This is a genomic window from Yersinia bercovieri ATCC 43970 (assembly GCF_013282745.1).
Taxonomy (GTDB): Bacteria; Pseudomonadota; Gammaproteobacteria; order Enterobacterales; family Enterobacteriaceae; genus Yersinia; species Yersinia bercovieri.
In genome coordinates this window covers 688,483-1,149,855 of record NZ_CP054044.1, presented here as the reverse complement: position 1 = coordinate 1,149,855, position 461,373 = coordinate 688,483, and the positions used below count along the sequence as shown (strand labels likewise).

Sequence of the window (461,373 nt, the reverse complement as noted above, 5' to 3'; positions counted from 1 at the left end):
TGACTTTTTTCGGTGTCGGCCCCTGAGCGTTATCCGACTTAAATGCACGCGCCCAACGCATACCGGACATTGGCAAGGTCACGTTAGTGCCATCCGCCAGCAGGGCCGTGGCTTGTTCCGCATTGGTTTGTGTCACGACCGCCGGCAGCAGCGGGCCATAGACCGGCAACGTTTTCAGCGAATCAATAATCTGCTCACGACTCCACGCACTTTCACCCACCTTCCACAACACATTGGACGGGCCGCGGTAGCCATGACGCATGTCATAAGCCAGCACATTGGCGCGTAACGAGTCAACCGCCGCCAACTGGAGCTTTCTGGTGATGGTGGTATAGACCTGATAACCGTCGGTATACGCATTCTCACCGTAACGTTTAATCATCTCCTGGCGCACCATTTCAGACAGATAAGGTGCTGAGAAGGCAATTTGTGGAGCATGATAGTTGGCGACCAGATCTTCACTGCGCGCCTGATCGTACTGTGCTTGGGTGATGTACTTCTCATCCAGCATACGCGACAGCACGACGTTTCGGCGTGCAACCGCTCTATCGTGTGAATAGAGTGGGTTGAAGGTTGACGGCGCTTTTGGCAAACCGGCAATCATCGCCATCTGGCTGAGAGTCAACTCGTTGACTTCTTTACCGAAATAGACCTGTGCTGCCGCCCCGACACCATAGGCACGGTAGCCGAGATAAATCTTGTTCAGATACAGCTCAAGAATTTCATCCTTGCTCAATAACTGTTCAATACGAATAGCCAGAAATGCTTCCTTGATTTTACGCATCAAGGTCCGCTCTGGGCTTAAGAAAAAGTTTCGCGCCAATTGTTGGGTAATGGTACTTGCCCCTTGTGAGGCGCGCCCAGAAACCATGGCAACTGAGGCAGCACGTAGGATACCCACCGGGTCCACACCGTGATGCTCATAGAATCGGCTATCTTCCGTTGCAATAAACGCGTGCACCATTTCTGGTGGGATCTGTTTTAGTGTCAACGGGATACGGCGTTTTTCACCGTATTGGGCGATCAATTCGCCTTCGGCGCTATACACCAACATTGGTGTTTGCAGCCGGACATCTTTCAGTGTGGCAACATCGGGTAGCTGAGGCTCAATATATTTGTAGAGACCAAATATCGAAGCTGCTCCCAGTAAAATGCAACACACTGTAAGGATCAAAAAATACTTTACGAACTTCACCTGAGATTTCCCATTCAATGTCAATTGGGCAGTTTATAAACAACCGCGCCGTAGTATAAAGGCAAGCCCTTAACATGGATACGTTCTTTTATTCTCTCTCGACATGGAGGTCGACAAAGATGTACACACAATATTGGCAGGTTGGGCTGGATATTCAAATGGAGGCCATACGCGCCCTGGCGGTTGTCAGGCGTCGCCATGGCTGGCAATTGCGCTACTGGTGGCATCACTCCTTACCAGCAGGCTCGTTGCGCGACGGTATTTTACAACAGCCGGATATCGTTAGCGACAAACTAAAATTATTGCGCAAGCAATTACCGAGACATATTTCATTACGTATTGCACTGCCCGCCCAGCGGATATTGCAACATGCCATGGCTGTACCAGACCGGCGTCTGCGTGAACCGGAACGCGCAGGGTATATTAATGCGGCGGCTTGCCGGGCATTCCCGCTAAGCAGTCAGGAGTTGGCGCTGGATTATCGCACTACCCTCCGATCCGACAGTGAACTACTGATTACTGCGGCCCGTCAGTCAGAAATAGAGCAATGGCAAAACTGCTTACATCAGGCTGGCTTGCCATCACATATCATTGATATCACGCCCTGCGCTTTGCGCTATATGGCGGCAGCGGCAGGGTTATCCGGGCCATATTGGCTGATTCATCGCCTGGCGAATGAGTGGCTGTGGGTCTCTTCCAGCGAGATGCCGTTTGAGTTTGGCGTGGTAGCTATTGACGCGGATGATGATGTGCCGGAAGGCCACTACTCTAATGCAACAGAATCACGTTCGGCATTGGTGGCACAGCTTCAGACTCGTTATCCCGAACTGGGTACGGCCCAGATGAGGGTCTACTACAGCAGCACGATGGATGAGCCGCCGCCTGAAAACAGCACCCACTGGTCACCTTTCGCGGCATTTACCCAGTATCAACCGCCACTTCCCTCTTTACCTGCCGCCTACATTCTGGCCGGAGGGCTGGCACTGCGCCCAGCGGACTACTGATGTATCAGGTTAACTTTTCATTGTGGCGCACTGAACACCTGCTCGCCCGCTACCGTTTTTGGCGTAATGCGGGCTTGTGCCAGTGTTCACTGTTGGTCATTACACTGGTGATCGCGTTGATACAATCCCATGGGGTACAGACCCGCCAGCAAGGCAGTTTGCTTGAGCTAACACAGCAACAGGGGGCATTAAGCCAGCATTATCAAGAGGTGCAACACGCCATGGCGCAGTTGCAGCAAACAGAGCAGCGCGTTCAGATTTACCGTCAGGCGCATCAATCTGCCCGTCGATACACCACATTATTGCAGCAGCTATCACAGCAAATTCCAGATAGCTGTTGGTTGATAAGCTTAATGCCACAAGGCGACAGGCTGCTCTTCGAGGTGATTAGCCAGGAATATGCCGCAATTAACCACTTTTTAGTGCAGTTAGGTCGTCAATCTCTCCTCGCGAATGTGCAGTTACAAAAAATTGCTCAGCAGGATGACGGTAATTTTCGTTTTGCGGTTTGGGCTGATTGGCAAAGTGGGGAGGCGAATCATGAATAAGTCATTACAACGCTGGTTGGATAGGCCGGGCTGGCAGCTCTGCTTATGGCAATGGGGTGTTCTGGGGCTACTTGGCGCCGCGACTTATGGCATCTTATTGCGCCCTGCATGGCAACAACAGCATCTCAGCGAAAATAAAATTATTCAGCATCAACAGCAAGTTGAGTATCAACAGTCACTCTTGGCGACATTGCCCGAACTCTCACTCATTCGCCAGCAAATCGCGGCAGTGAGTTCTGAGGAAGCCGTCTGGCGGCAAAATAGTAGCTCTATGGCCCATTTGGTCGGTGAATTGATTGCGCCCTTTGGCGGGCAGGTCATTCATTGGCAGCGGCAATCGGAACCGGCAGCCGCGGCTGAGCTGGATACAGTGGCGCATCAACAGTGGCACGCAACTTTGCGGGTCAATTTCTATGGGCTGCTTCACTTATTGCGCCAATTATCTGAAATCTCAGTGCCGATACAAACTCAACTGGTTGAAATCAAAAGTGATAAAGCGGTACTGATGGTGAAAATAGTCCTGAAAGAGTACCGCGCGGAGGGCATCAATGAGTAATCGCAGCAAAGGGGTGATAGTGGGGCTACTGATAACGGTAGCACTGGCCCCTGCCGTGTATGCCGAACCCTTATTGACCACGGCGACGCGTAACCCTTTTCAAAAAGTATCGGCAGAGTCTTGTGGCAGTGACCGAGAACGGCTAGCCAGTTGGCAGTTTCAGGGCATGGTGAGTGGCGCAGATTACCACTCCGCTTGGGGGCGGTGGCCCGACGCTAGCGGGCAAAAGTTGGTAGTGGGGCAACAACTGCTGCCCAATTGGCAGGTTACCGATATTAGCGCACAACAGGTGACTCTACAGCATATTAACCTAGATAAGAGGTGCGGAGGGTTCTCAGCACCGATGGTGCTATTGATGCGCTGAGTTAACTATTTTTCTGATGGATGATAGCCAGAATTAAAAGGAATTGAACTGATGGATATGACTAAAGCCAAAATTAAAACAGCAGCTTGGCTAACCCGTACATTCAGTCTCGTGTGGGGGCGGAGACTGATGCTGCTGAGCTTATTGTTCACGAACACCGCATTGCTCGGCGCAAAAGGGGGGCCGCCCGTCACACTGGCGTTTCAGGATGCCCCAGTCTCCGTGGTGTTACAGGCGCTGGCTGATTATCAGCAATTGAATTTGGTGGTTGCGGCAGGGGTCAGTGGCAATATTAGCCTCCGACTGGTTGATGTCCCGTGGGAGCAGGCACTCACTATCATTTTGCGCATGGGGCACCTGAAAGTAGAACGCGAAGGGGCGGTGATGATGGTGTTCACCGAACAGGATATAGAGGAGAGGCAACAGCGCACCAAACAAAAAACGGAGCCAGACTCTCTGAGTAATCTGACACTGGCTTTGCAACACGCTGATGCCGAACAAGTTGCGGATAGTTTGGATGAGAGTGAACTACTCTCTCCACTAGGCAGTGTGATGGTGGATAAACGCACCAATACATTACTCATTCGCGATACTCCCGCATCATTGGCAGTATTAAAAGGCTGGTTGGCTGAGATGGATCTCCCCTTACAGCAAGTCCAGCTCGCGGCACATATCGTGACCATGAGCCGCGAAAACTTGCAGGAGCTGGGTGTGCGCTGGGGCATGGGTGAGTCGCAGCACGCCACGTCGCTGAGAGTGAATGATTTCAATGTCAATTTACCGCTGGCTAACAGTGTTGTTAACGCAGGATTTAATGTCGCTCGTATTGGCGGGCGACTGCTGGAGCTTGAGTTGAGTGCATTAGAGCAAGAGAATCAGGTCGATATTATTGCCAGCCCACGTCTGGTGGCCTCTCATCTGCAAACCGCCAGCATCAAGCAAGGTTCTGACATCCCTTATGCTGTCGCGCGCGGGGATAAAGGTGCGGTTTCTATCGAATTTAAAGAGGCGGTATTAGGAATGGAGGTCACACCTAAAATACTGCGCAATGGCAAAATTACTCTAAACTTGAAAATTAGTCAGAATATGCCCGGCATGACAATTAAACGTGGCGATACTGAAGCTCTGCTAATAGATAAGCAGGAAATAAAAACCCAAATAACAGTAAATGATGGTGAAACCATTGTGCTGGGGGGCATTTTCCAACAAAAAAACAATCAGGCAGTGAATAAAGTCCCCATCCTGGCCGATATTCCCTGGTTGGGGGCGCTGTTTAAACAAGACACCAAGCAACAAAGTCGGCGAGAGCTGGTGATTTTCATCACGCCAAGGTTGATCAGTGCTTGAGCTCTAAAGGTACTGTTTTATGAAAACAGGTCAATCTTGGTGACTTTCTACAACTTTTTGTGTGATAGAAGGCTTCTAAATTTGACGCTGCGTCAGATTTAGCTTACAAGGGTTACCGAATTGAGCGCCGAGGTTTTTAATAACGTTGATACGCCGATAAAAACGTATGGTTTCCCTCCCACGACGTGTACAACGATTTATTCGGTTGCCAAACTACCAGAAGTGCTGAGATAATTTTCCGTCTGATCTCGCACTATCGCTCATGAGGTTTCAGTTTAGGTCCCGCCGCTAATTTGATTGGCGGGGCGGGTTATCATTAACGAATAGTCTTAGTAATACCAAAAACATGGCAGAGAAACGCAATATCTTTCTGGTTGGGCCTATGGGTGCCGGCAAAAGCACTATTGGTCGTCAGTTAGCTCAGCAACTCAATATGGAGTTTTTCGACTCCGATCAAGAAATTGAGCGACGTACCGGAGCTGACGTGGGCTGGGTATTCGACGTGGAAGGCGAAGAAGGTTTCCGCGATCGCGAAGAAAAAGTTATTAATGAACTGACGGAAAAGCAAGGCATTGTTCTGGCAACCGGTGGTGGCTCTGTTAAATCCAGAGAAACCCGTAACCGTTTGTCAGCCCGTGGCGTTGTGGTGTACTTGGAAACCACGATCGAAAAGCAGCTAGCTCGTACACAGCGCGACAAAAAACGTCCGTTGTTGCAGGTTGATTCGCCTCCGCGTGAAGTGTTAGAAGCACTGGCAAGAGAACGCAATCCGTTGTACGAAGAAATTGCAGATGTCACCATCCGCACTGACGATCAAAGCGCGAAAGTTGTTGCTAACCAGATTATCAACATGCTGGAAAGTAACTGATTTTAGCATTTTACTAATGCCCACGGGCGTAAGTTAAGAAGGTTACTGAGCGCGACATGGAGAAGATTACTGTCACGTTAGGGGAGCGTAGCTACCCCATTACGATCGCTGCTGGATTGTTCAATGATCCGGCCTCTTTTAAGCCGCTAAAGGCGGGTGACCAGGTCATGCTGGTAACCAACCAAACGCTGGCTCCACTCTATCTGGACTCGCTCCGGGCAGTGTTGGAGCAAAGTGGCATTAAAGTTGATCAGGTGATTTTACCTGATGGTGAGCAGTATAAATCTCTGAGCGTTTTGGAGCAGGTATTCTCTGCCCTTCTGGAAAAACCGCACGGTCGTGATACTACGCTTGTCGCCTTAGGTGGCGGTGTAGTAGGCGACCTGACCGGTTTTGCCGCAGCTTGCTATCAACGTGGTGTTCGCTTCATTCAAGTCCCTACGACCTTACTTTCTCAAGTGGACTCTTCTGTCGGTGGCAAAACCGCAGTGAACCATCCATTGGGCAAGAACATGATTGGTGCTTTCTACCAGCCCGCATCGGTGGTGGTTGACCTTAATTGCCTTAAAACTCTCCCTCCACGTGAACTTGCTTCCGGGCTGGCTGAAGTTATCAAATACGGCATTATTCTTGATGCTGCTTTCTTTGATTGGTTAGAAGAGAACATCGACGCATTACTCGCACTGGATATGTCAGCGTTAGCTTACTGCATCCGCCGTTGTTGCGAATTAAAAGCCGATGTTGTTGCAGCCGATGAACGCGAAGAGAGCGGGATGCGCGCTTTACTCAATTTGGGTCATACTTATGGTCATGCCATAGAGGCTGAAATGGGGTATGGCGTCTGGCTACACGGAGAAGCAGTTGCTGCCGGTATGATGATGGCGGCACATACCTCCCGTCGATTGGGCCAACTCTCAGCGAGTGATGTTGAGCGTATCAAAAAACTAATTTTACGTGCTGGTCTGCCTGTCTGCGGGCCGCAGGAAATGACACCTGAATCCTATCTGCCGCACATGATGCGCGATAAAAAAGTGCTGGCAGGCGAGCTTCGTCTGGTGCTGCCAACCGCTATCGGTCAGTCAGAAATCCGTAGTGGTATTGCACACGACATGGTGTTGGCGTCGATCGCTGATTGCCAGCAATAGGAAATGGCATAAGTACGAGATGCATAAATTCTATCTTCATAAGATCTATGCTCATAAGCCCTATGATGTTGTATCATAAGAACATCATATTTCTTTGCTGCGGGCGATTTAGCCTGTTTGCAGTCAGTAAACTCAATCAGCCGGACTGCAGTGATAAATGCGGTAGGCTTTTGCCTCTAGTTGGAGGGTTTAGATGGATGATTTAAAGCCGGAAGACGATCTGAAACCAGATAGCAGTGACCGTCGTCCCACACGCGCTCGTAAGTCCTCAACGGGGCCGAAGCTGGCTGTTTCACGCCAACACATGATGATTGGTATCGGCATTTTAGTGCTGCTATTGATCATTATTGCCATCGGTTCAGCCCTGAAAGCGCCGACAGAGCATGAAGCATCTCAACAGAATCCCAATGTTGATGCTGCGAGAAATATTAATCTGTCTGATTCATCTTCACTCACCAGTGGTAATAACGCGCAACCAGGTGTGGCGAACAATGCCAGCGATGGTCATGATGCCAACGGCGTGCAGAGTGCGGCTCAACCACAAGATATCACTGTTCCGCCGATTTCGCCGACCCCAACTGAAGCCGCAGCACAGCCTTCAGCGAACAGCCCGACTCAGCGTGTCGAGTTACCGGGAAATATGTCTGATGCACTTTCTCAGACTCAAGGGCAGGTCGATACACTGTCTCAGAATATGAATGATGGTCAGACATCAACTTTACCGACAGCACCGGCCACGGTTTCTGGCTCGAAAGGGGCGAAAGCACCAGTGACGGGTGATTCCACTACCCATCCATTACAGAAACCCGGCACGGTAGCGACTAAACATCCATCTACAAATCCGCTATCCACCAATCAGCCGTCGAGCAGCCATAAAAAGCCGACCACGGCGGTCTCTCCGGCAGCATCTGCGGTGGCCGCTAAACCTGGTTCGGTGAGTGGCAGTAGTAGTGCTTTGAAAAATGCGCCAGGCAGTCACTTCACGTTACAGCTGAGCAGTGCATCTCGCTCAGACACGTTGAATGCTTATGCCAAGCAGCAAAAATTAACTGACTATCATGTCTATGAAACTAAACGTGATGGTAAGCCTTGGTACATTTTAGTAAGTGGTAACTATGCCTCTTCTGCTGACGCAAAAAGGGCAATCACCACACTACCAGCCGATGTTCAGGCGAAAAAACCGTGGGTTAAACCTGTGCAGCAAGTACAGCAAGACCTTAAAAAATAAATCATTCTTATTTGTGCGCTGATGTGCTGTTTGAAACAGAGTACAATCTGCGGCTCTGAATTATTAAGTAGCTAACTGACGGCATGAAGAAAAACCGCGCTTTTTTAAAATGGGCTGGTGGGAAATATCCGCTGGTTGATGACATTCGACGCCATCTTCCAGCGGGAGACTGCTTGATAGAGCCATTCGTCGGTGCGGGTTCGGTGTTTCTTAACACTGAGTATGAGTCTTACATACTGGCCGATATCAACAGTGATCTTATCAACCTCTACAATATCGTGAAGGAACGCACTGATGACTTTGTGCGTGACGCTCGCATTTTATTCACGGGCGATTTCAATAATTCCGATAGTTTTTACCTTCTACGTCAAGAGTTTAACTCCAGTAGCGACACCTATCGCCGGGCATTATTGTTTCTCTATTTGAATCGCCATTGTTATAACGGTCTGTGCCGTTATAATTTGAGCGGTGAATTCAATGTGCCATTTGGTCGTTACAAAAAACCTTATTTCCCGGAAGCGGAGCTGTATTGGTTTGCTGAAAAATCGCAACATGCTGTTTTTGTTTGTGAGCACTATCAGGAAACTTTATTAAAAGCCGTGCAAGGGGCCGTGGTTTACTGCGATCCTCCGTATGCGCCGCTCTCTGCAACCGCCAATTTTACGGCATATCACACCAACAATTTTGGCATTGCGGATCAACAGAATTTGGCGCGTCTGGCTTACCAGCTTTCGGCTGAAAGCCAGATTCCGGTTCTGATCTCTAACCACGATACAGAACTGACGCGCGACTGGTATCATCAGGCGTCACTGCATGTGGTGAAAGCGCGCCGTACTATCAGCCGTAATATCCTGGGCCGTAGTAAAGTGAACGAGCTTTTGGCGCTGTATAGCTGAGCGGAAACGTCCGCTCGGTAAAGATTCAAACCCAGTGGTTTATGAAATAGGCAGCTTGATGTAGATGGTTAAATCTGCAAAATGGATGCTTCATAAAACAAAGAGATACGTTTGGAGAAGCGGATGAAAAAGTTTTTAATTGCCCCATCTATTCTGTCAGCAGATTTTGCCCGCTTGGGTGAGGATACCGCCAAGGTACTCGCGGCTGGCGCTGATATTGTGCACTTTGATGTGATGGACAATCATTACGTTCCTAATCTGACCATCGGCCCGATGGTGTGTCAGGCGCTGCGTGACTATGGCATTACCGCCCCGATTGATGTGCATCTGATGGTGAAACCGGTTGATCGTATCGTGCCGGATTTTGCCAAAGCCGGTGCCACTTATATTTCGTTTCATCCTGAAGCCTCAGAGCATGTCGACCGCACACTGCAACTCATCAAAGAGAGTGGTTGCAAGGCGGGTCTGGTGTTCAACCCGGCCACGCCACTTAGTTACCTTGATTATGTGATGGATAAGCTAGATGTCATTTTATTGATGTCGGTGAACCCCGGTTTCGGTGGTCAGTCATTCATCCCCGAGACACTGAACAAGCTGCGGCAGGTACGTAAGCTTATCGATGACAGCGGTTATGACATTCGGCTGGAAGTGGATGGCGGGGTGAAAGTCGATAATATTCGCCAGATAGCCGCTGCGGGTGCGGATATGTTTGTGGCCGGCTCGGCTATCTTCAGCCAACCGGATTATGCCGCGGTTATCGATGCGATGCGCAGCGAACTGGCGATGTCCGCCCATGACTAAATTTGGTGCTATCCGTGGTGTGGCTTTCGATCTGGATGGCACATTAGTCGATAGCGCGCCGGGGCTTGCCAGCGCAATTGATATGGCGTTGGCTCATCAAGGCTTGCCTGCGGCGGGTCAAGGTCGGGTGTCTACCTGGATTGGTAACGGTGCTGATGTTCTCGTCGAACGCGCGTTGCGTTGGGCCGGTCACGCGCCTGATGCTCAGGCGGTTGCCCATACCCGCGAGCTGTTTGACCACTATTATGCCAAAACCGTTGAGCAGGGCAGTCAGCTATTCCCGCAGGTTAAAGCGACCTTGGAACAGTTGGCGGTCAGTGGCTTACCTATGGGGCTGATTACCAATAAACCCACACCGTTTGTTGCGCCCTTGCTGGCATCACTGGGCATTGCTGATTATTTCTCGGTCATTATTGGCGGTGATGATGTGGTGGCGAAAAAGCCTCATCCCGCGCCGCTCTATTTGCTGTTGGCTAAACTCGGCCTACATGCTCGCGAAATGCTGTTTGTCGGCGATTCGCGCAATGACATTATGGCCGCACAGGCCGCCGGTTGCCCCAGTATTGGGTTGACCTATGGATATAACTACGGTGAAGCTATTGCCACCAGTCACCCCGACTGTGTGATGGATCACTTTGCCGATCTGTTGCCCGCCATCGGGCTACCCTCTTTAAAAGATCAGGAAGTATAGAATGAGTCACCCCACTGAATTAGGTCAACCTGTTGTGTCCAATAAACCTATCGTATTTAGCGGCGCGCAACCGTCCGGTGAATTGACCATTGGCAATTACATGGGTGCGCTGCGTCAGTGGGTACAGATGCAAGATGATTATGATTGCATCTATTGCATTGTTGACCTACATGCTATCACCGCGCGTCAAGACCCCGCGCTGTTAAGAAAGAGAACACTGGACACACTGGCGCTCTATCTGGCTTGCGGCATCGATCCGCAGAAGAGCACCATTTTCGTTCAGTCCCATGTGCCAGAGCACTCCCAACTGAGCTGGGCGCTGAACTGTTACACCTATTTTGGCGAACTGAGTCGTATGACCCAGTTCAAAGACAAGTCAGCCCGCTATGCCGAAAACATTAATGCTGGCTTGTTTGATTACCCGGTGTTGATGGCGGCAGATATCTTGCTGTATCAGACCAATCAGGTGCCGGTGGGGGAAGACCAGAAACAGCATTTGGAGTTGAGCCGCGATATCGCGAACCGCTTTAACAATCTGTATGGCGATATCTTCAAAATTCCAGAGCCGTTTATCCCTAAAGCGGGTGCGCGGGTGATGTCGTTGCAGGACCCAACCAAAAAGATGTCCAAATCTGATGACAACCGCAACAATGTCATTGAGTTGCTGGAAGATCCTAAATCGGTAGTGAAAAAGATTAAGCGCGCGATGACCGACTCTGATGAGCCAGCAGTGATCCGCTATGACACCGAAAAGAAAGCCGGTGTGTCTAACTTGCTGGATATTCTCTCTGGCGTGACAGGTAAGTCAGTTCCTGAGCTGGAAGCGCAGTTTGAAGGCCAAATGTACGGCCATTTGAAAGGCGCTGTTGCCGAGGCAGTTTCTGGCATGTTGAGTGAGCTACAGGCCCGTTATCACACTTATCGTGAAGATGAGGCTTTCTTGCAGGAAGTGATGCGTGAAGGGGCTGCCAAGGCCCGCGCCCGCGCCCAAGAGACACTGGCGAAAGTCTACCAAGCCATTGGTTTTGTTGCACATCCGTAAGTAAATCAGTAAGCAACCCGAAGGGGGAGAGATCTCCCTCAGACTGCCGACAAAGTCAAATAAAGGGGAAACGTGCCGTTGGGGCCGTAACGGCGTAAGCCGTCGGAGCGCCCCTAGGTGCGGTCAACCTTTTACTCACTAAGTTATAAGTCGCTTTGTCATTAACCTCAGGGGAGCTCTCCCCCTTCTGAGTCAACTCAGCTTAACCCACTCTTTCAACCTGCTCCTTTGCCGCGACTTTGTCGTGCTCGGCGCTGGAAAACCAATTCAGTTTTTCACGTAAGCTGACCACGCTGCCGACAATAATCAGGCTAGGGCTGCTGACCTGCTGGGAAAGTAGCGCCAACTGGCTCAGTTCGCCGCTGACCACTCGCTGATGTCGCGAGGTGCCATTCTCCACTAGTGCCACTGGCGTCATGGCCGGCATACCGTGTCGAATTAGCTGCTGCTGGATCTCTCCGGCCTGCGATAACCCCATATAAAACACCAGTGTTTGCTTCTCAGCCGCCAGATTGGCCCAATCCAGCTGGCCCTCTTTTTTGGCATGACCGGTAATCAGCCGCACACTCTGCGCATGATCACGATGGGTCAGGGGAATGCCACTGTAGGCAGAACAGCCCGAGGCGGCAGTAATCCCAGGCACCACCGAGAAAGGAATGCCATATTCCGCTAAGGTTTCCAGCTCCTCGCCACCACGGCCAAAAATAAACGGGTCGCCGCCTTTCAAACGCACCACCCGCTTGCCAAGCTGTGCTTGCTGCAACAAGATTTGATTGATTTGATCCTGTGGCACACTGTGATGGCCCGACTGTTTGCCGACAAAAATCCGCTCGGCATCACGCCGCACCAGATTCATGACCTCATCGGAGACTAAGCGGTCATACACCACCACATCAGCTTGCTGAATCTGCTGCAAACCTTTTAAGGTCAGCAAACCCGCATCACCCGGCCCGGCACCCACCAATACCACTTCACCGCGATCAGAGAGCGGTGCATTGAACAACTGCTCAATGTGCTGCTCGACTTGTACCTGATCGTCATTCGCCAGTGATTGCGCCAAACGATCGTGGGTTAGCAGTTTTTCCCAAAAACGACGGCGATCGGGCATGGCGGCAAAATGTTGCTTCACCCGTTGGCGCAAATGACCCGCCAACTGTGCCAACTGCCCTAAATGCAGTGGCAGCATCGCCTCGAGCTTTTCCCGCAACAGCCGTGCCAGCACGGGTGCTTTACCGCCAGAAGAGATAGCAATCATGATGGGTGAGCGGTCAATGATTGATGGCATGATAAAGCTGGTGCGCTTGGGATCATCCACCACATTGCAGAACACCCGCTGTTGGTTGGCGCTTTGATAGACCAAAGCATTCACCGCCACCTGATCAGTTGCCGCAATCACTAGCCACTGCTCTGCCAGCAGCTCTGGAGCAAACTCGCCGCTGACTAAGGTGAGCTGCTCCTGCTCGGCCCACAGGTGAAACTGTGGCGTAAATTCGCAGGCGTTGACGGTGATAGCAGCACCCGCATCCAGCAGCAGCCGAGCTTTGCGTTCGGCCACTTCACCGCCACCGACCAGCAGGCAGGCTTTGTTTTGCAGTTGGCAGAAAATCGGGAAGTAGTCCATCGGCAATCCTTCAGATTAAGGTGGTGGGGTGATAAAACCCGCCTTTGCCGGCGGGGGAGAACAGTAAAAAGTTACTCTTTTACCGCGTGTGGCGCGCTAACGGGCACAGACTGTGGGCGCTGCTCTCGTGGTGTGGCATACCAGTAGCCGAGGCCCATAAAAACGGCACCCGACAGGGTATTCCCCAGCGTGACCCACAACAGGTTGTGACCAATGCCGCTGAGGGTATAGGCCTCGCTGTGATGACCAAACCATGACAGCGCGAACAGGGTCATATTGGCCACTGAGTGCTCGTAGCCAGAAGCAATAAAGGCCAGCAAACACCACCAGATAGCGATAAATTTCGCCGCGCCTTCTACGCGGATTGCCATCCAGATCGCCAGACAAACCAGCCAGTTACATAATACACCTTTGAAGAATAAGGTCATAGCGGGCGCCGAGGTTTTTGCCAGCGCGGCGGTGTGTATCAGGCTGGTATCCACGGTGAACAAGCTGCCGCCGCCGTAGTAATAGAGCAGGGCCACAAACACCGAACCCAGCAGATTCCCCAACCAGGTTTGCGGCAATACTGCCCACATTTGGCTGGATTTGATGGTGCCCGCTTTCACGCCGAAGGTCAGGAACATGGTGTGGCCGGTGAACAGCTCAGAACCGGCGATAATCACCAGGGTCAGTGCCAGGCCAAAGGTGGCTCCCATCACCAGCGGACGGTAAGCCGGGTCGATCAGGTTTCCTAAGGTGAAAATCAGAATAATGCCAAGGCCAACATAGGCACCGGCCATGGCAGAACCAATCCAAAAGCCTAGCGGGCTATCCTTGGCCAGTTTGACGATTCGCGCCGCGTTAGCCGCGCATTTGTTGATGGTGTCACTATACATTTTTAATCCCAATCCCCTCGGTATTGACGCCGCAGCGCTGTTAGCAGCAACGCCAATCACTTTGGGGATGATTGAGTGTTATTTTGTAGGTATCCGGTGCTGGCCAGTTAACCCGTTATTTATCACGCTTTGATTTGCACCATGCCGTCGCGGACTCGCACGTCATAGTGGGCAACCGAGCGGGTTTCATCTTCCAGACAGAGGCCATCATGCAGGCGAAAGTGCTGTTTTTTCAGCGGGCTGGCGACCCACAGATCACCTTGATGCTCAGCAATCAATCCGCGCGACAGCACACTGGCCTGAGCGAAAGGATCAATATTGCTGATGGCGAAAACCTGCTCGTCAGTGTAGGGGCGGAAAACCGCAATGTGCTGCTCGCCGATCAGCCCACACACGCCGCTGCCGGGCAAAATATCGTCTAACAGGCAGAGTGGAATCCACTGGCTCATAGGTTCTCCTCCAGTTCAAGCAGCCGCACTGGGATGCGCTCATCCGGGCGGGCCGGACGATGTTGTTCACGTTCAGCCACCACTTGCACGTTCGGGTCGCGCATCGGGCTATTAATAAAGTGGGCAAAGCGAACTTGTGCCGCTGGATCCTCGACGGTAGCTTTCCATTCGCAGGTCACTTTGTCGCGCAGGCGGGCAATATCGGCTTCCAACTGATCGTTGATGCCCAGTTTGTCGTCGAGGATAACCGCCCGCAGGTAGCTAATGCCGCCCTCCAGGCTCTCCAACCACACCGAAGTGCGTTGCAGCTTATCGGCGGTGCGGATGTAGAACATCATAAAGCGGTCGAGGTAGCGCATCAGGGTCTCTTCATCCAGATCCGCCGCCAGTAAGTCCGCGTGACGTGGCTTCATGCCGCCGTTACCGCAGACATACAGGTTCCAGCCGTTTTCGGTGGCGATAATCCCCACGTCTTTGCCCTGTGCTTCGGAACACTCGCGGGTACAGCCGGAGACGCCGAACTTCATTTTGTGTGGTGTGCGGATGCCTTTGAAGCGGTGCTCCAGTGCGACACCAAAACCGACGCTGTCACCCACACCAAAGCGGCACCAGGTGCTGCCGACGCAGGTTTTTGCCATGCGCAGTGCTTTGGCATAGGCATGGCCGGTCTCAAAGCCCGCTTCAATCAGTTGCGCCCAGATAGCGGGCAGGTCATCTTTTTGCGCGCCAAACATCCCCACGCGCTGTGAGCCGGTCAGTTTGGTGTACAGATTATACTCTTTGGCGATGCGGCCAATTGCGAGTAGGCCATCCGGCGTGATCTCCCCACCCGGTGAGCGCGGGATGACTGAGTAAGTGCCGTCTTTCTGGATATTGCCGAGGAAGTTGTCATTGGTGTCCTGCAACGGCGTATGTTGCGGTGCCAATACATAGTCATTCCAGCAGGAGGCCAGCAGTGAGCCGACTGTCGGTTTACAGACTTCACAGCCGTAGCCTTTACCATATTTTTCCCGCAGGGCATCGAAGGATTTAATCCCTTCAACCCGGATCAGGTGATACAGCTCTTGGCGCGAATAGGCGAAGTGCTCACACAAATGATGATTCACTTCAATGCCTTGCTTGCTGAGTTCGGCATTCAGCACTTGGGTGACCAGCGGAATACAGCCGCCGCAGCCAGTGCCGGCTTTAGTGGCGGATTTCAGTGCGGCGACGGTATGGCAGCCCTGACCGATGGCCTGAATAATGTCGCCTTTGGTGACATCAAAACAGGAGCAGATCTGCGCGCTATCTGGCAGTGAATCTACCCCCATGGCCGGTTTACTGCCGGCGTGAGCCGGGAGGATCAGGCTGTCGGGGTTATCTGGCAGCGCGATATTGTTTAGCGCCAGTTGCAGCAGGTTGCCGTAATCGCTGGTATCCCCCACCAAGACGGCGCCGAGCAGGGTTTTGTTGTCGGCGCTGACCACCAGACGCTTATAAATTTCTTTACTTTCATCCAGATAAACGTAGCTGCGCGCCCCTTCAGTGCGGCCATGGGCATCACCAATCCCGCCCACATCGACACCCAGCAACTTCAGCTTGGCGCTCATGTCGGCACCTTTAAAGGCATTTTCGCGGCCTAACAGGTGATCGGCGGTGACCTGCGCCATTTTGTAACCCGGTGCAACCAGCCCGAAGGTCCGCTCTTGCCACGAGGCACACTCACCAATGGCGTAGACATCCGGGTCGGATGTCTGGCAATAATCATTGATAGCAATACCACCACGGCGTGCTGTGGCTAAACCGCATTGATGCGCCAGTTTGTCTTGTGGGCGAATACCGGTGGAGAAGACAATAAAATCGACTTCCAGCTGCGATCCATCAGCAAACTGCATGGTTTTGCGGCCGTTTTGGCCTGAATGAATAATTTCCTGCGTATTTTTGCCGGTATGGACTCTGACGCCCATGCGCTCAATTTTCTGGCGTAGCTGGTCACCACCCATAGGGTCAAGCTGCTCGGCCATTAATACGGGTGCAAATTCAATCACATGGGTTTCAACGCCGAGGCTTTTCAAAGCCCCTGCGGCTTCCAGCCCGAGCAGCCCACCACCAATAACTGCCCCACGTTTGCTGCGGCGGGTACAGGCCTCGATAGCATTTAGGTCTTCAATGGTGCGATACACAAAGCAATCCTGCCCTTCGCTACCTTTGATTGGCGGGATCCACGGATAGGAGCCGGTCGCCATAATCAGCTTGTCATAATAGAGGGTACGGCCGCTGTTGGAGTGAATCACTTTCTCGGTGCGGTTGATGGTAATGGCGCGTTCGCCAACCAGCACTTTGACGCCGTGTTTTTCATAAAAGCCTTCACGAACTAATGACAGCTCTTCGGCAGTATGGTGGGAGAAGTAAGAGGAGAGATGTACCCGGTCATAAGCGATGCGAGGCTCTTCGCAAAATACGGTTATCTCAAATTGGTCTTTATCGGCTTTATCCAGTAAGTCTTCGATAAAGCGGTGGCCGACCATGCCGTTGCCGATGATGGCAAGTTTGACTTTGCTCATTTTTGCCTCAATTTTTAATTTTCTACGCTTACCTTAATCTTCCCAACATGGCACTTCTTGATGTAAATCAATTAGCGTTTCATATACCTCTAAGGTGGTAGATGGATGATTTTTAACGTTTTTTGATAAGTTGCGGATTTCATTCATCTTTAGCTGAAAGGTTTCAGTTCTGGCTGTTTTTTTGATCTAACGATAAATCCGCCGATAAAAAGAAAATCGGGCGGGTGACTGCTGATCGGATAAGCTAACAACAGATCATGCCGAAAGTGGCAAAGGGGTCATGGAGGTATCAATGTCAGCGCAATCCGCAACAAATCATTTACTGGCGAGCATCAACAATGTGCGCTTGGTCGGGCAAACGGGGCTTTGGCAGCTTAAGGTCGCGGAGGGCAAAATCAGTGCAATTTCGCCGCAGCCGGATCAACTACCAACAGGCGCGGGTGTGCTGGATGCGCAGGGTGGTTTGGCACTGCCCCCCTTTGTCGAGCCGCATATTCATCTGGATACCACTCAAACAGCGGGGCAACCGAGCTGGAATCAATCAGGCACCCTGTTTGAGGGGATAGAGCGCTGGGCTGAGCGCAAAGCGCTGTTGACGCGCGAGGATGTTAAGCAGCGGGCATGGCAGACGCTGAAATGGCAAATCGCCAATGGTATTCAGCATGTGCGCACCCATGTGGATGTCTCTGATCCCAGCCTGACGGCGCTGAGCGCCATGTTGGAGGTGAAAGAGGAGGTCAGTCCGTGGGTGGAGATGCAGATTGTGGCGTTTCCACAAGAGGGTATTCTCTCCTATCCCGATGGCGCGGCGCTGTTGGAAGAGGCGCTGCGACTAGGCGCGGATGTGGTCGGGGCGATCCCGCATTTTGAATTTACCCGCGAATATGGCGTCGAATCGCTACATATTGCCTTTGCACTGGCGCAGAAATATCAGCGGCTGGTGGATGTGCATTGTGATGAGATTGATGATGAGCAGTCGCGTTTTGTCGAAACAGTGGCGGCCTTGGCGCACCGTGAAAACATGGGGGCGCGGGTGACCGCCAGTCACACCACGGCGATGCACTCCTATAATGGCGCTTATGCCTCGCGGCTATTTCGCCTGCTGAAAATGTCCGGCATTCACTTCGTCGCCAACCCCTTGGTGAATATTCACCTGCAAGGGCGCTTTGACACCTATCCGAAGCGGCGCGGCATTACGCGGGTCAAGGAGATGCTGGCGGCCGATATTAATGTCTGCTTCGGTCATGATGATGTGTTTGACCCGTGGTATCCGCTGGGCACCGCCAATATGTTGCAAGTGCTGCATATGGGGCTGCATATTTGTCAGCTGATGGGATACGGCCAAATCAATGATGGGCTGAATCTGATCACCCACAACAGCGCCCGAACATTGAATTTATCGGATTATGGTTTGCAGTTAGGTAATAGCGCCAATCTGATTATTCTGCCCGCCGAAAGTGGTTTTGATGCGGTGCGGCGACAAGTGCCGGTGCGCTACTCCATTCGTCATGGGGTGGTGATCGCCAGCACGCAGCCCGCCGAGAGTCGGATCTATTTGGGCCACGAAGAGGTGGTGAACTTTAAGTAGGGGGCTGCCCTGCTACCGCAATGGCGGCAGGGCAGTTGATTCAGCTAAACCATCAATCAGTGTGTTGCATGGCCGTGGCTGCGGTGTTTGGTGAAGAAGCCCAGAATCAGGCACATCACGAATACCGCCAGATAGAGGCCGTTGGCTGTTGTCAGCGCGGCATGAACACCACTGTTCGCGACAATGGGGCCTGTGACGACGAAGGTCAGCATAGTCCCGACAGTACCGCAGGTCAGAATGAAGTTCACCAGTTTGGGTGAAGAGACTTTGGTTTGCAGCGAGCCGAGGGTAATCAGTGTGGTGTAGATGGCACTGGAGACAAAGCCTAATGCCAGAATGTAGTAGCTCAGATAGGCCGGATTATCAGTGCTGACAAACAGATACATCGCCAGTGTTGCCAGCGCAGCCAGCACAGTCACGATGCGTTGCAGGTCAAAGAAGCGCAGGATGAAGCTGAACACCCACATCCCAATCATATATGAGATCCAGAAGTTACTGACCAGTTGGCCCGCTTGGCTGATATCCATATTGAAGGTCTTGGTGGCATATTCCGGCACCCACTGGATGAAACCGAGTTGACCAAGGATGTAGCACAGTGCGGCAATCGCCAGGAAGAGCACACCAATGCCCCACTTCTCTTTCGCCACGGGCTTGTTTTCATCGCTGGCCTTATGGCCCAGAACCGGGAACTCAGACATTAATGTCAGCACGAAAATCCCCACATACAGCAGGCCGATGCAGGCATAAACCCAGTACCACTCAATATGGCGTGCCAGCAGCATTGCCGCCGCTACCGGGAAAATCATCCCCGCCATACTGAAGAATGAGTCGGTAAACAGCAGGCGGGAGCCACGCTGACGCCCTTCATACATATGGGTTATCAGGAAAGTACCGATCGACATGGTGATCCCGCTCACGACCCCAAGGATAAACATGCTGATTGAGAAGAGCATCAGATTATGGCCCACCATCAATCCGGCAATCGCTACCAACATCAGAATAAAGCCAAATACCAACTGACGTTTTAATGGAATGATCTCCATCAACCAGGCATTGAGGAAAATGGAGATCAGAATACCCGCATTAAGGAAAGTAAATGTGTTACTCATACTGGCAATAGGCAGATTGAAATACTCCGCGATATTCCCCATCACCATCCCGGTGACAATAACTAACGCGCCGGTCAGAGCGTAAGAAAAGTAACTGATCCAAGTGAGTCGAAGGCGATTGCTGTTATTCATAGAGGGGCCTGTGTCAGCATAGAGTTAATACGACCATAGTTAATACAACCATAGTAAGAACGTTAATAAAAAGGGTTCAAACCAATTCACTACTCAGGCGGCGGATCCTAGCACAGGCATAGTGGGTTTTTGTGACTTACATCCAACTTTTAATGCAATGAGTGAAATGGAATGGAGAATAATAGTGAGGCGTCACATATTCCGGCTCGGAGAAAATGAGAAATACCCTTAATTTAATGAGAATTAACACTGCATTAAGATAGGTTCAGATATGATTCTTTCTGCGGCCTTGACAGGTCAGGGCTAATAAAAACTGTTCATAAAACAGAGAGTAATCAATCGTATTCTATTGGTTGTTATTGAGATAAAGGAACTATCGTGATGAACAGTGGGATTCCTGCTGTAGTGCTATTGGTGCTCCGGTGCCATTAGGTCAAATTCTTTATCGCAGCAGGCACTACTCAGCCTGGCTGGGAATAGCCGCGATCCTGATGCTATTTATCGCACCGGTGGTTTCAGTCTCACTGGCGCTTTCTTACGATCAAAGCAAACCCGCCATAACAGTGGCTGATGGCGCGATGGAGATGGCGAGTCACCACCGCAGTGGGCCAGATGACTCACCAGAGGCCCATCACGGCGCTAAAACAGCTACTACAACTACTTCCGATGAGCACGGGAATCGTCATGACGGCATGATGATGAACCATGCCGCCTGTGGATATTGTGTATTACTGACCCATCTGCCGTTGCTCAACACGGCTTTCAAAGCAGATATCCGCTCTGCATTACTGCGGATTGAGTTATCTCCGCCGCTATTTGTTTATACGCAACTCATCAAAGAGCGCTATTACGAGAGTCAACCACGCGCGCCGCCTACTTTTTATTCCTGATCACTCAATAAAAAATCAAAACCACTTATTTACTGTGGATTATCTGGTGTGAACTCTCTGGTATGAGAAATATCCACCGGACTCATTTCTATTGTCCAAGGAATCATTATGTCTGGTAAGAATAACGGCGGTAAAAAAACATTATTAGCGTGCGCAGTCACTTCCGCACTCTCGGTATTGACCTTAAATGCTATGGCAGCGGATCATCAGGTGGCCGCAGATCACGCGACCAACCACGTCACCGATAATCGCGGCGATAAACAAACCAATGACGCCGAGGTGATTACGGTCACCGCCCCCCAGCATTCGCCGCTCACCATCGTCACCTCGCCTAAAACACCACGCCAGCCAGTACCGGCCAGTGATGGTGCGGACTACCTAAAAACTATCCCCGGTTTTTCGCAAATCCGTAATGGCGGCACCAATGGCGATGTGGTTTTCCGTGGCATGTTTGGCTCGCGCATCAAAATTCTGACTGATGGTGCCGAAACACTGGGCACCTGCCCGTCGCGGATGGATGCGCCCACCTCCTATATCTCACCGGAGAGCTTTGACTTGTTGAGGGTAGTGAAGGGGCCGCAATCGGTGTTATGGGGGCCGGGTGCCTCCGCTGGCACCATTTTGTTTGAGCGCGAGCAGCCCCATTTTGATCAAGCGGGCGTCCAGGGCGATGCCAGCTTGCTGGTGGGTTCCAACGGGCGCTGGGATAAAAATCTCAATGCGAGTTTGGGCAACGAGCAAGGCTATCTGCGCATGATGGGGAATCAGTCGCAAGCGGGTAATTATAAGGATGGCGACGGCACCCGGGTGCCATCGAAGTGGGATAAATGGAATGCGGATGTCGCGCTGGGCTGGACGCCAGATGCCGACACTTTGCTTGAGCTGACGGCCGGTAAAGGCGATGGTGAGGCGAGCTATGCTGGGCGCGGTATGGACGGCTCGCAATTTTTGCGCGAAAGCTTGGGAGCGCGTTTCGAGAAAAGCAATATTGGTGAAGTGCTGGATAAGATTGAAGCTAAGGTTTACTACAACTACGTCAACCACATTATGGATAACCATAGCTTACGCACCCCGCCGATGATGGCGATGACCAGTAATCTAGACCGTCGCACCATTGGCGGTCGCGTCATGGGAACCTGGTTGTGGGAGGATCTGAAACTAGAAGCCGGTAGTGACATGCAAACCAATACCCATCGCAAGAACAGACAAAATACGTGGAACAAAAATGCCAGCTTCGCAAACTATGGCCTGTTCGGCGAACTGACGTGGACGATGAGTGAGCAGGATAAACTGATTACCGGCACTCGTTTAGACCATCATCAGGTCACCAATTATACCCGCGCCGATGAGCCTACCCGCTCCGCCACGCTACCGGCGGGTTTCATGCGTTTTGAGCACAATCTGGCTGATGCCCCAGTGATGTGGTATGCCGGTGTGGGCCATACCGAGCGTTTTCCTGACTTCTGGGAGCTATTCTCCCCGACGTTCGGGCCAACAGGGTCGAGCAGTGCTTTTGAGGGGGTAAAAAGTGAAAAAACTACCCAGCTTGATATCGGTGCGCAATACAGCGGCAAGCAGCTAAATGGTTGGGTCTCTGCTTATCTGGGTCGGGTGAATGATTTTATTTTGTTCAAGTATGATCCCAAAAATCTACGTATTAGTCAGGCGGATAATATCAACGCAACCATCATGGGCGGTGAGATGGGCGCAGGCTATGCCTTCAACGACCACTGGAAAGCGGATGCCAGTCTGGCCTATGCGTGGGGCGAAAACAGCAGTAATAATCGCCCACTGCCACAAATCCCCCCTCTTGAAGCACGACTGGGGCTAACCTATGAAACTGGCAACTGGAGTAGCACCGCACTCTGGCGGCTAGTCAGCAGTCAGCATCGGGTGGCGATTAATGAAGGGAATGTGGTGGGTAAAGATTTCGCCGACAGCGCGGGCTTTGGTGTGCTCTCAGCCAATGTGGCCTACAAAATCACGCCGCAAGTGAAGGTTAGCGGGGGCATCGATAATCTGCTAAATAAAACCTACAGCGAGCATCTCAATCTGGCCGGTAACAGCGGATTTGGTTATTCCGTCAATACGCCAGTGAATGAGCCGGGTAGGACACTGTGGGCTAAGTTAAATGTGACTTTCTAAGGGCTTATTTCCCCCTTGGCGTTGGGGGTCGCCATTAGCAAGAGAGCGGCGTGGCAGTTGCTTGCCACGCTGTTTCAATTAGCGGGACGGGTTGGGTGGCATCACCGAATCGCGCATGATAATCGCTGGTGGGAAACTGGCTGGTGGTGTCTGCGGGTTAATCAGGAGTTGCGTGGCAAATTGCGCCATCTCAACGATGGGAAAATGCAGACTGGTTAATGCAGGGCAGACGAAAGGTGCGCGTTCGCCACTGTCGTAGCAAATTAATGAGATATCCTGCGGCACCTGCAAATGGTGCTTATTGATAGCCAGCAGTGCACCAATGGCCATCTCTTCATTGCAGCAATAAATGGCCGTCGGTAAGTGGGGCTGATTGAGGATCTCGTCAGCACGCTGATAGCCACTCTCCAGATCATAAACCCCTTCAACACAGGCGATTGGTGTCAAACCTGCCGATTGCATGGCGTCGATAAATCCCTGACGGCGCAACTCGCTGGAGTGGCGCTGCGCGGAACCACTAATGCACGCAATACGCCGATGACCCGCATCGATAAGCACCTGAGTTGCCATTTGACTGGCGCGGCGGTGATCGAAGGTCACACAACGGGCTTCAAGACCGGGAACTAACCTATCGAGCAACACGAATGAGCGGTCTGCGACCGCCAACTGACGCAGCCTTTCATCACTGAGAAAACGGACATGGAGGATCAAGCCGTCACAGCGTAAGTTATACAGGCGCTGAATAGCCTGCCACTCTTTATCCGCATTATCCCGCCCCTGAGTGACTAATAGCTGTTTACCCTGAGACTCAGCTTCCGTTTGCACAAAATCCATCAATGCACCAAAGAAGCCGCCTCGATAGGAGGTGGTCACCAAGCCGAGCGTATGACTTTGACTTGATGCCAATGCGCGCGCGGCAGGGTTTGGGGTGTAACCCAATACCGCTACCGCTTGTTCCACCTTTTCGCGAGTCAGGGCTTTGACATTGGTATCACCGTTGACCACGCGGGAAACCGTAGCACGGGAAACCCCGGCTAATACCGCGACATCTTCCAGTGTTACCATTTCTTTCTCCCATTACCCTTCATCTTTCAAATTGCAGGTGTGTTGGCTGCACTCAAAAACCCGAATCACTTACTTGAGTAAGCTCATCGGGATTTTCTCGTTTGCCGCCTTCCTGCACCTTGAAATCTATTGGGTATACAATTTAAAAGTCGCCACAATAGCTAACTTAACATCACAAATCTGCGAACTGAGGCAAATAAGGTTTATTGACCTGTAGAACCTCTTCCAGTAGCGGCTGAGCAATGCTCGCGTTAGCAATCAGTGGGTTAGTCACTAGCGCTAATAAGGCACTGCGGCGATCGCCGTGTACTGCGGCTTCAATGGTCAGACGTTCATAGGCTTTTACTTGCTGCGTTAACCCATGCATCGCCACAGGTAAGGGGCCGAAAGTGAGTGGATGAGCACCTTGTGCATCGACAATACAGTTTGTTTCTACCACAGAACAGTCGGATAAACCGCGAATCGCCCCACGGTTTGTCGTATTCACAACTAATTGCGTACCTAAATTATTATAAATAGCACGAATGAGTTCCAGCGCAACTTCAGAATAAAATGATCCGCCACGGAAGCTGAGCTGCTCAGGTTTGCTGTCCAGATGGGGATCAGCGTACAGATCGAACAGCTCTTTTTCTACTTGCATCACCTGTTCCGCGCGCGTGCCGCGCTCAGCGGCTGCAGCCATCTCTTCTGCCAGCATATCCTGAGTCTGGTAGAAATAGCGATGATACGGGCAAGGGATAGCTCCCATTGCTCGCAGGAATTCCGGCGGCCATGGCGCTTCCTTGATATTGTTCATGGTCAACGAAGCACCGTCGCACAGCATATCCATCACATTGGTGGTCACATTTTTACCCTGCTGCAACACCTCATGCACCCACACCATATGGTTGAGTCCGGCGAAGCGCAGCTGGATATCTTCATAAGGCGCATTCAGTAAATTGGCGATCATATGATGCATGCTGATCGGGACATTACACAAACCGATAATTTTCGCTTTGCTATAACGGGTCACCGCTTCGGTGACAATCCCGGCGGGATTGGTGAAGTTAATGATCCAGGCCTCCGGTGCCAGTCGCTCGACTTTAGCGGCAATATCCAGCATCACCGGAATGGTGCGCAGTGCTTTGGCAAAACCGCCGACACCGGTGGTCTCCTGGCCAAGCAGGTTATATTTTAGCCCCAAACGTTCATCTGCCGCCCGAGCAGGGAGCTGGCCGACACGGAATTGGGTCAACACAAAACTGGCCCCTTCGATGGCCGTATCCAGCGAGAAGTGAACGCTGACTTTCACCTGCTCCAACCCGTGCCGATCCAACATTCTGCGGGTCAGGGCGGCGATAATCTCCACTTTTTGGCGACCCAATTCGACATCAGCCAAGGCCAACTCAGTGACCGGCAACTGGTCAATGCGCTGAATCAGCCCATCAACCAACTCAGGGGTATAGCTACTACCGCCACCAATAATGGCAATTTTAAAGGTTTTCATAATTTGGTCTCAAAATGGATGAATTAGAAATGAGAGCGCTCTCATTTGAAGGCAGATTAACGATTAACCAGAAACAAAATGGGATATTTCTCGCAAAAACGGCAGAGAGTGAGTCAGAGAATCAGCAATACGTGATCTCAGTTGCAGAATTTCACTGTTGCTGTGGAATGTGATGATGAGTTAATTTGGCTAACTAATCGCTATTGTGCCGCTTATTGATAGAAGTGACATGTTTTCAGCGAAAATGCGCATTTTGTTACGTAAAAAACGGTAAATGGGTGGCATTACGCGGGTTAGCTCTCTAGAATCAAAGCGCTTTTCCGCTGTTTGTACCCCACAGAAAGGAACCGGTAATGTTCAAACGTACTTTAGTGACCTTCATCGCACTTTGTTCCCTAAGCGCCGTGGCGCCCGCCGCTTTAGCTGCCGGTGAACCTCATGTGCTGTTAACGACGTCGGTTGGGAATATTGAGTTGGAACTCAATAGCCAGAAGGCCCCGATTTCAACACAAAACTTCGTTGATTACGTCAATAACGGCTACTACAACAACACCATTTTCCACCGTGTTATTCCTGGTTTTATGGTTCAGGGTGGCGGCTTTACCGCTGATTTCAAACAAAAAACCGCTAAAACGCCAATCAAAAACGAAGCGGATAATGGCTTGCGCAACCTGCGTGGCACCATCTCGATGGCCCGTACCGCAGATAAAGATAGCGCCACCAGCCAGTTTTTCCTCAACGTAGCAGACAATGCTTTCCTCGATCATGGCCAACGTGACTTTGGTTATGCCGTGTTCGGTAAAGTGGTAAAAGGCATGGATGTGGTAGAGAAAATCTCCCAGGTTCAGACGGAAAACGTCGGCCCGTATCAGAATGTGCCTGTTAAGCCGATCACTATCCTGTCAGCGAAAGTGTTGCCTTAATTGGTTAAGCCAGCTTTCATTCCCCGAAAGCTGGCTGATTCATACCCAAATCCCATTCCGACATAAATTAATCCGTTTGCGCCAATGGCATGCTTATAATCAATTATCTAGCGGCGATGGGGTGAAGAATTTATGAGCGAAACATTACTTATCGGGAAAGCTGTGCCGGCACAAGATTTGGTGATTTTATCGGCACTGGCAAACCGCCATGGCTTGATTACCGGGGCGACGGGGACTGGTAAAACCGTCACTTTGCAAAAGATGGCCGAGCAATTCTCCCGCATTGGTGTGCCGGTGTTTCTGGCGGATGTGAAAGGGGATCTCTCCGGCATTGGTGCTGAAGGTGTCGCTTCGGAGAAACTGCAATCCCGCCTGGCGGCGATAGGTGTCACTGACTGGCAGCCGCAGGCATGTCCGATTGTGCCGTGGGATATTTTCGCGGAAAAAGGTCATCCAATCCGCGCCACCATCTCTGACCTTGGCCCCCTGCTGCTGGGCCGTCTGCTTGATCTAAATGATGTGCAAAGCGGCGTACTGCAATTAGTGTTTAAAATCGCGGACGACAACGGCCTACTACTGCTGGACATGAAAGATCTCCGCGCCATCGTGCAATTCGTCGGCGACAATGCCAAACAGTTCCGCACCCAATATGGCAATATCACCCCCGCTTCGATTGGGGCCATTCAGCGGGGTCTACTGACCTTAGAAGAGCAGGGGGCGAATCAATTCTTTGGTGAGCCGATGCTGGATATTCACGATTTAATGCAGACCGACAGCAATGGGCAGGGGGTTATCAACCTGCTGGCGGCGGATCGGCTGATCAATCAGCCCAAGTTATATGCCGTTTTCCTGCTTTGGCTGTTGGCAGAGCTGTTTGAGCAGCTTCCGGAAGTGGGTGATGTCGAAAAACCTAAACTGGTCTTCTTCTTTGACGAGGCCCACTTGCTCTTCACCGATGCCCCTACGGCACTGGTGGATAAAGTTGAGCAAGTGGTGCGGCTGATTCGCTCAAAAGGCGTCGGCATCTATTTCGTGACACAAAACCCGCTAGATATTCCAGATAAGATCCTGGGCCAGCTGGGCAACCGCGTGCAACATGCGCTGCGTGCCTTTACCCCGCGCGACCAAAAGGCGGTGAAAGCGGCGGCACAAACCATGCGCGCTAACCCCGCTTTCAGTGCTGAACAAGTGATTACCGAGTTGGCTGTCGGTGAAGCGCTGATCTCCTTCCTCGACGAGAAAGGGCGGCCCAATGTGGTGGCGCGAGGCATGGTTATCGCCCCACAATCAAAAATGGGAGCATTGGATGCAGCAGCACGTAATCACGCCATCAATCATTCCCCACTCTATGGCCGCTATGAAGAGATGGTCGACCGCGAATCTGCCTATGAGAAATTATCCGCAGGCGGCTTCTCCACGATGGGGAGTGCAGCACCTGGGGAGGCGGCGGCCCCTCAGCAACCCACTGAACAGCAAAGTGGCGGCGGTTTGATGGGGGGGCTAAATGATTTACTGTTTGGTTCTACTGGCCCACGGGGCGGCAAGCGTGATGGAATTGTCCAAACCGCCGCCAAAAGCATGGCACGCGACTTGGGTCGACAAATTCTGCGCGGCGTTCTGGGGTCAATTACCGGTGGGCGTAAGCGCTAGGCTGAATTTTTGGATATGAAATGCTGTTATTAATCGATAATTACGATTCATTTACCTACAACCTCTACCAGTATTTTTGTGAACTGGGGGTTGCGGTGGTGGTTAAACGTAATGATGAGGTGCAACTGGCTGATATTGAACGGTTATCGCCATCACATTTGGTGATCTCGCCCGGCCCTTGCACGCCGAATGAGGCGGGGATTTCGTTGGCGGCTATCAGCCATTTTGCCGGTAAATTACCAATACTGGGGGTTTGCCTGGGCCATCAGGCGCTAGGGCAAGCTTTTGGTGCGCGTATTGTGCGGGCGCGGCAGGTGATGCATGGCAAGACCACCGCGATTTGCCATAATAATCAAGGGGTTTTCCAAGGGCTGAATCAGCCGCTGACGGTGACTCGCTATCACTCATTAGTCATTGACGCCGATTCACTACCCGCCTGTTTTGAGCTGACCGCATGGACGGAGCGAGAGGGCGCAATGGATGAAATCATGGGTATCCGCCATCGCACCTTGCCACTGGAGGGCGTGCAGTTTCATCCGGAGAGCATTCTCAGCGAGCAGGGACATCAATTATTGGCTAATTTCCTTAAAAATTAGCAGGTTAAGTTTCCCCCATCAATAAAGTAATTTTTTTGTTTGCTTGCTTGTGATTTTTTATGCATATTTTGTGATTATATTTTCATTCGTCAGTAGTTGGCGGCTCAATGGATAATTAGAGGTGGGCAGGGCAATGTCAGATAAACTAACAGTTAATCGCAGTACATTCGATCAGGTTATTTTGCCTGTTTATGCACCAGCGCAGTTTATCCCGGTAAAAGGGAAAGGTAGCCGAGTATGGGATCAGCAGGGCACGGAATACATTGATTTTGCTGGCGGGATCGCGGTTACTGCCCTTGGCCACTGCCATCCGGCGCTAGTGGCGGCCCTGCATCAGCAGGGTGAGACGTTATGGCATACCAGTAATGTATTCACCAACGAGCCAGCGCTGCGTTTGGCGCAAAAACTGATTGCCGCCACCTTTGCCGATCGGGTGTTTTTCGCCAATTCGGGCGGTGAAGCGAATGAAGCGGCATTTAAGTTGGCCCGTCATTACGCCATTGAGCGCCATAGCCCGTATAAAACCAAAATCATTGCTTTCCATAATGCATTCCATGGTCGCACCTTGTTTACCGTATCCGTCGGTGGTCAGCCAAAGTACTCCGATGGTTTTGGCCCGAAACCGGCCGACATCATCCATGTGCCGTTTAATGATCTGGCCGCAGTGAAAGCGGTGATGGATGACCACACCTGCGCGGTGGTGCTGGAGCCGATCCAAGGGGAGGGCGGGATTACCGCCGCGACACCTGAGTTCCTGCAAGGTGTGCGCGAGCTTTGTACTCAACACAAGGCACTGTTGGTGTTCGACGAAGTGCAAAGTGGCATGGGCCGTAGCGGCAAGTTGTTCACCTATATGCACTATGGCGTGACGCCGGATATCCTCACTACGGCGAAAGCCTTGGGTGGCGGGTTCCCGATCAGTGCGATGCTGACCACCGAAGAGATTGCCTCGGTGATGGCCGTCGGCACCCACGGCACCACTTATGGTGGTAATCCTCTGGCTTGTGCAGTTGCTGAAGCCGCGCTGGATGTGATTAATACCCCAGAGGTCCTTGAGGGTATTGAACAGCGCCATGGCCTGTTTGTGCAGGCGCTGGAAGTGATTAACCGCAAGTACTCGGTGTTTAGTGATATCCGTGGCATGGGGCTGCTGATTGGTGCTGAGTTAGCACCGCAATACCGTGGCCGGGCGCGGGAGTTCCTGACCGCAGCGGCGGCAAATGGGTTGATGATCCTCAATGCCGGGCCAGATGTATTGCGCTTAGCGCCTTCGCTGGTGATTGAGTTGGATGATATCCAGCAAGGAGTGGCGCGTTTAGAGAGCGCTATCGCCAGCCTGGTGAATGAGAGCTAAATTTACTCTCCGGTAAACGTCTGATCCCGCAACTTCCGGCTGCGCCAAATACCGTGGTGGGGCTGCTGCTGCCAGGCCATCGACGACACGGTATGCATAACACTTAAATGTGACAGGATACGCCGCAAATTTCGTTCCAGTTCAGATATTTGCGTGTCGACGGCCACATCCGGTGCTTGCACAAAATCATCACTCCCCTCGCAGCTGTCTGATTCTAGCCGCTGCTGGCACTGCTGAATCGCCATCTCACATAGCTGCAAATACTCTGTCGCTAGCGCGACACTCATGAGGTTGTGACCCGCCTCAGGCGGCGTGGTTGATTCAGTTAATGGATGTTCCCGCGTAAGAATAGTCATTTCGTTGATATGTCCAACAATCAACTCGCTATGGGTCGCCCACAGCCGCATATCCGCTAAATATTTTGAGTTGAATCCCGGCTCTTGCATCGCCTGATTCAGTGAGCTTAAGACGGTATTACTGGCTTTGTTCACCTCAATACGTTCATAGGAGAGCTGGGTAATATCAGGGTGTGGGGCCAGCAACAAGCGCAGGATCTGCTGGTAAGCGCTGAGTGCCTGATGGGCATTTTTACGCAGCAACCCGCTCTGCCACTGAGGCCACAGCCATAAGGTGCTGGCAAAGGCCAGCGCACAACCAATTAAGGTATCCAGCAGACGTGGGACTAAAAAGTCAGCGCCATCACCGGTTAATAGCTGCAAGATATACACCGCCGTGATGGTTCGACCAATAACCGCTAGCCCGTAGTTGTTACGTTGCACCAGATAGGCCACCAGTGTGATCAGCAACATAATGCCCAGTGTCACCCCCTCCGGCATCTGTAAATGCAGCAAACCTGCCGCCAACACCAGCCCGATCAGTGTCCCGAGGGCGCGGTGATAGATGCGCACCTTAGTCGCGTTATAGCCGTTTTGTACCACCAACATCACGGTGAGTAAGATCCAATAAGGTTTTGGCAGGTGCATCAAGGCACCAATATAGCTGCCTGCGGCCAGTGTCACCCCCAGTCGTGCGGCAGCGCGCAGCGCACCAGACTTAAATGAGAGGTAACTGACAAGGGCGGGCCAAAATGGCTGCGGTTGCTGACTGGAGATCAACTCGCGCTCATACAGCGGGCGTCGGTCACTCAGGATCTGGATAACGTGGCTGGTATGGTAGTAGCAAAATTGCGCCACTGGATTATTGGGGTGCTGCTGGGCTATCTCTTCCAGTTCAACCAGCGCATCGCCGGCGGTGAAATTTCGCTTAGCACGGTGGTGATAGAGAATATCATCGGCAATAACGCGCATTTGGGCTGAGATAATCTGCGTATTGCGGCGAAGTACCTCCTCTATCCGACTATGCTCCAAGAGGTCTCGCACTCTATCTGACTGATTCAGCGCCGCAGTAATGTGCTCTTGCAGGTCGAGCGCCATCTGAAATAGCCCCAATAGCCGTTTGCGCTCCGCCTTGGTGGCATTGTTGATTAAGTTAAATTGCTGATAAAGCTGATTAATTTTGTCCATTATCCCCTGTTGCCGATCAAGCAACGGGGGGAGCGCCTTTTCCGGCTCTACATGCTGGGAGAGTAGGTTGTATTTAGCGTCGCAATAATCTGCCAGTAAATGATAAAGCTGGCTTAGTGGCTCACGGATCGGCTGGTCTCTGCATAACCGGAACCACAGCCAGTTAAAGAGGCCGTACCAGAGTGTTCCGACAGCGCACAACAGGGGTGCTTGCCAGATAGGTGCGCGACCAACCATACTTAGGCTGAATATTGCGGCGATTAACGCGGCGGGCAACAAGTGGCCATGGAGGGGGCTGATTGCGCCGTTGACACCGAGCACCAGTGCTAGCCCGAGCATGATCCACGGCAAGGGAATGTGCCACAGCAACAGCTGCTGGGTCAGGAAGCTGCTCAGTGTAAAGAGCGCGCCACCAATAATCAGCCGCCGGAAGAAGTGTTGGTGCGGTGTATCCAGCGAGGCAATATTGCAACACGCGGGTATCAGGGAGAACATCAGTCCGAGTCGCAGCTCGCCGATAGCAAAGCCTAGGGCTGCTGGCAGGCAGAGAACTAATGTTTGGCGTAATGCATAGTTTACTTCAGGATGATAAATAACCCGTTGCCACTTCATTTAGGCCCCAGAAATTTATTAATCACAAAAGATTGAGAAAACCGATGCCGAGGGTATCGGCACCGGTTTATAGGGAATTAACGGGTGCCGTAAACGACAATCGTTTTACCGTGTGCGGAGATCAAGTTCTGATCTTCCAGCATTTTTAGTATCCGCCCCACAGTTTCGCGGGAACAGCCAACTATCTGACCAATTTCCTGGCGGGTAATCTTAATCTGCATCCCATCTGGGTGGGTCATGGCATCAGGTTGTTTTGCCAGGTTAAGCAGCGTTTGTGCAATGCGCCCAGTGACATCAAGGAAAGCGAGGTTACCCACTTTCTCGGATGTAATCTGAAGGCGGTTCGCCATTTGTGAAGAGAGGCGCATCAAGATATCTGGATTTACCTGAATCAACTGACGGAATTTTTTGTAAGAAATTTCAGCCACTTCACAGGCGGTTTTTGCTCTAACCCAGGCACTACGCTCTTGGCCTTCTTCAAATAATCCAAGCTCGCCGATGAAATCCCCTTGGTTTAAATAGGAGAGAATCATCTCTTTACCCTCTTCATCTTTAATCAGCACCGCAACGGAGCCTTTCACGATGTAGTAAAGCGTTTCGGCCTTTTCACCTTGGTGAATTAGCGTACTCTTCGATGGGTATTTGTGGATATGGCAATGAGACAGGAACCATTCGAGAGTCGGGTCTGTTTGTGGCTTGCCGAGAACCATTCGCTGTTATCCTCTGTTGTTATCGCTGCCTAACTTAACAGGGCTCAGAGTTCCCTGTACGGCGTGCTTTTAAAATACACTTTCTTTTAGCATATTAATTTGCTCAATTGCCGAAAGGTATAGCCAAGATACGTACTGGATAGAAACCCTTCACTGAGTATTGGGAGCTACCCTATTTAATTCTAGAAACAACACTTTCGGTTCTGTTTGTAGCACAGGATGAGGTCAGTGTCTTGTGTTGTATCGCTTCAGCATGATGAACATCGGGTTACATTGCCAGTTTCTAAATGAAAGGGTAGTCTGGATCAGAAAAATTAACTGGGAGCGAGTGTTATGCAGGCACGTGTAAAGTGGGTTGAGGGGCTGACATTTTTGGGTGAATCGGCGTCAGGACATCAAGTTTTGATGGATGGAAATGCCGGTGATAAAGCACCTAGCCCGATGGAGATGTTGTTGATGTCAGCAGGTGGCTGCAGCGCGATTGATGTGGTCTCTATTTTGCAAAAAGGGCGTAACGATGTGCGCGATTGTGAGGTCACGTTAACCTCTCAGCGTCGCGAAGAAGCACCGCGTCTGTTTACGCAAATCAATTTGCACTTTATTGTCAGCGGTAAGGGGCTTACTGACAAAATTGTTGAGCGTGCGGTTGAGCTGTCAGCAGAGAAATACTGCTCCGTCTCCCTGATGTTGGGTAAAGCGGCGACCATTACCCACAGTTTTGAAATTCGTGAAATTGCCTAGTTAATCAGCACCCTAGTGATGTTCAACGTTCCTGGTGTTGCAGCCAGCATCATCGCAACGCCAGAAACGAAGGAGATTAGCCGATCGTCTTGCCCTCCAGTAGTTGCTGCACTAACGGGGCCATAATCAGCTCCATTGCCAGCCCCATCTTTCCACCCGGCACCACCAATGTATTGATATTAGAGATAAATGACCCTTGCAACATTGCCAGCAAGTAGGGGAAGTCGATCTGGTCCAAACCTCGAAAATGAATGACAACAAAACTTTCATCCAGCGACGGAATGGCTTTAGCCGCAAAAGGGTTGGAGGTATCGACAGTCGGCACGCGCTGGAAGTTTATATGGGTGCGCGAGAACTGTGGCGTAATGTAGTTAATGTAGTCGTCCATTGATCGCACGACAGAATCCATCACCGCTTCACGTGAGTGACCGCGCTCGCCAGTATCGCGCACCAGCTTTTGAATCCACTCCAGATTGACGATAGGCACCACGCCCACCAATAAATCCACGTACTTCGCCACATCATGATGCTCGGTCACGACGCCGCCGTGTAGCCCCTCATAAAACAGCACATCGGTGGGTTCTGGCAGTGGCTCCCATGGCGTGAAGGTTCCTGGGATCTGGTTATAAGGCACCGCTTCATCATAGGTGTGTAAGTACTTACGTGAGCGCCCAGTGCCGTGCTTGCCATATTCCGCTGCACTTTGCTCCAACTGACCAAAATCATTGGCTTCAGGGCCAAAGTAGCTGATATGCCGACCTTGATCTCGCGCCTTACGGATGGCGGCATCCATTTCAGGGCGGGTATAGCGATGGAAGCTGTCACCTTCAATTTGCGCCGCGCGAATATTCAACTGCTGAAAGATTTTACGAAACGCCAGACTGGTGGTGGTAGTCCCTGCGCCACTTGAGCCGGTAACGGCTATAACCGGATGTTTAGTTGACATATTAGCGGTAACTCCATGGGGTGAGATCCTCAGTGGCCGGGCGGAATTTGCCTGTTCATCTTATCGGTAAAGGTTATTTTTAGGGCAAAGTCTCCGGCTTGTCACCTTGATTTTCATCAAATCTCTTTGCGAGACGGTGAAGATTACGGCTGCTCTTCGGCGTCGGCGCGGAAAGAGCCTCGCGGCATGATATTGATGGTTTCGTGTAACTCAGACCAGACTAAAACCGCGTCACCGCTCAGCAGCTGACGGCGGACATCCTCGACTTTTTGCGCTAATGAGCGCTCATGTTCGCCGTAATCTGTACCTTCACGCAGCACAAAGGTTTCCAGCAGATTATCCAGCGTTTCACCGTCGATCTGCTGCCAGGGAATGATCATGAATGTTGCTCCAGATAGGGGGTGAGCCAGGCGGGAATACGTTGCTCCAGCCACATTTTTGGGTGTTTCAAGGAGCCGCCGACAAAACCGACGTGGCCGCCGTGCTCGGTTAACTGATAATCAATATTGCCCGGCAGTGTATTGATATTGGGAATGACTTCCGCCGTCATAAAGGGGTCATCTTTGGCATGAATGATCAGCAGTGGGATCTTAATCTGCGGCAATAGCGGCAGAGCACTGCAACGGCGATAATAGTCTAGCGCATCATTAAAGCCATGAATTTTAGCGGTGATTACTTCATCGAAATCTCTGACTCGCCGCAATGCTTTCAATTGCGGCAGCCCCAGCGGCAGACTACCGGGGTAACGTAACAGCTTACGGGTGGCGTTTAACTTTAGTTGCCCCAGTAAATAGTGCTGATAGACCCGCGAAAAACCTTGCTCCATGCGGTTGGCACAAGGCTCCAGCATCAGCGGGGCTGAAACTACCACCGCCGCTTGCAGCAGACTCTCCTCTCCTTGCTCCGCCAACTGCCCTTGTTCTGCCAGATAGATCGCCAGCATGTTGCCGCCTAATGAGACTCCTACCGCCGCGGTGGGTGCCTGACCATAGGTCTCCCGCAGCCAGCGCAGAAAGAAGCGCGCATCTTCTGTTTCACCGGAGTGATAAATGCGAGTCTTGCGATTCGGCTCCCCACTGCATCCACGGAAATGCATCACCACTCCCAGCCAGCCTTCGGCCTGCCAGGCGCGCAGCAAGCCATGGGCATAGGGGCTGTAGAAGTTCCCCTCCAGCCCATGGAACAGCACCACACGGGGCTTATGCCGCGCCAGTTCGGGATTTTCACTCCAGGCCAGATCGACAAAATCGCCATCGGGCAACTCCAGCCGCTGCCAAAAAGGCTGCAACTGCACATGACGCCTGACCAACCGGGGCAGCAGCGTTTGTAGATGTGGGTTACTGGCTCCGGCCAGCGGACGAAATAATTCATGCATATAGTGAATGGAAATCATGTTGTTGCTCTTGTGTGATCAATAGCACACTGTTAGCTTCATGGGTATATCGCGCATCATTTTTGGGTGGGAGGCACCCGTCTCATGGAACTGAGTTTATTTCTTTCAATGGTAGGTTTTCTCTGGGTTGCTGCTATTACCCCTGGCCCGAATAATATGTTGCTCACCTCTGCGGGGGCCAATTTTGGTTTTATGCGCTCTATCTGGCTGATGTTAGGCATTATGTTAGGTATGCAGAGCATGTTGCTGCTGGTGGCTTTTGGTGTCGGCGGCCTGATTTTGATCTACCCCTCCATCCACCTGATGCTGAAAATATTGGGTAGCCTCTATCTGCTGTGGCTGGCATGGAAAATTGCCACTTCCGCCTATGAAAAGTTAGAAACCAATGTCGTGCCGCCAAAGCCGCTGCGTTTGTATCAAGGCTGGTTATTGCAGTTCCTCAATCCAAAAGCCTGGCTGATGGGATTAGGCTCAGTCGCCAGCTTCAGCCTAGCTGGCGCGGCCTATAACCACTCTATCGTCATGATTAGCTTGGGTATGTTTATGGTGAATCTGGTGGCGGGCATTATTTGGCTCGGTTTTGGCACTTTGATTGGCCGCTTACTGCGCAGCCGTCGCGCCTGGTTTACCTTTAATATCTCAATGGGCTTACTGACGGCAGCCTGTGTACTGTTGATTTGGCATTGATCGAGCGCTGATTTGGCATTGATCAATCACTGGAGCTAATTGATGGCCTGTAACTATTATCATGTTGATGCATTTGTCGGCGCGGGACTTTCCGGTAACCCTGCAGGTGTCTATTTGCTGAAAAAACCGCTCTCTGCTGAGCAGATGCAACGTATCGCCGCTGAGATTAATCTGCCCGAGACCAGTTTTGTCTGGGATGAGGGGGATAAATCGGCGATCCGCTGGTTTACACCAGAGCGTGAGGTGGATCTATGTGGTCACGGCACCCTGGCCGCGGCACATGTGATATTTAGCATGGTAAATCCCGGCCTGCATGATATCTGCTTTCGGAGCGCCAGCGGTGATCTGTATGTCACGCGTGATGCCGATAACTTTGGCCGCTTGGCACTGAATTTCCCCGCATTGCCCCCTGAGCAAATCGCGATCCCGGCAGCGCTGCAAGCCCTGATCGGTGCTGATATTCAGCAGTTGTGGCAGGCAAAATCTCTGCTAGTGGTGCTGGAAAAAGAGCAACAGCTGCGGCAGTTACAGCCCGATATTGCCGCGCTGATTGCCTATACCGGCCGTGGTGTGATTGTCACCGCGCCCGGTGATGAGGTGGATTTTGTCTCGCGCTACTTTACCCTTAGCAGCAATGAAGATCCGGTGACCGGCTCCGCCCATTGCACCTTGATGCCCTACTGGGTGGCCCGATTGGGCAGGGCGTCACTACATGCCCGCCAGATATCAGCACGAGGCGGTGAGTTATTCTGCACGTTAGCGGGTGATCGCACCCTGATTGCCGGAGATTCCCATATTTTTATCAGTGGTAACATCGCTCTCTAAGTGAGCGCCATAGGCGCTCCTGCACCACCTAATTATCACTAAAAGGAATAAAGAATATTTTTTTATTCCTTTTGTCTGTCAGCTCCTTCAGGTAACACTGTCATCTCACAGCGCCGGGTGCGCTTCGGGTCGCAACAACAGCGAATAAGAGAGTTAACTGAGCGGAGTCAACCAATGGCGATAACCTTTTCTACTGCACATCTTGCCACCGTAATTCGCGGTTTCTTACGGCCAACTGGCGCATTTCTGGCCCTGTCACTGCTGGCAACCACTGCCCATGCGGTTGATGTCACGGTAGCCTACCAAACCTCGGCTGAACCGGCCAAAGTTGCTCAGGCGGATAACAGTTTTGCCAAGCTATCCGGGGCTAATGTCGATTGGCGCAAGTTTGATAGCGGCTCTAGTGTCGTCAGGGCGCTGGCCTCCGGTGATGTACAGATTGGTAATATCGGCTCCAGCCCGCTGGCGGTGGCTGCCAGTCAAAATGTGCCGATTGAGGTCTTCCTGCTAGCCTCACAACTGGGTAGCTCGGAAGCGCTGGTGGTGAAAAAAGAGATCAAAACGCCACAAGATTTAATTGGCAAACGCATTGCTGTGCCTTTCATCTCCACCACCCACTACAGCCTGCTGGCGGCCCTGAAACATTGGGGCATCAAGCCGGATCAGGTCACTATCCTCAACTTGCAGCCTCCCGCCATTGCGGCGGCTTGGCAGCGCGGGGATATTGATGGCGCTTATGTTTGGGCACCTGCCGTTAATGAACTCGCGAAAACCGGTACTGTGCTAACCGATTCCGCCCAAGTGGGCCAATGGGGTGCGCCAACACTGGATGTCTGGGTGGTGCGCAAAGACTTTGCTCAAGCCCATCCTGAAGTGGTGACCGCCTTTGCCCGCACTGCCTTAGCCGCCCAAGGGGCCTATCTGGCGCAGCCGGAGCAGTGGCTCAAAAACCAGCAAAATCTCAGCCAGCTGGCGCGCTTAAGTGGTGTGTCGACGGATCAAGTGCCGGAGTTGGTGCAGGGCAACACTTATCTGCCGGTGGCTGACCAGATAACCCAGCTCGGCCAGCCAGTGGATCAGGCTATTCGCGACACCGCCGCCTTCCTCAAGCAGCAAGGCAAGATCCCGCAAGTGGCGAGTGATTACCGTGATTTCGTCACTGACCGCTTTGTGAAAGAAGTTCAGGCCACGCCGCAGTCTTAGGAGTCATCATGCTAAACGTGCGCGGCCTGTGGGCCGAATATCAGGGCAAACCTGCCTTACAGGATGTGTCGCTACAGATCGCATCGGGCCAGTTGGTCGTGGTATTGGGGCCATCGGGCTGCGGCAAAACCACATTACTGAATTTGATTGCCGGGTTTATGGAGCCTTCAGCTGGCAGCATCACTCTGGATGACAAACCGGTTCACGGCCCGAGTGCCGAGCGGGGAGTGGTGTTCCAGCATGAGGGTTTACTGCCGTGGCGTGATGTGGTCAGCAATGTGGAGTTTGGCCTGCAACTGGCGGGGCTAAGCCGCTCACAGCGGCGGGCCACGGCGCTGAAAATGCTTAACCGCGTTGGATTGGCGGGTTTTGAGCATCACCACATTTGGCAACTGTCTGGTGGTATGCGCCAACGGGTGGGGATTGCCCGCGCACTGGCAGTCGATCCGCGCTTATTACTGCTGGATGAACCCTTCGGTGCACTGGATGCCTTTACCCGCGAGCAGATGCAGGAGCTGCTACTGACGATTTGGCGCGATACTGGCAAACAGATCCTGCTGATTACCCACGATATCGAAGAGGCGGTGTTTCTGGCCAGTGAGCTGTTGCTGTTGTCACCGGGGCCGGGACAGGTGGTCGAGCGGCTATCTTTGAACTTTGGTCAGCGCTACGGCGACGGCGAACCTTGCCGCAGCATCAAATCTGATCCTGAATTTATCGCCCGCCGTGAATACGTGCTGGGCAGAGTCTTCCAACAGCGGGAGGCGCTGGTATGAGTCTACACGGGACTTTACGCGACAGTACTTTACGCGACACTGCATTACGCGGTAGTGCATTACCTGACAGCGCGTTACCTCATTCGTCGGCCCCCGATGCGCTGCTGGTCGCTAAGCCGCGCCGCCGTTGGTCGGCGGTGAATGGTTTGTGGCTCAGCATTGGCACGGTGATTACTGTGGTGGCGCTATGGTGGCTGGTGACGGCGTTACAGCTGATTAGCCCGCTGTTTTTACCCGCGCCGCAGCAGGTATTGCATCAATTATTGGTGATTGCCAGCCCACAGGGATTTATGGATGCCACCTTATGGCAGCATCTGGCCGCCAGTTTGGGGCGCATTTTAATTGCACTATTCGCCGCCGTGGCGCTCGGCGTGCCGACCGGTATCGCGATGGGCCTCAGCCGCCGGGTGCGTGCGGTACTGGACCCGCTGATCGAAATCTATCGCCCGGTGCCGCCGTTAGCCTATTTGCCGCTGATGGTTATCTGGTTTGGTATCGGCGAAACCTCAAAAATCCTGCTGATCTATCTGGCGATATTTGCCCCAGTGACCTTGGCCGCGGTGGCGGGAGTGCGCAGTGTGGCCGAGGTGCGTGTCAGAGCCGCCCAGGCATTGGGGGCCAGCCGCTGGCAGGTTTTACGTTTTGTGGTGTTGCCGAGTGCACTACCGGAGATCTTAACCGGCATCCGCATTGGGTTGGGTGTCGGTTGGTCAACCTTGGTGGCTGCGGAGTTAATCGCCGCCACGCGCGGATTGGGCTTTATGGTGCAATCTGCCGGTGAGTTTCTCGCCACCGACGTGGTGATTGCCGGTATCAGCGTGATTGCCATTATCGCTTTTGGGATGGAGTTAAGTTTGCGGGCGATTCAACGCCGGTTAACACCTTGGTATGGAGCACAGCAATGAATGAACGTTTGGTGGTGACCCCTTTAGGGCCGCATATTGGCGCGTTGGTTGAGAATATTAATATTGCCCGCCCGCTGGGCGACGGCCAGTTTGAGCAGCTTTATCATGCGCTGCTCAAGCATCAGGTGCTATTTTTCCGCAATCAGCCGATTACGCCCTTGCAGCAGCGTGAGCTGGCCGGGCGTTTTGGTGATCTACATATCCATCCGGTCTATCCACACACCAAAGAGTGCGAAGAGATTATCGTGCTGGATACCCACGACAACAATCCGCCGGACAATGATAACTGGCACACTGACGTGACCTTTATCGACCATCCGCCTCTGGGGGCGATTTTGGCCGCTAAGCAACTTCCCGCCACAGGCGGTGATACCTTGTGGAGCAGCGGAGTGGCGGCTTATGACGCGCTCTCTGCGCCATTCAAGCAGCTTTTAGCGGGATTGCGGGCCGAGCACGATTTTGCCCACTCCTTCCCTGAGCACAAAAACCGTGGGACGCCGGAGGAGCATCAGCGCTGGTTACTGGCTAAAGAGAGGAATCCGCCGCTGTTGCATCCGGTGGTGCGAACTCATCCGGTGACCGGGCGTCAGGCACTGTTCGTCAATGAGGGATTCACCACGCGAATTGTTGATCTGAGCGCGAAAGAGAGCGACGCGATATTGCGTCTCCTGTTTGCTCATGCCACCAAACCGGAGTTTCAAGTGCGCTGGCGCTGGCAGCAGGATGACGTGGCGATCTGGGATAACCGCGTCACCCAGCACTATGCCAATGCCGATTATCTGCCGCAGCGGCGGGTGATGCACCGCGCGACGATTTTAGGCGATAAGCCAGTATTCCGGCCTTAACGCGCTACTTTTTGGTGTAAAACCCCAGGGTCAGATTGCAGCGTAAAGCCCGCCAAAACTCGCTGAAGGTGCTGCTGCCACGGAACAGCGCGGCGGGTAAACCGAGGGCGAAAAAGCGTTTTGCTAACAGACGGCGCGCAGTGGGGTCAGTTATCTTCTTGCGAATCAGCCCCAGCAGATGGCCACTCTCGCGGTTGGCATGGCGCAGTAGCGTTTTGCGTAACGCCGGTGGGCTATTGGCTGCAATCTCAACCAGCCCGTGAATGATATCAAGGTAGCTATTCGCGCGGCGCTGCAATGCTTGTGGCGATGGCGAGTTGGTGATGGATTCCGGATTAGTGCGATAGCCGTAAAACGGCTGCTGGCAGAACCCGACGCGCCGGGCAACCCGCGCCAGTTGGGTGGTCCACAAAATATCCTCATGCACCATATCGCGGATAAAGGCTAGCTGATTCTCGATGATCACCTCGCGGCGAATAAGTTGCAACCAGGCAAAGTGCGGCCACTCATCCTGCTCAACACTGCGCATGATCCACTGCTGGCCGTCCAACACCTCGCCCCACGGCTGTTTATGCAGCAACGGCGCTGCGGTTTGTACCGCAGGATCGGTGGTGAATCGATAACCGTTGCCAATGAGTAAATCCAGCGACTGCTCTTTGGCTTGGGTTAACCAGCGCTGTAGCGCATTGGGCGCGAGCCAGTCGTCGCCATCGACAAAGGCGATCCACTGCCCTGTAGCCCGCGCGATACCCGCGTTGCGGGCAGCCGACAGACCTTGATTCGCCTGATTGATAATCACTAGCCGGCTCTCATTGCGGGCAGTGTCAGCGAGCATCTCTGGGCTGCTGTCCGTCGAACCATCATTCACGGCGATGATTTCAAATGAAACGCCTACTTGGCTTCTCAATGAATCCAGCAACTCGGCGAGATAAGTTTCACAGTTATAAACCGGAACAATGATACTGACTTCAATTGGCGCCATGCTGATTACTCCGCCTCAAATTGCTTGGTGATATCTTCCAGTTGCTCCTGCGCATCCAGCCACTGCATTTCGGTCTCTTCCAGCTTGGACTTCACCTGAATCTGCTGCTGTAGGCATTGGGTCAAATCCGCCTTGCGGGCCATATCATACAGAGCCGAATCAGCCAGTTGCTCTTCAATGGCGGCTAACTCGGTTGTTAGCTTATCCATCTGTTTTTCCAGCGTCATAATCTGCTTACGCAGCGGCTGGGTCTGGCTACGGAACTCAGCATCGCGGCGTTTTTGATCTTTACGCTGCTGGGCGCTGTTGCCCGAAAGCTCCTTGGCTGGATTCTCCTGCTGGCTCTGCTGGCGCTGCACATCCACCAGAAACTGCTGGTAATCCTCCAGATCGCCGTCGAACTGCTCCACTTTACCATCGTGTACCAGATAGAGGTCATCGGTGGTGGAGCGCAGCAAATGACGGTCATGGGAGACCACCACCAATGCGCCCTCGAAATCAATCAGCGCCTCGGTCAGGGCCTGCCGCATATCAAGGTCAAGGTGGTTGGTCGGTTCATCCAGCAGCAGCAGGTTAGGGCGCTGCCAGATAATCAGCGCCAATACCAGTCGCGCCTTTTCACCACCAGAGAAGCGGGCGGTGGGGTCAGTCACCTGATCGCCCTGAAAACCGTAGCCACCGAGGTAGTCACGCAGTTGCTGTTCTGACTCTTTGGGAGCCAAACGACTCATATGTTGTAGCGGAGATTCATCTGCGCGTAAGAATTCAAGTTGATGCTGGGCGAAGTAACCCAGTTTGATGCCTTTGGACAGGCCAATCTCGCCGCTCTGTGGTTCCAGCGTGCCTGCCAACAGCTTAATTAGGGTGGATTTACCCGCGCCGTTGCGCCCCAACAGGCCGATACGTGAGCCGGGCACCAGGTTCAGCTTGATGGATTGCAAAATGGTTTTATCGCCGTAGCCCGCGCTGACCTTTTCCATCCGCAGCAGAGGGTCGGGCAAGCTCTCTGGCGTGCGGAAGCTGAAGTGGAATGGGTTATCGACGTGGGCAGGGGCGATTAGCTCCATGCGCTCAAGCATTTTAATGCGGCTCTGGGCCTGCTTGGCTTTCGTCGCTTGCGCGCGGAAACGGTCGATATAGCTTTGTAAATGCGCGACTTTTTCTTGCTGATGCTGATACATCGATTGCTGTTGCGACAGTTTGGTAGCGCGCTGGCGTTCGAAGGATGAATAGTTACCGGTATATTCATTCAGCGTCTGCTGTTCAATGTGTAAAATCTTATCAATAATAGGATCAAGGAAATCACGGTCATGGGAGATAAGCACCAGTGTTCCGGTGTAGTTTTTCAGCCATTTTTCCAGCCAGATAACCGCATCCAAATCCAAGTGGTTGGTCGGTTCATCTAGCAGCAGCAGATCAGAGCGGCAAAGCAGCGCCTGTGCCAGGTTAAGGCGCATACGCCAGCCGCCGGAGAAGGAGCGCACCGGTTGCTGTAACTGGTCTTGGGAGAAGCCTAACCCATTGAGCAAACTGGCGGCGCGGGACTGAATAGTCCAGGCATGGATGGCGTCGAGCTTGCCGTGTACGGTGGCAATGGCATGACCATCATTTTTTTCATTGGCGGCCTGCAGTTCAGCCTCCAATTGACGATATTCACGGTCGCCGTCGATAACATACTCTATCGCCGGAATATCCAGTGCCGGGGTCTCCTGATTAACCCAGGCCAGTGCCCAGTTGGTAGGAAAAGTGGCATTGCCGCCATCGGCGCTCAGTTCGCCTTTGAGCAGCGCCAGCAGGGTGGATTTACCACAACCGTTTTTGCCGACTAAGCCGACTTTTTGGCCGGGGTTAATCGTTGCTGTAGCGTTGTCCAGCAAGACGCGAGTACCACGTCGAATTTGAAGCGAAGAAAAAACAATCATAGAGTGCCGTATGTTTAGAGTTTACCCGTCATAACTTCAAGCTGCATGTGTGTTGGCTGCGCTCACTCACCCGAATCACTTACTTGAGTAAGCTCATCGGGATTTTCTCGCTTGCCGCCTTCCTGCAACTCGAATTATTTTGGGTATATGTTAAATTATATCCCCTTAAGTTTTTGAGGTTGCCGACTGACAACGCCAATGACTCCGGGTACAAATCTTAGTCTTTTTTGTCTTTGCGAAGCATGGTAACGGAAAAACCGGACCCTGACGACGCTTTGGAGGGGAATGATGTCGCAGCCACCGAAGGTTTTGCTGCTGTATGCCCATCCGGAATCACAGGACTCGGTCGCTAACCGGGTTTTGCTGCAACCGGTGCAGCAGTTAGAGCATGTCACCGTGCACGATCTCTATGCACATTATCCGGATTTCTTTATTGATATTCACCATGAGCAAGAGCTGCTGCGTGAGCATCAAATTATCGTCTTTCAACACCCCCTTTATACCTACAGCTGTCCGGCGCTGCTGAAGGAGTGGCTGGATCGCGTGCTGGCGCGTGGCTTTGCCAATGGCGTCGGCGGACATGCCCTGACCGGTAAATACTGGCGCTCAGTGATCACCACCGGTGAGCCGGAGGGCGCTTATCGGGTGGGTGGCTATAACCGCTATCCAATGGAGGAGATTCTGCGCCCCTTCGAATTGACGGCAGCTATGTGTCATATGCATTGGATGAACCCGATGATTATTTACTGGGCGCGGCGTCAAAAGCCGGAAGTCTTAGCCAGCCATGCGCAAGCTTATGCGCAGTGGTTGCAGTCACCGTTGCCCACAGGGGGGCACTGATATATGGAAGGTTCGGCGCTACTGACTGCCATTTTACTCTTTCTCTTTGCCGCCGTGGTGGCGGTGCCTATTGCCCAGCGGCTGGGGATCGGCGCGGTATTGGGCTACCTGATAGCCGGTATTGCCATCGGCCCGTGGGGTTTGGGCTTTATTCGTGATGTTGACGAAATTTTGCACTTTTCCGAGCTGGGTGTCGTCTTCCTGATGTTTATCATTGGCTTGGAGTTGAATCCGGCCAAGCTCTGGCAACTGCGGCGCTCGATTTTTGGTGTCGGGGCGGGTCAGGTGGTGATAACAGCCAGCGTGTTGGGGGCACTGCTCTATTTCACCCAATTCGCCTGGCAGGCGGCGGTGATCGGCGGCATCGGTTTGGCGATGTCCTCGACGGCGATGGCACTGCAACTGATGCGCGAAAAGGGCATGAACCGCAATGAGGGCGGGCAACTCGGCTTCTCGGTTTTGCTGTTTCAGGATATGGCGGTTATCCCCGCATTGGCGCTGATCCCTATTCTGGCCGGTAGCGGCGGTGAGGCTAATGACTGGGTCAAGATTGGCATCAAAGTCGCGGCCTTTGCCGGCATGTTGATTGGTGGCCGCTATTTGCTGCGCCCCCTGTTCCGCTACATTGTGGCCTCCGGCGTGCGGGAAGTTTTCACCGCCGCCGCGCTACTGGTGGTGCTAGGCTCCGCCCTGTTTATGGATGCGCTGGGCCTATCAATGGCTCTTGGGACATTTATCGCCGGAATATTACTAGCGGAAAGTGAATTCCAGCACGAACTGGAAATTGCCATCGAACCCTTTAAAGGGCTGCTGCTTGGCTTATTCTTCATCTCTGTTGGCATGGCGTTGAATCTTGGTGTGCTGTTCACCCACCTGCTGGATGTATTATTGGGCGTTCTAGCGCTGGTGTTTATCAAAGGCGCGGTGCTGTATGGCCTGGCACGGACCTTCGGTTTGCGCCGTTCGGTGCGGCTACAATTTGCCGGGGTGCTCAGTCAGGGCGGTGAGTTCGCCTTTGTCTTGTTCTCTGCTGCCTTCTCTCAGCACGTTTTTAATGCGGAGCAACTGGCCTTGTTGCTGGTGGTGGTTACACTGTCAATGATGACCACGCCACTCTTGATGCAGCTTATCGACCGCATTTTAGCCCGCCGTTACAATGCGCAGGAAGAGAGCGACGAAAAGCCATTTGTTGAGGACAATGATCCGCAGGTGATTATTGTTGGCTTCGGGCGATTTGGTCAGGTGATTGGCCGCTTGCTGATGGCGAATAAAATGCGGATTACCGTGTTGGAGCGCGATGTCAGTGCCGTCAGTGTGATGCGCAAATATGGCTACAAAGTGTACTATGGTGATGCTACCGAGCTAGAGCTGTTACGTGCCGCTGGAGCGGAGAAAGCCAAAGCCATCGTGATCACCTGTAATGAGCCGGAAGACACCATGACGCTAGTGCATTTGTGTCAGCAGCACTTTCCGAACTTGCACATTTTGGCCCGTGCCAGAGGGCGTGTTGAAGCCCATGAACTGCTGCAAAACGGCGTCAAAGACTTCACCCGCGAGACATTTTCCAGTGCGCTGGAGTTGGGCCGCAAAACCCTATTGGGCTTGGGGATGCATCCCCACCAAGCCTATCGGGCGCAACAACATTTTCGCCGTCTCGATATGCGTATGCTACGTGAATTGGTGCCACAGCATCACGGCGATGTGGCGCAGATCTCTCGAGTTAAAGAGGCCCGCCGTGAACTGGAAGATATTTTCCAACGGGAAATGCTGCATGAAAGTCGGCAGTTAGATGGGTGGGATGAATACGAATAATGTCGGAGAAAACGATGACAATGGCGCTAAATAACAGAGCAAACACCCGCAAAAGGTTTATCGCCGGTGCTGTTTGTCCGCAATGCAATGCATTGGATACATTGGCTTTATGGCGTGAAGATCAGGTTGAAGTGGTGGAGTGTGTGAAGTGCGGCCACCATCAGCGTCAGACCGACAAACAGGTTAGTCAACATGTCCGCCAGAATGAACAAGTGATCGGTATTTTCAATCCGAAGTAGCGTTATCCTTCGCGATTTTTTATGCTGGAGGGTACAGCGGTGCAGATTTCCGCTACAATCTGTGCCAATTTTTGTTCCAAGGGTAGGAGATATCATGAAAGTAGCAAAAGACTTGGTGGTCAGCCTGGCTTACCAGGTACGTACAGAAGACGGTGTTTTAGTTGATGAGTCTCCGGTGAGCGCGCCGTTGGACTACCTGCACGGTCACGGTTCTTTGATCGCAGGTCTGGAAAAAGCGCTTGAAGGCCATGCCGCAGGCGACAGCTTTGATGTGCGCGTCAATGCAGACGAAGGTTACGGCAGCTATGATGAAAATCTGGTGCAGCGCGTACCGAAAGACGTTTTCATGGGCGTTGACGAGCTGGAAGTGGGTATGCGTTTCCTGGCTGATACCGATCAAGGCCCAGTGCCGGTCGAAATCACTGCGGTGGAAGATGAGCACGTTGTGGTTGATGGTAACCATATGCTGGCGGGTCAGGATCTGAACTTCCACGTTGAAGTGGTTGCTATCCGTGAAGCGACAGAAGAAGAGCTGCAACATGGCCACGTCCATGGTGAGCATGACCATCACCACGAACACGGTGACGGTTGCTGCGGCGGCCATGGCCACGATGATCATGACGAAGGTCACGAGCATGGTAAAGGCGGTGGTTGTGGTAAAGGCGGCTGTGGCTGCCACTAAAATCTGACGTTGTCAGTCAAAAGCCAGCCTTGCGGCTGGCTTTTTGCTATTAGCTCATTGTGGTGATCAGTGCTAGCTAATCAACTGGTAGTGCTAACAAAACTAATAGTGGGGAGGGGGTGTTTCTTCTGTTGGCGATGCCATCATTGAAGATTGAGATTCCCGCAATTTGTCGGTCAGTAGGCGTAAATGCTCACGCAGTTTGGTCATTTCCATCTGATGCTCCGTCACGATCAAATTCAGTTCTTCAATCGTCACTTCCTGAAATGCCAAACGACTCTCTAGCATTTCCAGTCGTTGCTCAAACAGGGATTGTTCCATTTTATTTCCTCTCATGACTGCAAACGATGCAGCTACATGTGGCATAGCTGCAAACCATACCTTTTGGCTATTTTCCACTCGATGGCAGTATAGCTAAAATAGCAGTACACGCTAGATTCTACCTGTAAAAGCGTATGATTACCCTGCGAGCGTCAAGATATCTATAAAAACGAAACTTCTTGTAGTAAAAAAAGTCTTAATATCACTTAATAGCATGAGTACTGAGATTGTTTTGTGTTCACACAGGCAGTTATAGTACCAATTACTCTTAAAAATCGTTGCTTGGGGTAAGAGTCCTTAAGCCAATGGAGAAATGGATGAAATCACTGTTTAAAGTAACGCTACTGGCTACCACCATGGCGCTAACCCTGAATACCTCTGCGGTTTTCGCTGCAGAAGCTGCAAAAACTGCCACTGCAGCTGCACCAGCAACGACAAATAGCGCATTTAAGAATGATGACCAGCAATCTGCCTATGCTTTAGGCGCATCATTGGGGCGTTACATGGATAACTCCCTGAAAGAACAAGAAAAGCTGGGGATCAAGCTGGACAAAGACCAGTTGATCGCTGGTGTACAAGATGCTTTCGCTAGCAAAAGCAAATTGACCGACGAAGAGATCGAAAAAACCTTGCAAGGCTTTGAAGCGCGCGTAAAAGCGTCTGCTCAAGCCAAAATGGAGCAAGATGCGAAAGAAAATGCCGATAAAGGCGCTAAATATCGCGAAACTTTCGCTAAAGAAAAAGATGTGAAGAAAACGGCATCTGGCCTGCTGTACAAAGTTGAGAAGGCCGGTAGCGGTGAATCACCAAAAGATAGCGACACCGTTGTAGTGAACTACAAAGGTACGCTGACCGACGGTAGTGAGTTTGATAACTCATACAAACGTGGTGAGCCACTCTCCTTCCGTCTGGATGGCGTTATCCCAGGTTGGACTGAAGGCCTGAAACAGATCAAGAAAGGCGGCAAGATCACTCTGGTTATCCCACCAGAATTGGCTTACGGTAAAACTGGCGTCCCAGGTATCCCTGCTAACTCTACGTTGGTATTTGACGTAGAACTGCTGGATGTGAAAGCGGCACCTAAAGCTGACGCGCCAGAAGAGCAACCTGCTGCTGCGGACACCAAAGCGAAGAAGTAACTTAGCTTCGTTACCGCTCCTGCTGATAACCGCTGCGATAATTGTCGTGGCGGTTTTTTTTGTAGCACATATATCAATTTGCACTTCTGCTCGTTGATAACTTGACGGTTTATGGCTTGTGGGCTTAACGTCAATATCACGCGCAAACGCAAGGATTTTATCTCAGCATATTTGCTAGACTTAAAATCTAAGATATTGAGTTATGAGTCTGCCAACGATATTGAGACAGGCTTTACCTAGAGGATGGTGTCTTCGATGTCTAATTCGCTTCTCAGTAGCGAAACCAGTGAACTGGATTTACTGGATGAACGTCCGTTCAGTCAGACGGATCATGAAATACTAAAATCATACGAAGCAATCGTCGATGGCTTGGCGATGCTTATCGGCAACCACTGTGAAATTGTGCTGCATTCACTGGAAGATCTGAAAAGCTCAGCGGTAAGAATTGCTAACGGTGAACACACCGGGCGGCAAATTGGTTCGCCAATAACTGACCTGGCTCTGCGGATGTTGCACGATATGGCGGGTGCTGACAGCAGTGTCTCGAGAGCTTATTTCACGCGTGCCAAAAGCGGTGTGTTAATGAAGTCCGTCACTATCGCTATCCGTAACCGCGACCAGCGCGTTATTGGCCTGCTGTGCATCAACATGAATCTGGATGTTCCTTTCTCGCAAATCATTCAGACCTTTATGCCGCCGGAAACACAAGAAGTGGCCTCTTCGGTTAACTTTGCCTCTTCGGTCGATGATCTGGTGGCACAAACACTGGAATTCACCATCGAAGAGGTTAATGCCGACCGCAATGTTTCGAATAATGCGAAGAACCGTCAAGTCGTTCTCAATCTGTATGAAAAAGGTATTTTTGATATCAAAGATGCTATCAATCAGGTTGCCGAACGGCTAAATATCTCTAAACACACGGTTTATCTCTATATTCGCCAGTTTAAGAGCGGTGATCTTGTGGGGCATGATCGTTAATGTCGGGCCTGAAATATTGCCTGATGGTCACGGGGCCGGCTTATGGCACCCAGCAGGCCAGTAGCGCTTACCAATTCGCGCAAGCCCTTATCAATTCAGGTCATCACTTAGTCAGCATCTTCTTCTACCGTGAAGGGGTGCTGAATGCGAACCAATTAACTGCGCCGGCCAGTGATGAGTTTGACCTGGTTCGGGCGTGGCAACAATTGGCAACTGAGCATGGTGTACTGCTGAATGTCTGTGTAGCGGCGGCGTTACGTCGTGGTGTGACCGACCAACATGAAGCAGAGCAACTCAATTTGGCGGCGGCGAATCTGCAACCGGGCTTTACTTTGAGTGGTCTGGGTTCATTGGCTGAAGCGGCATTGACGTGTGACCGTATGGTACAATTTTAATGACGATGAAACGCATTGCTTTTGTTTTCACCCAAGGTCCGCACGGCAGTTCCGCTGGGCGGGAAGGGCTGGATGCATTGCTGGCGGCTTCGGCACTGAGCGAAGAGATCGGCGCATTCTTCCTTTCAGATGGTGTTTTGCAACTGCTACCTCAGCAGCAACCTGAAATAATTCTCGCGAGAAACTATATTGCGACTTTCGGTGTCTTACCTCTATACGATGTCGAGAATTGTTATCTCTGCGAAGCCTCGGTACAGCAACGCGGGTTGAGCGAAGTAACAGATTGGGTCCTCGATGTTGAGGTGCTATCTCCGGTGGATTTTGGTCGCCAACTGTCGACTTATGATGTTGTGCTGACTTTTTAATTGAGATTTGGGTCGCTATAATGCTCTATACCGTCAGTCATTCTCCTTATCGTTGCGATTTATCTGCGTTGTTGAGATTAGTCACATCGGAAGATGAGATTCTCTTTCTGCAAGATGGGGTGATGACTGTTTTGAAAAACAGTGAGAGCCTTAAGCTGTTGTTAAATAACCCCGCTTCTCTCTTTGTTTTGGAAGATGATGTTATTGCACGCGGCTTGTCTGGTCAAATTTCAGACAGCGCTACACTAATCAGCTATACTCACTTCGTGGATTTGACCCTAAAACATCAGCAACAACTGGCATGGTAATGCAGTCAATGCTGTATATTTCTTGACACCTTAGATAGTCAGCCATAAAATTCTGCGTCCTCGTTCTCTGCCAGTAGTGCAAACGAGGGGGATTTATCACGTGTTTACGAAGCAAAAAACCAGGAGCTTTTTTAATAATGGCAACGATTAACCAGCTGGTTCGCAAGCCACGCAGCATGAAGGTTGCTAAAAGCAACGTTCCTGCTCTGGAAGCATGCCCGCAGAAACGTGGTGTATGTACCCGCGTATATACCACCACCCCGAAAAAACCTAACTCCGCACTGCGTAAAGTTTGCCGTGTGCGTTTAACTAACGGTTTTGAAGTCACCTCCTACATCGGCGGTGAAGGTCATAACCTTCAGGAACACTCCGTGATCCTGATCCGTGGCGGTCGTGTTAAAGACTTGCCAGGTGTGCGTTACCACACCGTTCGCGGCGCGCTTGACTGCTCAGGTGTTAAAGACCGTAAGCAATCACGTTCTAAGTACGGCGTGAAGAAGCCAAAGGCTTAATGGTTCTCCGTTAAGTAAGGCCAAACATTTTCACATTAATGTCAAAATAAACTCTTAGAGTTTTGGACAACCCTGAATTAACAACGGAGTATTTCCATGCCACGTCGTCGTGTAATTGGTCAGCGTAAAATTTTACCAGATCCTAAGTTCGGATCTGAATTGCTGGCTAAATTTGTAAATATCCTGATGGTAGATGGTAAAAAATCTACTGCAGAAGCAATTGTCTATACCGCGCTGGAAACCCTGGCTCAGCGTTCTGGTAAAGATTTTCTGGAAGCTTTCGAAGTAGCTCTGGATAACGTGCGCCCGACTGTCGAAGTTAAGTCTCGCCGCGTTGGTGGTTCTACTTATCAGGTACCAGTTGAAGTTCGTCCGGTTCGTCGTAATGCCTTGGCAATGCGTTGGATCGTTGATGCTGCTCGTAAACGCGGTGATAAATCCATGGCTTTGCGCTTGGCGAATGAACTGTCTGACGCAGCAGAGAACAAAGGTTCTGCTGTTAAGAAACGTGAAGACGTTCACCGTATGGCCGAAGCTAACAAGGCGTTCGCCCACTACCGCTGGTAATTACCACGCAGTAGTCATGCTAACCATACGGGCTATCTTCTTGAAAGCCCGTATGGGTTAACCGAATGAACGCCCTAGGAATAGAGGAATCAAATGGCTCGTAAAACACCCATTGAGCGCTATCGTAATATCGGTATCAGCGCTCACATCGACGCCGGTAAGACAACCACTACCGAACGTATCCTGTTTTACACCGGTGTAAACCATAAAATCGGTGAAGTTCATGACGGCGCAGCCACCATGGACTGGATGGAACAGGAGCAGGAGCGTGGTATTACCATTACTTCTGCGGCTACTACCTGCTTCTGGTCTGGTATGGCTAAACAGTTCGAACCACATCACGTCAATATCATTGACACCCCTGGACACGTTGACTTCACCATCGAAGTAGAACGTTCTATGCGTGTTCTTGACGGCGCGGTAATGGTTTACTGTGCAGTTGGTGGTGTTCAGCCACAGTCTGAGACCGTATGGCGTCAGGCGAATAAATATAAAGTTCCGCGTATCGCGTTCGTTAACAAAATGGACCGTATGGGCGCGAATTTCCTGAAAGTTGTTGGTCAGATTAAATCTCGTCTGGGCGCGAATCCAGTTCCATTGCAACTGGCTATCGGCGCGGAAGAGAAATTCACCGGTATTATTGACCTGGTGAAAATGAAAGCGATCAACTGGAACGAAGCCGATCAGGGCGTGACCTTCGAATACGAAGAGATCCCTGCTGATATGGTTGAGCTGGCTGCTGAATGGCACCAGAACCTGGTTGAATCTGCTGCAGAAGCGTCAGATGAGCTGATGGATAAGTACTTGGGTGGCGATGAGCTGACCGAAGAAGAGATCAAGAAAGCTCTGCGTAAACGCGTTCTGAACAACGAAATTATCTTGGTTACCTGTGGTTCTGCGTTTAAAAACAAAGGCGTACAGGCAATGCTGGATGCGGTTATCGAATATCTGCCTGCCCCGACTGACGTTGAAGCAATCAACGGTATTCTGGACGACGGTAAAGATACTCCGGCGGTTCGTCACTCATCTGACAAAGAGCCGTTCTCTGCGCTGGCATTTAAAATTGCTACCGACCCGTTTGTTGGTAACCTGACCTTCTTCCGTGTGTACTCGGGTATTGTAAATTCCGGCGACACCGTGCTGAACTCAGTTCGTTCACAGCGTGAACGTCTGGGCCGTATCGTACAGATGCACGCAAACAAACGCGAAGAGATCAAAGAAGTTCATGCAGGCGACATCGCAGCAGCGATCGGTCTGAAAGATGTGACGACGGGTGACACTCTGTGTGATCCAGCGAATCCGATCATCTTGGAACGTATGGAGTTCCCAGAGCCAGTAATCTCTGTTGCAGTTGAACCAAAGACCAAAGCCGACCAAGAAAAAATGGGTATGGCTCTGGGTCGTCTGGCAAAAGAAGATCCATCATTCCGCGTTTGGACTGACGAAGAATCTGGTCAGACTATCATCGCTGGTATGGGTGAGTTGCACTTGGATATCCTGGTTGACCGTATGCGCCGCGAATTTAACGTGGAAGCAAACGTCGGTAAACCTCAGGTTGCATACCGTGAAACTATCCGCGACACCGTTAAGGACGTGGAAGGTAAGCACGCTAAGCAGTCAGGCGGTCGTGGTCAGTACGGTCATGTTGTTATCGACATGTCTCCGTTACCACCGGGTGGCGCTGGGTATGAATTCGTCAACGAAATCGTTGGTGGTTCTATTCCTAAAGAGTTCATCCCTGCTGTTGATAAAGGCATCCAGGAACAACTGAAATCCGGCCCTCTGGCAGGTTATCCGGTTGTTGACGTTAAAGTGCGTCTGCACTACGGTTCTTACCATGACGTCGACTCCTCAGAATTGGCATTTAAATTAGCCGGTTCTATCGCCTTTAAAGAAGGTTTCAGAAGAGCTAAACCAGTTCTGCTTGAGCCTATCATGAAGGTTGAAGTCGAAACCCCAGAAGATTACATGGGTGACGTAATGGGCGACCTTAACCGTCGTCGCGGTATCATCGAAGGTATGGAAGATACAGCTACCGGTAAAACCGTTCGCGTCAAGGTTCCGTTGTCTGAAATGTTCGGTTATGCTACTGACCTGCGTTCTCAGACTCAGGGCCGTGCTTCTTACTCCATGGAATTCCTGGAGTATGCTGAAGCACCTAGTAACGTCGCTAAAGCCGTTATCGAAGCCCGTGGCAAATAAGCTTTCGGGTTTAAAACAATGATCCAGTGCTCTCTCATAAGTGGGAGAGCACAAGAGTAAGGAATATAGTCGTGTCTAAAGAAAAATTTGAACGTAACAAACCCCATGTAAACGTCGGTACTATCGGCCACGTTGACCATGGTAAAACAACTCTGACTGCTGCAATCACCACCGTACTGGCTAAAACCTACGGCGGTAGTGCTCGTGCCTTCGATCAGATCGATAACGCACCAGAAGAAAAAGCACGTGGTATCACCATCAACACTTCTCACGTTGAATATGACACCCCGACTCGTCACTATGCGCACGTTGACTGCCCAGGGCATGCCGACTACGTTAAAAACATGATCACCGGTGCTGCTCAGATGGACGGCGCGATCCTGGTTGTTGCTGCAACTGATGGCCCTATGCCACAGACTCGTGAGCACATCCTGTTGGGCCGTCAGGTTGGCGTTCCATACATGATCGTATTCATGAACAAATGTGACATGGTTGACGATGAAGAGCTGTTGGAATTGGTAGAAATGGAAGTTCGTGAACTTCTTTCTGCTTACGATTTCCCAGGCGACGACATCCCAGTAATCAAAGGTTCAGCGCTGAAAGCACTGGAAGGCGTTCCTGAGTGGGAAGCTAAAATCATTGAATTGGCTGAAGCACTGGATAGCTACATTCCACTGCCAGAACGTGCTATCGATAAGCCATTCTTGCTGCCTATCGAAGACGTATTCTCTATCTCAGGCCGTGGTACTGTTGTAACTGGTCGTGTAGAGCGCGGTATCGTTAAAGTTGGTGAAGAAGTAGAGATCGTTGGTATCAAAGATACTGTTAAATCTACTTGTACTGGCGTTGAAATGTTCCGCAAACTGCTGGACGAAGGTCGTGCTGGTGAGAACGTTGGTGTTCTGCTGCGTGGTATCAAACGTGAAGACATCGAACGTGGTCAAGTTCTGGCTAAACCAGGCTCAATCAAACCACACACTACCTTTGATTCAGAAGTTTATATTCTGAGCAAAGAAGAAGGCGGTCGTCATACTCCGTTCTTCAAAGGTTACCGTCCTCAGTTCTACTTCCGTACAACTGACGTAACAGGTACCATCGAACTGCCAGAAGGCGTTGAAATGGTGATGCCAGGTGACAACATCAACATGGTTGTTACTCTGATTCACCCAATCGCAATGGACGACGGTCTGCGTTTCGCAATCCGTGAAGGCGGCCGTACTGTAGGCGCTGGTGTTGTTGCTAAAGTTATCGCTTAATTGCATTATTGATTAATTACTTTATTGATCAAGTAAAAGGGTGCTTCGGCACCCTTTTTTATTAATGTGCTAAATAATCTTAATTGAAATAACTCGTATTCTTATTTACACTTGAGGAATTGGTTAAGAAGTGAGTCTCTCTATGTACGTTTGTCTGTGTAATGCGATATCTGACAAAGTTATCCGTAAAGTCGTACGTCAGCACCACCCACATACCATTAAGCAGTTGCGTCAGCTAGTACCTATCGGTACAGATTGCGGAAAGTGCATTCGACAGGCCAGAGAAATCTTGATCGAGGAACGCGCTAACATTCCAGAAATGAATGATGTTGCCTAATAGTTAGCAGGGATAAGTTTTCCCCACACTTTGCCATCTGGTACTACACTTTTAGTACTGGAAGCGGAGGGTATAACTATGAAAGGCGATAAAAAAATAATTGCACATCTTAATAAACTACTCGGAAACGAGCTGGTTGCTATCAATCAATATTTTCTTCATGCCCGAATTTTTAAAAATTGGGGGCTGATGCGCCTTAATGATAAGGAGTATCACGAATCCATTGATGAAATGAAGCATGCGGATAAATACATTGAGCGCATTTTATTTCTCGAGGGTATTCCTAACTTGCAAGACTTGGGCAAGTTGAATATCGGTGAAGATGTAGAAGAAATACTGAAATCTGATTTAGCTCTCGAGTTATCCGGGGCGAAGGACTTACGCGAAGGTATTGCGTATGCCGATTCAATCCATGACTATGTCAGCCGAGATTTATTGAAAGAGATCTTGGCGGAAGAAGAGGGTCATATTGATTGGCTTGAAACAGAGCTCAGCCTGATCGAACGCTTGGGGATACAAAACTACTCACAGGCCCAACTGGCGAAAGAATGACAATTATTTACCTGCAAAGCATAAACTAAAGTGAGTATCCGTCAGGAACTCACTTTTGAAGTTTTAGAGTTTACTGTTTCCTACCCTCATCGGGTGTATCCCATTTTCTTTGGTTGATAACTCATCAAGATAAGTTGGCTGATCGAGATAGCTGATTTGGAATTGAGCGCCAGCAGCTAAAGATGCCAACGACTTATCTTCAGGATAAGAGAGCAGCAATGGGAACAGTACCGCTTCCCCAATGATGGCTCTTCGACTTCGATCTGCTGGGCTTAATCCCCATATATTTTGGAATGTTAACGGGTGTCCCTCAGCAGTATTACCGACATATAGCATTATGTGCCCCTTAATATGAATCAGCGTCATAAAAGGGCGACCTCGGCTAGCCAGAAACTTTAAGCGATCCTCTGGTTTCTGGTCACTTAACTCAATTATTTTCCCCTGAGAGGGTTGCTGAGAAGAGTGGGTAGGCAGCCAAAAGCCAAAAGGTAACATCAAGTTTTTTAGTTCACTTGAACAATCGTTATGCCCATATAACCCACCCCACCCATAAGGTTTTCCCAACCTACGCTTGATGAGCGATGAGAAATTTCGATAAGTTGCTGTGAATGGCAGGGAATGTATCTTACCAGGATGAACCTTAGCGACTGCAACCACCGCCTGTTGCTGATCATTTACTACAGGAATCAGAACATGTTGATCATCAAGCTGCGGAAAAAGACTGCCTATACTACCCTGCTTATAAATTCGAGATAACTTTGACCCAGCGAGAGATACATTGTCATCAATGATTGCAGCCATTTTATGGTGGGCAGCTTGTCGCCATTTGTGGATAAAAGCCTTATCGGTATAAGCAATCGAATTCGAAGGAACCCATCCCAGTACATCGGGGGTTAAAATAAACGTCCAAAGCCCATCAAGTGTATACCCTAGACTATAAATTGGCGTCGCCAAATGTAAATGAGTTTCTTGTAAGTTATCAAAAGGATAACCCTCACCTGCTATGGTGTCGCTATAAAAACTAGGATCAAACGTCGGTAAAACCCTCACTGAGGTATCAGTTATCGTAATTCCTCGTTGTTCCGGTTGAAAGTGTAATTTGTTGAACTGCACGAGCTGAATGTTATTACGGATAGTATCCAACCACTGAATTCCGTGGGGACGATAATTGCTACCGTAATTAATAATATCTTTTTGGCGGTATGCATTGTCGAAATCATCTAACTTGCGTTTGATGTAGAGAGCAATACTGCCTGCCCCACTTGGCTGCAGGTGCGTCTGGACATAACGCTCTTCCCAAGGGGAAGCATCCGTTGGCATGCCACCAAAATATTGCGCCAGTAGATTAGCTAATGCGCGCTGCTGTAGCTCAGCAGATACCAGAGGTTGATTATAACTAGGGCTATTTTCTGGAAACCAGTAAGTGACGTTTTGCGTGTAAGCTTGTAGTGGAAACAGTGAGCGTAACTCTGCTGCGACGGCGACGTTGGTGATACAGCTTGTCATAAGCAGTAATAAGATACTCTGACAGTGATAGTGGGTCATAAGATGAATCCTTTTGTGCGTATCGGTGAAGTTCACCGTTCCACTTCCTGGCTTTACCAGAATTCCTTTCAATCCAACCAATAGTAACCCTGTGTGATAATAAATAAATTCACTAAAACTAACGGCATTCTGCCAAATTTGTAAGTTTCCGCATAGATTTCCAACAGTGGCTTGCTTCCTGCTGTTATTTACGTATAATGCGCGGGCCTACCTAATCTTGATAGGTCAGATTGAAACTAATCTGTCAGTCACAGCCTAGTGTTGTAACTGAACAATACTCCCGATATGGGGGTTATATGTTGAACGATTACACTCCCCCATCAATCGAAATGGGTGCGAGGAGTAATCATTTACGTTTATAAATAATTGGAGCTCTGGTCTCATGCAGAACCAAAGAATCCGTATCCGCCTGAAAGCGTTTGATCATCGTTTGATCGATCAATCAACTGCGGAAATCGTCGAGACTGCCAAGCGCACTGGTGCGCAGGTTCGTGGTCCGATCCCGCTGCCAACTCGCAAAGAGCGCTTTACTGTTCTGATCTCTCCGCACGTCAATAAAGATGCGCGCGATCAGTACGAAATTCGCACTCACAAGCGTCTAGTTGACATCGTTGAGCCAACCGAGAAAACCGTTGATGCTCTGATGCGTCTGGATCTGGCTGCCGGTGTAGACGTGCAGATCAGCCTGGGTTAATCAGGTCATTGAGCGATTGAGAGGTTGAAACAATGATTGGTTTAGTCGGTAAAAAAGTGGGCATGACTCGTATCTTCACTGAAGATGGCGTTTCAATCCCAGTAACTGTTATCGAAATTGAAGCGAACCGCGTAACTCAGGTCAAAAGCCTGGAGAACGACGGATACCGTGCTGTGCAAGTAACTACCGGTGCTAAAAAAGCTAACCGCGTTACTAAACCAGAAGCGGGTCATTTCGCTAAAGCTGGCGTAGAAGCTGGCCGTGGTCTGTGGGAATTCCGCCTTCCAGAAGGTCAAGAGTTTACTGCTGGTCAAGAAATTAGCGTCGAAATTTTTGCAGACGTTAAGAAAGTCGACGTTACAGGTACGTCTAAAGGTAAAGGTTTTGCCGGTACTGTTAAGCGCTGGAACTTCCGTACCCAAGATGCTACCCATGGTAACTCCTTGTCTCACCGTGTTCCGGGTTCTATCGGTCAAAACCAGACTCCGGGCAAAGTGTTCAAAGGCAAGAAAATGGCTGGCCACCTGGGTGACGAACGTGTAACCGTTCAAAGCCTGGACGTAGTACGTGTTGACGCTGAGCGCAACCTGCTGTTGGTTAAGGGTGCTGTACCGGGCGCAACCGGTGGCAACCTGATCGTTAAACCAGCTGTGAAGGCGTAAGGGGATAGCAATGGAATTAGTATTGAAAGACGCGCAAGGCGCGCTGACTGTTTCCGAAACTACCTTCGGTCGTGATTTCAACGAAGCGCTGGTACATCAGGTTGTTGTTGCTTATGCAGCAGGTGCCCGTCAAGGTACTCGTGCTCAGAAGACCCGCGCTGAAGTAACAGGTTCCGGTAAGAAGCCGTGGCGTCAAAAAGGCACCGGCCGTGCGCGTGCAGGTTCTGTAAAGAGCCCAATCTGGCGTTCAGGTGGTGTGACCTTTGCTGCGAAGCCTCAGGATCACAGTCAGAAAGTAAATAAAAAGATGTACCGCGGCGCGCTGAAAAGCATTCTGTCCGAACTGGTACGTCAAGATCGTCTGATCATTGTCGAAAAGTTCTCTGTTGAAGCACCTAAAACTAAGTTGCTGGCGCAGAAACTGAAAGATATGGCTCTGGAAGATGTGCTGATCGTAACGGGTGAACTGGACGAGAACTTGTTCTTGGCAGCTCGCAACCTGTACAAGGTTGACGTTCGCGATGTAGCCGGTATCGACCCAGTTAGCCTGATCGCCTTCGACAAGGTGGTTATGACTGCTGATGCTGTGAAGCAAGTTGAGGAGATGCTGGCATGATTCGTGAAGAACGTCTGCTGAAAGTACTGCGCGCGCCGCATGTATCTGAAAAAGCGTCCGCTGCGATGGAAAAGAATAACACCATCGTTCTCAAAGTTGCCAAAGACGCGACCAAAGCAGAAATTAAAGCTGCAGTGCAGAAACTGTTTGAAGTCGAAGTCGAAGACGTTAACACCTTGCTGGTTAAAGGCAAGAGTAAGCGTCACGGTCAGCGTGTTGGTCGTCGTAGCGACTGGAAAAAAGCTTACGTCACCCTGAAAGAAGGCCAGAATCTGGACTTCATCGGCGGCGCAGAGTAAGTCGGAGGAGTAAACAATGGCAATTGTTAAATGTAAACCTACATCTCCGGGTCGTCGCCACGTTGTTAAAGTGGTTAACCCTGAGCTGCACAAGGGTAAGCCTTATGCCCCGTTGCTTGAAGCATTAAGCAAAAGCGGTGGCCGTAACAACAATGGCCGTATCACTACCCGTCATATCGGTGGTGGCCACAAGCAACATTATCGTCTGGTTGACTTCAAACGCAACAAAGATGGTATCCCTGCTGTGGTTGAGCGTCTGGAGTACGATCCGAACCGTTCCGCGAACATCGCGTTGGTTCTGTACAAAGACGGCGAACGCCGTTACATCCTGGCGCCGAAAGGCCTGAAAGCTGGTGACCAGATTCAATCTGGCGTTGATGCTGCAATTAAAGCAGGTAATACCCTGCCTATGCGTAACATCCCAGTTGGTTCAACGGTTCATAACGTAGAAATGAAACCAGGTAAAGGCGGCCAATTGGCTCGTTCTGCTGGTGCATACGTTCAGATCGTTGCTCGTGACGGTTCCTACGTTACTCTGCGTCTGCGCTCCGGCGAAATGCGCAAGGTTCTAGCTGATTGCCGCGCCACCTTAGGTGAAGTCGGTAACGCTGAACACATGCTGCGTGTCCTGGGTAAAGCAGGTGCTAGTCGTTGGCGTGGTATTCGTCCTACCGTTCGCGGTACGGCGATGAACCCGGTAGATCACCCACACGGTGGTGGTGAAGGTCGTAACTTTGGTAAGCACCCGGTAACCCCGTGGGGCGTTCAGACCAAAGGTAAGAAGACCCGTAGCAACAAGCGTACTGATAAGTTCATCGTACGTCGCCGTAGTAAAAAATAATTAGAGGATAAGCCATGCCACGTTCTCTCAAGAAAGGTCCCTTCATTGACCTGCACTTGCTGAAGAAGGTAGAGAAAGCGGTGGAAAGCGGAGACAAGAAGCCAATTCGGACTTGGTCCCGTCGTTCAACGGTCTTTCCAAATATGATCGGTTTGACCATCGCTGTCCATAATGGTCGTCAGCACGTTCCTGTATTTGTTTCCGATGAAATGGTCGGTCACAAATTGGGTGAATTCGCGCCGACCCGTACTTATCGCGGCCATGCGGCCGATAAAAAGGCTAAAAAGCGCTAAGGTAGGAGGAAGAGATGGAAACTATCGCTAAACATCGCCACGCTCGTTCTTCTGCTCAGAAGGTTCGCTTGGTAGCGGACCTGATTCGCGGTAAGAAAGTGTCGCAAGCTCTGGAAACTCTGGCCTATACCAACAAGAAAGCTGCTGGTTTGGTTAAGAAAGTGCTGGAGTCTGCCATTGCTAACGCAGAACACAACGATGGCGCTGACATCGATGATCTGAAAGTCACGAAGATCTTCGTAGACGAAGGCCCTAGCATGAAGCGCATTATGCCGCGTGCAAAAGGTCGTGCAGATCGCATCCTGAAGCGCACCAGCCACATTACTGTGGTTGTGTCCGATCGCTGAGACTCTGGAGACTAGCAATGGGTCAGAAAGTACATCCTAATGGTATTCGACTAGGTATTGTCAAAGCTTGGAACTCTACCTGGTACGCAAATACCAAAGAATTCGCTGACAACCTGGACAGCGACTTTAAAGTTCGCCAATTCTTGACTAAAGAATTAGCGAAAGCTTCCGTTTCTCGCATCGTTATCGAGCGTCCAGCGAAGAGCATCCGTGTGACTATTCACACCGCTCGTCCTGGCATCGTTATCGGCAAGAAAGGTGAAGATGTCGAAAAACTGCGTAAGGTCGTAGCGGATATCGCTGGCGTTCCTGCACAGATTAACATCGCCGAAGTCCGTAAACCGGAACTGGACGCAAAATTGGTTGCTGACAGCATCACTTCACAGCTGGAACGTCGCGTTATGTTCCGTCGTGCTATGAAGCGTGCTGTACAGAACGCAATGCGTCTTGGCGCTAAAGGTATCAAAGTTGAAGTAAGCGGCCGCCTTGGCGGTGCTGAAATCGCGCGTACCGAATGGTACCGTGAAGGTCGTGTTCCGTTGCATACACTGCGTGCGGATATCGATTACAACACATCTGAAGCGCACACCACTTATGGTGTAATCGGCGTAAAGGTATGGATCTTCAAAGGTGAGATCTTGGGTGGTATGGCTGCTGTTGAACAACCGGAACCGGCTGCTCAACCTAAAAAGCAGCAGCGTAAAGGCCGCAAGTAAGGAGAATCGCTGATGTTACAACCAAAGCGTACAAAATTCCGTAAGATGCACAAAGGCCGTAACCGTGGCCTTGCGCAAGGTACGGATGTTAGCTTCGGTGAGTTCGGCCTGAAAGCTTGTGGCCGTTGCCGCCTGACGGCTCGTCAAATCGAAGCAGCCCGTCGTGCGATGACACGTGCAATTAAGCGTCAAGGTAAGGTCTGGATCCGTGTATTCCCGGACAAACCGATCACCGAGAAGCCGCTCGAAGTGCGTATGGGTAAAGGTAAGGGTAACGTAGAGTATTGGGTTGCCCTGATCCAGCCAGGAAAAGTTTTATTTGAAATGGCTGGTGTGCCGGAAGAAACTGCCCGCGAAGCATTTAAGCTCGCTGCAGCGAAACTGCCTGTAGGAACCACCTTTGTAACTAAGACGGTGATGTAATGAAAGCACAAGAGCTGCGTGAAAAAAGCGTTGAAGAGCTGAACACTGAGCTGCTCAACCTGCTGCGTGAGCAATTTAATTTGCGCATGCAGGCGGCTAGTGGCCAGCTGCAACAAACTCACCTGTCGAAACAAGTGCGTCGTAATATCGCACGTGTTAAGACTTTACTGACTGAAAAGGCGGGTGCGTAATGACTGACCAAATCCGTACTCTGCAAGGTCGCGTAGTTAGTGACAAAATGGAGAAATCCATGGTTGTTGCTATCGAACGTGTGGTGAAGCACCCGATTTACGGGAAATTCATCCGTCGTACGACGAAATTGCATGTACATGACGAGAACAATGAATGTGGTATCGGTGACGTGGTAGAAATCCGCGAATGCCGTCCACTGTCAAAGACTAAGTCTTGGACGCTTGTTCGCGTTGTAGAGAAAGCGATTCTGTAATAGAGTAGCTGACTCGAACATAATAAGCGGCTCAGAAAGTGGGCCGCTTATTTTTTCTACCCATAATCTGGAAGCGGTGTTATAATGCTGCGCCCTCGTTATTGGGGCTTTTAAACGACCTATTCTGGGTCCTAAAGTAGTAGTTGACATTAGCGGAGCACTAACATGATCCAAGAACAGACTATGCTGAACGTGGCCGACAACTCCGGTGCACGTCGCGTAATGTGTATCAAGGTTCTAGGTGGCTCGCACCGTCGCTACGCAGGCATCGGCGACATCATCAAGATCACCATCAAGGAAGCAATTCCTCGTGGCAAGGTGAAGAAAGGCGATGTTCTGAAGGCGGTAGTGGTGCGCACCAAGAAGGGTGTACGTCGCCCGGACGGTTCTGTCATTCGCTTCGATGGTAACGCTTGTGTTATTTTAAATAATAACAGCGAGCAGCCAATCGGCACGCGTATTTTTGGGCCGGTAACTCGTGAACTGCGTAATGAGAAGTTCATGAAAATTATCTCTCTGGCACCAGAAGTACTCTAAGGAGCGAACCATGGCAGCGAAAATCCGTCGTGATGACGAAGTTATCGTGCTAACCGGGAAAGACAAAGGTAAGCGCGGTAAAGTAAAGAATGTCCTGTCTGCTGGTAAGGTCATTGTTGAAGGTATCAACCTGGTTAAAAAACATCAGAAGCCGGTTCCGGCCCTGAACCAACCAGGTGGCATTGTTGAAAAAGAAGCTGCAATTCAAGTTTCCAACCTTGCGCTGTTCAACGCGACAACCGGTAAGGCTGACCGTGTAGGCTTTAGATTCGAAGACGGCAAAAAAGTCCGTTTCTTTAAATCTAACAGCGAAACTATCAAGTAATTTGGAGTAATACGATGGCGAAACTGCATGATTACTACAAAGACGAGGTGGTCAAACAACTGATGTCTCAGTTTGGCTACAACTCTGTCATGCAAGTCCCTCGGGTCGAGAAGATCACCCTGAACATGGGTGTTGGTGAAGCGATCGCTGACAAGAAACTGCTGGATAATGCAGCAGCTGACTTGGCAGCTATCTCCGGCCAAAAGCCGTTTATCACCAAAGCACGCAAATCTGTTGCAGGCTTCAAAATCCGTCAGGGCTATCCGATCGGCTGTAAAGTAACCCTGCGTGGCGAACGCATGTGGGAATTCTTTGAGCGTCTGATTACCATTGCTGTTCCGCGTATCCGTGACTTCCGTGGCTTGTCCGCTAAGTCATTCGATGGTCGTGGAAACTACAGCATGGGTGTGCGCGAGCAGATCATCTTCCCGGAAATCGACTACGATAAAGTCGATCGTGTACGTGGTTTGGATATTACCATTACCACTACTGCGAAATCCGATGATGAAGGCCGTGCATTGTTGGCTGCTTTTAAATTCCCATTCCGCAAGTAAGGTAGGGTTACTGATGGCTAAGCAATCAATGAAAGCACGCGAAGTTGTTCGCGTGAAACTAGCTAACAAATACCGCGCTCAACGCGAGGAATTAAAAGCTATTATCTCTGGTGTGAACTCATCCGACGAAGATCGTTGGAATGCTGTTCTGAAGCTGCAGTCTCTGCCGCGTGATTCCAGCCCGTCCCGTCAGCGTAACCGCTGCAACCAAACTGGTCGTCCGCATGGTTTCCTGCGGAAGTTCGGGTTGAGCCGTATTAAAGTCCGTGAAACCGCAATGCGCGGTGAAATCCCGGGCCTTAAAAAGGCTAGCTGGTAATTGTCACCAATTGAATCACGGGAGTAAAGACAGATGAGCATGCAAGATCCGATCGCGGATATGCTGACCCGTATCCGTAACGGTCAAGCCGCAAACAAAGTTGCGGTCACCATGCCTTCCTCCAAGCTGAAAGTGGCAATTGCCAACGTTCTGAAGGAAGAAGGCTTTATTGAAGATTTTAAAATCGAAGGCGACACCAAGCCTACTCTGGAATTAGCACTTAAGTATTTCCAGGGCAAGGCAGTGGTAGAAAGCATTCAACGTATCAGCCGTCCAGGTCTGCGCATCTATAAGAAAAAAGATGAGCTGCCAAAAGTTATGGCCGGTTTGGGTATCGCTGTTATTTCTACCTCTAAAGGTGTTATGACCGATCGTGCAGCTCGCCAAGCTGGTCTTGGTGGCGAGATTATCTGCTACGTAGCTTAATTCGGGAGGAAAGAATGTCTCGTGTTGCAAAAGCACCCGTCGTCATTCCTGCCGGCGTAGAGGTAAAACTCAACGGTCAGGTTATTTCGATAAAGGGTAAGAACGGCGAGCTGACTCGTACCGTCCATAGCGCTGTTGAAGTTAAGCAAGAAGATAATACATTGACTTTCGCTCCACGCGAAGGCGCTGTAGACGGTTGGGCCCAAGCGGGTACCACTCGTGCACTGCTTAACGCAATGGTCGTTGGTGTTACCGAAGGCTTCACTAAGAAGCTTCAACTGGTAGGCGTAGGTTACCGTGCCGCAGTTAAAGGCAACGTGGTGAATTTAGCCTTAGGCTTCTCTCATCCAGTTGACCATGAATTGCCGGCTGGCATCACTGCCGAATGCCCGACCCAAACTGAAATCGTGCTGAAAGGCGCTGATAAGCAGGTGATTGGTCAGGTTGCAGCAGATTTGCGTGCCTACCGTCGTCCTGAGCCTTATAAAGGCAAGGGTGTCCGTTACGCCGACGAAGTCGTGCGTACCAAAGAGGCTAAGAAGAAGTAAGGTAACACTATGGATAAGAAAGCAGCTCGTATCCGTCGTGCGACCCGCGCACGCCGCAAGCTCAAAGAACTGGGTGCGACTCGCCTGGTGGTACATCGTACCCCACGCCATATTTACGCGCAGGTTATTGCACCAAACGGTTCTGAAATTTTGGTAGCAGCTTCTACTGTAGAAAAAGCTATCAATGAGCAATTGAAGTACGCCGGCAACAAAGATGCCGCCGCAGCTGTAGGTAAAGCTGTTGCAGAGCGCGCATTGGAAAAAGGGATCACGAAAGTATCCTTTGACCGTTCCGGTTTCCAATATCATGGTCGAGTCCAGGCACTGGCAGATGCTGCCCGTGAAGCTGGCCTTCAGTTCTAAGGTAGAGGTGTAAGATGTCACACATCGAAAAACAAGCTGGCGAACTGCAGGAAAAGCTGATCGCGGTAAACCGCGTATCTAAAACCGTAAAAGGTGGCCGTATTTTCAGCTTTACCGCACTAACAGTAGTTGGTGATGGTAACGGTCGCGTTGGTTTTGGCTACGGCAAAGCACGCGAAGTTCCGGCAGCGATCCAGAAAGCGATGGAAAAAGCCCGTCGCGCTATGATTAATGTTGCTTTGGATAACGGTACCCTGCAGCACCCAGTTAAAGGTGCTCACACAGGTTCTCGTGTATTCATGCAACCAGCTTCTGAAGGTACCGGTATTATCGCCGGTGGTGCAATGCGCGCCGTCTTGGAAGTTGCAGGGGTTCATAACGTATTGGCCAAGGCATATGGTTCTACTAACCCGATCAACGTGGTTCGTGCAACTATTTTAGCTCTGGAAGATATGAAATCCCCAGAAATGGTCGCTGCCAAGCGTGGTAAGTCCGTCGAAGAAATTCTAGGGAAATAACCATGGCAAAGACTATTAAAGTAACTCAAACAAAAAGCAGTATCGGTCGTTTGCCGAAACACAAGGCAACTCTGATCGGTTTAGGTCTGCGTCGTATTGGTCATACTGTAGAGCGTGAGGATACTCCCGCTGTACGTGGTATGGTCAACTTGGTTTCCTACATGGTTAAAGTTGAGGAGTAACAGATGCGTTTAAATACTCTGTCTCCGGCTGATGGTGCCAAGCATGCGCCGAAGCGTGTAGGTCGTGGTATCGGTTCTGGCCTGGGTAAAACTGCTGGTCGTGGTCACAAAGGTCAGAACTCACGTTCTGGTGGTGGCGTACGTCGTGGTTTTGAAGGTGGTCAGATGCCTTTATATCGTCGTTTGCCGAAATTCGGCTTCACCTCTCGCAAAGCTATGATCACGGCAGAAGTTCGTCTGTCTGAATTGGCTTTAGTGGAAGGCGACGTAATCGACCTGAACACGCTGAAAGCCGCTAACGTTGTTGGTACCCAGATTGAGTTCGCGAAAGTTATGCTTTCAGGCGAAATCACTCGTGCGGTAACTCTTCGTGGTCTGCGTGTCACCAAAGGCGCTCGTGCTGCTATCGAAGCTGCTGGCGGTAAAATTGAGGAATAAGTAGCAGATGGCTAAGCAACCAGGATTAGATTTTCAAAGTGCTAAAGGCGGATTAGGCGAACTGAAGCGCAGACTTTTGTTTGTTATCGGTGCGCTTATTGTTTTCCGTATCGGCTCTTTTATTCCGATTCCTGGTATCGATGCCACTGTGCTTGCTAAATTGCTCGAGCAACAGAGAGGGACCATCATTGAAATGTTTAACATGTTCTCTGGTGGTGCTCTCAGTCGTGCTTCTATCTTTGCCTTGGGTATCATGCCGTATATTTCGGCATCAATTATTATCCAGCTGTTAACGGTGGTTCATCCAGCGTTAGCAGAAATAAAGAAAGAAGGGGAAGCTGGCCGTCGTAAGATTAGTCAGTACACCCGTTATGGCACGTTGGTATTGGCTATATTCCAATCGATCGGTATTGCTACCGGTCTACCGAATATGCCTGGGATGCAAGGTCTGGTAATCAATCCAGGCTTTGCCTTCTACTTTACCGCTGTTGTTAGCTTGGTCACCGGGACTATGTTCCTGATGTGGCTTGGCGAACAGATTACTGAGCGTGGTATCGGTAACGGTATTTCAATCATAATCTTTGCTGGTATTGTTGCCGGTCTACCACCTGCAATAGCCCATACCATCGAGCAAGCTCGGCAAGGCGACCTGCACTTCCTCCTGTTGCTGTTGGTTGCAGTATTAGTGTTTGCAGTAACCTTCTTCGTTGTTTTCATTGAACGTGGTCAACGTCGTATCGTCGTTAACTATGCTAAACGTCAACAAGGTCGTCGTGTTTATGCAGCACAGAGCACACACTTACCGTTGAAAGTGAACATGGCCGGGGTTATCCCTGCAATCTTCGCTTCCAGCATAATTCTGTTCCCTGCCACGATTGCATCATGGTTTGGGGGTGGGACAGGTTGGAACTGGCTGACGACTATTTCGATGTATTTGCAGCCAGGACAGCCGCTTTATGTGTTACTCTATGCGTCTGCAATCATCTTCTTCTGTTTCTTCTACACGGCGCTAGTTTTCAACCCGCGTGAAACAGCAGATAACCTGAAGAAGTCCGGTGCATTCGTGCCAGGAATTCGTCCGGGAGAGCAAACGGCGAAGTACATCGATAAAGTAATGACGCGTCTAACCTTAATTGGTGCGATGTATATTACTTTCATCTGCCTGATCCCGGAGTTCATGCGTGACGCGATGAAAGTACCATTTTACTTTGGTGGTACCTCCCTACTTATCGTAGTGGTGGTCATCATGGACTTTATGGCTCAAGTGCAAACTCTGATGATGTCGAGTCAATACGAGTCTGCATTGAAGAAAGCAAACCTGAAAGGCTATAACCGCTAATCAGGGATGTTTGAGAAGTTACGGAGAGTAAAAATGAAAGTTCGTGCTTCCGTCAAGAAATTATGTCGTAACTGCAAAATTGTTAAGCGTAACGGTGTCGTTCGCGTAATCTGCAGTGCCGAACCAAAGCATAAACAGCGTCAAGGCTGATTTATCTTGCATATTTTTCTTGCAAAGTTGGGTTGAGCTGGCTAGATTAGCCAGCCAATCTTTTGTATGTGACTGCAATGCTATTTGAGTATCCTGAAAACGGGCTTTTCAGAATGGTATTGCTGTATAAAATAGTAGGAGTGCATAGTGGCCCGTATAGCAGGCATTAACATTCCTGATCAGAAACATACCGTTATCGCATTAACTGCGATCTACGGCATCGGTAAAACTCGCTCACAGGCTATCTGTGTTGCAGCGGGTATTGCTGAAAATGTTAAGATCAGTGAGCTGTCTGAAGAGCAAATCGAGAAGCTGCGTGACGAAGTTGCCAAGTACGTTGTAGAAGGTGATCTGCGTCGTGAGGTGACCCTGAGCATCAAGCGTCTGATGGACCTTGGGACTTATCGTGGTTTGCGTCATCGTCGTGGTCTACCAGTTCGCGGTCAGCGTACTAAGACCAACGCACGTACCCGTAAGGGTCCGCGTAAACCGATCAAGAAATAATCGGGGTGATTGAATAATGGCAAAGGCACCTATTCGTGCACGTAAGCGTGTAAGAAAGACAGTCTCTGACGGTGTGGCTCATATCCATGCTTCTTTCAACAACACCATCGTTACCATTACAGATCGTCAAGGTAACGCATTGGGTTGGGCAACAGCAGGTGGTTCCGGTTTCCGTGGATCTCGTAAGTCTACTCCGTTCGCAGCGCAAGTTGCAGCAGAGCGCTGCGCTGACGCAGTGAAAGAATACGGTATCAAGAATCTGGAAGTTATGGTTAAAGGACCTGGTCCGGGCCGTGAGTCTACTATCCGTGCGTTAAACGCGGCTGGTTTCCGCATCACTAATATTACTGATGTGACTCCGATCCCTCATAACGGTTGTCGTCCGCCGAAAAAGCGCCGCGTATAACGCTGCTTTTAGGTTTGTTGGAGAGAGAAAATGGCAAGATATTTGGGGCCTAAGCTCAAGCTGAGCCGTCGTGAGGGCACAGACTTATTCCTTAAGTCTGGTGTTCGTGCGATTGACACCAAGTGTAAGATCGAACAACCACCTGGCCAGCACGGTGCGCGTAAACCGCGTCTGTCTGACTACGGTGTGCAGTTACGTGAAAAGCAAAAAGTTCGCCGTATCTATGGTGTTCTAGAACGTCAATTCCGTAACTACTATAAAGAAGCAGCACGTCTGAAAGGCAACACTGGTGCAAACCTGTTGCAACTGCTGGAAGGTCGTCTGGATAACGTAGTTTACCGTATGGGCTTTGGCGCAACTCGTGCTGAATCACGTCAGCTGGTTAGTCATAAAGCTATCATGGTAAATGGTCGCGTTGTTAACATCGCTTCTTATCAGGTATCTCCGAATGACGTAGTCAGCATCCGTGAGAAAGCTAAAAAGCAGTCTCGTGTTAAGGCAGCTTTGGAGCTGGCTGAGCAGCGTGAAAAGCCGACTTGGCTGGAAGTTGATGCTGTCAAGATGGAAGGTGTGTTCAAACGTATTCCTGAACGTACTGATCTGTCTGCGGACATTAATGAACACCTGATCGTCGAGCTTTACTCCAAGTAAAGCTTAGTACCAAAGAGAGGACACAATGCAGGGTTCTGTGACAGAGTTTCTAAAACCGCGCCTGGTAGATATCGAGCAAGTCAGTTCGACGCACGCCAAGGTGACCCTTGAGCCGTTAGAGCGTGGCTTTGGCCATACTCTCGGCAACGCACTGCGCCGTATTCTGCTTTCATCTATGCCGGGTTGCGCGGTGACCGAGGTTGAGATTGATGGTGTACTGCATGAGTACAGCACCAAAGAAGGCGTACAGGAAGATATCCTGGAGATCCTGCTCAACCTGAAAGGGCTGGCGGTGAGAGTTCAGGGTAAAGATGAAGTTATTCTTACCCTGAATAAGTCTGGCATTGGCCCTGTGACTGCAGCCGATATCACCCATGATGGTGATGTCGAAATCGTCAAGCCGCAGCACGTTATCTGCCACCTGACCGATGAAAACGCATCTATTAGTATGCGTATCAAAGTTCAACGTGGTCGTGGTTATGTGCCGGCTTCTGCCCGAATTCATTCGGAAGAAGATGAGCGCCCGATTGGTCGTCTGTTAGTAGACGCATGCTATAGCCCTGTAGAGCGTATTGCCTACAATGTTGAAGCAGCGCGTGTAGAACAGCGTACCGACCTGGACAAGTTGGTTATCGAGATGGAAACCAATGGTACGATCGATCCTGAAGAGGCGATCCGCCGTGCGGCAACTATCTTGGCTGAACAGCTTGAAGCTTTCGTTGACCTACGTGATGTACGTCAACCGGAAGTTAAAGAAGAGAAGCCAGAGTTTGATCCGATCCTGCTGCGCCCTGTTGACGATCTGGAATTGACTGTCCGCTCTGCTAACTGCCTCAAGGCAGAAGCTATCCACTACATCGGTGATCTGGTACAGCGTACCGAGGTTGAGTTGCTGAAAACGCCGAACCTGGGTAAAAAATCTCTTACTGAGATTAAAGACGTGCTCGCTTCACGTGGTCTTTCTTTAGGCATGCGCCTAGAAAATTGGCCGCCAGCTAGCATTGCTGACGAGTAACCGGATCACAGGTTAAGGTTTTACTGAGAAGGATAAGGTCATGCGCCATCGTAAGAGTGGTCGTCAACTGAACCGTAACAGCAGCCATCGCCAGGCTATGTTCCGTAACATGGCCGGCTCTTTGGTTCGTCATGAGATAATCAAGACGACCCTGCCGAAAGCGAAAGAGCTGCGTCGCGTTGTTGAGCCGCTGATTACTCTTGCCAAGACCGACAGCGTAGCTAATCGTCGTCTGGCATTCGCCCGTACTCGTGATAACGAGATCGTGGCAAAACTGTTTAACGAGCTAGGCCCGCGTTTCGCGAGCCGTGCCGGTGGTTACACTCGCATTCTGAAGTGTGGCTTCCGTGCAGGCGACAACGCACCGATGGCTTACATCGAGTTAGTTGATCGTGCTGCATCGCAAGCAGAAGTAGTTGCTGCAGAGTAATCTGTAAACGCGTAAAAAAACCGGGCTTGCCCGGTTTTTTTACGTCCATAATTCAATGACGTAATGCATACTCTCGTGCTTTATCTCTTTTCCCCCTATTATTTATCCATGAGCCCATTAATCTTAACTAACCTTCAATTTTGAGAGATCTTCTCTCTGGGGTGTGACATGGTATTAATCGATGAATGGGCTGAAAGACACATTATCCAAGCCCTGGAAAATGGCGAACTCGATAATTTGCCAGGAAATGGCAAGCCACTACAACTCGATGATGATCTCTTTGTTCCTCTTGATCTGAGAGTCGGGTATAGATTACTGAAAAATGCAGGATACCTGCCCCCTCAATTACAGGACCGCAAGGAAGCACTTACTATTGTTGACTTGTTATCGCAGCTAGAAAAGCAGCATGATGATCATGCAAAACTACATAAGCAGCTGGCCTTGCTAGAGATGCGATTGAGACAAGCGGGCTTTAGCACTGATTTTTTGCACAACGAGTATCAGCATAAAGTGGCAGATAAGCTGTCTAAAGAGGAGTAATACATGTTAAAGATTGGGCAACTCGCTAAACTTGCTGATGTTACACCAGATACTATCCGTTATTATGAAAAACAGGGAATGATGCAACATGGTGAACGGACGGAAGGCGGTTATAGACTTTACACTGAACAAGATTTGCAGCGCTTGCGTTTTATCCGTTATGCAAAGCAGCTCGGGTTTACATTGGAAACTATCGCTGAATTACTGTCGATCCGTGTTGATCCGGCACATCATACTTGTCAGGAATCCAAGGCAATTGTCGATTCGCGGTTACATGATGTAGAAAGCAAGATTGCTGAGCTGAAAAAAATGCATGAGTCACTGAAACGTCTCAGTAATGCTTGTTGTGGTAGTTCACATGCGACGACTTATTGCTCTATTCTGGAAGCATTGGAGCAGGGAGCGGCGGAAGAATTAGTTTAAGGCTAAATTTTTAGATGGGGGTTTAACTCAGTTCAAACAAGCAGTATCATTTGTTGGTTTTTTAATCTATATCATCAGTGAGGCACTATTATGACGACATATCGCCATACCAAAGGAAAAATAAAAGATAATGCATTAGAAGCGCTACTCCATGATCCACTTTTTAGGCAGCGCATTGAGAAGAGTAGTAAAGGGAAAGGGAGTTATCAGCGTAAAGATAAACACGTAAAAGGCGGTAACTGGGAGGCCAGTGGTAAGCAGTCGATAGATTATTTACCACTGGCCTTCTGATTTAAGGGTAATAAAAACGCCATCGTTTGATGGCGTTAACGTACGAACGAATCGAAATTATTTTGATTGCTGTGCTTTCAGCAAATCACGAATCTCTGCTAATAGCTTCTCTTCAGTTGTTGGTGCTGGCGCTGCCGCAGGTTCTTCCGCTTTTTCACGGCGCATTTTATTCATAAGCTTAACTGCAGAGAATATTGCCAGGGCCACAATAACAAAATCAAAAATACTTTGAATGAAGGTACCGTAATTCATGACAACTGCGGGTATCGTCCCTTCGGCAGCACGTAATACGAAATGGAATTGCTTAAAATCGACGCCACCTAGTAATAAGCCCAATGGGGGCATGATGATATCGGCAACAAGTGAAGAAACAATCCTGCCAAATGCCGCACCAATAATTACACCGACAGCTAAGTCTACTACATTGCCACGCATGGCAAATTCACGAAACTCCTTCATAAAACTCATAACCCACACCCCATTTCAAAATGAATGACTTAATTTTAGCTAAATAAAACCCGGCACGAGCATAATTATAGGAAATTTTTCCCAATCTCCCATGGGATTAGTTTTAATTTATCAGTCAGCTTGGTTAGCTTAACTATTATTCATTACAAGAAGAATGGACTTGGTTGGAACAACCGTTCAACGTCGGGAACAAATTTCTTGTGAGTAATAAACATCACAACATGATCGCCCTGCTTAATGATGGAATTACCGTTAGCAATAATAACTTCATCACCGCGCACAATAGCCCCAATCGTCGTACCTGGTGGCAACTTGATATCTTCAACCATTCGACCGACAACTTTTGATGTGCTTTCATCACCATGGGCAATCGCTTCTATTGCCTCAGCAACACCACGTCTTAGCGAGGATACGCTGACGATATCCGCTTTACGAACATGACCTAATAGTGCAGAAATGGTGGCCTGTTGTGGTGAGATAACAATATCAATGACACTTCCCTGAACCAGATCGACATAAGCGCTACGTTGGATTAATACCATCGCCTTTTTTGCGCCCATACGTTTTGCCAGCATAGCTGACATGATATTAGCTTCATCATCATTGGTAATCGCGATAAAAACATCAACCTGCTCGATGTGCTCTTCTGCCAGTAATTCTTGATCTGAAGCATCACCATAAAAAACGATTGTGTCATGCAGCATTTCGGCTAATTCAGCAGCTCTCTGCTGGTCGCGTTCAATTAATTTTACGCTGTAATTTTTTTCTAATCGTAGGGCTAAGCCTGCACCCACATTCCCGCCACCAACAATCATAATGCGTTTGTAGGGTTTTTCTAAACGCTGTAACTCACTCATTACCGCGCGAATATGCTGTGAGGCTGCGACAAAGAAGACTTCATCACCCGCTTCAATGATAGTTGAGCCTTGGGGACGAATCGGACGATCTTGACGAAATATTGCGGCAACGCGGGTATCAATATGCGGCATATGTTCACGTAGGGATGACAATGCATTCCCTACGAGTGGCCCGCCATAATAGGCTTTAACTGCGGCAATACTGACTTTACCTTCAGCAAAATTGACCACCTGCAATGCGCCAGGATACTCGATTAATTTATAGATATAATCGGTAACCAGCTGCTCTGGTGATATTAGATGATCAATAGGAACGGCTTCCGGAAGAAATAATTTGTCGGCTTCACGGATATATTCAGCTGAACGAATACGAGCAATACGATTTGGCGTATTAAATAGTGAGTAGGCGATTTGGCAGGCCACCATATTGGTTTCGTCAGAATTCGTCACTGCAACCAACATGTCGGCATCTTCTGCCCCCGCTTCTCTTAACACGCGAGGGTGGGAACCATGCCCCTGGACTACACGTAGATCAAATTTATCTTGCAACTGGCGTAGACGGCCGGAGTCAACATCAACGACAGTGATATCATTGTTTTCACCCACCAGATTTTCCGCCAGGGTTCCACCAACTTGCCCCGCCCCGAGAATAATTATTTTCATAGCGCTCTCTGTTTCACACTGAAATTAGGTTTGAGGCATAGCAAAAGCCACGACTATTTTTCGATCAACTTAGCCTTTTGATTAACTTGGCATAAAAGAAACCGTCGCCATCCTCAGGGTGGGGCAGGTTCTGTTTACCGGGTGCTGCAGTCGTACCTGTTTCAACCAACTCGGCTTCAGAATGACGCTGCAAGAAAGCGGCAATCTGTTGCTGATTCTCTTCCGGCAATATAGAGCAGGTAGCATAAACCATTACGCCACCTTTTTTCAGTTTAGGCCAGATAGCTTCAATGATCTCAGATTGCAATTGAGCTAGTTCAGCAATGTCACTGTCTCGGCGTAACCACTTAATATCAGGGTGGCGGCGAATAACCCCGGTTGCTGAGCAAGGCGCATCTAACAAAATACGATCAAATTGTTGATCTCCGCACCATGCTTCTGGGGTTCTACCATCGCCAACACGCACGACAGCATGCAGTTGCAGGCGTTGCAAATTCTCTTTCACCCGGCTGAGGCGCTGCTCATCGATATCAACCGCCAATACATGGGCCTTTGGTGCTGCTTCCAGAATATGTGTTGTTTTGCCGCCGGGGGCTGCGCAGAGATCAAGGATCTGTTCGCCATTTTGTGGATCAAGCAGTTCAACACACCCCTGGGCTGATGCATCTTGCACGGTGACCCAGCCAAGTTCAAAACCAGGTAGCGCACTGACGGCACAGGGTGTGATAAGACGCAGTGCATCGGGATAAGCATCATGCGGGGCAGCATCTATATCGGCTTGTTTTAAGAGTTCGAGATATTCACTGCGTGAATGGTGTAGGCGATTAACACGTAACCACATTGGCGGTTTCTGGTTATTCGCATCCAAAATCTGCTGCCACTGATCGGGATAAGCCAGCTTAATCCGTGCCAATAACCAGCTTGGATGTAGATAGCGGCTATCATTATTTGCCGCACGCTCCAGTAGTTCAACTTGTTGGCGTTGGAATTGGCGCAATACACCGTTAATCAGCCCCTTTAATTGTGGGCGTTTTAGCGCAGTAGCACCTTCGACTGTCTCTGCCAGCGCGGCATGGGGGGGAATACGGGTGTAAATTAGCTGATACAGTCCAACCATAATCAGATAATGAAAGACGCGCTGCTTACCCGTCATCGGGCGAGCCATCAACTGCTGGATGCACCACTCTAATTGCGGCAAGACACGCAAAGTGCCAAAACACAACTCCTGCAGCAATGCGCGATCTTTATCAGAAATAGTGTTGTGTAGCCCAGGCAAAACGGTACTGAGCGATTGCCCCTGATCTAATACCTGGCTAATTGCTTTGGCAGCGATGCTGCGGAGATTATATGTGTTTTTCATAACCAAAAAAGCCGACAAACGTCAGCAAATAAAGGGAAAGAGGCCCGATGATGAAGTATCGGGCAATGAAATTTATACCCGTCATCTTTCAAGTTGCAGATGTGTCACCCGAATCATTTACTGGTGTAAGCTCATCGGGATTCTCTTGCTTGCCGCCTTCCTGCACCATGAAATCTATTGGGTATATGACTAAAGAGATCTTTTATGCTAACTGGTTACCGGGAGTGAACCACTCGCGACGTGAATTTAATAAGTCAGCAGCAGACATGGCTTTTTTCCCAGCAGGTTGCAGTTGAGTGATATTTAACACACCCTGGGCTGTCGCCACTTGGATACCATGCTTATCAGCATGAATGATGGTTCCAGGCTTGGTATTATCAACAGCCGGGAGTACCTCTGCTTGCCAGACTTTAACCGGCTGTTCATCAACGACAAAATAGCTAACTGGCCAAGGATTGAAAGCACGAATACAACGTTCTAACTGAGCCGCAGAAAGTGACCAATCCAATTTAGCCTCTTCTTTGCTGAGTTTTTCTGCATAAGTCACTTGTGCTTCATCTTGTACTTCTGGCTGTGCACGGCCTTCGGCCAATTGTTGCAATGTTATCAATAAGCCTTGAGGGCCTAATTGTGCCAATTTATCGTACAGTGTCGCACTAGTATCTTCCGGCTGAATATCACATTCAATCTTATGCAACATATCGCCAGTATCTAGCCCAACATCCATCTGCATGATGGTAACCCCAGTTTTTGCATCTCCAGCCCATACTGAACGTTGGATTGGTGCAGCGCCACGCCAGCGTGGCAGCAGGGAACCATGGACATTGATGCAGCCTAATCGCGGCATTGCCAATACAGAGGCTGGCAGAATCAGGCCATAAGCGACCACTACCATAATATCTGCATTAAGATCAGCAACTAAATGTTGGTTCTCTTCTGGCCGTAATGATTTTGGCTGAAAAACGGGGATACCCTGTTGTTCTGCCAATACTTTAACCGGGCTAGGGGTGAGTTTGTTACCTCGTCCCGCCGGGCGGTCTGGTTGAGTAAAAACACCAACAATCTGATGCTGGGAAGACAACAACGCGCCGAGATGGCGCGCTGCAAAATCAGGAGTTCCGGCAAAAATAATCCGCAAAGAGTCAGACACGTAGGTTTCCTGCATTAGAAAGGGTTAGTTGTCACGGGCATTCAACTTGGCCATTTTCTCCAGCTTTTGGCGGATACGCTGACGTTTCAGCGGTGACAAATAGTCCACAAATAGTTTTCCAACCAAATGATCCATCTCATGCTGGATACAAATTGCTAATAAATCATCAGTTTCCAGTTCGAAAGGTTTACCGTCACGATCCAGCGCTCTGATTTTTACCTTTTCGGCTCGAGGAACTAATGCACGTTGCTCAGGAATTGATAAACAACCCTCTTCGATGCCGGTTTCACCGCTTTTTTCCAACAGCTCTGGGTTAATTAGCACCAGACGTTGGTCACGGTTTTCCGAGACATCAATGACGATAATTTGCAGGTGAACATCCACTTGTGTTGCGGCAAGACCAATACCTTCCTCTGCGTACATCGTTTCGAACATGTCGTCCACAATGCGCTGGATTTCACCATTGACTTCTTTTACCGGCGCAGCAATTTTGCGCAGCCGCTCATCTGGGTAATGTAATACTTGTAATACTGACATAAATATCTAGATCTGCGTCCGAGTAGTGAATGATATTCAATCTCTATTCTAGACATTTCTCGCTCGGATTGACAGCATTGGCTACCAATTGAACAAATCGGTGCCAGCTTAGAAAGCAAGCCAGGGAGGCGATATGTTAGCAGCAGAATTATGGCTCAGGATGAGCAAGGTTAAGGGGTTTGGTGTAGCGAAGAGCGGGGGATTGGTCAGGCGGTTACTTGCCAGTGGTGATATTCACCCTGGGCGCTTAGCCGCTTATGGGCTGAGTCCGCAGCAATGTCAGCAGTTTTATCAGGTAGATCCCCACTATATTGAAGCCACATTAACCTGGTTGAATCACCCCTCTCATCACTTATTGACCTATGGTGAGCCAGGCTACCCACCCCGCTTAACCCATATTTCAGGCGCACCTTTGGTGCTGTTTGTTTCCGGCGAGCTGGATGTTCTCTATCGCCCACAGGTCGCCATGGTTGGGAGTCGCCATTTTAGCCATTATGGCGAACAGTGGGGCCGTCATTTTGCTTCAGAGCTGGCCCGAACCGGGTTAGTTATCACCAGCGGCCTCGCCATGGGGATAGATGGCATTTGTCATCAGGCGGCTTTGAGCGCGAAAGGTAAGACTATCGCGGTATTAGGCAGCGGATTAGAAAATATCTATCCACGGCGACATAGTCAGTTAGCCAAAGAGATCGAACACCAAGGCGGGGCTTTGGTCTCTGAGTTTTTGACGACCGCATTACCGATTGCCGCTCATTTCCCCAGAAGAAACCGCATCATTAGTGGATTAAGCTCGGCTGTGTTAGTTGTTGAGGCCACAATGAAAAGTGGCTCTTTAATTACTGCCCGCTATGCTATTGAACAAGGGAGAGATGTTTTTGCTTTACCGGGGCCATTAGGGAGTGAAACCAGCGAAGGTGTACATTGGCTGATCCAGCAAGGCGCCTATTTGGCAAGCTCGGTAGAAGGGGTCGCCGAGCAGCTAGGCGGTTCACTTCAATGGATATCATTACCTGAGAAAGCAATTATTTCTTCATCAGAGAGGCAAGTTGAATTGCCATTTGCTGATGTGTTGGCTAACGTAGGAGATGAGGTGACACCCGTTGATGTCGTCGCCGAACGTGCCGGCCAACCTGTACCAGAGATCGTAAGCAAATTGCTCGAACTGGAGTTAGCAGGGTGGATCGCAGCTGTACCCGGCGGCTATGTCCGATTAAGGAGGGCAGGCCATGTTCGACGTTTTAATTTACTTATTTGAAACTTATATGCATAACGAGTCGGAAATGCTTGTCGACCAAGATAAGATTACTGACGATCTTGCTGACGCAGGTTTCTATCGCGAGGATATCAACAACGCCCTGAACTGGTTGGAGGCTCTTGCTGACTTACAAGAAGGGCAGAAAGCACCTTATCTCTATGCCGCCGATCCGCAAGCATTACGTATTTATACTGTGGAAGAGTCTCAACGCCTGGATACCAGTTGTCGTGGTTTTATCCTATTTCTTGAACAAATTCAGGTACTACACTTTGATACCCGTGAAATGGTTATCGATCGTATTATGGCGTTAGATTCTAATGAGATCGATCTGGAAGATCTTAAGTGGGTTGTGCTGATGGTGTTGTTTAACATACCGGGTTATGAAATTGCCTATCAGCAGATGGAAGAGTTACTTTTTGAAGTCAATGAAGGTTATTTGCACTAGGTGGTAACATCATGGGCTAATAATTTTGATACAGAAGGCGTTATGACGAAAACAGTTACTGCCAAGGATAATGGGTCGTGTCCTGAATGTGGATCGGCTTTAGTCATTCGCAGTGGTGGCCATGGCCCATTCCTTGGTTGTTCGCATTATCCCGACTGCCAGTATATGCGCCCGCTAAAAGCGCAATCTGATGGCCATATTGTGAAAGTTCTGGATGGGCAACTTTGTCCAGAATGTGGTTCAGAAATGGTATTGCGGCAAGGGCGTTTTGGTATGTTTATTGGTTGCAGCCAATATCCACAATGTGACCATACTGAAGTGATTGATAAACCTGATGAGACGTCGATCGATTGCCCACAATGCGGTCAAGGAAAACTGTTGCAACGTAAGTCACGGTTTGGGAAGGTTTTCCATGCCTGTAACCGCTATCCAGATTGCCAATTTACCATTAACCAGCAGCCTATTGCCGGAAACTGTGGTTATTGCCACTATCCATTATTGATGGAAAAGAGAACAGCACAAGGCGTCAAACGTTTTTGCGCCAGCAAGTTATGTGGGAAGGTCGTGGCAAGTGAGTGATAACAGAGTAAGCATGAAAGAGAAGAGTGACGTTTTGGCCGATGTGCTGCGGGCACTGCAGCAAGAGGAGGTTATTGCCTATCCGACAGAAGCTGTTTTTGGTTTAGGCTGTGACCCTGATAGCGAAAAGGCCGTGAATGCGCTATTAGCCTTAAAACAGCGACCATGGCAGAAAGGTTTGATCCTGATTGCAGCCAATTATGAACAATTAAAACCTTATATTGACGACTCGACGTTAAGTGACTTACAACGAGAGACTATTTTTTCCTGTTGGCCAGGGGCGGTAACCTGGGTGATTCCAGCTCGAGCTGAAACACCACGTTGGCTAACGGGTAGCTTTGATTCACTGGCCGTGAGAGTAAGTGACCACCCACTTGTACAACAGCTTTGCTTGCAATATGGCAAACCACTGGTTTCAACCAGCGCCAATTTAAGTGGTCGTGAACCTTGCCGTACAGATGAAGAAGTGAGAATACAGTTTGGCCCTTCACTGCCGGTGCTCTTTGGCAAGGTTGGTGGCCGCTTAAACCCATCTGAAATCAGAGACGCCATAACCGGTAAGCAATTTCGTCAAGGGTAGGAAATAGCATGGATCAGAAGTTCGCAGTATTTGGTAATCCAATTGGGCACAGTAAATCGCCGAGGATCCATGCGCTTTTTGCTGAGCAAACAGGTATAGAGCATCAATACGGTAAGGTACTTGCACCTAATGAAACATTTGAGGAGGTATTATCGTCCTTTTTTGCGCGTGGTGCAGTGGGTGCGAATATCACCACGCCGTTTAAAGAACGCGCGCATGCAAAATGTGATGAACTGACAGATCGTGCGTCATTGGCAGGGGCGGTTAATACGATCAAGCAATTAAAAGATGGCCGCTTATTAGGTGACAATACCGACGGCATTGGTTTGCTCAGTGACCTTCAACGGCTGCACCTGATCCAAGAAACCGACACTATCCTGCTTGTGGGCGCGGGCGGGGCGGCCCGTGGTGTTATCCTCCCTTTACTCTCATACGGGTGCAAGGTGGTTATTACTAATCGCACTTATGCGCGTGCGCAGCAGCTTGCTGAAGTATTCCACCATTTGGGTGATATTGATGTTACCGAAATGCAGACCCTGAATGGGCAGCGCTTTGATTTAATCATAAATGCCACCGCCTCAGGTATTCATGGTGAGGTTCCAAACTTACCTACGAATATCATCGGCCCGCAAACGCGCTGCTATGATATGTTTTATCAAGCTGAGGATACCCCATTCTTAGTCTGGAGTAAGAGGTTAGGCGTGACAAACTATGCCGATGGTCTGGGTATGCTGGTGGGGCAAGCGGCACATGCTTTCCAACTCTGGCACGGTGTGATGCCAGAAATTGCACCGGTCTTAAATCAGTTGCGTGATGAGTTAGGTAAATAAGAAGAGCACAGAATAATGCAGGAAAGATAATGACCTATTTCCTGCATCTACTATTGCTACTTATTTAGTTTCGGCCAGATAGTCATCTTTCCAGCGTACGTAGTTACTGGCAGAGTAGAGCAGACCTTCATATTCCGCCGGTGTTAACGGACGGACTTGTTTAGCCGGGCTGCCCATATAGAGGTAACCACTAACTAATCGTTTCCCCGGGGCAACCAGGCTACCGGCTCCAATCATCACATCATCTTCTATTACTGCCCCATCTAACAGGATCGATCCCATTCCAACGAGTACTCGGTTGCCGATAGTACAACCGTGAAGCATAGCTTTGTGGCCAACCGTCACGTCCTCGCCAATAATCAGCGGGTTCCCTTCAGGATTATGTTCAGACTTATGGGTTACATGTAACACACTACCGTCTTGGATATTTGAACGTGCGCCAATGACGACTTGATTGACATCACCCCGAATCGCGACCAACGGCCAGACACTGACATCATCGCCCAGAATAACATTGCCAATGATCACGCTAGATCTATCGACCATGACGCGATCACCTAGCGTTGGTAAATAATGTAGGTAGGGGCGAATAGCATCGGACATAACAATAACCTCTTTTATAAGATCTCATTTTACTGGCAATACTAGCCTTTGTTGCTGGAATTACAACCAATCGAAGAGGGTGACCTCAGTGAAAGCACAATAGATCGACCAAGATCTGCACGTAAGGAGTGAAAAGTATTCAAACAGTAAAAAAAGGCGAAAAAAGAGTTGTGCAAAAAACTCGACTCCCTATAATGCGCATCCATCGAGACGGCACACAACGAATCAAGTAGTTAAGTGACCGGCAAAGAGAACAGAGAAATTCAACGAAATAAGTAGTTGACTCTGAGTGAGGAAAGCGTAATATGCGCACCTCGAGTTACTGACCGGAAGGTTGCTAACTCACTGCTCTTTAACAATTTATCAGACAATCTGTGTGGGCACTCGCAAGACGATATCGAAGCCTGTTTCGGCAGGCAGAAGCAATATCAAAGTCTTGAAGAGTGACCAAAGCAGTACACATTTGAACTTCGGTTCGAATGCATATTTGCAGAAAGTAATCTTTGAGCATCGCTGCTTTCATTAGCAGCAAATCAAACAAATCTTAAATTGAAGAGTTTGATCATGGCTCAGATTGAACGCTGGCGGCAGGCCTAACACATGCAAGTCGAGCGGCAGCGGGAAGTAGTTTACTACTTTGCCGGCGAGCGGCGGACGGGTGAGTAATGTCTGGGGATCTGCCTGATGGAGGGGGATAACTACTGGAAACGGTAGCTAATACCGCATGACCTCGTAAGAGCAAAGTGGGGGACCTTCGGGCCTCACGCCATCGGATGAACCCAGATGGGATTAGCTAGTAGGTGGGGTAATGGCTCACCTAGGCGACGATCCCTAGCTGGTCTGAGAGGATGACCAGCCACACTGGAACTGAGACACGGTCCAGACTCCTACGGGAGGCAGCAGTGGGGAATATTGCACAATGGGCGCAAGCCTGATGCAGCCATGCCGCGTGTGTGAAGAAGGCCTTCGGGTTGTAAAGCACTTTCAGCGAGGAGGAAGGCAGTCGTGTTAATAGCACGATTGATTGACGTTACTCGCAGAAGAAGCACCGGCTAACTCCGTGCCAGCAGCCGCGGTAATACGGAGGGTGCAAGCGTTAATCGGAATTACTGGGCGTAAAGCGCACGCAGGCGGTTTGTTAAGTCAGATGTGAAATCCCCGCGCTTAACGTGGGAACTGCATTTGAAACTGGCAAGCTAGAGTCTTGTAGAGGGGGGTAGAATTCCAGGTGTAGCGGTGAAATGCGTAGAGATCTGGAGGAATACCGGTGGCGAAGGCGGCCCCCTGGACAAAGACTGACGCTCAGGTGCGAAAGCGTGGGGAGCAAACAGGATTAGATACCCTGGTAGTCCACGCTGTAAACGATGTCGACTTGGAGGTTGTGCCCTTGAGGCGTGGCTTCCGGAGCTAACGCGTTAAGTCGACCGCCTGGGGAGTACGGCCGCAAGGTTAAAACTCAAATGAATTGACGGGGGCCCGCACAAGCGGTGGAGCATGTGGTTTAATTCGATGCAACGCGAAGAACCTTACCTACTCTTGACATCCACAGAACTTAGCAGAGATGCTTCGGTGCCTTCGGGAACTGTGAGACAGGTGCTGCATGGCTGTCGTCAGCTCGTGTTGTGAAATGTTGGGTTAAGTCCCGCAACGAGCGCAACCCTTATCCTTTGTTGCCAGCACGTAATGGTGGGAACTCAAGGGAGACTGCCGGTGACAAACCGGAGGAAGGTGGGGATGACGTCAAGTCATCATGGCCCTTACGAGTAGGGCTACACACGTGCTACAATGGCAGATACAAAGTGAAGCGAACTCGCGAGAGCAAGCGGACCACATAAAGTCTGTCGTAGTCCGGATTGGAGTCTGCAACTCGACTCCATGAAGTCGGAATCGCTAGTAATCGTAGATCAGAATGCTACGGTGAATACGTTCCCGGGCCTTGTACACACCGCCCGTCACACCATGGGAGTGGGTTGCAAAAGAAGTAGGTAGCTTAACCTTCGGGAGGGCGCTTACCACTTTGTGATTCATGACTGGGGTGAAGTCGTAACAAGGTAACCGTAGGGGAACCTGCGGTTGGATCACCTCCTTACCTCACGATACGCATTGCGCAGTGTCCACACAGATTGTCTGATAGAAAGTAACGAGCAAATAAGGCCGGGCTGAGAGATTAGCCGGGCTTTAGTACCTTGTTGGGTCTGTAGCTCAGGTGGTTAGAGCGCACCCCTGATAAGGGTGAGGTCGGTGGTTCAAGTCCACTCAGACCCACCAACTCACCATTCCCTGTTGAGTTGCAGCAATAAGGTGATTTGCTTTTTATATGGGGCTATAGCTCAGCTGGGAGAGCGCCTGCCTTGCACGCAGGAGGTCAGCGGTTCGATCCCGCTTAGCTCCACCATATAAAAAACTATTTCAAAACGTACTGCGGTCGCAAGACACAGTGTGTTGTGAAATATTGCTCTTTAACAATCTGGAACAAGCTGAAAATTGAAACAATACAGCTGAAACTTATCTCTCCGTAGATGTACTGAGATAAGGAGTAGCCTGTATTAGAGTCTCTCAAATAATCGCAACGCAAGGGTCTGCAAAGACACCTTCGGGTTGTGAGGTTAAGCGACTAAGCGTACACGGTGGATGCCTAGGCAGTCAGAGGCGATGAAGGGCGTGCTAATCTGCGAAAAGCGTCGGTAAGCTGATATGAAGCGTTACAACCGACGATACCCGAATGGGGAAACCCAGTGCAATTCGTTGCACTATTGCATGGTGAATACATAGCCATGCAAGGCGAACCGGGGGAACTGAAACATCTAAGTACCCCGAGGAAAAGAAATCAACCGAGATTCCCCCAGTAGCGGCGAGCGAACGGGGAAGAGCCCAGAGTCTGAATCAGTTTATGTGTTAGTGGAAGCGTCTGGAAAGTCGCACGGTACAGGGTGATAGTCCCGTACACAAAAATGCATATTCTGTGAACTCGATGAGTAGGGCGGGACACGTGACATCCTGTCTGAATATGGGGGGACCATCCTCCAAGGCTAAATACTCCTGACTGACCGATAGTGAACCAGTACCGTGAGGGAAAGGCGAAAAGAACCCCGGCGAGGGGAGTGAAATAGAACCTGAAACCGTGTACGTACAAGCAGTGGGAGCACCTTCGTGGTGTGACTGCGTACCTTTTGTATAATGGGTCAGCGACTTATATTTTGTAGCAAGGTTAACCGAATAGGGGAGCCGTAGGGAAACCGAGTCTTAACTGGGCGTCTAGTTGCAAGGTATAGACCCGAAACCCGGTGATCTAGCCATGGGCAGGTTGAAGGTTGGGTAACACTAACTGGAGGACCGAACCGACTAATGTTGAAAAATTAGCGGATGACTTGTGGCTGGGGGTGAAAGGCCAATCAAACCGGGAGATAGCTGGTTCTCCCCGAAAGCTATTTAGGTAGCGCCTCGTGAACTCATCTTCGGGGGTAGAGCACTGTTTCGGCTAGGGGGTCATCCCGACTTACCAAACCGATGCAAACTCCGAATACCGAAGAATGTTATCACGGGAGACACACGGCGGGTGCTAACGTCCGTCGTGAAGAGGGAAACAACCCAGACCGCCAGCTAAGGTCCCAAAGTCATGGTTAAGTGGGAAACGATGTGGGAAGGCACAGACAGCCAGGATGTTGGCTTAGAAGCAGCCATCATTTAAAGAAAGCGTAATAGCTCACTGGTCGAGTCGGCCTGCGCGGAAGATGTAACGGGGCTAAACCATGCACCGAAGCTGCGGCAGCGACACTTAGGTGTTGTTGGGTAGGGGAGCGTTCTGTAAGCCGTTGAAGGTGACCTGTGAGGGTTGCTGGAGGTATCAGAAGTGCGAATGCTGACATAAGTAACGATAATGCGGGTGAAAAACCCGCACGCCGGAAGACCAAGGGTTCCTGTCCAACGTTAATCGGGGCAGGGTGAGTCGACCCCTAAGGCGAGGCTGAAAAGCGTAGTCGATGGGAAACAGGTTAATATTCCTGTACTTGGTGTTACTGCGAAGGGGGGACGGAGAAGGCTAGGCTATCCGGGCGACGGTTGTCCCGGTTTAAGCATGTAGGCGGAGTGACCAGGTAAATCCGGTTGCTTATCAACGCTGAGGTGTGATGACGAGCCACTACGGTGGTGAAGTAGTTGATGCCAAGCTTCCAGGAAAAGCCTCTAAGCATCAGGTAACATTAAATCGTACCCCAAACCGACACAGGTGGTCAGGTAGAGAATACTCAGGCGCTTGAGAGAACTCGGGTGAAGGAACTAGGCAAAATGGTGCCGTAACTTCGGGAGAAGGCACGCTGGCGGTAGGTGAAGAGACTTGCTCTCGGAGCTGAAGCCAGTCGCAGATACCAGCTGGCTGCAACTGTTTAATAAAAACACAGCACTGTGCAAACACGAAAGTGGACGTATACGGTGTGACGCCTGCCCGGTGCTGGAAGGTTAATTGATGGGGTCAGCCGCAAGGCGAAGCTCTTGATCGAAGCCCCAGTAAACGGCGGCCGTAACTATAACGGTCCTAAGGTAGCGAAATTCCTTGTCGGGTAAGTTCCGACCTGCACGAATGGCGTAATGATGGCCAGGCTGTCTCCACCCGAGACTCAGTGAAATTGAACTCGCTGTGAAGATGCAGTGTACCCGCGGCAAGACGGAAAGACCCCGTGAACCTTTACTATAGCTTGACACTGAACATTGAGCCTTGATGTGTAGGATAGGTGGGAGGCATTGAAGTGTGGACGCCAGTCTGCATGGAGCCAACCTTGAAATACCACCCTTTAATGTTTGATGTTCTAACTCGGCCCCGTAATCCGGGGTGAGGACAGTGTCTGGTGGGTAGTTTGACTGGGGCGGTCTCCTCCCAAAGAGTAACGGAGGAGCACGAAGGTTAGCTAATCACGGTCGGACATCGTGAGGTTAGTGCAAAGGCATAAGCTAGCTTGACTGCGAGAGTGACGGCTCGAGCAGGTACGAAAGTAGGTCTTAGTGATCCGGTGGTTCTGAATGGAAGGGCCATCGCTCAACGGATAAAAGGTACTCCGGGGATAACAGGCTGATACCGCCCAAGAGTTCATATCGACGGCGGTGTTTGGCACCTCGATGTCGGCTCATCACATCCTGGGGCTGAAGTAGGTCCCAAGGGTATGGCTGTTCGCCATTTAAAGTGGTACGCGAGCTGGGTTTAGAACGTCGTGAGACAGTTCGGTCCCTATCTGCCGTGGGCGTTGGAAGATTGAGAGGGGCTGCTCCTAGTACGAGAGGACCGGAGTGGACGAATCACTGGTGTTCGGGTTGTCATGCCAATGGCATTGCCCGGTAGCTAAATTCGGAAGAGATAACCGCTGAAAGCATCTAAGCGGGAAACTTGCCTCGAGATGAGTCTTCCCTGGGGCTTTAAGCCCCCTGAAGGAACGTTAAAGACTATGACGTTGATAGGCTGGGTGTGTAAGTGCAGCGATGCATTGAGCTAACCAGTACTAATGATCCGTGAGGCTTAACCTTACAACACCAAAGGTGTTTTGGTGGTTTGAGAGAGAGAGATTTTCAGCGAAGTTCCGAGATTGGGCTGACTGGCTGCACGATATATTATTGTGAAGCGGGTGAGTTAAAACAGAATTTGCCTGGCGGCCATAGCGCGGTGGTCCCACCTGATCCCATGCCGAACTCAGAAGTGAAACGCCGTAGCGCCGATGGTAGTGTGGGGTCTCCCCATGCGAGAGTAGGACACTGCCAGGCATCAAATCAAGCCGAAACCCCATGCCAAAAGCGTGGGGTTTTTGCTTTTCTGCTATCCAAAAAATAGAAACCACTAGCAGCTATGGTGAGCAGTATCGTGGCTGTAAATGCAGACTGCTGACAAATTCCGTGACCTGCTCGCCATTGATTACGACACCCAACGAGTAGAGAGGGAGTTTTTTATATCTTCACTTAAAACAAAATACAATATGCGCATTATGATCGGTTAGACTAGCACCAGAGCTAGTTAGAATGAGTATCTAAGTAATGTCGAATCAAGGTTCCCCGCTAAAACATCTCAATACTTTCGCGCTACCAGCCTATGCGAACAGCGTAATCAGTGCCAATTCGACTGAGGAATTGATCAGCGCATGGCGTGAATCACTCTCTAAGCATCAACCGGTACTTTTGCTTGGTGAAGGTAGTAATGTTCTATTTATCGAAAATTATTCAGGGACAGTATTACTTAATCGTATTAAAGGTATCACTTCCACTGAAGATGATGCCGCTTGGCATCTGCATGTTGGAGCAGGGGAGAACTGGCATCAATTGGTCTGCTATTCATTGCAAAACAACATGCCAGGCTTAGAGAACTTAGCGTTAATTCCCGGCTGCGTTGGTTCTGCACCGATTCAAAATATCGGAGCCTATGGTGTTGAACTGCAAAAAGTATGCGAATACGTTGATTTACTTGATATGAATAAAGGTACTGTTTTGCGCCTTTCAGCTCAAGAGTGTCAATTTGGCTATCGTGATAGCATATTTAAGCATCAGTATGGAGATGGGTTTGCCATCGTCGCTGTGGGTATCAGATTAATAAAATCATGGACACCGACACTGGGCTATGGTGATTTAACGCGTATGGATCCATTGAGTGTTACCGCGCAAGAGATCTTCAACTCTGTCTGTGCAATGCGCCGTAGCAAACTACCCGATCCCACCGTGGCCGGTAATGCAGGTAGCTTTTTCAAAAATCCGGTAGTGGATGCTGCTGTCGCCGAAGATATTGTAAAAAATTACCCTACTGCACCTCATTACCGACAACCCGATGGTTCGGTAAAGTTGGCCGCCGGTTGGCTTATCGACCAATGCGGGCTTAAAGGACACCAGATCGGTGGGGCGGCAGTACATCAACAGCAAGCACTGGTTCTGATTAACCTTGCAGAGGCAACAAGTCAGGATGTATTAGGCCTTGCCAGTTATATCCGTCAGCAAGTTGCCAAGAAATTTTCAATCTGGTTAGAACCAGAAGTGCGCTTTATCGCAAGTAATGGTGAGGTTAATGCTGTGGAGCGTTTGTCGTGAAAGATTATAAAATCCCTTTACGGTTAATCGGCATATTAGCGGATGGTGCTTTTCACTCCGGCGAGCAGTTGGGCGCAACATTTGGCATGAGTCGTGCCGCAATTAATAAGCATATACAAACTATCAGAGAGTGGGGATTAGATGTTTTTACGGTTCCCGGTAAAGGTTATAGTCTACCTGCGCCTACCCAATTGTTGGATGAACAAAAAATATTAAGTCACTTGCCTACAGGGCAGGTGGCTGTATTACCCGTTGTTGACTCGACTAACCAATATCTACTGGATCGTATAGCAGAACTTAAATCTGGCGATGCCTGTGTGGCTGAATATCAACACGCTGGGCGCGGCAGACGTGGGCGTCAGTGGGTATCGCCTTTTGGTGCCAATCTTTATCTCTCCATGTTCTGGCGTCTGGAACAAGGCCCCGCTGCGGCAATGGGGCTAAGCTTGGTTGTTGGGATAGTCATGGCTGAGGTGCTACATAAATTGGGCGCTGAAAATGTCCGAGTTAAGTGGCCGAATGACCTGTATTTAAATGATAAAAAATTAGCGGGTATATTAGTCGAGCTGACGGGGAAAACGGGTGATGCTGCTCAGTTGGTAATTGGTGCTGGTATCAATCTGACAATGCGTGAATCGACAATCAATGTTATTAATCAAGAGTGGATTAACTTGCAAGAAGCGGGTGTTATTATCGACCGCAATAAGCTAACGGCTGAGTTATTATCCGAATTACGACTGGCAGTGGTTAAATTTGAAAATGAAGGGTTGTCGGCCTTTATTTCTCGCTGGCGGCAAATGGATAATTACCTTGATCGTCCCGTAAAGTTGATTATTGGAAATCAAGAGATATATGGGATAGCTCGAGGTATCGATCAGCAAGGTGCATTATTACTTGAGCAGAACGGTGATATAAAACCTTATATTGGCGGCGAGATATCTCTTCGTGGTGCCTAATAAATAATTAGCGGGCAGTGATGACTACCCGCAATTTTCTATTTTCTTAAGCGCACACTTTCAACGGCATGATTGGCACTCTTCGTCATAATTAGGCTTGCCCGCTCACGGGTGGGTAATATATTTTGCTTTAAATTCAATCCATTAATTTCAGTCCATAACTGCGTTGCGATCTTGACTGCCTCGGTCTCAGGCAGTTTTGCATAATTATGGAAGTAAGAGTTAGGATTAGAAAATGCGCCCTGTCGGAATTTAAGGAACCGATTAATATACCAACTTTGAAGTAAATCCTCAGGTGCATCAACATATATAGAGAAATCTACAAAGTCAGAGACAAATACATGATGGGGATCGTGAGGGTAATCCATACCACTTTGGAGTACATTCAATCCTTCTAATATCAGGATGTCGGGTTGCTTAATAATCTTATTACCATCGGGCACGATATCATATATTAGATGAGAGTAAACAGGTGCGGTGACATGGTCAGCGCCTGATTTTACTTCAGAAACGAATTTCACCAAATTATGCATATCATAGGATTGCGGGAATCCTTTTTTCTTCATCAGACCGCGCTCATTAAGCACCTTATTCGGATAAAGAAAACCGTCTGTAGTAATCAGCTCTACACTACGATGCTCCGGCCAGCGGCTTAGCAAGGCCTGCAATAAACGGGCTGTGGTACTTTTACCGACAGCAACACTGCCCGCAATACCAATAACATAAGGAATACGCTGGCCATCGGTTCCAAGGAATTGCTCCAGAACAGCCTGGCGACGTAGGTTAGAACTGATATAAAAATTAAGCAGGCGCGAGAGTGGTAGATAAATCTGTGCCACTTCATCTAATGAAAGATCTTCGTTAATCCCTTTGAGCTTAACGATCTCTTCTTCTGTTAGTGTCAATGGTACTGAGTCGCGCAGAGCTGCCCACTGAGTACGATCGAACTGTAGATAAGGCGTCGCTAAAGATTGATCTCTTTTTGTCATAAGCCAAATTCTGCCTGTTAACGCAGGTGGACAAGGCGCTGGACGCCAACTCCAGATAAGAAACAAGCTGCATATTATAGGCAGCTTGCTCTTTGGCGTAGACATTTTTGTACTTCGCGAGTGATTTCTTTGAAGTGTGTTGCTATTCCAGTCAATTATTAATAAGTACAGTAAGGCCTAGTCTTTTTACTGTCGGGACTACCGTGGCTAAATAGCTACGGCTGTATGTGATTGATTAACAGTAAATAAACGCTTAAAGTAAATTGCTGTCGGATGATAATCACCATCCGGTGTACAGGCATAATCAGGAATTTCACCCATGCAGAAATAGCCCTGTGCACGGTAAAATGATTCGGCAGGAGAACCCGCTTGGGTATCGAGATAGAGCAATCCACGGCGCAGTTGAACGGCAACTTTCTCCATTTCAAGAATCAATTTATGTCCAATACCAGCACGGCGACTACGACTGTGTACTAATAATTTCTGTACTTCAGCCCGATTTAAGCCATTCGGTTTTTGGCAGAGATCTAGTTGTATCGTTCCGGTAATTCCCGTTTCATCGCGAGCAATCCACAATAATAGTGATCCTTTCGCCATCGCGGGGCGGAGGCTACTAAAATAGTTCTCGGCTTCTTCCTGCGAAAGGGAGCGCGTGTTATAGCCAATAGAGGCACCATGAGAGACCGCATCCATCAATAATCTTGCCAGCTCGCTGTGGTAGACCGGCAATGTAGCCGCATTAAGTAACACTATCTTCATGATAAAACTCCTCAAAAACCTTAACCGCGTAGATATTTATGTGTAAGCAATAAACAAGCCAAATAATATGGCGGCGCAACTACCCTCAATGGAGCAGAAAGTTTTTAGCAGAATCAGCACTGTAGTGGGGCGAATTGCCCTATTTTGGGGCGGTGGCTAAAATTATATGCAGTCAGCGATGATAAGATTATTGAAATGGGGGCTGGTTTTTTTGGTGGATTTTCAGTTGCACAGTCGATTATTATAGTCGACATTCTGAATGCAAATTAAGCTAATCACGGTTAATAATACTACGCTCAGCTGAAAAATGGCCGTTTTGTGAGCAAAAAGGTGACTAATGCAATTTTTTTGTTGCATCATAAGCCAGCTCTACCTAGAATGCGCAGCACTTGATGCCGGCATAGCTCAGTTGGTAGAGCAACTGACTTGTAATCAGTAGGTCCCGAGTTCGACTCTTGGTGCCGGCACCATTCAAGTAGTTACAATTAGGTGGGGTTCCCGAGCGGCCAAAGGGAGCAGACTGTAAATCTGCCGTCATCGACTTCGAAGGTTCGAATCCTTCCCCCACCACCATATTTAACCTTGAGTTTCAAGCTGACTTCCCATTGAGAATTCAGATGAGCACTCAAGGGGAAGGTGAAAACCTTCGATAAGGTTCGAGCCGAGCGTAGCGAGACAGCGACGCAACGCGGCGACCCGAAGGGTGAGGAACGAAGTGACGAATAATCCTTCCCCCACCACCATATTTAACCTTGAGTCTCAGGGTGATTCAGAAGATCGAACCCCAATACACACTCAAGGCGAGAGCAACGCTCTCGATGAAGAGTGAAGTGGCCAAGCCCTTCCTTTCAAGTTTCTGCAGATTAAGTCAGGTAGCCGAGTTCTAAGATGCGGGCATCGTATAATGGCTATTACCTCAGCCTTCCAAGCTGATGATGTGGGTTCGATTCCCACTGCCCGCTCCAAGATGCGCTGATATGGCTCAGTTGGTAGAGCGCACCCTTGGTAAGGGTGAGGTCGGCAGTTCGAATCTGCCTATCAGCACCACTTCTAATTCTCTCGTCCCCCTGATTTTTCTTTCTGTGTTATGGATTCATCAAGCATGCGCTTGGTTGATGTGGTGAAACCACCGATTCCGTGTCTTAGAGGGACAATCGATGTCTAAAGAAAAGTTTGAACGTACAAAACCGCACGTTAATGTGGGTACTATCGGCCACGTTGACCATGGTAAAACTACCCTAACTGCTGCAATTACTACCGTATTGGCTAAAACCTACGGCGGTAGTGCTCGTGCATTCGACCAGATCGACAACGCTCCGGAAGAGAAGGCCCGTGGTATCACCATCAACACTTCACATGTTGAGTATGACACCCCGGCGCGCCACTATGCGCATGTTGACTGCCCAGGGCATGCTGACTACGTTAAAAACATGATAACCGGCGCTGCGCAGATGGATGGCGCTATTTTGGTTGTTGCTGCAACCGATGGCCCAATGCCACAGACGCGTGAGCATATCCTATTGGGTCGCCAGGTTGGCGTGCCTTACATTATCGTCTTTCTGAACAAATGTGACATGGTTGACGATGAAGAGTTGCTGGAATTGGTTGAAATGGAAGTGCGTGAGCTTCTGTCTCAATACGATTTCCCTGGCGATGACACTCCGGTTATTCGTGGCTCCGCGCTGAAAGCGCTGGAAGGCGTGCCAGAGTGGGAGGCCAAAATCATTGAGCTGGCCGAAGCACTGGATAGCTACATCCCACAACCAGAGCGTGCAATTGATCGTCCGTTCCTGCTGCCAATTGAAGATGTGTTCTCTATCTCTGGCCGCGGTACTGTGGTGACGGGGCGTGTCGAGCGCGGTATTGTCAAAGTCGGTGAAGAGGTCGAGATTGTAGGTATCATCGATACCATCAGAACGACTTGTACCGGCGTTGAAATGTTCCGCAAGCTGCTGGACGAAGGTCGTGCTGGCGAGAACGTAGGTGTTCTGCTGCGTGGTACTAAACGTGATGATGTGCAGCGCGGTCAGGTACTGGCTAAACCAGGGTCGATCAAGCCACACACCAAATTTGAATCAGAAGTTTATATTCTGAGTAAAGATGAGGGTGGCCGCCATACGCCATTCTTCAAAGGGTACCGTCCTCAGTTCTACTTCCGTACAACTGACGTAACCGGTACTATAGAGCTACCCGAAGGCGTTGAGATGGTGATGCCTGGTGATAACATTCAAATGGTTGTTAACCTGATAGCTCCTATCGCAATGGATGACGGTTTGCGTTTCGCCATTCGTGAAGGCGGTCGCACTGTTGGTGCGGGCGTTGTTGCAAAAGTCATTGAATAAGATTTGACGCGACATGCGATAAAAGGGCATCATTTGATGCCCTTTTTCTACGTTGTCATACTAGAACCTATCTCATCAGTAGTTTTTTATCATAATTACCGGTGAGATGGGCTCTGGAAGTACGGCGAATAGTGCTGAATGGTGCCGATTAGAGAGTCTCTAGAGCATCCTTCGGCTTGGTTTGCTTTGCGATGCGAAGCAAAGTTGTTTGTTCTGAATCATAGTGACAGGTTGGTTTATGAGTGCGAATACCGAGGCTCCAGGGAGCGGACGCGGCCTGGAAACGGCTAAATGGCTAATCGTTGCTGTATTGTTAGTTGCAGCTATTGTTGGCAATTATTATTACCGTGATTTCAGCTTGCCGCTGCGCGCGTTGGCAGTTGTAGTAATTATCGCTGTTGCCGGTGCTGTTGCGCTGATGACGGCAAAAGGTAAAGCCACTGTAGCGTTTGCTCGTGAAGCACGCACGGAAGTGCGTAAAGTGATTTGGCCTACCCGTCAGGAAACTCTGCACACAACGTTAATCGTTGCTGCGGTAACTGCTGTAATGTCACTGATTCTATGGGGGCTAGATGGTATCCTGGTCCGCTTGGTATCATTTATTACTGGCCTGAGGTTCTAAGATGTCTGAAGCACCAAAAAAGCGTTGGTACGTCGTTCAGGCGTTTTCCGGTTTTGAAGGCCGTGTAGCTCAATCGCTACGCGAGCACATCAAGTTACATGACATGGAAGAGCTGTTTGGCGAAGTCATGGTTCCAACGGAAGAAGTCGTCGAGATTCGCGGTGGTCAACGCCGTAAAAGTGAACGCAAATTCTTCCCAGGTTACGTCCTGGTCCAGATGGTGATGAACGATGCCAGCTGGCACTTAGTGCGTAGTGTGCCACGTGTTATGGGCTTTATCGGTGGTACATCCGATCGCCCAGCACCAATCAGTGATAAGGAAGTTGATGCGATTATGAATCGCCTTCAGCAAGTGGGTGATAAGCCACGTCCTAAAACACTGTTTGAACCAGGTGAACTGGTACGTGTTAGCGATGGTCCATTTGCCGACTTCAATGGTGTCGTTGAAGAAGTGGATTACGAAAAGAGCCGCTTGAAAGTATCTGTTTCCATCTTTGGTCGTGCAACACCGGTCGAACTGGACTTCAGTCAGGTAGAAAAAGCCTGATTCATTTTTCGACAATGGTTGAAATTTGAGTCTTGTCTTAGGCGCGAAATTACAATATAATTTCGCGCCTTTTGTTTTTAGATGTTTTGCTTTTGTCATCCGTGGCAAACCCTAAGCGAGACAAAACACGGGGAGCCTCAAACGAGGCGATATTACCCAAATCGAGGAAATCGTAAATGGCTAAGAAAGTACAAGCCTATGTCAAGCTGCAAGTTGCAGCTGGTATGGCGAACCCAAGTCCACCAGTTGGTCCAGCTTTGGGTCAGCAAGGTGTTAACATCATGGAATTCTGTAAAGCGTTCAATGCTAAGACTGAAAGCATCGAAAAAGGCCTGCCGATCCCTGTTGTTATTACTGTTTATTCTGATCGCTCTTTCACTTTCGTTACTAAAACCCCGCCAGCAGCAGTTCTGCTGAAAAAAGCGGCAGGTATTAAGTCTGGTTCCGGCAAGCCGAACAAAGACAAAGTAGGGACCGTGACCAGTGCTCAGGTTCGTGAAATCGCAGAAACCAAAGCTGCGGATATGACTGGTGCTTCAATTGACGACATGATGCGTTCAATTGAAGGTACTGCTCGTTCCATGGGCCTGGTAGTGGAGGGTTAATAAATGGCTAAGCTGACCAAGCGCATGCGCGTGATCCGTGACAAAGTTGATGTTACTAAGCAATACGATATCAACGAAGCTGTTGCCCTGCTGAAAGAGCTGGCTACTGCTAAATTCGTAGAAAGCGTGGACGTTGCCGTTAACCTCGGTATCGATGCACGTAAATCTGACCAGAACGTTCGTGGTGCAACTGTGTTGCCACATGGTACTGGCCGTTCAGTACGCGTTGCTGTTTTCGCTCAGGGTGCAAACGCTGAAGCTGCGAAAGAAGCAGGCGCTGAATTGGTAGGTATGGAAGATCTGGCTGACCAGATCAAGAAAGGCGAAATGAACTTCGACGTTGTTATTGCTTCCCCGGATGCAATGCGCGTTGTTGGTCAATTAGGCCAGATCTTGGGTCCACGTGGCCTGATGCCTAACCCTAAAGTGGGTACTGTTACTCCTAACGTTGCTGAAGCAGTTAAGAATGCTAAAGCGGGTCAGGTTCGTTATCGCAACGACAAAAACGGTATTATCCACACAACAATTGGTAAAGTTGATTTCGACTCAGAGAAGTTGAGAGAAAACTTAGAGTCACTGATTGTTGCGCTGAAGCGTGCTAAACCAGCTACAGCGAAAGGCGTTTATATCAAGAAAATCAGCCTGTCCACTACCATGGGCGCCGGCGTTGCTATTGATCAAAGCGGCCTGACTGCAGTAGTGAGCTAATCACTATTTGCTTTTATCGCTTTACGTGGGCGTAAGGTTTGTCTAGAATCTTACGCCCATGCTTCTGTTGAAGGTGTTTTTTTCTCTCAACAGAAAACAGAATTTTTCGGTTGGAGCTTGGCCTTATCCAAGCCTCCGTCCAAGACCGCAGGTGTTCTGTAAAGAACTTAATCTCCTGCGTAGACGGTGACAGAACCTAAAGAAATTTTTTCTCTTTTTATAAAGAATTGAAAAGAATAGTCTTTGCTGGATTCTGCTCACCGTGTTTCAACGCCCGTTCACTGCATTTTGTAGTGTGTTGGGTGACGTGAGTTCCGGGGAATTACTCCCCGGTTAATCCAGGAGCAAGAACTAATGGCACTAAATCTTCAAGGCAAACAAGCGATTGTTGCTGAAGTTAAAGAAGTAGCCAAAGGTGCGCTGTCTGCGGTTGTTGCGGATTCTCGTGGCGTTACCGTTGATAAAATGACTGAACTGCGTAAAGCAGGTCGTGAAGCTGGCGTTCACATGCAAGTTGTTCGTAACACCTTGCTGCGTCGCATTGTTGAAGGCACTTCATTTGAATGCCTGAAAGACACGTTTGTTGGTCCAACCTTGATTGCATTCTCTACTGAGCACCCGGGCGCAGCTGCTCGTTTGTTCAAAGCATTTGCTAAAGATAATGCAAAATTTGAGGTTAAAGCAGCAGCCTTTGAAGGCGAGTTAATCCCTGCGGCTCAGATCGACCGCCTGGCAACTCTGCCGACCTACGAAGAAGCAATCGCACGTCTGATGGGAACCATGAAAGAAGCCGCTGCTGGCAAATTGGTTCGTACTCTGGCTGCGCTGCGTGACCAGAAAGAAGCTGAAGCGGCTTAATCGCCCTCGCTTTTTTAGTCATTGCTTTTTAACGTATTAACTATTTCTGTATTTTAGGAACACTTGTTATGTCAACTATCACTAAAGACCAAATTCTGGAAGGCGTTGCAGCTCTGTCTGTAATGGAAATCGTTGAACTGATCTCTGCTATGGAAGAGAAATTCGGCGTTTCTGCTGCTGCTGTTGCTGCAGGTCCTGCTGCTGCTGCTGAAGCTGTTGAAGAACAAACTGAATTCAACGTTGTTCTGGCTTCATTCGGCGACAACAAAGTTGCAGTAATCAAAGCTGTTCGCGGCGCAACTGGCCTGGGCTTGAAAGAAGCTAAAGACCTGGTTGAATCTGCACCTGCAGTTCTGAAAGAAGGCGTGAACAAAGACGAAGCTGAGTCACTGAAAAAATCTCTGGAAGAAGCTGGTGCTTCTGTTGAGATCAAGTAAGTTAAGCTTTGAGTTCGCAGCCTAACTTATAGGCTGATGGCTGGTGACTTTTTAGTCATCAGCCTTTTTGCGCTGTAGGGCGTCAGTCGCATTTCACACTGTTTAGCGACTGACTAACCCCTAATATTCCTTTCTATTGACGACTTAATATACTGCGTTCTCAGCTACGACCCACTCGGGTAGCTCGGTAGTCAAAGTAACGCGATGAAATGGTTTAAGAGTGATAGAAAAGAGTATTCCGAGAGGTGTTTCGACTTCTCGATCAAAATAATAGTGTTGCATGACCTGTCCTAGTGTTAGGGCGGACAGAGTGGGTCACTGATCAGCGAGCTGAGGAACCCTATGGTTTACTCCTATACCGAGAAAAAACGTATTCGTAAGGATTTTGGTAAACGTCCACAAGTTTTGGACATACCTTATCTCCTTTCTATCCAACTTGACTCGTTCCAGAAATTTATCGAGCAAGATCCCGAAGGGCAGCACGGCCTAGAAGCAGCATTCCGTTCTGTTTTTCCAATCCAGAGCTACAGCGGCAATTCGGAGCTGCAATACGTTAGCTACCGTCTTGGTGAGCCAGTATTTGACGTCAAAGAGTGCCAGATCCGTGGTGTGACTTATTCCGCACCGCTGCGCGTTAAGCTGCGTCTGGTTATCTATGAGCGCGAAGCTCCGGAAGGTACGGTTAAAGACATCAAAGAACAAGAAGTCTACATGGGTGAAATTCCACTCATGACCGAGAACGGTACCTTTGTCATTAACGGTACTGAGAGGGTTATCGTATCTCAGCTGCATCGTAGTCCTGGCGTTTTCTTTGACAGTGATAAGGGTAAAACCCATTCATCGGGTAAAGTGCTGTATAACGCACGTATCATCCCTTACCGCGGTTCATGGTTAGATTTCGAGTTTGACCCGAAAGACAACCTGTTTGTCCGTATTGACCGTCGTCGTAAACTGCCTGCAACCATCATTCTGCGTGCATTGAATTTCACCACTACACAGATCCTGGATCTGTTCTTTGACAAAGTGGTCTTTGAGATTCGTGACAACAAGCTGCAGATGGAGTTGGTTCCTGAGCGTCTGCGCGGTGAAACGGCATCCTTTGATATTGAAGCGAATGGCAAAGTTTACGTCGAGAAAGCGCGTCGTATTACTGCTCGCCATATTCGCCAGCTTGAAAAAGACGGCATTGACCGCATCGAAGTTCCGGTTGAATACATTGCCGGCAAAGTAGTCGCAAAAGACTATATCGATGAGAGCACTGGCGAACTGATCTGCGCAGCCAACATGGAGCTGTCACTGGATCTGCTGGCTAAGCTGAGCCAGTCTGGTCACAAGCAAATCGAAACATTGTTCACCAACGACCTGGATCACGGTGCTTATATCTCCGAGACCCTGCGTGTTGACCCAACCAGCGATCGTCTGAGCGCTCTGGTTGAGATTTACCGCATGATGCGTCCTGGTGAGCCACCAACACGTGAAGCAGCTGAAAATCTGTTTGAGAACCTGTTCTTCTCTGAAGACCGCTACGACTTGTCAGCGGTTGGCCGAATGAAGTTCAACCGTTCACTGCTGCGTGACGAGATCGAAGGTTCCGGTATCCTGAGCAAAGAAGACATCACAGAAGTGATGAAAAAGCTCATCGATATCCGTAACGGTAAAGGCGAAGTGGATGATATCGACCACTTAGGCAACCGTCGTATTCGTTCCGTTGGTGAAATGGCTGAAAACCAGTTCCGTGTAGGTCTGGTTCGTGTTGAGCGTGCCGTTAAAGAGCGTTTGTCTCTGGGCGACCTCGACACCCTGATGCCTCAGGACATGATCAACGCCAAGCCAATTTCGGCCGCGGTGAAAGAGTTCTTTGGTTCCAGCCAGCTGTCACAATTTATGGACCAGAACAACCCGCTGTCTGAAATCACGCATAAGCGTCGTATTTCTGCATTGGGCCCGGGCGGTTTGACCCGTGAGCGTGCTGGCTTTGAAGTTCGAGACGTTCATCCGACTCACTATGGTCGTGTATGTCCAATCGAAACGCCAGAAGGTCCAAACATCGGTCTGATCAACTCCTTGTCTGTGTACGCACAGACCAATGAGTATGGTTTCCTGGAAACTCCGTATCGTCGTGTGCGTGACGGTGTGGTGACTGATGAAATCAACTATCTGTCTGCTATTGAAGAAGGCAACTTCGTTATTGCTCAGGCGAACTCCAACCTGGACGAAGACGGCCGCTTCATCGAAGACTTGGTCACTTGTCGTAGCAAAGGCGAATCAAGCCTGTTCAGCCGCGATCAAGTTGACTACATGGACGTTTCCACCCAACAGGTGGTGTCCGTTGGTGCTTCTCTGATTCCATTCCTGGAACACGATGACGCCAACCGTGCCTTGATGGGTGCGAACATGCAACGTCAGGCGGTTCCTACTCTGCGTGCTGATAAGCCGCTGGTAGGTACTGGTATGGAACGTGCGGTAGCGGTTGACTCAGGGGTAACCTCTGTAGCCAAACGTGGCGGTACTGTTCAGTACGTAGATGCATCCCGTATCGTTATCAAAGTTAACGAAGACGAAATGTATCCGGGCGAAGCAGGCATTGATATTTATAACCTGACCAAATACACCCGTTCTAACCAGAACACCTGCATCAACCAGATGCCGTGTGTGAATCTGGGTGAGCCAATCGAGCGCGGCGACGTGCTGGCAGATGGCCCATCAACAGATTTGGGCGAACTGGCATTGGGTCAGAACATGCGCGTAGCCTTCATGCCTTGGAACGGTTACAACTTCGAAGACTCCATCTTGGTCTCCGAGCGTGTGGTTCAAGAAGATCGCTTCACCACCATCCACATTCAGGAATTGGCATGTGTGTCTCGCGACACCAAGTTAGGGCCTGAAGAGATCACTGCCGACATCCCTAACGTGGGTGAAGCTGCGCTCTCCAAACTGGATGAATCCGGTATTGTGTATATCGGTGCTGAAGTAACTGGCGGCGACATTCTGGTGGGTAAAGTTACACCTAAAGGTGAAACCCAACTGACCCCAGAAGAGAAGCTGTTACGTGCGATCTTCGGTGAGAAAGCGTCTGACGTTAAAGACTCTTCTCTGCGTGTACCAAACGGTGTTTCCGGTACGGTTATTGACGTGCAGGTCTTTACTCGCGATGGCGTAGAAAAAGACAAACGTGCGTTGGAAATCGAAGAGATGCAATTGAAGCAGGCTAAGAAAGACCTGACTGAAGAGTTGCAGATCTTGGAAGCGGGCCTGTTTGCACGTATCCATGCAGTACTGGTTTCCGGTGGCATCGAAGCTGACAAGCTGAGCAAGTTACCACGTGATCGCTGGCTCGAACTGGGCCTGACCGACGAAGACAAGCAAAACCAGCTGGAACAGTTGGCAGAGCAGTACGACGAAATGAAATCCGAATTCGAGAAGAAGATGGATGCCAAGCGTCGTAAGATCACCCAAGGTGATGATTTGGCACCAGGCGTGCTGAAGATCGTCAAGGTGTATCTGGCGGTTAAACGTCAGATTCAACCGGGTGACAAGATGGCCGGTCGTCACGGTAACAAAGGTGTTATCTCCAAGATTAACCCGATCGAAGATATGCCTTACGATGAAAACGGTACGCCGGTAGACATCGTTCTGAACCCGCTGGGCGTACCATCGCGTATGAACATCGGTCAGATTTTGGAAACCCACTTAGGGATGGCAGCAAAAGGCATCGGCGAGAAAATCAACGCCATGCTGAAGAAGCAGGAAGAAGTTGCCAAACTGCGTGAGTTCATCCAGAAAGCCTACGATCTGGGCGACAACGTTTGTCAGAAAGTTGATCTGAGCACCTTTACCGATGACGAAGTACTGCGTCTGGCTGAGAACCTGAAAAAAGGTATGCCAATCGCAACACCTGTCTTCGATGGCGCGACAGAGAAAGAGATCAAGGAACTGTTACAGCTGGGTGGCCTGCCAACTTCTGGTCAGATTACTCTGTTTGACGGCCGTACCGGTGAGCAGTTCGAGCGCCAGGTTACTGTCGGCTACATGTATATGCTGAAACTGAACCACTTGGTTGATGACAAAATGCATGCGCGTTCTACCGGTTCTTACAGCCTGGTTACTCAGCAGCCGCTGGGTGGTAAGGCTCAGTTCGGTGGTCAGCGCTTCGGTGAGATGGAAGTGTGGGCGTTGGAAGCTTATGGCGCCGCGTACACATTGCAGGAAATGCTTACCGTCAAGTCCGACGATGTAAACGGCCGTACCAAGATGTACAAAAACATCGTGGATGGCGATCACCGTATGGAACCAGGCATGCCGGAATCCTTCAACGTATTGTTGAAAGAGATCCGCTCGCTGGGCATCAATATCGAGCTGGAAGAAGAGTAATTCTTCACCAGACGGCAAACTCTCATAGCCGGGAGTTTGCTGGTGGTTCGCACTGGTCACAGGGGCGCTCAAACCTAGGTTTTTATATTCTTAGGTTTGGATGCCTGGCAGGTCTAACTCCGACAGGAGCCAATCCGTGAAAGACTTATTAAAGTTTCTGAAAGCGCAAACTAAGACCGAAGAGTTTGATGCGATCAAAATTGCTCTGGCATCGCCAGACATGATCCGTTCATGGTCGTTCGGCGAAGTTAAAAAGCCGGAAACCATTAACTACCGTACGTTCAAACCAGAACGTGACGGCCTTTTCTGCGCCCGTATCTTTGGCCCAGTAAAAGATTACGAATGCCTGTGCGGTAAGTACAAGCGTTTGAAACACCGTGGTGTTATTTGTGAGAAATGCGGCGTTGAAGTGACTCAAACTAAAGTACGCCGTGAGCGTATGGGTCACATCGAACTGGCTTCTCCAACTGCGCACATCTGGTTCCTGAAATCCTTGCCTTCGCGCATTGGTTTGTTACTGGATATGCCATTGCGTGACATCGAACGTGTGCTGTACTTCGAATCCTATGTGGTTATCGAAGGCGGCATGACCAACCTGGAACGTCGTCAGATCCTGACTGAAGAGCAGTATCTGGACGCGTTGGAAGAGTTTGGCGATGAGTTCGACGCGAAAATGGGCGCCGAGGCGATTCAAGCACTGTTGAAAAACATGGACTTGGAAGCTGAGTGCGAGATCCTGCGCGAAGAGTTGAATGAAACAAATTCTGAAACCAAGCGTAAGAAGCTGACCAAGCGTATCAAGTTGCTGGAAGCATTCGTACAGTCTGGTAACAAGCCAGAGTGGATGATCCTGACCGTGCTGCCTGTGTTGCCGCCAGATCTGCGTCCATTGGTTCCATTGGATGGCGGTCGCTTTGCGACTTCTGATCTGAACGATTTGTATCGTCGCGTGATCAACCGTAACAACCGTCTGAAGCGCCTGCTGGACTTGGCAGCTCCCGACATCATCGTGCGTAACGAAAAGCGTATGCTGCAAGAAGCAGTAGATGCATTGCTGGATAACGGCCGTCGCGGTCGTGCAATTACCGGCTCTAACAAGCGTCCGTTGAAGTCACTGGCTGACATGATCAAAGGTAAGCAAGGTCGTTTCCGCCAGAACTTGCTGGGTAAACGTGTTGACTACTCAGGCCGTTCAGTGATCACCGTAGGTCCATACCTGCGTCTGCATCAGTGCGGTCTGCCGAAGAAAATGGCTCTTGAGCTATTTAAACCGTTCATCTATGGCAAGCTGGAACTGCGTGGTCTTGCTACCACCATCAAAGCTGCCAAGAAGATGGTTGAGCGTGAAGAAGCGGTTGTTTGGGATATCCTGGATGAAGTTATCCGCGAACACCCAGTGCTGCTGAACCGTGCACCAACCCTTCACCGTTTGGGTATCCAGGCGTTTGAACCGGTTCTGATCGAAGGTAAGGCAATCCAGTTGCACCCACTGGTTTGTGCGGCATACAACGCCGACTTCGATGGTGACCAAATGGCTGTTCACGTACCGCTGACACTGGAAGCCCAGTTAGAAGCGCGTGCGTTGATGATGTCTACCAACAACATCCTGTCACCAGCGAACGGCGAGCCAATCATCGTTCCTTCTCAGGACGTTGTATTGGGTCTGTACTACATGACTCGTGACTGTGTTAACGCCAAAGGCGAAGGCATGGTTCTGACTGGCCCGAAAGAAGCCGAGCGTATTTACCGCGCTGGTCTGGCGTCTCTGCATGCCCGGGTAAAAGTCCGTATTACTGAAGAAATTCGTAATATCGAAGGCGAAAGCACAACACGCACCAGCATTATCGATACCACTGTCGGTCGTGCCATTTTGTGGATGATTGTCCCGAAAGGCCTGCCTTACTCTATCGTTAATCAGCCGTTGGGCAAAAAAGCTATCTCCAAGATGCTGAACACTTGTTACCGCATCCTGGGCTTGAAACCAACGGTTATCTTTGCTGACCAGATCATGTACACCGGTTTTGCTTACGCAGCACGCTCAGGCGCCTCTGTAGGTATCGATGACATGGTTATCCCAGAAGCGAAAGCAGGGATCATCGAAGAAGCTGAAACTGAAGTTGCCGAGATCCAGGAGCAGTTCCAATCCGGTCTGGTAACAGCAGGTGAACGTTATAACAAAGTGATCGATATCTGGGCCGCGGCCAACGAACGTGTTGCCAAGGCGATGATGGATAACTTGTCGGTAGAAGACGTCGTTAACAGCAAAGGCGAAATCGAACAGCAGGTCTCCTTCAACAGCATCTTTATGATGGCCGACTCCGGTGCGCGTGGTTCTGCAGCACAGATTCGTCAGCTAGCAGGGATGCGTGGCCTGATGGCTAAACCAGATGGCTCGATCATTGAAACGCCAATCACCGCAAACTTCCGCGAAGGTTTGAACGTACTTCAGTACTTCATCTCAACGCATGGTGCGCGTAAAGGTTTGGCGGATACCGCATTGAAAACTGCGAACTCCGGTTACCTGACCCGTCGTTTGGTTGACGTGGCACAGGATCTGGTGGTAACCGAAGATGACTGCGGTACCCATAACGGTATCGTGATGACGCCGGTTATTGAAGGTGGTGATGTTAAAGAGCCACTGCGCGATCGCGTTCTGGGTCGTGTGACCGCTGAAGAAGTTATCAAGCCGGGTACGGCTGATATTCTGGTTCCGCGTAACACCCTGTTGGACGAAAAATGGTGTGATCTGTTAGAAGAGAACTCCGTCGACAGCGTTAAAGTTCGTTCAGTTGTAAGCTGTGAAACCGATTTCGGTGTGTGTGCTAACTGCTACGGTCGCGACCTGGCACGTGGTCACATCATCAACAAAGGTGAAGCAGTGGGCGTTATTGCAGCACAGTCCATCGGTGAGCCGGGTACCCAGCTTACGATGCGTACGTTCCACATCGGTGGTGCGGCATCTCGTGCGGCAGCAGAATCAAGCATTCAGGTTAAGAACAAAGGCACGCTGAAACTGAGCAACGTCAAGTTCGTCACCAATGCAGCGGGCAAGCTGGTTATTACTTCTCGTAATACCGAGCTGAAGCTGATCGACGAATTCGGTCGTACTAAAGAGAGCTACAAAGTGCCTTACGGTGCCGTAATGGGCAAAGGCGATGGCGCAGAAGTGGTTGGCGGCGAGACTGTTGCTAACTGGGATCCGCACATCATGCCAGTTGTGACCGAAGTGAGCGGTTTCATTCGCTTCGCGGACATGGTTGACGGCCAGACCATTACTCGCCAGACCGACGAACTGACTGGTTTGTCTTCTCTGGTGGTTCTGGATTCAGCAGAGCGTACCGGTAGTGGTAAAGACCTGCGTCCAGCACTGAAAATCGTTGATGCCAAAGGCAATGACGTATTGATCCCAGGTACAGATATGCCTGCTCAATACTTCCTGCCAGGTAAAGCGATTGTACAGTTGGAAGACGGCATTCAGATCGGTGCAGGTGATACCCTGGCGCGTATTCCGCAAGAATCAAGCGGTACTAAGGATATTACCGGTGGTCTGCCACGTGTTGCTGACTTGTTCGAAGCACGTCGTCCGAAAGAGCCGGCAATCCTGGCTGAAATCAGCGGGATCATCTCGTTCGGTAAAGAGACCAAAGGCAAGCGCCGTCTGGTTATCTCACCGTTAGATGGTAGCGATGCATACGAAGAGATGATTCCGAAATGGCGTCAGCTCAACGTGTTCGAAGGTGAAATTGTAGAGCGCGGTGACGTGGTCTCCGACGGCCCAGAATCTCCACATGACATTCTGCGTCTGCGTGGCGTTCATGCGGTGACTCGTTACATCACCAACGAAGTGCAGGAAGTTTACCGTCTGCAAGGCGTTAAGATTAACGATAAGCACATTGAAGTTATCGTTCGTCAGATGCTGCGTAAAGGCACCATCGTTGATGCAGGTAGCACTGACTTCCTGGAAGGCGAGCAGGCAGAAATGTCTCGCGTTAAAATCGCTAACCGTAAGCTGGCAGCTGAAGGCAAAATCGAGGCTACGTTTACACGTGACCTGCTGGGTATCACCAAGGCATCCTTGGCGACCGAGTCCTTCATCTCTGCGGCTTCGTTCCAGGAAACCACGCGCGTTCTTACTGAAGCGGCAGTTGCCGGTAAACGTGATGAACTGCGTGGCCTGAAAGAGAACGTTATCGTGGGCCGCCTGATTCCAGCCGGTACCGGTTACGCTTATCATCAGGATCGTGCGCGCCGTAAAGCACAGGGTGAAGCACCTGTTGTTCCGCAAGTTAGCGCGGATGAAGCAACGGCTAACCTGGCTGAATTGCTCAACGCCGGTTTTGGTAACAGCAAAGACTAAGCGCTTTGTTCGTCACCAAGCTAAAAGCCGCTCCTTCGGGAGCGGTTTTTTTTTGCTTTTTTAGTGTACCAACATTTCGTCTATGAGTTCGCTCGCCCTAAATGGCGATCCCAGTCTTTCCAAACCGGTTGTAGCCCTGCTTGCATTAAGGCGTGGGCCACTTGTTGCGGTGAACGATTATCGTGGGGGGCGAACTGTTCCAGCTCCGGATGATCATCAGCATAGCCGCCCGGCTGAGTTTTAGATCCGGCACTGACATTGTTGATTGCTACCGGAATCACATTATCGCGGAAAAACGGCGATTCACGAGTCGATAACGACAACTCCACATCCGGCGCGAACAGGCGGAAAGCACAAATCAGTTGCAGTAGCTGAGGTTCGCTCATCAGTGATGCGGGTTCAATGCCGCCAGCACAGGGCCGCAAACGTGGGAAGGAGATTGAATAGCGACTCTGCCAATAACGCCGTTGCAGGTAAAACAGGTGCTCTGCCAGCATATAGCAGTCAGTGCGCCAGCTATTGGATAGCCCAATCAATGCACCTAATCCGATCTTATCGATCCCGGCCCGCCCTAAACGATCAGGGGTTGCCAGTCGCCAATGGAAATCCTGCTTATGGCCCCGTAAGTGATGCTGCTGATAGGTTGCTGGGTGATATGTTTCCTGATAAACCATCACGCCATCCAATCCCAAGGTTTTTAACTCCGCATACTCCTCCTCTGCCAGCGGTTGCACCTCCATCATCAGGGAACTAAAACGACGGCGAATGGCGGGCAGATGGCGACGAAAGTAGTCCATGCCCACTTTGGCCTGATGTTCCCCAGTGACCAATAAGAGATGCTCGAAACCCAGAGTTTTGATGGCTTCGCACTCACGGATGATCTCGGTTTCATCTAGCGTTTTGCGTTTGATGCGGTTACTCATCGAGAAGCCGCAATAGGTGCAATCATTGGCGCAGAGGTTGGAGAGATACAGCGGCACATAAAAACCCACGGTATTACCGAAACGTTGGCGAGTTAGCTGTTGCGCTTTTTGCGCCATTGGCTCCAGATAGGCCAGCGCGGCTGGTGAAATCAGCGCCATGAGATCTTCCCGATCGGGCTTGCTGCTATTTATTGCCCGTTCAACATCACTGGCAGTTTTAGCATTGATGCGCAGCGAAATATCATCCCAATCCAATTGCTGCCAGTGATGGCTAAACTCTTCAGACATGATGATTCTCCTCCAGTTGGCTGAGGAATCCGGTCAGCGGGCTGGTGGCCGTGGCCTGATGTTGTGAATGCCCCAACCCCGCCTGACGCGCTAACTCGCCGGACTCCACCGCCAGCCGAAAAGCATGGGCCATTTGCACCGGTGAGCGGGCGACAGCAATCGCGGTATTCACCAGTACAGCATCCGCACCCAGTTCTATCGCCTCAAGCGCATGGCTTGGTGCACCAATACCGGCATCGACCACCACCGGCACCCTGGCTTGCTCGATAATAATTTGCAGAAAATCGCGGGTGCGTAATCCCAAGTTTGAACCAATAGGTGCGCCCAATGGCATGACGGCAGCGCAGCCCACCTCTTCCAGCCGTTTGCATAAAACCGGGTCAGCGCCGCAGTAGGGCAACACCACGAATCCCTGTTTCACCAATATCTCAGCAGCTTTTAGGGTCTCTATCGGATCAGGTAACAGATACTTCACATCCGGGTGGATCTCCAGTTTTACCCAATGGGTGCCGAGGGCCTCACGGGCCAGGCGCGCTGCAAATACCGCTTCCTCGGCGGTTTTCGCCCCTGAGGTGTTGGGCAGCAAGCGCACACCCAACTGGCGCAATGGTGCGAGAATGGCATCGTTGCCTGATTTCAGGTCAACCCGCTTCATCGCCATGGTGATTAACTGTGAACCGGACGCCTGTAGCGCCGCCAACATCAGTGCTGGCGTCGAAAACTTTCCGGTTCCGGTAAATAGTCTTGAAGTAAAAGTGGTATCGGCAATTTTCAACATGTCAGCCTCCGGCAATAGCTTGAAACAGCAAAATGTCATCCCCGTCCTGCAATAGGCGGTCGTCCCAACTATCACGGGGGATAATGGTTTGATTGACCGCCAGCGCGCTACCCGGCTGGCTGTAGCCCAGTTGAGTTAGCAACTCCTGCACTGTCAGCGGGTTTTCCAGCGCAATCAATTCATCATTGAGTGAAATCTTCACGCGCTGCCTCCGCAAGCCGTGCAATGGCTGGCTTTGCTGAGTTGTAGCGTGCTCCAGCTTTGCTGTTTGCCATCGAAAAGGCGTAATTTGCCACTGAGTGCCGAGGGCAGCCCTGCCAACATCTTGATCGCCTCCAATGCTTGCAAGGTGCCGATGACCCCAACCACTGGCCCTAATACACCGGCGGTGCGGCAGTTGCGCTGTTGTGTCTCTTTGCTGGGATACAAGCAGGCGTAGCAGCCGTGGGTGTAAGGGGGTTCGATAATCAGCAACTGGCCGCTGAAGCCGACGGCACTGCCACTGATTAGTGGTTTGCCCGCTTGCACACAGGCGGCATTCACCTGATGACGGGTTTCCATGTTGTCACAGCAATCAAGCACTAAATCCGCCACCGCGACCGCATCGGTTAAGGTGCTGCCCGTCAGCCGTCTATCAAGAGTGATGGCCTCTATCTGCGGGTTCAAACCCTGCAAGTGGCGCTGAGCCAATTTGGCTTTGCTGTGACCAATATCCGCCGTACGATAGAGTACCTGTCGCTGTAAGTTACTTATTTCTAAGGCATCATCATCTGCCAGCCACAATTTTCCTACGCCAGCGGCGGCGAGATAGAGCGCCGCTGGCGAACCAAGGCCGCCCAGACCGACAATGAGTACACTGGCCTGTTTGAGCTTTTGCTGCCCCTCGGGGCCGAGATCCTCCAGTAGCAACTGGCGGCTATAGCGTAGAAAATCCTGATCACTCAATGCGTTATCATGCATAAGTTGACTCCTTACCTTCCACCAGTTGCAGTAGCTGCGCGGTGGCGTGCTGCCAGTCGGCGGCTTGGGTGATGGCACTGACCACCGCCACACTCCCGACACCGCTGGCGACCACCTGAGGAACACGCGCCAAACTGATACCGCCAATGGCAACCGTGGGATAATCCGGCGTGTTGCTCACCTGGCGCGCTAAGGCCTCCACCCCTTGCGGGGCTGAAGGCATCTGTTTGGTTTGCGTGGGGAAAATATGGCCGAGGGCGATATAGGAGGGGCGCAACTCACGGGCTAGCGCCAACTCCTGCTCATCATGGGTCGATACGCCCAGCCGTAATCCGGCTTGCTGAATCGCCATCAAATCAGCTATCTCGAGATCCTCCTGACCCAGATGCACCCCGTAAGCGCCATGCTTAATCGCCAACCGCCAGTAGTCATTGATAAATAAGCGGGCGTTATAGCGTTTACCCAACTCAATGGCGGCGGCAATATCCTGTTCCACCTCTGTCTCATCTAACTCTTTGATGCGCAATTGGATAGTGGTCACGCCGCTGGCTAATAGCCGGGTTATCCAGAGCAGTGAATCCACCACCGGGTACAGACCCAGCCGGTGTTGAGTGGTAGCAAAGGGGGTATCAGGCTTGTTCATCGTTAACCTCGCTCTGCCGGATACTTTTGCTGTGGTACAACTCACTGCCACGAGAGCGGAATTCGGCCGACATCTGCGCCATACCCGCTTGTTGAATCTGGATAGGTTGCGCCGTGACGGCCGGTTGTTGTGCTGTAGCCAGCTCTTGCGCTGCGGCCTCTTCTTGTGCGGCTGCATAGTCGCGCACTTCTTGCGAGATTTTCATCGAGCAGAATTTTGGCCCACACATGGAGCAGAAGTGGGCCACTTTGCCCGACTCTTGCGGCAGGGTTTCATCGTGATAGGCGCGCGCGGTTTCGGGATCAAGGGCCAGATTGAATTGATCTTCCCAGCGGAATTCAAAACGGGCTTTCGACATGGCGTTATCGCGGATCTGTGCGCCTGGGTGCCCTTTAGCCAGATCGGCGGCATGGGCGGCGATTTTGTAGGTGATTAGCCCCTGTTTTACATCATCTTTATTCGGCAGGCCCAGATGCTCTTTTGGCGTGACGTAACAGAGCATGGCGCAACCAAACCAGCCAATCATTGCCGCCCCAATGCCTGAGGTGAAGTGATCATAACCCGGTGCGATATCTGTGGTGAGTGGCCCCAGGGTATAGAAGGGGGCTTCGTGACAGTGCTCCAACTCCTCGGTCATATTGCGGCGGATCATCTGCATCGGCACATGCCCCGGGCCTTCGATCATCACCTGAACATCATATTCCCAGGCGATCTTGGTTAATTCACCCAGTGTATGCAATTCGGCAAATTGGGCTTCATCATTGGCATCCTGAATAGAACCTGGCCGCAAGCCATCGCCGAGTGATAATGAAACGTCGTAGGCGGCACAAATTTGGCAGATTTCACGGAAATGCTGATACAGGAAGTTCTCCTGATGATGGGACAAGCACCACTTCGCCATGATAGACCCACCACGAGAGACAATACCTGTTAGGCGTTTGGCGGTCATCGGCACATAGCGCAGCAACACACCGGCGTGGATAGTAAAGTAATCAACCCCTTGCTCCGCCTGCTCCAGCAAGGTGTCGCGGAACATCTCCCAGGTCAGATTTTCAGCCACGCCATTCACTTTTTCCAGCGCCTGATAGATGGGCACTGTGCCGATCGGCACCGGGCTGTTACGCAAAATCCATTCACGAGTTTCATGAATATAGCGGCCAGTAGATAAGTCCATCACGGTATCGGCTCCCCAGCGCGTGGACCACACCAGCTTTTCCACCTCCTCTTCGATGGAGGAGGTCACCGCCGAATTGCCGATGTTGGCGTTCACTTTGACCAAAAAGTTGCGACCAATAATCATTGGCTCAGCTTCGGGGTGATTAATATTGGCGGGGATGATGGCGCGGCCTGCGGCAACTTCTTGGCGCACGAATTCTGCTGTGATGTTCTCCGGCAAATTAGCGCCGAAATTCTGCCCAGGATGCTGGTGGCGCAAGACTTCGCCGCGAACTCTTTCTCGCCCCATATTTTCACGCAGGGCGATAAACTCCATTTCTGGTGTGGCAATCCCTGCACGAGCATAGTGCAGTTGGGTGACACACTTGCCCTCAATGGCTTTTTTCGGCTTCGGTAGATGCTCAAAGCGCAGATGATCCAAACCTTCGTCCGCTAAACGCTGCTGGGTAAATCCTGAACTGACCGAGGTGAGGGCCTCGGTATCCTGACGATCCGCTATCCAGCTAGCACGCAGTTTGGGTAGCCCCACATGGACGTCCAGTTTGGCGAGGGGATCACCATAGGGGCCGGAGGTGTCGTAAACCGGAATGGCCTCGTTATCTTCGTAGCGCGGATCGCTCTTGCTGCCGCTGATCAAGGTCGGGCTAAGTTGGATCTCGCGCATCGGCACCTGAATGTCAGGCCGTGAACCTTGCAGGTAGATGCGTTGGGAGTTGGGGAAAGTCACCCCCTGTAAACTATCAATAAACTGTTGGGCCTCTTCGCGCTGCTGTTTGCGCGGGCGTGATGGGTTTTTCGTGGTGGCTGACGTTGTATTATTAGACATAGCAAATTCCTACCAGTGTGGTTTATAGAGCCAATGTGGTGTATAGGGAAAATTGCTTGTCTGGAGCTTGGCGGGAGTAACGATGTTGGCCAGTGACCGGCAGACACCTGTGAAGGGGAAGACCGGGCCTGTAGCGATAAATTACTCTTGTTCCCTTCGCGGGTACTAACCCGATCAGGTTCCGCGGATCCCGAATTAACGGTCTCAGCCTGCATCTGCTTTTAAAAGCCGACGCTAGGCACTCCGACAAGAATCCTCAGTATATGAGGTTGTATTAAAACTACAAGGGCCGACCGTAAGCTATTTTCTTGCCGCACTTTGAGTTTGGGCAGTGCTCCAAATCCTCACGTACTACGTGTGTGCGCACTGTCTGCATCCAAATTGCCTGCGACAATTATGCTTACTATTGATGTATTTGGTTAATTGGCCTGACTTTTTCTATTTTCTGGCTGAGCGGTTTGCCAGGACTCTGCTGCCCACTTAATTAACTGATCTTCTAACTGGAAACGGGCGTCGAGGGCTTCGCCGATATCGGATAACGCCTGTTGGAACTCGGTGCAGCTATCATCGTCATCGATCTCGATGTTGGTATAACGATCGTGGAATAACATGATAGTTTGGGTATTGTTTTTTAACGCAGGGTAAACTTTGGTGGTCAGCGCCATTCTTGGGCTGGACTCGCCTTCTACCTGCTTGATAATTCTGTCGTAGATGTGAAAATGACCAGCTGAGAGATAATCCACCAGGTTATGACAAAAGTTCTCCAGCGCTTTTTCATTAAGCGGGGTATGCTTTTCTTTTCGCGGCTTAATACCGATCACTGTGCAATACGAAACTAAAAGTTCTTTACGCGCATGAAGCCATTGATCAATTAATTCATTACTGCCGCCAACGCGTTGAGTCAAGCTTTCCAGTCGATTGAGCATGAACGACTCCGTGAAGTAATAATGAGTTACAAAAAAGTAACAAGCCAGATTCTAGATTGCCAGTGAAGTCGAGGTTGTGCAACAACGATATGGAACTACAACTTACAGGTAAAGAGAGTGGCTGGTGGGTAGTCAGCCATGAAAACAAACTATGGCTGCCAAAAGGGGAGTTGCCACAAGGCAATGCTGCCAATTGGTCGCTACAGGGCGCAACCGCCAGACAAATTGGTGAATGGCAGGGGCAGGCGGTTTGGCTTATTCGCCAGATCATGCCGACCGACATGGGATCAGTGCGCCAATTACTGGATGTAGATCGCGGTCTGTTCCAACTGGCTGGGCGGGGTGTGCAATTAGCGGAGTTTTATCGCTCCCACCGTTTCTGCGGCTATTGCGGCCATCAAATGCATGCCAGCCGCACCGAATGGGCTTGCCTGTGTAATCACTGCCGTGAACGTTATTATCCGCAAATCGCCCCTTGTGTGATTGTTGCCATTCGCCGTGGTGATGAAATCTTATTGGCGCAGCATGTGCGGCATCGTGGTGGGATTAATACGGTGCTGGCCGGTTTTGTCGAAGTGGGCGAAACATTGGAGCAGGCGGTGTCCCGTGAGGTTTTGGAAGAGAGCAATATTCACATTAAAAATCTGCGCTACGTGACGTCACAACCCTGGCCGTTCCCACATTCGCTCATGGTGGCCTATATGGCGGAGTATGACCACGGCGAACTGCGCCACGATCCGAAAGAGCTGCTCAATGCCGGTTGGTATCGCTACGACCAACTCCCATTACTGCCGCCGCCGGGCACTGTGGCCCGCAGGTTGATTGAAGATACGGTGGTCTTGTGCCGCAGTGAGCAGGAAAGCTGAATCTGGCATGCTACAATGCTGCCAACTAAAAGATGGCCGCCAGGTAATTAAGGGAGCTTCACCATGAATGAATTGAAAAACGATCGCTATCTGCGGGCCTTATTGCGCCAACCGGTTGATATCACACCGGTATGGATGATGCGCCAGGCGGGCCGCTACTTGCCAGAATACAAAGCTACCCGCGCAATTGCCGGTGATTTTATGTCGCTGTGTAAAAACGCGGAGCTGGCCTGTGAAGTGACGATGCAGCCATTGCGTCGTTATCCACTGGATGCAGCGATTCTGTTTTCAGACATTCTAACCATCCCGGATGCCATGGGGCTAGGGCTCTATTTTGAAACCGGCGAAGGCCCGCGCTTCAAATCGCCAATTACCTGCCGCGCCGATGTTGAAAAGTTGCCGATCCCTGATCCTGAACAGGAGTTGGGCTACGTCATGAATGCGGTGCGCACTATTCGTCGTGAGCTGGCAGGGCAAGTGCCGCTGATTGGCTTCTCCGGCAGCCCATGGACGCTGGCGACCTACATGGTCGAGGGCGGTAGCAGCAAGGCCTTCACCAAACTGAAAAAAATGATGTATGCCGAACCACAAACACTGCATCTGTTGCTGGATAAACTGGCCGATAGCGTCATTTTGTATCTCAATGCGCAAATCAGGGCCGGAGCGCAGTCAGTGATGGTTTTTGATACTTGGGGCGGGGTGTTGACAGGCCGCGACTATCTTGAGTTCTCATTGAATTACATGCATAAAATCGTCAATGGCCTGACTCGTGAAAACGAGGGGCGGCGTGTCCCGGTCACCTTGTTTACCAAAGGCGGCGGGCAGTGGCTGGAAGCCATGGCTGCCACCGGCTGTGATGCGCTGGGGCTGGATTGGACCACTGACCTTGCCGATGCGCGTCGCCGTGTGGGTGATAAAGTCGCGCTGCAAGGCAATATGGACCCTTCCATCTTGTATGCACCACCTGCGCGTATTGAGCAAGAAGTCAGCACTATTTTAGCCAGTTTTGGGCAAGGTGAGGGTCATGTGTTTAATCTGGGCCACGGCATTCATCAGGATGTCCCGCCAGAACATGCCGGTGCTTTTGTTAAAGCGGTACATGCGCTATCACGGCCTTATCACCAATAGATTATCTGAATAGGTTGCCAGATGATTGACACTAAAGCGCTACGGGCAGAGCAACAACAGCGGGCATCTGAGGTGATACTGCAAGATGACCCGGTTCTGGCGGGGGGTGTTAACCCGCCAGTGCGCTTTATTGCTGGCGCTGATGTGGGTTTTGAGCAGCAGGGGGAGGTGACCCGTGCTGCTATCGCGATTTTGCGCTATCCCTCGCTCGAGCTGGTGGAGTATCAGATTGCACGGGTAGAAACTTCACTGCCGTATATCCCCGGTTTACTCTCTTTTCGTGAATACCCTGCATTATTAGCCGCTTGGGCGCAGCTCCAGCAACGGCCTGAACTGGTTTTTGTTGATGGGCAGGGTATCGCGCATCCACGCCGTTTAGGGGTTGCCAGCCATTTTGGTCTGTTAGTGGATGTGCCCACCATTGGTGTCGCCAAAAGCCGCCTATGTGGGCATTTTCAGCCGCTGGAGAGCGCTAACGGCGCAGTACAACCTCTAATTGACGGCGATGAACAACTTGGTTGGGTATGGCGCAGTAAAACTCGCTGCAACCCGCTGTTTATTTCGCCGGGGCATCGGGTGAGTGTGGCGAGCGCATTGACGTGGGTTCAGCGCTGCATGGCGGGTTACCGCTTGCCAGAACCCACTCGCTGGGCGGATGCTATCGCCTCAAACCGCCCGCAATTTCAACGTTGGGTGCGGAAAACTCCTGATTTGCTTGGCAACAATAGGGATATGATTTAATTTCGGGTACACTGCCGCGCAGATAATGAATAATGAGAACTCATCATGATACGTAATCCGATTCATCTACGTCTCGAAAAGCTGGAAAGCTGGCAACACCTGACTTTCATGGCTTGTTTGTGCGAACGGATGTATCCCAACTATCAGCAATTTTGTCTGGAAACAGAGTTTGGCGATCCGGCGGTTTACCGGCGCATTCTGGACCTTATCTGGGAAACGTTGGTTGTAAAAGACGCTAAAGTGAATTTTGATAGTCAGTTGGAGAAGTTGGAAGAGGCAATTCCTTCAGCTGATGACTATGCTATCTACGGTGTTTATCCGGCCATCGATGCGTGTATCGCCTTAAGTGAGGCGATACATTCGCGTTTGAGTGGGGAGACACTGGAACATGCCATCGCGATCAGCGAAGCATCCATTCGCACTGTTGCCATGTTGGAAATGACACTGGCTGGCAAAGAAATGACCGATGAAGAGCTAAAAATCTTACCCGCAGTCGAAGAGGAGTGGGACATCCAATGGGAGATTTTCCGCCTCTTGGCTGACTGTGAAGAGCGCGACCTGGATTTGATAAAAGGGTTACGATCTGACCTGCGGGAAGCGGCTGTTAGCAACATTGGCATAAATTTAACGCAATAAGGCAAGAAAACGTGATTTAACGCCTGATTTGTCACGTCTTAAGGCTTCACATCTGCCCCCTGTCTGTTCTACATTTGGGGGGCGAAAAAAAGTGGCTATCGGTGCGTGTATGCAGGAGAGTGCTGTCATTTGGCATATCCGTCGCACTTGATGCTTTGCAAACGATAAACACACTGTAAGGATAACTTATGAATAAGACTCAACTGATTGACGTAATCGCGGACAAAGCGGACCTTTCTAAAGCTCAAGCTAAAGCTGCTTTGGAGTCCACACTGGCTGCAATTACCGAATCTCTGAAAGACGGTGATCCAGTACAATTGGTTGGTTTCGGTACTTTTAAAGTAAACCATCGTAATGAGCGCACTGGCCGCAACCCACAGACTGGTAAAGAAATCAAAATTGCTGCAGCTAATGTGCCAGCGTTTGTTTCTGGTAAAGCACTGAAAGATTCTGTTAAATCTTAATAGTGTGTCAGTGAAAATAATAAGCAGGGGGGTGGCAAAGCCCCTTTTGTTTATGCAGCGGGTGCTGATGACCCTCGGTTTAGCCTTTGGTCTCAGCGCCTGTAGCAGTCAGTCAAACTCCCCCCAATTCAGTGCCAGCGGATACATCGCCGACAGCGGCGTAGTGCGTCTATGGCGTCAGGATAATGCGCAACAGCAGCCACAGGTGTTGATGAGCGTCTATAGCCCCTACTCCGGGGACAATACCCGCGTTACCTTCTATCAATACCAAAATGGTATTTTGCATGAAATTCGTCGTAACGATTTAGGCCATAACCCACAGAGCATCGAGCTGCGTTTCGATGAGCAGGGGCAGGTGAGCTTTATGCAGCGCCAATTGGCCGAGCGTCGTGAGCAGCTCTCAACCGATGAGATTGCGGTTTACCAGTTGGAAGCGAAACGTATTCTGGAGCTGAGCAGCGCACTGCGCGCCGGAAACGTCAGATTAACTCAGGGGCATTGGCAGGATGGTATCGTCACCAGCTGTGCCGGAAAAACATTACGGCTGAATCTCGATGATAACTCGCAGAGATGGTTGAGCCAGCGGGGCGGGAAGAGTGCGCAACCCTTAGGTGTCGCGTGGCTGGACTCACCGGAAGGTCAACAGCTGTTGCTGGCTGCCAATCAGGATTTCTGCCGCTGGGAACCGAGCGCCGGCAGTTTATAACATCTGAAATGTAAAATGGGCACAGCGAACCGTGCCCATCGAAAGTATTGACTGCTAGCTAGTTGTTTATCACGGTCTGGTTATTTGCCACGAGCAATCGCCCGATAGCCAATATCTTTGCGGCAGAAACTGCCTTCCCAATGAATATCCGCCGCTAACTGATAAGCGCGCTGCTGTGCCTTGGCGACGGTGTCCCCCAGTGCGGTTACGCACAATACCCGCCCGCCGCTGGTCACCACCTGATTATCACCATTCAACTGCGTACCGGCATGGAATACTTTTCCGTCGGCCACTTCTTGCTGCGGCAATCCTTGGATAACATCGCCCTGGCGATAATCTGCCGGATAACCGCCCGCTGCCAGCACCACACCCAGTGAAGGGCGATCATCCCAGTCAGAGGTTTTCTCATTTAGCTTGCCTTGCGCACCCGCCAAACAGAGCTCGACCAGATCAGAGCGCATCCGCAGCATGATAGGTTGTGTTTCTGGATCACCAAAGCGACAGTTGAATTCGATAACTTTCGGTTGCCCATCGGCTGAAATCATCAAGCCTGCGTATAGAAAGCCGGTATAGACACTCCCTTCCGCCGCCATGCCGCGCACGGTTGGCCAGATAATCTGATCCATCACGCGCTGGTGGATCTCATCTGTTACCACGGGGGCCGGTGAGTAAGCCCCCATCCCGCCAGTATTCGGGCCGGTATCGCCATCACCGACGCGTTTATGATCCTGGCTGGTGGCCATTGGCAGCACATTCTTGCCATCAACCATCACGATAAAGCTGGCTTCTTCGCCGTCGAGGAACTCTTCCACCACGATACGGTGGCCAGCATCACCAAAAGCATTACCTGCCAACATGTCGTGAACGGCAGTTTCCGCCTCTTCCAACGTCATGGCGACAATCACGCCTTTACCTGCTGCCAGTCCGTCAGCCTTAATCACAATTGGTGCGCCAATCTTGCGAACATAAGCCAGCGCGGGTTCGACCTCAGTGAAATTCTGGTAGAACGCGGTTGGGATATGGTGGCGCGCCAGGAAATCTTTGGTGAACGCTTTGGAGCCTTCCAACTGAGCTGCCGCTTGCGTTGGGCCGAAGATAGTCAGACCCGCGTCACGGAATGCATCCACCACGCCAATCACTAACGGTGCTTCCGGGCCAACAATGGTCAGGCCGATATCGTGGCTTTGAGCAAAGGCCAGCAAGCCTGCAATATCTGTCGCGGCGATAGCCACGTTTTCTAATCGAGGTTCCAGCGCCGTACCGGCATTGCCCGGCGCGACATAGATTTTATCCGCTAAAGGCGATTGCGCGGCTTTCCAGCCTAGTGCGTGTTCGCGCCCACCGTTACCAATAATCAAAATATTCATCGGGTGACTCCGTTAAGCGGTTTAATTAATGACGGAAATGACGCATGTCAGTAAAGATCATCGCGATGTTGTGTTCATCTGCGGCAGCAATCACTTCGTCATCGCGGATAGAACCACCCGGCTGGATCACGCAAGTGATGCCAACGGCAGCGGCGGCATCAATGCCATCACGGAACGGGAAGAAGGCATCAGACGCCATGGCGGAGCCGGCAACCTGTAAACCTTCGTCGGCGGCTTTGATCCCGGCAATCTTGGCAGAGTAAACACGGCTCATCTGGCCTGCGCCTATCCCTATGGTCATATTATCGCGGGCATAAACAATGGCATTGGATTTAACGAACTTAGCCACTTTCCAGCAGAACAGCGCATCACGCAGCTCTTGCGCGGTTGGCTGGCGTTTAGACACCACGCGCAGATCCGCTTCTGTCACCATACCTAAATCACGATCTTGTACCAGCAAACCGCCATTCACACGTTTGAAATCCAGACCGGCAGAGCGCGCCTGCCACTGACCACAGATCAACACACGCACGTTTTGTTTGGCAGCCAGAACACTCAGGGCATCGGCGCTGACACTTGGCGCGATAATCACCTCCACAAACTGGCGGCTGATGATCGCCTGAGCGGTAGCGGCATCTAACTCACGGTTAAAAGCAATAATGCCGCCGAAAGCAGAGGTAGGGTCAGTTTTGTATGCGCTTTCGTAAGCGGCAAGAGTGGAGTCACCAATCGCTACGCCACAAGGGTTAGCGTGTTTGACTATCACACAGGCAGGTTCGCTGAACTCCTTCACACACTCAAGTGCGGCATCAGTATCGGCGATGTTGTTATAAGAGAGCGACTTACCTTGCAGCTGCTCTGCGGTAGCGACGGAAGCTTCTTTCAGATTCTCTTCTATATAGAAGGCAGCTTGCTGGTGGCTGTTTTCACCGTAACGCATATCCTGCTTCTTAATATAGTTAAGATTCAGGGTTCGCGGGAAGTGACCTGCGGGCTGCTCGGTCTCGCCGTGGTACGCCGGAACCATAGTGCCAAAGTAGTTGGCGATCATGCTGTCGTAGGCAGCGGTATGCTCGAATGCTTTAATCGCCAGATTGAAGCGGGTTGGGTAGGTCAGCGAGCCGTCATTATTATCCAGCTCGGTAATGATAGCGGCATAGTCACTGCTCTTCACCACGATGGCGACATCTTTATGATTCTTCGCCGCAGAGCGCACCATGGTTGGCCCGCCGATATCAATATTCTCAACGGCATCTTCCAGTGAACAATCTGGACGCGCCACGGTTTCAGCAAAAGGATACAGATTGACGACCACCATATCGATCGGCTGAATATCATGTTCAGTCATGATGGCATCGTCTTGACCACGGCGACCGAGAATACCGCCATGGATTTTTGGATGCAGAGTCTTAACGCGGCCATCCATCATTTCCGGGAAACCGGTGTAATCAGAAACTTCGGTGACCAGCAGGCCAGCATCGGCCAACAGGCGGGCAGTCCCACCGGTGGAGAGTAACTCGATGCCACGCTGAGAAAGCGCTGCGGCAAATTCAATGATACCCGCTTTATCAGACACACTAAGCAGAGCACGGCGGATTGGACGGCGTTGTTGCATGGTTTTATCCCTTGGCTTTGGAATCGCAGTTTTTCATTCGCTATAAATAGAGCGTTACGTGAATCTCTACCTGGTACTTCTCTCTATATAGAGGAACAGATTCAGATAACGTCCCGAAAAGAGGACTGCCAGCCTGTCGTTAGAGCCTTGCTGGCTAGGATAAACGGAAAAACCCGCTTAATTTGGGCCTGACTGGCACTATTTTGATAAAAATCGATCCGCAAAGGCGATATTTGATGAATACCGCTCTGCAATTTCGACGCGGGGAATTGTAGCGAAAACGATTGCGTGATGCTCGTCAATTTTCAGTTCAGATCACATCTGTGGATAAGTTTGTGCACAACAGGGTATAAAGCGGGGTTTTGCTGTGGAATGCAGCAAACGATCATTTTTATTGAAATTAGCAGTTGCGGCCTGCGCGGAACTCCCTATAATGCGCATCCATCGAGACGGCACACAACGAATCAAGTAGTTAAGTGACCGGCAAAGAGAACAGAGAAATTCAACGAAATAAGTAGTTGACTCTGAGTGAGGAAAGCGTAATATGCGCACCTCGAGTTACTGACCGGAAGGTTGCTAACTCACTGCTCTTTAACAATTTATCAGACAATCTGTGTGGGCACTCGCAAGACGATATCGAAGCCTGTTTCGGCAGGCAGAAGCAATATCAAAGTCTTGAAGAGTGACCAAAGCAGTACACATTTGAACTTCGGTTCGAATGCATATTTGCAGAAAGTAATCTTTGAGCATCGCTGCTTTCATTAGCAGCAAATCAAACAAATCTTAAATTGAAGAGTTTGATCATGGCTCAGATTGAACGCTGGCGGCAGGCCTAACACATGCAAGTCGAGCGGCAGCGGGAAGTAGTTTACTACTTTGCCGGCGAGCGGCGGACGGGTGAGTAATGTCTGGGGATCTGCCTGATGGAGGGGGATAACTACTGGAAACGGTAGCTAATACCGCATGACCTCGTAAGAGCAAAGTGGGGGACCTTCGGGCCTCACGCCATCGGATGAACCCAGATGGGATTAGCTAGTAGGTGGGGTAATGGCTCACCTAGGCGACGATCCCTAGCTGGTCTGAGAGGATGACCAGCCACACTGGAACTGAGACACGGTCCAGACTCCTACGGGAGGCAGCAGTGGGGAATATTGCACAATGGGCGCAAGCCTGATGCAGCCATGCCGCGTGTGTGAAGAAGGCCTTCGGGTTGTAAAGCACTTTCAGCGAGGAGGAAGGCAGTCGTGTTAATAGCACGATTGATTGACGTTACTCGCAGAAGAAGCACCGGCTAACTCCGTGCCAGCAGCCGCGGTAATACGGAGGGTGCAAGCGTTAATCGGAATTACTGGGCGTAAAGCGCACGCAGGCGGTTTGTTAAGTCAGATGTGAAATCCCCGCGCTTAACGTGGGAACTGCATTTGAAACTGGCAAGCTAGAGTCTTGTAGAGGGGGGTAGAATTCCAGGTGTAGCGGTGAAATGCGTAGAGATCTGGAGGAATACCGGTGGCGAAGGCGGCCCCCTGGACAAAGACTGACGCTCAGGTGCGAAAGCGTGGGGAGCAAACAGGATTAGATACCCTGGTAGTCCACGCTGTAAACGATGTCGACTTGGAGGTTGTGCCCTTGAGGCGTGGCTTCCGGAGCTAACGCGTTAAGTCGACCGCCTGGGGAGTACGGCCGCAAGGTTAAAACTCAAATGAATTGACGGGGGCCCGCACAAGCGGTGGAGCATGTGGTTTAATTCGATGCAACGCGAAGAACCTTACCTACTCTTGACATCCACGGAATTTAGCAGAGATGCTTTAGTGCCTTCGGGAACCGTGAGACAGGTGCTGCATGGCTGTCGTCAGCTCGTGTTGTGAAATGTTGGGTTAAGTCCCGCAACGAGCGCAACCCTTATCCTTTGTTGCCAGCACGTAATGGTGGGAACTCAAGGGAGACTGCCGGTGACAAACCGGAGGAAGGTGGGGATGACGTCAAGTCATCATGGCCCTTACGAGTAGGGCTACACACGTGCTACAATGGCAGATACAAAGTGAAGCGAACTCGCGAGAGCAAGCGGACCACATAAAGTCTGTCGTAGTCCGGATTGGAGTCTGCAACTCGACTCCATGAAGTCGGAATCGCTAGTAATCGTAGATCAGAATGCTACGGTGAATACGTTCCCGGGCCTTGTACACACCGCCCGTCACACCATGGGAGTGGGTTGCAAAAGAAGTAGGTAGCTTAACCTTCGGGAGGGCGCTTACCACTTTGTGATTCATGACTGGGGTGAAGTCGTAACAAGGTAACCGTAGGGGAACCTGCGGTTGGATCACCTCCTTACCTCACGATACGCATTGCGCAGTGTCCACACAGATTGTCTGATGAATGTAATGAGCAAGGTAACCTGCTGTAGATGGGTGAGACGCGCACCGCAAAATCGAGTGTTGACTGCATCAGTCGCTCGGATTTGCAGGCAAATTCTCGCCTCTACACGAAATTCTCGAAGCAGTGCTTCGAGAGTCAAATTTCGTGTCCCCATCGTCTAGAGGCCTAGGACACTGCCCTTTCACGGCTGTAACAGGGGTTCGAATCCCCTTGGGGACGCCAATCCGATAATGTGTGAAAGACATTATCAACCGGTTCTTTATGAACTAAAAAATAACTTAAAGATGACTTTAACGAGTCGTGTTTAAGATATTGCTCTTTAACAATCTGGAACAAGCTGAAAATTGAAACAATACAGCTGAAACTTATCTCTCCGTAGATGTACTGAGATAAGGAGTAGCCTGTATTAGAGTCTCTCAAATAATCGCAACGCAAAGGGTCTGCAAAGACACCTTCGGGTTGTGAGGTTAAGCGACTAAGCGTACACGGTGGATGCCTAGGCAGTCAGAGGCGATGAAGGGCGTGCTAATCTGCGAAAAGCGTCGGTAAGCTGATATGAAGCGTTACAACCGACGATACCCGAATGGGGAAACCCAGTGCAATTCGTTGCACTATTGCATGGTGAATACATAGCCATGCAAGGCGAACCGGGGGAACTGAAACATCTAAGTACCCCGAGGAAAAGAAATCAACCGAGATTCCCCCAGTAGCGGCGAGCGAACGGGGAAGAGCCCAGAGTCTGAATCAGTTTATGTGTTAGTGGAAGCGTCTGGAAAGTCGCACGGTACAGGGTGATAGTCCCGTACACAAAAATGCATATTCTGTGAACTCGATGAGTAGGGCGGGACACGTGACATCCTGTCTGAATATGGGGGGACCATCCTCCAAGGCTAAATACTCCTGACTGACCGATAGTGAACCAGTACCGTGAGGGAAAGGCGAAAAGAACCCCGGCGAGGGGAGTGAAATAGAACCTGAAACCGTGTACGTACAAGCAGTGGGAGCACCTTCGTGGTGTGACTGCGTACCTTTTGTATAATGGGTCAGCGACTTATATTTTGTAGCAAGGTTAACCGAATAGGGGAGCCGTAGGGAAACCGAGTCTTAACTGGGCGTCTAGTTGCAAGGTATAGACCCGAAACCCGGTGATCTAGCCATGGGCAGGTTGAAGGTTGGGTAACACTAACTGGAGGACCGAACCGACTAATGTTGAAAAATTAGCGGATGACTTGTGGCTGGGGGTGAAAGGCCAATCAAACCGGGAGATAGCTGGTTCTCCCCGAAAGCTATTTAGGTAGCGCCTCGTGAACTCATCTTCGGGGGTAGAGCACTGTTTCGGCTAGGGGGTCATCCCGACTTACCAAACCGATGCAAACTCCGAATACCGAAGAATGTTATCACGGGAGACACACGGCGGGTGCTAACGTCCGTCGTGAAGAGGGAAACAACCCAGACCGCCAGCTAAGGTCCCAAAGTCATGGTTAAGTGGGAAACGATGTGGGAAGGCACAGACAGCCAGGATGTTGGCTTAGAAGCAGCCATCATTTAAAGAAAGCGTAATAGCTCACTGGTCGAGTCGGCCTGCGCGGAAGATGTAACGGGGCTAAACCATGCACCGAAGCTGCGGCAGCGACACTTAGGTGTTGTTGGGTAGGGGAGCGTTCTGTAAGCCGTTGAAGGTGACCTGTGAGGGTTGCTGGAGGTATCAGAAGTGCGAATGCTGACATAAGTAACGATAATGCGGGTGAAAAACCCGCACGCCGGAAGACCAAGGGTTCCTGTCCAACGTTAATCGGGGCAGGGTGAGTCGACCCCTAAGGCGAGGCTGAAAAGCGTAGTCGATGGGAAACAGGTTAATATTCCTGTACTTGGTGTTACTGCGAAGGGGGGACGGAGAAGGCTAGGCTAGCCGGGCGACGGTTGTCCCGGTTTAAGCATGTAGGCGGAGTGACCAGGTAAATCCGGTTGCTTATCAACGCTGAGGTGTGATGACGAGCCACTACGGTGGTGAAGTAGTTGATGCCAAGCTTCCAGGAAAAGCCTCTAAGCATCAGGTAACATTAAATCGTACCCCAAACCGACACAGGTGGTCAGGTAGAGAATACTCAGGCGCTTGAGAGAACTCGGGTGAAGGAACTAGGCAAAATGGTGCCGTAACTTCGGGAGAAGGCACGCTGGCGCTAGGTGAAGAGACTTGCTCTCAGAGCTGAAGCCAGTCGCAGATACCAGCTGGCTGCAACTGTTTAATAAAAACACAGCACTGTGCAAACACGAAAGTGGACGTATACGGTGTGACGCCTGCCCGGTGCTGGAAGGTTAATTGATGGGGTCAGCCGCAAGGCGAAGCTCTTGATCGAAGCCCCAGTAAACGGCGGCCGTAACTATAACGGTCCTAAGGTAGCGAAATTCCTTGTCGGGTAAGTTCCGACCTGCACGAATGGCGTAATGATGGCCAGGCTGTCTCCACCCGAGACTCAGTGAAATTGAACTCGCTGTGAAGATGCAGTGTACCCGCGGCAAGACGGAAAGACCCCGTGAACCTTTACTATAGCTTGACACTGAACATTGAGCCTTGATGTGTAGGATAGGTGGGAGGCATTGAAGTGTGGACGCCAGTCTGCATGGAGCCAACCTTGAAATACCACCCTTTAATGTTTGATGTTCTAACTCGGCCCCGTAATCCGGGGTGAGGACAGTGTCTGGTGGGTAGTTTGACTGGGGCGGTCTCCTCCCAAAGAGTAACGGAGGAGCACGAAGGTTAGCTAATCACGGTCGGACATCGTGAGGTTAGTGCAAAGGCATAAGCTAGCTTGACTGCGAGAGTGACGGCTCGAGCAGGTACGAAAGTAGGTCTTAGTGATCCGGTGGTTCTGAATGGAAGGGCCATCGCTCAACGGATAAAAGGTACTCCGGGGATAACAGGCTGATACCGCCCAAGAGTTCATATCGACGGCGGTGTTTGGCACCTCGATGTCGGCTCATCACATCCTGGGGCTGAAGTAGGTCCCAAGGGTATGGCTGTTCGCCATTTAAAGTGGTACGCGAGCTGGGTTTAGAACGTCGTGAGACAGTTCGGTCCCTATCTGCCGTGGGCGTTGGAAGATTGAGAGGGGCTGCTCCTAGTACGAGAGGACCGGAGTGGACGAATCACTGGTGTTCGGGTTGTCATGCCAATGGCATTGCCCGGTAGCTAAATTCGGAAGAGATAACCGCTGAAAGCATCTAAGCGGGAAACTTGCCTCGAGATGAGTCTTCCCTGGGGCTTTAAGCCCCCTGAAGGAACGTTAAAGACTATGACGTTGATAGGCTGGGTGTGTAAGTGCAGCGATGCATTGAGCTAACCAGTACTAATGATCCGTGAGGCTTAACCTTACAACACCAAAGGTGTTTTGGTGATTTGAGAGAGAGAGATTTTCAGCGAAGTTCCGAGATTGGGCTGACTGGCTGCACGATATATTATTGTGAAGCGGGTGAGTTAAAACAGAATTTGCCTGGCGGCCATAGCGCGGTGGTCCCACCTGATCCCATGCCGAACTCAGAAGTGAAACGCCGTAGCGCCGATGGTAGTGTGGGGTCTCCCCATGCGAGAGTAGGACACTGCCAGGCATCAAATTTAGCGTGCTGATATGGCTCAGTTGGTAGAGCGCACCCTTGGTAAGGGTGAGGTCCCCAGTTCGACTCTGGGTATCAGCACCAGTTACATGGGTTTAAAAGTTCGGTAGTTGTAGAAAAGAATTTACCTGGCGGCAATAGCGCGGTGGTCCCACCTGACCCCATGCCGAACTCAGAAGTGAAACGCCGTAGCGCCGATGGTAGTGTGGGGTCTCCCCATGCGAGAGTAGGACACTGCCAGGTATCAAATCAAGCAAAGACCCCATGCCAAAAGCGTGGGGTTTTTGCTTTTCTGCTATCCAAAAAATAGAAACCACTAGCAGCTATGGTGAGCAGTATCGTGGCTGTATAGCGCAGACTGCTGACAAATTCCGCTGACTCTATCCGCCGGTTTTTCCTGCCACTAGTGCTTTGTTAATTGCATCAACCCGCTATAAATACGTCAATTTTTGCGTTTTAACCACTGACAAAATCAAGCTAACTGTTTTACTGGGCACCGATATTGTCACCACCGCAGTGAAACATTTTCAGGTTGTGGCAGAACGCTCGACTTTTCATCTAAAACCCGCTATCTTCAGGCATCTAGAAGTCTAAACGTATAAACGGATATATTGAGGATATAGGCATGCCAATTCGGGTTCCTGATGAATTACCGGCTGTGAGTTTCTTACGCAATGAGAATGTTTTTGTCATGACCTCATCACGTGCGAAAACTCAGGAAATTCGTCCCCTGAAGGTGTTGGTTTTGAATCTGATGCCTAAAAAAATTGAGACGGAAAATCAATTCCTGCGTTTACTCTCTAACTCACCTTTACAGATCGATATTCAATTGCTGCGGGTTGATAGCCGCGAATCAAAAAATACCCCTGCCGAGCACCTGAACAACTTCTATTGTGACTTTGAGGATATCCAGGATCAAAACTTCGATGGGCTGATCGTTACTGGTGCGCCACTGGGGTTGGTCGATTTCTGCGATGTCGCCTACTGGCCGCAGATCGAACGTATTATTGCCTGGGCAAAAGATCATGTTACCTCAACCCTATTTGTATGCTGGGCGGTACAGGCGGCGTTAAATATCTTGTACGGCATTCCTAAGATGACCCGTGAGGTCAAACTCTCCGGTATTTATCAGCACCAAACTCGGGAACCTCTGGCGCTATTAACACGCGGCTTTGACGAGACCTTCCTCGCCCCCCATTCCCGTTATGCTGATTTCCCGCTTGAGGTGCTTCAGCAATATAGTGATCTGGACATATTAGTCTCATCGGAAGAGGCGGGTGCATATCTGTTTGCCAGCAAAGATAAGCGGGTGGCTTTTGTGACCGGGCATCCTGAATATGATGTTGATACGCTGGCAGGAGAGTATCAGCGTGACGTGGCCGCAGGTCTTAACCCGCAAGTTCCACTGAATTATTTCCCTCACGACGATGCGACTTTGCCACCAAAAGCTTCATGGCGTAGTCATGGGCATCTGCTGTTTGCGAATTGGCTGAACTACTACGTTTACCAAATCACCCCGTTTGATTTGCGTCGTATGAACCCGACCCTCGATTAGTTTCTCCCCGCCCTCAAATGAAAATAATAGCGGCTGAATCGAAGCCGCCTGTCTGTTTCCCCTCCTGATTAGTGCCACTCATCCCTTTGTTAACTGGTCTGATCTCTTTGATAAACAATAAGTTATCTCACCAAAATTAGGTTAATGGAAGCGACTTCCTATCCATTCACCTTACACTTATATGTTAACGATATGATAAATAAAGATTAAAAAAATATTTTAAGTAAAAATGGAAATCGTTTTTGATTTTAATAATTAATTGATTATTCTTAGTGCTGTCGGGGTGAAAAATGACCATGAAATTCAGCCTTCAATATTACAGTCGAAGCGTATTTCCCGATAAGAGTCCAAGAGTGACGCTGTGTTAGCGTTGATGTGAACATCGTGAGATGGGTAAGGGGAAGGGTAATGACACAACAGATAGTCGGCACGGAGTTAGTTTTCACCCAGCATTTTAGCAGTGCTGAGCGGCAGGTTTTGCCTGATGAAGCTATCGAATTTTTGGCTGAATTAGTGGCTAAGTTTGCGCAGCCGCGTAGCAAACTCCTTGCTGCGCGGGCCTCCTGGCAACAAGCGATTGACCAGGGCGCGTTGCCTGATTTTATTTCGGAAACCAATTCCATTCGTGATGGTGACTGGAAAGTTCAAGGCATACCTGCGGACTTACGTGATCGTCGCGTTGAAATCACCGGGCCGGTTGAGCGCAAAATGGTGATTAATGCCCTCAATGCAAATGTGAAAGTCTTTATGGCCGATTTTGAAGATTCGCTGGCACCCAGCTGGGATAAGGTCATTGAAGGTCAGATTAATTTGCACGATGCGGTCAAAGGCACCATCTCGTATGCGAATGAGTCCGGCAAGATTTATCAGTTAAAACCCAATCCAGCGGTGTTAATTGCCCGGGTTCGTGGCCTGCATTTACCAGAAAAACATGTTAAGTGGCAGGGGGAAGATATCCCCGGTGGCTTATTTGATTTCGCGTTGTATTTCTACCATAATTATAAGTTATTGCTCGCTAATGGCAGCGGCCCCTATTTCTATCTACCAAAGATGCAGTCCTATCAGGAAGCGGCTTGGTGGAGTGATGTTTTCAGCTTTACCGAACAGCGTTTCGATCTACCACAGGGCACCATTAAGGCCACGGTCTTAATCGAAACCTTGCCAGCGGTATTCCAGATGGATGAGATCCTCTACCACCTGCGCCACCACATTGTTGCCCTGAATTGTGGCCGTTGGGACTATATCTTCAGCTATATCAAAACGCTGAAAAATCACAGTGATCGTGTGCTGCCCGATCGTCAGTCGGTCACCATGACTAAACCTTTCCTGAGCGCCTACTCTCGCTTACTGATTAAGACCTGCCATAAGCGTGGTGCGCTGGCGATGGGGGGGATGGCGGCCTTTATCCCGAATAAAGATCCAGAAAAAAATGCGCTGGTATTGGATAAAGTTCGCGCGGACAAAGAGCTGGAAGCGAGCAACGGCCATGATGGAACATGGGTCGCACACCCAGGTCTGGCCGATACCGTGATGGAGGTCTTTAACAAAGTTCTGGGTGATCGGCCAAATCAATTAGAGGTGAGCCGCGCGCAAGACCAGCCGATCACTGCCGCTGAATTGCTGGAGCCTTGCACTGGCGATCGCACCGAAGAGGGGATGCGGGCCAATATCCGCGTCGCGGTGCAATACATCGAAGCATGGATATCAGGCAATGGCTGTGTACCGATTTATGGCCTGATGGAAGATGCCGCCACGGCTGAGATCTCCCGAACTTCTATCTGGCAATGGATTCATCACCAGAAAAGCCTGAGCAATGGTCAGACGGTGACGAAAGCGCTGTTCCGCAGCATGTTGAGTGAAGAAATGCAGGTAGTGAAGCTTGAACTTGGCGCAGAACGTTTTGATGGTGGGCGGTTTGAAGAAGCCGCTCGTCTGATGGAGCGAATTACAACACAAGATGAGCTTATCGACTTCCTGACACTACCGGGCTACGCATTACTTGCCTGATACCCTTCGTTCTTGAAGCTGCAGCGGTGTTAGCTGCGTTCACTTACCCGAATCACTGACTAGTGTCAGCTCATCGGGATGCGCTCGCTTGCTGCCTACCTGCAACTCCAATAACTTTGGGTATAACGCCCTATTTAACCCTACAAAATTAAGTAATAAGGAATATCGCCATGACAACCTCTCGTACTCAACAAATTCAGCAGTTGGAACAGGAATGGAAATCACCGCGCTGGAAGGGGATCACCCGCCCCTATAGCGCTGAAGAAGTGATCAAACTGCGCGGCTCAGTTAACCCGGAATGCACACTGGCGCAGCATGGCGCGAAAAAATTGTGGGCGTTGCTACACGGCGAATCACGTAAAGGTTACATCAACTGTCTGGGGGCGCTAACGGGCGGTCAGGCATTACAACAGGCAAAAGCCGGTGTCGAGGCGATTTATCTGTCGGGCTGGCAGGTTGCTGCCGATGCCAATACTGCGTCCAGCATGTATCCGGACCAGTCGCTGTATCCGGTCGACTCGGTGCCAGCGGTGGTGAAACGCATTAATAACAGTTTCCGTCGCGCGGATCAGATTCAGTGGTCGAATAATATTGAGCCGGGCAACAAAGGCTATACCGACTATTTCCTGCCGATTGTGGCAGATGCTGAAGCGGGTTTTGGCGGCGTATTGAATGCGTTTGAATTGATGAAAGCGATGATTGAAGCCGGTGCGGCTGGCGTTCACTTTGAGGATCAATTGGCGGCGGTGAAGAAATGCGGCCATATGGGCGGCAAAGTCTTGGTGCCCACACAGGAGGCGATTCAGAAGCTGGTTGCTGCCCGCTTAGCCGCCGACGTGCTCGGCGTGCCAACGCTGCTGATTGCGCGCACTGATGCTGATGCGGCGGATTTGCTGACCTCCGATTGCGACCCTTATGACAGCGAATTTATTACCGGCGACCGCACTGCTGAAGGTTTCTTCCGCACTCATGCGGGTATCGAGCAAGCCATCAGCCGTGGTCTGGCCTATGCCCCTTATGCCGATTTGGTGTGGTGTGAAACCTCGACGCCGGACTTGGCGCTGGCGAAACGTTTTGCCGATGCGGTTCACGCTAAATTCCCTGGTAAATTATTGGCTTATAACTGCTCGCCATCATTTAACTGGAAGAAGAACCTGACCGACCAACAAATCGCCAGCTTCCAGGAGGATCTCTCCGCGATGGGCTATAAATATCAATTTATTACGTTGGCGGGTATCCACAGCATGTGGTTCAACATGTTCGACCTGGCCCACGCCTACGCGCAAGGTGAGGGCATGAAGCACTATGTGGAGAAAGTGCAGCAGCCGGAATTTGCCTCCGTTGAACGCGGCTACACCTTTGCCTCCCATCAGCAAGAAGTGGGTACTGGCTACTTTGATAAAGTCACCAATATCATTCAGGGCGGAGAGTCCTCAGTCACAGCACTGACTGGCTCGACGGAAGAGCAGCAGTTCTAAGCAACTGATTGATGAGTTTATGTTTTATCAGGAGCCTGCTTATGCAGGCTCTGTTCCGTATGGCAGGGGGTGAGCATGGCGGTAAAATTAGAACAATTAATCGCTCAGACAATTTTGCAGGGATTCGATGCACAATATGGCCGTTTTCTTGAGGTGACCGCCAGCGCCCAGCACCGTTTTGAGCAAGCAGATTGGCATGCGGTACAGCAGGCGATGAAAAAACGTATTCATCTCTATGACCACCACGTGGGATTAGTGGTTGAACAGCTCAAGCACATCACCGACCAACGCCATTTTGATGCCGCCTTTCTGGCGCGGGTCAAAGAGATCTATACCGAGCTGTTACCGGATTACCCGCGCTTTGAAATCGCGGAAAGTTTTTTTAATTCAGTTTACTGCCGCTTATTCAAACACCGCGATTTAACGCCGGATAAGCTGTTTGTTTTCAGCTCACAACCGGAGCGGCGCTTTCGTGAGATCCCACGCCCTTTAGCCCGCGACTTTGCTCCCAAGGGGGATTTGAGCGGCATGTTACAGATGGTGCTCAATGACTTGCCGCTGCGGTTACCGTGGGAGAACTTGCCACGAGATATCGACTATATTGCGGCGGCCCTGCGGCAGAACTTTACTGATAAGCAACTTGTCGATGCCCAGTTTCAAATCGCCAATGAGCTATTTTATCGCAACAAAGCCGCGTGGTTAGTGGGCAAACTGCGACTACCGGAGGGGATCTTCCCATTCCTGCTGCCTATTCATCACAATGAATCAGGCGCGCTATTTATCGATACCTGTCTGACCAGCAAGGCCGAGGCCAGCATCGTGTTTGGCTTTGCTCGCTCTTACTTTATGGTTTACGCGCCACTGCCTGCGGCCATGGTCGAATGGCTACGGGAGATCTTACCGGGTAAATCGACGGCTGAGCTGTATATGGCGATTGGCTGCCAGAAACATGGTAAAACCGAAAGCTATCGTGAATATCTCACTTTCGTCCATCAATCTAGTGAGCAGTTTATTATTGCGCCGGGGGTCAAAGGCATGGTGATGCTGGTCTTCACTTTACCCTCATTTGATCGGGTGTTTAAGGTGATCAAAGATCAGTTTGCCCCGCAAAAAGAGGTCACTCAGGCGCGGGTTTTAGAGTGCTACCAACTGGTTAAAGAGCACGATCGTGTCGGGCGCATGGCTGACACCCAAGAGTATGAAAATTTTGTGATCGATAAGCACCGCATTAGCCCTGAACTGTTAGCTGAGCTACAGCGGGAAGTGCCGGAGAAATTGGAAGATTTAGGCGATCAAATCATCATTAAGCACCTGTATATGGAGCGGCGAATGACGCCACTGAATATCTATATGGAGCAGGCGAATGATCAGCAGTTGAAGGATGCTATCGAAGAGTATGGTAATGCCATCAAACAGCTGGCTGCGGCCAATATCTTCCCCGGCGACATGCTATTTAAGAACTTCGGCGTGACCCGCCATGGGCGCGTGGTGTTCTACGATTATGATGAAATTTGCTATATGACCGAGGTGAATTTCCGCGACATCCCCCCTCCGCGTTATCCAGAAGATGAGATGGCGAGTGAGCCGTGGTACAGCGTGTCACCCAATGATGTGTTCCCCGAAGAGTTCCGCCACTTCTTATGTACCGACTTGAAAATAAGACACTTTTTTGAGGAGGTACACAGTGACCTGTTCCACGCCAGTTATTGGCGTGGGTTGCAGGCGCGAATTCGGGATGGGTATGTGGAGGATGTTTTTGCTTATCGACGCAAGCAGCGCTTCTCCCAGCGGGTGATCTCTTGACGGCTACTGCGCGCAGGGCGCACCCAAACTCCTTTCGCTCGCTACGCCTTGATTGGGGGTAAAAATCGCTGCTGAGAGTAACGCGATCCAGAGCGGTGAGGGCGGGTAGAAGAGTAAAGCGTCCGCGCCAGGGCGGCGCGGCTCGAGCCTACAGGGAAGTATTTACGGCGTCTTTACGATCTGCCTGTTCTCACCGATCGACAGGATTTAACTTTATTTTTCATTATCCTAACCGCGACTCCCGCCGCCGTAGGATTGGGTTATCTCTTTCGCGGCGTGGATGACCAGTGCGCCAAGTTCGGTGACGCGATCGTCGGTGATGCGCGATACCGGGCCGGAGATGGAGATCGCGGCGAAGGCTTCGTGGTGTTCATCGAACAGGCAGGCGGCGATACAACGCAGGCCGAGGGCATGTTCTTCATCATCAAACGAATACCCTTGCTTGCGGATCAGCGCCAAATTCTCCTTCAAACTGGCCGGATTGGTGCGGGTATGCTGAGTGTAGGCGTGCAACCCTTTTTTATGTAACAGCTGCACCAGTTGATCGTCGCTCAGGGTGGAGAGAAAGGCTTTACCCGCTCCGGAGGCATGCATGGGCAGCTTACCGCCAATAGGTGCGGACATTCGCATCAGCGCGGTGCACTGCACCTGATCGATAATAATTGCCTGATAATCACTGTGATCCAGCACCGCCAGATTCACCGTCTCGCCGGATTCATCCATCAAACGGCGCAGCATCGGGTGAACCATTGCCAACAAATTACGGCTCTGCAAAAAACTACTGCCGACAATAAAAGCATGGGAACCCATGGTCCAAAGCCCTAAATCCCCCACCTGACGGACAAAACCCTGCTGTTGCATGGTCGTCAGCAATCGATGAGTGGTTGAGTTCGGTAAACCCGCTTGCTGTGCCAAATCCGTCAGTGCCACACTTCCTTGCGCTTCGGAAATATATTCCAATAATTTAAGCCCGCGTGTCAGTGACTGAACCTGACCGGTTGCTGCGGGAGCTGTTTGTGCGGCTGCCTTGGGTTTCTTGCCCCGCTTAATTGGAATCGGTAACGCCATAAATCAGCCTCATCTTCATTTTTATGGAATTCATTTTCGTTTTTCAATTATGCATGAAAACCCCCAAAAACGCTCATCCGATGAGTCAGGTTTTCTACCTGAAAAAGTCTCAACTGTGAGTGGACTCATAACGTGAGTAACTTGTGCTAGGATGTCAAACGGGTATGTCGAATGGATTATTTTTACAACAGGGTAAAGAGGCGGCAGTGGTGGATATAGTCACAAAGAATAAGGTTAAGGAGTTACATCAGCAACTGGCACAACGGATTTTGGTGCTGGACGGCGGTATGGGCACCATGATCCAGAGCTATCGGCTGGAAGAGGCGGATTACCGTGGCGCGCGTTTTGCCGATTGGCCCAGTGATCTGAAAGGTAACAATGACTTACTGGTGCTTTCCAAACCGGAAGTTATTACCGCCATCCACAATGCCTACTTGGAAGCGGGCGCTGATATTCTCGAAACCAATACATTTAACTCCACCACTATTGCGATGGCGGATTATCAGATGGAGTCGCTGTCGGCGGAGATCAACTATGAAGCCGCCCGTCTGGCCCGCATCTGCGCCGATGAATGGACGGCCCGCACACCGGACAAACCACGCTATGTGGCCGGGGTGCTTGGCCCGACCAACCGCACCGCGTCTATCTCCCCTAAAGTGAATGATCCGGCATTTCGTAACGTCAGTTTTGATCAACTGGTCGAAGCCTATCGGGAGTCAACCTGCGCGCTGATTGAGGGGGGGCCGATCTGATTATGATTGAAACCGTTTTCGATACCCTGAATGCCAAAGCCGCCACCTTTGCCGTTGAAACTGAATTTGAAGCAATGGGCGTGCTGCTGCCGGTGATGATTTCGGGCACCATTACTGATGCCTCGGGCCGCACCCTATCAGGCCAAACTACCGAAGCGTTTTACAACTCCCTGCGCCACGTTAAGCCGCTCTCCTTTGGCCTGAACTGCGCTTTGGGGCCAGATGAGTTGCGTCAATATGTCGCGGAGTTATCGCGCATCTCTGAATATTATGTCAGTGCGCACCCGAACGCCGGCTTGCCGAATGCCTTTGGTGAATATGATCTCGACGCCAAAGAGATGGCGGAGCAGATTGGCGAGTGGGCGCGTGCCGGATTCCTGAATATTGTCGGCGGTTGCTGCGGGACAACACCACGGCACATTGCGGCGATGGCTAAAGCGGTGGCTGGCGTGCCGCCGCGCCAACTGCCGGATATCCCGGTCGCCTGCCGCTTGGCGGGGCTGGAGCCGCTGACCATTGATGCCAATACACTGTTTGTTAACGTCGGCGAGCGCACCAACGTAACAGGCTCTGCCCGCTTCAAGCGGCTGATAAAAGAAGAGAAATATGATGAAGCGCTGGAAGTCGCCCTCCAGCAAGTTGAAAGCGGCGCACAGATTATCGATATCAATATGGATGAGGGCATGTTGGACGCAGAGGCGGCCATGGTGCGCTTCCTCAACCTGATCGCTGGCGAGCCAGATATCGCGCGAGTACCGATCATGATTGACTCCTCGAAGTGGGAGGTGATTGAGAAAGGGCTGAAGTGCATTCAGGGCAAAGGTATCGTCAACTCCATCTCAATGAAAGAGGGAGAGGAAGCCTTTATTCATCATGCCAAGCTGGTTCGCCGTTATGGTGCCGCCATGGTGGTGATGGCGTTTGATGAAGCGGGGCAGGCGGATACCCGCGCCCGTAAAATTGAGATTTGCCGCCGCGCCTATAAAATATTGACGGAAACCGTGGGTTTCCCGCCGGAAGATATTATTTTCGACCCGAATATTTTCGCCGTGGCGACCGGGATTGAAGAGCATAACAACTATGCTGTTGATTTTATTGAAGCCTGCGCCGATATCAAAGCTGAACTACCCCACGCCATGATCTCTGGCGGTGTCTCCAATGTCTCCTTCTCCTTCCGTGGCAATGATCCGGTTCGTGAAGCGATTCACGCGGTGTTCCTGTATTACGCCATTCGTAACGGCATGGATATGGGGATCGTCAATGCCGGTCAGTTGGCGATTTATGATGATTTGTCCGACGAGCTGCGGGATGCCGTCGAGGACGTGATCCTCAACCGCCGCAGTGACAGCACCGAGCGCCTGCTGGATCTGGCAGAGAAATACCGCAGCAGTAAAAGTGGTGAAGTGGCGATTCAGCAAGCGGAATGGCGTGGCTGGCCAGTGACGAAGCGCCTCGAGTACTCACTGGTGAAAGGGATCACCGAGTTTATTGAGCTGGATACCGAAGAGGCCCGCCAGCAGGCGGATCGGCCCATTGAGGTGATTGAAGGGCCATTGATGGCGGGGATGAATGTGGTCGGTGACCTGTTTGGCGAGGGGAAAATGTTCCTGCCGCAGGTGGTGAAATCAGCCCGGGTGATGAAACAGGCGGTGGCCTATCTCGAACCTTATATTGAGGCCAGCAAACAGAAAGGGACCACGGCGGGCAAGATCCTGCTGGCGACAGTGAAAGGCGATGTCCATGACATTGGTAAAAACATCGTTGGCGTGGTGTTGCAGTGCAATAATTACCAAATTATCGATTTAGGCGTGATGGTGCCGACTGAAAAAATTCTGCGCACGGCGCGGGAAGAGCAGGTCGATATCATCGGCTTATCCGGGCTGATTACCCCGTCGCTGGATGAGATGGTTAACGTGGCGAAAGAGATGGAGCGCCAGGGCTTTACACTGCCGCTGCTGATTGGCGGCGCGACCACCTCCAAAGCCCATACTGCGGTGAAAATCGAGCAGAACTACAGTGGCTCGACCACCTATGTTTCTAATGCTTCGCGCAGTGTTGGCGTGGTCTCCGCGTTATTATCTGATACTCAACGTGATGATTTTGTGGCGAAAACCCGCAAAGAGTATGAAACCGTCCGTATCCAACATGCCCGTAAAAAACCGCGTACTCCCCCCGTCAGTTTACCCACTGCGCGGGCGAACCACACGGTCATCGATTGGGAAAACTACCAGCCACCCGTCGCGCACAAATTAGGTGTGCAGGTGGTGGAAGCCAGCATTGAAACTTTGCGTAATTATATCGACTGGACGCCATTCTTTATGACCTGGTCGCTGGCGGGCAAGTATCCACGGATTTTGGAAGATGAAGTGGTGGGCGAAGAGGCTAAGCGCGTCTTTGCTGATGCCAATGAGCTGCTGGATAAGCTGTCGGCGGAGGATCTGCTGCACCCGAAAGGGGTGGTGGGCCTGTTCCCGGCCAACAGTGTCGGTGATGATATTGAGATTTACCGTGATGAGCGGCGCGACGAAGTGCTGGTGGTCAGCCATCATCTGCGCCAGCAAACTGAGAAAACAGACTTCCCGAACTACTGTCTGGCCGATTATGTTGCCCCTAAATCCAGTGGTAAAGCGGATTACTTCGGTGCTTTTGCCGTCACTGGCGGGCTGGAGGAGGATGCACTGGCTGACGCCTATGATGCTCAACATGATGACTACAACAAAATCATGATTAAGGCGCTGTCAGATCGTCTGGCGGAAGCTTTTGCAGAATACCTACATGAGCGGGTGCGCAAAGTGTATTGGGGCTTCTCACCCAATGAAAATCTGAGCAACGAAGAGCTGGTGCGCGAGAACTATCAGGGCATCCGCCCTGCACCGGGTTATCCGGCTTGCCCAGAGCACACGGAAAAAGGCCAAATCTGGCAGTTGCTGGATGTGGAAACTCACACCGGTATGAAACTGACCGAGTCTTTCGCCATGTGGCCGGGGGCATCGGTATCGGGCTGGTACTTTAGCCATCCAGAGAGTAAATATTTTGCCGTGGCGCAGATTCAGCGGGATCAGGTGGAGGACTATGCCGCCCGTAAAGGGATGCCAGTGGCCGAGGTTGAGCGCTGGTTAGCGCCAAATCTGGGTTATGACGCGGATTAACACCTAACTTGCTAATGAGACAAAATAAAAAGGAGATAACCAGTAATGGCTACCTCCTTTTTTAATCCGCGTTTAGCGGGTTTGGCTGGTGAATGTTAGCCTCGAGTTACCCCCGCTACTGCATTTTTCTGTTCAGAACTACCGTGAGCGTCGATCAACGGTATTTGACCGTTTTTAATGTCGCTATAACTATTTTTCATAATATCGCCGACGGAGGAGGAGGCATTCACTCTGGCCCCACCTTTAGTGTGTTTACCATTAACATCTTGTAGCTCAAGGCCATTGGTTTTCAACGCAACATCGCGATCTTGGTTGGATATTTTCCCGCCAGTCAGTTGTGTTTTGCCTTTGACGTCCAGATTAACGCTCTGCTTACCGTTAATGGCTGATTGCGTCTCAACGGCGCTGTTCTCAACTACGCTGACATCAATTAGAGCACCCCCTTTGCCCCCTTTGACTTGATCTTCCTGAACGTTGCTTTTGACTTTATTACCGACGGATTTTGCACCTTTTTGCCACCATTTATCTTTGGTTTCCTCTTCATCCGTTGATTCGTCTAACGCCACTTTTTTCCCATCTTTGGTATAGCTGACGAGTTTGACGTTGTCCTCTTCATTTGTGGTGGATTTGCTGGATAATTGGTCATATTTAGTTTCGGCTTTGTCGAATAATTTGGTGGATTTTTCGTCTAATTTTTTTTTGATTTTATCAGAGCCAATTGGGCTGGCATTGGCTAACTGCTTAATCATACTGTCACTTTTTTCGTTACTGTGGCCAGCATTTAGTGCGACATTGACATTGGTTTTGTTCAGCTCATTTTTGCGACTTTGAATTTTTAGGTCGCCGCCAATCGTGCCATTAATATTGTTGGCGGCGATGATAGCGCCGGCCAGCATGGCATCTTTCGCACTGTTCATGACAATGTCATTGCTGTTGATCTGCGTATTTTGTTGGGTGACGGAATTCAGTTTATCAACGCCAACATTTAATTTAGCGCCGATATCATGCGTCTTCGCACGGCTTTCTTGATCAACGATACCTTTGTCATCCTTTTTAACGGAGGTATTCTGACCAGCATTTGCGGCGATGTTAACGTTCCAGTTATTTTTGTGCTCTTTATCTTGCGCTGACTCCAGGACGATGCCGCCATTATTGGCTGTCAGAACCGTATGCTGGCTGGTAATATTGGCATTCTGCATATGAATAGCCTCCTTATCATTACTACCCGCTTTTACCGTCAACGTCCCGTTGCTATTGATAACGCTTCCCTGATGACTGAGGGCCGATTCATCGGTGCTAGCGACCTTGATCTCTAGGCCACCACCCATTCCTTTGCTATTTTTATCTTTACCGGTACTTTTACTGATTTTTGCATTGGCCCCAGCTGACCAGGTCATATCTTGTTTGGACGATTGTGATTGTGCGGCTTGCATATCCACTTTCCCGCCAGCCGTGAGCAGAACATCACCGGTGGCCTTTTCTTTGCTGCCAAACGATGTGCCCGTGAGTGTCAAATCCTTCCCGGCATTCAGTTCCACCCCTTGCTGGCCTTGGATATTGCTGACTTGGGCAATAGAGGTACTGCTTTCACCTTTACTTTGCCCGCCGGCTAATTTCGCCGCCAATTCTTTACTTTTAGCGTTAGTACTGAAATCCACTGACACGTTGGCATCAACATTATTATGGTTTTCGCTGGTCAGGTTAGTCGCTTGATTAACGTGAATATTCCCCCCGCATTGATCGTCGTTTTTCCGCTACCCGCGTTGATATTGGTGCCTTGATAAATCGCATCTTCTTTCACATTGATAGTGACGCCATTAGCCGCATTCATGCTGCCTACCTGCGCTATTTCACCTTTGACGTGTTGTTCTTTAGAGCCACCACTCCCCTTGCCAGCAATGGAGATGTCACTGCCTGTATTGGTAGAGATCCGCAGATCTGCTTTGCCAAAGGTCTCTTTAATCTGTTGCTCAACACGATTAACTGCGGCCTCTGAAGTATGGCTGGCTGCATCCAGATTTATCGCGCCTTTTTCGGCGTTATAATGGGTCCCCTGATCTTTTATTGCACCGGTGGTATTAATATCGATATCACCCGCCTTGACTGTGGTTACAACGGATCGTGTGCTATCCAGGCTAGTGTCTTTCACACCCACGCTAGCTGATAAATCAACCCCGGCATTAGGTGTATTAATGTCTTGTAATCCTTCATAGGTTTCCATAGCATCGGCAACATTCGGGTCTTGAACTGCATTGATAGCCTTTTCAATCGGCCGGGTCATTTCGCTGTAATTAACATTGGCTTCGAAACCCACTTCGACCTTGGTGCCCGACGTGGTAGTTTTTTCGCTGTTAGTGGCTGCCAGATTATTGACGGTGGTGGCGTTGGCTTGATAACCGCCATCCACGACATGTGATGTTCCCTGATTAGTTAGGTCGTTGGTCGCATTAATCACCAGATTGCCCGCGATGTTTGAACCAGAAACTACTGCGGTGGATTTATCACTCTGTGTGGTAGAGTTTTCATAGTTGAAATTCGCACCACTGCCGGCTTTATCCATGCCGCCAGTATAGTGAGCCTCTAGCCCGATGCTCTCACTCTTTTTCTCGCTGCTGGTGGTATCTTGTGCCGCGAGGAATTCCACATTTTCGCCCTTAATATGGGCATCACCTGTGGTGGTCAATGTAGACCCAGTGAAGGAGACATCTTTGCCTGCATCCAGGTTGACCGTACCGCCTTCAAGGGTCGCGCCTTGATTTTTAATATGGGTGGTCTTCTCACTTTCACTGCTGTGGCCTAATTTGATTCCAGCATTATATTGATCTTTGCCATTATCACTGGTAAAACCTTCGATAGTCAGCTTGGTCTTTTGCTCATCAATTTTCTGCTGTTCTACTGCGGCCTTAACATTAATGTCGCCCAGTGTTTCAATACCCAATTCACCGGCACTTTTTATCATGCTGCCAATAACGTCGACATTATCTTTACTGATAACTTTAAGATTTGCGTCTGAAACCAATTCACTGCCGATGACTTTTTCATTACTGTTATTCGCTTTATGAGAGCTGCCGGTAATATTAAAGGCCACCCCAGTACGCTCATCAATTTTTGTGGTGGTAACACTCACTGCGTTATCAATTCTTATGCCACCATTTGCTGCTTGAACATAACCATCATCGACTCCTTTTACTTTACTGCCAGTAATAGAGACGCCATTGTTGCCAATAACCAGCATTTTACCATCGGCTGTTATTTCTGAGCGGTGGCTAGTTTCTGCAATATTATTGTTATTATTGTGGTCGTTACCACCTAATCCCATACTTCTTTCATGCTTACCATCTGTTGTTTTCTGATTTATGGTCTTTTTCACATCAATATTGACTTCATTAGCATTAATGAATAAATCGCCGTCAGTTAAGGCCTTAACGCCACTCACCGTGATTTTATCCTCTGCCGTTAGTCCCAAATTTCCGCCCGCCTTAAGCGTGGTTTGATTTAGTGTTTGGGTGGTGGTTTTGTTATCCCAAGTGATATCTTTGATCGTATGGGCATAATCATGGCCTTTGTCATGGGTCGAATTATCCATAACTGTACTTTCTAGGTGTAAATCTTTCTTAGCGTTGACCGATAGGTTTTTACCTGCATTTATCGCTGTACCTGACAGTTTTATATCGCCATCAGTTGATATTAGAGAAATATTGTTTTCCCCAGTAATAGCCGTGCCAAGATTAATTTGCTGTGTGTCTGTTTTATTTTGGGATTTATTCCATTTGCCAATTCCTAAAAATCCGTTTTTACCGTCACTGGAATAACTGGATTGGGTATCAGTGAGTGTTTCCGTATCCAGCTGGATACTCCCTCCCTGAAGCGAGATATCTCTACCCTTAATCTCTGTTGCAGTAAGGTGCGCTTTCTTATTGGCAACGATCCTAATATTTTTGCCTGCCAGCTTAGTTTGTTTCAGGCTCTGAGTGGTGTTATTGCCATTTTTACTTTCTTGAATCTTGCCGATGGCACGGATATTATTGGCTTTAAGGTCAATATTCTCACCTTGCAAATTAGCCGCCTGTAAATCAAGATTACCCGCAATTGAAGTCGTAATCGCTTGCGTTGCACTTAAATTACCATTGACTTTTACGCCACTGCCTTCACTGGTACTGATTAAATTAATTCGCCCAGCTTGCATCCCTCCTAAATAAGTACTATCGAGTTTGGTTGCGTTTTTATTAATGGTCTGTATCAGCTTGCCATCCGCAGAGACTTGGTTATGGCCAGATAGGGCATTAATTTCACCGGCGGTAATATTGGCGTCGCTATAAATCACTGGCGCGATTAAATCTAATATGCCGCTAGTGGTGACTGAATTCGTCATCTCCAAACGGTTAGTACCACTATTGGCAGTATTAAAACTTTGCAGTACACCTTGTTCCACCAGTGGATTACCAACAACCAATGAACTTCGGTTGGTATTAATAAAACCACAGCTACTACAAGTAATACCATTAGGGTTAGCTAATACATAATCTGCCGCCATACCAAATACTTCCTGCTTACCCATTAACAATGATGGGTTGCGACCAACAACTTCGTTAAGAATAATATTGGCGGCCTGACCATTGAGATTTTGGTTGGCGGATAACTGGCCAGCAAGTTGTGAAAGCCCCCCTGTTGTTGAGTTGTTAAATACTGCGCCATAATTATTAACATTAAACTCCTGGTATTGGTTATGTGATAATCCTGATGCTGACGGAGGAACGATATTAATAATATCTATCTCCATCTGCTTATTGATATCCGGTCGATGGGCACTATCGCCGGCACCGACGATACCGGCTGCATAACAGGTGGCGATTGAAACTGAAATAATACCGATAGCTGCCGCCAATTTACCTGCGGGAGAGAGTTTGAACTTATTGCCTTTCACTTTATATCTCCAGTTATGTTTACATTTTGGTGTTGGTAAAAATGCTGAAAATTGGCGACGGATTAATTAAAAGGAATAGGAAAAACGTGCCATAATTTGTGTTGGATCTTTTATCGGTGAGGTGGCAGATAATAATCGGCCACGATTGACCTCAATATCCAATTTAAGATCGCGATAATTGATACTGGCACCTGCACTAAGCCCCATTGCGCTGGCCCAATTTTGTTGTTGTTGTTGTTGTTGCTGAATGCGGCCAACATCAAGGCCTAGGCGCGGTGTTAGGGTGATATCACCCAGTGCAATGTTGTGCGATAGCGTATTTTGTAAGTACCAGCCATTATCCGCTGATAAGGTATTACGACTAAAACCACGAATAGCACTGCTATCGGTAATACTTATCCATTCGATACCCGGTAGGCGATCGTGGGAGTATTGGCCGTAGAACTGATTACTAAATAGATAAAAATCATCAAATAGTTTGAAATATTGATTGGAGGTCACGGCGAGTTTAGCTTTGGAAAATTGGCTATCCTGATAACGGGCTGACAAATTCTGGTCAGCACCCAGCAATGATAATCCCTGCTCAATGCTAAAATTAATATTGAATATGCCTGTGGGTAAAATGTGCAGATGATTAACACCTAATTCAAATACTGTGAGTGTTGGGCTACTGACAGCGATTCTTTGGTCATTAAGGTAGTTTTCAGCCTGCTTATAGGTCAGTTGGGCGCTCAGGCCATTAATTTGACCTTGATCGCGATAGAAAACATAATCAGTGCGTAATCCATGTTGCTGAGTTTTACCTTGCAGTTCGATGGTATTAAACTGCATTTGCACTGGGTAAAGGTATTCGGAGTAACTGCCAAAACCACTGAAAGTTAATGCGCCGTAGGGAACGGAATAAAATAGCGAGTAGGCACGGCTATAATTTTTTTGCGGGTTATCGGTGGTGTCTGTGATATTTAAGCTAATGGAATCTGATAGCCCAAGCGGATTATCAAATGAGAGCGTATTGCGGCTTAGCCACTTTCCGGTATATTCATTGCCGTAATTATCGAGTGATGTCGTCAGGTGCCAGGGTTGTGAACGGGTATTCCTGAGTTTGAGAATTGATCCTCCCGGTAGGGTGCCCGGTAAGATATCTACAGTTATTTTGTTTGAAGGTAAGCGGTTAGCTTGATCTAGCCCTTGGTCAAGCTGGGTAATATTCAGTGGCTTACCGATCATGTTCGGGAAAATAGTTTCACCACTTAACTCTGGATCATCACTTTCAAATTTTTCAATAAAGCCCTCGGTGACATTCAAGCCCAGTTCACCATCAGTATCGGTTGGTATAAACTGGATACGTGTCGTGATATAGCCTTTCGTCAGATAAATATGAGTGAGTTCGCGGGCCAACATATTGACATTTTCACTGCCAATACATTTTTCAGGTATGGCACTTAACTGAGTTAAATCATCGGGCGTTAATAAGGTAATACCCTGAATATAAACACCGTTGATGGGTAAGCATTGTTCGGTGTTTTCCAGTTCTGGTGCATTGCTCTCAACATCTGGTATTAATTCTATTTGTTTAAGTTGTGTTCTACGGCGCTCTTCTATTAGGTGATTAATTTCATTACTGCTGTTTTGTAAGCTCTGACGTGACTCATCAATGGGGAAGGGGATGTCTATCCCTGGCATCGTATTAGCTTGAGCGCCCGTGCTCAATAATAGCCACAGTGTAGTACGTTTTTTGATCATAATGTCCGGTGGGGGAGATGTACTGACCAGACAAATTAATGAGCAGGCCCTTCTTCTCCATCCTTGAGTCAAATTTACGGGCAGCACAATTACCGTCCCTAAGAAGTAAGAACGACAGGTAAATAGCGGGATTAAGGGATATTCAGAAATGATAGCAAGATAATTATATTTTAATATTAATCTGACATTGAATGGCTGGATTCAGATTTAATTAAAGTATATTCAGGTTAATGCTGGATGTTGTTTGGTTTTTTTTTGTGGAAGGAAATAGCATGGGGGAGAAAATACGCCACCACTGCACTGATAATAGCCACAATACAGACCATCGATATAAAGCGAGCATCTTTAATTGTCAGTGTCAGATATGAAAAACCGGACGAAATTGCCCGGTTTGTTACGCAGTCTAACTGTTATTCAAATCTCATATTTTTCAAACAGCGTTTTACTCAAACAAATTGTGATGCAGGGTTTGCACCACTTTTTCGGCATCACTGCCCGGGATCAGGAAGCAGAGGTTATGGCTGCTGGCACCATAGCAAATCATGCGAATATTGAATGGGTCGAGCACGCCAAACACCTCTTTGCCCACACCGCAGGACTGTGACAGCTGGTTGCCGATAATCGCCACTAGCGCCAGGCCCTCCTCCACTTCTACCCGGCACAGGGAGGATAGCTCGGTCAGCAGCGAGGTGGTCAGCAGGCTACCTGCCGTTGATGTCGAGCCGGTGGTATCCAGTGTCAGTGCCACACTCACTTCTGAGGTGGTGATCAAATCCACCGAGATATTGTGGCGCGCCAGAATGTTAAACACCTCGGCCAGAAAACCGCGGGCATGGAGCATGTTCAGGCTATGCAGGGTCACCAAAGTCTGATTGCGGCGCAGCGCCAGGGCGCGGAACAGGGGCGGGTTTTCGGTTTCGTTACACACCAAGGTGCCGCCAGCGGCGGGATCTTTGCTTGAGCCGACAAACACCGGAATGTCGCTGCGCACCGCCGGTAATAGGGTGGCAGGGTGCAATACTTTGGCGCCAAAGGTTGCCATTTCAGCCGCCTCTTCAAAGGCAATTTTGTCGATGCGTTTTGCCGATGGCACCACCCGTGGATCAGTGGTGTAAATTCCTGGCACGTCGGTCCAGATATCAATGCGGCTGACGTTAAGTGCTTCGCCCAGCAGTGCGGCGGTATAGTCACTACCGCCACGGCCAAGGGTGGTGGTTCGGCCTTTGCTTTCACTGCCGATAAACCCTTGGGTCACCACAATGGCGTGCTGGATGCGCGGGGCCAACTGGGTTTGGGCCAGTTCCGCTAATACCGTGGTGTCCGGTTCTGCGCGACCAAAACGGTCATTGGTTCGCATGATTTTACGCACATCAAACCACTCTACCGCCACTTGGCGCTGGCGCAGCAGCTCGACAAACAGCAGGGTCGACATCAACTCGCCGTGGCTGACCAGCTCATCCGTCAGTGCCGCCGAGGTCGCCAAACTGGCCGCTTCTGACAGCATAGCGATGTTTTCCAACATGCGGTCAATCTCTTCGCGGATCACCAGCGGATCGGCGAGTTTCGCGAGAATAGCGTCTTGAATTCGGCGAATTTCATCCAAATGGTGCTCGCGTTGTTCTGGCTCGCAGCCATCGGCAAGGGCGACCAACAGATTGGTAATTCCGGCAGAGGCCGACAAGATCACCAAACGAACGTCCGGGTTCGATAAAACCACATCCGCGCTGCGGCTCATGGCATCAAAATCAGCCACACTGGTGCCGCCAAATTTGGCGACTACGGTCGCAGAAGGGGGGCGGTTAGTCTGTTGTTGCATAGCGGAAATCATCTAAAAAACCTCGTGTCAGGGGTGTCTGCTTGGGGGCATCTGTATTTTCTCTGTACAAGGGAATAACGGGTTATCGGCTTTCTGTCAACGATATGCCTATAAGGTATTTTCATCTTTAATAATTAGCCCCGTCATATCACTAAATTAACTGGATACTGGCTGAGATGTGGGCGGCTGCTAAGATTGAAACTCTTAACACGAATTGGCGTAGCAAGAAAACAGGGATCAGATCAAGTGTTGTTTCGAGAGATAACACCTATCGCAAGAAAAGAGATCTCAATCACACCCGAACAGGATACAATTAGGCCATTCGTTTCATTATCCTTAAGCCTAGAAGAGCGCCGCTATGAAAAATATTAATCCTAGTCAAACCGCTGCCTGGAAAGCGTTACAGCAACACTTTGAACAGATGAAGGACGTCACAATCCGCAGCCTGTTTGCCAAGGACGACCAGCGTTTCAGCAAGTTTTCAGCCACTTTTGATGATCAAATGCTGGTGGATTTCTCTAAGAACCGCATAACCGACGAAACCATGGAAAAGCTGCAAGCTCTGGCGCAAGAAACTGATTTAGCTGGCGCGATTAAGTCCATGTTCTCCGGTGAGAAAATCAACCGCACGGAAGACCGCGCCGTGTTGCATGTTGCACTGCGTAATCGCAGCAACACGCCAATTGTGGTGGATGGCAAAGATGTGATGCCAGAAGTGAATGCAGTGCTGGCCAAGATGAAGCAGTTCTGTGATCGCGTGATAGGCGGCGACTGGAAAGGCTATACCGGCAAAGCGATTACCGATGTGGTGAATATCGGCATCGGTGGCTCAGATCTTGGCCCTTATATGGTGACCGAAGCGCTGCGCCCCTACAAAAATCATCTGAATATGCATTTCGTTTCTAACGTCGATGGCACCCACATTGCCGAAACGTTGCAACCGCTGAACCCAGAAACCACGCTGTTCCTGGTGGCATCGAAAACCTTCACCACCCAAGAAACCATGACTAATGCCCACAGCGCGCGCGACTGGTTCTTGTCTACCGCCAGTGATGTGAAGCATGTTGCGAAACACTTTGCGGCACTATCCACCAATGCGAAAGCGGTCGGTGAGTTTGGCATTGATACCAACAATATGTTTGAGTTCTGGGACTGGGTCGGTGGCCGTTACTCCCTGTGGTCAGCCATCGGCTTGTCTATCGCGCTGTCAGTGGGCTTTGAACACTTTGAGGAGTTGCTCTCTGGCGCACATGCCATGGATAAGCACTTTGCCGAAACCCCAGCCGAGAAGAACCTGCCTATTCTGCTGGCGCTGATTGGTATCTGGTACAACAACTTCTTTGGCGCAGAAACCGAAGCTATCCTGCCTTACGACCAATATATGCACCGTTTCCCCGCTTATTTCCAGCAGGGCAATATGGAGTCCAACGGTAAGTATGTGGATCGTAACGGTAATCCGGTTGATTACCAAACTGGCCCAATTATCTGGGGCGAACCTGGCACCAATGGTCAACATGCGTTCTATCAGTTGATCCATCAGGGTACTAAATTGGTTCCTTGCGACTTTATCGCTCCGGCTATCAGTCATAACCCGCTGAGTGATCATCACGCCAAGTTGCTGTCTAACTTCTTCGCGCAGACGGAAGCTCTGGCGTTTGGTAAATCACTGGCTGAGGTTGAAGCTGAATTTGCTGCTGCCGGTAAAACCCCGGAACAAGTGGCACATGTTGCGCCGTTCAAAGTATTTGAAGGTAACCGCCCGACTAACTCCATCCTGCTGCGCGAAATCACGCCATTCAGTCTGGGGGCGTTGATTGCGCTGTATGAGCATAAGATCTTCACCCAAGGGATTATCCTGAACATTTATAGCTTCGACCAATGGGGTGTCGAGCTGGGTAAACAGCTGGCTAACCGCATTTTGCCAGAGTTGGCGGATGATAACGATGTGACCAGCCATGACAGTTCAACCAATGCGTTGATTAACTGTTTCAAGAGCTGGCGTTAAGCTTACAGGCTTAAGCTCCTTGATCCGCGCTTATTAGCCTCTTACTCGTAAGGGGCTTTTTTTCGGCTCGGGTAATTTTACCGACTTTAACTAGGGGTATTTATGGCCAAAAATTCGCGTTCGCAGTGGATAGCCAAAAATCTACAACGGTTGTTGAATGTGGGATTGATTGTTTTGGCCGCTATTTTGGTGGTTTTCCTGATTAAGGAGACCTTCCATCTTGGTAAGGTGCTGTTTATAAATAATCAGGATGCGTCCTCTTACATGTTGATTGAGGGGATTGTGATTTACTTCCTCTATTTCGAGTTTATCGCCTTGATTGTGAAGTATTTTGAGTCGGGTTATCACTTCCCACTGCGCTATTTTATCTATATCGGCATCACCGCCATTATCCGACTGATTATTGTCGATCATGAAAATCCGATTGATACCCTGATCTACTCCGCATCTATTTTATTGCTGGTGGTGACTCTATATTTAGCAAATACCGAAAGATTGAAAAGAGAGTAGTTTTTTAATCATAAAAATGGCGGCCATTAAGGCCGCCCTAAAGACACAGTACCAGAGGGAAAGAACAACAAATCGAGCAGCGGCATAAATTCAGATAACAGATGATGCATAGAGGGGGGAATATTCCGTTCTGGCCCTAATGGTGTAGGCCAGCGGAGCGCCGATAGGAACAGTCTCCCCGTTATCACCATAATTTAGCCTTTCACCCCACCGGCTGTTAGCCCACCCACCAGCCAGCGCTGCGCTAGCAGGAAGACGGCGGTGATCGGAATGGCGGAGAGCACGGCGGCGGCGGCAAAGTCGCCCCACAGGTAGTTTTGTGGGTTCAGATATTGCTGCATCCCCACCGCCAGGGTGTAACTGTTCACATCACGCAATAGTAATGAGGCAACCGGCACTTCGGTGATGGCGGCAATAAACGACAGAATAAACACCACGGCTAAAATGGGTACTGACAGCGGTAAAAGTACCAGTCGGAAGGCTTGCCATGGGGTGGCACCGTCCAGGGCGGCGGCCTCTTCCAGTGAGTTATCAATGGTTTCGAAGTAGCCTTTGATGGTCCAGACGTGCAGCGCAATCCCGCCCATATAAGCAAAAATTACCCCGCCATGGGTGTTCAACCCGACAAACGGCAGATATTGCCCGATACGGTCAAACAGGGCATACAGCGCCACCAATGAGAGCACCGCTGGGAACATTTGGAAGATCAGCATGCCTTTGAGCAGGGTGCTTTTGCCCCGAAAACGCATACGCGCAAAAGCATAAGCGCAGGTGGTGGAGAGTGTCACAATGCCGATTGCGGTGATCACCGCAATCTTGATTGAGTTCCATAACCACAACATGACTGGGAACGGCGGTGGGGTCACACTGCCGTCGGCATGGGTCACACTCATGCCCAGTGCCAGCTTCCAGTGTTCCCACGAAATTTGATCGGGGATCAGGCTGCCAGTGGCAAAGTTACCGGGCCGCAGCGAAATGGTGATAACCATCAGTAGCGGGAACATAATCAGCGCGATAAAGCAGAGCATCAGAAAATGAGTGCCCCATAGACGCAAACGTTGGGATTTAGGTTGAACCATGGCCATCTGCATCTCCTCCTTAGTCAAAATTCATTTTGCTGGCTTTCAAATTCAGTATCGCTAATGCGCCTACCAGAATGAAAATCAGGGTTGCAATGGCGGCTGCCAAACCAAAGTCCTGCCCACCGCCACCTTCGAAGGCGATGCGGTAGGTGTAGCTGACCAGCAAGTCGGTATACCCCGCAGGGGTGGTGGTGCCAATCATATCCGGGCCACCATTGGTCAACAGCTGAATCAGCACGAAGTTATTAAAGTTAAAGGCGAAACTGGCAATCATCAGCGGCATCAGTGGTTTAATCAGTAGCGGGAAAGTGATGCGGAAGAAGTTCTGGAATGGCCCTGCGCCATCCATTGCCGATGCTTCATAGAGATCATCAGGGATCGCCTTCAGTAGCCCCATGCACAGAATCATCATATAGGGATAGCCTAGCCAGGTATTGACGATCAGAATCATGCTTTTCGCGGTGATGGGGTCACTGAACCAGGCCGGTTTGATGCCAAATAAGTGACTTAGCATCAAGTTGATTTCACCGAAGCTTTGGTTAAATAACCCTTTGAAAATCAATATCGAGATAAACGCAGGCACCGCGTAGGGCAGGATCAGTAGCACCCGATAGACGGCTTTGCCTTTCAGGGCGTCCCATTGCACGACGCAGGCCAGCACCATTCCCACCGCGACAGTCAGCACCACAGTTAACAGCGAGAAAATAATGGTCCAGATAAAGATGGAGATAAAGGGCTTCTGGATGCCCTCATCGTGCAGCACCCGCAGGAAGTTTTTCCAGCCAATGGTGACGGTAAAACCGGGGCTGAGTTTCTCATTTTCCCACTGCCCATCAGCGCCAACGGCCTGATAGAAACCGACATCGGTATTGGGTCGATAGATAACGCCAGTCTGCTTATTGATAAGCTCTTTGCCATCCGCGCCCAGGGTGTAGAGTGGGCTGGTTTCGGCGAATTGGCGCAGTGAACTCATGCGCAGTTCGCCACCGTCCGGCAGGATAGCCACTAATCCACTCAGCGCCTGACGATTCTGGGTAATGATCCGCAGGGAGGCGCGTTCGCCACTCTGTTCAGCACTGGCCGGGGTCACTTTGACGCTATGTTCGCCGAGAGTATCTAAGGTGAATGGTTCGGAAATCAGGACGGTATTGTCATCGGGATTGGTCAGTTGCAAGCGCCATTGGTTACCGCTTGGATAGAGGCCAAAAGTGAAGGTTTTACCGGTTTGGAACTGCCGGTCCATCAAGACCGATTGGGCGCGCTCGAAGGTTAATTGGTTGGTGCTGCTATAGTTGGTAAAAGCGATGGCGATGGTGCAAATCAGTGGGAACAGGACAAACAGCCCCATCCCTGCCACGCCAGGATAGACATAGCGCCAGGCATAAGCGCGGCGATTAGCGAAAACATACAGCCCCAGACTCACTAGAATCAGCGTCACGATGGCAAAAAGATATTCACCTTGAGCATACATCAACAGGATCAAATAGCAGGTGAAGAGACTTAATACGCTGATAATCAGCCATTTAAGGGCATCACTTTGCCACCAGGCAACTCTCTTTTTACGGCTTTGGGATAACAGCATAATGGTCCCTTTTGTGACTATTTGGTGATTCTATTGAGTAACAGCATTACGACTGAAAACTGGGTGGGGCACAGCGAACCGTGCCCCTTTTGCAGGTGAAACTGTTATTTGGTGATACGGGCTGCCGCGTCGTTCAGTGCCGCTTCCACAGTCTGACGCCCAGTGATGGCGTTCAATACCGCGCTGCGAGTGGCATACCAGAAGGCGGCCATTTGTGGAATGTTCGGCATGATCTCGCCTTTGGTGGCGTTATCCATGGTCGCAGCAATACGTGGATCTTTTGCCAGCTGCTCTTGGAATGATTTCAGTGCAACTGCGCCCAGCGGTTTGTCTTTGTTGACTTCAGCCAGACCCTGGTCAGTTATCAGGTAGTTTTCCAGGAATTCAGTGGCTAGCTCTTTGTTCGGGCTAGCGGCGTTGATACCGGCAGTCAGAACACCGACGAACGGCTTGGATGGCTGACCATGGAAGGTTGGCAGCAAGGTCACACCGTAGTTGATTTTGCTCTTATCAATGTTAGACCACGCCCATGGGCCATTGATGGTCATCGCGGTTTCACCTTTGTTAAAGGCGGCTTCAGCGATGGAGTAATCCGTATCCGCATTGATGTGCTTGTTCTTCACCAGATCGACGATAAATTGCAAGCCCGCTTTAGCACCGGCATTGTTCACGCCGACGTTTTTCACGTCGTAAACACCATTTTCAGATTTGAAGGCGTAACCACCGTCAGCGGCGATAAGTGGCCAGGTGAAGTAGGGTTCTTGCAGGTTCCACATGATGGCGCTCTTACCATTGGCTCGCAGCGTTTTGTCCAGCGCAGGGATCTCTTCCCAGGTTTTCGGCGCTTCTTTGACCAGATCTTTATTGTAAATCAGTGACAGTGCTTCAACCGCCACTGGGTAACCAATCAGCTTGCCATTAAAGCGGACCGCGTCCCATGTGAATGGGAACAGTTTGTCCTGGAAAGCTTTAGAGGGGTGCAGCTCAGCCAGCAAGCCAGATTGTGCGTAGCCGCCGAAACGGTCATGGGCCCAGAAGATAATGTCCGGGCCATCGCCAGTTGCCGCCACTTGTGGGAATTTCTCTTCCAGTTTATCTGGGTGCTCGATGGTCACTTTAATGCCGGTGTCTTTCTCAAATTTCTTACCGACCTCCGCCAACCCGTTATAGCCTTTATCGCCATTAATCCAGATAACCAGTTTACCTTCTTCAATCTTGGCAAAAGCAGAGGAGGAGAGCACCAACGTGGTTAACGCTGAAAGGGCCAAAACACGTGCGGTCTTACCAATGCCGGATTTTGTGAAGCTGCGAGTCATAATCCAATCCTTTTATCCAATTTTGTGGGTACTCACTTTCTTGAGAATCATTAGCTGTAAATTCTCTAGCCTACTTTCAGGCCGGTATCGCCGTGAATCACTCAGTGAGGAGGGGGTGGCAGCATTGCAAAAATGTTGAGCTGCAAGCCAGTTATTGCACTGACCAATACATTACGCTGACATATTGAGTCACAACCGGATACAGCATCATCCTCCCCCCCTCTACGCCCCCCAACGAGTTATTGTGACCCACTTAACATTGCTGCCTATTCTGTGGTGTCAGGCACAATAATGTAGGTCGAAATTTGCAAGGCAGATCACGTATTTGTATTTACAGTGGAACTTCTGCCTACCCCCGTCGTTCTCTCATCCTCCTATCTCCTCCCCCATGAAAAACTTTGTTACGGATGATTACCTAATAGTGTCACTCCCGCATTATCGCCAACATTGAAAACGGCACCGCCACTGCGTCAGCAGCATAGAAACATCGTTACCAACAAAATGCGGTTGTTCGGTTAATTATTACCCAGCCAGATCAAGACGTTGAAGCGTTAACTCACGTGCCGCCCTATACTCAGGCCGCGACGTCGTCCGGGGCAACCGGCTTAAAGTCTGGCGGAACGACGCGTAGCCAGAGAGTTATCAGGGCTGGGAGTTATCGATGGTTATGCCGGGATTTGCTTCCGCCATTTTTCTTCATTCAGGTTTTTATGAAAAGTTGTTTGCGAAAGCAAAGGAGTAACAGATGGCTAATGTCACGCTGAGTGGCGTTTATAAAGCCTTTGGTGAGGCTGTGATCTCCAGAGATATCAATCTGGAGATCGATGACGGTGAATTTGTGGTGTTTGTTGGCCCATCCGGATGTGGAAAGTCAACGCTGCTGCGGATGATTGCCGGTCTTGAGGACATTACCTCGGGTGAGTTGCTGATTGGTGGTAAGCGGATGAACGAAGTGCCGCCTTCTGAACGCGGCATCGGCATGGTGTTTCAGTCCTATGCACTTTATCCCCACCTGTCGGTGGCAGAAAACATGTCGTTTGGCCTGAAATTGGCAGGTGCAAAAAAAGCTGAAATTAACCAACGGGTGAATCAGGTAGCAGAAGTGCTGCAACTGGCTCACCTGCTGGATCGGCGGCCAAAGGCGCTATCAGGAGGCCAGCGTCAACGAGTGGCGATTGGTCGCACCTTGGTGGCTGAGCCGGATGTTTTCTTGCTCGATGAACCGCTATCCAATCTGGATGCCGCACTGCGAGTACAGATGCGCATTGAGATATCGCGGCTCCATAAGCGGCTGCAACGCACCATGATTTACGTCACCCATGATCAGGTCGAAGCCATGACGCTGGCCGACAAAATTGTGGTGCTGGACGCGGGCAATGTGGCGCAGGTGGGTAAACCACTGGAGCTGTACCACTACCCAGCCAATCGCTTTGTTGCGGGCTTTATCGGCTCGCCAAAAATGAATTTTTTACCAGTTAAAGTGACCGCCGTTGAACCTCATCAGGTGCAGATCGAACTGCCAAATCCCAATGGCCAGTTAGTGTGGCTACCGGTAGAGGGCACTCAGGTTCAAGTCGGCGCGAATATGTCTTTGGGGATCCGCCCGGAACATCTGCTGCCAAGCAATGCCTCTGAAGTCACGCTGGAGGGCGAGATTCAGGTGGTCGAGCAACTGGGTAACGAGACTCAAATTCATATCCAAATCCCGGCAATACGTCAGAACTTGGTTTACCGCCAGAACGACGTGGTGCTGGTAGAAGAAGGTGCAACATTCTCCATCGGTCTGCCACCACATCGCTGCCACCTGTTCCGTGAGGATGGCACCGCATGTAAACGGCTGTACCAAGAACTGGGCGTTTAAAGATAGCAGCGCCCGGTGACGGCAAATGTTAAGCACGCATGCCGATAGGCAAATATAACAGGAGATTACTGATGACTACTCTGCGCAAGTTACCGATAGCACTGGCTGTTGCCGCTGGTGTCCTTTCCACTCAAGCCATGGCAGTTGATTTCCACGGGTATGCACGTTCTGGTATCGGTTGGACCGGAAGCGGTGGCGAACAACAATGTTTCAAAACGACAGGTGCCCAAAGTAAATACCGTCTGGGCAACGAGTGTGAAACTTATGCGGAACTTAAATTAGGCCAGGAGTTGTGGAAAGAGGGCGATAAGAGCTTCTACTTCGATTCCAACGTGGCATATTCCGTTTCACAACGGGATGACTGGGAATCGACTACCCCCGCATTCCGCGAAGCCAACGTGCAGGGTAAGAATCTGATCGAATCCTTGCCGGGTGCCAACATGTGGGCCGGTAAACGTTTCTATCAACGTCATGATGTCCATATGATTGACTTCTACTACTGGGATATTTCTGGCCCTGGTGCAGGTTTAGAGTCAATTGATCTGGGCTTCGGTAAATTATCTGTGGCAGCAACCCGTAACTCCGAAGCGGGGGGTTCAAGTGCTTGGATCGACAATCAACAAAAATTTGCCGAGCACACAGTTAACGATGTGTACGACGTGCGTTTAGCCGGTTTAGAAACGAACCCCGGCGGCACACTGGAGTTTGGTGTGGATTACGGTCGCGCCAATACTCAAGATGGTTACTCGTTAGCACAAGATGCCTCGAAAGATGGCGTGATGCTGACCACGGAACATACCCAAAGCATGATGGGTGGCTTTAACAAATTTGTTATTCAGTATGCCACTGACTCCATGACCTCCTACAACAGCGGCCATTCACAAGGGACATCTGTGAATAACAACGGTCATATGCTGCGCATTATTGACCACGGTGCCATCAATCTGGCCGAGAAGTGGGACATGATGTACGTCGCGTTATATCAGGATACTGATCTGGATAACAACAACGGCAACACTTGGTACAGCGTGGGTGTGCGCCCAATGTACAAATGGACGCCAATCATGAGTACCTTGCTGGAAGCGGGCTACGATAATGTGAAGTCACAACATACCGGCGAGCGTAACGGCCAGTACAAACTGACTTTGGCGCAACAATGGCAAGCAGGCGACAGCATCTGGTCACGTCCGGCTATCCGTGTCTTCGCCACTTATGCCAACTGGGATGAGAAGTGGGGCTACAACGATACCACTGGCGTGGCGCAAGATGGCACCCTCGATACCAACAGCCGCGGCAAGAGCAACGAAGTCACCTTCGGTGCGCAATTCGAAGCTTGGTGGTAACAGCAGTGATGCAGCCGTCCTTCGGGGCGGCTGTTCTGTTTTGATTCCTGTTTTTAACAAGATAAGTCTATATACCCGTCATACCTCAAGTTGCAGCCAACATCCCTGTAGCTTGAAGTATGACGGATATAATTGGTTAACTCTGCCAACCTTGCCTGTGCACAGTTAGCGCCGACACTCAATGCATGAGGGTATAACAATGAAAAAAAATCTGCTGACACTCTGTCTGGCATTGGCTCTGGGGATCACCGCACCTCTGGCAGCCGCCAACTCAACCATTTCTCCGGCGAATGTTTCTATCGCGCCGACCATCAGTACCGCCACATTACAGCAGTTGTCATGGCAGCCATTAGTGCCACCGGCGACCCAAGACATCAAACTGACAACTGCCAGCCCGCAAATCTCGCAAGGGAATATTGAAGGGGCGGTTGCTGCCTTTGCATTGCCTGCCGATCGTGGATCGATGGAGATCACTCTCAGCAGCTTAGTTATCGATAACCAGCTGTTCTCCCCTAGCGTATTGGTGCTCGACGAGCAAATGCGCCCGGCCGCTTACTACCCCTCCAGCTATTTCACCTATGAAAAAGCGGGCATTATGACCAGCGACCGCCTGCAAGGGGTGATGAAACTGACGCCAGCGCTGGGTCAGAAACAAATTTATCTGCTGGTGTATACCACGCGCGAAGATCTGGCAAAAACCACCAAACTGCTTGATCCGGCTAAAGCTTACGCCATGGGCGTGGGTAACGCGGTGCCAGATATTCCAGACCCAATTGCCAAACATACCCCAACGGGCAACTTAAAAATTAAAGCCACAGCCGAGCAAGGCATGGGTAATGTCATGATTGGCTTGATTCAGGCAGCACCGGTTTCGGCCCCAGTGGTGGTGGGCAGCGCCACTCAACCCGCAGCGGTAGCGGCATCAGCAGCAAAACCAGCAGAACCGATGCTGAGCGAAACTGAAAACTACTTCAACCAGGCGATTAAAGACGCGGTGAAATCCGGCGATGTCGATAAGGCGCTTAAATTGTTGAACGAGGCGGAACATTTGGGCTCAACTTCAGCCCGAAAAACCTTTATTGGTAGTGTAAAAGGCAAGGGTTAAATCCCGGCACTGCCGAGTATGGCTGGATGGTTGGTGCGTTTCGACGCACCTTTTTTATTTTGATCTATAAGCGGCTACTGCGCGCTGTCTGCACCTAAACTACTGCCGCTCGCTACGCCTTGTTTCGCTCAATAAGTGGCTGACGGCATCTTTACGATCTGCCGGTTCTCTCCGTGGCATGCACCAATCTTCTATTCTCTCTTTCTCTATCCGCTGAATATATCTGAGTTAATTGCTTGTTGTGGTTATGATAATCAGATGCCGCCACAGCGCCATTCTGCGCTACAATGGCACCCTATTTAGCCACTGTTTTATCCCCAGCAGGGAGCGAGTCCCATGTCTACCGGCGATGCATCAATTTTAAAACCTATCCAATGGCGTGCCATTGAGCAACCAAATCTTCCCACTGACATCGCGGACTGGCTGATGGAGTTGGGGTCGATGACTCGGCGTTTTGAGCAACATTGCCAGCGGGTGCACGTCGAACCGCAACGGGAGTGCTTTATTACGCGCCGTGAGTTAGGTGAAGATGCAGAGCATTTACCCGTAAGCGAACGTTATTGGCTGCGGGAAATCATTTTGTGTGGTGATAATGAACCCTGGCTACTGGGCCGCACGGTGATCCCCGAGGAGACCCTGTCCGGCCCTGACCGCGCGCTGGTGGATTTAGGCACACTACCGCTTGGGCGCTATTTATTTGGTGGCGACAATTTAACCCGGGATTATATTCAAGTGGGGCGGCAGGATGCACTATGGGCGCGCCGTTCGTTGCTGCGCCTGTCTGGCAAGCCCTTGTTACTGACAGAAGTTTTTTTACCGGCCTCGCCGCTTTATTCGGTTTCAGCTGGTTGATGTGGCGGTGAGATTTAGGAGATGGATAAATTGAAGGGAAGTATTGTTCAGAGCAAATGGCTGGCCTATTGCCGTTTGATGCGTATTGATAAACCAATTGGTTCATTACTACTGCTGTGGCCGACCCTGTGGGCGTTATGGTTGGCGGGGCAAGGCATCCCAGAGATGCGGATACTGGCAGTCTTTGTCTTAGGGGTCTTTTTCATGCGCGCGGCCGGTTGTGTGGTCAATGATTATGCTGACCGACATATTGATGGCTTTGTGAAACGCACCGCCTCCCGGCCACTACCCAGCGGTATCATCAGCGAAAAGGAGAGCAAAATCCTGTTTGTGCTCTTGGTGCTGCTCTCGTTTGGCTTAGTCTTAACCCTCAATCTGATGACCATCGCGCTGTCGCTGGCGGCACTGGCACTGGCTTGGGTATATCCGTTTATGAAACGGTTCACCCATCTGCCGCAGGTGGTGTTAGGCGCAGCTTTTGGCTGGTCAATCCCCATGGGCTTTGCTGCGGTCAGCGAAAGTTTACCGCTGGTCTGCTGGCTGCTATTACTGGCCAATATCTGCTGGACAGTCGCCTACGACACTCAATACGCGATGGTTGATCGTGACGACGACCTCAAAATTGGCGTGAAATCCACCGCCATTTTGTTTGGTCAGCATGACAAATTGATCATTGGTTTGCTGCAACTGGCTACACTGCTGCTGCTGGTGGTCATAGGCTGGTTGATGAATCTAGGCGGGGCATTCTATTGGTCCATTTTGCTGGCGGGAGCGCTGTTTGTTCATCAACAGAAGATGATTGCCGGGCGTGAGCGGGACGCCTGTTTCCGTGCATTTTTGAATAATAATTATGTGGGGCTGGTGCTGTTTTTAGGCATTCTCATCAACTACATGTAAGCAATGACAAGCCGATAAAAAATGGCCAGATGGTAAGTCTGGCCACTCCTATTTCTACCCTGAAGGATTAATCTTCCGACTTATCATTAGCCTCAGGTTCCGGCAGTTGGTTGCTGGTTTCCGCTGGCATACTGACACTTTCAATCGTCAGCTTCACTTCTGGCGTCATCAAGGCGCTCAGCATGTTATATACTTCCAGCGTATGGGCTTGAACCGCATCACCGCTATCACTGATATAACCCTCTTCACGTAGGGTGCCGACCAGCGTTGAAAAGACTGCTTTATCAAAGAATTCCGGTGCGTTAATCCCATGCAGCACGGATAAACGCTGCGCCATGATGCGGCTCTCTTTCTCCAGCGCGCCACGATTGATGCTGGGGTTGGCACTGAGTAACGATAGCGTAATCGCATAGCGTTGCAGTGTTTCACGCACACCGGCGGCCAATAATTGCAGCGGGCGAATACGGGCCGGATTCAGCACCAATTCGCTCCCTTTGTCGCAAATCAACTGTTGGCGAGCCAGTTCATCAATCAAGGTATCCAGCGTCTTCGGCAACTGCTCTTTGCTGTAATGCAGGAACAGTTCGGCTTTCAACATCGGATAAATCATGCTGATTTGACGCAACAACTCGGCACGGGTAATGCGACGGTGGTACATCACCATGCTGGCAATCAGTGACGGCAGCATCAGCAAGTGCTGGATATTATTGCGATAGTAGGTCATCAGCACGGCTTGTTCCCGTGGCAGGATGATAATGTCACCGATATTATCTTTCTCCACCTCAAACTTATTCATATTCAAGGCGTGATTCAGTAACTCTTCCGGTGTTTTATCCGGTACGGTGACATCTTTCGCATAAGGTACATTGCGCATTAGTTGCAGGTAGCAGTCGAGCTGCTCAAGCAACTGTTCGCGGGTCAGTGAGCGCTGACGTGATGCTAACAACGCGGTAGAACAGAGGTTCATGGCATTGGCAGCGGCCGCATTGTTGATTCTGACCATAATCTTACCGGCCAAATCATTCACCGCTGGCGTCAACCAGCTTGGGCGTTGAGCTTCAATCGGATCGATAGCATCCCGCCATTGCGGCACATTGGTGTTCAGATAGGTGGTCAGCGGGATCGGCTCACCAAAGTTAACATAGCCCTGACCAAGATTACGCAGCTTGCGCAAGCCACGTAGCATCTGCAACAGGCTCTCTTTCTCTTTGGTCGCGCCACGTAGCTCTTTGGCGTAAGTGCCCACTTCCATCACATGCTCATAGCCGATATAAATCGGCACCAAGGTGATAGGGCGCGAACCGCCACGTAGCATGGCCTGAATGGTCATCGACAACGTGCCGGTTTTTGGCTCCAACAGGCGGCCGGTACGTGAACGGCCCCCTTCCACGAAGTACTCCACCGAATAACCACGGGTAAACAGCTCACCCAGATATTCACGGAACACCGTTGAGTAGAGTTTATTGCCCTTAAAGGTGCGGCGAATAAAGAACGCGCCCAGGCGGCGGAAAATCGGGCCAGCAGGCCAGAAGTTAAGGTTAATACCCGCAGCAATATGTGGCGGCACCAACCCTTGATGATAGAGCACGTAGGAGAGCAGCAGATAATCCATATGGCTGCGATGGCAAGGCACATAGACTATCTCATGACCATCTTGCGCCAGTTGCCGCACACGCTCGGCATTATGGACATTAATGCCTTGATACAAGCGGTTCCACGTCCAGCTCAATACCCGGTCAGACAGACGCACGGCTTCATAAGAGAAGTCCGCTGCAATCTCTTCCATCAGCGTAATGGCGTTTTGCTGCGCTTTCTCATGGGAGATTTTCTTGGTCCGCGCTTCATCAGCCACGGCTTTTTCAATCGCCTTGGAGGTTAACAGCTTCTGGAACAGATCCTGACGGGCCGGCAGGCTTGGGCCGACTGCCGCTAGGCGCTGACGTGAGAAGTGCATCCGTGCCACACGCGCCAGCTTATGGGCGATGGTTTTATCGGTGCCGTGTTCGCTGGCCATACGACGCAGTGAGACTGTGGTCGAAAAACGGACAAAGCTATCGCGCCCCAGCCACAAGACGGCAAAGAATTTCTGTATGCCGTTAAGCACGCGCAGATGTGGTGTACCATGGCCTTCACGACCTGGTGAGCGGCCAAACATCACGGAAACCGGTAGCATCTGGATATCCAGCGCCGGATTATTGCGATGTAGATCCAGATAATCGTGGAAGAGTTTTACCGACTCCTGTTTCGGCGCGTAATAGCGAAAGACCCTCGGGCCATTGTCGATAAACACATGGCTGGGGAGTAGCACGCCATCGATCTCCAATGGAATCAATGGATCGGGCAGATCCAGCGCCTGACACTGTGCTCGCAAAGTCAGTAAATCAGCCTTAGAATTGTAAGGCAAAACGTACAGAATAGGACGAGACGGGTCTAACCCTAACTCAGTCACAGGATCTGCCGGAATAACCTTGCTTTTTACCAACAATTTAAGTGGTAAATTCAACAACTTATAATATATTTTACGCCAACCTGACATAACAACATGAAGCCTCTTGTTAGCAATTCATCGCAAGGATACCAGAAACTGGTTTTTAGATCTGTGGTGATGAGACAACAGAAAGCGGTAAAAATCATCATCTACTTAAGATAAAGGCAATAAAACATGGCGAATCAAGTCACAGGACTCACGCGAATCTATAAAGCAGCGGGGTATTCTGCACAAGGCTTATGCGCAGCCTGGAAGCATGAAGCGGCTTTTCGCCAAGAAACTGTCGCTGCTATCACGGCTATCATACTGGCGTTTTGGCTGGATATAGATGTCGTAACACGCATTTTATTAATTAGTAGTGTCGTATTAGTGATCATTATTGAAGTTATCAATAGCGCGATTGAGGCTGTGGTAGACCGAATCGGCAGTGAGTTCCACGAGCTGTCAGGGCGAGCGAAAGATATGGGTTCCGCCGCCGTGTTTTTAGCTGTTTTGTTAGCCATTTTCGTCTGGATAACCGCACTTTGGCACCATTTCGGCTAATGTAATCGCCAATAGCAGGGGAGTGAGTTCACAACAGGACACAAATAAGCTGTGATTAATCCCTGTTTTTATTCACTCTTTGGTTCCCAACACCCGCTTACCTGTATATACTCACAGCAAGACTGTATAAACAAACAGGGGGCGGAATGAAAGCACTTACTACCAGACAGCAAGAGGTTTATGACCTGGTTCGCGATCACTTAGCGCAAACCGGTATGCCGCCGACCCGTGCCGAAATTGCGCAGCGTCTGGGGTTTCGCTCTCCTAACGCCGCTGAAGAGCATTTAAAAGCACTGGCTCGCAAGGGTGTGATTGAGATTGTCTCTGGCGCTTCCCGTGGCATTCGTTTGCTGATGGAAGAAGAGGATGGCCTGCCACTGATTGGGCGGGTTGCCGCAGGTGAACCCCTGCTGGCACAGCAACATATCGAAGGGCACTACAAAGTCGATCCATCAATGTTTAAGCCAAGCGCAGATTTCCTGTTGCGGGTTAATGGAATGTCGATGAGAGATATCGGTATTCTGGACGGCGACCTGCTGGCGGTACACAAAACGCAGGATGTGCGGAACGGGCAAGTAGTTGTCGCCCGCATTGATGATGAAGTAACGGTAAAACGCCTGAAAAAACAGGGTAATATCGTGCAGCTTCTACCAGAAAACAGCGAATTCCAGCCGATTGTTGTCGATCTGCGAGAACAGAGTTTCACCATTGAAGGATTAGCCGTTGGCGTCATCCGTAATGGCGACTGGATCTGATTTTAGTGTTCCCTATATACCCTTCGAGTCAGGAGGGTATATTTGCTACCCCCTCCAAATGGCTTAATTATATTTAGATTGAGAACATTCCGACAATAGGCTATTACCTCCTGTTTTAGCTAAATATTATCAGTGCTTATTTTTTCTTTTCCATCACAACTCCAGTAATTAATATTATCTAGACTTCAATTATCAGTCTCCTCTGCTATAGTTATTCCTACGATAAGCATTGTGACGATATTTAAATAAGCAATGAGTGTGAGTGGTAGAATTTAAATAACGCCACTGTTATAAATAGCGAATGTTTGTCGTACTAAATAAACTGACTAATCACAAGCTAACGGAGATACCATGAACAAAGATCAAGCCGACGGTAACTGGAAGCAGTTTAAGGGCAAAGTGAAAGAGAAATGGGGCAAGCTGACTGACGATGACCTTACGGTAATTGAAGGTAAGCGTGACCAGTTGGTGGGGAAAATTCAGGAAAAGTACGGCTACCAGAAAGAGCAAGCCGAGAAAGAAGTTAAAGCCTGGGAAGACCACAGTAAATATCACTGGTAACTGCCGCGTTAAATGGAGTTAAATTGATATTGATGTAAATTAACTGAGTCTCTCGTTTGGTTACATGCTTATTATTAAATCTACATTTTATTGCTTATTATTTAATAATCATAAAATAGCCATTTTTAATAAAAAGCATTTCATCAGATTGAGTATTTATATTGATGCGACACAAGGAAGTGTTTTATTTCTCTTTATTAATTACTATCCTGCCGCCTTGCGGGCGACAGTCTATTTGCTATCACCAGAGCACTATTTCTTCTTGGTCACAATCGAATGGTCGTGATCGCAATGATCATGGCTATCGCAGGCTTCAACGACCCCGCATTCAGCACATAAACCATGAGCTTCAACCACGCTATGACGCAGGGTAAAACCTGATTGTTTGGCTAGTTGCGCCAGCGATTCTTCGATACCCACAGTGGTACGTTCTGTCACTATCTTGCAGCGATCACAGATAAATAGCGCCGAAGTATGGGTTGGCTCTTCAAAATGATGGCACAACACATAGCTGTTCGCTGATTCAACGCGGTGAATAAACCCTTGTTCCAGTAAGAAATCCAACGCGCGATAAACAGTCGGTGGCTTGGCCTGAGGTTCCGAAATACGCAGTAAATCCAATAAATCATACGCGCTGATTGCGCCAGGCTGTTGCGCCATTAAGCGTAATACTTCAAGACGTTGCGGTGTCAGCCGGACGTTACGTTGCTGGCACAAGCTTTCAGCCTGAGCCAGCAGTTTTTCCTGATTGATAGGGTTCATCATATACATCCCGCAGCATTCGAATTGAACTGATTTTACCATATTTACTGTTAATCGCCGATAGATGAAAAGGCGAGGGGAAGGCGGGTATCACAATTCTGGTATGTCGCCGCAGCCACCGACTTCATTATCACTCTATGATTCCACTATCATATAGCTTCACCATCACACGGGCAGCCATGGCAGGTTCTATGGTATAATTGCGAATTCCATCCCTTTGCGTTGTTCATTTAGTGAGCAAATCAATGGGTAATAGATGCAGTAATAACAGATGAAATCACAGTAAATGCACGAAGCTCAGACATTTTCCAGCACTCAGGCCACTAAGCCGCCATACCCCCTACAGCGTTTCTCCGTCGCGCCGATGCTCGACTGGACAGATCGCCACTGTCGCTATTTTCATCGCTTGTTAACCAAACAAACTTTGCTCTATACCGAGATGGTCACCACCGGTGCCATTATTCATGGTAAAGGCGACTATCTGGCTTATAGTGAGCAGGATCATCCTGTCGCGCTGCAACTTGGTGGTAGCGACCCGCAGGCATTAGCGCATTGTGCCAAACAGGCTGAGCTTCGCGGATACAATGAAATAAATCTGAATGTAGGTTGCCCCTCTGACCGGGTACAGAATGGTCGTTTTGGTGCCTGCTTAATGGCTGAAGCCAACCTGGTCGCTGATTGCATTAAGGCCATGCGTGACGTGGTTTCTATTCCAGTCACAGTGAAAACCCGGATTGGGATTGACCAACTGGATAGCTATGAGTTTTTGTGCGAATTTGTGCAAACCGTTGCTGAACAGGGCGAGTGTGATATTTTCACCATTCATGCGCGAAAAGCCTGGCTCTCAGGGCTTAGCCCGAAAGAGAACCGCGAAGTGCCGCCACTGGATTATGAGCGGGTTTATCAGCTCAAACGTGATTTCCCGGTATTGACCATCGCCATTAACGGTGGGGTGAAAACGCTGGCTGAAGCCAAAGAGCATCTCAAACACCTTGATGGGGTGATGATGGGGCGCGAAGCCTACCAAAACCCAAGTATTTTGACGCAAGTGGATCGCGAGCTGTTTGATTCAAATGCCCCAGTAGTTGATAGCGTCAAGGCGATTGAAGCGCTTTATCCTTATATTGAGCAGGAGCTGTCACGGGGGGCTTATCTCGGCCATATCACTCGTCATATTTTGGGTATTTTCCAAGGCATTCCCGGCGCGCGCCAGTGGCGTCGCCATCTCAGTGAAAATGCGCATAAGCCCGGCGCGGATGTCTCTGTGGTTGAGCAGGCGTTGGCGCTTGTCACTCGGCCACAGTAAAGTTCACTATAAGTTAGTCATATTGACCATGCCTACCAGTATCTCAGGTAGGCTATAACTCAGTTATCGCTAATAAATTCAATGTATTAGCGATATCATCCAGGTTGGCACATTTCTTGTAATACTCTTGCTAAAACCCCGGTCGGTGCCGATATTTGACGATGTGGCGCGTGGGATATAAACAATGAGTAAGGAGCTTGCCATGTTTGAAATTCTTTTTGTTATCGGTTTTTTCATCATGTTGATGGTGACCGGTATTTCCTTGTTGGGAATATTTGCCGCTTTGCTGGTTGCGGCGGCTTTTATGATGGTCGGCGGATTGTTCGTCATGATGATTAAGTTGTTGCCATGGCTGATTCTGGCCGTTGTCATGGTCTGGCTTTGGCGTTCGATGCAGAAACCGGCCATCAGGCGTGACTAAAATTTTACTTTCTTGCGGCAGCGATCACAGCCTGAAAGTTTAGTCGGGCCAATCTGGGGGAAAACGTATTTTTTCGCCAGCGAGCTTGCTAGGATGCTACCCGATATGTTTTGGTATCACATTTTCATCTCTGCCAGAGGTAAAAATAGCCGTATAAACGGCAGTTAGTTCTGGTGGAATACTCTGCTGTACCCCTACAAATGCATCAAAGAAATAGTATAGTCAGAGCCTCGAATAATAGAGGCTCTGACTATTACTTTTATAGTGAAAGACTAGCGGCTAATGCTTAGCGCACTAAATAAATTAAGTGAATAAGTGATGTTGTGAACTTATAATATTAAAGGTTGGTAAAAAATCTATTATAATTGGCAATGATGTAAACTATCTGAGCGACAAATGCCTCCTTAATGGCTTTCTTCTCCTCTTCATTCGGACATTTCTCTTTTATATCAAAGAAACTTTGTTGCATTAATTGGGTAGTGATGTCAGTAGATTTTTGAAAGGCAGACAAGTTGTTGTTTTTACCAAATTTATTTAGCACTGCGTCAAATCTTTCATCAGCAAAGTCTCGCAGAATCTGACACTCTTCATTGCTTATTCTATTGTCACGATAAAAAGCGTTCAATAATGTTTTTATATCTCTATTAGTTTCTGAATTATGCATAATTAAAACCTCAATATATGTAATGAATAAAGCTGCTTCAGTATTACAAACTGAGGATATATAGATAATGCGCTCAGAGCAATTGGGATTCACTCCTCAGTTGGCTGAAATAATAGAAAATAACTTTTTTAATAAGTGCTAATTTAAATAATGGATAGCAATATTGGGCTATCCATTATTAGCGCCGGAAATTAAGGGATCAGTAAACTGGACCCCGTGGTCTGGCGGCTTTCTAATATCTCATGGGCCCGGTGGGCATCCCGCAGCGGGAATTGCTGTTTTTGAGCCACATCAACATTAATCGCACCGCTGGTAATCAGCGAAAACAGCTCCTGACTGGCACTTTCCAGCTCTTGTCGATTGGTCACATACATATTGAGTGACGGGCGGGTTACATACAGCGCGCCTTTTTGGTTCAGTATAGCAAGGTCAACCCCTGTTACCGGGCCGGAGGCATTACCGAAGCTGACCAGCAAACCTCGGCGCTTAAGGCTGTTGAGTGAGTCCAGCCAGGTACTTTTCCCAACCGAGTCATATACGACGCCAACTTTTTCGCCATCAGTCAGCTCAGCCACCCGTTCGGCTATACTTTCGGTACGATAGTTAATCGTCGCCCAGGCACCTGCGGCTTTGGCTAATTCTGCTTTTTCATCCGAGCCAACACTGCCAATTAGTTTCGCGCCCAGTGCTTTTGCCCATTGGCAGGCAATGAGGCCGACCCCGCCGGCTGCGGCGTGGAATAAAAATAGTTCGCCGGGTTTGATTTCATGGGTCTGACGCAATAAATATTGCACTGTCAGCCCCTTGAGGAATGACGCCGCCGCTTGTTCGAAAGAGATCTGCTCAGGGAGCAAGGCAATCCTCTCCGCTGCGACATTGTGCACTTCACTGTAAGCGCCGAGGGCTGACTGAGCGTAGACCACCCGATCCCCCACTTTTAGGGTGTGAACCGATGAACCCACCTTCACGACAACACCCGCCGCTTCCGTCCCCAGGCCGCTCGGAAAATGGGGTGGCGGATAAAGCCCGCTACGGATATAGGTATCAATATAGTTAATGCCGATCGCTCTGTTCTCTACCTGAACTTCATCAGCCGTGGGATCTGTTGGTGTGAAATCAAGGTATTGCAACACTTCAGGTCCGCCAGTGGTGGTAAATTGAATATGCTTTGCCATATTAGTTCCTCAGTGTAGATCTGTTTTCACCCTACAGGGTTCTGCGTGGGTAGCCAAGATCTGGCTAAGACCGATAAGTGATAGGTCATTCATCATTCGCCCTCAGTGCTTGAGATAGCGGCATTCACTTAGCAAATCACGGCTTGATATCTGACCGATTTATCATTCATTTACCGCCTACCTGCAACTCCAATTGCTTTGGGTATATACTAGGTCGCTATATTTTCTATTCGTCATTTTTCTATTCGCAACAAAGGTAAAGAACACTCTTCATGGCTGCCAAAAAACCAACTAACAATATGACAGAGCCACGAGACCGCCAGATGGAAGGGCTGAAGCTCCCGCCTCATTCGCTGGAGGCAGAGCAGTCCGTGTTGGGCGGTTTGATGCTGGATAACGAGCGCTGGGATAATGTGTCAGAACGCGTCGCCAGTAATGACTTTTTCAGCCGCCCACATCGCCGAATCTTTACTGAAATGCAGCGGTTGCTGGAAAACAGCAAACCGATCGACCTGATCACCTTGTCTGAGTCACTGGAGCAAAAGGGCGATTTAGATTCGGTCGGCGGTTTCGCCTATCTGGCCGAGTTATCCAAAAATACGCCAAGTGCGGCGAATATCGGTGCTTATGCTGATATCGTGCGCGAACGTGCCGTCGTCCGTGAGATGATCTCCGTGGCCAATGAGATTGCAGATGCCGGTTACGATCCTCAAGGGCGTAGCAGTGAAGATTTATTGGATTTGGCCGAGTCCAAAGTTTTCCAGATTGCCGAAAGTCGGGCCAGCAAAGATGAAGGGCCGAAAAGTGTCGATCAGATCCTCGAAGCCACAGTGGCGCGTATTGAGCAGCTCTATCAGCGCCCCCATGATGGTGTCACCGGTGTCTCAACCGGTTTTACCGATTTAGATAAAAAGACCGCCGGCTTGCAGAAGTCAGATTTGATTATTGTTGCAGCGCGTCCATCAATGGGTAAAACCACTTTTGCGATGAACCTATGCGAAAACGCCGCGATGATGCAGGAAAAACCGGTATTGATCTTCAGTTTGGAGATGCCCGGCGACCAGATCATGATGCGTATGTTGGCCTCACTGTCACATGTCGATCAGACCCGCATCCGTACCGGCCAGCTCGATGATGAGGATTGGGCGCGTATCTCCAGCACCATGGGGATATTGATGGAAAAGCGCAATATGTACATTGATGACTCCTCTGGCCTGACGCCCACTGAAGTGCGCTCCCGCGCCCGGCGTATCTTCCGCGAGCATGGCGGTTTAAGTCTGATCATGATCGACTATCTGCAATTGATGCGAGTGCCGTCGCTGTCGGATAACCGTACTTTGGAAATAGCCGAAATCTCACGCTCCCTGAAAGCCTTAGCCAAAGAGCTGCAAGTGCCGGTGGTGGCGCTGTCGCAGCTTAACCGTAGTTTGGAGCAGCGCGCCGATAAGCGGCCAGTTAACTCCGACTTACGTGAGTCCGGATCCATTGAGCAGGATGCTGACTTAATCATGTTTATCTACCGTGATGAGGTTTATCACGAGAACAGTGATGAGAAAGGGATCGCACAAATTATTTTGGGTAAGCAGCGTAACGGCCCGATCGGCTCTGTTCGACTGAAGTTTAATGGTCAATGGTCGCGTTTCGATAACTATGCTGGCCCGCAATACGACGACGAATAATATCCCCTTTGTCATTGAAACTGCAGGGTTGTTAGCCATGCTCACTCACCCGAATCACTTACTTGTGTAAGCTCATCGGGATTTGTTCGCTTGCTGCCTACCTGCAACTCCAATGACTTTGGGCATAACCTCTATTAAGGATAAGAAATGAAAGCGGCAACCGCAGTAATTGACCGCCGCGCTCTGCGACATAACCTGCAACAGGTTCGGCGCATGGCGCCGCAAAGCCGCCTGATTGCTGTTGTGAAAGCAAACGCTTATGGCCACGGGTTATTAGAAACAGCACATACCTTGCAGGATGCCGATTGCTACGGCGTCGCGCGGATTGGTGAAGCCCTGATGCTGCGTTCCGGTGGAATTGTAAAACCGATTTTGCTGCTGGAAGGATTCTTTGCCGCAGAGGACCTGCCGATTCTGGTGGCGAACCGCATTGAAACGGCGATCCACAGCATTGAGCAACTGGAAGCGCTGGAAGCCGCCGATCTTCCCGCCCCGATCAATGTTTGGATGAAACTGGATACCGGGATGCACCGTCTGGGGGTTCGCCCTGAACACGCGCCAGCTCTTTATCAGCGCTTAAGTACATGCCGGAATGTCATTCAGCCAGTCAATATCATGAGCCACTTCAGTCGTGCAGATGAGCCACAAGTGGAGACCACTCGTCAGCAACTTAGCTGTTTTGATGCCTTTGCTGCCGATAAGCCCGGTAAGCAATCTATCGCGGCATCCGGCGGTATCTTGCTGTGGCCAGAAGCGCACCGTGACTGGGTTCGCCCTGGGATCATTCTGTATGGTGTTTCGCCGTTGGATGAGCCATACGCCAGCCATTTTAATTTATTGCCAGCCATGGCATTGAAATCCAGCCTGATTGCGGTGCGCGAACATAAAGCGGGTGAGCCAGTGGGTTATGGTGGCACTTGGATCAGTGAGCGAGATACGCGCTTGGGTGTAGTGGCAATTGGTTACGGCGACGGTTATCCGCGCAGCGCCCCATCCGGTACGCCAATGTGGGTCAATGGCCGCGAAGTTTGCATTGTCGGGCGAGTTTCTATGGATATGATTTCGGTCGATCTCGGGCCAGATGCCCACGATAAAGTCGGCGATGAAGTGTTGCTATGGGGGGCCGAATTGCCCGTCGAGCGGATCGCGGCCTGCACCGGTATCAGCGCCTATGAATTGATCACTAAGCTGACCTCCCGCGTAGCGATGGAATATCTGGGTGAATAAGGTAAGCTGCATTGCAGGGTAAGATAACTATTATTGATACAGGAGAGCAGCGCCGTGTTCCAAAATGTTGACGCCTATGCAGGTGACCCAATCCTTTCACTGATGGAAAGTTTTAAAGCCGACGACCGAGCAGATAAAGTCAATTTGAGCATCGGGCTTTATTACAACGAACAGGGTGAAATCCCGCAGATGCAGGCGGTGGACATTGCTGAAGCTCAGTTGAGTGCTCAGCCACACGGAACACCGGTTTATTTGCCGATGGAAGGTTTGCAATCCTACCGCACCGCGATCCAGCAGTTACTTTTTGGTCGCGATCATCCAATGCTGGCTCAGCAACGCGTCGCGACGATCCAAACCGTGGGCGGTTCTGGCGCGCTGAAAGTGGGTGCTGATTTCCTGCATCACTATTTCCCTGATTCACAGGTGTGGGTCAGTGATCCCACTTGGGAAAACCATGTCGCAATTTTCGGTGGCGCAGGTTTTAAGGTGAATACCTATCCCTACTTTGATGATGAGAAACTGGGTGTAAAATTCGAGCAGATGCTGGCAACATTGCAGCAATTACCCGCCAGAAGTATCGTGTTGCTGCATCCGTGCTGCCATAACCCGACGGGTTCTGATCTGACCAATGCGCAGTGGGATCAGGTCATTGAAGTGGCCAAAGCGCGGGATCTTATCCCGTTCCTCGATATCGCCTACCAAGGTTTTGGGGCTGGGCTAAATGAAGATGCCTACGCCATTCGCGCGATGGCGGCAGCAGAATTGCCCTGTCTGGTGAGCAACTCCTTCTCCAAAATTTTCTCCCTGTATAACGAGCGGGTCGGTGGCCTGTCGGTGGTGTGCGAAAGTGAAGAGGCGGCGGGTCGCGTGTTGGGGCAACTGAAAGCCACGGTGCGCCGTAACTACTCCAGCCCACCAAATTTTGGCGCGCAAGTGGTTTCGAAAGTGCTGCATGACACTGAATTGCGGGCGAAATGGCAGGCCGAAGTGGAACAGATGCGCCTGCGGATTATTGAAATGCGCAGCACATTGGTACAGGCCTTAAAAGCTGCGCTACCTCATCGCAATTTTGACTATTTGCTGCAACAGCGCGGTATGTTCAGCTACACCGGTTTTAGCGAGGCACAGGTCGATCGCCTACGCGAAGAGTTTGGCGTGTATCTGATTGCCAGCGGCAGGATGTGCATGGCGGGCGTTAATCACAGTAATGTTCAGCGGGTTGCTGCTGCTTTTGCTGCCGTACAGTAATTGAGCTATCAAGGCGCACTCATTGCGCCTGAGGTTGATGACAAACCTATTTTGTCACTCCGAAACTGGCGGGGCGACTGCACCGATGGGCGCTCCGACGGCTCACGCCGTTACGACCCATTCGGCACATTTCCCCGCTGATCAACTTTGTCAGCAGTCTGAGGCGCACTCATTGCGCCTTTTTTGTTTTATTTTTTCTGCCAACTTTCCGCCACTTATCCTCATCCCCGGTCAATTTAGCCTCAAGTTAATGGCTGTGGATCGATTAAAGAATATACTAATAATGTGGCTAGCATCGGCCAAGTGATCATTCATCGGTCACAGTAAACTTTTAGTGATAGGTGCAAGCTGGCACTTCAGCATATTGCTGTATCGATAGATTGAGTGTTCTTATGGAATAAATAACTGATGAGGCTTTTTCGCGAGACGGTATAGGCCCATCACAGGAGATAACCCAATGAATAATTCAGCATTATTGGAATACTGTATGTCCAAGCCGGGCGCTGAGCAGAGTGATCATGAGGTGTGGCAGGTCAATCAGATTAAAGTCGGAGACGTGATGTTTGCCATGGTGGGAGAGACAAAGGGGCGACCCTCTATTTCATTGAAAACCAGCCCAGAATTGGCGGAGAGCTTACGGGAGCAACATCCGGAGATCGTGCCGAGTGAACGCTTGAATAAAGCGCACTGGAACACAGTGTTTCTGGATGGTGAACTACCTAATTCACAGTTTTATTCATTAATCGATCGCTCTTATCAGCTGGTGTTGCAGGGTTTGCCGGAGCAGCGGCGTCAGGCGTTGATCATATAATGACCAAAAAATAGCCTCTAGAGCAACGACTGATTGCCCCAGAGGCGAGTATAGTTTGAGGTGCTACTTACGTTGCAGCAATGGCTTCAAGAAGCGGGCGGTATGTGATGCGGCGCACTCTGCGACAGTTTCTGGTGTGCCGGAGACTAAAATCTCGCCGCCGCCACTGCCACCTTCTGGCCCCAAATCGACAATCCAGTCCGCGGTTTTTATCACATCCAGATTATGCTCAATCACCACAATGGTATTGCCCTGATCCCGCAATTGATGCAACACCGCCAGCAACTGCTGAATATCAGCAAAATGCAGGCCGGTGGTCGGTTCGTCCAGAATATATAGCGTCTGGCCGGTGCCGCGTTTCGATAGCTCTCGCGACAGTTTGACTCGCTGCGCTTCGCCGCCAGATAAAGTGGTCGCTGATTGCCCCAGACAAATATAGGACAGGCCAACATCCATCAAGGTTTGCAGCTTACGGGCCAGTGCTGGCACGGCATCAAAGAACTCACGCGCCTCTTCGATGGTCATCGCCAACACTTCGTGAATGCTCTTGCCTTTGTACTTAACTTCCAGCGTTTCACGGTTATAGCGCTTACCTTTACACTGGTCGCAAGGGACGTAGATATCCGGCAGGAAGTGCATTTCGACCTTAATCACCCCATCACCCTGACAGGCTTCGCAACGACCGCCTTTGACGTTAAAGCTGAAGCGGCCCGGAGTATAACCGCGAGTGCGTGATTCAGGCACGCCCGCGAACAGTTCCCGGATTGGCGTAAAGATGCCGGTATAGGTGGCAGGGTTAGAACGTGGTGTGCGGCCAATGGGGCTTTGGTCAATATCGATAACTTTGTCGAAATGCTCCAGCCCTTGAATCTCGCGGTATGGCGCGGGTTCGTTGGTGGTGGCGCCGTTCAACTGGCTTTGGGCGATGGAGTATAAAGTATCATTGATCAGTGTCGATTTACCGGAACCAGAAACACCAGTAATGCAGCTAAATAGCCCGACAGGCAGTGTCAGCGTGACATCTTTCAGGTTGTTGCCGCTGGCCCCAATCAGTTTTAACACTTTGCTCGGATCTCCGGCGACCCGTTGCGCTGGAATAGCAATTTCCCGCTTGCCGCTGAGGAACTGGCCGGTCAATGAATTTGGCGCAGCCATAATGTCATCTACGGTGCCTTCTGCCACCACTTCGCCGCCATGCACACCGGCACCGGGGCCGATATCAATCACATGGTCTGCGGCGCGGATCGCATCTTCATCATGCTCCACCACAATCACGGTATTACCCAGATTGCGCAGGTGAATCAATGTTTCCAGCAAACGTTCATTATCACGTTGGTGCAAGCCAATGGAGGGTTCATCCAGCACATACATTACGCCAACCAATCCCGCACCAATCTGGCTGGCTAAGCGGATACGCTGTGCCTCGCCACCGGACAGGGTTTCAGCCGAGCGCGACAATGAGAGATAATTCAATCCGACGTTAACCAGGAACTTCAGTCGGTCACCAATCTCTTTCAGTATTTTCTCAGCAATCTGCGCCCGCTGACCACTTAGTTTCATATTTTGGAAGAAGGTCAGCGCGTGACCAATACTCAGTTCTGAAATCTCTGGCAAGGTGGTGTTTTGGACAAAAACATAACGCGCTTCTCGCCGCAGACGTGTGCCGCTACACGAGGCACAGGAGCGATTGCTGATAAATTTCGCCAACTCTTCGCGCACCGCACTGGATTCCGTCTCTTTATAGCGGCGTTCCATATTGTGCAGCACCCCTTCGAAGGGGTGGCGGCGAACGGTGGTATCACCACGGTCGTTTATGTATTTGAACTCAATGGTATCTTTGCCGGAACCATACAACACCGCTTTTTGTATTGCGGTATCCAGCGAGTTAAATGGCGCTTCGATATCAAACTTATAGTGATCCGCCAGTGAACGTAGCATCTGGAAGTAATAGAAGTTGCGGCGATCCCAGCCACGGATAGCGCCACCCGCCAGAGACAACTCAGGATTTTGTAGCACGCGGTCGGGATCAAAGAACTGTTGCACGCCAAGACCATCACAGGTTGGGCAGGCACCGGCCGGATTATTAAAGGAGAACAGGCGCGGCTCCAGCTCACTCATGCTATAGCCACAAATCGGGCAGGCAAAGTTGGCGGAGAATAGCAACTCTTCGGCGTGGGGATCGTCCATATCCGCCACCACGGCAGTGCCGCCGGATAACTCCAGTGCGGTTTCAAATGACTCGGCCAGGCGCTGCGCCAGATCTTCACGCACTTTAAAGCGATCGACTACCACTTCAATGGTGTGTTTCTTTTGCAGCTCTAATTTTGGTGGATCAGAGAGATCACAAACTTCACCGTCGATCCGCGCCCGGATATAGCCCTGCATCGCCAGATTTTCCAGCGTTTTGGTATGTTCGCCTTTGCGATCTTTTACCACGGGGGCCAGTAGCATCAGGCGGCGGCCTTCCGGCTGGCTGATGACGTTATCCACCATCTGACTGACGGTTTGGGCTGCCAGCGGTACATCGTGATCAGGGCAGCGCGGTTCACCGACACGGGCGAACAGTAAGCGCAGATAATCATGGATCTCTGTGATGGTTCCCACGGTGGAACGTGGGTTATGGGAGGTCGATTTTTGCTCAATGGAGATCGCCGGTGAAAGACCTTCAATATGGTCGACATCCGGTTTTTCCATCAGCGATAGAAATTGGCGCGCATAGGCAGAGAGAGACTCAACATAACGGCGCTGCCCCTCGGCATACAGGGTATCAAAAGCCAGTGAGGACTTGCCTGAACCCGATAGACCGGTGACAACAATCAGTTTGTCGCGCGGGATAATCAGGTTGATATTCTTAAGATTATGGGTGCGAGCGCCCCGAACTTCGATATTATCCATTCAAACATTTCCCGGATTTGCTGAGCCTCTCACTGTGCCTTTTTCGCGCCCGTTTGCCATGAAAACACACTTTAGAAAAAGCAAAAATGTGCGCCTCGCAACGCCAAAAAAAGGACACAGCCAGTACGAAACGGATAATTATGACACAAAAAAACCTGAATGGATATCCAGTATCCGAGTGCAATTAAGAGAGATTACGCGAGAAATCTGTAATGCATTACGCACTTATGATCAGTTGTGCCCTTTGGTAGTTAGCGTGTTAAACTTACTCGTTTATACTGTACAAAATTTACTTCATCAGGAGAGTTAACATGGCCAGCAGAGGCGTAAACAAAGTGATTTTGGTCGGGAATTTGGGCCAAGACCCGGAAGTCCGCTACATGCCTAACGGCGGCGCTGTTGCCAATATCACCCTGGCCACTTCCGAAAGCTGGCGTGATAAAGCAACCGGCGAGCAGAAAGAGAAGACGGAGTGGCACCGTGTGGTGTTGTTCGGCAAACTGGCTGAAGTAGCGGGTGAATACCTGCGTAAAGGCTCTCAGGTCTACATCGAAGGCGCACTGCAAACCCGTAAGTGGACAGATCAGGCTGGTGTTGAGAAATACACCACTGAAGTTGTGGTTAACGTTGGCGGTACTATGCAAATGCTGGGTGGCCGTCAAGGCGGCGGTGCTCCGGCAGGTGGTGGTGCACCACAAGATGGCGGCGCGCAAGGCGGTTGGGGTCAACCTCAACAGCCACAAGGTGGCAAGCAGTTCAGCGGCGGTCAGACTTCACGCCCTGCTCAGTCTGCCCCCGCAGCACAACCGCAAGGCGGCAATGAGCCACCAATGGATTTCGACGACGATATCCCATTCTGATCCCTGTCGTCTAAAAACAGAGAAATCAAACCCAGTGTAATAGCTGGGTTTTTTGTACTGACCAGTCAAGGCATCGCCGCTATTTTGTCACATTGTCGATGAAGACCGGTCAGGATACTTTCTGCTAAGTCAGCAAGAACAGCTCCTAACCCAACAAGTTCAGCCTGTTTTCGCCAATGATGCCGCTGTATCTGGTTAATGAAATAGTAATTTTTACTCCCTCTCACCGCCATCGCTAACTTAATTTTTGGGGCCGCAATTTGATTACGGCCCGAGCCGATAATCGGATGGGTTGATAGCACATCATAAAGTGGTGTGAGGTGGTATAAGGAAGACACCACTGATGATCGTGAAACAAAAGTGCGGTTTTTTCTTGTGCCCCTGCGATAGATAATCTGAGATCTTCATCGTGTTCAGGGCGCACAAATGCATTGTCAGACCATGAGTTTCGTAGGATACGCGCTACATCACTCTCTGTTAGTGGCCGTTGTTGGATAGAGAACAGATCGGCGGGGGGATCATTGGCGAGTAATTGTATTGCCCCGACACAATCTCTTCCTAGTTCAAACAGTAGATCGAAAGGATTGATGCTCCGCGTGATATTTGGTTGCCAGGCGTCGCCGGATGTCATCGCTGTCGGGTAATAAGTTATCAAAATAGTCTCGTACAATATCGCCTTTATAGGGCTGATTATTGGCCGTAAAAGGCAATGATAATGACAACGGGCGGCCTTGTTCGTTTGCTAGCCATTCCTGAGCATAAATCAGTAATTCTTCACCTCGTTTTTTTCCCAATAGCCAACTTGCTGGCCGTTCATCCAGATATTGAGCCGTTGAGTTCGACGAGTCATATCACCAATCCTCTTGTTTTGACGGTAAATTTATCGCCTGACTTTTTTCTGACTGGTGAGTTTTACTGGGATGCGAGCTGGCGTTTCTTTTCTCACCAAGGATCAGTTCGACATCTAAAAGATGCAATATTTTAAAAAGCCGTCCAACACTGGCCGATGCAGGATTAGCCTCAAGCTTTGCATAGGACTGTTGGGTGATGCCTAACAGTTGTGCCAGGCTGGCCTGAGTCAGCCCTTTATTCTTTCGAAAGCCAATTAACGTAGGGCGCAATTGACTCAAAATTTTAATAGGATAGTCCATCAAGACCTCCGCAGGGAATGGTGTGCAATAGCATAATACAGCATATAAACTGTAATTTTACAATACAACTAATAAGCTGTAAAAGGAAAATACATACTATAAGTTGTCAACAGGCAATACATCTTTTAGGTTGTTATTGTGAATTACAATTTAAAGGCTGTTTTTATGATGATACCAGAATAAATAGCGTTATCTGGCACTCGACTATACTCACTCCTTTAGTGTCGTCACTTTCTTGGTCGCTTACATATGGAGCTTGGTTATGGTTATTGTCCACCATCTGAATAATTCACGTTCACAGCGTATTTTGTGGATGCTAGAAGAGCTGCAAGTCCCCTATGAGTTGAAGCGCTACCAGCGCGATCCGGGCAGCTTGCTGGCACCCCCTGAACTAAAAAAAATCCATCCGCTGGGTAAATCACCGGTAATCACTGATGGCGATCTGACGCTAGCTGAGTCAGGTGCAATCATCGAATATTTGCAGGAAGCCTATGATGCGCAGGGGCTGTTTAAGCCGACGGGTCATTATGACCGCCAGCAGTTTCGCTACTGGATGCATTATGCGGAAGGTTCATTGATGCCGCTGCTGGTGATGAAGCTTATCTTCAGCCGACTGGGCGGGCCGCCAGTGCCGTGGATTATTCGCCCGGTCGCCAAGGCGTTGGGCAATGGGGTACAGAAAAATTATCTGAATAAGCAAATTGCCACGCACCGCGATTATCTGGAGCAGCATCTCACCCAACATCAATGGTTTGCGGGCAGCGATTTCAGTGCGGCAGATATCCAAATGAGCTTCCCTATTGAGGCCATCAACAGCCGTGGTGGCCTTGCGGGTTGCCCGAAACTGCAAGATTTCTTAGTGCGGATTCATCAACGCCCCGCCTATAAGCAGGCGATTGATAAGGGGGGTGCCTACAAATTGGAGAGCTGATCTCCGGCGATTAAGTATCAAAGGTCACTCAAGGTAAATGGGTGTGAGGCCGCTCACACTTTCGTTTGCCCTCGATTTGATGCTTACGGACAAATTAATGTTAAAAAATGCATTAAATGTCGCTATCTGGTGTTGATTAGTCACTGCTATTGGCTAGATAATCGTTTGCCTTAAATGACATCTGCCCTAAATCTCGATTTTTTTTCAGTCATGCGTACTTCCAGCTAATCGTTTGCTATTTCCTCCGCCATTTCGGTGTGAGGGGAGTTGACGAGTTAATCGGCAGCGACGGAAACGATTACGTATGGAAAAGGCGCCTGGCTCGCTGACGACTTTAAAATGACACACACAGGGGACATAACCATGTCTAGCACCAATCCTCAAGCGAACACGGCAGCAAAGCCAAAAAGTTCGCTTGATGCATTTTTCAAAATTAGTGAACGTGGCAGTAATGTACGCCAGGAAGTGCTGGCCGGTCTGACGACCTTTTTGGCTATGGTCTATTCGGTCATTGTGGTGCCGAGCATGTTGGGCAAAGCAGGCTTCCCGCCAACAGCGGTGTTTGTCGCAACTTGTTTAGTCGCGGGCTTGGGTTCTTTGTTGATGGGTTTATGGGCGAATTTGCCGATGGCGATTGGTTGCGCCATCTCATTGACCGCGTTTACCGCATTCAGTTTGGTATTGGGCCAACATATCAGTATCCCTGTGGCATTGGGCGCAGTATTCCTGATGGGGGTGCTGTTTACCATCATCTCTGTTACCGGGATCCGCTCGTGGATATTGCGTAACTTGCCGATGGGCGTGGCGCATGGCACCGGTATCGGTATCGGCCTGTTCCTGCTGCTGATTGCGGCGAATGGTGTCGGCCTGGTTATCAAAAACCCAATTGAAGGTTTGCCAGTGGCGCTGGGCGCATTTACCTCTTTCCCGGTGATTATGACGTTATTGGGTCTGGCGGTGATTTTTGGTTTAGAAAAACTGCGGGTGCCAGGTGGTATTCTGCTGGTGATTATCGGCATCTCAATTATTGGCCTGATTTTTGACCCCAGTGTGACCTACCAAGGGCTGTTCGCCATGCCTAGCCTGGCTGATGCCAACGGCGACTCTTTGATTTTCAGCCTCGATATTATGGGGGCGCTGAAACCTGTGGTGCTGCCAAGCGTGCTGGCGTTGGTCATGACTGCGGTGTTTGATGCCACGGGCACCATCCGTGCGGTGGCGGGTCAGGCTAACTTGCTGGACAAAGATGGCCAAATTATCAGTGGCGGCAAAGCGCTGACCTCTGACTCCGTCAGCAGCATCTTTGCTGGTTTAGTAGGCGCGGCCCCTGCTGCGGTCTACATCGAGTCTGCTGCGGGTACGGCGGCAGGTGGCAAAACCGGTATGACCGCCACGGTGGTCGGTGTGCTGTTCCTGTTCATGCTGTTCCTTTCGCCGCTCTCCTATTTGGTTCCGGCTTACGCTACGGCACCGGCCCTGATGTACGTGGGCTTACTGATGCTGAGCAACGTGTCTAAACTGGATTTCGACGACTTTGTTGATGCGATGTCCGGCTTGCTTTGCGCAGTATTTATCGTGCTGACCTGTAATATCGTGACCGGCATTATGCTGGGCTTCAGTTCACTGGTGATTGGCCGAATCTGTTCCGGCGAATGGCGTAAACTGAACATCGGCACCGTGATTATTGCGGTTGCGCTGGTGGCATTCTATGCCGGCGGTTGGGCGATTTAACTCCACAACTATTGGGGACGCCCTGTCCCCAATATTACCACCACGGCAATCTCCCCATTTTTTGTGTTTTCCTGCTCTCTGTGACAGGTTTTTTCCCCATTTAATAAAAAAGTGATCTACTATCAAAAGCTGCGTGTTGGCCCTGTTGACGGGCGAGTACTATCAGTTTTTGTATCATACCCCGCAATTTTCAATCTATTGGGTATAGGTAGTGTTGAGTTGAGTTGAGTCTAAGGAAAGCATGGAAATCTTTTTTACAATCCTCATTCTGATTCTGGTGGTATCGCTCTCCGGCGTTGTCACCCGAATGTTGCCGTTTCAAATCCCCCTCCCACTGATGCAGATTGTCTGTGGCGCCCTGTTAGCCTGGCCCCACTTTGGTTTGCATGTCGATTTTGACCCAGAATTATTCCTGGTGCTGTTTATTCCGCCACTGCTATTTGCTGATGGTTGGAAAACCCCGACGCGGGAGTTTATCCATCATGGGCGGGAGATCTTGGGTCTGGCACTGGCCTTAGTGCTGGTCACGGTGGTGGGTATCGGCTACCTGATTTACTGGATGGTGCCGGGTATCCCGCTGGTGGCGGCCTTTGCGCTGGCGGCGGTATTGTCGCCAACCGATGCCGTGGCGTTGTCCGGTATCGTGGGGAAAGGGCGCATTCCGAAATCGATTATGGGCGTATTAGAAGGGGAGGCGTTGATGAATGACGCCTCCGGTCTGGTGGCGCTGAAGTTTGCTATCGCGGTGGCGATGGGCACCATGGTATTTACCGTCTCCGGTGCCACGTTAGAGTTTCTGAAAGTGGCCATCGGCGGCTTGTTGGCTGGTGTAGCAGTCACCTGGCTATACAGTAAATCGCTGCGCCTGATGAGCCGCTGGAGTGGTGATGATCCGGCGACACAAATCGTGTTACTGCTGTTGTTGCCTTTCGCCTCCTATCTGATTGCCGAGCATATTGGTGTCTCCGGTATCCTGGCGGCAGTGGCGGCGGGCATGACTATCAGCCAGTCTGGCGTGATTCGTAATGCCCCGCTGACGATGCGGTTACGTGCTGATAGCGTCTGGTCGATGCTGGAATTCGTGTTCAACGGCATGGTGTTTATCCTGTTGGGGCTGCAATTACCGGGGATTCTGGAAACCTCGATTGTGCAGGCGGAGCTGGACCCGACCATTCAAACCTGGAATCTGTTTGCTGACGTTGCCATCATTTACGGCGCACTGCTGGTGTTGCGCTTTAGCTGGCTGTGGTCGATGAAAAGAATCAGTAAGCGCTTACTGAAGAGACGGCCACTGGAGTTTAGCAACTACACCACTCGCGAGCTGTGGGTGGCGTCGTTCGCCGGAGTCCGTGGGGCGATTACCCTCGCCGGTGTGCTGTCGATTCCGTTATTCCTTGGCGATGGCTCAGCTTTCCCATCCCGCTACCAATTGGTGTTTATCGCCACTGGTGTCATCCTGCTGTCGGTCATTGTCGGGGTCATTGCTCTGCCGCCATTACTGCGCGGTGTGGTCATGGCAGATAAAAACGCCAGCCGTGAAGAGATTCGCCTGGCACGGGCGGCGGCGGCAGAAGTGGCGATTGTCAGCCTAAATAAGATGGAAGAGCGGCTGGCGGCCAGCAGTGAGGAGAATATCGATCCAGAGCTGCTCAAAGAGGTCAGTTCACGGGTCATCGGCACTTTGCGACGGCGCACGGGCAGCAAGGATGAAGTCGAGAGCACCTTATTGATCGAAAATCTGGAGCGACGCTTCCGCTTAACCGCGCTGCGGGCCGAGCGTGGTGAACTGTATCATCTGCGCGCTACCCAGAAAATCAGCAATGAAACTCTGCAAAAACTGCTGCACGATTTAGATCTGCTGGAAGCGCTGCTGATCGAAAAAGAGAGTTAGTTCCCCTCATCCGGCTGCTGTCTGGCGGCCGGCTGTTCCTGCGGCTATCAGTGCGTAGTGGGTTGGCAAAAGGCGCGGGGCTGGGGGCCTCTTCCCATGGCGCGGGTACTGCGAAAGCCTATGAGATCGGGCCGCAGGAGGGCGTAGTCTCTAGTTTGGTGATGATGTTAGTCGGCATTATTACGGTGATTGATGCCCACTTATCGGCCATTTATTGTGGTAATAGTAGTTATTTAGGTAATAGTATTTATGGTGGCAATAGCATTTATTGAGGTAAATAGCGCCCTGACAATGGTTGCTGACGTGATAAATAGTTAACTTAATCGACATTGGACTTTTTCGGCATAAATAGAAATGAGCCAGTGTGTTTAAAAAAACTTTGCGGAATATAATTATTAATGTTTTTTGCATCGCAATATTCGATAATCTGCTGCTTACTGGAGACGCCAGCTTTCCGATAAATACTCTGGATAATATTACAGACGGTTCTGGTTGATAGATACAGCCTATTGGCGATCTCCGTACTTGGATAGGCGTGTAAAAGGTAAAATAGCACCTCCCACTCTCTGTTGGAAAATAGAGTCGAGGGGGGCGTAAAGACAAGTGAGGTAGGTATTTGTATTTTGCTTAAATGGCTTAATGCCATATTGTCCACTGTTCGACCATGGAATATCGTTCCTACCGATACTCCATCTTCATCGATTATGGGGCATTTATCAAAAAACCAAGGTTGCATATAGGCATTGCCTTCAAATGCATGTATTTCAAGTGATGTTAATCGATCCTTTAATAATTCCACCTTACGGTCATGCGCTTGAAACTCAGTTTGAAACTCGGAGGTTGATGCTGGCAGTTCGCCATCTAATCGTCCTTCCACAGAAAAACCATCAGGTAATGCCAGTAATTGATGATATTTTTTATTTGCATAAATAAACTGTGACTTATTATCTTTCACCCCCCAAGGTTCTGAACTCTGTGCCCAAAATCGTATTAGGACGTTAAGTGTTTGTGATATATCTTCTTTCATCGAGTTTCACTCTTGCTAATTTTATTAATTAACAGCTTAATATTTGTCGATGTTGTGTTATTTATAGGGGTGTGAAGTCATTAAATAACGATTACCTTCTATCGGCAAGGTTATTATTTACTTATTTTTGATGGCTAAGTAAAAGTTATAATATCACTGGTTTTAACAGTAGTTGTTTTATGAAAGATAATGTTACCGATATTTAGATTATATAATTTATTAAGTTCAATGGATTACTTGATTATTGCGCAGTAGCCGGATGAAAAAAGGGTGAGGAGACCTCACCCATAAATATTCAATGAAAACACCCAACGTAATGAATTTAGTGGATAACTTGTGCCAGAAACGCCTGTGTGCGCTCTGATTTCGGATGAGAGAAAAACTCCGCTGGCGGTGCTTGCTCCACGATTTCACCACGATCCATAAAAATAACCCGATCGGCGACGGTGCGGGCAAAGCCCATTTCGTGGGTCACACACAGCATGGTCATGCCCTCGTGCGCCAGACTTATCATGGTATCCAGCACCTCTTTGACCATTTCTGGGTCCAGTGCCGAGGTGGGTTCATCGAACAGCATGATTTTGGGTTTCATGCACAAAGAGCGAGCTATCGCCACGCGCTGCTGCTGCCCGCCGGAGAGCTGACCGGGGAACTTATGGGCGTGCTCGGCAATCCGCACCCGCTCCAGATAGTGCATCGCCAGTTCATCCGCCTCTTGCTTCGGCATTTTGCGCACCCAGCTTGGGGCCAGTGTGCAGTTCTGCATCACGGTTAAGTGCGGGAACAGATTGAAGTGCTGAAACACCATGCCGACCTCGGTGCGCACTCGCTCGATATTACGCAAATCATCATTCAGCTCAATGCCATCCACCATGATTTTGCCCTGCTGATGCTCTTCCAGATGGTTGATGCAGCGGATAGTGGTGGATTTGCCGGAGCCGGAAGGGCCGCACAGCACAATGCGTTCGCCGGGGCGCACATGCAAATTGATATCTTTCAATACGTGGAACTGCCCGTACCACTTATTGACGTTTTCCAGCGTAATCATCATCTTATCGTCGAGAATTGGCTGATTGTCGCTCATGTTATGCCTCAATGTGTGGAACGTCCGGTGTGAAAGCGCTTTTCCAGATGCTGGCTGTAGCGCGACATGCTGAAACAGAAAATCCAGTAAACCGTGGCGGCAAAGACATAGCCTTCGGTTGACATCCCCAGCCAGGCGGGATCGACAGTGGCTTGTTGCACGCTGCTGAAGAGATCAAATAGACCAATGATGATCACCAAACTGGTATCTTTAAACAGGGCGATAATGGTGTTCACCAGCCCAGGGATGACCATTTTCAGGGCTTGTGGCAAGATAACCAGCCCTTGGGTTTTCCAGTAGCCCAGCCCCAGTGATTCTGCGGCTTCGGTCTGCCCTTTGGGGAGAGCTTGTAGCCCGCCGCGCACCACTTCCGCCACATAGGCTGACTGGAACAGCACCACCCCTACCAGGGCGCGGATCAGCTTATCGATGCTGGTGCCTTCGGTCATAAACAGCGGTAACATGACCGAGGACATAAATAGCACGGTAATTAACGGCACCCCGCGCCAGAACTCGATAAACACCACTGACAAAATGCGCACTACCGGCATACTCGAGCGGCGGGCCAGCGCCAGTAAAATACCCAACGGCAGTGCGCCAGCAATACCGACGGCGGCAATGATTAGCGTCAGCGTCAGGCCGCCCCACTGACGGGTTTCCACGCGGGATAGCCCCAGAAAGCCGCCATATAACATCACCCAGACCAGCAGTGGGTAGGCCACTATCCAGACCGCCAGATAGCGGCCACGACGTGGCATCGCGCGCCAGAACAGTGGGAGTAGCGTGAGTAATCCGATGATTAGCGTGGTATTAATGCGCCAGCGCTGCTCAATGGGGTAGAGGCCATACATAAACTGGCCAAAGCGCGCATGAATAAATACCCAGCAGGCACCTTCGCGAGTGCAATCGGTGCGTGATGTACCTAGCCAGTTGGCGTTAAAAATCGTCCAATTCAGCAGCGGCGGAATCAACTGCCACATCAGCCACAGACAGAGCAAGGTCAGCAGACTATTGCTCCAACTGGAAAAGAGATTCTTTCTGGCCCAAAAGACCATTCGGCTCAACGGGTTACCCGGCCGCACAGTGCTGGGTGGTTCGCGGGTTAATGTCATCGTCATTCGCTCCCCTTAGCGCTCTACCAGCGCAATACGCCGATTGTAGAGATTCATTAAAAATGAAATTGATAGGCTGATAACCAAGTAGACCGACATGGTGATGGCGATGGTCTCTATCGCCTGACCGGTTTGGTTCAGCACAGTACCGGCGAACAGCGACACCATATCGGGGTAGCCGATGGCCGCAGCCAGTGAGGAGTTTTTGACGATATTCAGATATTGGCTGGTTAGTGGTGGAATGATGACCCGCAGCGCCTGCGGCAAAATAACCTGACGCAAGGTGACGGTATTGGGCAACGCCAGTGATCGCGCGGCTTCATGCTGGCCATAGGGCACAGACTGAATGCCAGAGCGAATCACTTCCGCAATAAAGGTTGAGGTATAAACCGACAGCGCCAGTGTTAGGGCCGCCAGCTCAGGGATGAGCACCAAGCCGCCTTTAAAGTTAAAACCGCGTAGTTCGGGGATATCCCAGTGCAGCGCCGGGCCAAACATTAAGTGAGCCAATGTGGGCAGGGCAATCAGCAGCAACAGCCCCAGCGGCCAGGTGCGGTGGAATTGGCCGGTATGGCGCTGGCGGAAATGGTTATAGCGATAGAGGGCGATGATGGCGGCAACCGCCAATAGCACGGCGACCAGCGCAGGGATAAAACCGGCCGCAAATTCCGGTGACGGCAAATATAAGCCACGATTACTCAGAAATGCGACACCGAAGGCATCCATACTCTGCCGTGGCCCCGGTAGATTGCGTAACACCGCGAAATACCAGAAGAAAATTTGCAGCAGCGGCGGGATATTGCGGAAGGTTTCGATGTAGACAGTCGACAGTTTACGTAATAGCCAGTTGTCAGACAGACGCGCCAGCCCGATAAAGAAGCCCAGTATCGACGCAAAGAAGATGCACAATACTGAAACCAGCAAGGTGTTGAATAGCCCGACCAAGAACACGCGACCATAGGTATCGCCCTGCTCATAGTCGATAAGGTGCTGCACAATGCCAAAACCAGCACTGTTGTTCAGGAAGGCAAAGCCGGAGGTGATGCCCCGGGTTGATAGGTTGGTAATGGTGTTATGAATCAGGTACGCACCGCATCCGATCAGTATCAATAGCGCAATAATTTGATACAGCCAGGCGCGCACCGCTGGATTGGTCAGCGAAAAGGCACCTTTGACGGTTGGGCGTTGTGACATAGTGTGGGCCTCGGTCTGGGTCATACATCCGGCAGGGCGAACCTGCCGGAGAGATCAACAACTGCATCTGTCATCAGCGAATCGGTGGCGCGTACTGGAGGCCACCACTGTTCCACAGCGCATTTTGCCCACGTTTGATTTTCAGCTCACTGCCCATACCGACATTGCGATCAAAGCTTTCGCCGTAGTTACCCACTTGTTTGACGATTTTAACCACCCAATCGTTAGGCACTTTCAGATCTTTGCCGTAATTGCCTTCCTGACCTAACAGGTGGGCCATATCCGGTGTAGTCGGTTTCGCCGCCAGTGCTTCGACGTTTTTCGAGGTCACCCCCATCTCTTCCGCATTCAGCATGGCAAACAGTGTCCAGCGGACGATGGCGAACCAATCTTCGTCACCACGGCGCACAACTGGCCCCAGCGGCTCTTTCGAGATAACTTCTGGCAAGACGATAAATTCGTCTGGTTTACCTAACTTGATACGCAGCGCATAGAGTTGGGATTGGTCAGAGGCCAGTGTGTCGCAACGACCTGAGTCCAGCGCTTTGGCGCTCTCATCGGAGCGGTCGAAGGTGACTGGTGTGTATTGCATTTTGTTGGCTTTAAAGTAGTCAGCGACATTCAACTCCGTATCCGTGCCGGCCTGAATACAGACCGTGGCCCCATCTAGCTCTTTGGCGCTTTTCAGCCCCGCTTTATTGTGGGTCAGGAAGCCGATACCGTCGTAATAGTTCACGCCGGTAAATAACATCCCCATACCGGCATCTCGAGAGGAAGTCCAGGTGGTGTTACGGGACAAAATATCCACTTCGCCGGATTGCAGGGCGGTAAAACGCTCTTTTGCGGTCAGCGGGGTATATTTGACTTTTTCTGCATCACCGAAGATGGCGGCAGCCACACCACGGCAGACATCAACATCAAGACCGGAGAATTTGCCGCTGGCATCGGCGTAAGAGAAGCCGGGCAAGCCATCACTGATACCACACTGCACAAAACCTTTTTTCTTCACCGCATCCAAAGTAGTACCCGCGTGGGCCTGACCCGCTAATGCCACTAATGAGGCGGCAGCCACCAGCGTTGAAATGATAGTTTTTTTCATGAAAGCGTCCTGTGAGGCAAAGTCGAACCTATTTTAATTTTGTGGCGCACCGGTGATGCACCGTCGCTGTCTGTTGGCATGTAGCCAGTTTGGTATTAGCAAATGGGATGCCAGAGTTGCATTTCATTGCTTAGAGAGCGAATGACTGGGGCTTACCTCTTTGTAGGTAATTTCTGACGAGGCAGGATGCACTTAAAGGGCGCATTTATCGGCAGCTTGATGCTTTTTAGTGCAGGGGGGGTGAAAGAAATGGGTACAGTTATGCAAAGGGAGCTGTCGTCGGGTTCAGGCAGTAAAAAACCCGCATTTGGCGCGGGTTAGATTCTGTTGGATGCTTTATAGATTGAATGCATTCAATACAGTGATGGTTCCCCGCTAGGGCGGGTTTTAAAGCGGCGATGCAACCACAGATATTGCTCTGGCGCGCGCAAGATCTCTTGTTCAATCACCTTATTCATATAGCTGGCGGCGGCAATCTCATCGTCGATGGGGTAATCCTCCAGCGCTGGCTGTATCAGCAACTCATAGCCACGGCCATCTGGTTTGCGCAGTAAAACCAGCGGCAGCAGTGCCGGTTTTGCCAAACGAGCCAGCATAAAGGTGCCGCTGGTGGTCGCGGCTTGATCGACGGCGAACAGCGGTGCAAACACGCTACCACGCGGGCCGTAATCTTGATCCGGTGCAAACCATACCGCTTCACCTCTCTTCAATGCCTGCACCATGCCACGGAGATCTTTGCGGTCGAGCATGGCTTTATTGGAGCGCATCCGGCCCCAGGTTTGTACCAGCTCCATCACTTTATTGTTGTGTGGGCGGTACATCGCCATCATCGGCTGACACTGCCCCATCACGCGGCCACCCAGCTCCAGCGACATAAAGTGTACGCCAATCACCAACACGCCACGGTTGCCCTCTTGCGCTTTTTTCAGGTTATCCAGGCCGGAGACGGTAAACCAGCGCTTAATGCGGGCATCGGGCCAAAACCAGGCCATACCGGTCTCCATTAGCCCCATACCCAAGGATTCAAAATTGCCCACAATGGTGCGCTCAAGGGTTGGCTGATCCATATCTGGGAAGCAGAGTTCCAGATTACGTCGTGCGATGGAAACCCGCCGCTTGAGGAAACGCATTGAGGTGCGCCCTAGCCAAAGCCCCAGCTTGTTGAGCACCGGGTAGGGCAGTTGGACTAACAGAAACAGCAAACCAAGGCCAAACCAGGTGAGCCAATAGCGCGGGTGAAGCAGGGAAATATGAAATTTCTGCGGTTTTATCATGGGAACTCTATCGTGATGCGTTAAGTGCGAGTGTGTAACGCATAAGGATATAACTCAATAGCGGTACATATCGTCAGACACTGGAGCCAATTATTTTTTTCGAAAAGAGGACAATTGACGCAATCTTTACATTAAAAGCGGGGATCGCGTCGTGAATGGTCATAAAGGCAGGCTATCGGTTAGCGAGTGTAGCTTTCAGGTAATTATATCATATTCGCGATAAATGAAAGAAAAAGATCAATGTAGGAGGTATGGGGTGAGTTATCTCGATATAAACTGCGCCCGTGCTACCGCTATGAGTAGAAAACGAGGCCCTGAAAGGGGAGTTGTATTCACACATTGTGCGCGAAATGGGATCTTTATCTCAGTTCCGAACAATGGTGGTTTTAGCCGCCGAGAATAGGTGGTTATTGGCGTGCTACATCATGCTCGGGAAAATCATTTTGCTCTCAATTGGTTAATTATTTGTTAATTAATGGTGTTATATCTCTCTTTTTTTGATCGCTTTTGTTCTTCCTATTATTTTATTAACTAATATTTAACCAAATAACTCAGTATATTTTACCTTTTTGGGCTTGCATCACAGTTCACTCTGCCTCATCGCGCAGCCTCTTGTGTTCTTTTGTTAATCTTCTGTGTGTGAAAAGCAGTCACATGAAAATAAAACACTCACTTTGCAACACCACTGACTCTTCACCCTGCAACCAACCCGTTATCTGAAAGAAAACAAGAAGGTATTGCTATGAAATTTAATCTCGCATTACTGAATGCATGTGTTGTTTCTGCATGCATGCTGTTCACCACGCAAACGATGGCAGAGAAAAAACCTGAAATTGCCGTCGTGGCAAAAGTTACCGGTATTCCATGGTTTACGCGCATGGAAGTGGGCGTCAATGAAGCCGCGAAAAAGTTAGATGTGAATGCTTACCAAGTGGGGCCAGCGACGCCCGATCCAGCACAACAAGTTAAAGTTATTGAAGATCTGATCGCCAAAAATGTGGATGCCATCATTGTGGTGCCGAACGATGCCAAAGTGCTGGAGCCGGTACTGAAAAAAGCCCAAGAGAAGGGCATTGTGGTGCTGACCCATGAATCACCGGATCAGCGCATTGGGCAGTGGGATGTTGAAACCATCGACAGCGAAAAATATGCGCAGGCCAATATGGATGAACTGGCAAAAGCCATGGGCGGCAAAGGGGGCTATGCCATTTATGTCGGCTCGCTGACCGTGCCACTGCATAACGCCTGGGCAGATTACGCCATCAAATATCAGAAAGAAAAATACCCTGAGATGTTCGAAGTCACCCCACGTCTGCCAGTGGCGGAGAATATTGATAAATCGTACTCCACCACGCTGGATCTGATGAAAACCTATCCGCAAATGAAAGGGATTATTGGCTTTGGTTCTCTGGGGCCGATTGGTGCCGGTCAAGCGGTTGCCAAGAAACGGGCTAAGGATCAGATAGCGGTTGTCGGTATTGCGATGCCAGCACAGGCGGCGCCTTACTTGATGCGCGGTGATATCAAAAAAGCCCTGCTGTGGGACCCGAAAGATGCCGGTTTTGCGGTGGTACAGATTGCTGATCAACTGCTGAAAGGGCAGAAAGTGACGCCGGATTTGACCATCGACGGTTTGGGTAAAGCGGATGTTGATAGCGAAAAAGGGGTGATCCGTTTTAATAAAATTCTTGAAGTCACCAAAGACAATGCGAAAACTTTAGGTTTCTGATTTTCAGACGCCACATCAGGGAATAACCAGTGAACTCGCTGGGTTCAGTAGTAAAACAGGCAGTGGGAAAGCAGCCTCACTGCCCTCTCCACCCCCACTGAATGGCTGCAAAATAGCGCCATGCCTATGGCGTTAGGGAAGGTATTGTCATGACTCAGGCCAACGCATTTATCACGCTTGAAAATATCAGTAAGCGATTCCCCGGCGTGCTGGCGCTGGATCAGGTGAATCTCACACTGAACAAAGGGGAAGTGCACTGCCTGGCAGGCCAGAATGGCTGCGGCAAGAGCACCATTATCAAAGTGATTTCAGGGGTTTATCAGCCAGAGAAAGGCGCAAGCATCCTGATCGACGGCAAGCTGTTCCATCAGCTTACGCCGCAACTCTCACTCTTCTATGGCGTACAGGTTATCTACCAAGACTTGTCGCTGTTCCCCAATTTAACCGTCTCAGAAAACATTGCCGTCCACCGCTATCTGCCCGGCGGCGACTTCTGGGTGAAACGTAAAAGCATGCGCGATCGGGCGCTGGCCGCCATGCAGCGCGTGGGTGTCACCCTCGATCCCGATAAAAAGGTGGAGCAACTCTCCATTGCTGACCGCCAGTTAGTGGCTATCTGCCGCGCGATTGCCGCAGATGCCCGCTTAGTGATTATGGATGAGCCAACCGCTTCGCTGACCAGCCAGGAAGTGAAAGGTTTGCTGAACGTGGTGCGCGACCTGAAATCGCAAGGCATCTGCGTGGTGTTCGTCAGCCACCGTTTGGATGAAGTGATGGAAGTCGCCGACAGGATCAGCGTGATGCGCGATGGCCAACTGATTGGCACCTGGCCTGCCAGCGAATTAGATAGCCATGAGTTGGCGTTCCGCATGACTGGCCAGCGCTTTACTTACAGCCAATTGCCGCCGTTGGCCGCCAGAGCAGCACCGCTACTGGAGGTTAGAAAACTGAGCCGTGGCGAGCAGTTCCGCAATATCGATTTGACCCTGCATGAGGGCGAGATTGTCTCGATCACCGGTTTACTGGGGGCGGGCCGTACTGAGCTGTGTCTGAGCCTGTTTGGCATGACCCAGCCTTCAAGTGGCGAAATACGTGTCGCTGGTGAGGCGGTACGTTTTCGCCATAATCGTGACGCGATCCGCCAGGGGATCGGCTATGTCTCCGAAGATCGCCTGACGCAAGGTTTGATCATGGAGCAGTCGATCTATGACAACACAATTGTGTCGATTTTCGATCAATTGCATACCCGCAGTGGCTTGCTGGATCACCCCAAAGCTGCCGCGCTGGTAAAACAGCTGGTGCGGGATCTGAATATCAAAGTTTCCGATACTGCGCTGCCAGTCAAAACCCTGTCCGGCGGTAATGCGCAGCGGATCGCCATTGCCAAATGGGTGGCGACACAGCCGCGTATTTTGATTCTCGACTCACCGACGGTGGGGGTTGATATCGCCAATAAAGAGGGGATTTACCACATTGCCAAGGCACTGGCGGCGCAGGGTATGGCGGTATTAATGATTTGTGACGAGATTCCAGAGGCGTACTACAACAGCCATCGGGTGTTGGTGATGCGCAAAGGTGAACTGGTAGCCGAGTTTTATCCGCATCAGTGCACCGAACAACAGATCGCCGAGGTGGTCAATGGATAAGCTAAAACTGCGGCAGCTCACGGGCCGCCATGAGTTCTATCTGGGTCTGCTGGTGCTGTTACTGGCAATCGGACTGAGTGTGAAAAGCCCTGAATTCCTGACGTTGGGCAACTTAACCGATGTTGCCACCAGCTATGCCATTTTGGGTATTTTAGCCTGCGGTCTGTTTGTGGTGCTAATTGCTGGTGGTATTGATATCTCTTTCCCTGCGGTCACGGCGATTGCGCAATATGTGATGGCCTCGTGGGTGATTACCCATGGCGGCAGCTTCGCGCTGGCATTCATCTTGGCTATGGCAGTCGGTTTGGTTCTGGGGATGATTAATGGGTTGCTGGTTTATTGGCTAAAAGTCCCGGCGATTATTATCACCATTGCCACGCTGAATCTGTTCTACGGCTTACTGGTTTATATCACCAACGGCACCTGGTTGTACGGCTTCCCTGACTGGTTTATGACCGGGATTAACTGGTTTTCGTTTACTGGCAGTGATGGCTACGACTATGGCCTGACACTCCCGCTATTTTGTCTGGCCGCCACCACTATTTTCACTGGCGTATTGATGAATTACACCCGCATTGGGCGGCAGATCTTCGCCATGGGCAGCAACAAAGATGCCGCCTCCCGTCTGGGGATTAACATTCTGCGGCTACATCTGTATGTCTATGGCTACATGGGCATATTGGCAGGTGTCGCGGCGGTGGTTCAGGCGCAGATATCCCAATCGGTTGCACCTAACTCATTGATGGGATTCGAGTTAACTGTGCTGGCGGCTGTGGTGCTGGGGGGCACCAGTATGAGTGGTGGTCGGGGAACACTGACCGGTACTGTGCTGGGCGTGATGCTGCTGGCATTTTTGCAAAACGGCCTGACGCTACTGAGTGTCTCTTCTTACTGGCATACGGTTTTCAGCGGCGTGATCATTTTGGTGAGCATTAGTACCACCGCATGGAATGAAAAACGCAAGTTGTTGAGGGAGCAGTGATATGACCTGGATAAACCGAATTATCCCCGATGACCGCATTATCCGGCTGCAACTGTTGATTCTGCTGGCGGTGATGTTGGCTTTCTCATTGACCCTAGGGCAGCGTTTTTTCAGCTTGGGTAACTTCCAGTCGATCTCATCGCAGTTGCCGATTTTAGGCATGTTGGCGCTGGGAATGGGGCTGACCATGCTGACGGGCGGTATTAACTTATCCATCATTGCGGGTGCCAATGCCTGCGCATTAGTGATGGCGGCCATTATTGTCAGTCACCCCGATCAACCGCTGTTTCTGCTGCTGGCGTTGGTGGCGGGATTGTTAGTGGCGGTGGCGATTGGCACCTTGAATGGGCTACTGATCTCGGTCGTCGGTGTGTCGCCTATTCTGGCGACCCTGGGCACCATGACCCTGATTACTGGCCTCAATATCTTATTGTCCAATGGTGATGTGATCTCAGGTTTCCCGCCAGTGATTCAGTACATTGGCAGCGGTGATATTGCCGGTATTCCGGTGGCGATGATCCTATTTTTACTGGTGTCGGCGGGGCTGTGGGTACTGCTGGAACACACCACTCTGGGGCGCAGTATCTATCTGGTCGGCTCCAATGAGCAGGCGACCCGCTTTAGTGGTGTGAACACCCATCGGGTGCAGGTCGCGGTCTATATCCTGTCAGCCCTGTTGGGGTGGGGGGCGGCCATTTTGATGATGGCGAAATTTAACTCAGCCAAAGCCGGTTATGGTGAGTCCTATCTGTTGGTGACTATTCTAGCCTCGGTACTGGGCGGGATTAATCCAGATGGCGGCTTTGGTCGCATTATCGGCCTGATCTTAGCGCTGGTGGTGCTGCAATTACTGGAAAGTGGCCTGAATTTGCTGGGGGTGAGTAGCTACCTGACCATGGCGTTATGGGGTGGGGTGCTGATCCTCTTTATCGCATTACAGAATCGTAAAGCTTAAGAATTGAGGGACAAAACAATGGCAAGTTACTTTATCGGCGTAGACGTAGGGACCGGCAGCGCAAGAGCCGGAGTATTCGATTTGCAGGGCCGCATGGTCGGGCAGGCTAGCCGTGAAATCACCATGTTTAAGCCCAAGGCAGATTTTGTTGAGCAGTCATCCGATAATATCTGGCTGGCGGTGTGTAATGCGGTGCGCGATGCAGTGAGCCAGGCCGATATCAACCCGATTCAGGTCAAAGGGCTGGGGTTTGATGCCACCTGTTCGCTGGTGGTGCTGGATAAAGAGGGTAATCCGTTGACTGTCAGCCCATCAGGGCGCAGCGAGCAAAATGTGATTGTCTGGATGGATCACCGCGCGATTATTCAGGCGGAACGAATCAATGCCACCAAGCACCCGGTGCTGGAGTTTGTCGGCGGGGTGATTTCACCGGAGATGCAGACGCCAAAACTGCTGTGGCTGAAGCAGCATATGCCCACCACCTGGAGCAATGTCGGTCATCTGTTTGATCTGCCTGACTTTCTGACCTGGCGCGCGACCAAAGATGAAACTCGCTCGCTCTGTTCCACGGTCTGCAAGTGGACCTATCTGGGCCATGAAGATCGCTGGGACCCCTCCTATTTCAAACAGGTGGGGCTAGGCGATTTGCTGGATAACAATGCGGCCAAAATTGGGGCTACAGTTAAGCCGATGGGGGAGCCATTGGGGCGTGGTTTAAGCCAGCGAGCGGCATCGGAAATGGGCCTGATCCCCGGCACTGCCGTCAGTGTTTCGATTATTGATGCCCACGCGGGCACCATTGGTATCCTCGGTGCCAGTGGTGTGACGGGCGAGAACGCCAACTTTGATCGGCGAATTGCGCTGATCGGCGGCACCTCGACGGCTCATATGGCGATGTCACGTTCGGCGCATTTTATCGGCGGAATTTGGGGGCCATACTACTCGGCTATCCTACCGGAATATTGGCTAAATGAGGGCGGGCAGTCAGCGACGGGGGCTTTGATTGACCATATTATTCAGTCACATCCGTGCTATCCAGAGCTGTTGGCGCAAGCCAAAAGCAAGGGGGAAACTATCTATGAGGCGCTGAATCATATTTTGCGCCAATTGGCGGGGGAGCCGGAAAATATCGCCTTCCTAACCAATGATATTCATATGCTGCCCTATTTCCACGGCAATCGCTCACCGCGCGCCAACCCGAATCTGACCGGCATCATTACCGGCCTGAAACTCTCCACCACGCCGGAGGATATGGCGCTGCGCTATCTCGCCACCATTCAGGCGCTGGCATTGGGGACACGGCATATCATCGAAACCATGAATCAGAACGGCTATAACATTGACACCATGATGGCTAGCGGTGGCGGCACGAAAAACCCCATTTTTGTGCAGGAGCACGCCAATGCCACCGGCTGCGCCATGTTATTGCCGGAAGAGAGCGAAGCGATGTTGCTGGGCAGTGCCATGATGGGCACAGTCGCCGCCGGGGTATTTGAGTCACTGCCGGAGGCGATGGCTGCCATGAGCCGCATTGGGAAAACCGTTACGCCGCAAACCAATAAAATCAAAGCCTATTACGATCGCAAATATCGCGTGTTCCACCAGATGTATCACGATCATCTGCGCTATCAGGAATTGATGCGGGAGGAGGTATGAGCCAGAGTGATGAATGGCAGACCGCCAGCGAGGCATGGATGACCTACAGCCGCGAGCTGGCGGCCTTAAAGGAGAGTGTCGATCAGCAGGTGTGGTTGCAGGTGTTGGATGCGCTGGCAGAGTGTCGTGGCAAAATTGCAGTGACGGGAGTAGGAACATCAGGTATCGCGGCGCGAAAAGTGGCGCATATGTTGGCCTGCGTGGAGCAACCTGCGATCTACCTGAATGCCACCGATGCCGCCCACGGGGATCTGGGTTTTCTCGGCGCACAGGATATTATCATTCTGATCTCCAGAGGCGGCAATTCTGACGAGCTGACCCGCCTGCTCCCCACACTGCAACGTAAGCAGGTGAAGATCATTAGCGTGACCGAGAACGAACAGTCGGCAATCGCGCAAGTCTCCGCCTTGGTGCTAAAAACCCATGTGAAGCAAGAGATTGACCCGCTAAATATGTTAGCGACCACCTCTATCGTTTTGGTGCTGGCGCTGTTTGATGCCATCTGTATCTGCCTGATGGCCCGCAGTGGATTTACCAAAGAGAGCTTACTGGCGGTGCATCCCGGCGGGGATGTCGGTATTGAGTTACGTAAACCGCAATAAGTGACGGGCACTCGTCGGCAAACCGTAGACAAAAATACCGCGCCAGTGTGACTGCGCGGTATTTCTAAACAGTTTGCTGTTACCAGAAACCCAGCACTTTCCACCAGGCGCTGCCGATAATCAACCAGATAGGGATCACCACCAGACTTATCAGGAAGCCAATTTTCCACCATGTCGCCAGCGGGATAAAATTGCAGCCGAACAAGATAGGGGCAGGGCCGCCGGAGTAGTGAGTGGTCGCCATATACAGGTTACTGAACATACCGAACACCAGCACGGTCAGCATGGGCGGAGCTCCCGCCGCAATAGCAATAGAAACAAAAATGGCATACATGGCGCTGATATGGGCGATGGCGCTCGCCATCATATAGTGGCTGTAGTAGTACGCCAGCAGCAGAATACCCATCATCGGAATCCAATTCATACCCTGCACCGAACCGGCAATGGAGGAGCCAAACCAGGTAATAAAGCCCAATTTATTCAATTGGCTAGCGAGTGTCAGCAGCACCGCAAACCAGATCACGGTGTGCCACGCCTCTTTCTCGGCAATCACATCATCCCACGTCAGTGCACCGCTCAATAACAGAATGGCTAAGCCAATAAAGGCGGTCATGGTGGCATCAATATTCAATGTCGCACCACTCACCCACAGGGTTACCAGCCCGATAAAGACGGATAAAACAATCCACTCATTGCGGCTCATCGGCCCCATCTCTTTCAGTTTCTCCAGCGCCAGCGCCCGCATTTCCGGCGTTTTTTTCAGCTCTGGCGGGTAGAAGCGGTAGAGCAACAAGGGGATGACTGCCAGAGAGATTAAGCCGGGGACGATGGCGGCTAGCGCCCAACTGGTCCAGGTGATGGTAATGCCCATCTCGCCCGCCAGCTTACTGATCATCGGGTTACCGGCCATTGAGGTCAGGAACATCGCACAGGTAATAGCATTACACTGGAAGATACATTGCACCAGAAATGCCCCGATTTTGCGTTCGGTGCCGCGTTCCGGGGTAGATTCATAGGCCTCCGAAATGGAGCGAAACAGCGGAGTGATGATGCCACCACAACGGGCCGAGGTAGAGGGCATGGCGGGGGCAAACAGTAGATCAGTCAGCACCAAACCGTAAGCCAGACCCAATGAACTGTGACCTAACTTACTGATAAACAAGTAACCGACTCGGCGACCAAAACCGGTTTTAATAAAACCGCGTGAGATAAAGAAGGCGCAGGCAATCATCCAGATGGTGGGATCGGCAAAACCGGCGAGCACCTCTTTGATGCTCAGCAGCCCGGTGGCCGCAACCACTGTCAGGCTGAAAATTGCCATCGCCCCCAAGGGGTATGGCGAGAGGATCAAGCCAATAACCGTCGCCGCAAAGACCGCCATGAGGTGCCAGGCGCGTGGGTCAACGGATTCCGGCACTGGACTAAACCAGATACCTACCCCAATAAAGAGAATAAGTAGCATTCTTCCCATACGTGTTTTGAATATCGACATGATTATTTACCTTGATACAATTATATATACAGTGTTAATCACCACCGATAACAATAGGTGGTGATTAAATTATTAAGGCTGTAAAGATATGAATTAACTGTATAGACAAAATAACTTCACCATTTTGATCAAAGTCATTTTTATATTGTACGGAGTGCGGTGATTGGTGGGGGAAATATATTGTTCTGATGAGGGTAATTCAGACAAAGTTTATCGATTACTTTACTTTTTTAATTATAAACAACAGAATTTTATCTGTTAAAACAAGATGATTTCACATTAATAGCCAAGTCGACAGATGAACTGAGAGGGTCGAATAGATAAATACGGCAGATTAACGAGATAGGAGGAAATAACACCGAATATGTTAACTTTGCTTAGCAAATATTACCTTTTTAGCATATTAGCTATTTTATATTATTATGTGCAGTGTCATATTTTGAGCAACAAAAAAACCCGCACCAAGGCGGGTCTTTTATTCAGAATGATTTAACTGCTCAGGGCTATCACCTTCATCGCTATCGTAAATCATTCATCTGGTATTAACTCTTACAGAGCAACAACATTTGCTGCCGCTGGGCCTTTAGCGCCGTTCTCGATAGAGAACTCAACGTTTTGGCCTTCTTCTAAGGTTTTGAAATCATTGCTCTGAATAGCAGAGAAGTGAACGAACACGTCTTTGCTGCCGTCAGCAGGAGAAATGAAACCGAAACCTTTGTCAGCGTTAAACCATTTTACTAAACCAGTCATTTTATTAGACATAGAGATACTTCCTTCAATTATTTTTGATTGCCGCCATAGGCGAGCGAATAGGCTTGGGTACAACTTATGGGGCACTTAGAAGGAATTTCGCGGAGAAGTGGTATCTGTCTGATAACGCTAATACGGGGAACTGCTTTACTAAAACTGCTTGCATAAATGTTACTGTCAACCGGGTACTGCTTTCTTACTTGAGTGTTGGCAACACTGCTCGGGTTAAACCGTCATCGCTGTCGGTTGCCAACACCCAGAATCACACTGTATTACAGAGCGACTACGTTTACCGCTGATGGGCCTTTAGCGCCGTTCTCAATAGAGAACTCAACTTTTTGGCCTTCATCTAAGGTTTTGAAATCATTGCTCTGGATAGCAGAGAAGTGAACGAACACGTCTTTGCTGCCGTCAGCAGGAGTGATGAAACCAAAACCTTTACCAGCGTCAAACCATTTTACTAAACCAGTCATTTTATTAGACATAGAGATATTTCCTTCAATTATTTTTTTGCCACAATATTGCAGCGAATGTGGTCTGTCTTTCAGAGGATAACTTATGGGCACTTAGGAGGAGACTCACGGAGAAGGGATATCTATGGATAGCGCTTGAACTGAGGACTGCTTTACTAAAACTGCTTTCATAAGGTCTGTGTTCCAAACCGATGACGCTATTTAACCACAATACATTTCTCGTGGCAACACTATATTTGACTGCCATAACTAATGTGAATGGGTTTTTCAGCTGTAATTGTGCAGTGAAATGGTGATTTTATGTGACTAAACAGGCTGTTAGGTCAATTAAAAATGATGCTAAATTTTAACCTATTTTCTGTCATTAGGCCGCAAAATACCGGAGGATAACCTCCGGTATTGAGTTTTAGCGAGGAGAAACCGTCACTGTACCGCTACGATCGCTGGCAATCATCACGCGTTGGCCTGCGCCGAAACGGGTAGGGCCTTGCGCCTGCACCACGACAATGTTGCTGCCATCATCTCGGCGTATTTCCAACTGCACACCTTCACTGCGGTTCATCGCACTCTGTACGCCTTGACCTGCCATACCACCGGCAACCACACCACCCGCGGTTGCCAGGCTATTACCACGGCCACCGCCAATAGTATTCCCCAAGAATCCACCCACCACAGCACCGCCAATGGCACCAGCTACGTTATTCTTATCGCCACCCTGAATGGTGACCGGACGTGCAGAGATAACCGTCCCGTAGGTTACGGTATGAACTTGTCGTGCCTGAGAGGCAGTGAAAGTATCACCAGATGATGTGCTGTTGTTGGCACATCCACTTAATACAGTTGTTGCGAGCGCTACGGCAATGACCAGCTTTTTCATAATTAACCCCTAATTGTTGGTATGAGTCAGCCATACCCTTCTTATTTGACGTTGCAGCTTGCTCTTCCAACTTACTGATTTTCATCCGCTCATCGGAGTTCATTCGTCTGCTGCCGTGCTGAAACGCCAGCTATTTTAACTATAGATAGCCGTTGATAATGACTATAGCGTGATAACGATTGATCTGAGGAGATAAATATTGAGCCTATGCCTATATATAGGCGAGTTCTTGCTCTCTTTTCATGCTACCGTCATTGCTTAATAGGGTCTTTCTACCGCTTCAGGAATGCTGTCTTGTCACGCTCGATTATTTCTACCAAGATTTTCCGCCTCGACTTAGGTCGCCTAATCCTTATTCTGGCTCTGATGAGTGCGTTTGTGACGCTGGCGAACAGCTTCTATGCCAGTTATCGGGTGCAGCGGCAGCTATTGATTGATAACACATTGGAAGCCAATCGTGTTTATGCCACCAAGCTGGCGTCCAGTACCGAGATTTTTCTGAGAAGTGCGCAAAAGCAGCTTTATTACAGCAGCATGATTGCCGCCAGACATTTTGATGATCCCGCCATTCTGCAAGCAGAAACTGCCCGGCTAAAATACCAGACCGACAACTTTAACTCGGTGGTCATCACTGATGCGCACGGTGTTATCCGTGCCACATCGCCAGATAGTCTCCAGTTGCTGGGGCAAACCCTAACCTCACCGGGGGCGGTGGAAGCGCTAAAATTGCGCCGCCCACTAATCAGTAAGCCCTATTTATCGGCAGCTAATAATCTGGTCGTCAATATATCAACCCCGATTATCACGCCGGATGGGCGCTATCGTGGCTATATTGGCGGGACCATTTATCTGCGTAAGCAGAGTATATTAAATGAGCTATTGGGCGAGCACTACTATCGCGATGGCTCCTATATTGTGGTGCTGGACAGTGATCGGCGCATCCTTTACCACCGAGATGCAAACCGTGTCGGGGAAATACTCTCGCCGAGACCACTCACTGAGGCCGTGAAAACGGCAAGTAATGGCAGTTTGATGGTGAGCAATACCAGTGGTGAGTCGATGCTGGCGGGTTACGCTGTCGTGGAGCCATCCGGTTGGGAAATTATTACCTTGCGGCCTGAGGCATCAACCCTGAAGCCGTTAGAAGGGCTAATGATTAAGGGTTTGGGGCATATCGCGCCGCTGGCGTTACTCACTTTGCTGGGGGTTTGGCTGCTATCTCGCCTGATTGCCCGCCCGTTGTGGTTACTGGCGGGCAGTGCCAATGATATGGATAAACCAGATATCGCTTTCAGTATCAAAGAGATACCATCATGGTATTTCGAGTCCACACAACTCAAACGGGCGATGTTGATAGGCATCAGTTTACTGCAAAAGAAAATTGGCAAATTGAAATTTGAGGCGCAAACCGATCCGATGACGGGCCTGTATAACCGGCGGGGATTGGCCACCGCCCTTGAGCCTATCGGACAACTCGGACAGCACTTTTCAGTTATTGCGTTGGATATTGACCACTTTAAGTTGATTAATGACACCTATGGGCATGATATCGGTGATGAGGTGATCAAACAGCTGGCGACTCAGATCCGTGATAGCTCTCGCGATACCGATATCCTTTGCCGTAGCGGCGGTGAAGAGTTTCTGATGTTGCTACCAGGTACGACACTTGATGTAGCGACACAGGTTGCCAATCGGCTGCGCCACAATGTGGCAATGATGGCGATAGCAAACATTCGCCCCATCACGATTTCACTGGGCGTCGCCTATTGGAGCGGCGAAGGTATGCCAGAAGATGCGCTAAAACTGGCTGATGCAGCGCTATACCGCGCGAAACAGCAGGGGCGTAATCGGGTAGCGGTTGGTTGATCAGTTCAACTTCTATGGCCTTGATTGGCAGCCGATCTCTTCGGCAAGCTAATTTATATTTGTGCTTTCCTGGCGATAGTCATTTACACGAGCCATTGACAACTATTGTTAGAGAGATATGAATAATGGTTAACTATGATAGCTATTCACATTGTGATTCATTTAACTAGTGATAATCCATTCACCAATATGTAATCTATATGTAGTTAACAAAATCACAGTATAAGAAAAATGAGGGTAAAATAGAGTGGTAAATTTAAGTTATCATGTCAAATAGATCATTCTATCTATAGAATTATGTATGCTGATATAAGGTGTAGGATCAATAGATAATATTTAATTTACAACTAAATTGTAGTGTTCAATAAGTGGATTTTTAGTTGTAGTTAATGTAACATCTTACGAATGCGCTTAATGCTGTGCTTATTAACTGATTCTTTTTAAGAATTTAGGTTTTTCTTCATTTTTTACAAATGCTTAATTATAATTAAATTATGGAATGTAATAAATATGGAAATATTTGATGTTAGTTATAGTTCCTTATCCACCATGCGTGCCAGAGAGTTGTTTTTACTAAGGAAAAATGTATTTAAAGATAGACTTAATTGGAACGTTAATTGTGAGAATGGTATGGAGTTTGATGAATATGATAGCATCAATACTACCTATCTGTTTGGTGTCCATGATGACCAGGTTATTTGCAGTCTTCGATTTATCGGAATAAAACATCCAAATATGATCACTGGAGTATTTAAATCATACTTCAACAAGATTGAACTCCCTGATGGGAATTATCTAGAAGCCAGTAGATTATTCATTGCAAAAAATCGTACTAAGACACTACAATTACAACATTATCCTATCAGCTCAATGCTTTTTTTATCCATGATCAATTATACCAGACATCAGGGCTATGAAGGTATTTATGCCATAATCAGTCACCCAATGTTGGCTATATTTAAAAGGTCTGGTTGGTTGATTTCAGTAGTTGAACAAGGCCTGTCAGAAGAAAATAAAATAATTTACGTTGTCTACATGCCAGTTGACGAACACAATCAACAGATATTGATGCATAAAATTAGCAAAACTTTACTCATTGAAAATGATAAATTAAATACTTGGCCGCTCTCCCTAGATATTAGGAGTAATCAGGTCTAATCAGTTGTAACTCAACCGCAAGACTTATAGCATGCTTAGCATTAGTTACTCCAAGTTTTCTTACTACTTTCCCCATATGATGTTTTACCGTTGTGGGTTTTATTCCTAAAATGAGTGCTATTTCTGGATAGGATTTACCCACACTTGCCCAGTAAATAATTTCATTTTCACGCTTTGTGAAAATTTCATTTCTACCCATTTTACAAAAATCACTACTACGATTTAGATCATTATAAAATGAGGTCAGTTTCTCGTGAATGAGCATCAATAGCATCTGAATATTAGCTTTATCATTAGCTATTTTATCTTCTATATCTTCATCACAATCTTTGTCAGTCATAAGAGAGAGAATAGTAAGGTTATAGTATTGATCATGTAGAACAAAGGTATGACCATTAATCACATCGTACTCCTTTGCAACGTCAAATATTTTTGGCAACTTCAATCCTGAATTTATCATAATATTTTCGTCCCAAGAGAATGGCGTCACTCTATGTGATGCCGTGATAATAATAGGATCAATGTACTGAAAATTGTTTTTCGTATAAAATTCGAACCATTTACTCCGGTTTGAAATAACCATAAAATCAGCCGGATTCCTCTTGTTCATTATTGCGTATGCATATTTTACATTGTTGTATTTTTCTAGTTTTCGTTCAAGTTTCTTTTTCACCGTAGTATTAATCAATTCGTTGTTGAAAAATAATTTGGTCAACTTACCCTCTCCTGAATAAACTTATCTTTTAAAAAATGGTATATGAAATGTTATTATCTGTAAATAAAAAATCTCACTACAAATGATGATAAGCATTTTATTTGTTGCCTTTGTAATTATAAGCAATGTAGGGCCTGCTCGTTAGTTATATAAATTACTGAAATAAGTATATTAGTTCTATTTATCATAATAATGACATATTTAAATTATGTATTAATATGATGTAGAAATTAGATTCATTATTGATTTATAATTTAACTATTATTTACAGGTCGTTATCTATTCTAAAGTACAGCACTACATTATACTTTGGTGTACTACTATCTCTTATCTATATATGTATAATACCCTCAGTAAGTTGATGAAAATCTTCCCATAACAATTTTATGAACATATTATATTGGTACGTTTAACTTCGACTATCTGAGGAATAAGCACTTAGTTGTTCACTATAAAATAGCTTATAAGCTAGAATGAAATTTCGATGTTATATTGCCACATTTTATACTGTGGATTATATATCATCCAGTTATAAGTCACATCAAAGGAATTTTATGATTAAAAACATCTCGGACTGGCATCCTGCAGATATAATAGCAGCGATACGTAAAAAAGGGTCTACTCTCTCTGCTGTTTCGCGTAATTCTGGTTTAAGTTCAAGTACACTTGGAAATACGTTAACAAGACCATGGCCTAAAGGCGAATATATAATTGCGGACTTTTTAGGTGTTCATCCATCGGAAATATGGCCTACGAGATACTATGACAAAAAATCTGGGGAGAAAATAAATAGGAAAATGAAACTTAGAAAATAAATCATCATCTGAATTTTAATACGCTAGCAGAAAGTATAATCACATGTCTATTTTACTTTTTAACTTTGTTAGTAGTTGGATATCATACTTAAGTTCTTTCAATTTAATGACCTTAGTATAAGGATATACTCGATAACATAAAAAAGTATTATTTGTATGAATATAAATACTTATTTGAAAAACTGAAGGAGTATATGTGGATCCATAAAAAGTGATTGTGACTATTTGATGGTGATGACATTAATAAAATGATATTGACATTACTGATGCTGGATAGTCTTGGTATGGGTTACTTATATCTATTGCCCATTGTGTATGGCGGGGGGCTATTAATCATCGGTAATGACACTGAAACTGTTGCATTATCGTAGGTAAGTCAGCAAAAGTTACGTGTCTGCTTTTTAGATAGCCGACAAATAAAATTGCTCTGCTGACAATAACTCCTCCCCATCTGGATGTTGTCCTTTGCTTATCCTGTGGATTAACTCAATGCTCGCAATATCGTCTGAGCTCAGCTGCACATAGCTATCTGCTTTGCTGTCAGAGTGAGTATGCCGGAAGATCTCTAAATGTGAATGGCACGATTATGTATGCGGGATGCTTAAAATCCTAATAAAAAAGGCGCTAACCAATTAAGGATAACGCCTTTTTAAACAACACCTTAACTGACTAGTATCAGTTCATGCCGTATTTTTTCAATTTCTTACGCAGCGTGCCACGGTTGATGCCCATCATCAGGGCAGCGCGGGTTTGGTTGCCACGGGTGTATTGCATCACCATGTCCAACAATGGCTGTTCAACTTCAGCCAGTACCAACTCATACAGGTCACTCACATCCTGACCATTCAGTTGAGCAAAATAGTTCTTCAGTGCTTGTTTAACCGAGTCACGCAAAGGCTTTTGAGTCACCTGATCTTGTGAATTTACGGTTGCAACGGTCAGTACGTCAGAATTTACGCGTTGTTCGAACATAGTTCTGTCAGCTCTTTTTTCTGTTTACGCAAGATTTTCGAAATATGCCTCCAACGCCTCCAGCTGTTCGCTGGCATCCTCAATGGCGTTGAATGTGCGCCGAAACTGGTCGTTAGGGGCGTGCTCCTGGAGATACCAAGAGACGTGCTTACGTGCAATACGAAATCCCTTGCCTGGACCATAAAAGTCGTGCAATTCCCGTATATGCCCGTTTAACAAGCGCTGCACTTCGCCAAGTGGCATCGGTGGCAGCAGCTCCCCAGTGTCCAGGTAGTGCTGGATTTCCCGGAAGATCCAAGGTCTTCCCTGAGCGGCACGTCCTATCATCAGAGCATCAGCTCCAGTGTAGTCGAGCACCGCTCTGGCTTTATGCGGGTCAGTGATGTCACCATTCGCGATAACGGGAATGGAAACAGTCTGCTTAACTGCCCGAATGCTGTCGTATTCCGCCTCACCATTAAACAGGCAAGAACGAGTTCGGCCATGAATCGTCAGGGCTTGTATACCACAATTTTCGGCCAGTTGGGCAATTTCTATACAGTTACGGTGTTCTGGCGACCAACCCGTCCGGATCTTCAGCGTGACTGGCACATCTACCGCGTTGACGACTGCGGAGAGGATCTGTTTGACCAGATCGGGATGCTGCAACAATGCAGATCCTGCCAGCTTGCGGTTCACTTTCTTGGCCGGACATCCCATATTGATATCAATGATTTGGGCGCCGTTTGCCACATTGATTCGGGCAGCCGCCGCCATATCATCTGGGTCGCTACCGGCAATTTGCACGGTACGAATTCCAGGCTCATCACTATGAACCATGCGCAAACGCGACTTATCCGTCCGCCATACCTCAGGATTTGAGGAGAGCATTTCAGATACTGCCATTCCAGCCCCCATGCTATGACATAGCGCTCTGAAGGGGCGGTCTGTTATACCGGCCATCGGGGCGGCAATCAGGCAATTTGTAAGCTGGAAGTGTCCAATACGCATAGACAAAGAATGACCACACTGTGTCCGTAAGGGCGCGTATATTACGCATTTTTGCGCCCAGATGAAAGGCCAAACTTTGACCAATTGATGAAAAAAGAGCAGCAAATTGCGACTCAATCTTGGCTAATTAATTATTTGTTCATATATAACATGACGTTAAGGCTAACTGGTTAATTTGTGCGCTTTAGTGTTTTCTACTAAACAACATCATTATTGACTGGTGCCGCCACATAATCTTGGTCGAAAGTGCTGATTTATTCATCAAATCAACGATAAAGCACAGATACAAATGTGTCGAGCATCTCATTTTGGCTAAAAATAGTGTGCGCTAAGGTGCCGGGAAGTGCTATTTCGAATGGGGGAGAATCCCCTGCTGTTATCTCATAACAACAGCAGGGGATATTGCTGGCTATGCTATGGCTTACGTACGCCCGTAATGCGACACCACTCCTCTTTCTCAGCCACTGGGTCGAGGGTGAACATATCCTCGTAAGCCTCAGCGACACCCGCAGCTTGTGTTGCCAGCACCCCTGACAGGCCAAGGTGGCCGCCAGCAACCGGCAAGACGCTAATCAGCGGTGCCAACTCCCGTAGCGGGCCTGCCAGAATATTGGCAACCACCACGTCAGCGGATAAGTCAGCCGGTTGGTCTTTTGCCAGATATAGCGCCAAACGCTCTGAAACGCCGTTACGCTGCGCGTTATCGCGACTGGCCTGAATGGCCTGCGGATCGATATCAATGCCGATAGCGTGCGTTGCACCGAGTTTTAGCGCCGCAATCGCCAGGATGCCAGAGCCACAACCGAAGTCGATAACAGTTTTACCCGCCAGATCGAGGCCGTCGAGCCATTGCAGGCACAACGCGGTGGTCGGGTGAGTCCCGGTGCCAAACGCCAGACCGGGGTCGAGCATCACATTCACTGCGGTTGGGTCGGGTACATCACGCCAGCTTGGGCAGATCCACAGGCGCTCGCCAAAACGCATCGGGTGGAAGTTATCCATCCATTCACGTTCCCAATCTTTATCTTCCAACTGTTCAATCTTATGGATGAAACCGGTGCCGAGCTGCGGGTGGTATTCCAGCATGGTAACCACTTCGGCCATATCGGTTTCGGCATCATACAGACCGATGACATCGGTATCGCCCCACAGGCGAGTTTCGCCCGGCAGCGGCTCAAACACCGGATTATCGTGGGTATCCTGAAACGTGACAGAGACTGCGCCACTCTCAATCAGCGCGTCGCCCAGAGATTCGGCCTGATTGCCGGTGGTGTTTAACTTCAATTGGATCCAAGGCATAGCTTTTCTCTTCCAAAACCGATCCTTAACTTGCGTTTTGGGATCGGTTTTTCTCAATTAGGTTTCGGTAAATAGTATAGGTTTAGGTAAATAATAGCGGTATATAGCGATTTATTCAGCGCTGGCGGTAACGGGCTGTCGCTTTCGTGCGCGATCGCCAAACTGATTACCGATATAAAACGCCAACAGATTGAGCACCAGCGAAGGTACTATCGGGTGCAGGCCGGCTATTTTAATGTTGAAACTGGCCAGTACTGTATAGCATACCGCACCGACAATCATTGAGCTAAGGGCTCCGTGGGCATTGGCGCGTTCCCAGTACAGCCCCAGCACCAATGGCCAGAGGAATACCGCCTCCAGGCCACCAAAGGCCAGCAGATTCAGCCAGATAATCATCTCTGGTGGACGCCATGCCGCAAGTAGCAGCAATAGCCCGAGGATCAGTGTCGACATGCTGGAGATGCGCTTCAATTTACCCTCATTTTTCAGCTCTGTCGGCCTCAGATTGAGGTACAGATCTTTCACGATAGTGGCGGAGGATTGCAGCAGTTGGGCATTGATGGTCGACATTATCGCCGCCATCGGTGCCGCCAAAAAGATCCCCGCCGCAAACGGAGGCAGAACGGTGATCATCAGTGTTGGGATCACTTGGTCGGGGATCTTCAGATCCGGCAGGATCGCCCGCCCCAGAGCGCCGGCCAGATGCATACCGAACATCAGGATTGCCACCACAATGGTGCCGATAATGATGCCGCGATGCACGGCTTTGCTATCACGATACGAAATGCATCGCACGGCGGTATGTGGCAGACCTATCACCCCAAAGCAGACCAGGATCCAGAATGAGGCCATAAATGGCACATCAAGGATCTGATCGCCCCCCTGCGGGGAAACCAGCGCCGGATCGATATGTTGCAACGTCTCGACCGCTTTATGCAGGCCACCGGCAGCATGGATCACCGCCACCAAGAGCAAAATGGTGCCAATTAGCATCACCAGCCCTTGTAGGGCGTCATTCAGCACACTGGCGCGGAAGCCACCGAAAGAGGTATAGAGCGCGATACTGATGCCGAAGATCAATAAGCCGGTGTCGTAAGGGATCCCGGCTGCGGTCTCCAGCAGGCGCGCACCGCCGATAAACTGCACCGTCATGGCCCCGACAAACGCCACCAGTAGGCTGAGGCTGGCCAGCCACACCAGTAAGCGGCTCTGATAGCGGGCGTACAGCATGTCGTTGAGGGTCACGGCATTATAGCGGCGCGCCAAAATAGCAAACTTCTTACCTAGCACGCCCAAAGACAACCAGACCGCGGGCAGTTGGATCATCGCCAACAAGACCCAGCCGAGTCCATATTTATAGGCCGCACCTGGCCCTCCAATGAATGAGCTGGCGCTGATATAGGTGGCGGTTAGGGTCATTGCCAGTACGAATCCCCCCATCGAGCGATTGCCGATGAAGTATTCATTGAGAAAATTCCCGGTTTGGCGGCGAGTATAAGCGTAAATAGATAAGCCAAATACCATCGCCAAATAGCCCACTAATGGCAGGATGACATCAGTTTGCATTGTCGTCCCCCAGTGGGATATCGCGGAAAATCACGCGCACCATCAGCCAACATAGCCCGATAAACAGCAGCGGCAGTGCAATACAGGCGGCTTCAAACCAAGCGGGTAAGCCAGTCATTCCAGGAATATTACCCGGTAAATAAGCGGTTATTATCCAGCCCGCTAAATAAGCCAGCGTTAGGCCAAAGGCCCAGCGTGCTTCTTTGTTTGCCTGTAGGAATCTTGTTTCCATATCTTCTCCATACCCTTCGTACTTGGCACTACAGCGTTGTTAGCTGCTCTCACCCACCCGAATCACTGACGTGAGTCAGCTCATCGGGATGCGTTCGCTTGCTGCCTGGTCGCTCCCGCTATCCGAATTGACTTATCGGATTTCATTCGTTTGCCGCATGGTAGTTGTGCCAATTATTTAGGGCATCTAAGCCGAAAGAGAGTTGAAAAAGAAAAAAGGCCGGGATTAACCGGCCCTGATATAAAAGATATACCCGTCATACTTCAAGCTGCATGTGCGTTGGCTGTCTTCGTTCACCCCAGTCACTTAACTGATGTAAGCTCTTGGGCATTCACTCAATTGCGGCCTTTCTGCAACTCGAATTATTTTTGATATCAAACACATGAAAGGTAAAAATCAGGTCTCTTGCAACCCGAGCTTCTTCTCCAGATAGTGGATATTGGTGCCACCGTGCTGGAAGTTTTCATCATTCATGATGCGTTGCTGCAACTCAACGTTGGTTTTGATGCCATCGATGATGAGTTCTGCCAACGCATTTTTCATGCGCGCAATCGCCACATCACGGTTTTCACCGTAAGTGATAAGCTTGCCGATCATGGAGTCATAATATGGCGGCACAGTATAACCGGCGTAAATATGAGACTCCCAACGCACACCAAAACCACCCGGCGCATGGAAACGAGTAATTTTACCCGGACTCGGCAGGAAGGTATTTGGATCTTCGGCATTGATACGGCATTCGACGGCATGACCATGGACTTTCACTTCATCTTGTTTGATGGAGAGAGGTTGGCCAGCAGCAATACGCAGCTGTTCTTTGATCAAATCGACACCAGTGATCATTTCGGTCACCGGGTGCTCAACCTGAATACGGGTGTTCATTTCAATGAAATAGAACTCGCCGTTTTCATATAAGAACTCGAAAGTCCCGGCACCACGATAGCCGATCTCCACGCAAGCTTTCGCACAGCGTTCACCAATATAACGGCGCATTTCGCCAGTGATACCTGGTGCTGGTGCCTCTTCAACCACTTTCTGGTGGCGGCGCTGCATAGAGCAGTCGCGCTCAGCCAGATAGATGGCGCTACCCTGACCGTCAGCCAAAATCTGAATTTCGATATGGCGTGGGTTTTCAAGGTATTTTTCCATATAAACCATGTCGTTATTGAAAGCCGCTTTGGCTTCCGCACGGGTCATGTTAATGGATTGCTCAAGATCTTTATCGTGGCGAACCACACGCATACCACGACCACCGCCGCCGCCAGATGCCTTGATGATGACCGGATAACCGATACGTTTGGCAAAGGCTTTGTTTTTGGTTGTGTCGTCGGTCAGTGGGCCGTCAGAGCCGGGTACGCAAGGTACACCTGCTTTCTTCATCGCGCTGATAGCGGAAACTTTATCGCCCATCAGGCGAATGGTTTCGGCACGTGGCCCGATAAAGATGAAACCTGAACGTTCTACCTGTTCGGCAAAATCAGCATTTTCAGACAGGAAACCATAGCCGGGGTGAATAGCCACCGCGCCGGTGATCTCAGCAGCAGAGATGATTGCCGGGATGTTCAGATAGCTTTTAACAGAAGGCGCGGGACCGATACAGACAGTCTCGTCAGCCAATAACACATGTTTAAGATCACGATCTGCCGTGGAGTGAACTGCGACAGTTTTGATCCCCAGCTCTTTACAAGCTCGCAGGATACGCAGCGCAATCTCACCACGGTTAGCGATTACGATTTTATCAAGCATGGAACGCCTCGTTACTCGATGACGACAAGAGGCTCGTCGAATTCAACCGGTTGACCGTTTTCAACCAGAATGGCTTTTACAGTACCGGATTTATCTGCTTCGATTTGGTTCATCATTTTCATCGCTTCAACGATGCAAAGAGTGTCACCAGCAGAAACTTTCTGACCTACTTCAATGAAGGCTTTAGCATCCGGGCTCGGGGTGCGGTAGAAGGTTCCGACCATTGGGGAGCGCACGATATGGCCGCTGATAGCTGCCGGTGCTGCGGCTTCAGCAGCAGGTGCTGGCGCGACAGCGGCGGCCAGAGCTGGCTGCTGTGGTGCTGCAAACGCATACGGCTGTTGCATCATTGGGTAGTTTGGCGCGGCGGGAGCACGACTGATACGTACTGACTCTTCGCCTTCTGAGATTTCCAGCTCTGAAATGCCGGACTCTTCAACCAGTTCGATCAGTTTCTTAATCTTACGAATATCCATGAGTGTGATTCCGTACTCTTTTTGTGTGGCAATTAGTTGGATTTTGACAAGCGATTTACCGCTGCCTGTAAAGCAAAGTTGTAGCCATCTGCGCCAAGTCCGCAGATGACGCCAACCGCGATATCAGAGAGATATGAGTGATGACGGAAAGGCTCCCTGGCGTGCACGTTAGACAGGTGGATCTCAATAAACGGGATCTCCACGCCTAGCAATGCATCGCGCAGAGCTACGCTGGTATGCGTAAACGCTGCCGGGTTGATCAGGATAAAATCGGTATTACCCCGCGCCTGGTGGATTCTCTCGATCAGCACATGTTCTGCATTTGACTGCAAATGGGAAAGCGCGACATCCACTTCCTGAGCTTGCGTCTCTAACTGGCTGACAATCTCAGCCAACGTGGTCGAACCGTACTTTTCCGGTTCACGGGTTCCAAGCAGATTCAAGTTAGGGCCATTCAGAAGCAAAATGTGAAACTTATCCGACATTGTGCTGGTATCTCCGGCAATAAGTACATCATCGTAAAAAATAACCTGATGTTACCGATTTGTCACCTTTTTACGATGAATTTGACACTGCGATCGGTACTAAGGTCGGGCATTATAATGATATCGTAGCAATTAGCAGCTAAATACTGGTCTTATCAGCGAAGATATTCAATAGAAAAGAGTCTGAACTGTGCATTCGCCACCAATAAGCACCCGTTTTTAGCGCAACCATTGGCGAAATTTTTTGTAGCGCAGCACGAGTAATATTACGGCCGTCACTGCGTAAATAATGGGGAGTGGCGACAGGGTTTTAACCGACCAAAGATAATGAATCGGCGCAAGAATGGCGACAACATACACCAAATTATGCAGCTTTTGCCAGTTGGGTCCCATTTTTCGTTGCGCCCATAGGGTGGAGGTGACTGCCAGTGACAGCAACACTAACCAACTAATGATGCCCAAGGTCAGGTAGGGGCGGGTGACCAGTTCACGACCGAGCAGGCTAATGTTGCTTAGCCCCAACTCCAACACTGAATAGCTGACTAAATGCAGTGTGCCCCAGGCAAAGCACCATAAGCCCAATAGGCGACGGCAACGGATCAGCAGCGGCTGTTTGCCATAGCGGGCCAGTGGCGTGACCAGCAGTGTCGCCAGTAGCAGTTTAAGCGTCATGCGCCCGGTAAAATGCTGAATATCCTTGGCGGGATCAGCACTGAACCAGCCTTGGTCGACCGATAGAACCAGCCACAGGAAAGGTAGCGCTGCTGCCAGCCAGATAGCCACCTTGAGCCACTTAATGTGTTGTAGGCTGAGGCGCATCAGAAGTTTTTCCTCAGATCCAATCCACGATAGAGTGATGCAACTTGATCGGCATAACCATTAAACAGCAGTGTCGGCTGGCGCTGTACATCAAGGATGCCGCCAGAACCAATAAAGCGCTCAGTGGCCTGTGACCAGCGCGGATGATCCACATGTGGGTTCACATTGGCATAAAAACCATATTCGTCTGGGGCGCTCAGATTCCAGGTTGTGGGGGGCTGATCATTGGTCAGGCGAATATGAACAATGGATTTTATCCCTTTAAAACCATATTTCCACGGCGTAATCAGCCGCAGCGGTGCGCCATTTTGCGGTGGTAGTGCTTTGCCATAAACACCCAGTGTCATGAAGGCTAGCGGGTGCATCGCCTCATCCAGTCGTAGCCCTTCGACATAGGGATATTTTAGGCCGCCGCCAATAAAGCGGTCTTCCTGCCCTGGCATCTGGTCTGGGGCATAGAGAGTCTGGAATGCGACGTAGCGCGCATTACTGGTCGGCTCAACCAGCTTTAGCAGTTTCCCCAGTTCAAAACCAATCCACGGCACTACCATTGACCAGGCTTCAACGCAGCGCATACGATAAATGCGCTCCTCCAGTGGGAAGCGCTTCATCAGGTCATCCATATCTAGCGTCATGGGCTTAGCCACTTCACCGTCGATTTTGATTTTCCAGCCTTCCGTTTTCAGGGTGCCGGCATTGGCGGCGGGATCGGCTTTATCAAGGCCAAATTCATAGAAATTATTGTAGCCAGTCACTTTATCTTCCGGCGTTAGCGCCAGATTGGGGTGATAGGCGGCGGATTGGGTAAACTCCAACGGCTTGCCCGAAGGGGCTTTGGGGCGATTATTGCCTTTAAACCATGCCAGCAAATCGGCCTGTGCTGAGGTGGGTAGCGCCAGCGTGGCGGCAGTAATTCCCAATGCCTGCAATACCTTGCGGCGCTGGTAAAAGATGTTCTCAGGGGTGACATCTGCTTCCGTCAGTTTGCGCGGCGAACTATGGGGACGAGAAGTGTGATTTTTGGCGAAAATGTTGCGCATAGAGTTACTCCATCGAACAGAGCGTCATATTGACTGTGGTGATATTAATCATGGAGGCTTATGGCGATAAGTGCGAGAGAGCAAAGAAAAATTTAAAAATAATTACAATGGGGAGGAGATAAACCGGGAGAGTCATCCCCCCGGCGTTATTGATAGAAAAACGGTGTTACAGTGCTGATTATTATGAGAAAACGAGTTAATCAGCGCACTTTAACCAAGGTTCGGCCCGTGACTTCATTCGCTAGCAAGCGAGCGGCGATGGTCGGCGCATCGGCTAACGTGATGGATTGTGATGCTTGTTGGTAGAAGCTTTCAGGTAAGATCTTCAGCAGCCGCTGCCAGGCCTGCTGGCGGCGCGGTTGTGGGGTCATCACTGAATCTACCCCTTGCAAGCGCACATTACGCAGAATAAATGGCATCACGGTGGTTGGCAGGGTATAACCGCCCGCTAGCCCACATGCCGCAACAGTGCCGTTGTAGTTCATCTGCGCCAGCACTTTAGCCAGCAATTTGTCACCAACGGTGTCAATAGCACCTGCCCATAGCTGTTTTTCCAGCGGGCGCGAAGCATCAAGATACTCACTGCGGGATAATACCCGACGCGCACCCAGACTTTTCAGGTATTCGCTGTTGCTGTCACGACCCGAAATCGCGGCAATTTGGTAGCCTAGCGCAGAGAGCAAGGCGATCGCGGTGCTCCCCACGCCGCCACTGGCACCAGTGACGACCACTTCACCGCTTTCAGGTGTGACGCCACCCTCTTCCAGCGCCATGACGCACAACATGGCAGTAAAACCGGCAGTGCCGATAATCATCGCCTTACGGGGTTCCAGCCCTTCAGGCATCGGCACTAGCCAGTCACCATTCACCCGCGCTTGCTCCGCCAAACCACCCCAATGGTTTTCGCCGACCCCCCAGCCCGTCAGCAACACGGATTGACCCACGTGAAAACGCGGATCTTCGCTACTGTGCACAGTACCGGCGAAATCGATACCGGGAACCATTGGGAATTCACGAATGATCTTCCCTTGGCCCGTGATGGCTAGTGCATCTTTATAATTCAGGCTAGACCAATTGACATCAACCGTGACATTACCGGCAGGCAATTGTGAGGGGGATATTTCACGCACTTCTGCGGTGGTACGGCCGTCAGTTTGCTCAAGAACAAGCGCTCGCATATCGCACTCCAAAAAAACAGAAAAATGATAAGTTAAGAGTGAGCCAATATAGCGGCAACATCAACCTTCAAGCCTGATCAAGGACAAAAATCAGGCCGTTGATTTTGACTATGACTATCCTTGAAAGAGGAACCGCCGAATTTCAGGGAAAAGGGCGGAGTTATTGGGCTATTGTCGCATTATGAAGTAAAAAATCAGTGTTATGAGCTGTTTTTGTCATATAGTATTTTCCTCAAGGGAATTGAGTTTTCTACTTCATAATGCGCTTCGCAAGGCTAAGGGATGCGATTTACAACCAAACTTTCTGCGTTTGTGACACTGCTGGTCGTATTGGGCATGTGTTTGGTGCTACTGGGTAGCACGGCAAGTTTCTTCTATCTGTGTCAGAAAAAAATGGAGCAGCGACTCCAGAGTATTGTGACGACTTATGATCAGTCGCTGCTGCTGCAATCGGTTGAGCAAGAACGTGAATGGCTGCCTATTATGATGCGAACGATTGGCGTCGTGGATGTCACTATTCAGAACGAAATCAGTACGTTGTACCATCTCAAACTCCCCGCCACCTACACACCTTGGAATAGCAATAGTCAACATCGCACGCTGGTTGTATCTATGTTGCATCAACCGGGTGCATCGATGCACCTTACTTATATTGACCCGCTAAATAGCTATGCCCGCTCTTTTTACGCGATGGCAGTTTTATCGCTGGTCGCGCTAGTGATCGCGCTGACACTTTGGCTGAGTTTTCGTTGGCTACGTGAACAGACCGATGGTCAGGAGAAACTAGAGTGGCGGGCAAAACGCATTCTGAATGGCGAACGTGAACACGCCATTCGCAGCGAAGGTCGCGAATGGCCCCCCTGCGCCAGCCGCGCCATTGACCATCTATTAGCTGAGCTGACAGAGGTGAGGGCGGAGCGTAACCGTGTTGATACCTTGATTCGCACTTTTGCGGCGCAGGATGCCAAGACCGGTTTCAGCAATCGCCAGTTTTTTGATAATCAGTTGACCACGCAATTGGAAGAGTCAGGTGCTCACGGCGTGGTGATGATGGTACAACTGCCGGATTTTGACCGCTTAAATGAAACTAATGATCATCAGCGGGTACAAGAGTTGATGCATTCGCTGATTAATATGCTTTCTACCTTTGTGGCCCGTCACCCCTCGGCGTTACTGGCGCGTTACCATCAAAGTGAGGTCGCCATATTACTGCCACATAAAACCTTAAAATATGCCGATGTTATGGCCGCGCAACTGGTCCATGCGGTCGGGACTCTACCCGACCTCCATATTATTGACCGTGAATCACTGCTGCATATTGGAATTGTGGCGTACCGCGGTGGCGAGTCTACCGAACAGATTATGGATAATGCCAGGCAAGCGACCAGAAATGCGGCGATGTATGGCGGGAATGGTTGGTATGTATTCGATACTCAAGTAGCGGAAAGAGGGCGTGGCAGTGTTAAATGGCGCACTTTATTAGAACAAACATTGGTGAGCGGTGGCCCAAGACTCTATCAACGCCCGGTCATTACCGTTGACGGCAAGATTCATCATCGTGAAGTCATCAGTCGTATATTTGATGGTAAGCAGGAGCTGCTGGCGGCTGAATTTACCCCCTTGGTGCAACTGTTTGGTTTAGCTGAGCGTTATGACCGCCAAAAAATTGATCGGATAATTCCTTTATTATCTTTATGGCCGGACGAAACTCTGGCATTTTCTATCTGCGTTGATTCATTATTGCAGCGTCCTTTCCAGCGTTGGCTGCGGGATACGCTATTACAATGCAAAAAATCGGATAGAACGCGGATTATCTTTGAACTTGCAGAGGCTGATGTGTGTCAACATATCGACCGCATCCGCCCGATGATACGTTTATTGCTTGGTGTGGGCTGCAAAGTGATGGTGTCGCAGGCCGGATTGACGGTTGTCAGCACCTCTTATATTAAGTCTCTACGGATTGAGATGATTAAGCTTCATCCGGGGTTAGTCAGAAATATTAATTTACGTTATGAAAATCAGTTGTTTGTAGAAAGTCTTACCGGTGCTTGTGCAGGCGCACATGCAAAAGTTTTTGCCGCGGAAGTGCTTACCCGTGAAGAGTGGCAAACTCTGAAAGAGAAAGGTATTTATGGTGGACAGGGCAATTTTTTTGCTCCACCGACGCCTTTGATTCCCGGAAAGAAAAAATATTCGTATTAGGCTATGTTTAGCCTGATCGTTGAGCAAAAATTAACGTAGAATGTGTTGGTCATTTCCGTAAATCGTTGGTGGGCGCTTACTTCCAGCGAGAATCAGGTTAAATGTTAGATTTTATGTGCTGTGTTACGTCGGTCGTTGCGCAGAATCTGTGTTGTGCCAAGGTTTTATTCAGCCTTTTCAAACGATATGGACTCTGAATGGAACGACATGTTAATAACGCAGCTACTTTTTCACCGAATCAGGACGTTTTTGCGCCTTGTCGCTGGTTCGTGTGGTTGGTAAAGTAGGCGGATTTTATTTTCCGCCCCCAGCTTGCAGGATTATCCTTTCGTTATGTTTAAGAAATTTCGTGGCATGTTTTCCAACGACTTGTCCATCGACTTGGGTACCGCCAATACCCTTATTTATGTTAAAGGACAAGGCATTGTACTGAATGAACCTTCAGTGGTTGCTATTCGCCAGGATCGTGCCGGCTCACCAAAGAGCGTTGCAGCTGTGGGCCATGAAGCCAAACAGATGCTAGGGCGCACTCCCGGTAATATCGCAGCTATTCGCCCAATGAAAGATGGCGTTATCGCCGATTTCTTTGTTACCGAAAAGATGCTGCAACACTTTATCAAGCAAGTTCATAGCAACAGCTTTATGCGCCCAAGTCCGCGCGTACTGGTGTGCGTACCGGTCGGGGCCACTCAGGTTGAGCGCCGTGCGATCCGTGAATCTGCTCAGGGCGCTGGCGCTCGTGAAGTGTTCCTGATTGAAGAACCCATGGCTGCGGCCATTGGTGCAGGCCTGCCGGTTTCTGAAGCAACAGGCTCGATGGTTGTGGATATTGGTGGCGGGACCACAGAAGTGGCCGTTATCTCTCTGAACGGTGTGGTTTACTCCTCATCGGTTCGTATCGGTGGTGACCGTTTTGATGAAGCCATCATTAATTATGTGCGCCGTAACTATGGTTCACTGATTGGTGAAGCGACTGCCGAACGTATCAAACACAGCATCGGTTCTGCTTATCCAGGTGATGAAGTTCTGGAAATTGAAGTTCGTGGCCGTAACCTTGCTGAAGGTGTACCTCGGGGCTTTACCCTGAACTCCAATGAGATCCTGGAGGCACTGCAAGAGCCGCTAACCGGTATTGTTAGCGCGGTAATGGTTGCTCTGGAACAGTGTCCGCCAGAACTGGCATCTGACATCTCTGAGCGCGGTATGGTGTTGACCGGTGGTGGCGCATTGCTGCGTAACCTGGATCGCCTGCTGATGGAAGAGACCGGTATCCCAGTGGTGGTTGCCGAAGATCCATTGACCTGCGTCGCCCGCGGCGGTGGTAAAGCGTTGGAAATGATCGACATGCATGGCGGCGATTTGTTCAGCGAAGAATAGTCAGCCAAAAGGAGAGACGCCAGATCGAGTGAACTCATACCCACGTTAAGTTTGGGATAGGTTTAGATTTGGCGCTTCTTCCTCATGTCGTCGAGGAATACGCATAATTTATGAAGCCGATTTTTAGTCGGGGTCCATCCCTGCAACTGCGGTTGTTCTTTGCCGTACTTGCCGCCATTATTTTGGTTATCGCTGATAGCCGATTGGGTACGTTTGTTAAAGTGCGCACCTACATGGACACCGCAGTAAGCCCTTTCTATTTTCTGGCCAATGGGCCACGCAAAGTTCTCGACAACGTTTCTGAAACTCTGGCGACTCGCGAGCAGCTTGAGCTGGAAAATCGTGTATTGCGCCAAGAGTTATTACTGAAAAACACTGACCTACAGCTACTCGGGCAATTTAAGCAGGAAAATAACCGCTTACGTGAATTGCTAGGTTCTCCGCTGCGTCAGGACGAACAAAAAATGGTCACTCAGGTGATGTCCAGCGGGACCGATCCCTATAGTGACCAAGTGGTTATCGATAAAGGTTCTAACAATGGGGTGTACGAAGGCCAGCCGGTTATCAGTGACCGGGGTGTCGTCGGCCAGGTTGTTGCGGTGAGTAAATTAACCAGCCGCGTATTATTGATTTGCGATGCCTCCCACGCGTTACCTATTCAGGTATTACGAAATGATATTCGGGTTATTGCCGCAGGGAGTGGTTGTACCGATGACTTATTACTGGAACACCTCCCCAGCAATACAGATATTCGCGTTGGTGATGTGTTAGTGACGTCCGGTTTAGGCGGTCGCTTCCCTGAAGGCTACCCAGTGGCGGTGGTCTCTTCGGTGAAAGTTGACAATCAGCGCGCCTATACTGTTATTCAGGCACGTCCGACGGCGGATCTACAGCGCTTACGTTACCTGTTGCTGTTGTGGGGCGCTGACCGTAATGGCGATCTGCCATTGCCGCCAGATGAAGTCCGCCGTGTGGCAAACGAACGCCTCGCGCCCATGATGTCGCAAGTGCTACCCGCCGCTGATGCGATGGGGCCACCGGCACCTTCTACGGTGGCACCCACTGCAATCACTGCGCCGGGAGTCTCGCCATGAATCGTTACAGCAGCAATGGTCGTTGGGTTATCTGGTTATCTTTCCTGATTGCCATGGTGCTGCAAATTATGCCGTGGCCTGAACAAATTTATATGTTCCGCCCTTCATGGCTGGCGTTGGTTTTAATTTATTGGGTGATGGCACTACCGCACCGTGTGAATGTCGGCACCGGCTTTGTCCTCGGGCTGATTATGGATCTTATTTTAGGTTCAACACTTGGGGTGCGGGCGCTGGCACTGAGTATCATCGCTTATCTGGTGGCGTTTAAGTTTCAGTTATTTCGCAATATGGCGCTGTGGCAACAAGCACTTATCGTGATGCTGCTTTCGCTCACCATGGATGTGGTGGTGTTTTGGTCTGAGTTTTTAGTCATTAATGTCTCATTCCGGCCAGAAGTATTCTGGAGTAGTGTTGTTAATGGCATTCTTTGGCCTTGGCTATTTTTGTTAATGCGTAAAATTCGCCGCCAATTTGCGGTGCAATAAGGACTTAAGACTCATGACCGCCCTGTATTTAGCTTCTGGTTCCCCGCGTCGCCGTGAATTATTGGCCCTGCTTGATGTCCCGTTTGAGGTGCTGAAAACAGAGGTTGAAGAGCAACGCCAGCCAGAAGAGAGTGCGCAAAGGTATGTTCAGCGCCTCGCGCAGGATAAAGCTCGTGCAGGGGTGGAGGTCGCACCACAGGATCTGCCGGTATTAGGGGCCGATACCATCGTGGTGCTCAATGGGCAAGTTTTAGAAAAACCACGGGATACCGCACATGCCCAGCAAATACTGAGTGCATTGTCTGGGCAGCAACATCAGGTAATCACGGCAGTATCGCTGGCTGATCAGCAAGATATGTTATCTGCCATGGTTGTGACAGATGTGACATTTCGTGTGTTATCCCAATTGGAAATCAGTAATTATATTGCTACCGGTGAACCCATGGACAAAGCGGGCGCTTACGGTATTCAGGGGAAAGGTGGTTGTTTCGTCAGATCCATCAACGGCAGTTATCATGCCGTGGTGGGTCTGCCGTTGGTAGAAACCCATGAATTACTAAGTAATTTCATTGCGCTACGTAATGTGAGAGGAATACATGACAGCTGAATTACTGGTCAATATTACACCGTCTGAAACGCGGGTTGCCTACATTGATGGTGGCATCCTGCAAGAGATACATATCGAGCGTGAAGCCAAACGAGGGATTGTTGGCAATATCTACAAAGGTCGAGTCAGCCGGGTGTTACCGGGGATGCAAGCGGCTTTTGTCGATATAGGTCTGGAGAAGGCCGCCTTCCTCCATGCTTCCGATATCATGCCCCACACCGAATGCGTGGCCGGGGATGAGCAGAAAAATTTCAATGTGCGCGATATTGCTGAACTGGTTCGCCAGGGGCAGGATTTAATGGTGCAGGTGGTGAAAGATCCCCTCGGCACCAAAGGCGCTCGTTTAACCACCGATATCACCCTGCCTTCGCGCTATTTGGTGTTGATGCCGGGTGCCGCCCATGTTGGCGTTTCCCAGCGCATTGAGAGTGAAGTTGAGCGCGAGCGGTTGAAAAAAACCGTGGCAGCCTATTGCGACGAGCAAGGCGGTTTTATCATCCGCACGGCTGCTGAAGGCATTGGTGAAGAGGAGTTATCGGCTGATGCGGCGTTTCTCAAACGCTTGTGGACGAAGGTTCAGGAGCGCAAAAAACGCAATATCACCAAATATAAGCTGTATGGCGAGATGGCACTGGCACAGCGCGTGTTACGTGACTTTGCTGGCGCTGCGCTGGATAAAATTCGCGTCGACTCCAAACTGACTTACGATTTGCTGGTTGAATTTACCAGCGAATATATTCCGGAAATGACCGAAAAACTGGAGTTGTACGCCGGTAAGCAACCGATTTTTGATCTCTACGATGTCGAAAACGAAATTCAGCGCTCATTAGAACGTAAAGTTGAATTGAAATCAGGCGGTTACCTGATTATTGACCAGACAGAAGCCATGACCACCGTGGATATCAACACCGGTGCATTTGTCGGTCACCGCAATCTTGACGAAACCATTTTCAATACCAATATTGAGGCCACTCAGGCTATCGCCCGCCAGCTGCGGATGCGCAATCTGGGGGGGATTATCATTATTGATTTCATTGATATGAGCAACGAAGAACATCGTCGACGTGTATTGCATTCACTGGAACAGGCCCTGAGTAAAGATCGGGTAAAAACCAGTATTAATGGTTTCTCTCAGCTAGGCTTAGTCGAAATGACGCGCAAGCGCACGCGGGAGAGCATTGAGCACGTTTTATGCAATGAGTGCCCGACTTGCCGTGGCCGTGGCACGGTGAAATCAGTGGAAACCGTGTGCTACGAAATCTTGCGCGAAATTGTCCGTGTTCACCACGCTTATGATTCTGATCGCTTCCTGGTCTATGCTTCTCCAGCGGTGGGAGAAGCGCTGAAAGGCGAAGAGTCCCATGCCCTGGCCGAGGTGGAAATTTTCGTCGGCAAGCAGGTCAAAGTTCAGATTGAACCACTGTATAACCAAGAACAGTTTGATGTGGTGATGATGTAAGAGCCATCTAGCCTTACATGGGATAGGTGCGATTAAGATCTGCTGCTAGCTCTGCTGCGGATCGCAAGGAGAGATGTGTGAGGCGACTGCCCAGGATAATGTTCGCGACAGGCGCCACAATAATTGTTGTGGTGGCGCTGTTGGTCAGTGGGCTACGCATGATGCTGCCTCTTATCAACGATTATCGTCCGCAAATCGTGGCCAAAGTTCAGTCCATCAGCGGGATCCCACTGGAGGTGGGGTTCATGCAGGGGACGTGGGAAACCTTTGGCCCGACGCTGGAATTGCGTGATATTAGCGCTAAATTGCCGCAAGCCAACTGGCAGGTGCAACGGGTGACCCTTGCGCTCGATATATGGCAGTCATTGCTACACTGGCGCTGGCAGTTCCGCGATATGACCTTTTATCAGTTGCAGCTTGACCTGAATACCACGCTGGATGCGCAGCAAAACAGCAGCCGCAATCTTGAAACCGGTAATATCACCGATATATTCCTGCGCCAGTTGGATCATTTCGACCTGCGCAACAGCCGTGTTTCCTTCCTCACTCCCTCTGGCCCCCGTGCCGAATTAGAGATCCCGCAACTCACCTGGCTTAACTCCCGTAACCGGCACCGCGCCGAGGGGCAAATTAGCCTTTCGACCATTAATGGTCAGCACGGCGTGGTGATGGTGCGGATGGATCTACATGATAATCAGGGAATTTTAAATAATGGCACGGTTTATCTGCAGGCCGATAATATCGACCTAAAGCCGTGGATTAGCCGCTGGTTGCACAATAATACCGGGCTGGATAGTGCTGAATTCAGTTTGGCGGCCTGGCTGAGCATTAAAAGTGGCGAGATCTACAGTGGCAATGTTCTGCTCAGTCAGGGGCAAGCCAATTGGATGGTCGGTGACCAAAGCCATCAGCTCGCGGTAGACAATTTGGTGTTGGAAGGCCGCCGTCAGGGCAATGGCTGGCAAATTGATGCGCCACAATTGAGTCTGAAAACCGATGGGCAATCTTGGCCGAAAGGGCAACTCTCGGCGCTATGGCTACCTGAAAATACTCAATTCATTGGCCCAGACCAATCCCAAGAATTACGCATTCGCGCCACCAATATTCAGCTAGAACGTGTAGGGCCGCTATTACCCACACTGTCACTGTTTACCCCTGAATTAATGAATCGCTGGGCAGATTTGCGTCCGCAAGGCATTGTTGAGGCGCTGGCATTAGACATTCCTATCAGCCAGCCGCAAAAGAGCCGTTTTCAAGCCAAATGGCACGATATCAGCTGGCAGCACTGGAAACTGCTGCCAGGCGTGAATAACTTCGCCGGCGCATTAAGTGGTTCTGTTGAGCAGGGGCAGCTAGATATTAGCCTTAAAAACAGCACATTACCTTATGGCGATATGTTCCGTGCGCCATTGGAAGTGAGTCAGGCCAGCGGGGCCGTGAACTGGCGGATTGATGATCAAGGTTGGGAGCTGTGGGGTGACCAACTGGATGTTAGGGCGAAATCGTTGTGGGGTAACGGCAGTTTTCACTATCAACAGCCTGATAAAGGGCAACCGTGGCTTAAAATCCTGACCGGCATCCGCCTGTATGATGCCACCGATGCCTGGCGTTACTTCCCGGAACCCCTGATGGGCAAGAAGCTGGTGGATTATCTGACCGAGGCGTTACAGGGCGGGCAGGTAGACAACGCCACGCTGGTCTATAATGGCAATCCTCATGATTTCCCTTATAAACATAAAGAGGGGCAGTTCCAGGTCTATGTGCCGCTGCGTAACGCCACCTTCGAGTTCCAACCGGATTGGCCTGCATTAGAGAATTTAGCCATCGACCTGAATTTCCTCAATGAAGGTCTGTGGATGGACGCCCCCCATGCGATGTTAGGTAAGGTCACTGGCAGCAATATCAGCGCCATCATTCCCGATTATCTGAAAGAAAAGCTCTATGTCGATGCCGAGGTGGCTGGCGAAGGGCGCGATGTTCACGACTACTTTACCAAGACGCCGCTCAATGATTCGGTCGCTGAAACACTGGAGGAGTTACAGGTGGGGGGTAAGGTTAGTGGGCGCTTACACCTAGATATTCCATTGGAAGAGAACCACATTACGCACGCCAGTGGCGAAGTGACGCTGAATAATAACACCCTGTTGGTGAAGCCGCTGAAAAGCCAACTGGAGAATATCAGCGGCAAGTTCCGCTTCAATGATGGCAATCTCGATAGCGATAGCTTATCAGCCAACTGGTTCGGGCAGCCGCTAACAGTTAATTTCACCACCGAAGAGCAGCCAAAGAACTTTTTGGTGAATGTTGGGTTAGATGGCGACTGGCTGCCGGCTAAATTACCGGGGGTGCCGAGTGATGTGGCTACATTGCTCAGTGGCAGTGCCAATTGGCAAGGCAAAGTGGTGGTGCAATTACCGAAAAATGGTCAGCCGGATTACAAAATAGATGTCACGGCGGATCTAAAAAAAGTGAGCAGTCACTTACCTCCGCCGCTAGATAAATCAAGTGGTCAGGCGCTTCCGCTTCATGTGCAGGCCATCGGCGGACTGGATTCATTTACTCTGTCGGGCAGTGCCGGGAGTCATAACCATTTCAATAGCCAATGGTTGCTGCTAAAAGATAACGTTGAGCTGACGCGTGCTATTTGGCAAAGCGCTAATCAGAAAACGGATAGCAAAAAAGCCCCGCCTTTGCCGGATGAGAAAGGTTTGGTGCTCAAATTACCGCCATTGGATGGTGAGCGCTGGCTGGCCTTGCTGGCACCGGAGTTGGCAACAGTGAGTGCGCCTTTTGCCTCATCTGCGCAACCTAAAATCAAGGGCAGCAGTGCCAATGTGATTCTCCCTAAGCGGCTGAGATTAGAGACACCACAATTATTGGTTGGTGGGCAGGCCTGGCATCAACTGACATTGCTGATCGAACCACTAATCACCGGCACCAAAGTCACGGCAAAAGGTGAGGAGGTCGCGGGTAGCCTGCTAATGGAAGAGCATGGGCCATGGCATGCCAATATTGATTATCTCTATTACAACCCTCAATGGATGGCGAGCGAGGCGCAAGATCCGTTAGCGCAAGCGGCATTGCAGCCGCCAGAAAGCCCCAGTAAAATCTCGTTCCGCGATTGGCCAGCACTGCAATTGCGTTGTAAAGCTTGCTGGATTTTGGGGCAAAATATTGGGCGGATTAACGCCGATTTGACACCTAAAGGCGATATTTTGATGCTGACCAACGGCCTGATTGAAGCGGGTAACGGGCGGGCCAAAATGAGCGGGCAGTGGCAACAAGATAGCTCTGGCGATAAGACCACGTTCAATGTTGCACTGACTGGGCCAAAAATCGATGACACTATCTTGTTCTTTGGTCTGACGACACCAATAAAAGATGCCTCGTTTGATATCAATGCCGACTTAAACTGGCGCGGGGTGCCGTGGCAGCCACAGATTAATAGCTTAAACGGGACGTTAAAGAGTAGATTGGGACGAGGGCTGTTGACGGATCTTGGCGGCGGGCGCGCAGGCCAGCTACTGCGGCTGGTCAGCTTCGACGCACTATTACGTAAGCTCCAGCTCGACTTTAGTGATACGTTTAGTCGTGACTTCGCGTTTGATTCTATTCGCGGCACCGCCAATATCAAAAATGGCGTCATGCACACCAATGATTTAGTGGTGGATGGATTAGCCGCCGACATTGCCATGAGCGGTAATGTGGACTTGGTTAAACGCCAGATCGCCATGGAAGCGGTTATCACGCCAGAGATTTCGGCGACCGTCGGTGTCGCCACCGCCTTTGCGATAAACCCAGTGGTGGGGGCTGCGGTATTTGCCGCCTCGAAGATTTTAGGCCCATTATGGAGCAAGGTTTCGCTGATTCGCTACCAAATCACCGGTAGTTTGGACCAGCCGACCATCCATGAAGTATTACGCCAGTTAAAGGAGAGTAAGGCGCCATGAAAAATGCCAATGTTGCATTATTACAGTTATGTAGTGGTGAAAATACCCGTGATAATCTGGCTCAAATTGAGCAGCAGATCAAACAGTTAAACTCGGGTATTAAGCTGGTTCTGACGCCGGAAAATGCACTGTTATTTGCTAATGCCGCCTCTTATCGTCACCATGCAGAGCAGCACAACGACGGGCCATTGCAACAAGAAGTGCGTGAGATGGCGCGCCGCTATGGTGTCTGGATCCAAATCGGCTCGATGCCGATGATAAGCCGTGAGTCACCGGACCTTATCACCACCAGTAGCTTGCTGTTTGATGACCAGGGTGAGCTAAAAGCTCGCTATGATAAAATTCATATGTTTGATGTGGATATCAACGATATGCATGGCCGTTATCGAGAGTCGGATACCTATCAGGCAGGGCAGGAAACCACGGTGGTGGAGACCCCTGTAGGCCGCTTAGGTATGACGGTGTGCTATGACTTGCGTTTCCCTGGCTTGTTCCAGGCTTTACGCGCGCAGGGCGCGGAGATTATTACCGTCCCGGCGGCCTTTACCCAAATGACCGGTGAAGCTCACTGGGAGATATTATTGCGCGCGCGGGCGATTGAGAACCAGTGCGTGATCTTGGCGGCCGCTCAGGTAGGGCGGCACGGTGCCACCCGTCGCACTTGGGGCCACACGATGGCGGTCGATGCCTGGGGCAAAATATTGGGGCAGAACCCCGATGCGGTGGCTGCCTTAAAAGTAAAAATTGATACCACAGGTTTGAAAACCATCCGTAATCAAATGCCGGTATTGCAGCACAATCGCTTTTTAGCGCCGCTGGTGCCGTCATCGCATAAACCATCATCTAATTAAAGAGTGAAAACTATGAGCCTCTCGTTTGTCAGTGAGCAGTTACTCGCTGCTAACAAGCTGAACCATCAGGACTTGTTCTCAGTGTTGGGGCAGTTGGCTGAACGCCGCCTCGATTATGCTGACCTGTATTTCCAGTCCAGCTACCACGAGGCATGGGTGTTGGAAGACAGCATCATCAAAGATGGCTCTTACAATATTGACCAGGGCGTGGGTGTGCGTGCGGTCAGCGGTGAAAAAACCGGTTTTGCTTATGCCGACCAAATCACCCTGAACGCCTTGCAGCAAAGCGCCCATGCTGCGCGCAGTATTGTGCGCGATATTGGCAATGGCAAAGTTCATACACTGGGTGAGGTGCCTTACCAGGCGCTCTATCCGCTGCTAGACCCCCTGCAGAGCTTGTCGCGGGAGGACAAAATCGCGCTGTTGCATCGCGTCGATAAAGTCGCTCGCGCCGCCGATAAGCGGGTGCAGGAAGTGAGCGCTAGCTTAACTGGCATCTATGAGCAGGTGCTGGTGGCGGCCACTGACGGCACGCTGGCCGCCGATGTGCGCCCATTGGTGCGCTTGTCAGTCAGCGTATTGGTGGAAGAGAACGGCAAACGCGAACGCGGTGCCAGCGGTGGCGGTGGTCGTTTCGGCTATGACTACTTCCTGGAAACTGTTGACGGTGAAGTGCGGGCAGATAACTTTGCCAATGAAGCGGTCAGAATGGCGCTAGTTAACCTTTCCGCCATAGCTGCTCCTGCCGGTGCCATGCCAGTGGTATTAGGTGCCGGCTGGCCGGGTGTGCTGTTGCATGAAGCGGTTGGTCATGGTTTAGAGGGCGATTTCAACCGCCGTGGCAGTTCTGTCTTTAGTGGGCAGATGGGTAAGCTGGTGGCTTCCGAGCTGTGTACCGTGGTGGACGATGGCACCATGCAAGGCCGCCGTGGCTCACTGGCTATTGACGATGAAGGTGTACCGGGCCAATACAACGTATTGATCGAAAACGGTATTCTGAAAGGCTATATGCAGGATAAGTTGAACGCGCGCCTAATGGGGGTTGCCCCAACAGGTAATGGTCGCCGCGAATCTTACGCGCACTTGCCAATGCCGCGTATGACCAATACTTATATGTTAGCGGGCAAATCAACACCAGAAGAGATTATCGCCAGTGTGGAGTATGGCCTCTACGCGCCAAACTTTGGTGGTGGTCAGGTGGATATCACCTCCGGCAAGTTCGTGTTCTCAACCTCCGAAGCTTACTTAATTGAAAAGGGCAAAATCACCCGCGCGGTGAAGGGGGCTACCTTGATTGGCTCCGGTATTGAAGCGATGCAGCAGATCTCGATGGTCGGCAATGACTTAGCGCTGGATAAAGGCGTCGGCGTCTGCGGCAAAGAGGGCCAAAGCTTGCCAGTGGGGGTCGGCCAACCGACCTTGAAGCTGGATAATCTGACAGTGGGTGGCACGGCGTAGGGTTTAGAGATAAGCGCCGATAAACTATTAACGATAGCCCTGATATATCTCTGCAACGCTCTTAAAGTATTCGGTTAAGTAATCGATGCAGACTTGAACCTTGAGGGGCATTTTATCTTTTTCAGTATATAGCGCATATACCGGGCGTGGGTCAGAGTGATATTTTTTGAATAACACTTCCACTTCACCGCGCTTAATCTCCTCTATCACCCACATCAATGGTGCGTAGGCGATGCCTGCGCCCGCTTTAAGCCAGCGGATCATGGTTTGTGAGTCGTTGGTCACAAAGCGACCTTGTGGCGATATTTGTGTGGTGATCCCTTCCGGTGCTATCAGCTCGAAATTACTGTCTGGTCTCACGCTGTACTCCAGCCAGGAGAAGTTGATCATATCGCTCGGTTTTTCAGGGGTGCCATGTTGCAATAAATAGCTTTTGGCGGCGCAGACCACCATTGGCATAGAGCCGAGGCGGCGAGAAAATAGCCCCGAATCTTGCAATGCCCCCACTCGAATGACCACATCCAGACCATCGCCAATAAGATCAGGTGCCGGGATACCGGTAACCAAATTGACGGACAAACCGGGGTACTCTTTCAGCATATCCGCTGTCATGGTCGCCAGCACATTTTGTGCCATGGTGGATGAACAGCCGATTCGCAATGTGCCGGTTGGCGTATTGTTAAATGCGTATAACTGCTCATGCACCTCTTGCACTTCCTGCAACATGCGCCGACAGCCCTGATAATAGATCCGGCCCGCTTCGGTCAGACCAATGCGGCGAGTACTGCGGTTAAGCAGTTTAACATTTAGCTCGGTTTCCAGCTTGGACACGGTCTGGCTTATCGAGGATACACTCATCTCCAACTGCCGTGCCGCCGCAGTAAAAGAGCCGCATTCAACCACTCTGGCAAACACCGACATCCGTTTTAGTCTTTCCATTGCTTATCCTGTGTGACCTATTTGTTTAGCGCTAAACGCTTATTTTACATTGATTGTTAACTCTAGCTTAAAAGTGATTTAGATCACACATTGTAGATAAGTTGATAATAAGCAGGCTAATATACTGTTGTCGGAGAAAGGTCCGAAGTCTGAAAGCCGCGTAGCTAAAGTGTTACCTCGCCTCGTCCAGCTTGCAGTTGCACCTACAAGTTTAACCTATAACTCTACCTTATCGCTGGTGCTTTTAGCCTTGCCCGCGGTGGTTGAATGAGTTTCAGTTTAGAATTTAACTATTAACCTAGGCATGTTCACTGACATCCTATAATTGAGAGGATTTAAAGAATGAGTTTGCTTCCGGTGATGGTGATTTTCGGCCTCTCTTTCCCGCCGATATTTCTTGAGCTGCTTCTCTCGCTAGCCCTTTTTTTTGTCGTGCGCCGTCTGTTACAACCCACGGGTATTTATGAGTTTGTTTGGCACCCGGCACTCTTTAATACCGCGCTGTATGGTTGCCTTTTTTACTTAATTTCTCGTTTTTCTTCCTGAGGTCGCCGTGAATACTTTTTCATTAAAAATAATCCGCATCGGCATCACCTTATTAGTGGTCTTACTGGCTATCATCGCTATTTTCAAGGTGTGGGCTTTTTACACTGAATCGCCATGGACCCGTGATGCTAAATTTACCGCCGATGTAGTCGCTATTGCACCGGATGTCAGCGGTTTGATCACTGAGGTGCCGGTTAAAGACAACCAACTGGTGCAGAGAGGCCAGATTCTGTTTGTGATTGACCAACCCCGCTATCAGCAGGCACTGGCCGAAGCGGAAGCTGATGTCGCCTATTACCAAACGTTAGCTGCCGAGAAGCAGCGCGAATCTGGCAGACGGCAGCGGTTGGGGGTGCAGGCGCTGTCACAAGAGGAGATCGACCAATCCAGCAATGTGCTGCAAACCGTCCGTCATCAGCTGGCAAAAGCCATTGCACTCCGTGACTTAGCCAAACTTGATCTGGAGCGAACCACAGTGCGCGCGCCTGCCGAAGGCTGGGTGACCAATCTGAATGTTCATGGGGGGGAGTTCATTAACCGCGGTGCGACCGCTGTCGCATTGGTAAAAAAAGAGACTTTCTATATCTTGGCCTATCTGGAAGAGACCAAGCTGGAGGGGGTTAAGCCGGGTTATCGGGCGGAAATCACCCCTCTGGGTAGCAACCGCATTCTGCATGGCACTGTCGACAGTATCTCCGCCGGTGTGACCAATAGTAGCAGCAGTGTCGATAGCAAAGGGCTGGCGACCATTGATAATAATCTTGAATGGGTACGTCTGGCGCAGCGGGTGCCGGTGAAGATTCGTTTGGATAGCGAAGATCAGCAGCATCCATATCCAGCAGGCACCACCGCGACGGTAGTGATAACCGGAGCAAATGATCGTGACCCTAATCAGGCCTCGCCGATGATTAAGTTGATGCACCGTCTGCGCGAGTTTGGCTAACATGAACAGCCCGACCTTCATTCGTCTGCGCTTTGCCTTTAAGCTGAGTTTTGCCATTGTAGCCGCGCTGTTTCTGGGTTTTCATTTGCAACTGGAAACGCCGCGCTGGTCAGTGCTGACTGCCGCGATTGTCGCCGCTGGCCCAGCTTTTGCCGCCGGTGGCGAGCCATTCTCTGGCGCAATTCGTCACCGTGGCTGGCTACGCATTATCGGCACATTTATCGGCTGTATTGGTGGCTTGGTTATTATCGTGCTGACTATCAGAGCGCCGGTGCTTACCCTGATGCTGTGCTGTCTATGGGCGGGAGTTTGCACCTGGATCTCATCACTGGTGCGGGTCGAAAACTCCTATGCTTTTGGTCTGGCGGGTTATACCGCGCTGATTATCATTGTCACAACCGGTGAAACCCCCCTGTTGACGCCGCAGTTTGCCGTCGAGCGCTGTAGCGAAATTGTGTTGGGGATCGTCTGCGCGGTGATGGCGGATCTATTGTTCTCCCCACGGTCGATTAAGCAAGACATTGATCGGCTGGTGGATAAGGTGCTGGTGGATCAATATAAGCTGTTGCAGCTCTGTATTCGTCCGGCGGAAAAGAGCGAAATCGATCGCGCCTGGAGTGATTTAGTCAAAAATACTAGCGCACTCAATGGGATGCGCAGCTACCTGATGATGGAGTCATCTCGTTGGCAGCGCTGTAATCGCCGCCTGCGGGTATTGCACACCGAATCACTCGCGCTGATCACGCAGGCATGTGAAAGCTATTTGGTTCTGGTTAATCACCCCAATACTCTGCCCCCTGAGCTGAAAGTGATGTTGAGCGAACCGGCATCAACGACCACAGAGATTCGCCAGCAGATGAAAAAACTGCGCCAGTTTATCGGCGCTAGCCACAGTGAGGCGATCCCCCATACCATCAGCAGTTGGGTCGGTGCCGCCACCCGCTATTTATTGCTGTCAAAAGGTATTCACACCAACAGCAGCATTAGTCGGGTAGAGGAGGGTATTCTAGCGGGTGATATGCCGGTAAAACATGTCTCAGCCGAAGGGCATCACGCGATGATCAATGGCCTACGTACCGGCATCGCCACCGCAATTGGCGGCCTGTTTTGGCTCTGGACTGGCTGGACATCAGGGGCGGGCTGTATGGTGATGATAGCCGTGGTCACCTCATTGGCGATGCGCACACCCAATCCGCGCATGGTGGCGATCGACTTCCTACTGGGGGTCGTCATGGCGCTGCCCATCGGGGCGCTCTACTTTATGTTTATCATCCCTGCCACCCAGCAAAGCATGTTGCTGCTGTGCATCAGCTTGGGGCTGCTGGCCTTTATTATTGGCATCGAAGTGCAGAAGCGGCGGCTGGGGTCCCTGGGGACATTAGCTAGCACCATCAACATTATGGTGCTAAGTAACCCGATGGAATTTAATGTCAGCCTGTTCCTCGACAGCGCCTTGGGGCAGATAGTCGGTTGCTTTGTCTCCCTGATTGTCTTGTTATTGATCCGCGATAATGCCAAAGAGCGGACTGGCAGAACCTTGCTAAACCGCTTTGTTTACAGTGCAGTATCCGCCCTGACCACCAATAGAGCGCGTCGCAGCGAAAATCATTTGCCGATGCTCTATCAGCAGCTGAATCAGCTATTGATGATGTTCCCCGGCGATATCGATAAGTATCGTCTGGCACTGACGCTGATCATCGCCCATCAACGACTCAACAGCACTGAAATTCCGGCTAATGATGAATTGAGTGCCTTCCATAAACAAATCCGCTATACCGCTGATCGTGTCATCAATGTGAAGGGTGATCAGAAACGGCGCTATTACTTCGCCCGGTTGTTGCAGGAACTGGATCAATATCAGCAAAAACTGGTTGATTATCAGTCGCCTGATTCGGTTACCCTGCCGGTAAAACGGTTAGCGGATATGTTACATCGCTATCAGAGCGCGCTGATATAGATATCAGGTGAAGCGCGCTAAGCTGTTCTTATCGCTTTTTCAAAGGCTATACTCAAGCTGGAACCACCCCTTCCTCGCCCTCTAGTGATGAGGGCCTCATTTTCCTAAGGAGGTTGACATGATGTCAGAGCAAAACCCTTTGCAGGACCAGCAGCACAGCGACGGCGTTTATCACATTGGTTATTTTGTCGGCGGCAAATGGTGCCAGGCCCAAGAGACTTTTGATGTCTATAACCCTGCTACCGGTGAATTAGTCGCCAAAGTGGCCAAAGCCGGTAAACCAGAGAGTGAAGCTGCCATTAAAGCAGCCAGTGAGGCATTTCCTGCCTGGCGCAAAAAACCGGCCAAACAGCGGGCAGAAATTCTACAGCGTTGGTATCTGCTCATTATGGAACATCAGCAATCATTGGCTGAGATAATGGTTTCCGAGCAGGGTAAGCCGCTGAAAGAAGCATTAGGCGAGGTGGCCTATGCCGCCAGCTTTATTCAATGGTTTAGTGAGCAAGCTAAACGCGCTAATGGTGAGATTATTCCGCCCACTAAAGAGGGGGCGCGCATTTTTGCCACCCGTGAACCTGTTGGCGTTGTCGCTGCCATTACGCCGTGGAATTTCCCGCTGGCGATGCTCACCCGCAAACTGGGGCCGGCACTAGCGGCCGGATGTACCGGGCTGATTAAACCGGCCAATAACACGCCACTGTCCGCTTTTGCCTTGCTGGCACTGGCAGATAAAGCGGGCGTACCTGCTGGTGTTCTCAATGGTGTGGCCGGTGACACTCATGCTATTAGCGATGCCATCATGGCCAGCGCTGAGGTGCGTAAAATCTCCTTCACTGGCTCAACTGAGGTGGGCAAAACTCTGATGCGCAATGCCGCAGCTACCATGAAAAAGATCTCCATGGAGCTGGGGGGCAATGCACCCTATATTGTGTTTGATGATGCTGATTTAGATGCGGCAGTGGCCGGGGCTATCGCCTGTAAATTCCGCAATGCTGGGCAAGTCTGTGTTTGCGTTAATCGCTTCTATATTCAAGAGGGCATTTACCATGCATTCGTCAGCCATCTGGCCGCTGAGGTGAAAAAACTGAAAGTGGGCAATGGGATGGATAAAGATGTCGATATGGGGCCGCTGATTAATATGGCGGGTCTGGAGAAAGTCGAAGATCACGTCAAAGATGCGCTTGAGAAGGGTGGGCGTCTGCTGGTGGGCGGGCATCGCCATGAATTGGGTGGTAATTTCTTCCAACCAACAGTGATTGCCGATGCCAATGAGCAGATGAAAGTGGCGTCAGAAGAGACATTTGGCCCGCTGGCAGCTTGTTTCCGCTTTAAAACCGAAGCTGAAGTGATTAAGCGCGCGAATGACACGCCGTTCGGACTGGCAGCTTACTTCTATACGCAGGATCTGCAACGGGTATTCCGCGTTTCTGATGCATTGGAAAGCGGTATGATTGGCGTCAATGAAAGCTCGCTCTCTACGGAGCTGGCCCCCTTCGGTGGTGTGAAGGAGTCCGGTCTGGGCCGCGAAGGTTCGGTGCTGGGATTGGATGAATTTATGGAAGTCAAAACCCTGCATCTGGGTAATTTATAAGCCAGCTGAATGAGCCATCTTGATTATAACATTGGGGCATGGGTGATGAGCAGACAACCATTATTGGAAGCCTAAGGGTTAAGGAGAACCATGATGAATAAACGCATTATCGCTATTCTGGGGGCGGTGTTGCTATTGATTGCGGCAGCATTACAGCTCAATGGCTGTGACCCTGCGCGTGATATCGGTCAATCGCCGGATCTGGAGCGCCCACCATTATCGACGCCTGCATCCATCGAACAATTAACGCAGCCCAAACCGGTGGCGAAATATCTACAAGCGCACCATCGCCTGCCGGACTTTTACATTACCAAGCAGCAGGCCCGTGAGAAGGGTTGGGACCCAAAAGAGGGCAATCTGTGTCAGGTGCTGCCGGGGCGCGCTATTGGCGGTGATCGTTTTTCTAACCGAGAGCGCCAACTGCCACAAGCCAAAGGCCGCAACTGGCATGAGGCTGATGTGAATTATCGCTGCGGCCATCGTGGTAGTGATCGTTTGTTGTACTCTAATGATGGCCTGATTTATCTGACTCAGGATCACTACAAGCATTTCATTCGGATGGAGTGAGAAGATGGTAAAAGTGGTATTCGATTTTGACCATATACCGGATCTTCCTGCATTTTACCGTGAATTTTCCCAAAAATTTGCGCTGAGGGAGGGCTTTGGCGCCAATCTGGATGCGCTGTGGGATGTGGTAACGGGTGAGATAGCATTGCCGGTAGAGATTGAATTTATCCATTTCAATCACCGCCGGAAACGCCGTTTTGGGGCGATAGTGTTGTTGTTCGAAGAGGCAGAAGAGGAGCTGGCCGGTAGTCTGCGCTTTAATATTAATTAGGCTACTCTACTTGCCATCTTGAGCCTGGGCAGTGCCGGACTCCTCACGTACTGGGTGTACGCTCCGGGTCCTGTGCGCTGCCTTACCCAAACTGCCTGACAGTTACGTCCCATCAAACAGGCGCGAGCTGCGCCCGATTACTGCTGTTTCTCTGCCAATTCACGCAGATACTGGAAGATCTGGCGGAATGCTTTTGGCGGCTTATTCGCGGCTTTCTCTTTTTGGGCATTACGCACCAAACTGCGCAACTGCTGGCGATCAGCATCGGGATAGAGATCCAACACGGTTGGGATCACATCATCACCCTCTGCAACCAAACGATCGCGCAGCGTTTCCAATTTATGGAACAGCGAGATTTGTTGGTTATGACGGTTTTTCAGTTTATCCAGCGCGGTCTGAATGGGTTCGACATCACGGCCGCGCAGCATTTTACCAATTAACTGAATCTGGCGACGGCGGCCCTCTTTCTTGATTTTCTGCGCCAGCTCAATGGCTGCCAGCAGATCTTCATCCAGTGGGATCTTCTCCAGCGCGTTTTTACCCAGCTCAACCAGCTCGGTTCCGAGATCTTTCAGCGCTTCAGCATCTCGCTTAATTTCACTTTTACTGACCCAAATGATTTCATCATCATCGTCATTTTTATCTTCTGGGACTTCATCTAGCCAGTCTTCGGGCTGTTTGTTCATGGTCAAATTCCTTAAAAAGAGGCTAATCGTAGCAGGTTGTTGGCTTTCTGCGAAATCGCACCAAGATCTCTGATAGACTGAAAGTATGGCGTCCCCTATTTTATCCGTGTAAGTCGTCGTATTACGACACTTTCCTGAACGATTATCTCATTAATTATGGCAGATCGATGAAAGTAGTCACTCAAGTTGCAGAACAGCGTAAAACGCTGGAACACGCTGTTGCACAAGCGTTGGAATTGGCCCGTGCGGGTTCTGATGCGGCTGAAGTTGCCGTCAGCAAAACCACCGGAATTAGTGTCAGCACTCGCTTTGGTGAAGTGGAGAACGTGGAGTTCAACAGCGATGGTGCGCTGGGAATTACTGTTTATCACCAGCAACGCAAAGGCAGCGCCTCCACCACCGATTTAAGTCCGGATGCGGTCGCCCGTACCGTGCAAGCGGCACTGGATATCGCCCGCTATACCTCGCCTGACCCTTATGCAGGGCCGGCAGAAAAATCGCTACTGGCCTTTGAGGCACCGGATCTGGATCTGTTCCATCCGGGTGATTTGGATGCTGAGCAAGGTATTTTGCTGGCTGCGCGAGCAGAGCAGGCGGCATTGCAGGCAGACACGCGAATTACTAATACCGAGGGTGGCAGCTTTAACAGCCATTACGGCATTAAGGTCTTTGGCAACAGCCACGGCATGTTACAGAGCTATTGTTCCAGCCGCCATTCACTCTCCAGCAGTGTTATCGCCGAGCACAATGGCGATATGGAGCGGGATTATGCCTATACCATTGGTCGGCGGATGGAAGATTTAGCCAACCCTGAGTGGGTGGGTGAAGAGTGCGCCCGTCGCACTTTGTCCCGCTTATCGCCACGTAAGCTGCCGACCATGGAGTCACCGGTGCTGTTTGCCGCCGAAGTGGCGACGGGCTTGTTCGGCCACTTAGTGTCGGCTATCAGCGGCGGTAATATTTATCGCAAATCGACTTTTTTGCTCGATCACCTCGGCAAGCAGATTTTGCCTGAATGGTTGACCATTGAAGAGCATCCGCATTTATTGCGTGGTCTGGCTTCAACGCCGTTCGACAGTGAAGGCGTGCGCACGCTGCAACGAGAGATCGTCAAAGATGGGGTGCTGCAAACCTATCTGCTGACCAGCTATTCAGCCCGTAAGTTGGGGCTGCAAAGCACCGGGCACGCCGGGGGGATCCATAACTGGCGCATTGCAGGTCAGGGGCAGGATTTCGCCGGAATGCTGAAGCAACTGGATAAAGGCTTGGTGGTGACCGAATTGATGGGCCAGGGGGTCAGTACCGTGACGGGTGATTACTCTCGCGGGGCTGCTGGTTTCTGGGTTGAAAATGGTGAGATTCAGTACCCGGTGAGTGAGATTACAATCGCCGGGAACCTGAAAGATATGCTGCGCAATATCGTGAGTGTCGGCAGTGATATCGAACTGCGTAGTAACATTCAGTGTGGTTCAGTCCTATTACCGGCGATGAAGATCGCGGGCGAATAATAGCCCTCCTGTCATATTCTTATTTCATCTCCCGCCTGTAGAAATACGGGCGTTTTATCTGTTCATCCGCACAGTTTTGGCTTTTTTCTGTTGGCAGTAAGAAATCATTGCCAGTTTCCCCCTCCATTGACTACGTTAAGTATGAGCAATGTATCAATGAGAACTATGCAGTTAACAATAATTATAAGGAGTGTGAGCATGAGTAAGAAGATGATGGCGTTAATGGCGGCGGTGTTACTCAGCGCCAGCACGTTAGCCATGGCGGCCAGTGTGGCGGATAACATGGACACCATTGCCGAGAATTACGGCAAAGTGTTGAAGGCCGACTCTACAGATGTGATCAAGCAAGGTTTAGCGGCGATGCGCGTGGCGGCACTGGATGCACAAAAGGGCATTCCTAGCAAACTGAAGAGTAAAGGTGAGGGGAGTGCGGAGGTGAAGGATTTCCGCCATGGTTTGGATTTACTTATTGGGCAGATTGATGGTGCGCTGGCTTTGGCCAATCAAGGCAAACTGGATGACGCCAAAAAAGCCGCCCAAGATTTCAAGCCCACCCGCGATACCTACCATAAAAAATATCGCTAATCTGCGGCAGGAGGGTAATGGCCCTAGGCTATTACCCTCACATCATATGCGCAGATATTTCAATCAACATTTATCGGCATTTATTGTCGATTAATGACGATTAACGATGAAATTCACCCGCGGCTTCTGGCTGATATAACAGCTCCAGCACAATAATGCGGGCTTCATCCCCACCAGGCAATTTCCAACTGATTTCGTCATTGACGTGCAAGCCCAGCAATGCTGCCCCTAAAGGTGCCATCACCGAGAGTTGATCGTTGCTGTCTTTCAGTGATGCCGGATAAACCAGGGTGCGGATATGCTCCTCCTGGTTATTCAGATCACGAAAACGCACACGGCTGTTCATAGTCACCACATCTGCCGGAATAGCATTAGGTGGCAGAATTTCTGCACGATCCAGCTCTTCATTGAGCGCTTGTGCGACCACTGTACCGGCAAAGGCCGGTTGCGCCAGTAACGCATCCAAACGTTCAGCATCCAGCTCGTTAATCGTGATGGTTGGCTTGGTCATACCACTCTCCAATTCAATTTCAGCAAAACATAAAAACAACACCCCCACGCCATAGGAGAGGGGGTGTTCGAAAATAACTTTAATATTGATCTGATATTAGGCGCTTCCGGCTAGAAAAGAAAGAGATCCGGATCACGAACTTTTTTCCACCGCAGGCATTCACGGTGCATTTATATAAAAGTTATTTTGTTGTTAATGATTAAGTTAGCTATGTAAACGCCTATTTTGCGAATGTGATCCCCCCGGTACATGACATTTCCACTTTGAACTGGAAAAAATGCCGCTACACACCTATTCCGCTTGCAGGTAGGGTGATGTCATCGCGCAGAGGGGAGGTAAACGAAGCTCTCTTTGTAGTCAGAAAGTTGTTACAGCAAGAAATAGAGGATTGTCAGCGTGAATGATGTAGTCACATTGAATGCAGCCGAGGAACCTGGAGTCGCAGAGGTAAATATCATCACTGAGCGGGTATTAGCTGAAATTACCGTGATGTTAAATGCCGAAAACATTTTCACCAACGATGTGCAGCAGCAAATGTTGACATCACATATTCGGGCCATGGTGTTACGTTCAATCACTGGCGAGCCATTACCTGAGGTGGATAAATCATTATTTGATGAAATTTCAGCACATTCAATGCAAATGGCCCAGCAAGTTGTCGACAGGTTTGCCAATTTGCCGATTGAAGAGGCTTATTTGTTATCGGTGCATTTTGAAGTAGCGAAAGATAATAACCCATAAAACAGTCATCTGGAGAAGAGACTATGAGTCAAATTACCGTTGTAATTGGCGACCGTTTAGGTAAAGGCCAAAAAGTTGGGCAAGGTGTTGAATTGGCTGGTGGCCGCGTGGTGGTTATTCCCGGTGTTGCCGCAGACATGAAACTGGGTGATGTGATGAATAGCGAACAAGCAGACTTCGGTATCTCATTTTGTGGTAGCGGCGGTGCGGGTGCTATTACGGCCCAAAATAAGTATGGCTACAAAGCAAAATACGGTATGCGTTCAGTCGAAGAGGGTGTGACCGCAATAAATGAAGGCTGCAAGGTATTAGGCTTCGGATTTATGGATAAAGAAGAGTTAGGGCAGAAATTAGTGGAAGCGTATATCAAGAAATATGGTCAGCCGTAATGAAAGAACAATATACCACTCAGGTGCAGGTAAAAGGCAAAGGCGATACTAAGGGTAAAGCTTTCGCCAATGCACTGGGTAATGTCCAAAATACGGTGTTGAAGTCGACGCAAAATATTCTGTTACGGATTGAACCACAAGACGTCAAAGTATTACGCGCCGAATTATCAGTGAAAAAAGAGAAGTTTTTACTCTTTTTTCTGCCGCGAGAAAGAAAAACATACAGTGTTGAATTAGATATTACCGTGAACGTGACAATTATTGACACAGAAAAGGTTGTCTTCGTTTCTAAATAAAAAGTCTATTCCCACCGCACTGTTATTTGCAGCTAGCTGCAACTTCAATTGCTTGGGTGTGACTTATAGATGAAAGGATATGTTGATGTTTTTAATTATTCTTTTTAAGTCGATTATTATCGGCGGACTGGTCGGCGTGGGGGTTGGTGTTGGGGCCGCCCGCATGTTCCATGCGCCGACAATACAGGGCATGGGCGCATTTCGTACCTTGGGCGAGTTGAACTCGTGTGAGGGCGATCCGGCATCGCATTTCTCCTTCGGGCTAGGCTTCTTCTTCAACGCCTGGGCCTCGTCGGTTGCCGCTGGGGCCTTTACTCAGGATGTCGACCACCGCATTATTCCGAACTGGGGTGCTGCAGCATTGATGATTAAAAATCGCAATGTGGCGGAAACCATGCATAACCCGAAAAAGATGGCGATTGCCTGCGGCATTATCGGGGTTATTGTCGTCAGCTTCCTCAATACTACCGCTTCAGCGGTTCCGGCTGCATTACAGGTTACGGCAATTAAGGTCTTGGTGCCGGCCGCTAATATTCTGGTTAACACCGTGATGCCGGTTATTTTCTGGCTAGCCGCCATTGATGCCGGACGTCGTTCTGGTTTCTGGGCCACTATTTTCGGCGGCCTGGCGCAGTTAATTATGGGTAATGCCGTTCCGGGTCTGGTTCTGGGTATTTTAATTGGTAAAGGGGTTGAGGAGAGCGGCTGGAATAAAGTCACAAAAATCATGATGACAGTGATTGTGCTGCTGTTCGTGCTCAGTGGCTTCTTCCGTGGATTCGACATGAAATTCCTGGAGTCATTCAGTCTGGGTGTGCCCGTGTGGCTCGATACCATTCATAACGCATTGAGCGGAAAATAACACAGCGAGAGGAGCTTAATGATGGATGAACAAACCAAGAATAATTTCTGGTATGCCGACTGGTCCTTTCCGATCTTTGTAGGGCTATTATCTTCCGGCGTGTTTGCGGGTACTCATATGTACTATTTATATGGTATCGGCGCATTTAACGAAGTGGCATTTGTTTCAATGCTACGTGCAGGAATGGATACCGGGGTTTATGGGGCAGTGGCTGCATTTGGTGCCAGCTTCTTATTTGCCCGTATTATTGAAGGTTCGCTGGTCGGTATTTTAGATATCGGTGGTGCGATTCAAACCGGCGTAGGTTTGGGTGTGCCGGCATTATTGCTGGGGGCTGGATTTGTGTTCCCGGTGGCCAATTTTGCCGCCTCCTTGGTGACCGGCCTGATAATTGGTCTAGCTATCGGCTATCTGATTATTTTGGCACGTAAATTTACGATTAACCAAAGTAATTCGACTTACGGTGCAGATGTCATGATGGGCGCAGGTAACTCATCGGGCCGCTTTTTGGGGCCACTGATTATTCTGTCCGCGATTACTGCATCAATTCCCATTGGTATCGGCTCTTTAGGTGGCGCATTACTGTTTTATCTGTGGAATAAACCTATAACCGGTGGCGCAATTTTGGGTGCCATGATTTTAGGGTCTATTTTCCCGGTCGCGATTTCCTGAACTTCGGGGGGAATATTCAAATTACCGGATATTTACCCCGCTGCGATACTCAGTAAGAAGGGTATAACGGAGAATAAAGATAATGCATGACTTTATTATCACTCGGGCACTATTGGTTAATGGCCATCAGGTGGATATTGCCATTAATGATGGAAAAATAACGGCGGTGAGCGCGACTATTGCTGCGGTTGAAAATAACCAAATTGAACCCCCTTTTTATCCGGCCAAAAAAGTCCTGGATCTGGCTGGGAGATATTATCTCAGTGCCGGCTGGATTGATTCCCATGTTCACTGCTACCCCGCATCGCCTATTTATCATGACGAAGCTGATTTAGTTGGTGTTGCCAGTGGCGTGACCACGGTGGTGGATGCCGGCAGCACGGGTGCCAATGATATTGATGATTTCTACCGCCTGACTCGCGCGGCCAAAACCCATGTTTATGCTTTTTTAAATATTGCAAAAACCGGCATCGTCACGCAAAACGAATTAGCTGATATGGCGCAGATTGATAAGCAAAGTGTCAGTCAGGCGATTGCTCGTAACCCCGATTTCATTATCGGCATTAAGGCCCGAATGAGTAGCAGTGTGGTGGGTAAAAACGGTATTAAGCCGCTGATTCGCGCCAAAGAGATCCAGCAAGAGAACAACCAGTTGCCGCTGATGGTGCACATTGGCAATAACCCGCCGGATCTGGATGAAATTGCCGATTTACTGACGCAGGGCGACATTATTACTCATTGCTATAACGGCAAACCCAACCGAATTCTGACCCCTGCGGGGGCTTTGCGTGAATCTATTCAGCGCGCACTAAAACGCGGCGTGTTGCTGGATGTGGGCCATGGTAGCGCCAGTTTCAGCTTTGAGGTTGCCGAGCTTGCCATCAAGCAAGGTATCTACCCGCACACCATCAGCTCCGACATCTATTGCCGCAACCGCATAAGTGGGCCGGTGCATAGCCTGGCGAGCGTGATGTCCAAATTTTTCACCATCGGCCTAAACTTGGAACAGGTCATCAGCTGTGTAACCGAAAATGCCGCCCAAGCGCTGCGCCTGAGCCATAAAGGGGTCGTGGCTGAGGGCTATGATGCTGACCTGACTATTTTTGAGCTGAAACAGCAGCCGCAGGTATTCAGCGATTCGGAAGGTAAATCGGTCACCGGTGAACAGTATCTGGTGCCACTGGCTGCGGTGGTGGCCGGTGACTTAGTGTTAACTGACGAAGGGAAGTTAAAAGATGTCTTCAGTTTATGAGAAATACCAGCTAAAACATGTGATTAATGCCTCTGGCCGTATGACGATGCTTGGGGTTTCAACACCACGGCAAGAGGTGATTGACGCCGTGGAGCTGGGTCTAAATCACTACTTTGAAATGAAAGATCTGGTGAATAAAACCGGCGCTTACATTGCCGATTTACTAAATGTTGAGAGCGCGGTGGTGGTCTCTTGCGCCTCTGCCGGAGTTGCGCAATCCGTCGCTGCCGTGATCGTGAAAGATGATGCGAATTTGCTGGTCAATCTTCATGCCGCACCCCGCACGGTGCCCAATGAAATTGTGCTGCCGAAGGGGCACAATGTTAACTTTGGTGCGCCAGTTGATACCATGGTGACCTTGGGTGGCGGTAAAGTGGTGGAAGCCGGTTATGCCAATGAGTGTTTGCCTGAACAGCTAGAAGCGGCGATCACGCGCAATACAGCGGCGATCTTGTATATAAAATCCCACCATTGTGTGCAAAAAAGCATTTTATCGGTTGAGCAAGCGGTGGTCATCGCCCGCAAGCATCAACTGCCATTAATCGTTGACGCGGCAGCGGAAGAAGATCTGCTCTGTTACTACCAAATGGGCGCTGATTTGGTGATTTACAGTGGGGCCAAAGCTATTGAAGGGCCGACCAGCGGATTGGTCTTAGGTAAGAAAACCTATGTTGATTGGGTGAAACTGCAATCAAACGGCATTGGTCGGGCGATGAAAGTGGGTAAAGAGGGTATCCTCGGCCTAACCCGCGCCATTGAAAGCTACATGACACTGGAAAAAGAGAGCGGCCAGCAGATGGTGGCGAAGATTACGCCTTTCATCACCCAACTGAATAGCATCGACGGCGTCTGCGCCAAAGTGGTTTGGGATGCGGCTGGGCGCGATATTGCCCGCACTGAGATCAGTTTTGATGAAGCCAAAATCGGCCGCTCGACACCAGATCTGGTTGATGCGCTAAAAAATGGTGATATTGCCATCTATTTCCGTGCCTACAAAGCCAACGAAGGTAAGATTGAAGTGGATGTTCGCAGTGTAACACCACCGCAACTCGAAACAATTTACCGCTGTATCAACCAGCTGATTAAGGGAGCCTAAGCCATGAAATTGACCCCAAATTATTACCGTGATCGGGTGTGTCTGAATGTGCTGGCCGGTTCAAAAGAGAATGCGCGTGAGATCTACCAGGCCGCCGAAGGCCATGTGTTGGTGGGGGTGTTATCGAAAAATTACCCTGATGTCGACAGCGCGGTGAAAGAGATGCGCGAGTATGCGGCACTTATCGATAATGCTCTATCCGTCGGGTTGGGTGCGGGTGATCCTAAGCAATCGACGATGGTTAGCCAGATTGTGCAGCAGCTGAAACCACAGCATGTAAATCAGGTATTTACTGGCGTCGGCCCGAGTCGCGCTCTGCTGGGGCAGCAGGAGACGGTGGTTAACGGCCTGGTCTCACCGACCGGTAAAGTGGGGTATGTGAAGATCTCCACCGGCCCCCTCAGCTCACAGCAGAAAGACGCGATCGTTGCGGTCACCACCGCTATTGCCATGTTGAAAGATATGGGCGGCAGCTCGATAAAATTCTTCCCAATGAACGGCTTGGACTCTATCGACGAGTATCGATTTGTCGCCGAAGCTTGTGCGGCGACCGGTTTCTGGCTGGAGCCAACGGGTGGTATCGATCTGGATAATTTCGAGCAAATTGTGCAGATCGCACTGGATGCCGGAGTGACAAAAATCATCCCGCACATCTACAGCTCAATTATCGACAGCAAAACGGGCAATACCCGCCCGCAAGATGTAAAAACATTATTGGATATCGTCAAAAAGATCGTGGTGTAACGACCGATACAGGTACTCGACAACCACTGCCTGTAGGCGCTGAATCAGCACCGCGATAGCAGAAGCCGCTTTAAAATTGATCCACAAAGTGGCAAATTGACCCTGGCACTTGGTGAGACCATCCCCTGCGCAGATGCTGGCAGGGGATGGCCTCAATGCCTTGAAAAACAGCATGTTTGGATAACGGAGTGGAGCAGTGAGATTTCCCTATCAACGTCTGGCCTATATGTTCGATGCACTGCAATCGGAGACGCTGCCTCAGGATGAGCTGGCGAAGCGCTTTGCGGTCTCGACACGTACTGTGCGGGCAGATATCACGGCGTTGAATGAAATTCTTGAGCATTATGGTGCACATTTTGTACATAACCGTGGCTTTGGTTATCGGTTAATGATCGATGACGCCGAGCGCTTTCGTGCTCTGCAGCAGCAAAACCGTAAAACGCATTTAACCCCGCGCACTGCCAATGAGCGAGTGCACTATCTGTTAATCCGTTTTCTGACCTCCGCTTTTTCATTGAAGCTGGAAGATTTAGCCGATGAATGGTTTGTCAGTCGTGGCACATTGCAAAATGATATGGCTGAGGTGAGAGAGAGGCTGAACCGCTACCATTTGACGATTGAAACCAAGCCCCGCTATGGCATGAAATTATTTGGCGCGGAGTTGGCGATCCGCACCTGTCTGACGGATCTTTTGTTCCAGCTACAACTGCAAGACACCGATAACCCATTATTAAAAAATGAGTTTCTGAGCATTCAGGCCATCCCGGATTTGACCGAAAGATTACACGCGCTACTGGATCAATATGGGGTGCGGCTGACTGATGAAGGTGAGCAATACCTGATTTTTTACTGTGCGGTGGCGATAAAACGGATCACTGATGGCTATCCGTTATCCGATTTTGACGCCGAAGATGTGGATGAGGCGGTGAAACTGGCATCAGGCCGCTTGGCAAATGAGCTTAAGTCACTGTCCAAAAAAGATATTTCGGCGGCGGAAGAGGCCTATTTACGGGTCAATATTGCCGCCCGTCGGGTGCAAACCAACCCGTCTGGCAGTAGCCGGCCAAGTGAAATCAATGCTGATGATGAAGAGACGCTGGTGGATTACATCCTCTCTTATATCAACGCGCACTATAATTACAATTTGCAGGGCGATAAGCAGTTGCGCTGTGATCTGCTCACCCATATCAAAACCATGATCACGCGGGTGAAGTATCAGATAACCATTCCTAACCCGTTGTTATCCAATATTAAACAGCACTATCCGATGGCCTATGATGTGACGCTGGCGGCGGTATCCAGTTGGGGAAAATATACCCCTTACAGCTTGAGTGAGAATGAAATTGGCTATCTGGTGCTGCATATTGGGGTGGGGCTGGAGCGCCATTACAATATTGGTTATCAGCGCCATCCGCAGGTGATGTTGGTGTGTGATACTGGTAACTCCACCACCCGTATGATCCAGGCGCAGATTTCCCGTAAGTATCCGCAAATTGTGATGACACAGACCATTTCCCTACGTGATTACGAAATTCTCCACCATATCGACGAAGATTTCGTTATTTCCAACTCGCGATTAGCTGAGAAAAACAAGCCAGTGGTGGTGATGTCGCCATTCCCGACCGAGTATCAGCTGGAGCAGTTGGGCAAGCTAGTCTTGGTGGATCGAACTCGCCCCTACATGTTGGAAAAGTTCTTTGATCGCCAGCACTTTATGATTATCGACCAGCCGATAACACAGGCACAGCTGTTTGAGAAAGTCTGTTGTCAGCTGGAGGCGGAAGGGTTTGTTGATGCCGATTTCTACCCGTCAGTAGTTGAGCGGGAGGCGATTGTCTCCACCATGCTAGGCGAGGGGATCGCGCTGCCACATTCACTGGGCTTATTGGCGAAGAGAACGGTGGTGGTGACACTGCTGGCCCCCAATGGTATTGCCTGGGGGGATGGCGAAGTGGCCTATGTCATCTTCTTGCTGGCCATCAGTAAAACCGATTATGAAGAGGCGATGGCGATTTACGATCTGTTCGTCACCTTTGTGCGCGAGCGCTCCATGAGCCGTCTGTTGAGTAGTCAGCATTTTGATAGTTTTAAGGCCATCGCGATTGATTGTTTGAGTCGAATTTAACTCTCACCTCAAACGAATCAATCGCCAAATCAATATGTAATACAGCTAGCATCACTGCCAGCCATATCTCCTCACAAACCACCCTTTCACCCACTGCGTCGTCACCATATATCCGGCCAGGATCACTATCAGCCACGGGAAGTAAGCCAGTGGCAGCGCTTGTAATTGCAGGAATCCCGCCAGTGGTGAGAAGGTTAGCCCGATACCGATGACCACCACCGCCAGTGTCATTAAGCACAGTGGCCATGAGGCGCGGCTCTGGATAAATGGAATCTTGCGGGTACGAATCATATGCACGATCAATGTCTGAGACAGCAGCCCCTCAATAAACCAACCGGACTGGAACAAGGTCTGCATTTCCGGCGTATTGGCCTTAAATACCCACCACATAAGGCTAAAGGTCAATACGTCAAAAATAGAACTTATCGGGCCAAAGAACACCATAAAGCGCCCCAGATCGCCGGCGTTCCAGCGTTGTGGCTTCGCCAGTTGCTCTTCGTCGACGTTATCGAACGGGATGGCAATCTGCGAAATATCGTACAGCAGATTTTGGATTAACAGATGTAGAGGCAGCATCGGCAAGAAGGGTAAAAATGCGCTGGCAATCAATACGCTGAAGACATTACCAAAGTTGGAGCTGGCAGTCATTTTGATGTATTTCAGCATGTTGGCGAAGGTGCGGCGGCCTTCGATCACCCCCTGTTCCAGCACCATTAGGCTCTTTTCTAGCAAAATGATATCGGCGGCTTCTTTGGCGATATCCACCGCCGAATCGACGGAGATCCCAATGTCAGCCGCCCGTAGCGCTGGCGCATCATTGATGCCATCCCCCATAAAACCCACCACATGGCCTCCGGCCCGCAGGTTTTGCACGATACGTTCTTTATGCATCGGGGTCAGTTTGGCAAACACGGTGGTGGTGCGGGTAGCTTCGGTCAGTTCTGCCTCTGTCATCTGCTCAATATCATTGCCGCGCAAAACCTGCTCGACAGATAATCCAACATCTTTACAGACCTTACGCGCCACTAACTCATTGTCACCAGTGAGAATTTTTACGTTAACACCACTGTTTTTCAGCGCCAATAGCGCAGGGGCAGTGCTCTCTTTCGGTGGATCGAGGAAGGCGATATAGCCTTCCAAAATCAGGTCATATTCATCGATAACGGCATAATCCCGCTGATAGGCGGGTAGAATGCGGGTAGCGACGGCCACCACCCGCAGCCCTTGCTGGTTCTGCTCATCCGTAATGCGGCGAATACGGGCCAGCAGCGCATCAGTGATGGGGATAACCTCATCCCCCTGACGGACATGGCGGCAAATGGAGAGCATCTCTTCCAGCGCCCCTTTGCAGATAAGCTCGTGATAATCCGATTTATCGCTGACCACCACAGACATGCGGCGGCGTTCGAAATCAAAGGGGATCTCATCGATTTTGCGGTAACCCGCCAGTGTGTCGGCGGCCTGAGACTCGGCGATGGCAGATCCCGCCATGGAGGAGAGCACCGCCACATCCAGCAGATTTTTCAGCCCGGTTTGGTAGTAGCTGTTGAGCCAGGCGTAGTGCAACACGCGCTCACAGTTGGCACCAAACACATCGGTATGACTCTCCAACACGATCTTATCTTGAGTCAGGGTGCCGGTTTTATCGGTACACAGAGTGTCCATCGCGCCAAAGTTCTGAATGGCATCCAGTCGTTTGACGATCACTTTCTGTTGCGACAGCTTCACCGCCCCTTTTGCCAGGGTCGAGGTGACGATCATCGGCAACATTTCTGGGGTTAAACCGACGGCGACAGAGAGCGCAAAAAGCGCGGCTTCCCACCAGTCACCTTTGGTAAAGCCGTTGATCAGTAACACAATTGGCGTCATCACCAACATGAAACGGATCAGCAGCCAACTGACTTTACTAATGCCACTCTGGAAGGCGTTGGGTTGCTCATCCTGATGGGTCACCCGCTCAGCCAATAGGCCAAAATAGGTTTGATTGCCGGTGCCGATGACTATCGCCAGCGCCGAGCCGCTGATCACATTGGTGCCCATAAAGCACAGGGTATCGCGCTCCAGTGGATTCTGCTCCTCACACTCACGGCACTGGGCCAGTTTCTCCACTGGCAGTGATTCACCGGTCAATGCGGCCTGACTGATAAACAGGTCTTTTGCCAGCAAAATGCGCAAATCTGCCGGGATCATGTCGCCAGCCGAGAGCTTGATGATATCGCCGGGCACTAACTGTGAGATGGGCAATTCACGATGTTCGCTCTTGCCGGTATGGGCATCGCTGCGGATCACGGTCGCGGTGTTGCTGACCATGGCTTTCAATGCATCCGCCGCGCGGCTTGAGCGCGCTTCCTGAATAAAGTGCATCAGGGTGGAGATCAAGACCATGGCACCAATCACCAGTGCGGCGGTGAGGTCTTCGGTGGCATAGGAGATCAGTGCCAGAATGGTTAGCAGCAAGTTAAATGGGTTGCGGTAGCAGTGCCATAGGTGGACCCACCAGCGAGTTGTCTGCTGATTCTCAATTTCATTATTGCCGCTGTTGAGGCGAATCGCCTGCGCCTCCTGCTCGGTCAACCCCTCAGGGTGGCTCTTAAAGCGCTGGTAGAGCTGCTGTGGCGTCTCATTGGCGCACTGCAAGCGCTGCTGAGTCAGGGCGACGGGCAGATCTTGAGCCGCACTTCCCTGCGGCAAACCCTCTAGCATGGTTTCCCGGCGGATCAGGCGGCGGGGCAGGCTGCGGCTCAATGCATTGAGCAATTGTCGGGTGAAGTTTTTAACGTGCATGGTGCTAACCTTACTGTCATTTGATGACGCCGCTTATCTAGCGCCATCATGTTGCGCCCACAGCAAAGCTGCCGTGAGAGAGCAAAAAATCATCAGCAGAGACCAACACGGGGAAAGTGCGCGGTGACGGCCGACCAGATTATTATCCGGTCAGGCAATCACCTCAGACGAGGAGAGACCTTACCGGAGGCACCCATCGGGTGCGGTTGAGGGAACAGGGTCCACTGGGTCATTAACCTCCGGTAAATTAATAACTAGGGTAGGCGCTACGCGACTTCTACCCCTCTGGTACGCGATAAAAATAGGTCGCTAATGATAGCTTAGCCACCAAACAGCTAGACAGACACTAAACGGCATAACCATGGTTAACACGGCAAAAATCACCCTGACGAGAAGATAATCCGTTAGGGTGACAATATGTCGCCGGTCATTGGGATATCATGCGCTGAGTCTGATTCTGTGCATGCTATGCTTCCCTGTATGCCATCAAGTATAAATAATCAGTTTATTATATATTTCTAAACCTAAACATTAGGTAAACCATGCAAAACCGCTTAACCATTAAGGACATTGCCCGCATGAGTGGAGTTGGAAAATCCACGGTTTCGCGGGTATTGAATAACGAAGGCAGTGTCAGCCCACAGACGCGGGAACGGGTTGAGGCGATTATTCGTCAGCAGGGGTTTACCCCGTCAAAATCAGCTCGTGCCATGCGAGGGCAGAGCGATAAAGTGGTAGCGATTATTGTCTCGCGTCTGGATTCACCGTCTGAGAATCAGGCGGTACGCACCATGCTGCCACTGTTCTACCAGCAAGGTTACGACCCGATTCTGATGGAGAGCCAGTTTGATGCCACTTTGGTCAGCGAGCATCTGCATGTGCTGCAACAGCGCAATGTGGATGGGGTGATTCTGTTTGGTTTCACTGGGTTAACCGCAGATATGCTCTCGCCGTGGCAAGAGAAAATGGTGGTGTTGGCGCGGGAATACGCCGGTTACTCCTCCGTCTGCTATGACGATGAGGGGGCGGTGCGCCTGCTGATGGATAAGTTACGCCATGCGGGTCATCGTCATATCAGCTATATCGGCGTGCAGCCGTCGGATGCCACCACGGGTATGCGCCGCCACCAATCCTACCTTGATTACAGCCAGCAGCACGGCCTGATACCTACGGTTGCACTGGGTGAGTTGAGCTATCAGAGTGGTTTTCAACTGGCACCGCAGGTGATAAAACCGGATACCTCGGCACTGGTATGTGCCTCTGATACCATCGCCATGGGGGTAAGTAAGTACTTACAGCAGCAGGGGCAGCAACATATTCAGGTGTGTGGCATTGGTAATACGCCGCTACTGCACTTTCTGTTCCCCAATACCCTGTCAGTTGAATTGGGTTATGGCAGCGCAGGGGTGAAAGCAGCACAACAACTGCTGGATCAGCTTAATAATAGTCAGCCAATTCAACAGATTATCATCCCCGGTCAACTGACCTGATACCTCATCTTACTCTGCTGTTAGCCGCTATCCCATCCTGAGTGGTGGGTAAACAGCGGCAGCGCTCCTGTTTTTGGCGACTTATCTGGCACAAAAAATTGCCAAACTGTGATCTTCAACGCAAGTTGGGAACGTTCCCATTCCATAAATATAAATACGTAGCTAATCTTTAATTAGTCGAATATTTAATCGGTGATGGTTTTAATACTGGCGACCCCCATAGTGCCGACGGCCGTTTTCACTCTTTTTTATTCAAGATAGACCTTACAGATAAAAAAAAAGCTTTATCACTCAGCACGCTATCCCACCGTTGAAAGGTACGTTGAAATGAGCAAAGTAAAACAACAAGATATCGATCAATTGATCGTACTGGTGGGAGGCAGAGAGAATATTGCCTCCGTCAGCCACTGCATTACCCGGCTACGTTTTGTGTTAAATGATCCCTCTAAAGCCTCGCCAAAAGAGATCGAAAATCTATCGATGGTCAAAGGCTGCTTTACCAATGCCGGGCAATTTCAAGTGGTTATCGGGCCAGAAGTGGACGATTACTACCAGGCGCTGATCGCCAAAATTGGCCTGAATGAAGTGGATAAAGAGCAAACCAAGCTGGCGGCGCGGCAGAATATGACCTGGTTTGAGCGCGGTATTTCTCACTTTGCCGAGATCTTCTTCCCGCTGTTACCGGCGCTGATCAGCGGCGGTTTGATCCTCGGTTTCCGTAACGTGATCGGTGATATCCCGATGAGCGACGGTAAAACGCTGGCGCAGATGTATCCGGCGTGGAAAACCATTTATGACTTCCTCTGGCTGCTGGGCGAAGCTATCTTCTTCTACCTGCCGGTGGCTATCTGCTGGTCGACAGTGAAGAAAATGGGCGGCACTCCGGTATTGGGGATTGTGCTGGGTATCACGCTGGTTTCACCGCAGCTGATGAACTCCTATCTGCTGGGCCAACAAATTCCTGAGGTGTGGAATTTTGGCTGGTTCACCATTGAAAAAGTGGGTTATCAGGCGCAGGTTATCCCCTCGATTCTGGCGGGTTTAGCGCTGGGTTGGATTGAAACCAACCTGAAGAAAATCATCCCCGCTTACCTCTATCTGGTGGTGGTGCCGGTGGTTTCCCTGCTGCTGGCGGTGTTCCTCGCCCATACACTGATTGGGCCATTTGGCCGCATGATTGGTGATGGGGTGGCATGGGGTGTGAAAGCAGTGATGACCGGCAGTTTCGCGCCGATTGGTGCCGCGCTGTTTGGTTTCCTATATGCGCCGTTGGTTATCACTGGTGTGCATCAAACCACGTTAGCCATTGATATGCAGATGATTCAGAGCATGGGCGGCACGCCAGTTTGGCCGTTGATTGCACTCTCTAACATCGCGCAGGCTTCGGCGGTACTGGGCATCATCATTATTAGCCGCAAAATTAATGAGCGCGAAATCTCGGTGCCAGCGGCCATCTCGGCTTATCTCGGGGTCACTGAACCGGCCATGTATGGTATCAACCTGAAATACCGCTTCCCGATGCTGTGCGCCATGATTGGCTCTGCACTGGCGGGCCTGATTTGCGGATTGACGGGGGTGATGGCGAACGGCATCGGTGTCGGCGGTCTGCCGGGTATTTTATCCATTAAGCCACAGTTCTGGGGCATCTATGCTTTGGCGATGTTGGTGGCGATTGTGGTGCCACTGCTGCTGACGATTATGGTTTATAAACGTAAAGAGAGTCGCGGCGAGCTGCCGGTTTAAGTCATGAAACGCCGCTGGTGATACACTGGCGGCGTCATTTTTCCCACGGTTTCTGTTTTTCTACGAATAAAGAGTCTGCTATGAATAATCCTATCCCTTGGTGGCAAAACGGCGTCATTTATCAGATTTACCCGAAGAGTTTTCAGGACAGCACCGGCAATGGCTTTGGTGATCTGGCGGGGGTGACGCAACGTTTGGATTATCTGCAAAAACTCGGCATTGACGCCATTTGGCTGACACCCGTCTATCTCTCGCCACAAGTGGATAACGGCTATGACGTCGCGGATTACTGCGCCATCGACCCGGCTTACGGCACACTGGACGACTTCAAAAATCTGGTCGCGCAAGCCCATCAGCGCGGGATCCGTATCGTGATGGATATGGTGTTTAACCACACCTCCACCGAGCACGCCTGGTTTAAAGCTGCGCAGGATCGCCACAGCCCTTATCGTCAGTTCTACATTTGGCGTGATGGTGAGGGTGATAACTTACCGAATAACTGGCGCTCGAAATTTGGCGGTAACGCCTGGCAATGGCACGCCGCCAGTGGTCAATATTACCTGCATTTGTTCGCCACCGAACAGGCGGATTTGAACTGGGAGCATCAGCCGGTACGCGATGAACTGAAAAAAGTGTGCGAGTTCTGGGCTGATATTGGCGTCGATGGTTTGCGGCTGGACGTGATCAATCTGGTTTCTAAACAGCAGGACTTTCCTGATGATTTTGAGGGCGATGGCCGCCGTTTCTACACCGATGGCCCCCGTATCCACGAATTTTTACAAGAGATGAGCCGCGATGTGTTTCAACCACGCGGCCTGATGACGGTGGGTGAGATGTCCTCCACCCGCCTTGAACATTGCCAGCGTTATGCCGCACTGGGTGGCGATGAGCTGTCGATGACCTTTAACTTTCATCATCTGAAAGTGGATTATCTCAATGGCGAGAAGTGGTCGCTGATACCGCCGGATCGGGTTGAGCTAAAGCAGATTTTTAACCAGTGGCAGCAGGGGATGCATAATCGCGCCTGGAATGCGCTGTTCTGGTGCAACCACGATCAGCCGCGCATTGTGTCGCGCTTTGGCGATGAAGGTGCTTTGCGTCTGCCGGCGGCCAAGATGCTGGCGATGGTGCTGCACGGTATGCAGGGCACCCCCTATATCTATCAGGGCGAAGAGCTTGGGATGACCAATCCTAACTTTAGCTCTATCAGCCAATACCGTGATGTAGAAAGCCTGAATATGTTTACTGAGTTGAGTGCCAAAGGGCGCGAACCTGATGAGTTATTGGCGATTCTGGCAGTGAAATCCCGCGATAATGGCCGAACACCAATGCAGTGGGATCGCAGCCGCAATGCGGGATTCAGCCAAGGGACGCCGTGGATTGAGCCATGCAGTAACTATGGTGATATTAATGTCGATGCTGCACTGGCGGATGCTGACTCAGTGTTTTATGCCTACCAATACTTAATCGCCCTGCGTAAGCAACATGATCTGTTCACGTTTGGCGATTATCAGGATCTTTGTCCGCAACATCCTGATTTATGGTGCTATTTTCGCAGTTGGCAGGGTAAGCAGTTGTTGGTGGTGGCGAACCTGAGTGGTGAACCGCAGGCATGGCAGCCAGAGGGGATTGAGCTGGGTGGCAATTGGCAACTATTGATGAGCAGCTACGGTGAAAGCGCCTTCCAACCGCAGGAGATGGTGTTGCGGGGGTATGAGGGGGTTTATTGGATCAAAGGGTGAGTTAGTTTAATTCAATTCAATTCAATTCAATTCAGTTCAGTTGGATCGGATCTGGTTTCGGTTGATATTCAGTTAGTGGTAGGTTCGGTTGTTAAAGCGTCACCGCTCACCTTGCCTCCGATGAACCAACCGCCAAAGGGGTTACAAGCGCGTAACCCCCTTGGAACCCCTGCGCTAGCGCACGTATCGCTTGCCCACTTCGTGGGTGCCCTCGCTCATCATTACGCTGACGGACCGCCGTGATTCGCTCCTGCTCAAGCACGGCTCGCTCGGCATCCATGCCTCGCGTCCTACCTCCACTCTTCACTCGGCAGCTCAAATGTGCTTTTAACTTCAAAACCTAAAAACAGGGTTTTGATTTTGACTTTCTCTTTTGACCTTAAGCGCAATCAGGAATATTGCCGACAAAGATTGCAGGCCGAATGAGCCGCATGGACGCGGCGAAAGGGGTTGTCGAGCTGGGAGCGAGTCAGCCCCGGTTCGATTAGCCGGCAAGCTGCCGGAGGGGATGGCGCAGCCACAATATTTCGCGCAAGCCGCAGGTGCAGGAGGGCCGGCCTGCCCTCCTGCTCGGTTGAGGCGACGAGGGTCAGGTGATCACTGAACGAATATCAACCGAAACCAGATCCGATCTATTATGCAGGCAAGGCAAGCCGTGAAGCGTTAACAACCGAACCAATCGCCTGAACGATTATCAACCGAAACCTATCACCAAAACCGAATCACCTCCCCAATTTCAACCCCGGTAACTGCGCAAAAATACTCACCAAACCCTCGCCCCAGCCCTTACGGATCATCATAAAATAGGGGTGATCCTCGGTGATTCTATACTGCTGTTCGGTGCTGAAACTGTCGAGGGGGTAGATCATCACATCCAGCGGCAAGCCCACGGATAAATTACTGCGTAAAGTCGAGTCCATCGAAATCAGTGCACATTGCATCGCCTGATCCAGTGGGGTGTCGTAGCTCAACACGCGATCAATAATGGGCTTCCCATATTTACTCTCGCCAATCTGAAAATAGGGGGTGTCCTGAGTGGCTTCAATAAAATTACCCTGCGGATAGATGTGGAACAGCCGTAGCCCTTCACCCTTAATCTGACCACCTAACAACAGGTTACAGTTAAAATCGGTGCCGCCGCTATTTTGCTGTGCGCCGCTGTCCCGGTTAATCACCTCACGCACCGTTTCACCCAACAGGGTGGCGGCTTCGTACATTGAGGCGACATTCATCAAGTTGGTTTGCTCAGGATCGAGACAGCGGCGTTGCAGCAAGCTGACAATACTCTGTGTGGTCGCCAAATTGCCCGCGCTTTGCACCACCAGTGTTCGTTCGCCCGGTTGCTGAAACAGATGCAATTTACGAAAAGTGGAAATATGATCCACTCCGGCGTTGGTTCGGGAGTCGGAAGCAAACACTAACCCGGACGACAGCCGCATGGCCACACAGTAAGTCATTGCACGGTATCCTTTTATTGCGACATATCGCGTCGCGGGGTCGATAACATATGCACGGCAGCAATGGTTTGCATATCCTCATAACCACCGCCTCGGCGAATGCCGCGCACTGGGCAGGCATCCAGATAATCTATGCCCACCGCCAGTTTCAAATGCTGATTCGGTTTGCAGGTGTTATTGGTGACGTCAAAGCTCTGCCAATGCCCATCCAGCCACACTTCGGCCCAAGCATGGGTCGCAACATGACTGGAGGATTCTGTATAAAGATAGCCGCTTACATAGCGTGCCGGAATATTTAAACTTCGGCAACAGGCAAGAAAGACGTGGGTGTGATCCTGACATACCCCTTGCCCGGCGGCAAAAGCTTGGGCTGCGCTGTCCTGAACCGTGGTGGTGCCGGGGCTGTAGGGCATTTTTGCCAGCAGCTCGCCCATCATCAGTGTCAGGCAATCCAATTGTGCATCCGCATGGGTCACGCCCTGACAATAACCGGATGCAAATTGGCGAATGGCGAAATCCGGCTGAGTCAGTGGACTGTGGCGCAGAAACACCAGTGGGGATAGGTGGTCGCCACTGTCATCCTCCATGTTATCTTCAATCTCCACCACCCCCTGGGCCTGAATGGTGATGGCTTGATGGGGCTTATCCAGCGTCAGTACGTGCAGCACATTGCCAAAGGCATCAGTGGTGCAGATGGCATCTTCCGGTAAGGTCAGTTGCCAAGAGAGAATTCGCTGGTGCGCCGAATCCTGTGGCGTTAGGCGCAGATACTGCGTGCTGTGCTGCACTTGCTGTGCATAGGTGTAGTGGGTGCTGTGATCGACATTCAGTCTCATTGGACCTCCAGATAGGTTTGACGAATGCTGTCAGCGATCGCATTGATCTTGCCTAAAAAATCCATCAGATAGAGGTGTAGGCCATCGGCCATCACATCGTTAATGCTGCTAAAACGCAGCTCGGCAAGCAAGATACTGACCAACCGCCGTGGCTGATGACTGCGGCTGCCGCCAATCAATTCCAACTGCTGTTCCATGTCGTTGATGCAGGCCAGCAGGGAGCGGGGGATCTCATTGCGTAAAATCAGCAGTTCCGCAATCGCCTCGCGGCTGAGTTGCTGCTTGTACAAGCTGTGGTACGCCTCACGGGCACTGACGGCCCGCAGCAAGGTGTCCATGCGGTAGTATTCGCGCACCGGATCATCATCGCTATCCAGCAACTGGTTTTTCACATCCAACAGGCGAGCGGTGCTGTCAGCCCGCTCAATCAAGGTGCCCAGACGAATAAAATAGAGTGCATCGCTGCGCAGTAAAGTGCCGTAAACCGCACCACGAAAGAGATGTGAGCGCTCTTTAACCCAGTCAAAAAAGGCATCAATACCGGCGGCGCTGATCCCCTGTCGGCGCAGCTGTTTCATCTCAATCCAGGTGGCGTTGATACTTTCCCAGACCTCGGATGACAAGCTGCCGCGCACCGCATGGGCATTGTTCCAGGCCATCTGTAAGCAGCTGAAGATACTGCTGGGATTATGGCTGTCGAGCACGAAAAAATTGAGCAGGTGGGTCATCGACACCTGCGGGTAGTGTTCGGCAAACAGGGCCTGCGTGTTGCTCAAACTGAGGGGCACCAATAGATCAAAATTCACGCGGGTGCTGGTGGGCATCATCGATAGCCGGTTGGTGACATCCAGCACTCGGGTGATGTTCTCTGCCCGCTCAAGATAGCGGGCCATCCAATAAAGCTCGCTGGCTGTTCGGCTTAACATGCATCATCCTCCAATACCCAAGTGTCTTTGGTGCCGCCGCCTTGTGAGGAGTTCACCACCAGTGAACCATCCGCCAGTGCCACGCGGGTCAGGCCACCGGGCACTAGACGAATTTCCGCGCCGGAGAGGGCAAAAGGGCGCAGATCAATGTGGCGTGGGGCAAGGCCGTTGTTTACAAAGGTCGGGCAGGTCGAGAGAGCGAGGGTCTCTTGTGCAATGTAGTTTTGTGGTCGCGCCAGTAGCAACTGGCGGAATTGGGCAATCTCCGCTTGGGTGGCCGCGGGGCCGATCAACATGCCATAGCCCCCTGCGCCATGAACTTCTTTCACCACCATCTGATCCAGATTCGCCAAGACATAAGATAAATCAGTAGGTTGGCGGCATTGCCAGGTGGGGACATTCGCCAGAATAGGATCTTCGGCGAGGTAAAAACGGATCATCTCCGGCACATACGGATAGATAGATTTATCATCTGCAACGCCAGTACCAATTGCGTTAGCCAATACCACCCCACCTGCCCGATAGACTGATAGTAGCCCAGGGACACCGAGCATGGAGTCCGGGCGGAAAGCCAGTGGGTCGAGGAAGGCGTCGTCCACTCGCCGATAGATAACATCTATCTTGCAAGGGCCGGCGGTGGTGCGCATAAAGACCGCCCCCTCTTTGACGAACAGATCCGCGCTTTCAACTAGCTCGACCCCCATCTGCTGCGCTAAAAAACTGTGCTCAAAATAGGCGCTATTAAAGCGCCCAGGGGTCAGCACCACCACGGTAGGATCGTTGATTGGCGTGCTTTCGCGCAGTGTTTGCAACAAATGGGAAGGGTAGCGCTCAACCGGCGCGATGCGCTGTTGCGCAAACAGCTCCGGATAGAGCCGCATCATCATTTTGCGGTTTTCCAGCATATAGGAGACGCCGGATGGGGTGCGCAGATTATCCTCCAACACATAATAGAGGCCATCGCTATTACGAACCATATCCACGCCAATGATATGTGCGTAGGTGTCGCGGTGCAGGTTCACCCCTTGCATACAGGGCTGATATTGGTCATTGGCTAACACTTGTTCAGCCGGAATAATCCCTGCTTTTAGGATGTGTTGATCGTGGTAAATATCATGCAGAAACGCATTCAGCGCTTGAACACGTTGGCGAATGCCACGGTCCAACATCTGCCATTCACTGGCAGGAATAATACGTGGCACGCTATCAAACGGGATTAAGCGCTCGGCGCCATCATCGTCACCATACACATTGAAGGTAATGCCCACCCGGTGAAACAGCAGCGCAGCTTCTTCGCGCTTGCGCGCAATGGTCAGTTGATCGGCCTGTTGTAACCACTGCCAGTAGGCGTCGTAATGGCTTCGGTGTTGCCCCTGCGCCAGTAACATTTCATCGAAAAATCGTGATGTGGAAAGGTCGATGTTCAGCATTATTACCTCGCAAACAGAACCGGCTGTAGTGAGGATTACGCATAAACTGTGCCAGCTCGTAAAACAGGCAAAATAGGGGGGATTAGCGCGATTTCAGCACTATTAGGGTGCAATCAGTGAGTCTGCTGCTTTATTGATGGGCAGAAAATTGCCACATCATTAGCATGATGATCTGCCATGGCGCACAGGGAAAAGGGGGGAAGTATTTATGGTGGAGCAAAAAACACGGCTGGCAATCACCAGCCGTGGCGCAATACAGCAGAATTAACGACGTACCGCGATAGCTTCGATTTCGATTTTGACATCTTTCGGCAGACGCGCCACTTCAACACATGAACGCGCAGGGAATGGCGCACTGTGCTCATTGAAGAAGGCTTCGTAAGTGGCGTTAACTGTGCTGAAATCATTCAGATCTTGCACGAATACCGTGGTTTTCACGATATCGGCAACTTTCAGGCCAGCCGCTTCGACGATAGCTTTCACATTTTCCAGTGACTGACGTGCCTGAGCTGAAACCTCATCAGCCACCAGGCCGGTTTTAGGATCAACCGGGATCTGGCCGGAAGTGAAGATCATGCTGCCCAGATCAACACCCTGGACATAAGGGCCAATGGCGGCAGGGGCGAGTTCAGTGCTGATAATGCGTGACATGGTGACTCCTGGTTTATGTGATACAGAAATTATTTCCATCATTATAAAGCTGGGGTGAATAACGGCAACCCGCGCGAACTAAGTTTGCTACCGGCCGCCGTGTTAATTCGCTTACCGCTTGTCATCCATTTACAGAACTTCATCCGCTTGCAGCACCACCTGATGATCAAACTCTTTCTCGCAATATTTGCACTTCAGGTGGATCTCGCCCAATTTGGCTTTCACTTTGAAGCTGGAGTCGACCGGCTCATTATGGCTGATGCAGTTGCTGTTCGGGCAGGTGAGGACGCCGTCGATCTGCTCTGGCAGGCTGAGGGTGAGCTTCTTCACCACTTCGTAGTTATCGATGCGATTGACGGTCGCGTCTGGGGCATACATCGCCAATTGGTTGGCTTGTTGCTCAGTCAGGAAAGTATTTTCTATTTTAATCAGATCCTTACGGCCTGAGCGCTTAGAGGGCAAGTTCAAGCCGATGGTAATACGCTGATCTGTCGCGGTCAGTTTGAATAGTGATAGCAATTTGAATCCGATCTGCGCCGGAATATGGTCAATCACGGTGCCACATTTGATCGCTTCAACCTGTAGTTTGTAATCCTGAGTCATGTGCAATTCTCCCTCAAAGAGCCAATTCAGCGTTTAAGACCAGTGCCAGTAGCGCCTGGCGGGCAAAAATCCCATTACCTGCCTGTTGGAAATAGTAGGCGTAAGGCGTTTTATCGACATCGGTGGTTATCTCATCGATGCGTGGCAGTGGGTGCAGCACTTTGAGATTATCCCGCGCCCCATTCAAATCCGCAGCACGCAGGACAAATTGTGCTTTGACATTGGCGTATTCTGACGGGTCAAGGCGCTCTTTTTGTACGCGAGTCATGTAGAGAATATCCAGATCCGCGACCACCTCTTCAATGCTTTGGTGCAGGCTGTATTCGATCCCTTTTTCATCCAACATTTGCAGGATGTAGGCGGGCATTGCCAGCGCATCCGGGGCGATAAAGAAGAAGCGATTGCCGTCGAATTTTGCCAGCGCCTGGGTCAGTGAATGCACAGTGCGGCCATATTTCAGGTCACCGACCATAGCAATATTGATGTTATCCAGCCGCCCTTGGGTCTCCTGAATGGTGAAGAGGTCGAGCAGGGTTTGCGTCGGATGCTGGTTTGCACCATCACCAGCATTGACCACTGGTATATTGCCGGAGAATTGTGCTGCCAGTCGGGCCGCGCCCTCTTGTGGGTGGCGCATGACGATGGCATCCACATAGGTGCTGATCACCGACACGGTATCGGCCAGTGTCTCGCCTTTCTTGCCTAGCGACGTATTACTGCTGTCAGAGAAACCGACCACGGATGCGCCCAGGCGATGAATCGAGGTTTCAAACGACAGACGGGTGCGGGTTGAGGCTTCGAAAAAGCAACTGGCGATCACTTTATGTTTTAACAGCTCAGGTTGCGGGTGGTTCTTCAGGCTGGCCGCGGTGCGTAGCACCAGTTCCAGGTCATCGCGACATAAGTCGTTAATTGAGATGATATGTTTGTGATACAACGGGTTGGCCATTTTTCGCTCTCCTCTGTGACTGCCCGTGGTCGCGGGCTTTTAATCGGTTGTAATGCAGTTAAGGTGAAATTCAGCCCGATCGACAGACAAAAAAAAGCCCCTCAACGAGGGGCCTTACAGGATCGGTTTAGCAACGGGAGAAACCACGGCAGTTTGCTGCCAGCTGGCTGGCCATTTTGTCGACCCTCAATTGGGTCATTTTCAACAAAACGACGATGTTGAGCGAAATCTAAGCAGCTTTTCATCATATCTCCCGGCAAATTGTGGCGAATTATACTCGCGTGCCATTTCTCTGCAAGGGGCAAAAGCCGCATTTTTTATGATTAGCAAACGATTACTTGTTGGGTTTGGTTTCAAATGGGAAACAGTTGCAAAATGACGGGGATCGTCACTAATGCAATGAGCAGTGAGACAACAATCGCCAGCGCCAATGACATCAGTAGCTATATGGATATCAATAAGATGCCATGGGGCATATTTGATATTAGAAAATTATCACCCGCAATTTATCATTCTGAATGAAGTTTTTATTCGAGGTTGATTGTAAACTGATGATTAATTACAGAAATTGATTTGTAGCTTAAATAATTTAGGTTGTATTTTTATGGATAATAGTCAGATGTGGCGCAATAAAATTATTGCTGATCTATTTTAGCCGCAAATTGATCATAAATAATCAATAAATGCGGCTATCGGAAATGTTAAGCAGCAAGTGTGCCGCTAACTCTATTCCTCGTCGAACCCCGAATTAAACAACTCAATAACCGCACTCAGCGCCTGAATCTCATCAGGGCCGGTCGCTTCAACCTCAATCTGGCGACCTTTAGCGGAGTCTAGCATCAGCAGTGCAATCACACTGCTGGCTTCGGCTTCGGTCCCGCTGTCATTACGTAACATCACTTCTGCATCAAAACTCTGAACCAGCTCGAACAATTTCATTGCGGGTCTGGCGTGCATCCCCAACTTGTTCTTGATCTCAACGGTCTGTTTGACGGTCATTGTTTACGTTTTTCCAGAGTACGGTGGCGTGATTGGACATTTTTGCCACGAGCGCGGAAATAATCTGCCAATTGTTCAGCTACATAGACCGAGCGGTGCTTACCGCCGGTACAACCAATGGCAACCGTCAGATAACTGCGATTATTGGTTTCCAGCATGGGCAGCCACTGTTCCAGATAGCTGCGTGTCTGGTAAACAAAATTGTGCACTTCAGTATGGCGATCAAGGAAGGAGATGACCGGCTTGTCCAGACCCGTCATCGGGCGTAGTTTCGGGTCCCAGTGTGGGTTCGGCAGGAAACGTACGTCGAAAACATAATCGGCATCAATGGGAATTCCGTGCTTGAAGCCAAATGACTCAAACACCATCGTTAGTTCGCGCTCACGTTTACCCAACAGGCGGGTACGCAGCATCTCAGCTAACTCGTGCACTGACATTTCTGAGGTATCAATAACCAGATCAGCCCGTGAGCGCAGAGGCTCCAGCAGGATACTCTCTTCATCAATAGCACTTTCTAATGACAGATTTTTCGCCGAAAGCGGGTGCAGGCGACGGGTATCACTGTAGCGACGAATCAAGGTATTGCGGTCAGCATCCAAAAACAGCAACTGCGGTGAGAAACTGTCTGGCAATTGAGTCATGGCATGTTCAAATACCTCGGGAGATTCTGGCATATTGCGCACGTCTATGCTCACTGCCGCTGAGATATTCCTACCGGCAAGTGTGTTTGCCAATTGCGGCAGCAGAACCACGGGCAAGTTATCGACACAGTAAAAGCCCATATCTTCCAATGCGCGTAAAGCAACAGACTTCCCTGAACCGGAACGGCCGCTGACAATCATCAGCACCATGTGAGTGACTCCCCTTGGTATCTCTTTGGCGCTCATCGCCACTATTACGAATCGACATTCCGGCTATAACAGGCGGGTTTGCGAATAGACCCGCGCTGCTAGGCACCCTTTACCCGTTTACGCCGTTTCTGGCGGTAACTCTGTAATGATCTGATAAAGCTCATCATCACTGTGTGCTGCACGTAGACGGCGACACACTGTTTTATCAGCTAATCGCTTGGCCACTAAAGACAAAGTGTGTAAGTGAGTTTTACATTGATCTGCCGGAACCAACAAGGCAAATAATAGATCAACAGGTTGATTATCAATAGCATCGAAGGCAATGGGTTGTTCCAGGCGGATAAACACACCCACGGCGCGCAGCGTATCTTCCTCCAGTTTGCCATGAGGTATCGCGATGCCACTACCAATGCCGGTACTGCCCATGCGCTCACGGGTCAATACAGCATCGAAAACGACCTGTGAAGGCAGGTTTAGCTGTTTGGCAGCCAACTCGCTGATAATTTCCAAAGCCCGTTTTTTACTTGAGCAATGTACGGCGCTTTTGGTGCACTCGATATTTAATACCGAGCTTAATTGCAATGCTGGATCGTTGATCATCTCATCTTTCACTTAAGCGCTATTTTAAGCCCAAACCAGCGGTGATCTGTTCTTCACCGCTGGCTCGGGTTATGTCGCGCGTATAGAACCTTCGTTAGGTATAATAGCTACAAGGATTCTTAATGTTGTTTCAATTTATCTTTATGCTTGTTCAACTGGCGGGCCAGTTTATCAACCAAAATATCAATTGCGGCGTACATATCTTCCTGCTCTGAACTCGCGTGCAACTCGCCTCCATTCACATGTACCGTGGCTTCTGCAATTTGTTTTACTTTTTCGACACTTAAAACCACGTACACTTGGTTAATGCGATCAAAATATTGCTCAAGTTTGGCAAATTTAGTGTTAACAAACTCACGTAATGCTTCGGTTATTTCAACATGATGTCCGGTAATATTGAGCTGCATAGTCTCTTCCTTCTCAGTTCAGGTCAAACCAACTGTTTACGTTGATTCGACGGCGGGATGGATAACGACTCTCGGTACTTCGCGACGGTTCGCCGTGCCACCATGATGCCTTGTTCACATAATAGTGTGGTCAGCTTACTGTCGCTAAGGGGTTTGGCAGGGTTTTCTGCCGCAACCAATTTTTTCACCAGTGCACGAATTGCGGTGGAAGAGGCTTCGCCTCCGCTCTCGGTGTTGACGTGACTGGAGAAGAAATATTTCAACTCGAAAATCCCCCGAGGGCTGTGCAGGAACTTCTGCGTGGTCACGCGGGAGATGGTCGATTCATGCATATCTACGGCTTGGGCAATGTCAGCCAGTACCATGGGTTTCATAAACTCAGGCCCATTTTCAAAAAATGCGATCTGCTGCTCTACAATACAACGCGCGACCTTCAGCAGCGTTTCATTGCGGCTTTCAAGGCTTTTTATCAACCATTTTGCCTCTTGCAGATTGCTGCGGATAAACTGCCCGTCGCTATCATTACGAGTATTATTACCCATGGCAGCATAGTGTTGATTAATTTTTAGGCGTGGAATGCTATCGGCATTTAGCTCGACCGTCCATTGATCTTTGTCTTTACGGACCAAAACATCGGGAATGACATACTCAGATTCGCCGGTATTGATCGACTGGCCCGGTCGTGGGTCCAGTGACTGAATCAGGGCGATCGCTTCCTTAAGTGTATCTTCTTTTAGCCGACTTAAACGGATCATTGTGCGGAAATCATGGTTGCCTAGCAAATCCAGATAGTCACTAACGACCAAGCGAGCTTCGGCAAGATAAGGGGTATCTTTGGCATATTGCGATAGCTGCACCAACAGACATTCACGCAGGTTACGCGCTGCCACGCCAATGGGATCAAAGTGCTGTATCCGCTTGAGTACGGCTTCGACTTCGTCTAGCGCGATGTTCTCGTCACCCATGCTTTCCAGAATATCTTCCAGCGGGACGGTGAGATAGCCGGTTTCATCAACTGCGTCGACAATGGAGGTCGCGATGGCGGCATCGGTTTCAGAGAAGGGGGTTAAATCCACCTGCCACATGAGATAATCTTGCAGTGTTTGGGTGGTTTCACCCTGATAGACCGGTAGCTCATCATCACTGTAATCGTTGCCCATTCCTGATGGCGTACCTGCGGTGTAGATCTCATCCCAGGTGGCATCCAGCGGCAACTCTTCTGGCATATCTTTTTGTTCCAGCGCTTCGCGAGTATCAAGCGCTTCACTGTCTACTGTCTCTTTGGCGTCTATCTCTTCATGAAGATCCGTTTGCTCAAGCAGGGGGTTGCTCTCCAGCGCTAACTGAATCTCCTGCTGGAGTTCAAGTGTAGAGAGTTGCAACAGACGAATAGCCTGTTGAAGCTGCGGAGTCATTGCCAGTTGTTGGCTGAACTTGAGTTGCAAACCTTGCTTCATAATGCGGTATCAATTTTCCTTAATGGCTGAAAAACGGCCTTACAATCTGTATTGGAAGAAGATTAGAGACGGAACTCTTCACCCAGATAGACACGTTTAACTTGTTCGTCAGCCAAAATTTCCTGTGGTGTGCCGTGAGCGATTAAGTGCCCTTGGCTTACAATATAAGCCCGCTCACAAACGTCTAACGTTTCACGCACGTTATGGTCGGTAATCAGTACACCAAGACCACTGTCGCGCAGATGCTCAATAATTTTTTTGATATCAATAACAGAAATTGGGTCAACCCCGGCAAATGGCTCATCCAGCAGAATAAACTTAGGATTTGCCGCCAATGCGCGGGCAATTTCAACACGGCGGCGTTCACCACCAGAGAGTGACTGCCCCAGACTGTCACGTAGATGGGTGATATGAAACTCTTCCATCAACTCATCAGCCCGTTCCTGGCGCTGCTCAGCCGTGAGGTCTTTACGAATTTCCAGCACCGCCATCAGATTATTAAATACACTCAGGCGGCGGAAGATGGAAGCTTCTTGCGGTAAATAACCAATGCCACGACGAGCGCGTTCATGGAGAGGCAAGAGGCTGATATCTTCGTCATCAATCACAATGCGCCCGGCGTCACGCTGGACAATGCCGACGACCATATAAAAGGTGGTGGTCTTACCTGCGCCGTTTGGCCCAAGCAGGCCGACAATTTCACCGGACTTTACACTCAGGCTCACGTCTTCGACCACTTTACGGCCTTTGTACGCCTTAGCCAGCTTTTCTGCGATTAATGTTGCCATAAATGATTACTTACTCTTCTTTTGGCCTGAAGCTGCTGGCCCTTTGTCTTGTAATTGGGACGGTAATAGTACGGTTGTGACGCGATTGCCTTTGTCACTGAAGGCTTCCATATGCTGTTTTTTCACCAGATAAGTGATGCGATCACCTTTGATATTACTATCAAGTTGCTCCAGATAAGCATTGCCAGTCAACACCACAAAGTCATTCGCGACTTCGTAACGCAATTTTTGACCATGGCCTTTGACCGGCTTACCGCTGTCTTGCATCTGGTAGAAGGTGACCGGGTTACCAAAACCTTCAATGACCATTTTGCTCTGATCACCACCAGGGCGGGTGACAACCACTTTATCCGCTTTAATCTCGATAGTGCCTTGCTTGATAATCACGTTGTCAGTAAAGGTGACTGTATTCGCCTGCATATCCAGCGCTTGCTTGCCGGAGACCACATTAACGGGCTGATCAGTATCGCCGGTTAAAGCCAGTGCTGGCAGGCTTGCAGCCAAAAGTGAACTGGCAAGTAAAAGATGGCGAATTTTATTTTTGGATTTCATAAGAGGTTTTAACCTTTTCAATCAGCTCAGCGGTTTTGTCCCGCAAGTTCCCGCGCATTTTCATGCCGTTAGACGTGAATCCAACACCAAAGAGGGTAACTTCATCGTCTGAGGATACATCCTGAGTGATCAAATTAACCTGGGCGTTATCAGTTTTAATTTTCTTTAATTGTGCATCTGGAGTCAGGCTATCGACCTCAACATGACCATACAAATAGAGCATTTTATCATCGGTCAGCTTGGCGCGATCTGCCCGAACTGTCCAGGTTGCAACCGCATTATCACCAAACATCGTCATAACCGGCTTGGTAAACCAAGTCAGTTGCTGGCTACTGAAGTTCTGAACGTCTTCCGCGATCAATTTATAACTCAATTGCCCGACCGGATTAAACACCACGGTGGTGGTATGTTGGCTTTGCGAAGATGGCTCATTATTATCAGCCACTGTTTGCGTGTCCTGCTGGTTAAAGCCGGACATATTCCAGCCAATCAATGCCAAAGCAATCAATGCCAGGGATAGGGTTATCCATAGTCTTGTTTTACTCATATCGACAATCCTTTGGCGCCGTCGAGTTTATCCTGGGCCAATAATATCAAATCACATATCTCGCGTACTGCACCGCGTCCGCCACTGATTTGCGTCACATAATGCGCTTTGGGGAGCAGCAACGGATGGGCATCCGCCACCGCGACAGATAACCCCACTTGCGCCATCACTGGCCAATCAATCAGGTCGTCGCCAATGTAAGCCACCTGCTCAGGCTGGCAGTTTACTGCTTGCAACAACTCCTTATAGGCGACCAGCTTATCAGATTGCCCTTGATAAAGGTGGGTAATGCCTAAGGTGTTGGCGCGGTCTTCCAGTAATTTGGCGCGGCGGCCGGTGATAATCGCCACTTCAATACCTGAGGTTATCAGGCAGCGGATACCATAGCCATCACGCACATTGAACGCTTTCAGCTCTTCGCCCTGATTCCCCATATAAATCAGGCCATCGGACATCACGCCATCCACATCACAGATTAGCAGGCGAATGTTTGCCGCGCGCTGTATGACACTGTCAGCGACTGGGCCGTAGCATGTGTCCAAATAGACGGTGCTGCTCATAATTTATCCTTTGTTAAACGACACCGGCTCTTAGCATGTCGTGCATATGCACCACGCCGAGCAGTTGCTCACCGTCAGCCACCAACACCGCCGTAATATGACGTGACTCCATCAGATTGAGCGCATCGACCGCCAACATGGTCGGACGAACTCGAATACCGCCGCTAGTCATCACGTCGGCGATTTTCGCACTATTCAAATCAACGCCCATATCGAATACCCGGCGTAAATCACCGTCGGTAAAGATACCCTTAATCATCATCAGATCGTCACAGATTACGGTTAAACCCAGATTTTTCCGAGTAATTTCCAGTAGTGCATCACGCAATGAAGCATCAGGGCTGACGTGTGGGATCTCCGCGCCAGTGTGCATGATATCGCTGATTCGCAACAGCAACTTGCGCCCAAGTGCTCCGCCCGGATGGGAGAGGGCAAAATCTTCCTGGGTGAACCCGCGCGCCTGTAGCAATGCCACAGCGAGGGCATCACCCATAACCAAAGTGGCGGTGGTACTGGTGGTAGGGGCCAGACCTAGCGGGCAAGCTTCTTGCGGAACTTTAATGCACAAGTGAATATCGGCGGCTTTACCCATGGTGCTTTCAGGGTTGTTGCTCATGCAGATCAGCTTGATTTTCTGGCGCTTGAGCACCGGGATCAGCGCAAGAATTTCGTTGGACTCACCTGAATTGGAGATAGCCAAGACGATATCTTGCGGCGTGACCATGCCAAGGTCGCCATGACTGGCTTCCGCAGGGTGGACAAAAAATGCAGGTGTACCGGTGCTGGCAAAGGTCGCTGCAATTTTGCAGCCAATATGGCCCGATTTACCCATCCCCATCACCACCACTTTGCCATGGCAATTAAATATCGCTTCGCAGGCGCTGGAAAAATCGTCATTAATGTATTGATCGAGCTGTGCCAGTCCTTCGCGCTCAATGTGCAATACCTGTTTACCCGCCTGCTGAAAATCCATTCTTGGTTGCGAATCAAAAGAAGACATACTTGGTTCCCGTACACAGCACTTTTTTATAGGCCACAATTTATTATCGCGCGGCTTTATGCAGCACTGCTTTGTGTGGCACTGTTTTAGGTAGCATTACTTATGCTACACCACCCTAAAAGGGGCGAAAAACAGCACCGCAAGATAAGCGATGAACCCACATAATAACAGAGCACCCGCCATATGGCCGATTCGATGTTTACGGCCCAGACAAAGAATCGTGAATATCACGCTAACACCGAGCATCACCCAATAATCCCGCTGAAAAGCTTCTGGGTTAATATCACCCGGGGATAGCAGCGCAGGTACACCTAACACAATCACAATATTAAAAATATTTGATCCGATGATATTACCGACCGCCATATCATCTTCGCCCTTCAACGCGCCAGCAATGAATGTCGCCAGTTCAGGCAAACTGGTGCCGATAGCAATCACGGTCAAGCCAATGACCAGCTCACTGACGCCAGCGACGCGGGCAATAACCGTCGCATTATCAATAATCATTTTGGCCGACAGCGGCAAAATAATGAAGGCCAGCACTAACCACAATAGGGCCACGGTGGTGCTACTGTCCTGCGGTAATTCAGCCAACTGTTCGCGGGTCAGGATATCATTTCCCTCCGCATGGGCCAGTCGCGCAATTTTAAGCATCAGGACAATAAATGCCGCCGCCGCCAGCAGCAAAATAATCCCATCCCCACGGCTGAGATGATTATTGGCCAATAGGAAGCCACACAGCACCGTGACCAGCAACATTAAGGGTAATTCACGGCGCAAAATCTCTGAGCGCACGGTCAACGGGCGTATTAAGGCGGCGCCACCCACAATCAGCAACAGGTTGGTAATATTGGAACCAAGCACATTGCCGACCGCCATATCGGTCTGGTTATTGAGGGCCGCAGTCACCGAAACAATCAACTCTGGCAGCGATGTGCCGATCCCCACAATGGTCATCCCAATAATGAGCGGCGGAATACCGAAAGAGCGGGATAACACCGCTGCGCCGTAGACTAATCGATCAGCGCCATACACTAATAAAACCAAGCCAATGATTAATAGTGTTATCGCAAGAAACATGCAGAGTCCTTTATTAGGTATAATCCCGATCCATTGGCTGCTGGTAACAGATAGCCCGTTGGCAAAAAATGGCTGACAATAGGTGTTCACACTTATTTTTGCTTAGGCTCTAATTTTGACTGCGAGAGTCAGAAAAGTAAAACTTATGGCAACTTTGGCTACGAAAAAACAGTAATAAATTGCCAAACTACTTCCCAATTGCGCTCGTTGCGGCCATTTGATGTAGCATTGGCGGCTGGATGAGTAATAAAAGGCTCAAAGGACGAATGATAATGAATCAAATGGCGTCGAATTTGATAGAGATCCAGGGGATGAGTTTCACCCGTGGTGAGCGTCCGATATTCGCCGATATCAATATGACGGTCCCGCGCGGCAAAGTGACTGCGATTATGGGGCCTTCAGGTATAGGTAAAACCACGCTGCTGCGTCTGATTGGTGGGCAACTTGCTCCAGATGCCGGCGAAATCTGGTTTGATGGTGATAATATTCCGACGCTTTCACGTCAGCGTTTGTATGATGTGCGCAAGAAAATGAGCATGTTATTTCAATCCGGGGCGCTATTTACTGATTTAACCGTCTTCGAAAATGTGGCTTTTCCACTGCGTGAACATAGCCGTTTGCCAGAAGAGCTGCTGCACAGCACGGTAATGATGAAGCTGGAGGCAGTGGGGTTGCGTGGCGCGGCTAATCTGATGCCCGCGGAGCTTTCTGGCGGTATGGCGCGTCGTGCGGCATTGGCGCGGGCGATTGCTCTTGATCCTGAATTGATTATGTTTGATGAGCCGTTTGTCGGCCAGGATCCCATTACCATGGGTGTGCTGGTGAAGTTGATTGATGAGCTGAATCATGCGCTGGGGGTCACCTGTGTGGTGGTTTCCCATGATGTACCCGAAGTGCTCAGCATTGCCGATTATGCCTATATTGTTGCAGATCAGCATGTTATTGCTGAAGGAACACCTGAGCAGTTACAAGCCAACGACGATATGCGGGTACGCCAGTTCCTCGATGGTATTGCCGACGGGCCGGTGCCTTTCCGTTTCCCTGCCGGGGATTATAAAACCGAGCTATTAGGCTGATGGAGTATTCATGTTAGTACAGGCGTTAGCGTCTTTAGGTCGCCGGGGCATTAATGTCTGCGCCTCCTTTGGTCGCGCAGGTTTAATGCTGTTCAATGCCCTCGTTGGGCGGCCTGAACCGCGAAAGCAGTGGCCATTATTGGTCAAGCAGCTGTATAGCGTCGGGGTGCAATCCCTGCTGATTATTGTGGTTTCCGGTCTGTTTATCGGCATGGTTCTGGGGTTGCAAGGCTTTTTGATCCTGACCACCTATAGCGCGGAAGCTAGCCTCGGCATGATGGTATCACTGTCACTGCTACGTGAGCTGGGGCCAGTGGTGACGGCGCTGCTGTTCGCTGGTCGCGCGGGTTCTGCCTTGACCGCTGAGATAGGCTTGATGAAAGCGACGGAGCAGATCTCCAGCCTGGAAATGATGGCTATTGATCCGCTGCGGCGGGTAGTCGCGCCTCGGTTCTGGGCGGGTCTTATCAGCATGCCATTATTGACCGCGATTTTTGTTGCCGTGGGTATCTGGGGCGGCTCGGTGGTCGGTGTTGACTGGAAAGGGATCGACGGCGGTTTCTTCTGGTCGGCGATGCAGAATGCGGTTGAGTGGCGTACAGATTTACTAAATTGCCTGATTAAGAGTCTGGTATTTGCCATTACCGTGACCTGGATTGCGCTGTTCAATGGTTATGATGCGATCCCAACCTCTGAAGGGATTAGCCGGGCAACGACCCGTACCGTGGTGCATTCATCGCTGGCGGTATTGGGATTAGATTTTGTGCTGACAGCACTGATGTTTGGGAACTGAGTCGATGCAAACGAAGAGAAGTGAAGTCTGGGTAGGCGCGTTTATACTGATTGCTATACTGGCAGTCATATTCCTCTGCCTACAAGTAGCAGACATTAAATCGGTGGGCAATCAGCCAACTTACCGGATTTACGCAAATTTTGACAATATTGGTGGTCTGAAAACCAATTCGCCGGTCAAGATTGGTGGCGTGGTGGTTGGGCGGGTAGCAGATATTACTCTGGATACCAAAAACTACAGCCCTCGTGTAGCGATGGATATTCAACAGCGCTATAACCATATCCCAGATACCAGTTCACTGGCAGTCCGCACCTCCGGATTGTTAGGTGAGCAGTTCCTCGCGCTAAATGTCGGATTTGAAGATCCAGATATGGGTACTACTATTTTGAAAGATGGTGGCGTGATTCAAGACACCAAATCAGCGCTGGTTCTGGAGGATCTTATCGGTCAGTTCTTGTACAAAAGTGGCGGGGATGGTAATTCTGGTGCGCCAGCGAGTGAGCCAGCAGCACCAACAGCTGGCGAACTAACACCGGCAGCAAATGGTAGTTTGCCTGCAACTCAACATCCATAAAAGGGAATCTGAATGTTTAAACGCTTACTTATGGTCGCATTGCTGGTGGTTGCCCCACTGGCAAATGCTGTCGATCAAACCAACCCGTACCGTCTGATGGATGAAGCGGCGCAAAGAACATTCACGCGCCTGAAAACTGAACAGCCTAAGATCAAACAAAACCCAGACTATTTACGCACCATCGTCCGTGAAGAGCTGTTGCCATTTGTCCAGATCAAGTATGCCGGCGCACTGGTGCTTGGTAGCTATTATAAAGCGGCAACACCAGCGCAACGTGAGGCTTATTTCAATGCCTTCGGCCAATATCTGGAACAGGCATATGGTCAGGCATTGGCGCTGTACCACGGCCAAACTTACGACGTTGCCCCAGACCAACCACTGGGTGATGCCAATATTGTGGCTATTCGTGTGACTATCCTTGACCCCAATGGTCGCCCACCGGTGCGCTTAGATTTCCAATGGCGTAAAAATAGCCAAACGGGTAACTGGCAGGCGTATGACATGATAGCCGAAGGGGTTAGCATGATCAGCACCAAGCAAAATGAGTGGGCATCTATCCTGCGCCAGAAGGGGGTTGATGGCTTGACTCAACAACTGCTGATTGCAGCGAAACAGCCGATTACCTTAGACAAGAAATAATGATGGCAAATGAACTGAACTGGCACTCCCAGCAGGAGACGCTGGTACTACAAGGTGAGTTGGATCGTGAAACGCTGTTGCCTCTTTGGCAGCAGCGCGCGGCACTGCTGGCCGATAAAACCCATATTGATGTCAGCCAATTACAGCGTGTCGACTCATCCGGTTTGGCGCTACTGGTGCACTTTCGTGAACTGCGAAGCAAACAAGGGGTCTCACTCACTATAACCGGTGTCAGTGATCGGTTATCGACTCTGATTGAGCTTTACAACCTTCGGGATATCATTCCGGTAGAAACAGTCAGTACGTAGTCAATGGAATTAAGTCGGCGAGCTTTTGTGTCGCCTATTTCCAAAACAAAAAACTAAAGTTTTTAGGCCCCTGAACATAATAATGAGACAGGGGCTTTTCTTTAGTTTCGGAGCACGCCGTATTCCACTAATATGTTTGGCTGGCTATGCTCCTCATAACACTATCGATCCTCATAAAATAGAAAGAATCTTATGGATACTAACGAAATTAAAGACGTGCTGATGCGAGCATTGGCACTACAAGAAGCGCATGTTACCGGTGATGGCAGCCACTTTCAGGTGATTGTGGTCGGTGAGTTGTTTGCTGACATGAGCCGGGTGAAAAAACAGCAGGCTGTGTATGCGCCTTTGATGGAATATATCGCTGATAACCGTATTCATGCTTTATCGATTAAGGCTTATACGCCGCAAGAGTGGCAGCGGGATCGCAAGCTAAACGGCTTTTAATACTGCTGGCTGGTGGGCTGTTTAACGTTATCGTAAACAGCTAAGGCGGGCAGTGAATTCGAATTTGACAACAGAGAGTGGTCACAATGGATAAATTTCGTGTGCAGGGGCGGACTCGCCTAAGCGGTGAAGTCACTATTTCCGGCGCGAAAAACGCCGCATTGCCAATATTGTTTGCTGCGTTGTTAGCTGAAGAGCCGGTAGAGCTGCAAAATGTCCCAAAGCTAAAAGACATTGATACCACTATTAAGCTGCTTGGCCAACTAGGCACCAAAATTGAACGCGATAGCTCGGGTTCTGTTTTTGTTGATGCGCGTGATGTGAATGAGTTTTGTGCGCCTTATGATTTAGTCAAAACCATGCGTGCCTCTATTTGGGCGCTGGGGCCACTGGTTGCTCGTTTTGGTAAAGGGCAAGTCTCTTTGCCCGGCGGTTGCGCTATTGGTGCGCGTCCGGTTGACTTGCACATCACGGGCTTAGAACAGCTGGGTGCTGAAATTAAGCTGGAAGAGGGCTACGTGAAAGCCTCGGTCAATGGCCGCCTAAAAGGCGCGCATATCGTGATGGACAAAGTTAGCGTTGGCGCAACAGTGACCATTATGAGTGCTGCGACTTTGGCTGAAGGCAGCACGGTGATTGAAAATGCAGCCCGTGAGCCAGAAATTGTCGATACCGCGAACTTCCTGAATACGCTGGGCGCTAAAATCAGCGGCGCAGGGAGTGACCGCATTACCATCGAGGGCGTTGCGCGCTTGGGGGGCGGCGTCTATCGTGTGCTGCCTGACCGCATTGAAACCGGCACTTTCCTGGTTGCAGCGGCTATCTCTGGCGGTAAAGTTGTTTGTCGTCAGACCCGCCCTGATACGCTGGATGCGGTATTGGCTAAGCTACGAGAAGCAGGCGCTGATATTGAAGTTGGTGATGATTGGATCAGCCTCGACATGCATGGGCAGCGCCCTAAAGCGGTGACAATCCGCACCGCGCCACACCCAGGTTTCCCAACGGATATGCAGGCCCAGTTCAGCTTATTGAATTTGGTGGCGGAGGGGACGGGGGTTATCACCGAAACTATTTTCGAGAACCGTTTCATGCATGTGCCTGAGCTGATCCGCATGGGCGCACATGCGGAGATCGAGAGTAATACCGTGATTTGTTATGGTGTTGAGCAGCTATCCGGTGCTCAGGTGATGGCAACCGATCTACGTGCTTCTGCCAGTTTGGTATTGGCGGGCTGTATCGCTGACGGGGTCACAATCGTGGATCGTATCTATCATATTGATCGTGGTTACGAACGTATCGAAGATAAACTGCGTGCACTGGGTGCCAAAATTGAGCGGGTGAAAGGCGAATAAAAGTTCGCTAAATCAGACCAATAAAAATGCCAGCCGATAGTTACGAGCTGGTATTTTTTTGACTAAAAATTATGGCTGTAGCGACTCTTGCTGACTACTAAGCTCCGCATTTTGATCGAATTCCGTGATGGTTATCTGCATCGTCATTTGCTGGCCGTTGCGCAAGAATAAGACTGGAATTGTGGTGCCGGGGCGGATCTCTGCAACCTGATCCATAGTTTCAATCACAGACGTTGCAGGCTTGTTATTCACGCTAAGAATGATATCACCCACTTGCAGGTCGGTTTTCGCGGCTGGGCCATCTGGCGATATTCGATTCACTTTAATGCCGTGTATCCGGTCTGATGAACCATTACCGCTGGCATTGAAGGGGGGATACTCCTCGCCAGTCACGCCGATATAGCCACGGATCACCCGCCCGTCACGAATCAGCTTTTCCATGACTTTGGTCGCCAGTGCGGTTGGAATAGCAAAACCAATACCTTCTGGTGTTTCACCGTTGCTGCTTTTATCGAAAGATAGGGTATTAATCCCCATTAATTCGCCCAAGGTATTCACTAGCGCACCACCGGAATTACCCTGATTGATTGAGGCATCTGTCTGGAGAAAGTTTTGCCGCCCGGAAGCACTCAAGCCAATACGCCCGGTCGCGCTGATGATCCCTTGAGTGACTGTCTGACCCAGATTATAGGGATTACCGATGGCCAGCACGACATCACCAACATGGGGTATACGATTAATATTGATGGGAATGACCGGCAGATTCACCGCATCAATTTTCAAAACGGCTAAGTCGGTCAGATTATCTGAACCCACCAGGAGTGCCTCTGATATACGACCATTCTGTAATGCCACAATGATCTGTTCAGCATTATTGATAACGTGCTTATTGGTCAGGATATAACCCTTATCACTCATGATAACACCAGAACCTAGTGTACGAATGGCCAGCCCATCTTGGGTCGGACTTAAGCTACGGTTATACACATTAACCACTGCTGGTGCTGCTCTGCGCACCGCTTGGTTATAACTGGCGGGCGTCTCTTCATCTAAGCTACTGCTGTTACCGGAAAAAAAGTGACCCGGATTACGCAGCATAGGCATTGCGACCAGTAAAAGACCGGCGACAATTAGCCCCAAAACAATTGAACGCAATAGCTTAAGAAACATGAGGTTTAAGGCGTGAATGAATGGATATCCGGAGAATAGCATGAGTTTGGCGGACACAGCATGGTGCTGTGTCCGATTTTTCTGCAAATTAGCGTATTAGCAGGTAAATATTCTCGTCACCACGGACAATATTCAGTGCGATTACAGCAGGTTTGGCTTCGATAGCTTTCCGTAATTGGGCGATATCCTGAACTCGCACACGGTTTACGGCAATAATCACATCATCTTTCTGCAAGCCAGACTGTGCGGCTGGTGAGCCTTTAGTGACACTCTCAACCTTAACCCCTTTGCTACCGCCTTTGATCTCGCCATTACTCAGGGATGCACCCTGCAATGAGGGAGATAAAGTATCTGCACTGGTTGAAGTTGGGCTGCTATTCTCTAGCGTGACTGTAACTTCAAGTGGTTTTCCATCGCGCAGCAAACCAACTTTAACGGCTTTACCCGGCCCAGTGGTGCCCACTTTGGCGCGCAACTCCGCAAAGCTGCTTATTGGCTTACCATCAACGGAAACCAACACATCACCGGCTTTGATGCCCGCTTTAGATGCGGCTGATTTTGGCAATACTTCACTGACGAATGCGCCACGCTGAGCATCGATATTAAAGGCTTTTGCCATGTCTGCGGTCATTTCGCTACCACGGATACCCAACAACCCGCGTTTCACTTCGCCAAACTCAATCAACTGCTGGCTGAGATTCTGCGCCATGTTGCTTGGGATTGCGAAGCCGATGCCGATGTTACCGCCGCCCGGTGCCAGGATCGCGGTGTTAATCCCAATCAATTCGCCATTGAGGTTAACCAGAGCGCCACCAGAGTTACCACGGTTGATGGAGGCGTCAGTCTGGATAAAGTTTTCCAACCCTTCAAGGTTCAAGCCACTACGGCCCAAGGCGGAAATGATCCCTGAAGTCGCGGTTTGCCCCAAACCAAATGGGTTACCGACTGCGACCGCGAAATCACCCACCCGCAGGTTATCGGAGTCAGCAATTTTAATGGATGTCAGATTCTTGGCATCAGTTAACTGCAATAGTGCGATATCAGTTTGCTCATCACGGCCCAGCAGTTTGGCATCATACTCACGGCCATCATTGAGCTGAACACGAATTTTATCCGCATTATTGATCACGTGATTATTGGTCAGCACATAACCTTTTTCAGCGTTAATAATGACGCCAGACCCCAGCCCTTCGAAGGGACGATTGCTCTCTTTACCGGCGGGTGCATTGGGGCCAAAGAAGAATTTGAACTCTTCTGGCAAGCGCTGTTGCTGTGCTTGCGTCCCAGAAACATGAACGCTGACAACCGCGGGCAAAACTTTTTCCAGCATTGGTGCCAGGCTAGGAACTGCCTGCCCGGCCACGGCCGCTGGAAGTGCTGCGGCGTTCACCATAGGAACACTAGCGAGACCTAAGCCGACACTCATTGCCAGCGCACTAAGAAATAATGACTTTTTCTTCATTGATTTAAACTCTCTCAATACCTAACGGTGAATGAATAGGGTGGATGGCTGTTACAGGCCCGTTGTAAGTTCAGACTCTGAGTTAGCTAAAAAATTCACTTATTTCAAAAGGCTACTGTTACCTTAAAATACGTAGCCTGAGATACCGCTTGATATAAGGTTCGCTGTGGAGCAATTCAAGGAGGGGTGAGTATAGAAGTGTAAATGTGCTGACTACGATTGCGTAGTCAGCATGGTATATATGTGCTTAATCGCGGGTCTGATGCTCCGGGCGTAATAAGCCCGATGCCCCTTCAGAGTAGTCGCGAGGCGGCATTTTCACTGGTGCCTGATCATTATCGGCCTCAGATTCGGTCAGACGGTAGCGGAATGGATTATCCTGCAACGGTAAGTCCGGTAGTAAGTTATTGGAGCTTTTCGCCATATGCTGATAGAGCTGGCGGTAGTCGCGAGCCATATTATCCAGCAACTCAGCACTGCGGGCGAAGTGCCCAACCAGTTCCTGACGGTACTCTTCCAAATCTGTTTTGCTCTTCTCCAGCTCATTTTGCAGCACTTGCTGCTGACGCAATTTGCGGTTGCCAAAGCGCATAGCTACCGCGCCAATCACGATACCAACAACCAACCCAATAAGCGCATACTCCCAGGTCATGATGACTCCTTTTTTGACTTCATTGTTCAGCAGGACTTTTCACTTAATAATAGCCACTATAACCGCTAACCTTGTCTGAGTGGAATCCTGATGCAACTTTGCTTTTGGTTATCAGGTTTTTTCCGCAGAGATAGAGTCGGTAAATGCTGCGATTGCACGATAAATCAGTGAGAAAGTAGCGCGAAAAGTAGATAACTATTTTATCAGGGATTGGTGATAAACATGCAATCAAGTACACCTACAACACTTTACCAGCAGGCACTTGATGCTGGTGACTATCAATCTGATGATGTGCAACGGCGCGCTGTAGCCCAACTAGACCAAATTTATCACGCACTGCAACAGCGCCAGAATGAGCCACCGACTGGCACCGGTTTACGTGGGCGGTTGAGCCGTTTGATTGGGCGCACGTCAGCCAAAAAAGTCATACGTCCGGTTCAGGGCCTATATATGTGGGGTGGCGTCGGGCGCGGTAAAACCTGGCTGATGGATATGTTTTTCCACAGCCTGCCGGGTGATCGCAAGCTGCGATTGCACTTCCACCGCTTTATGTTGCGGGTACATCAAGAGCTGGCCGAGCTACAAGGTCATGAAAATCCACTTGAAATTATCGCCGATAACTTCAAGATGCAGACTGATGTGCTGTGCTTTGATGAGTTTTTTGTCACCGATATTACGGATGCCATGCTGCTGGCAACACTGCTGGACGCACTCTTCGCCAGAGGCATTACACTGGTCGCGACATCCAACATTCCACCGGATAATCTGTACCAAAATGGGTTACAGCGCGCCCGCTTTCTGCCGGCTATTGCATTGATCAAGCAGTATTGTGACGTGATGAATGTTGATGCTGGTATTGATTACCGCTTGCGCACGTTAACTCAAGCGAATCTCTATCTGACGCCGCTCAGTCAACAAACCGCGCAGGCGATGGATGAGATTTTTGTCAAGTTAGCGGGTAAAGTGGATGAGCGCGCCCCTGTACTGGAGGTGAATCATCGGCCACTGCCCGCCATTTGCGCGGCACAGGGCGTTTTGGCGGTGGATTTCCATACTTTGTGTGAAGAGGCTCGCAGCCAGTTGGATTACATTGCACTGTCGAAACTCTATCACACTGTTTTGTTGCACAATGTCCACCGCATGGAGACGCGAGATGAGAATACCGCTCGGCGTTTTCTGGCGTTAGTCGATGAGTTCTACGAGCGGCGAGTGAAGCTTATCATTGCGGCTGAAACTTCTATGTTCGAGATTTATGGTGGTGAGCGCCTCAAATTCGAATATCAGCGCTGCTTATCGCGGCTACAAGAGATGCAGAGTGAAGAGTATCTCTCTTTGCCGCATCTGCCGTAAGTGCATATTCTGTGCCACAGTTATTCACTTTTGACATGCTAAAATGCTATTCTATTGCGGGCGATTATCCTTCGCCCTGACTTAACATGTTTAATTTATGCCTTTCTCGTCAAAAACAGTTCGATCTTTAACGCTGACTTCTCTATAATCTTGCGACCCCACGTTACAACAAAGTTTTTTTCCCAAAAACTTTGATAGTGCCGGCATTGGCTATTCGAAGGGGTAGGTTTGCTGGACTGATGGTCGTGTGAGCCTCAACTGTTTTTGAACGTTTGGGTGTTCACCAACGTGTAACTTATTAATTGGGTAAGCTTTTATAATGAAAACTTTCACAGCTAAACCAGAAACTGTAAAACGCGACTGGTATGTTGTTGACGCGAATGGTAAGACCTTAGGTCGCCTCGCTACTGAACTGGCTAGTCGCTTACGCGGCAAGCATAAAGCGGAATACACCCCGCACGTTGATACTGGTGATTACATCATCGTTCTGAACGCAGAAAAAATTGCTGTAACCGGCAACAAGCGTACAGACAAGATTTATTACCGTCACACCGGCCACATCGGTGGTATCAAACAAGCGACCTTTGAAGAGATGATTGCCCGCAGTCCTGAGCGTGTGATTGAAATCGCGGTTAAAGGCATGCTGCCGAAGGGTCCGCTGGGCCGTGCAATGTATCGTAAGCTTAAAGTTTACGCAGGTACTGAGCACAATCATGCGGCGCAGCAACCGCAAGTTCTGGACATTTAATCGGGATTATGGCAATGGCTGAAAATCAATACTACGGCACTGGTCGCCGCAAAAGTTCTGCAGCTCGCGTTTTTCTTAAGCCGGGCAGCGGTAAAATCGTTATTAACCAACGTAGCCTTGAAGTTTACTTCGGTCGTGAAACTGCCCGCATGGTAGTTAATCAACCGTTGGAACTGGTAGACATGGTTACCAAGTTTGACATGTACATCACTGTTAAAGGTGGTGGTATTTCAGGTCAGGCTGGCGCTATCCGTCACGGTATCACCCGTGCACTGATGGAATATGACGAGTCTCTACGTGGTGAACTGCGTAAAGCTGGCTTCGTAACGCGTGATGCGCGTGAAGTTGAGCGTAAGAAAGTGGGTCTGCGTAAAGCACGTCGTCGTCCACAGTTCTCCAAACGTTAATTTTTTGCCTTTATGGCATCAGATTGATGGTAAAAGCCCGGTGTTTCACCGGGTTTTTTTATTTCTCTGAAAAATATATTTGAAAAACATATCTGAAAAACACCTCCCTACCACGCCATATATTATATTTTTTGCCGCTAACTAATTGTCAGATAGACGATTTTTTATGAAATAGCCGTACCACCCCCACAAAACATTCAAAATCTGGTAAACTATCACTCACTTTTGTGCCTGTTCGGCGAACTGTTGGCGCCCGTCTATCTCCCTGGCTGAATTATTCTCTCGACCAAGGCTTATTTACGGCAGCAGCTGTCGAGATTGCGAACTGGCGGTAAAACGACTCAGGATAGCAACCTCACCGTGGGCTATTCGCACTGTTTTCTAGATAATCTTGGAGGTTTTCATGGCTGTCGCTGCCAACAAACGTTCGGTAATGACGCTGTTTTCCGGCCCGACCGACATTTTTAGCCATCAAGTACGTATCGTACTGGCGGAGAAAGGTGTCAGTGTTGAGATTGAGCAGGTTGAAGCTGGTAATCTGCCGCAGGACCTGATTGACCTCAATCCCTACCAGACCGTCCCTACTTTGGTTGATCGCGAGCTGACATTATATGAATCCCGCATCATCATGGAGTATCTGGATGAGCGTTTCCCTCACCCGCCATTGATGCCGGTATACCCAGTTGCTCGTGGTAGCAGTCGTTTGATGATGCACCGCATTGAGAAAGACTGGTACACCCTGATGCATAAAATTGAGCAGGGCAATGCACAGGAGGCAGAAGCAGCACGTAAGCAACTGCGCGAGGTTCTGCTCTCTATCGCCCCAGTATTCAATGAAACGCCTTACTTCCTGAGCGAAGAGTTCAGCCTGGTTGATTGCTATTTAGCTCCGCTGTTGTGGCGCTTGCCAGTATTGGGCATCGAGCTAACTGGCGCGGGTTCTAAAGAGTTGAAAGGCTATATGACACGTGTGTTTGAGCGTGATGCGTTCCTGGCTTCCCTGACTGAAGCTGAACGTGAAATGCACCTGAAAACCCGAGGTTAATTGCTATGGAGATGTCGGATATGTCTCCGCGCCGTCCCTATCTGTTACGCGCATTTTACGAATGGTTGATTGATAATCAACTGACGCCACATCTGGTGGTTGATGTGACAAGGCCAGGTGTTTCGGTGCCAATGGAGTTTGCACGTGATGGGCAGATTGTATTGAATGTGGCACCGCGCGCCGTGGGTAACCTGGAACTGGGTAATGATGGCGTGAGCTTCAATGCCCGTTTTGGTGGCGTACCGCGTCAGGTCATCGTACCTATGGCTGCGATAGTGGCAATTTATGCGCGAGAAAATGGTTCTGGCACCATGTTTGAACCTGAAGAGGCTTACGATTCGGATGCTGAGGGTAATTTCGAGGGCATCGAAGAGGAAGAGGGCAATAACGCACCGGCTGACAATCTGATGTTAGTCACGGACGAAACACCATCTTCGCAAGACGATAATGGTTCACCTGATGATGAGCCGCCACAACCGCCACGCAGTGGTGGTCGCCCAGCATTGCGGGTCGTTAAGTAGCCCCTTCGTTTTCAAGCAAAGTATTAGTCTTTCTAAGGGCGGCATTGGCCGCCCTTATCATTTCCTCATAACCAATAATCAAGATAACTTTTTCAATTCAGCCAGGCAGTTATCACGCTGGCTCATCATGTCGCTATTTCTGATCGTGGATAAAGTATGAGAGGCGCGCTGCTGGAAGTTAGCTTTGGCGGCACTATCTTTGATATCAGCTGGCGCGGTACAAATCTCTGATAATTTGAGTGTTTTGCTATCACTTACCGCTTTTAGTACTGCGGCTGGGTTGTAAATCAGTGCGGAAGAGAGTGCTGATTTTACCCCTGCGGTGAAATTTGCGTTCCCCCCATCGGCCAGTTTAGGGGCCATGGCAATCCAATTATCATCACCCAGTTTGATATTATTCTCTACCGCTGGCAGTTGCCCAGCTTTTGCCAGTTCAGCCACCACTGCGCGGGCACCACGTGCCTCAATGTTATAGCCAACTTCTTGATAATTCAGCGACATCGCCAATGCGCTGCCACTCATCGCCAGCAATCCGCCAGCAATAAAAAGTAAGTGAGATTTCATAACAGATGATCCTTTCTTTAAAACGGGGCGTAACAAGATAAGTAGGCCAAGCGGTGTCGGCCCAAAAGCCAATATAAACTCGGCCTTTACTATAGCGCTTCACGGTTAAAATGCTGCAAATAAGGGGGGTGAGATTGTTACAAAATCTTGGGTGGGGGGGATAAACTCATAAAAATGCTGGATAGCCAGCCATTATACCATTGACCAAATTGATTGAAGGGGGAATGTTCCGTTGGGGTCGTAGTCGCGTAAGCGACCGAAGCGCCCCTAGGGGCAGTCGCCCCTTCACACATCTGGCTTAATGTTGGGTTTGTCATCGACTTGAGGGCTGGATAACCAGCCCTCAATACCATTAAATGATCGAAAAATCCTGAGTATCAGACTTCCAGATAATTCATGATGCCTTCTGCGGCTTTGCGACCCTCGGCGATGGCGGTTACCACCAAATCAGAGCCACGGACAATATCGCCGCCAGCAAAGATTTTCGGGTTACTGGTCTGGAAGGCATTATCGGTGCTTTCAGGGGCAACGACACGGCCTTGCTTGTCCAGCGCCACGTCATGGGCAGCCAACCACTCCATGCTGTGTGGGCGGAAACCAAACGCCATTATCACGGCGTCTGCGGGCAGAACATGTTCTGAACCTGGGATCTGCTCTGCCATGCTACGGCCCTGTGCATCAGGCGCGCCCAGTTGGGTGCGAACCATTTTCACGCCGCAAACTTTGCCATTGCTGTTCACTTCAATGCTCAATGGTTGCAGGTTGAATTTAAATTCGACCCCCTCTTCGCGAGCATTTTTCACCTCCCGCTTGGAACCCGGCATGTTGGCTTCATCGCGGCGATAGGCGCAAACCACGTCAGTTGCGCCTTGACGGATAGAAGAGCGCACACAGTCCATCGCGGTATCACCACCACCCAGCACCACCACACGTTTACCCTCCATGCTGATGTATGGCTCGTGAGCGGCTGCTTCGTAGCCCATCAACTGTTTGGTATTGGCAATCAGGAATGGCAGCGCATCGTAAACACCGGATGCATCTTCGTTTTCCAGCCCGCCGCGCATAGATTGGTAAGTACCCACACCGAGGAATACCGCGTCATACTCTTTCAGCAGCGCATCCATGGTGATATCTCTGCCGACTTCGATATTCAACTGGAACTCGATGCCCATCTCAGAGAAAATTTTTCGGCGCTTAATCATCACCTCTTTTTCCAGCTTGAAGGCTGGAATACCGAAGGTCAGTAAGCCGCCAATCTCTGGGTGACGGTCAAACACCACCGCTTGCACGCCGTTACGCGCTAATACGTCAGCACAGGCCAGCCCCGCAGGGCCAGCGCCGATCACCGCGACACGTTTGCCGGTCGGGTGAACATGGGACATATCCGGCTTCCAGCCCATCTCGATAGCTTTATCACTGATATAGCGCTCGATGTTACCGATAGTGACCGCACCGAACTCGTCATTCAGGGTGCAAGAGCCTTCGCATAGACGATCCTGTGGACACACGCGGCCACAGACCTCCGGTAAGCTATTGGTCTGGTGAGCCAGATCCGCCGCCTCCATAATCCGCCCCTCATTGGCGAGTTTCAGCCAGTTGGGGATGTAGTTATGTACCGGACATTTCCATTCACAGTAAGGGTTACCGCAAGATAAACAGCGGTCTGCCTGTGCTTTGGCCTGTGTTTCCGAGAATGGCTCGTAAATCTCAACAAATTCAATTTTACGGATCTTCAGCGGCTTTTTCGGCGGATCTACGCGCTGTAGGTCGATAAACTGATAAACATTCTGACTCATTTCAACCCCTTACTGCGCTTGAATCCGCAGCTCAGCTGCGGAACGGCTACGGTGGCCCAACAGTGCTTTCACATCGCTGGATTTCGGTTTAACCAAAGCAAACTTGGTCACCCACTCCGGCCAGTTAGCCAGAATCTCTTCGCCACGGCTAGAACCTGTCAACTGAACATGTTCAGTGATCAGCCCACGCAGATGCTCTTCATGGATGGCCAGTTGATCGACATCCAGGACCTCTACCAGTTCAGGGTTAACACGTTTACGGAATTCACCGTCTTCATCAAGAACGTAAGCGAAACCACCGGTCATACCGGCACCGAAGTTAATCCCGGTGCGACCCAGTACGCAAACAATTCCGCCAGTCATATATTCACAACCGTTATCGCCGATACCTTCAACCACGGTGATAGCACCGGAGTTACGCACCGCGAAACGCTCACCGGCACGGCCTGCGGCGAACAGTTTACCGCCAGTGGCACCATACAGGCAGGTGTTACCGACAATGCTGGCTTCGTGGCTACGGAAGTTAGAACCCACCGGAGGGCGCACCGCGATACGGCCTCCCGCCATCCCTTTACCCACATAGTCGTTGGCATCGCCAGTCAGGGTCAGCTCAACGCCGCCGGCATTCCAGACGCCAAAGCTCTGACCGGCAGTGCCGGAGAAGTAAGCTTTGATGGGATCAGTCGCCATACCTTGATCGCCATGTTTAGTGGCAATCGCGCCGGACAATGACGCGCCTACCGAGCGGTCAGTGTTGCGGATATCAAAGTAGAACGTTTTGCTGTGTTTGGCTTCAATATGTGACTCGGCCTGCGACAGCAACTCTTTGTTCAGTGACCCTTTGTCGAACGGTGGGTTACTTTCGGTGCAATAGAGTGCTTTGCCCGGATGTGGCGTGGCGGTTTTCAGCATTGGCGACAGATCCAGCTTGTTCTGTTTGGCGGAGATGCCATCCAGCTCCAGCAGCATGTCGGTACGGCCAATCAAATCAACCAGTTGGCGTACACCCAGCTCGGCCATGATCTCACGGGTTTCCCGCGCAATGAATTGGAAGTAGTTCACCACACGCTCAGGCAAGCCGTGATAGTGGTCACGACGCAGTTTCTCATCTTGGGTGGCGACACCGGTGGCGCAGTTATTCAGGTGGCAAATACGCAGGTATTTACAACCCAGGGCCACCATAGGGCCAGTGCCGAAACCGAAGCTCTCTGCCCCCAGAATCGCCGCTTTAACAATATCAACACCCGTTTTCAGGCCGCCATCCACTTGCAGGCGGATTTTATGGCGCAAGCCATTGGCAACCAGTGCTTGCTGTGTTTCAACCAGCCCCAGCTCCCACGGACAACCGGCATATTTCACCGACGAAAGTGGGCTAGCACCAGTGCCGCCGTCGTAGCCAGCAATGGTAATCAGATCGGCGTAGGCTTTCGCTACACCAGTGGCAATGGTGCCCACACCCGGCTCAGAGACCAATTTCACTGAAATCAATGCCTTCGGATTGACCTGTTTCAAGTCGAAAATCAGCTGCGCCAGGTCTTCAATTGAGTAAATATCATGGTGCGGTGGCGGGGAGATCAAGGTCACACCCGGCACGGAATAACGCAGTTTGGCAATATACGGCGTGACTTTATCACCCGGTAATTGACCGCCTTCACCCGGTTTCGCCCCTTGGGCTACCTTGATCTGGATAACATCAGCATTCACCAGATACGCCGGTGTGACGCCAAAACGACCCGAGGCCACCTGCTTGATACGGGAGACCTTATTGGTGCCGTAACGGGCCGGATCTTCGCCGCCTTCGCCGGAGTTAGAGAAGCCGCCGAGGCTGTTCATGGCGATAGCCAGTGACTCATGGGCTTCTGGGCTGAGTGCGCCGATAGACATCGCGGCGGTATCAAAGCGGGTGAATAGGGATTCAGCCGGCTCCACCTGATCGACAGGGATCGGCGTACCTTGCGGTTTGATTGCCAACAGATCACGCAGTGTGGCGATCGGGCGCTCATTTACCAATTTGGCATAAGCCTGATAATCGCTATATTCGCCGCTGTGAACCGCAGTTTGTAAGGTGCTGACCACATCCGGGTTATAGGCATGGTATTCACCGTTATGAACAAATTTCAGTAAACCGCCCTGATCCAATGGCTTACGTTTTAACCAGGCGCGTTTGGAGAGATTCTGCAAATCCTGCTGGAAATCGCTGAAGCTGGCCCCGCCGATACGGCTCACCACACCCTGGAAACAGAGATCAGTCAGTTCACGATGCAGGCCAACTGCTTCAAACAGTTTAGAGCAGCGGTATGAGGCGACGGTGGAGATGCCCATTTTGGACATGATTTTGTACAGGCCCTTATTGATCCCATTACGATAGTTAAGCATCACATCGCGATACTTCTTATCAATAGCCTGGGAATCAACCAATTTAGCCAATGATTCATAAGCTAAATAAGGGTAAATCGCAGTTGCACCAAAACCGAGTAGCACCGCGAAGTGATGTGGGTCGCGGGCGCTGGCGGTTTCAACAATAATGTTGGCGTCGCAGCGCAGGTTTTTCTCTACCAGGCGGGTCTGGATAGCGCCAACTGCCATCGGAGCCGGAACCGGCAGACGATTCGGGGCAATAGCACGATCTGACAGCACCAACATCACGGCACCATCACGCACTTTGCGCTCCGCTTCTTCGCACAGGGCGAGCACCGCTTGTTCTAAATCAGTTTCAGCGGGATCAAAGCTTAAATCCAGACGATCGGCGCGGTAGTGCTCCCCTTCCAGCGTGGTGAGCTGCTGGAAATCGGAGAACAGCAAGATGGGCGACTTGAAGCTCAGACGGTGCGCCTGACCTTCCGCTTCGGAGAACACATTCATTTCACGGCCGATACTGGTGGCCAGTGACATGACGTGCGCTTCACGCAGCGGATCGATTGGCGGGTTGGTCACCTGGGCGAACTGCTGGCGGAAGTAATCGTAAATAATGCGTGGGCCGCTGGACAGCACGGCAAATGGGGTATCATCGCCCATTGAACCGGTCGCTTCCTGACCAATTTCACCCAGCACGCGGATGACTTGATCCAGCTCTTCGCTGCTGTAACCAAACTGTTTCTGGTAGGTTTCCAGTGTCGAATCATCTAACTGGCGGCTGCCCACCTGATCTTCCGGCAAATCTTCGAACGGCACCAGGCGCTTAACGTTCTTCTCCATCCACTCTTTATACGGGTGGCGGCTTTTCAGGTCGTTATCGGTTTCGGCAGAGTGCAGGATCTTGCCACTGCGGGTATCGATCACCATCAGTTCGCCGGGGCCGACGCGGCCTTTTTCAATCACTTCATCGGGCTGGTAATCCCAGATACCGACTTCAGAGGCGCAGGTGATCAGCTTGTCTTTGGTGATGACGTAGCGCGCAGGGCGCAGGCCATTACGGTCAAGGTTACAAGCCGCATAACGGCCATCTGACATCACGATCCCCGCCGGGCCATCCCATGGCTCCATATGCATGGAGTTGAAGTCAAAGAAGGCGCGCAGGTCGGTATCCATATCCGGGTTGTTCTGCCAGGCCGGTGGCACCAGCAGGCGCATGGCGCGGATCAAGTCCATGCCGCCACTGAGGAACAGCTCCAGCATGTTATCCAGCGAGCTAGAATCTGAGCCGGTCTCATTGACGAATGGCGCTGCATCCTGCAAATCGGGGATTAATGGCGTTTTGAATTTGTAAGCACGTGCGCGCGCCCATTGGCGGTTACCGGCGATGGTATTGATTTCGCCGTTATGGGCCAGATAGCGGAACGGCTGAGCCAGCGGCCAGCGCGGCACGGTGTTGGTTGAGAAGCGCTGATGGAACAGGCAAATTGCCGATTCAAGGCGCAGGTCAGCCAAATCAAGATAAAAGCGGGGTAGATCCGCAGGCATACATAAGCCTTTATAGATCGTCACCAGGTTAGAGAAACTACAAACGTAGAAATCTTTGTCACCTGAAATCCGCTTTTCGATACGGCGACGCGCCACAAACAGGCGGCGCTCCATATCACGTGGACGCCAACCCGCAGGGGCGTTCACAAAAATTTGTTCAATCCGAGGCAGGGAGGAGAGAGCGATTTCACCAAGAACATCTGGGTTGGTCGGCACTTCACGCCAGCCGATAATCGACAGCGTTTCGTTTTGCAACTCTTCTTCTACAATGCGGCGGCTTGCCTTGGCGAGTTCTTCGTCCTGACTGAGGAACATCATGCCGACGGCATAGTTTTTGGCCAAACGCCATCCGCGTTCTTCAGCGACCATCCGGAAAAAGCGATCCGGTTTTTGTAAAAGCAGGCCACAGCCGTCGCCAGTCTTGCCATCAGCAAGGATCGCGCCACGGTGTTGCATGCGGGCCAGTGCGTGTATAGCGGTACGCACGACCTTATGGCTAGGTTCGCCTTCTATGTGGGCGATTAGGCCGAAACCACAGTTGTCCCTTTCTTGGGATTTATCGTACAACATATCAGTGAACCTCCCCAGGCTCTGCGAGACTCTCACAAACCGACTCCAGAAGGACATCGTGACTGAGGCGGTGTGGGCTGACAGGCGCGTATTTCGCGGCAAATCTGCTTTTCCGCCCTCCGCCAATGGCCTCTTGTGGCGGTTCTCACAAGTGGTAAAAGACTTGTTTTAAGAGGGAGTCTTAAATTACTGCATAATTATGACTAGACGTTTGCCCGTCTAGAAAGCTTCCAGCGGACCTCCAACTTAGCGAGAAAGAATACTCAGGTCAAATATAGGCTTAAGATATATCTTTAAGGTGATAAGTGGCTTTATCGCCATGAAAAATAATAGGTTATTGGCATTTTCAACCCGTCGGATGCATTGTGCAGTAGACCTAGAAATGTGAGCTGTCTCACTATAGTGCAATCGACAAATCTCTGCACCATGCTAGTGCTGACGGGGATGCTGGAGTTATATGCTGCTTTTATTATATTTATTGATGTTTAAAACTATTTTTCACTGAATTGTAATAGAAGCGCTAAGGGCTTGGTGCAAATAAGAAAATTTAATCATCGGTCAAGTGATTTTATTTGCATTTATAATGAATGGTTATGCGAAGTTGCACCCAAGGGCATGGGAGTTGATCTCTGTCATCGCGCACAACATCGTTGGCGGGTAACCTTGGGTTCTTTTCAGACAGGTAGTGCCAAGATTATGCAGTTGCAGCGATTAGTCAATATGTTTGGTGCGGATTTACAACGGCGCTATGGTGAAAAAGTGCATAAACTCACGCTACATGGCGGGTTTAGCTGCCCCAATCGTGATGGAACACTCGGTCGTGGCGGTTGCACTTTTTGTCAGGTGGCCTCATTTGCCGATGAGCAAATGCAGCAGCAAAGTATTGCGCAGCAGTTAGCGGCACAGGCAAAAAAAACCAATCGAGCAAATCGTTACCTGGCTTACTTTCAGGCCTATACCAGTACTTATGCAGAGGTGAATGCGCTAGCGGTGATGTATGAGCAGGCGCTGGCCGAAGCTGATATTGTCGGTTTATGTGTGGGAACCCGCCCTGACTGCGTACCGGATGCGGTGCTGGATCTGCTGAGTGGTTATCATCAGCAAGGTTATGAGGTCTGGCTTGAGCTAGGGCTTCAGACTGCGAATGATAAAACTCTTAAACGTATTAATCGCGGCCATGATTTTGCCTGCTATCAGCAGACTGCGCGCCGCGCCCGCGCCCGTGGCCTCAAAGTGTGCTGCCATCTGATTGTTGGCCTGCCCGGCGAGGATCAGGCGCAGGGGATGGAGACCCTGGAAATGGTGGTGGCAACGGGCGTTGATGGGCTGAAACTGCATCCGCTGCATATCGTTGAGGGCAGCACCATGGCGAAAGCCTGGCGCGCAGGGCGCTTGCCAGCACTGGCGCTGGAGGATTACGTGCAGACGGCCGGTGAAATGATTCGCCATACGCCAGCCGAGATTGTTTATCACCGGATCTCCGCCAGTGCGCGCCGCCCTACGCTGCTTGCCCCCCTGTGGTGTGAGAATCGCTGGACCGGTATGAATGAGCTGAATAATTATATGCTTGCTCATGGTGGGCAAGCCTCTGCTTTGTGATCGGCTACTGCGCCGTCAGTTTTGACCCGCACCTTATTTTGGCTATATCTGCCTGCCGTTTGTGGGCAGATAATCGGCTTGTTTTCCCAATCTCTCCCGTTATTTGCACTCTTTTCCACACTTCTGAGGAAGCCATCTTATCTCTCGCTCGTTTTACGGTATGATTTATCTCCTTGGGGATATCCAGAAATAGAGACAGGGGTTGCGATGAAGCAAATCAGGGTATTGGCCCAGTATTACGTTGATTTAATGGTTAAGTTGGGGCTGGTTCGCTTCTCACTGCTATTGGCCTCGGTGCTGGTGTTGCTCGCCATGGTGGTACAGATGGCCGTGACCTTTGTGCTGAGTGGCTCAGTGGAAACCCTCGATCTAGTGCGGTCTATCTTCTTTGGTTTGCTGATAACACCCTGGGCGGTCTATTTCCTGTCAGTGGTGGTGGAGCAGTTGGAGGAGTCGCGCCAACGGCTATCGCGTCTGGTGGATAAGCTTGAAGTGATGCGCTACCGCGATTTGGAACTGAATAAGCAGCTGACCGAAAATATTGCTCAGCTCAATCAGGAGATCGTCGAGCGCGAGAAAGCAGAGAAAGCGCACTTGCAAGTAGTTGATAAACTGAAAGAAGAGATGGGCCACCGGGAACAGGCTCAGGTTGAGTTGGGGCAGCAGTCCGCTCTTTTGCGCTCCTTTCTGGATGCCTCGCCGGATCTGGTTTATTACCGTAACGAAGATAATGAGTTCTCCGGCTGTAACCGCGCGATGGAGTTGCTGACCGGCAAAAGTGAGAAGCAATTGGTCGGGTTGACGCCAAAAGATGTCTATGCGCCGGATATTGCTGAAAAAGTGATGGAAACCGATGAAAAAGTCTTCCGTCACAATGTCTCTCTCACCTACGAGCAGTGGCTGGTTTACCCCGATGGCCGGAAAGCCTGCTTTGAACTGCGAAAAGTGCCGTTTTATGATCGTGTCGGCAAACGTCACGGCTTAATGGGCTTTGGGCGCGATATAACCGAGCGTAAGCGCTATCAGGATGCGCTGGAGAATGCCAGCAGGGATAAGACCACCTTTATCTCCACTATCAGCCACGAGCTGCGCACGCCGCTTAATGGCATTGTGGGGCTGAGCCGCATCCTGCTGGATACCGAATTAGACAGCGAACAACTGAAATACCTGAAAACCATTCATGTCAGTGCTATCACCCTCGGTAATATTTTCAACGATATCATTGAGATGGATAAGCTCGAGCGGCGCAAAGTTCAGTTAGATAATCAACCGATTGATTTTACAGGATTTATGGCGGATTTGGAGAATCTCACCGGTTTGCTGGTGCAGCCGAAAGGGCTGAAATTCATTATGGAGCCGGAATTACCGCTGCCGGAGAAGATCATCACCGACGGTACGCGCTTACGCCAGATTTTGTGGAATCTCATTGGCAACGCCGTGAAATTTACCCAGCAGGGCAAAATTGTGGTGCGGGTGCGGCGTGAGGGTAATGACCGCCTGACTTTTGAAGTGGAAGATTCAGGTATGGGCATCCCTGAAGATGAGCAGGATAAGATTTTTGCCATGTATTATCAGGTGAAAGATAGTAACGGCGGTCGTCCGGCAACTGGCACGGGGATTGGCCTGGCGGTCTCTAAGCGGCTGGCACAGAGTATGGGCGGCGATATTACCGTGAAAAGCACCCAAGGATCAGGCTCCTGCTTTACACTGACCATTAAAGCGCCGGCGGTGCAGCAAGCTGTCAGCGCGCCATCAGGTGATGAGATACCGCTACCTGCGCTCCACATCTTGCTGGTGGAAGATATCGAGCTGAACGTGATTGTCGCGCGCTCGGTGTTGGAGAAACTGGGCAACAGTGTCGAGGTGGCGATGAACGGCCACGATGCATTGGCGATGTTTAAACCGGATGATTTTGATTTGGTACTGCTGGATATTCAACTGCCGGATATGAGTGGATTGGATATTGCGCGGCAGATTCGAGCGCAATATGACTCCGAATCACTGCCACCACTGGTGGCATTGACCGCCAACGTGCTTAAAGACAAAAAAGAGTATTTAGACGCCGGGATGGATGACGTGCTGAGTAAGCCGTTGTCGGTGCCAGCGCTCACGGCCATGATTAAGCAATTCTGGGATCATAAGCCCTCTTCCTCAGCCAAAAAACAGGAACATAAAGTGATGCAAACCCATGAATCGTTACTTGATACTGCGATGTTGGAACAGTACATCGATTTGGTCGGCCCGCAATTGATTCATCAAAGTTTGGAAATGTTTGAACAGATGATGCCGGGATACCTGGCGGTGTTGGATTCAAATATGACCGCGCGGGACCAAAAGGGGATTACCGAAGAAGCGCATAAAATTAAGGGTGCGGCAGGTTCTGTTGGCTTGCGTCACATCCAGCAGCTTGCCCAGCAGATTCAAACACCGACACTGCCAGCATGGTGGGATAACGTGCAAGATTGGGTCGATGAATTAAAATTAGAGTGGCGCAATGATGTGCAGGTGTTACGTGAATGGGCGGCGGAAGCTGAAAAAAAATAACCCCGACCGAGGCCGGGGTGCGCGAATACTGCGCCAACACCAGGGAAATCGTTAACCTGCATATTATTTCGATTTCGAGTGGATTTGCAGGTTGTAAGGATTCATCCATACATCATACAAGCAATAACATAGCAAATGTAAGCGCTCTTGTTACAAGATTCATTAAAATATGTGATAGAGATTGGTCTTTGTCACTAGAACGGGTTAAGCGATTGACAGCGTAAGAAAAGGAGAGGTGTGATGAAAACGGTCGGTGTAGTCCTTAGCGGATGTGGTGTTTTCGACGGTGCTGAAATACATGAATCTGTCTTAACAATGCTGGCGTTGGATCGTGCGGGAGCTAAGGTTTTACTCTTTGCCCCCGATAAGCCACAACTGCATGTTATTAATCATATTACCGGCGAAGCGATGGCTGAGCAGCGGAATGTATTAGTGGAGTCCGCGCGCATTGCCCGTGGGCATATCACCCCACTTTCCTTAGCCAATTCAGCGCAGTTGGATGCTTTGATTGTCCCCGGTGGTTTTGGGGCCGCCAAGAACCTCAGCGATTTCGCAATTAAGGGTTCTGAATGCACCATAGACCCAGATTTAGTTAAGTTAACCCAGTCAATGCATAAGTCAGGTAAACCAATTGGATTTATGTGTATTTCGCCGGTTATGCTGCCGAAACTGTTGGGTAAACCTATCCGCCTGACGATTGGTAACGATCCCGATACTATTGATGCAATTGAGATTATGGGTGGGGAACATGTTATTTGCCCTGCTGATGATGTGGTGATTGATATTGATAATAAAGTGGTGACAACCCCGGCTTATATGTTGGCGGGATCAATGTCTGAAGCCGCCAAAGGGATTGATAAATTGGTCACGAAGGTGCTGGATTTAACCGAATGAAGTCAGCCAGGCGCGCACTAAATCGGCTTTGGTATTGGGTAAAACGGGGCGTCATTGGCATTGTTGCATTGTGGTTGGCCGGTATTTTGATTTTTGCCTTCCTGCCGGTTCCTTTTTCCATGGTGATGATCGAAAGGCAGCTAGGTGCTTGGTTAACCGGAGATTTTTTATATGTTGCGCACTCTGACTGGGTGCCAATGGATGAAATTTCACCTTACATGGCGCTGGCCGTGATGGCGGCGGAGGATCAAAAATTCCCCGAGCATTGGGGGTTTGATGTCGACGCCATTGAATCTGCGCTATCTCATAATCAGCGCAATCAACATCGTATCCGCGGCGCATCCACGTTATCGCAACAAACGGCAAAAAATCTATTTCTGTGGGATGGGCGAAGCTGGGTGCGTAAAGGGCTGGAAGTGGGGTTGACCGCCGGTATTGAGCTGGTGTGGACCAAACGTCGTATTTTGACTGTGTATCTGAATATTGCAGAGTTCGGCGAGGGTATTTTTGGCGTAGAGGCAGCTGCAAAGCACTTTTTCCACAAGCCAGCCAGCAAATTGAGCGCATCAGAAGCCGCCATATTGGCCGCAGTACTACCCAATCCGTTACGTTTTAAGGCTAATGCGCCTTCGGGTTACGTGATTTCACGGCAGCAATGGATTTTGCGCCAGATGCGTCAGTTGGGCGGGAAAGATTTTTTACAAGAGAGCGCTTTGGATTAACCCTACCCTTCGTCCTTGGAGCCGCAGGGGTGTTAGCTGCGCTCGCACACCCGAATCACTTACTTGTGTAAGCTCATCGGGATGAGTTCACTGGCTGCCTACCTGCAGCGCCAATAACTTTGGGTACATGTATTACAGGATTGCAGATAAAAAATGGGCTTAGAGAAATCTAAGCCCATAATAGTTTGATCTCACGCCAATAAGCGGGATTATTTCACGATAGTGAATGCGGTAGTGACGTGTTTAACACCACTGACCTGGCTGGCAATCTGTGCAGCTGATTGCGCTTCCTGCTGAGTCACCAGACCCAAGAGGAACACTTCGCCATTCTCGGTGGTCACCTTTACATTCGACGATTTAACCGAGTCGGCGGTGAGTAATTGTGAGCGAACTTTGGTGGTGATCCAGGTATCCATTGACGCGGTAGTCAGATCAACTGGTTTACCCAAGCGCATCTCGTTATACACTTCGGTGGCGCCATCGACGCCCGCCGCAATTTGTTTTGCGCGATTAGACAGCTCTGCGGTTGGTGTTTGCCCGGTCAGCAATACTTTCCCTTGATAAGCGGTCACTACAAAACGTGTCTGGCTTTTTATCTGCTGATCTTTACTTAGCGCGTTGACCACTCTGGCTTCTAGTGTGCCATCGTCTACCTGAGTACCGACAGAGCGTGGGTCTGTTGCGGATTTTGTAGCAACCGCTGCGCTGCCGACAACCACGGCACCGACACAGCCTTGCAGCAGCAGGGCGCTGAATAGCATGGCAAAAATATAACCAACCTTCATTCGTGCTCCTTTAATCGTCCTGATGAGGAAATAGAGTGTTATCAATTAAGTCACACAAGCAATTCACTGTGAGCATGTGTAATTCTTGAACCCGCGCGCTACGGTGCGAAGGGATGCGGATTTCAACATCCTGCTGACCTAACAGGCCAGCCAGCTCACCACCATCGTAACCGGTAAGGGCAACAATGGTCATATCACGGGTCACTGCGGCTTCGACCGCTTTCACAATATCACGGCTATTGCCGCGAGTGGAAATGGCGAGCAAAACATCGCCAGCGTGACCGAGCGCCCGTACCTGTTTGGCATAGACTTCATCGTGTAAACGATCATTGGTGATAGCCGTCAGCACCACATTATCAGCATTCAAAGCGATAGCTGGTAGGCTTGGCCGTTCTGTTTCAAAACGGTTTATCATGCTGGCAGCAAAGTGCTGCGCATTAGCCGCAGAAGTGCCATTGCCGCAGCAGAGAATTTTATTGCCGTTGAGCAGTGACTGAACCAACGTCATTGCTGCACGGGATATAGCATCAGGCAGTGCCTCAGCCGCGGCAATCTGGGTTTGAATACTTTCGGTAAAACAGCCTTTGATTCTATCCAGCACGTTGATTTAACTCACTTATTATTTAATCATTCCGGTAACAATCCGGCGAAACTTATTAATCCGCATTGAAGGCGTTAGGTAGCCATTCTAACTGACTACCGGTGATAGCAAACACATCAAAACGGCACGGTGTGGTAGCAAAACTGGCATCTCGTTGAGCGAGCCAAATGGCGGCGGCTCGGAGTAACCGTTGTTGCTTGCGGTAGGTGACGCTGGCCGCGGCACCACCAAATAGGGCATTGCGCCGAAAGCGAACCTCAACAAATACCCAGGTTGGTCCATCGCGCATGATAAGGTCAATCTCACCGCTTTGATAGCTGACATTGGCCGCTTGAAAAATCAAGCCGGCCCGCTCCAGATGGCGACGGGCTTGCTGTTCGTAATGTGCGCCAGTATCCTTTTGGCTCATACCTATTCCCTTCGTTCTTGAAGTTACAGGGTTGTTAGCTGCTCTTACGCACCCGAATCACTTACCTGAGTAAGCTCATCGGGATTTGTTCGTTTGCTGCCTACCTGCAACTCCAATGACTTTGGGAATACGCTTCGTTCTTGAAGTTACAGGGTTGTTAGCTGCTCTTACGCACCCGAATCACTTACCTGAGTAAGCTCATCGGGATTTGTTCGTTTGCTGCCTACCTGCAACTCCAATGACTTTGGGAATACTCTTCGTTCTTGAAGTTACAGGGTTGTTAGCTGCTCTCACGCACCCGAATCACTTACCTGAGTAAGCTCATCGGGATTTGTTCGTTTGCTGCCTACCTGCAACTCCAATGACTTTGGGAATACGCTTCGTTCTTGAAGTTGCAGGGTTGTTAGCTGCTCCCACTGATCCTAATCACTTTACGCGGCAGGTACTACCATGCCCTGACGATATTGTAACCAAGGCAGCTTACGGGTGATAACGCAATCTGCGGAAGCGGTTAATTCACCGGTGGTGCCGCTGACTTGGAAGCCCGGAATTTGTCGCATTTCAGCAAAATGGTTCGACAATGTCCATGCATCAATCCCCATGGCGTACAAACGCACCAGTGAGTAGTCATTGGCATATTTGGCCGTCGCTTGTTGCATCAATGCGGGATTAGCCCCTGCCATCAATGGGATATCACTAAACTGAATACCTTCCATCTCTAAGCGGTAATCCGGGCCGGCACCCGCCTGATAGCTACGTGAGCTGGCAAATAGCGCAGGTTTGCTGCGCGAGCTGGTGGCCATATCAATCATCGGCTTAATCAGCGTCAGTTCAGCAGGGGTGGCAATGATATACACCGAATCAATGTTACCACCGGCAGAGGTGGAGACGACCGGCGCATCCACTGGCGGTGCCGGAATTGTCAGGCCGGCAATGGTGACAGAGGCGGGTGCCGCAGCAGGTGCGCTTGAAATGGCGATCGGCTGCCCAGTCAGACGGATACCGGCACCACTATTGATGGCTTGTTTCAACTCAGCAGTGGAACCGAAATTCTGCTGCAATACTGTCTGCCCACCCTGTTTCTGCCACTCCTCAGCGAAGGCTTTAGCAACGCGATCACCGAAGGCACCACGCGGGGTTAGCAATAGTGGCGCTCTTTTTTCCTGACTCCACAGATGATGCGCGGCATCGCGGGCTTCATCTTCTGGCGACAGTGCGAAGTAACAGATATTCGGATTGTTGGTGTTCACTTCCGGCTGGTTCAAGGCCAGGATATTTAGGGTGCTTGGGGTCGCACTCAGTTGCTCAACGTCGGGCTTCAGTAGTGGGCCAACAACCAGTGTTGCGCCATCTTGCTGGGCTTGCGCCAATAGTGCGGCAATGGGCTGGGTAGTGGTATCGTAGATCTTCACTTGCGCATTACTGGTGGCAACAACCGGTGCCGCTACTGGCGCTGGAGTGGCCATGGCGGCTACTTCTGCCGGTGCGGTGGCATCAGAAGGGGGGGGCGCCGTGGCATCCGGTGTTACGGGAGCCGAAGCGGCTACCGGTAACCCACTCTGCGCGGCAGTAAAACCTTGTTGGATAGCATCGGCGAACACCTGTGCCGGGCCACTCAATGGCAGCAACAGCGCAATTTTCGCCGTGGATGCCTGGCTGAAATTGCTTATCTGAGTCAACGCCGTTGGCAAACTCTTCGCCGCTGGATTTTGCGGGTAGCGGTTCTGCCAATCTTTAATCGCGGCTTTCAGCAGTTCAGGATCTTGTTTGTTATCCTGATACACATGGGTTAAATCCAGCCAGCCTTGCAGCACATTTTCGTCTGCATTAATTACAATGTTATTCAATTCTTGTGGCGTTAGCTGTGCCAGTGCTTGCCAAGTGCTATCGATATTATCCTGATGGGCTTTATCTTTCAGCAGCGGTTCCTGGGCGATAAATGCCCGAATCAGTGGGAGCGTAGCCCTACCTTGATTGGCCGCAATTTGGGCCTGATAGAAGCGAACTTGTTGATTAGCAGAGAGCTGGGTGGCATCTAGCTTGCCAAGAATATCGGCAGCAGCAGGCGTGTTTTTCTGCGCCACCAGCAGTTCTGCGGTCAGTAATTGCTGTTCCTGACGTTGCGTATCGCTCAGATTAGCCGGTAGTGTAGCAAGCTGTTCTGCCGCCTGAGGAGTCTTCCCTTCACGTAACAGGGCACGAATGGCGAGTAATTGCCAGTCAGCCTTGTTATCATCACTGCTCTGTTGCAGCTGCTGCAAATAATAGTCGGCGTTAGCGCTGGCTTCGTCCTGTATATTTGCGGGTGGCGGTGTCTGTGGTGCTCTGCCTGAACAGGCTGCCAGTATTAGCGCAGCAAGAACAACAGGGAAAAGCCCTGCTTTGGAACGAACGAATGTTGAGGAAAGCATACTGTATCCAGTGATGTTTTTTTCAAGATGCTCAATATTAAATCGGTAATTCGGATGAAACAATGAATCAACACGATCGAGCAGTGATTTCTGCATCTACGCTTTATGTGGTACCTACCCCAATCGGTAATTTAGGGGATATCACCCACCGGGCGTTAGAGGTACTGAAAGGCGTTGATTTGATTGCGGCAGAAGATACACGTCATACAGGGTTGCTGTTACAGCATTTCGCGATCAACGCCCGCCTATTTGCACTTCATGACCATAACGAACAACAAAAAGCCGATCATTTACTGGCGAAACTGCAAGAGGGCCAGAGTATTGCGCTGGTTTCAGATGCAGGAACGCCACTTATCAATGATCCGGGCTACCATTTAGTGCGCCGTTGCCGTGAAGCTGGCATCAGAGTTGTGCCATTACCGGGCGCTTGTGCGGCGATTACTGCCCTTTCTGCCGCCGGTCTTGCCTCAGATCGTTTTTGCTACGAAGGCTTCCTGCCCGCGAAAACCAAAGGCCGTAAGGATACTCTGCAAGCGCTGATTGAGGAACCTCGAACACTGATCTTCTATGAATCAACGCATCGCTTGTTGGAAAGTTTACAGGACATGGTAACCGTACTTGGCCCACAACGCTATGTGGTACTGGCCAGAGAGTTGACCAAAACCTGGGAGTCTATCCATGGTGCGCCAGTTGGCGAGTTACTGGCTTGGGTTCAGGAAGAAGAGACCCGTCGTCGTGGCGAAATGGTACTGATTGTTGAAGGGCATAAAGTGCAGACCGATGATGCATTACCCGCCGCCGCATTGCGCACTTTAGCGCTGCTGCAACAAGAGCTGCCGTTGAAAAAAGCCGCCGCCTTGGCCGCAGAAATTCACGGTGTGAAAAAGAACGCGCTCTATAAATATGCACTTGAACAGCAAAATGGCGGTCAAGACCAAGCGGAAGATGACATTCAATCGTAATGTGATTATAATCCGCCGCGGAGTTGACTAGACAGTCGCCGCTTCGCTGCCGTCCCTTTCGGGGGAGACAGGTGAAGGGGAGGAAAGTCCGGGCTCCATAGGGCAGGGTGCCAGGTAACGCCTGGGAGGCGCAAGCCTACGACAAGTGCAACAGAGAGCAAACCGCCGATGGCCCGCGTAAGTGGGATCAGGTAAGGGTGAAAGGGTGCGGTAAGAGCGCACCGCGCGGCTGGCAACAGTTCGTGGCATGGTAAACTCCACCCGGAGCAAGGCCAAATAGGGGTTCACATGGTACGGCCCGTACTGAACCCGGGTAGGCTGCTTGAGCCAGTGAGTGATTGCTGGCCTAGAGGAATGACTGTCCACGACAGAACCCGGCTTACCGGTCAACTCCACTCCTCTTTAAAAACAATGAGTTGGTGTGTCCCGTCTGCATTTCACATTGAGTGGGATACATGATGGGATACATGATGGGATACATCAACTTTTGTTCTCTTCCTTATACGTTCCGTCGCAATGGTACTTTCTACCTCTACTTTCGTTTACCAGATAACCGCTTTTTTAAATCATCTTTGGCATGTACTGAGATAAAAAGGGCGAGATTTCTCACATCCAGACTGATGTTTTTCATTTCATTGCTGAAACTTGGTAGGATAGAAAACAGCCAGTTACAGACGATTGTGAGAAAAATGAGGCAGTTAACGCAAAGTGATATTGATGATTATCTACTAGAAGTTCAAACAGAAATCTATGAAGAAGCCCGTAGGACCAAATTTGAGGCTAGGGAAGCGTCTACTTCTGGGGGTAAGCCAATACCTGTAGATTTAGCTAAAGGATTCTCAGAGTTCGCAGGAGAGCACCTAGAGGGTACTCTTTACAATGGAGCTAAACCATTTTCCAATGATCATATAACCGATTATTTCAGTGCTCAATTTGATGTAACTGGAATGGAAAATTAGCTTACGGAAGCATCTGTACAGTACGACTATTTCCTCAAACAATGGCAGGATGCCAGAACTGCTTTTTTCAGTAAGAACCTGAAAGATTATGACGCTATTGTTAAGTCTTTAGAACCTATTACACCTAGTGTTCCTATTCATATTACTGCACCAACGGCTGACGACTCCAACAGCGAGAATCAACTTACCTTGGCTGAGGCTTGGAATGATTTCCTCAAATATAAGTCAAGTTGGATAGAAAAGCTCTCTTTACACTCTGGCATTACCGATTTAAATTTTTAATTCATATTGGTCACGGGCTGTCCTCTAAAATCCCCATAAAAGAGCCTGTAACGCTGTCTGTGATGATATATTCATATAGGTAATGCATACCCACATGGTCTAAATTAAATGGCCTTAAATCGCTCTGCATTGGGTTTTTCATCATTGATAGCTTTTCCTAACAATCAAGCCTCAACTTAAAGCCATTTCCTTCTTAATACGGAACACCGTGGCACGCCCACATTCGCATAGCTTAGCAATCTCATCAGCGGATAACTGGCTATTTGTAAGGTAGCTCTTTACCCGAGTATGTAACTCTTCATCTCTTGCTTTACCTTTGAATACCCCACCTTTCGCTTTAGCGATTGCTATACCTTCCTGCTGGCGCTGGCGGATGAAGCTACGTTCTAGTTCACCCACAGCTCCCAGCATAGTGATCATAAACTTGCTGGTGGGGCTATCATCAAACATCATAGAGTTGTCTAAAAAATAAACAGATGCGCCCTTGGTCGTCAATTCCTCCAACAATGATAAAAGGTCTTTTGTGTTACGAGCTAATCGATCTACTGATTTAACTGTAACCTTATCACCCGCACGGACTTTATTTAGGAGCTTTTGAAGTTCAGGGCGTTCAGTATTCTTACCACTGACTTTATCAATGAATAAACACTGCTCTTCTATGCCTGCGTTCTGCAATGCTTCAACTTGCCTACTCACATTTTGATCTTTACTGCTAACACGCACATATCCAAAAGAAGCCATAACCACCTCAAGTCTCGTTAACGTGGATCAAACGATACAGTGTCATTAGACTTACACCAAGAGATTATTGATACTCTATTGCAATGCTTTAAGGAGTCTTAGTGGAGTCTACTTATTTGAGACTGATGGCTAGTGATATTTGAGAAAGATCGGTGCTAGGTTTTGTACTCGATAAGAATGGTTAAGCAGCACTGAGTGAACCTATTCAGTTATTTATCATTTTATCAATTAAATATTAAAATTAAGTGTCGACCTAAAGCCGTACCGAATATTTCACTGAAGGGGTAATGATATGCTAACGTCGTCAAATAGACTTTTGAGTCTTATGGACAGTAATTTGTCGTTAATTGCGCTAAGTTATTGGACTTATGGATAACCCGAGATAAGGATGTCGTGATGTTAGATGAAAAAACGTTAGCCTCCGATGAGTGCCAACATACTTCCTATCATCTCCCTAAATGGGACGATAATGGGAAAGTATATTGGGATGAAGTGTTGTGTCAAGATAGCTCATTGAATGCCATGGCTATTTTAATTAAGCCGCCTACTAAGGTCATTCCCATCATATTTATCCCCGGTGTAATGGGGTCAAATCTGAAGTCTAGTCAAGAAGGAAAAGATAAAGCTATTTGGCGTGGTGATAGTGAAGTCGGTGTGTATGCAGAATGGGCTAGAAAAAATGGTAATCAACGTCGAGAACTGCTCAATCCAGATACGACGAATGTTGATAACCGCGGTAATGTCAGTAAAAAAATCTATTCTAAGTATTCAGATGATGGAAAGTCGGCTAATGGCAAAATGTTTCAATCTCGGCAAGAACGAGGTTGGGGCGAAGTTTTATCATTTAGCTACGGTGAGTTTTTAAGTGTCTTTCAGGGCGCACTGATGGATGATTGGCAGCAGGTCACGATGAATGCGGCAAAACAGACCGATGGCAAAAAGGGTGTATTAAGTGAATTGAGGAACAAACGTTTAGCTGACGATAAAGGTGCAGAAATCACCAATGAATCAGTGATGACAGATGACGAATTAAGTCATTTTAAAAAGTTTCTATTTCCGGTTCATGTTTTTGGTTATAACTGGCTTCAGGATAATAAAACGTCTGCGGGAGAACTGGTTAAATATATTGATAAAGTAATTGAAACCTATAAACACCACCATGGTAATGGAATGCCGTTTCCTGAAGGACAGGAAAAAGTCATTATCGTTACGCACTCAATGGGAGGACTGGTTGCACGATATGCATCTCAGGTCTTTGGGGCCAAAGATAATATTCTTGGTATTGTCCACGGCGTTATTCCTGACCTCGGTTCCCCAGCCGCGTATAGACGAATGAAGATTGGAGCAAAGCAAGAGGGGGCCGCAGGTATTGTTTTAGGTAAGTCGGCGGAAGAACTCATGCCGGTATTAGCCCGTGCACCCGCCCCCCTCCAATTACTGCCCTCAGAAAAATATCTCTCCGGTGCCCCTTGGTTAACCATTAAAGGGGGTAACGTGGATGGCAGTGATTTAAAACTGCCAAAAAATCAAGATCCTTTCAGTGAGATCTACCTGAATAAAACCCTCTGGTGGCGTTTATATGAATCAGATATCATCGATAAAGATGTGGCGACCAGTGAAAGTAATTGGAATTCCTACGTCCAATTAGTTGATAGTCCTGTTCGTCAATTTATATCTAAATTAGAACTAAAGGGATATCACCCGAACACCTATGCATTCTATGGTAATAAGATTGACTCAGATGGCTCGTTAACATGGCGAAAAACATCAATCACGTATCCTAAGGATATGCATGAGAGCAATAAGAAACTACCGAATGATTATCGAAATATTCCTTTGCCGTTTAATCACTCTCAGATATACCAAGTTGTCTCATCAAATACGCCGGGTGATGGGACTGTGCCTGTCGAATCATTGAGAATGATACGTCACGATAACGGTATCAAGAGTATCCTTGCGACCAATGTTGACCATCAGGGCGCCTATAACGTTAGTAATTTAAAGGACATACATTCTAAACCTGCGATCCAGTTTACCCTTAGAGCAATTGTTAAAATGGTGCAAGAGGTACCTTCCCCATGAAAAGCTCCCGACAGCTCAAGGTGTTACCTCTCGTTATGATGGGCATAATTCATTTTTCGCCGGTCATGGCATCGACATTATCTCATAAGGACTATCCAGTGATAGACGGCTTATTTTCTCAAACCAAACCGCAATGTATTGGACGTTATGTGATTGATGTCCCTCAATCATTTGATAACCAGCTCCATAACATGATTTTTATTGATGACTTTAAAATCGAAAGTAAATTTCTCTATCCGCCTGCCTTCAAGCAACGGATAGCTCTTCGAGAGCAAGCATTACGGAATGAAATAGATAAGCCCGGAAATGATCTAGAAAACACCCCATTTATAAAAGAAATTATCATTTTACCTGAAGGTAAGGGTGTTATTTTTGATAGAAACATCTCAGGAGAGGATGACCTAGGTCGTATTTTAGAAGCCCATGTTTATGTTGACATGACTGCATTCATTATCACAATAAAAATATTAGATTTATCAGGAAATAAATATTTAGAAAGAAAAAAAGTATATATCAATGCTGGTTTTACGGAAGCCCAGATGAATGATAAACCCGTAAAGTTAGCCGCAATGAAATCCTTAATATCGAGATTAAGCGGTAGAAAGGATGATGATATTCCGACAGGGAAAGGCGTGTGTATTCCGAATGGGTTTATTAAGGATGATGGCAGTAATCATAGCGAAAAAGTATCATTTAGTTATAAGAATGATGACTTTATTTTGGGGCTATATACCAACAATACTTTTTCCGGGTCAAGTGACACACTTTTGAATCGAAGCACTCAGATTGATGAGGCGATGAAAGTTTCTAATCAGTTCACTATTAAAAAAGGCGAACTATCTCCTGACGGAATACCATCTCAGGAATGGTTATCTCGTGGTAAACAAAAATTTGAAGATACAGTGACCAGAGAGGATGAAGTTATTCCTGCCTATGACTTTACTTTCTATGCCAATGAGGCCGGGGCGACATCGAACAAGCCATGGTTAACCATTGGGATAAGTAATGATGATATAAAAACGAGTTATAGCGAAACTCAGATGATTGAAATTTGGGATAGGCTAGTAAACTCATTACGATATAAGCGCTAAAATTACAGCTACGTCTCCTAAAGAAATTAGCTTGCCAACGGCAAGAGCGAAGATTTTGTAACCTAAGAGTACTAGCAGCATACCCTGTGAGCACTATACTGGCAGGGTATTTTTTATGTATACCTATGCAATTAGCTTGCTATGATGGGATACAAATCGAGATACACACTAACCTTTAACTACGTGTAAATGCAGTAGGAAGCGGCCTTTCTTTTGGCTAGTTGCCTTACCGGTCAACTCCACTCATTCCATCAAACCCCGCTTCGGCGGGGTTTTTGTTTGGTGAGGGAGAGGAGTGGCTGCCCACGGGACTCGTTTTTATTCGTTAAAAAAGGTCAATTAGCCTATTTTGGCAATGCCAGTCACTCTAGAACGATGATTCCAAGGCGGCCCATTAGCTGTGATACCTGGTCACTATCCAATTTGACACCCTCCAAATCGTTTTTACGCAGGTCTAATTCACCGATGGCAGAATTGGTCAGGTCACAATGTGTGAAATTTGCTGAACTCCAGTCAAAAGATGAGAATTCACCGCCAGATAAATCAGATCCGCTAAAAGTTGCCCCTAAAACATTAGTACCAATCCAACGGTTTTCCCATAATTCACATTTCTCTAGCACAACCTTCGAAAAATTCGCGTAACTTAAATTGTTTTTAGTGATATATGCACTACAAAACCAACTTCGAGCGGTAATCATATTCATAAAACTGGCCCCGCGAAAATCAGCGCCTTGAGCTAGGCAATCTCTTATTTCTATTCCCAATGCATTAATATTCATGAAGTTATTCATGGTTAGATCGCAGTTTTTAAAACTGGCGTCTTTTAAGGTTGCGCGATTAAATTGACAGCCCACCTGATTTTCTCGATCGTAGAATTGGCAGTTGATGAACTGTGTATCGGTTAAATCGTTACCAGAAAAATCGCATTCAAAAAACTGGCTATTTTCTACCGTGCTTCCAGTAAATTGGTTGGTATTAAACTTTGTACTGCGATAGAGAGACGACATCATTAAAATACCTGTGTATTTGCTCAATCTGAGCACTGTCAGTTAACGGCTTCAACCTGTTTTTGAGTGCGGTAGTAGAGTAACACCAGCACAAAAGCGATTACCGTTAAAAAGATCAAATAGGCCCCATAAGTTGGGAGCATCTCGGCAAGGGTCTGCCCTCGCATGGCAAAATCGCGATAAAATCGATACTGCCACACCAGTGGGAAGGCATAGGGTAGTACAAATAGTAGCCAGGAAAGGGTTCGCACCAGGTCTCCAGTACGCGAATCAAGCTGCCTCTGGAAATCTCATCTTTTACTGCGTCCTCCGGTACGTATGCCAGACCAAAACCAATCACAGCGGCATCAATACGTTGGCGCAAACTATTGAAGGTGAGTTGACCATCAACCCGCACTTTTAGCTCACGTCCCGCCTTTTCAAACTCCCAAGCATAAAGGCCACCGATGGTTGGTAGGCGCATATTGATGCAACGATGATTTTGTAACTCAGCCGGGGTAGCAGGCACGCCATATTTAGCCAGATAAGTGGGGGAGCCGACCACGGCCATGCTCATATCTGGCCCAATCCGCACCGCAATCATATCCTTCGCGACTTGCTCCCCCAAACTTATGAGTTAAATTCATAGAACCATGCGAGTTTATCCCTCTAATCTTCCACTCAGGTATTTGCTACTTTCGCTCAGCGCACTAGCCAGCTTGAATTGAGGAATAACGATGAAATGACTCGCAGCGTCTACAGTTATATTGTCCATGTTAAGTCCGGCGGCTGTTGCCGCAGTGGAGGAAAAAGTGAAAATTACGCCAAGTGGTTCCCAGCCTTCTCGTTCAGGCCCAGAGAGTTACTTTAGCGGCCAGGTGCGCATTGATGCGCCTTTTCAGGCGACGCCATCTGCCCGTGTTGGTGGGGCTGCTTATCGCGTTTAAAGTTACTGTACTCATAATACCGGAGATACCAGATGACAATGAAAGTACTCGGTTATGCTGCCAAGTCAGCACAAGTTCCTTTGGCGCCGTTAGAGTTTACCCGCCGTGATCCTCGCCCCGATGATGTGGTGATGGAGGTGCTTTACTGTGGCGTTTGCCATTCTGATCTGCATCAGGCGCGCAACGACTGGGGGTTCAGCACCTATCCGCTGGTGCCTGGTCATGAAGTGGTTGGACGAGTGACGGCGGTCGGCAAAGATGTCACCAAATTCAAAGTGGGTGACTTTGCCGGCATTGGTTGCATGGTGGACTCCTGTCGCGTGTGCCAACCCTGTCAGCAGGGGCTGGAGCAGTATTGTGAAGTTGGCAATGTGCAAACTTACAATGGGGTTGATCGCCATGACCATACGCCAACCTTTGGTGGCTACTCACAAGCTATTGTTGCATCACAAGATTTTGTACTGAAAATGCCCGAAGGTCTAGATCTGAAAGCCGCCGCGCCACTGCTGTGCGCGGGTATCACCACCTGGTCGCCGCTACGTCATTGGAAAGTGGGTAAGGGCAGTAAAGTGGCGGTTGTCGGGTTGGGTGGCCTGGGCCATATGGCATTGAAGTTGGCCAATGCACTGGGTGCTGAAGTGACACTCTTTACCCGTTCAGCGAGTAAAGAGGCCGATGCCCGCCGTTTAGGGGCCGATCACATCGTGTTATCCACCGACGATTCACAGATGGCCGCCACTAAAGGGCAATTCGATCTGATTATCGATACCGTCCCTTACGTGCATGATATCAACCCTTACATGCCGACGCTGAATGTGGATGGCACACTGGTGTTTGTGGGGTTCTTGGGCGACCTCAGCCCGATGTTGAACACCATGCCATTGATTCTGGCGCGACGTTCGGTGGCGGGTTCATGCATTGGCGGCATAGCGGAAACCCAGGAAATGTTGGATTTCTGTGCCAAACATGGCATCGCCTCCGATATCGAGATGATCAACATTCAAGATATCAATGACGCCTACGAACGTATGCTGAAAAGCGATGTGAAATACCGTTTCGTGATTGATATGGCGTCGCTAAAAGCTTAAGTTGCCACTCTCACTGAGATGCCACTATTAGGTGGCATTTTTTGTGATAGCCACTCTGCTCACTCTGGCAAATCAATCAGCAGCGCCCGCAGTGGCGTCTCTGCTTTAATCACTAAATGCTGCTCTTCTTGCACAAAAGCCCCGTCGCCGCAGGTTAGGCGCTGAGCTTCGCTGACTTGTGGCCCCTCCACGGCAACTGTTCCATGAATGGATTGCAGATATGCCCTAGGGCCATGCAGATTAATCGTATATTGCTCACCCGCAGCTAAGTCCAGATGATGAATCCACACTTGTTGGCGCAGCTTCAGGCTACCCTGCTCGCCGTCAGGCGAAGCCAGTAGCCGCAATGGCTGAGTGCATAGTGACAAATGCTGAGCAGGATGACTCTCCTGCTCCGGGCAGGCATTGAGCCATAACTGAATGCGGGTTAAGGGTTGATCTGCACTTAGATTATGCTCGCTATAGCTGACACCAGGCTGCGTCGAGAAGAGCAGCACATCGCCGGTCTTGCCGCGTATATGGTTACCCAGACTATCCCGATACTCCGCTTCACCTTGCAAAATCAGATTCAGGATATCCACCCGTGGGTAGGTGCGCGGTTGGAATGAGGCACCGGGTGCCAGCACCTCCTGATTCAAGACGCGTAGTGAGGCGTAGCCTAATAATTTGGGATCAAAATAGTGGCCGAATGAGAAAGTATAGCGGGCCTGAAGCCAACCAAAGTCAGCTTGCCCGCACTGTTTTGCTGTTCTGCATGTGATCATGATGGCCTCCATACCCTGCGTACCTGGTATTACACTGTTGTTAGCGGCTGATCTGCAACACCAATGGTTTTGGGTATATATTGAAGAGATTAATCGATAAAGACATGGTATGCGTCTGGACGCCGGATTGTTAGCCAGTTAATCTGGTCGCTATATTCAAATTTCCTGATTGAGAAAATGATGGCCAAAGATCGGGCTCTAACGTTAGAAGCATTGAGAGTGATGGATGCCATTGATCGTCGTGGCAGTTTTGCAGCGGCGGCTGATGAGTTGGGGCGGGTGCCTTCTGCGTTAAGCTACACCATGCAAAAGCTTGAAGAGGAGCTGGATGTGGTGCTGTTTGACCGCTCTGGGCATCGCACCAAGTTTACCAATGTGGGCCGCATGTTGCTGGATCGTGGGCGGGTGCTGTTGGAAGCGGCAGATAAGTTAACCACCGACGCCGAGGCCTTGGCACGCGGTTGGGAAACCCACATTACTATCGTCAGTGAGGCGCTCTCACCTGCATGGAAACTCTTCCCGCTGGTGGACAAACTGGCGCTCAAAGCCAATACGCAAGTCTCTATTTTTACTGAAGTATTAGCCGGGGCATGGGAGCGATTAGAGCAGGGGCGGGCAGATATCGTGATAGCGCCCGACATGCATTTTCGCGCCTCCTCAGAGATTAACAGCCGCAAATTGTACAAAGTGACCAGCGTCTATGTTGCCAGCCCAGACCACCCAATCCATCTGGAGCCGGAACCGCTTTCAGAGCTGACGCGGGTGAAATACCGTGGTGTTGCTGTCGCCGATACTGCTCGTGAGCGGCCGGTGTTGACCGTGCAATTGCTGGATAAACAGCAGCGGTTGACTGTCAGTACCATTGAGGACAAACGGCGGGCGCTGTTAGCCGGTTTAGGGGTGGCGACCATGCCGTATGAGATGGTCGAAAAAGATATCGAAGCTGGACGTTTGCGGGTTGTCGGGCCGGAGTATAGCCGTGAGGCGGATATTATTATGGCGTGGCGGCGGGATAGTATGGGCGAGGCTAAGTCGTGGTGTCTGCGGGAGATCCCTAAGCTTTTGGGGCGAGGATAGGACGGCTTCGCCTTGAGTTGTTGTGTTGAGCGGCAAGGTGGATTTAGGCAAAGCGGCTATCTCGGCCATGAGGCTCCAGCAGATTTTGCTGCGGGCCGATGGAGATGATTCCATATGGATTGATGGTGCCGTGGCTGCGGTAGTAGTGATGGCGGATGTGGGCGAAATCCACTGTTTCAGCAATACCGGGCATCTGATAAATATCTCGCAGGAAACCATAGAGATTCGGGTAGTCGCTAATGCGCCGTTTATCACATTTGAAGTGGGTGACATAGACCGGATCGAAGCGCACCAGTGTGGTCCATAAGCGCAAATCGGCTTCGGTGAGTTGGTTACCGGTCAGATAGCGCTGTTTTGCTAAAATCTGTTCCAGTCGATCCAGGGCATCGAATAAGCTATTGACCGCTTCGTCATAGGCTGGCTGAGTGGTAGCAAATCCCGCCTTATACACCCCATTATTGACCTGATCGTAGACCCAGTCATTGATATCATCAATATCACTACGTAATGCCGCAGGGTAATAATCGCCAACTTTAGCTCCGATACCATCAAAAGAACTATTGAACATGCGAATGATGTCAGCTGACTCATTGCTAACGACAGTTTGCTGCTGCTTATCCCACAACACCGGAACTGTCACGCGCCCGCTATAAGCTGGGTCCGCGCGCAGATAGAGCTGATACAGATAATCGAGCTGATAAAGGTTATCGCCAGTAGCGGCGGGGAAATCGTCAGCGAAAGTCCAGCCATGTTCCTGCATCAGCGGGTGTACAACTGAAACGGAAATCAGAGGCTCCAGACCTTTTAGCGTGCGCATTAGCAGAGTTCGATTGGCCCAAGGGCAGGCAAGCGAGACATATAAATGGTAGCGATTCGCCTCGGCGTTAAAACCCGCCTTACCCTGCGGGCCTGCCTCGCCATTTACCGTGACCCAATTGCGGAACTGCGAGCTACTGCGCTTGAAATGACCACCGGTAGATTGGGTGTCATACCAGATATCTTTCCATTCACCGTTAATTAACTGTCCCATCTATATCCCCTAAATAAACACGCCCTACCAAATGATAGGGCGCATTAATTATAGTCTAGTCGTCATGACTGCTTTTAGGCCTTGATTACCACTTTTTACCCAACAGGCGGTCGATACTGAAGCCACCAGGGCCGGCGACGGCCAGAACGATGAAACCGCCAGCGATGGTCAAGTTTTTCATAAACATCAGTTGGTTAACGCCTTCCACAAAGTTAGTGTGGAAGATCAATGCGGTCAAAATGGTAAAACCAGCAGTGAACAGCGCGGTGGTACGGGTCAAGAAACCAAACAAAATAGCCAGACCGCCGCCAAATTCCAACAAAATCGTCAGTGGCAGGAAGAAACCAGGGACACCCATGGCTTGCATGTATTGTTGGGTGCCAGCATAGGCATCACCCATTTTGCCGTAACCGGCCACAATAAACAGCATTGGCATCAGAATGCGCGCTACCAACAGGCCAGTATCTTGTAATTTGTTCATCGACGACTTCTCCAAAAAGTGATTTGTATTAATGCCGGGCATCTGCGGGCGTTAATGGTTAACAAAAGATGTTTTGTATGTGGTTGCCTGCTGGTGTTATCCCGCAAGTTTCCTGAGTTGATGAGAGAATGTTAGTGGAGAAGTTGAGAAGTTGTTAGCAAGTAAATCTGTTGGTTTTTATCAAAAAAATTGAACTGGGAAGCGCGAAATGCTGAAAACGCCCCACGCGGCTGCATGGTGACGATTCAGCGTAATAAAAAAGTGCGTCGAAACAATTGGATAGTGCCCCATGCACTGACGGCTCTGCGTGACCAGCGGATTAATTTGCTGGGGTGGCGAACACCGTATAACGCCAATAAGCTCGAACCAATCATCAAATATTTTCGCATACCGACGATTTGCGCCCAGCCACGATCATAAGGGGCGGTGACTTCAATCCAATGCGCAGCGCTGTTGGCGAGATCCAGACGTTGTTGCTGGATCTCACGTAACAATGCGGCCTTTTCCTGTGCTAATTGACGGCGGCTCAACGCTCTTTCTCCAATAGTTCGCGATCCGTTTGCAGTTGCTGACGAGTCGAACCTAGCAGTGTGGAGCGGCGCGCCTTGGTGAGTGTCCAGATAACACCAATTATCGCCAGTGCTAACAGCACCGCGGTGGTGGTTCCCAGCGCCATTAAGCGATAGACAGGGTCAATAGCCCAGATGACTAACACTAACAGACTCATTAAACCGAAAGCAGTAAACAGTAGGGTGATCCCCGCCATCATCAGCAACTGAATCAGTGTTGCCTTCTCTTCTTCCAGCTCAATGGCTACCAGCCGCACGCGGGTTTCGACCATGCCAACCACAATGGTGGCAATGCGATGAACAGTGTCGAGGACCCCTTTGCCGGGGCCCTTAGTTTGAGGTTGCTCAGCCATAATTAGCGGCGAGACAACAGAACGCCTAACACCACGCCAACTGCGGCACCGATACCGACGCCAGCCCAAGGGTTGTCGTGAACATAAGTATCTGCTTTATCGGCAATTTCTTTGGTTTGGGCGGCAATTTTATCGCCAGTTTCGCTCAGACGCTCACGTGTATCTTTCAACGCGCTTTCTGCTTTGGCCCGCAGTTTGTCTAACTCAGCTTTCGGCTTATCGGTCGAAGATTGCAGTACTTCTTCTAACGTATCTGCCAGTGACTTAAGTTCAGCACGTAAATGTTCAGAGGTTTTATCTTGTGGCATGTAATAGCTCCTTAACATAACTGAGGTGAATACTAAACGTAACGAATATCTCCGGAGGTTAACAGGTTAATAATCCTAAAATAACCTCGGATGATTCGCTGTTTGTATTGTGAAAAACCAGGTTGCTACTTCTGTTCCTTAGCTTGCGTTAACTCAGCTTGTGCTTCTGTTAACTTCTTTTGCTGCTTGGAGATTTTGCTAGCATCACCTTTCTGCTGGGCTTCTTTCAGCTCTTGCTGACGCTCAGTGACTTTGTGCTGCTTTTGTCGAATTTTTTTCTGCCGTTCAGCTTTCAGATTTTCCGCAGTACAACTATTTTTAACTTCTTTTAACGCGGTTTCAAGCCCTGCGGCGCGGCGGGTATTGCCATGCTGTTTGGCATATTCTATCTGTTGTTGGATCTCTTTGGCTTTTATATCGCACTCATTATCAGCCGCCGCCTGAGCGGTACTCGAAAAGATGATGATAGGTAAAACCAACAGGAGAGAGTGACGTAATAACGCCGTACGTAACAACATAGTATTGCTTCCTTTTACAGCAAGATTCAGAGTCGAAACAGGTTGCCGTGAATGACTAAGCATAGCGCCGAATGATGTGATACCCAAGTTTACTACAGGATTTTTTATAGATTAATCAGATATCAGCAGAATAAAGGGGGAATAAAGGAGAAGCGACGACGGAGAGATCCCCTCCGTCGCGTGAATTACCCTACATTTTGTATGCTATTTCTGAATGCAGGTAATAATCGATGACGTTTTTTTGACTCACTCGAAACGATGACATAACCACTCGGTAAGATATCCTGCAATACCTCAATAGCTGCTTTCTGCTGCTCAGGGGATTCCAGATTCACCACCAGACTATCCTTCTCTGGGATGATACTTTTGATACGAATACCCCGCTGATCGAGATGTTGGTACAGATAAAACCCATCAGGCAGCGACAATCCCTGCTGATTCGGCCGAATTTTTAATGCACTCTCGGTGCGCAAAATTATCGGCGTAAACAGCAGTGCCGCCAACAACAAAGCGGTTACTGGCAGAGTAAGATAGTGCCAAACTGGGCGGCCAAAACGGCCCCTGAGCTTGATCACTCTGACTGACCTTTGTCATTACTGTCGTCAACGGGGGCGGCGTTCTTCTTGCGCCAAAGCACATACAAAGAGCCAAATAAGCCAATCACCAATAGCGCCAGTGGTAACAACATCAGGAAGAACATCACCTCATCTTCGTATTTAAGGAAGACCGGGGTTTTACCGAAAGCAAAGCCCATGGTGGTCAGAATCAACACCCACAGCAATCCACTCATCCAGTTAAAGAATTGAAAACGGGCATTACTCAGGCCAGAGAGACCGGCGATTGTTGGCAGCAAGGTGCGAACGAAGGCCAGGAAACGGCCAACCAGCAGGGCGGATAACCCGTGGCGGTGGAACAGATTGTGGGCGCGCTGATGATAATGAGCCGGCAGATGGGAGAGCCAGCCCTGTACCACTTTGGTATTCCCCAACCATCGCCCCTGAATATAGCTGACCCAGCACCCAAGGCTGGCTGCGGTGGTCAAAACGACGAGTGTGACCGGGAAACTCATGGCACCTTTTGAAATCAATACGCCAACCAGAATCAGCAGGCTATCGCCCGGTAAAAATGCTGCCGGAAGCAAACCATTTTCCAGAAAAAGTATTACAAACAGCAGGATATAGATGGCCCACACCAGAGACGGGTTAGCCAGCGTCTCATAGTCTTGTGCCCATAAAGCATGTAAGAGTTCTTTAATGATATCCATCTGGTATTCCTAAAACGTCATTGTTATATATCCTTCGTACTTAAAGCTGCGGGGGGGTGTTTTGCTTACCTGCAACTGCAATTACTTTGGGTATATCCGTTAGTTTATAAGCACGATCCGCGAAGATATCTGATAGTTTTCGTATTTAAACGATGGTTTTGATAAAGGTATTCAAAACAAACCCATTCGCTGATATCAACAGGTAAATGTACTTCTCGCTGTGACAACTTTGAGGTTATGACAACGGAAAAGTCATCACATCATCATGGTGGTAGGTAAGCATCCCGCTATATTGAATATTACTCTCTTTCCAGCCACCCACACGATTTCGCTGTGTCGATACATGGAATATCCAGTTGGAATAATTCACCAGTGGCAGTGATTGCCGTGGCTGTTTATAGATCTCATCCGCCCGACTGCTGCGTAATGTAACCAGGTTTGCACTAACCCAGCTGTTATTGGCCAATGAAGGATTGGCAGAACCGGTAAATTTGGCCGCCCCCAGCCGATTTTTTATGGCGGTTTTCTTGGCTGGCACACCCACCAGACGTAATTGCGAGTGTATGACGCTATTTTGTAGGCTCAGGAAGGAGGAAAATGCACTGGCGGATGGTGGCGTAGCGCTAACAAGAGATGTGTCAGAATAAACAGCACTCTGCGCGGATAACGCCATGCCTGATGGGCTGGAATTGGTGTGCAAGGGCATGCCACCGGAGACCGAGCCGGCCCAGCCAGACATTGCAATAAATAGAGCAAACAACCAGCGCATATATTTGCGTTTCGCTCCCAAAGCACCCGAATAAAAAAGTGCTGCCACTTTAGCAAAATAGCGGGATATGAAACAGGGAAATATAGATGCCAACTGGGCATTTATTAACCAATGGTTTAAAAACAGGTCTCACACTGACATTTGCTGACAGAACTCGACATTTGCTGACCCCAAAGCGCTATATTCATGGGGGAAGAGAAACAATAGTGTGAGTTTCTCTCCCCCTCGATTTTCCACTTCGCTTGGGTGTTAGCGGCGTTCACTCACCCCAATCTCTTTGGGGATGTCGAGGTGAACCACCGGGTTTTCTGTGAACAGATAGCGGTCCACATTAAATTCGAAATCATCGGTCGTGGCGCGGAATAACATCTGTTTGGTGTTCTCCAGATGTTGCCACATGGCGAGTTTACTGGCGTAGGGATCTTTGCGCATCAAGGCTTCAAGGATCCGGTCGTGATCTTCGCACCAGCTCTCGATCGACTTATCGTCAATGTGCTCATGGAGCTTGAGCCAATAAGGGTTGTGCACCCGCTGGCTCCACATTTTTTCGACAATCGTGGCCATGGCGGTATTTTGGGTCGCCAACGCCACCTGCACGTGGAACTTGAGATCCCACTGCGAATCACGGAAACGATCTTCCTGCCGGGCATGTTTCTGGATCTCGATCAACTGCACAATATCTTGCCGTGTCACTTGGGTAGCGGCGAATTCTGCAATATTACTCTCAATCAGTTGGCGCGCCTGTAGCAGCTCAAAAGGGCCTGCGGTGGCGAACTCAATACCGTGATTGGGCATCACCAGGTGCTTTTGCTGATTCGACATCACATGGATGCCGGAGCCTTTACGCACTTCGACGTAACCCTCCACTTCCAGCATGATAATCGCTTCACGGACCACGGTTCGGCTGACATTCATCTCTTCGGAAATGTAGCGTTCTGCAGGCAATTTATCACCTACCGGATAAACACCCGCTTCGATTCGCTGCTTTAACTCTGCGGCTAACTGCTGGTACAACCGTCTGGTTTCTGTGAATTCCATGATTAAGGCTCTTGGATCAACTGAGGCCGCATATTTTGCGGCTCATTTTGTCTGGAAGGCTTGATATCCCAAAGGAGATATAATTGGACTTGTTATACCACTTATCCCTACTGGGTTCTAGTCATTGCGATCACAGTTGTGATGGATAACGCGCGGTATATCGGGGCTGAGAGATAATAAAAAAACCCGGCAAATAGTGGCCGGGTTTTCATTGAGGCGCAGAGTTAATGATCGCTAATGGGATCAGTTCTGTCCGGCCGGTGTTTGCTGAATGGGGTCGAGAGCCGGTTCAGCTGCCGGACGGTTTTGCAGTACAGTCCAGATAACCACTACCGCTAACACGTCAAACACGGCGAGGGCGGCAAATAGTGGGCTGAAGCCCATGGTATCTGCCAAGGCACCGACCACCAGAGCAAACATGGTACTGGCAGTCCAGGCCGCCATACCGGTCAAGCCGTTAGCTGTTGCCACTTCGTTTCGACCAAAGACGTCAGACGACAACGTAATCAGTGCGCCAGAGAGTGATTGGTGAGCAAAGCCCCCAACACACAGCAGTGCGATCGCAGCATAAGGGCTAGTGAACAGGCCGATAGTCCCTGGTGCAATCATTAACAGGCCACCCATGGTTACCACTAACTTACGGGAAACAATCAGGTTAACTTTGAAATGCTTCTGGAAGAGTGGCGGCAGGTAGCCACCCAAAATGCAGCCCAAATCGGCAAACAGCATTGGCATCCAGGCAAACATGGCGATCTCTTTCAGGTTAAAGCCATAAGCTTTGAACATGAACAGCGGGATCCACGCGTTAAACGTACCCCAGGCAGGCTCTGCCAGGAAACGCGGGATCGCAATACCCCAGAACTGACGGTTACGGATAATCTGCAATGCAGACATCTTTTTAGCGTTAGCGGTTGAGTGCTGTGCTTCCTGACCACTGAGGATGTATTCGCGCTCTTCATCAGTCAGTTTTTTCTGATCTTTCGGGTGTTTGTAGAGAATCAACCAGGCAATAGCCCAAATCAGGCTGAGCACACCGGTGATGATAAATGCCATCTGCCAGCTATGCATCACGATAGCCCACACCACTAATGGTGGTGCGATCATGCCGCCGATTGAGGAGCCGACGTTGAAGTAACCCACGGCAATAGAGCGCTCTTTTGCCGGGAACCATTCACTACTGGCCTTCAGGCCCGCAGGGATCATAGCAGCCTCTGCCATACCTACCGCACCACGGGCGATAGCTAAACCACCCCAGCTGCTAGCCAACGCGGTGCTCATACAGAAGATGGCCCACATAATGGCAAACATGGCATAGCCCACTTTAGTGCCCATGACATCCAGAACATAACCGGCCACCGGTTGCATTAAGGTGTAAGCAGCAGAATAAGCGGCGATAATGTAAGAATATTGCTGTGTTGTGATATGTAACTGCTCTTGCAACGTTGGTGCGGCAACAGCAATCGCGTTACGTGTTAGGTAACCCAATATCGTGCCGACGGTGACCAAAGCGATCATATACCAGCGTAAGCCTTTAATTTTACGCACCATTTATAACTTTCTCCCAGTCTAAGATTACTGCTATGAATTGCAGTCTGTAGCCGCATTTCATGGCGCAATTTGGTCCAACCCGACATTGCTGTGCATGCGGAGGTACCTGACCTTTCTTAATTAGCATTGCAGTGGTGTTAGCTGCCGACCTGCAACCCCATTACTTTGGGTCATGCCTTCTTTTTTGAGTTGAGGCTCGAATGCATTGGCAGCCTCAACTACTTTGGGTATCCCTTCCTATTGAGAGCCGCTGTGCTGTAACTGCTCTCACTCTTACTTGTCTATTCCCATTCAAGGTCAAATCAGCGCGGTTGATCGAACAAGGCGGATGAGATGACTGAGGACGACGCAACAATAACTTGTCATACAGATTTAAAAGTTGAGTGATATCACAAAAACCACTTTTCAATTAGGGAATAATAGAACCCGACAGACTTAGTGCCGCAAGGGACTAAATAGACTATAAATGTTGAGTATTTGTTCTTTTTGTTAGCTTTTTGCGATCTCTATCGATAAAAAAATGCTGGACGATAGATGAAATTGGTGTGATAACTTCGCGATAACAGGAAGCAGTACTCGAAGATGTACTCAAGTGAGGAACCTAATATGTCGCAGTTTTTGACCGAAGACTTTTTGCTCGACACCGAATTCGCCCGTCGTCTCTATCATGACTATGCAAAAGATCAGCCGATTTATGATTATCACTGCCATTTACCCCCAGAACAGATTGCAGAAAATTACCGCTTTAAGAATCTGTATGACATCTGGTTGAAAGGTGACCACTATAAATGGCGTGCGATGCGGACCAATGGTGTAGCCGAACGTCTGTGTACTGGTGATGCCAGTGACCGTGAGAAGTTCGAAGCTTGGGCGGCAACGGTTCCTCATACCATCGGTAACCCGCTGTATCACTGGACGCATCTGGAGTTACGTCGTCCATTTGGTATTACAGGCAAATTATTGTCACCGGCAACCTCAGAAGAGATCTGGCAGCGCGGTAACGAATTACTGGCTCAGGACAACTTCTCTGCACGCGGAATCATGCAGCAGATGAATGTCAAAATGGTCGGCACCACAGATGACCCTATTGATGACCTGCGCCACCATAAAGCCATTGCCGCCGATGGCAGCTTTAACATTAAAGTGTTGCCAAGCTGGCGCCCGGACAAAGCTTTCAACATTGAAGCCGCCGGTTTTAACGACTACATGCAGCGCCTGGAAGCTGCCGCCGATACCTCTATCAGCCGTTTTGCCGATCTCTGTAGCGCACTGAACAAACGTATGGATCACTTTGCCGCCCACGGCTGTAAAGTTTCTGACCATGCGCTGGACGTGGTGGTTTACGGTGAAGCTGACGAAGCCACACTGGATGCAATTTTAGCCCGCCGTCTGGCAGGCAATCAGCCGAGCACTGAAGAGATTGCCCAGTTTAAGACCGCCGTATTGCTATTCCTGTCTGGCGAATATCATCGCCGCGAATGGGTACAGCAGTACCATATCGGCGCGCTACGTAACAATAACAGCCGCATGTTTAATCTGGTGGGGCCGGATATCGGTTTTGACTCCATCAATGACCAACCGCTGGCGCAACCTCTGTCCCGCTTGTTGGATGCACAGGGCCTGCGTAATGCTCTGCCAAAAACCATCCTTTACTGCTTGAACCCACGGGATAACGAAGTGATCGGCACCATGGTCGGCAACTTCCAGGGCGAAGGCGCGGCAGGAAAAATGCAGTTTGGTTCCGGCTGGTGGTTCAACGACCAGAAAGATGGCATGCAGCGCCAAATGACCCAGCTGGCACAGCTTGGTTTGCTCAGCCGCTTTGTTGGCATGCTGACAGATAGCCGCAGCTTCTTATCTTATACCCGCCATGAATACTTCCGCCGCATCCTCTGCCAGATGATTGGCCGTTGGGTTGAGGATGGTGAAGCGCCTGCGGATATTGAGCTGCTGGGTTCAATGGTGAAAAACATCTGTTTCGATAACGCGAAACAGTATTTCGCCATCGAGCTGTAAGCGCCCGAGCTGTTTGAGCGATAAATCGCTGGTAATAAATCACGGGGCTGTATGCCAGCCCCGCATAACTTTAACTTATTGTTTTTTAACGCCCGGCTGCGCTGCGACCAAGACCTTATCGGCAACGAAAGGCTTGCCTGCAAAGCACGGACTGTCAGCGATGATGGGTCCACGCCTGTATGCGTTATGAGGTGAATCCTGATGCAAACCCTGAATCGTCGTGACTTTCCCGGCCGTAGCCATCCAGACAAAATTATTCAATTCGGCGAAGGTAACTTTCTGCGCGCTTTTGTCGACTGGCAGATTGATCTACTGAACGAGCATACCGACCTCAATGCTGGGATCGTGGTGATCCGCCCGATCGACACTGATTTTCCGCCATCACTCAGTACACAGGATGGCCTGTACACGGCGGTGATCCGTGGGTTGAACGAGCAGGGCGAAGCGGTGCGTGAATCCCGCCTGATCCGCTCCGTTAACCGCGAAATCAATATCTACCGCCAATTCGATGAGTACCTGGCGCTGGCCCGCGATGCCAATATCCGCTTTATGTTCTCTAACACCACAGAAGCAGGGATTGCCTGGAACGAAGCGGATCAATTCAGCGATGCGCCACCTAGCTCTTTCCCGGCTAAATTGACCCGCCTGCTGTTCGAACGTTTTGAACATTTTGCCGGTGCCGCAGATAAAGGCTGGGTGCTACTGCCTTGCGAACTGATTGATTACAATGGCGAAGCTCTGCGCGAGTTAGTGCTGCGCTATGCCAGCCATTGGCAACTGCCAGCCGAATTCAGCCAGTGGTTGACTGAAAATAACTGCTTCTGCTCAACATTGGTTGACCGTATCGTCACCGGCTACCCACGTGATGAAGTGGCGGCGCTGCAAACTGAACTGGGTTATCAGGACAGTTTCCTCGACACTGCAGAGTACTTCTATCTGTTTGTTATTCAAGGGCCAAAAGAGTTGGCGCAAGAGTTGCGTCTGGATCAGTTGGATCTGAATGTGCGCATCGTCGATGACATCAAACCCTACAAAGAGCGCAAAGTGGCTATCCTGAATGGCGCCCACACCGCGCTGGTGCCGGTGGCTTACCTCTCTGGCCTGGAGACTGTCGGTCAGACCATGGATGACGCGCAGATCAGCAGCTTTGTAGAGAAAACCATAACTGAAGAGATTGTGCCGGTACTGGACTTACCGGAAGAGGAGTTGTTGTCATTCTCACAGGCGGTATTGAGCCGTTTCCGCAACCCGTTCATTCAGCATCAATTGCTCTCTATCGCCTTGAATGGCATGACAAAATTCCGCACCCGTATCTTGCCGCAGTTGCTGACTTATCAGCAGCAGCAAGGCAAATTACCGCCACGCCTGACTTTTGCCCTCGCGGCATTGATCGCCTTTTACCGTGGCGAACGTGAAGGTCAAACTTACCCATTGCAGGATGATGCCTACTGGCTGGAGCGTTTTTCCACCCTGTGGAGCGGCGTAAAACACAGCGACATTACGCTGGCTGAATTGGTTCACAGTGTGTTGTCCGATGCGGCCCATTGGGGGCAGGATTTGACCGCGCTGCCGCAACTGGCCGATCAGGTGACAGAACAACTGCAATCCATCATTGATCGCGGTATGAGAGCTGCGGTAGCGGCATACAGCTAAAGGTTTAACTATGCAAAGTATTATAAAAATTCACCCGTTGGATAATGTTGCTGTCGCACTGCAAGACCTGGCCGCTGATGAAGTGATTGAATGCGGGGAGTTTAGCGTTAAGCTAGCTCAGCCGGTGGGACGTGGGCATAAATTTGCCTTAACCGCCATCGAACCTGGCCAGATGATCGTTAAGTATGGTTTGCCTATCGGTCATGCATTAACCCTGATCCAGCCGGGCGAACATATTCATTCGCAAAATGCTAAAACCAACCTGAGCGACCTGGATGAGTATCAGTACCAGCCAGAGTTCAGTGAGTTGCCGCCGCAAATGGCGGATCGTGAGGTGCAGATCTATCGCCGCGCCAATGGCAACGTGGGTATCCGCAATGAGCTGTGGATAGTCCCAACCGTGGGTTGTGTGAATGGGATCGCGCGCCAGATCCAGCAACGATTCCTAAAAGAGACGCAAGACGCTGAAGGTATTGATGGCGTCTATCTGTTCAGCCACCCATTCGGCTGTTCACAGCTAGGTCAGGATCACGAAAATACCCGCACCATGCTACAAAACATGGTGCGTCACCCGAATGCCGGTGCGGTGTTGGTGATTGGTTTGGGCTGCGAAAACAATCAGGTGGACGTTTTCCAGACCACGCTAGGTAAGGTTGATGAAGAGCGAGTGCACTTTATGGTGTGCCAGCAGCAGGATGATGAAGTCGAAGCGGGCCTCGAGCATCTGCGCGCCTTATATCAAGCGATGCGCGATGACAAACGCGTTCCGGGTAAATTGAGCGAGTTGAAGTTTGGGCTGGAGTGCGGCGGTTCTGATGGTTTGTCCGGTATTACGGCCAACCCGTTGCTAGGGCGCTTCTCCGACTATGTGATTGCTAACGGCGGCACATCGGTGCTGACTGAAGTTCCGGAGATGTTCGGTGCGGAGCGCATCTTGATGAGCCGCTGCCGTGATGAAGCCACGTTTGAAAAGACCGTCAGCATGGTCAACGACTTCAAACAGTACTTTATTGCGCACAACCAACCGATTTATGAAAACCCATCACCGGGCAATAAAGCGGGCGGTATCACAACTCTGGAAGAGAAATCCCTTGGCTGCACCCAGAAAGCGGGGCAGAGCAAAGTGGTGGATGTGCTGAAGTATGGTGAGCGCTTACAACGTCCTGGCCTGAATTTGCTCAGCGCACCGGGCAATGACGCGGTGGCAACCAGCGCATTAGCCGGGGCCGGCTGCCATATGGTGCTGTTTAGTACCGGCCGTGGCACACCTTACGGCGGTTTTGTTCCGACAGTCAAACTGGCAACCAATAGCGAACTGGCCGCCAAGAAACCCCATTGGATCGATTTTGATGCGGGTAAGCTGATTCATGGCACCTCAATGGAGAGCTTACTGACTGAGTTTGTTGATCTGATAGTTGACATTGCAGACGGCAAACCCGCTCGCAATGAAGTGAACGATTTCCGTGAACTGGCGATCTTTAAAAGTGGCGTCACCTTGTAAATAGCATGGTTTTTAATTAATATGAAACGGCGTTTTATTTTTATCAATAAGACGCCGTACTCCAGGTACGAAGGGGATTGATTATTAATTTGTAAGACACAGTGCGGCCAGCCGCACGCCAGGACTCTCCTACCATGACCTTCTATTGGTTTGCCCAAGCCGTTGGTGTACTGGCATTTTTTGTCGGTATCACCATGTTCTTCAACCGCGATGAGCGGCGTTTCAAACTTCAACTCTCCGCCTACAGTGCCATTATTGGCTGCCATTTCTTTCTGATGGGGGCCAGTGCCGCCGGTAGCAGCGCCATGCTTAATGCATTGCGCAATCTGGTGGCCGCCAAAACCCGCAGCAATATTGCGATGATTGTGTTTATCATCCTAACACTGGCATTTGGTCTTTGGCGTATGCAGCACGCGATAGAGATATTACCGATTTTTGGTACTGTGATCAGTACCTGGGCCATGTTCCGCACCCGTGGCCTGACAACCCGTTGCGTGATGTGGATATCCACTGTCTGCTGGCTTATCCATAATGTTTGGCTGGGGTCTATTGGTGGGTCATTGATTGAAGGCAGTTTCTTGCTGTTAAACGGGTTTAATATTATCCGTTTCCGTCGGCTGCAATTAAAAGGGATAGACCCTTTTAAGGTGGAGAAAAAAGCGACGAAAGAGGAAGCGGCCCAATAAAAACGGGGGCCATAAGCCCCCGATAATCATTATAGCGATCAATATCAGACGATTTTACGACTCGCCAGCGGATCTGGATCCGCCAGTCTTGCATCGTCAGCCTGACAGGCCGCGGCAGTAAACAACACGTCGGTTGAGGAGTTCAGCGCAGTTTCAGCTGAGTCCTGCAATACGCCGATAATGAAACCAACCGCCACCACTTGCATCGCCACTTCGTTCGGAATACCAAACATGCCACATGCCAGCGGGATCAGCAGCAGTGAGCCACCGGCCACACCGGATGCACCACAGGCGCAGATTGCCGCGACCACACTTAACAGCAGGGCAGTTGGCAGATCGACGGGAATACCCAGAGTATGAACTGCCGCCAGTGTCAGCACGGTGATGGTAATCGCCGCACCCGCCATGTTGATGGTGGCACCCAATGGAATGGAGACCGAATAGGTGTCTTCATTCAGGTTCATCTTCTTGCACATCTCCATGTTCACTGGAATGTTAGCGGCTGAACTGCGGGTAAAGAAGGCGGTAACGCCACTTTCGCGCAGGCAGGCAAACACCAATGGATAGGGGTTGCGGCGGATTTTCCAGTAAACAATCAATGGGTTAACCACTAATGCTACCAGCAACATACAGCCTATCAAGACCACCAACAGCTGTGCATACCCTAACAACACGCCAAAACCGGTTTCTGCCATGGTTGAGGAGACCAGACCGAAAATACCCAGTGGTGCGAAGCGGATAACCACACGTACCACTTTGGTTACGGCATCAGACATATCATTAATCAATGCTTTGGTGGTATCAGCTGCATGACGTAAGGCAACACCCAGCCCCACAGCCCAGGCCAAAATACCAATATAGTTGGCATTCAGCAGTGCATGGATTGGGTTTGCGACCACACTGCTCAGCAAACCTTTCAACACTTCGACAATCCCACTTGGCGGGGTAATTTCGGCAGTGCTGGTCGCCAGAATGAGGGTTGATGGGAACAGGAAGCTAATCACCACGGCAATCAGTGCCGCTGAAAAAGTGCCTAACAAATATAAAAACAGAATAGGGCGGATACTGGTTTTCTGCCCCTGCTTATGGTTGGCAATTGAGGCCATTACCAGCATTAACACCAGAACGGGTGCCACCGCTTTTAATGCGCCAACAAACAGTGTACCGAGCAGGCCGACAGCCGTTGCTGCTGGGGTAGAGACTAACGCTAAAATAATACCGGCAATCAAACCGACCAGTATCTGTTTCACTAAGCTGCCGCGGATAATAAATCCGATGAATCCAGAAGGTGTCTTTTCCATAGTTTTCCAGTGATGCCTCTTCCCAAGTTGAACTTGTTTTATTTTTAGTCGATCAACGCCTGAGCCGGAACGTGGCCAGGCGATTATTCCCACACCTGTAACTTAGTATTATTTGTAACTGGGTGTGTTTGCATTGACAGTATAAGGGAATCTATTGGGCAGGAAAGAGGCAATCAGCAAAATCCAATAGAGATCAAATTTGCATAACATTTTGTTTACATTTATGTGATCGCAATAACATTTGGCTGATGGAGCGAAGTGCAAAATAAGTGCGGGGTTATAATCACCCCGCATAATATATTGTGTCGCTAAAGGGACTATTTATGGTCAGCTTTATCTGCTGCAGAGTGGCGGTCTGCACGATGATTCACCCAAAGGTTAATCAATAATGTCAGAGCCAAAATACCGGCCACCACACCTAACGAAATGCCGATAGGGATATGGAACAGATCGATAATCATCATTTTGACACCGATGAACACCAAAATAACCGATAGGCCGTACTTCAACATGGAGAAGCGCTCTGCCACGTTTGCCAGCAAGAAATACATGGCGCGTAGGCCTAAAATGGCAAACAGGTTAGAGGTCAACACAATAAAGGGATCAGTTGTAACGGCGAAGATGGCCGGAATACTGTCGACGGCGAAAATAACATCACTCAACTCAACCAGAATCAATACCAGCACCAGTGGCGTGGCGTAGAGCAGGCCGTTTTTACGCACAGTAAAGCGGTCGCCGTGCAACTCGTCAGTCATGCGCAGATGGTTACGAATCCAGCGAACCAGTGGTTTTTCGCCAATCGGTGTATCGTCTTCTTTCGCCATTGCCATTTTGATACCGGTAAACAGCAGGAAGGCCCCGAATAGATAGAGGATCCAGCTAAATTGCGACACCAGCCAACTTCCGGCAAAGATCATGATGGTACGCAGCACAATCGCACCCAGTACGCCGTAGATCAGTACACGGCGCTGCAAATTGGCAGGGACAGCAAAATAGCTAAACAGCATCAGCCAGACGAAGACGTTATCAACCGCCAGTGCTTTTTCAATCAGATAGCCGGTCAGGAAGGCGAGCGCTTGTTTGTCGGCAATTTCACGACCGACGGTTTCGGCCAGATACCACCAGAAACCGGCGTTAAACAGCAAAGACAAGCTAACCCAGACTAATGACCAGCAAGCTGCCTGGCGCAGTGTCATGGTTTGCGAGCCACGGCGGCCCTGCAACAGTAAGTCGATGGCGAGCATGATCGTCACCACAACAGCAAAACTACCCCACAGTAAGGGAGTACCCACGGTATTCATCATTAAGGAACCTCATAAAAACAAAAAACGGCCAACGTCGGAAGACGCCAGCCGCTATGTCTGAGCTGCAAGCAAACCTCGCCTTCCGGCAAGGTCTCACTTACAACTCTACTAATGCAAAAGCCCTAAACAGGCACTGGTACATTAATGAGGTTGCCCGGTAACCGGGTGCTTTCGCACTGTAATGACGGCAAACCGGCAATGAAGTTACTCCCCTTTGCCGCGCAAAAATAATAGAAAACGGCCTGCGGGTCAATCACTGAAACAAAAAATTAACTTATCGCTGGCGGCTGGGTATCTGCCGGGAAGATAACGCCGGTTTGACGGCGAATCTCCGTCTGAATACGGGATGTCAGTAGTGATAGCTGCAACCCATCGTGTTCCACCTGCTTATTTTCAACCAGATTGGCAAAAACCTCAGCTTCATACAGCATAGTATTAATATGCTGCGGTTGCGTCAGGTCTTGTGAGTGGCTGCCGCGTGGCGTAAAAGCCACGGATTGGCATTCAGAGATGCTCTCGATAACCAACGAGCCATCTTCGCCCTGAATTTCACTAGGAATATCTGATTGGCTGACTTTCGAATGGATGATAGCCACATCAAAATCACCGTAATTCAGACAAATAGTGCCGTGGGCATCCACCCCGCTGGGCAACAGGCTTGCACTTGCGAGCACTGATTTTGGCTCACCCCACAATGCCAGTGCACTGGCCAGACAGTAGTAGCCAATATCCATGATCGAGCCGTTAGAAAACGCCGGATTAAACGTGTTGGGATTTTCACCATTCAGATAGCGTTGATAGCGGGAGGAGTACTGACAGAAATTAATAAAAGCTTTCCGCAGTTTACCCACTCGCGGCAGTGACTGTTTTAACTGAATAAAATTAGGTAGATAGGCTGTTTTAAAGGCTTCAAACAGAACCACTTGATGCTCGCGGGCGCAGGCGACCAGTGATTCGACCTCTGCCAGATTCGAGGCCAATGATTTTTCGCAAATAACGTGTTTTTTATGGCTAAGGAGCAGTTTAGCCTGAGGGTAATGTAAGGAGTTCGGGCTGGCGATATACACTGCATCAATTTGATCACTCGCCGCCAGCGCTTCCAGATCATCAAAGCATTCAGTAACGTTATAATCAGCACCAAACTTTTCAGCTTGATCCCGTTTACGGGAGTAAACCGCGACCAGTTTTATTTTGCCACTTTCGTGGGCAGCATCAACAAAGCGCGCGGTGATCCAATTGGTGCCAATAACGGCTAAACGAATCATAGTGAACTCCATTCCTACAGAAGAAAAACACGTGAACGGCCAGATTATCATGACCCTGGAGTCACCGATGGGTTTTCTCCGATTTACCTGTAAATGCTAGTAAATCGTGCCAAAAAGATCCAAGTGTGTCAGATAGAGGCGAGTATCAAACTCTAGCTGATGATATTGCGACTCCATATGACAGCACAAACTGTAGAATGCTTTGTTGTGATCTTTCTCTTTTAAATGAGCCAGTTCGTGCACCACTATCATTTTGAGAAAAGCTTCAGGGGCATTTTTAAACACCGTGGCGACGCGGATCTCTGCTTTGGCTTTTAATTTGCCCCCCTGCACTCTGGAAATCGCAGTGTGCAAGCCAAGCGCATGTTTCATAACCTGAATTTTGCTGTCGTAGGCAACTTTACTCAGTGGTTGAGCATTGCGCAGATACTGGTTCTTTAGATCAATCGTATATTGGTACAGCATTTTATCTGTATTTAAATCATGAGGTTGTGGGTATCGCTGGCGCAATACACTCCCCAGCCGCTGGTCAGTGATAAGTTGGCGTACCTGGGATTGTAACTGTTCGGGATAACCTTGCAGATAGCTTAGTTCCTGCATATGTATTTGCTCTGCCTAATTTGATGAATCTATTGATAGTGCTGATAGCCTGATAATAACGTTTTCCTGTTGTTTAGACAAAAAATGACCAATACCAGCATCACTATCATACTTTGCCAGCATTGGTCGTTTTGAGCTAAAGCGGGAACTTAAAAGTGGTAATTCCCCCCAATGATGGCCTGCGTCTCGGCGTATTTATGCTGGCCGAATTGTTGGCCTACATTCGCCCACAGCTGTAGGTTGTTGCTGATTTTACTTTCAATACCCAATTTCAGTTCAGCAATATGACGATAACCTTGTGGTGTAACATGGGTGTGGTTTAGCCAGACACCTTCGCTCGTGCGGTTATGTTTCCAATTAGCTTCAAAGGAGGGGCTGACTTGCAGCTTTTTAGCCGATGAAGTATCAACATCAAATTCCAGTGCTGTGCGTACACCTAATTTGGTCGCGATGGAGCTGTTCTCCTTGATGGTTATTTGTGTTCCAGTGCTTTCCTGATGTGTCAGCCCACTGGCACGCTGCGAGGATACTTTCATATTTGGTTGTATAGAGAATCTGACCTTCTCTTTTTCGATCAGCTGAATGGTGTAACCTGATTCCAATGTATTAGTTAATAGATAAGACCTATAATTCGTGGCCACTTGATCGCCGGGCATCTTAATTTGATTTTTGAAAAAACTGTATTGCGTGAGCAAACCAACATAAGGCCCGAGCTTAGTTTTATTATTGGCATACCAGATATTATATAGGCCAAGGTTATAGCCCTCTACCGATCCCAGGGACAAAGTAATAGAAGAAGCAGAATAGCTACTGCTTTTGGCCCGACCTAAACCGGCAGTGATACCCAGAAGCCCCTGATCGTTTCCGCCACTGCTCCATTTGCTCAGTGGCCCGCCGAGTTGGATAGTGTAGCGAGAACTTTTTGTATGCAGCTGTTTGTCGCCCGAATGAAAATGGTTTGTGGCGCTAGAGCTATTCAACCACATATTGGTCGTTTTTTTCTTACTGCTTATTGGGTCAATGTAGAGAGCTTCCCTCTGGCGATATTGTAGGTCATCGGTGGTAAACATCTGTTGAGCGGCTATCTGGTTCGCGATATAGCTACCGATCTGTGGGTTATCTCCAATCATGGGGGCTGGTTTAGCTACAGGTTTAACTACAGGTTTTGCTACAGGTTTTGCTTTGGCTGTGATTTTGGGGGCAGGCAGTTTAGGTTTCGTTGCTTGCGGTGCATTGCCTGTTTTTACAGGAACTTTAGTGGGCAAAGGTTTCTTAGTTTTTGTAGTCTTTTCCTGCACGGCCTGTTCTTGGTCATACTGATCCCAATATTTCTGTTTCTGCTCCTTATTGATTTTCTCCTCCCACTTCGGGTGCATTTTATTCAGTTGTTCCCGTTGCTGGTGGATCTGTTTTTGCAGATACTCTAATTTTTCCTTTTGGCTCTGATTTGGATGCAGTCTCTCCTGATTAGCTTCATTCTCTAGGTGGGTATAGTGTCGCGCCATCTTCCGCATCTGAGCCAATTGCTCGCTTTCTTTTTTTCCAATATCAACACTCGCCCATGCTGCGTTATTGCTCAGTATAAGTAACAGAATACTAATGGCTTTGGCGCAAGGTGCTAAACGATGGGGGATATGATATTTAAATGAATTTGAGGGGAGTGAAGAAGGGCCCGGCTGTATAGAATTTAATAAGGACATTATTTATTTACCTTCCTGGTAATTGATACTTCAGTTGCTGGCTATAGACATTATCGATGATAGAAATAACACGTAAGCTGGAGTGATAACTTTGCTTGTAATATTTAAAGATAAATCATTAATTTTTTAGTTTTTAATATTGATGGTGACTTGTTACTTAATTAAGTAAATGAATTAGTGATAATGGCAAATCAATTAGTAATGCGATTTTATATTCGAGAAACTATTCTATGTTTAGCCGGTAAAAATTGAATGTATTGATAATGATTTGACATTAAAATAATAATTAATAAGATATGATCTCCATATCAAAGACAGGTTTAACTAAGCTATCTGTTTGGCTGCTTTGCTTAGGATGATCTCAGTGTTTTTTTGTTTTGCTGGCCTTAGTTTCGATAAAATGCCATTTAAGTAAAAAAACATTTTACTGATCGCCCGTTTTAGGGGATAAACAGCCCAAATTTATTATTCAGGAGCGGTGATGAGCCAACTCTTACTGGGAACGCAGAGCCTTGAACTTGAGCGTTTCCCGCCACAAGAAAATTCCAATGCCCTACAGGCGTGGGAAGCAGCAGATGAATATCTGCTACAAAACATTGACTTAAGCCAAATCGATGGTCGCCCGGTGCTGGTATTTAACGATCAGTTTGGTACGCTGGCCTGTGCCTTACATGCGCATCGACCATTCAGTGTCAGTGACTCTTATATGAGCCAACTGGCCACGGCGCATAATTTGCGTTTAAACCATCTGGACGAAGAAGCCGTCACATTGCTGAGCAGCATTGATGCTTTGCCCGAGGCCCCTAAGCTGGTGGTGATTAAGATCCCTAAAGCCCTGGCGCTGCTGGAGCAGCAATTGCGTGCTTTGCGCCAGGTGGTTGCGCCGGATACGGTGATTATTGCCGGTGCAAAATCTCGTGACGTGCATAACTCGACCCTGCAACTGTTTGAAACCATCCTCGGGCCGACTAAAACGACGCTGGCCTGGAAGAAAGCGCGGTTGATCCACTGTGAGGTGGCTGATCTGCCGCTGACAGAAGTCCCAGCAACCACGGACTGGCCGCTGGCGAATACCGAGTATGTTATCCATAACCACGCGAACGTTTTCTCGCGCAATAATCTGGATATCGGCGCGCGCTTCTTTATGGAGATCCTGCCGTATGATGTGAGCGGTAAAATCGCGGATCTTGGCTGTGGCAATGGGGTGGTTGGCTTGATCGCACTGGAGCAAAATCCGCTGGCAGAGATGCTGTTTGTGGATGAGTCCTATATGGCGGTGGCCTCCAGTGAGCTGAATATCACCTATAACCGGCCACAAGACTTGTCGCGCTGTGAGTTTATGGTGAGCCATGGGCTGGCGGGTGTCGAACGTGAGAGTCTGCAATTGGTGCTGTGCAATCCCCCTTTCCATCAGCAGCACGCGGTTAGCGACCATGTTGCGTGGCAGATGTTTTGTGATGCTAAGCGCTGCCTGAAAGTGGGCGGTGAGCTGATGATTGTCGGGAATCGCCATCTGGACTACTTCCACAAACTTAAACGTTTGTTTGGTAACTGCGAAACTCTGGACTCCAATCAGAAGTTTATGGTGCTGAAGGCAGTGAAAACAGCCTCATCCCGCTCAGAGGGCGGTGGTTCCGGGAGTTTGGATATGTCGTATAGCGATTTCTAAATTCCCAGCATACCCTGCGTCCTTGAAGCCGCAGGGGTGTTAGCTACGCGCACTTACCCGAATCACTTACTGATGTAAGCTCATCGGGATGCGTTTGCTTGCTGCCTACCTGCGACTCCAATGACTTTGGGTATTTTCCTGTTGCTTGAAGCCGCAGGGGTGTTAGCTACGCGCACTTACCCGAATCACTTACTGATGTAAGCTCATCGGGATGCGTTTGCTTGCTGCCTACCTGCGACTCCAATGACTTTGGGTATTTTCCTGTTGCTTGAAGCCGCAGGGGTGTTAGCTACGCGCACTTACCCGAATCACTTACTGATGTAAGCTCATCGGGATGCATTTGCTTGCTGCCTACCTGCGACTCCAATGACTTTGGGTATTCCTGTTGCTTGAAGCCGCAGGGGTGTTAGTTACGCGCACTTACCCGAATCACTTACTGATGTAAGCTCATCGGGATGCATTTGCTTGCTGCCTACCTGCGACTCCAATGACTTTGGGTATTTTCCTGTTGCTTGAAGCCGCAGGGGTGTTAGCGGCGCGCACTTACCCGAATCACTTACTGCTGTTAGCTCATCGGGATGCGTTTGCTTGCTGCCTACCTGCGACTCCAATGACTTTGGGTATTTTCCTGTTGCTTGAAGCCGCAGGGGAGTTAGCGGTGCGCACTTACCCGAATCACTTACTGCTGTAAGCTCATCGGAATGCATTTGCTTGCTGCCTACCTGCGACTCCAATGACTTCGGGTATTTTCCTGTTGCTTGAAGCCGCAGGGGTGTTAGCGGCGCGCACTTACCCGAATCACTGATTTGAATCAGCGATTCGGGATTCGTTTTACTGACAGCTAGAAGTGGTATTTTATCCCTGCCAATGCATTGGTATTTTTATCGTTATACCGGCCCATTTGGTGATCTAGGGTCGCCCAGATATTCAGCTGCTGGCCAATATTACTCTCTACGCCAATTTTGAATTCTGTGCTGTTGGTGCTTTTACTCTCAATACGTTGTCCTGAAATGATTGCTCCAGTATTTTTATTTTGGCGCAGCCAGTTCACGGCAATAAAAGGCATGAATTGGCTATCCTGACTATTTATAGTTTGCAGATAAGTTTTGGCACCAATACGTGTGACCATGTGACCTTTATTATCATCACTGATTAATTCGTTGTAGGCTGTTTTATGGGTCTGTGCTCGGATCCCCTGCAGAGTAATTTGTGCATTGGGCTGAATGAAATAACCCAATTGGCTTGTCTCTGCTATTTTAAAGGTATAGCCACTCTCAATTGAGGTAGTGAAACCAGATGACTTATATTTGTCTTCCGCCTGCTCCTGGCCATTTACGGTATTGTTAAACCAGCTATATTGCGCCAGGGTATCAATATAGAAGCCAGTATTATCTTTTTGCTCAGGTAACCAGGTTGCATAGACACCAAGGTTATAGCCGTTGACGGCACCATTGGAGTAATACCCTGTTACTTTAGAATGGCTGTGGTTTGTCGCTTTACCTAACCCAGCTAGCACACCAAGACGTCCGCTCCCCTCTTGAATAACATCCATCCCGAGCTGGACTGAGTAATATTTCCCGTTGATATCTAATTGATCGACGGCGTGACCAAAATTATTTCGTCCCCCTTGGGTGCGTATCCACATACTGGAGGTGCGCCATTGTCCATTCGCATCTTTATAGTGATAACTGCCTGAGCGATCGTCTAAACGGGTGTTGAACAAGTTTCTTGCCATGACAATATTGGCAATATAGCTGCCATTTTCAGGGGCATAAACTTGTGGCTGGCTTGGTGATGATGTTGCTGCTGCTGTTGCTGCTGCTGCTGCTGCTGCTACTGGTGGTGGTGCTACTGGTGCTACTGCTACTGGTGCTACTGCTACTGCTGGTGCTACTGCTGGTGGTGCTGCTACTGGTACTGCTGGTGCTGCTGGTGCTGCTGGTGCTGCTGGTGCTGCTGGTGCTGCTGGTGCTGCTGGTGCTGCTGGTGCTGCTGGTGCTGCTGGTACTGCTGGTACTGCTGGTACTGCTGGTACTGCTGGTACTGCAGCGTTATCTAATTTAGCGTCATTTTCTTTATCTAGATTAACGGGGTCTGTCTTATCAGCATCAGCATTTGAGGTTTGGGCAATGGTATTTGTATTAGTTGGTTGGTTTTTTTCTTCAAACAAAGGTGGTTGAGCTGTTTCTGAGGTCTCATTATAGTCGTCTATAGCTTTGAGTGCCCCATTGACAAAAAAGTTGAGTAGCTCAGAAGGTTTCTTAGCGGGCGGATTATTGTTTGGTTCAGCATCCGTTGGTTTGTTATTATCCACGGCGTAATCAGCTAATTTACTGTGCAGATACCAATTTTTGTGAAGATTATCTTCGCCTCGGCCTAGTTTATATTCAAAAGCACCCGCTTTAATACGGCCCGATTGAATAAACTCACCATTTGAATTGCCGAGCACTTGGATTAAAAGGATACCTAAATTGGTTTTATCCCCAGCACCCCTAATATTATTGACTTTGACATTGGTTTTTCCAGAGGTATTTCCGCTAACCATCATGCGGTCAGTTGGTGAGTCATCATCGCCTAATTGTGTATTAAATTCCAATAGACTTTGGTTGTCAGCATTATAATTCCCATGAATGGTTAATATATTTCCTGGCTTGTTATTATGACTAAGATTAACTATTCCACGTGATGATAAATTCAAATTATGAATAGAGGATGCTCCAGTCATGTCCCACTGGCTATTATTAAGAATAGAAACATTAGTGCCCCCCTGTATAACTGTTCGTAGATAAGATTTATTATCAGAACCGGTTTCGCCAATCCAGAGTTCTGTTGCTTCTGGGTTCGGAGCGTTACTTCTAATTGGACTGTTATGAAAAGTGGCCTCTTTTATTTGAAGAGTGCTACCATCCATTAAAAATGTGTCCCCTGAGTAGTCATAATCAGCGTCATCAGGATCGTTGATATTCCGGCCAATTAAGATTAGTTCTGTGTTATCTGGATTGATGCCTGATGGGTCTTTCTGTATTGTTATTTTTCCATCACCTTTTATTCCAGCTGCTATTTTCATACTGTTTGAGAAAATAATTTCCCCATTATTTATTAAGTCAAATTCATCATCATCATTATCATTAGCCTCAATTTCTAATTTAGAACCAGGGAGGAAGTAAGTTCGACCTTCCAGTTGCACTGAACCACCTAATGTTAATATGCCTTCTATCGTGGAGTTGCTCAGCATTGAAGATTGTGTCCCTATAGAAATTTTTCCTCCGGGCTTAACGATAGTATTGTCAGCAGTGGCTCCAGTAGAAAGGAAAAGTGAGCCACCACTTTCGATTTGCGTATCGAAAGCTGATGGCATGTGACCTGATAAAAATAACTCACTTTTGTCGTGGACTGTTGTACTATAAGCTTTAGCCTTTCCAGATATATGAAGGGTACCATGATGAATTACCATATTATCGACCCTTTGATCACCGGTAATCTCTAACCTTGCATATTCTTCATCTGTACCTATTGTTTGATCATAGGTGGGTTTATCTTCAGGTGCGGCTATTGCATGAGCACTACCAAAAACAAACAGTGCAGTAGCAACGAAAGTAGCAAGAGGACTCTTGTTTTTTCTTAAAATCGAGTTTTCTTGGATATGATTTACATTCACCGGAGATATTTTTTGCGTCTTAATTCTATTTTTCATAATTAATATAACTGTCCATGTAATTGAGTTGATAATAAGCAATCTTTTTATATTAGAGATTGCTATTATTTATTCAGCTGTAGTTGAGTGGCTACACGCGATTGTGTTAGGTTTGGGAAAGGGGATTCAAGGAGGTTAATTTATTATATTTCGATTGGTGAGTTCAGTTTTTTATTCTTATAAAAATTATTTTTTATTATTTTTCTCGGCTGTTTTTTTTATTTGCCACTCATATATTCACGAGTGTTATTAATAATATTCGGTGTTATTTTTAGCGTGATTAAATAATGGATATTCATTATTTTGCGGTGTGATGAAAATGGCCTTATGCGGCTAAGAAGGAGGACGTTGATATGTCGTACAGTGATTATTCTGCGCAGTTGAAGTTACAGGGGTGGGGCTACCACCCGCTGCTTATTATTCATCTGCACAATTCAAATCGCCAACGCCAGGCGAGTTCCTTGATCAATCGCCCGGCGGGCATCTAGCTCGGCGGCGACGTCTGCGCCACCAATCAAATGCACGGTTTTGCCCATCTCCAGCAAGGGTTGATGCAGTTCGCGACGTGGCTCCTGACCGGCGCAGATAATAATGGTATCGACGGGCAGGCAGCTGCTCTGTTCGGCGCGGGTAATATGCAAACCTTCATCATCAATGTGGTCGTAGCTGACACTGTTGAGCATCTTCACGCCGCGCATCGCCAGAGTGGTACGGTGGATCCAGCCGGTTGTTCTGCCCAAACCTTCGCCCACTTTGCTGGTTTTTCGCTGTAACAGGAAGATCTGCCGTGGCGAGGGTTCCACTTTGGCCCCTGCTGGCGCTAAGCCGCCGCGATGGGCGAGCTGCTGATCGATCCCCCATTCATGGCTGAAGGCGGTGCTATCCAAACTGCTGGAGCTGCCGGATTGACTGAGGTATTCCGCAGTATCAAAACCGATTCCACCAGCACCGATAATGGCAATTCGCTCCCCGACCGGCTTTTTATCACGTAAGACGTCCAGATAGGTCAGCACTTTTGGATGGTCGATACCCTTGATGGCCGGTAAGCGCGGCTGAATACCACAGGCGAGAATGATTTCATCAAAATCAGCCAGATGCTGTGGTTGCACTGGCGTATTCAACTGCTGAGTGACCCCATGAAGCACCAATTGGCGGCGGAAATAGCGCAGGGTTTCGTCGAACTCCTCTTTGCCGGGGATCTGGCGGGCAATATTGAACTGGCCGCCGATATCTGCGGCGGCTTCAAAGAGTGTCACCTGATGGCCACGGCTGGCCGCAGTTACCGCAAAGGCTAATCCGGCCGGACCAGAGCCAACCACGGCTAAGCGTTTTGGCGCTTGCGTTGGCAATATGGGCATTTCAGTCTCACGGCAGGCGCGCGGGTTGACCAGACATGAGGTCAGTTTGCCGTCGAAAATCTGATCTAAGCAGGCCTGATTGCAGCCGATGCAGGTGTTAATTTCATCCGCCCGATCCTGCGCGGCCTTTTGGACAAAAGCGGCGTCGGCTAAGAATGGACGTGCCATCGAGACCATATCCGCACAGCCATCAACCAGCACTTGTTCAGCCACTGCGGGGTCGTTAATTCGGTTAGTGGTGATCAATGGAATGCGCACTTTGCCCATCAATTTGCGGGTCACCCAGCTGAATCCGGCCCGTGGCACCATGGTGGCGATGGTAGGAATGCGCGCTTCATGCCAACCAATCCCGGTGTTAATTAGGGTGGCCCCGGCTTGTTCAACCGCCAGCGCCAGCTGTTCGATCTCACTCCAACTGGAGCCATCTTCCACCAGATCGAGCATCGACAGGCGGTAAATCAGGATAAAATCAGGCCCGGTTGCCTGACGAACGGCCCGCACAATTTCGACGGCAAACCGCATTCTGCGGGTAAAATCGCCACCCCATTCATCATCGCGATGATTGGTTCTGGCGGTGAGGAACTGATTGATGAGATAGCCCTCAGACCCCATCACCTCAACACCGTCGTAACCGGCTTGTTTGGCCAGTTGGGCGCAGTGGGCGAAGTCAGCAATAGTTTGCAGCACCTCATCATGGCTCAAAGCTTGTGGTGCAAAGGGGTTAATGGGCGCTTGCAGTGGAGAGGGGGCTACGGGTTGCTTCTGATAGCTATAACGACCCGCATGGAGAATCTGTAGCGCGATTTTGCCGCCTGCCTGATGCACGGCATCGGTCACGATTTGGTGGTGGGGGAGTTGTGCGGGGTCATTCAGCACTGATGCGCCCTGATAGACCACCCCTTTTTTATTGGGCGCGATGCCGCCAGTGACAATCAGGCCAACGCCGCCGGCCGCCCGTTCAGCATAAAACGCCGCCAGACGTTGTGGGCCATCGGCTAACTCTTCCAGTCCGGTATGCATTGACCCCATTAATACGCGATTTTTCAAGGTGGTGAAGCCCAGATCCAGGGGGGCGAGCAGGTGAGGGTAAGCTAACATTGCAGTCTCCATCGGGTGTACTTCTGGCTCTATCAATCAGCTCAATATAGCCAAACCGTTATTGTTATTTCTCGCCGCCCTGGCCGGATTGGGCAAGTGGTCGGATGAGATTTTTTATTCAAATCTAGACGGTGGCGTACAGCTTGGGAAATTTCGATGCGCTGATTGTGATAGCGGTCATGAATATGACGTTGGAAGAGGGTATCCCAGATCAGGATACCGCACAGAGGAGGGGGCTAGGCGTCGCGTTTATAGAGGCTCGCAACCATAAAGCAGCTAAATGAACTGAACAGCATCTCAATCCCGACCAAGGTGGTGACCATGGTGATCGACATCAATGGCCCGGCGCTGACCAATAGATAGGTGATCACCAGATCCAACACCCCTAGCAAGATCTGTAACCATGCGCCCGGCATTTTCCATGTTTTAAAACCGGTGATTAGCCGCATTACCCCACCAAAGGCAAAGAGCACGGCCAGTACCACCGCCAGACTTATCATGCCGATTGCTGGATTTGTGACGAATACATAACCCATAACAATGTATGCCACGCCGAGCAAAATACCGGTCACCATCGGCCAGAGGTCATGGGCGCGGCGGTTGGTCACCATTCCGACAATCAGGGCGATACCACTGAGTAGTAGCAGAATACCAATGATCTTGCTCAGCACCACGCCGGAGGCTAATGGGTTAATCAGGCAGAATATCCCGCCTAAGAGCAGTAGCACGGCAATGATCCGCATGATCAATCGCTGTTTTTTTAATGCACTTTCATCAAGATTCATGAGGTATTTTCGATCAATATTAAGCATGACTCTCACTCCTGTATGATCTGAATTAAATTATTGATGGCCGTGATAAGTATAAGCCTATCATTTGATGCATAAATAAAATTAATCATATCAATGGAATTCCTACGTGGAATGTTTCCTTTACAAGATATGTAGCCTGACTCTTTTTAAGGCTTGATGTCGCCAAATAGGGAGTGAATCAGCAGTTGTAGTGCCTTGCGTTGTTTATCATCAATATCCTCGTAGCAGGGGCGGCTCTCATTGGCGCGGTGTAATAGTGCGACCAGCCAGTCATAGATATATATTGCATTGACCGCCGTGGTTGGTGCGCCAAGAGAGGTCAAGCGGTTGTCTGCACTCGCCTGAGGCGGCGGGGCAAAGATCGCTGATTCTTTACTTATCCGGCTTATTGGGCGATCGGCTAATGGCGTCTGGTTATATCCCAGCCAGCCAACAAAGTCGTTTATGACATTTGCGGCACGGGTAATGGCGATGGCGGCATCACTCTCATTTTGTGCCAGTGCCTTTGCCAAGGTCAGTTGAAGTTTAAGCCGGTTGCCTGTGGAGATAAGAATGTCACACAGTGTTTGACGTTGGGCTGAGTCCAGTCCCCATGACGGTAGGGTGGTCTGGCGATGCGCCCACTGGCGCAAATGGCCGACCCATAGCGCATACACTTGTGAGGCGAAGTCGCAATTTTTGCTGATTGACGGCGTCAGCGGGGCCAGATCGTCATCCGCAAACAGATCGATTTTTAGCTCAAGATCTTTAGGTTTGTTGAAGACCTTCTGGTGGTATTGCAACCAGCACTGATGAATACTCTCTCGGGGGAGGCTGAGTTGGTCAATAAGTTCACCGTGCTGGGCCGCTTGAGTTTGCAGTGTACGAATGAGATCTTCGGCTTGTTGCTGATGGTTCGTCGCGCTGATGTCACTGCTTAAATAAAGACGCTGAAATTGCTGGGCAACCTGCTCTGTTAGGGTGCGCTGGAGCGCGCTCTGCCGATGCTGACGGCATGATGTATTTAATGCGACAGCCAGCCACTCCTGTAAGCTCGCCATGTTACGCTTATCCACGGCCTGCAATGTCCCCCAGCGGATACCAAGTGCGGTAATCGCCTGCTGAACGGCCTTATCATAAGGTTTACCTTGGGTAAAACGCATATCGAATGGCGTGATGGCCCAGATCAGTCGAGGCAGACTGTTTTGGCTCTGCGGCTGGGTGTGTTGAACCCACTGTGCCAAACTCTTCGCCATCGGCGAGACATGTTGAGCATCCATCGCGGCATCACAGATCAACAAGGTGTCCGGTTGTAGGCGCTCTTGATAGTCACTTAATTGGTGTGTTGGGATATCCACCAGTTCGACACCAGCGAGTGCAGATGGGTGGCTGAGTGTGAATGTGATTTCAGCACAAACACGCGCCAGTTCCTGCTCGGTGATGCTTTGGTATGTGGGTGCGGCTGCATTTTTACGCAAGCAAACAATAACATCAACCTCTTGCACCGATTGCTCTGACGAAATCGGGAGCAGGAATCCTTCGCGGGGAAGGAGGAAGCCATCAACAACCAAACTGGCTGGTGCTAAAACGTGAGAGAGGTTTCCCAACTGTTTGAGTGTTTGAGCTTGTTGCCGCCATTGGGATGTTAGCGCTGCATTCCCTCCCCATAATAGTGACAGTAATTCCGCGCGGTCAGTGAGACTCAACCAAGGTGCCAATTCTGCCATCTGGTACTGAAGCCCATCATCCAGTTGATATGGCTGGCGAATATTCTGCTGATAACAGTGCATTATTGATGAGAACTGTTCGCTGGTCATGCCGGCATTCGGCTCTGGCTGACGTCGTGCTTGTAGCTTGGCTAAGGTAGCCGTAATAACACTGCTGGATCGCGGCTGGGAGGGGTGACCCGGCGGATGTTGGCGTATCAGCCGTTGGGCTAACTCACTTTCACTGAACAAGGTCAGTAACAGCGGGTAATTCTCTACCACGGGTTGCTGCGCATCGGTGAAACGCACCGCCATTGAGGTTGGCCCATGACCGGGGTTGATGTGTGTCAGGTAGTTAAGTGTGTTTTCACCCAACTGAACATACAGCTCATCTCGCCCCTCAGTGATGATCATTTTGAGTAAATGATGCTTGCCTTCAATGGCGTTGCCATACAAGCCAAGGGTCATTGGCGTGTGGCTTAGCGCGCTAATTTTTTGCTGACGATGGCACCAATGAGTGAGTCGTGCCAGCAGCCCGTCCGCTTCAAGATGCAGCTGTGGAGAGTGCTCACGGGTACGTTGTAACCAGTTCGTCAGATGAGTTAGCATCGGGTCAGATGGATTCATTTTGAGTAGACACTCCCGCTATCGATCCAGTAGTGATTTGCTCCGCTATAGCTGTTGGCAAGGGTATTTAGTTTTAATTTCAGGGCTGTGAGTGGGACGGGGCTGCCATCCTGCATTTTGGCTTCCACCAGTGAAAAGTCGGCACTATGTGGGTCATATTGTAGCCGGACATACAATACGCCATCGCCAGCAATGCGCTTAGCTAACTCGGGAGTGGTTATTTTCAGTATATACAGTGGCGTCGCTGGCCAGTGTGCATCCGCCAACTGGCGGAAGCCCAAATAGGTATCCCCCCTCAGTGGGAAGCAAAGCTGGCTATCCAGATGCGCGTCGGGGTTATCCAGGTCAATATCGGCATACCAGACATTATCCTCATGCAAATTATGACTGCCATCAAGCACGCCGAGATAACGAATGGTGGAATAGGCTTGGATATCTGCCGCTTTAAAATTGAAACCAGGCAGACGCAAGTCGATCGCCAGCCGGTATAACATGGCGCCCAGGGCTGCGGTTGATTTCGGGTTCGCAACACAGCCATGACGACCAAAAGGAAATTGTCGGTGAATGGGATAACCCCCTAACCAGACAATACGACTGATGGGGACGGGTTGCAGGTAGCGCAACAGTGCCTGAACACCTGGTAGGCAAGCGGGGTGCCCCGTGACAAGCAGTACATCACAACAGTAATGGCGGATGATTTCGCCGAGTGACTGTAGGGGGGCGGTGAGGCTAAATCGCCCCGTCAACAGTGCTTCTTTGAGGGTCGCCAGCGCTATTTGCAAGGGCGTATTCAGTACGTCAAACGGGAGAGCTTCTACGGGTAATAAAGGCTGAATTAGCTGATGAATATAATTTATTACGTTTGCTGTGGGTGGCTGGCTCAGTAGCTCACCAAATGTGCCCTCCAACTGGGCGTAAGGATCCAGTGGGTCACTCTTTTCCCAGCTTGCCAGAATGGCATGGCCGAGCGGAATAAACAGCTGCAAGGTGGTCTGCTGGCGCAGTGTGGCCCGGTTGTCATCAAGATCCACGTCACCGAATAATTTTGCCATGATGCTTTCGACATCCGCAATGCCAGCATCAAGCAACACTTGTTGTAGGGCAGGCAGAACACAATACTGGATGACATCCAGCAGAAGGTCGTCCCCTGCAATTTTAAATCCCTCTCTGAACAGCAAACGTGGGGTGATTTTTATATTGCTGCCAATGCCGTCATCTAACTGATATTGCGTAATCGCCATGTCGGTGGTGCCGCCACCAATATCAATAGAGGCCACGCGCAGAGTGCTACCGAAGGCGGTATTCGGTGGCGTCAGGCGTTCGGGGCGCGCCAAACTCTGGAAGAGGGTTCGGGCGTGTCCGGCATAATTATTCATTGTTTCATTATAGAGCCAGACCAGCTGGCCACAGGTCGCTTCGTCCCACTCCATATGCACCTCTGGCAGTGGTAAGGTGTCTATCCCCTCTTCATCCGATTGCCATCCAAGGGCTTTCCAGACCAACTGTGTGGCTTCTTTCACCCGAAGCCGAAAAATTTCACGCTCTTGTTTTGGCATCGCGGAGGGCAGGGTAAGGATCAGGCTACGCAGGCGACGGGGAGCATGTATTAGCCCCATGTTTTGCCGATGACTGACACTGTTGATTTGCACCAATGCCTGAGTGATGACCTCACATAACATCATGGTCATTAGAGAGCTGCGGCTATAATTGGATGAAAATACGGGCAACCGCTCCTCTGGTGGCAGGCTATGCAAAGGTTGGCCATCATCATTCATCAAATTCATGAGTGGAAGTGCAATCGCGCGCGGCTCACTCTGTTTTTTGCCACTGAACTGGCTGAAACGCCAGGCTTGAGGGGCGGGCATATCATCCCAGAGATAACGCCGTGGACTTGAGATCCCGCTAATGCCATCAGTGCCTTTCCGCTGCATCGCCAGGCGACCAGCTTCATCCCCAACCCGAACAATCGAGGGCCAGATAAAGGCATCTTCACGGCCACTCTCCATTGAGAAATGATGTTTACCAAACTTTGCCTCATTGAACTCCAGACGGCTGGTGAACAGGGGGGCGCTGATAAGTTGGGGATCGCCCAGTGAACGGATGTGTAGTTCTGAACTTTGCTGTAACCCGGCATTTTTTTCGCCATGATCTTCAAGTAATACGCCACAAGTATGGCTATTACCCACATCAAGTATCAGATCAACCGGGACCATGGGCGAGTTCAGTGTCTGTGTCACTATTTGCACGTCAGGTACAGCGACTTGGGTGCCGAGCATTTCCAGAATATTGAGGAAATGTGCCTGATATTCAAATGCTTTCATTGCACTATTGATATCGCGCTCCCCATTTTCGTCTTGACGGGTGGCGTAATAGTGGACAAAGACCTCACGAAGCCAGCCATCTACCCATGTTTGATCAAGAAACTCATTGATTTCATTATTATGCCAGGCGAGGACAAAACGAGTGCCATTACGGACATCTGCTCGCGTGGGCATCAATTGGGCGCTGGCATCATCCTCAGCATGCACTTTGGTATCAAAAGCAATGCAGATACGTAAGGTATTACCGGCGGGATCGGGTTTTTGCAGGCGCTTAATATGAACGCGTGCCCAGTTCTCCGGACTGCTGCTCAGGCTCCGTGCGGAACTAAAACGCATAAAAGGCAGCGGCAGCCAGAGACTATCCAAGACCCGCAGAGAGTCTTCGAGTGAAATCGTACTTTCTGGCTTGAGGATCTCCGGCTCACTGCCATTCTCACCCGGCAGGGTGAATTTGCCTGATTGGGTCTCATAGCTGAGTCGCAGTAGCGGGCCGTTAACACTTTGGCGAACAAAACGGCCGCTATGGGGGTTGTCCATCACAGGAGTAATACCAAAATCCAGGAACTGGATACCGCTGTTTTTGACCAGAGTGACACTCGATGGGTAATCGATAAGGTTTATCAACATGGGTTATTTACTCACTTTAATAAACGTGATTGGAACAACGGTGTCACCCGCATAGCTCCCTGTGCACTGCGCCACACCGGAGAGGGGCTGTGTGCAAATAATATCGGGAATGGGGTAGCGGCTGCCGTCGCTGCATTTGGCTTGGCCGCGACTCTTGATACTGAGATTGCCCGATGGCATCAAGCCTAATTGGATGTCTGATTTACAGGTGACGTTGTCGCCATGCATTGTCCGAACGGTGCCGCTATTATTATTTATCTGATAGCGCAGGCTCGGCGGCTTGCCGGTGAGGGGATCTTTGACATCAATAGTGGCTCGCCAGGCACCATTTAGAAATTTGGTTGACCCGGCTTTAACCGCCTCCGCAGGAAGCACCAGTGCATTTTTGGCCGGTTTGCTCTGTTCTCTCTCCGGCGTGTTGACCGGTGGCTTTACCACAACAGGGGGCGGGACGACCTGGGCCGGTTGTAATGGCAGGGTATTAGTTAATTGGATCATTGGGGCTATTGGCGCTTCGATTGTAGGTATAAACGCGTCGGGCGACTCACTTTGGGTGAATAGCGATGGAAATACCGCGGCCAGATACGAGTAGGCCAATGGCGCGATGACAAAAAGTGAGACTAGCGCAATGATTTTTGGCATCAAACGTGGCCGGAGTGCGCGTGATTTTTCCGGTGATGATTCTGACGCACTCGGGGGGATCGGTTTTGCCACCACTGTTGCAACGACGGGAGATAAAAGAGGCATTTCTGGCTGGCTCAATGTGACTCGAGTTGGCTCAGGATCTGCCAGATACTCCTCATCCTCATCCTCATCCTCATCCGCTTCTTCCACTACGGTTGTTGCCAAAGATGGCTTGACAGGATCGGCTATTTCTACATCTGGCAGCTCGGATAGCGACAAGCACTCAAGCACATCCTCCCGTGCGGAGTCGCCCAAATTCACAAATCCCCAGAAGGTAATGACGGGCTTATCTGCAACCAGATAAATATATTGGCTGGCAGGAAATTGGAGTGCTTTGGTCATCAAGGAACCGAATAACTGTACTGCGGTTTTCTCGGCGTGTAGGCAGCGCTGACTTATCGTTGAAGAGGTGGCCAGGCAGTTTTCCAAATAACGCAGCGCATGTTGACGCTGGTCTTGACTCGCTGATGCCCAAGGTGTGATAGCGCCCTCAAATGGGGCATACCAGTCGACTTTTTCTTCAGCATCATTGAGCTGGGGAATAGCCAAACAATCCAGCACTATTTTTTGTTTTCGCAGACGCAATGTTTCGCGTATTTGTAACGCCGAATCAAATATGGTCTGCCCATTCTCACCCAGCGCAGTGAGTTCATTTAGATAACCACTACGCAATATTATTTTTGCCACTTCATCAACCTTGCCTGTTAGGCATATTCGCTAATCAATTCTGCACAGTCTATTTTAACGCTTTAGTGGCAAAAAAAACGGCAAAGAGAAGGGGCGAGGAGCGGACAAAAGTGTCAGCTTATAAGCTGATTGATGCTGGAAAATAAACTTCCTTGTTAAAGGAAGTTTACATAGGGTGAAAATGCCAGACGAAGATATTTAGACACTGATGTTATAAACTTTTCCAGAAGAAGGCTGATTTGAATGTCCTTCAGAACCATATAATGATGAGCCTGTGCTTGCTTTATTAACAATGTTTTTCAGGTTATTGGCTTTTTGCATGTGTATATCGAGCAACACATAGACTTTTTTATTTAGCTCATCAGCGGCTTTAACTTTTTGGGTAATATTTTTCCAGTAGGATGAAAACCTTGCATTTTTAGGATAAGGCGCCGTGTGTTGTAACGTTATCTCCTGTTGCTTGCGCAGTTCATCATAATGGCTGATGGTAGACAATAATTGACTTTTGCTGTCAGACACAATCTGCAGTGAAACAGGATTTATTTGTGGCCGTTTTAATTGATTCGCCTCTTCGATAAGAATTGCTTCCAGTTCCTCGAGGGAATCCTCCAATTTGAGTAGAATGGAGCGTAAATTTTCCATTTTCATTTTTTTATAATAGTTTGTTAGTGTTGAAATATATCTTGTACCAAGACATTAGCAATTTTGTCGCTGTCGAGAACAAGTTCACCTGCATCCATAGATGCCTGAATTTTAGCAAGGCGATCGTAATCAATATCGCGGGAGCTATCTGTCTGTATCTGATTGGTCAACTTACTCAATTTAACCTGTGTGCCGGAGTTTTCGTTGCTCACGATGGATTGTGAACTCAGCTCTGCTGTTCTTGGGCGTAATTTTAAATCCTGCGGAGCATTCGCAGTGGTCATTGATAATGGTTGTTGTGCTCGATCTATACTCATCGTCATCCCCGGGAATTCGTTACTATTGCGACCTAGTGGTAGTGGTATGAATATAATATCGGTGGATATCAAAAAAACTAAAATTATTCTTTGAGGTCAATGTTCACTTTCCCCTCTGCGGTGACTGTGCCGGTCATTATTTGTCCTGTCTTCGTGATAATTCGGAGTGTTCCTCCCAGCGCGGCGTTATCCAGTGCCTTGCCTCTTGACCGGATCCTAAACCCTGGCCCTGTTGCTATCATCTCGACTTCCTGCCCGGTCATAATAACCCGAGGTTGCCGTAACTGATTTTGAAGCACAGGCTGCCCACGATTAATGGAGCGGGTGGTTGTTAGACCAATAATATGCTCTTTGTTGAAGACTACCCCCTCTGGCAGGCGTGCCAGGGAGCCAGTTCGAGATTCAAGATCTTCTGGCTGGATGGTGACGCCTGGTTTAAGGGGATGGCTTGGCGTCCACCAAGTGCCTTGTGCATACACCGCTATCTGGATAAATTTTCGCTGGCCTTCACATTGTGCAATCACACTTTTGTTGCCAGTGAGACGAGTGTTATTACCTGCAAGTGAGAGTTCTGGGTTGGGGCACAGGGAGGTGAGTTGCTCGGGAGGAGTTAGGATTTTTATGGTTCGAGTAACGTCGGCGTCAGTGGCACTCCCGCGCTGAGAATTTAGCAGTGCTGCTATTTGTGTCTCCAGTGCGTTATCCGATGGCTGGGGGGCCGCCGTCGCATCAAACATCTTGAAACAGACAATAAGTGTTAATAATGTAATAAAGTGGCTACGTGAGGGAAGCATGGATTTTATAACCTTAATAATATGGATGTGGGCAAAAAGAGTTTATAATTGGTTTTGATAATAAAAATTATATGTCAGAAATTAAGTTTATTAACATGCTAAATACGCAAATTATTGGCGCCAATTCTCCCGATAGCGGTTATTAATGCCCTCTGAGTGAGTCATCCTTTTAATTAAGGTTACTTTTGTCATATCCTCGCAGTATAAAATTGAACCATTCAACCATAAAATGGCAGCGTTATTTTTCACTTAGTAGAGGTCAATTCTTTCATGATTGATAAACTTGATAACGCGTTTCGTTTTCAGCAAGATGCACTAAGGTTATTGACTCAGCGTCAGGACATTTTGGCCTCTAATATAGCTAATGTCGACACACCTGGGTATTTGGCGAGAGATATTGATTTTTCTCAACAATTAAAAACTGCAGTGGATCGCAGTGCGCCTGAAAAAGGCTCACTCTCCTTAGGACTCACCTCAGGTGCACATATTGCAGGTATGAAATCTAGGATGAATGATAGCCAATTACTTTATCGCATTCCGGACCAACCCAGTGCAGATGGCAATACTGTTGATATGGATCGTGAGCGAATTAATTTTGCTGATAATAGCATGAAATATCAGTCCAGCTTAACGATTCTCAGTACGCAAATTAAAAGCATGATGGCTGTCATCAATTAGGAATAATTATAGCGATGTCAACATTTAGCATCTTTGATATTTCGGGCTCAGCTATGGCAGCCCAATCGAAACGACTTAATGTCAGTGCCAGTAATATGGCCAATGCCGACAGTGCTGTCGGCCCTGATGGGCAACCTTATCGCGCGCGTCAGGTTGTTTTTCAGGTCAATAGTGCTCCAGGACAAGAAATTGGCGGGGTTCGGGTGAGTGATGTGATGGAGAGCAGTGATCCCGATCGGATGGTCTATGAACCAGGTAACCCATTGGCAGATGATAAAGGCTACGTGCGCATGCCAAATGTCAATGTCGTGAGTGAAATGGTGAATACCATTTCTGCCTCCCGAAGTTATCAGGCCAATGTAGAAGTTCTAAATACAGCTAAATCAATGATGTTAAAAACATTGACCTTGGGTCAGTAAGGAGCCAGAAATGGGTGTTTCATCAGTAATGAATTCCACTGATGTATCTGGAGGTACGGGGTCCAGCGGTGGTAACAGTATCGAGGATTTATCTAATAGTTTTATGACACTCCTCGTTGCACAAATGCAAAACCAAGATCCAACTAACCCAATGGATAATAACCAGCTGACCTCTCAATTGGCGCAATTTAATACCGCATCAGGGGTTCAACAGCTCAATAGTACCCTTAATAGCGTCGGTACTCTTGTGACCAGTATGCAGCAAATGAATGCTGCGGAGTGGGTCGGCCGTAATGTCTGGATTGAAGGCGAATCGGTTATTTCTTTTGCAGACGATGGCAATAAAGAATTTGCGTTCGCTGCGGATACCGATGTGGACAAAGTGACGGTGACGTTAACTGATTCGCAGGGTAATGCTTATTCTGCCGTCTTGGAAAATGTCAAAGCAGGTGTGAATAAATTCACTTTCGACGATTTGAGTAGCTTCCAACCCGCCGAACCACCAACTGATATTGAGGGTGGATATAAGGTTTCATTCTCAGCATCAAACAGTGACGGTAGTGTGCCAAATGTCTCTGCTTTGAAAAAAGCAAAAGTGGACGGTGTTTCATTTACCACTGCCGGCGCAGTATTGCAGTTGGGATTAAATGGGACGGCGACATTAGGCAACATTTATTTAATTGAGTGATCAGATCTCGAATTTTATTTTTTAGCGTTCAGGAATATCAATAATGAGTTTTTCACAGGGCCTTAGTGGTTTAAGCGCAGCTTCGCAAGCACTCGATGTTGTGGGTAACAATATTGCGAACTCCCAAACAGTTGGGTTCAAATCGGGTTCTATCGCCTTTGCCGACGTATTTGCTGGATCCCAGGTAGGGATGGGGGTACAGGTTTCTTCTGTTAATCAAAATTTCAGTGACGGTGTTTTGGGCATGGGGAACAGCAGCCTGGATATGGGTATTCAGGGGAACGGTTTTTTCCGTTTAACGAATGACGCCGGGCGGGTGTTTTATAGCCGCAATGGACAATTCAAAACCGATGCCGATGGTTTCATTGTCAATAACCAAGGCATGAATTTGACCGGTTTCCAGGCTACCGGTAACCCACCAACTATTCAGCCAGGTGCTGCCGTTGGCCCGATTCAGATCCCTAACGGGCAGATGCCTGCTCGTGCGTCTGATAGCGGTATCCTGAATGGGAATCTGGACTCTGGTACTGAGGCGATAGATCAAACCGTCAATCCCTTTGATCCCGCTGATAACAGTAGTTATAGCTCAGTCAGCCAGTTAGATGCATATGATAGTTTGGGCAACAAGCACACTATCAATATTTACTTCGTTAAAACCGGTGACAACGAATGGAAAGCCTACTCCAGCAATACCACTTCACCAAAGGTTGATGGTGCAGGTGATGCGGTTTATCAGGAGCTGGACATTCAGTTCGATACTTCGGGTCAGTTGGTCACCACACCTGCAAAATTAAATATTCAAGGGGCTGCTTTTAACGGCGGTGAGCCACTGAATTTTGATCTGGATCTTGCGGGGATGACCCAACAAGCCTCCGAGACCTCAATGGATAGGCAGTCAACGACGGGTTACGCCCCCGGCATGATGAATGGTTATACCGTTGGAGATGGTGGCGAGATTATTGCTTCTTATAGTAATGGCGAGCAGCAATTACTTGGGCAGGTTGTGTTATCGAGCTTCACCAATCCAGGCGGTCTGTCATCTCAAGGCGATAACTGTTGGTTAGAAACACCGGAGTCCGGGCAGCCCGTCACTGGCATTTCAGGTACGGGGAACTTGGGGAAATTGTCTGGTAATAAACTTGAAGCCTCCAACGTTGATCTGAGTAAAGAGATGGTCAATATGATCGTTTATCAACGTAACTATCAGTCCAACTCACAGACCATTAAGACCCAGTCTGAACTCCTTCAGATTCTGGCTAACCTCAGTTAACGGCGGCTCCTATGGATCGCGCAATTTACACCGCAATGGGCGCGGCTAATGCCGCCCTTAATCGTCAGGGCGTGACGTCCAACAATTTGGCCAATGCATCAACCACGGGTTTTCGTGCACAGCTTTCGGCATTTCGTGCCGTGCCGATTAATGGGCCATCAGTTGAAACCCGCACATTGGTAACCGAATCTACGCCGTATCACGATGATTCGATGGGAACCATTAACCAGACAGGCCGCAACCTTGATGTTGCTTTGCCGCAGGATGGTTGGCTGGCCGTCGAACTTCTCGGCGGCGGAGAGGCTTATACCCGCGCGGGCAATATCGATATTGATAGCGAGGGTTTGCTGAGGGTCAATGGGCGTGCCGTGCTGGGGGATGGTGGCCCGATAAATGTCCCACCACAGGCAGAATTAACGATAGCACCAGACGGAACCATTACCGCTCTCGGCGCGGGAGAGGAGCCTTCAGCGCTTGCTCAAGTGGGAAGACTCAAGCTGGTTAATGCTCGGCTTCAGGATCTGCGTCACGGTGACGATGGTCTGTTTCATATTGCTGAAACCTCGCCTAATGCCGGATTGATGGCGTTACCTGCCGACCAAAGTTTGCAGTTAGCGCCGGGGGCACTGGAAAGCAGCAATGTGAGTCCCGTTAAATCCATGGTGGACATGATTGCCACAGCACGCGGATTTGACATGAATATAAAAGTCATCAGTGCGGTGGATGATAACGAAAAGAAAGCTAACCAATTACTGGCCATGGGGTAAGTCCCGGCGAAGAGGAATTTCAGTATGATCCGTTCTTTATGGATTGCCAAAACAGGTCTTGAAGCTCAGCAAACCAATATGGATGTTATCTCTAACAACCTGGCAAACGTGAGCACCAATGGATTCAAACGACAGCGTGCGGTATTTGAAGATCTGCTTTATCAGACGCTACGACAGCCTGGCGCGCAGTCCACGGAGCAGACAACGATACCCTCTGGCTTGCAATTGGGGACTGGGGTTCGACCTGTATCGACTGAACGTCTTCATAGCCAGGGGAGCCTGAACCAAACCAGCAACAGCAAAGATCTGGCAATTCAAGGAAACGGTTTTTTCCAGATTCAGCTTGCTGACGGAACCACGGCTTTTACTCGCGATGGTTCGTTCCAGATTGATCAAAATGGCCAGTTGGTGACCTCCAGCGGTTACCCGGTTCAACCGGCCATCACTCTCCCGCCGGATGCCGAAACATTGACAGTAGGTAATGACGGCATCGTGAGTGTCACCGTTCAGGGACAAACGGCTCCACAGCAGGTAGGACAGATCACGTTAAGTACCTTTATTAACGATTCTGGTCTGGAAAGCATCGGTGAAAACCTCTACCGCGAGACGCAGTCCTCTGGCGCACCTAATGAAACTACGCCAGGTCTGAATGGCAGCGGCACGCTCAGACAAGGGTATGTCGAGACCTCCAACGTCAACGTGGCAGAAGAGCTGGTTAATATGATCCAGACTCAACGTGCCTATGAAATTAACAGTAAAGCGGTATCAACATCTGACCAGATGTTGCAACGCCTGACGCAGCTTTGATAACACCTATCAGCCAGGCCCTTGTGCTCAAAGCAAGGGCCGATTTATGGCTATTTTGACCGCAGTGGATGAAATGAAAAACCAGTCTTGTTACGCCATACCCAAAAGAAACGCCCCCCATGCACTCCTTGGTTCTAAAAGTGTTATGGGGTCGTTTTTGTCCCCGATAGTGCTGACATTGTTTCTGACGGGGTGTTCCTACATCCCTCATCAGCCACTGGTGGGGGGTGTAACAACTGCCAGCCCGGCCTCACCCACGATGACCACCGTGAATGGGTCAATTTTTCAGACCGGACAGGCAATGAGCTATGGCTATCAGCCGATGTTTGAAGATCGTAGACCGAGAAATGTCGGTGATACTTTGACCATCGTGCTGCAAGAAAATGTCAGCGCCAGTAAAAGCTCTTCAGCCAGTGCTAACCGTGGTGGCTCCACCGGGATATCTGTCGACGCTGTCCCAAATATGTTGTCTGGGCTACTGGGTGGCGATCGGGCCAATACAGCCATTAGTGGGAGTAGCGATTTCTCAGGTAAAGGCGGGGCCGCCGCGAGAAATACCTTCAGCGGGACGATTACCGTCACCGTGCAACAATTACTGGAAAACGGCAACCTCAGGGTGGTTGGTGAGAAGCAAATCGCCATTAATCAGGGGACCGAATTTATTCGTTTCTCCGGCGTAGTCAATCCACGAACCATCAGCAGTAGTAACACAGTGATCTCTACTCAAGTATCCGACGCACGCATTGAATACGTCGGTAATGGGTACATCAACGAAGCGCAGCAGATGGGTTGGTTACAGCGTCTGTTCCTCAATATTTCTCCCATTTAATGTAAAAGCTAATGAATACTTCATTTTTAACGTTATGCCTGAGCTTGTTTTTTACCGGCTTGATTTTTCTCGTACCGCAAGATGCTCAGGCAGAGCGAATTCGTGATTTAACCACTCTTCAGGGCGTTCGTAGCAACTCTCTGATGGGGTACGGACTGGTCGTCGGGCTTGATGGCACTGGCGATCAGACCATGCAAACCCCGTTCACCACACAAAGCCTCAGTAACATGTTATCGCAGTTAGGGATCACCGTGCCTCCAGGCACCAATATGCAGCTTCGAAATGTTGCCGCCGTGATGGTCACCGCTGAGTTGCCGCCATTTTCACGTCCAGGCGAGAAAATTGATGTTGTTGTCTCTTCACTGGGTAATGCGAAAAGCCTGCGTGGCGGTACGTTACTCATGACCCCTCTGAAAGGGGTTGATAACCAGATTTACGCCCTTGCTCAGGGGAATTTACTGGTATCGGGAGCGGGGGCGCAAAGTGGTGGGAATCGGGTACAGGTAAATCAGCTAAACGGTGCCCGGATAAGTGGCGGTGCGTCCGTTGAACGCGAAGTTCCCGTCTCATTTGCCAATGAGAATATTCTACGTCTTCAGCTCAATGAAGATGATTTCTCTGTTGCTCAGAAAATGAGTGATGCAATAAATCGCCGATTAGGTGGTGGGGTCGCAATGGCTGAAGACTCTCGGACCATCAAACTCAATGCACCGACTGACAGTGCAGCAAAAGTGCGCTTTTTGGCAGAAGTACAAGATATTCCAATCCAAATTGACATCATGGATGCAAAAGTGATTATCAATTCTCGTACGGGATCGGTGGTGATGAATCGGCATGTGGTGCTTGATGCTTGCGCCGTTGCTCAGGGCGATTTGACGGTGGAAGTCTCCCAAACAAATGAGGTTAGCCAACCCAATACGCCACTGGCGGGCGGACAGACGGTGGTAACACCCAATACGGAAATATCGATTCGTGAACAAAATGGCTATTTACAGCGAGTAAACACCAGTGCTGACCTTAACAACGTTATTCGTGCGTTAAACAACTTGGGCGCAACACCGAATGATTTGATGTCAATCTTGCAATCAATGAAAAGCGCGGGTTGTTTACGGGCCAAATTGGAGACTAACTAATGAGCAGCTCACCACTTTCTACAGGCGCAGCCTTCGATGTTCAAAGCCTTGGTGCACTAAAGTTAGAGGTGAAAAATAACTCCCCGCAGGGGATAAAAGAAGCGGCAAAGCAAATGGAGGGCATGTTTATTCAGATGATGCTCAAAAGCATGCGTGACGCTTCTTTTAAAGATGGCTTATTGAATAGTCAGCAATCTGACATGTTTACCTCCATGTATGATCAGCAGATATCGCAGGATATTGCTCAACAAAGCAAGATGGGGTTCGCTGACTTAATGGTGAAACAGATGGGCGGTGAAATGCCCATCATACCCAATACACCGGGCGCAGCCCCGGCACCCTATAGCCTCAATCCAGCGCTGGTTAAGCAGCAATATGTCACACCTCAACCCAATGCTGGCGCGCACAATAGTGCTGAGGCGAAGAATAATAATGAGGGGGGGGCGACACGCTACAACAGCGCTGCGGGGAATAGCACTCACTTTATTTCGCGCATCTTGGGGCCAGCGATAACTGCTGCACAAAAAAGTGGTATTCCTCATCAATTAATTATTGCCCAAGCCGCACTTGAATCTGGTTGGGGGAATAGGGAAATTGAGACGAAAGAAGGTAAGCCTAGCCATAACTTATTCGGTATAAAAGCGACACCGAACTGGAAAGGTGAGACGACTGAAATAACCACAACAGAATATATTAATGGCAAGGCACAGAAGGTCAAAGCTGCTTTCAAAGTATATCCATCCTATGCAGAAGCTCTCACTGATTACACCTCATTATTGATGAATAACCCCCGCTATCAAAATGTTGCCAAATCTAACACAGCGGAAAATGCTGCACATGCCCTACAATCAGGTGGATATGCTACTGACCCAAGTTATGCAAAAAAATTAATCAGTATCATGCAACAGGTAAAAGGGAATATAAATCAAGGCCTGAGCGCCTACAAGACCGATCTTTCTTCATTATTTTAGCCCTTAACGGTTTAGTTTATTTTTTAATAACCGATAGATTAGATATGTACGAATTTTCCTAGGAAGATTTCCTAGAAGAAAATGCTAGCAATTTTTCAAGAAGTATAGCGATGGTGATTTATGAATCTAATGAATTTGGCCCAAAGCGGATTGAGCTCGGCTCAGGCAGCGCTCAATGTCGTAGGTAACAACTTAAATAATGCCATGACAGCAGGGTACAGTCGCCAGAGTATTATGCTCGGTCAAGCGGGTGGTCGCACAACCAATGTCGGTTTCTTTGGTTATGGCGTTCAGGTTGATGGCGTCCAGCGTGCTTACGATGGCTTTATCAATAATCAGCTGCGTAGTGCCGTTACTGATTTCAGCGCATTGACAAGCCGTCATAACCAACTTAGTCAAATTGATAATATGTTCGGCGATGATACCAACAATATTTCTGTGTCGATGAATAATATCTTTACCGCACTGGAAAAAATGAGCAGTGATCCAGTGAGTCCAGCTGCCCGCCAGGGAGCCTTATCTCAATTTAGAGCGATCTCGAGTCAATTTAATAGTAATAGCCGTACCCTCAACGGATTAGAAAAGAGTACGAATACACAAATTAACCAAACCGTAAATGACATTAACGCTAATGTAAAACAGTTGGCAAAACTGAATGATGAAATCACCAAGATTCATGGACAGACGGGTGGTCTTCCTGCCGACTTACTTGATCAGCGAGATATGTTATTAGAACAGCTCAGTGGCGCTGTTGGTATTAGAGTTAATGAAGATACAACCACAGGCCGGGTGAATGTCACTCTCACTAATGGGATGCAATTGGTTAATGGCAATCGCGCCTATGAGCTTGAAACATCATCTTCGGCTGAAGACCCGAGCAAAACGGTAGTGTCCTACATTGATGCATCCGGTAATAAGATGCAACTTAACGAATCTACAATGACGAGTGGAAAATTGGGCGGGTTATTTAAATTCCGCAATGAGGATCTCGTAGATGCTCGTAACCAATTAAACCAGCTCGCCTTGCAGATGGCGAATAAGTTCAATGAAGTTAATGCTGCAGGTTATGATCTTGATGGCAATCCGGGCGGCGATATATTTAATATTGCCAATCCGGTTGCACTCGCTAACCGAAATAATGCCAGCGATGCCACATTAGACATCAGCTTTACCGATATCAGCCAAGTCAAAGCTGAAGATTATACTTTAACGTATAAAGGTCCTGGACAAAACGATTGGGAAGTAAAAACCAGTGATGGTAGAACGATTACCCCCACCATTGGCGCTGCGGGCGAACTTGAATTCGATGGTATTTCTATTACACCGCAGGGAACACCAGAACCCAATGACAGTTTTGTTTTGAACCCAACGTCAGGCATTGCGGGGTCACTCAATGTCGCCATTACACAAGGTGACGAAATAGCGGCCTCAAGTTCATCTGATCCGAGTGATGTCAGTAATAACGAAAACATCAAAGAGATGATTGCGATTAAAGACGCCACGTTGATCGGTAATGGCACTTTGACCGAAGCGTATGCCAGCTTGGTCAGTTCCGTTGGGTCATCAATGACGGCACTAAAAAGCGATGTGACAACAGGGGGTAATGTTTTAGAAGCGGTAGCACTTCAACAGCAAAGCGTTATCGGTGTTGATCTGAATGAGGAGTATATGAGGCTGGAAATGTATAGCCAATACTTTAACGCCAATACAAAAGTACTCCAAACGGCGACAACCCTTTTTGACACATTATTAAGTATTAGATAAGCCCCATTAACGGTATTGCGAGTAATTTGATAAGAGATTGAGGAAATAACAATGCGTCTCAGCACCCAGTACATGTATCAACATAATATCGATAGTATGTCAAAGGCCATGACGACTAACAATAATATTTACATGCGCTTATCAGCCCAGAGAAATTTATTGACGCCTTCTGATGACCCCGCTGGTGCTTCACAGGCCATTATTTATCAAAATGCACTATCAAATATTAATCAATTTGATACAGCGCGCTTATATGCTCAAGATGCGCTTGAACAGGAAGATAATGTTCTCAGTTCTGTGGGGAATATTTTAACCAAGAATTTGAGTGAAAAGATTATTGCAGCTGGCAATGATACTCACTCGGATGCAGACAGAGCAGCACTGGCCACGGAATTGCAGGGCATTCGCGACAACTTATTGGATTTGGCAAATAGCAAAAACAGTAATGGCCGTTTCATTTTCGCTGGATTTAAAACAGGCTCTGAGCCTTTCCAGAAAGATGGTTCGTATGTTGGCGGGGATACCCCGCCCACCCAGATCGTCGCCGATAGTACCGAAATGCAGGTAGGCCATATTGGTAGCGATGTTTTTATGACTGGGACATCTGACGATATCTTTGCTGCATTGGACAGCGCTATTGCTGCACTAAATACCCCTATAGTTGATGATGCTGACCGCGAGGCGCTACATCAAGTATTGGATAGCGCCAATATCGCGGTGAAAAATGGTATCGACAATCTGGGTAAAATTCAGGCGCAAGTAGGTACTAATCTCCAGCAGATTGACTCTTTGGCCTTGAACTCAGCGACACAAAAAATCAATATTGAATCCAGACTGCAAGAAACAGTGGGGTCGGATTACGATTCAATTATTACATTGATAGCCCAATCTAAAATGTCTGATTTTGCTCTGAGCTCCTCCATGATGGTTTTTCAGAGTATGCAGAAAATGTCTATATTTAATATGTAACCTTAACTCGACAGTGTTTCACTATAATTAAACTATAAACATCATTACTTAACTAGTATGTAAAATTATAGTATTAATAAATCACAACATCTTATTTTTGAGGAATAATTTAAGCAGGCATCTGCTTAGATTGATATCTACTATGTTAAAAAAAATGAAAATATCTACAGGCATTACTTTCATTATATGTATGTTCGCCCTATCGTTGAGTGTGATAGCCGTGTTCAGTTTGTTCAACTCTATTGAGAGCAAAGATAACTTTAATCGTACCATTGTATCGACTTCAAATATGGAGGGTATGCAAAGCTCCATCTTCAATCTTTATAGTGGGTTGGCGCAAGTTAATGGGTTGTTGTTACAATCAAGTCTTAATAGGACTATTGACCCGCAATCGATCGCCAATGCTAAAGATATTCTCGCTAATTCAAAAGCGACAATGGATAGCTTCATGTCAACGGGGTTCAATTCAACTGAGGTAGAACAAGCCGCTATTGTACTAAATAAGCAGTTTCTACGTGTATTGAACACCACTCTTGATAAAGCGGACTATATCTCCAATCCAGCCGGTATGCCCGATACCCTGGAGAAGGAAATGCAAGAACGCACGATTTTAAGAGAAAATATAAACGCCTACCAAAATATTGCTAATCATCTTAATGATAACTTTATTCAGGGTGCAGACAGTGTGTATCGCCAGATGGTTACCATGGCGATAGTGGTGCCGATTATTTCAATCGTCTTGTTAGTGCTTGTTCGCATATGGCTAAAACGTACTTTGACCACGCGGATGTCACAAACTTCAGCATCGATCAAAAAGATCGCCAGTGGTGACTTAAGTGAAGAGATCCAGGTTGGTGATGAAAATGAACTTGGTCTGATGCTGGTTGAGCTGGAAAAAATGCGTGTGTCGTTGACAGGTACTGTCTCTAATATCAACGACGGTGTGAGTCGAATTTATAGCAATGCTCAAGAGATCGCTCAGGGTAATAATGATTTGTCAGCCCGAACTGAAGAGCAAGCGTCGGCATTGCAACAAACCGCAGCCAGTATGGAACAGCTCAAAACAACGGTTCGTCAGAATGCGGATAATGCTCATACCGCACGCCAACTGGCAGAAAGTGCAAGTCTCAATGCACGCAATGGTGGCAATGTTATGACTAATCTTGATGACATCATGCAACAGATTACGCAAAGTTCGCGTCAAATTGCAGATATTAATGGCGTCATCGATAGTATTGCTAATCAAACTAATATTCTTGCGCTTAACGCGGCGGTTGAAGCCGCAAGGGCCGGTGAGCAAGGGCGCGGATTTGCGGTCGTTGCTGGGGAAGTACGTAGTTTGGCCAAGCGCAGTGCTGATGCAGCCAAAGAAATTAGTCAGCTTATAACGACTTGTGTAGCGAACATGAATACAGGTTCTCAGCAGGTAGATCAGGCTGGAACCGTAATGAAGGACATTGTAAGCTCTGTTACCCAAGTGACTGATATAATGGGTGAAATTACCTCTGCTTCTGATGAGCAAAGTGCAGGTATTAATCAAATTGCCCAAGCAGTCAATGAGATGGATCAGGTGACTCAACAAAATGCTGCCATGGTCGAAGAAGCTGCACTGGCTGCCAATAATCTGGAAATGCAGTCAGAAGAGTTAGATAGCATCATTTCTAAGTTCACTATCAATAAAAATATTGGCAATAGAAAGACCCATAGAGAACGCGATAATGGAATAGAGCGAAATCGTGATAAAAAAACGCTACGACCTGGACCTGTATCTGCCAAGCAATCCGAGATGAATAAAAGTATCGCTGAAGAACAGTGGGAAACGTTTTAATCAGACTGTTGGATTTATTAGCAGTACTAATAAGTATCCTAGGTGATAGGTTCATCATGACGTTTTTGGTAGTGATGATTAAATCAAAGTTCCGGATTGGGCAATATAGTACGACCTTATCACGCTATTTGATCTCGCATTAATCCTCAATAATATAGTTCGTTTTTTTGTAGGTTGGATAATGTAATTGTGAATGGTATTTATAACCATGATGGCGTAATACAGAAAGATCAGTTATGGCCCAAATATGGTTTCTTAGTTAGACATGAGGCTCTGCGTTTGCAGGCTAGATTACCTGCTAGTGTAGAGCTTGATGATCTTATACAGGCTGGTGCAATAGGGTTACTGACAGCTATTGATCATTTTGATCCTAAAAAGGGGATTGGATTAAGTACTTACATTACCCAACGAGTACGTTGGGCAATGATAGATGAGCTACGGGAACGAGATTGGGTTCCCCGTAGGGTTCGCAGTAATGCACGTGAAATTGCAGTCATAATTCAACGGATTGAACAGGAAAGTGGCCATGTTGCGACAGAAGCTGATGTGGCCAACAGCATGGGAGTAACATTACCTGAATATCAGAAAATGCTGGCAGATACAAATAGCAGCCAACTCTACTCTTTAGATGAATTGCAAGAAGAACTTGCAGATGGTTTTGAGCAATCGGATACGCAACATGAAATGTTAAATCCTTTGCATGAAATAATGAAAGGGAATTTAACAAAACAAATTAGCCGAGAGATAAAAGCACTTCCAGAGCGGGAGCAGTTGTTATTGAATTTGTATTATCAACAAGAGCTGAACATGAAGGAAATAAGTGTTTTATTAAACGTAACTGAAACGAGAGTCAGTCAGTTGCATAGTCAGGCAATTAAGCGTTTGCGGGCAAGATTGGATGCTATAAACATCTGATTACACATAATTTTATAAGAAAATTCTTACTATGTGACTTTAATCACTTTAGAGGGGATTTGTTTGTAATGATTTGATTTTATTAGTGATTTTTATCAAGTTGATATTGGTGGTTGATGGGTTTTAGTCAACTTAATGTTGAAATTCTAACATTAAGTGTTTATTATGTTTGAACAGTATCCCTCTCGCCAATAATCACTTTGAGATATTAGGTTTGACTATTGGTCTTCGCAATTAACGTCATTTTTTGTATTGAGTTTTACGGAGTTAGAAAGACAATTTTTTATCTCAACTGAATGAGAGAGCATGAGCACGGCTTGTATAATCGCAGGATTTACAGAGTCGGATTTATCGTCTCTACATTATAACCAATGTGATGGTAAAGATTATCCTATGGTTGTTTTAATCTATTTACTGTAATCAGCAGTATAACTATAGTTTTAGTCTAATTACCAATTTTTAACATATTAATTAACATTCATCCATGCAGTCGGTGAGATGAATATGGTAACGAAAATGATTGCAGGACATATTGACGAACAGCTACAAAGAATACACGACATTAACTTATCTTACCTGTTGCTGGCGCAACAATTAATTAGAGAAGATAAGTTTGCCGCTGGTTTTCGTTTAGGATTGACTGAAGAAGCTATTGATTCATTGAAAGAGCTCTCACTCCCTCAGTTGATTAAGCTGGCATCGACCAATCAGCTCATTTGCCGTCTTCGTATTGATAACGAAATTGTGATTGATAACTTAACTAAAGATTCTCGTATTGAAGCCTTACAACAGATCCATACAGGCATAATTTTGTCGACTAACTTGCTTAACTCGCTTTCTGAGCAAAATATTACACCGTCTTAAGGAAGTTTGTGATCATGAGTGAGAAAAGTATATTACAGGAAATGAAAGAAGTACAAATTGCGATGGAGCTGATTTCTTTTGGTGCTCGTATGCAAATGTTGGAAAGCGAAACCAGTTTAAGTCGTAGAAGATTATTGCGGCTCTATAAAGAGCTTAGAGGTGTACCACCACCTAAAGGGATGTTGCCGTTCTCTGAAGATTGGTTTATGGCTTGGGAACAAAATATTCATTCATCTATGTTTTATAACATTTACCTTTATTTGCAAAAGACGGAATCTTGTCGGCCAATTGAGGCAACGGTAAAAGCCTATCGATTATACCTGGAACAATGTCCACCACAGCAAGGTGAAAAACAAGTTCTTGGATTAACTCGCGCATGGACATTATTAAGATTCATCAATTGTGGAATTATAAAACATAAAGAATGCTGTATTTGTGGTGGTGGCTTTGTCGTAACGAATGAACACTCGAAAGGTTCATTTACATGTAGTCTGTGTAGCCCACCTTCTCGTGCAGTAAAGAAATGTAAAACACCTGACTTAGCAGTGGGTGATACCCTCGGCATATAACTGACTGAGTGGTTAATAAAAAGTTAATATTAAAGAATAGTATCGGACTTATACGGTACGGACACCCTGTATTTGAAACTCATGGTAACCAAATAGTTAGGTGAGATTAGAGTAATTAAGAGTTAAGGAGTGTATGTGTTAGTCATTATTGGTTATCTGGTTGTCATTTTGACTGTTTTTGGTGGATTTAGTCTCGCAGGAGGAGAGCTTGCTGCGCTTTATCAACCAACGGAACTTTTGATTATCGGAGGCGCAGGTGTCGGTGCTTTTATTGTAGGTAATAATGGTAAATCAATAAAAGCGACCTTTAAAGCCTTCCCACATTTATTAAAAGGCTCAAGTTATACCAAGGTACTTTATATGGACCTTCTGGCGATGTTGTATCTGCTGCTGACCAAAAGTAGGCAGAATGGCATTATGACGCTGGAGAGTGATATTGAGGACCCGCAGAATAGTGCCATATTCTCTGCTTATCCGCGTTTACTTGCTGATCCAATGTTGATGACGTTTATTATCGACTATTTACGCATGATGGTCAGCGGGAGTATGAATTCTTTTGAAATAGAAGCATTGATGGATGAAGAAATTGAAACCTGTGAGCATGAACATGAAGTCCCCGCCCATAGTTTAAATGCTGTCGGTGATGCATTGCCTGCATTCGGTATTGTTGCGGCAGTAATGGGGGTGGTGAATGCATTAGCCGCAGCAGATCGTCCGGCCGCAGAGCTAGGCGAACTTATTGCTCATGCCATGGTGGGGACATTCCTGGGTATTTTGCTGGCCTATGGTTTTGTGTTGCCGCTAGCTTCCCTGTTGCGCCAAAAGAGCAGCGAAGAGATCAAAATGTTGCAGTGTATTCGAGTGACACTGCTCTCCAGTATGAATGGCTATGCACCACAGATCGCGGTTGAATTTGGCCGAAAAACGCTGTTCTCTCCTGAGCGCCCAACTTTCCTTGAACTGGAAGATCATGTCCGTGAGGCGAAATCCACCTCAAATAGCAATACCTCGGATAGCTCGTCATGAACAAATCTGTACAACCCGTCATTATTGTTCGCAAACGCAAACGGCATAAAGCTGAGCACCATGGTGGTTCATGGAAAATAGCTTATGCGGATTTTATGACAGCCATGATGGCTTTTTTTTTGGTGATGTGGCTGCTGTCGTCCTCGACTCCCTTACAACGTGAGCAAATTGCGGATTATTTCAAAACACCGCTCAAGCTGGGGATGGCACAAGGGGAGAGAGTCAGTCTGAGTGACAGCCCTATTCCTGGTGGTGGCGATGATTTTGCGAAACAAGAGGGGGAAGTATTCCGGCAGACACTGAACAAACTGGATGAGCGCAAGCAATCGCTGAATTTACAGCGTGCGCACCAAAAACTTAAAGACCTCATTAAGAATGATCCACGTCTGAGTAATTATAAATCGAATCTTAGACTTTCCCTGACCGAGGATGGATTACTTATCCAGGTCATTGATAGTCAAGAGCGCCCAATGTTCAAGGTCGGCAGCAAAGAGTTAGAACCTTATATGCGTGGGATCCTCCAGGCATTGGTTCCGGTGCTGAACGACCTGCCAAACAAAATCAGCCTGACAGGTCACACGGACTCATTGCCCTATGCTCGCGGAGAAGTGGGATACAGCAATTGGGAGCTTTCGGCTGATCGGGCCAATGCATCACGACAAACTCTGGTTGCCGGTGGATTGGCTGAAAATAAATTTCTGCGTGTGATAGGCACGGCAAACATGATGAATCTGGAAAATGTTAGGCCGGATGATCCTATCAACAGGCGCATCAGTATTTTAGTACTGAGCAAGAATAAGGAAAAAGACATTCTGGAAGAGGATACCGTTTTACAGAGTGTTTCAGATAATCAAGGGAGTGAGAAAATAATAACTGAACTGAAAATGATGTCGACTCGCGAAAAAACAGCGGAAATCGCAGTCGAAACAGACTCTGTTCAGACTAATTCTACACAGGAAAAGGTTGAACAAGATGGACGTGAGTGATTTTTACCAAACCTTTTTTGATGAAGCTGATGAATTATTGGCTGATATGGAAAGGCATCTTCTGGAGCTAGATTTCATTTCGCCAGATAAGGAAATGCTAAACGCGATATTTCGCGCTGCCCACTCAATAAAAGGGGGAGCAGGTACCTTTGGTTTTACGGTGTTGCAAGAAACAACGCACATACTGGAAAACTTGTTGGATGATGCCCGACGTGGGGAACTGCGGTTAAACAGTAACATCATTAATTTGTTTCTGGAGAGCAAAGACATTATGCAAGATCAACTTGATGCGTATAAATCCTCACAGGAACCTAACCAAGAAAGTTTCGAATATATTTGTAATGCCCTACGACTAATAGCGCTGGAAGAGAAGAATAGTAGTACCTCCGTGGTTGTACAGCCCGAGCAAAAAATAGCACGGATAGCTGAACCGAATTTCGCTTTTAATCTATTGACCGTTTCACTCAGTGATATTTCTGAAAGCGATAAAGTGGTGTTGCAAGAAGAGTTGGCAAACCTGGGTGAGGTGATCAGCATACAACCGCAGGCCAATGGGTTGCAGGTACATTTGCAAACTACGACATCAGCTGACGATATACTCGCGGTGTTGTGTTTCATTCTTGAACCTGAGCAGATTGTTATCACGGCAACTGAACCGGCGGCAGAAGATCATACTGAACAGAGCGAGCCGATGACGGCGGATGCGGAAGGTGCGACACCTACTATCTCCGCAAGCCAGCCTCCTAAAGAAGCTGCCGCGACCCCGAGTGAAAATCCCGCAGCGGTCACACCACCAAGACCAAAAGCAGCATCAAAAGCCCCGGCGTCTGAATCAAGCAGCCTTCGAGTCGCGGTGGAGAAAGTCGACCAAATCATTAACCAGGTCGGCGAACTGATCATTACTCAGGCCATGCTGTCACAGCTTTCAGCATCACTGGATCCCGCCTTGCATGACTCATTGATCAGCAGCATTGGTCAGATGGAGCGCAATGCACGGGATTTGCAGCAATCCGTGATGTCCATCCGGATGATGCCTATGGAGTATGTGTTCAGTCGCTTCCCGCGTCTGGTGCATGATCTGGGCGGTAAACTGAATAAAGAGGTTGAATTAACCTTAAAAGGCGGTTCTGCCGAGCTGGATAAGAGCTTGATTGAACGGATTATTGACCCGCTGACTCACTTGGTGCGCAACAGCCTGGATCATGGTATTGAGTCAACGGAGATCCGTCGAGAGAAAGGAAAACCGACTAAAGGCAATCTCACCCTTTCAGCAGAACATCACGGTGGCAGCATTGTGATCGAAGTGATCGATGACGGGGCTGGCCTGAATCGTGACAAAATCCTCGCCCGTGCACGTTCGCAAGGGATGGTGATTAACGAAAACTGGAGTGACGAAGAGATTTGGATGCTCATTTTTGCTGCCGGTTTCTCGACAGCAGAAAAGGTCACGGATGTTTCAGGCCGTGGTGTTGGCATGGATGTGGTGCGCAGAAATATTATGGCAATGGGCGGCCATGTCGAAATCCATTCAGTTGAGAATAAAGGCACGACCATTCGAATTATTTTACCGCTGACGTTGGCAATATTAGATGGTATGTCAGTACGAGTGGGCAATGAGATTTATGTTTTGCCGCTGGGAACAGTAATGGAATCGCTCAAGCCGTCTGAAAATGCACTGTATCGAATGGCGGGTAATGAATTGATGCTACAGGTCCGGGGTGAATATATGCCTCTGGTCGAACTACATCAGATATTCGATATCGTCAGCGATTCAACACTGGCCAATGAAGGAATTGCCGTTATTTTGCAAAGTGCAGGTTGCCGTTATGCACTGCTTGTCGATCAGCTAATTGGCCAACATCAAGTGGTGGTCAAAAACCTAGAGCTTAATTACCGTAAAGTGCCAGGTATATCGGCAGCGACCATATTGGGTGATGGCAGTGTCGCATTAATTTTGGACGTCGCCGCCTTGGTCACGCTTTGTAAAGATAAAACAGTGGCTGAAAAACAAAATTAACTTGAATCGATTGAATGAGGTAATTCAATGAACTTATCTGGAACAGAAAAACGAATGGGTGAACAAAATTCCGGCCAGGAATATCTGGTATTCACGTTAGGTAAGGAGGAGTATGGTATTGAAATCCTGAAAGTTCAGGAAATCCGTAGCTATGATCGTGTCACGCGTATTGCGAACACCCCAGATTTTATTACTGGCGTAACTAATCTTCGTGGTGTCATCGTACCTATCATTGATCTCAGAGTTAAATTCCAACTGCATTCTGCAGAGATCGATGAAAACACCGTTATCATTGTACTAAATTTGACCAGCCGTATTGTCGGTATTGTAGTTGATGGTGTTTCAGATGTACTCGCATTAACCGATGAACAAATTAGGCCTGCTCCTGACTTCTCTGTAACACTCTCCACTGAGTATTTATTGGGGTTAGGCACAGTTAACGAGCGTATGCTTATTCTGGTTGATATTGAGAAACTGCTCAACAGTGAGGAAATGGATCTTGTCGATCAAATCACTGAAACTATCCACGAATAATACGACTGTCCTACTCTTTATTTTTGGAAAAATAAGCCTCTATAATAATATAGCAGGCTAGAATACTCTGTTTATTATCTTAATGCTTATCGCATTCTTATCATGGGACTCTGTATCCATGATACTTCTATGCGGTATTTGGCAAACATAAGTTAATCACTTATGTTTGTTTTATTAACAGCAATAATTATAAAAGTGATAAGGGTGGTTATTTTGTTATATATTGTTAGTGTTAAAAAGATGATGAGATTTTATCTTGGCATGATTGTGCTATTTTTTATTTTTCTGGCTGGTCTCAGCCTAAAAATGTCTAGTGATGCCCGTGATAATTTTTCAGATACGGTCAGTCTACATACCCGAGTAAATTTGGTGCAACAGGCTCAATATAAATTGAGAACAGTTCGTGGTGAACTTGCCTCTCTTACAATGGCTGCGATGTCGAATCAGCCTATTGATCCAGCAAGAGTTAACGCCATACGTAATCATAATAAAGAGGTGCGGAGTATTGTTGAACAATGGATCCGCGAACCAAAAACATCAACTTATAATCAGGAGTTATCTGAGCGTGCCGGTGCTGTATTTGTTAAACTTCTGGACAATTACATGCGCTCTCTGGATAACTTACATCAGAGTGCTCAGATCATCAATGAATCTGATGCTCTTATGCATCAGCTTGAAGGTTTAAACCAAGAATATTTAAAAATATCTGCGGATCTTATCTCCTCTTACGAGAATAAAACCGAGTTATTGCACCGTGCGCTGATTGTCTCGTTGGTAATCATTTCCGGGCTATTTATCTTGCTGTATTTATCACTGTTCCGTTATATCACTCGAAATGTACTTGATCGTTTGGCTGAAGCATCAACTATTTTCTCTGAAATAAGCAAAGGACAGCTTGCCAAAAAAGTGCCGCAATATGGCAGTAATGAGATTGGTAAACTGTTTGTCAATATTGAGCTTATGCGAAAATCTTTGGCTGAAATAATATCAGGAGTCAAAGAGGCGGCAACTAATATCAAAAATAACTCAGTGGAGATCGCTGAGGGGAATAATGATTTATCTTCGCGTACTGAAGAGCAGGCAAGTGCCTTGCAAGAAACAGCAGCCAGTATGGAGCAAATCAAGACCACCGTTGAGAATAATACTACCCATGCCCATGAAGCGAATAAGCTGGCCATGGACACTAAAGACATGGCGGATAGTGGCTCATTGATTATGGTCGATGTCGTTCACTCGATGGATACTATTGCCAATCATGCCAGCCAGATTTCCAATATTATTAAGGTGATCGACGGTATTGCTGGTCAAACTAATATTCTGGCGCTTAATGCTGCGGTTGAAGCAGCCCGTGCCGGTGAGCAGGGCCGAGGTTTTGCTGTAGTCGCAACTGAAGTTCGTAATTTGGCACAGAGAAGTGCAGATGCCGCTAAAGAGATTCGTGGTCTGATTGAGCACTCTGTTCATGATACTCAGACCGGGAGCAAGCGAGTAGACAGCGCTAAAAATACCATGACTGAGATTGTTGCCATGGTCAGTAAAGTGAGTGGTATTATGCAAGATATTACCCAAGCATCTGAGGAGCAGAGCATGGGTATTCGCCAGGTAGCCGTCGCTATTAATGAAATGGATGTGGTGACTCAGCAGAACTCGGCCTTGGTTGAAGAGTCTGCGACCATTACCGCATTGATGAATGAACAGACCATGGTAATGGAAGAGATGGTGTCAGTTTTTCAACTTAATGAAGCAGAATTATCCCGCTAATAAATTAATCCGATAGTCCCAGCGGCAGGATATATTCTGCCGCTTTTTTATTATGCCAATTTGCCCGATTCTCTGCATTAACACGACATCATGTTGATGTTCTGCATTAGTTAATCTCATTTCCCTCTTCTGCTATTACCGACATTAGATTTTTTGCTTATTGATTGATGTGGATTGGCCTCTGTCGATTCAATCTGATTAAGCGATGATTTCATATAGGTTCTTCCCGCCCGTTGTTCTACCTATTTCTGCAATAGCACAGTAAAATACCTGCACTAATATTATGGAATTGCCCAGTTATTGACAGGCTACGCGACATTTATATGCTAAAACGGGCTATAAAGTATAATGAATGGACGGTTTATGGATTCACTGTTTTTGGGGTTGCAGGAGAATACTCAATGTCCGTGAGAGTGTTACTTTTACTTCAATCTCATTTTCAAGTAAGAATTGAAATGCCGCACACTCATTATCTAAAATTAACTCGATGCGGGGATCTTCTCCTGTGTATTGGTTGACAATACTTTCGATATCTATCTTTATCTTATTCATTACATCATTAAGCAATATTTCTCTCTCGTCAGTCATGTTTTTCATGGTGTATCCTTTTTAGTGTAAAGATATCGCTGTTTTCCTGGCATGTTACTCACCAAGTCATCTCATATCTGTTGTGGTATTCAGTCAGCGGTGGTTATCCTAATAATGTTGATGAGGTTTATATGTTACTGCTTTTGAATTTTTATTTATGTGGGTGTGTTTGTCCTCTGGCTAAATAGCCAATTAAATCATAATGTACCTTCATTAAATATTCATTGACGTTTGTCATGCTGCTTTTTAATAAAAGAGAGTCAGAAAATAGACTGTTACACTAATAAGTTATGGGAGGATATTATTCTAAATAAAAACCCAGCCGATGAGGGCTGGGTTTAGGGGCTAAGAGGGTATTAAGAGTAATTAGCGCAGCAGGGACAGTACGTTCTGAGGTACCTGGTTTGCCTGGGCCAGTACACTGATACCCGCTGATTGCAGAATATTCGCACGGCTCATTTCAGATACTTCAGACGCGAAGTCGGCATCCAGGATACGTGAACGCGCATCCTGTAAGTTATTGACAGTGCTGTTCAGGTTACTGATAACAGAAGCAAAACGGTTCTGGGAAGCACCCAGGCTAGAACGTAGTCCATCAACCATCGATAATGCTTCATCAATCGTAGCTAACTGGGTGCTTGTTCCGCCAGCTATCATCTCCAGATCAGTATCACTTGCTGCCGTGCCCGCTGCAAATGTTACTTCTGTATCAGTAAAATTAAATGTAGTGTCTAAGTTAATGCTAACTTCTGTACCATCACTCTTTTGACCGATGGCAACAAAGCTGATATCGCCAGTCGTATCATCTGTAATCATATGGACTGTGCCTGAGCCGCCAACCCCGAATGCTTCCTCCTCCATAGCTGCAATGTCAGTAGCGGTTAAGGTCACTGAGACATCATCAGTACCATCCTTGCCCTCTAACGTCATGCCTGCAGACACTTGTTTGATGGTAAAACCTTCAACGCTGCTCTCTGAGGAGGCTACGTTAAAATCAGCCATATTCAGTGTGGTTGCGTCCATCTTGCTCAGGTCAATACTAATGGTCTGGCCATCGTTGGAACCCACCTGAATGCTTAGTGACTGGTCTTTACTCAGTACTTTTACACCGTTGAATTCAGTCTGTTCAGAGATACGGTTGATTTCTGCCAGACGTGCATCGATTTCATCCTGAATTGACTGACGGTCAGAATCGGAGTTGGTGCCATTCTGCGCCTGTAAGGTCAGTCGACGGATATTTTGCAGGTTATCGTTCACCTCATTCAGGGCACCTTCAGTGGTCTGCGCAAGAGAAATACCATCATTGGCGTTACGTGAAGCCTGGCTTAGACCGTTGATGCTCGCTGTGAAGCGGTTGCTGATCGCCTGACCCGCAGCATCATCTTTCGCGCTGTTAATACGTAGACCTGAAGAGAGACGCTCAATTGCGGTACCCAGTGAAGACTGAGATTTATTTAAGTTATTTTGTGCTACCAAGCTCAGTGAGTTGGTGTTAATGACTTGTGCCATGAAATTGCCTCATATATTTATAGATTAACACTGCAATACTTTTGCAATATAACTATGCGTGTTTCGTTCGCATGTTAAATATATCGGCATTAAAAAAAACATCTAAATGCCTTGTGGCAAATTTTTTCGTTTTTTTTTGAATTTAATATGAAGTGGAGTTGTTTCTCTTTATACGCTAATTTATTAATTTGACGGTCAAAATAGCCAAATTGCATAAATGCCTACACTAATGGCGGTAATTTGACGGTTAGCCTATTGATGGTGAAACGCAATTGACTAAATATCTAAATCTATTTGTTGAAAAGAGCGTGAGCGTGTTTTTTTACGGATATTGGGTTGATGAGTTAGTGACAAAAAATTAAACTTTATCGGATTAAAACCGATAGCTAATAGAGAAGTGCAAATAAAATAAGATAAATTCTATATAGGAGAATTTAATGGCAACTTTATCATCATTGGGTATCGGCTCTGGCATAGACACTGCGAGCATGCTCGAACAGATCAGGGCGGGGGAGCAGACACGTCTGGCACCCTATACCCGTCTGCAAACCAGTTATAAGTCAAAAATTTCTGCCTGGGGACAAATCTCCAGCTCACTGTCTGCATTGCAAAGTAGCGTTAAAAAACTGACTGGCGATGCATTTAACACTTTAACTGTCAGTTCAAATAAGGCCTTTACTGCAACAGCAACATCTGATGCCAATGCAGATAGTCATGTGGTGACGATTAATCAGCTGGCAACGGCACACAAACTCAGGACCGAAGGGTTTCAGAGCGCTGATGACCGGCTGGGTGATCAAGCTGGAGGTACTCGGACTATTACCATTACCACAGGAAATGGTAACACAACGAGCGTTGAGCTGAAGGATGATCAAACCTCTCTGAACCAAATCAAGGATGCTATTAACAAGCAGGATAGTGATGTTACTGCTTCAGTGCAGCGCACGGATGATGGCTATCAGTTGGTACTGACGTCAAAAAACACCGGTTCTGATGGCGAAATGTCGGTGAGTGTCACGGGTGACGATCAATTGGGTGGCATATTAAACACCCAAAACGGCGGTAATGATCCGGAAGGTACTTCGAATGGTGATGCCATGACATCGGTTAGTGCGGCTCAAGATGCCAAACTCAGTGTTGATGGCAGTGAATATACCCGCTCGACAAATAACATCTCCGACATCATTACGGGTGTGACACTGGTACTGAAAAGTGAATCGGAAGAGGGAAAATCAGAGCAGCTGACGCTAACGAGAGATTCGTCAGCCATCAAGTCTGGCGTCAAGGACTTTGTTGAGAAGTACAATGCCCTGCTCAATCTGACGAGCGCAGCCAGCAAGTATGTGCCTAACGAGACCTCAGGTTTAACTGACTCAGATGTCGCTACCCAGAATAGCCAGAATGGTGCGCTGATGGGTGACTCCACCTTGCGTGGCCTGGTGAGTGAATTTCGTTCTGCAGTCAATGGTGTTTATGGTGATTCGTCAGACGATTATGGTTCACTCGCTGATTTAGGGATCAAAATCGATGCTGCCACCGGGCAAATGACCCTGAATGAAGGCAAGTTAGATGAAGCCATCGCCAATAATCCCGATGGTATCGCTAATATGTTTATTGGTCGTGGCGATAATGAGGGCTTGGCAACATCGCTGAACTCGATGATTACCAACTATGTTGGGGATACAGATAAAAAGATTGATGGAGTCATCAAGGCATCCACGACCAGTCTTGACTCGCAAGTCAAATTGATGACGACCCAAATTGAAAAGACCCAAAAGCTCATTGACTCACAGGTGGAGCGTTACCGGGCGCAGTTTCAGAATCTCGATAGCACTATGTCAAAACTTAATAACCTGAGTAACCAGCTAGGATCTATCTTGGCGTCGCTCTAGGTTATTCAGCTTAATTTGGCAGGAGATGAAGGTCTTCTGCCAATCTATTACGGAGAAAATATGTATTCAAATCCGGGAATTAAAGCCTACGCCCGAGTTGGCCTGGAGAGCCAATTGGCGGGGGCGTCACCTCATCAGTTAATTTCGATGCTGTTGGATGGTGCCCTTAATGCAGTGCTACGAGCAAAAATATATTTTGAAAATGGAAATATTGCAAAGCGTGGGGAGATGATATCCAAAGCGATTAATATTATCGATAATGGATTGCGAGCCTCATTGAATCATGAGAAAGGACAGAATATCGCACAGGACCTTGAACGCTTATATGATTATATGTCAAGGACTTTGCTTCAGGCCAATCTACACAACTCACCTTCAGAACTCACCAGCATCAGCGAAATATTAACGAACCTTGCCAATACATGGAAGGAGATTGAACCTAAGGAATCACAGAAAAAAAATGGTTAATAAACTATCAGAAGATTACGAAAATATTTATAAATTAAATTTGAACCTATTAGATATGGTTAAGGAAGGAAAGTGGACGGAGTTTATTGAATTAGCTGAGGTTTATATTGTTAATTTGCAGGCTCTTATTGAAACGCAACCGACAGAGATGATACCAGATGAGAAGAAAAGTTTGGGTATGATTATAACCAGTTTGCTTGAAAATGAAGATGAAATAACGAAAGTGCTCGAAGAGCGTCTTGATGTATTAAAGCAGGATATATCTTCTTTGTATCAGGGACAGAAGTGCAATAAGGCTTACCTATCACAATTTACCTCTATCTACCATTAATCCCAAAAAAGGCTATTTTGAAAATAAAATAGCCTTAACTTTCTTTTACTCTTTGATGCATTGGCAATTAGCCCAATGCTACCTTCCTATTTACCCACTCTTGCTGACGCAATGATACTCTTATATTTGAAATTTTTTACCCAGTTAATTATTAACGATAATTAATGGTCAGTTGATTGCTTACCACATTAAGGGGAGGAAAGAGCTGCCCTCGGCTCTCTACTGAATAGATAAAATAGAAAGGCCCCTGAGCGGTGAATGATGTGTCGAGGCTCTTTTGCCCGGAGAGTGAATCCAGCAAGATACAGCTTTTCTGGCTGCACAATTTTATTTGTAATCCTGGTGGGGCAGCAGAGAGCAGTGTAATACGCCATGCAATACGGTGTAACGTCGCGCCAGGCGGAAACGCCGGTGTTAATGGGCGGCTCGCCAATATTTGCCCCCCGACACTGACAACCCCACCGGCGGCACTGCCACTCCACGAGCCACTGACAGCAGAAGCCATCAGTGGGAATATACTCAAAGACAGCAGCATTATTAACGATGAGCACTTCATTCTTTTCCACCAATAATATATGACATGCGTACAGTGCGATTGTTGCTGATTTCCTGGTTGGATAATACCGCGAGTTGAGGGAACGCCCGACGCAGGAAACGTGACAGCATGAAACGTAAAGGTTGGTTGACCAGCAGTACCAACGGTGCAGCTATCGCATCTTGTTGCAAAATGGCTTTCTCAGTTTGCCGCATGATGTTATCGGCGATACCGGGTTCTATCGCACTGCCACTTTGGGTCGCCTGAATGAGAAGTCTTTCGAGATTAAGGTCTAATCCGATTACTTGAATTTCATCATTGCCAGGGAACCACTTCTGGGTGATAGCTCGTCCCAGTCTGATACGCACTTGTGCGGTGAGTTCATCAGGGTCAGTTTGGACCGCTGAGCATTCGGCAAGCGTATCAATTATCGTTCTGATATCACGAATCGAAATACGTTCGGCCAATAAGTTCTGCAAGACCTTATGGAAGATGGTCAGAGAGATGATGCCGGGAATAAGGTCTTCAACCAATTTAGGCATATCTTTAGTTAGACGATCCAGTAATTGCTGGGTCTCCTGACGGCCAAATAGTTCATCGGTATGGGTTGAGATTAAATGATTCAAGTGCGTGGCGATAACTGAGCTTGGATCAACAACAGTGTAGCCGAGTGTTTGGGCTTGTTCGCGCAGTACCTCGTCAATCCATACTGCTGGTAAACCAAAGGCAGGATCTTGGCAAGCCTCACCGGCCAACTCCCCATCGGCGCAGCCAGGATTGATCGCCATCCAGCGTTCTGGCTGTATTTCTCCGCGACCAATTTCCACGCCTTTCAATAGGATACGATAGTCTGTCGGTGCTAAATCCAAATTATCACGAATATGTACAGCAGGTGGCAGGAAGCCCATTTCCTGAGCAAACTTCTTACGGATGCCGCGAATTCGTGTCAATAACTGACCATTTTGCTCACTGTCTACCATGGGGATCAAGCGGTAGCCCACTTCCAAGCCTAGAACATCTTCGTGCTGTACATCAGACCATGAGGCTTCACTGACTTGCGCGGCCTGTGCCTCCGCTTTACTCGACGTTTTATCTTCCTTGCTCATTGCCCGCTTACTGCCAGTCGGATCAGCTAATTGGCGGCCGCGCATCCACCAGGCAAGGGCCAGTAGCCCCACGGTAAACAGCAGGAACACAAAGTTTGGCATACCTGGGATGATCCCGAGCAGGCCGGTAACGCCAGCTGCCAGCACCATAACCTGTGGGTTATTAAACAGCTGGCTTACCATCTGTTCACCCACATCCTGATCGGTGGCAACGCGTGTAACAATAACCCCTGCGGCAGTTGAAATAATCAAACCTGGGATCTGAGCGACCAAGCCATCACCGATCGTCAGCAGAGTGTAGGTTCCCGCTGCCTCAGAAAACGACATGTCGTGTTGTAGAATGCCAATGAACAGGCCGCCAATGACGTTAATCGCCATAATCAACAAGCCTGCGATGGCATCACCGCGCACAAATTTACTGGCGCCATCCATTGAACCATAGAAGTCAGCTTCTTGGGTGACATCGCTACGGCGGCGTTTTGCCTCTTCTTCGCCAATAATTCCCGCATTCAGATCGGCATCGATAGCCATCTGTTTACCGGGCATACCATCAAGCACAAAACGAGCGCCGACTTCAGCAATACGCCCGGCCCCTTTGGTGATGACCATAAAGTTGATGATGATTAAAATCACAAAAACAATAATACCAATGGCAAAGTTACCGCCAACCAAGAAATGGCCAAAGGCATCGATCACTTGGCCGGCAGCCCCATCCCCCGTGTGACCATACATGAGGATAATACGGGTCGAAGCAATGTTTAACGCCAGACGCAATAGGGTAGCAAACAGCAAAACAGTAGGAAATGCTGCGAATTCCAGTGTCTTTTGCGTAAACATAGCCACCAACAAAATCATCAGGGAGAGCACGATGTTGAAGGTGAATAATAGATCCAGAATAAACGGCGGCAGAGGCAATATCATCATCGCCAAAATGGTCAAGATTAATACTGGGCCTGCCAGTATTTGCCACTGCGTTTGTTTAAAATCCGGTAGATGTAATTTGGTGGCTAAATTGGCCATCACTCTTTACTCTCTTGTGCAAAATCCAGTGCGGCAGGCACAGGAAGATTTTCAGGTTTTTTAGGACGTATTCCGTTGCCTTTTCGCCAGCGTTTTATGCTGTATACCCAGGCTAAAACTTCGGCGACCGCGCCATACAATTCTGTTGGGATCTGTTCCCCTATCTCGCAATGACGATACAGGGCACGTGCCAGCGGCGGTGCTTCAAGCATTGGAATGCGATGCTTAAGGGCCTCTTCTCGAATGCGTAATGCAACCTCGCCAGCACCTTTGGCCAACATCGTAGGGGCTAACATTCCACCCTCTTTATAGCTAAGGGCGATGGAATAATGAGTGGGGTTATTGACGATGACATCGGCATTGGGAATATCACTCATCATTCGCTGGCTTGCGGCTAAACGTTGGAGTTGCTTGATCCGGCCTTTTAAGTGCGGATCCCCCTCCTGCTGTTTAAATTCATCGCGTATTTCTTGGCGACTCATACGTAACTTTTTAAGATTGCTCATTATCTGGTAGAAGACGTCATAACCCACAAGTGGGATCAGTGCCAAAATAACCATCAATAAACATCCAGAAATAATGGTTCGCGCATCCTTTAAGGCGATATTTATCGGCTCGTAAATAAGCTGGATCATATGTGCTTTATTACCCAAGATAAAAATGGCACAGGCAGAACCAACCAGCATTACTTTCAGGATGCTTTTTAATAACTCGGACACCATTTGTGTCGAAAACATACGTTTTAATCCGGATAAGGGATTCAAACGCTTGAGATCTACTTTTAATGACTTGCCACTTAAATTCAGCCCACCGAGCAGCATCGGTGATGCAATACCGGTTACAAATAGGCCGAGTAAGATGGGTAGCACCGAAAAAATAGCCATCTTAAACAGCTCATAGACCCGGATAAGCATCACGTCAGTATCAAGTACGATCAATCGGTCAAACATCAGTCCGTTATGCAGCAACTGGACAAGTTTCCCGGCAACATGATTGCCACCAATTAGAATCAGAGACCATCCTGCCAATAGCATCAGTATTGAGGTTAACTCTTTAGAACGCGGAATTTGCCCATCTTCACGCGCTTTTGAGCGTCGCTGGGGGTGGGTTCCTCTGTTTTTTCTACATCACTTTCTTCGGACATGGGCTCGACTAAACAAACTGCCGCAGATGCTGGCTAACATTAATGAATGGTTGACTGAATCAAAAATAACACGTGGTCATTGCATGAATGTATCGTCCGGGAGCCGTGAATAGGTGTCTATTTTCTACGGCTTTGCGACATTCAGGTAACTGGGCCACGTTGAGGGTTAAAACCCTAATGTTTCGAGTAAATCATCAACCTGATCTTGATTGGCAACAATACCTGCGACGGATTGGTTAATCTGAGGTCCATTTTTCAGATTATCTAATTTTTCAGCAGGAGATGAGGACGAGTTGGGCATATTTTCGACCAAGACGAGAATAAGCTCTTTTTCGACACTCTCTATCAGCGCCATCATATTTTGAATAACCTGACCGGTGAGATCCTGAAAATCTTGAGCCATCATGATTTCCATTAACTGCTCATTAGTCTTGCTGGCAATTTTCGGTGTGTTACTCAAAAACTCTCGGGTATCTGTTACCAATTCACGAGCCATGGGTAATTCAATTGGATCGTCAAACCATGCATCCCATCGTTCAGTTAGTGCGGTTGCATTGTTACTCAGCTCATCCTGAAGGGGACGCGCTATTTCCACGCAGTTTAATGCGCAATCTGCTGCTTTAGATGTTTTTCCAACCACATAACTTAAACGATCACGGGCATCAGGGATGGCTTCCGCGACATCCATAATTGCGCGATCTAAGCCAAAACTCGCCATACTGTCGCGTAATAAGCGCGTGAGGTGGCCAATACGGGAAAAAATATCTTTATCATTATCTTCTGAAGACTTACCTGGTAATGTATTCATGGCTTACCATCCGAGTTTTTCAAATATTTTGTTTAACTTCTCTTCGAGTGTGGCTGCGGTAAACGGCTTCACCACATAACCATTCGCACCCGCTTGAGCGGCAGCAATGATATTTTCTTTTTTTGCTTCGGCAGTCACCATCAGAACCGGAATTTTATTCAGATTCTCATCTTTGCGAATCTCGGATAATAATTGCAGCCCATCAAGATTGGGCATATTCCAATCGCTTATCACAAAATCAAATTTTGATGCACGTAACTTGGTTAAAGCATCCAGACCATCTTCTGCCTCATCAATATTCTTGAAACCAAGATCCTGAAGAAGATTACGAACGATTCGGCGCATTGTGGCGAAATCATCAATAACCAAGAAACGTAAATTCTTATCTGCCATGTATGTATCCTATAAATGTAAAATGCACCCAATGAAGGGTGCCCAATGAGAGTAGGGGGTAAGTTAAATTAAATTCTGCGAGCCTGACCGACAATGCTACTGAGTATGTGCTGGCTAATATCGTCGAGGTCTACAGTTTGGCAAGCTGCTCCGAGCGCAATCGCCTCACGCGGCATACCAAATACCACACAGCTTTTCTCACTTTGAGCCAGTGTGTGTGCACCGGCTTTACGCATCTCTAATAACCCGGCGGCACCGTCGTTACCCATGCCAGTCAAAATTGCGCCCACTGCATTTTTCCCCGCAGATTTGGCGACGGATTTAAACAAGACATCAACCGCTGGACGATGGCGATTTACCGCAGGTAACTTATTCAAACTTATATGGTAATTCGCACCACTACGGATGAGTTCCATATGCAGATCCCCCGGCGCGATATAGGCATGGCCAGGCAATACGCGATCACCATCTTCAGCTTCTTTTACCGCTATCTGACAGAGATTGTTAAGGCGCTCGGCAAAAGAGCGGGTAAATCCTGGTGGCATATGCTGAGCTATCACGATGCCAGGGCAACTGAGTGGCATTGGCATTAATAACTGCCGTAAGGCCTCTGTGCCGCCAGTGGATGAGCCGATCGCAATAATCTTTTCGCTACCCACCAATGGGATAGTCAGGGCTTTAGGTGGACTGGTCAGTTTGCCACTACGTCGCACCTGAGCACGCGAGGCTATACGGATTTTTTCTGCAATAATTTCAATATATTGCATCATTCCATCCTTAAGCCCCATTTGTGGCTTAGTGACAAAATCTACCGCCCCCAATTCCAACGCACTCAGTGTTATCTCTGAACCTTTACCTGTCAGGGAAGAGATCATAATGACGGGCATCGGGCGCAGACGCATGAGACGTTCCAGAAAATCCAGACCATCCATACGCGGCATCTCTACATCCAACGTTAATACGTCGGGGTTATAAAGTTTGATCAAATCTCGGGCAATAATAGGATCTGGCGCAGTAGCCACCATTTCCATATCAGGTTGTTGATTCACAATATCGCTCATAATACTGCGTATCAACGCCGAATCATCAACACAAAGTACAGTTATCTTTTTCATAATGTCTCTTGAGCCAGGTAATACACTGACTGCCCACGTAGACGGAAAGGCCCATTCATATTGTTAAAATGTTCAGAATGGCCAGCAAATAAAATCCCTCCCGGTTTCAGCATCCGGGCAAAGCGGGACATCAACTTTTCCTGTGTTTTCTGATCGAAATAGATCATGACATTCCGACAAAAAATAGCGTCAAAGGGCGCAGGAATATCCCAATTTGGATCGAGTAAATTAAGTTGTTGATACTGAATAGTTGAGAGCAATTCTTTTCTTACTTTCACTAAACCCGCTTGTGCTCCGGTTCCCTGCAAAAAATAGTTTTTTCTTTGATCCTGGGTCAGGCTTTCCAGATCGGATAATCGATAAACCGCATTTTTTGCTTTACCTAACACCTCAGTATCTATATCTGTCGCCCATACTCTTGGACCGGCAATACTGGAACCTAATTTCTCATGCAGTGTCATTGCAATAGAGCAAGGCTCTTCCCCTGTCGAGGCCGCCGCGCACCACACGGTATAATTTGACCCTCTGCTACGGGCATGTTCGGCCAAGATAGGGAAGTGGTATGCCTCCCGAAAGAATGACGTCAAATTAGTTGTTAGCGTATTGATAAAGGCTTGCCACTCATCGCTATTCTTATCTGATTCGAGCCGCACTAAATACTCGGTAAAACTGGTCATTTTTAAATCACGTAACCGCCGAGAAAGGCGGTTATAGACCATATCCCGCTTCTGATTATTTAATACAATCCCTGCGCGTTGATAAATTAACTCACTGATCTTTTGCAGGTCTTTATCTGAGAGCTCTTCCTGAATACGTAATTTTGTATTATTCAATTTTGAATTTCGCCAATGTTTCTGCTAGATAATAACTGTACGCATGTAAGATTGAGAACATCTCAATACTGCTGTATCTTGGTGCGGGCATTTAGTGAAAAAGAGCCGATTCTGCTTCGGGAACTTAGAAGTCACAGATGCCTACGGAAAATAGGGTGAAAATTATCAGTAGACTATATTGCTTATTAACAAATATGTTAGGCAGTTTACTTACACTGACATGTTCATGACTTCTTGGTACGCACTAACTAATTTATTACGCACCTGAACACCTAAATTTAATGCCAGAGATGACTTCTGCAAAGAAACCATTACGTCATTAAGACCAATGTCAGTTGCGCCTGTCAGATAGTCTTGTGACTGACTTTTAGCCTGGGTTTGTATTTCATTGATACTATTAACACTGCTAAACAGTATGTCAGAAAATTGTAGTGGTTTTTCAACACCTTGACGATCTGAGATGAATGGCGATCGTTGAGTGTTTGAAACTTGCTGGGCCTGGAAGTTAATTTGTTCCAGAACACCACTGATCGATTGAATAGACATCACTAATTCCTTTAAATCTACGTATTGAGATTTACTTGCTTTTCTTACTTCGTATTTAATAACCAAAGCTTAACATAGCAAGCTACAAATAAAATAATCCGATAAGCTGACGAAAATTTCAGCTTATCGAGACTTAAAAAAAATACAATTAGGGGATAATACGCGACTTGAATTATGTCAGTGTATTTACCGCTTCGTTTCTTCATCCCCGTAACCGGAGTGCTGATTCGCAATAACACGTCTATATTGCGTCATTAATTTTTTTACAGGACTACGGCATGAATGCCACGACAAATGGTATCAAAAAAACCAGTACAGCTAATCTTATGGCAGTATTAGAACGTATTCGTTCCAGCCCTAAGATTATTCTGCTTATCAGTGCTTCAGCGGCCATAACGCTTATTATCGCACTATTATTTTGGGCAAAATCACCGGATTACCGGGTTTTGTTCAGTAACATTACGGATCAAGATGGTGGGGCTATTGTCTCGCAATTGGCACAAATGAATGTGCCCTATCGTTTTGAAGATCGTGGCGGGGCGATTATGGTGCCTGCCGATAAAGTCTATGAAGCTCGCCTCAAACTTGCTCAACTCGGATTACCCAAGGGCGGAGCCGTTGGGTTTGAATTACTGGACCAGGAAAAGTTTGGTATCAGCCAATTTAGTGAGCAAGTTAACTTCCAGCGTGCGTTGGAAGGGGAGTTGTCACGCACGATTGAAACCCTTGGCTCAGTCAATGGCGCTCGTGTGCATTTGGCTATGCCAAAGCCCTCAATGTTTGTTCGTGAGCAAAAACAGCCATCCGCATCAGTGACCGTCCGTCTGAATAATGGGCGCTTACTGGAAGGCGAACAAGTAAGTGCGATCACTTATCTTATTGCCAGCGCAGTACCGGGTTTGAGTGCCGATAGCGTCACGATTGTGGATCAAAACGGTCGTCTGTTAACGCAGCGTGGGGGCCAAACGACTCAGACCTCGCAGCTTAAATTCACCAGTGAAGTGGAAGCTGATTTTCAGCAGCGTATTCAGTCGATTCTGTCCCCAATTGTTGGGCGCAATAACGTCAAATCGCAGGTGACAGCACAGCTTGACTTCACTTTACACGAGCAAACGGCTGAACAATTTCAACCGAATACGGCACCTGATCGGATGTCGATCCGCAGCAGCCAATCCAGTGACGCTGAGCAGGGCGGCAAGGGTGGTGTGGGTGGCGTACCGGGCGCATTAAGCAATCAACCCTCGCTTCCTGCGACTGCACCGATAACTCAAGCGGCTACGCCGACGGCACCTGGCGCGACTGGGGCGGCAGGTGCAGCAACAGCAGGAGCGACAGGGGCCAAAGGTGGCGCGGCGACAGTCGCAACTCCGATACCTTTCAACAATCGTCGGGATAACACCACCAACTACGAACTTGATCGAACACTGACTCACATCAAGCGCAGTACCGGCAGTATCGAACGTCTCTCTATTGCTGTCGTGATTAATTACTTACCGACCGCAGAGGGTGAATCTGCCCCTCTACCCAAAGAGCAGATGGAGCAGATCAGCGCATTAGTGAAAGAGGCCGTAGGATTTTCTGCGGAGCGTGGTGACACGGTAAATATTGTTAATTCTCCTTTCAACAATGTTGAAGAGGAGGTTGCACCGCCATTTTGGCAGCAAGCCGGCTTTATTAATCTGTTAATGGCGGCGGGTCGCTATTTATTGGTGGCGATTGTGGCTTGGCTATTCTGGCGCAAGGCTATCAAACCTGCATGGCTGAGAAACCAAGAACTGATATTGGCTCGTTTGGAATTAGAGAAAGAAGCTCGTCAGGCAGAACTGGATGCGCATAAGCGTAAAGCTGAAAGTGGTGAAAGAGCCAAAGCGGAACAACGCGTCGAAGCTGAACTTAATACGCAGAATCTGCGGGAATTGGCAGAACAGGAGCCTCGGGTTGTTGCTCTGGTCATTCGCGAGTGGATTAACAAGGAGCTGAAATCATAATGAATGCCTCTGATAAAAGTGCAATTGTCATGTTGACACTCGGTGATGGACTGGCTGCTGAAGTATTCAAGCATCTCAGTACGCACGAAGTGAAACAAATTAGTGGGTCGATGGTCAACATGGGCGGTTTTACCCATGAACAGCTTAGTTCCGTCCTGAAAGAGTTTCAGCGCGACTCCAGTGAGTTTGCAGCACTGAGTGTCAATACCAATGATTACCTGCGCAGTGTGCTGGTGAAAGCATTAGGTGAAGAGAGAGCATCGAGCTTACTTGAAGATTTACTGGATACGCAAAATGGCACAAATGGTATTGAGACGCTGAACTTTATGGAGCCTCAGGTGGCATTCGATTTAATTCGTGACGAGCACCCGCAAATTATAGCCACCATCCTTGTTCACCTTAAACGTGGGCAAGCTGCTGATGTATTGAGCAAATTTGATGATCGTGAACGTAATGACATTATGCTACGTATTGCTACTTTTGGCGGTGTTCAACCGGCGGCACTGCAGGAGCTGACAGAAGTGCTCAATGGTCTGCTGCATGGACAGAACTTGAAACGTAGCAAAATGGGTGGGGTACGCCCTGCGGCTGAAATTCTTAACTTGATGAAATCTCAGTTGGAAGAGGCTGCAATTGAGGCTGTTCGTGAATTTGACCAAGAGTTGGCACAGAAAATTATTGATGAAATGTTCTTGTTCGAAAATCTGGTTGGAATTGAAGATCGCAGTATTCAGCGCATTCTCCAGGAAATTGAGAACGAGTCACTGATCATCGCCCTTAAAGGAGCCGATGCGGCACTTCGCGATAAGTTCTTCCGAAATATGTCCAGACGTCAGGCGGAGATAATGATGGAAGATCTTGGTTCTCGTGGGCCAATTCGTATGTCTCAAGTCGAAGCTGAACAGAAGAGTATCCTATTGATTGTTAGACGGTTAGCTGAATCCGGTGATGTGGCAATTGGGGGCAGTGACGATGCCTATGTCTGATAATGAACCAAAACTCGACTGGCAAAGCTGGCAGCCGCAGAATTTACTGGGTGAATATGATCAGTCTGAGCATGAGATTATTGAGTCGGCAAGCCCCCATCATTCCGATGAGCTACTGCAGGCTGAACTCTCACGGCTTCGCCAACAAGCGGAACAAAAGGGGTTTGCCAAGGGACAGGCCAGCGGTATTGAAGAGGGAAAAAAGCAGGGCTACGAAGCTGGGTTTAGCCAAGGACAAAAAGAGGGCTTCGAACAGGGGCTTACCGAGGCAAATCTACAGCAAAGTGAAATAGGGGCGCGTTTTTCCACACTGCTTGAAGCGTTTCGGGTAGCTCTGGACAACCTTGATAGCGTGATTCCATCCCGCTTAGTGCAATTATCCTTAACTGCTGCTCGCGCGATCTTGGGTAAGAATATTGTTTGTGACAATGAAGTGCTGCTAGAAAAAATTCAGCAGTTGCTACAAGAAGAAACCCTCTTTAAGGGAAAAGCACAGTTATGGGTTAACCCTGCGGATGTCGACATCGTTGAGCAAAACGTCGGTAAGTCACTTGAGTCATTGGGATGGGAGTTGCGTTCTGACGCGCAAATTCTACCCGGCGGCTGCCGGATAACCTCGGCGGAGGGGGAGTTCGACGCGACAATGACAACGCGCTGGCAAGCGCTGTGTGAACTCGGACGTGAGGATTATCCCTCATGACCCTGCGCCTAAAAAACTGGCTGGATGCCATTGATAGAAAAGAGAAACAGATCATCTCGCTGCCGCCTTTCCAGCAATATGGAAAATTAACGCGGGCAACAGGATTGGTGATGGAGGCTGTTGGCCTGAAATTACCCATTGGCACTCTTTGCATTGTTGAGCGAAATAGAGGTAATGGCACGGATAAAATAGAAAGTGAAGTTGTTGGTTTCAATGGTGAAATCCTGTATTTGATGCCACTTGAAAATGTTGATGGAATTCTACCTGGGGCGCGGGTTTATGCGTTTGAAAGTGGTGCCGGTATCACCAAGGGGAAACAGTTACCGTTGGGGCCGGAACTCTTAGGCCGAGTACTGGATGCGAGTGCACGACCACTTGACGGGCTACCGCCCCCAGGTTGTGCAAAGCACGGATCCTTATTTACGCAACCGGTTAACCCACTATTACGAGATCCAATTAAGCATGTGCTGGATGTCGGCGTCAGAGCCATCAATGGGCTGCTGACTGTAGGACGAGGCCAGCGCATGGGGCTGTTTGCCGGTTCTGGGGTGGGGAAAAGTGTGCTACTCGGCATGATGGCACGCTATACCAAAGCTGATGTTATCGTCGTAGGACTTATCGGCGAGCGTGGCCGAGAAGTGAAAGATTTTATCGAAAATATTCTAGGTGAAGAGGGGCGAACTCGCTCCGTGGTTATCGCGGCACCTGCGGATGTCTCGCCTATATTGCGTATGCAAGGCGCGGTATACGCCACCCGTATTGCTGAGGACTTCCGTGATCGGGGCATGGATGTACTGCTCATAATGGATTCGCTAACACGCTACGCCATGGCACAACGTGAGATCGCCTTGGCCATTGGTGAACCACCTGCAACCAAGGGTTATCCCCCATCAGTGTTTGCAAAATTACCTGCCCTGGTGGAGCGAGCGGGTAACGGCGTCAAAGAGGGTGGGTCAATCACCGCATTTTATACGGTGTTGACCGAGGGCGATGATCAACAAGATCCGATAGCAGATTCCGCTCGCGCCATTCTTGATGGGCACATTGTTCTATCACGGCGGCTTGCTGAATCCGGCCACTATCCGGCCATCGATATTGAAGCATCAATAAGCCGCGCAATGACAGAGTTGATTGACGCAACGCATTACAAAAAAGTGCAGTCTTTTAAGCAGTTACTCTCATCATATCAACGAAATCGTGATCTTGTCAGTGTCGGGGCTTATGCGGCAGGCAGCGATCCATTACTGGATAAAGCCATCCGCTTATATCCCGATATGGAGCGTTTTTTGCAGCAGGTCATCTATGAGAGTAGTGGTTATGAGGAGGCCTGCGACAGGCTTTCTGACATGTTTTCCGACAGTTCTAATATGAGCAATTAATCATGGCAATTACCAGTCCAATGGATGTCCTACGCGATCTTGCAGAGCAAACGTTGAGTGACACTACTGTTCAATTAGGCAAAGTGCAGCAAGTGTACACTCAGGCCACGATACAACATGAACAACTGGAAAGTTTCGAATTGGAATACCAGCAGCAACTACGCGCCAATATTTCAGGTAAAGGTATTCTGATAGCTGACTTGCTAAACCGACAATCTTTTATTGATTCACTGGGGCAGGTCGTCAAACAACATGCCGGCCATGTGGAGAAATGCCAGAACTCGGTCGAAGAGACATTATTGGATTGGAAACGTGATAAGAAACGTCTCAACGCCTTTGAGACACTGAAAAGCAGAGGCGATGCGGCGAGACTATTAAAAGAGAATCGTCTGGAACAGAAGATGATGGATGAATTTGCACAACGTGCCAGTATGGGGAAAAAAATATTATGATCGTCAATGCCATACCTGCCATTACTGGATTGACCGCAAAAAACAATCAACAGGCTGCAACAGCAGACGGCTTGGATTTTTCTACAACGTTGGAAAATATGCTCACTCCAGGCCCTGTGAAAAAGGCGTCGAATGCTGAACTCGTGCAACCTGAACAGCAGCTTCCTGGCCTGATAGAAACAGTGGAGAGACCTGATTACCCGGACACTATTGATGCAGAGTTGATCGGTATGATTGCCGAAATATCCGATGAAGAGCAGCAGCCCGAGACCCCGGCTCTCCAAGATCCACAGCTTCAACATTTGCAGCAGTTAGTGGTTAATGTCGCATTGGGTGCCGCGACAACACCAGTAATCACGGTGACCCCCGCCCCTGTTGAATTGACAGATGAACAGGGCGCAGAGGAGATGGCGGACACGGATCCTGATCTTGCCAATTCACAAGGTCGGGAGCGGCAGAGTAACCCCGCCGCAATGAGTGATAACAGCATTACGAAAAGTTTCACCCACTCTTTGCCGGAAGTCCTACAGGGGAAGCAGATGGCAGACAAAGCAGCAACTGAGCAGCGCGATGCTTCACTTCCACGGGCGAATGATGGCGCGGCGTATCTCAAAGAAAATGCATTGATGCCAGTAAACTCACCACTCAATGTGCCAACACCATTGACACAGGACAGCCAGCTACCACAGACGTCGGACATCACCCTACGACCACATTTGTCTGCGGCTCCTGATGTGTCCAGCTCCCAGCCAGTCTCAACCACCACATCACCCACCGTGTTGAGTCAAGGATTAGGGACACCCGCATGGCAACAAGCCTTGAGCCAACAATTGTCTTATTTTTCGCGCAACGGCATCCATAATGCGGAGTTACGGCTGCACCCTGAAGAGTTAGGCGCTTTGCAAATTAACCTACGGATGAATAGTGATCAGGTACAGTTGCATTTTGTGACGGAAAATCATCAGGTACGTGCGGCCCTGGAGGCCTCAATGCAAAACTTACGTACCTCATTGGCAGAATCAGGCATTAATTTGGGCCAAAGTAGCGTTGGCGCTGATTCATCCTCATCGTGGGGGGCGTTTTCTCAATCTGATAGAGCAGCAAAACAGCACGATCTTGATGATGAAAGCATCAGACAACTCCCTGAAGAGACAGGTGAAATTAATATCAGAACGGTGAATTACACCAGTGGAATAAATACATTTGTTTAGCTAATTAACTCATCAAGCGAATTGGCGGCAGTAATTCAATTTCTTTAGTGAATTGCCCTAGAGGTTAACTGTAATAGAATACTCTGCTCATTCGAATGCCTTCTGTTATTGGCATTCGAAGTATTTTATAACAGGATTTTTTTTAAAATGACAAAAAATAACACCAAAATTGCCAAAGGAGGGAAAAAAAGCTCTCTGGTGATTTTGTTTATGATGTTAATTACCATAGGTGCATGCGCCTTGGCTGGTTACACTTTTTATGAAATGAAAAATATCAAGGCTCATGTATCCGGTGATAACAACGATACGGTAGCGACACCAATATCTGAACCTATTATTCCATTATATATACAAATGGATACGTTCACCGTTAGCCTTAAACCGACACCAACTGATGATGGTCGTGTATTGCATATTGGCTTGACCTTACGGGTGAAAGACGAAAATTCAAAAGTATTGATAGAAAAATTCTTACCGGAAGTACGTAGTCGATTGCTTATACTTTTAGCACAGCAAACAGCAGAAAACATATCGGCTGATAAAGGGAAGCAGCAATTAATTGAAAAAATTAAAAGCGTTGTTAGTGAGCCACTTACACCTAATCAGAGTGTGGTGATTACTGATGTATTATTTAATGCATTTATTTTACGGTAAATCCTATGTCTGACAGCATATTATCTCAGGCTGAAATAGACCGCCTTTTAAATGGCGGCAGCAATACCGAAAATGAAAGTATAGCAAACAATAGAACATTGGATGAGGGCATCAAGCCTTATGATCCAAATACACAGCGCCGTGTTGTTCGTGAGCGTTTGCACTCTCTGGAAATTATTAATGAACGTTTTGCTCGCCAGTTCAGAATAGGGCTATTTAATCTTTTGCGTCGTAGCCCAGATATAACTGCCGGAAATATTAAAATACAGCCGTATCATGATTTTGCGCGGAATCTTCCCGTGCCGACCAACCTTAATCTGGTCCATATGAACCCCCTGCGCGGTACTGCACTTTTTGTTTTCTCGCCGAATTTGGTATTCATGGCTGTAGATAACTTATTTGGTGGTGATGGCCGATTTCCAACGAAAGCGGATGGGCGTGAATTTACGCCAACAGAGCAGCGCGTCATTAATCGCATGCTAGCCATGGCGCTGGAAGCCTATGATTTTGCATGGAGCTCTATTTTTAAACTGAAAACTGAATACGTTCGTGCAGAGATACAGGTGAAATTTACCAATATCACTTCATCACCGAACGATATTGTTGTGACAACACCATTTTATGTAGAAATAGGCCCGCACCGGGGAGAGTTCGATATTTGCATTCCTTTTAGCATTATTGAACCTTTACGCGAACTGTTAACCAGTCCGCCAATGGAAAGCTCAAGACAAGAAGAAAAACAATGGCGAAATACACTTGCTTCTCAGGTCAGAGAAACTGAACTTGAATTGGTGGCAAAATTTGCAGATATATCAACTCGTCTTTCTAATATCATGAGCATGAAAGAGGGCGATGTTATCCCAATAGATAAAAAAGAAAGTATTGAAGCCTGTGTTGATGGCGTTCCGGTATTTTCTGGTAAATACGGTTACATGAATAAGCAATATGCTCTCAAAGTTGAGAAAATATTAAATCCGGCGCTATTATCTTTAAAAAAGGAGTAATTCCCTCATGAGTGATACCACATCCTCGTCAGATGCTGATAAGCAATCCATTGATAATCTTTGGGGGGACGCTATGAGTGAGCAACTGGCCGCAGATAGCTCACCACCAAAGGATAATCTGGTGCCTAATTTTTCTGAAGATCTTGATTTAATTCTCGATATTCCAGTTAAAATGACCGTTGAATTAGGTCGGACTAAAATGACTATCAAGGAGTTACTGCGCCTCAGTCAGGGGTCTGTTGTCTCTCTGGAAGGTTTGGCGGGTGAACCGTTGGATATTCTGATCAATGGCTATTTAATTGCCCAAGGTGAAGTTGTTGTTGTTTCCGATAAATTTGGCATCCGCATTACAGATATTATTACACCTTCAGAAAGAATGTATCGCCTGAGTCGATGATGAATACCCAAACAATACACTCGATGAGTGAGGCCACAAACTCTGGCTCAATATTGGCCACTGTCGGTGGTTCATTGATACTTATATTAATGATTATCACTGCTATTGCATGGATTGCTCGCCGAACTGGATTGACTCCGCGCTTACCTAAAGGAAACCAAATACTTTCAGTTGTATCCAGTTATTCACTGGGGCAGCGTGAACGTATTGTCGTGGTAGATATAGGTGATAAAAGATTATTACTCGGTGTTACCACTAGCCAAATCAGTTGCCTGGGGACATTTGATCAGTTTGATGATCATGCTATGACTCCTGAACCATTATTATCCGGCGATTTTCAGTCAACTCTGCTCGGTATGTTAAAAAAACGCAAAGCAGGGCCTACAGCATGAATATTTTGCCAGCACAGCGCATCAATCCATGGATGCTCTTGGGAACAGTCACCCTATTAGTTTTGGGATTATTGCTACCAATACAGAGTGTGTGGGCGGCAAATGCTGATTTGATGGTCGCGCGTTCTGCTGATGGAGAGAATTGGTCATTGCCTGTGCAGACGTTAGTCTTACTTACGTCTTTAACATTTTTACCTGCCATCTTGCTAATGATGACAGGGTTTACCCGTATTATCATTGTATTAGGATTATTACGTAATGCGCTTGGTACGCCGTCTACCCCCCCTAATCAGGTACTACTGGCATTGGCTCTATTTTTGACTTTCTACGTGATGTCACCTGTTTTTAATCAGATATATAAAGAAGCTTGGCAACCTTTGTCCGAAGACAAAATCTCCATGGAGACTGCGCTGGAAAGAGGTGTTCAGCCTCTGCGGGTATTTATGTTGGAACAGACAAGGGAAAGCGATCTGGCTCTTTATGCGCGTATGGCGAAAGAGGAGAATTTCCAAAGCAAGGACGATGTTCCTTTGCGGGTTTTACTCCCGGCCTTTGTGACCAGCGAACTTAAAACAGGTTTTCAGATTGGTTTCACTGTGTTTATTCCTTTCCTGATCATTGATCTCGTTGTTGCCAGTGTCTTAATGGCGCTGGGTATGATGATGGTTCCTCCTGCAACAATCTCATTACCCTTCAAATTAATGCTGTTCGTTTTGGTTGACGGTTGGCAGCTATTAATGGGTTCCTTAGCACAAAGTTTTTTTAGTTAAACAGGATAAGAAAATGACACCAGAAAGCGTGATGGCGATGGGCTTTCAGGCAATCAAAGTGGGGCTGATGATTGCCGCGCCATTACTATTTGCTGCATTATTTACTGGGCTTATTGTCAGTGTTTTGCAGGCTTCCACTCAAATAAATGAAATGACATTGTCATTTATACCCAAAATATTAGTTATCATTGCTGTTGGTATAATTTTGGGGCCCTGGATGCTGAGTGTCTTTCTTGACTACACACGCACACTCTATAGCAATTTACCCTATGTCATTGGATAACCATGCTGACCTTATCAATAGTCAGTCTCTATTCCATTATTAACCAATTTTTTTGGCCAATGCTGAGAATATTGGCATTGTTCAGTACTGCGCCAATATTCAATGAAAAAGGTATTGATAGAAAAACCAAGGTAGCGCTGGCGGTTATTATCGCTCTATTGATTGGCCCAAATATTCCTAATAGTCATATTGAAATATTTTCCATTTCAGGAATATGGGTAGGTGCGCAACAATTTATCATTGGGGCTGCCATGGGACTGACAGTACAGCTTATATTCGTAGCTGTTCGCAATGCTGGAGAGATTATTGGTATGCAAATGGGCCTATCCTTTGCGACCTTCTATGATCCTGCTGCCGGTGGGAATATGCCGGTCATTTCAAGAATACTTAATCTGTTAGTAACATTGCTATTTCTGACCTTTAACGGGCATTTATGGATGCTAAGTATCTTATCGGATAGCTTTATTGTATTACCCATTAGCGAAAATACCTTGAATCCAGAAAGTTTTATTTACCTTGCGCGAACAGCAGGACTGGTTTTCAGTAGTGGGTTGATGTTAGGTTTGCCAATAATTACGTTGTTGTTATGTCTCAATCTCACATTGGGGTTGCTGAATCGTCTTACGCCTCAGTTATCTATCTTTGTTGTCGGCTTTCCTCTGACGTTGAGTATAGGAATGATGGCTATGTCAATGATTATGTATACATTATCACCATTTTTCGAGAATATGCTGGAAGTAATATTCGGACATTTATCGAAAATAATTCTCTTGTTATCATGAAATACCCATTCATTAAAATATTACCTCTCATTTTAGCGTGAAAATTGTTTGTTGTTTGCTCGATTGTTTTGAGTGAAATAGGTTGTGATAACCAATGAAATCAGTAGAATAGATGCCTATGACCTCTCTTGTTTATCAATAACATCTATTGTTTTAGAGGTGTCATTATATTTTAATTTTGACTCATTAGTTATATTAATAAAGATTAAATCACATCCGGATATCTATATTCAATTAAAGATTTCGCTTATGAAATTGTCCTTTTCATGGCTAATGTATTAATTATTCGGTTTTTAATATAGATATTCTGAAGGGAATGGGTTAACTACAGCGAGTTGGTTATTTTCTTGCTGACGCGCATAGAATATCAATTCTATCTTTTTTGATCTAATTTATTGTAAGTGGTAGAGGTTTTATGAATAACATCCTAATATTCAGTAATTGTGACTTAATTAGATATTTTTTCAAAATAAAAGTAGAGAATGCCTTAACGCTTAAGCCAATGAATATAAGCCCAAATGTATTCATTTGTAACTCTCTATCTGATTTTAAACAAAAATTAATAACATTAAATGATATATTCGTTATTTTCGATTCTGATAATGTGTCCGGGCATGAGCAAACTGTTTTTTTTGATCTTATTCATGATCACGTAAAGAAAGATAGGTGTCTTATATTCACAAAAGATCCTGATTTATTAGGGTATTACGATATCTTAACTAAAATGTCTTCTTTCGTGTTAAGTAAGGAAACCTCGGAAGAGAAAGTTGAATCTATGTTATACAACATAATTCACAATCCAGCGGTTTTCTTAGAAAAAGACAGCTCAGCAGATTTGCTCAATAGACCGAAAAAATCCATTTTATCCCTACGTGAAAGTCAGGTTTTTCAGTGTCTTATATTAGGTATGTCTAATTTGGATATTGCCAGGTCACTTTACATCAGTCCTAGATCTATGGGAGGGTATCGCTCAAAAATTTTCAAAAAATGTAAGGTGAATAACTTAATTGAACTGTATGAGAGATTTAACTAAGAAATGATTTATTTCGTCTTGTCATCAATAGTGAAAGAGTACGATTAGAATCATGCTATTTAACGATAAATGTGCCCCATGATATTTCATTTATGACCGTTCCCACTTCTTCTGCTTCTCATCCAGTGAAAGGACGTTGTGGTGTCACGGTCAAGTAATCCTGTTCATCGATTATCTTCATTTAGATATATATTCACTCATTGTTATCGCCCACAATATTCTGGTTCCGAGTTTCATCACCGCGATAGTTAACCCTCCCTGATTTCAGACTGCGATAAACCTATTTGTACCGATATTATCCAGATAATTACCTTTGCGACTCATGTTGCCCGTAACATTAATGTTATTCTGGAAGGGCTTCTGTCGGCCAAATAATCTGGCGCCCAGCATGCGTCATGGTCATAACTGTTGGGTAATCACTCTTATATCTGTCCGAATATCGCGTGAATTGACCTTGTGCAGATCTTTTCGATTATATTGAAGTCTTCGACCACAGGGGCTGCCGCGACAGCCACCTCTGTGGCTGTCATTCGAATAGGCCATGGCGGGGTGAGACCAGACTGATACTAACTTCAGTACAGAAAGATACCGCTGAACGAGAGTTGTACCCCACTGAGCATCATGCTTCTACTTCCTGAGAAGACACGGTTTTTTGCTGATAGTCTTCATTGTCGATCTGAAACACTGAAACCGTTGCGGATAGTTCTTTAGTCTGGTTGCTCAGCGTTCGGGTGTTGCGAGCAGTCTCTTCTACTAACGAAGCATTTTGTTGTGTCATTGTATCCATCTGGTTAATAGCTACAGCGATTAAATTGACACCCGCACTTTGCTCCTCGGAAGCAATAGAAATTTCCTGCATAATATTGCTAACGTTGGTAATGGAACTGACAATGTCACTCATGGTTTCACCCGCATTAGTCACAAGTTGAGAACCACGTGAAATATTATCGATGGCGTCATTTATCAACACACTAATTTCTCTGGCGGAAGTACTACTGCGTGAGGCTAAATTTCTAACTTCGGAGGCTACAACGGCGAATCCTCTGCCTTGCTCGCCTGCCCGTGCGGCTTCAACAGCCGCGTTGAGTGCCAGAATATTGGTTTGACTGGCAATACCGTCAATGACAGTGGTGATGCCTGCGATTTTTTTCGTGAGCGTCTCAATATCTGCCATAGTCGAGACAACTTTATGCATTATATCAGCGCCATTCTTGGCGGCCAGACTCGCTGTATGTGATAGCTGGTTTGTCTGTTGTGCATTTTGGGCATTGCTGAGGACGGTCGTTTTTATCTCCTCCATGCTGGCTGCTGTTTCCTGAAGTGCGCTAGCCTGTTGTTCAATGCGAGAGGACAGATTAAAGTTAGCGTCGGCAATCTCTGTTGAACCACGAGTAATGATGATAGTGCTTCCCTTGACCGAAGAGATGATCTTTTTCAGAGAGTTTTGCATATCTTCCAAACAAGAAAAGAGGAAACCTATTTCGCTTTTACTTTTATATGAGATGTCAGAATTCAAATCACCTTTGCTTATTTTATCAAAAATATCACAGGCAAGTTTAATTTTTAGTATTATATTTTTATTGAACCATGTTGTCGCTACCACTGTAATTAAAATATAAGAAAGTAACAGTGTAATGGCAATCACATACGATTGTTTTTTAACAGTATTGGCACTATGCAAGGTAGACATATAGATATCAGTATTGACTGCTGAAAATTCTGCAATGCTATCATTAACTTGTTGATATGCTTCTCTTAAACTTAAGTCGTTATTGATATTACCAGTGATAAATCCATTCGCTGCATCCTCCATATGATCTAGAATAGCCGTGATGTTTTTATGTAGAACAGCGGTTGTTGCGTCGTAACGACGATCGTTTTCCATTGCTTCGATATAAGAGGCTAGTAACTCCCTTGACGAAGTAGTCAATTCGATAAAGTGTTTAATCTCTTCTTTATCTAATGGGACATTAGTTAAAGAACCTATTACCTGATTATTAAATATTGCTCGTAGACTTGCTAAGTTATAGTGAAGACGGTCGATATCGTCTCTTTGTGACTTTGTTTCTTCTGCAAATAGAGTTTGCTGATAGCCTTGCTGTGATGAATATATATCATGAACGGCAAACAGAACCATCATTATTAACAATAATGACATAATTATCTTAACAACTTTTAATAAGGGAATATTATTCATAATCTAAATCCAAGTATTAAATATTTGCTTAAATGTTACGTTTTTAGCATCTATTCGTGACATTTTTAATCGCATTTAAATGTAATGAAATTCACATTTGTGATTTTGTTAAATAAATTGGGTTAATGTTGGCAGTTTTAAAGTCACTCAGAACATTACTTTGCTTTTAGCTGCCTAGACTATAAATAAATCGGTATATAAGGAAAAAACATAATAGTGATACTGTATTATATTTGAATTATCCTATCCTAGGGCAAATCCTGGCTTCAGTTAAGACCCGGATTTTGGCATGCTAAAATCCCCTGAAACGGAGGTTGGATGGATGAAATTTTGCGACTCTTCGAAGAAGAAACTTTCTTTGCTTGAAGCAGGCCGCAACAAAAATTGCAATAGTTGCTGCCCTGCGAGGGTTAATGTGTTATCACAAAGTTATTTATAAGTTATCACGAGAACATCGAACATAATTATTATTATGAATATTTTATGTATTCAGAGGATTTATAAGCATCTTAAAGAAATTAATTGGTTCATATGGGTACTTAAGACTTCTCATCTCGGATTGATTTTATTAAGGACTATTTTCTCTTTGGTTTATAAGAATAGTATTAATGCATGGAGATATATAAAGTGCAAAGGAATACCATCCGGCTGGATGCTAAGCCGCTTAGTTTCATTGACTATCTGGTAAATAATATCTTAACTGGTCAATAGCATTGTATTGATGTCTTTAATTGCTTGTGGTTCAGTGCATGGGGCTTCGGGCATGTCAGATAATACGTTAAGGTATCAATAAATACTCAGCGGTTAAGGGGATGGTCCAAAAATCATTGATGATTTTGCTTTACCAACTAAGGGTTGTAAAGAAGGCGGTTAAAATAGCTTTCAATCTCGGTATTGTGACTTCGTTTAGATATCTTTCTGCAACACTTTTGCGACACAGACTACCAAAAACAAAAAAGCCACCTTGTTAAAAGTGGCTTAATTATATGATTTTAAACTAAAATTTGGTGGCCCCTACTGGACTTGAACCAGTGACCAAGCGATTATGAGTCGCGTGCTCTAACCAACTGAGCTAAGGGGCCAAACTTGGACGCTGATTATACGGTAGTTTTTATCCTGCGGTCTAGAGCTGAAGAATCAGGTGCGCGTTTTATGCACAAATATAAGGTTTTTTACGGCGGCAGGGGAAAGCAGTGCTGATTTTCGGTGTAGAAGATGCTGTTTAGGGTCAAAAAAAGAAAACCCCCGGCATGCCGAGGGTTTTTGTTTGCTGATGACTGCAACCGACGATTAATCGTCGAGGAAGCTGCGTAGCACTTCAGAACGGCTTGGATGGCGTAATTTACGTAATGCCTTCGCTTCGATCTGACGAATACGCTCACGGGTTACGTCGAACTGCTTACCCACTTCTTCCAAAGTGTGGTCAGTGTTCATATCGATACCGAAACGCATACGCAGAACTTTCGCTTCACGAGCGGTCAGGCCAGCTAACACGTCGTGAGTGGCAGAACGCAGGCTCTCAGAAGTTGCAGAGTCCAGCGGCAGCTCCAGAGTGGTATCTTCGATGAAATCGCCCAGATGTGAATCTTCATCATCACCAATTGGGGTTTCCATTGAGATTGGCTCTTTCGCAATCTTCAGCACTTTGCGGATCTTGTCTTCCGGCATCAGCATGCGTTCAGCCAGCTCTTCTGGCGTTGGCTCGCGGCCCATCTCTTGCAGCATCTGGCGTGAGATACGATTGAGTTTGTTAATTGTCTCAATCATATGCACCGGGATACGGATGGTGCGTGCCTGATCCGCGATAGAGCGGGTGATTGCCTGACGAATCCACCAAGTCGCATAAGTTGAGAACTTATAACCACGACGGTATTCGAACTTATCTACTGCTTTCATCAAACCGATGTTACCTTCCTGAATTAAATCAAGGAATTGTAGGCCACGGTTGGTGTATTTTTTCGCAATAGAGATAACCAGACGCAGGTTAGCCTCAACCATCTCTTTCTTAGCACGACGCGCTTTCGCTTCACCGATAGACATACGGCGGTTGATGTCTTTCACTTGCTCAATCGTCAGGCCCGTCTCTTCTTCGATCTGGCGTAATTTCTGCAAGCTACGTTGAACATCATCCGAGACATCTTTCAGTTTCTCAGACCATGGTTTACCCATAGCCACTGCCGCCGCAAACCAGGTATCGCTGGTCTCATTGCTGGCAAACAGGGTAACGAAGTTTTTCTTCGGCATTTTGCACTGTTCAACACACAGCTTCATGATGATACGTTCTTGAGTACGAACGCGATCCATCATGGCACGCATGTTATTGACCAGATAGTCGAACTGCTTCGGTACCAGACGGAACTGTTTGAACACCTCAGAAAGGTTCAGAATCTCGGCAGCAGCAGTGGCATGGCTACGGCCATTTTTCTTGATTGCCATGCGTGTAGTTTCATACTGCTCACGCAATTCGCTGAACTTCTGACGTGCCAGCTCTGGGTCGATGCTGTTGTCGTCTTCTTCTTCTTCTTCGTCTTCTTCTTCTTTGTCGTCGTCATCCATCTCTTCAGTGGATAATTCAGAGCCTACGTGAGTTGCCGTCGGCGCAATATCTTCTTCGGCATTGGGATCGACAAAACCGTTGATCAGGTCGGATAAACGGGCTTCACCCGCTTCGACACGATCATATTGTTCCAACAAATAAGTAATGGCTTCAGGGTATTCAGCTACCGAGCACTGAACCTGATTGATACCCTCTTCGATACGTTTGGCGATATCAATCTCGCCTTCACGGGTCAATAGCTCAACAGTACCCATTTCGCGCATATACATACGCACCGGGTCGGTTGTACGCCCGATTTCAGATTCAACACTGGACAACACCTGTGCAGCAGCTTCCGCCGCGTCATCGTCGGTATCAGTGGTGTTCTCGGCCAGCATTAAATCATCGGCATCAGGGGCTTCTTCAAGTACCTGTATGCCCATGTCATTAATCATCTGGATGATGTCTTCGATCTGATCGGAATCGACGATATCTTCCGGCAGATGGTCATTGACCTCAGCATAGGTCAGATAGCCTTGCTCCTTACCACGGGTGACAAGTAGCTTCAGCTGTGACTGCGGGTTTTGCTCCATAAGACGGTATCCACACTTCAGAGTATTTGGGTTGGTGTCGGTCGGCGAAACCGCCAACAATAGCATTTGGGGCCTTTTTTTGTCGCCGCTGCCCGCTATGGCGGCATATTGTGGGGAGTCGCCCCCACATTTATCGGCAATTAAGCCGTTGGGTGATTCATTTTTTTCTGGCTAAAGCCAGATTCAAAGACCAAAGCTCTTTACGTTCTTCGGCGTTTAATCCATGTGTCCGGTCACGTGCTATGAGTGTTTCCTGACGTTGCTCCAAAATGGAGTCATACAGGCTCGCTAGCGTATCGACAAAAGTCGGTTCGACCATATCCTCAACAATCATGTGGTTCCATGTTGCGAGAGTTTCAAGCTGTTGGCTGAATTTATTATCACGGTACAGTTCCAATAACTGCCCGGTTGTCAGCCCCGGTTGGGCCAAACAAGTCTCAACCAACTCAATAAATAACGGTAAACCGGCTAACTTGGCTTGTTCAACCCCCTGTAGTGAGGGAATGAGTGTAGCCAGTTGTGGGTTCTGTACCAGTAGCCCTATAAGTATACGCATGGTTGTGCGTTTTAGCTGGGGCGGCTGGTAGGTATTCGTATTATCAGCCTGTTTTGGCATCAGCTTATCAAGCTGGCTGTCATCAAGTAGACCTAACTTATTGCCTAATTGCTGACGCAGGTAAAGGCGTAAGGTTTCACCGGGCACTTGGCTGATTAAAGGTAGTGCCAGCGTGCTTAACTTGGCGCGCCCATCGGGGCTACTTAAATCTACCTGTGGCATCAACGTTTCGAACAAGAAGGTTGAGAGTGGCTGCGCCTCCTCCATCCGCTGTTCAAATGCGTCTTTCCCTTCCTTACGTACCAGAGTGTCCGGGTCTTCGCCATCGGGCAAAAACATAAAGCGTAGCTGACGTCCATCATTTAGATAGGGCAGTGCCGTTTCTAATGCTCGCCAGGCGGCATCTCTACCCGCCCGATCGCCGTCATAACAACAAATTACGTTATCGGTCGCGCGGAATAATAGTTGAATATGTTCCGCGGTCGTCGCTGTTCCCAGCGAGGCAACAGCATAATCAATGCCAAATTGCGCTAATGCCACCACATCCATATAGCCTTCCACCACGAGTAAACGTGTTGGATTGGGGTGATTCACTTGCGCTTCATACAAGCCGTATAACTGGCGGCCCTTATGAAAGATCTCTGTTTCTGGGGAGTTGAGGTATTTCGGCACTCCGTCGCCCAGAATTCGCCCACCAAAAGCGATAACCCGCCCGCGCTTATCGCGGATAGGGAACATGACGCGCTCACGAAAACGATCGTAAGTCCGCCCTGTATCATTAGTCACCAGCATCCCTGCATCGTTCAGCGCAGTACGGCTCTCGCCATCGCGGCCAAAACGTTTTAAGGCATTGTCCCAACCTGGCGGGGCAAAGCCGATAGCAAAATGTTGGATGATCTCTTCACTCAAACCGCGATGTTTAAGATATTCGCGTGCCTGATTGGCGTTCTGGCCGTTGAGTGATTGTTGATAGAATGCGCTCAGGCTCTCCATCAGTTGATAAAGACTTTGTCGTTGGTGACGTTCGATCTGGGTGGTGCCGGTTCCTGCCTCGTAGGGCACTTCCAGCCCGTGCATGGTAGCCAATTCCTCGATACTTTCGACAAATTCAAGTCGATCATAATTCATCAAGAAATCAACGGCATTACCATGTGCGCCGCAACCGAAACAGTGATAGAACTGCTTTTCGCCGTTAACGGTGAATGAGGGTGTTTTCTCATGATGGAACGGACAGCACGCATGGTAATTTTTGCCTTGCTTCTTCAGCTTAACCCGAGCATCGATAAGATCGACGATGTCGGTGCGAGCTAGCAAGTCATTGATAAATACGCGTGGAATTCGTCCAGCCATAGGCCCCTAGTCGTCAGTCCATAAACGAGAACAAGCCGCGCATTCCTTTCGGAAAGCACGGCCTTCGTATGCAACTACTCGATCTGCGCGTTCTTAGAACATAAAAAACTACGCGGTGGGGTTACCCCCGAAGAATTAATACAGACGAGTGCGGCGTGCGTTTTCGCGAGCTAATTTCTTCGCGTGACGTTTCACAGCTGAAGCTTTAGCGCGTTTACGTTCGGTAGTCGGTTTTTCATAGAACTCACGACGACGAACTTCAGCTAAAACACCTGCTTTTTCGCAAGAGCGTTTGAAACGACGAAGAGCTACGTCGAACGGCTCGTTTTCACGTACTTTAATTACCGGCATGTGCCTCTCACCTCAATAGAAATCGGTTTGCTGCTGGCCAATCGCCAGCCTTCTCAAAATGGTGCGGAATTTTACTTCAATGGATGCTGCTTTGTAAAGCACCACAGCAAATTGAAACAGGCACGCCCCTGTAATGTCGACCCGTCCTTTACAAGAAAGTTGGTGCCTAAGGGTGCGACGGCCGCTGATTATATACTAAACAGGGGCATTGATCGAATTTATCAACACTCTTTTCAAATATGAAAACTATCAACAACATTTGTGTCGTCGGAGACCCAAAATGGGACTTTTGCCCCGCAATTTGGGATCAGAAATCATGACGGGCGTCACTGTTATGCTAAACTATCGGTCGCACGTGAATGATGGGAAATGTAATGCGAGTTTTGGGTATAGAAACGTCCTGCGATGAAACCGGAATTGCAGTGTATGACGATGAAACCGGTCTGTTAGCTAACCAACTGTACAGTCAGGTTAAATTGCATGCTGATTATGGCGGCGTTGTCCCTGAGCTGGCTTCCCGTGATCATGTGCGCAAAACGGTGCCGCTGATTCAGGCGGCATTGAAAGAAGCCAATCTGAGTGCCAAAGAGATCGATGGCGTGGCCTATACCGCCGGTCCGGGCTTGGTTGGCGCATTATTGGTCGGGGCCACAGTAGGCCGTGCATTGGCATTTGCCTGGGGTGTCCCTGCGGTGCCGGTTCATCATATGGAAGGCCACTTACTGGCACCGATGCTGGAAGATAATGCGCCTGAATTTCCTTTTGTCGCGTTACTGGTTTCCGGTGGTCACACCCAATTGATCAGCGTAACTGGTATCGGCGAATATCTGTTGCTGGGCGAATCTGTTGACGATGCCGCCGGTGAAGCTTTCGATAAAACAGCCAAATTATTAGGGCTGGACTATCCCGGTGGGCCGATGCTGTCGCGTATGGCGCAACAAGGCGCTGCGGGGCGATTTACCTTCCCGCGCCCAATGACTGACCGTCCTGGGTTGGATTTCAGTTTTTCTGGTCTGAAAACCTTTGCAGCAAATACGATTCGTGCCAATGGCACTGATGATCAAACTCGTGCCGATATTGCCCGTGCATTTGAAGATGCGGTAGTGGATACGCTGGCGATTAAATCCAAACGTGCGCTGGATCAGACCGGTTTCAAGCGCCTGGTCATCGCTGGTGGTGTTAGTGCTAACCGCACTTTGCGCTCAAAGCTGGCTGAAATGATGAAAAAGCGGGGTGGTGAGGTGTTCTATGCCCGGCCAGAATTTTGCACCGATAATGGGGCGATGATCGCCTATGCGGGTTTGATTCGACTGAAAAGTGGCGCGAGTAGTGAGTTGAGCGTTTCGGTCAGGCCGCGTTGGCCTTTGGCTGAGTTGCCGAAAGTCTGATCAGAAAGTTTGAGTGGGGCTGCGGCTGTGTTGCCGCGCCATCTCGCGATGCTCACATACTGACGTATGCTCCCTCTCTCAACTCCCTGCGCCTTGCCTCGCTCCCGCTCAGTCATTCTGGATTCGGTGGGATGGCGAGGTCATTCGGCAAAACTAATCCTCTTTCTCTTCCAACTCTGCGGCCTCTTCGGCGGCGGTTTTCTGTTTTTTCTTTCTGAGTTTGTCCCAGATTTTACTCTCTTTTCCGCGCCATAAACGTTGAATATTATCGTGGTGGCGCATTAGGATCAGGCAGGAGAGCATGGCGACAGGGAAGGTGAATTGCGGTTTAAACCACCAGACGTAGAAGGGGGCTATCAGGGCGCTGATAATGGCCCCTAAAGATGAATAGCCGCTCAGCAATACCGTCAACAACCAAGTGCCGGTCATCAGGCCAGTGAGATCCCAGCCGATGGGCGCGATAGCACCGAATGCTGTGGCAACACCCTTGCCACCTTTAAAGTGGAAAAATACCGGATAAATGTGGCCGAGGCAGGCGGCAATAGCGGTCAGGCCAAGATAGAGTGGCGAAACATGCAGCAGATAAGCTATCCAAACTGGCAACATGCCTTTCAGCACATCAAAAATCAGGACGGTTGCGGCAGCAGCGCGGCCACCAATGCGCAGTACATTGGTGGCACCGGGATTACCGGAACCATGCACACGCGGATCTGGCAGCTTGGCAACCCGGCAGACCAAGATCGCACTGGAAATAGAGCCACACAAATACGCGAAGATAATCATGCCAAGCGCGATAGCACTCATAACACCGCCCTGTTGAATAATGATCGTTTTAATCCCCACATCAGTGGATAATACGCATATTCGGCTGGAAGTGGTATCCGGCGAGCACAAAAACAGAGAGTGGCGTGATGGATATCGTATTTATTGAAGAACTCAGCGTCATAACCACCATCGGTGTTTATGACTGGGAGCAGACCATTCAGCAAAAGCTGGTGTTCGATATCGAAATGGGCTGGGATAATCGCAAAGCTGCCGTCAGTGATGATGTGAATGATTGCCTGAGTTATGCCGATATCAGTGATAGCGTCATAAAACATGTGGAATTACAACGTTTTGCCTTGGTCGAACGGGTGGCTGAAGAGGTTGCCGAACTGCTGCTACAGCGCTTTAAGTCGCCTTGGGTGCGAATTAAGGTCAGCAAACCGGGGGCAGTGGCTCAAGCCAGAAATGTCGGCGTGGTGATCGAGCGTGGCCAACGTCCTGACTGAGTGATGGGCTATTTTTTCGCCGGGATGACATAAAAGTGCAACGCTGCATCGATAATGTGGTCTGATTGCATTGGATAGCGTGATAAGTTAATTAAATATTAAATTTGAACGGCACTGTTTTGTTAACCATATCGTTTTGTTAATCCTATGGTTTTCAATATTGCCGTTTTTTTGGTTTCTATAATATGGCATTGGGTATCGTTGATGACGGATATGTATTCGCTGTTTGTGGCTTTTGTTCTGGGTGTAGTAGAAGGGCTGACCGAGTTTCTGCCGGTTTCATCTACCGGGCATATGATTATTGTCGGCGAGTTACTGGGCTTTACTGGTGACAAAGCCAAGACCTTTGAAGTCATTATTCAGCTAGGGTCGATTCTGGCCGTGGTAGTGGTGTTCTGGCGGCGGTTGTTTGGCCTGATTGGCATCCATTTTGGCGCTGTACCTCATGAGGGGAAAACCAGCGGCCATCTGACCTTAGGCCATATTTTACTGGCGATGCTGCCCGCTGTGGGGCTGGGATTGGTATTCCACAATGTCATCAAGTCGCTATTTAACCCGCACAGTGTCATGTATGCCTTGGTTGCCGGTGGCTTGCTGCTATTGACCGCTGAGTGGTTCAAACCTAAAAATGCGAAAGCCGTCGGGCTGGATGACATCACCTATCGCCAGGCTTTTGCCATCGGTTGCTTCCAGTGTCTGGCACTGTGGCCGGGGTTCTCCCGTTCTGGTGCTACCATCTCTGGCGGGATGCTGGTCGGCGTTAATCGCTATGCCGCCTCTGAGTTCTCCTTTATTTTGGCGGTGCCGATGATGATGGGGGCCAGCGGGCTGGATTTATATAAGAGTCTGCACTTCCTGACACTGGGTGATTTGCCGATGTTTGCCGTCGGATTCATCACCGCATTTATTGTCGCGCTGATTGCTATCAAAACCTTCCTGTCACTGATTAAACGCATCTCCTTTGTACCTTTTGCCATCTATCGCTTTGTGGTCGCCGCTGCGGTGTACTGGGTCTTTATGTAACCGCGTGATGAGTTTGAAGCATAAAAAAGCCCTGATTAATCAGGGCTTTTTGTTTGATGGCGGTCAGAGTTTATTCTGGCGCAATTTCCTGAGCTTGCTTCCATTGCGCCAACGCCTGTTGACGGCGGCGTTTCAGTTCGTCACGAATCGCCAACCCTTGTAGCCCGCTGGCGACCACTTCCTGCACCGATACGCCATTGGCAATCTGGAATGCGGCTCGCAGATAATCCCCTTGTGGGTAGGGATTATCTTCAAATCCAGTGCGACCACGGGCATCCGCCTCGCTGGTCATGATCATCTGCTCAAGGCGCTCTGGCTTGCGCCAAACATCAATCGCATCAAATAATTTGAGCAGAGTTTCAGGGCGAAGCTTATTCACTGTATGGATGAGATCATGGTACTCCGCCACCAGTTTTGCCAAATCACGCACCGGATTAGGCACGCGTAAACGCTGACACAATTGCTCAACCAATTTGACGCCCGCAGGGCCATGTCCATGGTGATGTGGCCAAAACTCTTTTGGCGTCAGACCCTTGCCTAAATCATGGCAAAGGGCGGCGAAGCGAATATCAACCTCAGGAGTGAGTTGAGCGGCGATAGCCAGCGTCATCAGGGTATGGATACCGGTATCAATTTCCGGGTGCCATTTTTCCGGCGCAGGAACACCAAATAAGCGGTCAATTTCAGGGAACAGCACCGCCAATGCACCGCAATCGCGCAGCACCTGAAAATAGATCTGTGGGTTTTGTGTTTTCAGCGCTTTCTCGGTCTCTTTCCAGACCCGTTCTGGCGTTAGAGCAGACAGCTCGCCACTTTGTGCCATTGCCGCCATCAATGATTGAGTCTCAGGGGCGACAGTAAAGCCCAAGTGAGCAAAGCGGGCAGCGAAACGGGCAACCCGCAGGACACGCAGTGGATCTTCGCCAAATGCCTCGGAGACGTGGCGTAACAGCCTATTTTCTAAATCTTGTCTGCCGTGATAGGGGTCGATTAACTCACCGTTATCACGGCGGGCAATGGCATTAATGGTTAGATCGCGGCGCAGTAAATCCTCTTCCAGCGTCACATCAGGAGCGGCATAGCAGGTAAAACCAGTGTAACCCTGGCCTGATTTACGTTCGGTGCGGGCCAGCGCATACTCTTCATGGCTGACTGGATGAAGGAAAACCGGAAAATCTTTGCCCACCTGTTGGTAGCCCTGTGCCAGCAGCTGTTCCGGCGCCGCGCCCACCACCACCCAATCCCGCTCGGTCACCGGTAGGCCTAATAAGTTGTCGCGGACGGCACCGCCGACCAAATAGATTTCCATGTAAACCCTTCGTTGTTGACGTTACAGCGGATATCAGTTCATCCAACGATTATTCTTTTTACGACTTGGGATCAGATGCGGCAGCACCAGGCCCAGCAATAAGCCAATCCCCGCGACACCGCCACCATACATAAACCACTGTAGGATGATGGTGCGCTGCTTATCATCCAATTGCAGATTGACTGCGCTGACCTTCTTCTGAGCAACCACTAACTGGTTTTTCAGTGATTCATTCTCTTTTTGCAGCTCGGAGATGACGCTATCACTGGCAGCGACTTTCTGCTGCATCTCTGCGGTGCGCTGATTCCAGCTATTATCAATATTAGCCAGTTTATCAGTCAGTGTTTTGACCTGCTGTTCAAGGTCTGGCACCCGAATACGTAAGCTTGGTGTTTCACTCAACTGATTCAGTGGGATCCACGTGGTTTTACCCTTACTGTCGCGGATTTGGCCATAATTTGTGCCTTCATCAACGCTTATCAGGGTGACTTCATCCCCACCTTTTAGCGTGCCAACAATGCGGTATTGATTACCGGGGCCACTATGAACGTAGGTATCCAGCTCATCAGAGATGTAACGTTTTTCTTCAGCGTGCGCGCCCCAAGAGAGAGTGAGACTTAGCACCGCGAGACAAATTAGGCGTATTTTCTGCATTAGAGAGTCATTTATGAGTGAATTTATGGAACGATAGTAGTGTGTTCAGTTTGCCGACGCAACGCATAAACCGGAATGAGAACTATCTTACTCTCATAGCCAGCGCGGCCTGGGCCACTTTATTGGCTATTTTTACCGCAGTGAAAATTTGTATTATGAAGCCTTAGGGCAGATCGGCTAAAACAGGTTAAAATAGGCTTTGACTTGGGGCTGCCGAGCGGTTTTTTGTGTAAAACAGGCAAATCACCGTGAAAAAGGCATAATGCCCGTAATCTCGCAACATACCGGTGTGAATGAAATTATGACCGTTGAAATAGAACTAAAATTTATTGCTACGCCTGCGGCCATCGCGGCGTTGCCGGAGCGGCTCACATCCTGGCAGAGCCAGCATTCAGCGCCGCAAACACTGGCGAACATCTATTTTGAGACCGCAGATAACCGCCTGCGCCAGCATGATATTGGCCTGCGTATTCGTGGTTATGATGGTCGTTATGAAATGACAGTGAAGAGTGGTGGCAAAGTGGTCGGCGGTTTACATCAACGGCCTGAATACAATGTCGATATTGATAGCGACAAACTCGATCTGGCGCGTTTTCCGGCAGATATCTGGCCAGAAGGGTGGTCGGTTGAGGCGCTGCAAGCTGAGTTACAACCGCTGTTTCGCACTGATTTCACCCGTGAGAAGTGGGCAATCACTTACGGTGAGAGCGAGATAGAGCTTGCTCTTGATCAAGGATCGATTAGTGCTGGTGAGCTGTCTGAGCCATTGAGCGAAATTGAGCTTGAGCTGAAACAAGGTAATCAGGCTGATTTACTGGCACTGGCCACTGAATTGGCGCAAATCGGCGGTTTACGTCAGGGCAGTCTGAGTAAAGCGGCGCGCGGCTACCACCTGGCACAAGGCAATCCTCCTCGCGAACTGCGGCCATTGCTGGTTCTGCAACCAGCGCCAAAATCGACTGTCGAGCAGGGAATGGTGGCCGGGCTGGAGATGGCGCTGGATCACTGGCAATACCATGAAGAGCTGTGGTTAGGTGGCGAATCAGCGGCTAAGGCGATGATTATTGAAGCATTAGCTATGGTGCGTCAGACTCTGGCGATTTTCGGTGGATTAGTGCCGCGCAAAGCCAGCACCGAACTGCGGGCGCTGTTGATTGCGCTAGAGCCACAGCTAGAACCGAAAAACGTGAAGGCGGAGCAGCTCTGTTATAGCACCGATTATCTGAAATGTAAGTTAGCGCTCACATCGTGGCTAGTCACTGCGGGCTGGCGGCCATTTATGGATGCCAAGGCGCAAGCGAAGTTCGATGGCTCATTTAAGCGCTTCTGCGACATCATGCTGAGCCGCAGTGCCGCCGATCTGAAAGAGGCATTTGCTCACCATATGGATGACGACGGCTATCTGGCCCAACTCCCCCGTTTGAATCGGCAGATTATGACCTTCCAGCTGCTCTCTGGTTTCTATCCACAGAGTGAATGGCACCCATATATTGATGGCTGGTTTGGTTTGCAGCTGGCAATTATGGAGCGTCAAGGCCATTGGCGCGATACCGCCCGTAAAGAAGCATTGGCGCAGGCAGCCTTTTGGCTGAACGGTGCTGTCCGTTAGTCGAACATATACCCTAACTCATTGAAGTTGCAGGCAGGTGATAAGTAAACGCCGCTGCGACTTCAAGTTCGATGGGTATCCAAGGAATTCGCTATGTTGCCACTCCCCCCGGAATTACAGATTCAGGCGCAGAATGTACAGCAGCGCTTTCATGAGTTACCGACGCCGCTGAGCTTAGGTGATGAAGAGATAGCTGTATTGGTGTTGAGTGATTTTGTCAGTGACATGCTCCTGATTCACCCTGAATGGCTGGTGGAGTTGCATCAACAGCCGCCGCAACCGCAGGAGTGGCAACTTTATCCGCAGTGGCTCAGCCAGGCGCTGGCCGAGGTGCAGGATGAAGCTGCGCTGTTAGCCGCTTTGCGGCTGTTTCGCCGCCGGATTATGGTACGTATCGCCTGGTCACAGGCACTGCAAAGCAGTGCCACGACTGACACCTTGCAGCAACTCAGTTGGTTGGCTGAAACCCTGATTATCGCGGCCCGCGACTGGCTCTATCAGGTATGTTGTCGTGAGTTCGGCACACCATGCAATGGTGAGGGTGTAGCGCAGCCGCTGCTGATTTTGGGCATGGGCAAGTTAGGCGGCGGTGAGCTGAATTTCTCCTCTGATATCGATCTTATTTTTGCTTATCCAGAGAGTGGTCAAACGCATGGGGGGCGGCGGCAGTTGGACAATGCCCAGTTCTTTACCCGCCTGGGCCAACGGCTGATCAAGGCGCTCGATCAGCAAACCATTGACGGCTTTGTCTATCGGGTGGATATGCGTCTGCGCCCGTTTGGCGATAGCGGCCCCCTGGTGTTGAGCTTTGCGGCGCTGGAAGATTATTACCAGGAACAGGGCCGTGACTGGGAGCGCTATGCGATGGTTAAAGCGCGTCTGATGGGCGGCGCTGAAGACCACTACAGTAAGGAGCTGCGCCAGACCCTGCGGCCTTTCGTCTTCCGCCGGTATATTGATTTCAGCGTGATTCAATCACTGCGCAACATGAAGGGGATGATCGCCCGTGAAGTGCGCCGACGTGGCCTGAAAGACAATATCAAGCTGGGCGCGGGCGGTATTCGTGAGATTGAGTTTATTACGCAGGTGTTTCAGCTGATTCGTGGTGGCCGCGAACCGCGCCTACAAGAGCGGGCTTTGCTGCCCACCTTGCAGGCGGTGGCGGAGTTGGGCTTATTACCGGAGCCGCAAGTGGCGGATCTCATTGGCAGCTATCTGTTTTTGCGCCGCCTGGAAAATCTGCTGCAAGCCATTGCTGATGAGCAAACCCAGACCTTGCCCGGTGATGCGCTCAATCAGGCCCGATTGGCTTGGGGCATGGGGTATGGGGATTGGGCCGCCATGAGTGCGGCGCTGGAACAGCATATGCAAGCGGTGCGTGGGGTGTTTGATGACCTGATTGGCGACGATACCCCCGATATTGGCGAAGATCCCAGCCATGGGCTGTACAAAAGTTTATGGCAGGATGCGCTGGAAGAGTGTGATTTAGCTCCACTGACACCGCATTTAGACCAGGCCGCGCGCCGCCAATTACTGAACACTATCAATGAGTTCCGCCACGATATGGATAAACGCACCATTGGCCCCCGTGGCCGTGAGGTGCTGGATCAACTGATGCCGCGGCTGTTCGCTGAGGTCTGTCCGCGTCCTGATGCTAATGTTGCGCTTAGCCGGCTGATTCAACTGCTGCTGAGCATCGTTACCCGCACCACTTATCTGGAATTGCTGGTGGAGTACCATGCGGCGCTAAAACACGTTATCCGTCTCTGTTCGGCCTCGCCGATGGTGGCTAGCCAGTTAGCTCGCTACCCATTGCTGCTGGATGAATTACTCGATCCACAATCCTTCTATCAGCCGCTGGAACCCGGTGCTTACCGCGATGAATTGCGCCAATATTTGCTGCGGGTGCCGGAAGATGACGAAGAGCAGCAGTTGGAGGCGTTGCGCCAGTTTAAGCAGGCGCAGCAATTACGCATTGCCGCCGGTGATATCACTGAGGCGCTGCCAGTTATGAAAGTGAGCGATCACTTAACCTATCTGGCAGAGGCCATTATTGATGCGGTTATCCAGCAAGCCTGGAACCAGATGGTGGCTCGCTATGGTCAGCCGAGCCATTTGCAGCAGCGCGAAGGCCGTGGTTTCGCGGTGATTGGCTATGGCAAGCTGGGGGGATGGGAGCTGGGTTACAGCTCAGATCTCGATTTAGTATTCTTGCTCGACTGCCCGCTAGAGGTGATGACCGACGGCGAGCGCAGCATTGATGGCCGCCAGTTCTATCTGCGTTTGGCCCAGCGAGTCATGCACCTATTTAGCACCCGCACCTCGTCAGGTATTTTGTATGAGGTCGATGCCCGGCTGCGGCCATCCGGTGAAGCTGGCATGTTGGTCAGCACCGTCGAGGCTTTCGCTGATTATCAGCAAAATGAGGCCTGGACTTGGGAGCATCAGGCGCTGGTTCGCGCCCGTATTGTCTATGGCGATCCGGCGCTGCATCAGCAGTTTGACGCCATTCGCCAGCAAATTTTATGCCGCCACCGTGATGCCCCGCAATTGCAGCAGGAAGTGCGCGAAATGCGCGAGAAAATGCGCAATCATTTGGGCAGCAAACAGCGCGATATTTTTGATATCAAAACGGACGAAGGTGGGATCACTGATATTGAGTTTATCGCGCAATATCTGGTGCTGCGTTATGCCGCCAGTGAGCCACGTTTGACCCGTTGGTCAGATAATGTGCGCATTTTTGAGCTGATGGCGAATAACGATATTATGCCGCTGGATGAGGCCGCCGCGCTGACCCGTGCTTATGTCACCATGCGCGATGAGATCCACCATCTGGCGTTGCAGGAGCAATCCAGCAAGGTGGCCGCCGATAGCTTTATCGCCGAGAGAGCACAGGTGGTCGCTAGTTGGCATAAATGGCTGATATCAACGCCAACTGATGCATAGGTTGCGGTTATTAATGGTAAGCAAGGTGTCTGTGATATTATCTGGCGCCATATAATGAACACAATATTGGAGCGAAGGATGCGTGTTTTCGGGGTTAATAACAGCTCACAGTGGGGGGCAAACGTATGAAAGTCACGCTGCCTGATTTTCGTCGCGCCGGAGTATTAGTCGTTGGTGATGTGATGTTAGACCGCTACTGGTATGGGCCAACCAGCCGGATCTCACCGGAAGCGCCAGTTCCCGTGGTCAAAGTTGATACTATTGAGGAGCGCCCCGGTGGTGCGGCGAACGTCGCGATGAACATCGCCTCCCTTGGTGCCATCTCCCGCTTAGTGGGCTTGACCGGTATCGACGATGCCGCGCGCGCCCTGACCAGCAAGCTAAATGAAGTTCAGGTGCGCTGTGATTTTGTCTCGGTTCCCACGCACCCGACCATCACCAAATTACGGGTGCTTTCCCGCAACCAGCAGCTGATCCGCCTGGATTTTGAAGAGGGTTTTGATGGCGTTGATCCTCAGCCTATCTTTGAGCGCATTCAACAGGCGCTGCCACAGATTGGCGCGCTGGTGCTGTCCGATTACGCCAAAGGCGCATTGAACAGTGTACAGCCGATGATTCAATTGGCTCGTAAAGCGAAAGTTCCGGTACTGATCGATCCTAAAGGCAGCGATTTTGAGCGTTATCGCGGCGCAACCCTGCTGACACCTAATTTATCTGAATTTGAAGCGGTAGTGGGTCACTGCAAAAACGAGGAGGAGTTGGTCAGTCGAGGCATGAAGCTGGTGGCCGATTTTGAACTTTCCGCTCTGCTGGTGACGCGCTCGGAGCAAGGGATGACCTTGCTGCAACCGGGTAAACCGCCGTTACATTTGCCAACACAGGCGCAGGAAGTCTTCGATGTGACCGGTGCCGGTGATACCGTGATTGGCGTGTTGGCGGCGGCACTGGCGGCTGGAAACAGCCTCGAAGAGTCATGCTTCCTCGCGAATGCCGCAGCTGGCGTGGTGGTTGGTAAGTTGGGAACCTCAACGGTTTCGCCGATTGAGCTGGAGAATGCCATCCGTGGCCGGGCCGAAACCGGTTTTGGGGTGATGGATGAGCAACAACTGAAAAAAGCCGTGGCGCAGGCTCGCCAGCGTGGCGAGAAAGTGGTGATGACCAACGGCATTTTTGACATCCTCCACGCCGGCCATGTCTCGTATCTGGCTAATGCCCGCAAGCTGGGGGATCGCCTGATTGTCGCGGTGAACAGTGATGCCTCGACCAAGCGCTTGAAAGGCGAAAAACGCCCGGTTAACCCACTGGATCAGCGGATGATCGTATTAGGTGCGCTGGAAGCCGTGGATTGGGTGGTGCCGTTTGAAGAGGACACCCCGCAGCGCTTAATCGCTGATATTTTGCCGGACCTACTGGTGAAGGGCGGTGATTATAAGCCAGATGAGATCGCGGGCAGTGCCGAGGTTTGGGCCGCCGGTGGTGAAGTTAAGGTGCTGAATTTTGAGGATGGTGTCTCTACCACCAATATTATTCAATCCATCAAAAACGGTCGTGGTTAGGTTAGCGCCAAAAGGGTGCTGACAATATTAGCTGCATAGGATGTGAGTGGTGAGTGGACTAAAACAGGAGTTAAGTCTCGCACAGGGAGTCGGGTTGTTGTCCACTTCACTGCTGGGCACCGGCGTTTTTGCCGTGCCAGCACTGGCGGCCATGCTGGCGGGTGATGATAGCTTGTGGGCCTGGCCAATTTTGATTGTGCTGGTTTTTCCGATCGCGATCGCTTTTGCTGCTTTAGGCCGCCACTTCCCCAGTGCCGGTGGTGCTGCTCACTTCGTCACCCTGGCTTTCGGGCCGCAGTTGGGTAAAGTCACCGGCTGGCTATTTCTCTCGGTCATTCCCGTCGGTCTTCCTGCCGCCTTACAAATTGCCGCTGGCTTTTGGCAGGCGACCTTTGGTTGGCGCGATAGTGAACTGTTAATGGTGCAACTGGTGACCTTGCTGGTCATTTGGCTGTTAGGGACGCGCAGTGCGGGTTCCAGTGCCAATGTGCAGACCCTGATTGCGCTGCTGGTCATCGCGCTGGTGGTGGCTATTTGGTGGCAGGGAGATATTCGCCCATCACAGATACCTTGGCCATCGCCGCAAGATATTTCCCCGCCAAATATGTTCAGTGCGCTCGCCGTGATGTTTTGGTGCTTTGTCGGGCTGGAAGCTTTCGCGCATCTGGCGACAGAGTTTCGCCATCCCGAACGTGATTTCCCCCGAGCATTGATGGTGGGCCTACTGGTCGCGGGGGCGGTCTACTGGGGATGTACGGTAGCCGTGCTGCACTTCCATGCCTATGGCGAAGCGCAGGTCGCGGCAGCCTCGCTACCCAGAATTGTGGTGCAACTGTTCGGCGAACATGCGCTATGGATTGCTTGCATTATTGGCTATCTGGCCTGCTTTGCCAGCGTCAATATCTACACCCAGAGCTTTGCCCGCATGGTGTGGTCACAAGCTCAAGTGCGGCCACAAAGTAAGCTGGCGCAGCTTTCAGCTGGGCAAACCCCGGTTTATGCGCTGACGGCGGTGGTGGGCAGTTGTCTGGCATTTGCGCTGTTGATCTACTGGCTCTCTCTACCATTGGATTTACTGATTGTTTATGCCAACGGCATTTTCGTGCTGATCTATTTGCTCTGCATGTTGGCTGGGATTCGTTTATTGAGCGGGCGCTCGCGGGTGATGTCGGTGATTGGTAGTGTGCTGTGTTGTCTCTTGCTGGTGATGATTGGCTGGAAGAGTTTATACGCGCTACTGATGTTTGCTCTGCTATGGATATTGATATCCCGAATGCCAAGAGCGGTAATACCATCATAAATTTAGGGTGCTACATAAGCACCCTGATTATCAACGATAACGTTTTACTTATAATGATTTAATCAATCATTACTCGCCAGTCTGGTTATCGCTTTTTTTATCTTCAATTGCGGTTGGCGCGCTGTTGAATTTAGCTTCCAGCTCACCCATGCGTTGTTCCAGTAAAGCCAGTTTCTCTCTGGTGCGCAGCAGCACTTGAGTCTGCACATCGAACTCTTCACGATTAACCAAATCCAGTCGGGTTAACTGCGATTGCAGCACTAGCCGAATTTTCTTTTCGACGTCGTCCCCGAATTCGCGAATACCTTTCGGCATAGACTCATGCACCTGGCGGGCGATTTGTTCAATTTTTTTCGGGTCAATCATGATATTTCCCTAATTAGCTGTGTAGTGACTCCCCCTAGTGTAATGCCAGATGACAATTGTATAAACCTCCGCACATCTAGATTTTGGTAATTGCTCAGAAGAATCAATAGCGCTATAGTCATACACTTATTCTCAGGGCGGGGTGTAAGTCCCCACCGGCGGTAAATTGTGTTGTGGCGTGCTAACGTCATGGTGCAAAAGCCCGCGAGCGCTCACCTTGTTTCTCTTCTCAAAGAAAACAGGGTAGAGGTCAGCAGATCCGGTGTAATTCCGGGGCCGACGGTTATAGTCCGGATGGGAGAGATTAACGGTATCTGCTGAGTTTATGCACGTTTAGCTTTCAAGGTGTAGCCAACACACACATGCAACTTGAAAGCTGTCGGGTATAGCTCGCCTGCGTTATTTCGGCTATTTCTATCTCTAGATCAATGCATTTATAGATAAAAAACCGGCCAGTTACTCCTCAAGACCGCCCTGATTCTGGTAATCCATAATTTAATGAGGTTTTTTTTACCATGAATCAGACTCTTCTATCAGATTTTGGCACGCCTGTTGAGCGTGTAGAACGTGCTATCGACGCTCTGCGTAATGGCCGTGGCGTTATGGTGTTGGATGACGAAAACCGTGAAAACGAAGGCGATATTGTTTTTGCGGCACAAGCCATGACCGTTGAGCAAATGGCACTGACTATCCGGCACGGTAGCGGCATTGTGTGTCTGTGTATCACCGACGATCACCGCCAGCAGCTTGAGTTACCAATGATGGTGACCAACAACACCAGCCAGTTCCAAACTGGGTTTACCGTGACTATCGAAGCCGCTGAAGGCGTCACCACCGGCGTATCTGCGGCAGATCGCTTGACCACTATCCGCGCGGCAATTGCTGATAACGCAAAACCTAGCGACCTTAATCGCCCTGGTCATGTATTCCCACTGCGCGGCCAGCCCGGTGGTGTCTTATCCCGCCGTGGTCACACCGAAGCCTCTATCGATTTGGCAATACTGGCAGGTTACAAACCCGCTGCGGTATTGTGTGAACTGACCAATGACGATGGCAGCATGGCACATGCGCCAGAAGTGATTGAGTTTGCTAAGTTGCATAATATGCCGGTTGTGACGATTGAAGATCTGGTGGCGTATCGCCAGTCTCACTAACAGAGAGCCAATATTATTAAATATTAGCTGCTAATTCTGAGTGTTAAACGCCGGGTAGCCTCTAGTTTTCTGAATAGATCGCGGCCCGGTTATTTCCCATCGCCATAGAATGCCATTACTGCTTCTCCCCCTCTGATTTCCCCTTCAAAATTATTGAATATCTTCATCACTGTTATCCGGCTGTGTAATGAAAAAAAAGCGCGTAATGTGTTGCTTATGTTTTAAGCGCAGATAATTTTAAGCGCCACTCTTCTTCTTAACAGTAAGGATTTTCTATGAACACGCCTCGTATGCCTGCACTGTTTCTCGGCCACGGTAGCCCGATGAACGTGCTGGAAGAGAACAGTCACACCCAAGCATGGCGTGCGTTAGGTGAGACATTGCCGCGCCCTAAGGCAATTTTGGCGGTTTCCGCCCACTGGTATACCCGTGGGACGGCGGTGACGGCCATGGCGAAACCTCGCACTATCCATGATTTTGGCGGCTTCCCGCAGGCGCTGTTCGATACTGAGTATCCTGCACCGGGTTCGCCTGCGCTTGCCGCACAAATTCAAGAGTTGTTGGCACCTATCGCCGTGCGGGCGGATACCAGTGAGTGGGGGTTGGACCATGGCAGCTGGGGGGTATTGATTAAAATGTACCCTGAGGCTGATATTCCTGTGGTGCAACTGAGTATTGATGGCACCCAACCGGCAGAGTATCACTATGAATTAGGCCGCAAATTAGCGGTGCTGCGGGAGCAGGGGGTGATGATTGTCGCCAGCGGTAATGTGGTACACAACTTGCGTATGGTGAGATGGCAAGGAGATAGCACTCCGTATCCATGGGCCGAATCTTTCAATCAGTTCGTGCGGGATAACCTGAATTATCAGGGCGATAACCACCCATTGGTTAACTTTATGCAGCATGAAGGGGCGGCGTTGTCTAACCCATCACCTGAGCACTATCTACCGCTGCTGTATGTGCTGGGGGGCTGGGATGGCAAAGCGCCAATTTCGATCCCAACGGATGGAATTGAGATGGGGTCGTTGAGTATGCTGTCAGTGCTGGTTAACTAGCCCAGAGTGTAAGCATTAGAATATAAACAAGGGGAGGCATATTACCTTCCCTTGCGGTTAATGACAAAGTCGTCTGAGCGGAGAGAACGGGCAGATCGTAAAGATGCCGTAAAATCATTCCTGATGGCTCGAACCGTGCCATTCGTGGCGCGGAGGCTTTACTCTTCTACCTGTCCTCACCTTTTGAGATCGAGTCGTCGAGGTTTGTCAGCAGTCTGAAGGGAAGGTAGATTACCTTCCTTTATGAATGAGCGTTTAACCCAAAATAATATGTGGGTAGAAACGCGATAGATCTTGAGTGATCAGCTCACGATCTTCACGTAAACCAATACCACATGGTTGATCATTTACCAGCCAGCTACCAATCAGTGTGTAGCTATCCCCGAATTTAGGCAACGGATGGAATTGTTGAACAATCATGCCCTCCTCGCCGTATGGCCCGTCAACCCGCGCCACCTCTTTGCCATTTTCCACTATCTGAATATTGGCACCTTCCCGCGAGAATAGCGGCTTGGTGACATAGTGATCCATCGCAGGATGATCATCTTCCGCAAAGTAAGCAGGCAACAGATTTGGGTGATTCGGGAACATTTCCCACAGCAATGGCAGCAAAGCTTTATTGGAGATAATGCTCTTCCAGGCGGGTTCCAACCAGCGCACGCCAGCATCTTCCAGTTTGGTAGAGAACATTTCGCGGAACATAAATTCCCACGGGTAGAGCTTGAACAGATTACTGATCACTTGGTTATCGAGATCAGTAAATTGCCCTTTCTCCCCTAAGCCGATCTCTTCCATAAACATGAATTCAGTCGGCAGCCCCGCTTCCAGTGCGCAATCTTGCAGATATTGCACCGTGCCACGATCCTCTTCGCTGTCCTGACAGCAGGCCAGATGCAGCAAGCTAAAACCATGGTTATCATGCAGATCAACAAAACGCTCGATCAGCTTCTCTTGCATGCTGTTGTATTGGTCAGAATCCTGACTCAAATTGCCTGCATTGATCTGATCTTCCAACCATAACCATTGGAAAAAGGCGGCTTCATACAGTGAGGTTGGGGTATCGGCATTGTTCTCCAGCAGTTTTGCTGGATTGACGCCATCATAGGCCAGATCAAGGCGAGAGTAGAGTGAGGGCTGATGGGTTCGCCAGGAGCTACGAACAAAATCCCAGCAATGTTTTGGAATGCGGAATTTCGCCATCAGTTGATCGCTATTGACCACTTTTTCAACCACTTGCAGGCACATTTGATGTAACTCTGCGGTGGTCTCTTCCAGCTCTTCAATTTGCGCTAAGGTGAATTCGTAATAGGCATCTTCACACCAGTACGGCTCGCCATACATGGTGTGGAAACGAAAACCAAATTCGGTGGCTTTTTCACGCCAGTCTGGGCGCTCGCTAATTGCTAAACGTTTCATTAATCAGACCTTAGCCACCCATGCTACGCGTGCTGGTTTTGGATGATGTTGCGGCGCTACGTTGCATAGTGGACTGCTTAGCCACCGACTCGCCAAAACCGCCACGGGTGATGGTATTGGTCACGGCTGGCTTCGGCGCCATTGCGGTGCGCGGTACTGTCATGGTGCGGCCTGTAGTGGCGGAACCAAAGTTTTTACCGGTGGCATCAACAAATTTGCCGTTAGCGGGGCTATTTGCTGCTTTAGAGGTGAATAGTGGCTGGCTTGCGCCGCCGCCCATCATCCGACCCATCATATAACCGGCCATTAATGGCATCCACATACCGCCGCTCTGTTGCGGTGCGGCGGCGGTGGTTTGTTCAGTTGAAGATGACGATGTTGGCACCATGCCCGCTTGTGCCGGGGCCTGAGTACACTGTGACTCACCAAATTCTGCTATGCAGTCTTCGCGGGTGGCATACTTCGGTGCTGTTTTTGCCGCTTCCTGCAAGGCAGTGTTGTAAGCAGTGGTACATTCAGCGCTCTTGGACGGGTTTGCCGCAGAGCAGTCATCAGCATTTTGGTACAAAGAGACAGTTTCGTCAGTTTTTTCGCAGCCGGCCAGCATAAATACGGCACTGACAGCAAAAGCTACTGGCGCAAGGCGATAACTGCGCCAGGATTTACGGAAAGTCTCTTGATTGATGTTTTGAGTCCGTTTCATCATTATTTGTCTCATTTCCGGGCGTTCAATGCCCTTTCCCAGTAAGAACCCTAAGGATAGGGGAAACGTGTATAAAATTAAAGCGTGAGGGGCGGTCAGCGGCAGACTTTACAAAGCTATACGAACTGTTGCGAGTTGCTTCGCTTTTTTCATTGACGAAAAATGCTTGGTCATTAAAGGGGAGGCAGGAAATAAGCCGGGCGCAGCCTGATGCTGCGCCCGGAGAGCCGAACCGGTAAAAATCAGTTACGGAATGGATTGCCGTTACGTGCAGGTGCGGTGGTTGAAGGCTGGCTTACTGGTGTCACACGCGGTGCTGCCTGAGTGTTAGTGCCATCAGCATAAGTATTCTGGTTAGCATTATCTGGTGCCAGAGCGGTTGCTGAAGTTGGAACTGGTTTATCCAGTACCCCGTTCAACTCCATCAGATCATTCATGTTCAGTGTACCCAGTGCTGACTGGATATTTAACTGATTAATCAGATAGTTATAACGAGCGTCAGCGAGCTGTTGCTTGGACTGATACAAGTTAGTTGTGGCAGTCAACACATCCAGAATCGTACGAGTACCGACCTGATAGCCCGCTTCCATTGCATCCAATGAGCTTTGGTTAGAAATGACCACTTGCTCATAAGCTTTAATGCTGCTGATAGAGGCGGAGATATTGTTGAATGAGGAGCGGACAGTTTGCACCACACTACGGTGGGCGCTCTCTAACTGCTCACTGGCTCCCACGAAATTGTACTGCGCTTGTTTCACCGCAGAATTGGTGGCCCCGCCGCTATACAGTGGCAGGCTCAGTTGCACGCCAATTTGGTTCTGGCCGGCATCATTATTGACTTGCTGAGTGCTTGGTGTGCCGCCGCTGTAACGGGTATTGGTTACAGACGATGATGCCGTCAAATCGATGGTTGGCATATAGCCGGTTTCTGCCGATTTAATTTGCTCACGGGCCAAATCTTGACTCAAACGGGCAGAAAGTAACGAAAGGTTACGTTTCTCAGCATCTTTCAACAGGTTAGCAACGGCCTCTGGGCGCTTTGTCTTCAAGCGATCAACATTCAGTGAGGCTAATTCTGGGTAATAAACCCCAGTAATCTGGCGCAGATTTTCCAGCGCATTATCCAGATTATTACGCGCCGTTACTTCATCTGCTAATACGGTATCATAGCTGGCTCGGGCGTTCTGCACATCGGTGATTGCGACTAAACCCACATTAAAACGCTGGGTGGTTTGATCTAACTGACGATAGACCGACTGTTTCTGTGCTTCAGTATAAGAGAGGCTATCAATCGCTCTAAGCACATTGAAATAGGCTGTTGCTGTGTTCAGGATCAATGCTTGTTCGTTGGTTTGGAACGTTACATCCTGAATACCTGCCGCTTTTTCCTGCAAGGTCAGAGCACGCCATTTAGACATATCAAAAATGGTTTGAGTCAGTTGCAAAGAGCCTGAAGTGGCGTTGCTATCCGGGTTGCTAGAGGCATCGCGGAAACCATTGGTATGGCTATAACCCGCACCTAAACCGAGCTGTGGTAACAGCGGGCTGCGAGCTTCATTAATTTTTTCATATGCGGCATCACGGTCAGCAGCCGATTTGCGTAAATCCGGGTTACTATCCCTGGCTTGCTTATAAACTTGCAGCAAGTTCTCTGCCTGGCTCATGGTACTGAAACCAGCCAGACTCAGCCCGATAAGAAGGGGGAGCAGTTTCTTCATTTGCAGTCCTTGTTGTGCAGCAGTTGTGCAGCAATATTACTATGGTAGCTGTCGATAGACGAGTTGTTGCCGATTCTATCAGAGTCTGCCAATGGAATAAGGTGGCTGATTGTGCCATCTCGCCTTAATTTACTTAAATCTATCACAAAGCTAAAAGTGTGTTCAGACAACTAATCTGTATCGCGCCATCTTTGTCAAATAATCTTTATCAAAGTCTCTTTTTAAACCGCTAATCTTAGTAAGGAAATAAGTCTATGTCATCAGCACAACCCTCACCGGTGACCTTCGACAAGAGCGATGTGGAAATTATTGCACGTGAAACTCTGTACAGTGGTTTTTTTTCATTGAATTTATACCGTTTTCGCCACCGTCTGTTTAATGGTGAAATGAGTGGTGAAGTTAAGCGCGAGATTTTTGAGCGCGGTCATGCCGCCGTGTTATTACCTTATGATCCGGTGCGCGATGAGGTGGTGCTGGTGGAGCAATTGCGCATTGCAGCCATTGACAGCAGCCCATCGCCTTGGTTATTAGAGATGGTCGCCGGAATGATTGAAGAGGGCGAAACCGTCGAGGGAGTGGCGCGTCGCGAAGCGGAGGAGGAGGCGGGAATTCATATTGGTCGCTGCAAGCCGGTGCTCAGTTATTTAGCCAGCCCGGGTGGCACCAGTGAGCGCCTATCCATTATGGTGGGTGAAGTGGATGCGACGACGGCGAGCGGTATTCATGGTTTGGCCGACGAAAATGAAGATATCCGAGTGCATGTTGTCAGCCGTGAACAGGCTTGTCGTTGGGTGGAAGAGGGTGCTATTGATAACGCAGCCTCAATCATTGCATTACAATGGCTGGCGTTGCACCACTTATCGCTAAGAGCAGAATGGCAGCCGTAAAGAGAAAGCGAGCATAATAATGATAAAACGCTACACACCTGATTTCCCTGAAATGATGCGGTTATGCGAAACTAACTTCGCACAATTGCGCCGTTTGATACCACGGGTCGATGAAGTGGGCGAAAATGTTGCTTATCAGGTTAATGGTGTCAGTTATCGGCTGACAATAATTGAGTCTACCCGCTACACTTCGGTGGTAGAGATTGTGCAAACTGAGCCTGCCGTCAGTCAATGGGGTCTACCGTCGATGGTGGTCAGGCTTTATCATGATGCACAGGTCGCGGAAGTGTGTGCTAGTCAGCAGATCTCCCGCTTCAAAGCAAGCTATGATTATCCGAATAAAAAGTTGCATCAGCGGGACGAAAAGCATCAAATTAACCAGTTTCTTGCCGACTGGTTGCGCTACTGTTTGGCGCATGGAGCGGTGGCAGTTCCGGTTTATTAGACAGACTTATAGCCTTGCCTACCGAGGATCAAAATCGGGTTGGTCAAGGTGCAAAAACAAGGACACCATTTGGAAAGCCTGTTTAAACTGCCTATGGCGAGTGGGGCCAAGGTCAGAATTTTACAAATAACAGATACCCACCTATTCGCTGGTGAACATGAGACCTTACTGGGTGTCAATACTTCCCACAGTTATCGCGCTGTGTTGGATGCGATTATTGCTGAGCAGCACCCATTTGATCTTATTGTTGCCACTGGTGATTTGGCTCAAGACCACTCTGTTGCTGCCTATCAAAATTTTGCGAAGGGCATCGCCCGTTTGCCCGCACCTTGCTTATGGCTACCCGGCAATCATGATTTTCAACCGGCGATGGTTGATGCACTGGCTGATGCGGGTATAGCACCTTCAAAGCAAGTTTTGGTGGGGGATAACTGGCAAATTCTATTATTGGATAGTCAGGTCTTTGGTGTTCCTTATGGTGAGTTGAGCGACTATCAACTGGAGTGGATGGAGCGCTGTCTGGAGGCATATCCAGCGCGCTATACACTGATTTTATTGCATCATCATCCAATGCCATCGGGCTGTACCTGGCTTGATCAGCACAGCTTGCGTAATGCGCATATGTTGGCGGCGACTCTTACCCGCTATCCGCGGGTGACCACCTTATTGTGCGGCCATATCCATCAGGATTTGGATCTCGATTGGTATGGTAAGCGCCTGCTAGCCAGCCCATCGACCTGTGTGCAGTTCAAACCTCACTGTACTAATTTCACCCTTGATACTGTGGCTCCGGGATGGCGCTACCTCGATTTACTGCCTAATGGAGTACTTGAAACTGAGGTTCGCCGGTTAGCCAGTGATGAGTTCTGCCCGGACATGGACGCGGACGGTTATTGATGAGCACGCTTCTATACATTCATGGATTTAATAGTTCTCCCAGTTCGGCGAAAGCAACCACCTTTAAAAACTGGCTGCAGCAACACCATCCTGATATTGAGATGCTAACCCCACAACTGCCACCTTATCCCGCAGAAGCCGCAGAGATGCTAGAAAGCATTGTGATGGATAAAGCTGGGCAGCCTATTGGCATTGTTGGCTCTTCTCTTGGCGGCTATTTTGCCACCTGGCTTTCCCAGCGCTTTAGCATTCCGGCGGTGGTGGTTAACCCCGCGGTGCGGCCATTCGAGCTGCTCAGTGATTACCTGGGTGAAAATGAGAACCCCTACACCGGGCAACAATATGTGTTAGAGTCTCGACATATTTATGACCTGAAGGCCATGCAGATTGAAAAGTTGGAATCGCCGGATTTACTCTGGTTATTGCAACAAACCGGGGACGAAATCCTCGATTACCGTCAAGCGGTGGCCTATTACACCCCTTGTCGGCAAACAGTAGAATCAGGTGGGAATCATGCCTTTATTGGTTTTGATCACTTTTTCTCCCCGATTGTCACGTTTTTAGGGCTAGCGACTGCCTAAAGCTTCCATCCATTAGCCGAATATTAATCAAACCATGACTGAATCCAGCTATAACGCTGATGCCATTGAAGTACTCAGCGGTTTAGAACCAGTGCGTCGTCGTCCGGGAATGTACACGGATACCACGCGGCCAAACCACCTTGGTCAAGAGGTGATTGATAACAGCGTCGATGAAGCGCTGGCGGGTCATGCCCGTCGCATTGATGTCATTCTGCACGCCGACCAATCATTGGAAGTTATCGATGATGGCCGTGGGATGCCGGTCGATATCCATCCTGAAGAGGGTGTTCCTGCGGTTGAGCTGATTTTGTGTCGCTTACATGCCGGCGGTAAATTCTCCAATAAAAACTATCAGTTCTCTGGTGGTTTGCACGGTGTAGGTATTTCCGTTGTGAATGCCTTATCCAAGCGAGTTGAAGTGACGGTGCGCCGCGATGGGCAAATTTACAGCATCGCCTTCGAAAATGGCGACAAAGTGCAGGATTTGCAGGTCATCGGCACCTGTGGCAAGCGCAATACCGGGACTAGCGTGCATTTTTGGCCGGATGTCTCGTTCTTCGACAGTCCACGTTTCTCGGTTTCCCGCCTATCCCATTTGCTGAAAGCCAAGGCGGTGTTGTGTCCCGGCGTGGAGATCGTCTTTAAAGATCTGGTGAATAACACCGAGCAGCGGTGGTGCTATGCCGATGGCTTGACTGACTACCTGATGGAGGCGGTTGATGGCTTGATTACCCTGCCAGAAGCGCCGTTTGTCGGCTCTTTTGCTGGCGATACCGAAGCTATTGATTGGGCGCTGCTGTGGCTACCTGAAGGTGGCGAACTACTGACCGAAAGCTACGTCAACCTGATACCAACGATGCAAGGCGGTACTCACGTCAATGGGTTGCGTCAGGGCTTGCTTGATGCGATGCGTGATTTCTGCGAATACCGCAATATTCTGCCGCGCGGTGTCAAACTCTCGGCAGACGACATCTGGGAGCGCTGTGCTTACGTGTTGTCAGTGAAAATGCAGGACCCACAATTTGCCGGCCAGACGAAAGAGCGACTCTCCTCACGTCAGTGCGCGGCCTTTGTATCCGGCGTGGTCAAAGATGCTTTCAGCTTGTGGCTGAATCAAAACGTGCAGGCGGCAGAACAGCTGGCTGAACTGGCGATCTCCAGTGCTCAGCGCCGGATGCGTGCGGCGAAAAAAGTGGTGCGTAAGAAACTGACCAGTGGCCCCGCCTTACCCGGCAAGCTGGCGGACTGTACGTCGCAGGACTTGAGCATGACCGAGCTGTTTTTGGTGGAAGGGGATTCCGCAGGTGGCTCGGCCAAACAGGCCCGTGATCGTGAATATCAGGCCATCATGCCGCTAAAAGGCAAGATCCTGAACACCTGGGAGGTGTCGTCAGATGAAGTGCTGGCTTCGCAGGAAGTGCACGATATCTCAGTGGCGATTGGTATCGATCCCGACAGCGAAGATTTGAGCCAACTCCGTTACGGTAAAATTTGTATCCTCGCGGATGCGGACTCCGATGGTTTGCATATTGCTACTTTGCTCTGTGCACTGTTTGTGCGCCACTTCCGTGCATTAGTGCGCAATGGCCACGTTTATGTGGCGATGCCGCCACTGTATCGCATCGATTTGGGTAAAGAGGTGTTCTACGCCTTGGATGAAGAAGAGAAAGCCGGCGTGCTGGAACAACTAAAACGTAAACGCGGCAAACCTAATGTTCAGCGCTTCAAAGGCTTGGGTGAAATGAATCCGTTGCAGTTGCGTGAAACCACCCTTGATCCAAATACCCGTCGTTTGGTCCAATTGACCATTGACGATGATGATATTGATAAGACGATGGCAATGATGGATATGTTGCTGGCGAAGAAGCGCTCCGAAGATCGCCGCAATTGGCTGCAAGAGAAAGGGGATACGGCTGAAATCGAGGTGTGATTGATGATGGGGCAAAATCGATGAAAGTGACGTTAGAGGAGTTGCAGGCGTTTACCTCGGTGGTCGACTGCGGCTCGATTACGGCAGCCGCAGAGCAGCGCAGCCAAACCACCTCCGGTATCAGTCGGGCCTTGAGTCGGTTGGAGAAAAAGCTGGCGACTACGCTACTGCGTCGCACCACGCGGCGGCTGGAACTGACTGAAGAGGGCGAGTTGTTCCTCAGTCATGCGCGGCAGATTATCGGCGCGGTAGATGATGCCGAAGAGCAGATTGCCCTGCGGCGGTTAAAACCGGCGGGGCGGCTGCGGGTGAATGCGGCTGCACCTTTTATGCAGCACGTCATTGTGCCAATGATCACCGGTTTTCGGGCGCTCTATCCACAAATCAATCTCGAGCTAAATACCGACGATCTTAATATCGATTTACTTGAGCAGCGCACCGATATTGCCATCCGTATCGGCACGTTGCGCGACTCGACGATCCATGCGCGCTTGCTCGGTGCCAGTCGGGTGCGAATCCTTGCCAGCCCAGATTATCTCCAGCGCCACGGCACCCCACAGAGTATTGATGAGTTGGCGAACCACAGTCTGCTGGGCTTTACTCAGCCAGAATCCCTGAATCAGTGGTCGCTGCCCCATTTGCCGGCAGGGCGTGGGTCAATCATCCCCAATCTCGCCGCATCCAGTGGTGAAACGCTGCGCTTATTGGCCTTGCAGGGGGAAGGGATCGTTGAATTATCTGATTTTATGACCCGCGAGGATCAACTGGCGGGGCGCTTAGTTGAGGTGATGGCCGACCAAATTTTGGAAACCTGGCAGCCCATCAATGCCGTTTATTATCGCAATACACAACTTGCCGCGCGGATAACCTGCTTTCTGGACTATGTCAGTGAGCAGATTAAGTTGCGGGGGAGTAGTTGGCTGCGGGATGGCGGCTAACACAGCTGCAACTTCAAGTAAGAAGGCTAAGCGTTATCGAGGATGTGAATATTCACATCCAACACATCATCCTTGATTCTTTCACGATGCTGCTGCATATGTTCCATCTGCAAATGTAATTCCAAATGGTGAACGCTCTGCCACTTTTCCAGCATAAAAATGGAGTCTGGCGATTTTTTCTGCCAGTCGAGCTGGGTGGGCACGTCACTCATCGGTCGATAGCCGCTACAACCCTTCTCAGCCAACACCGCAGGTAACAGCGTCCCGGTTTGACTTTTATTTCTGCAAAAACAGTAATCATTGCTGCCCCAAATTGCGTTACGGTGTGAAATTAAGCGGTCTGACCGTTAAAATGTGCGGCTAAATGCTGACGGTAACGGCTAATATCACCTTCGATATCAGGCTGCTTTATCACGTCATTACACATAAATGTCGGCAATGGTTCCATGCCAAGGAATTGATTTGCTTTATGAAAATGCAGATAAACACCATCAACACCGACACCCTCGAAGAACTGGGTAGGATCAGTAAAGGCTTCAACTGGAGCATTCCAGGTCACTGAAAGCATGTAAGTTTTACCCTGAATTAAACCGCCAGAACCGTAGCCTTTAGTGGCATCGGAGCGGGTACGGCCATCACTTTGATACAAACGGCCATGACCAAAGGTAAAGACTTCATCAATATATTTTTTCAAAATCCATGGCTCGCCCATCCACCAGGCTGGCATTTGGTAAATAACGGTATCAGCCCACAGATAATTTTCAATTTCACTTTCAATATCATAGCCTTGGTCAACTGTGGTGATTTTAACCTGATGACCGCTTTCCTGTAGAAATTCGGTAGCGACGTTAGTGAGAGTGAGATTAAGTGCGCCGGTGGAGTGCGCAAATTCTTTCATTGCGTTAATAATTAATACGTTACTCATTGATATAATCCTTGTAAAGCGGGGGCTTGTTTACATCTTGTTAGTTGCACAAGAGAGTAGCCAAGCCGGAATACTGAGTATGCTAACGGTTACCACGCCAGAGAAAAATGCGCAGTAGTGCACAACACTCTTGCTCAGCAAGCAACAAAAGGGATGGATTAAGGATGATTAGTACCTTTTTGGTTGTTTGCAGAAGCCGAAATTTGCCCTGCTCAGAGGGAAAGATCGAGATTCTCTGTGGGTTGTGACAGTCACCCCGCAGATGAGGTACTATCGCGGGCAGAAATCGACAATAAACTTGCGGTGCCGATCCGCTGACGCCCAGTGATCGCCATTCCAGAGTCTGAGGATATTTGAGTAATGAGTGATTTGACTCATGACGGTGCAGAGCGCTTACCGCTGCACACCTTTACTGAAAACGCCTATCTGAACTACTCCATGTACGTCATCATGGATCGGGCGTTGCCATTTATCGGCGATGGTTTGAAACCAGTGCAACGGCGCATCGTCTACGCGATGTCTGAACTGGGGCTGAGCAATAGCGCTAAATTCAAGAAATCCGCCCGTACCGTGGGTGACGTACTGGGTAAATATCATCCCCATGGCGACAGTGCTTGCTATGAAGCCATGGTACTGATGGCGCAGCCATTCTCTTACCGCTACCCGCTGGTGGATGGGCAAGGGAACTGGGGGGCGCCGGATGATCCTAAGTCGTTTGCGGCGATGCGTTACACCGAATCCCGCTTGTCCAAATATGCCGAAGTGCTGCTGGGTGAGTTAGGCCAAGGTACGGTTGACTGGGTGCCAAACTTTGATGGCACCATGCAGGAGCCGAAAATGCTGCCGGCGCGCCTGCCGAATATTCTGCTCAACGGCACCACCGGTATTGCCGTGGGGATGGCAACTGATATTCCGCCACATAATGTGCGCGAAATTGCTCAGGCGGTGATTGCGCTGATTGATAAACCTGCGACCTCGCTCGAAGAGTTGCTGGAATTTGTGCAAGGGCCTGATTTCCCGACGGAAGCCGAGATCATTACGCCACGTAATGAGATTCGTAAAATTTACGAAAATGGCCGCGGTTCTGTTCGTATGCGCGCCTTGTGGAAGAAAGAGGATGGTAGTGCAGTCATTACTGCGTTACCGCATCAAGTTTCCGGTGCCAAGGTGCTGGAGCAGATTGCCAGCCAGATGCGCGCCAAGAAATTACCGATGGTTGAGGATTTACGTGATGAATCTGACCACGAAAACCCTACTCGGTTGGTGATTGTTCCCCGTACCAATCGTGTCGATCTGGATCAGGTGATGAACCATCTGTTTGCCACCACGGATCTGGAAAGAAGCTATCGAATCAACATGAATATGATCGGCCTGGATCATCGCCCGACAGTAAAAGGGCTGCTAGAGATCCTCACCGAGTGGCTGGTATTCCGCCGCCAAACCGTCCGTAACCGCTTGAATTACCGTCTGGAAAAGGTTCTGAAGCGGCTGCATATTTTGGAAGGCTTATTAATTGCCTTCCTGAATATCGATGAAGTTATTCATATCATCCGCACTGAAGATGAGCCAAAGCCGCTGTTGATGCAGCACTTTGCCATTTCTGAAACGCAGGCTGAAGCGATCCTCGAACTGAAACTTCGCCATTTGGCCAAGCTGGAAGAGGTGAAGATTCGCGGCGAACAAGATGAATTAGCCAAAGAACGTGATCAGTTACAAGCATTGCTGGCATCAGAGCGCAAGCTTAATACTATGATAAAGAAAGAGATTCAGGCGGACGCAGCGGCTTATGGCGATGACCGTCGCTCCCCGTTGACTGAACGTGCTGAAGCTAAGGCCATGAGTGATCATGACATCGTGCCTTCTGAGCCAGTGACCATTGTGCTGTCTGAAATGGGCTGGGTGCGCAGTGCGAAAGGCCATGATATCGACCCGAGTGGATTAAGCTATAAAGCGGGTGATAGCTTCCGTGCCGCAGCACGGGGCATGAGTAACCAACCGGTAGTGTTTATTGACTCAACCGGTCGCAGCTATGCGTTAGATCCACTGACGTTGCCATCTGCGCGTGGCCAAGGAGAGCCGCTGACCGGTAAACTGACGCCACCACCAGGGGCGACCATCGAACAGGTATTGATGGCACCAGATGACCAAAAATTATTAATGGCATCGGATGCGGGCTATGGTTTCGTCTGTACTTTCAATGACTTGGTTGCCAAGAACCGCGCCGGTAAAACGATGATTACGTTGCCGGAAAATGCCAAGGCCCTGCCGCCATTAGAGATTTATGGCCCGGATGACATGCTGTTATCCATCACGGCTGCTGGGCGTATGTTGATGTTCCCAGTCGCCGATTTACCTGAGTTATCAAAAGGTAAGGGTAACAAAATCGTCTCAATCCCTAGCGCGCAAGCCGCAGCAGGCGAAGATCGTTTGGCATGGCTGTTTGTTTTACCGCCTCAAACCTCTGTGACACTTCACTTTGGTAAACGTAAGTTAACTTTGCGGCCTGAAGATTTGCAGAAATTCCGCGCCGAACGTGGGCGGAAAGGCTCACCACTGCCTCGCGGCTTGCAACGCATTGATCGTGTTGAGATTGATGCGCCAGCACGAGTGATACCAACAGATAGCGAAGCTTAATATTCAGCATCGTTGGCGTTTTTAGGTTGGCATCCACCGTAAATGTAACGGATGGTGCGCGCATTTTGCGCGCGCTGTCGCGTAACATAATGATGGCAAGCAATCAGCGCGGTTTTTTGTGGTTAAGCCGTTATACTAGCGTCGATTAGGTCTCTAAGAGTCAGTGTTTAAGAGGGTGTTATGCTATTAATTTTGCGCACGGTACTGGCCGTTTTCTATTGTGTTCTGGTGTGTGTGTTTGGTTCGATTTATTGCCTATTTAGGCCGCGAAATCCGCGTAATCTCGCGACCTTCGCCCATCTGTTTGGTCGGATGTCAGTGCTGTTTGGCATTACGGTTGAGCAACGCATTCCTAAAGAAGCGGCCAGCTACGGCACCTGTATCTATATTGCCAACCATCAAAATAATTACGATATGGTCACCATGTCGAATGTGGTTCAGTCTGGTACAGTCACTGTGGGCAAAAAGAGCCTGCTGTGGGTGCCATTATTTGGGCCACTATACTGGCTGACCGGTAACTTGCTTATCGATCGCGATAACCGCGCTAAAGCGCATGGCACTATTGCTCAAGTGGTCGAGCAGGTGAAAAAAAGAGATGTCTCTATCTGGATGTTCCCAGAGGGCACCCGTAGCCGTGGTCGTGGTTTGTTGCCATTTAAGACCGGTGCTTTTCATGCAGCGATTGCCGCTGGTGTGCCGATTGTGCCAATTTGTGTCTCCAGCACGAATCATATCAACTTAAATCGTTGGTCAAATGGCAAAGTCATCGTAGAGATCATGCCGCCTGTGGATACCACCGGCTATGGCAAAGAGCGGGTGCGCGAGTTGTCTGAGCACTGCCGCAATCTGATGTTGGCTAAAATTGAGCAACTCGACGCAGAAATTGCCCAAGAGGCGCAACAGACCGCGACTGAAAAATAATCATTAGCTGCCAGGGGCAGGTTATTGTGCGCTGGTTGTTATGATTGGCGTCAGTCTTAATTGAAGCGGATTTTGGTTGAAGCGAATTTTAGTTGAAGTAAAGTTTTGGATTTTCATTTAAGCGACTCTAGTCGTGAGCGTTTTGCCGTGCTTCAGCGTTATTCGCAGTCAGGCAAAATTTTGCAGTAGATTTGATTGTGGTTTTCACGGAGAAGATATGTCACTCAGTCGTCGCCAGTTCATTCAGGCTACGGGCTTAGCGCTAGGTGCTGGTTCGTTGCCATTGAGGGCACAGGCTAATAGTACCCAACAACCCTCGCTACCTGTTCCACCCTTACTGGAGTCCCGCCGCGGTCAACCGCTGTTTTTGACCTTACAGCGGGCGCACTGGGCATTTAGTGGTGGTCAGAAAGCTGCCGTATGGGGGGTTAACGGCATGTATTTGGGGCCAACAGTCAGGGTTTTTAGCGGCGATGACGTCAAACTCATTTACAGCAACCGCTTGACTGAGCCGGTATCCATGACGATCAGCGGCCTGCAAGTCCCCGGTACGCTGATGGGCGGTGCGGCGCGCATGATTTCGCCTGGTGCTGATTGGTCTCCGGTATTGCCGGTACGCCAGCCGGCAGCGACTTGTTGGTATCATGCCAATACCCCTAACCGCATGGCACCGCACGTTTATAATGGGTTGGCCGGTATGTGGTTGGTGGAAGATGAAATCAGCAAAGCGATGCCTTTGCCGAACCATTACGGCGTTGATGATTTCCCGATTATTATTCAGGACAAGCGGCTGGATAACTTTGGCGTGCCGGAATATAACCCGCCCGCTAAAGGTGGCTTCGTCGGTGATACGCTGCTGGTGAACGGGGTACAAAGTCCGTTTGTTGAAGTTTCTCGTGGTTGGGTGCGGTTACGTTTGCTCAACGCCTCCAACTCCCGCTGCTATACCCTGCAACTTAGCGATGGTCGCCCGCTACATGTTGTCGCGAGTGACCAAGGGTTCCTCCCCTCTCCGGTGGCAGTGCAGCAACTCTCGCTTGCCCCCGGTGAGCGGCGTGAAGTGGTCATTGATATGTCGCAGGGCAGTGAAGTTTCCATCACGGCGGGTGATTCTGCCGGAATTATGGATCGCCTGCGTGGCTTATTTGAGCCATCGAGTATTTTGATTTCCACATTGGTTTTGACCTTAAAGCCCACGGGTTTGCTGCCGTTAGTCACCGATAATCTGCCAATGCGTTTGCTTGCTGATCAGATTCTTGATGGCAATGTGATTCGTTCCCGTGAGTTCCGTTTGGGGGATTCCCTGCCAGGAATCAATGGTGCAATTTGGGATATGAGCCGGGTTGATGCGCAGGCGCAGCAAGGTACTTGGGAGCGTTGGACGTTACATGCAGATATGCCGCAAGCATTTCATATCCAAGGCGTTTCTTTCTTGGTGAAGAGTGTTAATGGCGCGCCGGCGATGGCTGAGGATCGCGGTTGGAAGGATACAGTATGGGTCGATGGTGATGTGGAGCTACTGGTCTACTTCAATCAGGTTTCCTCGCAGCACTTCCCATTCTTGTTCCACAGCCAGACGCTAGAAATGGCGGATCGCGGCTCGGCGGGGCAGTTGGTGACGGTGGCAGCCCCAACAGTGGGTTAATGGTGATCCGGTTCGGTTGAGGCATTTAAGCTAGCAGAGAGGCATTTAAGCCAAGGTGAGCATAAATCTCATGTCAATCGAACCAATCACCCCCATTATTAACGCCACTTAATCCCTAAAACTCATCCCAAAACTAGCAATATCCTTCCTCTTCTCATGGATAAATGCGTATAATCGCCGCCCGGTGATGATTTCTTAACCCGAACCACCTCAACTTGCCCAATTCAAAGAGTGTTGCCATGAGTACCAGCCTGATCCAACCAGAGCGTGACCTGTTTTCTTATCAGCCATATTGGGCTGAATGCTATGGCACTGCGCCATTCTTGCCGATGTCACGGGAGGAGATGGACATATTGGGCTGGGACAGCTGCGATATCATTGTTATCACTGGCGATGCCTATGTTGACCATCCAAGCTTTGGTATGGCGATTATTGGCCGCATGTTGGAGGCCCAAGGCTTCCGTGTGGGGATTATTGCCCAGCCGGATTGGACTAATAAAAATGACTTTATGCGCCTTGGTGAGCCAAATCTGTTTTTCGGTGTGACCGCCGGGAATATGGACTCGATGATCAACCGCTATACCGCTGACCGAAAATTGCGTCACGACGATGCCTATACCCCCGATAACCAAAGTGGTAAACGACCAGATCGCGCCACATTGGTGTATAGCCAGCGCTGCAAAGAGGCCTATAGCCACGTGCCGGTATTACTCGGTGGGATCGAGGCCAGTCTGCGGCGCATTGCCCACTACGATTATTGGTCGGACACGGTTCGCCGTTCGGTGATCGTGGATGCGAAAGCGGATATGTTGGTTTACGGTAATGGCGAGCGGCCATTGGTTGAAGTTGCACATCGTCTGGCGGCGGGTGAGAAAATTGCCGATATTCAGGATGTGCGTAACACGGTAGTGATGCGCAAAACGGCGCTACCGGGCTGGAGCGGGGTGGACTCTACCCGTCTGGATAGCCCTGGGCGCATTGAAGCCATCCCCAACCCCTATGGCGAAGATCTACCCTGTGCAACCAATGATATCCCTGAGCCAGAGGCGAAACCTATTACGGTACGCGCCGCTAAACCCAAACCATGGGAAAAGACCTATGTCTTACTGCCTTCTTACGAAAAAGTGAAGGCAGACAAAGTGTTATATGCCCACACCTCGCGGATTTTGCATCATGAAACCAATCCCGGTTGTGCGCGGGCTTTGATGCAAAAACATGGTGACCGCTACATCTGGATTAACCCGCCGGCGATCCCGCTCAGTACGGAAGAGATGGACAGCGTTTTTGCGCTGCCTTACCAGCGCGTGCCGCACCCTGTTTATGGCAAATCACCGATCCCAGCCTATGACATGATCCGCTTCTCAATCAATATCATGCGCGGTTGCTATGGCGGCTGTTCATTCTGCTCTATCACCGAGCATGAAGGGCGCATAATTCAGAGCCGTTCAGAAGATTCTATTATTCGTGAAATCGAAGAGATTCGCGACAAAGTCCCTGGTTTTACCGGCATTATTTCAGATCTTGGTGGCCCGACAGCCAATATGTACATGCTGCGCTGCCAATCACCGCGCGCCGAGCAAACATGCCGCCGTGCCTCTTGTGTTTACCCTGAAATCTGCCAGCACATGGACACTAACCATGAACCGACGATCTCCCTGTATCGACGAGCGCGTGATTTGAAGGGGATTAAAAAGATCCTGATAGCCTCCGGGGTACGTTACGATTTGGCAGTCGAAGATCCGCGTTATATCAAAGAGTTAGCCAGCCACCATGTGGGCGGCTATTTGAAAATTGCCCCGGAACACACAGAGGAAGGCCCACTTTCCAAAATGATGAAACCGGGAATGGGCAGCTATCAGCGCTTTAAAGAGCTATTTGATACCTACTCTAAGCAGGCGGGTAAAGAGCAGTATCTGATCCCTTATTTCATCTCCGCCCATCCGGGGACTGAGGATAAGGATATGGTTAATCTGGCGTTATGGCTGAAGAAAAACCGCTTCCGTTTGGATCAGGTGCAGAACTTCTATCCCTCGCCGCTGGCGAACTCTACCACCATGTATTACACCGGTAAAAACCCGCTGTCGAAGGTAGATTATAAGAGTGAGGAGGTGGTGGTGCCGAAAGGCGATCGTCAGCGGCGGTTGCATAAAGCATTACTACGCTATCATGATCCGGCCAACTGGCCGATGATTCGCGACGCATTGGCCGATATGGGGTTGCAGCATCTGATTGGTAGCCGTCGTGAATGTTTGGTGCCGGCAGCGACAATAGAAGAGCAGCGCGAAGCACGCCGCGCGTTGCGCCATCATACGCCAGCGTTGACCAAGCACACCTCAATTACCCGCCAGCGCCAGCCCGGTAGTCGAACTCAGGCCGTGCCAGCGGGTAAGAGGCCGCAGTCAGCCAATAGCCCGGCCGCGTCTAAGTCATCAGGCAGCAAAATCGGCGGCAACAGAGCGCCGCTGAATAAGCCGTCGGGCACCAGCAAAGGTAAAAGCAAGCCTCATTAAGCTGAAAAGTTCTTAAATCAGCGGTCAGACCCGAAAACATCCGGGTCTGGCCCCAATCGTTTACCGCTATCTAGCTTCGAAATTGCCGTCAGTTCATCTTTGTGCAGCTTAAAATCAAACACCTCAAAATTCTCTCTGATACGCGCTGGCGTTACCGATTTAGGGATAACGATTAGCCCGCAATCAAGGTGCCAACGGATCACTATCTGAGCCGCTGTTTTGTTGTATTTTTGCGCGAGCTGGCGGATAACGGGTTGATCGAAAACACCTTCGCCACCTTGTGCCAAGGGGCTCCAGGATTCGGTCGCAATATGGTGGGTAGCATTCCAGGCATGTAACTGGCGCTGCTGTAACAGCGGATGCAGCTCAATCTGATTGAGGGTCGGGGCAACCCCGGTTTCATCAATCAACCGTTGCAGGTGAGGGATATTGAAGTTACAGACGCCGATGCTGCGAACTAAACCTTGCTCTTTCAAGGTGATAAGCTCACGCCAGGCACTGACATAACGATCCTGCGCGGGATCAGGCCAGTGAATCAGATAGAGATCCACGTAGTCGAGCTGAAGTTTTTCCAGGCTCTCTTCCAGCCCCTGCTTTGGGTAGCGCTGGCCGTCATTCCACAATTTGGTGGTAATAAATAGCTCTTCGCGGGCGACGCCTGCCGTTTTTAGCGCGTGACCAACACCCACTTCATTCTTATAAATAGCCGCAGTATCGACTAACCGATAGCCCACCTCTAGCGCCTTACTGACTGCCAGCTGTGTCTCTTCAATGCTCGCCTGCCAAACACCAAGGCCAAGCTGTGGCATCAGGTTTCCATCGTGCAATTTGATAATGGGTTGCGTCGCCATGTTTATCTCCTTAGCTTACAAACTGGGCTGTTCCAGCCCTGTGACCGATAGTGTAAGTTTAGCTGTGATCATCATATTTATTAGCTTGATTGGTATTTATCGCGTGTGGGAACCATCAAAGGTGAACAGGTCTATCGTCGGCACTGACCTGCCAATGAGATAGGGGTAGCGTGATGTGTGGCAATAATCCAAAGCCTAGCAGTAAATAAATATAACGCCCACTATAATAGATGAAAGTAGTGGAGTGCTGCCTTCAGTCATGACATAGAGCCAGCGATTGCCGACTCTATGACACCTAATTATTAGACCGCAGCTTCGTAGATACGTTTACTATCCGCTAGTGTGATATCACCGTGTTCACCAAGTTGGGTCATGCCGTGCTCTTCCAATTTTTTGATTAAATCGGGAATAGAGCTGCCATCCAGTTTGTAGGCGGACAGGCGAGTCGCGACCCCCATGCTTTCAAAGAAATGACGAGTCGCTTCAATGGCGGCATCGATGCGCTGCTCTTCACTCCCTTCACGCAGGCCCCAGACGCGTTCAGCATATTGCAGCAGTTTGGCGCGTTTTTGTTCTTTCTTGGCAACCAGCAGTGCAGGTAGTACCACCGCCAGTGTTTGTGCATGGTCAAGACCATGGCGCGCTGTCAGTTCGTGACCCAGCATGTGTGTTGCCCAGTCTTGCGGGACACCGGCCCCAATCAGGCCATTTAATGCCATGGTGGCGCTCCACATAATATTGGCGCGCACGTTGTAATTCTCTGGGTCAGTCAATGCTTTCGGGCCATCTTCAATCAGAGTTAAGAGCAGCCCTTCCGCGAAGCGATCTTGCACTTTCGCATCAACCGGATAGGTCAAATATTGCTCAATGGTATGCACAAATGCATCGACAACACCATTCGCCACCTGACGTGGCGGCAGGCTGTAAGTAACAACCGGGTCCAGCACCGCAAACAGCGGTTGGACATGCGGGGAGAAGAAGTGTTGCTTATCACCAGTGCTGCGGCGGCTGATCACCGCGCCACTGTTGGTTTCAGAGCCGGTGGCAGGTAAGGTCAGCACGGAACCCATTGGCAGCGCTTCAGTGATATCGCTACCTGTGGTTTCCAGAATGTGCCATGGATCTTGTGGATAGTTAACAGCGGCAGCGATGAACTTGGTGCCATCCAATACTGAACCACCGCCGACTGCCAGCAGGAAGTTGATTTTTTCTGCCCGAATAAGCTCGACCGCCTTCATCAGGGTTTCATAGGTTGGGTTAGGTTCGATACCGCCAAACTCAAGGAAATCAAAGCCTTTCAGTGCGTTATGGACTTGGTCCAACACGCCATTTTGCTTAATACTGCCGCCACCGTAGGTGATTAAAATGCGGGCATCAGCGGGGATCTCTTTGCTCAGTTGCGCTATCTGGCCAGTACCGAACAGCACTTTAGTCGGGGTGTGGAGGGTGAAGTTTTGCATTATTTTTATTCCATCGTTATTAATGACATTGGTAGCCATTGTCGGCAACTTAGCACCATATCTCAATGCACATTTCTGCCTTGCTCTTGCCTATTTCTCCAAAGCACTGTAGAAAACTCGGTAAATACAGCACAATTTATGTCAGATCGTTTCCGATGATAGATTGCTCTAGATAACAGAAACAGGTGAACTCACCATGGTAGAGGTTAATGATATTCAGGTGCTGCTGGCGAAGAAGATTAGCCATCTGGCTCAGGGCAATGGCTTAACCCCCTCAGCTGTGCCACGGGTGAAAATTTTATACTCCACCACCCATCAGCCGCGCACCCCGGTAATGTACACCCCCAGTGTGGTGATTATATTTCAGGGGCATAAAGTGGGTTATTTGGGCAGTAAGGTCTTTCGTTATGACCCGAAAAACTACCTGATTCTAACGGTGCCACTGCCGTTTGAATGTGAAACCTTCGCCAGCCCAGAGATACCACTGGCAGGGATTTCGATTCATATAGACAGCCAAATGCTACAGGATTTACTTATCGATATAGGTGATGACGAGCTAGATAAACCCTTCGGCAATAGTTCGGGGGTTAATTCGTCTGCGCTGACTGATGAAATGTTGTGTGCCACCGAGCGATTGCTGGATGTGATGTCCAAACCCCGTGATGCCAGAGTGCTTGGCCCGCAAATTGTGCGTGAGATTCTCTACTATGTGCTCTGTGGGCAGTGCGGCGGGGCTTTGCAGGCGCTGGTTAACCGCCATGGGCACTTCAATCAGATCACCAAAACATTGCGACGGATTGAGCATCAATTTGCGGATAACTTGAATGTCGAGCAGCTAGCGGCCGATGTGAACATGAGTGTTTCGGCGTTTCATCACAACTTTAAAGCGGTGACCAACACCTCTCCGCTGCAATATCTGAAATCTTACCGGCTGCATCGGGCGCGGATGATGATGTTGCACGACGGCCTAAAGGCCAGTACCGCCGCAAACAGGGTGGGATATGAGAGCGCGTCACAGTTCAGCCGTGAATTTAAGCGCTATTTCGGCCATACCCCGAGCGAAGAGGTCGCCAAACTGCGCGCTAACTGATGTTGACAGCTCTGCTACTCAGTCACGCTTTTACGTTTGCACCACACCAGAACCAGGGTGCCGACCAAACCCACCAATAGCAACACAATGGGTAGAATCATCAGTGCGGTCATAACCTGATTTTCATAATGCTTAACCAAGGGAATCTGGCTTAGTGCGAAGCCCAAACCCACCACACTGCCAACCCACAGCAGCCCACTGAGCCAGTTAAAGAATTGAAAACGCGCGCTATTTAGGCCAGAAATACCGGCCAGTGTGGGCAATAAGGTGCGCACAAAAGCGAGAAAACGGCCAATAATTAGGGCCGCCAGACCATGGCGTACAAAGAGAGTATGGGCGCGCTGACGATAATGAACCGGTAGCTGCAAGAGCCACTTTTTGACCACTTTAGTATCGCCTAACCACAGCCCTTGCAGGTAGCTCAGCCAACAACCCAGACTAGCGGCAATGGTCAGAATGATCATGGTGGGCAAGAACCCCATGACCCCCTTGGCAATTAATGCACCCGCCAATAGCAGCAAGCTATCTCCGGGGAGGAAAGAAGCCGGCAGCAAACCGTTTTCTAAAAATAGGGTGGTAAAGAGTATGCCGTAAATAACCCAAATCACATTCGGGTCGGCAAGTTTACTAAAATCCTGCTGCCATAAGGCATGAAGGATTTCGCGTAATACATCCATTTCTGTTCCTGTTTGCCTATCGTGTGAGGATATTGTCGGTAAGGACAACTGTTGGTGTGGAGTGACCTAGTGTATCCGCATTGGCGCTGATCCACATTGATCTTATCCTCAATAACTGAATTTTTGAGGGGATATATATGTGCTGTTGATACTCTTTTTGTAAAAGAGGATGAATGCGCGGAGATTGTCACCGCGCATTAACAAGTGACCTCACTAAAACAAGTCACCTCACTAAAACAAGTCACCTCACTAAACAAGTCATTTCGATAAAACTAAAACAAGTCATGCCGATCAGAACCTACTCCTGCGCAGCTTTAATGCGCTCAAAGCCAGCCGCCAAGTCGTCTTGCAAATCTTGAACACTCTCCAGACCAATATGCAGGCGGAATAACGTGCCGTTAATTCCTTCGCCCTCATAGCGGCGGATCGCGCGGATATCTTTGGGTTGATAACCCAGAATCAAGGACTCAAAACCGCCCCATGAGAAGGCCATGCTGAAGTGAGTGAAGTGGTCGAGATAGGCTTCTAACTGCTGCTGTGTTAGCTCCTGTTTTAGTTCAAAGGAGAATAAACCGTTACAGCCAGTGAAGTCCCGCAGGTAGAATTCATGGCCTTTGCAGTCAGGCAGTGCCGGGTGGTAGACCGCCGCAACTTCTGGGCGCTGAGCCAACCAGTGGGCTATCTCGATACTGTTTTTCTCATGCTGTTTTAGGCGAACACTAAGAGTGCGCAACCCACGGCTAGCAAGGTAGGCGGTGTCAGCATCGACCATCTGCCCCATCAGATAAGAGTCTTCCCGCAGTTGCTCCCAACAGCGCGCATTGGCAACAGCAATTCCTAACATGGCATCAGAGTGACCAATAATATATTTGGTTCCTGATTGGATGGAGATATCAATATCAAAATCTAATGCTTTAAACAGCACACCAGCCGCCCAAGTATTGTCCATCATAATGATTATCTCAGGTGCCACCGCGCGGATAGCCCTCACCATCGCCGGAATATCCTGTATTTCCATGGTGATAGAGCCGGGGGACTCAAGGAACACCACTTTGGTTTGCGGGGTGATCAGGGCGGCGATACCCGCGCCAATCATCGGGTCAAAATAGGTCGTGGTGATACTCATGCGCGATAAAATTTTATCGCAAAAACTTTGAGCCGGCTCATAGGCCGAACCGGTCATCAGCACATGATCGCCGGCTGAAACAAAGGATAAAATTGCATTGCTGATCGCCGCCGCACCGCAAGGATAGAGAACGCAGCCCGCGCCACCCTCCAACTCAGTCATCGCCTCCTGCAAGGAGAAATGGGTTAAGGTGCCGCGGCGGCCATAGAATAGCTCGCCATTTCCCCGATTGATGGTGGCCTGTTTTTTCGCTTTAACGGAGTCGAAAACCAGAGACGATGCCCGCTGAATCACGGTATTAACCGAGCCTTGGGTGAATCTTTTACTCCTGCCCGCGCTGACCAGGATGGTTTCCAGTTTTTCGGTGGTTGGCTTATTTGCAGACATGATTGCGTTGTTACCTTTTTATCAGCTATGCCCAGATTTCATTGGCAGCATTTATAGGGGAAATTATTTCTTACGTTAACATGATGATTGTTGTGTAGGCGCAGCTTTTAGCATGAAAAAAACTCAATAGGGTGACCCGCTGTTTTCTGTGGATTTGTCATGGGAAAATGCTACGGAAGTCGCGAAATGGGAGATTTATTAAGGAATCATAAATCGGGGGTATTTTAGGTTGCGCAGGTGTTATGACGCTCAATTAATCAATTTCCCATCTTTACACTTAATGGCACTCCCGCTGTACAGCCAATAGCTCAATCTGGTGCGTCGAAGTCGCGTAGTCCCTGATATCAGGCAATTTCTCTTTTTTTCGCAAAAAATCGGCGTAAACACTAATGATAATTACTATCAATCCCCCATTTGTTTGATATGATCGGTAGCTGATTTCGTCCTTAAATTGATATGTATATTGGGTGGAGGCACAGCGTGAAAACAGCTGGCAAAGAGATTAAAGATAGATCATTCGTGCAAAGCCGAATGATGACAGGCGTAGTGGCATTACTGCTAGTGGCCGGTTTAGCGGGTCATGCACAAGCAGCACCTGGCAACAGCAGTGCCATTGCTTCATCTGTTGCGGCACCAACAACAGCAACATCGACCCCGCTACCGGCACCGGAGCTAACTGCCGTCGCTGCAACAGCAGTAAACAGCGAAGCAAGCCCGGCGGCGACAGTTCAGCCAATAGCGGCACCCGTTCCACAAGGGCTGGCGATGGACTTATCTGTCTGGGGAATGTATCAACATGCCGACGTGGTGGTGAAAGGGGTGATGATTGGCCTGGTATTGGCATCAATTGTCACCTGGACCATTTTGTTCTCCAAAGGCACCGAGCTATTCCGCGCGCGCCGCCGCTTACTGCAAGAGCATGAAGTCATCGGCGCAGTGACGGATCTGGATACCGCATCAGAGCGTGCAGAGGTATTTGCCTCAGATAGCATCAGCAGCCTATTGCTTCGTGAAGCGCAGAACGAACGTTTATTGTCAGCAGAGTCGAATGACAACAATGGCATTAAAGAGCGTGCCGCTTTCCGCTTAGAGCGTCGGGTGGCAGCCATTGGCCGCCAAATGGGCAAAGGCAATGGTTTCCTCGCCACTATCGGTGCAATTTCACCCTTTGTGGGGCTGTTTGGTACGGTTTGGGGCATCATGAACAGCTTTATCGGCATTGCTCATTCACAAACCACCAATCTGGCGGTCGTGGCACCGGGCATTGCTGAAGCCCTGCTGGCAACAGCGCTGGGTCTGGTCGCCGCCATCCCAGCGGTAGTTATCTACAACATCTTTGCTCGCCTGATTGGTTCTTACCGTGCACAAGTGGGTGATGTCGCGGCACAGGTGCTACTGCTGTTAAGCCGTGACCTCGATCTGAATAGCAGCAGTGAAGCAAAGTCATCTAAGCAGCCTCATCAACTGCGTGCGGGGTGATCTATGGCGATGCGGATGAATGATAACCTCGATGAAAGCGGTGAACTGCACGAAATTAACGTGACGCCGTTTATCGATGTCATGCTGGTTTTGTTGATTATCTTTATGGTGGCCGCGCCATTAGCCACGGTGGATATCAAAGTGGATCTACCTGCATCGTCAGCGGTGCCGCAGCCACGGCCGGAGAAACCGGTCTTCCTGACGGTGAAAGCGGATAACCAGTTATATGTCGGTGACCAGCAGGTTGATCGCGATACACTGGCAGCGGCACTAGATAAAGTGACTCAATCCAATAAAGAGACCACCATCTTCTTCCAGGCGGATAAAGTGGTGGATTATGAGACCCTGATGAGCGTGATGGATGCGCTACGCAAATCAGGATATCTCAAGGTTGGTTTGGTCGGCATGGAAGCGGGCGGCGCTAAATAGCCTCTCTTAGGCGCGGTGAGTGTGACCGCGCCTGATGCTAATGCTTAGGTATATTGCGGCCTACTACCTCGCTAGAGGTTGTTGTTAATGACTGCCTGAGAGCGGCTTCTAGCTCGTGGGCATCAGATACGTAGTAATAATTATCCTCACCGACGCATTTTTTCCAATCAATATAATTTGCTGGTTCGTTAGTTTCATTTGAGCCATCTTTGATGGCGATAAAAACCATTTTAATATTATTTTCTTTGATTCTTTCGCACATCCCTTTATCTATCAGTGTCTTGGATATATAAATACTTTGTTGTATTGTGGTATCATTTATAAATACATCAATACCATCAGAGATAATTACCATTAATTTATTATTACTGTTATTGCTTTCTTTTTTAAATAGGGTGTTGGCATATAATATCCCAGAACTGACGAGTGTTTGGCCCAAAGGTGACATAGCTATCATTTTATCTATGAGGTCATCATGACTATTATGACTATCTAGTGAGTATGCATTGGAGTTATTCAGGCAAATAGATTCGTTTATTATATCATCTAATGGAATATCGATATATTGTGCATCTGAATTTATTGATTTAATTGTTGCGTCATAATCAATGGTAGTCGTTATAAATATCATTTGTTGCATGTATGTTGGAATATTAAGTGTAATGCGGAGGAACTCCAGTGCCTTATTTCTATATTCCTGTTTAGCCATGTTTTTTATGACGTTAGTAAGGGTGTTATATTCTCCCAACGTTAGTTCCCCATAGTTAATCTTATCAATATCAGTCAATCCTTCCAGTCCAGGGAATTTTTTTAGTCCAGATACAGTGTATTGCCGAAAGTAGTTATTATCTGCTCTATATTGCTTGGGCACAAAAGGAAAATGACAATACTTTTTTTCTTGACTATTCTCTATTACGATTCTTTTTGTTCCCCACGAGAAGGGTACGAAACCAATAAGATTAATATTGCTATTTTTGAGGATGCTACCATTCAATCGGTTAAATACATCTCTTAAGGCATTTATTTTTTCTCCTCTTGGGACTTTACCATGAAAACCCTCATTCATTGATCCAGAATAGTCGGCCACAAAGATGACATCAGTAGCTTTATCTTGAATTGTAGATACTTGTTTTATGGCAGCACCATTATCTTCAGTGCCTATTGTGGTGATTGCATTTGTCATGGCTGTTTTAGATAAGAAATTAGCAAAGTAGCTCATGGTAATCTTCGCATTATATGTCAATTGGCCACAATTATTTTTTATATCGATCTCCGGTACTGAGAAATGCTCTAATGGCAAATATGCACTAGAAAAATTAGAGACTAAATCAACGTTTTTTCTCATTTGAAGTTCGTCCGGTAGGTCATCATTCTCGACCGTTAATGCTAATGTCGCTTGCTCAATAGCATCAGAGAGTTTAGCTTTTTTTTGCAATAGCTGCGAAATCTCAAAGGACAGAAATAATAGTGCAATGAAAAATGGCAATATTATAATAAAGGGTAATAAAATGGCTCCTTTATCATTTTTTATAAATTTCCGACTTATTATTATAAAGAGAGATAGTAGATTGCCGGGACGAAAAATGGATCTATTAGTGAGCATAAACTTCCTTATTAATTTTATTATCATGTTGCTATGAGTTAGGCGTTAGCGTTCAATCGCCACAGCTGACGATGTTATCGGAATAGCCAAACCTCCCCCTGTGGTCGGCAGACATAATGTGACTTGATACAGTGGTATCCAGCGGCCAGTATGGGCATAGGGTGACAAATTTATCATCTTAGATAGTGGTCGTATTGGTTGGCATGAACCGAGGCTAACTGAAACAGTATTCTGATTATCAATATCTTTTATTTCAGGATTGCTCGGCAAAAAATGCAATGTCTCAATTGTTATTGCCAAGTTAGAACTTTTCATACCCGTATTTAATAGCATTTTTTCAGCGAGACGTTTTAACTCATCAACTTGCATCTGAGTCAGACGATAGTCACTGCCATATAATTTACTCCGCTCCCTTACTATCCCGGCAATAGAGTATGAGATACGATCCAATTTACCCACTGTTGATTGATATGTTGCCACTGAGAGCAACACTTTGATAAGCAGTGTAATAATAAAAACCGCAAATGCGAATTCGATAATTACCGAACCATGGCAGTTGAGAATAAAATTATTACGCTTAATTTTCTTGTACAAAAATCACCTCGCGAGATAACAATATATTAGACCAGACGGAGGGAATCGGGAAAAAAAGGGGACTATAGGTGTAGCTAACACTATAACGTGCTAGTTTTTGATCTGTATATACTTTGCTCATTTTATTAGCGATGATATCTGATATGTTATCACTAAATTCTACACTAGCAGTGACCGCGTTATTATTGGTTATAAAAGCCCCCAATAGACCTTGCTGAGCCATTAGGCGATTAAGGAATACCGACTGATAAGTTGCACTATCATTTTCTTGCTTATTCTTAGCTGATTTTGCCGCTTCTGAAACTGCCAGATCCAGGCTGGCAGAAATATAGAGTAAGCGAGAGATTTCTGCTGAAAATAACAGTGTGAAAATTAACAGAATAAAGAGTATTGAAAACTCAATAGCAACAGAGCCGCTATTTGATTGAAAAAATAGCCGTTTTATCTTGCACATCATACACCTTCGGAACTTAATTTTTCTTGACGAAGATGGCTCACCTGACTCAATGCTAATATTAGCTCATCAGGGTCTGTTGCCATTTTATCCGCAATAATTATCTTTTTTGCATACGCAGTATCACCAAGTTGAATAAGTGAAAACACCAGGTTATGTAATAATTGTGGGTTTTTATTTCCGGCCAGATAGTCAGGTAAGAGTATTCTAACCGCATCAGTATAACGTTCATCAAGCATTGCCACGACAGCAAGATTATTCATTGCGGTTTCATCAGATATAAATAAAGTGCGGGCTTGTTCAAAAGCAATTTTAGCTTGATGGGTCTCACCATCATTAGCTAATATAATTCCATGCAAGTTATGGGCCTCCGAACTCTTCGGTGAAATAGCGAGGAGTTTTTTTACCGCAATTTTTGCTGCAACATTATCATTGCTGTTAATGAGATTCTTGGTTTGCAAAATATAGTAAGATTCATTTTCTTTATCGACTATTGGCTTTGAATAATATAAAGACGACTGACTATCGCCGGCAAGATAGTATGCATTCGCTAATTTTAGCCTAACTGCATCATTCTCTTTTGTTTTTAGTTGTTCACGATATAAGCTAATAAGCCCACCATAGTTATTAGCTTTAAGTAAAATACTTTCTCGATAAGAGAACTCCTTTTTACTCAGATTATTAGAAGAGCAACCAGTGATTATAAATGTAAACAGAGAGATGGCGAGTATAGATTTAAACTTGTTGTACATAAGCGATTAACTCCAGAACACTAGGTGAGATAACTAATACGACAAAGGGAATAAGAATAAAAATAAACAAAGGTAGTGTCAGTTTTGTCGACAATTTACTTATTTTTTCTTCTGTGACTAACAGTTGCATTTCTCTTATATCTTGAGATAGCTTAATTAATTGGTCATAAACAGTAGAACCAAAACTGATACTGTATTGTAGTGTGCTACAAAACATTTTTATTTCAGTTGCAGTGGAGCATTGATGCAACTCTTTAATTGCGCTTTCTAGACCATTTATTTCTGCCCGTTTAGCCATTTTGAGAATTATTAAGCTCAAGTCTGGGTTTATTAACTCAAATTTTCTTGCAGCATAACTCAGTGAACTGTCTATTGTCATTCCAGATTGCACACATGCGGCCGTAATATCAATAAAGAATGGGAGCGACTTAAGTATAGATTCAACTCGCCTGGCGATAATTTTTTTTATCATCACTTTCGGCAGATAAAGGGTCGCGAGTATGGTAATGAATCCAATCCCTATCAATGAGTTCAGATTAATAGTAATTGTACCTGTCACGACCAATATAATAGCTACTGCTAGGACTATTATGATGATCAGTAACTTCAGATAAACCATATTATAAAATATAGCTGGCAGTTTTATAAAGTGAGCTAAGTTATCGTCTTGCTCTTTCTCTTCTTTTACCTTCTCTTTGTTTTCTTGTGTTTTATCATGCCCATTTACTCGATTAAATACTGAGATTTTATTTGATTTTGATTTCTCCTTTAATAGCATGGCAATCAAAAATAGAGGGATAGCAATAAGAAAATATATTTTCATAACGTCTTCCTGAGCATTTTCCTTATTAATGCCAGTCCAATTAACTCACTGGCGATAATATAGTAAAAAATAAGCTTACCAATACTATGATTCCACATTGACTCTATTGTTGTCGGATCAATAAAATAGAGTAAAAGAGAGAATGCCAGCGGCATTAACGATATAATATTTACTGACATCCGAGTCTGAGCGGTCATTACGGCTTTTTTCTGCTCAGATGTTTTGTTTTTCGCTATAACGCTTGATAAGCGGTTAGTCAGCTCCCTTAATTGCCCACCTTGTTGCAGATTAAGTAATATTATAGTGATAAGAAAATAAAACTCGGGGTAGTGAAAACGCTGATAGGCATCATAAAAAACAGTTTCAGGTGACTCACCCAAATTAAGCTTTCGGCAAATAAGGGTAAGTTCATCACCCAATGGGCCATTTATTTCATATCCACAACGCTCTAATATTTGATTAATACTTGCACCACTACTGGCTGCCATGGTTATCATCAAGATGACCTCAGGAAAGTCCTGATGAAAAATAGCATGATGCATTTTTCTCGAAAACCTTAATTGGAGGAGTATCACACTGATAAAGATAAATACTGATATAAGAAAAATATTAATATGGAACCAGTTATAATTTACTGAATATATAAAAATTAAGTAAATCATCGGAATGGCTATATGCTTTTTGTTTTTATTTTTAACTATATAAGATAAGTAGCCAGTCCACTCTAATAATATTTCTCTAAAGAAATTTGTGATCTGAAGATTTTTTTTGAATGTCCTTTTTTCAGTGTTGTCAATGGATCTTTTTATTCTAATCCATTTCAAGCTGCTTAATACCAACAATAGAATACCAGATGATAATATTATATAGTATGTCATTATTTCACCACTGAAAAAATACTACTTAACTCATTTGATAAGTTATAGATATCAGCATTTATCCTGACAGCGGAGCGGCTAAATAAGCCATGATTAATAAAGTCCCCCTGGATTTTACCTTGTTGATCACGTTCTTTATCTGGCTTGAATGAAAAAATATCCTGTAATACGACATTCTCACCTTCCATCCCCATAATTTCACTTATATAACGGACTTTCCTGGATCCATCATTCATCCGTGAGACCTGTACTATTAGATTGATTGCTGAGGCAATATTACGCCGAATAGTAAAAATGGGCATATTAACTGGCCCCATCATGATCATACTCTCCAATCGTGCTATGGCATCACGAGGTGAATTAGCATGTAGTGTTGACATTGATCCATTATGGCCAGTATTCATCGCCTGGAGCATTTCAAAAGTTTCTTCGCCGCGACACTCACCAATAATGATCCTATCGGGGCGCATACGTAATGAGTTAATGACTAAATCCCGCATCGTGATCTGTCCGGTATTTTCCAACCCCGCTAGGCGTGTCTCCATGCGCACCACATGGGGTTGTTCAAGATTGAGTTCAGCTGCATCTTCTAAGGTAATCACTCTCTCATTTTCAGAGATGTATTTTGATAGTGCGCTGAGTAATGTCGTTTTCCCGGAACCGGTGCCGCCAGAGATAACGATATTGACCCGACAACTGGCGGCAATAATCAAAAAATTGGCCATATCACTGCTCATTGCCCCCATATCGACTAGGTCTTCCAATTTTCTTTTATTATTACTAAATTTTCGGATCGAGAGTGCTGTGCCATCTAAGGTAATAGGACTTATTGCTGCATTGATGCGGCTACCATCAACTAAGCGGGCATCAGCCAGAGGCCTACCTTCATCAATACGGCGATTTACACGTTGCATTAAGCGCTTGGTAATATCAGTCAATTGAGTATTATTAATAAATCGGCGATCGCTTAAGCTTATTAGCCCATAGCGCTCAATAAATATTTTCTCCGGGCCATTAACCATAATGTCGCTGATAGAGTCATCTTCCATTAACTCTCTTAGTGGACCAAATCCTGTAATTTCATCTGCTATCATTTCGACTATTTTTTTCTGATCTTGAGTCGTTAGTTGATGCTCATTATCATTAAATAGCTCATGGTATGTTTGAGAAATAAGATTAATTAGTCTGCTATAATCATTGACCAGATGTTCCACCTTATCTGTGTCAATATTCGCTAGCATTTTTTCTCGGATTAACTCTTGTGTAGATAATGGTATCTTCATGATGAGCCTTTTATTTTAGCAGTTGTATAATCTTATTAATCCACATTTTGTTATATACCGATGTATTAATACGAATGCCAAGTGCATGTTTGGCTAATTCGGTAATTGATCTCTTTCTACGGCCAAAGTAGTTTGAGTGACTAATTGAATCACTTCCTTTGCTTATATAAGGTATTTTAATATCTATTGTTCGTCCTAATAATGATTGCACATCTGAGGTGTTTAGCATGTCTTTAGTGACTGGACGGCTCTCATTTAAGCAAATTATTAATTTAATACCTCGCTTGTTATCTCGCTTAAAACGAGAATAAGTATCAATAAACTCTTTGGCGATCCGAACTGATATCATGCTATTGTCTAGTATTAAAACTATACAGTTAGAGTATTCGATATAATCTGTTAAGTTTTCTTTCGGTGTATTATAAATTGGTTGATCGAATACAATAAAACTATGCTTTTTAGTTTTATGAAAATTAATATCACTTAACTTCTTCTCTTTACATAACATCAGATCAAGGTTTTTTTGATATTCAGTTAGCTCTGCACCCATCTTTTTTTCTGTCACCAGGTCAAGATCTTGCGATCCTTGACTACCTTGTAACAGTAGAGTGGGGGATTTTCTTAATTGAGTTACTTCATGAGCTAAATGATAACTGAGTAGTGTGGTGCCAATTCCCCCTTTACAACCGAGCACACTGATAAAAAAGGCTTTTCTTTCTGATTCTATCTGAATGCCTTTCAGTAAATATTGTGTTAGTTCAGCTGATTGTGACTGAATATTTAAGTAGAGTAGCCCGCATTCAGTAAACTGCTGTGCAATAGTGATTGAGTCAATATCACCGACTAAAACACACCAGCAGTCACGAGGGACATGATTTTTTATTAAATTTAATATATCTTCAACATCACCATTGTCACTGATGTCAAGGATCACTCCGACAGTCTGATCTGGAATATTTACCGCTGTCACATTAAAAATATCCTTTTCGACGCTTTTAATTTGATTTATGTCCGTCAGTCGTATTTTTTCAGATATTTTTTCAATTACCCAGTTTCTTTCGGAAATAATGACAATGGTATTTTTAATTTTATGCTCTTTTCTGCTGATTAAGTCTTTGTTGAGAATTAGTTGCATATATCACCATTGTCACTAGAGCGTTTTCTATTGTTATTTACAGCACATCCTATAGCTTTGTTTTTTAATGCACGATAGTCATTAAGATTATACTTACAATGGCTATATACAGTTTTGTTCAGATAATAGACATCTTTACTATTACTGTTTACAGTAAGTTTGTCTTTTTTAACTAAAACAAATGAACGATCACTCTCTATAGGCTTAATTATTGTTGTGGCATGAGATAAATTAGGTAGTAAGAGTGTGCTACTGATTAATAAAAATTTCACTTAATAAACCCTCCCTTGCTTAGGAACTCTTTAGCCATCCTCTCTCTTTTTATTTCCATAATATGGGTAAAGTTAAAGAGGCGTTCAAGTGTTGAGGTATGCATAAAATCAGGTAGTTCGATCTCTTTTCTTGAGACAGGTTTTACCAGGTTTACTGTGGCGATCACGACCAACTCAGTTTGGCTTTGTTCAGTTTGCGCATTGCGGAATAAAGCACCTAATATAGGAATATCACCTATAAATGGAATTTTTTTGAGCGACTCTCTTTCGCTATTACTGATAAGACCGCCCAAGATAAAACTTTCACCATCACCCAGCTCTAATGTCGTTGCGGCTTTACGTGTTTTTAATGAAGGATAAGAATCGCCGCCTTCCATGCTAAATGATTTACCTATGCTGCTAACTTCTTCATTTAAGAGAATGCGTATCCGTTTTTTCTCATTTACTTTGGCACCAATATTGAGTTTGATGCCAAATTCTTTATAAGTCACTGTTTGACTATTTTCAGTGTTACTTGCAATAGGAATTTCACCGCCAACCAAAAATGATGCACTCTCACCTGATAATACCGAGAGGTTCGGCTCAGCTAACACACGAGCAATAGATTCATCATTAATTGCATGTACTAATGTACTAATACCATTGGCATTGAATTTAACGAACTGGAAAGAGCCAATGGCGTCACCCATAGTGCTCCAATCTACCCCGACATTTTCAGTGAAATCCTTGGTGACTTCGGCAATGGTTAATTTGACATTGACTTGATTAGCTTGTGGCAGTTTTAACTTATTAACGATGTGTGCATAATCTGGCGTGCTGAGATATTGTCTCTCGCTGGTTTTCTCTTTTTGACTACCAATAGCCTCGCCAACAATAGTGGCGAGGGTGTCTTTCTCCTCTTCTGACTCCACTATCCCGGTTAAGATGTAGCTGTCGCCAATTTTATCAATGTCAATGTTACTGTCGGGATACTCAATCAGTACTCGCTTATTTGCCGCATTAATAATATTATTTACCAAGATAGTTTTCTTTGCGAGCACCTGGTGTTTATCATCAAATAATATTATTTCTGTGGTTCCTTCACTTTTAGCATAAACAATAATGCTATTTTTATTGACTAATTCATAGTCAGCTACAGCGGCCGAAGAGACAAAAACAGTATCTATCTCTGCCTCTGTTTTAATGATGTATGATTCACCTGGAGAAATATAAACCGATTTTGCATTGGCTTTGTTAACTACTATTTGTAACACCGTGATGATAAGTAAAAAAAACAATGTATCCCAGTTTAGATATTTTGCTCTGACTGATCTCATCCTCTTAGCTCTCTTATTGTGCGTAGTTTGGGGAAAATGTCATGTAAGCTTTTTGATGTATGATGTTCATCACGGAGTTCAGTGCCTGGTATCAGAAATATGTCACCCGACTTTTCCGCTAAGTGTATTATATTGAGTTCCTCAGTATTGATTATGACCTCTATATAACCAACTAATGAGATTTTAGTCTTTTGGTTTTTCTTATTTTCTTCTGATAATTCGTTGGCGGAGTACTTTTTTATCCTTATTACTCGCATGTTGGGAATGACTTCAGTTAATAAGTAGTTCTGTTTTTTCCTGTCATTCATCTCTTGGGTGTTAATAGCAATACCATTTTCCACTCCTTTTCTTAAATCTGTCTCAAGGGTTCTCAATTGTAACGAAAGGGTATCACCGAGATTTAAGACATCAAGTAAGTGCTGCTCCTGTTGTTCTATATCAAACTTATAAATGACTTCACCTTTTTTTAAGCTTAGGCGATCAAATTCACTACTCTCTGGTGAGACCAACATCTCGTTAGTAATATAAGAGCCACTAAGAATATTTGTTTTCAATAAGTGACTTTTAATGTTTTCAGGGTTTGATAGATCACTTTTTATTAGTTGGCTAGATTCTGGCACCATCACTGTCTTTAGCGCATAATCATCTTTAGTTAAGATGGTGCCTGAAGATAGGTCGCGTGTTGATTGTGCCAGCATAATAGTGGCGATTTTCTCTTTTTTTGGTTCGACGAGATTAGTGAGAGTATTGCTGCCATCTTCCCTATTACCCAATACTCCTGCGGCACCTATTGCTATAATGATAAGTGAAAATAATAAAATAAGTTTACGGTTCATTATTGCTAACCTCTATGCTTATGGGAGACAAATTATTTATTTTTAGGTAAATAGAGATAATAAAAAACCACCAGTAATGGCGACAGCATAAGGTACTCCTCGTTGTTGAATATCAGCGCGGTTGATAAGCATACCTATAATCATCACAACTCCCCCCATGATTGCCGTATAGAGTATGAAATTTAGCGATTGCTCTGCGGTTAAAGCTAATAGTAATACGGTAATTAACTTTACATCGCCACCTCCAATCAGTTTGAAATTAAATAGGATATAGCCAGTCACTAGTGCGAACAGTGGAATAATGATACTGACCCTATGGTATTGAAAAAAACCTAAAGCTAATGTATTGATTGCAATAGTCATAATAAACCTATTGCTAATGATACGGTGGCGGATGTCGCTATAGCAAATTAGCAGTAGCTGTAGCATTAATAAGCTGGTTAACAAAAAATTAATAATTCCCAATATGGCTCCTCATATAGAAGTTCAATATGGCAATCTAAGGTTGCCATATTGAATAATTAAACTTATATCTGTTGCCTCTCAGCTCTAATGCGTTACTGATTAGGAATATTTACTGCATCTTTGGCTGTATCGATCACGGATTTAACCATATCTCCCAATGGTTGTTTGGCTGCCGCGATAAGGATAGCCGCTAAAGCAATAATCATGACGTATTCAATAATGGAACCTCGATTATCTTTCATGAATTCTTCGGTTTTCAGTTGAGTCGCGATATAGCCTTTAGTGATTAAGTTCATCATATTCGTTTTCCTTTTAAGTTTTTAAGTGGTGGGGGGTATTCCCCATTATTTTATTCTAAGTAGATACTTAACTAGATTAGTTGGGTGTTTTACTACTCGCCGAATCGATGTGTTTATATTCGCCTCGTTCGTAGTGGTAGCTATTTAACTGTTTTTTTTTCACCAGTGCCATTTCATTATCATCATTTAATCTTGTTAAATTATCCTTATCTGATTAATGGTGTTAAGGATGAGGAGTATCGCCATGAAATAATATAATTATGACTAAGACTGAGAGGAATGAGAGCCAGCAGAAAGAGAAAAATGCCAGCAGAGAGATTAATTTTTTCCAGCGGTAGCTTTGTAAAAACCCCGGTTTAGTAGGCGGCAGCGCAACTTGCGCAACCACACTTGCCATCGAGGGGGAGAGGGCAAGTGGTGCGGGGGCTGCTGTGGCTAGGATGTTGGTTTCACTCTGTTGTGGCTGTTCAGTCGCCTCATCACAGGTTGTGATTTGGTTGACGGCACCGATATAGCGCACACCTTTGCGTGGAATAGTATGGATCAGCGACTCTTTCAGCCCGACTTGAACAAATGCTTTGCGCAACATATAGAGTTGCCCGTAGTAGCTGCTTTCGCTGACCGCGCCCCGTTGTTCTTTCCACACCTGATTAATGATCTGCTCTTTTTCAGTCACGCCGCTGAGTAATAGTTTTAAAAACCTAATATTATTCTCAGTTAATATCGCAATCGCCCCATTGGGCCCATTTAAGCAGCGTTGTGCAGGGGAGAATAGCACTGTCCCTTCTAATTTAAACACAATCTCATTTGTCTCCATATTGGCGGCCACCTATCCTTTATAAGGGTTACGCTTATTATTTTAGTGTTTTTACTGTTTCTGTTGCGATCTAATGATAGTAGTAAGAGCATTAAGATGTTGTGCGCCTGATTTATTCTAAATCTCAACAGTTCTAATGTTTACTCAGCATATTCTTGCACGGATTAATTATTGTTAACAAGTCTGTGATGAGCATCGTTAGCCTAAAGTTTATTATTTATCGTTTCTTTTTCTTATTATTTTTCTATTGTATTATATTTTATGTAATTTCATTTTTAATTAAGTTACAGTTAATAGATGGTTCTTCTTTATTTCTGCCGAGTCATTCTATTTTTATACCTTAAAATATAATATTTGGTTTTTATGAGATATCAATAGAGAATAGAGGGCGCTGCCAATATCTTATTTAGCCCTTATGTGGGCGCTAAATGGTGCGGGTTATTGGTGTTGAGTGGATTAATTTCTTTTCGGTTACATCAGTTGTGCTGAGAAGTGATATGACAGCAAATGAGAGCGCCCTAACTCCTTTGAGGCAAGAGTTAGGGCCAGGATGATTTTTATTGCCGTTTTATGGCGTTTCGTTACATTTTTTATGCAGCAGCATATAGACCGCCGGTATAACCAGCATCGAAAGTAGTGGTGCACTGACCATTCCGCCGATCATGGGTGCGGCAATGCGCTGCATCACTTCTGAACCAGTCCCGCCACCCCACATGATTGGAAGCAGGCCCGCCATGATGGTGGCGACGGTCATGGCTTTTGGTCGCACTCGTAGCACGGCCCCCTCGTGGATCGCGGCGCTCATCTGGCTGGCGGTCATGGTTATGCCGGGTTGTTGATGCTTTTTCACGGCCTGATTGAGATAGAGCACCATGATGACACCAAATTCCGCCGCGACCCCCGCCAGTGCGATAAAGCCTACCGCCGCGGCAACGGAAAAGTTATATCCCAATCCATACAGCAGCCAGACACCACCAATCAGTGCAAAGGGCAGAGTGGCCATGATCAGTGCGGCATCGCGCACACTGCTGAAGGTGACATAGAGCAGCACGAAAATGATCATCAGGGTGACGGGTAACACAATTTTCAGTTTTGCCGTCGCCCGTTCCAGATATTCAAACTGCCCAGACCAGCCAAGTGATACCCCTTCCGGCAGCTTCACTTGCTGTGCCACCGCCTGCTGCATCTCAGTGACCGCTGATTTCAAATCTCGCCCGCGCAGATCGACATACACCCAGTCGGATAGGCGCGCGTTTTCACTTTTCAGCATCGGTGGGCCTTCGCTCACCTTTATGTCAGCCAGTTCGGAGAGCGCCACTTGCCCACCATTGGCCGTCACCACCGGTAAATCACGCAGTTTTTGCAGTGAATCACGAATTTCCCGTGGATAGCGCAGATTGATGGGGTAGCGCTCGCGCCCCTCAATGGTTTCGCCGATGTTTTGCCCGCCGATAACTGTTGCCACCAGTGATTGTAGCTCTTTGACTGACACCCCATAGCGGGCCGCCCGCAGGCGATCGATATCGATATCCACATAGCGCCCCCCTGTCAGCCGTTCAGATAGTGCTGAAGTGACACCGGGCACCTTGCGCACCACCTGCTCAATTTGTTGTGCGACCTGCTCGATCTGCTGCACATTTTTGCCGTTAACTTTTATCCCGACCGGGCTTTTGATGCCGGTGGACAGCATATCCAGACGGTTGCGGATCGGCGGCACCCACAGATTGGCAATGCCGGGGACATTGACAGTGGCGTCCAGCTCCTCGATCAACTTATCCATGGTCATACCGGGTCGCCATTGATCCTTTGGCTTAAAGCGGATGGTGGTTTCGATCATGGTGAGCGGCGCGGGGTCGGTAGCTGTCTCGGCCCGCCCGGCTTTACCAAATACTGTCGCCACTTCCGGCACCGTTTTGATCAGACGATCAGTCTGTTGCAGCAAGTGGCTGGCTTCCCGTACCGAGATCCCCGGTAGGGTGGAGGGCATATATAGCAAATCGCCTTCATCCAGCGCGGGCATAAATTCGCTGCCTAAGCGACTGAGGGGGTAGAGGGTTGCCAGCAGCAACATACCCGCAATCGCCAGGGTGGTTTTAGGCCGCGCCAACACGGCGGTGAGTACCGGATGATAGATTGTAATCAGGGCGCGGTTAATTGGATTGGCACTCTCATCGGGAATTTTTCCGCGAATAAAATAGCCCATTAATACCGGAACCAGGGTGATGGCTAAACCCGCCGAAACCGCCATGGCGTAGGTTTTGGTAAAGGCCAGCGGGGAGAACATCCGCCCCTCCTGCGCCTGTAAGGTAAAGACCGGAATAAAGGATAGGGTGATGATTAATAAGCTGCAAAATAGAGCCGGGCCGACTTCAATGGCTGCCTGCTCTGATATGCGCCAATAGTCCTGGCTGGCCGGCGTTTGTCCGGGGTGACTCCGCCGCCACTGCTCCAGCACCTTGTGCATGTTCTCGATCATGACGATCGCCGCATCCACCATGGCCCCGATAGCAATGGCAATGCCGCCAAGCGACATAATATTGGCATTGACCCCCTGATAGTGCATCACGATAAAGGCGCCGAGGATCCCCAGCGGCAGGGTGATGATCGCCACCAGTGCTGAGCGGAAGTGGAACAGGAACAGTGAGCAGATGACCGCGACGACTAAAAACTCCTCCAGCAGCTTAAATGACAGGCTGTCGATGGCCTGGGTGATCAGTTGCGATCGGTCATAAACCGGCACGATCTCCACCCCAGCAGGCAAGCTGCGCTGAATCTGTTGCAGCTTCTCTTTCACCGCATTGATAGTTTCCAGCGCATTTTTGCCGTAGCGCATCACAATGATGCCGCCGGCGACCTCCCCTTCACCATTCAGCTCCGCCACGCCACGGCGCATCTCTGGCCCCATGCGCACACTGGCGACATCGGAGAGTAAAATGGGAGTGCCATCACGGCTGGTGATCACGATATTGCTGAAATCAGCTGGCGTTTTCAGGTAACCGCTGGCCCGCACCATATATTCGGCGGCTCCCATCTCCAGCACTGACCCCCCGCCCTCCTGATTGCTGTCGGTAATGGCGTTGGCAATTTGCTGATGGGAGAGATTTAGCGCCCGCATCCGTTCGGGATCGAGCACCACTTGATACTGGCGCACCATTCCGCCGACGCTGGCGACTTCCGAGACATTCGGCACGGTTTTCAGCTCAAATTTTAGCGTCCAATCCTGCAGTGCGCGCAGATCCGCCAAACTGTGTTTGCCACTTCTGTCGATTAAGGCATATTCATAAATCCAGCCGACACCAGTGGCATCCGGCCCCAGTGCGGCTTTGGCCTCGGCGGGCAGGGTAGATTGCACCTGGCTGAGATACTCCAGCACCCGTGAGCGCGCCCAGTAGGGATCGGTGCCATCGTCAAACAGCACGTAGACATAGGCATCGCCGAACATCGAGAAACCGCGCACGGTTTTGGCGCCGGGCACCGAGAGCATGGTGGTGGTGAGTGGATAGGTGACCTGATCCTCCACCACTTGCGGCGCTTTGCCGGGGTAACTGACGCGAATAATTACTTGGGTATCAGAGAGATCCGGCAGGGCATCGAGCGGGGTCTGTTGCAGTGACCAGACTCCCCACGCGGCCATCATCACCGCGCCGAGTAGCACCAGCAGGCGGTTGCGCAGTGACCAGCGGATAATGGCGGCAATCATAAGTGGCCTCCATGGATATCGGCACTGCTATTTGATTTTATCGGCTGGATCTGGCGGATCTGCGCCCCTTGTTCGCTGAGAGTAAAGGTGAAATTAACCCGGCTGCCCACCACGATTTCCGGTGCTAACTTGCTCGTGGGCAGCAGGAAATCCATGGTCATCGCCCCCCATTTCAGCGCGGCTATCGGGCCGTGAGATAGGGTGATGCTCTGGCCGTTGATAGCTTTGACCTCCCCCTGCACCGAGTAGATATCAACTGGGCTGCCGGCTGCACTCTCTGCTGGCGGCGTGACGGCTGCTGGAGTGTCATCCATTTGCGGCAGGGCGCTTTGCAGGTTGGCTTCTGAATCAATCAGGAATTGACCCGAGGTGACCACTAACTGGCCCACATTCAAGCCGGATTTGATCTCTACCCAACCCTCCTGAGTTTGCCCGGTACTCACCTCGACTGGCTTGAAGTGACCCTCCCCTTGTGCCAGTAGCACGGTGTTGCGGTTGCTGCTCATCAGCAAGGCTTCCTGCGGGATCGCTAGCACTGATTGCAGTTTATCTGCGGATGCTGATTGCACACTCAGGTACATACCCGGTTTGAGCTGCTGCTGCGGATTTTCCAGCACCACTCGCGCCTTGAGAGTGCGGGTGGCTAGCTCCATATTGGGCAGTAACTCGCTGATTTTGCCATGAAAAGTCTCACCCGGCCAACTGGCGGTGGTGGCCGCAATAGTGCTGCCGAGAGTGACTAAACTGGCTTGCGATTGCGGATAATCGACGACGATCCATACCGGATCAAGACTCGCCAGCTCGAACAGTGATTGTGTCGCGGTGACTTGCGAGCCGACGCGGATATCCAGCTTATTCACATAGCCATCAGAGGGGGAGCGCAGTGTCACCCGTGTTTGCGGCTGACCACTTCTCTCCACGCTGCGAATCACCTCTTCGGGCATAAATTGCAGCTGTAGCCGCTGGCGGGCGGCGGCGGTCAGTTGGCTATCACCCAGGGTGCGGATCGCCAGATACTCCTGCTGGGCGGCACTCCAATCGGGTACCCAGAGTTGAGCTAATGGCTGGTTTTTAGTGACCGGTTGCTGATTGGCGCGCACGTACAACTGTTCAATGATGCCGTTAGCACGCGCGGCGATCACTTGCAGAGTGCGCTCATCGGTGGCGACGGTGCCGTAACCATGCAGGCGATAGTTGAGCGCGCGCATCTCTGCTGGCGCAGTGCGAACCCCCAGATTTTGCTGTTGACGCGCGCTGATGGTCACGCCGCCATCGTCAGTGGTTTCACCGGCATAACGCGGCACTAAGTCCATATCCATAAAAGGCGATTTACCCGGTTTATCAAAACGTTGACCGGGTGACATCGGATCGTACCAATAGAGCACGGTGCGGCTATTTTCTGCTGTTGCATCGGCGTGGGTTGCCGCTGCTGCTGGGGCAGTTGACGGCGGTTGCCCTAACAGATAACCGCCAAGGCCACTGATCACCGCGACCGCCACCAAGGTTAAACTCAATTGCTTTTTCATTGCGCGCTCTCCTGCGGGGTCAGATAACGGATGGCAGCCCAAGTGCGGGCTAACTCTCTGGCGGCATTGCTGGCATTGAGTTGGCTGTCGAGCAGGGCGCGCCGTGCTTCCAGCACACTGCCCAAATCACTTTTATTGGCCTGATATTGTGCCATCACCAAATTAACCCGTTGTTTTTGCAGCGGTAACACCTCAGCTGTTTGCCGATGCCATAACTGCTGGCTGGCCTGATACTGCGCCAACAGTGTGTCGAGCTGCGCCCGATGATCGCGGGTCAGTAAGGTCAGTTGGTCATTGGCTTCCATGGAGCGCGAGAGGTCAGCGGCGTAATCTTTGTCCTGCCGTTGTGAGCGGAACAGCGGCAGATCGACGGTCACCATCACGCCCGCCATATCCTCATATTCGTCCGCCCGTTTGGCGTAATAGACTTCAATCCCAATATCGGGGGTGGCGGCAATAGCCGATTGCGCCGAGCGGGCTTTGGCAACATCCGCTTCACGGCTGGCGAGCAACACCTCCGGGTGTTGGTTGATGGCCTCGCGCAACAGGGTTATCTCGGCAGGCAGACGGGTGAAATGGGGCAAGGGGCCGCTGATGTGATTGACCTCAATGCCGGTCAGCTGGGTCAACTGGGTTTGCGCCAGGGCGACATCCCGCAAGGCGGTGGTCAATCTGTCCTGCATCGATGAGAGGGCCAGGCGGGCATCAAGCACACTGCTGGGTAGTGCGCCACCGCTGGCAACTCCCGCCCGTTGCAGCGCCACCTGTTTTTCGCTCTCCTGCACCAGCACCTTGGCATCACTGACCGCCTGCTCAGTTAGGGCCAGATCCAGCCATGCCTGCGCGGCCTCTTTTTGCAGCCGGGTGCGGATGGTTTCACTACCCGCGGCGGTTTTACGTGCTTCAGCGCTGAGGGTATCGGCCTTTCTTTGCCGTTTATCGCTGCTGATATAGTCCTGCATGATGCCGACGCGCTGCATGGTCATGCCCTCACGGGTAAAGCGGCGGGCATTGTTGCCTCCGACGGGCAGGTTTTCAATGCCGAATTTCAGTTTAGGATCAGGTAATTGGGTGGCGGAACTGGCCATATTTTCCAGCGCATTAACCTGATGCTGGTTAGCAGACAGCTCAGCCGAATAGCGCTCAGCGGAGGTGAGCGCCTGTTCCAGCGTGATGTCTGCCGCGTGGCTCACTGCGGGCAGAGTGAACGCCGCTGCCATCAACCAACTGACAAATCCTAAACGCCATGCAGCCGTGGGCCGCCCCTGTGGCGGGTGATTAAGTGATGAGTTCATGGTGACTCCCGCCTTACGGCTGCTGCGCTGAAATGGCGGTCAACTGATAGCCCTGAGGGGTTTGGCGAAAGCTGAATGTCACCGGCGTGCCGACCGGCAAGGGGGCTGCGACCAAACTCTCCGGCAGGTCGAAGCTCATGGTCATCGGTGG

414 protein-coding genes, 9 tRNA genes, 7 rRNA genes, 2 other RNA genes, 8 pseudogenes and 2 riboswitches (2 of these 442 cut by a window edge) are annotated in these 461,373 nt (G+C 49.1%); of the genes and pseudogenes, 263 read left to right on the top strand and 177 right to left on the bottom strand.

All coding sequences use genetic code 11. The features are described 5' to 3' along the window. Window positions 1–1,195 carry the start of a peptidoglycan glycosyltransferase/peptidoglycan DD-transpeptidase MrcA gene (gene mrcA / locus HRK25_RS05315; protein ID WP_032896755.1) on the bottom strand. 1,361 nt of this gene lie to the left of the window's left edge, so the window shows 1,195 of its 2,556 coding nt (coding positions 1–1,195); its start codon is at window positions 1,193–1,195; the stop codon falls past the left edge of the window. 119 nt (window positions 1,196–1,314) lie between these two features. Between mrcA and pilM the strand changes: the two genes are divergently transcribed. The 12 genes from pilM (at window position 1,315) to trpS (ending at window position 11,685) form a co-directional block, all read left to right on the top strand. After that, window positions 1,315–2,199 carry a type IV pilus biogenesis protein PilM gene (gene pilM / locus HRK25_RS05310; RefSeq protein ID WP_005271689.1) on the top strand — a complete coding sequence of 295 codons (885 nt, stop codon included), beginning with the start codon at window positions 1,315–1,317 and terminating at the stop codon, window positions 2,197–2,199. Then, a complete protein-coding gene (locus tag HRK25_RS05305) occupies window positions 2,199–2,747 on the top strand; it encodes a PilN domain-containing protein (RefSeq protein ID WP_032896757.1) in 549 nt (182 codons plus the stop codon). Before pilM ends, HRK25_RS05305 begins: the two co-directional genes overlap by 1 nt. Continuing rightward, window positions 2,740–3,303, top strand: coding sequence for a hypothetical protein (locus tag HRK25_RS05300; protein WP_032896759.1), 564 nt, complete (start codon window positions 2,740–2,742; stop codon window positions 3,301–3,303). Before HRK25_RS05305 ends, HRK25_RS05300 begins: the two co-directional genes overlap by 8 nt. Beyond that, window positions 3,296–3,667, top strand: a complete 372-nt coding sequence (locus HRK25_RS05295; protein WP_050413673.1) for a pilus assembly protein PilP — start codon at window positions 3,296–3,298, stop codon at window positions 3,665–3,667. The genes HRK25_RS05300 and HRK25_RS05295 overlap by 8 nt, the downstream gene beginning before the upstream one ends. 129 nt (window positions 3,668–3,796) lie before the next feature. Continuing rightward, the gene (gene hofQ, locus HRK25_RS05290; protein WP_005271695.1) at window positions 3,797–5,014 is read left to right on the top strand and encodes a DNA uptake porin HofQ; all 1,218 of its coding nucleotides are present in this window, start codon (window positions 3,797–3,799) and stop codon (window positions 5,012–5,014) included. A 346-nt stretch (window positions 5,015–5,360) separates the two neighbouring features. Then, entirely contained in the window at window positions 5,361–5,882 is a 522-nt protein-coding gene (gene aroK / locus HRK25_RS05285) for a shikimate kinase AroK (RefSeq protein WP_005271698.1), read from the top strand. 56 nt (window positions 5,883–5,938) lie between these two features. Beyond that, window positions 5,939–7,027, top strand: coding sequence for a 3-dehydroquinate synthase (gene aroB, locus HRK25_RS05280; protein WP_005271700.1), 1,089 nt, complete (start codon window positions 5,939–5,941; stop codon window positions 7,025–7,027). A gap of 193 nt (window positions 7,028–7,220) precedes the next feature. Next, window positions 7,221–8,255, top strand: coding sequence for an SPOR domain-containing protein (locus tag HRK25_RS05275; protein ID WP_032896762.1), 1,035 nt, complete (start codon window positions 7,221–7,223; stop codon window positions 8,253–8,255). Window positions 8,256–8,338: 83 nt separating this feature from the next. After that, window positions 8,339–9,151, top strand: coding sequence for an adenine-specific DNA-methyltransferase (gene dam / locus HRK25_RS05270; RefSeq protein ID WP_005271703.1), 813 nt, complete (start codon window positions 8,339–8,341; stop codon window positions 9,149–9,151). A gap of 123 nt (window positions 9,152–9,274) precedes the next feature. After that, on the top strand, window positions 9,275–9,952 hold the full coding sequence (gene rpe / locus HRK25_RS05265) for a ribulose-phosphate 3-epimerase (RefSeq protein WP_005271705.1): 678 nt from the start codon (window positions 9,275–9,277) through the stop codon (window positions 9,950–9,952). Further along, window positions 9,945–10,643 (top strand): phosphoglycolate phosphatase, encoded by a 699-nt coding sequence (locus HRK25_RS05260; RefSeq protein WP_032896764.1) that lies wholly within the window; start codon window positions 9,945–9,947, stop codon window positions 10,641–10,643. Before rpe ends, HRK25_RS05260 begins: the two co-directional genes overlap by 8 nt. A gap of 1 nt (window position 10,644) precedes the next feature. Continuing rightward, window positions 10,645–11,685, top strand: a complete 1,041-nt coding sequence (gene trpS / locus HRK25_RS05255) for a tryptophan--tRNA ligase (RefSeq protein WP_032896767.1) — start codon at window positions 10,645–10,647, stop codon at window positions 11,683–11,685. Between the two features lie 202 nt (window positions 11,686–11,887). On the opposite strand, the gene cysG is transcribed toward trpS, so the two are convergent. The 4 genes from cysG to nirB form a co-directional block, all read right to left on the bottom strand. Further along, entirely contained in the window at window positions 11,888–13,306 is a 1,419-nt protein-coding gene (gene cysG, locus HRK25_RS05250) for a siroheme synthase CysG (RefSeq protein WP_005271715.1), read from the bottom strand. Between the two features lie 71 nt (window positions 13,307–13,377). Next, the gene (gene nirC / locus HRK25_RS05245) at window positions 13,378–14,184 is read right to left on the bottom strand and encodes a nitrite transporter NirC (RefSeq protein WP_032896769.1); all 807 of its coding nucleotides are present in this window, start codon (window positions 14,182–14,184) and stop codon (window positions 13,378–13,380) included. A 122-nt stretch (window positions 14,185–14,306) separates the two neighbouring features. Continuing rightward, on the bottom strand, window positions 14,307–14,633 hold the full coding sequence (gene nirD, locus HRK25_RS05240; protein WP_032896771.1) for a nitrite reductase small subunit NirD: 327 nt from the start codon (window positions 14,631–14,633) through the stop codon (window positions 14,307–14,309). Next, a complete protein-coding gene (gene nirB, locus HRK25_RS05235; protein WP_005271722.1) occupies window positions 14,630–17,176 on the bottom strand; it encodes a nitrite reductase large subunit NirB in 2,547 nt (848 codons plus the stop codon). Before nirB ends, nirD begins: the two co-directional genes overlap by 4 nt. A 280-nt stretch (window positions 17,177–17,456) precedes the next feature. On the opposite strand from nirB, the gene HRK25_RS05230 reads away from it, so the two are divergent. Beyond that, window positions 17,457–18,764 (top strand): cytosine deaminase, encoded by a 1,308-nt coding sequence (locus HRK25_RS05230; protein ID WP_072083794.1) that lies wholly within the window; start codon window positions 17,457–17,459, stop codon window positions 18,762–18,764. A gap of 56 nt (window positions 18,765–18,820) precedes the next feature. Here the strand turns inward: HRK25_RS05230 and tsgA are convergent, their stop codons facing one another. Further along, window positions 18,821–20,005, bottom strand: a complete 1,185-nt coding sequence (tsgA, locus tag HRK25_RS05225) for an MFS transporter TsgA (RefSeq protein WP_005271727.1) — start codon at window positions 20,003–20,005, stop codon at window positions 18,821–18,823. 422 nt (window positions 20,006–20,427) lie between these two features. On the opposite strand from tsgA, the gene HRK25_RS05220 reads away from it, so the two are divergent. Then, complete coding sequence (locus HRK25_RS05220; protein ID WP_005271728.1) at window positions 20,428–20,895, top strand: DUF2946 domain-containing protein; 468 nt, start codon at window positions 20,428–20,430, stop codon at window positions 20,893–20,895. Window positions 20,896–21,000: 105 nt separating this feature from the next. Then, the gene (locus tag HRK25_RS05215; RefSeq protein WP_099460570.1) at window positions 21,001–23,040 is read left to right on the top strand and encodes a TonB-dependent copper receptor; all 2,040 of its coding nucleotides are present in this window, start codon (window positions 21,001–21,003) and stop codon (window positions 23,038–23,040) included. A gap of 78 nt (window positions 23,041–23,118) precedes the next feature. Here the strand turns inward: HRK25_RS05215 and HRK25_RS05210 are convergent, their stop codons facing one another. Then, entirely contained in the window at window positions 23,119–24,105 is a 987-nt protein-coding gene (locus tag HRK25_RS05210; RefSeq protein WP_005271730.1) for a LacI family DNA-binding transcriptional regulator, read from the bottom strand. A 172-nt stretch (window positions 24,106–24,277) separates the two neighbouring features. Then, window positions 24,278–25,591 carry a 6-phospho-beta-glucosidase gene (locus HRK25_RS05205; protein ID WP_005271734.1) on the bottom strand — a complete coding sequence of 438 codons (1,314 nt, stop codon included), beginning with the start codon at window positions 25,589–25,591 and terminating at the stop codon, window positions 24,278–24,280. 353 nt (window positions 25,592–25,944) lie between these two features. Between HRK25_RS05205 and ppiA the strand changes: the two genes are divergently transcribed. From ppiA to argD, 4 genes are all read left to right on the top strand, one after another. Next, window positions 25,945–26,514: a peptidylprolyl isomerase A gene (gene ppiA, locus HRK25_RS05200; protein ID WP_032896774.1), complete on the top strand. Its 570-nt coding sequence runs from the start codon at window positions 25,945–25,947 to the stop codon at window positions 26,512–26,514. A 132-nt stretch (window positions 26,515–26,646) separates the two neighbouring features. Further along, window positions 26,647–28,164 carry a helicase HerA-like domain-containing protein gene (locus HRK25_RS05195; RefSeq protein ID WP_005271737.1) on the top strand — a complete coding sequence of 506 codons (1,518 nt, stop codon included), beginning with the start codon at window positions 26,647–26,649 and terminating at the stop codon, window positions 28,162–28,164. 20 nt (window positions 28,165–28,184) lie between these two features. After that, window positions 28,185–28,760, top strand: a complete 576-nt coding sequence (locus HRK25_RS05190) for an aminodeoxychorismate synthase component II (protein ID WP_005271738.1) — start codon at window positions 28,185–28,187, stop codon at window positions 28,758–28,760. 133 nt (window positions 28,761–28,893) lie between these two features. Beyond that, entirely contained in the window at window positions 28,894–30,114 is a 1,221-nt protein-coding gene (gene argD, locus HRK25_RS05185) for a bifunctional acetylornithine/succinyldiaminopimelate transaminase (RefSeq protein WP_005271739.1), read from the top strand. Window positions 30,115–30,116: 2 nt separating this feature from the next. Here argD and HRK25_RS05180 read toward each other — a convergent pair whose 3' ends face one another. Next, entirely contained in the window at window positions 30,117–32,249 is a 2,133-nt protein-coding gene (locus HRK25_RS05180) for a YccS/YhfK family putative transporter (RefSeq protein ID WP_005271740.1), read from the bottom strand. Window positions 32,250–32,326: 77 nt separating this feature from the next. Continuing rightward, window positions 32,327–32,959 (bottom strand): cAMP-activated global transcriptional regulator CRP, encoded by a 633-nt coding sequence (gene crp / locus HRK25_RS05175; protein WP_002212297.1) that lies wholly within the window; start codon window positions 32,957–32,959, stop codon window positions 32,327–32,329. Window positions 32,960–33,292: 333 nt separating this feature from the next. Between crp and HRK25_RS05170 the strand changes: the two genes are divergently transcribed. Continuing rightward, window positions 33,293–33,700 (top strand): OsmC family protein, encoded by a 408-nt coding sequence (locus HRK25_RS05170; RefSeq protein ID WP_004875129.1) that lies wholly within the window; start codon window positions 33,293–33,295, stop codon window positions 33,698–33,700. 76 nt (window positions 33,701–33,776) lie between these two features. Here the strand turns inward: HRK25_RS05170 and HRK25_RS05165 are convergent, their stop codons facing one another. From HRK25_RS05165 to HRK25_RS05155, 3 genes are all read right to left on the bottom strand, one after another. Further along, window positions 33,777–34,646: a phosphoribulokinase gene (locus tag HRK25_RS05165; protein ID WP_005271743.1), complete on the bottom strand. Its 870-nt coding sequence runs from the start codon at window positions 34,644–34,646 to the stop codon at window positions 33,777–33,779. 143 nt (window positions 34,647–34,789) lie between these two features. Then, entirely contained in the window at window positions 34,790–35,026 is a 237-nt protein-coding gene (locus HRK25_RS05160; RefSeq protein ID WP_032896777.1) for a YheU family protein, read from the bottom strand. After that, the gene (locus tag HRK25_RS05155; protein WP_032896819.1) at window positions 35,023–36,021 is read right to left on the bottom strand and encodes a hydrolase; all 999 of its coding nucleotides are present in this window, start codon (window positions 36,019–36,021) and stop codon (window positions 35,023–35,025) included. Before HRK25_RS05155 ends, HRK25_RS05160 begins: the two co-directional genes overlap by 4 nt. A 102-nt stretch (window positions 36,022–36,123) precedes the next feature. On the opposite strand from HRK25_RS05155, the gene HRK25_RS05150 reads away from it, so the two are divergent. The 6 genes from HRK25_RS05150 to tauD all read left to right on the top strand — a co-directional run bounded on the left by HRK25_RS05150 (window position 36,124) and on the right by tauD (window position 41,280). Beyond that, complete coding sequence (locus HRK25_RS05150) at window positions 36,124–36,726, top strand: LysE family translocator (protein ID WP_032896779.1); 603 nt, start codon at window positions 36,124–36,126, stop codon at window positions 36,724–36,726. Between the two features lie 42 nt (window positions 36,727–36,768). Then, window positions 36,769–37,551 carry a PhzF family phenazine biosynthesis protein gene (locus HRK25_RS05145; RefSeq protein ID WP_005271748.1) on the top strand — a complete coding sequence of 261 codons (783 nt, stop codon included), beginning with the start codon at window positions 36,769–36,771 and terminating at the stop codon, window positions 37,549–37,551. A 174-nt stretch (window positions 37,552–37,725) separates the two neighbouring features. Next, window positions 37,726–38,754 carry a taurine ABC transporter substrate-binding protein gene (tauA, locus tag HRK25_RS05140; protein WP_005271749.1) on the top strand — a complete coding sequence of 343 codons (1,029 nt, stop codon included), beginning with the start codon at window positions 37,726–37,728 and terminating at the stop codon, window positions 38,752–38,754. Between the two features lie 8 nt (window positions 38,755–38,762). After that, entirely contained in the window at window positions 38,763–39,530 is a 768-nt protein-coding gene (gene tauB / locus HRK25_RS05135) for a taurine ABC transporter ATP-binding subunit (RefSeq protein ID WP_005271750.1), read from the top strand. Then, window positions 39,527–40,435, top strand: coding sequence for a taurine ABC transporter permease TauC (gene tauC, locus HRK25_RS05130; RefSeq protein ID WP_032896781.1), 909 nt, complete (start codon window positions 39,527–39,529; stop codon window positions 40,433–40,435). Before tauB ends, tauC begins: the two co-directional genes overlap by 4 nt. Further along, window positions 40,432–41,280, top strand: a complete 849-nt coding sequence (tauD, locus tag HRK25_RS05125) for a taurine dioxygenase (RefSeq protein WP_032896783.1) — start codon at window positions 40,432–40,434, stop codon at window positions 41,278–41,280. The genes tauC and tauD overlap by 4 nt, the downstream gene beginning before the upstream one ends. A 4-nt stretch (window positions 41,281–41,284) precedes the next feature. Here tauD and HRK25_RS05120 read toward each other — a convergent pair whose 3' ends face one another. Next, window positions 41,285–42,262, bottom strand: coding sequence for a glycosyltransferase (locus HRK25_RS05120; protein ID WP_005271754.1), 978 nt, complete (start codon window positions 42,260–42,262; stop codon window positions 41,285–41,287). A 5-nt stretch (window positions 42,263–42,267) separates the two neighbouring features. After that, on the bottom strand, window positions 42,268–44,184 hold the full coding sequence (locus HRK25_RS05115) for an ABC transporter ATP-binding protein (RefSeq protein WP_005271756.1): 1,917 nt from the start codon (window positions 44,182–44,184) through the stop codon (window positions 42,268–42,270). 288 nt (window positions 44,185–44,472) lie between these two features. Between HRK25_RS05115 and kefG the strand changes: the two genes are divergently transcribed. From kefG to slyD, 4 genes are all read left to right on the top strand, one after another. Beyond that, window positions 44,473–45,024: a glutathione-regulated potassium-efflux system ancillary protein KefG gene (gene kefG / locus HRK25_RS05110; protein ID WP_032896785.1), complete on the top strand. Its 552-nt coding sequence runs from the start codon at window positions 44,473–44,475 to the stop codon at window positions 45,022–45,024. A gap of 3 nt (window positions 45,025–45,027) precedes the next feature. After that, entirely contained in the window at window positions 45,028–46,836 is a 1,809-nt protein-coding gene (kefB, locus tag HRK25_RS05105) for a glutathione-regulated potassium-efflux system protein KefB (protein ID WP_005271763.1), read from the top strand. 14 nt (window positions 46,837–46,850) lie between these two features. Then, window positions 46,851–47,075, top strand: a complete 225-nt coding sequence (locus HRK25_RS05100; RefSeq protein WP_032896787.1) for a YheV family putative zinc ribbon protein — start codon at window positions 46,851–46,853, stop codon at window positions 47,073–47,075. 94 nt (window positions 47,076–47,169) lie between these two features. Beyond that, entirely contained in the window at window positions 47,170–47,757 is a 588-nt protein-coding gene (gene slyD / locus HRK25_RS05095; RefSeq protein WP_005271774.1) for a peptidylprolyl isomerase, read from the top strand. A 102-nt stretch (window positions 47,758–47,859) separates the two neighbouring features. On the opposite strand, the gene HRK25_RS05090 is transcribed toward slyD, so the two are convergent. Beyond that, window positions 47,860–48,078: a protein SlyX gene (locus HRK25_RS05090; RefSeq protein WP_005271776.1), complete on the bottom strand. Its 219-nt coding sequence runs from the start codon at window positions 48,076–48,078 to the stop codon at window positions 47,860–47,862. 317 nt (window positions 48,079–48,395) lie between these two features. Between HRK25_RS05090 and fkpA the strand changes: the two genes are divergently transcribed. The 11 genes from fkpA to bfr all read left to right on the top strand — a co-directional run bounded on the left by fkpA (window position 48,396) and on the right by bfr (window position 56,689). Continuing rightward, window positions 48,396–49,217, top strand: a complete 822-nt coding sequence (gene fkpA / locus HRK25_RS05085) for an FKBP-type peptidyl-prolyl cis-trans isomerase (protein WP_032896789.1) — start codon at window positions 48,396–48,398, stop codon at window positions 49,215–49,217. 255 nt (window positions 49,218–49,472) lie between these two features. Further along, the gene (locus HRK25_RS05080) at window positions 49,473–50,195 is read left to right on the top strand and encodes a helix-turn-helix transcriptional regulator (RefSeq protein WP_005271779.1); all 723 of its coding nucleotides are present in this window, start codon (window positions 49,473–49,475) and stop codon (window positions 50,193–50,195) included. Next, window positions 50,195–50,590, top strand: a complete 396-nt coding sequence (gene tusD / locus HRK25_RS05075) for a sulfurtransferase complex subunit TusD (RefSeq protein WP_032896791.1) — start codon at window positions 50,195–50,197, stop codon at window positions 50,588–50,590. Before HRK25_RS05080 ends, tusD begins: the two co-directional genes overlap by 1 nt. Beyond that, a complete protein-coding gene (gene tusC / locus HRK25_RS05070) occupies window positions 50,590–50,955 on the top strand; it encodes a sulfurtransferase complex subunit TusC (RefSeq protein ID WP_072188487.1) in 366 nt (121 codons plus the stop codon). Before tusD ends, tusC begins: the two co-directional genes overlap by 1 nt. 20 nt (window positions 50,956–50,975) lie before the next feature. Further along, window positions 50,976–51,263: a sulfurtransferase complex subunit TusB gene (gene tusB, locus HRK25_RS05065; protein ID WP_005271785.1), complete on the top strand. Its 288-nt coding sequence runs from the start codon at window positions 50,976–50,978 to the stop codon at window positions 51,261–51,263. Between the two features lie 137 nt (window positions 51,264–51,400). Beyond that, window positions 51,401–51,775, top strand: coding sequence for a 30S ribosomal protein S12 (gene rpsL / locus HRK25_RS05060; RefSeq protein WP_002212323.1), 375 nt, complete (start codon window positions 51,401–51,403; stop codon window positions 51,773–51,775). Window positions 51,776–51,871: 96 nt separating this feature from the next. Then, window positions 51,872–52,342 (top strand): 30S ribosomal protein S7, encoded by a 471-nt coding sequence (gene rpsG / locus HRK25_RS05055; RefSeq protein ID WP_002212324.1) that lies wholly within the window; start codon window positions 51,872–51,874, stop codon window positions 52,340–52,342. Window positions 52,343–52,435: 93 nt separating this feature from the next. Beyond that, entirely contained in the window at window positions 52,436–54,544 is a 2,109-nt protein-coding gene (fusA, locus tag HRK25_RS05050) for an elongation factor G (protein WP_005271791.1), read from the top strand. Between the two features lie 71 nt (window positions 54,545–54,615). Then, window positions 54,616–55,800: an elongation factor Tu gene (gene tuf / locus HRK25_RS05045; RefSeq protein ID WP_005271793.1), complete on the top strand. Its 1,185-nt coding sequence runs from the start codon at window positions 54,616–54,618 to the stop codon at window positions 55,798–55,800. 142 nt (window positions 55,801–55,942) lie between these two features. Next, a complete protein-coding gene (gene bfd / locus HRK25_RS05040; RefSeq protein WP_032896793.1) occupies window positions 55,943–56,137 on the top strand; it encodes a bacterioferritin-associated ferredoxin in 195 nt (64 codons plus the stop codon). Between the two features lie 78 nt (window positions 56,138–56,215). Further along, window positions 56,216–56,689, top strand: coding sequence for a bacterioferritin (gene bfr / locus HRK25_RS05035; protein WP_005271795.1), 474 nt, complete (start codon window positions 56,216–56,218; stop codon window positions 56,687–56,689). A gap of 63 nt (window positions 56,690–56,752) precedes the next feature. Here the strand turns inward: bfr and HRK25_RS05030 are convergent, their stop codons facing one another. Beyond that, window positions 56,753–58,234: a C40 family peptidase gene (locus tag HRK25_RS05030; protein WP_050413674.1), complete on the bottom strand. Its 1,482-nt coding sequence runs from the start codon at window positions 58,232–58,234 to the stop codon at window positions 56,753–56,755. Window positions 58,235–58,616: 382 nt separating this feature from the next. Between HRK25_RS05030 and rpsJ the strand changes: the two genes are divergently transcribed. The 31 genes from rpsJ to HRK25_RS04875 all read left to right on the top strand — a co-directional run bounded on the left by rpsJ (window position 58,617) and on the right by HRK25_RS04875 (window position 73,529). Continuing rightward, window positions 58,617–58,928 carry a 30S ribosomal protein S10 gene (gene rpsJ / locus HRK25_RS05025; RefSeq protein ID WP_001181005.1) on the top strand — a complete coding sequence of 104 codons (312 nt, stop codon included), beginning with the start codon at window positions 58,617–58,619 and terminating at the stop codon, window positions 58,926–58,928. Between the two features lie 32 nt (window positions 58,929–58,960). Further along, window positions 58,961–59,590, top strand: coding sequence for a 50S ribosomal protein L3 (gene rplC / locus HRK25_RS05020; protein ID WP_004709250.1), 630 nt, complete (start codon window positions 58,961–58,963; stop codon window positions 59,588–59,590). A gap of 10 nt (window positions 59,591–59,600) precedes the next feature. Beyond that, window positions 59,601–60,206: a 50S ribosomal protein L4 gene (rplD, locus tag HRK25_RS05015; protein WP_004716380.1), complete on the top strand. Its 606-nt coding sequence runs from the start codon at window positions 59,601–59,603 to the stop codon at window positions 60,204–60,206. Beyond that, window positions 60,203–60,505, top strand: coding sequence for a 50S ribosomal protein L23 (rplW, locus tag HRK25_RS05010; protein WP_005159841.1), 303 nt, complete (start codon window positions 60,203–60,205; stop codon window positions 60,503–60,505). The genes rplD and rplW overlap by 4 nt, the downstream gene beginning before the upstream one ends. 16 nt (window positions 60,506–60,521) lie before the next feature. Continuing rightward, window positions 60,522–61,346, top strand: coding sequence for a 50S ribosomal protein L2 (gene rplB, locus HRK25_RS05005; protein WP_005271802.1), 825 nt, complete (start codon window positions 60,522–60,524; stop codon window positions 61,344–61,346). A 14-nt stretch (window positions 61,347–61,360) separates the two neighbouring features. Next, window positions 61,361–61,639 (top strand): 30S ribosomal protein S19, encoded by a 279-nt coding sequence (gene rpsS / locus HRK25_RS05000; protein ID WP_002213430.1) that lies wholly within the window; start codon window positions 61,361–61,363, stop codon window positions 61,637–61,639. Window positions 61,640–61,653: 14 nt separating this feature from the next. Continuing rightward, window positions 61,654–61,986, top strand: a complete 333-nt coding sequence (rplV, locus tag HRK25_RS04995; RefSeq protein WP_004391423.1) for a 50S ribosomal protein L22 — start codon at window positions 61,654–61,656, stop codon at window positions 61,984–61,986. Between the two features lie 17 nt (window positions 61,987–62,003). Further along, on the top strand, window positions 62,004–62,702 hold the full coding sequence (gene rpsC / locus HRK25_RS04990) for a 30S ribosomal protein S3 (RefSeq protein ID WP_002221644.1): 699 nt from the start codon (window positions 62,004–62,006) through the stop codon (window positions 62,700–62,702). 12 nt (window positions 62,703–62,714) lie between these two features. Then, complete coding sequence (gene rplP / locus HRK25_RS04985; RefSeq protein ID WP_002218940.1) at window positions 62,715–63,125, top strand: 50S ribosomal protein L16; 411 nt, start codon at window positions 62,715–62,717, stop codon at window positions 63,123–63,125. Continuing rightward, entirely contained in the window at window positions 63,125–63,316 is a 192-nt protein-coding gene (gene rpmC, locus HRK25_RS04980; RefSeq protein WP_005159843.1) for a 50S ribosomal protein L29, read from the top strand. The genes rplP and rpmC overlap by 1 nt, the downstream gene beginning before the upstream one ends. Further along, on the top strand, window positions 63,316–63,570 hold the full coding sequence (gene rpsQ, locus HRK25_RS04975) for a 30S ribosomal protein S17 (RefSeq protein ID WP_002228135.1): 255 nt from the start codon (window positions 63,316–63,318) through the stop codon (window positions 63,568–63,570). Before rpmC ends, rpsQ begins: the two co-directional genes overlap by 1 nt. 165 nt (window positions 63,571–63,735) lie before the next feature. Beyond that, window positions 63,736–64,107 carry a 50S ribosomal protein L14 gene (gene rplN, locus HRK25_RS04970; protein ID WP_002213325.1) on the top strand — a complete coding sequence of 124 codons (372 nt, stop codon included), beginning with the start codon at window positions 63,736–63,738 and terminating at the stop codon, window positions 64,105–64,107. A gap of 10 nt (window positions 64,108–64,117) precedes the next feature. After that, a complete protein-coding gene (gene rplX, locus HRK25_RS04965; protein WP_004875104.1) occupies window positions 64,118–64,432 on the top strand; it encodes a 50S ribosomal protein L24 in 315 nt (104 codons plus the stop codon). A 14-nt stretch (window positions 64,433–64,446) separates the two neighbouring features. Continuing rightward, window positions 64,447–64,986 (top strand): 50S ribosomal protein L5, encoded by a 540-nt coding sequence (gene rplE / locus HRK25_RS04960; RefSeq protein WP_004391419.1) that lies wholly within the window; start codon window positions 64,447–64,449, stop codon window positions 64,984–64,986. Window positions 64,987–64,999: 13 nt separating this feature from the next. Further along, entirely contained in the window at window positions 65,000–65,305 is a 306-nt protein-coding gene (gene rpsN, locus HRK25_RS04955; protein ID WP_004391418.1) for a 30S ribosomal protein S14, read from the top strand. A 33-nt stretch (window positions 65,306–65,338) separates the two neighbouring features. Further along, entirely contained in the window at window positions 65,339–65,731 is a 393-nt protein-coding gene (rpsH, locus tag HRK25_RS04950) for a 30S ribosomal protein S8 (protein ID WP_019213301.1), read from the top strand. A gap of 14 nt (window positions 65,732–65,745) precedes the next feature. Next, complete coding sequence (rplF, locus tag HRK25_RS04945; RefSeq protein ID WP_005271806.1) at window positions 65,746–66,279, top strand: 50S ribosomal protein L6; 534 nt, start codon at window positions 65,746–65,748, stop codon at window positions 66,277–66,279. Between the two features lie 9 nt (window positions 66,280–66,288). After that, window positions 66,289–66,642 (top strand): 50S ribosomal protein L18, encoded by a 354-nt coding sequence (gene rplR, locus HRK25_RS04940; RefSeq protein WP_004391413.1) that lies wholly within the window; start codon window positions 66,289–66,291, stop codon window positions 66,640–66,642. A 14-nt stretch (window positions 66,643–66,656) separates the two neighbouring features. Then, window positions 66,657–67,160: a 30S ribosomal protein S5 gene (gene rpsE, locus HRK25_RS04935; RefSeq protein ID WP_004875101.1), complete on the top strand. Its 504-nt coding sequence runs from the start codon at window positions 66,657–66,659 to the stop codon at window positions 67,158–67,160. Between the two features lie 2 nt (window positions 67,161–67,162). After that, on the top strand, window positions 67,163–67,342 hold the full coding sequence (gene rpmD, locus HRK25_RS04930) for a 50S ribosomal protein L30 (protein ID WP_002213339.1): 180 nt from the start codon (window positions 67,163–67,165) through the stop codon (window positions 67,340–67,342). 3 nt (window positions 67,343–67,345) lie between these two features. Then, window positions 67,346–67,780 carry a 50S ribosomal protein L15 gene (rplO, locus tag HRK25_RS04925; protein ID WP_004709236.1) on the top strand — a complete coding sequence of 145 codons (435 nt, stop codon included), beginning with the start codon at window positions 67,346–67,348 and terminating at the stop codon, window positions 67,778–67,780. Between the two features lie 7 nt (window positions 67,781–67,787). Next, entirely contained in the window at window positions 67,788–69,119 is a 1,332-nt protein-coding gene (secY, locus tag HRK25_RS04920; RefSeq protein WP_002213344.1) for a preprotein translocase subunit SecY, read from the top strand. 33 nt (window positions 69,120–69,152) lie between these two features. Then, complete coding sequence (rpmJ, locus tag HRK25_RS04915) at window positions 69,153–69,269, top strand: 50S ribosomal protein L36 (RefSeq protein ID WP_002227352.1); 117 nt, start codon at window positions 69,153–69,155, stop codon at window positions 69,267–69,269. Between the two features lie 147 nt (window positions 69,270–69,416). Further along, complete coding sequence (gene rpsM, locus HRK25_RS04910; protein WP_004702348.1) at window positions 69,417–69,773, top strand: 30S ribosomal protein S13; 357 nt, start codon at window positions 69,417–69,419, stop codon at window positions 69,771–69,773. Between the two features lie 16 nt (window positions 69,774–69,789). Next, the gene (rpsK, locus tag HRK25_RS04905) at window positions 69,790–70,179 is read left to right on the top strand and encodes a 30S ribosomal protein S11 (protein WP_004709234.1); all 390 of its coding nucleotides are present in this window, start codon (window positions 69,790–69,792) and stop codon (window positions 70,177–70,179) included. Window positions 70,180–70,209: 30 nt separating this feature from the next. Next, window positions 70,210–70,830, top strand: coding sequence for a 30S ribosomal protein S4 (rpsD, locus tag HRK25_RS04900; protein WP_002218949.1), 621 nt, complete (start codon window positions 70,210–70,212; stop codon window positions 70,828–70,830). A 25-nt stretch (window positions 70,831–70,855) separates the two neighbouring features. After that, on the top strand, window positions 70,856–71,845 hold the full coding sequence (locus tag HRK25_RS04895) for a DNA-directed RNA polymerase subunit alpha (protein ID WP_002438685.1): 990 nt from the start codon (window positions 70,856–70,858) through the stop codon (window positions 71,843–71,845). Window positions 71,846–71,885: 40 nt separating this feature from the next. Further along, window positions 71,886–72,275: a 50S ribosomal protein L17 gene (gene rplQ, locus HRK25_RS04890; RefSeq protein WP_004391407.1), complete on the top strand. Its 390-nt coding sequence runs from the start codon at window positions 71,886–71,888 to the stop codon at window positions 72,273–72,275. Between the two features lie 168 nt (window positions 72,276–72,443). After that, the gene (locus tag HRK25_RS04885; RefSeq protein ID WP_005271808.1) at window positions 72,444–72,815 is read left to right on the top strand and encodes a DnaJ family domain-containing protein; all 372 of its coding nucleotides are present in this window, start codon (window positions 72,444–72,446) and stop codon (window positions 72,813–72,815) included. A 3-nt stretch (window positions 72,816–72,818) separates the two neighbouring features. Beyond that, window positions 72,819–73,238: a Zn(2+)-responsive transcriptional regulator gene (zntR, locus tag HRK25_RS04880; RefSeq protein WP_005271811.1), complete on the top strand. Its 420-nt coding sequence runs from the start codon at window positions 72,819–72,821 to the stop codon at window positions 73,236–73,238. Between the two features lie 90 nt (window positions 73,239–73,328). Further along, window positions 73,329–73,529, top strand: a complete 201-nt coding sequence (locus tag HRK25_RS04875) for an alternative ribosome-rescue factor A (protein WP_005271813.1) — start codon at window positions 73,329–73,331, stop codon at window positions 73,527–73,529. 57 nt (window positions 73,530–73,586) lie between these two features. On the opposite strand, the gene mscL is transcribed toward HRK25_RS04875, so the two are convergent. The 5 genes from mscL to def form a co-directional block, all read right to left on the bottom strand. Continuing rightward, window positions 73,587–73,997, bottom strand: coding sequence for a large-conductance mechanosensitive channel protein MscL (mscL, locus tag HRK25_RS04870; RefSeq protein WP_005271814.1), 411 nt, complete (start codon window positions 73,995–73,997; stop codon window positions 73,587–73,589). A 143-nt stretch (window positions 73,998–74,140) separates the two neighbouring features. After that, window positions 74,141–75,517: a Trk system potassium transporter TrkA gene (trkA, locus tag HRK25_RS04865; RefSeq protein WP_005271815.1), complete on the bottom strand. Its 1,377-nt coding sequence runs from the start codon at window positions 75,515–75,517 to the stop codon at window positions 74,141–74,143. Window positions 75,518–75,581: 64 nt separating this feature from the next. Beyond that, on the bottom strand, window positions 75,582–76,877 hold the full coding sequence (gene rsmB / locus HRK25_RS04860) for a 16S rRNA (cytosine(967)-C(5))-methyltransferase RsmB (protein WP_005271816.1): 1,296 nt from the start codon (window positions 76,875–76,877) through the stop codon (window positions 75,582–75,584). A gap of 202 nt (window positions 76,878–77,079) precedes the next feature. After that, window positions 77,080–78,027: a methionyl-tRNA formyltransferase gene (fmt, locus tag HRK25_RS04855; protein ID WP_005271817.1), complete on the bottom strand. Its 948-nt coding sequence runs from the start codon at window positions 78,025–78,027 to the stop codon at window positions 77,080–77,082. 24 nt (window positions 78,028–78,051) lie between these two features. Continuing rightward, window positions 78,052–78,564: a peptide deformylase gene (gene def / locus HRK25_RS04850; protein ID WP_005271820.1), complete on the bottom strand. Its 513-nt coding sequence runs from the start codon at window positions 78,562–78,564 to the stop codon at window positions 78,052–78,054. Window positions 78,565–78,697: 133 nt separating this feature from the next. Here def and dprA point away from each other — a divergent pair, with 133 nt between their 5' ends. From dprA to aroE, 5 genes are read left to right on the top strand one after another with little or no spacing between them, the layout of a single operon-like run. After that, the gene (dprA, locus tag HRK25_RS04845; RefSeq protein WP_005271822.1) at window positions 78,698–79,819 is read left to right on the top strand and encodes a DNA-protecting protein DprA; all 1,122 of its coding nucleotides are present in this window, start codon (window positions 78,698–78,700) and stop codon (window positions 79,817–79,819) included. Then, window positions 79,791–80,264, top strand: coding sequence for a DUF494 family protein (locus HRK25_RS04840; protein WP_032896807.1), 474 nt, complete (start codon window positions 79,791–79,793; stop codon window positions 80,262–80,264). Before dprA ends, HRK25_RS04840 begins: the two co-directional genes overlap by 29 nt. Before the next feature lie 42 nt (window positions 80,265–80,306). Next, the gene (locus HRK25_RS04835) at window positions 80,307–80,843 is read left to right on the top strand and encodes a DNA topoisomerase family protein (protein WP_032896809.1); all 537 of its coding nucleotides are present in this window, start codon (window positions 80,307–80,309) and stop codon (window positions 80,841–80,843) included. A 13-nt stretch (window positions 80,844–80,856) separates the two neighbouring features. Beyond that, window positions 80,857–81,423 carry an L-threonylcarbamoyladenylate synthase type 1 TsaC gene (tsaC, locus tag HRK25_RS04830; RefSeq protein ID WP_005271828.1) on the top strand — a complete coding sequence of 189 codons (567 nt, stop codon included), beginning with the start codon at window positions 80,857–80,859 and terminating at the stop codon, window positions 81,421–81,423. Between the two features lie 8 nt (window positions 81,424–81,431). After that, window positions 81,432–82,253, top strand: coding sequence for a shikimate dehydrogenase (gene aroE, locus HRK25_RS04825; RefSeq protein WP_032896811.1), 822 nt, complete (start codon window positions 81,432–81,434; stop codon window positions 82,251–82,253). Between the two features lie 60 nt (window positions 82,254–82,313). Here the strand turns inward: aroE and HRK25_RS04820 are convergent, their stop codons facing one another. Continuing rightward, on the bottom strand, window positions 82,314–82,856 hold the full coding sequence (locus tag HRK25_RS04820) for a gamma carbonic anhydrase family protein (protein WP_005271832.1): 543 nt from the start codon (window positions 82,854–82,856) through the stop codon (window positions 82,314–82,316). 546 nt (window positions 82,857–83,402) lie between these two features. On the opposite strand from HRK25_RS04820, the gene HRK25_RS04815 reads away from it, so the two are divergent. From HRK25_RS04815 to birA, 7 genes are all read left to right on the top strand, one after another. After that, window positions 83,403–84,945, top strand: a 16S ribosomal RNA gene (locus HRK25_RS04815). A 102-nt stretch (window positions 84,946–85,047) separates the two neighbouring features. After that, window positions 85,048–85,124 (top strand) — tRNA-Ile (locus HRK25_RS04810). A 51-nt stretch (window positions 85,125–85,175) separates the two neighbouring features. Next, window positions 85,176–85,251: transfer RNA gene (locus tag HRK25_RS04805), tRNA-Ala, on the top strand. Window positions 85,252–85,460: 209 nt separating this feature from the next. Beyond that, a 23S ribosomal RNA gene (locus tag HRK25_RS04800) occupies window positions 85,461–88,367 on the top strand. 118 nt (window positions 88,368–88,485) lie between these two features. Then, window positions 88,486–88,601: ribosomal RNA gene (rrf, locus tag HRK25_RS04795) — 5S ribosomal RNA — on the top strand. The 16S, 23S and 5S rRNA genes sit together here with 2 tRNA genes alongside, the layout of an rRNA operon. Before the next feature lie 267 nt (window positions 88,602–88,868). Next, the gene (gene murB, locus HRK25_RS04790) at window positions 88,869–89,906 is read left to right on the top strand and encodes a UDP-N-acetylmuramate dehydrogenase (protein WP_032899173.1); all 1,038 of its coding nucleotides are present in this window, start codon (window positions 88,869–88,871) and stop codon (window positions 89,904–89,906) included. Further along, window positions 89,903–90,862 carry a bifunctional biotin--[acetyl-CoA-carboxylase] ligase/biotin operon repressor BirA gene (birA, locus tag HRK25_RS04785; RefSeq protein WP_032899175.1) on the top strand — a complete coding sequence of 320 codons (960 nt, stop codon included), beginning with the start codon at window positions 89,903–89,905 and terminating at the stop codon, window positions 90,860–90,862. Before murB ends, birA begins: the two co-directional genes overlap by 4 nt. 38 nt (window positions 90,863–90,900) lie before the next feature. Here birA and coaA read toward each other — a convergent pair whose 3' ends face one another. Together coaA and HRK25_RS04775 are read right to left on the bottom strand one after the other, a co-directional pair. Then, window positions 90,901–91,851: a type I pantothenate kinase gene (gene coaA / locus HRK25_RS04780; protein ID WP_005279854.1), complete on the bottom strand. Its 951-nt coding sequence runs from the start codon at window positions 91,849–91,851 to the stop codon at window positions 90,901–90,903. 207 nt (window positions 91,852–92,058) lie between these two features. Next, on the bottom strand, window positions 92,059–92,610 hold the full coding sequence (locus HRK25_RS04775; RefSeq protein ID WP_005279857.1) for a GNAT family N-acetyltransferase: 552 nt from the start codon (window positions 92,608–92,610) through the stop codon (window positions 92,059–92,061). A gap of 394 nt (window positions 92,611–93,004) precedes the next feature. Between HRK25_RS04775 and HRK25_RS04770 the strand changes: the two genes are divergently transcribed. The 14 genes from HRK25_RS04770 (at window position 93,005) to rpoC (ending at window position 107,457) form a co-directional block, all read left to right on the top strand. Then, a tRNA-Thr gene (locus tag HRK25_RS04770) sits at window positions 93,005–93,080 on the top strand. An 18-nt stretch (window positions 93,081–93,098) separates the two neighbouring features. Continuing rightward, window positions 93,099–93,183, top strand: a tRNA-Tyr gene (locus tag HRK25_RS04765). 43 nt (window positions 93,184–93,226) lie between these two features. Then, window positions 93,227–93,353, top strand: a non-coding RNA gene (locus tag HRK25_RS04760) — RtT sRNA. Between the two features lie 147 nt (window positions 93,354–93,500). Beyond that, window positions 93,501–93,575, top strand: a tRNA-Gly gene (locus HRK25_RS04755). A gap of 6 nt (window positions 93,576–93,581) precedes the next feature. Further along, window positions 93,582–93,657 (top strand) — tRNA-Thr (locus HRK25_RS04750). Between the two features lie 110 nt (window positions 93,658–93,767). Next, window positions 93,768–94,952, top strand: coding sequence for an elongation factor Tu (gene tuf / locus HRK25_RS04745; RefSeq protein ID WP_032898571.1), 1,185 nt, complete (start codon window positions 93,768–93,770; stop codon window positions 94,950–94,952). Between the two features lie 238 nt (window positions 94,953–95,190). Then, on the top strand, window positions 95,191–95,574 hold the full coding sequence (secE, locus tag HRK25_RS04740; RefSeq protein WP_004704671.1) for a preprotein translocase subunit SecE: 384 nt from the start codon (window positions 95,191–95,193) through the stop codon (window positions 95,572–95,574). Between the two features lies 1 nt (window position 95,575). Continuing rightward, on the top strand, window positions 95,576–96,121 hold the full coding sequence (gene nusG, locus HRK25_RS04735; RefSeq protein WP_005277556.1) for a transcription termination/antitermination protein NusG: 546 nt from the start codon (window positions 95,576–95,578) through the stop codon (window positions 96,119–96,121). Window positions 96,122–96,297: 176 nt separating this feature from the next. Further along, window positions 96,298–96,726 (top strand): 50S ribosomal protein L11, encoded by a 429-nt coding sequence (gene rplK, locus HRK25_RS04730; RefSeq protein ID WP_004393384.1) that lies wholly within the window; start codon window positions 96,298–96,300, stop codon window positions 96,724–96,726. A gap of 3 nt (window positions 96,727–96,729) precedes the next feature. After that, window positions 96,730–97,434, top strand: coding sequence for a 50S ribosomal protein L1 (gene rplA, locus HRK25_RS04725; protein WP_005277558.1), 705 nt, complete (start codon window positions 96,730–96,732; stop codon window positions 97,432–97,434). 354 nt (window positions 97,435–97,788) lie between these two features. Then, entirely contained in the window at window positions 97,789–98,292 is a 504-nt protein-coding gene (gene rplJ / locus HRK25_RS04720) for a 50S ribosomal protein L10 (RefSeq protein ID WP_005277560.1), read from the top strand. 68 nt (window positions 98,293–98,360) lie between these two features. Beyond that, a complete protein-coding gene (gene rplL / locus HRK25_RS04715) occupies window positions 98,361–98,729 on the top strand; it encodes a 50S ribosomal protein L7/L12 (RefSeq protein WP_004876762.1) in 369 nt (122 codons plus the stop codon). A gap of 342 nt (window positions 98,730–99,071) precedes the next feature. Beyond that, window positions 99,072–103,100 carry a DNA-directed RNA polymerase subunit beta gene (gene rpoB / locus HRK25_RS04710; RefSeq protein ID WP_005277562.1) on the top strand — a complete coding sequence of 1,343 codons (4,029 nt, stop codon included), beginning with the start codon at window positions 99,072–99,074 and terminating at the stop codon, window positions 103,098–103,100. A 136-nt stretch (window positions 103,101–103,236) separates the two neighbouring features. Beyond that, on the top strand, window positions 103,237–107,457 hold the full coding sequence (gene rpoC, locus HRK25_RS04705) for a DNA-directed RNA polymerase subunit beta' (protein WP_005277566.1): 4,221 nt from the start codon (window positions 103,237–103,239) through the stop codon (window positions 107,455–107,457). An 80-nt stretch (window positions 107,458–107,537) separates the two neighbouring features. On the opposite strand, the gene thiH is transcribed toward rpoC, so the two are convergent. From thiH to HRK25_RS04670, 7 genes are all read right to left on the bottom strand, one after another. Next, the gene (thiH, locus tag HRK25_RS04700; protein ID WP_032898574.1) at window positions 107,538–108,668 is read right to left on the bottom strand and encodes a 2-iminoacetate synthase ThiH; all 1,131 of its coding nucleotides are present in this window, start codon (window positions 108,666–108,668) and stop codon (window positions 107,538–107,540) included. Then, window positions 108,661–109,446, bottom strand: coding sequence for a thiazole synthase (locus HRK25_RS04695; protein WP_005277570.1), 786 nt, complete (start codon window positions 109,444–109,446; stop codon window positions 108,661–108,663). The genes thiH and HRK25_RS04695 overlap by 8 nt, the downstream gene beginning before the upstream one ends. A gap of 1 nt (window position 109,447) precedes the next feature. Beyond that, on the bottom strand, window positions 109,448–109,648 hold the full coding sequence (gene thiS / locus HRK25_RS04690) for a sulfur carrier protein ThiS (protein WP_032898576.1): 201 nt from the start codon (window positions 109,646–109,648) through the stop codon (window positions 109,448–109,450). Next, window positions 109,645–110,406: a HesA/MoeB/ThiF family protein gene (locus HRK25_RS04685; protein ID WP_032898577.1), complete on the bottom strand. Its 762-nt coding sequence runs from the start codon at window positions 110,404–110,406 to the stop codon at window positions 109,645–109,647. The genes thiS and HRK25_RS04685 overlap by 4 nt, the downstream gene beginning before the upstream one ends. Further along, a complete protein-coding gene (gene thiE / locus HRK25_RS04680) occupies window positions 110,399–111,049 on the bottom strand; it encodes a thiamine phosphate synthase (RefSeq protein ID WP_032898578.1) in 651 nt (216 codons plus the stop codon). The genes HRK25_RS04685 and thiE overlap by 8 nt, the downstream gene beginning before the upstream one ends. Beyond that, window positions 111,036–113,051 (bottom strand): phosphomethylpyrimidine synthase ThiC, encoded by a 2,016-nt coding sequence (gene thiC, locus HRK25_RS04675; protein WP_005277576.1) that lies wholly within the window; start codon window positions 113,049–113,051, stop codon window positions 111,036–111,038. Before thiC ends, thiE begins: the two co-directional genes overlap by 14 nt. Before the next feature lie 134 nt (window positions 113,052–113,185). After that, window positions 113,186–113,307, bottom strand: a riboswitch (TPP riboswitch). Between the two features lie 163 nt (window positions 113,308–113,470). Next, window positions 113,471–113,977, bottom strand: a complete 507-nt coding sequence (locus HRK25_RS04670) for an Rsd/AlgQ family anti-sigma factor (RefSeq protein ID WP_005277578.1) — start codon at window positions 113,975–113,977, stop codon at window positions 113,471–113,473. Between the two features lie 89 nt (window positions 113,978–114,066). On the opposite strand from HRK25_RS04670, the gene nudC reads away from it, so the two are divergent. The 6 genes from nudC (at window position 114,067) to HRK25_RS04640 (ending at window position 118,518) form a co-directional block, all read left to right on the top strand. After that, entirely contained in the window at window positions 114,067–114,843 is a 777-nt protein-coding gene (nudC, locus tag HRK25_RS04665; protein WP_005277579.1) for an NAD(+) diphosphatase, read from the top strand. Between the two features lie 63 nt (window positions 114,844–114,906). Next, a complete protein-coding gene (hemE, locus tag HRK25_RS04660) occupies window positions 114,907–115,971 on the top strand; it encodes a uroporphyrinogen decarboxylase (protein WP_005277581.1) in 1,065 nt (354 codons plus the stop codon). 21 nt (window positions 115,972–115,992) lie between these two features. Continuing rightward, complete coding sequence (gene nfi, locus HRK25_RS04655; protein ID WP_005277583.1) at window positions 115,993–116,712, top strand: deoxyribonuclease V; 720 nt, start codon at window positions 115,993–115,995, stop codon at window positions 116,710–116,712. 45 nt (window positions 116,713–116,757) lie between these two features. Then, a complete protein-coding gene (locus HRK25_RS04650; protein WP_032898579.1) occupies window positions 116,758–117,348 on the top strand; it encodes a YjaG family protein in 591 nt (196 codons plus the stop codon). A gap of 188 nt (window positions 117,349–117,536) precedes the next feature. Beyond that, window positions 117,537–117,812 (top strand): nucleoid-associated protein HU-alpha, encoded by a 276-nt coding sequence (hupA, locus tag HRK25_RS04645; RefSeq protein WP_004876782.1) that lies wholly within the window; start codon window positions 117,537–117,539, stop codon window positions 117,810–117,812. Window positions 117,813–117,864: 52 nt separating this feature from the next. Further along, a complete protein-coding gene (locus HRK25_RS04640; protein WP_005277588.1) occupies window positions 117,865–118,518 on the top strand; it encodes a DUF1481 domain-containing protein in 654 nt (217 codons plus the stop codon). Window positions 118,519–118,598: 80 nt separating this feature from the next. Here HRK25_RS04640 and purD read toward each other — a convergent pair whose 3' ends face one another. Then, entirely contained in the window at window positions 118,599–119,885 is a 1,287-nt protein-coding gene (gene purD, locus HRK25_RS04635) for a phosphoribosylamine--glycine ligase (protein ID WP_005277590.1), read from the bottom strand. 25 nt (window positions 119,886–119,910) lie between these two features. Next, window positions 119,911–121,500 (bottom strand): bifunctional phosphoribosylaminoimidazolecarboxamide formyltransferase/IMP cyclohydrolase, encoded by a 1,590-nt coding sequence (purH, locus tag HRK25_RS04630; protein ID WP_032898580.1) that lies wholly within the window; start codon window positions 121,498–121,500, stop codon window positions 119,911–119,913. A gap of 785 nt (window positions 121,501–122,285) precedes the next feature. Here purH and HRK25_RS04625 point away from each other — a divergent pair. The 10 genes from HRK25_RS04625 to aceK all read left to right on the top strand — a co-directional run bounded on the left by HRK25_RS04625 (window position 122,286) and on the right by aceK (window position 134,328). Continuing rightward, window positions 122,286–123,828, top strand: a 16S ribosomal RNA gene (locus HRK25_RS04625). A gap of 191 nt (window positions 123,829–124,019) precedes the next feature. Beyond that, a tRNA-Glu gene (locus HRK25_RS04620) sits at window positions 124,020–124,095 on the top strand. A 243-nt stretch (window positions 124,096–124,338) separates the two neighbouring features. Then, window positions 124,339–127,245 (top strand): 23S ribosomal RNA (locus tag HRK25_RS04615). Between the two features lie 118 nt (window positions 127,246–127,363). After that, window positions 127,364–127,479 (top strand): 5S ribosomal RNA (gene rrf / locus HRK25_RS04610). A 14-nt stretch (window positions 127,480–127,493) separates the two neighbouring features. After that, a tRNA-Thr gene (locus tag HRK25_RS04605) sits at window positions 127,494–127,569 on the top strand. Window positions 127,570–127,612: 43 nt separating this feature from the next. Continuing rightward, window positions 127,613–127,728, top strand: a 5S ribosomal RNA gene (gene rrf / locus HRK25_RS04600). Between the two features lie 382 nt (window positions 127,729–128,110). Further along, window positions 128,111–129,040: a homoserine O-acetyltransferase MetA gene (metA, locus tag HRK25_RS04595; protein ID WP_005271201.1), complete on the top strand. Its 930-nt coding sequence runs from the start codon at window positions 128,111–128,113 to the stop codon at window positions 129,038–129,040. A 408-nt stretch (window positions 129,041–129,448) separates the two neighbouring features. Continuing rightward, on the top strand, window positions 129,449–131,047 hold the full coding sequence (gene aceB / locus HRK25_RS04590) for a malate synthase A (RefSeq protein WP_005271203.1): 1,599 nt from the start codon (window positions 129,449–129,451) through the stop codon (window positions 131,045–131,047). A gap of 170 nt (window positions 131,048–131,217) precedes the next feature. Continuing rightward, window positions 131,218–132,525, top strand: a complete 1,308-nt coding sequence (gene aceA, locus HRK25_RS04585) for an isocitrate lyase (protein WP_005271204.1) — start codon at window positions 131,218–131,220, stop codon at window positions 132,523–132,525. 75 nt (window positions 132,526–132,600) lie between these two features. Next, window positions 132,601–134,328 carry a bifunctional isocitrate dehydrogenase kinase/phosphatase gene (gene aceK, locus HRK25_RS04580; protein WP_032896580.1) on the top strand — a complete coding sequence of 576 codons (1,728 nt, stop codon included), beginning with the start codon at window positions 132,601–132,603 and terminating at the stop codon, window positions 134,326–134,328. Between the two features lie 228 nt (window positions 134,329–134,556). Here the strand turns inward: aceK and iclR are convergent, their stop codons facing one another. Beyond that, window positions 134,557–135,396, bottom strand: a complete 840-nt coding sequence (gene iclR, locus HRK25_RS04575) for a glyoxylate bypass operon transcriptional repressor IclR (RefSeq protein ID WP_005271210.1) — start codon at window positions 135,394–135,396, stop codon at window positions 134,557–134,559. A gap of 206 nt (window positions 135,397–135,602) precedes the next feature. Here iclR and metH point away from each other — a divergent pair. Next, window positions 135,603–139,297 (top strand): annotated as a pseudogene (gene metH, locus HRK25_RS04570) (methionine synthase). Window positions 139,298–139,392: 95 nt separating this feature from the next. On the opposite strand, the pseudogene HRK25_RS04565 reads toward metH, so the two are convergent. The 3 genes and pseudogenes from HRK25_RS04565 to lysC all read right to left on the bottom strand — a co-directional run bounded on the left by HRK25_RS04565 (window position 139,393) and on the right by lysC (window position 147,792). After that, window positions 139,393–144,221: pseudogene (locus HRK25_RS04565) on the bottom strand (hemagglutinin repeat-containing protein). A gap of 66 nt (window positions 144,222–144,287) precedes the next feature. Further along, window positions 144,288–145,964: a ShlB/FhaC/HecB family hemolysin secretion/activation protein gene (locus HRK25_RS04560; protein WP_005271225.1), complete on the bottom strand. Its 1,677-nt coding sequence runs from the start codon at window positions 145,962–145,964 to the stop codon at window positions 144,288–144,290. Between the two features lie 442 nt (window positions 145,965–146,406). After that, entirely contained in the window at window positions 146,407–147,792 is a 1,386-nt protein-coding gene (gene lysC / locus HRK25_RS04555) for a lysine-sensitive aspartokinase 3 (RefSeq protein ID WP_032896582.1), read from the bottom strand. A gap of 346 nt (window positions 147,793–148,138) precedes the next feature. On the opposite strand from lysC, the gene pgi reads away from it, so the two are divergent. Together pgi and psiE are read left to right on the top strand one after the other, a co-directional pair. After that, the gene (gene pgi / locus HRK25_RS04550) at window positions 148,139–149,785 is read left to right on the top strand and encodes a glucose-6-phosphate isomerase (protein WP_005271227.1); all 1,647 of its coding nucleotides are present in this window, start codon (window positions 148,139–148,141) and stop codon (window positions 149,783–149,785) included. 102 nt (window positions 149,786–149,887) lie between these two features. Next, on the top strand, window positions 149,888–150,295 hold the full coding sequence (gene psiE / locus HRK25_RS04545; RefSeq protein ID WP_005271228.1) for a phosphate-starvation-inducible protein PsiE: 408 nt from the start codon (window positions 149,888–149,890) through the stop codon (window positions 150,293–150,295). 194 nt (window positions 150,296–150,489) lie between these two features. Here the strand turns inward: psiE and malG are convergent, their stop codons facing one another. From malG to malE, 3 genes are all read right to left on the bottom strand, one after another. Then, a complete protein-coding gene (gene malG / locus HRK25_RS04540) occupies window positions 150,490–151,380 on the bottom strand; it encodes a maltose ABC transporter permease MalG (RefSeq protein WP_032896651.1) in 891 nt (296 codons plus the stop codon). A 13-nt stretch (window positions 151,381–151,393) separates the two neighbouring features. Continuing rightward, the gene (gene malF / locus HRK25_RS04535; protein ID WP_005271230.1) at window positions 151,394–152,959 is read right to left on the bottom strand and encodes a maltose ABC transporter permease MalF; all 1,566 of its coding nucleotides are present in this window, start codon (window positions 152,957–152,959) and stop codon (window positions 151,394–151,396) included. Between the two features lie 104 nt (window positions 152,960–153,063). After that, window positions 153,064–154,275, bottom strand: a complete 1,212-nt coding sequence (malE, locus tag HRK25_RS04530) for a maltose/maltodextrin ABC transporter substrate-binding protein MalE (protein WP_005271231.1) — start codon at window positions 154,273–154,275, stop codon at window positions 153,064–153,066. Window positions 154,276–155,020: 745 nt separating this feature from the next. Here malE and malK point away from each other — a divergent pair. The 5 genes from malK (at window position 155,021) to ubiA (ending at window position 160,333) form a co-directional block, all read left to right on the top strand. Then, window positions 155,021–156,136 carry a maltose/maltodextrin ABC transporter ATP-binding protein MalK gene (malK, locus tag HRK25_RS04525; protein WP_005271232.1) on the top strand — a complete coding sequence of 372 codons (1,116 nt, stop codon included), beginning with the start codon at window positions 155,021–155,023 and terminating at the stop codon, window positions 156,134–156,136. Window positions 156,137–156,207: 71 nt separating this feature from the next. Next, window positions 156,208–157,479, top strand: coding sequence for a maltoporin (locus tag HRK25_RS04520; protein WP_005271233.1), 1,272 nt, complete (start codon window positions 156,208–156,210; stop codon window positions 157,477–157,479). A gap of 199 nt (window positions 157,480–157,678) precedes the next feature. Continuing rightward, complete coding sequence (gene malM, locus HRK25_RS04515; protein WP_032896585.1) at window positions 157,679–158,584, top strand: maltose operon protein MalM; 906 nt, start codon at window positions 157,679–157,681, stop codon at window positions 158,582–158,584. 336 nt (window positions 158,585–158,920) lie between these two features. Then, a complete protein-coding gene (gene ubiC / locus HRK25_RS04510; protein WP_005271235.1) occupies window positions 158,921–159,436 on the top strand; it encodes a chorismate lyase in 516 nt (171 codons plus the stop codon). 30 nt (window positions 159,437–159,466) lie between these two features. Continuing rightward, the gene (gene ubiA, locus HRK25_RS04505) at window positions 159,467–160,333 is read left to right on the top strand and encodes a 4-hydroxybenzoate octaprenyltransferase (protein WP_032896652.1); all 867 of its coding nucleotides are present in this window, start codon (window positions 159,467–159,469) and stop codon (window positions 160,331–160,333) included. 67 nt (window positions 160,334–160,400) lie between these two features. On the opposite strand, the gene plsB is transcribed toward ubiA, so the two are convergent. Next, complete coding sequence (gene plsB / locus HRK25_RS04500) at window positions 160,401–162,869, bottom strand: glycerol-3-phosphate 1-O-acyltransferase PlsB (RefSeq protein ID WP_005271237.1); 2,469 nt, start codon at window positions 162,867–162,869, stop codon at window positions 160,401–160,403. 126 nt (window positions 162,870–162,995) lie between these two features. Here plsB and HRK25_RS04495 point away from each other — a divergent pair, with 126 nt between their 5' ends. From HRK25_RS04495 to HRK25_RS04485, 3 genes are all read left to right on the top strand, one after another. Next, a complete protein-coding gene (locus HRK25_RS04495; protein ID WP_032896587.1) occupies window positions 162,996–163,364 on the top strand; it encodes a diacylglycerol kinase in 369 nt (122 codons plus the stop codon). Between the two features lie 146 nt (window positions 163,365–163,510). Further along, window positions 163,511–164,119 carry a transcriptional repressor LexA gene (lexA, locus tag HRK25_RS04490; RefSeq protein WP_004704739.1) on the top strand — a complete coding sequence of 203 codons (609 nt, stop codon included), beginning with the start codon at window positions 163,511–163,513 and terminating at the stop codon, window positions 164,117–164,119. A gap of 351 nt (window positions 164,120–164,470) precedes the next feature. Then, window positions 164,471–164,680: a CsbD family protein gene (locus HRK25_RS04485; protein ID WP_005271239.1), complete on the top strand. Its 210-nt coding sequence runs from the start codon at window positions 164,471–164,473 to the stop codon at window positions 164,678–164,680. Window positions 164,681–164,932: 252 nt separating this feature from the next. On the opposite strand, the gene zur is transcribed toward HRK25_RS04485, so the two are convergent. Next, window positions 164,933–165,442: a zinc uptake transcriptional repressor Zur gene (gene zur, locus HRK25_RS04480; RefSeq protein WP_032896654.1), complete on the bottom strand. Its 510-nt coding sequence runs from the start codon at window positions 165,440–165,442 to the stop codon at window positions 164,933–164,935. A 286-nt stretch (window positions 165,443–165,728) separates the two neighbouring features. On the opposite strand from zur, the gene dusA reads away from it, so the two are divergent. Further along, the gene (gene dusA, locus HRK25_RS04475) at window positions 165,729–166,748 is read left to right on the top strand and encodes a tRNA dihydrouridine(20/20a) synthase DusA (protein WP_005271244.1); all 1,020 of its coding nucleotides are present in this window, start codon (window positions 165,729–165,731) and stop codon (window positions 166,746–166,748) included. A gap of 202 nt (window positions 166,749–166,950) precedes the next feature. Beyond that, a complete protein-coding gene (gene pspG, locus HRK25_RS04470; RefSeq protein ID WP_005271246.1) occupies window positions 166,951–167,169 on the top strand; it encodes an envelope stress response protein PspG in 219 nt (72 codons plus the stop codon). Window positions 167,170–167,506: 337 nt separating this feature from the next. Here the strand turns inward: pspG and HRK25_RS04465 are convergent, their stop codons facing one another. Then, the gene (locus tag HRK25_RS04465) at window positions 167,507–167,833 is read right to left on the bottom strand and encodes a hypothetical protein (protein ID WP_005271249.1); all 327 of its coding nucleotides are present in this window, start codon (window positions 167,831–167,833) and stop codon (window positions 167,507–167,509) included. A gap of 191 nt (window positions 167,834–168,024) precedes the next feature. Beyond that, window positions 168,025–169,008, bottom strand: coding sequence for a quinone oxidoreductase (locus HRK25_RS04460; RefSeq protein WP_005271251.1), 984 nt, complete (start codon window positions 169,006–169,008; stop codon window positions 168,025–168,027). Between the two features lie 272 nt (window positions 169,009–169,280). Here HRK25_RS04460 and dnaB point away from each other — a divergent pair, with 272 nt between their 5' ends. The 4 genes from dnaB to HRK25_RS04440 all read left to right on the top strand — a co-directional run bounded on the left by dnaB (window position 169,281) and on the right by HRK25_RS04440 (window position 173,973). Next, on the top strand, window positions 169,281–170,687 hold the full coding sequence (gene dnaB / locus HRK25_RS04455; protein WP_005191462.1) for a replicative DNA helicase: 1,407 nt from the start codon (window positions 169,281–169,283) through the stop codon (window positions 170,685–170,687). A 147-nt stretch (window positions 170,688–170,834) separates the two neighbouring features. Further along, window positions 170,835–171,914 (top strand): alanine racemase, encoded by a 1,080-nt coding sequence (gene alr / locus HRK25_RS04450; protein WP_005271253.1) that lies wholly within the window; start codon window positions 170,835–170,837, stop codon window positions 171,912–171,914. A gap of 54 nt (window positions 171,915–171,968) precedes the next feature. Further along, window positions 171,969–173,162: an amino acid aminotransferase gene (locus tag HRK25_RS04445; RefSeq protein WP_005271256.1), complete on the top strand. Its 1,194-nt coding sequence runs from the start codon at window positions 171,969–171,971 to the stop codon at window positions 173,160–173,162. 457 nt (window positions 173,163–173,619) lie between these two features. After that, window positions 173,620–173,973 carry an MmcQ/YjbR family DNA-binding protein gene (locus tag HRK25_RS04440; protein ID WP_032896596.1) on the top strand — a complete coding sequence of 118 codons (354 nt, stop codon included), beginning with the start codon at window positions 173,620–173,622 and terminating at the stop codon, window positions 173,971–173,973. 63 nt (window positions 173,974–174,036) lie between these two features. Here HRK25_RS04440 and uvrA read toward each other — a convergent pair whose 3' ends face one another. After that, window positions 174,037–176,868, bottom strand: coding sequence for an excinuclease ABC subunit UvrA (gene uvrA, locus HRK25_RS04435; protein WP_005271262.1), 2,832 nt, complete (start codon window positions 176,866–176,868; stop codon window positions 174,037–174,039). A 311-nt stretch (window positions 176,869–177,179) separates the two neighbouring features. Here uvrA and HRK25_RS04430 point away from each other — a divergent pair, with 311 nt between their 5' ends. Beyond that, complete coding sequence (locus HRK25_RS04430) at window positions 177,180–177,728, top strand: single-stranded DNA-binding protein (protein ID WP_032896598.1); 549 nt, start codon at window positions 177,180–177,182, stop codon at window positions 177,726–177,728. Window positions 177,729–177,793: 65 nt separating this feature from the next. On the opposite strand, the pseudogene HRK25_RS04425 reads toward HRK25_RS04430, so the two are convergent. Together HRK25_RS04425 and HRK25_RS04420 are read right to left on the bottom strand one after the other, a co-directional pair. Then, window positions 177,794–178,578 (bottom strand): annotated as a pseudogene (locus tag HRK25_RS04425) (HipA N-terminal domain-containing protein). Between the two features lies 1 nt (window position 178,579). Next, a complete protein-coding gene (locus HRK25_RS04420; protein ID WP_005271275.1) occupies window positions 178,580–178,879 on the bottom strand; it encodes a helix-turn-helix transcriptional regulator in 300 nt (99 codons plus the stop codon). A 262-nt stretch (window positions 178,880–179,141) separates the two neighbouring features. On the opposite strand from HRK25_RS04420, the gene HRK25_RS04415 reads away from it, so the two are divergent. The 4 genes and pseudogenes from HRK25_RS04415 to HRK25_RS04400 form a co-directional block, all read left to right on the top strand. Then, window positions 179,142–179,810 carry a glutathione S-transferase family protein gene (locus HRK25_RS04415; protein ID WP_005271278.1) on the top strand — a complete coding sequence of 223 codons (669 nt, stop codon included), beginning with the start codon at window positions 179,142–179,144 and terminating at the stop codon, window positions 179,808–179,810. Window positions 179,811–180,173: 363 nt separating this feature from the next. After that, the gene (locus tag HRK25_RS04410) at window positions 180,174–181,541 is read left to right on the top strand and encodes an NCS2 family permease (protein ID WP_005271282.1); all 1,368 of its coding nucleotides are present in this window, start codon (window positions 180,174–180,176) and stop codon (window positions 181,539–181,541) included. 241 nt (window positions 181,542–181,782) lie between these two features. Next, on the top strand, window positions 181,783–183,432 hold the full coding sequence (locus tag HRK25_RS04405; protein WP_005271285.1) for a Na+/H+ antiporter: 1,650 nt from the start codon (window positions 181,783–181,785) through the stop codon (window positions 183,430–183,432). A 23-nt stretch (window positions 183,433–183,455) separates the two neighbouring features. Then, window positions 183,456–183,655, top strand: a pseudogene (locus tag HRK25_RS04400) (LrgB family protein); the annotation flags it as partial. A 96-nt stretch (window positions 183,656–183,751) separates the two neighbouring features. On the opposite strand, the gene HRK25_RS04395 reads toward HRK25_RS04400, so the two are convergent. From HRK25_RS04395 to lpxP, 6 genes are all read right to left on the bottom strand, one after another. Further along, the gene (locus HRK25_RS04395) at window positions 183,752–184,459 is read right to left on the bottom strand and encodes a helix-turn-helix transcriptional regulator (RefSeq protein WP_005271291.1); all 708 of its coding nucleotides are present in this window, start codon (window positions 184,457–184,459) and stop codon (window positions 183,752–183,754) included. A 322-nt stretch (window positions 184,460–184,781) separates the two neighbouring features. Beyond that, window positions 184,782–185,543, bottom strand: a complete 762-nt coding sequence (locus tag HRK25_RS04390) for an amino acid ABC transporter ATP-binding protein (RefSeq protein WP_005271294.1) — start codon at window positions 185,541–185,543, stop codon at window positions 184,782–184,784. 8 nt (window positions 185,544–185,551) lie between these two features. Beyond that, window positions 185,552–186,655, bottom strand: coding sequence for an amino acid ABC transporter permease (locus HRK25_RS04385; protein WP_032896657.1), 1,104 nt, complete (start codon window positions 186,653–186,655; stop codon window positions 185,552–185,554). A 15-nt stretch (window positions 186,656–186,670) separates the two neighbouring features. Continuing rightward, window positions 186,671–187,849: an amino acid ABC transporter permease gene (locus HRK25_RS04380; RefSeq protein WP_032896659.1), complete on the bottom strand. Its 1,179-nt coding sequence runs from the start codon at window positions 187,847–187,849 to the stop codon at window positions 186,671–186,673. A gap of 73 nt (window positions 187,850–187,922) precedes the next feature. After that, a complete protein-coding gene (locus tag HRK25_RS04375) occupies window positions 187,923–188,948 on the bottom strand; it encodes an amino acid ABC transporter substrate-binding protein (protein WP_005271300.1) in 1,026 nt (341 codons plus the stop codon). A gap of 353 nt (window positions 188,949–189,301) precedes the next feature. Next, window positions 189,302–190,222 carry a kdo(2)-lipid IV(A) palmitoleoyltransferase gene (gene lpxP / locus HRK25_RS04370; protein WP_005271302.1) on the bottom strand — a complete coding sequence of 307 codons (921 nt, stop codon included), beginning with the start codon at window positions 190,220–190,222 and terminating at the stop codon, window positions 189,302–189,304. 742 nt (window positions 190,223–190,964) lie between these two features. Between lpxP and HRK25_RS04365 the strand changes: the two genes are divergently transcribed. The 6 genes from HRK25_RS04365 (at window position 190,965) to HRK25_RS04340 (ending at window position 197,792) form a co-directional block, all read left to right on the top strand. Further along, on the top strand, window positions 190,965–191,951 hold the full coding sequence (locus tag HRK25_RS04365; protein ID WP_032896602.1) for an autoinducer 2 ABC transporter substrate-binding protein: 987 nt from the start codon (window positions 190,965–190,967) through the stop codon (window positions 191,949–191,951). Between the two features lie 149 nt (window positions 191,952–192,100). Next, window positions 192,101–193,597, top strand: a complete 1,497-nt coding sequence (locus tag HRK25_RS04360) for a sugar ABC transporter ATP-binding protein (RefSeq protein ID WP_005271308.1) — start codon at window positions 192,101–192,103, stop codon at window positions 193,595–193,597. Then, complete coding sequence (locus HRK25_RS04355; protein ID WP_032896604.1) at window positions 193,590–194,579, top strand: ABC transporter permease; 990 nt, start codon at window positions 193,590–193,592, stop codon at window positions 194,577–194,579. The genes HRK25_RS04360 and HRK25_RS04355 overlap by 8 nt, the downstream gene beginning before the upstream one ends. 1 nt (window position 194,580) lies before the next feature. Beyond that, window positions 194,581–195,534, top strand: coding sequence for an ABC transporter permease (locus HRK25_RS04350; protein WP_005271323.1), 954 nt, complete (start codon window positions 194,581–194,583; stop codon window positions 195,532–195,534). 18 nt (window positions 195,535–195,552) lie between these two features. Next, entirely contained in the window at window positions 195,553–197,190 is a 1,638-nt protein-coding gene (locus HRK25_RS04345) for an FGGY-family carbohydrate kinase (protein WP_005271327.1), read from the top strand. After that, window positions 197,187–197,792, top strand: a complete 606-nt coding sequence (locus tag HRK25_RS04340; protein WP_032896606.1) for a KpsF/GutQ family sugar-phosphate isomerase — start codon at window positions 197,187–197,189, stop codon at window positions 197,790–197,792. The genes HRK25_RS04345 and HRK25_RS04340 overlap by 4 nt, the downstream gene beginning before the upstream one ends. Window positions 197,793–197,871: 79 nt before the next feature. Here HRK25_RS04340 and HRK25_RS04335 read toward each other — a convergent pair whose 3' ends face one another. The 4 genes from HRK25_RS04335 to HRK25_RS04320 all read right to left on the bottom strand — a co-directional run bounded on the left by HRK25_RS04335 (window position 197,872) and on the right by HRK25_RS04320 (window position 201,384). Continuing rightward, the gene (locus HRK25_RS04335; protein ID WP_032896608.1) at window positions 197,872–199,284 is read right to left on the bottom strand and encodes an anion permease; all 1,413 of its coding nucleotides are present in this window, start codon (window positions 199,282–199,284) and stop codon (window positions 197,872–197,874) included. A 549-nt stretch (window positions 199,285–199,833) separates the two neighbouring features. Then, window positions 199,834–200,046 (bottom strand): cold shock protein CspG, encoded by a 213-nt coding sequence (gene cspG, locus HRK25_RS04330; protein WP_005271336.1) that lies wholly within the window; start codon window positions 200,044–200,046, stop codon window positions 199,834–199,836. Window positions 200,047–200,306: 260 nt separating this feature from the next. Then, entirely contained in the window at window positions 200,307–200,519 is a 213-nt protein-coding gene (cspE, locus tag HRK25_RS04325; protein WP_005163090.1) for a transcription antiterminator/RNA stability regulator CspE, read from the bottom strand. A gap of 394 nt (window positions 200,520–200,913) precedes the next feature. After that, the gene (locus HRK25_RS04320; protein WP_004875750.1) at window positions 200,914–201,384 is read right to left on the bottom strand and encodes an outer membrane lipoprotein; all 471 of its coding nucleotides are present in this window, start codon (window positions 201,382–201,384) and stop codon (window positions 200,914–200,916) included. A 306-nt stretch (window positions 201,385–201,690) separates the two neighbouring features. Between HRK25_RS04320 and HRK25_RS04315 the strand changes: the two genes are divergently transcribed. Together HRK25_RS04315 and HRK25_RS04310 are read left to right on the top strand one after the other, a co-directional pair. Then, window positions 201,691–203,250, top strand: a complete 1,560-nt coding sequence (locus tag HRK25_RS04315; protein ID WP_032896661.1) for a GGDEF domain-containing protein — start codon at window positions 201,691–201,693, stop codon at window positions 203,248–203,250. A gap of 510 nt (window positions 203,251–203,760) precedes the next feature. Beyond that, window positions 203,761–204,408, top strand: a complete 648-nt coding sequence (locus HRK25_RS04310) for an acyl-homoserine-lactone synthase (RefSeq protein WP_032896612.1) — start codon at window positions 203,761–203,763, stop codon at window positions 204,406–204,408. On the opposite strand, the gene HRK25_RS04305 is transcribed toward HRK25_RS04310, so the two are convergent. Further along, the gene (locus tag HRK25_RS04305; RefSeq protein ID WP_005271341.1) at window positions 204,389–205,123 is read right to left on the bottom strand and encodes a helix-turn-helix transcriptional regulator; all 735 of its coding nucleotides are present in this window, start codon (window positions 205,121–205,123) and stop codon (window positions 204,389–204,391) included. The two genes, HRK25_RS04310 and HRK25_RS04305, sit on opposite strands and share 20 nt — an antisense overlap. Window positions 205,124–205,677: 554 nt before the next feature. Between HRK25_RS04305 and HRK25_RS04300 the strand changes: the two genes are divergently transcribed. Further along, window positions 205,678–205,938, top strand: a complete 261-nt coding sequence (locus HRK25_RS04300) for a helix-turn-helix domain-containing protein (protein ID WP_032896614.1) — start codon at window positions 205,678–205,680, stop codon at window positions 205,936–205,938. Window positions 205,939–206,613: 675 nt separating this feature from the next. Here HRK25_RS04300 and fis read toward each other — a convergent pair. From fis to acuI, 11 genes are all read right to left on the bottom strand, one after another. After that, entirely contained in the window at window positions 206,614–206,910 is a 297-nt protein-coding gene (fis, locus tag HRK25_RS04295; RefSeq protein ID WP_002210061.1) for a DNA-binding transcriptional regulator Fis, read from the bottom strand. Between the two features lie 24 nt (window positions 206,911–206,934). Then, window positions 206,935–207,900: a tRNA dihydrouridine synthase DusB gene (gene dusB / locus HRK25_RS04290; protein ID WP_005271347.1), complete on the bottom strand. Its 966-nt coding sequence runs from the start codon at window positions 207,898–207,900 to the stop codon at window positions 206,935–206,937. A 414-nt stretch (window positions 207,901–208,314) separates the two neighbouring features. Next, window positions 208,315–209,199, bottom strand: coding sequence for a 50S ribosomal protein L11 methyltransferase (gene prmA / locus HRK25_RS04285; RefSeq protein WP_032896618.1), 885 nt, complete (start codon window positions 209,197–209,199; stop codon window positions 208,315–208,317). A gap of 111 nt (window positions 209,200–209,310) precedes the next feature. Next, window positions 209,311–210,765, bottom strand: coding sequence for a sodium/pantothenate symporter (gene panF, locus HRK25_RS04280; RefSeq protein ID WP_032896620.1), 1,455 nt, complete (start codon window positions 210,763–210,765; stop codon window positions 209,311–209,313). Then, the gene (locus HRK25_RS04275; protein WP_005271356.1) at window positions 210,755–210,997 is read right to left on the bottom strand and encodes a YhdT family protein; all 243 of its coding nucleotides are present in this window, start codon (window positions 210,995–210,997) and stop codon (window positions 210,755–210,757) included. The genes panF and HRK25_RS04275 overlap by 11 nt, the downstream gene beginning before the upstream one ends. Before the next feature lie 396 nt (window positions 210,998–211,393). Then, window positions 211,394–212,743 (bottom strand): acetyl-CoA carboxylase biotin carboxylase subunit, encoded by a 1,350-nt coding sequence (gene accC, locus HRK25_RS04270; RefSeq protein ID WP_005271359.1) that lies wholly within the window; start codon window positions 212,741–212,743, stop codon window positions 211,394–211,396. Window positions 212,744–212,754: 11 nt separating this feature from the next. Then, window positions 212,755–213,219 carry an acetyl-CoA carboxylase biotin carboxyl carrier protein gene (gene accB / locus HRK25_RS04265; protein WP_004711025.1) on the bottom strand — a complete coding sequence of 155 codons (465 nt, stop codon included), beginning with the start codon at window positions 213,217–213,219 and terminating at the stop codon, window positions 212,755–212,757. 32 nt (window positions 213,220–213,251) lie between these two features. Next, window positions 213,252–213,704: a type II 3-dehydroquinate dehydratase gene (gene aroQ / locus HRK25_RS04260; protein WP_032896624.1), complete on the bottom strand. Its 453-nt coding sequence runs from the start codon at window positions 213,702–213,704 to the stop codon at window positions 213,252–213,254. Window positions 213,705–213,923: 219 nt separating this feature from the next. Continuing rightward, a complete protein-coding gene (msrQ, locus tag HRK25_RS04255; RefSeq protein ID WP_032896626.1) occupies window positions 213,924–214,523 on the bottom strand; it encodes a protein-methionine-sulfoxide reductase heme-binding subunit MsrQ in 600 nt (199 codons plus the stop codon). Further along, a complete protein-coding gene (gene msrP / locus HRK25_RS04250; protein ID WP_005271370.1) occupies window positions 214,523–215,563 on the bottom strand; it encodes a protein-methionine-sulfoxide reductase catalytic subunit MsrP in 1,041 nt (346 codons plus the stop codon). Before msrP ends, msrQ begins: the two co-directional genes overlap by 1 nt. Before the next feature lie 200 nt (window positions 215,564–215,763). Beyond that, on the bottom strand, window positions 215,764–216,741 hold the full coding sequence (acuI, locus tag HRK25_RS04245; RefSeq protein ID WP_005271373.1) for an acrylyl-CoA reductase (NADPH): 978 nt from the start codon (window positions 216,739–216,741) through the stop codon (window positions 215,764–215,766). A gap of 282 nt (window positions 216,742–217,023) precedes the next feature. Between acuI and csrD the strand changes: the two genes are divergently transcribed. The 9 genes from csrD to tldD all read left to right on the top strand — a co-directional run bounded on the left by csrD (window position 217,024) and on the right by tldD (window position 230,224). After that, the gene (gene csrD, locus HRK25_RS04240; protein ID WP_032896630.1) at window positions 217,024–218,943 is read left to right on the top strand and encodes an RNase E specificity factor CsrD; all 1,920 of its coding nucleotides are present in this window, start codon (window positions 217,024–217,026) and stop codon (window positions 218,941–218,943) included. 333 nt (window positions 218,944–219,276) lie between these two features. Then, window positions 219,277–220,320, top strand: a complete 1,044-nt coding sequence (gene mreB / locus HRK25_RS04235; RefSeq protein WP_004875762.1) for a rod shape-determining protein MreB — start codon at window positions 219,277–219,279, stop codon at window positions 220,318–220,320. Between the two features lie 110 nt (window positions 220,321–220,430). Continuing rightward, the gene (mreC, locus tag HRK25_RS04230) at window positions 220,431–221,414 is read left to right on the top strand and encodes a rod shape-determining protein MreC (protein WP_005271379.1); all 984 of its coding nucleotides are present in this window, start codon (window positions 220,431–220,433) and stop codon (window positions 221,412–221,414) included. Continuing rightward, window positions 221,411–221,899 (top strand): rod shape-determining protein MreD, encoded by a 489-nt coding sequence (gene mreD, locus HRK25_RS04225; protein ID WP_032814839.1) that lies wholly within the window; start codon window positions 221,411–221,413, stop codon window positions 221,897–221,899. Before mreC ends, mreD begins: the two co-directional genes overlap by 4 nt. Before the next feature lie 13 nt (window positions 221,900–221,912). Continuing rightward, window positions 221,913–222,506, top strand: a complete 594-nt coding sequence (locus HRK25_RS04220) for a Maf family protein (RefSeq protein ID WP_005271381.1) — start codon at window positions 221,913–221,915, stop codon at window positions 222,504–222,506. Then, window positions 222,496–223,965: a ribonuclease G gene (gene rng / locus HRK25_RS04215; RefSeq protein WP_032814841.1), complete on the top strand. Its 1,470-nt coding sequence runs from the start codon at window positions 222,496–222,498 to the stop codon at window positions 223,963–223,965. Before HRK25_RS04220 ends, rng begins: the two co-directional genes overlap by 11 nt. A gap of 77 nt (window positions 223,966–224,042) precedes the next feature. Next, window positions 224,043–227,915 carry an AsmA2 domain-containing protein YhdP gene (gene yhdP, locus HRK25_RS04210; RefSeq protein WP_071984883.1) on the top strand — a complete coding sequence of 1,291 codons (3,873 nt, stop codon included), beginning with the start codon at window positions 224,043–224,045 and terminating at the stop codon, window positions 227,913–227,915. Further along, the gene (gene nit1 / locus HRK25_RS04205) at window positions 227,912–228,766 is read left to right on the top strand and encodes a deaminated glutathione amidase (protein WP_032896634.1); all 855 of its coding nucleotides are present in this window, start codon (window positions 227,912–227,914) and stop codon (window positions 228,764–228,766) included. The genes yhdP and nit1 overlap by 4 nt, the downstream gene beginning before the upstream one ends. Before the next feature lie 12 nt (window positions 228,767–228,778). Next, window positions 228,779–230,224 (top strand): metalloprotease TldD, encoded by a 1,446-nt coding sequence (gene tldD, locus HRK25_RS04200; protein WP_005271388.1) that lies wholly within the window; start codon window positions 228,779–228,781, stop codon window positions 230,222–230,224. A gap of 27 nt (window positions 230,225–230,251) precedes the next feature. Here the strand turns inward: tldD and aaeR are convergent, their stop codons facing one another. After that, entirely contained in the window at window positions 230,252–231,163 is a 912-nt protein-coding gene (aaeR, locus tag HRK25_RS04195) for an HTH-type transcriptional activator AaeR (RefSeq protein ID WP_005271390.1), read from the bottom strand. 342 nt (window positions 231,164–231,505) lie between these two features. Here aaeR and aaeX point away from each other — a divergent pair, with 342 nt between their 5' ends. The 6 genes from aaeX (at window position 231,506) to HRK25_RS04165 (ending at window position 237,038) form a co-directional block, all read left to right on the top strand. Continuing rightward, on the top strand, window positions 231,506–231,709 hold the full coding sequence (aaeX, locus tag HRK25_RS04190) for a p-hydroxybenzoic acid efflux pump operon protein AaeX (protein WP_005271391.1): 204 nt from the start codon (window positions 231,506–231,508) through the stop codon (window positions 231,707–231,709). Between the two features lie 7 nt (window positions 231,710–231,716). Further along, entirely contained in the window at window positions 231,717–232,652 is a 936-nt protein-coding gene (gene aaeA, locus HRK25_RS04185; RefSeq protein ID WP_005271393.1) for a p-hydroxybenzoic acid efflux pump subunit AaeA, read from the top strand. 1 nt (window position 232,653) lies between these two features. Beyond that, the gene (gene aaeB / locus HRK25_RS04180; RefSeq protein ID WP_005271395.1) at window positions 232,654–234,609 is read left to right on the top strand and encodes a p-hydroxybenzoic acid efflux pump subunit AaeB; all 1,956 of its coding nucleotides are present in this window, start codon (window positions 232,654–232,656) and stop codon (window positions 234,607–234,609) included. Between the two features lie 121 nt (window positions 234,610–234,730). Then, on the top strand, window positions 234,731–236,200 hold the full coding sequence (locus tag HRK25_RS04175) for an NAD-dependent succinate-semialdehyde dehydrogenase (protein WP_032896663.1): 1,470 nt from the start codon (window positions 234,731–234,733) through the stop codon (window positions 236,198–236,200). Window positions 236,201–236,293: 93 nt separating this feature from the next. Next, entirely contained in the window at window positions 236,294–236,767 is a 474-nt protein-coding gene (locus HRK25_RS04170; protein WP_032896637.1) for a ribonuclease, read from the top strand. A 4-nt stretch (window positions 236,768–236,771) separates the two neighbouring features. Then, window positions 236,772–237,038, top strand: a complete 267-nt coding sequence (locus tag HRK25_RS04165; RefSeq protein WP_005271405.1) for a barstar family protein — start codon at window positions 236,772–236,774, stop codon at window positions 237,036–237,038. A gap of 137 nt (window positions 237,039–237,175) precedes the next feature. On the opposite strand, the gene yjgA is transcribed toward HRK25_RS04165, so the two are convergent. Next, window positions 237,176–237,724, bottom strand: coding sequence for a ribosome biogenesis factor YjgA (gene yjgA / locus HRK25_RS04160; protein WP_005271408.1), 549 nt, complete (start codon window positions 237,722–237,724; stop codon window positions 237,176–237,178). Between the two features lie 167 nt (window positions 237,725–237,891). On the opposite strand from yjgA, the gene pmbA reads away from it, so the two are divergent. Together pmbA and cybC are read left to right on the top strand one after the other, a co-directional pair. After that, complete coding sequence (pmbA, locus tag HRK25_RS04155) at window positions 237,892–239,232, top strand: metalloprotease PmbA (protein ID WP_005271411.1); 1,341 nt, start codon at window positions 237,892–237,894, stop codon at window positions 239,230–239,232. A 198-nt stretch (window positions 239,233–239,430) separates the two neighbouring features. Beyond that, window positions 239,431–239,817, top strand: coding sequence for a cytochrome b562 (gene cybC, locus HRK25_RS04150; protein WP_032896640.1), 387 nt, complete (start codon window positions 239,431–239,433; stop codon window positions 239,815–239,817). Window positions 239,818–239,917: 100 nt separating this feature from the next. Here the strand turns inward: cybC and rnk are convergent, their stop codons facing one another. After that, window positions 239,918–240,328 (bottom strand): nucleoside diphosphate kinase regulator, encoded by a 411-nt coding sequence (gene rnk / locus HRK25_RS04145; RefSeq protein WP_032896665.1) that lies wholly within the window; start codon window positions 240,326–240,328, stop codon window positions 239,918–239,920. Window positions 240,329–240,724: 396 nt separating this feature from the next. Between rnk and HRK25_RS04140 the strand changes: the two genes are divergently transcribed. The 9 genes from HRK25_RS04140 (at window position 240,725) to HRK25_RS04100 (ending at window position 248,505) form a co-directional block, all read left to right on the top strand. Continuing rightward, window positions 240,725–241,069: a PRD domain-containing protein gene (locus tag HRK25_RS04140; protein ID WP_005271416.1), complete on the top strand. Its 345-nt coding sequence runs from the start codon at window positions 240,725–240,727 to the stop codon at window positions 241,067–241,069. A 23-nt stretch (window positions 241,070–241,092) separates the two neighbouring features. After that, entirely contained in the window at window positions 241,093–241,458 is a 366-nt protein-coding gene (locus tag HRK25_RS04135; RefSeq protein ID WP_005271418.1) for a glycine-rich SFCGS family protein, read from the top strand. Then, on the top strand, window positions 241,458–241,754 hold the full coding sequence (locus HRK25_RS04130; protein ID WP_032815603.1) for a DUF4312 family protein: 297 nt from the start codon (window positions 241,458–241,460) through the stop codon (window positions 241,752–241,754). The genes HRK25_RS04135 and HRK25_RS04130 overlap by 1 nt, the downstream gene beginning before the upstream one ends. An 85-nt stretch (window positions 241,755–241,839) precedes the next feature. Continuing rightward, window positions 241,840–242,616: a DUF4311 domain-containing protein gene (locus HRK25_RS04125; RefSeq protein ID WP_004701420.1), complete on the top strand. Its 777-nt coding sequence runs from the start codon at window positions 241,840–241,842 to the stop codon at window positions 242,614–242,616. A gap of 21 nt (window positions 242,617–242,637) precedes the next feature. Next, entirely contained in the window at window positions 242,638–243,288 is a 651-nt protein-coding gene (locus tag HRK25_RS04120; protein WP_032896643.1) for a DUF4310 family protein, read from the top strand. An 82-nt stretch (window positions 243,289–243,370) separates the two neighbouring features. Further along, window positions 243,371–244,540, top strand: coding sequence for an amidohydrolase/deacetylase family metallohydrolase (locus HRK25_RS04115; RefSeq protein WP_005271423.1), 1,170 nt, complete (start codon window positions 243,371–243,373; stop codon window positions 244,538–244,540). Further along, window positions 244,524–245,636 carry a DgaE family pyridoxal phosphate-dependent ammonia lyase gene (locus HRK25_RS04110; RefSeq protein WP_032896645.1) on the top strand — a complete coding sequence of 371 codons (1,113 nt, stop codon included), beginning with the start codon at window positions 244,524–244,526 and terminating at the stop codon, window positions 245,634–245,636. Before HRK25_RS04115 ends, HRK25_RS04110 begins: the two co-directional genes overlap by 17 nt. A 3-nt stretch (window positions 245,637–245,639) precedes the next feature. Continuing rightward, the gene (dagF, locus tag HRK25_RS04105; RefSeq protein WP_005271427.1) at window positions 245,640–246,380 is read left to right on the top strand and encodes a 2-dehydro-3-deoxy-phosphogluconate aldolase; all 741 of its coding nucleotides are present in this window, start codon (window positions 245,640–245,642) and stop codon (window positions 246,378–246,380) included. A gap of 196 nt (window positions 246,381–246,576) precedes the next feature. After that, window positions 246,577–248,505: a BglG family transcription antiterminator gene (locus HRK25_RS04100; protein ID WP_005271428.1), complete on the top strand. Its 1,929-nt coding sequence runs from the start codon at window positions 246,577–246,579 to the stop codon at window positions 248,503–248,505. 51 nt (window positions 248,506–248,556) lie between these two features. Here the strand turns inward: HRK25_RS04100 and mgtA are convergent, their stop codons facing one another. Beyond that, entirely contained in the window at window positions 248,557–251,289 is a 2,733-nt protein-coding gene (gene mgtA, locus HRK25_RS04095) for a magnesium-translocating P-type ATPase (RefSeq protein ID WP_005271430.1), read from the bottom strand. A gap of 542 nt (window positions 251,290–251,831) precedes the next feature. On the opposite strand from mgtA, the gene treR reads away from it, so the two are divergent. From treR to treC, 3 genes are all read left to right on the top strand, one after another. Further along, a complete protein-coding gene (gene treR / locus HRK25_RS04090) occupies window positions 251,832–252,779 on the top strand; it encodes a trehalose operon repressor TreR (protein ID WP_005271431.1) in 948 nt (315 codons plus the stop codon). 327 nt (window positions 252,780–253,106) lie between these two features. Further along, window positions 253,107–254,522 (top strand): PTS trehalose transporter subunit IIBC, encoded by a 1,416-nt coding sequence (gene treB, locus HRK25_RS04085; protein WP_005271434.1) that lies wholly within the window; start codon window positions 253,107–253,109, stop codon window positions 254,520–254,522. Between the two features lie 80 nt (window positions 254,523–254,602). Then, window positions 254,603–256,264 (top strand): alpha,alpha-phosphotrehalase, encoded by a 1,662-nt coding sequence (gene treC, locus HRK25_RS04080; RefSeq protein ID WP_032896647.1) that lies wholly within the window; start codon window positions 254,603–254,605, stop codon window positions 256,262–256,264. Between the two features lie 722 nt (window positions 256,265–256,986). Here treC and HRK25_RS04075 read toward each other — a convergent pair. From HRK25_RS04075 to HRK25_RS03990, 18 genes are all read right to left on the bottom strand, one after another. Next, entirely contained in the window at window positions 256,987–257,721 is a 735-nt protein-coding gene (locus tag HRK25_RS04075) for a proteasome-type protease (protein ID WP_032898338.1), read from the bottom strand. Between the two features lie 14 nt (window positions 257,722–257,735). Next, the gene (locus HRK25_RS04070; RefSeq protein WP_032898339.1) at window positions 257,736–258,557 is read right to left on the bottom strand and encodes a transglutaminase family protein; all 822 of its coding nucleotides are present in this window, start codon (window positions 258,555–258,557) and stop codon (window positions 257,736–257,738) included. Then, the gene (locus HRK25_RS04065) at window positions 258,554–259,483 is read right to left on the bottom strand and encodes an alpha-E domain-containing protein (protein ID WP_032898340.1); all 930 of its coding nucleotides are present in this window, start codon (window positions 259,481–259,483) and stop codon (window positions 258,554–258,556) included. The genes HRK25_RS04070 and HRK25_RS04065 overlap by 4 nt, the downstream gene beginning before the upstream one ends. Then, window positions 259,477–260,913, bottom strand: a complete 1,437-nt coding sequence (locus HRK25_RS04060; protein ID WP_005276574.1) for a circularly permuted type 2 ATP-grasp protein — start codon at window positions 260,911–260,913, stop codon at window positions 259,477–259,479. Before HRK25_RS04060 ends, HRK25_RS04065 begins: the two co-directional genes overlap by 7 nt. Window positions 260,914–261,177: 264 nt before the next feature. Further along, complete coding sequence (gene ridA / locus HRK25_RS04055) at window positions 261,178–261,564, bottom strand: 2-iminobutanoate/2-iminopropanoate deaminase (RefSeq protein ID WP_032898341.1); 387 nt, start codon at window positions 261,562–261,564, stop codon at window positions 261,178–261,180. Between the two features lie 129 nt (window positions 261,565–261,693). Next, window positions 261,694–262,167 carry an aspartate carbamoyltransferase regulatory subunit gene (gene pyrI, locus HRK25_RS04050; protein WP_005276577.1) on the bottom strand — a complete coding sequence of 158 codons (474 nt, stop codon included), beginning with the start codon at window positions 262,165–262,167 and terminating at the stop codon, window positions 261,694–261,696. Window positions 262,168–262,180: 13 nt separating this feature from the next. After that, window positions 262,181–263,116: an aspartate carbamoyltransferase gene (pyrB, locus tag HRK25_RS04045; protein ID WP_005276579.1), complete on the bottom strand. Its 936-nt coding sequence runs from the start codon at window positions 263,114–263,116 to the stop codon at window positions 262,181–262,183. Between the two features lie 726 nt (window positions 263,117–263,842). Continuing rightward, on the bottom strand, window positions 263,843–264,115 hold the full coding sequence (npr, locus tag HRK25_RS04040; RefSeq protein WP_032898342.1) for a PTS phosphocarrier protein NPr: 273 nt from the start codon (window positions 264,113–264,115) through the stop codon (window positions 263,843–263,845). Beyond that, window positions 264,112–264,966 (bottom strand): RNase adapter RapZ, encoded by an 855-nt coding sequence (gene rapZ, locus HRK25_RS04035; RefSeq protein ID WP_032898343.1) that lies wholly within the window; start codon window positions 264,964–264,966, stop codon window positions 264,112–264,114. Before rapZ ends, npr begins: the two co-directional genes overlap by 4 nt. A gap of 117 nt (window positions 264,967–265,083) precedes the next feature. Next, window positions 265,084–265,566 carry a PTS IIA-like nitrogen regulatory protein PtsN gene (gene ptsN, locus HRK25_RS04030; protein WP_032898357.1) on the bottom strand — a complete coding sequence of 161 codons (483 nt, stop codon included), beginning with the start codon at window positions 265,564–265,566 and terminating at the stop codon, window positions 265,084–265,086. 119 nt (window positions 265,567–265,685) lie between these two features. After that, complete coding sequence (gene hpf, locus HRK25_RS04025) at window positions 265,686–265,973, bottom strand: ribosome hibernation promoting factor (protein WP_004874071.1); 288 nt, start codon at window positions 265,971–265,973, stop codon at window positions 265,686–265,688. Window positions 265,974–265,996: 23 nt separating this feature from the next. Continuing rightward, window positions 265,997–267,430: an RNA polymerase factor sigma-54 gene (gene rpoN, locus HRK25_RS04020; protein ID WP_005276591.1), complete on the bottom strand. Its 1,434-nt coding sequence runs from the start codon at window positions 267,428–267,430 to the stop codon at window positions 265,997–265,999. Between the two features lie 62 nt (window positions 267,431–267,492). Continuing rightward, window positions 267,493–268,218 (bottom strand): LPS export ABC transporter ATP-binding protein, encoded by a 726-nt coding sequence (lptB, locus tag HRK25_RS04015; RefSeq protein ID WP_005276593.1) that lies wholly within the window; start codon window positions 268,216–268,218, stop codon window positions 267,493–267,495. Between the two features lie 6 nt (window positions 268,219–268,224). Further along, a complete protein-coding gene (gene lptA / locus HRK25_RS04010) occupies window positions 268,225–268,770 on the bottom strand; it encodes a lipopolysaccharide ABC transporter substrate-binding protein LptA (RefSeq protein ID WP_032898344.1) in 546 nt (181 codons plus the stop codon). Beyond that, window positions 268,754–269,317: an LPS export ABC transporter periplasmic protein LptC gene (lptC, locus tag HRK25_RS04005; protein WP_032898345.1), complete on the bottom strand. Its 564-nt coding sequence runs from the start codon at window positions 269,315–269,317 to the stop codon at window positions 268,754–268,756. Before lptC ends, lptA begins: the two co-directional genes overlap by 17 nt. Beyond that, on the bottom strand, window positions 269,314–269,877 hold the full coding sequence (gene kdsC / locus HRK25_RS04000) for a 3-deoxy-manno-octulosonate-8-phosphatase KdsC (RefSeq protein WP_005276598.1): 564 nt from the start codon (window positions 269,875–269,877) through the stop codon (window positions 269,314–269,316). The genes lptC and kdsC overlap by 4 nt, the downstream gene beginning before the upstream one ends. Before the next feature lie 13 nt (window positions 269,878–269,890). After that, complete coding sequence (gene kdsD / locus HRK25_RS03995) at window positions 269,891–270,877, bottom strand: arabinose-5-phosphate isomerase KdsD (protein WP_032898346.1); 987 nt, start codon at window positions 270,875–270,877, stop codon at window positions 269,891–269,893. A 105-nt stretch (window positions 270,878–270,982) separates the two neighbouring features. Then, window positions 270,983–271,957: a calcium/sodium antiporter gene (locus tag HRK25_RS03990; protein ID WP_032898347.1), complete on the bottom strand. Its 975-nt coding sequence runs from the start codon at window positions 271,955–271,957 to the stop codon at window positions 270,983–270,985. Window positions 271,958–272,229: 272 nt separating this feature from the next. Between HRK25_RS03990 and mlaF the strand changes: the two genes are divergently transcribed. The 7 genes from mlaF to murA all read left to right on the top strand — a co-directional run bounded on the left by mlaF (window position 272,230) and on the right by murA (window position 277,146). Next, entirely contained in the window at window positions 272,230–273,033 is an 804-nt protein-coding gene (gene mlaF / locus HRK25_RS03985; protein ID WP_032898349.1) for a phospholipid ABC transporter ATP-binding protein MlaF, read from the top strand. 10 nt (window positions 273,034–273,043) lie between these two features. After that, the gene (gene mlaE / locus HRK25_RS03980; RefSeq protein ID WP_004874080.1) at window positions 273,044–273,826 is read left to right on the top strand and encodes a lipid asymmetry maintenance ABC transporter permease subunit MlaE; all 783 of its coding nucleotides are present in this window, start codon (window positions 273,044–273,046) and stop codon (window positions 273,824–273,826) included. A gap of 4 nt (window positions 273,827–273,830) precedes the next feature. Then, a complete protein-coding gene (gene mlaD / locus HRK25_RS03975; RefSeq protein WP_032898350.1) occupies window positions 273,831–274,400 on the top strand; it encodes an outer membrane lipid asymmetry maintenance protein MlaD in 570 nt (189 codons plus the stop codon). A 12-nt stretch (window positions 274,401–274,412) separates the two neighbouring features. Further along, the gene (mlaC, locus tag HRK25_RS03970) at window positions 274,413–275,039 is read left to right on the top strand and encodes a phospholipid-binding protein MlaC (protein WP_032898351.1); all 627 of its coding nucleotides are present in this window, start codon (window positions 274,413–274,415) and stop codon (window positions 275,037–275,039) included. A gap of 2 nt (window positions 275,040–275,041) precedes the next feature. Continuing rightward, a complete protein-coding gene (gene mlaB / locus HRK25_RS03965; RefSeq protein ID WP_032898352.1) occupies window positions 275,042–275,347 on the top strand; it encodes a lipid asymmetry maintenance protein MlaB in 306 nt (101 codons plus the stop codon). A gap of 192 nt (window positions 275,348–275,539) precedes the next feature. Then, the gene (gene ibaG / locus HRK25_RS03960) at window positions 275,540–275,794 is read left to right on the top strand and encodes a BolA family iron metabolism protein IbaG (protein ID WP_005276613.1); all 255 of its coding nucleotides are present in this window, start codon (window positions 275,540–275,542) and stop codon (window positions 275,792–275,794) included. An 86-nt stretch (window positions 275,795–275,880) separates the two neighbouring features. Continuing rightward, entirely contained in the window at window positions 275,881–277,146 is a 1,266-nt protein-coding gene (gene murA / locus HRK25_RS03955; protein ID WP_005276615.1) for a UDP-N-acetylglucosamine 1-carboxyvinyltransferase, read from the top strand. Window positions 277,147–277,215: 69 nt separating this feature from the next. On the opposite strand, the gene degS is transcribed toward murA, so the two are convergent. The 3 genes from degS to zapG form a co-directional block, all read right to left on the bottom strand. Next, window positions 277,216–278,316, bottom strand: a complete 1,101-nt coding sequence (degS, locus tag HRK25_RS03950; protein ID WP_005276617.1) for an outer membrane-stress sensor serine endopeptidase DegS — start codon at window positions 278,314–278,316, stop codon at window positions 277,216–277,218. Between the two features lie 88 nt (window positions 278,317–278,404). Next, a complete protein-coding gene (gene degQ / locus HRK25_RS03945; RefSeq protein ID WP_005276618.1) occupies window positions 278,405–279,778 on the bottom strand; it encodes a serine endoprotease DegQ in 1,374 nt (457 codons plus the stop codon). A 247-nt stretch (window positions 279,779–280,025) separates the two neighbouring features. Further along, window positions 280,026–280,430 (bottom strand): Z-ring associated protein ZapG, encoded by a 405-nt coding sequence (gene zapG, locus HRK25_RS03940; RefSeq protein ID WP_004714934.1) that lies wholly within the window; start codon window positions 280,428–280,430, stop codon window positions 280,026–280,028. A gap of 222 nt (window positions 280,431–280,652) precedes the next feature. Here zapG and zapE point away from each other — a divergent pair, with 222 nt between their 5' ends. The 5 genes from zapE to sspB all read left to right on the top strand — a co-directional run bounded on the left by zapE (window position 280,653) and on the right by sspB (window position 284,501). Next, a complete protein-coding gene (gene zapE, locus HRK25_RS03935) occupies window positions 280,653–281,780 on the top strand; it encodes a cell division protein ZapE (RefSeq protein WP_005276621.1) in 1,128 nt (375 codons plus the stop codon). 319 nt (window positions 281,781–282,099) lie between these two features. Next, on the top strand, window positions 282,100–282,528 hold the full coding sequence (rplM, locus tag HRK25_RS03930) for a 50S ribosomal protein L13 (RefSeq protein WP_004874088.1): 429 nt from the start codon (window positions 282,100–282,102) through the stop codon (window positions 282,526–282,528). Window positions 282,529–282,542: 14 nt separating this feature from the next. Further along, a complete protein-coding gene (rpsI, locus tag HRK25_RS03925; RefSeq protein WP_005162424.1) occupies window positions 282,543–282,935 on the top strand; it encodes a 30S ribosomal protein S9 in 393 nt (130 codons plus the stop codon). A 403-nt stretch (window positions 282,936–283,338) separates the two neighbouring features. Further along, a complete protein-coding gene (gene sspA, locus HRK25_RS03920; RefSeq protein WP_005276622.1) occupies window positions 283,339–283,980 on the top strand; it encodes a stringent starvation protein SspA in 642 nt (213 codons plus the stop codon). Window positions 283,981–283,985: 5 nt separating this feature from the next. Then, window positions 283,986–284,501 carry a ClpXP protease specificity-enhancing factor gene (gene sspB, locus HRK25_RS03915; RefSeq protein WP_005276623.1) on the top strand — a complete coding sequence of 172 codons (516 nt, stop codon included), beginning with the start codon at window positions 283,986–283,988 and terminating at the stop codon, window positions 284,499–284,501. 78 nt (window positions 284,502–284,579) lie between these two features. Here sspB and HRK25_RS03910 read toward each other — a convergent pair whose 3' ends face one another. From HRK25_RS03910 to gltB, 3 genes are all read right to left on the bottom strand, one after another. Beyond that, the gene (locus HRK25_RS03910; RefSeq protein ID WP_005276625.1) at window positions 284,580–285,065 is read right to left on the bottom strand and encodes a hypothetical protein; all 486 of its coding nucleotides are present in this window, start codon (window positions 285,063–285,065) and stop codon (window positions 284,580–284,582) included. A 377-nt stretch (window positions 285,066–285,442) separates the two neighbouring features. Next, the gene (locus HRK25_RS03905) at window positions 285,443–286,861 is read right to left on the bottom strand and encodes a glutamate synthase small subunit (RefSeq protein ID WP_004874092.1); all 1,419 of its coding nucleotides are present in this window, start codon (window positions 286,859–286,861) and stop codon (window positions 285,443–285,445) included. A gap of 9 nt (window positions 286,862–286,870) precedes the next feature. Beyond that, complete coding sequence (gltB, locus tag HRK25_RS03900; protein WP_032898353.1) at window positions 286,871–291,331, bottom strand: glutamate synthase large subunit; 4,461 nt, start codon at window positions 291,329–291,331, stop codon at window positions 286,871–286,873. A gap of 696 nt (window positions 291,332–292,027) precedes the next feature. Between gltB and mnmL the strand changes: the two genes are divergently transcribed. From mnmL to mtgA, 4 genes are all read left to right on the top strand, one after another. Beyond that, a complete protein-coding gene (gene mnmL, locus HRK25_RS03895) occupies window positions 292,028–292,930 on the top strand; it encodes a tRNA modification radical SAM protein MnmL/YtqA (protein WP_005276628.1) in 903 nt (300 codons plus the stop codon). A gap of 207 nt (window positions 292,931–293,137) precedes the next feature. Then, window positions 293,138–295,474, top strand: a complete 2,337-nt coding sequence (arcB, locus tag HRK25_RS03890; protein WP_005276629.1) for an aerobic respiration two-component sensor histidine kinase ArcB — start codon at window positions 293,138–293,140, stop codon at window positions 295,472–295,474. A gap of 240 nt (window positions 295,475–295,714) precedes the next feature. Continuing rightward, window positions 295,715–296,368 (top strand): isoprenoid biosynthesis glyoxalase ElbB, encoded by a 654-nt coding sequence (elbB, locus tag HRK25_RS03885; protein WP_032898354.1) that lies wholly within the window; start codon window positions 295,715–295,717, stop codon window positions 296,366–296,368. Continuing rightward, entirely contained in the window at window positions 296,365–297,090 is a 726-nt protein-coding gene (gene mtgA, locus HRK25_RS03880) for a monofunctional biosynthetic peptidoglycan transglycosylase (RefSeq protein WP_032898356.1), read from the top strand. Before elbB ends, mtgA begins: the two co-directional genes overlap by 4 nt. 209 nt (window positions 297,091–297,299) lie before the next feature. Here mtgA and dolP read toward each other — a convergent pair whose 3' ends face one another. The 4 genes from dolP to HRK25_RS03860 form a co-directional block, all read right to left on the bottom strand. After that, window positions 297,300–297,875: a division/outer membrane stress-associated lipid-binding lipoprotein gene (gene dolP, locus HRK25_RS03875; RefSeq protein ID WP_005276635.1), complete on the bottom strand. Its 576-nt coding sequence runs from the start codon at window positions 297,873–297,875 to the stop codon at window positions 297,300–297,302. A gap of 10 nt (window positions 297,876–297,885) precedes the next feature. Continuing rightward, a complete protein-coding gene (gene diaA, locus HRK25_RS03870) occupies window positions 297,886–298,476 on the bottom strand; it encodes a DnaA initiator-associating protein DiaA (protein ID WP_004391999.1) in 591 nt (196 codons plus the stop codon). Between the two features lie 55 nt (window positions 298,477–298,531). Then, complete coding sequence (locus tag HRK25_RS03865) at window positions 298,532–298,885, bottom strand: YraN family protein (RefSeq protein ID WP_005276638.1); 354 nt, start codon at window positions 298,883–298,885, stop codon at window positions 298,532–298,534. 431 nt (window positions 298,886–299,316) lie between these two features. Continuing rightward, entirely contained in the window at window positions 299,317–301,296 is a 1,980-nt protein-coding gene (locus HRK25_RS03860; RefSeq protein ID WP_032898499.1) for a penicillin-binding protein activator, read from the bottom strand. 62 nt (window positions 301,297–301,358) lie between these two features. Between HRK25_RS03860 and rsmI the strand changes: the two genes are divergently transcribed. The 3 genes from rsmI (at window position 301,359) to HRK25_RS20150 (ending at window position 303,217) form a co-directional block, all read left to right on the top strand. After that, window positions 301,359–302,258 (top strand): 16S rRNA (cytidine(1402)-2'-O)-methyltransferase, encoded by a 900-nt coding sequence (rsmI, locus tag HRK25_RS03855; RefSeq protein WP_032898500.1) that lies wholly within the window; start codon window positions 301,359–301,361, stop codon window positions 302,256–302,258. 19 nt (window positions 302,259–302,277) lie between these two features. Further along, window positions 302,278–302,656: RNase P RNA component class A (rnpB, locus tag HRK25_RS03850), an RNA gene on the top strand. Window positions 302,657–302,713: 57 nt separating this feature from the next. Next, on the top strand, window positions 302,714–303,217 hold the full coding sequence (locus tag HRK25_RS20150) for a hypothetical protein (RefSeq protein WP_244262471.1): 504 nt from the start codon (window positions 302,714–302,716) through the stop codon (window positions 303,215–303,217). A 453-nt stretch (window positions 303,218–303,670) separates the two neighbouring features. Here the strand turns inward: HRK25_RS20150 and HRK25_RS03840 are convergent, their stop codons facing one another. Then, window positions 303,671–304,240 (bottom strand): recombinase family protein, encoded by a 570-nt coding sequence (locus tag HRK25_RS03840; protein ID WP_032898501.1) that lies wholly within the window; start codon window positions 304,238–304,240, stop codon window positions 303,671–303,673. Between the two features lie 396 nt (window positions 304,241–304,636). Here HRK25_RS03840 and HRK25_RS03835 point away from each other — a divergent pair, with 396 nt between their 5' ends. Both HRK25_RS03835 and HRK25_RS03830 read left to right on the top strand, forming a co-directional pair. Then, window positions 304,637–306,322 carry a lipase family alpha/beta hydrolase gene (locus HRK25_RS03835; RefSeq protein ID WP_032898502.1) on the top strand — a complete coding sequence of 562 codons (1,686 nt, stop codon included), beginning with the start codon at window positions 304,637–304,639 and terminating at the stop codon, window positions 306,320–306,322. Window positions 306,323–306,357: 35 nt separating this feature from the next. Then, window positions 306,358–307,413, top strand: coding sequence for a T6SS immunity protein Tli4 family protein (locus HRK25_RS03830; RefSeq protein WP_005277204.1), 1,056 nt, complete (start codon window positions 306,358–306,360; stop codon window positions 307,411–307,413). A 362-nt stretch (window positions 307,414–307,775) separates the two neighbouring features. Here HRK25_RS03830 and HRK25_RS03825 read toward each other — a convergent pair whose 3' ends face one another. Both HRK25_RS03825 and HRK25_RS03820 read right to left on the bottom strand, forming a co-directional pair. Next, complete coding sequence (locus HRK25_RS03825; RefSeq protein ID WP_032898512.1) at window positions 307,776–308,420, bottom strand: Qnr family pentapeptide repeat protein; 645 nt, start codon at window positions 308,418–308,420, stop codon at window positions 307,776–307,778. Between the two features lie 115 nt (window positions 308,421–308,535). After that, window positions 308,536–309,033 (bottom strand): annotated as a pseudogene (locus tag HRK25_RS03820) (LysR substrate-binding domain-containing protein); the annotation flags it as partial. Between the two features lie 139 nt (window positions 309,034–309,172). On the opposite strand from HRK25_RS03820, the pseudogene HRK25_RS03815 reads away from it, so the two are divergent. Next, window positions 309,173–309,331, top strand: a pseudogene (locus HRK25_RS03815) ((R)-mandelonitrile lyase); the annotation flags it as partial. A 47-nt stretch (window positions 309,332–309,378) separates the two neighbouring features. Then, window positions 309,379–310,434 (top strand): NAD(P)-dependent alcohol dehydrogenase, encoded by a 1,056-nt coding sequence (locus tag HRK25_RS03810; protein ID WP_032898504.1) that lies wholly within the window; start codon window positions 309,379–309,381, stop codon window positions 310,432–310,434. Window positions 310,435–310,493: 59 nt separating this feature from the next. Here HRK25_RS03810 and HRK25_RS03805 read toward each other — a convergent pair whose 3' ends face one another. Further along, complete coding sequence (locus HRK25_RS03805) at window positions 310,494–311,198, bottom strand: pirin family protein (RefSeq protein ID WP_032898505.1); 705 nt, start codon at window positions 311,196–311,198, stop codon at window positions 310,494–310,496. A 180-nt stretch (window positions 311,199–311,378) separates the two neighbouring features. Here HRK25_RS03805 and HRK25_RS03800 point away from each other — a divergent pair, with 180 nt between their 5' ends. Next, entirely contained in the window at window positions 311,379–312,275 is an 897-nt protein-coding gene (locus HRK25_RS03800; RefSeq protein ID WP_004877882.1) for a LysR family transcriptional regulator, read from the top strand. A 43-nt stretch (window positions 312,276–312,318) separates the two neighbouring features. Here HRK25_RS03800 and HRK25_RS03795 read toward each other — a convergent pair whose 3' ends face one another. From HRK25_RS03795 to HRK25_RS03745, 11 genes are all read right to left on the bottom strand, one after another. Next, window positions 312,319–313,305, bottom strand: a complete 987-nt coding sequence (locus HRK25_RS03795) for a glutathione S-transferase family protein (RefSeq protein ID WP_005277224.1) — start codon at window positions 313,303–313,305, stop codon at window positions 312,319–312,321. Between the two features lie 85 nt (window positions 313,306–313,390). Then, window positions 313,391–313,786, bottom strand: a complete 396-nt coding sequence (locus HRK25_RS03790) for a DoxX family protein (protein WP_032898506.1) — start codon at window positions 313,784–313,786, stop codon at window positions 313,391–313,393. Window positions 313,787–314,031: 245 nt separating this feature from the next. Continuing rightward, a complete protein-coding gene (locus HRK25_RS03785) occupies window positions 314,032–314,316 on the bottom strand; it encodes a YqjK-like family protein (protein WP_032898507.1) in 285 nt (94 codons plus the stop codon). After that, window positions 314,313–314,708 (bottom strand): phage holin family protein, encoded by a 396-nt coding sequence (locus HRK25_RS03780; RefSeq protein WP_005277231.1) that lies wholly within the window; start codon window positions 314,706–314,708, stop codon window positions 314,313–314,315. The genes HRK25_RS03785 and HRK25_RS03780 overlap by 4 nt, the downstream gene beginning before the upstream one ends. 2 nt (window positions 314,709–314,710) lie before the next feature. After that, window positions 314,711–315,016: an ElaB/YgaM/YqjD family protein gene (locus HRK25_RS03775; protein WP_005277233.1), complete on the bottom strand. Its 306-nt coding sequence runs from the start codon at window positions 315,014–315,016 to the stop codon at window positions 314,711–314,713. A 125-nt stretch (window positions 315,017–315,141) separates the two neighbouring features. Then, window positions 315,142–315,534, bottom strand: coding sequence for a DUF1090 domain-containing protein (locus tag HRK25_RS03770; protein ID WP_005277236.1), 393 nt, complete (start codon window positions 315,532–315,534; stop codon window positions 315,142–315,144). Between the two features lie 185 nt (window positions 315,535–315,719). Beyond that, window positions 315,720–316,109 (bottom strand): EnvZ/OmpR regulon moderator MzrA, encoded by a 390-nt coding sequence (mzrA, locus tag HRK25_RS03765; protein WP_032898509.1) that lies wholly within the window; start codon window positions 316,107–316,109, stop codon window positions 315,720–315,722. After that, window positions 316,106–316,798, bottom strand: a complete 693-nt coding sequence (locus HRK25_RS03760) for a DedA family protein (RefSeq protein WP_005277243.1) — start codon at window positions 316,796–316,798, stop codon at window positions 316,106–316,108. The genes mzrA and HRK25_RS03760 overlap by 4 nt, the downstream gene beginning before the upstream one ends. 235 nt (window positions 316,799–317,033) lie before the next feature. After that, entirely contained in the window at window positions 317,034–317,567 is a 534-nt protein-coding gene (locus HRK25_RS03755) for a hypothetical protein (RefSeq protein WP_005277246.1), read from the bottom strand. Between the two features lie 249 nt (window positions 317,568–317,816). After that, window positions 317,817–318,605 (bottom strand): transcriptional regulator ExuR, encoded by a 789-nt coding sequence (exuR, locus tag HRK25_RS03750; RefSeq protein ID WP_032898511.1) that lies wholly within the window; start codon window positions 318,603–318,605, stop codon window positions 317,817–317,819. Window positions 318,606–318,848: 243 nt separating this feature from the next. Next, on the bottom strand, window positions 318,849–320,153 hold the full coding sequence (locus tag HRK25_RS03745; protein WP_005277252.1) for an MFS transporter: 1,305 nt from the start codon (window positions 320,151–320,153) through the stop codon (window positions 318,849–318,851). Between the two features lie 606 nt (window positions 320,154–320,759). Between HRK25_RS03745 and uxaC the strand changes: the two genes are divergently transcribed. The 4 genes from uxaC (at window position 320,760) to HRK25_RS03725 (ending at window position 326,009) form a co-directional block, all read left to right on the top strand. Further along, window positions 320,760–322,169: a glucuronate isomerase gene (gene uxaC / locus HRK25_RS03740; RefSeq protein WP_005277254.1), complete on the top strand. Its 1,410-nt coding sequence runs from the start codon at window positions 320,760–320,762 to the stop codon at window positions 322,167–322,169. 201 nt (window positions 322,170–322,370) lie between these two features. After that, entirely contained in the window at window positions 322,371–323,822 is a 1,452-nt protein-coding gene (locus HRK25_RS03735) for a tagaturonate reductase (protein WP_005277258.1), read from the top strand. Window positions 323,823–323,832: 10 nt separating this feature from the next. Next, a complete protein-coding gene (locus HRK25_RS03730) occupies window positions 323,833–325,323 on the top strand; it encodes a UxaA family hydrolase (protein WP_005277259.1) in 1,491 nt (496 codons plus the stop codon). A 134-nt stretch (window positions 325,324–325,457) separates the two neighbouring features. Beyond that, complete coding sequence (locus HRK25_RS03725; protein ID WP_099460402.1) at window positions 325,458–326,009, top strand: YgjV family protein; 552 nt, start codon at window positions 325,458–325,460, stop codon at window positions 326,007–326,009. 44 nt (window positions 326,010–326,053) lie between these two features. On the opposite strand, the gene sstT is transcribed toward HRK25_RS03725, so the two are convergent. The 5 genes from sstT to HRK25_RS03700 form a co-directional block, all read right to left on the bottom strand. Beyond that, window positions 326,054–327,310 (bottom strand): serine/threonine transporter SstT, encoded by a 1,257-nt coding sequence (gene sstT, locus HRK25_RS03720; protein WP_005277262.1) that lies wholly within the window; start codon window positions 327,308–327,310, stop codon window positions 326,054–326,056. Between the two features lie 317 nt (window positions 327,311–327,627). Further along, complete coding sequence (locus HRK25_RS03715) at window positions 327,628–328,614, bottom strand: TerC family protein (RefSeq protein ID WP_005277265.1); 987 nt, start codon at window positions 328,612–328,614, stop codon at window positions 327,628–327,630. Between the two features lie 269 nt (window positions 328,615–328,883). Continuing rightward, on the bottom strand, window positions 328,884–329,879 hold the full coding sequence (locus HRK25_RS03710) for a Gfo/Idh/MocA family protein (protein ID WP_005277270.1): 996 nt from the start codon (window positions 329,877–329,879) through the stop codon (window positions 328,884–328,886). Between the two features lie 96 nt (window positions 329,880–329,975). Further along, complete coding sequence (locus tag HRK25_RS03705; RefSeq protein WP_005277273.1) at window positions 329,976–330,479, bottom strand: M48 metallopeptidase family protein; 504 nt, start codon at window positions 330,477–330,479, stop codon at window positions 329,976–329,978. 149 nt (window positions 330,480–330,628) lie between these two features. Continuing rightward, a complete protein-coding gene (locus tag HRK25_RS03700; RefSeq protein WP_099460401.1) occupies window positions 330,629–332,179 on the bottom strand; it encodes an autotransporter outer membrane beta-barrel domain-containing protein in 1,551 nt (516 codons plus the stop codon). Window positions 332,180–332,660: 481 nt separating this feature from the next. On the opposite strand from HRK25_RS03700, the gene rlmG reads away from it, so the two are divergent. Together rlmG and HRK25_RS03690 are read left to right on the top strand one after the other, a co-directional pair. Then, window positions 332,661–333,848: a 23S rRNA (guanine(1835)-N(2))-methyltransferase RlmG gene (gene rlmG / locus HRK25_RS03695; RefSeq protein WP_005277284.1), complete on the top strand. Its 1,188-nt coding sequence runs from the start codon at window positions 332,661–332,663 to the stop codon at window positions 333,846–333,848. A gap of 487 nt (window positions 333,849–334,335) precedes the next feature. Next, window positions 334,336–334,539, top strand: coding sequence for a hypothetical protein (locus HRK25_RS03690; RefSeq protein WP_099460400.1), 204 nt, complete (start codon window positions 334,336–334,338; stop codon window positions 334,537–334,539). Between the two features lie 150 nt (window positions 334,540–334,689). On the opposite strand, the gene HRK25_RS03685 is transcribed toward HRK25_RS03690, so the two are convergent. The 9 genes from HRK25_RS03685 to flgA all read right to left on the bottom strand — a co-directional run bounded on the left by HRK25_RS03685 (window position 334,690) and on the right by flgA (window position 349,194). Continuing rightward, complete coding sequence (locus HRK25_RS03685) at window positions 334,690–337,542, bottom strand: autotransporter outer membrane beta-barrel domain-containing protein (RefSeq protein WP_173361761.1); 2,853 nt, start codon at window positions 337,540–337,542, stop codon at window positions 334,690–334,692. Between the two features lie 434 nt (window positions 337,543–337,976). Then, complete coding sequence (locus HRK25_RS03680; protein WP_005270923.1) at window positions 337,977–339,998, bottom strand: NADPH-dependent 2,4-dienoyl-CoA reductase; 2,022 nt, start codon at window positions 339,996–339,998, stop codon at window positions 337,977–337,979. A gap of 236 nt (window positions 339,999–340,234) precedes the next feature. After that, window positions 340,235–340,810 carry an HdeD family acid-resistance protein gene (locus tag HRK25_RS03675; protein ID WP_032896441.1) on the bottom strand — a complete coding sequence of 192 codons (576 nt, stop codon included), beginning with the start codon at window positions 340,808–340,810 and terminating at the stop codon, window positions 340,235–340,237. Window positions 340,811–340,956: 146 nt separating this feature from the next. Next, entirely contained in the window at window positions 340,957–343,122 is a 2,166-nt protein-coding gene (locus HRK25_RS03670) for a virulence factor SrfC family protein (RefSeq protein WP_032896444.1), read from the bottom strand. Then, window positions 343,119–346,070 carry a virulence factor SrfB gene (locus tag HRK25_RS03665; RefSeq protein WP_005270929.1) on the bottom strand — a complete coding sequence of 984 codons (2,952 nt, stop codon included), beginning with the start codon at window positions 346,068–346,070 and terminating at the stop codon, window positions 343,119–343,121. Before HRK25_RS03665 ends, HRK25_RS03670 begins: the two co-directional genes overlap by 4 nt. Before the next feature lie 3 nt (window positions 346,071–346,073). Then, window positions 346,074–347,441: an SrfA family protein gene (locus HRK25_RS03660; RefSeq protein WP_005270930.1), complete on the bottom strand. Its 1,368-nt coding sequence runs from the start codon at window positions 347,439–347,441 to the stop codon at window positions 346,074–346,076. Between the two features lie 198 nt (window positions 347,442–347,639). Further along, window positions 347,640–348,083 carry a flagella synthesis protein FlgN gene (locus tag HRK25_RS03655; protein WP_032896544.1) on the bottom strand — a complete coding sequence of 148 codons (444 nt, stop codon included), beginning with the start codon at window positions 348,081–348,083 and terminating at the stop codon, window positions 347,640–347,642. A gap of 23 nt (window positions 348,084–348,106) precedes the next feature. Then, window positions 348,107–348,400, bottom strand: coding sequence for a flagellar biosynthesis anti-sigma factor FlgM (locus HRK25_RS03650; RefSeq protein ID WP_032896447.1), 294 nt, complete (start codon window positions 348,398–348,400; stop codon window positions 348,107–348,109). A gap of 83 nt (window positions 348,401–348,483) precedes the next feature. Further along, window positions 348,484–349,194: a flagellar basal body P-ring formation chaperone FlgA gene (gene flgA / locus HRK25_RS03645; protein ID WP_005270935.1), complete on the bottom strand. Its 711-nt coding sequence runs from the start codon at window positions 349,192–349,194 to the stop codon at window positions 348,484–348,486. Window positions 349,195–349,464: 270 nt separating this feature from the next. Between flgA and flgB the strand changes: the two genes are divergently transcribed. The 20 genes from flgB (at window position 349,465) to HRK25_RS03545 (ending at window position 369,989) form a co-directional block, all read left to right on the top strand. Further along, a complete protein-coding gene (gene flgB / locus HRK25_RS03640) occupies window positions 349,465–349,872 on the top strand; it encodes a flagellar basal body rod protein FlgB (protein WP_005270936.1) in 408 nt (135 codons plus the stop codon). Between the two features lie 14 nt (window positions 349,873–349,886). After that, entirely contained in the window at window positions 349,887–350,291 is a 405-nt protein-coding gene (gene flgC, locus HRK25_RS03635; RefSeq protein WP_032896450.1) for a flagellar basal body rod protein FlgC, read from the top strand. Between the two features lie 10 nt (window positions 350,292–350,301). Beyond that, window positions 350,302–350,979, top strand: a complete 678-nt coding sequence (locus tag HRK25_RS03630) for a flagellar hook assembly protein FlgD (RefSeq protein ID WP_032896453.1) — start codon at window positions 350,302–350,304, stop codon at window positions 350,977–350,979. A gap of 43 nt (window positions 350,980–351,022) precedes the next feature. After that, window positions 351,023–352,249, top strand: coding sequence for a flagellar hook protein FlgE (gene flgE, locus HRK25_RS03625; RefSeq protein ID WP_032896456.1), 1,227 nt, complete (start codon window positions 351,023–351,025; stop codon window positions 352,247–352,249). An 11-nt stretch (window positions 352,250–352,260) separates the two neighbouring features. Further along, window positions 352,261–353,016, top strand: a complete 756-nt coding sequence (locus tag HRK25_RS03620; protein WP_005270955.1) for a flagellar basal body rod protein FlgF — start codon at window positions 352,261–352,263, stop codon at window positions 353,014–353,016. 24 nt (window positions 353,017–353,040) lie between these two features. Next, the gene (flgG, locus tag HRK25_RS03615; RefSeq protein ID WP_005270956.1) at window positions 353,041–353,823 is read left to right on the top strand and encodes a flagellar basal-body rod protein FlgG; all 783 of its coding nucleotides are present in this window, start codon (window positions 353,041–353,043) and stop codon (window positions 353,821–353,823) included. A gap of 145 nt (window positions 353,824–353,968) precedes the next feature. Next, on the top strand, window positions 353,969–354,652 hold the full coding sequence (locus HRK25_RS03610; RefSeq protein WP_049602698.1) for a flagellar basal body L-ring protein FlgH: 684 nt from the start codon (window positions 353,969–353,971) through the stop codon (window positions 354,650–354,652). 11 nt (window positions 354,653–354,663) lie between these two features. After that, window positions 354,664–355,785 (top strand): flagellar basal body P-ring protein FlgI, encoded by a 1,122-nt coding sequence (locus HRK25_RS03605; protein ID WP_005270958.1) that lies wholly within the window; start codon window positions 354,664–354,666, stop codon window positions 355,783–355,785. Then, entirely contained in the window at window positions 355,785–356,756 is a 972-nt protein-coding gene (gene flgJ, locus HRK25_RS03600; protein ID WP_032896459.1) for a flagellar assembly peptidoglycan hydrolase FlgJ, read from the top strand. The genes HRK25_RS03605 and flgJ overlap by 1 nt, the downstream gene beginning before the upstream one ends. Before the next feature lie 120 nt (window positions 356,757–356,876). After that, window positions 356,877–358,520, top strand: coding sequence for a flagellar hook-associated protein FlgK (gene flgK / locus HRK25_RS03595; protein WP_032896460.1), 1,644 nt, complete (start codon window positions 356,877–356,879; stop codon window positions 358,518–358,520). A 51-nt stretch (window positions 358,521–358,571) separates the two neighbouring features. Continuing rightward, entirely contained in the window at window positions 358,572–359,489 is a 918-nt protein-coding gene (flgL, locus tag HRK25_RS03590; protein WP_032896462.1) for a flagellar hook-associated protein FlgL, read from the top strand. Window positions 359,490–359,631: 142 nt separating this feature from the next. Next, complete coding sequence (locus tag HRK25_RS20280) at window positions 359,632–361,317, top strand: methyl-accepting chemotaxis protein (RefSeq protein ID WP_032896464.1); 1,686 nt, start codon at window positions 359,632–359,634, stop codon at window positions 361,315–361,317. Window positions 361,318–361,506: 189 nt separating this feature from the next. After that, on the top strand, window positions 361,507–362,232 hold the full coding sequence (locus HRK25_RS03580; protein WP_005270965.1) for an RNA polymerase sigma factor FliA: 726 nt from the start codon (window positions 361,507–361,509) through the stop codon (window positions 362,230–362,232). Between the two features lie 516 nt (window positions 362,233–362,748). Then, window positions 362,749–363,096, top strand: coding sequence for a flagellar transcriptional regulator FlhD (flhD, locus tag HRK25_RS03575; RefSeq protein WP_005270968.1), 348 nt, complete (start codon window positions 362,749–362,751; stop codon window positions 363,094–363,096). Between the two features lie 14 nt (window positions 363,097–363,110). Continuing rightward, a complete protein-coding gene (flhC, locus tag HRK25_RS03570) occupies window positions 363,111–363,665 on the top strand; it encodes a flagellar transcriptional regulator FlhC (RefSeq protein ID WP_032896466.1) in 555 nt (184 codons plus the stop codon). A gap of 135 nt (window positions 363,666–363,800) precedes the next feature. Then, on the top strand, window positions 363,801–364,691 hold the full coding sequence (gene motA / locus HRK25_RS03565; RefSeq protein WP_032896468.1) for a flagellar motor stator protein MotA: 891 nt from the start codon (window positions 363,801–363,803) through the stop codon (window positions 364,689–364,691). Next, window positions 364,688–365,677, top strand: coding sequence for a flagellar motor protein MotB (motB, locus tag HRK25_RS03560; RefSeq protein ID WP_071984880.1), 990 nt, complete (start codon window positions 364,688–364,690; stop codon window positions 365,675–365,677). Before motA ends, motB begins: the two co-directional genes overlap by 4 nt. Beyond that, a complete protein-coding gene (cheA, locus tag HRK25_RS03555; RefSeq protein ID WP_032896471.1) occupies window positions 365,664–367,694 on the top strand; it encodes a chemotaxis protein CheA in 2,031 nt (676 codons plus the stop codon). Before motB ends, cheA begins: the two co-directional genes overlap by 14 nt. A gap of 27 nt (window positions 367,695–367,721) precedes the next feature. After that, window positions 367,722–368,228 carry a chemotaxis protein CheW gene (cheW, locus tag HRK25_RS03550; protein ID WP_005270992.1) on the top strand — a complete coding sequence of 169 codons (507 nt, stop codon included), beginning with the start codon at window positions 367,722–367,724 and terminating at the stop codon, window positions 368,226–368,228. A 240-nt stretch (window positions 368,229–368,468) separates the two neighbouring features. After that, window positions 368,469–369,989, top strand: a complete 1,521-nt coding sequence (locus tag HRK25_RS03545) for a methyl-accepting chemotaxis protein (protein ID WP_032896552.1) — start codon at window positions 368,469–368,471, stop codon at window positions 369,987–369,989. Between the two features lie 369 nt (window positions 369,990–370,358). On the opposite strand, the gene HRK25_RS03540 is transcribed toward HRK25_RS03545, so the two are convergent. Beyond that, window positions 370,359–370,586, bottom strand: a complete 228-nt coding sequence (locus tag HRK25_RS03540; protein ID WP_005270996.1) for a hypothetical protein — start codon at window positions 370,584–370,586, stop codon at window positions 370,359–370,361. Window positions 370,587–370,943: 357 nt separating this feature from the next. Continuing rightward, entirely contained in the window at window positions 370,944–372,086 is a 1,143-nt protein-coding gene (locus HRK25_RS03535) for a FliC/FljB family flagellin (RefSeq protein ID WP_005270998.1), read from the bottom strand. A 437-nt stretch (window positions 372,087–372,523) separates the two neighbouring features. On the opposite strand from HRK25_RS03535, the gene fliD reads away from it, so the two are divergent. From fliD to HRK25_RS03520, 3 genes are read left to right on the top strand one after another with little or no spacing between them, the layout of a single operon-like run. After that, window positions 372,524–373,978 carry a flagellar filament capping protein FliD gene (fliD, locus tag HRK25_RS03530; protein WP_032896474.1) on the top strand — a complete coding sequence of 485 codons (1,455 nt, stop codon included), beginning with the start codon at window positions 372,524–372,526 and terminating at the stop codon, window positions 373,976–373,978. Between the two features lie 60 nt (window positions 373,979–374,038). Continuing rightward, window positions 374,039–374,446 carry a flagellar export chaperone FliS gene (gene fliS, locus HRK25_RS03525; RefSeq protein WP_005271008.1) on the top strand — a complete coding sequence of 136 codons (408 nt, stop codon included), beginning with the start codon at window positions 374,039–374,041 and terminating at the stop codon, window positions 374,444–374,446. Further along, the gene (locus HRK25_RS03520) at window positions 374,439–374,777 is read left to right on the top strand and encodes a flagellar protein FliT (RefSeq protein ID WP_233420391.1); all 339 of its coding nucleotides are present in this window, start codon (window positions 374,439–374,441) and stop codon (window positions 374,775–374,777) included. Before fliS ends, HRK25_RS03520 begins: the two co-directional genes overlap by 8 nt. A 151-nt stretch (window positions 374,778–374,928) precedes the next feature. Here HRK25_RS03520 and HRK25_RS03515 read toward each other — a convergent pair whose 3' ends face one another. The 8 genes and pseudogenes from HRK25_RS03515 to fliE form a co-directional block, all read right to left on the bottom strand. After that, window positions 374,929–375,333, bottom strand: a complete 405-nt coding sequence (locus HRK25_RS03515) for a flagellar protein FlhE (protein WP_032896476.1) — start codon at window positions 375,331–375,333, stop codon at window positions 374,929–374,931. After that, on the bottom strand, window positions 375,330–377,438 hold the full coding sequence (gene flhA / locus HRK25_RS03510; protein WP_005271018.1) for a flagellar biosynthesis protein FlhA: 2,109 nt from the start codon (window positions 377,436–377,438) through the stop codon (window positions 375,330–375,332). Before flhA ends, HRK25_RS03515 begins: the two co-directional genes overlap by 4 nt. Next, window positions 377,438–378,582 (bottom strand): annotated as a pseudogene (gene flhB, locus HRK25_RS03505) (flagellar biosynthesis protein FlhB). Before flhB ends, flhA begins: the two are co-directional and overlap by 1 nt. 166 nt (window positions 378,583–378,748) lie before the next feature. Next, window positions 378,749–379,390, bottom strand: coding sequence for a protein phosphatase CheZ (cheZ, locus tag HRK25_RS03500; protein WP_005271021.1), 642 nt, complete (start codon window positions 379,388–379,390; stop codon window positions 378,749–378,751). Window positions 379,391–379,393: 3 nt separating this feature from the next. Further along, entirely contained in the window at window positions 379,394–379,783 is a 390-nt protein-coding gene (gene cheY / locus HRK25_RS03495; RefSeq protein ID WP_005271024.1) for a chemotaxis response regulator CheY, read from the bottom strand. A gap of 68 nt (window positions 379,784–379,851) precedes the next feature. Further along, the gene (locus HRK25_RS03490) at window positions 379,852–380,898 is read right to left on the bottom strand and encodes a protein-glutamate methylesterase/protein-glutamine glutaminase (RefSeq protein ID WP_032896481.1); all 1,047 of its coding nucleotides are present in this window, start codon (window positions 380,896–380,898) and stop codon (window positions 379,852–379,854) included. Continuing rightward, window positions 380,895–381,731 (bottom strand): CheR family methyltransferase, encoded by an 837-nt coding sequence (locus HRK25_RS03485; protein WP_005271032.1) that lies wholly within the window; start codon window positions 381,729–381,731, stop codon window positions 380,895–380,897. Before HRK25_RS03485 ends, HRK25_RS03490 begins: the two co-directional genes overlap by 4 nt. A 210-nt stretch (window positions 381,732–381,941) precedes the next feature. Beyond that, window positions 381,942–382,277, bottom strand: coding sequence for a flagellar hook-basal body complex protein FliE (gene fliE, locus HRK25_RS03480; RefSeq protein ID WP_005271033.1), 336 nt, complete (start codon window positions 382,275–382,277; stop codon window positions 381,942–381,944). A 278-nt stretch (window positions 382,278–382,555) separates the two neighbouring features. Between fliE and fliF the strand changes: the two genes are divergently transcribed. The 14 genes from fliF (at window position 382,556) to HRK25_RS03410 (ending at window position 394,308) form a co-directional block, all read left to right on the top strand. Next, on the top strand, window positions 382,556–384,265 hold the full coding sequence (fliF, locus tag HRK25_RS03475) for a flagellar basal-body MS-ring/collar protein FliF (RefSeq protein ID WP_005271034.1): 1,710 nt from the start codon (window positions 382,556–382,558) through the stop codon (window positions 384,263–384,265). Then, window positions 384,265–385,251 (top strand): flagellar motor switch protein FliG, encoded by a 987-nt coding sequence (gene fliG, locus HRK25_RS03470; protein WP_080375792.1) that lies wholly within the window; start codon window positions 384,265–384,267, stop codon window positions 385,249–385,251. Before fliF ends, fliG begins: the two co-directional genes overlap by 1 nt. After that, entirely contained in the window at window positions 385,244–385,951 is a 708-nt protein-coding gene (locus HRK25_RS03465; RefSeq protein ID WP_081444592.1) for a flagellar assembly protein FliH, read from the top strand. The genes fliG and HRK25_RS03465 overlap by 8 nt, the downstream gene beginning before the upstream one ends. After that, window positions 385,948–387,330: a flagellar protein export ATPase FliI gene (gene fliI / locus HRK25_RS03460; protein WP_032896488.1), complete on the top strand. Its 1,383-nt coding sequence runs from the start codon at window positions 385,948–385,950 to the stop codon at window positions 387,328–387,330. Before HRK25_RS03465 ends, fliI begins: the two co-directional genes overlap by 4 nt. 2 nt (window positions 387,331–387,332) lie before the next feature. Next, window positions 387,333–387,782: a flagellar export protein FliJ gene (gene fliJ / locus HRK25_RS03455; protein ID WP_032896490.1), complete on the top strand. Its 450-nt coding sequence runs from the start codon at window positions 387,333–387,335 to the stop codon at window positions 387,780–387,782. Continuing rightward, the gene (locus HRK25_RS03450) at window positions 387,779–388,993 is read left to right on the top strand and encodes a flagellar hook-length control protein FliK (protein ID WP_050413668.1); all 1,215 of its coding nucleotides are present in this window, start codon (window positions 387,779–387,781) and stop codon (window positions 388,991–388,993) included. Before fliJ ends, HRK25_RS03450 begins: the two co-directional genes overlap by 4 nt. A gap of 147 nt (window positions 388,994–389,140) precedes the next feature. Continuing rightward, window positions 389,141–389,647 carry a flagellar basal body-associated protein FliL gene (gene fliL, locus HRK25_RS03445; protein WP_005271039.1) on the top strand — a complete coding sequence of 169 codons (507 nt, stop codon included), beginning with the start codon at window positions 389,141–389,143 and terminating at the stop codon, window positions 389,645–389,647. A 5-nt stretch (window positions 389,648–389,652) separates the two neighbouring features. Continuing rightward, window positions 389,653–390,651: a flagellar motor switch protein FliM gene (gene fliM, locus HRK25_RS03440; RefSeq protein ID WP_005271042.1), complete on the top strand. Its 999-nt coding sequence runs from the start codon at window positions 389,653–389,655 to the stop codon at window positions 390,649–390,651. Between the two features lie 7 nt (window positions 390,652–390,658). Then, window positions 390,659–391,048 (top strand): flagellar motor switch protein FliN, encoded by a 390-nt coding sequence (fliN, locus tag HRK25_RS03435; RefSeq protein WP_005271045.1) that lies wholly within the window; start codon window positions 390,659–390,661, stop codon window positions 391,046–391,048. After that, a complete protein-coding gene (fliO, locus tag HRK25_RS03430) occupies window positions 391,045–391,440 on the top strand; it encodes a flagellar biosynthetic protein FliO (protein WP_080375791.1) in 396 nt (131 codons plus the stop codon). Before fliN ends, fliO begins: the two co-directional genes overlap by 4 nt. Before the next feature lie 113 nt (window positions 391,441–391,553). Continuing rightward, window positions 391,554–392,210 carry a flagellar type III secretion system pore protein FliP gene (gene fliP / locus HRK25_RS03425; protein ID WP_072083905.1) on the top strand — a complete coding sequence of 219 codons (657 nt, stop codon included), beginning with the start codon at window positions 391,554–391,556 and terminating at the stop codon, window positions 392,208–392,210. Between the two features lie 13 nt (window positions 392,211–392,223). Then, the gene (fliQ, locus tag HRK25_RS03420; RefSeq protein WP_005271048.1) at window positions 392,224–392,493 is read left to right on the top strand and encodes a flagellar biosynthesis protein FliQ; all 270 of its coding nucleotides are present in this window, start codon (window positions 392,224–392,226) and stop codon (window positions 392,491–392,493) included. Window positions 392,494–392,495: 2 nt separating this feature from the next. Continuing rightward, window positions 392,496–393,275: a flagellar biosynthetic protein FliR gene (fliR, locus tag HRK25_RS03415; protein WP_005271050.1), complete on the top strand. Its 780-nt coding sequence runs from the start codon at window positions 392,496–392,498 to the stop codon at window positions 393,273–393,275. A gap of 415 nt (window positions 393,276–393,690) precedes the next feature. Then, window positions 393,691–394,308 (top strand): response regulator transcription factor, encoded by a 618-nt coding sequence (locus HRK25_RS03410; RefSeq protein WP_005271052.1) that lies wholly within the window; start codon window positions 393,691–393,693, stop codon window positions 394,306–394,308. Window positions 394,309–394,927: 619 nt separating this feature from the next. Here the strand turns inward: HRK25_RS03410 and HRK25_RS03405 are convergent. The 5 genes from HRK25_RS03405 to rpsU all read right to left on the bottom strand — a co-directional run bounded on the left by HRK25_RS03405 (window position 394,928) and on the right by rpsU (window position 401,891). Then, window positions 394,928–396,505: a methyl-accepting chemotaxis protein gene (locus HRK25_RS03405; protein ID WP_005271055.1), complete on the bottom strand. Its 1,578-nt coding sequence runs from the start codon at window positions 396,503–396,505 to the stop codon at window positions 394,928–394,930. A 1,005-nt stretch (window positions 396,506–397,510) separates the two neighbouring features. Then, window positions 397,511–397,587 (bottom strand) — tRNA-Ile (locus HRK25_RS03400). A gap of 208 nt (window positions 397,588–397,795) precedes the next feature. Further along, window positions 397,796–399,634: an RNA polymerase sigma factor RpoD gene (rpoD, locus tag HRK25_RS03395; protein ID WP_005271057.1), complete on the bottom strand. Its 1,839-nt coding sequence runs from the start codon at window positions 399,632–399,634 to the stop codon at window positions 397,796–397,798. 157 nt (window positions 399,635–399,791) lie between these two features. After that, a complete protein-coding gene (dnaG, locus tag HRK25_RS03390; RefSeq protein WP_005271058.1) occupies window positions 399,792–401,540 on the bottom strand; it encodes a DNA primase in 1,749 nt (582 codons plus the stop codon). A gap of 135 nt (window positions 401,541–401,675) precedes the next feature. Further along, window positions 401,676–401,891, bottom strand: coding sequence for a 30S ribosomal protein S21 (gene rpsU, locus HRK25_RS03385; RefSeq protein WP_001144069.1), 216 nt, complete (start codon window positions 401,889–401,891; stop codon window positions 401,676–401,678). Window positions 401,892–402,265: 374 nt separating this feature from the next. Between rpsU and tsaD the strand changes: the two genes are divergently transcribed. Continuing rightward, a complete protein-coding gene (gene tsaD, locus HRK25_RS03380; protein WP_032896499.1) occupies window positions 402,266–403,279 on the top strand; it encodes a tRNA (adenosine(37)-N6)-threonylcarbamoyltransferase complex transferase subunit TsaD in 1,014 nt (337 codons plus the stop codon). A 153-nt stretch (window positions 403,280–403,432) separates the two neighbouring features. Here tsaD and plsY read toward each other — a convergent pair whose 3' ends face one another. Then, window positions 403,433–404,083 carry a glycerol-3-phosphate 1-O-acyltransferase PlsY gene (gene plsY / locus HRK25_RS03375; RefSeq protein ID WP_032896502.1) on the bottom strand — a complete coding sequence of 217 codons (651 nt, stop codon included), beginning with the start codon at window positions 404,081–404,083 and terminating at the stop codon, window positions 403,433–403,435. 107 nt (window positions 404,084–404,190) lie between these two features. Between plsY and folB the strand changes: the two genes are divergently transcribed. Both folB and bacA read left to right on the top strand, forming a co-directional pair. Beyond that, complete coding sequence (gene folB / locus HRK25_RS03370) at window positions 404,191–404,550, top strand: bifunctional dihydroneopterin aldolase/7,8-dihydroneopterin epimerase (protein WP_005271061.1); 360 nt, start codon at window positions 404,191–404,193, stop codon at window positions 404,548–404,550. A 204-nt stretch (window positions 404,551–404,754) separates the two neighbouring features. Next, window positions 404,755–405,573 carry an undecaprenyl-diphosphate phosphatase gene (gene bacA / locus HRK25_RS03365; protein ID WP_032896505.1) on the top strand — a complete coding sequence of 273 codons (819 nt, stop codon included), beginning with the start codon at window positions 404,755–404,757 and terminating at the stop codon, window positions 405,571–405,573. A 70-nt stretch (window positions 405,574–405,643) separates the two neighbouring features. On the opposite strand, the gene HRK25_RS03360 is transcribed toward bacA, so the two are convergent. Continuing rightward, window positions 405,644–406,882, bottom strand: coding sequence for a multifunctional CCA addition/repair protein (locus tag HRK25_RS03360; protein WP_005271063.1), 1,239 nt, complete (start codon window positions 406,880–406,882; stop codon window positions 405,644–405,646). Between the two features lie 33 nt (window positions 406,883–406,915). Continuing rightward, entirely contained in the window at window positions 406,916–407,536 is a 621-nt protein-coding gene (locus tag HRK25_RS03355) for a TIGR04211 family SH3 domain-containing protein (RefSeq protein WP_005271065.1), read from the bottom strand. 301 nt (window positions 407,537–407,837) lie between these two features. Here HRK25_RS03355 and HRK25_RS03350 point away from each other — a divergent pair, with 301 nt between their 5' ends. From HRK25_RS03350 to yjeH, 4 genes are all read left to right on the top strand, one after another. After that, window positions 407,838–409,145 carry a CYTH domain-containing protein gene (locus HRK25_RS03350; RefSeq protein WP_032896563.1) on the top strand — a complete coding sequence of 436 codons (1,308 nt, stop codon included), beginning with the start codon at window positions 407,838–407,840 and terminating at the stop codon, window positions 409,143–409,145. Window positions 409,146–409,238: 93 nt separating this feature from the next. Beyond that, window positions 409,239–412,091: a bifunctional [glutamate--ammonia ligase]-adenylyl-L-tyrosine phosphorylase/[glutamate--ammonia-ligase] adenylyltransferase gene (gene glnE, locus HRK25_RS03345; protein ID WP_005271070.1), complete on the top strand. Its 2,853-nt coding sequence runs from the start codon at window positions 409,239–409,241 to the stop codon at window positions 412,089–412,091. A gap of 125 nt (window positions 412,092–412,216) precedes the next feature. Continuing rightward, complete coding sequence (hldE, locus tag HRK25_RS03340) at window positions 412,217–413,647, top strand: bifunctional D-glycero-beta-D-manno-heptose-7-phosphate kinase/D-glycero-beta-D-manno-heptose 1-phosphate adenylyltransferase HldE (protein ID WP_005271071.1); 1,431 nt, start codon at window positions 412,217–412,219, stop codon at window positions 413,645–413,647. Between the two features lie 49 nt (window positions 413,648–413,696). Continuing rightward, on the top strand, window positions 413,697–414,947 hold the full coding sequence (yjeH, locus tag HRK25_RS03335) for an L-methionine/branched-chain amino acid transporter (RefSeq protein ID WP_032896508.1): 1,251 nt from the start codon (window positions 413,697–413,699) through the stop codon (window positions 414,945–414,947). A 69-nt stretch (window positions 414,948–415,016) separates the two neighbouring features. Here yjeH and ubiK read toward each other — a convergent pair whose 3' ends face one another. Next, window positions 415,017–415,313: a ubiquinone biosynthesis accessory factor UbiK gene (gene ubiK, locus HRK25_RS03330; protein WP_005271074.1), complete on the bottom strand. Its 297-nt coding sequence runs from the start codon at window positions 415,311–415,313 to the stop codon at window positions 415,017–415,019. 124 nt (window positions 415,314–415,437) lie between these two features. Next, a riboswitch (FMN riboswitch) is annotated at window positions 415,438–415,623 on the top strand. 205 nt (window positions 415,624–415,828) lie between these two features. On the opposite strand from ubiK, the gene ribB reads away from it, so the two are divergent. Beyond that, window positions 415,829–416,467 (top strand): 3,4-dihydroxy-2-butanone-4-phosphate synthase, encoded by a 639-nt coding sequence (gene ribB, locus HRK25_RS03325; RefSeq protein WP_005271075.1) that lies wholly within the window; start codon window positions 415,829–415,831, stop codon window positions 416,465–416,467. 275 nt (window positions 416,468–416,742) lie between these two features. After that, window positions 416,743–417,525: a 4,5-DOPA-extradiol-dioxygenase gene (ygiD, locus tag HRK25_RS03320; RefSeq protein ID WP_032896510.1), complete on the top strand. Its 783-nt coding sequence runs from the start codon at window positions 416,743–416,745 to the stop codon at window positions 417,523–417,525. Window positions 417,526–417,780: 255 nt separating this feature from the next. Here ygiD and HRK25_RS03315 read toward each other — a convergent pair whose 3' ends face one another. From HRK25_RS03315 to tolC, 3 genes are all read right to left on the bottom strand, one after another. After that, on the bottom strand, window positions 417,781–418,941 hold the full coding sequence (locus HRK25_RS03315; RefSeq protein WP_005271079.1) for a glutathionylspermidine synthase family protein: 1,161 nt from the start codon (window positions 418,939–418,941) through the stop codon (window positions 417,781–417,783). Between the two features lie 10 nt (window positions 418,942–418,951). Then, the gene (locus HRK25_RS03310; RefSeq protein WP_032896565.1) at window positions 418,952–419,644 is read right to left on the bottom strand and encodes a DUF1190 family protein; all 693 of its coding nucleotides are present in this window, start codon (window positions 419,642–419,644) and stop codon (window positions 418,952–418,954) included. 242 nt (window positions 419,645–419,886) lie between these two features. Further along, window positions 419,887–421,362: an outer membrane channel protein TolC gene (gene tolC / locus HRK25_RS03305; RefSeq protein WP_005271084.1), complete on the bottom strand. Its 1,476-nt coding sequence runs from the start codon at window positions 421,360–421,362 to the stop codon at window positions 419,887–419,889. A gap of 254 nt (window positions 421,363–421,616) precedes the next feature. Between tolC and nudF the strand changes: the two genes are divergently transcribed. The 6 genes from nudF to HRK25_RS03275 all read left to right on the top strand — a co-directional run bounded on the left by nudF (window position 421,617) and on the right by HRK25_RS03275 (window position 427,040). Continuing rightward, window positions 421,617–422,249: an ADP-ribose diphosphatase gene (gene nudF, locus HRK25_RS03300; RefSeq protein ID WP_005271087.1), complete on the top strand. Its 633-nt coding sequence runs from the start codon at window positions 421,617–421,619 to the stop codon at window positions 422,247–422,249. A 19-nt stretch (window positions 422,250–422,268) separates the two neighbouring features. Next, window positions 422,269–422,694, top strand: a complete 426-nt coding sequence (locus HRK25_RS03295) for a DUF1249 family protein (RefSeq protein ID WP_005271089.1) — start codon at window positions 422,269–422,271, stop codon at window positions 422,692–422,694. A 69-nt stretch (window positions 422,695–422,763) separates the two neighbouring features. Then, complete coding sequence (gene cpdA / locus HRK25_RS03290) at window positions 422,764–423,591, top strand: 3',5'-cyclic-AMP phosphodiesterase (protein WP_032896513.1); 828 nt, start codon at window positions 422,764–422,766, stop codon at window positions 423,589–423,591. Then, the gene (yqiA, locus tag HRK25_RS03285; RefSeq protein ID WP_032896516.1) at window positions 423,591–424,172 is read left to right on the top strand and encodes an esterase YqiA; all 582 of its coding nucleotides are present in this window, start codon (window positions 423,591–423,593) and stop codon (window positions 424,170–424,172) included. The genes cpdA and yqiA overlap by 1 nt, the downstream gene beginning before the upstream one ends. 34 nt (window positions 424,173–424,206) lie before the next feature. Further along, window positions 424,207–426,102 (top strand): DNA topoisomerase IV subunit B, encoded by a 1,896-nt coding sequence (gene parE, locus HRK25_RS03280; protein ID WP_005271094.1) that lies wholly within the window; start codon window positions 424,207–424,209, stop codon window positions 426,100–426,102. A 20-nt stretch (window positions 426,103–426,122) separates the two neighbouring features. Further along, window positions 426,123–427,040, top strand: coding sequence for a LysR substrate-binding domain-containing protein (locus HRK25_RS03275; protein WP_005271101.1), 918 nt, complete (start codon window positions 426,123–426,125; stop codon window positions 427,038–427,040). A gap of 26 nt (window positions 427,041–427,066) precedes the next feature. Here the strand turns inward: HRK25_RS03275 and HRK25_RS03270 are convergent. Together HRK25_RS03270 and HRK25_RS03265 are read right to left on the bottom strand one after the other, a co-directional pair. After that, window positions 427,067–427,341, bottom strand: a pseudogene (locus HRK25_RS03270) (putative quinol monooxygenase). Between the two features lie 30 nt (window positions 427,342–427,371). Next, window positions 427,372–427,965 carry an NAD(P)H-dependent oxidoreductase gene (locus tag HRK25_RS03265; RefSeq protein ID WP_005271116.1) on the bottom strand — a complete coding sequence of 198 codons (594 nt, stop codon included), beginning with the start codon at window positions 427,963–427,965 and terminating at the stop codon, window positions 427,372–427,374. Window positions 427,966–428,325: 360 nt separating this feature from the next. On the opposite strand from HRK25_RS03265, the gene parC reads away from it, so the two are divergent. From parC to HRK25_RS03245, 4 genes are all read left to right on the top strand, one after another. After that, on the top strand, window positions 428,326–430,599 hold the full coding sequence (gene parC / locus HRK25_RS03260; protein WP_005271119.1) for a DNA topoisomerase IV subunit A: 2,274 nt from the start codon (window positions 428,326–428,328) through the stop codon (window positions 430,597–430,599). A gap of 180 nt (window positions 430,600–430,779) precedes the next feature. Further along, entirely contained in the window at window positions 430,780–431,520 is a 741-nt protein-coding gene (locus HRK25_RS03255) for a 1-acylglycerol-3-phosphate O-acyltransferase (protein WP_005271127.1), read from the top strand. 217 nt (window positions 431,521–431,737) lie between these two features. Further along, on the top strand, window positions 431,738–433,165 hold the full coding sequence (gene ftsP, locus HRK25_RS03250) for a cell division protein FtsP (RefSeq protein ID WP_005271129.1): 1,428 nt from the start codon (window positions 431,738–431,740) through the stop codon (window positions 433,163–433,165). A 239-nt stretch (window positions 433,166–433,404) separates the two neighbouring features. Next, a complete protein-coding gene (locus HRK25_RS03245; RefSeq protein WP_005271131.1) occupies window positions 433,405–435,675 on the top strand; it encodes a YgiQ family radical SAM protein in 2,271 nt (756 codons plus the stop codon). Between the two features lie 17 nt (window positions 435,676–435,692). On the opposite strand, the gene dkgA is transcribed toward HRK25_RS03245, so the two are convergent. Next, window positions 435,693–436,526 carry a 2,5-didehydrogluconate reductase DkgA gene (dkgA, locus tag HRK25_RS03240; protein WP_005271133.1) on the bottom strand — a complete coding sequence of 278 codons (834 nt, stop codon included), beginning with the start codon at window positions 436,524–436,526 and terminating at the stop codon, window positions 435,693–435,695. A gap of 302 nt (window positions 436,527–436,828) precedes the next feature. Then, window positions 436,829–437,986 (bottom strand): alcohol dehydrogenase, encoded by a 1,158-nt coding sequence (gene yqhD / locus HRK25_RS03235; RefSeq protein ID WP_032896518.1) that lies wholly within the window; start codon window positions 437,984–437,986, stop codon window positions 436,829–436,831. Window positions 437,987–438,182: 196 nt separating this feature from the next. On the opposite strand from yqhD, the gene HRK25_RS03230 reads away from it, so the two are divergent. Then, window positions 438,183–439,076: an AraC family transcriptional regulator gene (locus tag HRK25_RS03230; protein WP_005271138.1), complete on the top strand. Its 894-nt coding sequence runs from the start codon at window positions 438,183–438,185 to the stop codon at window positions 439,074–439,076. A gap of 14 nt (window positions 439,077–439,090) precedes the next feature. Here the strand turns inward: HRK25_RS03230 and HRK25_RS03225 are convergent, their stop codons facing one another. Both HRK25_RS03225 and metC read right to left on the bottom strand, forming a co-directional pair. After that, entirely contained in the window at window positions 439,091–439,753 is a 663-nt protein-coding gene (locus HRK25_RS03225) for a DedA family protein (protein ID WP_005271140.1), read from the bottom strand. A 298-nt stretch (window positions 439,754–440,051) separates the two neighbouring features. After that, window positions 440,052–441,266, bottom strand: coding sequence for a cystathionine beta-lyase (gene metC, locus HRK25_RS03220; RefSeq protein ID WP_005271142.1), 1,215 nt, complete (start codon window positions 441,264–441,266; stop codon window positions 440,052–440,054). Between the two features lie 480 nt (window positions 441,267–441,746). On the opposite strand from metC, the gene exbB reads away from it, so the two are divergent. Beyond that, a complete protein-coding gene (exbB, locus tag HRK25_RS03215; protein ID WP_005271144.1) occupies window positions 441,747–442,745 on the top strand; it encodes a tol-pal system-associated acyl-CoA thioesterase in 999 nt (332 codons plus the stop codon). A gap of 3 nt (window positions 442,746–442,748) precedes the next feature. Further along, entirely contained in the window at window positions 442,749–443,174 is a 426-nt protein-coding gene (exbD, locus tag HRK25_RS03210; protein ID WP_004390102.1) for a TonB system transport protein ExbD, read from the top strand. A 37-nt stretch (window positions 443,175–443,211) separates the two neighbouring features. On the opposite strand, the gene HRK25_RS03205 is transcribed toward exbD, so the two are convergent. From HRK25_RS03205 to HRK25_RS03120, 18 genes are all read right to left on the bottom strand, one after another. Next, a complete protein-coding gene (locus HRK25_RS03205) occupies window positions 443,212–444,777 on the bottom strand; it encodes a pilus assembly protein (RefSeq protein WP_050413669.1) in 1,566 nt (521 codons plus the stop codon). Window positions 444,778–444,822: 45 nt separating this feature from the next. After that, the gene (gene tadF, locus HRK25_RS03200; RefSeq protein WP_032896521.1) at window positions 444,823–445,371 is read right to left on the bottom strand and encodes a tight adherence pilus pseudopilin TadF; all 549 of its coding nucleotides are present in this window, start codon (window positions 445,369–445,371) and stop codon (window positions 444,823–444,825) included. Beyond that, entirely contained in the window at window positions 445,355–445,828 is a 474-nt protein-coding gene (locus HRK25_RS03195) for a TadE/TadG family type IV pilus assembly protein (RefSeq protein WP_032896523.1), read from the bottom strand. Before HRK25_RS03195 ends, tadF begins: the two co-directional genes overlap by 17 nt. Further along, window positions 445,825–446,577, bottom strand: a complete 753-nt coding sequence (locus HRK25_RS03190; protein WP_032896525.1) for a tetratricopeptide repeat protein — start codon at window positions 446,575–446,577, stop codon at window positions 445,825–445,827. Before HRK25_RS03190 ends, HRK25_RS03195 begins: the two co-directional genes overlap by 4 nt. Continuing rightward, on the bottom strand, window positions 446,561–447,400 hold the full coding sequence (locus HRK25_RS03185; protein WP_032896527.1) for a type II secretion system F family protein: 840 nt from the start codon (window positions 447,398–447,400) through the stop codon (window positions 446,561–446,563). The genes HRK25_RS03190 and HRK25_RS03185 overlap by 17 nt, the downstream gene beginning before the upstream one ends. Beyond that, window positions 447,397–448,278, bottom strand: coding sequence for a type II secretion system F family protein (locus HRK25_RS03180; protein ID WP_032896530.1), 882 nt, complete (start codon window positions 448,276–448,278; stop codon window positions 447,397–447,399). The genes HRK25_RS03185 and HRK25_RS03180 overlap by 4 nt, the downstream gene beginning before the upstream one ends. Then, entirely contained in the window at window positions 448,278–449,561 is a 1,284-nt protein-coding gene (locus HRK25_RS03175; RefSeq protein ID WP_032896533.1) for a TadA family conjugal transfer-associated ATPase, read from the bottom strand. The genes HRK25_RS03180 and HRK25_RS03175 overlap by 1 nt, the downstream gene beginning before the upstream one ends. Window positions 449,562–449,571: 10 nt before the next feature. Further along, window positions 449,572–450,696 carry a CpaE/TadZ family protein gene (locus tag HRK25_RS03170; RefSeq protein WP_005271164.1) on the bottom strand — a complete coding sequence of 375 codons (1,125 nt, stop codon included), beginning with the start codon at window positions 450,694–450,696 and terminating at the stop codon, window positions 449,572–449,574. Beyond that, window positions 450,687–450,968: a hypothetical protein gene (locus tag HRK25_RS03165; protein WP_071984881.1), complete on the bottom strand. Its 282-nt coding sequence runs from the start codon at window positions 450,966–450,968 to the stop codon at window positions 450,687–450,689. Before HRK25_RS03165 ends, HRK25_RS03170 begins: the two co-directional genes overlap by 10 nt. Beyond that, window positions 450,965–452,284 carry a type II and III secretion system protein family protein gene (locus HRK25_RS03160; RefSeq protein WP_032896535.1) on the bottom strand — a complete coding sequence of 440 codons (1,320 nt, stop codon included), beginning with the start codon at window positions 452,282–452,284 and terminating at the stop codon, window positions 450,965–450,967. The genes HRK25_RS03165 and HRK25_RS03160 overlap by 4 nt, the downstream gene beginning before the upstream one ends. Further along, window positions 452,281–453,120: a CpaB family protein gene (locus HRK25_RS03155; protein ID WP_005271166.1), complete on the bottom strand. Its 840-nt coding sequence runs from the start codon at window positions 453,118–453,120 to the stop codon at window positions 452,281–452,283. Before HRK25_RS03155 ends, HRK25_RS03160 begins: the two co-directional genes overlap by 4 nt. A gap of 42 nt (window positions 453,121–453,162) precedes the next feature. Further along, entirely contained in the window at window positions 453,163–453,585 is a 423-nt protein-coding gene (locus HRK25_RS03150; RefSeq protein ID WP_005271170.1) for an A24 family peptidase, read from the bottom strand. 92 nt (window positions 453,586–453,677) lie between these two features. Then, window positions 453,678–453,884: a hypothetical protein gene (locus HRK25_RS03145; RefSeq protein WP_005271173.1), complete on the bottom strand. Its 207-nt coding sequence runs from the start codon at window positions 453,882–453,884 to the stop codon at window positions 453,678–453,680. 223 nt (window positions 453,885–454,107) lie between these two features. Further along, window positions 454,108–454,701 (bottom strand): winged helix-turn-helix domain-containing protein, encoded by a 594-nt coding sequence (locus HRK25_RS03140; RefSeq protein WP_032896537.1) that lies wholly within the window; start codon window positions 454,699–454,701, stop codon window positions 454,108–454,110. Window positions 454,702–455,269: 568 nt separating this feature from the next. Beyond that, window positions 455,270–458,401: an efflux RND transporter permease subunit gene (locus HRK25_RS03135; RefSeq protein ID WP_032896539.1), complete on the bottom strand. Its 3,132-nt coding sequence runs from the start codon at window positions 458,399–458,401 to the stop codon at window positions 455,270–455,272. After that, the gene (locus HRK25_RS03130) at window positions 458,398–459,927 is read right to left on the bottom strand and encodes an efflux RND transporter periplasmic adaptor subunit (RefSeq protein ID WP_032896541.1); all 1,530 of its coding nucleotides are present in this window, start codon (window positions 459,925–459,927) and stop codon (window positions 458,398–458,400) included. The genes HRK25_RS03135 and HRK25_RS03130 overlap by 4 nt, the downstream gene beginning before the upstream one ends. Beyond that, entirely contained in the window at window positions 459,924–461,222 is a 1,299-nt protein-coding gene (locus HRK25_RS03125) for a TolC family protein (protein WP_005271184.1), read from the bottom strand. Before HRK25_RS03125 ends, HRK25_RS03130 begins: the two co-directional genes overlap by 4 nt. Window positions 461,223–461,235: 13 nt before the next feature. Further along, window positions 461,236–461,373, bottom strand: the final stretch of a protein-coding gene (locus HRK25_RS03120; RefSeq protein WP_005271187.1) for a copper-binding protein. It continues 252 nt past the right edge of the window; 138 of the gene's 390 nt are visible here — the last part of the coding sequence; its start codon lies off the right edge, out of view — the gene reads right to left on this strand; it ends in the stop codon at window positions 461,236–461,238.

Bases quoted from the DNA above. Each gene is read 5' to 3' on its own strand.
- pilM (WP_005271689.1), top strand. From the start codon at position 1,315: ATGTACACACAATATTGGCAGGTTGGGCTGGATATTCAAATGGAGGCC.
- HRK25_RS05305 (WP_032896757.1), top strand. From the start codon at position 2,199: ATGTATCAGGTTAACTTTTCATTGTGGCGCACTGAACACCTGCTCGCC.
- HRK25_RS05300 (WP_032896759.1), top strand. From the start codon at position 2,740: ATGAATAAGTCATTACAACGCTGGTTGGATAGGCCGGGCTGGCAGCTC.
- HRK25_RS05295 (WP_050413673.1), top strand. From the start codon at position 3,296: ATGAGTAATCGCAGCAAAGGGGTGATAGTGGGGCTACTGATAACGGTA.
- hofQ (WP_005271695.1), top strand. From the start codon at position 3,797: ATGCTGCTGAGCTTATTGTTCACGAACACCGCATTGCTCGGCGCAAAA.
- aroK (WP_005271698.1), top strand. From the start codon at position 5,361: ATGGCAGAGAAACGCAATATCTTTCTGGTTGGGCCTATGGGTGCCGGC.
- aroB (WP_005271700.1), top strand. From the start codon at position 5,939: ATGGAGAAGATTACTGTCACGTTAGGGGAGCGTAGCTACCCCATTACG.
- HRK25_RS05275 (WP_032896762.1), top strand. From the start codon at position 7,221: ATGGATGATTTAAAGCCGGAAGACGATCTGAAACCAGATAGCAGTGAC.
- dam (WP_005271703.1), top strand. From the start codon at position 8,339: ATGAAGAAAAACCGCGCTTTTTTAAAATGGGCTGGTGGGAAATATCCG.
- rpe (WP_005271705.1), top strand. From the start codon at position 9,275: ATGAAAAAGTTTTTAATTGCCCCATCTATTCTGTCAGCAGATTTTGCC.
- HRK25_RS05260 (WP_032896764.1), top strand. From the start codon at position 9,945: ATGACTAAATTTGGTGCTATCCGTGGTGTGGCTTTCGATCTGGATGGC.
- trpS (WP_032896767.1), top strand. From the start codon at position 10,645: ATGAGTCACCCCACTGAATTAGGTCAACCTGTTGTGTCCAATAAACCT.
- cysG (WP_005271715.1), bottom strand. From the start codon at position 13,306: ATGGACTACTTCCCGATTTTCTGCCAACTGCAAAACAAAGCCTGCCTG.
- nirC (WP_032896769.1), bottom strand. From the start codon at position 14,184: ATGTATAGTGACACCATCAACAAATGCGCGGCTAACGCGGCGCGAATC.
- nirD (WP_032896771.1), bottom strand. From the start codon at position 14,633: ATGAGCCAGTGGATTCCACTCTGCCTGTTAGACGATATTTTGCCCGGC.
- nirB (WP_005271722.1), bottom strand. From the start codon at position 17,176: ATGAGCAAAGTCAAACTTGCCATCATCGGCAACGGCATGGTCGGCCAC.
- HRK25_RS05230 (WP_072083794.1), top strand. From the start codon at position 17,457: ATGGAGGTATCAATGTCAGCGCAATCCGCAACAAATCATTTACTGGCG.
- tsgA (WP_005271727.1), bottom strand. From the start codon at position 20,005: ATGAATAACAGCAATCGCCTTCGACTCACTTGGATCAGTTACTTTTCT.
- HRK25_RS05210 (WP_005271730.1), bottom strand. From the start codon at position 24,105: ATGGTAACACTGGAAGATGTCGCGGTATTAGCCGGGGTTTCCCGTGCT.
- HRK25_RS05205 (WP_005271734.1), bottom strand. From the start codon at position 25,591: ATGAAAACCTTTAAAATTGCCATTATTGGTGGCGGTAGTAGCTATACC.
- ppiA (WP_032896774.1), top strand. From the start codon at position 25,945: ATGTTCAAACGTACTTTAGTGACCTTCATCGCACTTTGTTCCCTAAGC.
- HRK25_RS05195 (WP_005271737.1), top strand. From the start codon at position 26,647: ATGAGCGAAACATTACTTATCGGGAAAGCTGTGCCGGCACAAGATTTG.
- HRK25_RS05190 (WP_005271738.1), top strand. From the start codon at position 28,185: ATGCTGTTATTAATCGATAATTACGATTCATTTACCTACAACCTCTAC.
- argD (WP_005271739.1), top strand. From the start codon at position 28,894: ATGTCAGATAAACTAACAGTTAATCGCAGTACATTCGATCAGGTTATT.
- HRK25_RS05180 (WP_005271740.1), bottom strand. From the start codon at position 32,249: ATGAAGTGGCAACGGGTTATTTATCATCCTGAAGTAAACTATGCATTA.
- crp (WP_002212297.1), bottom strand. From the start codon at position 32,959: ATGGTTCTCGGCAAGCCACAAACAGACCCGACTCTCGAATGGTTCCTG.
- HRK25_RS05170 (WP_004875129.1), top strand. From the start codon at position 33,293: ATGCAGGCACGTGTAAAGTGGGTTGAGGGGCTGACATTTTTGGGTGAA.
- HRK25_RS05165 (WP_005271743.1), bottom strand. From the start codon at position 34,646: ATGTCAACTAAACATCCGGTTATAGCCGTTACCGGCTCAAGTGGCGCA.
- HRK25_RS05160 (WP_032896777.1), bottom strand. From the start codon at position 35,026: ATGATCATTCCCTGGCAGCAGATCGACGGTGAAACGCTGGATAATCTG.
- HRK25_RS05155 (WP_032896819.1), bottom strand. From the start codon at position 36,021: ATGCATGAATTATTTCGTCCGCTGGCCGGAGCCAGTAACCCACATCTA.
- HRK25_RS05150 (WP_032896779.1), top strand. From the start codon at position 36,124: ATGGAACTGAGTTTATTTCTTTCAATGGTAGGTTTTCTCTGGGTTGCT.
- HRK25_RS05145 (WP_005271748.1), top strand. From the start codon at position 36,769: ATGGCCTGTAACTATTATCATGTTGATGCATTTGTCGGCGCGGGACTT.
- tauA (WP_005271749.1), top strand. From the start codon at position 37,726: ATGGCGATAACCTTTTCTACTGCACATCTTGCCACCGTAATTCGCGGT.
- tauB (WP_005271750.1), top strand. From the start codon at position 38,763: ATGCTAAACGTGCGCGGCCTGTGGGCCGAATATCAGGGCAAACCTGCC.
- tauC (WP_032896781.1), top strand. From the start codon at position 39,527: ATGAGTCTACACGGGACTTTACGCGACAGTACTTTACGCGACACTGCA.
- tauD (WP_032896783.1), top strand. From the start codon at position 40,432: ATGAATGAACGTTTGGTGGTGACCCCTTTAGGGCCGCATATTGGCGCG.
- HRK25_RS05120 (WP_005271754.1), bottom strand. From the start codon at position 42,262: ATGGCGCCAATTGAAGTCAGTATCATTGTTCCGGTTTATAACTGTGAA.
- HRK25_RS05115 (WP_005271756.1), bottom strand. From the start codon at position 44,184: ATGATTGTTTTTTCTTCGCTTCAAATTCGACGTGGTACTCGCGTCTTG.
- kefG (WP_032896785.1), top strand. From the start codon at position 44,473: ATGTCGCAGCCACCGAAGGTTTTGCTGCTGTATGCCCATCCGGAATCA.
- kefB (WP_005271763.1), top strand. From the start codon at position 45,028: ATGGAAGGTTCGGCGCTACTGACTGCCATTTTACTCTTTCTCTTTGCC.
- HRK25_RS05100 (WP_032896787.1), top strand. From the start codon at position 46,851: ATGACAATGGCGCTAAATAACAGAGCAAACACCCGCAAAAGGTTTATC.
- slyD (WP_005271774.1), top strand. From the start codon at position 47,170: ATGAAAGTAGCAAAAGACTTGGTGGTCAGCCTGGCTTACCAGGTACGT.
- HRK25_RS05090 (WP_005271776.1), bottom strand. From the start codon at position 48,078: ATGGAACAATCCCTGTTTGAGCAACGACTGGAAATGCTAGAGAGTCGT.
- fkpA (WP_032896789.1), top strand. From the start codon at position 48,396: ATGAAATCACTGTTTAAAGTAACGCTACTGGCTACCACCATGGCGCTA.
- HRK25_RS05080 (WP_005271779.1), top strand. From the start codon at position 49,473: ATGTCTAATTCGCTTCTCAGTAGCGAAACCAGTGAACTGGATTTACTG.
- tusD (WP_032896791.1), top strand. From the start codon at position 50,195: ATGTCGGGCCTGAAATATTGCCTGATGGTCACGGGGCCGGCTTATGGC.
- tusC (WP_072188487.1), top strand. From the start codon at position 50,590: ATGACGATGAAACGCATTGCTTTTGTTTTCACCCAAGGTCCGCACGGC.
- tusB (WP_005271785.1), top strand. From the start codon at position 50,976: ATGCTCTATACCGTCAGTCATTCTCCTTATCGTTGCGATTTATCTGCG.
- rpsL (WP_002212323.1), top strand. From the start codon at position 51,401: ATGGCAACGATTAACCAGCTGGTTCGCAAGCCACGCAGCATGAAGGTT.
- rpsG (WP_002212324.1), top strand. From the start codon at position 51,872: ATGCCACGTCGTCGTGTAATTGGTCAGCGTAAAATTTTACCAGATCCT.
- fusA (WP_005271791.1), top strand. From the start codon at position 52,436: ATGGCTCGTAAAACACCCATTGAGCGCTATCGTAATATCGGTATCAGC.
- bfd (WP_032896793.1), top strand. From the start codon at position 55,943: ATGTACGTTTGTCTGTGTAATGCGATATCTGACAAAGTTATCCGTAAA.
- bfr (WP_005271795.1), top strand. From the start codon at position 56,216: ATGAAAGGCGATAAAAAAATAATTGCACATCTTAATAAACTACTCGGA.
- HRK25_RS05030 (WP_050413674.1), bottom strand. From the start codon at position 58,234: ATGACCCACTATCACTGTCAGAGTATCTTATTACTGCTTATGACAAGC.
- rpsJ (WP_001181005.1), top strand. From the start codon at position 58,617: ATGCAGAACCAAAGAATCCGTATCCGCCTGAAAGCGTTTGATCATCGT.
- rplC (WP_004709250.1), top strand. From the start codon at position 58,961: ATGATTGGTTTAGTCGGTAAAAAAGTGGGCATGACTCGTATCTTCACT.
- rplD (WP_004716380.1), top strand. From the start codon at position 59,601: ATGGAATTAGTATTGAAAGACGCGCAAGGCGCGCTGACTGTTTCCGAA.
- rplW (WP_005159841.1), top strand. From the start codon at position 60,203: ATGATTCGTGAAGAACGTCTGCTGAAAGTACTGCGCGCGCCGCATGTA.
- rplB (WP_005271802.1), top strand. From the start codon at position 60,522: ATGGCAATTGTTAAATGTAAACCTACATCTCCGGGTCGTCGCCACGTT.
- rpsS (WP_002213430.1), top strand. From the start codon at position 61,361: ATGCCACGTTCTCTCAAGAAAGGTCCCTTCATTGACCTGCACTTGCTG.
- rplV (WP_004391423.1), top strand. From the start codon at position 61,654: ATGGAAACTATCGCTAAACATCGCCACGCTCGTTCTTCTGCTCAGAAG.
- rpsC (WP_002221644.1), top strand. From the start codon at position 62,004: ATGGGTCAGAAAGTACATCCTAATGGTATTCGACTAGGTATTGTCAAA.
- rplP (WP_002218940.1), top strand. From the start codon at position 62,715: ATGTTACAACCAAAGCGTACAAAATTCCGTAAGATGCACAAAGGCCGT.
- rpmC (WP_005159843.1), top strand. From the start codon at position 63,125: ATGAAAGCACAAGAGCTGCGTGAAAAAAGCGTTGAAGAGCTGAACACT.
- rpsQ (WP_002228135.1), top strand. From the start codon at position 63,316: ATGACTGACCAAATCCGTACTCTGCAAGGTCGCGTAGTTAGTGACAAA.
- rplN (WP_002213325.1), top strand. From the start codon at position 63,736: ATGATCCAAGAACAGACTATGCTGAACGTGGCCGACAACTCCGGTGCA.
- rplX (WP_004875104.1), top strand. From the start codon at position 64,118: ATGGCAGCGAAAATCCGTCGTGATGACGAAGTTATCGTGCTAACCGGG.
- rplE (WP_004391419.1), top strand. From the start codon at position 64,447: ATGGCGAAACTGCATGATTACTACAAAGACGAGGTGGTCAAACAACTG.
- rpsN (WP_004391418.1), top strand. From the start codon at position 65,000: ATGGCTAAGCAATCAATGAAAGCACGCGAAGTTGTTCGCGTGAAACTA.
- rpsH (WP_019213301.1), top strand. From the start codon at position 65,339: ATGAGCATGCAAGATCCGATCGCGGATATGCTGACCCGTATCCGTAAC.
- rplF (WP_005271806.1), top strand. From the start codon at position 65,746: ATGTCTCGTGTTGCAAAAGCACCCGTCGTCATTCCTGCCGGCGTAGAG.
- rplR (WP_004391413.1), top strand. From the start codon at position 66,289: ATGGATAAGAAAGCAGCTCGTATCCGTCGTGCGACCCGCGCACGCCGC.
- rpsE (WP_004875101.1), top strand. From the start codon at position 66,657: ATGTCACACATCGAAAAACAAGCTGGCGAACTGCAGGAAAAGCTGATC.
- rpmD (WP_002213339.1), top strand. From the start codon at position 67,163: ATGGCAAAGACTATTAAAGTAACTCAAACAAAAAGCAGTATCGGTCGT.
- rplO (WP_004709236.1), top strand. From the start codon at position 67,346: ATGCGTTTAAATACTCTGTCTCCGGCTGATGGTGCCAAGCATGCGCCG.
- secY (WP_002213344.1), top strand. From the start codon at position 67,788: ATGGCTAAGCAACCAGGATTAGATTTTCAAAGTGCTAAAGGCGGATTA.
- rpmJ (WP_002227352.1), top strand. From the start codon at position 69,153: ATGAAAGTTCGTGCTTCCGTCAAGAAATTATGTCGTAACTGCAAAATT.
- rpsK (WP_004709234.1), top strand. From the start codon at position 69,790: ATGGCAAAGGCACCTATTCGTGCACGTAAGCGTGTAAGAAAGACAGTC.
- rpsD (WP_002218949.1), top strand. From the start codon at position 70,210: ATGGCAAGATATTTGGGGCCTAAGCTCAAGCTGAGCCGTCGTGAGGGC.
- HRK25_RS04895 (WP_002438685.1), top strand. From the start codon at position 70,856: ATGCAGGGTTCTGTGACAGAGTTTCTAAAACCGCGCCTGGTAGATATC.
- rplQ (WP_004391407.1), top strand. From the start codon at position 71,886: ATGCGCCATCGTAAGAGTGGTCGTCAACTGAACCGTAACAGCAGCCAT.
- HRK25_RS04885 (WP_005271808.1), top strand. From the start codon at position 72,444: ATGGTATTAATCGATGAATGGGCTGAAAGACACATTATCCAAGCCCTG.
- zntR (WP_005271811.1), top strand. From the start codon at position 72,819: ATGTTAAAGATTGGGCAACTCGCTAAACTTGCTGATGTTACACCAGAT.
- HRK25_RS04875 (WP_005271813.1), top strand. From the start codon at position 73,329: ATGACGACATATCGCCATACCAAAGGAAAAATAAAAGATAATGCATTA.
- mscL (WP_005271814.1), bottom strand. From the start codon at position 73,997: ATGAGTTTTATGAAGGAGTTTCGTGAATTTGCCATGCGTGGCAATGTA.
- trkA (WP_005271815.1), bottom strand. From the start codon at position 75,517: ATGAAAATAATTATTCTCGGGGCGGGGCAAGTTGGTGGAACCCTGGCG.
- rsmB (WP_005271816.1), bottom strand. From the start codon at position 76,877: ATGAAAAACACATATAATCTCCGCAGCATCGCTGCCAAAGCAATTAGC.
- def (WP_005271820.1), bottom strand. From the start codon at position 78,564: ATGTCAGTATTACAAGTATTACATTACCCAGATGAGCGGCTGCGCAAA.
- dprA (WP_005271822.1), top strand. From the start codon at position 78,698: ATGTTAGCAGCAGAATTATGGCTCAGGATGAGCAAGGTTAAGGGGTTT.
- HRK25_RS04840 (WP_032896807.1), top strand. From the start codon at position 79,791: ATGTTCGACGTTTTAATTTACTTATTTGAAACTTATATGCATAACGAG.
- HRK25_RS04835 (WP_032896809.1), top strand. From the start codon at position 80,307: ATGACGAAAACAGTTACTGCCAAGGATAATGGGTCGTGTCCTGAATGT.
- tsaC (WP_005271828.1), top strand. From the start codon at position 80,857: ATGAAAGAGAAGAGTGACGTTTTGGCCGATGTGCTGCGGGCACTGCAG.
- aroE (WP_032896811.1), top strand. From the start codon at position 81,432: ATGGATCAGAAGTTCGCAGTATTTGGTAATCCAATTGGGCACAGTAAA.
- HRK25_RS04820 (WP_005271832.1), bottom strand. From the start codon at position 82,856: ATGTCCGATGCTATTCGCCCCTACCTACATTATTTACCAACGCTAGGT.
- murB (WP_032899173.1), top strand. From the start codon at position 88,869: ATGTCGAATCAAGGTTCCCCGCTAAAACATCTCAATACTTTCGCGCTA.
- coaA (WP_005279854.1), bottom strand. From the start codon at position 91,851: ATGACAAAAAGAGATCAATCTTTAGCGACGCCTTATCTACAGTTCGAT.
- HRK25_RS04775 (WP_005279857.1), bottom strand. From the start codon at position 92,610: ATGAAGATAGTGTTACTTAATGCGGCTACATTGCCGGTCTACCACAGC.
- tuf (WP_032898571.1), top strand. From the start codon at position 93,768: ATGTCTAAAGAAAAGTTTGAACGTACAAAACCGCACGTTAATGTGGGT.
- secE (WP_004704671.1), top strand. From the start codon at position 95,191: ATGAGTGCGAATACCGAGGCTCCAGGGAGCGGACGCGGCCTGGAAACG.
- nusG (WP_005277556.1), top strand. From the start codon at position 95,576: ATGTCTGAAGCACCAAAAAAGCGTTGGTACGTCGTTCAGGCGTTTTCC.
- rplK (WP_004393384.1), top strand. From the start codon at position 96,298: ATGGCTAAGAAAGTACAAGCCTATGTCAAGCTGCAAGTTGCAGCTGGT.
- rplA (WP_005277558.1), top strand. From the start codon at position 96,730: ATGGCTAAGCTGACCAAGCGCATGCGCGTGATCCGTGACAAAGTTGAT.
- rplJ (WP_005277560.1), top strand. From the start codon at position 97,789: ATGGCACTAAATCTTCAAGGCAAACAAGCGATTGTTGCTGAAGTTAAA.
- rplL (WP_004876762.1), top strand. From the start codon at position 98,361: ATGTCAACTATCACTAAAGACCAAATTCTGGAAGGCGTTGCAGCTCTG.
- rpoB (WP_005277562.1), top strand. From the start codon at position 99,072: ATGGTTTACTCCTATACCGAGAAAAAACGTATTCGTAAGGATTTTGGT.
- thiH (WP_032898574.1), bottom strand. From the start codon at position 108,668: ATGTCTGAAGAGTTTAGCCATCACTGGCAGCAATTGGATTGGGATGAT.
- HRK25_RS04695 (WP_005277570.1), bottom strand. From the start codon at position 109,446: ATGTTGAAAATTGCCGATACCACTTTTACTTCAAGACTATTTACCGGA.
- HRK25_RS04685 (WP_032898577.1), bottom strand. From the start codon at position 110,406: ATGCATGATAACGCATTGAGTGATCAGGATTTTCTACGCTATAGCCGC.
- thiE (WP_032898578.1), bottom strand. From the start codon at position 111,049: ATGAACAAGCCTGATACCCCCTTTGCTACCACTCAACACCGGCTGGGT.
- thiC (WP_005277576.1), bottom strand. From the start codon at position 113,051: ATGTCTAATAATACAACGTCAGCCACCACGAAAAACCCATCACGCCCG.
- HRK25_RS04670 (WP_005277578.1), bottom strand. From the start codon at position 113,977: ATGCTCAATCGACTGGAAAGCTTGACTCAACGCGTTGGCGGCAGTAAT.
- nudC (WP_005277579.1), top strand. From the start codon at position 114,067: ATGGAACTACAACTTACAGGTAAAGAGAGTGGCTGGTGGGTAGTCAGC.
- hemE (WP_005277581.1), top strand. From the start codon at position 114,907: ATGAATGAATTGAAAAACGATCGCTATCTGCGGGCCTTATTGCGCCAA.
- nfi (WP_005277583.1), top strand. From the start codon at position 115,993: ATGATTGACACTAAAGCGCTACGGGCAGAGCAACAACAGCGGGCATCT.
- HRK25_RS04650 (WP_032898579.1), top strand. From the start codon at position 116,758: ATGATACGTAATCCGATTCATCTACGTCTCGAAAAGCTGGAAAGCTGG.
- hupA (WP_004876782.1), top strand. From the start codon at position 117,537: ATGAATAAGACTCAACTGATTGACGTAATCGCGGACAAAGCGGACCTT.
- HRK25_RS04640 (WP_005277588.1), top strand. From the start codon at position 117,865: ATGCAGCGGGTGCTGATGACCCTCGGTTTAGCCTTTGGTCTCAGCGCC.
- purD (WP_005277590.1), bottom strand. From the start codon at position 119,885: ATGAATATTTTGATTATTGGTAACGGTGGGCGCGAACACGCACTAGGC.
- purH (WP_032898580.1), bottom strand. From the start codon at position 121,500: ATGCAACAACGCCGTCCAATCCGCCGTGCTCTGCTTAGTGTGTCTGAT.
- metA (WP_005271201.1), top strand. From the start codon at position 128,111: ATGCCAATTCGGGTTCCTGATGAATTACCGGCTGTGAGTTTCTTACGC.
- aceB (WP_005271203.1), top strand. From the start codon at position 129,449: ATGACACAACAGATAGTCGGCACGGAGTTAGTTTTCACCCAGCATTTT.
- aceA (WP_005271204.1), top strand. From the start codon at position 131,218: ATGACAACCTCTCGTACTCAACAAATTCAGCAGTTGGAACAGGAATGG.
- aceK (WP_032896580.1), top strand. From the start codon at position 132,601: ATGGCGGTAAAATTAGAACAATTAATCGCTCAGACAATTTTGCAGGGA.
- iclR (WP_005271210.1), bottom strand. From the start codon at position 135,396: ATGGCGTTACCGATTCCAATTAAGCGGGGCAAGAAACCCAAGGCAGCC.
- HRK25_RS04560 (WP_005271225.1), bottom strand. From the start codon at position 145,964: ATGATCAAAAAACGTACTACACTGTGGCTATTATTGAGCACGGGCGCT.
- lysC (WP_032896582.1), bottom strand. From the start codon at position 147,792: ATGATTTCCGCTATGCAACAACAGACTAACCGCCCCCCTTCTGCGACC.
- pgi (WP_005271227.1), top strand. From the start codon at position 148,139: ATGAAAAATATTAATCCTAGTCAAACCGCTGCCTGGAAAGCGTTACAG.
- psiE (WP_005271228.1), top strand. From the start codon at position 149,888: ATGGCCAAAAATTCGCGTTCGCAGTGGATAGCCAAAAATCTACAACGG.
- malG (WP_032896651.1), bottom strand. From the start codon at position 151,380: ATGGCCATGGTTCAACCTAAATCCCAACGTTTGCGTCTATGGGGCACT.
- malF (WP_005271230.1), bottom strand. From the start codon at position 152,959: ATGCTGTTATCCCAAAGCCGTAAAAAGAGAGTTGCCTGGTGGCAAAGT.
- malE (WP_005271231.1), bottom strand. From the start codon at position 154,275: ATGACTCGCAGCTTCACAAAATCCGGCATTGGTAAGACCGCACGTGTT.
- malK (WP_005271232.1), top strand. From the start codon at position 155,021: ATGGCTAATGTCACGCTGAGTGGCGTTTATAAAGCCTTTGGTGAGGCT.
- HRK25_RS04520 (WP_005271233.1), top strand. From the start codon at position 156,208: ATGACTACTCTGCGCAAGTTACCGATAGCACTGGCTGTTGCCGCTGGT.
- malM (WP_032896585.1), top strand. From the start codon at position 157,679: ATGAAAAAAAATCTGCTGACACTCTGTCTGGCATTGGCTCTGGGGATC.
- ubiC (WP_005271235.1), top strand. From the start codon at position 158,921: ATGTCTACCGGCGATGCATCAATTTTAAAACCTATCCAATGGCGTGCC.
- plsB (WP_005271237.1), bottom strand. From the start codon at position 162,869: ATGTCAGGTTGGCGTAAAATATATTATAAGTTGTTGAATTTACCACTT.
- HRK25_RS04495 (WP_032896587.1), top strand. From the start codon at position 162,996: ATGGCGAATCAAGTCACAGGACTCACGCGAATCTATAAAGCAGCGGGG.
- lexA (WP_004704739.1), top strand. From the start codon at position 163,511: ATGAAAGCACTTACTACCAGACAGCAAGAGGTTTATGACCTGGTTCGC.
- HRK25_RS04485 (WP_005271239.1), top strand. From the start codon at position 164,471: ATGAACAAAGATCAAGCCGACGGTAACTGGAAGCAGTTTAAGGGCAAA.
- zur (WP_032896654.1), bottom strand. From the start codon at position 165,442: ATGAACCCTATCAATCAGGAAAAACTGCTGGCTCAGGCTGAAAGCTTG.
- dusA (WP_005271244.1), top strand. From the start codon at position 165,729: ATGCACGAAGCTCAGACATTTTCCAGCACTCAGGCCACTAAGCCGCCA.
- pspG (WP_005271246.1), top strand. From the start codon at position 166,951: ATGTTTGAAATTCTTTTTGTTATCGGTTTTTTCATCATGTTGATGGTG.
- HRK25_RS04465 (WP_005271249.1), bottom strand. From the start codon at position 167,833: ATGCATAATTCAGAAACTAATAGAGATATAAAAACATTATTGAACGCT.
- HRK25_RS04460 (WP_005271251.1), bottom strand. From the start codon at position 169,008: ATGGCAAAGCATATTCAATTTACCACCACTGGCGGACCTGAAGTGTTG.
- dnaB (WP_005191462.1), top strand. From the start codon at position 169,281: ATGGCTGCCAAAAAACCAACTAACAATATGACAGAGCCACGAGACCGC.
- alr (WP_005271253.1), top strand. From the start codon at position 170,835: ATGAAAGCGGCAACCGCAGTAATTGACCGCCGCGCTCTGCGACATAAC.
- HRK25_RS04440 (WP_032896596.1), top strand. From the start codon at position 173,620: ATGAATAATTCAGCATTATTGGAATACTGTATGTCCAAGCCGGGCGCT.
- uvrA (WP_005271262.1), bottom strand. From the start codon at position 176,868: ATGGATAATATCGAAGTTCGGGGCGCTCGCACCCATAATCTTAAGAAT.
- HRK25_RS04430 (WP_032896598.1), top strand. From the start codon at position 177,180: ATGGCCAGCAGAGGCGTAAACAAAGTGATTTTGGTCGGGAATTTGGGC.
- HRK25_RS04420 (WP_005271275.1), bottom strand. From the start codon at position 178,879: ATGGACTATCCTATTAAAATTTTGAGTCAATTGCGCCCTACGTTAATT.
- HRK25_RS04415 (WP_005271278.1), top strand. From the start codon at position 179,142: ATGGTTATTGTCCACCATCTGAATAATTCACGTTCACAGCGTATTTTG.
- HRK25_RS04410 (WP_005271282.1), top strand. From the start codon at position 180,174: ATGTCTAGCACCAATCCTCAAGCGAACACGGCAGCAAAGCCAAAAAGT.
- HRK25_RS04405 (WP_005271285.1), top strand. From the start codon at position 181,783: ATGGAAATCTTTTTTACAATCCTCATTCTGATTCTGGTGGTATCGCTC.
- HRK25_RS04395 (WP_005271291.1), bottom strand. From the start codon at position 184,459: ATGAAAGAAGATATATCACAAACACTTAACGTCCTAATACGATTTTGG.
- HRK25_RS04390 (WP_005271294.1), bottom strand. From the start codon at position 185,543: ATGAGCGACAATCAGCCAATTCTCGACGATAAGATGATGATTACGCTG.
- HRK25_RS04385 (WP_032896657.1), bottom strand. From the start codon at position 186,655: ATGACATTAACCCGCGAACCACCCAGCACTGTGCGGCCGGGTAACCCG.
- HRK25_RS04380 (WP_032896659.1), bottom strand. From the start codon at position 187,849: ATGTCACAACGCCCAACCGTCAAAGGTGCCTTTTCGCTGACCAATCCA.
- HRK25_RS04375 (WP_005271300.1), bottom strand. From the start codon at position 188,948: ATGAAAAAAACTATCATTTCAACGCTGGTGGCTGCCGCCTCATTAGTG.
- lpxP (WP_005271302.1), bottom strand. From the start codon at position 190,222: ATGATAAAACCGCAGAAATTTCATATTTCCCTGCTTCACCCGCGCTAT.
- HRK25_RS04365 (WP_032896602.1), top strand. From the start codon at position 190,965: ATGAAATTTAATCTCGCATTACTGAATGCATGTGTTGTTTCTGCATGC.
- HRK25_RS04360 (WP_005271308.1), top strand. From the start codon at position 192,101: ATGACTCAGGCCAACGCATTTATCACGCTTGAAAATATCAGTAAGCGA.
- HRK25_RS04355 (WP_032896604.1), top strand. From the start codon at position 193,590: ATGGATAAGCTAAAACTGCGGCAGCTCACGGGCCGCCATGAGTTCTAT.
- HRK25_RS04350 (WP_005271323.1), top strand. From the start codon at position 194,581: ATGACCTGGATAAACCGAATTATCCCCGATGACCGCATTATCCGGCTG.
- HRK25_RS04345 (WP_005271327.1), top strand. From the start codon at position 195,553: ATGGCAAGTTACTTTATCGGCGTAGACGTAGGGACCGGCAGCGCAAGA.
- HRK25_RS04340 (WP_032896606.1), top strand. From the start codon at position 197,187: ATGAGCCAGAGTGATGAATGGCAGACCGCCAGCGAGGCATGGATGACC.
- HRK25_RS04335 (WP_032896608.1), bottom strand. From the start codon at position 199,284: ATGTCGATATTCAAAACACGTATGGGAAGAATGCTACTTATTCTCTTT.
- cspG (WP_005271336.1), bottom strand. From the start codon at position 200,046: ATGTCTAATAAAATGACTGGTTTAGTAAAATGGTTTAACGCTGACAAA.
- cspE (WP_005163090.1), bottom strand. From the start codon at position 200,519: ATGTCTAATAAAATGACTGGTTTAGTAAAATGGTTTGACGCTGGTAAA.
- HRK25_RS04320 (WP_004875750.1), bottom strand. From the start codon at position 201,384: ATGAAAAAGCTGGTCATTGCCGTAGCGCTCGCAACAACTGTATTAAGT.
- HRK25_RS04310 (WP_032896612.1), top strand. From the start codon at position 203,761: ATGGAAATATTTGATGTTAGTTATAGTTCCTTATCCACCATGCGTGCC.
- HRK25_RS04300 (WP_032896614.1), top strand. From the start codon at position 205,678: ATGATTAAAAACATCTCGGACTGGCATCCTGCAGATATAATAGCAGCG.
- fis (WP_002210061.1), bottom strand. From the start codon at position 206,910: ATGTTCGAACAACGCGTAAATTCTGACGTACTGACCGTTGCAACCGTA.
- dusB (WP_005271347.1), bottom strand. From the start codon at position 207,900: ATGCGTATTGGACACTTCCAGCTTACAAATTGCCTGATTGCCGCCCCG.
- prmA (WP_032896618.1), bottom strand. From the start codon at position 209,199: ATGCCTTGGATCCAATTGAAGTTAAACACCACCGGCAATCAGGCCGAA.
- panF (WP_032896620.1), bottom strand. From the start codon at position 210,765: ATGCAAACTGATGTCATCCTGCCATTAGTGGGCTATTTGGCGATGGTA.
- HRK25_RS04275 (WP_005271356.1), bottom strand. From the start codon at position 210,997: ATGGAAACAAGATTCCTACAGGCAAACAAAGAAGCACGCTGGGCCTTT.
- accC (WP_005271359.1), bottom strand. From the start codon at position 212,743: ATGCTTGATAAAATCGTAATCGCTAACCGTGGTGAGATTGCGCTGCGT.
- accB (WP_004711025.1), bottom strand. From the start codon at position 213,219: ATGGATATTCGTAAGATTAAGAAACTGATCGAACTGGTTGAAGAGTCC.
- aroQ (WP_032896624.1), bottom strand. From the start codon at position 213,704: ATGTCGGATAAGTTTCACATTTTGCTTCTGAATGGCCCTAACTTGAAT.
- msrQ (WP_032896626.1), bottom strand. From the start codon at position 214,523: ATGCGCCTCAGCCTACAACACATTAAGTGGCTCAAGGTGGCTATCTGG.
- msrP (WP_005271370.1), bottom strand. From the start codon at position 215,563: ATGCGCAACATTTTCGCCAAAAATCACACTTCTCGTCCCCATAGTTCG.
- acuI (WP_005271373.1), bottom strand. From the start codon at position 216,741: ATGCGAGCGCTTGTTCTTGAGCAAACTGACGGCCGTACCACCGCAGAA.
- csrD (WP_032896630.1), top strand. From the start codon at position 217,024: ATGCGATTTACAACCAAACTTTCTGCGTTTGTGACACTGCTGGTCGTA.
- mreB (WP_004875762.1), top strand. From the start codon at position 219,277: ATGTTTAAGAAATTTCGTGGCATGTTTTCCAACGACTTGTCCATCGAC.
- mreC (WP_005271379.1), top strand. From the start codon at position 220,431: ATGAAGCCGATTTTTAGTCGGGGTCCATCCCTGCAACTGCGGTTGTTC.
- mreD (WP_032814839.1), top strand. From the start codon at position 221,411: ATGAATCGTTACAGCAGCAATGGTCGTTGGGTTATCTGGTTATCTTTC.
- HRK25_RS04220 (WP_005271381.1), top strand. From the start codon at position 221,913: ATGACCGCCCTGTATTTAGCTTCTGGTTCCCCGCGTCGCCGTGAATTA.
- rng (WP_032814841.1), top strand. From the start codon at position 222,496: ATGACAGCTGAATTACTGGTCAATATTACACCGTCTGAAACGCGGGTT.
- nit1 (WP_032896634.1), top strand. From the start codon at position 227,912: ATGAAAAATGCCAATGTTGCATTATTACAGTTATGTAGTGGTGAAAAT.
- tldD (WP_005271388.1), top strand. From the start codon at position 228,779: ATGAGCCTCTCGTTTGTCAGTGAGCAGTTACTCGCTGCTAACAAGCTG.
- aaeR (WP_005271390.1), bottom strand. From the start codon at position 231,163: ATGGAAAGACTAAAACGGATGTCGGTGTTTGCCAGAGTGGTTGAATGC.
- aaeX (WP_005271391.1), top strand. From the start codon at position 231,506: ATGAGTTTGCTTCCGGTGATGGTGATTTTCGGCCTCTCTTTCCCGCCG.
- aaeB (WP_005271395.1), top strand. From the start codon at position 232,654: ATGAACAGCCCGACCTTCATTCGTCTGCGCTTTGCCTTTAAGCTGAGT.
- HRK25_RS04175 (WP_032896663.1), top strand. From the start codon at position 234,731: ATGTCAGAGCAAAACCCTTTGCAGGACCAGCAGCACAGCGACGGCGTT.
- HRK25_RS04170 (WP_032896637.1), top strand. From the start codon at position 236,294: ATGAATAAACGCATTATCGCTATTCTGGGGGCGGTGTTGCTATTGATT.
- HRK25_RS04165 (WP_005271405.1), top strand. From the start codon at position 236,772: ATGGTAAAAGTGGTATTCGATTTTGACCATATACCGGATCTTCCTGCA.
- yjgA (WP_005271408.1), bottom strand. From the start codon at position 237,724: ATGAACAAACAGCCCGAAGACTGGCTAGATGAAGTCCCAGAAGATAAA.
- pmbA (WP_005271411.1), top strand. From the start codon at position 237,892: ATGAAAGTAGTCACTCAAGTTGCAGAACAGCGTAAAACGCTGGAACAC.
- cybC (WP_032896640.1), top strand. From the start codon at position 239,431: ATGAGTAAGAAGATGATGGCGTTAATGGCGGCGGTGTTACTCAGCGCC.
- rnk (WP_032896665.1), bottom strand. From the start codon at position 240,328: ATGACCAAGCCAACCATCACGATTAACGAGCTGGATGCTGAACGTTTG.
- HRK25_RS04135 (WP_005271418.1), top strand. From the start codon at position 241,093: ATGAGTCAAATTACCGTTGTAATTGGCGACCGTTTAGGTAAAGGCCAA.
- HRK25_RS04130 (WP_032815603.1), top strand. From the start codon at position 241,458: ATGAAAGAACAATATACCACTCAGGTGCAGGTAAAAGGCAAAGGCGAT.
- HRK25_RS04125 (WP_004701420.1), top strand. From the start codon at position 241,840: ATGTTTTTAATTATTCTTTTTAAGTCGATTATTATCGGCGGACTGGTC.
- HRK25_RS04120 (WP_032896643.1), top strand. From the start codon at position 242,638: ATGGATGAACAAACCAAGAATAATTTCTGGTATGCCGACTGGTCCTTT.
- HRK25_RS04115 (WP_005271423.1), top strand. From the start codon at position 243,371: ATGCATGACTTTATTATCACTCGGGCACTATTGGTTAATGGCCATCAG.
- HRK25_RS04110 (WP_032896645.1), top strand. From the start codon at position 244,524: ATGTCTTCAGTTTATGAGAAATACCAGCTAAAACATGTGATTAATGCC.
- dagF (WP_005271427.1), top strand. From the start codon at position 245,640: ATGAAATTGACCCCAAATTATTACCGTGATCGGGTGTGTCTGAATGTG.
- mgtA (WP_005271430.1), bottom strand. From the start codon at position 251,289: ATGCACGTTAAAAACTTCACCCGACAATTGCTCAATGCATTGAGCCGC.
- treR (WP_005271431.1), top strand. From the start codon at position 251,832: ATGCAAAACCGCTTAACCATTAAGGACATTGCCCGCATGAGTGGAGTT.
- treB (WP_005271434.1), top strand. From the start codon at position 253,107: ATGAGCAAAGTAAAACAACAAGATATCGATCAATTGATCGTACTGGTG.
- treC (WP_032896647.1), top strand. From the start codon at position 254,603: ATGAATAATCCTATCCCTTGGTGGCAAAACGGCGTCATTTATCAGATT.
- HRK25_RS04075 (WP_032898338.1), bottom strand. From the start codon at position 257,721: ATGACTTACTGTGTGGCCATGCGGCTGTCGTCCGGGTTAGTGTTTGCT.
- HRK25_RS04070 (WP_032898339.1), bottom strand. From the start codon at position 258,557: ATGAGACTGAATGTCGATCACAGCACCCACTACACCTATGCACAGCAA.
- HRK25_RS04065 (WP_032898340.1), bottom strand. From the start codon at position 259,483: ATGTTAAGCCGAACAGCCAGCGAGCTTTATTGGATGGCCCGCTATCTT.
- HRK25_RS04060 (WP_005276574.1), bottom strand. From the start codon at position 260,913: ATGCTGAACATCGACCTTTCCACATCACGATTTTTCGATGAAATGTTA.
- ridA (WP_032898341.1), bottom strand. From the start codon at position 261,564: ATGTCACGCATTATCAGCACTGAACTCGCCCCTGCCGCCATTGGCCCT.
- pyrI (WP_005276577.1), bottom strand. From the start codon at position 262,167: ATGACTCAGGATTACAAACTACAGGTTGAAGCGATCAAATGTGGCACC.
- pyrB (WP_005276579.1), bottom strand. From the start codon at position 263,116: ATGGCCAACCCGTTGTATCACAAACATATCATCTCAATTAACGACTTA.
- npr (WP_032898342.1), bottom strand. From the start codon at position 264,115: ATGACCGTCAAACAGACCGTTGAGATCAAGAACAAGTTGGGGATGCAC.
- rapZ (WP_032898343.1), bottom strand. From the start codon at position 264,966: ATGGTGCTGATGATTGTCAGCGGCCGTTCCGGTTCAGGGAAGTCTGTT.
- ptsN (WP_032898357.1), bottom strand. From the start codon at position 265,566: ATGATCAACGATCCAGCATTGCAATTAAGCTCGGTATTAAATATCGAG.
- hpf (WP_004874071.1), bottom strand. From the start codon at position 265,973: ATGCAGCTCAATATTACCGGACATCATGTTGAAATAACCGAAGCATTA.
- rpoN (WP_005276591.1), bottom strand. From the start codon at position 267,430: ATGAAGCAAGGTTTGCAACTCAAGTTCAGCCAACAACTGGCAATGACT.
- lptB (WP_005276593.1), bottom strand. From the start codon at position 268,218: ATGGCAACATTAATCGCAGAAAAGCTGGCTAAGGCGTACAAAGGCCGT.
- lptA (WP_032898344.1), bottom strand. From the start codon at position 268,770: ATGAAATCCAAAAATAAAATTCGCCATCTTTTACTTGCCAGTTCACTT.
- lptC (WP_032898345.1), bottom strand. From the start codon at position 269,317: ATGAGTAAAACAAGACTATGGATAACCCTATCCCTGGCATTGATTGCT.
- kdsC (WP_005276598.1), bottom strand. From the start codon at position 269,877: ATGAGCAGCACCGTCTATTTGGACACATGCTACGGCCCAGTCGCTGAC.
- kdsD (WP_032898346.1), bottom strand. From the start codon at position 270,877: ATGTCTTCTTTTGATTCGCAACCAAGAATGGATTTTCAGCAGGCGGGT.
- HRK25_RS03990 (WP_032898347.1), bottom strand. From the start codon at position 271,957: ATGTTTCTTGCGATAACACTATTAATCATTGGCTTGGTTTTATTAGTG.
- mlaF (WP_032898349.1), top strand. From the start codon at position 272,230: ATGAATCAAATGGCGTCGAATTTGATAGAGATCCAGGGGATGAGTTTC.
- mlaE (WP_004874080.1), top strand. From the start codon at position 273,044: ATGTTAGTACAGGCGTTAGCGTCTTTAGGTCGCCGGGGCATTAATGTC.
- mlaD (WP_032898350.1), top strand. From the start codon at position 273,831: ATGCAAACGAAGAGAAGTGAAGTCTGGGTAGGCGCGTTTATACTGATT.
- mlaC (WP_032898351.1), top strand. From the start codon at position 274,413: ATGTTTAAACGCTTACTTATGGTCGCATTGCTGGTGGTTGCCCCACTG.
- mlaB (WP_032898352.1), top strand. From the start codon at position 275,042: ATGGCAAATGAACTGAACTGGCACTCCCAGCAGGAGACGCTGGTACTA.
- ibaG (WP_005276613.1), top strand. From the start codon at position 275,540: ATGGATACTAACGAAATTAAAGACGTGCTGATGCGAGCATTGGCACTA.
- murA (WP_005276615.1), top strand. From the start codon at position 275,881: ATGGATAAATTTCGTGTGCAGGGGCGGACTCGCCTAAGCGGTGAAGTC.
- degS (WP_005276617.1), bottom strand. From the start codon at position 278,316: ATGTTTCTTAAGCTATTGCGTTCAATTGTTTTGGGGCTAATTGTCGCC.
- degQ (WP_005276618.1), bottom strand. From the start codon at position 279,778: ATGAAGAAAAAGTCATTATTTCTTAGTGCGCTGGCAATGAGTGTCGGC.
- zapG (WP_004714934.1), bottom strand. From the start codon at position 280,430: ATGACCTGGGAGTATGCGCTTATTGGGTTGGTTGTTGGTATCGTGATT.
- zapE (WP_005276621.1), top strand. From the start codon at position 280,653: ATGCAATCAAGTACACCTACAACACTTTACCAGCAGGCACTTGATGCT.
- rplM (WP_004874088.1), top strand. From the start codon at position 282,100: ATGAAAACTTTCACAGCTAAACCAGAAACTGTAAAACGCGACTGGTAT.
- rpsI (WP_005162424.1), top strand. From the start codon at position 282,543: ATGGCTGAAAATCAATACTACGGCACTGGTCGCCGCAAAAGTTCTGCA.
- sspA (WP_005276622.1), top strand. From the start codon at position 283,339: ATGGCTGTCGCTGCCAACAAACGTTCGGTAATGACGCTGTTTTCCGGC.
- sspB (WP_005276623.1), top strand. From the start codon at position 283,986: ATGGAGATGTCGGATATGTCTCCGCGCCGTCCCTATCTGTTACGCGCA.
- HRK25_RS03910 (WP_005276625.1), bottom strand. From the start codon at position 285,065: ATGAAATCTCACTTACTTTTTATTGCTGGCGGATTGCTGGCGATGAGT.
- HRK25_RS03905 (WP_004874092.1), bottom strand. From the start codon at position 286,861: ATGAGTCAGAATGTTTATCAGTTTATCGACCTACAGCGCGTAGATCCG.
- gltB (WP_032898353.1), bottom strand. From the start codon at position 291,331: ATGTTGTACGATAAATCCCAAGAAAGGGACAACTGTGGTTTCGGCCTA.
- mnmL (WP_005276628.1), top strand. From the start codon at position 292,028: ATGCAGTTGCAGCGATTAGTCAATATGTTTGGTGCGGATTTACAACGG.
- arcB (WP_005276629.1), top strand. From the start codon at position 293,138: ATGAAGCAAATCAGGGTATTGGCCCAGTATTACGTTGATTTAATGGTT.
- elbB (WP_032898354.1), top strand. From the start codon at position 295,715: ATGAAAACGGTCGGTGTAGTCCTTAGCGGATGTGGTGTTTTCGACGGT.
- mtgA (WP_032898356.1), top strand. From the start codon at position 296,365: ATGAAGTCAGCCAGGCGCGCACTAAATCGGCTTTGGTATTGGGTAAAA.
- dolP (WP_005276635.1), bottom strand. From the start codon at position 297,875: ATGAAGGTTGGTTATATTTTTGCCATGCTATTCAGCGCCCTGCTGCTG.
- HRK25_RS03865 (WP_005276638.1), bottom strand. From the start codon at position 298,885: ATGAGCCAAAAGGATACTGGCGCACATTACGAACAGCAAGCCCGTCGC.
- HRK25_RS03860 (WP_032898499.1), bottom strand. From the start codon at position 301,296: ATGCTTTCCTCAACATTCGTTCGTTCCAAAGCAGGGCTTTTCCCTGTT.
- rsmI (WP_032898500.1), top strand. From the start codon at position 301,359: ATGAATCAACACGATCGAGCAGTGATTTCTGCATCTACGCTTTATGTG.
- HRK25_RS20150 (WP_244262471.1), top strand. From the start codon at position 302,714: ATGATGGGATACATGATGGGATACATCAACTTTTGTTCTCTTCCTTAT.
- HRK25_RS03840 (WP_032898501.1), bottom strand. From the start codon at position 304,240: ATGGCTTCTTTTGGATATGTGCGTGTTAGCAGTAAAGATCAAAATGTG.
- HRK25_RS03835 (WP_032898502.1), top strand. From the start codon at position 304,637: ATGTTAGATGAAAAAACGTTAGCCTCCGATGAGTGCCAACATACTTCC.
- HRK25_RS03830 (WP_005277204.1), top strand. From the start codon at position 306,358: ATGATGGGCATAATTCATTTTTCGCCGGTCATGGCATCGACATTATCT.
- HRK25_RS03825 (WP_032898512.1), bottom strand. From the start codon at position 308,420: ATGTCGTCTCTCTATCGCAGTACAAAGTTTAATACCAACCAATTTACT.
- HRK25_RS03810 (WP_032898504.1), top strand. From the start codon at position 309,379: ATGACAATGAAAGTACTCGGTTATGCTGCCAAGTCAGCACAAGTTCCT.
- HRK25_RS03805 (WP_032898505.1), bottom strand. From the start codon at position 311,198: ATGATCACATGCAGAACAGCAAAACAGTGCGGGCAAGCTGACTTTGGT.
- HRK25_RS03800 (WP_004877882.1), top strand. From the start codon at position 311,379: ATGGCCAAAGATCGGGCTCTAACGTTAGAAGCATTGAGAGTGATGGAT.
- HRK25_RS03795 (WP_005277224.1), bottom strand. From the start codon at position 313,305: ATGGGACAGTTAATTAACGGTGAATGGAAAGATATCTGGTATGACACC.
- HRK25_RS03790 (WP_032898506.1), bottom strand. From the start codon at position 313,786: ATGAACAAATTACAAGATACTGGCCTGTTGGTAGCGCGCATTCTGATG.
- HRK25_RS03780 (WP_005277231.1), bottom strand. From the start codon at position 314,708: ATGGCTGAGCAACCTCAAACTAAGGGCCCCGGCAAAGGGGTCCTCGAC.
- HRK25_RS03775 (WP_005277233.1), bottom strand. From the start codon at position 315,016: ATGCCACAAGATAAAACCTCTGAACATTTACGTGCTGAACTTAAGTCA.
- HRK25_RS03770 (WP_005277236.1), bottom strand. From the start codon at position 315,534: ATGTTGTTACGTACGGCGTTATTACGTCACTCTCTCCTGTTGGTTTTA.
- HRK25_RS03760 (WP_005277243.1), bottom strand. From the start codon at position 316,798: ATGGATATCATTAAAGAACTCTTACATGCTTTATGGGCACAAGACTAT.
- HRK25_RS03755 (WP_005277246.1), bottom strand. From the start codon at position 317,567: ATGCGCTGGTTGTTTGCTCTATTTATTGCAATGTCTGGCTGGGCCGGC.
- exuR (WP_032898511.1), bottom strand. From the start codon at position 318,605: ATGGAATTCACAGAAACCAGACGGTTGTACCAGCAGTTAGCCGCAGAG.
- HRK25_RS03745 (WP_005277252.1), bottom strand. From the start codon at position 320,153: ATGGTGCGTAAAATTAAAGGCTTACGCTGGTATATGATCGCTTTGGTC.
- uxaC (WP_005277254.1), top strand. From the start codon at position 320,760: ATGTCGCAGTTTTTGACCGAAGACTTTTTGCTCGACACCGAATTCGCC.
- HRK25_RS03735 (WP_005277258.1), top strand. From the start codon at position 322,371: ATGCAAACCCTGAATCGTCGTGACTTTCCCGGCCGTAGCCATCCAGAC.
- HRK25_RS03730 (WP_005277259.1), top strand. From the start codon at position 323,833: ATGCAAAGTATTATAAAAATTCACCCGTTGGATAATGTTGCTGTCGCA.
- HRK25_RS03725 (WP_099460402.1), top strand. From the start codon at position 325,458: ATGACCTTCTATTGGTTTGCCCAAGCCGTTGGTGTACTGGCATTTTTT.
- sstT (WP_005277262.1), bottom strand. From the start codon at position 327,310: ATGGAAAAGACACCTTCTGGATTCATCGGATTTATTATCCGCGGCAGC.
- HRK25_RS03715 (WP_005277265.1), bottom strand. From the start codon at position 328,614: ATGATGAATACCGTGGGTACTCCCTTACTGTGGGGTAGTTTTGCTGTT.
- HRK25_RS03710 (WP_005277270.1), bottom strand. From the start codon at position 329,879: ATGATTCGTTTAGCCGTTATTGGCACCAATTGGATCACCGCGCGCTTT.
- HRK25_RS03705 (WP_005277273.1), bottom strand. From the start codon at position 330,479: ATGCAGGAACTAAGCTATCTGCAAGGTTATCCCGAACAGTTACAATCC.
- HRK25_RS03700 (WP_099460401.1), bottom strand. From the start codon at position 332,179: ATGTCCTTATTAAATTCTATACAGCCGGGCCCTTCTTCACTCCCCTCA.
- rlmG (WP_005277284.1), top strand. From the start codon at position 332,661: ATGAGCCAACTCTTACTGGGAACGCAGAGCCTTGAACTTGAGCGTTTC.
- HRK25_RS03690 (WP_099460400.1), top strand. From the start codon at position 334,336: ATGACTTTGGGTATTTTCCTGTTGCTTGAAGCCGCAGGGGTGTTAGCG.
- HRK25_RS03685 (WP_173361761.1), bottom strand. From the start codon at position 337,542: ATGAAAAATAGAATTAAGACGCAAAAAATATCTCCGGTGAATGTAAAT.
- HRK25_RS03680 (WP_005270923.1), bottom strand. From the start codon at position 339,998: ATGTTAGCTTACCCTCACCTGCTCGCCCCCCTGGATCTGGGCTTCACC.
- HRK25_RS03675 (WP_032896441.1), bottom strand. From the start codon at position 340,810: ATGCTTAATATTGATCGAAAATACCTCATGAATCTTGATGAAAGTGCA.
- HRK25_RS03670 (WP_032896444.1), bottom strand. From the start codon at position 343,122: ATGAATCCATCTGACCCGATGCTAACTCATCTGACGAACTGGTTACAA.
- HRK25_RS03665 (WP_005270929.1), bottom strand. From the start codon at position 346,070: ATGTTGATAAACCTTATCGATTACCCATCGAGTGTCACTCTGGTCAAA.
- HRK25_RS03655 (WP_032896544.1), bottom strand. From the start codon at position 348,083: ATGGAAAATTTACGCTCCATTCTACTCAAATTGGAGGATTCCCTCGAG.
- HRK25_RS03650 (WP_032896447.1), bottom strand. From the start codon at position 348,400: ATGAGTATAGATCGAGCACAACAACCATTATCAATGACCACTGCGAAT.
- flgA (WP_005270935.1), bottom strand. From the start codon at position 349,194: ATGCTTCCCTCACGTAGCCACTTTATTACATTATTAACACTTATTGTC.
- flgB (WP_005270936.1), top strand. From the start codon at position 349,465: ATGATTGATAAACTTGATAACGCGTTTCGTTTTCAGCAAGATGCACTA.
- flgC (WP_032896450.1), top strand. From the start codon at position 349,887: ATGTCAACATTTAGCATCTTTGATATTTCGGGCTCAGCTATGGCAGCC.
- HRK25_RS03630 (WP_032896453.1), top strand. From the start codon at position 350,302: ATGGGTGTTTCATCAGTAATGAATTCCACTGATGTATCTGGAGGTACG.
- flgE (WP_032896456.1), top strand. From the start codon at position 351,023: ATGAGTTTTTCACAGGGCCTTAGTGGTTTAAGCGCAGCTTCGCAAGCA.
- HRK25_RS03620 (WP_005270955.1), top strand. From the start codon at position 352,261: ATGGATCGCGCAATTTACACCGCAATGGGCGCGGCTAATGCCGCCCTT.
- flgG (WP_005270956.1), top strand. From the start codon at position 353,041: ATGATCCGTTCTTTATGGATTGCCAAAACAGGTCTTGAAGCTCAGCAA.
- HRK25_RS03610 (WP_049602698.1), top strand. From the start codon at position 353,969: ATGGGGTCGTTTTTGTCCCCGATAGTGCTGACATTGTTTCTGACGGGG.
- HRK25_RS03605 (WP_005270958.1), top strand. From the start codon at position 354,664: ATGAATACTTCATTTTTAACGTTATGCCTGAGCTTGTTTTTTACCGGC.
- flgJ (WP_032896459.1), top strand. From the start codon at position 355,785: ATGAGCAGCTCACCACTTTCTACAGGCGCAGCCTTCGATGTTCAAAGC.
- flgK (WP_032896460.1), top strand. From the start codon at position 356,877: ATGAATCTAATGAATTTGGCCCAAAGCGGATTGAGCTCGGCTCAGGCA.
- flgL (WP_032896462.1), top strand. From the start codon at position 358,572: ATGCGTCTCAGCACCCAGTACATGTATCAACATAATATCGATAGTATG.
- HRK25_RS20280 (WP_032896464.1), top strand. From the start codon at position 359,632: ATGTTAAAAAAAATGAAAATATCTACAGGCATTACTTTCATTATATGT.
- flhD (WP_005270968.1), top strand. From the start codon at position 362,749: ATGATTGCAGGACATATTGACGAACAGCTACAAAGAATACACGACATT.
- flhC (WP_032896466.1), top strand. From the start codon at position 363,111: ATGAGTGAGAAAAGTATATTACAGGAAATGAAAGAAGTACAAATTGCG.
- motB (WP_071984880.1), top strand. From the start codon at position 364,688: ATGAACAAATCTGTACAACCCGTCATTATTGTTCGCAAACGCAAACGG.
- cheA (WP_032896471.1), top strand. From the start codon at position 365,664: ATGGACGTGAGTGATTTTTACCAAACCTTTTTTGATGAAGCTGATGAA.
- cheW (WP_005270992.1), top strand. From the start codon at position 367,722: ATGAACTTATCTGGAACAGAAAAACGAATGGGTGAACAAAATTCCGGC.
- HRK25_RS03545 (WP_032896552.1), top strand. From the start codon at position 368,469: ATGATGAGATTTTATCTTGGCATGATTGTGCTATTTTTTATTTTTCTG.
- HRK25_RS03540 (WP_005270996.1), bottom strand. From the start codon at position 370,586: ATGAAAAACATGACTGACGAGAGAGAAATATTGCTTAATGATGTAATG.
- HRK25_RS03535 (WP_005270998.1), bottom strand. From the start codon at position 372,086: ATGGCACAAGTCATTAACACCAACTCACTGAGCTTGGTAGCACAAAAT.
- fliD (WP_032896474.1), top strand. From the start codon at position 372,524: ATGGCAACTTTATCATCATTGGGTATCGGCTCTGGCATAGACACTGCG.
- fliS (WP_005271008.1), top strand. From the start codon at position 374,039: ATGTATTCAAATCCGGGAATTAAAGCCTACGCCCGAGTTGGCCTGGAG.
- HRK25_RS03520 (WP_233420391.1), top strand. From the start codon at position 374,439: ATGGTTAATAAACTATCAGAAGATTACGAAAATATTTATAAATTAAAT.
- HRK25_RS03515 (WP_032896476.1), bottom strand. From the start codon at position 375,333: ATGAAGTGCTCATCGTTAATAATGCTGCTGTCTTTGAGTATATTCCCA.
- flhA (WP_005271018.1), bottom strand. From the start codon at position 377,438: ATGGCCAATTTAGCCACCAAATTACATCTACCGGATTTTAAACAAACG.
- cheZ (WP_005271021.1), bottom strand. From the start codon at position 379,390: ATGAATACATTACCAGGTAAGTCTTCAGAAGATAATGATAAAGATATT.
- cheY (WP_005271024.1), bottom strand. From the start codon at position 379,783: ATGGCAGATAAGAATTTACGTTTCTTGGTTATTGATGATTTCGCCACA.
- HRK25_RS03490 (WP_032896481.1), bottom strand. From the start codon at position 380,898: ATGAAAAAGATAACTGTACTTTGTGTTGATGATTCGGCGTTGATACGC.
- fliE (WP_005271033.1), bottom strand. From the start codon at position 382,277: ATGTCTATTCAATCGATCAGTGGTGTTCTGGAACAAATTAACTTCCAG.
- fliF (WP_005271034.1), top strand. From the start codon at position 382,556: ATGAATGCCACGACAAATGGTATCAAAAAAACCAGTACAGCTAATCTT.
- fliG (WP_080375792.1), top strand. From the start codon at position 384,265: ATGAATGCCTCTGATAAAAGTGCAATTGTCATGTTGACACTCGGTGAT.
- HRK25_RS03465 (WP_081444592.1), top strand. From the start codon at position 385,244: ATGTCTGATAATGAACCAAAACTCGACTGGCAAAGCTGGCAGCCGCAG.
- fliI (WP_032896488.1), top strand. From the start codon at position 385,948: ATGACCCTGCGCCTAAAAAACTGGCTGGATGCCATTGATAGAAAAGAG.
- fliJ (WP_032896490.1), top strand. From the start codon at position 387,333: ATGGCAATTACCAGTCCAATGGATGTCCTACGCGATCTTGCAGAGCAA.
- HRK25_RS03450 (WP_050413668.1), top strand. From the start codon at position 387,779: ATGATCGTCAATGCCATACCTGCCATTACTGGATTGACCGCAAAAAAC.
- fliL (WP_005271039.1), top strand. From the start codon at position 389,141: ATGACAAAAAATAACACCAAAATTGCCAAAGGAGGGAAAAAAAGCTCT.
- fliM (WP_005271042.1), top strand. From the start codon at position 389,653: ATGTCTGACAGCATATTATCTCAGGCTGAAATAGACCGCCTTTTAAAT.
- fliN (WP_005271045.1), top strand. From the start codon at position 390,659: ATGAGTGATACCACATCCTCGTCAGATGCTGATAAGCAATCCATTGAT.
- fliO (WP_080375791.1), top strand. From the start codon at position 391,045: ATGATGAATACCCAAACAATACACTCGATGAGTGAGGCCACAAACTCT.
- fliP (WP_072083905.1), top strand. From the start codon at position 391,554: ATGGTCGCGCGTTCTGCTGATGGAGAGAATTGGTCATTGCCTGTGCAG.
- fliQ (WP_005271048.1), top strand. From the start codon at position 392,224: ATGACACCAGAAAGCGTGATGGCGATGGGCTTTCAGGCAATCAAAGTG.
- fliR (WP_005271050.1), top strand. From the start codon at position 392,496: ATGCTGACCTTATCAATAGTCAGTCTCTATTCCATTATTAACCAATTT.
- HRK25_RS03410 (WP_005271052.1), top strand. From the start codon at position 393,691: ATGAATAACATCCTAATATTCAGTAATTGTGACTTAATTAGATATTTT.
- HRK25_RS03405 (WP_005271055.1), bottom strand. From the start codon at position 396,505: ATGAATAATATTCCCTTATTAAAAGTTGTTAAGATAATTATGTCATTA.
- rpoD (WP_005271057.1), bottom strand. From the start codon at position 399,634: ATGGAGCAAAACCCGCAGTCACAGCTGAAGCTACTTGTCACCCGTGGT.
- dnaG (WP_005271058.1), bottom strand. From the start codon at position 401,540: ATGGCTGGACGAATTCCACGCGTATTTATCAATGACTTGCTAGCTCGC.
- rpsU (WP_001144069.1), bottom strand. From the start codon at position 401,891: ATGCCGGTAATTAAAGTACGTGAAAACGAGCCGTTCGACGTAGCTCTT.
- tsaD (WP_032896499.1), top strand. From the start codon at position 402,266: ATGCGAGTTTTGGGTATAGAAACGTCCTGCGATGAAACCGGAATTGCA.
- plsY (WP_032896502.1), bottom strand. From the start codon at position 404,083: ATGAGTGCTATCGCGCTTGGCATGATTATCTTCGCGTATTTGTGTGGC.
- folB (WP_005271061.1), top strand. From the start codon at position 404,191: ATGGATATCGTATTTATTGAAGAACTCAGCGTCATAACCACCATCGGT.
- bacA (WP_032896505.1), top strand. From the start codon at position 404,755: ATGACGGATATGTATTCGCTGTTTGTGGCTTTTGTTCTGGGTGTAGTA.
- HRK25_RS03360 (WP_005271063.1), bottom strand. From the start codon at position 406,882: ATGGAAATCTATTTGGTCGGCGGTGCCGTCCGCGACAACTTATTAGGC.
- HRK25_RS03355 (WP_005271065.1), bottom strand. From the start codon at position 407,536: ATGCAGAAAATACGCCTAATTTGTCTCGCGGTGCTAAGTCTCACTCTC.
- HRK25_RS03350 (WP_032896563.1), top strand. From the start codon at position 407,838: ATGACCGTTGAAATAGAACTAAAATTTATTGCTACGCCTGCGGCCATC.
- glnE (WP_005271070.1), top strand. From the start codon at position 409,239: ATGTTGCCACTCCCCCCGGAATTACAGATTCAGGCGCAGAATGTACAG.
- hldE (WP_005271071.1), top strand. From the start codon at position 412,217: ATGAAAGTCACGCTGCCTGATTTTCGTCGCGCCGGAGTATTAGTCGTT.
- ubiK (WP_005271074.1), bottom strand. From the start codon at position 415,313: ATGATTGACCCGAAAAAAATTGAACAAATCGCCCGCCAGGTGCATGAG.
- ribB (WP_005271075.1), top strand. From the start codon at position 415,829: ATGAATCAGACTCTTCTATCAGATTTTGGCACGCCTGTTGAGCGTGTA.
- ygiD (WP_032896510.1), top strand. From the start codon at position 416,743: ATGAACACGCCTCGTATGCCTGCACTGTTTCTCGGCCACGGTAGCCCG.
- HRK25_RS03315 (WP_005271079.1), bottom strand. From the start codon at position 418,941: ATGAAACGTTTAGCAATTAGCGAGCGCCCAGACTGGCGTGAAAAAGCC.
- HRK25_RS03310 (WP_032896565.1), bottom strand. From the start codon at position 419,644: ATGAAACGGACTCAAAACATCAATCAAGAGACTTTCCGTAAATCCTGG.
- tolC (WP_005271084.1), bottom strand. From the start codon at position 421,362: ATGAAGAAACTGCTCCCCCTTCTTATCGGGCTGAGTCTGGCTGGTTTC.
- nudF (WP_005271087.1), top strand. From the start codon at position 421,617: ATGTCATCAGCACAACCCTCACCGGTGACCTTCGACAAGAGCGATGTG.
- HRK25_RS03295 (WP_005271089.1), top strand. From the start codon at position 422,269: ATGATAAAACGCTACACACCTGATTTCCCTGAAATGATGCGGTTATGC.
- yqiA (WP_032896516.1), top strand. From the start codon at position 423,591: ATGAGCACGCTTCTATACATTCATGGATTTAATAGTTCTCCCAGTTCG.
- parE (WP_005271094.1), top strand. From the start codon at position 424,207: ATGACTGAATCCAGCTATAACGCTGATGCCATTGAAGTACTCAGCGGT.
- HRK25_RS03275 (WP_005271101.1), top strand. From the start codon at position 426,123: ATGAAAGTGACGTTAGAGGAGTTGCAGGCGTTTACCTCGGTGGTCGAC.
- HRK25_RS03265 (WP_005271116.1), bottom strand. From the start codon at position 427,965: ATGAGTAACGTATTAATTATTAACGCAATGAAAGAATTTGCGCACTCC.
- parC (WP_005271119.1), top strand. From the start codon at position 428,326: ATGAGTGATTTGACTCATGACGGTGCAGAGCGCTTACCGCTGCACACC.
- HRK25_RS03255 (WP_005271127.1), top strand. From the start codon at position 430,780: ATGCTATTAATTTTGCGCACGGTACTGGCCGTTTTCTATTGTGTTCTG.
- ftsP (WP_005271129.1), top strand. From the start codon at position 431,738: ATGTCACTCAGTCGTCGCCAGTTCATTCAGGCTACGGGCTTAGCGCTA.
- HRK25_RS03245 (WP_005271131.1), top strand. From the start codon at position 433,405: ATGAGTACCAGCCTGATCCAACCAGAGCGTGACCTGTTTTCTTATCAG.
- dkgA (WP_005271133.1), bottom strand. From the start codon at position 436,526: ATGGCGACGCAACCCATTATCAAATTGCACGATGGAAACCTGATGCCA.
- yqhD (WP_032896518.1), bottom strand. From the start codon at position 437,986: ATGCAAAACTTCACCCTCCACACCCCGACTAAAGTGCTGTTCGGTACT.
- HRK25_RS03230 (WP_005271138.1), top strand. From the start codon at position 438,183: ATGGTAGAGGTTAATGATATTCAGGTGCTGCTGGCGAAGAAGATTAGC.
- HRK25_RS03225 (WP_005271140.1), bottom strand. From the start codon at position 439,753: ATGGATGTATTACGCGAAATCCTTCATGCCTTATGGCAGCAGGATTTT.
- metC (WP_005271142.1), bottom strand. From the start codon at position 441,266: ATGTCTGCAAATAAGCCAACCACCGAAAAACTGGAAACCATCCTGGTC.
- exbD (WP_004390102.1), top strand. From the start codon at position 442,749: ATGGCGATGCGGATGAATGATAACCTCGATGAAAGCGGTGAACTGCAC.
- HRK25_RS03205 (WP_050413669.1), bottom strand. From the start codon at position 444,777: ATGCTCACTAATAGATCCATTTTTCGTCCCGGCAATCTACTATCTCTC.
- HRK25_RS03195 (WP_032896523.1), bottom strand. From the start codon at position 445,828: ATGATGTGCAAGATAAAACGGCTATTTTTTCAATCAAATAGCGGCTCT.
- HRK25_RS03190 (WP_032896525.1), bottom strand. From the start codon at position 446,577: ATGTACAACAAGTTTAAATCTATACTCGCCATCTCTCTGTTTACATTT.
- HRK25_RS03185 (WP_032896527.1), bottom strand. From the start codon at position 447,400: ATGAAAATATATTTTCTTATTGCTATCCCTCTATTTTTGATTGCCATG.
- HRK25_RS03180 (WP_032896530.1), bottom strand. From the start codon at position 448,278: ATGACATACTATATAATATTATCATCTGGTATTCTATTGTTGGTATTA.
- HRK25_RS03175 (WP_032896533.1), bottom strand. From the start codon at position 449,561: ATGAAGATACCATTATCTACACAAGAGTTAATCCGAGAAAAAATGCTA.
- HRK25_RS03170 (WP_005271164.1), bottom strand. From the start codon at position 450,696: ATGCAACTAATTCTCAACAAAGACTTAATCAGCAGAAAAGAGCATAAA.
- HRK25_RS03160 (WP_032896535.1), bottom strand. From the start codon at position 452,284: ATGAGATCAGTCAGAGCAAAATATCTAAACTGGGATACATTGTTTTTT.
- HRK25_RS03155 (WP_005271166.1), bottom strand. From the start codon at position 453,120: ATGAACCGTAAACTTATTTTATTATTTTCACTTATCATTATAGCAATA.
- HRK25_RS03145 (WP_005271173.1), bottom strand. From the start codon at position 453,884: ATGATGAACTTAATCACTAAAGGCTATATCGCGACTCAACTGAAAACC.
- HRK25_RS03140 (WP_032896537.1), bottom strand. From the start codon at position 454,701: ATGGAGACAAATGAGATTGTGTTTAAATTAGAAGGGACAGTGCTATTC.
- HRK25_RS03135 (WP_032896539.1), bottom strand. From the start codon at position 458,401: ATGATTGCCGCCATTATCCGCTGGTCACTGCGCAACCGCCTGCTGGTG.
- HRK25_RS03130 (WP_032896541.1), bottom strand. From the start codon at position 459,927: ATGAAAAAGCAATTGAGTTTAACCTTGGTGGCGGTCGCGGTGATCAGT.
- HRK25_RS03125 (WP_005271184.1), bottom strand. From the start codon at position 461,222: ATGAACTCATCACTTAATCACCCGCCACAGGGGCGGCCCACGGCTGCA.